This window comes from Qiania dongpingensis (assembly GCF_014337195.1).
Taxonomy (GTDB): Bacteria; Bacillota; Clostridia; order Lachnospirales; family Lachnospiraceae; genus Lientehia; species Lientehia dongpingensis.
In genome coordinates this window covers 576,717-1,038,089 of the sequence record NZ_CP060634.1, presented here as the reverse complement: position 1 = coordinate 1,038,089, position 461,373 = coordinate 576,717, and the positions used below count along the sequence as shown (strand labels likewise).

General features: G+C 49.6%; 397 protein-coding genes, 7 tRNA genes, 3 rRNA genes, 6 pseudogenes, 3 riboswitches and 1 other annotated feature (2 of these 417 running past the window's edge). Of the genes and pseudogenes, 331 read left to right on the top strand and 82 right to left on the bottom strand.

The annotated features are described in order from the left end of the window. Positions 1 to 111: the start of a plasmid recombination protein gene (locus H9Q78_RS04855; RefSeq protein ID WP_249303922.1), read on the bottom strand. It extends 1,158 nt beyond the left edge of the window; 111 of the gene's 1,269 nt are visible here — the first part of the coding sequence; its start codon is at positions 109 to 111; its stop codon lies off the left edge, out of view. Positions 112 to 846: 735 nt separating this feature from the next. Between H9Q78_RS04855 and H9Q78_RS04850 the strand changes: the two genes are divergently transcribed. From H9Q78_RS04850 to H9Q78_RS04830, 5 genes are read left to right on the top strand one after another with little or no spacing between them, the layout of a single operon-like run. Further along, complete coding sequence (locus H9Q78_RS04850; protein WP_249303921.1) at positions 847 to 1,194, top strand: hypothetical protein; 348 nt, start codon at positions 847 to 849, stop codon at positions 1,192 to 1,194. A 1-nt stretch (position 1,195) separates the two neighbouring features. After that, entirely contained in the window at positions 1,196 to 2,839 is a 1,644-nt protein-coding gene (locus H9Q78_RS04845; protein ID WP_249303920.1) for a type I restriction-modification system subunit M, read from the top strand. After that, the gene (locus tag H9Q78_RS04840; protein ID WP_249303919.1) at positions 2,840 to 3,634 is read left to right on the top strand and encodes a hypothetical protein; all 795 of its coding nucleotides are present in this window, start codon (positions 2,840 to 2,842) and stop codon (positions 3,632 to 3,634) included. Continuing rightward, a complete protein-coding gene (locus H9Q78_RS04835; RefSeq protein WP_249303918.1) occupies positions 3,624 to 4,895 on the top strand; it encodes a restriction endonuclease subunit S in 1,272 nt (423 codons plus the stop codon). Before H9Q78_RS04840 ends, H9Q78_RS04835 begins: the two co-directional genes overlap by 11 nt. Then, positions 4,888 to 8,028: a type I restriction endonuclease subunit R gene (locus H9Q78_RS04830; protein ID WP_249303916.1), complete on the top strand. Its 3,141-nt coding sequence runs from the start codon at positions 4,888 to 4,890 to the stop codon at positions 8,026 to 8,028. The genes H9Q78_RS04835 and H9Q78_RS04830 overlap by 8 nt, the downstream gene beginning before the upstream one ends. A gap of 39 nt (positions 8,029 to 8,067) precedes the next feature. Here the strand turns inward: H9Q78_RS04830 and H9Q78_RS04825 are convergent, their stop codons facing one another. The 3 genes from H9Q78_RS04825 to H9Q78_RS04815 form a co-directional block, all read right to left on the bottom strand. Continuing rightward, the gene (locus H9Q78_RS04825) at positions 8,068 to 8,448 is read right to left on the bottom strand and encodes a TnpV protein (protein WP_249303914.1); all 381 of its coding nucleotides are present in this window, start codon (positions 8,446 to 8,448) and stop codon (positions 8,068 to 8,070) included. Positions 8,449 to 8,534: 86 nt separating this feature from the next. Continuing rightward, the gene (locus tag H9Q78_RS04820) at positions 8,535 to 9,422 is read right to left on the bottom strand and encodes an alpha/beta hydrolase fold domain-containing protein (protein ID WP_249303913.1); all 888 of its coding nucleotides are present in this window, start codon (positions 9,420 to 9,422) and stop codon (positions 8,535 to 8,537) included. Positions 9,423 to 9,447: 25 nt separating this feature from the next. Then, positions 9,448 to 9,921, bottom strand: coding sequence for a pyridoxamine 5'-phosphate oxidase family protein (locus H9Q78_RS04815; protein WP_249303912.1), 474 nt, complete (start codon positions 9,919 to 9,921; stop codon positions 9,448 to 9,450). A 178-nt stretch (positions 9,922 to 10,099) separates the two neighbouring features. Here H9Q78_RS04815 and H9Q78_RS04810 point away from each other — a divergent pair, with 178 nt between their 5' ends. Next, the gene (locus H9Q78_RS04810; RefSeq protein ID WP_249303910.1) at positions 10,100 to 12,643 is read left to right on the top strand and encodes a cation-translocating P-type ATPase; all 2,544 of its coding nucleotides are present in this window, start codon (positions 10,100 to 10,102) and stop codon (positions 12,641 to 12,643) included. A gap of 830 nt (positions 12,644 to 13,473) precedes the next feature. On the opposite strand, the gene H9Q78_RS04805 is transcribed toward H9Q78_RS04810, so the two are convergent. Continuing rightward, complete coding sequence (locus H9Q78_RS04805; protein WP_249303908.1) at positions 13,474 to 14,055, bottom strand: TetR/AcrR family transcriptional regulator; 582 nt, start codon at positions 14,053 to 14,055, stop codon at positions 13,474 to 13,476. A 192-nt stretch (positions 14,056 to 14,247) separates the two neighbouring features. On the opposite strand from H9Q78_RS04805, the gene H9Q78_RS04800 reads away from it, so the two are divergent. The 5 genes from H9Q78_RS04800 (at position 14,248) to H9Q78_RS04780 (ending at position 22,432) form a co-directional block, all read left to right on the top strand. After that, entirely contained in the window at positions 14,248 to 16,356 is a 2,109-nt protein-coding gene (locus tag H9Q78_RS04800) for an efflux RND transporter permease subunit (RefSeq protein WP_249303907.1), read from the top strand. Then, entirely contained in the window at positions 16,331 to 18,640 is a 2,310-nt protein-coding gene (locus H9Q78_RS04795) for a phage tail tape measure protein (RefSeq protein WP_249303905.1), read from the top strand. Before H9Q78_RS04800 ends, H9Q78_RS04795 begins: the two co-directional genes overlap by 26 nt. A 112-nt stretch (positions 18,641 to 18,752) precedes the next feature. Beyond that, on the top strand, positions 18,753 to 19,691 hold the full coding sequence (locus tag H9Q78_RS04790) for a ketopantoate reductase family protein (protein ID WP_249303903.1): 939 nt from the start codon (positions 18,753 to 18,755) through the stop codon (positions 19,689 to 19,691). Positions 19,692 to 19,808: 117 nt separating this feature from the next. Continuing rightward, entirely contained in the window at positions 19,809 to 21,449 is a 1,641-nt protein-coding gene (locus H9Q78_RS04785) for an FAD-dependent oxidoreductase (protein WP_249303902.1), read from the top strand. Positions 21,450 to 21,478: 29 nt separating this feature from the next. Continuing rightward, the gene (locus H9Q78_RS04780) at positions 21,479 to 22,432 is read left to right on the top strand and encodes a 4Fe-4S dicluster domain-containing protein (RefSeq protein ID WP_249303901.1); all 954 of its coding nucleotides are present in this window, start codon (positions 21,479 to 21,481) and stop codon (positions 22,430 to 22,432) included. Positions 22,433 to 22,485: 53 nt separating this feature from the next. Here the strand turns inward: H9Q78_RS04780 and H9Q78_RS04775 are convergent, their stop codons facing one another. Beyond that, positions 22,486 to 23,214: a hypothetical protein gene (locus tag H9Q78_RS04775; protein WP_249303899.1), complete on the bottom strand. Its 729-nt coding sequence runs from the start codon at positions 23,212 to 23,214 to the stop codon at positions 22,486 to 22,488. Further along, complete coding sequence (locus H9Q78_RS04770) at positions 23,198 to 24,037, bottom strand: ATP-binding cassette domain-containing protein (protein ID WP_249303898.1); 840 nt, start codon at positions 24,035 to 24,037, stop codon at positions 23,198 to 23,200. The genes H9Q78_RS04775 and H9Q78_RS04770 overlap by 17 nt, the downstream gene beginning before the upstream one ends. Before the next feature lie 182 nt (positions 24,038 to 24,219). On the opposite strand from H9Q78_RS04770, the gene H9Q78_RS04765 reads away from it, so the two are divergent. Together H9Q78_RS04765 and H9Q78_RS04760 are read left to right on the top strand one after the other, a co-directional pair. After that, a complete protein-coding gene (locus tag H9Q78_RS04765; protein WP_249303897.1) occupies positions 24,220 to 24,717 on the top strand; it encodes an RNA polymerase sigma factor in 498 nt (165 codons plus the stop codon). Then, complete coding sequence (locus H9Q78_RS04760) at positions 24,714 to 25,985, top strand: zf-HC2 domain-containing protein (RefSeq protein WP_249303895.1); 1,272 nt, start codon at positions 24,714 to 24,716, stop codon at positions 25,983 to 25,985. The genes H9Q78_RS04765 and H9Q78_RS04760 overlap by 4 nt, the downstream gene beginning before the upstream one ends. Before the next feature lie 61 nt (positions 25,986 to 26,046). Here the strand turns inward: H9Q78_RS04760 and H9Q78_RS04755 are convergent, their stop codons facing one another. Together H9Q78_RS04755 and H9Q78_RS04750 are read right to left on the bottom strand one after the other, a co-directional pair. Beyond that, positions 26,047 to 26,298, bottom strand: a complete 252-nt coding sequence (locus tag H9Q78_RS04755; RefSeq protein ID WP_231062770.1) for a kinase to dihydroxyacetone kinase — start codon at positions 26,296 to 26,298, stop codon at positions 26,047 to 26,049. 284 nt (positions 26,299 to 26,582) lie between these two features. After that, entirely contained in the window at positions 26,583 to 26,930 is a 348-nt protein-coding gene (locus H9Q78_RS04750) for a sporulation initiation factor Spo0A C-terminal domain-containing protein (protein WP_249303894.1), read from the bottom strand. 199 nt (positions 26,931 to 27,129) lie between these two features. Here H9Q78_RS04750 and H9Q78_RS04745 point away from each other — a divergent pair. Further along, positions 27,130 to 27,202: transfer RNA gene (locus tag H9Q78_RS04745), tRNA-Val, on the top strand. 96 nt (positions 27,203 to 27,298) lie between these two features. On the opposite strand, the gene H9Q78_RS04740 is transcribed toward H9Q78_RS04745, so the two are convergent. Next, a tRNA-Ala gene (locus tag H9Q78_RS04740) sits at positions 27,299 to 27,371 on the bottom strand. 37 nt (positions 27,372 to 27,408) lie between these two features. Next, a tRNA-Trp gene (locus H9Q78_RS04735) sits at positions 27,409 to 27,481 on the bottom strand. A gap of 139 nt (positions 27,482 to 27,620) precedes the next feature. On the opposite strand from H9Q78_RS04735, the gene H9Q78_RS04730 reads away from it, so the two are divergent. The 9 genes from H9Q78_RS04730 (at position 27,621) to H9Q78_RS04690 (ending at position 36,293) form a co-directional block, all read left to right on the top strand. Next, positions 27,621 to 28,295 (top strand): response regulator transcription factor, encoded by a 675-nt coding sequence (locus H9Q78_RS04730; protein ID WP_249303892.1) that lies wholly within the window; start codon positions 27,621 to 27,623, stop codon positions 28,293 to 28,295. Next, positions 28,283 to 29,494, top strand: a complete 1,212-nt coding sequence (locus H9Q78_RS04725; protein WP_249303890.1) for a HAMP domain-containing sensor histidine kinase — start codon at positions 28,283 to 28,285, stop codon at positions 29,492 to 29,494. Before H9Q78_RS04730 ends, H9Q78_RS04725 begins: the two co-directional genes overlap by 13 nt. Positions 29,495 to 29,661: 167 nt before the next feature. Then, positions 29,662 to 30,534, top strand: a complete 873-nt coding sequence (locus H9Q78_RS04720) for an ABC transporter ATP-binding protein (RefSeq protein ID WP_249303888.1) — start codon at positions 29,662 to 29,664, stop codon at positions 30,532 to 30,534. Further along, on the top strand, positions 30,534 to 31,766 hold the full coding sequence (locus H9Q78_RS04715) for an ABC transporter permease (RefSeq protein ID WP_249303887.1): 1,233 nt from the start codon (positions 30,534 to 30,536) through the stop codon (positions 31,764 to 31,766). The genes H9Q78_RS04720 and H9Q78_RS04715 overlap by 1 nt, the downstream gene beginning before the upstream one ends. Next, entirely contained in the window at positions 31,741 to 32,358 is a 618-nt protein-coding gene (locus tag H9Q78_RS04710; RefSeq protein WP_249303885.1) for a hypothetical protein, read from the top strand. The genes H9Q78_RS04715 and H9Q78_RS04710 overlap by 26 nt, the downstream gene beginning before the upstream one ends. A 79-nt stretch (positions 32,359 to 32,437) precedes the next feature. Next, positions 32,438 to 33,535, top strand: coding sequence for an ABC transporter substrate-binding protein (locus tag H9Q78_RS04705; RefSeq protein ID WP_249303883.1), 1,098 nt, complete (start codon positions 32,438 to 32,440; stop codon positions 33,533 to 33,535). A gap of 29 nt (positions 33,536 to 33,564) precedes the next feature. Continuing rightward, complete coding sequence (locus H9Q78_RS04700; RefSeq protein ID WP_249303881.1) at positions 33,565 to 34,503, top strand: ABC transporter permease; 939 nt, start codon at positions 33,565 to 33,567, stop codon at positions 34,501 to 34,503. Continuing rightward, positions 34,497 to 35,294 carry an ABC transporter ATP-binding protein gene (locus H9Q78_RS04695; protein ID WP_249303879.1) on the top strand — a complete coding sequence of 266 codons (798 nt, stop codon included), beginning with the start codon at positions 34,497 to 34,499 and terminating at the stop codon, positions 35,292 to 35,294. Before H9Q78_RS04700 ends, H9Q78_RS04695 begins: the two co-directional genes overlap by 7 nt. Positions 35,295 to 35,456: 162 nt before the next feature. Then, entirely contained in the window at positions 35,457 to 36,293 is an 837-nt protein-coding gene (locus tag H9Q78_RS04690; protein ID WP_249303877.1) for a prepilin-type N-terminal cleavage/methylation domain-containing protein, read from the top strand. A 4-nt stretch (positions 36,294 to 36,297) separates the two neighbouring features. On the opposite strand, the gene H9Q78_RS04685 is transcribed toward H9Q78_RS04690, so the two are convergent. Further along, a complete protein-coding gene (locus H9Q78_RS04685) occupies positions 36,298 to 37,944 on the bottom strand; it encodes an ASKHA domain-containing protein (protein WP_249303875.1) in 1,647 nt (548 codons plus the stop codon). A gap of 199 nt (positions 37,945 to 38,143) precedes the next feature. On the opposite strand from H9Q78_RS04685, the gene H9Q78_RS04680 reads away from it, so the two are divergent. The 3 genes from H9Q78_RS04680 (at position 38,144) to H9Q78_RS04670 (ending at position 43,061) form a co-directional block, all read left to right on the top strand. Then, complete coding sequence (locus H9Q78_RS04680) at positions 38,144 to 39,460, top strand: NCS2 family permease (RefSeq protein WP_249303873.1); 1,317 nt, start codon at positions 38,144 to 38,146, stop codon at positions 39,458 to 39,460. A gap of 221 nt (positions 39,461 to 39,681) precedes the next feature. Then, the gene (locus H9Q78_RS04675) at positions 39,682 to 40,413 is read left to right on the top strand and encodes an ABC transporter ATP-binding protein (RefSeq protein ID WP_249303871.1); all 732 of its coding nucleotides are present in this window, start codon (positions 39,682 to 39,684) and stop codon (positions 40,411 to 40,413) included. After that, a complete protein-coding gene (locus H9Q78_RS04670; protein WP_249303869.1) occupies positions 40,410 to 43,061 on the top strand; it encodes an FtsX-like permease family protein in 2,652 nt (883 codons plus the stop codon). The genes H9Q78_RS04675 and H9Q78_RS04670 overlap by 4 nt, the downstream gene beginning before the upstream one ends. A 5-nt stretch (positions 43,062 to 43,066) precedes the next feature. On the opposite strand, the gene H9Q78_RS04665 is transcribed toward H9Q78_RS04670, so the two are convergent. Further along, the gene (locus tag H9Q78_RS04665) at positions 43,067 to 43,825 is read right to left on the bottom strand and encodes a DeoR/GlpR family DNA-binding transcription regulator (RefSeq protein WP_249303867.1); all 759 of its coding nucleotides are present in this window, start codon (positions 43,823 to 43,825) and stop codon (positions 43,067 to 43,069) included. A gap of 203 nt (positions 43,826 to 44,028) precedes the next feature. Between H9Q78_RS04665 and H9Q78_RS04660 the strand changes: the two genes are divergently transcribed. After that, entirely contained in the window at positions 44,029 to 45,042 is a 1,014-nt protein-coding gene (locus H9Q78_RS04660; RefSeq protein WP_249303865.1) for a carbohydrate kinase family protein, read from the top strand. A 9-nt stretch (positions 45,043 to 45,051) separates the two neighbouring features. Here the strand turns inward: H9Q78_RS04660 and H9Q78_RS04655 are convergent, their stop codons facing one another. Genes H9Q78_RS04655 through aroC form a run of 3 tightly spaced genes read right to left on the bottom strand, consistent with a single transcriptional unit; the run spans position 45,052 to position 49,344 of the window. Further along, positions 45,052 to 45,693, bottom strand: a complete 642-nt coding sequence (locus H9Q78_RS04655; protein ID WP_249303864.1) for an SGNH/GDSL hydrolase family protein — start codon at positions 45,691 to 45,693, stop codon at positions 45,052 to 45,054. A gap of 43 nt (positions 45,694 to 45,736) precedes the next feature. Further along, entirely contained in the window at positions 45,737 to 48,169 is a 2,433-nt protein-coding gene (locus tag H9Q78_RS04650; protein ID WP_249303862.1) for an ATP-binding cassette domain-containing protein, read from the bottom strand. Then, positions 48,166 to 49,344 carry a chorismate synthase gene (aroC, locus tag H9Q78_RS04645; RefSeq protein WP_249303860.1) on the bottom strand — a complete coding sequence of 393 codons (1,179 nt, stop codon included), beginning with the start codon at positions 49,342 to 49,344 and terminating at the stop codon, positions 48,166 to 48,168. The genes H9Q78_RS04650 and aroC overlap by 4 nt, the downstream gene beginning before the upstream one ends. A gap of 167 nt (positions 49,345 to 49,511) precedes the next feature. On the opposite strand from aroC, the gene H9Q78_RS04640 reads away from it, so the two are divergent. Beyond that, complete coding sequence (locus H9Q78_RS04640) at positions 49,512 to 50,204, top strand: HAD family hydrolase (RefSeq protein WP_249303858.1); 693 nt, start codon at positions 49,512 to 49,514, stop codon at positions 50,202 to 50,204. On the opposite strand, the gene H9Q78_RS04635 is transcribed toward H9Q78_RS04640, so the two are convergent. Next, positions 50,179 to 51,114 carry a glycerophosphodiester phosphodiesterase family protein gene (locus H9Q78_RS04635; protein ID WP_249303856.1) on the bottom strand — a complete coding sequence of 312 codons (936 nt, stop codon included), beginning with the start codon at positions 51,112 to 51,114 and terminating at the stop codon, positions 50,179 to 50,181. The genes H9Q78_RS04640 and H9Q78_RS04635 overlap by 26 nt on opposite strands. After that, entirely contained in the window at positions 51,111 to 51,914 is an 804-nt protein-coding gene (locus tag H9Q78_RS04630) for an MBL fold metallo-hydrolase (RefSeq protein WP_249303855.1), read from the bottom strand. The genes H9Q78_RS04635 and H9Q78_RS04630 overlap by 4 nt, the downstream gene beginning before the upstream one ends. A 235-nt stretch (positions 51,915 to 52,149) precedes the next feature. Here H9Q78_RS04630 and H9Q78_RS04625 point away from each other — a divergent pair, with 235 nt between their 5' ends. Further along, complete coding sequence (locus H9Q78_RS04625) at positions 52,150 to 52,551, top strand: hypothetical protein (RefSeq protein ID WP_249303852.1); 402 nt, start codon at positions 52,150 to 52,152, stop codon at positions 52,549 to 52,551. A gap of 371 nt (positions 52,552 to 52,922) precedes the next feature. Here the strand turns inward: H9Q78_RS04625 and H9Q78_RS04620 are convergent, their stop codons facing one another. Both H9Q78_RS04620 and H9Q78_RS04615 read right to left on the bottom strand, forming a co-directional pair. Next, positions 52,923 to 53,498: a chromate transporter gene (locus H9Q78_RS04620; protein ID WP_249303851.1), complete on the bottom strand. Its 576-nt coding sequence runs from the start codon at positions 53,496 to 53,498 to the stop codon at positions 52,923 to 52,925. Then, the gene (locus H9Q78_RS04615; RefSeq protein WP_249303849.1) at positions 53,495 to 54,037 is read right to left on the bottom strand and encodes a chromate transporter; all 543 of its coding nucleotides are present in this window, start codon (positions 54,035 to 54,037) and stop codon (positions 53,495 to 53,497) included. The genes H9Q78_RS04620 and H9Q78_RS04615 overlap by 4 nt, the downstream gene beginning before the upstream one ends. Positions 54,038 to 54,215: 178 nt before the next feature. Here H9Q78_RS04615 and glgB point away from each other — a divergent pair. The 5 genes and pseudogenes from glgB to H9Q78_RS04590 form a co-directional block, all read left to right on the top strand. After that, positions 54,216 to 56,534 (top strand): annotated as a pseudogene (glgB, locus tag H9Q78_RS04610) (1,4-alpha-glucan branching protein GlgB); the annotation flags it as partial. A gap of 24 nt (positions 56,535 to 56,558) precedes the next feature. After that, the gene (locus H9Q78_RS04605; protein ID WP_249303847.1) at positions 56,559 to 57,473 is read left to right on the top strand and encodes a mechanosensitive ion channel family protein; all 915 of its coding nucleotides are present in this window, start codon (positions 56,559 to 56,561) and stop codon (positions 57,471 to 57,473) included. 99 nt (positions 57,474 to 57,572) lie between these two features. Next, positions 57,573 to 59,402 carry a translational GTPase TypA gene (gene typA / locus H9Q78_RS04600; RefSeq protein ID WP_249303846.1) on the top strand — a complete coding sequence of 610 codons (1,830 nt, stop codon included), beginning with the start codon at positions 57,573 to 57,575 and terminating at the stop codon, positions 59,400 to 59,402. A gap of 112 nt (positions 59,403 to 59,514) precedes the next feature. Further along, the gene (locus H9Q78_RS04595) at positions 59,515 to 60,138 is read left to right on the top strand and encodes a flavodoxin family protein (protein ID WP_249303844.1); all 624 of its coding nucleotides are present in this window, start codon (positions 59,515 to 59,517) and stop codon (positions 60,136 to 60,138) included. A gap of 26 nt (positions 60,139 to 60,164) precedes the next feature. Beyond that, entirely contained in the window at positions 60,165 to 61,082 is a 918-nt protein-coding gene (locus H9Q78_RS04590) for a magnesium transporter CorA family protein (RefSeq protein ID WP_249303842.1), read from the top strand. An 83-nt stretch (positions 61,083 to 61,165) separates the two neighbouring features. Here H9Q78_RS04590 and H9Q78_RS04585 read toward each other — a convergent pair whose 3' ends face one another. After that, positions 61,166 to 62,389, bottom strand: a complete 1,224-nt coding sequence (locus H9Q78_RS04585) for an argininosuccinate synthase (protein ID WP_249303840.1) — start codon at positions 62,387 to 62,389, stop codon at positions 61,166 to 61,168. Between the two features lie 261 nt (positions 62,390 to 62,650). Between H9Q78_RS04585 and argC the strand changes: the two genes are divergently transcribed. From argC to H9Q78_RS04515, 14 genes are all read left to right on the top strand, one after another. After that, positions 62,651 to 63,691, top strand: a complete 1,041-nt coding sequence (gene argC / locus H9Q78_RS04580) for an N-acetyl-gamma-glutamyl-phosphate reductase (protein WP_249303839.1) — start codon at positions 62,651 to 62,653, stop codon at positions 63,689 to 63,691. 31 nt (positions 63,692 to 63,722) lie between these two features. Next, a complete protein-coding gene (argJ, locus tag H9Q78_RS04575; protein WP_249304744.1) occupies positions 63,723 to 64,946 on the top strand; it encodes a bifunctional glutamate N-acetyltransferase/amino-acid acetyltransferase ArgJ in 1,224 nt (407 codons plus the stop codon). 132 nt (positions 64,947 to 65,078) lie between these two features. Continuing rightward, positions 65,079 to 66,452 carry a sodium-dependent transporter gene (locus H9Q78_RS04570; RefSeq protein WP_249303837.1) on the top strand — a complete coding sequence of 458 codons (1,374 nt, stop codon included), beginning with the start codon at positions 65,079 to 65,081 and terminating at the stop codon, positions 66,450 to 66,452. 53 nt (positions 66,453 to 66,505) lie between these two features. Next, positions 66,506 to 67,402 carry an acetylglutamate kinase gene (gene argB / locus H9Q78_RS04565; RefSeq protein ID WP_330595259.1) on the top strand — a complete coding sequence of 299 codons (897 nt, stop codon included), beginning with the start codon at positions 66,506 to 66,508 and terminating at the stop codon, positions 67,400 to 67,402. Next, complete coding sequence (locus H9Q78_RS04560) at positions 67,392 to 68,576, top strand: aspartate aminotransferase family protein (protein WP_249303835.1); 1,185 nt, start codon at positions 67,392 to 67,394, stop codon at positions 68,574 to 68,576. The genes argB and H9Q78_RS04560 overlap by 11 nt, the downstream gene beginning before the upstream one ends. A gap of 155 nt (positions 68,577 to 68,731) precedes the next feature. Next, positions 68,732 to 69,160, top strand: a complete 429-nt coding sequence (locus H9Q78_RS04555) for a DMT family transporter (RefSeq protein WP_249303833.1) — start codon at positions 68,732 to 68,734, stop codon at positions 69,158 to 69,160. A 78-nt stretch (positions 69,161 to 69,238) separates the two neighbouring features. Beyond that, positions 69,239 to 69,910 carry a helix-hairpin-helix domain-containing protein gene (locus tag H9Q78_RS04550; RefSeq protein ID WP_249303830.1) on the top strand — a complete coding sequence of 224 codons (672 nt, stop codon included), beginning with the start codon at positions 69,239 to 69,241 and terminating at the stop codon, positions 69,908 to 69,910. Positions 69,911 to 69,935: 25 nt separating this feature from the next. Continuing rightward, a complete protein-coding gene (locus H9Q78_RS04545) occupies positions 69,936 to 70,625 on the top strand; it encodes a response regulator transcription factor (protein WP_249303828.1) in 690 nt (229 codons plus the stop codon). Next, positions 70,582 to 72,054, top strand: coding sequence for a sensor histidine kinase (locus tag H9Q78_RS04540; RefSeq protein WP_249303826.1), 1,473 nt, complete (start codon positions 70,582 to 70,584; stop codon positions 72,052 to 72,054). The genes H9Q78_RS04545 and H9Q78_RS04540 overlap by 44 nt, the downstream gene beginning before the upstream one ends. A gap of 15 nt (positions 72,055 to 72,069) precedes the next feature. Continuing rightward, positions 72,070 to 73,044, top strand: a complete 975-nt coding sequence (locus H9Q78_RS04535; protein WP_249303825.1) for a GerMN domain-containing protein — start codon at positions 72,070 to 72,072, stop codon at positions 73,042 to 73,044. Positions 73,045 to 73,172: 128 nt separating this feature from the next. Beyond that, positions 73,173 to 75,572 (top strand): DNA internalization-related competence protein ComEC/Rec2, encoded by a 2,400-nt coding sequence (locus H9Q78_RS04530; RefSeq protein ID WP_249304740.1) that lies wholly within the window; start codon positions 73,173 to 73,175, stop codon positions 75,570 to 75,572. 82 nt (positions 75,573 to 75,654) lie between these two features. Continuing rightward, positions 75,655 to 76,626 carry a carbohydrate kinase family protein gene (locus tag H9Q78_RS04525; RefSeq protein ID WP_249303824.1) on the top strand — a complete coding sequence of 324 codons (972 nt, stop codon included), beginning with the start codon at positions 75,655 to 75,657 and terminating at the stop codon, positions 76,624 to 76,626. 7 nt (positions 76,627 to 76,633) lie between these two features. After that, entirely contained in the window at positions 76,634 to 77,617 is a 984-nt protein-coding gene (holA, locus tag H9Q78_RS04520) for a DNA polymerase III subunit delta (protein ID WP_249303823.1), read from the top strand. A 259-nt stretch (positions 77,618 to 77,876) separates the two neighbouring features. Continuing rightward, positions 77,877 to 78,065 (top strand): hypothetical protein, encoded by a 189-nt coding sequence (locus H9Q78_RS04515; protein ID WP_249303822.1) that lies wholly within the window; start codon positions 77,877 to 77,879, stop codon positions 78,063 to 78,065. A 242-nt stretch (positions 78,066 to 78,307) separates the two neighbouring features. On the opposite strand, the gene nhaC is transcribed toward H9Q78_RS04515, so the two are convergent. From nhaC to rpsT, 5 genes are all read right to left on the bottom strand, one after another. Beyond that, the gene (gene nhaC, locus H9Q78_RS04510) at positions 78,308 to 79,762 is read right to left on the bottom strand and encodes a Na+/H+ antiporter NhaC (RefSeq protein WP_249303821.1); all 1,455 of its coding nucleotides are present in this window, start codon (positions 79,760 to 79,762) and stop codon (positions 78,308 to 78,310) included. Continuing rightward, positions 79,759 to 81,429: a hydantoinase B/oxoprolinase family protein gene (locus tag H9Q78_RS04505; protein ID WP_249303819.1), complete on the bottom strand. Its 1,671-nt coding sequence runs from the start codon at positions 81,427 to 81,429 to the stop codon at positions 79,759 to 79,761. The genes nhaC and H9Q78_RS04505 overlap by 4 nt, the downstream gene beginning before the upstream one ends. After that, the gene (locus tag H9Q78_RS04500; protein WP_249303817.1) at positions 81,416 to 83,476 is read right to left on the bottom strand and encodes a hydantoinase/oxoprolinase family protein; all 2,061 of its coding nucleotides are present in this window, start codon (positions 83,474 to 83,476) and stop codon (positions 81,416 to 81,418) included. The genes H9Q78_RS04505 and H9Q78_RS04500 overlap by 14 nt, the downstream gene beginning before the upstream one ends. Positions 83,477 to 83,665: 189 nt before the next feature. Next, positions 83,666 to 83,812: riboswitch (Lysine riboswitch) on the bottom strand. 44 nt (positions 83,813 to 83,856) lie between these two features. Beyond that, on the bottom strand, positions 83,857 to 84,984 hold the full coding sequence (locus H9Q78_RS04495; protein ID WP_249303815.1) for an aldo/keto reductase: 1,128 nt from the start codon (positions 84,982 to 84,984) through the stop codon (positions 83,857 to 83,859). Between the two features lie 88 nt (positions 84,985 to 85,072). After that, entirely contained in the window at positions 85,073 to 85,336 is a 264-nt protein-coding gene (rpsT, locus tag H9Q78_RS04490; protein ID WP_249303813.1) for a 30S ribosomal protein S20, read from the bottom strand. A 226-nt stretch (positions 85,337 to 85,562) separates the two neighbouring features. Here rpsT and gpr point away from each other — a divergent pair, with 226 nt between their 5' ends. The 4 genes from gpr to hemW all read left to right on the top strand — a co-directional run bounded on the left by gpr (position 85,563) and on the right by hemW (position 91,141). Then, complete coding sequence (gene gpr / locus H9Q78_RS04485; protein WP_249303811.1) at positions 85,563 to 86,570, top strand: GPR endopeptidase; 1,008 nt, start codon at positions 85,563 to 85,565, stop codon at positions 86,568 to 86,570. A gap of 138 nt (positions 86,571 to 86,708) precedes the next feature. Then, entirely contained in the window at positions 86,709 to 87,983 is a 1,275-nt protein-coding gene (spoIIP, locus tag H9Q78_RS04480; protein ID WP_249303809.1) for a stage II sporulation protein P, read from the top strand. Between the two features lie 114 nt (positions 87,984 to 88,097). After that, complete coding sequence (gene lepA / locus H9Q78_RS04475) at positions 88,098 to 89,909, top strand: translation elongation factor 4 (RefSeq protein WP_249303807.1); 1,812 nt, start codon at positions 88,098 to 88,100, stop codon at positions 89,907 to 89,909. Beyond that, complete coding sequence (gene hemW, locus H9Q78_RS04470) at positions 89,909 to 91,141, top strand: radical SAM family heme chaperone HemW (protein ID WP_456300202.1); 1,233 nt, start codon at positions 89,909 to 89,911, stop codon at positions 91,139 to 91,141. The genes lepA and hemW overlap by 1 nt, the downstream gene beginning before the upstream one ends. 374 nt (positions 91,142 to 91,515) lie before the next feature. Here the strand turns inward: hemW and H9Q78_RS04465 are convergent, their stop codons facing one another. After that, the gene (locus tag H9Q78_RS04465; protein WP_249303804.1) at positions 91,516 to 91,737 is read right to left on the bottom strand and encodes a hypothetical protein; all 222 of its coding nucleotides are present in this window, start codon (positions 91,735 to 91,737) and stop codon (positions 91,516 to 91,518) included. 510 nt (positions 91,738 to 92,247) lie between these two features. On the opposite strand from H9Q78_RS04465, the gene hrcA reads away from it, so the two are divergent. From hrcA to H9Q78_RS04440, 5 genes are all read left to right on the top strand, one after another. Continuing rightward, a complete protein-coding gene (gene hrcA, locus H9Q78_RS04460; protein WP_249303803.1) occupies positions 92,248 to 93,294 on the top strand; it encodes a heat-inducible transcriptional repressor HrcA in 1,047 nt (348 codons plus the stop codon). A 51-nt stretch (positions 93,295 to 93,345) separates the two neighbouring features. After that, positions 93,346 to 93,972, top strand: coding sequence for a nucleotide exchange factor GrpE (grpE, locus tag H9Q78_RS04455; RefSeq protein WP_249304738.1), 627 nt, complete (start codon positions 93,346 to 93,348; stop codon positions 93,970 to 93,972). Between the two features lie 50 nt (positions 93,973 to 94,022). Further along, on the top strand, positions 94,023 to 95,891 hold the full coding sequence (gene dnaK / locus H9Q78_RS04450) for a molecular chaperone DnaK (RefSeq protein WP_249303802.1): 1,869 nt from the start codon (positions 94,023 to 94,025) through the stop codon (positions 95,889 to 95,891). Positions 95,892 to 96,007: 116 nt separating this feature from the next. After that, a complete protein-coding gene (dnaJ, locus tag H9Q78_RS04445; protein WP_249303801.1) occupies positions 96,008 to 97,159 on the top strand; it encodes a molecular chaperone DnaJ in 1,152 nt (383 codons plus the stop codon). Positions 97,160 to 97,255: 96 nt separating this feature from the next. Continuing rightward, entirely contained in the window at positions 97,256 to 97,585 is a 330-nt protein-coding gene (locus H9Q78_RS04440; RefSeq protein WP_249303800.1) for a hypothetical protein, read from the top strand. Between the two features lie 186 nt (positions 97,586 to 97,771). Here H9Q78_RS04440 and H9Q78_RS04435 read toward each other — a convergent pair whose 3' ends face one another. Then, on the bottom strand, positions 97,772 to 98,131 hold the full coding sequence (locus tag H9Q78_RS04435; RefSeq protein ID WP_249303799.1) for a hypothetical protein: 360 nt from the start codon (positions 98,129 to 98,131) through the stop codon (positions 97,772 to 97,774). Between the two features lie 203 nt (positions 98,132 to 98,334). Here H9Q78_RS04435 and H9Q78_RS04430 point away from each other — a divergent pair, with 203 nt between their 5' ends. From H9Q78_RS04430 to H9Q78_RS04305, 26 genes are all read left to right on the top strand, one after another. After that, a complete protein-coding gene (locus H9Q78_RS04430; protein ID WP_249303798.1) occupies positions 98,335 to 99,627 on the top strand; it encodes a Na+/H+ antiporter NhaC family protein in 1,293 nt (430 codons plus the stop codon). A 116-nt stretch (positions 99,628 to 99,743) separates the two neighbouring features. Continuing rightward, positions 99,744 to 101,021, top strand: coding sequence for a dihydroorotase (locus H9Q78_RS04425; protein ID WP_249303797.1), 1,278 nt, complete (start codon positions 99,744 to 99,746; stop codon positions 101,019 to 101,021). 16 nt (positions 101,022 to 101,037) lie between these two features. Further along, positions 101,038 to 101,967 (top strand): orotidine-5'-phosphate decarboxylase, encoded by a 930-nt coding sequence (gene pyrF / locus H9Q78_RS04420; protein WP_249303796.1) that lies wholly within the window; start codon positions 101,038 to 101,040, stop codon positions 101,965 to 101,967. Between the two features lie 41 nt (positions 101,968 to 102,008). Continuing rightward, a complete protein-coding gene (locus H9Q78_RS04415; protein ID WP_249303794.1) occupies positions 102,009 to 102,779 on the top strand; it encodes a dihydroorotate dehydrogenase electron transfer subunit in 771 nt (256 codons plus the stop codon). Next, entirely contained in the window at positions 102,776 to 103,678 is a 903-nt protein-coding gene (locus H9Q78_RS04410) for a dihydroorotate dehydrogenase (RefSeq protein WP_249303793.1), read from the top strand. The genes H9Q78_RS04415 and H9Q78_RS04410 overlap by 4 nt, the downstream gene beginning before the upstream one ends. Positions 103,679 to 103,736: 58 nt before the next feature. Then, positions 103,737 to 104,414: an orotate phosphoribosyltransferase gene (gene pyrE / locus H9Q78_RS04405; protein WP_249303792.1), complete on the top strand. Its 678-nt coding sequence runs from the start codon at positions 103,737 to 103,739 to the stop codon at positions 104,412 to 104,414. Positions 104,415 to 104,425: 11 nt separating this feature from the next. Next, on the top strand, positions 104,426 to 104,578 hold the full coding sequence (locus tag H9Q78_RS04400) for a hypothetical protein (RefSeq protein WP_249303791.1): 153 nt from the start codon (positions 104,426 to 104,428) through the stop codon (positions 104,576 to 104,578). A 21-nt stretch (positions 104,579 to 104,599) separates the two neighbouring features. After that, a complete protein-coding gene (locus tag H9Q78_RS04395) occupies positions 104,600 to 105,070 on the top strand; it encodes a VanZ family protein (RefSeq protein ID WP_283245061.1) in 471 nt (156 codons plus the stop codon). 24 nt (positions 105,071 to 105,094) lie between these two features. Next, positions 105,095 to 105,430 (top strand): DUF6142 family protein, encoded by a 336-nt coding sequence (locus H9Q78_RS04390; protein ID WP_249303790.1) that lies wholly within the window; start codon positions 105,095 to 105,097, stop codon positions 105,428 to 105,430. 11 nt (positions 105,431 to 105,441) lie between these two features. Continuing rightward, positions 105,442 to 106,077 (top strand): HD domain-containing protein, encoded by a 636-nt coding sequence (locus H9Q78_RS04385; protein WP_249303789.1) that lies wholly within the window; start codon positions 105,442 to 105,444, stop codon positions 106,075 to 106,077. Between the two features lie 39 nt (positions 106,078 to 106,116). After that, a complete protein-coding gene (locus H9Q78_RS04380) occupies positions 106,117 to 106,422 on the top strand; it encodes a hypothetical protein (RefSeq protein ID WP_231062698.1) in 306 nt (101 codons plus the stop codon). A gap of 62 nt (positions 106,423 to 106,484) precedes the next feature. Next, positions 106,485 to 108,506 carry an aminopeptidase gene (locus tag H9Q78_RS04375; RefSeq protein WP_249304734.1) on the top strand — a complete coding sequence of 674 codons (2,022 nt, stop codon included), beginning with the start codon at positions 106,485 to 106,487 and terminating at the stop codon, positions 108,504 to 108,506. Between the two features lie 119 nt (positions 108,507 to 108,625). Continuing rightward, positions 108,626 to 109,138 carry a 5-(carboxyamino)imidazole ribonucleotide mutase gene (gene purE / locus H9Q78_RS04370; RefSeq protein WP_249303787.1) on the top strand — a complete coding sequence of 171 codons (513 nt, stop codon included), beginning with the start codon at positions 108,626 to 108,628 and terminating at the stop codon, positions 109,136 to 109,138. 17 nt (positions 109,139 to 109,155) lie between these two features. Continuing rightward, positions 109,156 to 110,181 (top strand): phosphoribosylformylglycinamidine cyclo-ligase, encoded by a 1,026-nt coding sequence (purM, locus tag H9Q78_RS04365; RefSeq protein ID WP_249303786.1) that lies wholly within the window; start codon positions 109,156 to 109,158, stop codon positions 110,179 to 110,181. After that, a complete protein-coding gene (gene purN / locus H9Q78_RS04360) occupies positions 110,175 to 110,810 on the top strand; it encodes a phosphoribosylglycinamide formyltransferase (protein ID WP_249303785.1) in 636 nt (211 codons plus the stop codon). Before purM ends, purN begins: the two co-directional genes overlap by 7 nt. Before the next feature lie 34 nt (positions 110,811 to 110,844). Then, complete coding sequence (gene purD, locus H9Q78_RS04355) at positions 110,845 to 112,122, top strand: phosphoribosylamine--glycine ligase (protein ID WP_249303784.1); 1,278 nt, start codon at positions 110,845 to 110,847, stop codon at positions 112,120 to 112,122. A gap of 465 nt (positions 112,123 to 112,587) precedes the next feature. Then, a complete protein-coding gene (locus H9Q78_RS04350; protein WP_249303782.1) occupies positions 112,588 to 112,770 on the top strand; it encodes a hypothetical protein in 183 nt (60 codons plus the stop codon). A 201-nt stretch (positions 112,771 to 112,971) separates the two neighbouring features. Next, on the top strand, positions 112,972 to 113,928 hold the full coding sequence (locus H9Q78_RS04345; protein WP_249303781.1) for a ketopantoate reductase family protein: 957 nt from the start codon (positions 112,972 to 112,974) through the stop codon (positions 113,926 to 113,928). Positions 113,929 to 113,940: 12 nt separating this feature from the next. Next, positions 113,941 to 114,687: a tRNA pseudouridine(38-40) synthase TruA gene (truA, locus tag H9Q78_RS04340; protein ID WP_249303780.1), complete on the top strand. Its 747-nt coding sequence runs from the start codon at positions 113,941 to 113,943 to the stop codon at positions 114,685 to 114,687. A gap of 18 nt (positions 114,688 to 114,705) precedes the next feature. Further along, positions 114,706 to 115,884: a cation diffusion facilitator family transporter gene (locus H9Q78_RS04335; protein WP_249303779.1), complete on the top strand. Its 1,179-nt coding sequence runs from the start codon at positions 114,706 to 114,708 to the stop codon at positions 115,882 to 115,884. Positions 115,885 to 115,960: 76 nt separating this feature from the next. Next, positions 115,961 to 116,032, top strand: a tRNA-Gln gene (locus H9Q78_RS04330). A gap of 187 nt (positions 116,033 to 116,219) precedes the next feature. Continuing rightward, positions 116,220 to 116,477: a DUF3795 domain-containing protein gene (locus tag H9Q78_RS04325; protein ID WP_249303778.1), complete on the top strand. Its 258-nt coding sequence runs from the start codon at positions 116,220 to 116,222 to the stop codon at positions 116,475 to 116,477. 42 nt (positions 116,478 to 116,519) lie between these two features. Then, complete coding sequence (locus H9Q78_RS04320; protein WP_249303777.1) at positions 116,520 to 117,272, top strand: aspartate/glutamate racemase family protein; 753 nt, start codon at positions 116,520 to 116,522, stop codon at positions 117,270 to 117,272. Next, on the top strand, positions 117,256 to 117,681 hold the full coding sequence (locus tag H9Q78_RS04315; protein ID WP_249303775.1) for an HTH domain-containing protein: 426 nt from the start codon (positions 117,256 to 117,258) through the stop codon (positions 117,679 to 117,681). Before H9Q78_RS04320 ends, H9Q78_RS04315 begins: the two co-directional genes overlap by 17 nt. Before the next feature lie 11 nt (positions 117,682 to 117,692). Next, positions 117,693 to 118,340, top strand: coding sequence for a chloramphenicol acetyltransferase (locus H9Q78_RS04310; RefSeq protein ID WP_249303774.1), 648 nt, complete (start codon positions 117,693 to 117,695; stop codon positions 118,338 to 118,340). Positions 118,341 to 118,465: 125 nt separating this feature from the next. Next, entirely contained in the window at positions 118,466 to 118,990 is a 525-nt protein-coding gene (locus H9Q78_RS04305; protein WP_249303773.1) for a flavodoxin domain-containing protein, read from the top strand. On the opposite strand, the gene H9Q78_RS04300 is transcribed toward H9Q78_RS04305, so the two are convergent. After that, the gene (locus tag H9Q78_RS04300) at positions 118,987 to 119,763 is read right to left on the bottom strand and encodes an HAD family hydrolase (protein ID WP_249303772.1); all 777 of its coding nucleotides are present in this window, start codon (positions 119,761 to 119,763) and stop codon (positions 118,987 to 118,989) included. The genes H9Q78_RS04305 and H9Q78_RS04300 overlap by 4 nt on opposite strands. 362 nt (positions 119,764 to 120,125) lie before the next feature. Between H9Q78_RS04300 and H9Q78_RS04295 the strand changes: the two genes are divergently transcribed. Genes H9Q78_RS04295 through H9Q78_RS04285 form a run of 3 tightly spaced genes read left to right on the top strand, consistent with a single transcriptional unit; the run spans position 120,126 to position 122,079 of the window. Next, positions 120,126 to 120,839, top strand: a complete 714-nt coding sequence (locus H9Q78_RS04295; protein WP_249303771.1) for an acyl-[acyl-carrier-protein] thioesterase — start codon at positions 120,126 to 120,128, stop codon at positions 120,837 to 120,839. A gap of 19 nt (positions 120,840 to 120,858) precedes the next feature. After that, the gene (locus H9Q78_RS04290; RefSeq protein WP_249303770.1) at positions 120,859 to 121,698 is read left to right on the top strand and encodes a CvfB family protein; all 840 of its coding nucleotides are present in this window, start codon (positions 120,859 to 120,861) and stop codon (positions 121,696 to 121,698) included. Between the two features lie 6 nt (positions 121,699 to 121,704). Then, on the top strand, positions 121,705 to 122,079 hold the full coding sequence (locus H9Q78_RS04285) for a RidA family protein (RefSeq protein WP_147596961.1): 375 nt from the start codon (positions 121,705 to 121,707) through the stop codon (positions 122,077 to 122,079). A 209-nt stretch (positions 122,080 to 122,288) separates the two neighbouring features. On the opposite strand, the gene H9Q78_RS04280 is transcribed toward H9Q78_RS04285, so the two are convergent. Next, complete coding sequence (locus H9Q78_RS04280) at positions 122,289 to 122,840, bottom strand: prolyl-tRNA synthetase associated domain-containing protein (RefSeq protein WP_249303769.1); 552 nt, start codon at positions 122,838 to 122,840, stop codon at positions 122,289 to 122,291. Positions 122,841 to 123,003: 163 nt separating this feature from the next. On the opposite strand from H9Q78_RS04280, the gene mutY reads away from it, so the two are divergent. Beyond that, positions 123,004 to 124,146, top strand: a complete 1,143-nt coding sequence (gene mutY / locus H9Q78_RS04275) for an A/G-specific adenine glycosylase (RefSeq protein WP_249303768.1) — start codon at positions 123,004 to 123,006, stop codon at positions 124,144 to 124,146. Positions 124,147 to 124,348: 202 nt separating this feature from the next. On the opposite strand, the gene H9Q78_RS04270 is transcribed toward mutY, so the two are convergent. After that, positions 124,349 to 124,570, bottom strand: coding sequence for a hypothetical protein (locus H9Q78_RS04270; RefSeq protein WP_249303767.1), 222 nt, complete (start codon positions 124,568 to 124,570; stop codon positions 124,349 to 124,351). Between the two features lie 298 nt (positions 124,571 to 124,868). Between H9Q78_RS04270 and H9Q78_RS04265 the strand changes: the two genes are divergently transcribed. The 4 genes from H9Q78_RS04265 (at position 124,869) to H9Q78_RS04250 (ending at position 127,354) form a co-directional block, all read left to right on the top strand. Next, positions 124,869 to 125,204 carry a hypothetical protein gene (locus H9Q78_RS04265; protein ID WP_249303766.1) on the top strand — a complete coding sequence of 112 codons (336 nt, stop codon included), beginning with the start codon at positions 124,869 to 124,871 and terminating at the stop codon, positions 125,202 to 125,204. 208 nt (positions 125,205 to 125,412) lie between these two features. Continuing rightward, positions 125,413 to 126,219: a Cof-type HAD-IIB family hydrolase gene (locus tag H9Q78_RS04260; protein ID WP_249303764.1), complete on the top strand. Its 807-nt coding sequence runs from the start codon at positions 125,413 to 125,415 to the stop codon at positions 126,217 to 126,219. A 28-nt stretch (positions 126,220 to 126,247) separates the two neighbouring features. After that, positions 126,248 to 126,970 (top strand): phosphatase, encoded by a 723-nt coding sequence (locus H9Q78_RS04255; RefSeq protein WP_249303763.1) that lies wholly within the window; start codon positions 126,248 to 126,250, stop codon positions 126,968 to 126,970. An 84-nt stretch (positions 126,971 to 127,054) separates the two neighbouring features. Continuing rightward, positions 127,055 to 127,354, top strand: a complete 300-nt coding sequence (locus H9Q78_RS04250) for a YerC/YecD family TrpR-related protein (protein WP_249303762.1) — start codon at positions 127,055 to 127,057, stop codon at positions 127,352 to 127,354. Between the two features lie 125 nt (positions 127,355 to 127,479). Here the strand turns inward: H9Q78_RS04250 and H9Q78_RS04245 are convergent, their stop codons facing one another. Next, on the bottom strand, positions 127,480 to 128,100 hold the full coding sequence (locus H9Q78_RS04245) for a DUF1836 domain-containing protein (RefSeq protein WP_249303761.1): 621 nt from the start codon (positions 128,098 to 128,100) through the stop codon (positions 127,480 to 127,482). 154 nt (positions 128,101 to 128,254) lie between these two features. On the opposite strand from H9Q78_RS04245, the gene H9Q78_RS04240 reads away from it, so the two are divergent. The 3 genes from H9Q78_RS04240 to H9Q78_RS04230 all read left to right on the top strand — a co-directional run bounded on the left by H9Q78_RS04240 (position 128,255) and on the right by H9Q78_RS04230 (position 132,412). Further along, positions 128,255 to 128,935, top strand: coding sequence for a PspA/IM30 family protein (locus tag H9Q78_RS04240; protein WP_147596969.1), 681 nt, complete (start codon positions 128,255 to 128,257; stop codon positions 128,933 to 128,935). Positions 128,936 to 128,975: 40 nt separating this feature from the next. Then, positions 128,976 to 129,971 (top strand): SPFH domain-containing protein, encoded by a 996-nt coding sequence (locus H9Q78_RS04235; protein ID WP_249303760.1) that lies wholly within the window; start codon positions 128,976 to 128,978, stop codon positions 129,969 to 129,971. A gap of 92 nt (positions 129,972 to 130,063) precedes the next feature. Next, the gene (locus tag H9Q78_RS04230) at positions 130,064 to 132,412 is read left to right on the top strand and encodes an ATP-dependent helicase (RefSeq protein WP_249303759.1); all 2,349 of its coding nucleotides are present in this window, start codon (positions 130,064 to 130,066) and stop codon (positions 132,410 to 132,412) included. A 104-nt stretch (positions 132,413 to 132,516) separates the two neighbouring features. Here H9Q78_RS04230 and H9Q78_RS04225 read toward each other — a convergent pair whose 3' ends face one another. Continuing rightward, on the bottom strand, positions 132,517 to 132,687 hold the full coding sequence (locus H9Q78_RS04225) for a hypothetical protein (RefSeq protein ID WP_249303758.1): 171 nt from the start codon (positions 132,685 to 132,687) through the stop codon (positions 132,517 to 132,519). An 81-nt stretch (positions 132,688 to 132,768) separates the two neighbouring features. Beyond that, positions 132,769 to 132,927: a hypothetical protein gene (locus H9Q78_RS04220; protein ID WP_249303757.1), complete on the bottom strand. Its 159-nt coding sequence runs from the start codon at positions 132,925 to 132,927 to the stop codon at positions 132,769 to 132,771. Between the two features lie 341 nt (positions 132,928 to 133,268). On the opposite strand from H9Q78_RS04220, the pseudogene H9Q78_RS04215 reads away from it, so the two are divergent. The 21 genes and pseudogenes from H9Q78_RS04215 to H9Q78_RS14615 form a co-directional block, all read left to right on the top strand. Then, a pseudogene (locus H9Q78_RS04215) lies at positions 133,269 to 133,535 on the top strand (DUF4366 domain-containing protein); the annotation flags it as partial. A gap of 254 nt (positions 133,536 to 133,789) precedes the next feature. Next, entirely contained in the window at positions 133,790 to 135,289 is a 1,500-nt protein-coding gene (gene rlmD / locus H9Q78_RS04210) for a 23S rRNA (uracil(1939)-C(5))-methyltransferase RlmD (protein WP_249303755.1), read from the top strand. 48 nt (positions 135,290 to 135,337) lie between these two features. Continuing rightward, the gene (locus tag H9Q78_RS04205; RefSeq protein ID WP_249303754.1) at positions 135,338 to 136,105 is read left to right on the top strand and encodes a hypothetical protein; all 768 of its coding nucleotides are present in this window, start codon (positions 135,338 to 135,340) and stop codon (positions 136,103 to 136,105) included. A 210-nt stretch (positions 136,106 to 136,315) separates the two neighbouring features. Then, on the top strand, positions 136,316 to 136,546 hold the full coding sequence (locus tag H9Q78_RS04200) for an HPr family phosphocarrier protein (protein WP_249303753.1): 231 nt from the start codon (positions 136,316 to 136,318) through the stop codon (positions 136,544 to 136,546). Between the two features lie 245 nt (positions 136,547 to 136,791). Continuing rightward, complete coding sequence (locus H9Q78_RS04195; protein WP_249303752.1) at positions 136,792 to 137,667, top strand: sugar phosphate isomerase/epimerase family protein; 876 nt, start codon at positions 136,792 to 136,794, stop codon at positions 137,665 to 137,667. 118 nt (positions 137,668 to 137,785) lie between these two features. Then, a complete protein-coding gene (locus H9Q78_RS04190) occupies positions 137,786 to 138,925 on the top strand; it encodes a GGDEF domain-containing protein (RefSeq protein WP_249303751.1) in 1,140 nt (379 codons plus the stop codon). A 115-nt stretch (positions 138,926 to 139,040) separates the two neighbouring features. Further along, complete coding sequence (locus H9Q78_RS04185) at positions 139,041 to 140,012, top strand: alpha/beta hydrolase (protein WP_249303750.1); 972 nt, start codon at positions 139,041 to 139,043, stop codon at positions 140,010 to 140,012. A gap of 164 nt (positions 140,013 to 140,176) precedes the next feature. Then, positions 140,177 to 140,446, top strand: coding sequence for a DUF1905 domain-containing protein (locus H9Q78_RS04180; RefSeq protein ID WP_249304732.1), 270 nt, complete (start codon positions 140,177 to 140,179; stop codon positions 140,444 to 140,446). 70 nt (positions 140,447 to 140,516) lie between these two features. Continuing rightward, positions 140,517 to 140,601: riboswitch (ZMP/ZTP riboswitch) on the top strand. A 151-nt stretch (positions 140,602 to 140,752) separates the two neighbouring features. Next, on the top strand, positions 140,753 to 142,591 hold the full coding sequence (locus tag H9Q78_RS04175) for an NAD(P)-binding protein (RefSeq protein ID WP_249303749.1): 1,839 nt from the start codon (positions 140,753 to 140,755) through the stop codon (positions 142,589 to 142,591). Next, positions 142,585 to 144,327: an NADH-dependent [FeFe] hydrogenase, group A6 gene (locus H9Q78_RS04170; protein WP_249303748.1), complete on the top strand. Its 1,743-nt coding sequence runs from the start codon at positions 142,585 to 142,587 to the stop codon at positions 144,325 to 144,327. The genes H9Q78_RS04175 and H9Q78_RS04170 overlap by 7 nt, the downstream gene beginning before the upstream one ends. A gap of 312 nt (positions 144,328 to 144,639) precedes the next feature. Next, on the top strand, positions 144,640 to 146,022 hold the full coding sequence (locus H9Q78_RS04165; protein WP_249303747.1) for an MATE family efflux transporter: 1,383 nt from the start codon (positions 144,640 to 144,642) through the stop codon (positions 146,020 to 146,022). 70 nt (positions 146,023 to 146,092) lie between these two features. Beyond that, positions 146,093 to 146,686 carry a cytidylate kinase-like family protein gene (locus H9Q78_RS04160; RefSeq protein WP_249303746.1) on the top strand — a complete coding sequence of 198 codons (594 nt, stop codon included), beginning with the start codon at positions 146,093 to 146,095 and terminating at the stop codon, positions 146,684 to 146,686. Between the two features lie 214 nt (positions 146,687 to 146,900). Continuing rightward, positions 146,901 to 147,791 carry a radical SAM protein gene (locus tag H9Q78_RS04155; protein ID WP_249303745.1) on the top strand — a complete coding sequence of 297 codons (891 nt, stop codon included), beginning with the start codon at positions 146,901 to 146,903 and terminating at the stop codon, positions 147,789 to 147,791. Positions 147,792 to 147,858: 67 nt separating this feature from the next. After that, positions 147,859 to 149,061: a class I SAM-dependent rRNA methyltransferase gene (locus H9Q78_RS04150; RefSeq protein ID WP_249303744.1), complete on the top strand. Its 1,203-nt coding sequence runs from the start codon at positions 147,859 to 147,861 to the stop codon at positions 149,059 to 149,061. A 99-nt stretch (positions 149,062 to 149,160) separates the two neighbouring features. After that, complete coding sequence (rlmD, locus tag H9Q78_RS04145) at positions 149,161 to 150,519, top strand: 23S rRNA (uracil(1939)-C(5))-methyltransferase RlmD (protein ID WP_249303743.1); 1,359 nt, start codon at positions 149,161 to 149,163, stop codon at positions 150,517 to 150,519. 57 nt (positions 150,520 to 150,576) lie between these two features. After that, positions 150,577 to 152,712 carry a DEAD/DEAH box helicase gene (locus tag H9Q78_RS04140; protein ID WP_249303741.1) on the top strand — a complete coding sequence of 712 codons (2,136 nt, stop codon included), beginning with the start codon at positions 150,577 to 150,579 and terminating at the stop codon, positions 152,710 to 152,712. After that, positions 152,709 to 153,416 (top strand): DUF2290 domain-containing protein, encoded by a 708-nt coding sequence (locus H9Q78_RS04135; protein WP_249303740.1) that lies wholly within the window; start codon positions 152,709 to 152,711, stop codon positions 153,414 to 153,416. Before H9Q78_RS04140 ends, H9Q78_RS04135 begins: the two co-directional genes overlap by 4 nt. Positions 153,417 to 153,587: 171 nt before the next feature. Beyond that, a complete protein-coding gene (locus tag H9Q78_RS04130) occupies positions 153,588 to 154,184 on the top strand; it encodes an HNH endonuclease (protein ID WP_249303739.1) in 597 nt (198 codons plus the stop codon). Between the two features lie 156 nt (positions 154,185 to 154,340). Further along, positions 154,341 to 154,784, top strand: coding sequence for a DUF1810 domain-containing protein (locus H9Q78_RS04125; protein ID WP_249303738.1), 444 nt, complete (start codon positions 154,341 to 154,343; stop codon positions 154,782 to 154,784). A gap of 1 nt (position 154,785) precedes the next feature. Further along, a complete protein-coding gene (locus H9Q78_RS04120; RefSeq protein WP_249303737.1) occupies positions 154,786 to 155,172 on the top strand; it encodes an MmcQ/YjbR family DNA-binding protein in 387 nt (128 codons plus the stop codon). A 22-nt stretch (positions 155,173 to 155,194) separates the two neighbouring features. Next, positions 155,195 to 155,529, top strand: a pseudogene (locus tag H9Q78_RS14615) (DUF5655 domain-containing protein). A gap of 24 nt (positions 155,530 to 155,553) precedes the next feature. On the opposite strand, the gene H9Q78_RS04115 reads toward H9Q78_RS14615, so the two are convergent. Beyond that, complete coding sequence (locus tag H9Q78_RS04115; protein WP_249303736.1) at positions 155,554 to 156,075, bottom strand: hypothetical protein; 522 nt, start codon at positions 156,073 to 156,075, stop codon at positions 155,554 to 155,556. Positions 156,076 to 156,166: 91 nt separating this feature from the next. After that, positions 156,167 to 157,279, bottom strand: a complete 1,113-nt coding sequence (locus H9Q78_RS04110; protein WP_249303735.1) for an Ltp family lipoprotein — start codon at positions 157,277 to 157,279, stop codon at positions 156,167 to 156,169. A gap of 426 nt (positions 157,280 to 157,705) precedes the next feature. Here H9Q78_RS04110 and H9Q78_RS04105 point away from each other — a divergent pair. The 6 genes and pseudogenes from H9Q78_RS04105 to H9Q78_RS04080 all read left to right on the top strand — a co-directional run. Beyond that, positions 157,706 to 157,938, top strand: a pseudogene (locus H9Q78_RS04105) (DUF3795 domain-containing protein); the annotation flags it as partial. A gap of 84 nt (positions 157,939 to 158,022) precedes the next feature. Next, positions 158,023 to 158,319 (top strand): DUF3795 domain-containing protein, encoded by a 297-nt coding sequence (locus H9Q78_RS04100; protein ID WP_249304731.1) that lies wholly within the window; start codon positions 158,023 to 158,025, stop codon positions 158,317 to 158,319. 257 nt (positions 158,320 to 158,576) lie between these two features. Next, a complete protein-coding gene (locus H9Q78_RS04095; protein WP_249303734.1) occupies positions 158,577 to 159,008 on the top strand; it encodes a GNAT family N-acetyltransferase in 432 nt (143 codons plus the stop codon). A 189-nt stretch (positions 159,009 to 159,197) separates the two neighbouring features. Continuing rightward, a complete protein-coding gene (locus tag H9Q78_RS04090) occupies positions 159,198 to 159,389 on the top strand; it encodes a hypothetical protein (RefSeq protein WP_249303733.1) in 192 nt (63 codons plus the stop codon). 1 nt (position 159,390) lies between these two features. Then, positions 159,391 to 160,884 (top strand): IMP dehydrogenase, encoded by a 1,494-nt coding sequence (locus H9Q78_RS04085; protein WP_249303732.1) that lies wholly within the window; start codon positions 159,391 to 159,393, stop codon positions 160,882 to 160,884. Between the two features lie 30 nt (positions 160,885 to 160,914). Continuing rightward, the gene (locus H9Q78_RS04080; protein WP_249303731.1) at positions 160,915 to 161,496 is read left to right on the top strand and encodes a DUF6434 domain-containing protein; all 582 of its coding nucleotides are present in this window, start codon (positions 160,915 to 160,917) and stop codon (positions 161,494 to 161,496) included. Between the two features lie 170 nt (positions 161,497 to 161,666). On the opposite strand, the gene H9Q78_RS04075 is transcribed toward H9Q78_RS04080, so the two are convergent. Next, positions 161,667 to 161,870, bottom strand: a complete 204-nt coding sequence (locus H9Q78_RS04075; protein WP_147596995.1) for a cold-shock protein — start codon at positions 161,868 to 161,870, stop codon at positions 161,667 to 161,669. Between the two features lie 389 nt (positions 161,871 to 162,259). On the opposite strand from H9Q78_RS04075, the gene H9Q78_RS04070 reads away from it, so the two are divergent. The 20 genes from H9Q78_RS04070 to H9Q78_RS03975 all read left to right on the top strand — a co-directional run bounded on the left by H9Q78_RS04070 (position 162,260) and on the right by H9Q78_RS03975 (position 182,631). Continuing rightward, the gene (locus tag H9Q78_RS04070; RefSeq protein WP_249304729.1) at positions 162,260 to 164,680 is read left to right on the top strand and encodes a PAS domain-containing hybrid sensor histidine kinase/response regulator; all 2,421 of its coding nucleotides are present in this window, start codon (positions 162,260 to 162,262) and stop codon (positions 164,678 to 164,680) included. 24 nt (positions 164,681 to 164,704) lie between these two features. Further along, positions 164,705 to 165,460, top strand: a complete 756-nt coding sequence (locus tag H9Q78_RS04065) for an alpha/beta fold hydrolase (protein ID WP_249303730.1) — start codon at positions 164,705 to 164,707, stop codon at positions 165,458 to 165,460. A 372-nt stretch (positions 165,461 to 165,832) separates the two neighbouring features. After that, complete coding sequence (locus H9Q78_RS04060) at positions 165,833 to 166,054, top strand: hypothetical protein (protein WP_249303729.1); 222 nt, start codon at positions 165,833 to 165,835, stop codon at positions 166,052 to 166,054. 294 nt (positions 166,055 to 166,348) lie between these two features. Next, positions 166,349 to 166,816, top strand: coding sequence for a VOC family protein (locus H9Q78_RS04055; protein WP_249303727.1), 468 nt, complete (start codon positions 166,349 to 166,351; stop codon positions 166,814 to 166,816). Positions 166,817 to 166,857: 41 nt separating this feature from the next. Further along, a complete protein-coding gene (locus tag H9Q78_RS04050) occupies positions 166,858 to 167,292 on the top strand; it encodes a DUF3788 domain-containing protein (protein ID WP_249303726.1) in 435 nt (144 codons plus the stop codon). Between the two features lie 15 nt (positions 167,293 to 167,307). Next, the gene (locus tag H9Q78_RS04045; protein ID WP_249303725.1) at positions 167,308 to 167,553 is read left to right on the top strand and encodes a helix-hairpin-helix domain-containing protein; all 246 of its coding nucleotides are present in this window, start codon (positions 167,308 to 167,310) and stop codon (positions 167,551 to 167,553) included. 23 nt (positions 167,554 to 167,576) lie between these two features. Next, complete coding sequence (locus H9Q78_RS04040; protein ID WP_249304728.1) at positions 167,577 to 168,134, top strand: DUF3795 domain-containing protein; 558 nt, start codon at positions 167,577 to 167,579, stop codon at positions 168,132 to 168,134. A 160-nt stretch (positions 168,135 to 168,294) separates the two neighbouring features. After that, entirely contained in the window at positions 168,295 to 170,412 is a 2,118-nt protein-coding gene (locus tag H9Q78_RS04035; RefSeq protein WP_249303724.1) for a sensor domain-containing phosphodiesterase, read from the top strand. A 730-nt stretch (positions 170,413 to 171,142) separates the two neighbouring features. Further along, complete coding sequence (locus H9Q78_RS04030; RefSeq protein WP_249303723.1) at positions 171,143 to 171,286, top strand: hypothetical protein; 144 nt, start codon at positions 171,143 to 171,145, stop codon at positions 171,284 to 171,286. Between the two features lie 13 nt (positions 171,287 to 171,299). After that, a complete protein-coding gene (locus tag H9Q78_RS04025) occupies positions 171,300 to 171,476 on the top strand; it encodes a hypothetical protein (protein WP_249303722.1) in 177 nt (58 codons plus the stop codon). A gap of 123 nt (positions 171,477 to 171,599) precedes the next feature. Continuing rightward, positions 171,600 to 172,814, top strand: a complete 1,215-nt coding sequence (locus H9Q78_RS04020) for an MFS transporter (RefSeq protein ID WP_249303721.1) — start codon at positions 171,600 to 171,602, stop codon at positions 172,812 to 172,814. Between the two features lie 103 nt (positions 172,815 to 172,917). Beyond that, on the top strand, positions 172,918 to 173,487 hold the full coding sequence (locus H9Q78_RS04015; RefSeq protein WP_249303720.1) for a uracil-DNA glycosylase: 570 nt from the start codon (positions 172,918 to 172,920) through the stop codon (positions 173,485 to 173,487). Between the two features lie 100 nt (positions 173,488 to 173,587). Next, positions 173,588 to 174,127: a rubrerythrin family protein gene (locus tag H9Q78_RS04010; protein ID WP_249303719.1), complete on the top strand. Its 540-nt coding sequence runs from the start codon at positions 173,588 to 173,590 to the stop codon at positions 174,125 to 174,127. Positions 174,128 to 174,241: 114 nt separating this feature from the next. Continuing rightward, positions 174,242 to 175,156, top strand: a complete 915-nt coding sequence (locus H9Q78_RS04005) for a cation diffusion facilitator family transporter (RefSeq protein WP_249303718.1) — start codon at positions 174,242 to 174,244, stop codon at positions 175,154 to 175,156. 186 nt (positions 175,157 to 175,342) lie between these two features. Beyond that, positions 175,343 to 176,386 (top strand): C40 family peptidase, encoded by a 1,044-nt coding sequence (locus H9Q78_RS04000; protein WP_249303717.1) that lies wholly within the window; start codon positions 175,343 to 175,345, stop codon positions 176,384 to 176,386. A 103-nt stretch (positions 176,387 to 176,489) separates the two neighbouring features. Then, on the top strand, positions 176,490 to 177,119 hold the full coding sequence (nth, locus tag H9Q78_RS03995; protein WP_249303716.1) for an endonuclease III: 630 nt from the start codon (positions 176,490 to 176,492) through the stop codon (positions 177,117 to 177,119). Positions 177,120 to 177,205: 86 nt separating this feature from the next. Continuing rightward, positions 177,206 to 178,480 (top strand): cation:proton antiporter, encoded by a 1,275-nt coding sequence (locus H9Q78_RS03990; protein WP_249303715.1) that lies wholly within the window; start codon positions 177,206 to 177,208, stop codon positions 178,478 to 178,480. A gap of 118 nt (positions 178,481 to 178,598) precedes the next feature. After that, complete coding sequence (locus H9Q78_RS03985) at positions 178,599 to 179,624, top strand: branched-chain amino acid aminotransferase (RefSeq protein WP_249303713.1); 1,026 nt, start codon at positions 178,599 to 178,601, stop codon at positions 179,622 to 179,624. Positions 179,625 to 179,692: 68 nt separating this feature from the next. Beyond that, on the top strand, positions 179,693 to 179,893 hold the full coding sequence (locus H9Q78_RS03980; protein WP_249303712.1) for a DUF1858 domain-containing protein: 201 nt from the start codon (positions 179,693 to 179,695) through the stop codon (positions 179,891 to 179,893). A gap of 35 nt (positions 179,894 to 179,928) precedes the next feature. After that, entirely contained in the window at positions 179,929 to 182,631 is a 2,703-nt protein-coding gene (locus tag H9Q78_RS03975; protein ID WP_249303711.1) for an ATP-binding protein, read from the top strand. Positions 182,632 to 182,823: 192 nt separating this feature from the next. Here the strand turns inward: H9Q78_RS03975 and H9Q78_RS03970 are convergent, their stop codons facing one another. Beyond that, entirely contained in the window at positions 182,824 to 183,060 is a 237-nt protein-coding gene (locus tag H9Q78_RS03970; protein WP_249303710.1) for a hypothetical protein, read from the bottom strand. 240 nt (positions 183,061 to 183,300) lie between these two features. On the opposite strand from H9Q78_RS03970, the gene ilvN reads away from it, so the two are divergent. The 6 genes from ilvN (at position 183,301) to H9Q78_RS03940 (ending at position 188,370) form a co-directional block, all read left to right on the top strand. Then, positions 183,301 to 183,786: an acetolactate synthase small subunit gene (ilvN, locus tag H9Q78_RS03965; protein WP_249303709.1), complete on the top strand. Its 486-nt coding sequence runs from the start codon at positions 183,301 to 183,303 to the stop codon at positions 183,784 to 183,786. 55 nt (positions 183,787 to 183,841) lie between these two features. Further along, on the top strand, positions 183,842 to 184,852 hold the full coding sequence (gene ilvC, locus H9Q78_RS03960) for a ketol-acid reductoisomerase (protein WP_249303708.1): 1,011 nt from the start codon (positions 183,842 to 183,844) through the stop codon (positions 184,850 to 184,852). A gap of 403 nt (positions 184,853 to 185,255) precedes the next feature. Further along, positions 185,256 to 185,585 carry a hypothetical protein gene (locus H9Q78_RS03955; RefSeq protein WP_249303707.1) on the top strand — a complete coding sequence of 110 codons (330 nt, stop codon included), beginning with the start codon at positions 185,256 to 185,258 and terminating at the stop codon, positions 185,583 to 185,585. An 87-nt stretch (positions 185,586 to 185,672) separates the two neighbouring features. Further along, positions 185,673 to 186,326 carry a TM7S3/TM198-like domain-containing protein gene (locus H9Q78_RS03950; RefSeq protein ID WP_249303706.1) on the top strand — a complete coding sequence of 218 codons (654 nt, stop codon included), beginning with the start codon at positions 185,673 to 185,675 and terminating at the stop codon, positions 186,324 to 186,326. Between the two features lie 47 nt (positions 186,327 to 186,373). Further along, positions 186,374 to 187,729, top strand: a complete 1,356-nt coding sequence (gene mgtE / locus H9Q78_RS03945) for a magnesium transporter (protein ID WP_249304727.1) — start codon at positions 186,374 to 186,376, stop codon at positions 187,727 to 187,729. 200 nt (positions 187,730 to 187,929) lie between these two features. Beyond that, positions 187,930 to 188,370: a GNAT family N-acetyltransferase gene (locus H9Q78_RS03940; RefSeq protein WP_249303705.1), complete on the top strand. Its 441-nt coding sequence runs from the start codon at positions 187,930 to 187,932 to the stop codon at positions 188,368 to 188,370. Between the two features lie 12 nt (positions 188,371 to 188,382). On the opposite strand, the gene H9Q78_RS03935 is transcribed toward H9Q78_RS03940, so the two are convergent. After that, a complete protein-coding gene (locus H9Q78_RS03935) occupies positions 188,383 to 189,288 on the bottom strand; it encodes a LysR family transcriptional regulator (RefSeq protein ID WP_249303704.1) in 906 nt (301 codons plus the stop codon). A 203-nt stretch (positions 189,289 to 189,491) separates the two neighbouring features. On the opposite strand from H9Q78_RS03935, the gene leuC reads away from it, so the two are divergent. The 7 genes and pseudogenes from leuC (at position 189,492) to H9Q78_RS03900 (ending at position 195,977) form a co-directional block, all read left to right on the top strand. Beyond that, positions 189,492 to 190,760, top strand: coding sequence for a 3-isopropylmalate dehydratase large subunit (leuC, locus tag H9Q78_RS03930; protein WP_249303703.1), 1,269 nt, complete (start codon positions 189,492 to 189,494; stop codon positions 190,758 to 190,760). A gap of 15 nt (positions 190,761 to 190,775) precedes the next feature. Further along, positions 190,776 to 191,267 (top strand): 3-isopropylmalate dehydratase small subunit, encoded by a 492-nt coding sequence (gene leuD, locus H9Q78_RS03925; protein ID WP_249303702.1) that lies wholly within the window; start codon positions 190,776 to 190,778, stop codon positions 191,265 to 191,267. A gap of 174 nt (positions 191,268 to 191,441) precedes the next feature. Next, positions 191,442 to 191,897, top strand: a complete 456-nt coding sequence (ybaK, locus tag H9Q78_RS03920) for a Cys-tRNA(Pro) deacylase (protein ID WP_249304725.1) — start codon at positions 191,442 to 191,444, stop codon at positions 191,895 to 191,897. Positions 191,898 to 192,007: 110 nt separating this feature from the next. Beyond that, positions 192,008 to 193,498 (top strand): threonine synthase, encoded by a 1,491-nt coding sequence (thrC, locus tag H9Q78_RS03915; protein ID WP_249303701.1) that lies wholly within the window; start codon positions 192,008 to 192,010, stop codon positions 193,496 to 193,498. 114 nt (positions 193,499 to 193,612) lie between these two features. Then, positions 193,613 to 195,262: a polysaccharide deacetylase family protein gene (locus H9Q78_RS03910; protein ID WP_249303699.1), complete on the top strand. Its 1,650-nt coding sequence runs from the start codon at positions 193,613 to 193,615 to the stop codon at positions 195,260 to 195,262. Between the two features lie 89 nt (positions 195,263 to 195,351). After that, a pseudogene (locus H9Q78_RS14570) lies at positions 195,352 to 195,432 on the top strand (GatB/YqeY domain-containing protein); the annotation flags it as partial. Positions 195,433 to 195,449: 17 nt separating this feature from the next. Next, on the top strand, positions 195,450 to 195,977 hold the full coding sequence (locus H9Q78_RS03900; protein ID WP_249303698.1) for a cysteine hydrolase family protein: 528 nt from the start codon (positions 195,450 to 195,452) through the stop codon (positions 195,975 to 195,977). 39 nt (positions 195,978 to 196,016) lie between these two features. Here the strand turns inward: H9Q78_RS03900 and H9Q78_RS03895 are convergent, their stop codons facing one another. After that, complete coding sequence (locus H9Q78_RS03895; RefSeq protein WP_249303697.1) at positions 196,017 to 196,721, bottom strand: hypothetical protein; 705 nt, start codon at positions 196,719 to 196,721, stop codon at positions 196,017 to 196,019. Further along, positions 196,714 to 197,343: a hypothetical protein gene (locus H9Q78_RS03890; protein WP_249303696.1), complete on the bottom strand. Its 630-nt coding sequence runs from the start codon at positions 197,341 to 197,343 to the stop codon at positions 196,714 to 196,716. Before H9Q78_RS03890 ends, H9Q78_RS03895 begins: the two co-directional genes overlap by 8 nt. Positions 197,344 to 197,493: 150 nt before the next feature. Here H9Q78_RS03890 and H9Q78_RS14475 point away from each other — a divergent pair, with 150 nt between their 5' ends. Next, positions 197,494 to 197,628: a hypothetical protein gene (locus tag H9Q78_RS14475; protein ID WP_269141961.1), complete on the top strand. Its 135-nt coding sequence runs from the start codon at positions 197,494 to 197,496 to the stop codon at positions 197,626 to 197,628. 48 nt (positions 197,629 to 197,676) lie between these two features. Here the strand turns inward: H9Q78_RS14475 and htpG are convergent, their stop codons facing one another. Both htpG and H9Q78_RS03880 read right to left on the bottom strand, forming a co-directional pair. After that, positions 197,677 to 199,677, bottom strand: a complete 2,001-nt coding sequence (gene htpG, locus H9Q78_RS03885; RefSeq protein ID WP_249303695.1) for a molecular chaperone HtpG — start codon at positions 199,675 to 199,677, stop codon at positions 197,677 to 197,679. 182 nt (positions 199,678 to 199,859) lie between these two features. Beyond that, complete coding sequence (locus H9Q78_RS03880; RefSeq protein WP_249303693.1) at positions 199,860 to 200,357, bottom strand: DUF5721 family protein; 498 nt, start codon at positions 200,355 to 200,357, stop codon at positions 199,860 to 199,862. A 123-nt stretch (positions 200,358 to 200,480) separates the two neighbouring features. Between H9Q78_RS03880 and H9Q78_RS03875 the strand changes: the two genes are divergently transcribed. Both H9Q78_RS03875 and H9Q78_RS03870 read left to right on the top strand, forming a co-directional pair. Continuing rightward, the gene (locus tag H9Q78_RS03875; RefSeq protein WP_249303692.1) at positions 200,481 to 201,800 is read left to right on the top strand and encodes a M18 family aminopeptidase; all 1,320 of its coding nucleotides are present in this window, start codon (positions 200,481 to 200,483) and stop codon (positions 201,798 to 201,800) included. Between the two features lie 146 nt (positions 201,801 to 201,946). Continuing rightward, complete coding sequence (locus H9Q78_RS03870) at positions 201,947 to 202,792, top strand: DegV family protein (RefSeq protein ID WP_249303691.1); 846 nt, start codon at positions 201,947 to 201,949, stop codon at positions 202,790 to 202,792. Positions 202,793 to 202,880: 88 nt separating this feature from the next. On the opposite strand, the gene H9Q78_RS03865 is transcribed toward H9Q78_RS03870, so the two are convergent. The 3 genes from H9Q78_RS03865 to H9Q78_RS03855 form a co-directional block, all read right to left on the bottom strand. Continuing rightward, complete coding sequence (locus H9Q78_RS03865) at positions 202,881 to 203,063, bottom strand: hypothetical protein (protein ID WP_249303690.1); 183 nt, start codon at positions 203,061 to 203,063, stop codon at positions 202,881 to 202,883. 61 nt (positions 203,064 to 203,124) lie between these two features. Beyond that, complete coding sequence (locus tag H9Q78_RS03860) at positions 203,125 to 203,925, bottom strand: ABC transporter permease (RefSeq protein ID WP_249303689.1); 801 nt, start codon at positions 203,923 to 203,925, stop codon at positions 203,125 to 203,127. Continuing rightward, on the bottom strand, positions 203,918 to 204,685 hold the full coding sequence (locus tag H9Q78_RS03855; protein WP_249303688.1) for an ABC transporter ATP-binding protein: 768 nt from the start codon (positions 204,683 to 204,685) through the stop codon (positions 203,918 to 203,920). The genes H9Q78_RS03860 and H9Q78_RS03855 overlap by 8 nt, the downstream gene beginning before the upstream one ends. 132 nt (positions 204,686 to 204,817) lie before the next feature. Between H9Q78_RS03855 and vanR the strand changes: the two genes are divergently transcribed. From vanR to asd, 10 genes are all read left to right on the top strand, one after another. Next, entirely contained in the window at positions 204,818 to 205,522 is a 705-nt protein-coding gene (gene vanR, locus H9Q78_RS03850) for a VanR-ABDEGLN family response regulator transcription factor (RefSeq protein ID WP_249304724.1), read from the top strand. Next, a complete protein-coding gene (locus H9Q78_RS14610; protein WP_456300201.1) occupies positions 205,512 to 206,606 on the top strand; it encodes a sensor histidine kinase in 1,095 nt (364 codons plus the stop codon). Before vanR ends, H9Q78_RS14610 begins: the two co-directional genes overlap by 11 nt. Positions 206,607 to 206,769: 163 nt before the next feature. Further along, positions 206,770 to 207,813, top strand: a complete 1,044-nt coding sequence (vanG, locus tag H9Q78_RS03840) for a D-alanine--D-serine ligase VanG (RefSeq protein WP_249303687.1) — start codon at positions 206,770 to 206,772, stop codon at positions 207,811 to 207,813. A gap of 3 nt (positions 207,814 to 207,816) precedes the next feature. Beyond that, positions 207,817 to 208,572, top strand: a complete 756-nt coding sequence (locus tag H9Q78_RS03835) for a M15 family metallopeptidase (protein ID WP_249303686.1) — start codon at positions 207,817 to 207,819, stop codon at positions 208,570 to 208,572. A 1-nt stretch (position 208,573) separates the two neighbouring features. Next, positions 208,574 to 210,718 (top strand): serine racemase VanT catalytic subunit, encoded by a 2,145-nt coding sequence (gene vanT / locus H9Q78_RS03830; protein WP_249303684.1) that lies wholly within the window; start codon positions 208,574 to 208,576, stop codon positions 210,716 to 210,718. Positions 210,719 to 210,817: 99 nt separating this feature from the next. Further along, a tRNA-Thr gene (locus H9Q78_RS03825) sits at positions 210,818 to 210,890 on the top strand. 410 nt (positions 210,891 to 211,300) lie between these two features. Further along, a complete protein-coding gene (locus H9Q78_RS03820) occupies positions 211,301 to 211,612 on the top strand; it encodes a hypothetical protein (RefSeq protein ID WP_249303683.1) in 312 nt (103 codons plus the stop codon). Between the two features lie 241 nt (positions 211,613 to 211,853). Then, positions 211,854 to 213,491 carry a site-specific DNA-methyltransferase gene (locus tag H9Q78_RS03815; protein ID WP_249303682.1) on the top strand — a complete coding sequence of 546 codons (1,638 nt, stop codon included), beginning with the start codon at positions 211,854 to 211,856 and terminating at the stop codon, positions 213,489 to 213,491. Between the two features lie 28 nt (positions 213,492 to 213,519). Next, a complete protein-coding gene (locus H9Q78_RS03810) occupies positions 213,520 to 216,183 on the top strand; it encodes a DEAD/DEAH box helicase (protein ID WP_249303681.1) in 2,664 nt (887 codons plus the stop codon). Between the two features lie 181 nt (positions 216,184 to 216,364). Further along, positions 216,365 to 217,456 (top strand): aspartate-semialdehyde dehydrogenase, encoded by a 1,092-nt coding sequence (asd, locus tag H9Q78_RS03805; protein ID WP_147597041.1) that lies wholly within the window; start codon positions 216,365 to 216,367, stop codon positions 217,454 to 217,456. A 96-nt stretch (positions 217,457 to 217,552) separates the two neighbouring features. Here the strand turns inward: asd and H9Q78_RS03800 are convergent, their stop codons facing one another. Beyond that, positions 217,553 to 218,326, bottom strand: a complete 774-nt coding sequence (locus H9Q78_RS03800; protein WP_249303679.1) for a GNAT family N-acetyltransferase — start codon at positions 218,324 to 218,326, stop codon at positions 217,553 to 217,555. 192 nt (positions 218,327 to 218,518) lie between these two features. Between H9Q78_RS03800 and H9Q78_RS03795 the strand changes: the two genes are divergently transcribed. Continuing rightward, positions 218,519 to 219,559 (top strand): alcohol dehydrogenase, encoded by a 1,041-nt coding sequence (locus H9Q78_RS03795; RefSeq protein ID WP_408635195.1) that lies wholly within the window; start codon positions 218,519 to 218,521, stop codon positions 219,557 to 219,559. 116 nt (positions 219,560 to 219,675) lie between these two features. Then, positions 219,676 to 220,044, top strand: a complete 369-nt coding sequence (locus H9Q78_RS03790; protein WP_249303677.1) for a metalloregulator ArsR/SmtB family transcription factor — start codon at positions 219,676 to 219,678, stop codon at positions 220,042 to 220,044. Between the two features lie 75 nt (positions 220,045 to 220,119). Here the strand turns inward: H9Q78_RS03790 and H9Q78_RS03785 are convergent, their stop codons facing one another. The 5 genes from H9Q78_RS03785 to H9Q78_RS03765 all read right to left on the bottom strand — a co-directional run bounded on the left by H9Q78_RS03785 (position 220,120) and on the right by H9Q78_RS03765 (position 223,507). Beyond that, complete coding sequence (locus H9Q78_RS03785; RefSeq protein ID WP_249303676.1) at positions 220,120 to 220,827, bottom strand: hypothetical protein; 708 nt, start codon at positions 220,825 to 220,827, stop codon at positions 220,120 to 220,122. Next, on the bottom strand, positions 220,824 to 221,525 hold the full coding sequence (locus tag H9Q78_RS03780; RefSeq protein ID WP_249303675.1) for a fluoroquinolone export ABC transporter permease subunit: 702 nt from the start codon (positions 221,523 to 221,525) through the stop codon (positions 220,824 to 220,826). The genes H9Q78_RS03785 and H9Q78_RS03780 overlap by 4 nt, the downstream gene beginning before the upstream one ends. After that, positions 221,525 to 222,376, bottom strand: a complete 852-nt coding sequence (locus H9Q78_RS03775) for an ABC transporter ATP-binding protein (protein WP_334298678.1) — start codon at positions 222,374 to 222,376, stop codon at positions 221,525 to 221,527. Before H9Q78_RS03775 ends, H9Q78_RS03780 begins: the two co-directional genes overlap by 1 nt. After that, positions 222,369 to 222,965, bottom strand: a complete 597-nt coding sequence (locus tag H9Q78_RS03770; protein ID WP_249303673.1) for a TetR/AcrR family transcriptional regulator — start codon at positions 222,963 to 222,965, stop codon at positions 222,369 to 222,371. The genes H9Q78_RS03775 and H9Q78_RS03770 overlap by 8 nt, the downstream gene beginning before the upstream one ends. Positions 222,966 to 223,321: 356 nt before the next feature. Continuing rightward, a complete protein-coding gene (locus tag H9Q78_RS03765) occupies positions 223,322 to 223,507 on the bottom strand; it encodes a hypothetical protein (protein ID WP_249303672.1) in 186 nt (61 codons plus the stop codon). Positions 223,508 to 223,849: 342 nt separating this feature from the next. Here H9Q78_RS03765 and H9Q78_RS03760 point away from each other — a divergent pair, with 342 nt between their 5' ends. From H9Q78_RS03760 to ptsP, 16 genes and pseudogenes are all read left to right on the top strand, one after another. Next, on the top strand, positions 223,850 to 226,456 hold the full coding sequence (locus H9Q78_RS03760; RefSeq protein WP_249303671.1) for a heavy metal translocating P-type ATPase: 2,607 nt from the start codon (positions 223,850 to 223,852) through the stop codon (positions 226,454 to 226,456). Between the two features lie 152 nt (positions 226,457 to 226,608). Beyond that, complete coding sequence (locus tag H9Q78_RS03755; protein ID WP_249303669.1) at positions 226,609 to 230,673, top strand: efflux RND transporter permease subunit; 4,065 nt, start codon at positions 226,609 to 226,611, stop codon at positions 230,671 to 230,673. Beyond that, the gene (locus tag H9Q78_RS03750) at positions 230,666 to 231,283 is read left to right on the top strand and encodes a TetR/AcrR family transcriptional regulator (protein ID WP_249303668.1); all 618 of its coding nucleotides are present in this window, start codon (positions 230,666 to 230,668) and stop codon (positions 231,281 to 231,283) included. The genes H9Q78_RS03755 and H9Q78_RS03750 overlap by 8 nt, the downstream gene beginning before the upstream one ends. Before the next feature lie 30 nt (positions 231,284 to 231,313). Beyond that, complete coding sequence (locus H9Q78_RS03745; RefSeq protein WP_249303667.1) at positions 231,314 to 231,568, top strand: Smr/MutS family protein; 255 nt, start codon at positions 231,314 to 231,316, stop codon at positions 231,566 to 231,568. A 130-nt stretch (positions 231,569 to 231,698) separates the two neighbouring features. Then, positions 231,699 to 233,309 carry a xylulokinase gene (locus H9Q78_RS03740; protein WP_249303666.1) on the top strand — a complete coding sequence of 537 codons (1,611 nt, stop codon included), beginning with the start codon at positions 231,699 to 231,701 and terminating at the stop codon, positions 233,307 to 233,309. 107 nt (positions 233,310 to 233,416) lie between these two features. Continuing rightward, a complete protein-coding gene (locus tag H9Q78_RS03735; RefSeq protein ID WP_147597053.1) occupies positions 233,417 to 233,932 on the top strand; it encodes a spore maturation protein in 516 nt (171 codons plus the stop codon). A gap of 129 nt (positions 233,933 to 234,061) precedes the next feature. Beyond that, positions 234,062 to 234,571: a MarR family winged helix-turn-helix transcriptional regulator gene (locus H9Q78_RS03730; RefSeq protein WP_249303665.1), complete on the top strand. Its 510-nt coding sequence runs from the start codon at positions 234,062 to 234,064 to the stop codon at positions 234,569 to 234,571. A 21-nt stretch (positions 234,572 to 234,592) separates the two neighbouring features. Further along, positions 234,593 to 236,340: pseudogene (locus tag H9Q78_RS14565) on the top strand (ABC transporter ATP-binding protein). Continuing rightward, entirely contained in the window at positions 236,333 to 238,276 is a 1,944-nt protein-coding gene (locus tag H9Q78_RS03720) for an ABC transporter ATP-binding protein (RefSeq protein ID WP_249303664.1), read from the top strand. Before H9Q78_RS14565 ends, H9Q78_RS03720 begins: the two are co-directional and overlap by 8 nt. Positions 238,277 to 238,734: 458 nt before the next feature. Continuing rightward, positions 238,735 to 239,079 carry a hypothetical protein gene (locus tag H9Q78_RS03715; protein WP_249303663.1) on the top strand — a complete coding sequence of 115 codons (345 nt, stop codon included), beginning with the start codon at positions 238,735 to 238,737 and terminating at the stop codon, positions 239,077 to 239,079. Positions 239,080 to 239,234: 155 nt separating this feature from the next. Next, positions 239,235 to 240,884, top strand: coding sequence for an amidohydrolase (locus H9Q78_RS03710; protein ID WP_249303662.1), 1,650 nt, complete (start codon positions 239,235 to 239,237; stop codon positions 240,882 to 240,884). A gap of 12 nt (positions 240,885 to 240,896) precedes the next feature. Next, positions 240,897 to 241,883, top strand: coding sequence for a LacI family DNA-binding transcriptional regulator (locus H9Q78_RS03705; protein ID WP_249303661.1), 987 nt, complete (start codon positions 240,897 to 240,899; stop codon positions 241,881 to 241,883). Between the two features lie 270 nt (positions 241,884 to 242,153). Further along, complete coding sequence (locus tag H9Q78_RS03700) at positions 242,154 to 244,088, top strand: PTS beta-glucoside transporter subunit IIBCA (RefSeq protein ID WP_249303660.1); 1,935 nt, start codon at positions 242,154 to 242,156, stop codon at positions 244,086 to 244,088. Positions 244,089 to 244,105: 17 nt separating this feature from the next. Beyond that, complete coding sequence (locus tag H9Q78_RS03695; RefSeq protein WP_249303658.1) at positions 244,106 to 245,566, top strand: glycoside hydrolase family 32 protein; 1,461 nt, start codon at positions 244,106 to 244,108, stop codon at positions 245,564 to 245,566. A 57-nt stretch (positions 245,567 to 245,623) separates the two neighbouring features. Then, the gene (locus tag H9Q78_RS03690) at positions 245,624 to 245,881 is read left to right on the top strand and encodes an HPr family phosphocarrier protein (protein WP_249303657.1); all 258 of its coding nucleotides are present in this window, start codon (positions 245,624 to 245,626) and stop codon (positions 245,879 to 245,881) included. A gap of 18 nt (positions 245,882 to 245,899) precedes the next feature. Next, positions 245,900 to 247,543 (top strand): phosphoenolpyruvate--protein phosphotransferase, encoded by a 1,644-nt coding sequence (gene ptsP / locus H9Q78_RS03685; protein ID WP_249303655.1) that lies wholly within the window; start codon positions 245,900 to 245,902, stop codon positions 247,541 to 247,543. A gap of 1 nt (position 247,544) precedes the next feature. Here the strand turns inward: ptsP and tyrS are convergent, their stop codons facing one another. Both tyrS and H9Q78_RS03675 read right to left on the bottom strand, forming a co-directional pair. Then, entirely contained in the window at positions 247,545 to 248,765 is a 1,221-nt protein-coding gene (tyrS, locus tag H9Q78_RS03680; protein ID WP_249303654.1) for a tyrosine--tRNA ligase, read from the bottom strand. A gap of 96 nt (positions 248,766 to 248,861) precedes the next feature. Next, positions 248,862 to 249,106: a binding site (T-box leader), on the bottom strand. A gap of 100 nt (positions 249,107 to 249,206) precedes the next feature. Next, a complete protein-coding gene (locus H9Q78_RS03675) occupies positions 249,207 to 249,740 on the bottom strand; it encodes a TetR/AcrR family transcriptional regulator C-terminal domain-containing protein (protein WP_249303653.1) in 534 nt (177 codons plus the stop codon). A 521-nt stretch (positions 249,741 to 250,261) separates the two neighbouring features. Between H9Q78_RS03675 and H9Q78_RS03670 the strand changes: the two genes are divergently transcribed. The 14 genes from H9Q78_RS03670 (at position 250,262) to H9Q78_RS03605 (ending at position 265,565) form a co-directional block, all read left to right on the top strand. Continuing rightward, positions 250,262 to 250,483, top strand: a complete 222-nt coding sequence (locus H9Q78_RS03670; RefSeq protein ID WP_249303652.1) for a hypothetical protein — start codon at positions 250,262 to 250,264, stop codon at positions 250,481 to 250,483. A 277-nt stretch (positions 250,484 to 250,760) separates the two neighbouring features. After that, positions 250,761 to 251,597, top strand: coding sequence for an N-acetylmuramoyl-L-alanine amidase (locus H9Q78_RS03665; RefSeq protein WP_249304722.1), 837 nt, complete (start codon positions 250,761 to 250,763; stop codon positions 251,595 to 251,597). 645 nt (positions 251,598 to 252,242) lie between these two features. After that, positions 252,243 to 253,777, top strand: a 16S ribosomal RNA gene (locus H9Q78_RS03660). A gap of 208 nt (positions 253,778 to 253,985) precedes the next feature. Further along, a 5S ribosomal RNA gene (gene rrf / locus H9Q78_RS03655) occupies positions 253,986 to 254,103 on the top strand. Between the two features lie 4 nt (positions 254,104 to 254,107). After that, positions 254,108 to 254,180: transfer RNA gene (locus tag H9Q78_RS03650), tRNA-Ala, on the top strand. Positions 254,181 to 254,347: 167 nt separating this feature from the next. After that, a 23S ribosomal RNA gene (locus tag H9Q78_RS03645) occupies positions 254,348 to 257,234 on the top strand. Together the 16S, 23S and 5S rRNA genes with 1 tRNA gene alongside form the textbook arrangement of a ribosomal RNA operon. A 306-nt stretch (positions 257,235 to 257,540) precedes the next feature. Further along, positions 257,541 to 258,152 (top strand): hypothetical protein, encoded by a 612-nt coding sequence (locus tag H9Q78_RS03640; RefSeq protein ID WP_249303651.1) that lies wholly within the window; start codon positions 257,541 to 257,543, stop codon positions 258,150 to 258,152. A gap of 179 nt (positions 258,153 to 258,331) precedes the next feature. Beyond that, entirely contained in the window at positions 258,332 to 258,943 is a 612-nt protein-coding gene (gene hisH, locus H9Q78_RS03635; RefSeq protein ID WP_249303650.1) for an imidazole glycerol phosphate synthase subunit HisH, read from the top strand. Between the two features lie 16 nt (positions 258,944 to 258,959). Further along, positions 258,960 to 259,721: an imidazole glycerol phosphate synthase subunit HisF gene (hisF, locus tag H9Q78_RS03630; RefSeq protein ID WP_249303649.1), complete on the top strand. Its 762-nt coding sequence runs from the start codon at positions 258,960 to 258,962 to the stop codon at positions 259,719 to 259,721. Positions 259,722 to 259,779: 58 nt separating this feature from the next. Next, positions 259,780 to 260,454, top strand: coding sequence for a uracil-DNA glycosylase (locus H9Q78_RS03625; RefSeq protein ID WP_249303648.1), 675 nt, complete (start codon positions 259,780 to 259,782; stop codon positions 260,452 to 260,454). An 8-nt stretch (positions 260,455 to 260,462) separates the two neighbouring features. After that, positions 260,463 to 261,287 carry an undecaprenyl-diphosphate phosphatase gene (locus tag H9Q78_RS03620; protein ID WP_147596754.1) on the top strand — a complete coding sequence of 275 codons (825 nt, stop codon included), beginning with the start codon at positions 260,463 to 260,465 and terminating at the stop codon, positions 261,285 to 261,287. A gap of 84 nt (positions 261,288 to 261,371) precedes the next feature. Beyond that, positions 261,372 to 263,600, top strand: coding sequence for an LTA synthase family protein (locus tag H9Q78_RS03615; RefSeq protein WP_249303647.1), 2,229 nt, complete (start codon positions 261,372 to 261,374; stop codon positions 263,598 to 263,600). 95 nt (positions 263,601 to 263,695) lie between these two features. Beyond that, on the top strand, positions 263,696 to 263,863 hold the full coding sequence (locus H9Q78_RS03610; RefSeq protein WP_249303646.1) for a hypothetical protein: 168 nt from the start codon (positions 263,696 to 263,698) through the stop codon (positions 263,861 to 263,863). Positions 263,864 to 264,173: 310 nt separating this feature from the next. After that, entirely contained in the window at positions 264,174 to 265,565 is a 1,392-nt protein-coding gene (locus H9Q78_RS03605) for an MATE family efflux transporter (RefSeq protein ID WP_249303645.1), read from the top strand. 31 nt (positions 265,566 to 265,596) lie between these two features. Here H9Q78_RS03605 and H9Q78_RS03600 read toward each other — a convergent pair whose 3' ends face one another. Beyond that, complete coding sequence (locus tag H9Q78_RS03600; RefSeq protein ID WP_249303643.1) at positions 265,597 to 269,856, bottom strand: 2-hydroxyacyl-CoA dehydratase; 4,260 nt, start codon at positions 269,854 to 269,856, stop codon at positions 265,597 to 265,599. Between the two features lie 253 nt (positions 269,857 to 270,109). Here H9Q78_RS03600 and H9Q78_RS03595 point away from each other — a divergent pair, with 253 nt between their 5' ends. The 3 genes from H9Q78_RS03595 to H9Q78_RS03585 all read left to right on the top strand — a co-directional run bounded on the left by H9Q78_RS03595 (position 270,110) and on the right by H9Q78_RS03585 (position 274,210). Beyond that, the gene (locus tag H9Q78_RS03595) at positions 270,110 to 270,955 is read left to right on the top strand and encodes a rhomboid family intramembrane serine protease (protein WP_249303642.1); all 846 of its coding nucleotides are present in this window, start codon (positions 270,110 to 270,112) and stop codon (positions 270,953 to 270,955) included. A 162-nt stretch (positions 270,956 to 271,117) separates the two neighbouring features. Further along, entirely contained in the window at positions 271,118 to 273,181 is a 2,064-nt protein-coding gene (locus tag H9Q78_RS03590; protein ID WP_249303641.1) for a PTS sugar transporter subunit IIC/EAL domain-containing protein, read from the top strand. Between the two features lie 96 nt (positions 273,182 to 273,277). Further along, complete coding sequence (locus tag H9Q78_RS03585) at positions 273,278 to 274,210, top strand: ClpP family protease (protein WP_330595229.1); 933 nt, start codon at positions 273,278 to 273,280, stop codon at positions 274,208 to 274,210. Between the two features lie 91 nt (positions 274,211 to 274,301). Here the strand turns inward: H9Q78_RS03585 and H9Q78_RS03580 are convergent, their stop codons facing one another. Beyond that, on the bottom strand, positions 274,302 to 274,580 hold the full coding sequence (locus H9Q78_RS03580; protein WP_249303640.1) for a hypothetical protein: 279 nt from the start codon (positions 274,578 to 274,580) through the stop codon (positions 274,302 to 274,304). Between the two features lie 358 nt (positions 274,581 to 274,938). Between H9Q78_RS03580 and dinB the strand changes: the two genes are divergently transcribed. Both dinB and H9Q78_RS03570 read left to right on the top strand, forming a co-directional pair. Continuing rightward, the gene (gene dinB, locus H9Q78_RS03575; RefSeq protein ID WP_249303639.1) at positions 274,939 to 276,195 is read left to right on the top strand and encodes a DNA polymerase IV; all 1,257 of its coding nucleotides are present in this window, start codon (positions 274,939 to 274,941) and stop codon (positions 276,193 to 276,195) included. 13 nt (positions 276,196 to 276,208) lie between these two features. After that, positions 276,209 to 276,787 carry an SOS response-associated peptidase gene (locus H9Q78_RS03570; protein WP_249303638.1) on the top strand — a complete coding sequence of 193 codons (579 nt, stop codon included), beginning with the start codon at positions 276,209 to 276,211 and terminating at the stop codon, positions 276,785 to 276,787. A gap of 27 nt (positions 276,788 to 276,814) precedes the next feature. On the opposite strand, the gene H9Q78_RS03565 is transcribed toward H9Q78_RS03570, so the two are convergent. Beyond that, positions 276,815 to 277,732, bottom strand: coding sequence for a hypothetical protein (locus tag H9Q78_RS03565; RefSeq protein ID WP_249303637.1), 918 nt, complete (start codon positions 277,730 to 277,732; stop codon positions 276,815 to 276,817). Continuing rightward, a complete protein-coding gene (locus H9Q78_RS03560) occupies positions 277,713 to 278,417 on the bottom strand; it encodes a toxin regulator (protein ID WP_249303636.1) in 705 nt (234 codons plus the stop codon). The genes H9Q78_RS03565 and H9Q78_RS03560 overlap by 20 nt, the downstream gene beginning before the upstream one ends. A gap of 361 nt (positions 278,418 to 278,778) precedes the next feature. On the opposite strand from H9Q78_RS03560, the gene H9Q78_RS03555 reads away from it, so the two are divergent. After that, on the top strand, positions 278,779 to 279,834 hold the full coding sequence (locus tag H9Q78_RS03555) for a type IV pilus twitching motility protein PilT (RefSeq protein ID WP_249303635.1): 1,056 nt from the start codon (positions 278,779 to 278,781) through the stop codon (positions 279,832 to 279,834). A gap of 12 nt (positions 279,835 to 279,846) precedes the next feature. Here the strand turns inward: H9Q78_RS03555 and H9Q78_RS03550 are convergent, their stop codons facing one another. The 7 genes from H9Q78_RS03550 to H9Q78_RS03520 form a co-directional block, all read right to left on the bottom strand. Further along, positions 279,847 to 280,350: a hypothetical protein gene (locus H9Q78_RS03550; protein ID WP_249303634.1), complete on the bottom strand. Its 504-nt coding sequence runs from the start codon at positions 280,348 to 280,350 to the stop codon at positions 279,847 to 279,849. Between the two features lie 24 nt (positions 280,351 to 280,374). Continuing rightward, a complete protein-coding gene (locus H9Q78_RS03545; RefSeq protein ID WP_249303632.1) occupies positions 280,375 to 280,842 on the bottom strand; it encodes a hypothetical protein in 468 nt (155 codons plus the stop codon). Positions 280,843 to 280,922: 80 nt separating this feature from the next. Then, positions 280,923 to 281,381 carry a DUF4860 domain-containing protein gene (locus H9Q78_RS03540; RefSeq protein WP_249303630.1) on the bottom strand — a complete coding sequence of 153 codons (459 nt, stop codon included), beginning with the start codon at positions 281,379 to 281,381 and terminating at the stop codon, positions 280,923 to 280,925. Continuing rightward, positions 281,378 to 281,713 carry a hypothetical protein gene (locus tag H9Q78_RS03535; RefSeq protein ID WP_249303628.1) on the bottom strand — a complete coding sequence of 112 codons (336 nt, stop codon included), beginning with the start codon at positions 281,711 to 281,713 and terminating at the stop codon, positions 281,378 to 281,380. The genes H9Q78_RS03540 and H9Q78_RS03535 overlap by 4 nt, the downstream gene beginning before the upstream one ends. Before the next feature lie 34 nt (positions 281,714 to 281,747). Next, positions 281,748 to 282,800, bottom strand: coding sequence for a type II secretion system F family protein (locus H9Q78_RS03530; protein ID WP_249303627.1), 1,053 nt, complete (start codon positions 282,798 to 282,800; stop codon positions 281,748 to 281,750). An 11-nt stretch (positions 282,801 to 282,811) separates the two neighbouring features. Continuing rightward, on the bottom strand, positions 282,812 to 283,777 hold the full coding sequence (locus H9Q78_RS03525; protein ID WP_249303626.1) for a transglutaminase-like domain-containing protein: 966 nt from the start codon (positions 283,775 to 283,777) through the stop codon (positions 282,812 to 282,814). Between the two features lie 21 nt (positions 283,778 to 283,798). After that, on the bottom strand, positions 283,799 to 284,986 hold the full coding sequence (locus tag H9Q78_RS03520) for an AfsR/SARP family transcriptional regulator (RefSeq protein ID WP_249303625.1): 1,188 nt from the start codon (positions 284,984 to 284,986) through the stop codon (positions 283,799 to 283,801). 259 nt (positions 284,987 to 285,245) lie between these two features. On the opposite strand from H9Q78_RS03520, the gene H9Q78_RS03515 reads away from it, so the two are divergent. The 3 genes from H9Q78_RS03515 to H9Q78_RS03505 all read left to right on the top strand — a co-directional run bounded on the left by H9Q78_RS03515 (position 285,246) and on the right by H9Q78_RS03505 (position 302,202). Further along, on the top strand, positions 285,246 to 299,333 hold the full coding sequence (locus H9Q78_RS03515; protein ID WP_249303624.1) for a SpaA isopeptide-forming pilin-related protein: 14,088 nt from the start codon (positions 285,246 to 285,248) through the stop codon (positions 299,331 to 299,333). A 215-nt stretch (positions 299,334 to 299,548) separates the two neighbouring features. Then, positions 299,549 to 301,405 carry a hypothetical protein gene (locus H9Q78_RS03510; protein WP_249303622.1) on the top strand — a complete coding sequence of 619 codons (1,857 nt, stop codon included), beginning with the start codon at positions 299,549 to 299,551 and terminating at the stop codon, positions 301,403 to 301,405. A gap of 476 nt (positions 301,406 to 301,881) precedes the next feature. Then, positions 301,882 to 302,202 carry a hypothetical protein gene (locus tag H9Q78_RS03505; protein WP_249303621.1) on the top strand — a complete coding sequence of 107 codons (321 nt, stop codon included), beginning with the start codon at positions 301,882 to 301,884 and terminating at the stop codon, positions 302,200 to 302,202. 39 nt (positions 302,203 to 302,241) lie between these two features. Here the strand turns inward: H9Q78_RS03505 and H9Q78_RS03500 are convergent, their stop codons facing one another. Further along, entirely contained in the window at positions 302,242 to 302,883 is a 642-nt protein-coding gene (locus H9Q78_RS03500) for an orotate phosphoribosyltransferase (protein ID WP_249303620.1), read from the bottom strand. 276 nt (positions 302,884 to 303,159) lie between these two features. Between H9Q78_RS03500 and prmA the strand changes: the two genes are divergently transcribed. The 4 genes from prmA to thiI are packed head-to-tail and all read left to right on the top strand — an operon-like array spanning position 303,160 to position 307,259. Further along, on the top strand, positions 303,160 to 304,116 hold the full coding sequence (prmA, locus tag H9Q78_RS03495; RefSeq protein WP_249303619.1) for a 50S ribosomal protein L11 methyltransferase: 957 nt from the start codon (positions 303,160 to 303,162) through the stop codon (positions 304,114 to 304,116). A gap of 3 nt (positions 304,117 to 304,119) precedes the next feature. Beyond that, the gene (locus H9Q78_RS03490) at positions 304,120 to 304,875 is read left to right on the top strand and encodes an RsmE family RNA methyltransferase (protein WP_249303618.1); all 756 of its coding nucleotides are present in this window, start codon (positions 304,120 to 304,122) and stop codon (positions 304,873 to 304,875) included. Positions 304,876 to 304,894: 19 nt separating this feature from the next. After that, entirely contained in the window at positions 304,895 to 306,049 is a 1,155-nt protein-coding gene (locus tag H9Q78_RS03485; RefSeq protein WP_249303617.1) for a cysteine desulfurase family protein, read from the top strand. 1 nt (position 306,050) lies between these two features. Further along, positions 306,051 to 307,259: a tRNA uracil 4-sulfurtransferase ThiI gene (gene thiI, locus H9Q78_RS03480; RefSeq protein WP_249303616.1), complete on the top strand. Its 1,209-nt coding sequence runs from the start codon at positions 306,051 to 306,053 to the stop codon at positions 307,257 to 307,259. A gap of 42 nt (positions 307,260 to 307,301) precedes the next feature. Here the strand turns inward: thiI and H9Q78_RS03475 are convergent, their stop codons facing one another. Continuing rightward, positions 307,302 to 307,535, bottom strand: coding sequence for an HPr family phosphocarrier protein (locus H9Q78_RS03475; protein ID WP_249303614.1), 234 nt, complete (start codon positions 307,533 to 307,535; stop codon positions 307,302 to 307,304). 118 nt (positions 307,536 to 307,653) lie between these two features. Here H9Q78_RS03475 and mtaB point away from each other — a divergent pair, with 118 nt between their 5' ends. The 23 genes from mtaB to H9Q78_RS03360 all read left to right on the top strand — a co-directional run bounded on the left by mtaB (position 307,654) and on the right by H9Q78_RS03360 (position 329,733). Beyond that, the gene (mtaB, locus tag H9Q78_RS03470; protein ID WP_249303613.1) at positions 307,654 to 309,060 is read left to right on the top strand and encodes a tRNA (N(6)-L-threonylcarbamoyladenosine(37)-C(2))-methylthiotransferase MtaB; all 1,407 of its coding nucleotides are present in this window, start codon (positions 307,654 to 307,656) and stop codon (positions 309,058 to 309,060) included. Positions 309,061 to 309,164: 104 nt separating this feature from the next. Continuing rightward, positions 309,165 to 309,428 (top strand): IreB family regulatory phosphoprotein, encoded by a 264-nt coding sequence (locus H9Q78_RS03465; protein WP_147595504.1) that lies wholly within the window; start codon positions 309,165 to 309,167, stop codon positions 309,426 to 309,428. Between the two features lie 10 nt (positions 309,429 to 309,438). After that, complete coding sequence (ruvX, locus tag H9Q78_RS03460) at positions 309,439 to 309,855, top strand: Holliday junction resolvase RuvX (protein ID WP_249304718.1); 417 nt, start codon at positions 309,439 to 309,441, stop codon at positions 309,853 to 309,855. 27 nt (positions 309,856 to 309,882) lie between these two features. Continuing rightward, positions 309,883 to 310,140, top strand: coding sequence for a DUF1292 domain-containing protein (locus H9Q78_RS03455; protein WP_147595505.1), 258 nt, complete (start codon positions 309,883 to 309,885; stop codon positions 310,138 to 310,140). Positions 310,141 to 310,210: 70 nt separating this feature from the next. Further along, a complete protein-coding gene (locus H9Q78_RS03450) occupies positions 310,211 to 311,878 on the top strand; it encodes a ribonuclease J (protein ID WP_249304717.1) in 1,668 nt (555 codons plus the stop codon). 35 nt (positions 311,879 to 311,913) lie between these two features. Beyond that, complete coding sequence (locus tag H9Q78_RS03445; RefSeq protein ID WP_249303612.1) at positions 311,914 to 312,279, top strand: endolytic transglycosylase MltG; 366 nt, start codon at positions 311,914 to 311,916, stop codon at positions 312,277 to 312,279. Then, positions 312,276 to 312,920 (top strand): O-methyltransferase, encoded by a 645-nt coding sequence (locus H9Q78_RS03440; protein ID WP_249303611.1) that lies wholly within the window; start codon positions 312,276 to 312,278, stop codon positions 312,918 to 312,920. Before H9Q78_RS03445 ends, H9Q78_RS03440 begins: the two co-directional genes overlap by 4 nt. A gap of 19 nt (positions 312,921 to 312,939) precedes the next feature. After that, positions 312,940 to 314,190 (top strand): peptidase U32 family protein, encoded by a 1,251-nt coding sequence (locus tag H9Q78_RS03435; protein ID WP_249303610.1) that lies wholly within the window; start codon positions 312,940 to 312,942, stop codon positions 314,188 to 314,190. A gap of 4 nt (positions 314,191 to 314,194) precedes the next feature. Beyond that, complete coding sequence (locus H9Q78_RS03430; protein WP_249303609.1) at positions 314,195 to 314,947, top strand: YdcF family protein; 753 nt, start codon at positions 314,195 to 314,197, stop codon at positions 314,945 to 314,947. Between the two features lie 58 nt (positions 314,948 to 315,005). Continuing rightward, positions 315,006 to 317,945 (top strand): insulinase family protein, encoded by a 2,940-nt coding sequence (locus H9Q78_RS03425; protein ID WP_249303607.1) that lies wholly within the window; start codon positions 315,006 to 315,008, stop codon positions 317,943 to 317,945. Between the two features lie 31 nt (positions 317,946 to 317,976). Next, entirely contained in the window at positions 317,977 to 318,876 is a 900-nt protein-coding gene (gene era, locus H9Q78_RS03420) for a GTPase Era (protein ID WP_249303606.1), read from the top strand. A 38-nt stretch (positions 318,877 to 318,914) separates the two neighbouring features. Further along, the gene (gene recO, locus H9Q78_RS03415; protein WP_249303605.1) at positions 318,915 to 319,601 is read left to right on the top strand and encodes a DNA repair protein RecO; all 687 of its coding nucleotides are present in this window, start codon (positions 318,915 to 318,917) and stop codon (positions 319,599 to 319,601) included. 90 nt (positions 319,602 to 319,691) lie between these two features. Continuing rightward, the gene (locus H9Q78_RS03410; protein WP_249303604.1) at positions 319,692 to 320,333 is read left to right on the top strand and encodes a hypothetical protein; all 642 of its coding nucleotides are present in this window, start codon (positions 319,692 to 319,694) and stop codon (positions 320,331 to 320,333) included. Positions 320,334 to 320,385: 52 nt separating this feature from the next. Next, positions 320,386 to 321,774 carry a glycine--tRNA ligase gene (locus H9Q78_RS03405; RefSeq protein ID WP_249303603.1) on the top strand — a complete coding sequence of 463 codons (1,389 nt, stop codon included), beginning with the start codon at positions 320,386 to 320,388 and terminating at the stop codon, positions 321,772 to 321,774. Between the two features lie 68 nt (positions 321,775 to 321,842). After that, positions 321,843 to 322,685 (top strand): ABC transporter substrate-binding protein, encoded by an 843-nt coding sequence (locus H9Q78_RS03400; RefSeq protein ID WP_249303602.1) that lies wholly within the window; start codon positions 321,843 to 321,845, stop codon positions 322,683 to 322,685. 14 nt (positions 322,686 to 322,699) lie between these two features. Next, positions 322,700 to 323,410 (top strand): amino acid ABC transporter permease, encoded by a 711-nt coding sequence (locus H9Q78_RS03395; protein ID WP_330595227.1) that lies wholly within the window; start codon positions 322,700 to 322,702, stop codon positions 323,408 to 323,410. Continuing rightward, positions 323,397 to 324,122 (top strand): amino acid ABC transporter ATP-binding protein, encoded by a 726-nt coding sequence (locus H9Q78_RS03390; RefSeq protein ID WP_147595516.1) that lies wholly within the window; start codon positions 323,397 to 323,399, stop codon positions 324,120 to 324,122. Before H9Q78_RS03395 ends, H9Q78_RS03390 begins: the two co-directional genes overlap by 14 nt. A 562-nt stretch (positions 324,123 to 324,684) precedes the next feature. After that, positions 324,685 to 325,083: a hypothetical protein gene (locus tag H9Q78_RS03385; RefSeq protein ID WP_249303601.1), complete on the top strand. Its 399-nt coding sequence runs from the start codon at positions 324,685 to 324,687 to the stop codon at positions 325,081 to 325,083. Further along, the gene (locus H9Q78_RS03380) at positions 325,074 to 325,715 is read left to right on the top strand and encodes an anthranilate synthase component II (RefSeq protein ID WP_249303600.1); all 642 of its coding nucleotides are present in this window, start codon (positions 325,074 to 325,076) and stop codon (positions 325,713 to 325,715) included. The genes H9Q78_RS03385 and H9Q78_RS03380 overlap by 10 nt, the downstream gene beginning before the upstream one ends. Next, positions 325,681 to 327,033 (top strand): aminodeoxychorismate synthase component I, encoded by a 1,353-nt coding sequence (gene pabB / locus H9Q78_RS03375; RefSeq protein ID WP_249303599.1) that lies wholly within the window; start codon positions 325,681 to 325,683, stop codon positions 327,031 to 327,033. Before H9Q78_RS03380 ends, pabB begins: the two co-directional genes overlap by 35 nt. 51 nt (positions 327,034 to 327,084) lie before the next feature. Further along, positions 327,085 to 327,837, top strand: a complete 753-nt coding sequence (locus H9Q78_RS03370; RefSeq protein ID WP_249303598.1) for an aminotransferase class IV — start codon at positions 327,085 to 327,087, stop codon at positions 327,835 to 327,837. A 176-nt stretch (positions 327,838 to 328,013) separates the two neighbouring features. Further along, positions 328,014 to 329,144, top strand: coding sequence for a metallophosphoesterase (locus H9Q78_RS03365; protein WP_249303597.1), 1,131 nt, complete (start codon positions 328,014 to 328,016; stop codon positions 329,142 to 329,144). A 34-nt stretch (positions 329,145 to 329,178) separates the two neighbouring features. Further along, the gene (locus tag H9Q78_RS03360) at positions 329,179 to 329,733 is read left to right on the top strand and encodes a putative ABC transporter permease (protein WP_249303596.1); all 555 of its coding nucleotides are present in this window, start codon (positions 329,179 to 329,181) and stop codon (positions 329,731 to 329,733) included. A 99-nt stretch (positions 329,734 to 329,832) separates the two neighbouring features. Here H9Q78_RS03360 and H9Q78_RS03355 read toward each other — a convergent pair whose 3' ends face one another. Then, positions 329,833 to 330,858 carry an aldo/keto reductase gene (locus H9Q78_RS03355; protein ID WP_249303595.1) on the bottom strand — a complete coding sequence of 342 codons (1,026 nt, stop codon included), beginning with the start codon at positions 330,856 to 330,858 and terminating at the stop codon, positions 329,833 to 329,835. Positions 330,859 to 331,027: 169 nt separating this feature from the next. Beyond that, positions 331,028 to 331,110, top strand: a riboswitch (ZMP/ZTP riboswitch). Positions 331,111 to 331,162: 52 nt separating this feature from the next. Between H9Q78_RS03355 and purH the strand changes: the two genes are divergently transcribed. The 8 genes from purH (at position 331,163) to aspS (ending at position 341,747) form a co-directional block, all read left to right on the top strand. Then, on the top strand, positions 331,163 to 332,713 hold the full coding sequence (purH, locus tag H9Q78_RS03350; protein WP_330595226.1) for a bifunctional phosphoribosylaminoimidazolecarboxamide formyltransferase/IMP cyclohydrolase: 1,551 nt from the start codon (positions 331,163 to 331,165) through the stop codon (positions 332,711 to 332,713). Between the two features lie 405 nt (positions 332,714 to 333,118). Continuing rightward, entirely contained in the window at positions 333,119 to 333,301 is a 183-nt protein-coding gene (locus H9Q78_RS03345) for a hypothetical protein (protein WP_249303593.1), read from the top strand. A gap of 317 nt (positions 333,302 to 333,618) precedes the next feature. After that, positions 333,619 to 334,290 carry a response regulator transcription factor gene (locus H9Q78_RS03340; protein WP_249303591.1) on the top strand — a complete coding sequence of 224 codons (672 nt, stop codon included), beginning with the start codon at positions 333,619 to 333,621 and terminating at the stop codon, positions 334,288 to 334,290. 24 nt (positions 334,291 to 334,314) lie between these two features. Then, positions 334,315 to 335,304, top strand: a complete 990-nt coding sequence (locus H9Q78_RS03335) for a sensor histidine kinase (RefSeq protein WP_330595225.1) — start codon at positions 334,315 to 334,317, stop codon at positions 335,302 to 335,304. Positions 335,305 to 335,436: 132 nt separating this feature from the next. Next, positions 335,437 to 336,204, top strand: a complete 768-nt coding sequence (locus H9Q78_RS03330) for an ABC transporter ATP-binding protein (RefSeq protein WP_249303589.1) — start codon at positions 335,437 to 335,439, stop codon at positions 336,202 to 336,204. After that, a complete protein-coding gene (locus tag H9Q78_RS03325) occupies positions 336,197 to 338,206 on the top strand; it encodes an ABC transporter permease (protein ID WP_249303588.1) in 2,010 nt (669 codons plus the stop codon). The genes H9Q78_RS03330 and H9Q78_RS03325 overlap by 8 nt, the downstream gene beginning before the upstream one ends. Positions 338,207 to 338,278: 72 nt before the next feature. After that, positions 338,279 to 339,643: an alanine/glycine:cation symporter family protein gene (locus H9Q78_RS03320; RefSeq protein WP_249303587.1), complete on the top strand. Its 1,365-nt coding sequence runs from the start codon at positions 338,279 to 338,281 to the stop codon at positions 339,641 to 339,643. A gap of 358 nt (positions 339,644 to 340,001) precedes the next feature. After that, complete coding sequence (gene aspS, locus H9Q78_RS03315; protein ID WP_249303586.1) at positions 340,002 to 341,747, top strand: aspartate--tRNA ligase; 1,746 nt, start codon at positions 340,002 to 340,004, stop codon at positions 341,745 to 341,747. 90 nt (positions 341,748 to 341,837) lie between these two features. On the opposite strand, the gene H9Q78_RS03310 is transcribed toward aspS, so the two are convergent. Further along, on the bottom strand, positions 341,838 to 343,238 hold the full coding sequence (locus H9Q78_RS03310; RefSeq protein WP_249303585.1) for an MATE family efflux transporter: 1,401 nt from the start codon (positions 343,236 to 343,238) through the stop codon (positions 341,838 to 341,840). A 628-nt stretch (positions 343,239 to 343,866) separates the two neighbouring features. Here H9Q78_RS03310 and H9Q78_RS14470 point away from each other — a divergent pair. Further along, positions 343,867 to 343,989 carry a hypothetical protein gene (locus tag H9Q78_RS14470; RefSeq protein WP_283245060.1) on the top strand — a complete coding sequence of 41 codons (123 nt, stop codon included), beginning with the start codon at positions 343,867 to 343,869 and terminating at the stop codon, positions 343,987 to 343,989. Between the two features lie 207 nt (positions 343,990 to 344,196). On the opposite strand, the gene H9Q78_RS03305 is transcribed toward H9Q78_RS14470, so the two are convergent. Beyond that, positions 344,197 to 344,751 carry a chromate transporter gene (locus tag H9Q78_RS03305; RefSeq protein ID WP_249303584.1) on the bottom strand — a complete coding sequence of 185 codons (555 nt, stop codon included), beginning with the start codon at positions 344,749 to 344,751 and terminating at the stop codon, positions 344,197 to 344,199. Then, on the bottom strand, positions 344,735 to 345,367 hold the full coding sequence (locus H9Q78_RS03300; RefSeq protein ID WP_249303582.1) for a chromate transporter: 633 nt from the start codon (positions 345,365 to 345,367) through the stop codon (positions 344,735 to 344,737). Before H9Q78_RS03300 ends, H9Q78_RS03305 begins: the two co-directional genes overlap by 17 nt. Before the next feature lie 152 nt (positions 345,368 to 345,519). Between H9Q78_RS03300 and H9Q78_RS03295 the strand changes: the two genes are divergently transcribed. From H9Q78_RS03295 to H9Q78_RS03275, 5 genes are all read left to right on the top strand, one after another. Further along, complete coding sequence (locus tag H9Q78_RS03295; RefSeq protein WP_249303581.1) at positions 345,520 to 346,434, top strand: LysR family transcriptional regulator; 915 nt, start codon at positions 345,520 to 345,522, stop codon at positions 346,432 to 346,434. Between the two features lie 104 nt (positions 346,435 to 346,538). Then, positions 346,539 to 347,171, top strand: a complete 633-nt coding sequence (gene sigK / locus H9Q78_RS03290) for an RNA polymerase sporulation sigma factor SigK (protein ID WP_231061327.1) — start codon at positions 346,539 to 346,541, stop codon at positions 347,169 to 347,171. A 72-nt stretch (positions 347,172 to 347,243) separates the two neighbouring features. Further along, positions 347,244 to 347,810: a phosphatase PAP2 family protein gene (locus H9Q78_RS03285; RefSeq protein WP_249303580.1), complete on the top strand. Its 567-nt coding sequence runs from the start codon at positions 347,244 to 347,246 to the stop codon at positions 347,808 to 347,810. 130 nt (positions 347,811 to 347,940) lie between these two features. Further along, complete coding sequence (gene cysK / locus H9Q78_RS03280) at positions 347,941 to 348,873, top strand: cysteine synthase A (RefSeq protein WP_249303579.1); 933 nt, start codon at positions 347,941 to 347,943, stop codon at positions 348,871 to 348,873. 82 nt (positions 348,874 to 348,955) lie between these two features. Beyond that, positions 348,956 to 349,477: an NAD(+) diphosphatase gene (locus H9Q78_RS03275; RefSeq protein ID WP_249303578.1), complete on the top strand. Its 522-nt coding sequence runs from the start codon at positions 348,956 to 348,958 to the stop codon at positions 349,475 to 349,477. Positions 349,478 to 350,003: 526 nt separating this feature from the next. Here the strand turns inward: H9Q78_RS03275 and H9Q78_RS03270 are convergent. The 3 genes from H9Q78_RS03270 to pyrB all read right to left on the bottom strand — a co-directional run bounded on the left by H9Q78_RS03270 (position 350,004) and on the right by pyrB (position 351,954). Further along, the gene (locus tag H9Q78_RS03270) at positions 350,004 to 350,429 is read right to left on the bottom strand and encodes a hypothetical protein (protein WP_249303577.1); all 426 of its coding nucleotides are present in this window, start codon (positions 350,427 to 350,429) and stop codon (positions 350,004 to 350,006) included. Positions 350,430 to 350,552: 123 nt separating this feature from the next. Then, positions 350,553 to 350,975, bottom strand: coding sequence for an aspartate carbamoyltransferase regulatory subunit (locus H9Q78_RS03265; RefSeq protein WP_147595545.1), 423 nt, complete (start codon positions 350,973 to 350,975; stop codon positions 350,553 to 350,555). A 55-nt stretch (positions 350,976 to 351,030) separates the two neighbouring features. After that, the gene (gene pyrB, locus H9Q78_RS03260) at positions 351,031 to 351,954 is read right to left on the bottom strand and encodes an aspartate carbamoyltransferase (RefSeq protein ID WP_249303576.1); all 924 of its coding nucleotides are present in this window, start codon (positions 351,952 to 351,954) and stop codon (positions 351,031 to 351,033) included. A gap of 136 nt (positions 351,955 to 352,090) precedes the next feature. Between pyrB and H9Q78_RS03255 the strand changes: the two genes are divergently transcribed. From H9Q78_RS03255 to H9Q78_RS03245, 3 genes are all read left to right on the top strand, one after another. Then, positions 352,091 to 353,506, top strand: a complete 1,416-nt coding sequence (locus H9Q78_RS03255) for a VanW family protein (protein ID WP_249303575.1) — start codon at positions 352,091 to 352,093, stop codon at positions 353,504 to 353,506. A gap of 271 nt (positions 353,507 to 353,777) precedes the next feature. After that, positions 353,778 to 354,224: a MarR family winged helix-turn-helix transcriptional regulator gene (locus H9Q78_RS03250; protein WP_249303574.1), complete on the top strand. Its 447-nt coding sequence runs from the start codon at positions 353,778 to 353,780 to the stop codon at positions 354,222 to 354,224. A gap of 1 nt (position 354,225) precedes the next feature. Then, positions 354,226 to 355,620 (top strand): MATE family efflux transporter, encoded by a 1,395-nt coding sequence (locus H9Q78_RS03245; protein WP_249303573.1) that lies wholly within the window; start codon positions 354,226 to 354,228, stop codon positions 355,618 to 355,620. 31 nt (positions 355,621 to 355,651) lie between these two features. Here H9Q78_RS03245 and H9Q78_RS03240 read toward each other — a convergent pair whose 3' ends face one another. Together H9Q78_RS03240 and H9Q78_RS03235 are read right to left on the bottom strand one after the other, a co-directional pair. Then, positions 355,652 to 355,951: a hypothetical protein gene (locus H9Q78_RS03240; RefSeq protein ID WP_249303571.1), complete on the bottom strand. Its 300-nt coding sequence runs from the start codon at positions 355,949 to 355,951 to the stop codon at positions 355,652 to 355,654. Positions 355,952 to 356,516: 565 nt separating this feature from the next. Beyond that, the gene (locus H9Q78_RS03235; protein WP_249303570.1) at positions 356,517 to 358,286 is read right to left on the bottom strand and encodes a Na/Pi cotransporter family protein; all 1,770 of its coding nucleotides are present in this window, start codon (positions 358,284 to 358,286) and stop codon (positions 356,517 to 356,519) included. A gap of 266 nt (positions 358,287 to 358,552) precedes the next feature. On the opposite strand from H9Q78_RS03235, the gene H9Q78_RS03230 reads away from it, so the two are divergent. The 22 genes from H9Q78_RS03230 (at position 358,553) to H9Q78_RS03125 (ending at position 384,683) form a co-directional block, all read left to right on the top strand. Next, positions 358,553 to 361,381 (top strand): FtsK/SpoIIIE family DNA translocase, encoded by a 2,829-nt coding sequence (locus H9Q78_RS03230; protein ID WP_330595223.1) that lies wholly within the window; start codon positions 358,553 to 358,555, stop codon positions 361,379 to 361,381. Between the two features lie 58 nt (positions 361,382 to 361,439). After that, positions 361,440 to 362,921, top strand: coding sequence for a UDP-N-acetylmuramoyl-L-alanyl-D-glutamate--2,6-diaminopimelate ligase (locus H9Q78_RS03225; protein WP_249303569.1), 1,482 nt, complete (start codon positions 361,440 to 361,442; stop codon positions 362,919 to 362,921). 12 nt (positions 362,922 to 362,933) lie between these two features. Next, on the top strand, positions 362,934 to 364,307 hold the full coding sequence (locus H9Q78_RS03220; protein ID WP_249303568.1) for a UDP-N-acetylmuramoyl-tripeptide--D-alanyl-D-alanine ligase: 1,374 nt from the start codon (positions 362,934 to 362,936) through the stop codon (positions 364,305 to 364,307). 32 nt (positions 364,308 to 364,339) lie between these two features. Further along, positions 364,340 to 366,589 carry a replication restart helicase PriA gene (gene priA / locus H9Q78_RS03215; RefSeq protein WP_249303567.1) on the top strand — a complete coding sequence of 750 codons (2,250 nt, stop codon included), beginning with the start codon at positions 364,340 to 364,342 and terminating at the stop codon, positions 366,587 to 366,589. Between the two features lie 62 nt (positions 366,590 to 366,651). After that, positions 366,652 to 367,128: a peptide deformylase gene (def, locus tag H9Q78_RS03210; RefSeq protein ID WP_249303566.1), complete on the top strand. Its 477-nt coding sequence runs from the start codon at positions 366,652 to 366,654 to the stop codon at positions 367,126 to 367,128. A 140-nt stretch (positions 367,129 to 367,268) separates the two neighbouring features. Beyond that, on the top strand, positions 367,269 to 368,210 hold the full coding sequence (gene fmt, locus H9Q78_RS03205) for a methionyl-tRNA formyltransferase (RefSeq protein WP_249303565.1): 942 nt from the start codon (positions 367,269 to 367,271) through the stop codon (positions 368,208 to 368,210). Positions 368,211 to 368,235: 25 nt separating this feature from the next. Continuing rightward, positions 368,236 to 368,955 carry a zinc metallopeptidase gene (locus H9Q78_RS03200; RefSeq protein WP_249303564.1) on the top strand — a complete coding sequence of 240 codons (720 nt, stop codon included), beginning with the start codon at positions 368,236 to 368,238 and terminating at the stop codon, positions 368,953 to 368,955. Further along, complete coding sequence (rsmB, locus tag H9Q78_RS03195; protein WP_249303563.1) at positions 368,948 to 370,348, top strand: 16S rRNA (cytosine(967)-C(5))-methyltransferase RsmB; 1,401 nt, start codon at positions 368,948 to 368,950, stop codon at positions 370,346 to 370,348. The genes H9Q78_RS03200 and rsmB overlap by 8 nt, the downstream gene beginning before the upstream one ends. Then, the gene (rlmN, locus tag H9Q78_RS03190) at positions 370,345 to 371,382 is read left to right on the top strand and encodes a 23S rRNA (adenine(2503)-C(2))-methyltransferase RlmN (RefSeq protein ID WP_249303561.1); all 1,038 of its coding nucleotides are present in this window, start codon (positions 370,345 to 370,347) and stop codon (positions 371,380 to 371,382) included. The genes rsmB and rlmN overlap by 4 nt, the downstream gene beginning before the upstream one ends. 34 nt (positions 371,383 to 371,416) lie before the next feature. Continuing rightward, complete coding sequence (locus H9Q78_RS03185; protein WP_249303560.1) at positions 371,417 to 372,160, top strand: Stp1/IreP family PP2C-type Ser/Thr phosphatase; 744 nt, start codon at positions 371,417 to 371,419, stop codon at positions 372,158 to 372,160. Further along, positions 372,154 to 374,307, top strand: a complete 2,154-nt coding sequence (gene pknB, locus H9Q78_RS03180; RefSeq protein ID WP_249303559.1) for a Stk1 family PASTA domain-containing Ser/Thr kinase — start codon at positions 372,154 to 372,156, stop codon at positions 374,305 to 374,307. Before H9Q78_RS03185 ends, pknB begins: the two co-directional genes overlap by 7 nt. Before the next feature lies 1 nt (position 374,308). Beyond that, positions 374,309 to 375,190 (top strand): ribosome small subunit-dependent GTPase A, encoded by an 882-nt coding sequence (rsgA, locus tag H9Q78_RS03175; protein ID WP_249303558.1) that lies wholly within the window; start codon positions 374,309 to 374,311, stop codon positions 375,188 to 375,190. A 20-nt stretch (positions 375,191 to 375,210) separates the two neighbouring features. Continuing rightward, entirely contained in the window at positions 375,211 to 375,876 is a 666-nt protein-coding gene (gene rpe / locus H9Q78_RS03170) for a ribulose-phosphate 3-epimerase (protein ID WP_249303557.1), read from the top strand. A 21-nt stretch (positions 375,877 to 375,897) separates the two neighbouring features. Further along, complete coding sequence (locus tag H9Q78_RS03165) at positions 375,898 to 376,545, top strand: thiamine diphosphokinase (protein ID WP_249303556.1); 648 nt, start codon at positions 375,898 to 375,900, stop codon at positions 376,543 to 376,545. Positions 376,546 to 376,670: 125 nt separating this feature from the next. After that, a complete protein-coding gene (locus H9Q78_RS03160) occupies positions 376,671 to 377,216 on the top strand; it encodes an ECF transporter S component (RefSeq protein ID WP_249303555.1) in 546 nt (181 codons plus the stop codon). 43 nt (positions 377,217 to 377,259) lie between these two features. Then, entirely contained in the window at positions 377,260 to 378,096 is an 837-nt protein-coding gene (locus H9Q78_RS03155) for a pyridoxamine kinase (RefSeq protein ID WP_249303554.1), read from the top strand. A gap of 28 nt (positions 378,097 to 378,124) precedes the next feature. Continuing rightward, positions 378,125 to 378,733, top strand: a complete 609-nt coding sequence (locus tag H9Q78_RS03150) for a TIGR04100 family radical SAM protein (protein ID WP_330595222.1) — start codon at positions 378,125 to 378,127, stop codon at positions 378,731 to 378,733. A 1-nt stretch (position 378,734) separates the two neighbouring features. Then, positions 378,735 to 379,316, top strand: a complete 582-nt coding sequence (locus H9Q78_RS03145; protein ID WP_249303553.1) for a Maf family protein — start codon at positions 378,735 to 378,737, stop codon at positions 379,314 to 379,316. Continuing rightward, positions 379,309 to 380,097: an HAD family hydrolase gene (locus H9Q78_RS03140; RefSeq protein WP_249303552.1), complete on the top strand. Its 789-nt coding sequence runs from the start codon at positions 379,309 to 379,311 to the stop codon at positions 380,095 to 380,097. The genes H9Q78_RS03145 and H9Q78_RS03140 overlap by 8 nt, the downstream gene beginning before the upstream one ends. A 14-nt stretch (positions 380,098 to 380,111) precedes the next feature. Then, positions 380,112 to 381,329 carry an exonuclease SbcCD subunit D gene (locus H9Q78_RS03135; protein WP_249303551.1) on the top strand — a complete coding sequence of 406 codons (1,218 nt, stop codon included), beginning with the start codon at positions 380,112 to 380,114 and terminating at the stop codon, positions 381,327 to 381,329. Further along, positions 381,326 to 383,614, top strand: a complete 2,289-nt coding sequence (locus tag H9Q78_RS03130) for an AAA family ATPase (RefSeq protein ID WP_249303550.1) — start codon at positions 381,326 to 381,328, stop codon at positions 383,612 to 383,614. Before H9Q78_RS03135 ends, H9Q78_RS03130 begins: the two co-directional genes overlap by 4 nt. 37 nt (positions 383,615 to 383,651) lie before the next feature. Further along, positions 383,652 to 384,683 (top strand): peptidylprolyl isomerase, encoded by a 1,032-nt coding sequence (locus tag H9Q78_RS03125; RefSeq protein ID WP_249303549.1) that lies wholly within the window; start codon positions 383,652 to 383,654, stop codon positions 384,681 to 384,683. 52 nt (positions 384,684 to 384,735) lie between these two features. Here the strand turns inward: H9Q78_RS03125 and H9Q78_RS03120 are convergent, their stop codons facing one another. After that, positions 384,736 to 384,960: a chorion class high-cysteine HCB protein 13 gene (locus H9Q78_RS03120; RefSeq protein ID WP_249303548.1), complete on the bottom strand. Its 225-nt coding sequence runs from the start codon at positions 384,958 to 384,960 to the stop codon at positions 384,736 to 384,738. A gap of 166 nt (positions 384,961 to 385,126) precedes the next feature. Between H9Q78_RS03120 and H9Q78_RS03115 the strand changes: the two genes are divergently transcribed. The 10 genes from H9Q78_RS03115 (at position 385,127) to H9Q78_RS03070 (ending at position 394,238) form a co-directional block, all read left to right on the top strand. Beyond that, a complete protein-coding gene (locus H9Q78_RS03115; protein ID WP_231062599.1) occupies positions 385,127 to 385,597 on the top strand; it encodes an Lrp/AsnC family transcriptional regulator in 471 nt (156 codons plus the stop codon). Continuing rightward, positions 385,594 to 386,133 carry a DUF5662 family protein gene (locus H9Q78_RS03110; protein WP_249303547.1) on the top strand — a complete coding sequence of 180 codons (540 nt, stop codon included), beginning with the start codon at positions 385,594 to 385,596 and terminating at the stop codon, positions 386,131 to 386,133. Before H9Q78_RS03115 ends, H9Q78_RS03110 begins: the two co-directional genes overlap by 4 nt. Before the next feature lie 156 nt (positions 386,134 to 386,289). Beyond that, positions 386,290 to 386,967 (top strand): response regulator transcription factor, encoded by a 678-nt coding sequence (locus H9Q78_RS03105; RefSeq protein ID WP_249303546.1) that lies wholly within the window; start codon positions 386,290 to 386,292, stop codon positions 386,965 to 386,967. Continuing rightward, positions 386,968 to 388,434: a sensor histidine kinase gene (locus H9Q78_RS03100; protein WP_249303545.1), complete on the top strand. Its 1,467-nt coding sequence runs from the start codon at positions 386,968 to 386,970 to the stop codon at positions 388,432 to 388,434. Between the two features lie 109 nt (positions 388,435 to 388,543). Then, positions 388,544 to 389,422 carry a metallophosphoesterase gene (locus H9Q78_RS03095; protein ID WP_249303544.1) on the top strand — a complete coding sequence of 293 codons (879 nt, stop codon included), beginning with the start codon at positions 388,544 to 388,546 and terminating at the stop codon, positions 389,420 to 389,422. Positions 389,423 to 389,463: 41 nt separating this feature from the next. Continuing rightward, entirely contained in the window at positions 389,464 to 390,279 is an 816-nt protein-coding gene (locus H9Q78_RS03090) for a segregation and condensation protein A (RefSeq protein WP_249303543.1), read from the top strand. 15 nt (positions 390,280 to 390,294) lie between these two features. Further along, positions 390,295 to 390,864: an SMC-Scp complex subunit ScpB gene (gene scpB, locus H9Q78_RS03085; RefSeq protein WP_249303542.1), complete on the top strand. Its 570-nt coding sequence runs from the start codon at positions 390,295 to 390,297 to the stop codon at positions 390,862 to 390,864. 16 nt (positions 390,865 to 390,880) lie between these two features. Then, a complete protein-coding gene (gene proC / locus H9Q78_RS03080) occupies positions 390,881 to 391,678 on the top strand; it encodes a pyrroline-5-carboxylate reductase (protein ID WP_249303541.1) in 798 nt (265 codons plus the stop codon). A 75-nt stretch (positions 391,679 to 391,753) separates the two neighbouring features. Further along, the gene (locus tag H9Q78_RS03075; protein ID WP_249303540.1) at positions 391,754 to 393,028 is read left to right on the top strand and encodes an aminotransferase class I/II-fold pyridoxal phosphate-dependent enzyme; all 1,275 of its coding nucleotides are present in this window, start codon (positions 391,754 to 391,756) and stop codon (positions 393,026 to 393,028) included. Positions 393,029 to 393,053: 25 nt separating this feature from the next. Then, positions 393,054 to 394,238, top strand: coding sequence for a pyridoxal phosphate-dependent aminotransferase (locus H9Q78_RS03070; RefSeq protein WP_249303538.1), 1,185 nt, complete (start codon positions 393,054 to 393,056; stop codon positions 394,236 to 394,238). Between the two features lie 73 nt (positions 394,239 to 394,311). Here H9Q78_RS03070 and arcC read toward each other — a convergent pair whose 3' ends face one another. Continuing rightward, complete coding sequence (arcC, locus tag H9Q78_RS03065; RefSeq protein WP_249303537.1) at positions 394,312 to 395,247, bottom strand: carbamate kinase; 936 nt, start codon at positions 395,245 to 395,247, stop codon at positions 394,312 to 394,314. A 111-nt stretch (positions 395,248 to 395,358) separates the two neighbouring features. Further along, positions 395,359 to 396,237 carry a hypothetical protein gene (locus tag H9Q78_RS03060; RefSeq protein WP_249303536.1) on the bottom strand — a complete coding sequence of 293 codons (879 nt, stop codon included), beginning with the start codon at positions 396,235 to 396,237 and terminating at the stop codon, positions 395,359 to 395,361. 173 nt (positions 396,238 to 396,410) lie between these two features. Here H9Q78_RS03060 and H9Q78_RS03055 point away from each other — a divergent pair, with 173 nt between their 5' ends. From H9Q78_RS03055 to codY, 5 genes are all read left to right on the top strand, one after another. Beyond that, a complete protein-coding gene (locus H9Q78_RS03055; protein ID WP_249303535.1) occupies positions 396,411 to 397,370 on the top strand; it encodes an alpha/beta fold hydrolase in 960 nt (319 codons plus the stop codon). A 991-nt stretch (positions 397,371 to 398,361) separates the two neighbouring features. Beyond that, on the top strand, positions 398,362 to 399,888 hold the full coding sequence (locus H9Q78_RS03050; RefSeq protein ID WP_249303534.1) for a YifB family Mg chelatase-like AAA ATPase: 1,527 nt from the start codon (positions 398,362 to 398,364) through the stop codon (positions 399,886 to 399,888). 44 nt (positions 399,889 to 399,932) lie between these two features. Next, on the top strand, positions 399,933 to 401,189 hold the full coding sequence (gene dprA, locus H9Q78_RS03045; protein ID WP_249303533.1) for a DNA-processing protein DprA: 1,257 nt from the start codon (positions 399,933 to 399,935) through the stop codon (positions 401,187 to 401,189). Then, positions 401,137 to 403,203, top strand: a complete 2,067-nt coding sequence (gene topA / locus H9Q78_RS03040; protein WP_249303532.1) for a type I DNA topoisomerase — start codon at positions 401,137 to 401,139, stop codon at positions 403,201 to 403,203. The genes dprA and topA overlap by 53 nt, the downstream gene beginning before the upstream one ends. Before the next feature lie 116 nt (positions 403,204 to 403,319). Continuing rightward, on the top strand, positions 403,320 to 404,093 hold the full coding sequence (codY, locus tag H9Q78_RS03035) for a GTP-sensing pleiotropic transcriptional regulator CodY (RefSeq protein WP_147596707.1): 774 nt from the start codon (positions 403,320 to 403,322) through the stop codon (positions 404,091 to 404,093). Between the two features lie 100 nt (positions 404,094 to 404,193). Here the strand turns inward: codY and H9Q78_RS03030 are convergent, their stop codons facing one another. Continuing rightward, complete coding sequence (locus H9Q78_RS03030) at positions 404,194 to 405,945, bottom strand: ABC-ATPase domain-containing protein (RefSeq protein ID WP_249303531.1); 1,752 nt, start codon at positions 405,943 to 405,945, stop codon at positions 404,194 to 404,196. 237 nt (positions 405,946 to 406,182) lie between these two features. On the opposite strand from H9Q78_RS03030, the gene rpsB reads away from it, so the two are divergent. The 8 genes from rpsB (at position 406,183) to H9Q78_RS02985 (ending at position 416,503) form a co-directional block, all read left to right on the top strand. Continuing rightward, the gene (gene rpsB, locus H9Q78_RS03025) at positions 406,183 to 406,923 is read left to right on the top strand and encodes a 30S ribosomal protein S2 (RefSeq protein WP_147596705.1); all 741 of its coding nucleotides are present in this window, start codon (positions 406,183 to 406,185) and stop codon (positions 406,921 to 406,923) included. A 55-nt stretch (positions 406,924 to 406,978) separates the two neighbouring features. Then, the gene (gene tsf, locus H9Q78_RS03020) at positions 406,979 to 407,905 is read left to right on the top strand and encodes a translation elongation factor Ts (RefSeq protein ID WP_249303530.1); all 927 of its coding nucleotides are present in this window, start codon (positions 406,979 to 406,981) and stop codon (positions 407,903 to 407,905) included. Between the two features lie 570 nt (positions 407,906 to 408,475). Further along, positions 408,476 to 409,822, top strand: a complete 1,347-nt coding sequence (locus tag H9Q78_RS03010; RefSeq protein ID WP_249303529.1) for an MATE family efflux transporter — start codon at positions 408,476 to 408,478, stop codon at positions 409,820 to 409,822. Positions 409,823 to 409,951: 129 nt separating this feature from the next. Next, complete coding sequence (locus H9Q78_RS03005) at positions 409,952 to 410,353, top strand: RrF2 family transcriptional regulator (RefSeq protein WP_249303527.1); 402 nt, start codon at positions 409,952 to 409,954, stop codon at positions 410,351 to 410,353. Between the two features lie 42 nt (positions 410,354 to 410,395). Then, positions 410,396 to 412,279, top strand: a complete 1,884-nt coding sequence (gene cooS, locus H9Q78_RS03000; protein ID WP_249303526.1) for an anaerobic carbon-monoxide dehydrogenase catalytic subunit — start codon at positions 410,396 to 410,398, stop codon at positions 412,277 to 412,279. 12 nt (positions 412,280 to 412,291) lie between these two features. Further along, complete coding sequence (locus H9Q78_RS02995) at positions 412,292 to 412,744, top strand: 4Fe-4S dicluster domain-containing protein (protein ID WP_147596699.1); 453 nt, start codon at positions 412,292 to 412,294, stop codon at positions 412,742 to 412,744. Next, positions 412,741 to 413,964: an NAD(P)/FAD-dependent oxidoreductase gene (locus tag H9Q78_RS02990; protein WP_249303525.1), complete on the top strand. Its 1,224-nt coding sequence runs from the start codon at positions 412,741 to 412,743 to the stop codon at positions 413,962 to 413,964. The genes H9Q78_RS02995 and H9Q78_RS02990 overlap by 4 nt, the downstream gene beginning before the upstream one ends. Before the next feature lie 91 nt (positions 413,965 to 414,055). Continuing rightward, positions 414,056 to 416,503 carry a cation-translocating P-type ATPase gene (locus H9Q78_RS02985; RefSeq protein WP_249303524.1) on the top strand — a complete coding sequence of 816 codons (2,448 nt, stop codon included), beginning with the start codon at positions 414,056 to 414,058 and terminating at the stop codon, positions 416,501 to 416,503. A gap of 4 nt (positions 416,504 to 416,507) precedes the next feature. Here H9Q78_RS02985 and H9Q78_RS02980 read toward each other — a convergent pair whose 3' ends face one another. Beyond that, the gene (locus tag H9Q78_RS02980; RefSeq protein ID WP_249303523.1) at positions 416,508 to 417,662 is read right to left on the bottom strand and encodes a DUF4317 domain-containing protein; all 1,155 of its coding nucleotides are present in this window, start codon (positions 417,660 to 417,662) and stop codon (positions 416,508 to 416,510) included. Positions 417,663 to 417,769: 107 nt separating this feature from the next. On the opposite strand from H9Q78_RS02980, the gene H9Q78_RS02975 reads away from it, so the two are divergent. The 31 genes from H9Q78_RS02975 to H9Q78_RS02825 all read left to right on the top strand — a co-directional run bounded on the left by H9Q78_RS02975 (position 417,770) and on the right by H9Q78_RS02825 (position 457,081). Then, complete coding sequence (locus H9Q78_RS02975) at positions 417,770 to 418,513, top strand: lactate utilization protein (protein ID WP_249303522.1); 744 nt, start codon at positions 417,770 to 417,772, stop codon at positions 418,511 to 418,513. A gap of 222 nt (positions 418,514 to 418,735) precedes the next feature. Continuing rightward, entirely contained in the window at positions 418,736 to 419,161 is a 426-nt protein-coding gene (locus tag H9Q78_RS02970; RefSeq protein WP_249303521.1) for a prepilin-type N-terminal cleavage/methylation domain-containing protein, read from the top strand. 60 nt (positions 419,162 to 419,221) lie between these two features. Further along, entirely contained in the window at positions 419,222 to 419,674 is a 453-nt protein-coding gene (locus tag H9Q78_RS02965) for a hypothetical protein (protein ID WP_249303520.1), read from the top strand. 111 nt (positions 419,675 to 419,785) lie between these two features. Further along, the gene (locus tag H9Q78_RS02960) at positions 419,786 to 420,556 is read left to right on the top strand and encodes a prepilin peptidase (protein WP_283245059.1); all 771 of its coding nucleotides are present in this window, start codon (positions 419,786 to 419,788) and stop codon (positions 420,554 to 420,556) included. A gap of 40 nt (positions 420,557 to 420,596) precedes the next feature. Beyond that, the gene (locus H9Q78_RS02955) at positions 420,597 to 421,796 is read left to right on the top strand and encodes a type II secretion system F family protein (RefSeq protein ID WP_249303518.1); all 1,200 of its coding nucleotides are present in this window, start codon (positions 420,597 to 420,599) and stop codon (positions 421,794 to 421,796) included. Between the two features lie 12 nt (positions 421,797 to 421,808). Further along, entirely contained in the window at positions 421,809 to 423,281 is a 1,473-nt protein-coding gene (locus tag H9Q78_RS02950; protein ID WP_249303516.1) for a hypothetical protein, read from the top strand. Positions 423,282 to 423,285: 4 nt separating this feature from the next. After that, entirely contained in the window at positions 423,286 to 424,017 is a 732-nt protein-coding gene (locus H9Q78_RS02945; RefSeq protein WP_249303515.1) for a hypothetical protein, read from the top strand. Positions 424,018 to 424,029: 12 nt separating this feature from the next. Further along, entirely contained in the window at positions 424,030 to 425,712 is a 1,683-nt protein-coding gene (locus H9Q78_RS02940; RefSeq protein ID WP_249303514.1) for a GspE/PulE family protein, read from the top strand. Between the two features lie 18 nt (positions 425,713 to 425,730). After that, complete coding sequence (locus tag H9Q78_RS02935) at positions 425,731 to 426,780, top strand: type IV pilus twitching motility protein PilT (RefSeq protein ID WP_249303513.1); 1,050 nt, start codon at positions 425,731 to 425,733, stop codon at positions 426,778 to 426,780. A gap of 15 nt (positions 426,781 to 426,795) precedes the next feature. After that, positions 426,796 to 438,060: a discoidin domain-containing protein gene (locus tag H9Q78_RS02930; protein WP_249303511.1), complete on the top strand. Its 11,265-nt coding sequence runs from the start codon at positions 426,796 to 426,798 to the stop codon at positions 438,058 to 438,060. Positions 438,061 to 438,091: 31 nt separating this feature from the next. After that, the gene (locus tag H9Q78_RS02925; protein ID WP_249303509.1) at positions 438,092 to 438,757 is read left to right on the top strand and encodes a hypothetical protein; all 666 of its coding nucleotides are present in this window, start codon (positions 438,092 to 438,094) and stop codon (positions 438,755 to 438,757) included. 13 nt (positions 438,758 to 438,770) lie between these two features. Then, positions 438,771 to 439,175, top strand: coding sequence for a type IV pilus modification PilV family protein (locus tag H9Q78_RS02920; RefSeq protein ID WP_249303508.1), 405 nt, complete (start codon positions 438,771 to 438,773; stop codon positions 439,173 to 439,175). A gap of 22 nt (positions 439,176 to 439,197) precedes the next feature. Continuing rightward, entirely contained in the window at positions 439,198 to 440,532 is a 1,335-nt protein-coding gene (locus tag H9Q78_RS02915) for a prepilin-type N-terminal cleavage/methylation domain-containing protein (RefSeq protein ID WP_249303506.1), read from the top strand. A gap of 57 nt (positions 440,533 to 440,589) precedes the next feature. Further along, complete coding sequence (locus H9Q78_RS02910) at positions 440,590 to 441,075, top strand: C-GCAxxG-C-C family protein (RefSeq protein ID WP_249303505.1); 486 nt, start codon at positions 440,590 to 440,592, stop codon at positions 441,073 to 441,075. A gap of 413 nt (positions 441,076 to 441,488) precedes the next feature. Next, entirely contained in the window at positions 441,489 to 443,414 is a 1,926-nt protein-coding gene (gene thrS, locus H9Q78_RS02905) for a threonine--tRNA ligase (protein ID WP_249303504.1), read from the top strand. 68 nt (positions 443,415 to 443,482) lie between these two features. Further along, the gene (locus H9Q78_RS02900) at positions 443,483 to 443,797 is read left to right on the top strand and encodes a DUF1540 domain-containing protein (RefSeq protein WP_249303503.1); all 315 of its coding nucleotides are present in this window, start codon (positions 443,483 to 443,485) and stop codon (positions 443,795 to 443,797) included. Between the two features lie 125 nt (positions 443,798 to 443,922). Then, positions 443,923 to 445,752 carry a glycerophosphodiester phosphodiesterase family protein gene (locus tag H9Q78_RS02895; protein WP_249303502.1) on the top strand — a complete coding sequence of 610 codons (1,830 nt, stop codon included), beginning with the start codon at positions 443,923 to 443,925 and terminating at the stop codon, positions 445,750 to 445,752. 97 nt (positions 445,753 to 445,849) lie between these two features. Then, complete coding sequence (locus tag H9Q78_RS02890; protein WP_249303501.1) at positions 445,850 to 446,743, top strand: amino acid ABC transporter substrate-binding protein; 894 nt, start codon at positions 445,850 to 445,852, stop codon at positions 446,741 to 446,743. 41 nt (positions 446,744 to 446,784) lie between these two features. Beyond that, on the top strand, positions 446,785 to 447,438 hold the full coding sequence (locus H9Q78_RS02885) for an amino acid ABC transporter permease (protein ID WP_249303500.1): 654 nt from the start codon (positions 446,785 to 446,787) through the stop codon (positions 447,436 to 447,438). Between the two features lie 11 nt (positions 447,439 to 447,449). Next, the gene (locus H9Q78_RS02880) at positions 447,450 to 448,211 is read left to right on the top strand and encodes an amino acid ABC transporter ATP-binding protein (RefSeq protein WP_283245058.1); all 762 of its coding nucleotides are present in this window, start codon (positions 447,450 to 447,452) and stop codon (positions 448,209 to 448,211) included. Positions 448,212 to 448,467: 256 nt separating this feature from the next. Continuing rightward, complete coding sequence (gene infC / locus H9Q78_RS02875; RefSeq protein WP_147596676.1) at positions 448,468 to 448,962, top strand: translation initiation factor IF-3; 495 nt, start codon at positions 448,468 to 448,470, stop codon at positions 448,960 to 448,962. 48 nt (positions 448,963 to 449,010) lie between these two features. Next, on the top strand, positions 449,011 to 449,205 hold the full coding sequence (gene rpmI, locus H9Q78_RS02870) for a 50S ribosomal protein L35 (RefSeq protein WP_249303499.1): 195 nt from the start codon (positions 449,011 to 449,013) through the stop codon (positions 449,203 to 449,205). 31 nt (positions 449,206 to 449,236) lie between these two features. After that, positions 449,237 to 449,593, top strand: a complete 357-nt coding sequence (gene rplT / locus H9Q78_RS02865; RefSeq protein ID WP_249303498.1) for a 50S ribosomal protein L20 — start codon at positions 449,237 to 449,239, stop codon at positions 449,591 to 449,593. A gap of 151 nt (positions 449,594 to 449,744) precedes the next feature. Then, positions 449,745 to 449,818: transfer RNA gene (locus tag H9Q78_RS02860), tRNA-Pro, on the top strand. Between the two features lie 510 nt (positions 449,819 to 450,328). Next, positions 450,329 to 450,514 carry a hypothetical protein gene (locus H9Q78_RS02855; protein WP_249303497.1) on the top strand — a complete coding sequence of 62 codons (186 nt, stop codon included), beginning with the start codon at positions 450,329 to 450,331 and terminating at the stop codon, positions 450,512 to 450,514. Between the two features lie 27 nt (positions 450,515 to 450,541). Then, positions 450,542 to 452,512: a heavy metal translocating P-type ATPase gene (locus H9Q78_RS02850; RefSeq protein WP_249303496.1), complete on the top strand. Its 1,971-nt coding sequence runs from the start codon at positions 450,542 to 450,544 to the stop codon at positions 452,510 to 452,512. Then, a complete protein-coding gene (locus H9Q78_RS02845) occupies positions 452,424 to 453,413 on the top strand; it encodes a M20/M25/M40 family metallo-hydrolase (RefSeq protein ID WP_249303493.1) in 990 nt (329 codons plus the stop codon). The genes H9Q78_RS02850 and H9Q78_RS02845 overlap by 89 nt, the downstream gene beginning before the upstream one ends. Beyond that, positions 453,391 to 454,266 carry a cobalt ECF transporter T component CbiQ gene (gene cbiQ, locus H9Q78_RS02840; RefSeq protein WP_249303492.1) on the top strand — a complete coding sequence of 292 codons (876 nt, stop codon included), beginning with the start codon at positions 453,391 to 453,393 and terminating at the stop codon, positions 454,264 to 454,266. The genes H9Q78_RS02845 and cbiQ overlap by 23 nt, the downstream gene beginning before the upstream one ends. Positions 454,267 to 454,339: 73 nt before the next feature. Beyond that, positions 454,340 to 455,167 carry an energy-coupling factor ABC transporter ATP-binding protein gene (locus H9Q78_RS02835; RefSeq protein ID WP_249303491.1) on the top strand — a complete coding sequence of 276 codons (828 nt, stop codon included), beginning with the start codon at positions 454,340 to 454,342 and terminating at the stop codon, positions 455,165 to 455,167. 112 nt (positions 455,168 to 455,279) lie between these two features. Continuing rightward, on the top strand, positions 455,280 to 455,861 hold the full coding sequence (locus H9Q78_RS02830) for a hypothetical protein (protein WP_249303490.1): 582 nt from the start codon (positions 455,280 to 455,282) through the stop codon (positions 455,859 to 455,861). A gap of 32 nt (positions 455,862 to 455,893) precedes the next feature. Next, on the top strand, positions 455,894 to 457,081 hold the full coding sequence (locus H9Q78_RS02825) for an iron-containing alcohol dehydrogenase (protein ID WP_249303489.1): 1,188 nt from the start codon (positions 455,894 to 455,896) through the stop codon (positions 457,079 to 457,081). On the opposite strand, the gene H9Q78_RS02820 is transcribed toward H9Q78_RS02825, so the two are convergent. Next, positions 457,053 to 458,144, bottom strand: coding sequence for a helix-turn-helix domain-containing protein (locus H9Q78_RS02820; RefSeq protein WP_249303488.1), 1,092 nt, complete (start codon positions 458,142 to 458,144; stop codon positions 457,053 to 457,055). The two genes, H9Q78_RS02825 and H9Q78_RS02820, sit on opposite strands and share 29 nt — an antisense overlap. A 332-nt stretch (positions 458,145 to 458,476) precedes the next feature. Here H9Q78_RS02820 and H9Q78_RS02815 point away from each other — a divergent pair, with 332 nt between their 5' ends. The 3 genes in view from H9Q78_RS02815 to H9Q78_RS02805 are tightly spaced (at most 28 nt apart) and all read left to right on the top strand, a layout consistent with a single transcriptional unit that may run on beyond the window. Continuing rightward, complete coding sequence (locus H9Q78_RS02815) at positions 458,477 to 459,037, top strand: RNA polymerase sigma factor (RefSeq protein WP_249303487.1); 561 nt, start codon at positions 458,477 to 458,479, stop codon at positions 459,035 to 459,037. A gap of 28 nt (positions 459,038 to 459,065) precedes the next feature. Further along, the gene (locus H9Q78_RS02810) at positions 459,066 to 461,081 is read left to right on the top strand and encodes a beta-propeller domain-containing protein (protein WP_249303486.1); all 2,016 of its coding nucleotides are present in this window, start codon (positions 459,066 to 459,068) and stop codon (positions 461,079 to 461,081) included. A gap of 14 nt (positions 461,082 to 461,095) precedes the next feature. Next, a protein-coding gene (locus H9Q78_RS02805) for an NUDIX hydrolase (RefSeq protein WP_249303484.1) crosses the window boundary here: on the top strand, positions 461,096 to 461,373 show its beginning. It continues 292 nt past the right edge of the window; 278 of the gene's 570 nt are visible here — the first part of the coding sequence; it begins with the start codon at positions 461,096 to 461,098; its stop codon lies off the right edge, out of view.

Below are 461,373 nucleotides of genomic sequence, written 5' to 3'. Positions count from 1 at the left end.
ATTCATATTGCCGTAATGCTCGTTTTTGCGCTCATTGTGGCGTTCATATTTGCCGATGGTGTCTTTGGTATGGGTAACAACCCTTGCTACGCTATAATTTTGTCTTGACATTTTTTCTCACTTCCTTTCTTTTTCGGATTGTATTTCATCTCCCAAAGGGGGAGGATATGTTAAAATCGGAGCGTCCTTTGTTACGCACCTTTTCAAAGTGCGTAACCCACTATGACACTTTCAGCCTTACGGCTGCAAAGATGTCAGTGGGCTCTGCACTCCGCAGAAACTTTAACGCCGTTTTTCCCGAATGTCGTTCCAGCCCCTGCTTTTTCAGCGGCGTTGTCTCGCTCGTTTCCGTTCAGAAAGTCTTGGCGGAGTATCCCATTCAGATGGTCATTCAGTTGTTAATCGGTAAAACAAAAAGCCGATACACAGAGACATCAAAAATCAGCGGGAGTGTTGCTCTCGCTTCAAAATGATGTTCTATGTATCGGCTTTGAAATTCAAAGACGGGACTGTTTGTTCATCCGTTCACTCGCTGACAGTACCAAAAAGCGTAGAGTGCGGACGGCGGTATTTTCTCTTAGCATACCACAGGCGTTAGGCGGCTTGTGCCACATCTAAATCAAAACATTTTGTATTCAGTTGTAGTCCTCATTTATGAGGATGTACATTGTATCAGAAAGCCAGACGAAAATCAAGTTTTTTCCAGCAGGTTTTGAATATTTTTTGAAAATGTGGAAATACTATTAGGTTTTATGGTGGGTTTAAGGTTTCAATCTTGACTTTTTCTTCAAAATATGTTTGTATGTAAGTATACATACTAACATACAAAACGAGAGGAGTGATAGCTTGTTTGATGAGAGTAAATACAAATTCTGTGATTTACTTGCTTTGCTAATAAAAGAAGCGAAGCTATCAAATGTTAAGTTTTACACCTCTCTCGGTATAAAAAAACCTTATTTCTATGATATATTGGGGGGCAAGGTCAATCCACCTCCGCCTGATCGTCAGTTAGCAATGCTGAGATTATTAAATCCTACTGATGAACAACGAGCATTGTTTTTTGATTTGGCAGCACAAGAACGAAATGAGGTGCCTGCCGACATTGCCGCAAGGATAGAGAAAGATGCAAAATTACGAAGTGAACTGCGGCAAAGCATAGACTATAACGCATTATTGCAGAATGGAGATAATTAAAATGGCTGATAATATGAGGGATCAAGAGCGTAATGAATTACATCGCACAATATGGGCACTGGCTAATGATTTAAGAGGCAGTGTTGACGGCTGGGATTTCAAACAATATGTTTTGGGTATGCTTTTTTACAGATACATATCTGAAAACTTCACTAATTATATTAACAAAGGCGAGCATGATGCTGGAAACCCTGACTTTGATTATGCATCAATTGATAAAGATATTGCAGAGATGGCACGAGAGGACATGGTAAAAACAAAAGGCTTTTTCATACTGCCAGAAGAGTTATTCTGCAATCTTCTTGAAAAAATAGTAAAAGAAGATAAGGACGCCCAAGAGGCATCAAAAAGCGGATCGAAAATTGAAATTACTAATTTAGACGAAACCCTTAACGAAACCCTGCAAAAAAACTTCAAAAACATTGAAGCGTCCGCTGTTGGAACTCCAAGCGAAGCAAACTTCAAAGGTTTATTTGATGATATAGATGTCAATAGTAACAAGCTTGGTCCGACAGTTATCAAACGAAATAGAAGATTGAAGAAACTGATTTCTGTTGTCGGTTCTATGAATTTGGGTAATTATCAGGATAATTCCATTGATGCCTTTGGGGATACCTACGAATATTTGATGGGTATGTATGCTTCAAACGCCGGGAAAAGCGGAGGTGAATTTTTCACACCTCAAGAGGTATCGGAACTGCTTACGAAACTTACTCTCATTGATAACAACGGAGAGATGAAAAAAGAAGTCAATAAAGTATATGACCCTGCTGTCGGCAGTGGTTCACTTTTGCTCAAGTTTGCAAAAATTCTTGGTAAAGAGAATGTAAGAAACGGCTTCTTCGGTCAGGAAATCAATATTACAACTTACAACCTTTGTAGAATTAATATGTTTTTGCACGATATTGATTACGATAAATTCAGCATTGAGCATGGTGACACTTTAATTGACCCCAAGCATTGGGACGAAGAACCGTTTGAAGCCATCGTCTCAAATCCGCCCTACTCTATCAAATGGGAAGGGTCCGACAATGGCACCTTAATCAACGATCCTCGCTTTTCCCCGGCCGGTGTGCTTGCACCAAAGTCGAAAGCTGACTTTGCATTTATCCTGCACGCATTAAGCTGGCTTGCTGAGGGCTGTACCGCTGCGATCGTTTGTTTTCCAGGTATTATGTATCGTGGCGGAGCAGAACAGAAAATACGCAAGTATCTCATTGATAACAACTACATCGAGTGTATCATTCAGCTTCCTGAAAACTTATTTTATGGCACGAGCATCGCTACTTGTATTATGGTGTTGAAGAAAGGTAAAATCGACAACCAAACTCTGTTCATTGATGCGTCTAAAGAGTTTGTCAAAGCAACCAACAGCAACAAGTTGGATGAAAAAACTAATATTGAAAACATTTTGAGGGCTTATATAAGCAGAAAAACCGAGAAGCACATAACTGCTCTTGTCAAAAACGAAGATATCGAAAAGGCAAATTATAATCTTTCTGTTTCGACTTATGTTGAAAGCGAGGACACCCGAGAAGTTATAGATATCACAGAACTTAACAACAGAATCAAGCAGATTGTTGAGAGGGAAAATGATTTGCGCACCAAGATTGATGCAATTATTGCGGAAATTGAGGTGAAGTAAATGACATTAGGAGATGTATTGTCAAAGCCACCGATTGATGAGTATAAACAAGTTGAAGGCTTCCTACTCAACAAAAAAGGTAAAATAGGGCAACAAGAAAAACTTACTAATTGCAATATAGCGTTAAACTACTATTGCAATAACTGCGATGATATCCGTACATTTTGTTCCGTAGGCAATATCAGTTGTATTTTCGAAAGTAAAACATTAATCAGTATTGATGGTATTCTATCTTGTAATTGTGGAACCACGGTCCGAGTTTGGTTCTTGGTAGAAAGTAGAAATGATATTACGCTTGCTGCACCTGAAATAAGAATTTTGAAACGAACAGAAAAGTTTTCCGATAATGTGTCTCTTATTGATCATGGATACGGAGATTTTACGGAATTCCTTGAAAAGTCAAAACGAGCAGCAAGAGAAGGTTTTGGCGCAGGTTCTATCGTTTATCTGCGCAAAGTATTTGAAAGAATAATAACTCAAACGGCAGAAGCAGCAAATCCGCCGATAGAAATAAAAAAGCCCAACGGAAAACCAAAACCATTTGACCAAATTCTTAATCCTGTCAAAGAGCATTGTGATATTATTCCTTCAGAATTTGCGGAGGATGGATATAAGCTGTTTGGCGAGCTTAGTGATGTTGTTCACGGCGATTATGACGAAGAAGAAGCTTTACTGAAATTTGACGCCTTTTATCGTTTGGTTACAGGTGTATTGGAGAAAATTAAGACCAATCGAGAATTAATGGCTGCTATTGGTACGCTCGGCTGGCATAGTGGAGGCGAAGATGGTGAGTAGATTAGAAGAATTGATTGCGGAATTATGTCCGGATGGGGTGGACTATAAACCCTTTGGAAAGTCAGCAACTATATTGCGTGGTGCCTCTCCAAGACCAATTAAAAATTTTATTACTACCGATGATGACGGAGTGAATTGGATTAAAATTGGCGATGTTGCAGTAGGTAGCAAATATGTAACTCATACCAGAGAAAAAATAACAGTTGAAGGGTCTGAAAAATCAAGAAGCGTTAAAAAGGGAGATTTTATACTTTCAAATTCTATGAGTTTTGGCAGGCCATACATTTTAGCTATTAATGGTTGCATACATGATGGTTGGCTTGCTATCAGTGATTACAAAGATTCTTATATCACCGATTTTTTGTACCACCTTCTAAATTCTACAAGTGTTCAACAAGAAATGGTAAAAAGAGCATCATTTGGTGGAGCAGTTCAAAATCTTAATGCAGATATTGTAAAAGCACTTGTGCTTCCCGTTCCCCCTATGCCTGTGCAAGAGGAAATTGTCCATATTTTGGACAATTTCACGGAGCTTACAGCGGAGCTTACAGCGGAGCTTACAGCGGAGCTTACAGCGAGGAAACAACAGTATGAGTATTATAGAGACAGTATGTTGACATTTGGTGATGATGTAGAGTGGAACTCATTGGAGAACTCTATTATCTCTTTAACTACCGGACTAAATCCAAGACAATTTTTTAGCTTGAATACAGATGATGCAGAAAATTATTATGTCACAATTAGAGAGCTTCAAAATAATACAGTTGTTTTCTCAGAAAAGACCGATCGGATCAATGATCGTGCACTCAAATTGTGTAACAACAGGTCTAATTTAGACATTGGTGACGTTCTGTTTTCTGGAACAGGCACTATTGGTGAAACAGCGGTGATAGAGGATAAACCTACCAACTGGAATATAAAAGAAGGAGTATACTCTATTAAGCCAAAGCAAAATAAGATTATACCTCGGTTTCTAATGCATCTCTTGAAAACAGAGCAAATACGAAAGGCGTATTTATCTAAAGCGGCTGGCGGAACCGTAAAAAGTGTTCCGATGAAAGAAATGCGAAAATTACAGATTCCTGTACCATCTATTCTGGAACAAAAACGCATTGTTGAAAAACTTGATCGCTTTGACAAACTATGTAATGACATAAGCGAGGGCTTACCTGCCGAAATCAAAGCAAGACAGCAGCAATACGAATACTACCGTGATAAGCTCTTAACATTCAAAGAAAAGGAGGTCAGCGTGAATGAATAATTTTGAAATTGTAGCCAGTTCTACCGAAAGCACGGTCGTTGCGGAATATACACCAGAGAAACGGAAAAGCACCGACTATCAGAGTGAAGCCGAGCTTGAACAGGATTTTATAAAGCGCCTCATTTCGCAAGGATATGAGTATATCTCTATAAAGAGCGAGCAGGAACTGATTGATAATCTGCGTTCTCAGCTTGAAAAACTCAATAACTACACTTTCTTTGATAAAGAATGGAGTGATTTCTATACCGGCGTTATCTCAAACGGAAATGACGGTATTATTGAAAAGACTAAAAAAATACAGGAAGATTATATCCAAAATCTTACGCTTGACAATGGCTTTGTAAAAAACATCAAACTCATAGATAAAACCAATATACACAATAATCATCTCCAGGTTATTAATCAATACGAGGAGGATGGCGGTACACACAACACACGATATGATGTGACTATTTTAGTCAATGGGCTTCCATTGGTTCACATTGAACTCAAAAAGCGTGGAAACGCAATTCGTGAAGCATTTAACCAAATCAATCGTTATCAGCGTGACAGCTTTTGGGCTGGCTCCGGGCTGTTCCAGTATATGCAGCTTTTTGTTATTTCCAATGGTACTCATACCAAGTATTATTCCAATACTACCCGTTTTCAACATATTAAGGATAATGCTGAAAACAATGCAAGTAAAAAGAAGAAAACATCCAATGGCTTTGAATTTACAAGTTATTGGGCAGACGAGAAAAATCGCATAATTCCCGATCTTGTGGATTTTACCAAGACCTTTTTCGCAAAACACACACTGCTGAATATCCTGACGAGATACTGCGTATTTACCTCTGAAAACTTGCTTTTGGTAATGAGACCTTACCAGATTGCAGCGACAGAGAAAATAATCAATCGAATTGTTACCTCCACAAACACAAGAAAGACCGGCACTTTAGCGGCTGGCGGATATATTTGGCATACAACCGGCAGCGGAAAAACGCTGACCAGCTTTAAAACGGCACAACTGGCAAAGGACTTAAAAATCTCTGGCAGAGATGTAGAAAAAGTGTTATTTGTAGTGGACAGAAAAGACCTTGACTATCAAACGATGAAAGAGTATGACCGGTTTGAAAAAGGAGCCGCCAATAGTAATACATCTACAAAGATCCTTGAAAAGCAGATGTCAAATCCAGAAGCAAAAATTATTATTACAACCATTCAAAAACTTGATAAATTCATTTCAAGAAATAAGGAACACGAAGTATACCAAAAACATATTGTATTGATTTTCGATGAGTGCCATCGTTCACAGTTTGGCACTATGCACAAAGCGATTACAAAGCAGTTTAAAAATTACCATATCTTTGGATTTACGGGTACACCTATTTTCTCCGTAAACTCCAGAAATGGGAAATACGCTGATCTAAAAACCACAGCGCAAGCTTTTGGAGGAGAGCCTGATAAGGATGGGAAGAAGGTCTTAGCATTACACACATACACAATTGTAGATGCCATTCACGACAATAATGTTCTCCCGTTCAGGATTGATTATATTGATACAATCAAGAATCCAAAGCAATTGTACGATAAACAAGTGAGAGCGATTGACCGAGAGAAAGCACTGCTTGACTCGCAGCGTATTTCTCAAGTAGTACAGTATATTTTGGAGCATTTCGAGCAAAAAACCTACCGCAATCAAAATCGCTCCTATTTTGACCATAAAGTCATAACCAATGTCGGGAAAATGGCAAGTTCAAAAAACAATACAGTGGCAGAAAAAAAAGAAACGGTTAAAGTTAATGGTTTTAATTCGATCTTTGCTGTTGCCTCTATTCCGGCTGCTATTGCCTACTATAAAGAGTTCAAAAAACAAATGGCAGAGACAACTCACAAATTGAATATTGCAACAATCTTCAGTTTTAATCCTAACGAGGAAGATCCTGATGATATTTTGCAGGATGAAAGTTTTGATACAAGTGGGCTTGACCAAACTTCACGAGACTTCCTTGATTATGCTATTGGCGATTATAACAAGCAGTTTAATGTGAGCTATGATACTTCCACAGATAAATTTCCGAATTACTACAAAGATGTCTCTCTGCGAATGAAAAACCGTGAAATTGATTTGCTCATTGTGGTAAACATGTTTTTGACTGGATTTGACGCAACAACATTAAACACCTTATGGGTAGACAAGAACTTAAAAGACCACGGATTAATTCAAGCATTTTCACGCACAAATCGTATTCTTAACTCAGTAAAGACTTTTGGTAACATAGTTTGTTTTAGAAACCTTGAAGAAAGCACAAATTCAGCTTTAGCACTTTTCGGAGACAAGGAAGCCAAAGGAATGGTGCTTCTAAAAACCTATTCTGAATATATAAACGGTTATGATGACAATGGTAAACATATTGCTGGTTATGAAGAATTGATATCAGTGTTAAAAACCGAATTTCCTCTTGGTGTCGATATAGTTGGCGAAGATGCAGAAAAAGAATTCATCAGACTCTTCGGTCGTATTTTGCGTTTAAAAAACATTCTTTTATGTTTTGATGATTTTGCAGGTAATGAGAGCATTGCTATTAGAGACTTCCAAGATTATCAAAGCCATTATATTGACCTTTATCAAGATTACTCAAAAAAGGATGATGCGGAAAAAGAACGAATAAACGATGATATTGTTTTTGAAATTGAACTAATTAAACAGGTTGAGGTCAATATAGACTATATTCTGATGCTCGTAGCAAAATATCACGAATCTAACTGCGAGGATAAAGAAGTGCTTGCAGACATTAATAAATCTATTGATGCCAGCGTGGAGCTCAGAAGTAAGAAAGCACTTATTGAAGGGTTTATTGCTCAAATGACCGTTAAAACCGATGTTGATAAAGACTGGAAAGAGTTTGTCAAGAAACAAAAAGAAGCAGATCTTGAAGCATTGATTGCCGAAGAAAAACTTAAACCTGAAGAAGCTAAAAAGTTTGTAGCAAATTCTTTTAGAGATGGAGATATAAAAGCTACCGGTACTGATCTCGATAAAATACTCCCCCCGATATCAAGATTTTCTGGAGGTTCAAGCAGAACGGTTAAAAAGCAAACGGTCATTGAAAAGCTAAAACGATTCTTTGAAAAGTATTTTGGTTTAGTATAAGAAAATCCCTACTGGAAGATAACCAGTAGGGATTTTCTGTTATTGATAGATTAGTTCAGTATTTACAATCTCTCTTGTACTGTTTTGAATACTATTCATTATGCCAACCCAAGCCATTTGATTTTCTGCCTTGAGTGTTTCGCTTACCCCTTCTTTTTCAGCAAGTTCCTTTACCAACTGAGAAAACATTTCCTCTGCCTGCTCATTGAGGTTTGCAAGATAGCCGTTCAAATTGCCATTTGTCAGCAGATTGGTATAAAATACACGCTTATGCTGTTTGATATACCGTAAATGCCGCTGTCCCCAGATGCCAATAGGACAGTGTTCTTTTTCGGCATGTGATTTCAGGCAAGGCAGATAGTAATCGCCTTGCAGTTCATACCAAAGGCCGTTTCTTTCATCATAGATGAGTTTTTCCATTGCATTTTCCTCCAAATTATTATGTTCGTAGTTTTTGCAACATACCGTACCGATTGTTTCAAAACCTTCGTTGCGGAACCTCATCATTAGCGGAGGCTCTCTGTTATTGTCATGGCGATTTGGCGAACTGCGGTGCGGGATTCTGGAAAACAGTCCAGCATCCAGTCATGGACCATATGAGGATAGGTGTAGATATGATAAGGAACCTTGGCCTGATGCAGTGCTTCCTTCAGGAGCAGCGCATCCGCGTAGAGCATATCATTGGAGCCGGTCCATACGGTGATTTTCGGAAGTCCCTTCATGGAACCGAAAATGGGGCTGATGACGGGATTCTCCAAAGGTGTGGTCCCGGCGTATAAAAGCGCGGCTTCACGTCCGCCGTCCGGTTCCAAGACAGGATCTCTGGGCGCCAGGACATTTTTGACAGGATTGCTCCCTGTGGCGTCCAGGAACGGCGACAGGAGAAGGATCTGCTTCGGAAGGGGCAGACCGAGCTTTACGGCCTGCTGTGCGAGGACCAGGGCCAGATTGCCTCCGGCGGAATCTCCCATCAGGATAATGCCGCGGGGGCATTTGGGAATCAGGGAAGAATAGACCTCCATACAATATGAGGTTATCTTTTTATGGGTGTGTTCCGGGATCAAAGGATAATCCGGCACGACAATCGGACAACCGGTTCCCCAGAGAATGGAATCCAAAAGCTTCCAATGGCGCTTAGTGAGCCCGGTCAGGAACGCGCCGCCGTGGAGATAAAGGACACAGGGCTTGTCCGTCGCAGACTGAAAGTTCATATAGTATACAGGCCGTTCCGACAGGGATTCCGCCTGGATATGATGATTTTTTTTCATGGTGCGGGGAGGGATCATTTCCGACAGTTTTCCATGATTGCCGTATGACAGCTGCTTTTTCAGGTCACTCTTTGCGTTTGTCTTCATTCTGTAGTGATAAGACAGGGTGCTTCTGATGCTGGCCATATGAGCTCCTTTCTTTATGTCTGTTTCAGTTTTGTACCTTACAAGAAAACTGTCTTACTTCAACGTAAAAGACAGATACGGAGGGGGTCGTTTTTTCTTCTATAACGAAGTTCCTGCCCGTCATCTTCTTCATGAGAAGAGACAGGACCGCCGCTTTTTCGCGGGGGTCGGAAAGAAAGGATACGGTCCCGGTGCCCATGATGCAGGAATAACGATAACTGTATTCACAGGGACGGTCATGGGGGATCAGCTGATGTCCGCAGTCCATCTCAAAAGTGACGCGGAGACATCTTGAGAGCAGATCGATCTTCCGCCCTCTCCGGGCACTGTGAAAATAAAGGAAAAGCTTCCCCTCCTTCATTTGGTAAGCGAAGTTCATAGGTATGATATATGCCTCTTCATTTGTTGGATCATAGATTCCCAGGCGGCAGACAGTACAGCTGTCAAGAACCTTGAGGATCTTGGCCATGTCAGTGACTTCTTTATCTTCCCGTCTCATAATCTTCCTCACTTTTTCTTTTGGATTTTAATTTTTGAAAGATAGTAAATTTAATTTCAGTATACCACAGGTTATAGGAAATTAACAGCCATAGCATATTTTTCTGCCTGTCCTCATATTCTTTGAGTATAGCGTCGGCGTACAAAGGGAAGCGGATAATATTTTGGGGAGGAATAAGGTGGCAGATAAAAATAAAGAACCGGCAGTTTATAAAAGAGGCTGTAACGTACTGGAGGAGGAAAGGCATAAGTCGGTCTTTGCCAGCTTTCTGGAACAGCTGAACAGTCCACTCATTTACATACTGATGGTGGCTTCTGTAATATCTCTGTTTTTGAAGGAATACAGCGATATGGCGATCATCGTTGCGGTGATTCTGGTGAATTCCGTGATAGGTGTCATACAGGAGGGAAAAGCACAGAAAGCGCTGGAGGCTCTGAAAAAGATGACGAGTCCGAAAGCGCTTTTAAAAGAGGGGGATAAGATCAGAGAGGTGCCGGCCGGCGAACTGATACCGGGAGATATCGTCTGCCTGGAAGCCGGGAGACAGATACCGGCGGACATAGAGCTCATCACCGCGGTGAACCTCAAGGTGGAGGAGGCTGCCCTGACCGGAGAGTCCGTACCAGTCCTCAAGGATACAGGAAGAAATAAGAAAGCCTTTATGTCCACCACCGTGACTTACGGCAGAGGGGAGGGTGTGGTCACATCCATTGGAATGGATACGGAGATCGGCAAGATAGCCAAGATGATCCAAAATGCGCCAATGGAAAAGACTCCGCTGCAGAAGCGGCTGGCGGATCTGGGAAAGATTCTGAGCGTGGTCTCGGTAATTCTCTGTGTCCTGCTGTTTCTGATTGCGGTCCTGCAGAAGCGGGATGTCATGGAAATGCTGATCACTGCCATTTCTCTGGCTGTGGCGGCAGTTCCGGAAGGACTCCCCGCCATTGTTACCATGGTACTGGCGCTCAGCGTTTCCCGGATGGTGAAAGTAAATACCATTGTGAAACGTCTGCCCAGTGTGGAAACGCTCGGCTGTGTCAGCGTGGTCTGCTCAGATAAGACGGGGACCCTGACTCAGAACCGTATGACGGTATCCAGATGTCTTGTGGATGGGAGGATATGCAGCCCCTCTACCTTGAAAATACAAAGGGACAGACATTTTCTTTATGGCTTCACACTGTGCAATGACGCGGAATTGTCCTCAGAAACCCGTCTGGGGGATCCAACGGAGCTGGCTCTTTTGGATATGGCGGCGTCCTTTGGGCTTTACCGTCATGAACTGGAAAGGCGGCTGCCCAGAAAAGATGAGATATCATTTGATTCCAAGAGAAAGATGATGACGACGCTCCACAGAGAGGGAAAAAGCTCTGTGTCCTATACAAAAGGCTCGCCGGATGAGATCCTGCAGCGATGCCGTTACATTCTTTCAGGAGGCCAGGTGGTTCCCATGAGCCAGAGGGACCGCACGGAAATAAAAAGTGTCCTGAAGCAGTTCACCGGAGACGCGCTCCGAGTATTGGCCCTGGGCATGCAGATGGATGTGGAAAAGGCCAGGGAAAAAGAGCTGGTCTTTGTGGGAATGGCCGGTATGGCCGATCCGGTCCGGCCGGAAGCTGCCGGAGCCGTCTCAGAGTTCCGGAAAGCCGGAGTGAAGACTGTCATGATAACCGGAGATCGGGAAGACACGGCCTTTGCCATTGCCAAAGAACTGCATATCGCATCCCGGATGGAAGAGTGTTTGTCCGGGGAAGAGATGGAGAAAATGGATGACGGGGAATTCGCCCGCCGCATACCGAAGGTCCGGGTGTTCGCCCATGTGTCTCCAGAGCACAAGGTGAGGATTGTATCGGGCTTCAAAGCCGCCGGGGAGATCGTGGCTATGACCGGGGACGGGGTCAATGACGCGCCGTCTTTAAAATCAGCGGACGTGGGGATCGCCATGGGGATGGCGGGGACAGATGTGGCGAAGAACGCCGCGGATATTGTGCTGACTGACGATAATTTTGCGACGATCACCAAAGCTATCGCACAGGGGCGCAGTATATATGAGAATATCAAGAAATCGGTCCTTTTCCTACTGTCGTCTAACTTCGGTGAGATTATTACGATGTTGGCTGCCATAGCCCTTGGCCTGGCATCTCCCTTGAAGCCCAGCCATATATTGTGGATAAACCTGATTACGGACTCTCTGCCCGCCCTGGCCCTGGGCGTAGATGTGAATGGAAATAAGAACTATATGAGAAGGCCGCCCCGATCTAAAAATGAAAGTCTTTTTGCCGGAGGCGGGCTGAGCTGTACCATCCTTTACGGTCTGCTCATCGCTATCATCAGCACCACCGCGTTTCTTCAGCTCCCGCTCACATTTCTTTCTTCCGCGGGGATGCCTGTCACCCTGGGGAATCTGAGGGGGCTTATGGCAGACCCGGCGCTGCTCAGCCGCTGCCAGACGTATGCGTTCACGGTGCTGGGCATATCTCAGCTTTTTCATGCCATAGGCATGCGGGATGTGGAGACGTCGGTTTTCCGTATGAAGCATTTTAACAATAAATTAATGATCGCCGCATTTGCAATCGGCATAGGACTGCAGCTCCTGGTCACAGAGGTGCCGTATTTCATAGGGGTATTTGGAACCTGTTCCCTGGCTCTGCAGGAATGGATACTTCTGCTCATTCTATCCGCGATGCCGGTGCTGGCCCATGAAGTGCTGATACTGCTCCCGTAACACATAGAATCCGCCGGAATATACTCTGCCGCACGAAGTGCGCCTGCCCGGAGGGCATGAATTAAGGGATACCCTTGTATATCTTTCAAACAAGCTTTCTTTGTCTGGTTCATAAAGCAGGAGGAAATCCGCTTCCATCCAGGCGGCTCGCTGGCAGCCGTAACCATGATCTTTGCGGCCTCCAGTCGGTCCTTTCCAACTGACATGGATAAATCGATATTTTTCCATGTCAGATTCCAATAAAAACCTGCATGAGATTCGGTTTTTACCTCCCTGCGGCCGGGAAAATCCTGCTAACGCCTTTGCGGCGCTCGCCTTACGATGGAATCGGATTGTTCCTCTTGCTCTTCCTCCCGCACCGAAATAAGCTCTCATTCGTTTTAAAAGCCATTGGGGCGGTTCACCGCGGCCCGCAGCCTTTAGGCGCGCGGGCCGTGTGGATATCCGATCCTTTTCTGGAATCAAGGGAACGGAAGTCGTCTGAAGCGGTGCGACAGAAAGAATACCGGCAGAAAGATTCCGGGCCGGCCTAAAGGCGAGCGCCGCAGGGCAGCGGACGGTGTTCCCCAGACGGAGGGAGGCAGAAACGAAAAATACCGATTCCGTTTCTGAGCGAACCGGAGACGGGAAATCATCCGGATTTCCCGCCGACATGTGAGCGGTACTCCCGGAGCGGGGATAAAGCGGCCTCTGCATCGCCAGCGAACCGAAATCGTGACGGCCCGGAACTTCTGCTGGTGTCAGTCTGGATTCTGGTTGGAGCTAACGAAAAATGATTCCAAAAAGTATTTTGTATCGTGGTTCGGCGGATCTTTTTGAGCAAACCTTCATTATTGCTTTCTCACAAAGGGCGTCACACAGCCCCCGGACAGCCGTACGATCAATTCCGCCATCTCATGGGCGGATTTTTTCATGCCGTTTTTCAGCCAGCTCTGAATCAGGCCGATGCTTCCATTGACGATGAACAGGTAGATATCGGTAGCGGTATCTTCTTCAAGGCGGTTTCGGGTGACCAGCTCCGTGACATAGGATTCGTGGGCGATCATCAGGATCTGCCTCTGGAAATGGACGTCTCCCTGCTCACTGAGCAGGATGCGGCAGGCGCGGCTGTTGTCCCGGATATATTCAAAGATATATGCCAGGATCTGCATGAGCTTGGAGTCATATTTTTGATATTCACAGTCAGCCAGCATCGCATTCACGTCGTCGATGATCTCTTCTTCCATTTGCTGCAGCAGATCATACTGGTCCGAATAGTGGTTATAGAAGGTGGAACGGTTGATATCCGCTTTTTCACACAGCTCGGACACGGATATTTTATTGATGGGCTTTTTTTCCATGAGCTCAATGAGACTCTCCTTCAGGAAGCGTTTGGTATAGCGGGAACGCCGGTCGCTTTTCTGCTCTTTCATAGGGAGTCCTTTCTGTTTATAAAAAATTAATAAGAGCTTTTGATGATTAATCAACAATATTAGAAAAATTGTCTTACACACAACGAATCATATAAAACTGATTGTTGATAGTACAACACTATGTCCATTATAATAAAATCAAACCAGAAAAGCAACTGGAACCGGTATTTGACAGGAGGTAAAATGGGCGCCATGGATAAGGTGAGAGAATGGATATTGGCACATAAAAAATTAGTGGTGGCGGTCTTTCTGACGGCCACAGCGCTCTGCACGGCCCTTTGGCCCTTTGTGAACGTAAATTACAATATGGTGGATTATCTGCCGGAGGATGCCCAGTCCACGAAAGCACTCAAATTGATGGAAGAGGAATTTGAGGGAGGAGTGCCTGGCACCCGGGTCATGGTAAAAGATGTATCCATACAGGAGGCGCTGGATTATAAAGAAAAGCTCAGTCAGATAGAGGGAGTGTCGTCGGTCCTCTGGCTGGACGATGTGACGGATCTCAAGACACCGCTGGAGGTCATGGATCCGAAGACCGTGGAGAACTATTATAAAGACAATACAGCTCTGTTCTCTGTTGCCATAGAGGACAGGATGGAAGCAAAGGCTGTGGCGGATATTTATGAACTCATCGGAGAAGAAAATGCGGCCGCCGGTGATGCGGTCACCACTGCCGCGTCGCAGACCATGGCTTTTACGGAATGTATGAGGGCGATTCTCATCCTGGTGCCCATTATCCTGCTGATCTTGATATTGTCCACAGAATCCTGGCTGGAGCCTCTTTTTTTTCTGGTGGCGATCGGGGTGTCTGTCCTTATTAACATGGGTACCAACCTATTCTTTGGGGAGATATCCTTTGTGACCCAGTCAGTCAGCCCAATACTTCAGCTGGCGGTTTCTTTGGACTATGCCATCTTCCTGCTCCACAGCTTTGACCGGCACAGAAAGGATCTGACAGCTTCCGATGCTTCCGGAAGTGAGGGAAGGCCAATCGTTAATATGGCCATGAAAATGGCCATGAAAGATTCCTTTACGGCCATCGCTGCCAGTGCGGCTACCACACTGTTTGGATTCCTGGCACTCACCTTCATGAACTTTCAGATCGGTGTGGATCTGGGTATCAATTTGGTTAAAGGGATCGCCCTGAGCTTTTTAAGCGTCATGTTCTTTCTGCCCGCATTTACGCTCTGTTTTTATAAGTTGATAGATAAGACACGGCACAGGCCGTTTCTCCCGAAAGGGAAGAAGTTGGGGAAAGGAATATTGAAAGCGAGGATTCCCGTGGGAATTCTTGCGCTGCTGCTCCTCATACCCTGTTATCTGGCCCAAGGACGGACCGATTTCACATATGGTATGGGAAGTATGCCCGACAGCATCCGGTGCGGGAGAGATGAACGGATGATCACGGAAGCCTTCGGGGAATCCAATCCCATGGTACTTCTGGTGCCGAGGGGAGAGCCGGCCAAGGAAAAGGTTCTGACAGAGGAGCTTGAGGGGCTTTTGCATGTCAGCGGCGTTATGTCCTATGCGGGGACGGTCGGCGCGGCCATTCCTCCTGAATATCTGGGAGAAGAGATTACGGGACAATTCTATTCGGAACATTACAGCCGCTTTATTATTTACGGAGATACGCTCCAGGAGGGAGACGAAGCCTTCCTCCTGGTGGAACAGATACAAAATACCGCGAAAGAATTATATGGAGAGGAGGTCTATTCCTGTGGAATGAGTGTGAACCTGTATGACATGAAGAATACGGTGGAGACGGATAACAGCCGGGTAAACCTGCTCGCGGTCCTTTCCATTGGGCTGGTGCTGCTCGTGACCTTTAAGTCTCTGACACTGCCTCTGCTTCTTTTGCTGAGTATAGAAACGGCCATATTCATCAACCTGGCTGTCCCATACTTCGACGGTTCTTCTTTATGCTATATCGGGTATCTGGTGATCAATACGGTCCAGCTGGGCGCCACTGTGGATTACGCTATCCTTCTCACAGACACCTATCATGGGAACAGAAGGGAATGGAAGGCGAAGGAAGCCATGGAAAAGACCATAGGAAGTGTTTTCTTTTCCATCCTTGTCTCGGCGGCCATTATGACGGCGGCGGGGATGTGCCTCTGGCTGACCTCATCCAATCCGATCGTATCTGCCCTGGGACTTTTGCTGGGGAGAGGGACCATCCTTTCTATGCTGCTGGTACTCGGATTCCTGCCGGCTGTGCTGCTGGTATTTGACAAGGTCATATGGAAGACCACATGGAGAAAAGGAGGAAATAACAATGACAAAGATGAGACAGTTGTTTAAAAGAGTCTTACTTTCCTGTCTCGCCATATGTCTTGCGGCGGTCCTGGCGGGGCTCGGCACACTTGGCGGCGGGACGGACGGAGACAGATCCATGGCGGCGGGGGCCGGCAGTGGAAAAGAGACGGAGAAGCAGAGCGGCGGCGCGGCGAAGGTCCGGGGCAAGGACGAAGTCATCTACGCGTCTCTTGAGACCGGCGGAGCGCTTAAGGGGCTTTATGTGGTGAACTGCCTGGAGGTGGCGGAGGGCGGCGCCATACAGGATTACGGAGAATACAGCCAGATTCTCAACCTTACGGATACTTCTGAAATGAAATATCAGGACGGCGTTATATCAGCAGAAGCAGAGGCCGGGCGCTTTTACTATCAGGGGAACATAGAAGGAGGATCTCTTCCCTGGGATGTTTCCATCACCTACCGGCTGGACGGCAGAGAGGTGGCGGCAGAAGAGGCGGCCGGAGAGAGCGGACATCTGGAAATCTCCATTTCGACGAAGCCGAACGGAAGCGGTTCTTTGTTTTACGAAAATTATCTGCTGCAGTTATCCCTGACACTGGATACTTCTGTGTGTACGAATATAGAAGCGGTAGATGCGTCCATCGCGGATGCGGGTGAAAATAAGCAGATCACGTTCACTGCCTTACCGGGAAAGGAAGGAAGCTTTTCTGTCGTTGCAGATGTATCGGGATTCCGGATGAACGGTATGAGCATAGCGGCGGTCCCGTTCAGCATGGCGTTTGATCTGCCGGACATGGGTTCCATGACAGAACAGCTGGGGGAACTCAGCGACGGGGTCGCGTCTTTGAATGAAGGGGCGGAAGAGCTAAAGGAAGGCGCGGCCAGCTTAGCAGAGGGCGCCGGAGCTTTGAAGGAAGGATCTGCTTCCTATAAGGATGGGCTAGAAAATCTTGGAAGAGGGATGACCGGGCTTAAGAGCGGCGGTTCTCAGCTTGGCGGCGGCCTTTCCATGCTGAGCACAGGAGCGTTTGGACTGAATTCCGGTATGGAAGAGTATTGGACGGGGCTGTCAGAATTTGTCTCTGGCCTGTCACAGATGAAAGAAGGCTCCGGTAAGTATCGGAGCGGGATTGAGAGCATAGCCGGGCAGTCGGACAATCTGGCGGAAGGCTCCCAGGCAATCAATGACAGTCTCGCTTCTATGGCGGAGCAGCTGGCAGGACAAATCGGCGGCTTGACAGGAGAGCTCGGACAGACCGGCGAAGACCTGGGTGCGGGCACAGATACTGGAAGTGGTAATGCCATGGAGCTGCTGGCCGCTCTGCCCGATGCACTTCGAGGATCCGCGGATGGGATTGCCGGCATAAAAGATGGGATCACAGGGCTTTCCGGGAATTACGCAACGATGTTCACAAATCTGGACGAAGCTATCATGGCGATTCCGGAAATAGATGAGACGGCTCTTGCCGGTCTGGGAACAGATAATGAAACAGTAAACCAGCTGGTGGACAGTTATCAGGCGGCCCAGACAGTAAAGCAGACCTATGTGCAGATAAAAGAGGATCTGGCTTCTGTCCAGAAATCTATGGACGGTATGTCGGATGCGCTCGCCTCCATAGAAACTGTACTTAAGGATACGGCTGACCAGATAGAAGAGGCGCTCAAAGGAATGGATCTGGACAGTATCATGGACGCTCTTAAGGAATTAAACAGCGGAATAGCGAAGCTGTCTGCACAATACGGAGAATTTCATCAGGGGCTATTGGACTATACGGGAGGAGTCAAGTTCTTTTCCCAATCCTATGGAAGTCTGGATGACGGGATTTTGGATGCCATTTCTGGCGGGGAGGACCTGATGGAAGGCTTCGGTAAGCTGCAAAGCGGAGCCGGAGGACTGGCGGAGGGGCTCAGCAGTACAGCAAAGGGCTTTGACAGCCTGATGGACGGAGTGGAAAGCCTGGCCGATGGGACGGAAGCTTTGGCTGCAGGCTATGAACAGATAGACGGCGGTATTGGGGAGATTGCCTCAGGGACAGACGGGGTTTCCGAAGGGATGGCCGGTCTTCAGGACGGAACAAGAAAGATGCATCTGGAGACGAAAGATATGCCGGAAAAAATCCAGGAGGAGATTGATAAACTTCTGGAGGATTATGATAAATCGGATTTCCGCCCGGAATCCTTTGTATCTGAGAAAAACCAGAATGTGGAGCTGGTCCAGTTTGTGATGACCACAGATCCGATAGAGAAAGAGGAAATAGATGTACCGGATATGGAAGAGGAGGAGATGAAAACCCCCTGGGACAGATTCCTGGATCTGTTCCGGAAATAGGCCGGGATTTCCGGGCGGGAGAACCTGCCTTACAATGAAATATCGCTTGAAAAGGACCCATGAAGCAGGTATGATAGAGCCATATACGTCAAATTCAGTCTGGAGGTACGACATGAGGATACAGAATGTGGCGCTGATCGGCCTGGGCGCTATGGGTTCTTTTTTTGCGCCCAGGATAGAGCAGTATTTGGGCAGACAAAATTTTCAGGTGATCGCGTCCGGAAAGCGGAAAGAGCGCCTGGAAAAGCAGGGAGTCACCATAAACGGGGTGAATTACCGGTTTACTGTGCGGCAGCCGGAAGAACAGGGGCCGAAGGCGGATCTGATCATCATGGCCATGAAGGATATGGGACTTGACCAGGCGATTGAGGATATCCGGAACCTGGTGGGGGAAAATACCCAGATTCTCTGTGTCATGAATGGGATAGACAGTGAGGAACGGGTGGCGGCGGCATATGGATGGGAGCATGTAATGTATTCTTATATGCGTATGTCCATCGTCATGAAGGACGGAACGGCGGACTTTGATCCGTATTGGGGAAAGGTACACTTTGGGGAAGCGAAGAATGAGGAGCTGACACCCAGAACAGAGAGAATCCGGGATTTTTTTGAGAACTGTGATATTCCTTATCAGATTGACACAGATATGAAACGGGGAATCTGGTTTAAATATATGTGCAACGTGGGAGAAAATCTGACCTGCGCTCTGTTAGGCATCCCTTTCGGCGCTTTCAGGAGCAGTGATTCAGCCAATGCGATTCGCAGAGGAGCCATGAGGGAAGTAATGGCGATCGCCAATAAAAAGGGCATCCCCCTGACGGAACAGGACATTGAAGATCAGGAAGCGACGGTCAGGAATATTCCGTTTGCGAATAAGCCCTCCACTCTTCAGGATCTTGAAGGAAAGAAAAAGACGGAAGTTGAAATGTTCGCGGGGACGGTGGTGCGTCTCGGAAAGGAGCTGGGGGTGCCGACTCCCATCAGCTGGATGTTTTATCACGGGATCAAGGTCTATGAAGAGAAAAATGAAGGGAAGTTTGAAATAGAATAGGAAAAACCTATTAAAATGATAAAATAAATCGATTTTTCTTATATTTAAATTTATGTTATACTTGTGCCAGCTTGAAAATATAATGCCCATGCGAAGCAGATTAAAAGGAGAAGGAAAATGAAAGTATTGATTATCGGAGGCGTGGCGGCAGGCACGAAAACGGCCGCAAAGCTTATGCGGGAAGACGGGAACGCGGAGGTCACGATTCTTACCAAAGGTAAGGACATTTCTTATGCGGGCTGCGGTCTTCCCTATTATGTAGGCGAAGTGATCCGGGAAAAAGGACAGCTGATCGTAAATACGCCGGAAAAATTCTCCCGTCTGACGGGTGCCAGGGTGATGACCGGTATAGAAGTCACCAAGGTGAATCGGGAAGCAAAAAATGTGGAGGCGGTCAATACCGAAACAGGAGAGACATCAGTCTATGAATATGATAAACTGGTGATAGCGACGGGCGCCTCACCAATTAAGCCTCCCCTTCCGGGAATGGACTTAAAAGGGATTTATTTTATGAGGACTCCAGACGATGCCGAAGCTCTGAGAGGGGCTGTGGAATCCGGAAGCATCAGGCGGGCAGTCGTCGTCGGAGGAGGATTCATCGGACTTGAGGTGGCGGAAAACCTGGCTGCGAAGGATATCCGGGTATCCGTCATCGATATGGCCCCGCAGATACTGCCTGGATTTGCTCCTGAGCTGACAGAGTATGTGGAAAACCACTTGGCAGATCATGGCATCATGGTATTTACCAGTACGAAGCTGGAAGGATTTCTCGGTGAAGAAAAAGTCGAGAAGGTACAGACCAGCAGAAAGGCCATGAAAGCAGACGCGGTAGTCTTGTCCATCGGAATCCGTGCCAATACGGCTTTTCTTTCGGATTCAGGCATCGAGCTCATGCCCAACAGGACGGTGAAGGTGGACCGTTATATGAGGACCAGCGATCCGGATATCTATGCGCTGGGAGACTGCGCTACCGTTACAAATAAGGTCACAGGAGAGCCCCAGTGGTCTCCGATGGGGTCTTCCGCCAATATTGAAGGCCGCCTGCTGGCCCAGAATCTGGCAGGAAAAGAAATACCGTACGGCGGGGTATTGGGGACGGCCGTATGCCGGCTGCCGGAGCTTAATGTGGGAAGGACAGGTTTTACAGAGGAGACGGCGAAAGCCGCGGGATTCGAGCCGGTGAGCGTTGTGACCGTTGTGGATGACAAGGCGCACTACTATCCCGGCGCCGGAAGCTTTATCGTAAAAATGATTGCGGATAAGAGCACGAAAAAATTCCTGGGCATCCAGGTCCTTGGGAAAGGCGCTGTGGATAAGATGGTGGATATCGCCGTCACAGCGCTGACTCTTGGGGCTTCCCTGGAGGACCTGGCGAATATGGATCTGGCGTATGCCCCGCCGTTTTCCACGGCTATCCATCCATTTGCCAATACGGTAAATGTACTGCTCAACAAGATGAGCGGAGCCTATGAAACGCTGACACCCGCGCAGTACGCAAAAGAAGGAGTGCCGGAAGGATATCAGCTGGTGGATGCGTCTGCAGCGCCCACCATAAAAGGGATTCCGTATTTGGATCTGACAAAAATAAACGGGCCTGTGGAAGGGTACTCTCAGGACGCCAAGCTTTTGCTCGTATGCGCCAAAGGGAAGAGAGCATATCTGACACAGAACCGTTTGAAACAGCATGGTTATACCAACACGCTGGTGCTGGAGGGGGGAACCATTTTCAACACCGGCATACTGGAAAATGAAGAATAAAAGATGACAAGAAAAAGGAGAAAGTAAAAATGGCATGTTTAACAGTTAGCCCTGAAGACGAGAAGAGAGTAAAGGGATGGGGATTTTTAAGCAACAAGGGAACGGACAATTTTTCCGCCAGGATCATTACCGTCAATGGAAAGATCACTGCGGCGCAGCAGAGACACATCGCAGAAGCTGCGGAAAAGTTCGGAAACGGTATTGTGACCTTTACGACCCGTCTCACGGTGGAGGTACAGGGAGTCCCTTATGATAAGATCGATGAATTCCGCGCTTTTCTGGCGGAAGGGGGACTGCAGACCGGCGGCACCGGATCCAAGGTCCGCCCCGTAGTGTCCTGCAAAGGGACTACCTGCCAGTATGGGCTTATTGACGCGTACGCTCTGTCTGAAGAGATACATAAGCGGTTTTATGAAGGGTATTCCGATGTAAAGCTGCCCCATAAATTCAAGATTGCCGTAGGCGGATGTCCCAATAACTGTGTGAAGCCCAACCTGAATGACGTGGGCATCATCGGCCAATGTATCCCAGTATTTGATGAGGACAGCTGCAATGGCTGTAAAAAATGTTCTGTCGTCACCGCATGTCCGGTAAATGCCTGCTCCATGGTGGACGGTGTTTTGGAGATCGACAAGGAGGCATGTATCAATTGCGGCCGCTGTGTGGGCAAATGCCGTTTTGACGCGATTGAAGAAGGAATCCATGGCTATAAGATATATATCGGCGGCAGATGGGGGAAAAAGATCGCACAGGGAAAAGCGTTACATAAGGTTTTCACAGATAAGGAAGAAGCCCTGAAGGTAATCGAAAAAGCAATTCTTCTGTTCCGTGAACAGGGCGAGACGGGAGAACGATTCGAGAGGACCATTGAACGGCTTGGTTTTGAAAATGTGGAAGAACAGCTTTTATCTGACGGACTCTTAGAGAGGAAAGAAGAAATCCTCAAGGCTCAGCTTCATCTGAGCGGCGGGGCTACCTGTTAAATAAGACTGGGACCGGTGTATGATACACCGGTCCCATATTTTATTTTAGTCCATTAGAATTTTCTTTTTTTCAGTAGCCATATCCGGAGGGAGGAAGCGGCGGCGCCATACAAGCTGAGGATTCCGAGAGCTTCCAGCACTTTTAGAAGAGAGTAAGTATCTTCACCAGCGAAGATAGAATTGAGCTCCGCAATGGGAGGGAATATCCACAGAATAGCGCGGGAAGCCGGTATCTCCTGCAGGATCCCAAATTTTGAAACAGCCATGACAGCGATGAAAGCTGTGAGGGAAATGGCGATCTTCCTGTCTTTTATAATACGGGGATGCAGCAGGGCGCCCACAGAGCTTCCTACGAATGCGCTGGCGCTCTGCAGCAGCCAGCCGTATAGTACGTCCGGGGTCTCAATGGGCCTGAGGAACAGCTGCCTGTGGTTCAGCAGATTCTGGATCACAGGAAACAAGGTACTGATGAGGGCGGCCAGCATTCCCAGCAGAATTAAAAACATGCTGCAGCTCAGATAATAGGAGGTTTCACTGCGGACCCTCAAGATCATCAGCTGTTCGGATACAGGTTCCTCCAGCGTATTATAGGATAGCCCTGCCCAGACCATGATCAGAAACAGATAGACGCAGGAGATGGAAAAGCTGTCGACGATTCCCACGGGCATGATCGTATACATACAATAGAGCACCACGGCCAGAATGACCACCGGCATGACAAACTTGCTGGATTTGAAATAGGAGTGAAAGTGATATCGGATCAATTCATATATGGTCTTCATACATTTTCCTCAGCTTCCATCCTTTTTCCAGCATCAGAGACAGCAGGCGGTCACTTTCATGTTCCGATGCCGTAATTCTCAGCCGGCCTTTCTGATTTTTTTCATTCATTCCTGTGAAATGGGATATTTCCAGCGGAATTTCCGCCTGAGGAGTCCCATCAAAGAGCAGTACATAGTTTCTTTGGAGAATGGAGGGGCTCTTATCGGCAGTACGGACGATCCCTCCCTCGATTTCAAAGACAAAGTCCGATATGCGCGCGGTCAGATTGGGCTCATGGCAGGACATGATAAGAGTGATGCCCTCTGAGTGCAGTTCTTTCATTTTATGGATGAATACGGCCTGAGACTCTATGTCCTGGCCGGATAGAGGCTCGTCCAGAAGGAGCACGTCTGGTTTCTTTAACAGAGCCTGGATTACGCCGACCTTCTGGAGGGTGCCCTTTGAAAGATGCTTCATCGGGACATCGAGCATGCCCTGTATGAAAAAGTCTTCGGAAAGCCTTTCCTCCTGTTCTTTCAGGATATCTTTGTTCAGACCGTCCATGCTTCCCATGTGTCTGAGATATTGTCGGGCTGTGAGGCTGGATTTTGGAAAATGTTCCGGAATATAGTGGAACAGCAGTCCGCTTTGAGCCGTTATGGTTCCGCCGGAGGGCGTGACCAGCCGGGCGATCAATTTGAGCAGGGTTGATTTTCCGCTTCCATTGTGACCGGTGAACGCGATGGACTGCCCCCTTCGGACAGAGAGCGTCACATCCTTTAACACTGTTTTTTTGTCATATATTTTTGAAACTGTGTTCAAAGCGATTATTGTGTCCGGCAAAGAATTCCCTCCATTTTTCTTGTCATAATAAGCTTCCTTTTGATTTCGAGTATATCACAGGCTCTTTATGGAATCAATGCCATGGGATACTCTGTTTTATTGACCAAGGAGACGGAAAAAAAGATGTAACAAATTAGATTCCAAGCGCTCTAATAGATGAGACAGAGAAAGGGGGGGATTACTTGGCGGGCTTTTCACAGCTTTATGAGAAGTATGCCGGACAAGTCTACCGGTTCTTACTCGCGCTGTCCTGTGACCGCAGCCTCTCGGAGGAACTGACCCAGGAGACTTTTTATCAGGCGTTTCTGCATGCTGACAAATTTGAGAACCGCTGCAGCGTCTCCACCTGGCTGTGCCAGATAGGAAAAAATGCTTATTTTCGGGAGATGAAACGGCAAAAGCGGACTGTTCCCATACAAGAGGCGGGAGAACGGCAGGACGGCGCGCTTAAAGATCCGGAGGAAGCATTTTTGGAGAAGGAACGGGTGCAGTCTCTTCGCAGGCAATTGTTAAATCTGCCTGAACCTTACCGGACCGTGATCGCGATGCGGGTATACAGCGGCACGGACTATAAGGAACTGGCCCGGCTGTTCGGAAAATCTGAGAGCTGGGCAAGGGTTACGTATTTCCGGGCAAAGGAACGGCTGACAGTTTTGATTGAAAGGGAGGACAGAGGATGAGAACAGAATGTGGCATCATACAGGACCTGCTTCCGCTTTATGCGGATGGCGTTTGTTCACCGGAAAGTAAAGCGGCCGTCGAACAGCATTTAGAAGAGTGCAGAGAGTGCCGGGAAACGTATCAGCGGGCATTTGGAACTGTCCCAGACATCCCGGTGCTGGAAACGGATGCCGTGGAAGAAGGAAAAGAATTTCGGCATGGACTGAGAAAGGTGCGGAGAAGATGGATCTATTCGCTGATCGCAGCGCTGCTGGCGGTCCCTCTGGTATTGATGAGCATAGCGCAGATCAACGGCGAAGGCATCTGTTTCAGCAATTTGAGTCAGATCATGTGCGGCCAGCATTTTTTATCCCTTTTAAAAAAAGGAGCTTATGGAAAAGCGTTCGATATGCTTGACTCGGAAAGCAAATGGGAGGATTTGACTGATTATGTAAAATACCGGGGGGAAGGTGTGAGTACGGAGGCATATCAGGCGATTGAGATCGACGGAGAGACATGGATGTTTTCTTTGGCAGAGGCGGCCAAGTATTTTAATGAGATTCCAGACGTTCTGGAGGGAGAGGAAGCCCTGGACTTCTGGGAAACGATATGTCAGCATACGCAGTCGAACAATACCCAGTATATCATACCGGCGGAAGCGTATGACAAACTGAAAGCAAAAGAAAGGCTGGGGGATGGGTTCTTTGACGGAGAGGAAGGCCAGGAAATACAGCGCCCCGCGCGTGTGCGGAACCTGAAAGGAGACAGCTATTGTATCGGTACGATGTTTGACGCAGGCCAGGATTCATACACGAATGAACGCGATCTTGAACCATATTACGGTCAATTTGCCTGCGTTCCCAAATGGATTTGGGAGAAGATGGCGGAACGGGAGCAGCAGGACAAAGAGGCGTTCGAGGAACGGGCGGAAGAATACTCGTCCATTGGCTATGAGGAATGGCGTGAAAAATCCCGTGAGCAGTTTATAGCCGGTATGGAGGCGTGGGAAGAGGAATACGGGCGGATCACGGGAATCCGTTTCCATTCCGCTTATTATAACGGAGGAGGAGACAGCGCCTCGGGTTCGCGGCCCGGAGTGTGGCAGCTGGATTTCAGCCTGCGGTTTTCAGAAGAGGAAAGCGGAGGGGAAGGAATCACTCTTGCTGTAAGAAAAGGAAAGATCAGGCTGAATGGAGGCTATTGCCGTTCAGACGACAGTACCGTCAGTCAGTTTCTGAGTGCGCTTGCAGAGGCGGATTTCTATACGCTGCCATATGCTGAGGAATGACAAATCAGGTCTTCGCTTTAAAAGCGGGGCAAAGTTTTTAAGCTTTGTCCCGCTTTTTCTGTCATCCCTTTAAACCTCTGGCCTGTCTGTCCATATCTTCAATCACGATATCGTAGATTTCACCGATGGAGGAACAATATTTAAGGACCTCCCAAGGTTCATTTGTATGGAAGTGGATCTTGATCAGGTCTTCGTCTCCGACCGCCAGCAGGCAGTCACCTTTAAAATGTTCTGTAAAATAATCACTGATGGCGTCTTCGTCGAGGTTTTCTCCTTCGAGGAGCAGCTGCGTGTCATATCGGAATTCCAGCATTTTCGTTCTCCTTATTCGATCATATTGAAAAATCACAGTATCAGTTTACCACGGGCTTGTATTTCCGTCACTCTTTTTTATCAGAAGACATGAAAAGTTTTATCAGATTCCTTGCTCAGCAGACGTTACGGGAACCAGAATTTGTGGTATAATGGATAATATCAGATGATTAAAGGAAAAATGAAAAAGGCATGTGCCGAAAGAAAAACAATGAATTGTTTTAAATAGAAAATATCCTTTGATTTCTTTAGATTTTTTTCGCTGGACAGGTGGCGGATACCATATCAGGGTTTTTCTGCTATCCGCTTGCAGTATTTAGCAAAAATTTCGATGATTTCTTTCGGATAAGGCATGTTTTCATGGCGGAAGCGGCATCCTGTCATTTCTTCCAGCATATCGGCCCCGCCGTTTCGCATGATGACATTGCGTATGGTACGGATGTCCTTTTCCACATTCTGGACACTGGTGTTGTTCTGCTCGGCAATCGGGCGGTAGACTTCTCTTTGGATATTGTGCAGTTTACGGGAATCTTCCATGATCATCGATATGGCTGTGATAAAATAGTCATATCCTCGATAACACTGAGACACTCCGACAGAATAGAGCATTGCATGAATATCATTGCTCACCATATGGGATTTCCTCCTTCGTACAAGTGTTTGTAAAATCAAACATAGAAGATTTTGGAAAAAAAACCATATAATAGAAAAACTTAGACCTTACCAGACCATAGAAAAATTTGCCGTATAATAAAGGGCCGGAATATTTTGAAAAGAAATGATTCTTTCCGCTTGCACTCCAGCCCGTTTTCGGTTATACTAAATTTCGGACGGAGACATAGCTCAGCTGGGAGAGCATCTGCTTGACGTGTAGAGGGTCGCAGGTTCGAGTCCTGTTGTCTCCATAAAAAGGACGCTTTTTAGAAGCGTCCTTTTGTTGTCTGGACCGGACAAAAAAACACCATTTTAATCCTACGTCTGGATTAAGATGGTGTTTTTCATGGAGCATAGGGGATTCGAACCCCTGACCTCCACACTGCCAGTGTGGCGCGCTCCCAGCTGCGCTAATGCCCCGAGAAATATGTATTTCCAGCTTATTTTGCGTCCGAAGCAGGGGCGGAAGGACTCGAACCCTCGACATTTGGTTTTGGAGACCAACGTTCTACCGACTGAACTACACCCCTGTACCGTAGAAAAAACCTACCCTCCATTTATATCATAGGATTGCGGTCATGTCAACCGAAAAAATGATTCCGTAGTGTTTTTGTAGGGAAATTGGTGGTAGACTATAACAGAGTAGAATGGAGAAAAGAGGATGCAAAAATGGCCTATAAAATATTGATCGCGGATGATGAACATGATATACGGGCGCTGCTGAAGGATTTTTTTGAAATGCAGGGATACCAGACAGAAATGGCAAAGGACGGAAGGGAAGTTTTAGAAAAGGTTTCCCGTCAGCCGGATCTGATCCTTCTGGACATCAATATGCCGGGGATGGACGGCCTGGAGGTGTGCCGCCGCATCCGGGAATATGTCAGCTGTCCCATTTTGTTTTTGACTGCCAGGGTGGAAGAACAGGACCGGGTCAACGGTCTGATGATCGGCGGAGACGATTATATTATAAAGCCGTTTTCCCTGGATGAGCTGGCCGCCAGGGTGGCGGCCCACCTGCGCCGGGAGGCCCGGGCGGGGAAAAAAGATCTGCTTAGGTTCTCAGACGATCTGGTGATCCACTATTCCAGCCGGTGCGTCTATTTTGGAGAGGAGAACCTGGGGCTGACCAGGACGGAATTTGATATCGTAGAGCTGCTCTCTATGAATCGGGGACAGGTGTTTTCTAAGGAGCGGATTTATGAGAAGCTGTGGGGATATGACAGCGAAGGCGATGAAAATATCGTGACCGAGCACATCCGCCGCATCCGGATGAAATTTAAGAAATATTCTGACAAGACTTATATCGCGACAGTATGGGGGGTGGGCTATCAGTGGGCTGGCTGAAACGAAAGAAAAATAAATGGAAGAAGAAGCTGATGGACGCGTCTCTGAAAAAAGCTCTGGCCGCTTATATCGTACTGGGAGCAGCGGGAACCTTTCTGACGATTATGATCCTCCAGTTTATTTGTCAGAGTGCGGACAATGTCATCTGGGGTAAATATGCCTCGGAATATGCAGTCTCTAATCTGAGGGCCTTTTATTACGTCATGTGGGAGAGCATGGCTCAGGGGGACCGGGTCGTAATACAGATTCTGGATTTTGTGGAGTCATGGAGTCCGGTTTTATGTATCATAGCAGGAGTGGCGCTGGTATCGGTACTTTATTATCGGGATAAGCTGAAGACACCGCTTCAGATTCTGACGGACAGCGCGGCGAGGATCGGCTGCAGCGATCTAAACTTTCAATGTGAATACCATTCAGAAGATGAGATGGGAAAGCTGTGTGAAAGCTTTGAGAAAATGCGGAAGAACCTCCTGGAGAACCATCAGAAGATGTGGAATATGATGGAAGAGCAGAAACGGCTGAACCATGCATTTGCCCATGATCTTCGGACGCCGCTTACGGTGCTGCACGGGTACATCGACCTGCTTTCGAAGTATCATCCCCAGGGGAACATAAGTGAAGAAAAGCTTTTGGAGACGCTTTCCATGATGGATAAACAGGTGATCAGGCTGAAACGGTTTGGTGATACCATGCAGAGCGTAGGAACCCTGGAAGAGCGGATGGTGGAAAAGAAGCCGGTGACGGCGGCGGATATCACCGGGGATATGAAGGAGATGACAGCCGCCCTGGACGGCTCCGGCGGCGTGCATATCTGGATGGACAGCAGAATGCCTCAGACAAAGGAGCTGTATCTTGACGAAGCGATTGTCTGCGAAGTGGCGGAAAATATCCTGTCCAACAGCCTGCGTTATGCAAAAGAGTGGGTACAGGTGGTCATGGAAGAGGTCGGAGGATTTCTGGAGATCTATGTTCAGGATGACGGTCCCGGATTCAGCGAGGAGGGGCTTAAGATGGCGGCCAAGCCGTATTATAAGGATAAAGAGGAAGAGTCGCAGGAGCATTTCGGCATCGGGCTGTATATCTGCTATGTCCTGTGCGGGAAACACGGAGGCACTTTGGCTATCCATAACAGTGTGAACGGCGGAGCCATCATCTCTGCATCCTTTCAAGTACGCCCGGAAGAAGAGGAAATAAGGTGACGGAAAATTAAAAAGAAATAAGACGCCAGATATAGGGAAAGAGTAGAGAATTTATGTTTACAATGATCCTGACAGAAGGAAATACACCTGTCCGTCGGGGTCATTTTATTTTACGGGGGATGGGGAATCTGATCAGGAGTCTATTATAGTAAAGGAGATAGAAAAAGATGGAAATTTCGATTGAGCATTTAAATCAGTATTATGGGAAGAAGCAGGCGCTTCGGGATGTTAACCTTACAATATCCTCTGGGATGTTCGGCCTGCTGGGAAAGAATGGGGCGGGAAAGACGACCCTGATGAAGGTATTGTCCACATTGTTAAAGAAAAGTGAAGGAACGGTCAAGGTCTGCGGGGTTCCAGTAGAGCATGCGAAAGAAGTGCGTTCCATGGTCGGATATCTGCCGCAGGATTTCTCCATGTATGGGAGTATGAGCGCCTATGAGGCAATGGACTATCTGGGAGCTCTATCGGGCTTGTCAAAACAAGAGAGGAAAGAACGAATCCTGCCTCTTTTGGAGAAAGTGAATCTGGATGCTCAGGTCAAGACGAAGGTGAAGGCCATGTCCGGCGGCATGCGGAGACGGCTTGGAATCGCACAGGCAATCCTCCACGATCCGAAAGTGCTCATCGTGGATGAACCTACGGCAGGGCTTGATCCGGAGGAACGGGTACGATTTCGAAATCTTCTTTGTGAAACCGCCCAGGACAGGATCGTCATTTTATCCACTCATATTGTTGGGGATGTGGAAGCTACCTGTGAACACATAGGAATCCTGGATGAAGGAGAGCTGATCTTCAACGGGACAGTGGGGCAGCTGCTGAGTATGACGGAAGGACGGGTCTACAGCGCGGAGATCTCAAAGCTTGAGCTTCCAAAGGTGCAGTCTATGTATCCGGTGACTTCGATGCTGGCGGTGGGGGGCTCGGTGACAGTCCGGTTTATTTCCGACGTTCCTCCTGTTTTTCCGGCGAAGCTTTGCAGGGCAGGCGTTGAGGACGCGTATCTGTATTTGATGCATGTGGAGGGGGGGGAACTTTGATGTTTATTTCACTGTTTTGGAAAGAGTGCAGACAGATAGGCAAAAGTATCGTATACTATGCGTTCCTGGCCTGCCTGATCTTGTTTTTCATGAGCCAGCTTGGGGAAGAAAACTGGAATCTTGCCAAGCCGCAGCAGGGACAGGAAGAGTATGGGCATACGTATTCCAGAGATGAACAGGTGATCATGAACAGGACGCTGCAAAACCTTTCCCTGGATTATGTACAGAACCGCTATACCACGTATCCCCTTGGATTTTATAAAAAAGTGGTCCTGGGTGAAAAAAAGATGGTGCAGATGGAAAAAATCATGGGGGAACTCGTAGGAGCTTCCAAAGAAGAACTGGGAGACATCATCAGTAATTATATCAATGAAGCAGAGGCTAATCAGATGGAAGGCGTTGTCGTCACGCCGGACGTCAGTCCGGCGCAGGGGCTGACATATGAACGCTTTATAGAGCTGATGGGGGAGATTGACGACATGCTGGGAGGACATTCTACTTATGCCCCGGAGGTCTTAAAGAATGGAATACTGGTGCCCCAGACCTACGAGGGGGCGTTGGAGGATTACGAGGCAATTGTGGAGAAGGACCGGTATACCGGCGCTTATGCCCGCCTGTTCTGTGATTATATGGGGCTGATGCTGTCAATCCTGCCGATGTTCCTTGCGGTGGCCAGGACACTGAAGGATAAACGCTCCAAAGCTTCGCAGGTAATCTACTCCAAGAAGGCGTCATCCGCATGTGTGATACTATCCAGGTACCTCGCCGCCCTATTCATGACGATGCTGCCGGTAATTGTGATGGCCGCGGCCGTTCATATCCAGTGCGGCGCGGCTGCCGCCGGGGCGGGGATCGCTGTGGACCACCTTGCTTTTGTAAAATATGTAGGCGGCTGGCTGTTTCCTACCGTAGCGTTTACACTGGCGGCAGGCTTTTTGATCAGTGAGCTCACAGAGAGCGTATGGGCTGTGCTGATCCAGGGGATTTTCTGGTTCTTCAGTGTATTCCAGTCCTTCGGAGGACTCAATGGAAACTTTGGCCTTAAATTTATACCGCGGTTCAATGATTTTGGAAATACAGAACTGTTTTTCAGACAGCTGCCGGACCTGATCGCCAACCGGATCTTTTATGGAGTTCTGACGGCTGTGCTGGTGCTGCTCTGCATCGGAGTGTATACATGGAAGCGGAAAGGAGGTGGCATACGTCGTGGAAAATTACGTAAAAGCCGGTAAGATTCATCTGAAATATCATCTGAAATTCCATCTGCTGGCGGGGTTTCTACTGCTCTGCCTGATGCCGTTTCTGACAGGGGTGCAGTATCTGGAACCAAATGAGACGGCGCAGACCCTGGAAATGTATGCGGCGCTCATGGGAATCATTTTCCTGGTTCCGGCTTTCCTGCCGGACCAGGACAGGAATATCCGGGATCTTCTGCGTTCCAAAAAGGTGCCTATTACGTGTCTCCATGTGATCCGCCTTTTGGAGGCGCTGGTATTTTTGGCGCTGTACACAGGAGTGTGCGTGGTGTTTCTTAAATACAACGGCTGCGAATTCCCGATGTGGAACTATTATTTGGGTACTTTGGCGGGAGCCCTGTTCCTGGGAGGGCTGGGCATGTTCTTTTACAGTCTCACTGACAATATCGCGGTCGGATATATGATTCCCATCGTTTATTATGTCACAAATTTCAACGGAGACAAATATCTGAAGAACTTTTATCTGTTTTCCATGATGGGAGGAAGCTATGTTCCTAAATTCTATCTGGCGGCTGCCGGGACCCTGCTTTTACTTGCGGGGGTAGTGTGGCGTCGCTTTAAACCGTAACGCTTTAACGTATTGACCTTCCTCATCTTTTGTAGTATGATAATAGGGCTATATCATAAAGAAAAGAGAGGATTTTGAGATGAAAAGGAAAGCATTGGCACTTATGACGGCGGCGCTGCTCGCCGTAGGTCTGTTGGCTTCCTGCGGAAATAAGGACGCAAAGGAAACCACAAAGGCGAAGGAAACGACAGCGGAAAAGACGACGAAGGCAGAGGAGACGACAAAAGCCGGAGAGACGACGAAGGCTGCGGACGGCGAGGACACGAAAGCAGGGAACGAGACTGTAAAGATCGGCGTTATCCAGCTGGCTGAGCATCCTGCCCTTGACGCGAGCTACGAAGGCTTTAAAGACGCGCTGAAAGAAGCCGGATATGAGGAAGGGAAAAACCTGGAATTGGATTTCAACAACGCACAGGGTGACACCTCCAACTGTGAGACGATCGCGAATAAGCTGGTGAACAACAGCAGCGATCTGATACTGGCGATCGCGACTCCGGCGGCACAGGCAGTGGCTGGAAAAACGACGGAGATTCCGGTTCTGGCGACGGCTGTGACAGACTTTGAAGTAGCCGGGCTGGTGGAGAGCAATGACAAGCCGGGCACCAATGTCTCCGGTTCTTCCGATATGAACCCCGTAGAAGAACAGATTTCCCTGCTTCAGGAACTTCTTCCCGACGCAAAGAAGATCGGCATCATGTACTGCTCCTCCGAAGACAACTCCATCGTACAGGCGGATCTGGCGAAATCAGTATGCGAGGCAAAGGGCCTGGAGTTTGAAGAGTTCACCGTATCGGATTCCAGCATGATTCAGTCTGTTGCAGAGTCCATGATCGGAAAAGTAGACGCAGTTTATATCCCCACCGACAATCTGCTGGCGGAAGGCATGGCTACGGTATCCATGGTGACCAATCCCAACGGACTGCCCTGTATCGTGGGAGAAGAGGGTATGGTGACCAACGGCGGTCTTGCTACATATGGCCTTGATTACTATTCTCTTGGGAAAATGGCCGGAGAAATGGCTGTGGAGATCCTTAAAAACGGTTCCGACGTGAGCGCCATGCCGATTCGGTATATCAGCGCGGATGACTGTACGCTGGCCGTGAATTCGGAAGCTGCGGCAGAGCTGGGCGTAAGTCTGGATGCCGTAAAGGACAAAGCGAAGGATTTGGCAGAATAAACGGCGATAGATGAAGGAGACGGGCGATTATGGGGGTTTTATTAGCGATTCAGGGCGCCATAAGCCAGGGGATCCTCTGGGGTATCATGGCGCTGGGCGTTTATCTGACATACCGGATACTGGATGTGGCAGATCTGACCGTGGACGGCAGCTTTGCTCTGGGGGGCTGTACCTGTGCCGCACTTATCACGGCCGGTGTTAATCCATACCTGGCGGTGCTGGCAGCTATTTTAACAGGTATGGCGGCAGGCTTTATAACCGGCGTGCTGCATACGAAATGTGAGATTCCGGCGATTCTGGCAGGAATTCTGACACAGATAGGACTGTATTCCATCAATCTAAGGATTATGGGACGTTCCAATACGCCCCTTTTAAAAGTTCCGACCATATTCAAGGGGCTGACCGGGCTGACCGGGCTTTCCCAGAACTGGGTATCGCTGATAATAGGATTGATCTTTACGGCAGTTCTTATTTCCTTCCTGTACTGGTTTTTCGGGACGGAGATTGGCTCTGCCATCCGGGCGACCGGAAACAATGAAAATATGGTCCGTTCTCTTGGCATGAACACCAATACCCATAAGGTGCTGGGGCTGGCCATCAGCAACGGCCTGGTCGCTTTATCCGGCGCCTTGGTGACACAGAGTCAGGGATACGCGGATGTAAAGCAGGGGACCGGGGCCATTGTCATCGGCCTGGCATCCATCATCATCGGTGAAGTCATCTTTGGCAAGAAGAGCAGTTTTGGCGTCAAGCTGATTTCTGTGGTGGTCGGTTCTGTGATATACCGGATCATCGTAGCGGTAGTCCTGCAGATGGGCCTTAACACCGATGATCTGAAACTTCTTACGGCCATTCTGGTCGCGGCGGCCCTGACGGTGCCCGTCTTGCTGGATAAGCGGAGACAGGCGTCGAACTATGACCCGATGACGGACGGCCAGACCGGGAAAGGAGGGAAAGGAGCATGTTAAGAATCAGCCATGTGAGCAAAACCTTCAATCCTGGAACGGTAAATGAAAAGCAGGCTCTGCGTGATATCAATCTGCATCTGGAGCCTGAGGATTTTGTGACGATAATCGGAGGAAACGGAGCGGGAAAATCCACGACGCTTAATATGATCGCGGGCGTTTATCCCATAGACTGCGGGACTATCTTCCTGGATGGAGTCAATATTTCCAGACAGCCGGAATATAAGCGGGCAGCTCTTTTGGGCCGCGTATTCCAAGATCCGATGATGGGGACCGCGGCAAATATGCAGATTGTGGAGAACTTGGCTCTGGCCCACAGAAGGGGCAGGAGACGGGGACTCAAATGGGGCGTCACAAAAGAAGAAAAAGAGGTGTTTTACGGAGAGCTTAAACGCCTCGGCCTTGGTCTCGAGGACCGTATGACATCTAAGGTGGGCCTTCTATCCGGAGGACAGAGGCAGGCGCTGACTCTTTTGATGGCGACGCTGCAGAAGCCGAAGCTGCTGCTTTTGGATGAGCACACGGCTGCTCTGGATCCGAGAACGGCTAAAAAGGTGCTGAACCTGACAGAAGAGATCATCGCAGAGGAGAAGCTGACGGCGTTAATGGTGACCCATAACATGAAGGACGCCATCCGTCTGGGGAACCGGCTGGTCATGATGCATGAAGGACATATCATTTATGACGTGCGGGGAGAGGAAAAGAAGAAGCTCACCGTAGAAGACTTGATGAAGAAGTTTGAAGACGCCAGCGGCGGAGAATTTGCCAATGACCGTATGATACTGGCGGACTGAGAGATAAACAGAGTAGGCCAGATTTAGGCCTCACAGGAAATATCCAGCGGGATACTGCTTTAAAAAAGCAGTATCCCGATTGCTTTTTCAGGAGAGAAACTCTGCTTTACTTTTGGGGCAGAACAGATATAATAGGAAAGAGGAAGAGTGATCTGAAGGGGGTTGGTTGCCGTACAAAGGAAAAGAAATACTAAAAAGGGCTTCACCTTGGTGGAGCTGATCGTAGTGATCGTGATCATACTTGTCCTGGCCGCAGCCGTTGTGCCGTGGATAATGAGGCATATCACCAATGCAAAAAAAGTGCCGTGCCAGTCGAATAGGAGAGCATTGATATATGACCTGGTCGATGCGCTTGCCATGGATGAGGCGCATACTGTCCGGGATCTGCAGCAGATGGTGGATGATTCGGAGATCAAATGTCCGGAGGGAGGGACTTACACTGTGATGTGCACGGGGGATCCTCTGGAGAATACCGATACTCTGCAGATTGTCTGTGACAAGCATAAAGACAGCATTTCCGGAGACGGAGGAAGCACTCCGGCCAATCCCAATGCCGCGAGCCTGGGACTTTGGGGAGATTTCCAGAAATTTGCGGAACAGTCTTCTCAAAAAAAGAATTATGCCCTGAGAGAGGCATTTCTGAAAGAATATGGGGGCCAGTGGCCGACGCTGACTGTGGACGGAGAAACTTATTATATTCAGCCGTTTTACAGTGAGTCAGCCGATTCTTCCCTGCCGATGGAGCAGAGGACATGGCTGTACGCGACGAAAGACCCCGGCACGGCCAGCAACTGGTCGGTTCCGTATGTGTTTGACCCGGTCACTCAGGAGTGGTACGGGGCGACCAAATGGAACGGAAGTGCGGGAGGGTCAGCCAGTATCCTGGCAAAGGATGCAGATACACTCCATGATACGATTGCGAATTCCACCCATAACGGAACGGACAGATCGACATGGAAAAAAGTGAATAAATACCAGGAGGATGTACCTGGAAAGTAATGGTTTATTCTGCGGGCAGAATATGACGTTTCTGCAGTTCCCGCTTCACGGTGGGATAGCAGTCCAGATCTGTATGGGGAAAGAATCTGGCGGCCCGCATTTTTGTCACAAAGTCTTCTGCCATACCGAACTGGATATAATGAATGTTCGGCAGAATATGAGAGATCTGATTCATAAGGCGCCTGTCTGCGAGAAGACTGCAGGCGCCTTTTAATGACCCGTTTCCGACACAGGAGAAACGCTCCCTTGGAAGATCCGGATAAAGCCCGATGGTAATAGCGGACTCCAGGTCCAGATATCTGCCGAAGGAACCGGCCGTATAGATACGTTCTATATCTTCTGTGGAAATGCCGGTTTCTTCCAGCAGACAGGAGACCATTGTGCTGGCGGCGGCCTTCGTGTCCAGAAAACTGTCAATGTCCTTTTGAGAAAAGTACAGGTCCTCACCCGTTTCGGAATCCTTTCCCCAAGCGTATACCACGGCCGCTTCTTCGTCTTTTAAGACGATACGGTCAGAGCTTCCCATGAGAAGGTTTCCCTGGAGATTCATCCATCCGTTTAAAAGAAGCTGGGCCAGCAGATCCACGATGCCGGATCCGCATATGCCTTTTGCGGGTCCGTTTCCGATCACGGTGACAACGAGAGTACCGTCCGTGATTCTGACGGAATCTATGGCGCCGGTATCGGCGCGCATCCCGAAACGGCTTATTCCGCCCTCCAGGGCCGGACCGGCGGCGCCCGCGCCGGCTACGAGAAATTCGGAGCTGCCTATGACCATCTCTCCGTTGGTGCCGATATCGATATATAGGGAAATATGGGAATCTTCCGCCATCCCTGCGGCGAGAATCCCGCTGATGATATCGCCGCCCAGATAATTGGCGGAGGATGGAAGACAGTATATCAGCCCGGAAAAAGGAAGAGTAAGCTCCCGGCCGGGAAGAAAGCCGGTTTGATTAAAGACCGGTGCGAAGGGCGACATAAAGACAGGAAAAGCGTCAATATTAAGAAGGAAGTGAATCATAGTGGTATTTCCGCCGATGACCATGACAGGGCATTCAGATACGGAAATGCCGCTTTTCTTTTCCAGCTCTTCCATCAGAAAGACAAGACTGTCCACGGCTGCCTGCTGAAGCTCTTTTCGATGCTCAGGATTTGATCTGGTATAGAAGATGCGGTTTAAGATGTCTTCTCCAAATGAAATCTGGCGGTTGAAACAGCTTTCTTCTGCCAGAATCTCTCCCGTGTTCAGATTCATAAGGGCCATTGCCACCGTAGTGCTGCCGAGATCTGCGGCAAGACCATAATGGAAATTCGTGGTATCGCCCGCTTCAATGGAAGTGATCTCCCAATTCCTGCCCGTAAACACCAGAGTTACGGTGATTTTCCAGTCTTTCTGCCGGAAGGACGGATAATCCCGGACAAGGACTGGATAAGGAAGGGAAAAGAAGGGGCGAGCCTGTTCTGAGAAAGGGGAGCGATCTTTAAGCGAAAGCGCGTCGAGGGCGTTTTGCAGGCGGTCGGCATCTCCCATCGTGTCAGAAGCGGAGGGCGGCGTTAATTCCAGATATAGTTTCTGGCTGAGGGAACGGCCGTATTTACATGCGGGGTAAACTCCGGATATCCCGCAGATTGGCGTTGCGATATGTTTCATGATGTCTGTGCCTCCTGAAAAAACAAGGTTATGTTATTTAGTCAGTATATCATATGAAATTCATTTTTATAAAAATTTCTCATTGAGTTTATAAAAAATTTATGGTACTATAGTTTCAGTTTGAAATACAGTACAGCCGGAACAAGGAAAAAGCGTTCTTTGTTCCGGTGTGTTATGTCTAAGAAACGGAGGATGAAAAATGGAAAAGCTTTTCAAACTGAAGAAGCATAATACCAATGTAAGAACAGAGGTTATTGCCGGTATCACCACTTTTTTTGCCATGGCGTATATTATTTTTGTGAATCCCAATTACCTGTCTGCTACAGGTATGGATTTTACAGCCGTTATGGTGGCGACATGCCTTTCAGCCGCGGTGGGTACTTTATTGACGGCGTTTGTGGCAAACGTGCCTTTCGCCCAGGCTCCCGGCATGGGGCTTAACGCATTCTTTACTTATACGATCTGCATGGGCATGGGCTATACCTGGCAGCAGGGCCTTACGATCGTGCTGATTTCTGGTATCCTGTTCCTGATCATTGCGATCTCTCCCCTGAGAGGAAAAATTATTGCATCTATCCCGCCTTGCCTGAAAAATGCGATTTCCGTCGGCATCGGCCTGTTCATCACTTTTGTCGGCCTTCTGAATGCCGGCATCGTAAAATGCTTCGGCCCGGAGGGCGGCAGCTATACGGACATGGGCGTGATCACAAAGGGTTCTGCCCTGCTGGCTATCATCGGCCTTCTGATCACAGCAATCCTGATCGCCCATAAGGTAAAAGCGGCGATTTTCATCGGAATCATCATCACAACTATCATCGGTATCCCCATGGGCGTCACCACTATGCCTGAGACGATCACCATGAGCCATATCGGTAATCTCAGCCTGACTATGTTCCAGTTCGATTTCGGAGGCCTGATGGCAATGGGCATCCTTCCGCTCATCACAGCGGTGATCAGCTTCGCCATCGTAGACTGCTTCGATACAGTAGGGACCCTTTTAGGCACTGCGGGAAATGCGGGCATGCTGGATAAAGACGGCAACCTGCCCGGAGGCGACAGAGCTCTGATCGCAGATGCTGTTGCGACAATCTTCGGCGCATGTGTCGGTACTTCTACCGTTACGACTTATGTGGAGTCTTCCACAGGTATCCAGGAGGGCGGCAGGACTGGTCTTGCTTCTGTGGTGACCGGCGTACTTTTCTTAGTCTGCATTCTTCTGGCGCCCATTGCGGGTATTGTACCCGGCGCGGCGACGGCTCCTGCTCTGATAATCGTAGGAGTATATATGATGATGGGAGCGGTGAAGATTGACTGGTCTGATTTTGAGACAGCTCTTCCCTGTTTCCTGACGATTGCCATGATGCCTTTTGCATACAGCATTTCCGACGGTATTGGATTTGGATTCATTTCCTATACTGTTATCAAGCTGTTCCGCGGAAAAGCGAAAGAAGTTCCGGTATTGATCTACATTCTGTCTGCAATCTTTATCATTATGTATGTGCTGACCTTAAAATAATTGGCAGTTCCCAAAAAAGGAATCTGAAAATAAAAAACGGCCTGACCGGGAGAATATCCGGGCAGGCCGTTTTTATGCTTCTATACTAGGCTTAAAAATTATTAGGAAAGTGACAAAACTGTCACGGAAATTGTCACCGGATTGTCATGTAAAAGGGGTATGATAATAAACAGAAAGCAAAAGAAAAGCAAAATAGAGTATGGATAAATGGAGGAGACATTATGGAAGTATTACGGGTTGAGAACTTATGCAAGACATACGGTTTGGGAGACACCAGGGTAGACGCTCTGAGAAATGTGTCATTTTCGGTGGACAAAGGTGAATTCGTAGCCATTATCGGGCCGTCCGGCTCTGGAAAGTCCACGCTTCTTCATATCCTGGGAGGAGTGGACCGGCCGTCCTCCGGCCAGGTCGTCATTGATGGTACTCCCATATATGATCTGAATGAGACGAAAATGGCTATTTTCAGGAGAAGGCAGATAGGTCTGATTTATCAGTTCTACAATCTGCTGCCGGTTCTGAACGTCAGAGAGAATCTGACTCTTCCGCTTCTTTTAGACGGTCAGAAGCCAGATGAAAAGTATCTGAACGAGCTGACCCGGGTGCTGGGGCTGAAAGAAAGAATGAACCATCTGCCTAATCAGCTGTCCGGCGGACAGCAGCAGAGGGTATCCATTGGAAGGGCCCTCATCAACCACCCGGCTCTGGTGCTGGCGGATGAACCCACCGGAAACCTGGATTCCAAAAACAGCGCTGAGATCGTGGAGCTTTTGAAAGAGTCCAACCGGCAATATCACCAGACACTTATCATCATCACTCACGATGAGCGGATAGCGCTTCAGGCTGACCGGGTGATATCCATTGAGGACGGACGGATTTCCGGAGATCAGTGGCAGACCGGCAGGCAGAGTCAGGCCAGAGAGGCCAGCTGGCGTCAGGGGGTAAGGGCATGAACATTGTAAGTAAAGTGACCGTAAAGCATCTGCGGCAGAACCGGAAAAGGACGGCGGTGACGATTCTGGGCATTATGCTGTCGGTGGCGTTGATCACCGCCATTTCTGCGTTTGCGGAATCTTTTCTGGATATGATGCGGCAGAGTGAAATCGTTCAGGACGGAGAGTGGCATGTGCAGTTTTATGACGTGGATAAGGAAAAGCTTCCTGCCATAGAAGAGGATGGACATGTGGATAAGGCTTCCGTTGTCACTACTGTGGGAACAGCGTCTCTGCCGGACGGAGAGAACGAATACAAGCCGTATCTTTTGGTACAGGGATTTGATCCTACGGCGATGGAAGAGTTCCCGACTACGCTTATGGAAGGAAGATATCCGGAATCCGCAGATGAGATCGTGCTGCCAGAACACCTTAAAAGCAATGGAGGCGTTGAATGGAAGGTGGGGGACACCATTCAGCTGGAGATGGGGACCAGAGTCATCCACGATCAGGACGGGGACCGGGAAGCGCCGGCCTACTATGGATTGGAGCCGGATGAAACACTGGAGGATACGCATCCCGCGTCTTATAAGGTGGTTGGGATCATCGAGCGCCCCCACTTTGAAAGTTATAATCAGGCCTCTTATACAGCCATCACATATCTGGATACTTCGTCACTTGACGGGACAGAAAAGCTGGATGTGTCCGTCAAAGTGAAAAGCCTGAATAAAGGCCTTTACAGCTGGGCTGACGGGCTTGCGGCGTCTTTGGATGTGGAATGTGGGTACAATACGTCTCTTCTTTCCTATTACCTGCTTTCCGGCAATAATACAATCGTGAGCATGCTGACCAGAGTAAAATGGGTCATGATGTTAATCGTGGCCGCCGGCTCTGTCGCAGTCATTTACAGCTCTTTTTCGATATCCATTTCGGAACGAAGCAGGTATCTTGGCATGCTGGCCAGTGTGGGGGCGACTAAAAAACAGAAACGAAATTCGGTATTTACTGAGGCGGTCATTTTGGGAGCAATAGGGATTCCCCTTGGACTTCTTCTGGGCTTTGCCGGCGTCTTTGTGACGACACAGTGCATCCAGGGGCTGGTGAACGGGATGTATGGCATGGAAGGAGTGACCATGCAGGTGATCGTCTCCTGGCCGGGCATCCTGGGCGCGGTGATCCTGGCGGCGGCGACGATCCTTATATCTGCCTGGATCCCGGCCCGGCGCGCGTCCAGGATCACTCCTGTGGAGGCCATCCGCCAGAATAAAGATGTGAAGCTGAGTGCGAAACAGGTGAAGACCTCAAAGCTTACCAGAGCGCTGTTTGGATTTGAGGGAGAGCTTGCCCTCAAAAATCTGAAAAGAAATAAAAAGCGTTACCGCGCTACGGTCCTTTCTCTGGTATTCAGCATTGCCCTTTATCTGAGCGTGGCATCCTTTACGGCATATCTGAAGGGTGCCTACCGGATGCAGCTGGGGGTGGACTCTTCGAAGACGCCGGACATTTCCGTGACTCTTTACCCGGATGAGGAGGAAGATCAGGAGAACGGCAATGACGAGAAGATAGAGCAGATACGCAGTATGGGAAATATCACAGAGTTCGCTTCGGCGGTCAACGTTTCCTTCAGCTATTATCTGGATGACGGAAATGCACTCACAGAAGAAGTAAGGAAGAAGCTGGAGGAGGGAGGAAATCTGGAAGCCGCCGGTGAAGATGTGGGGCCTTATGTGATAGGCGTCCGTCTTATAGGAATGGACGATGCCAGTCTCAAGGAATTTGCCGCACGGACGGGAGCGGATGAAGAGCAGCTCTTCGACGCCTCGAAGAACGGCGTGATCCTGATAAACAAAAGGAGCGATGTGACAAATGGCAGATCATCCTGGAAAGAAAGCTGGAACTTAAAGACAGGGGATTCCGTATCCGGTTCCTTTTTCAAGACGGAAGGAGGCGACGGAGCGGGGGACTATAAGGAATCACTGGGACGTTTAGGATTCACTGTGGCCGGAATCACAGACCAGCTGCCGTTAGGAGGATATTATGATTCTGATTTCAATAGTATGTGTATGTATACAACTGTGGAAAATGCCGTAAGAATTGGAAACGAACTGTATGGAGCAGACTGGACAAACGCATCTCAGGTATACTTGAGAACAGATGATCATGACGCGCTGAGGGCAGAGCTCAAGAACATGGCGGACGAAGGCAAGAATATATACGTCTACAGCCTTGTGGAGGAGCAGAAGACGATCAATGACATGCTTCTTTTGGTCAACGTATTTGTATATGGTTTTATCATCCTGACCGCTCTTATCTGCGTCACCAGTATATTTAATACCATATCCACCAGTATGGCTCTCCGGAGGAGAGAATACGCGATGCTCAAATCGGTCGGCATGGATCCGGCGCGGTTTGGCCGGATGGTCGCCTATGAAAGTATATTTTACGGCCTAAAGGCACTGCTTTACGGACTGCCGATAGGACTGATCCTGATGTACGGCATCTACTTGAGCATAGCCAGCGCCATAGCCACGGGATTCTATATCATTTGGGGCCAGGTGGCAATCGCGGTAGTGTGCGTAATGGCGGTGGTGGGACTCACCATGTGGTATTCTTCGAGAAAAATCAAAAAAGCAAATATTGTAGATGTCCTCAAGGATGAAAATATCTGACCTCATCAGAAGATGACATTCACATTCAGCCTGCTGCAGATTCCGGCGATGTCCGGAGGCGGCGGGCTGTTGGTGATGATGGAGGAGATTTCGGAAAATTCAAAGGTCCGGTGGAAGAAATGTCTGCTGAATTTGCTGTCGTCAGCCAGGAGGACCGTCTTATCCGCATGATTTTTATAGGCCCGTTTGATTAAGGCGTTGTCTTCATCATAGTCGGTGATTCCGGAAGAAGAGGACAGGCCGCGGCAGGAAACAAAAGCCAGATCCGCGTGATGCCTGGAGATGAAGTCCGCCGCGTTGGGACCGGACAGGGACAGTAACTGCGGCTGTACTTTTCCACAGGTGGTATAGACGGTGATTCCAGGCGCGGGAGCCAGCAGACAGGCGGTTATCAGCCCGTTAGTCAGGACTGTGACGCCTCGGATCTCTGTAAGACGCCTGGCCAGGGCGATGCTGGTGCTGCTGGAGTCCAGAAAAAGGGTCTGGCCGGGGGACACCAGCTTTAAGGCCAGATCCGCGATCCTTTCTTTTTTATCCGGGTTGTCACGGATCTTATAGTGGACCGGCCATTCCAGCTGGCTGTCCTGAAGCGGATAGGCGCCTCCTCTTGTGCGATGGATGAGGCCGTCTGTCTGAAGCTTTTTTAAGTCGCGGCGTATGGTGGCTTCACTGGCATAGAGGATATGAGAAAGCTCTTCTACGGAGCAATAGGTTTTTTCCTTTAGTAATTTTAAGATTTCCTGGCTTCTGGTATGGGATTCCATAAGATTGCCTCCTTATTTTACGCATGACATGATTGAATTCAATCACATTATACCATGGAATATGATTAATAATGATTGATTTGAAAGTTTTGTCCAAAGTATTTCATGTGGGGAGAATTTGGATTATAATATTCAAAGAGAGGATTTTTCTGCCGGACCACGGAGGAAGAATCAGGCGATAAGATAGGAGGAGAAGAACCGATATGGCAGGAATAGCAATTGCGGGGACATTGGTGGTAGACAATATCAAGATGATCGATTATTATCCTAAGAAAGGGATGCTGGCGGACATAAGCTCGGTTGCCAGGGGAATCGGAGGATGTGCGGCGAATACGGCGTGCGGGATCAAAGCGCTGGACTCATCCATCCCCATCAAGAGCATCAGCCTGGTGGGAGAGGATGACAACGGGATTTTCATAAAACAGAGGCTGACAGAGTACGGGATTGATACAGAGGGGATCTTGGCAACGGATAAGGCGGTCACTTCTTTTTCCGATGTGATGACCATAGAAAGTACGGGGGAAAGGACTTTTTTCCATGACAGAGGAGCCTGCCGCCTGTTTTCTCCGGAGCATGTGGATCTGGATAAGCTGGACTGTGAGCTTTTGCTGACGGGATACGGCGCGCTTTTGGACAGTATGGATCTGCCCGATGAAGAGTACGGTACAGTCATGGCGCGGTTTTTCCATGACGTAAAGGCGCGCGGCATCGAGACGGCCATGGATGTGGCGAGCACTAAAGATGAAGGGCTGATGCAGCGCCTGGTGATTCCGTCTCTGCCCTATACGGATTATCTGATCGTAAATGAGACAGAAGGCGGGATGATAGCCGGAATCGAGGCGAGAAGCGAGGACGGCGGCCTGAAACGTGAGGCGCTGCCGGAGATCTGCAGAAAGCTGATGGCGCTCGGCGTCAGAAAATGTGCCGTAGTGCACGCGCCGGAGGTGGGATGTGCTCTGGATGCCTCCGGGAACTATTGTGAGGAGCCTTCCCTCCGCCTGCCGAAAGGGTACATAGTGGGAGCGGTGGGCGCGGGAGACGCTTTCTGCGCCGGAATCCTGTACTCTATTTATAAAAAGCTGCCCATGCAGGAGGCCCTGCGTATCGGCGCGGCGTCTGCCGCGGCCAACCTCTCGGCCAGTGATTCCATCAGCGGCCTCCGTTCCATCGAAGGGGTAAAGGAACTGTACGAGAAGTATGGCGTAAAGGCTGATTGAATGAGGTTTTTAACGGTCCCGGAAATATTCTGAGACAATGTCTGTGAAGGCTGCGGCGAGTTTGCCATGGCCTTCTTTTGTGAGATGGAGTCCGTCACCGCCCAGGTCCTTTTCCGTCAGTACCGTCTGGGTGTTAAAGAAGAGGCAGTCCAGCTTTTTTGCCAGTGCTTCATAAGTTTTGGGCAGCAAACGGACTTTTTCCGCAGAGGTGCCGTCAAAGGAAGTTTCAGTTTTCAGAGGGATGATGGGGCCGGGAGCGGCTAATAATATCTGCGGAAGAAGCGGATATTTGTCCGCCGGATAGTAGAAACGCAGCTTTTTGATCAGATTCTCCATGCCGTCGGTGATCTCCTGGGCCGGTACGTGATATCGGATCTTGGTATCGTTGGTGCCGAGCATGACGATGACAAAGTCCAGGGGAGCATGGCTGATCACGCAGGGAGCTATATATTCCAGAGCATTGCGGTAAGGCTCCAGATAATCGGTAAAGGCGGTCGTTCGGCCGTTCAGACCCTCCTCGATGACACGATAACCATCCCCCAGAGCCTCCGCCATTTTCATGGGCCACCGCTCCTTTTCTGAGTAGCGCCGTCTTAAAAGAGGCACGTACCCCCAGGTGTTGGAATCTCCGAAGCAAAGAATATTTTTCATGGAACTTCTCCTTGTTTTTATAAAATTACGGTATCCGGTCTGCTCATAGGTATCTGCCTGTGGCGGACAGGGGATTATTTTTGATCATGAAGGGGGTTCCGCAGGCGACTATTTTACCTCCGGAACTGCCTCCTCCAGGTCCCATATCGATGATCCAGTCGGCTCGACGGATGACCTGGAGATTGTGCTCGATCACGATGACGGTATTCCCGTGTTCCACCATTTTGTCAAACAGAGCCATCAGATTTTCCACGTCCAGGGGATGGAGGCCCACGGTAGGCTCATCGATTAAATACAGGTTTTTCTTACCGCGGTTTCGGAACAGCTCCACGGCCAGCTTTAAACGCTGTTTTTCGCCGCCGGACAAGGTTGTAAGGGGCTGTCCAAGCTCCAGATACCCAAGGCCGATGTCCTTCAGTGTGGAAAGAATCCGGGCCAGCTTTGCGGTTTCGGGAAACATTTCTGCCGCTTCATTCACAGACATGCGGAGGATGTCATTGATGGAATGTCCGAGGTATTTGACAGCCAGGAGCTCCGGAATGAACCGGCTGCCGCCGCAGGCGGGGCATATGACCTCCACATCCTGGAAGAACAGCATATTGCTCACCACATATCCGAGTCCGCCGCAGGTTTCACAGCGTCCGCTTCCGGTGTTAAAGGAAAAGTCCTTCGGCCCGAAGCCCTTTTCCATGGATTCGGGGAGTCTGCCGAAGAGAGCGCGGAGTTCGTCATACGCGCCGGTATAGGTAGCGATGTTTGAACGCTTCATCGTGGTGAGAGAGGACTGTCTGACTGTGATGAGCCGATCAAAGGAATCGCTTCCGATCACTTGGTTCGAAACGGCGTCACTGCCGGTGAAATGCTCCGCAAGGGCTCCGAATACAAGACTGCTTTTTCCGGCCCCGGATACGCCGGTCACTACGGTGAGACAGCCTGTCGGGAAACAGACATCGATGTCCACGACATTGTGAGAGTCTGCGTGCCGGATCTCCAGACGGCCGTTTCCGGAACGGGGAGTTCTTCGGACCTCATGGGAGGTGCGGAAATAATTCCCAGTTATGGAGGCAGGAGAGCGAAGGAGAGACGGATAGTCGCCGGCAGCCAGAATACTGCCGCCGTGACGGCCGGAACCGGGGCCCATATCAATGATATGATCGGCGGCTCGTATCACGTCCTCGTCATGTTCGATGACGAGAATGGTATTTTCCTTATCCCGAAGCTCTTTTAAGGTCCGGACGACTCCCTCGGTATCTTTGGGATGAAGCCCCACGGTAGGTTCATCCAGAATATAGAGGATGCCGGTCAGATCGGAATCCAGGGCGGCGGACAGCTTCACCCTGCGTTTTTCTCCGCCGGAGAGAGTCATGGTCTGGCGATCCAGATGCAGATAACCTAAGCCTACGCGGATCAGACGGTCAACCTTGGATTTCAGATCTGTTAAATATTGGACAGCGGCGCCTTTCTGGTGGATGTCCAGTTTATTTTCCAGGCCGCGGAGCCAGGCAGAAAGTTCGTCCAGAGGCATTTCGGACAGCTGCGGGAGCCGGACGCCGTTCACCGTCACATTCCTGCTGTCTTCCTTCAGCCGTTCTCCACGGCAGACAGGACATGTTTCGTAGGAGAAAAATTCCTCCGGAGAATTGCTCTGTCCGGATTTTTCTTCCAGCTTCCGCCACAGGCTGGGAAGAATTCCTTCGAATCTATCAGTTTTAATATCCCCGAAGGCGGTCTTAAATTCGGGGCTTTCCGTTCCGTACAAAAGAACGGTCATTTCTTTTTCCTGGAACAGACGAAGCGGTTTTTGAAAATCGAGAGAGATTCCCAGTTGTGTGAACACTTTTCTTAATAGCTCCAGCTGATAGTCCTTGTATCGGTATTTCCAGAGTGTGACCGCGCCGCTTTCCAGGGAGAGCTCAGGATTCAGGATCTTACGGAGATCTGGCTTCCAAACCTTTCCCAGACCGGAACAGACAGCGCAGGCGCCCTTTCTGGTGTTGAAAGAAAAGTGAGAGCGGGTGAGCTTTTCCATCTTATGGCCGCAATGACTGCAGTACATATATACGATGAAATCGTCCTCCGTTTTTTTAACTTCCTCTCTGCAGACGGAAGCGTCCACAAGCTTTCCGCAGCCGGGGCAGGTGCGGACTCCGAGCTTTTCAAAGAGCATTCTTAGATCCGTATAGATGTCGGTGGATGTACCGAGGGAGGAGCGGGGATTGATATTTTTTTCTTCCTGTCCTATCACGATGGCCGGGGAGGCGTTTTTCACGGCCTCCACATCCGGCTTGTTGATGCCCTGATAAGAAATAGCCTCTAAATATTGTCTCTGGCATTCCTGGTAGAGGACATCCACCGCCAGCGTCGTTTTGCCGGATCCGGACAGGCCGGTGAGGACGACCAGCTTATTCCGTGGGATGCTCACTGAGATATGCTTGAGATTACCGTGGCTTGCGCCGCAGATCTCAATGTCCTTCATATCCGTTCTCCGTTCAGGAAACGTGGCGTGTCCGCGGTACGTCCGAAAAATTCGCAGATTTTATCCATCCTGGCCGACATGCCGGCAAAAAGCATGTCCACCAGTGTGACGGCCACCATGGATTCCACGACCACCACCGCCCGGGGGACGATCATAGGATCGTGGCGCCCTTTGATGGAGATGGAAACAGGGCTTCCGTCCCGCGTGACGGTCTGCTGTTCCCTGGCAATGGAAGGAGTGGGTTTGACCGCGGCCCGGATGATGATGTCGGAGCCGTCGCTCATGCCGCCCAGGATGCCGCCCGCGTGGTTGGTGGATTTGCGGAGGTTCTTCACACGGCCGTTTTCTGTGCCGCCGATGGCAGGATCTTCGTGCGGGGGGAGAAAGGAATCGTTGTTTTCTGAGCCGGCGGCCCTGGCGGCGGCAAAGCCGTCTCCGATTTCTACTCCCTTTACCGCGCCGATGGAAAAGAGGGCTTTGGACAGATTGGCGTCAAGTTTTTCAAAAACCGGTTCGCCGATGCCGGCCGGCATATGAGTGACCATACATTCTATGATGCCGCCCATGGAATCTTTTTCTGTCATTTTCTGTTCGGCAAAAGCCCGTACCTTTTCTGCCGCCGCTGCATCCGGCATATAAAATGGATTTTGAGCGCAAAGGGACAGATCCATCTGAGAAGCGTCGCAGGAAATGCCTCCGATTTCCCTTGAATAGGCATGGACTTCAATGCCAAGCGCATTCAGGATCTTTATGGCAACGGCCCCGGCCGCCACACGGCCTATGGTTTCCCTCCCGGAAGAGCGTCCGCCGCCGCGGTAATCCCGGAACCCATATTTTTTATCGAAGGTATAGTCCGCATGTCCGGGACGGTAATAGGAGGCAATCTCAGAATAATCCAGAGAACGCTGGTCTTTGTTGAACACGGCCATGGAAATGGGAGTTCCGGTGGTATATCCCTCAAAGACGCCGGACAGGACCTGTACGGCGTCGTCCTCGGCGCGCTTGGTGGTAAAACGGCTCTGGCCGGGCTTGCGCCTGTCCAGATAAGACTGGATATCTTCCTCACAGATCGGGATACCGGCCGGACAGCCGTCTATGACGGCCCCCAGGGCCTTTCCGTGGGACTCCCCCCAGGTGGTAAATGTAAATATCTTTCCGTAAGTCGAACCTGACATGGCGGTATTGCCTCCTTAAACTTCTTTTTCGATAATTATAGCTTAAGTGGAAAAAGAGGGCAACGGCTTCTTGATATTTGCGGAAATATTTTCTATAATGACAGAGGCTTATGGATAAAAGGAAACGGCCGTACAGTAATGACGGACGGAAAGAAGAGGAGACGAGAATGCTTAAAAGTATCATATTCGATATGGACGGCGTCCTGGTGAACAGTGAGCCTGTTCATTACCGGGCGTATCTGATGGCCCTTGAAAGATGGGAGAAATCATTGACTTATGACGAGTACAAAAAATACGTCGGGACGACGAACATCGTGATCATAGAAGGCCTAATAGAGAAATTCAATCTGCCCATAGACGCAGAAGCTTTTAATGAGATCATGAAGGGATATAAAGCGTTTTTATACCAACGGGACGGCTATCCGCCTGTGGACGGAGTCACAGAAATGCTCAGGTCGCTTAAAAATGCCGGGTATTCCATGGCGGTCGCTTCCTCCTCTCCCTATGAAAACATTCTCCTGGCCACAGAGGCATTGGGGATTCAGGAGTATTTCAATCAGCTGATAAGCGGAGAAGGCGTGCCGAACCCGAAGCCGGCTCCGGATGTGTTCTTAAAGGCGGCCGCGGCTCTGGGGACGAGGCCGGAGGAATGTCTGGTAGTGGAGGATTCCTGCCATGGAGTATGCGCGGCGAAGAATGCGGGAATGCCAAGCATTGGGTTTGTAAATCCGGATTCCGGTGATCAGGACCTCTCCTGCGCCACTAGACTCACAAAAAACCTGCGGGAGGTAGATGCGGATTACGTAAAAGCCGTATATGACAGCTTCCGTCCGGTCAGGGACGGAAGCCTTCAAATATGAACAGATCGAACTGTGCTTTGAACTGTTCCATATCCTCCTTGGAGCGTATGGTCCATGCCACAGCCAGATTTTTATAGAGGTTCCGGCAGATACGCCGGGAGACCGCGTCGGCGCAGGTACAGTCGTAAGCGATGAAATCCGGCTTGGTCAAAAAGTTAAACAGAAGGTGGTGCAGGGGAGATAGGAAAAAATAATGCATGAACAGGTTGTCGTTTTTGAACTTTGCAGAGAGCTGGCCGCGGACTATCTGAGGCCGGTTCTTTTTATACCATCGCAGGACCAGTGGATTGAAGGATTCGATAAAATACAGTCCGGGATAAGTGCCCAGCAGCTCGTCGCAGATGGTACAGACAGAGGTATCGAACCGCTCCACCTTGTATTCGATCAGCAGCGGGATCCTGCCGTTTACCATATTCAGGACATCCTCAAACCGGGGAATCCTTTCCGTGGTTCCGTTCAGCGTAAATTCCTTTAGCTCTTCATAAGTAAAATCTTTTATTTCACCGGGGACATGGCATACTCTTTCCAGAGAATAGTCGTGGAATACGACAGGGATGTTGTCCTTAGTGAGCTGCACATCCAGCTCAATGCCGTATCCGGCTTCCACTGCCGCACGAAACGCGGCCATGGAATTTTCCGGCCTGGCCTCGGATACGGACGTCTGTCTGTCCGAGGAAGCCGCCGCCGCTTTCCGCTTTTTCCGGCTCTTGAAGGTTTTCTCCTTTTGGATACCGGATTTCCTGCCCGGCATGGTACTCATATCATGGAGGCCCCTGTGAGCGTAATAATAGCCCGTCAGGGAAGCGATGTCGCCCTTATGGCCGAGGGCGGGCATGATCAGGTACAGATACAGTAAGGACAGGACAACGCATACGAGGACCAGGATCAGGAGAATAAGAAGGATTGTCATAGATCCAGGATCTCCCGGTCATCCGGCACAAAAAGCCTGCCGGAATAATATTCATTTCCCTCTGCCGTGTAGTTTCTCTTCCGGTTTTTAATGTCCTTGTCCTCAGTATGCCACAAAACCAGATTGGGGATATGCAGGTTTTCAGCCAGCTCACAGGCTTCCTTTACGGTGCTGTGATGTTTTTCATAGGGCTTGAACCGTTCCCGGTCTCCGTACAGGCAGAACGCTTCGTGGAGGAGCCAGTCGCTTCCGGCCACATAGGCTTCACAGCCCGGATTATAGGGCTCGTCCCCTGCGCATGTGAGCCTTCTTCCGTTCTTTAGTGTCGTGGTGAATCCAAACTGTCTGGCTTTTGTGGACAGGATGTCGAAAAAGGTCACGTCATAATCCAGAATGTGCTTCTGGTCGCCGTCCTGTACCGGCACCAAAAGAATCCGGCTGCCGATGCAGTCGCAGAATTTTTTCTGAATGGTCAGAGAGCATAAGGTCCTGATCGTATCCACGAGGCCGTCATGGCAGTAGATATACAGGTTTCCCTCGTATTTTCCCTTCAGGATGGAGGTGGCGATCATGCGGATCATCCATACCATGCCGAGTATATGGTCGTTGTGTTCGTGGGTGACAAAGATATGGTGGATATGGTCCAGAGGAACCTCCATGTCTTCAAGGACCGTCAGGATTCCGTTTCCGCCCCCGGCGTCCACGAGGAAATATTCCTCGCCATCCCGAACGGCGAAGCAGGTATTATAGCATCTGGTGGCCTGGGCGTTGCCTGTGCCCAGGACGTATAATTGTTCCATAACCGGTAATTCCTTTCCAATGTAAATGCTTATCTCAGCTTTCTATGGCGATTATACTATGGGCAGGTTGAAAATTCAACCCGCCCGCTTCAGACGTTTCTCAGTTCATAAAAAATTCAGAAATGTTTTCAGAGGTTTCATTGACTGGAATAGGGAAAGAGAATATGATGGATAACAGAGGCGTCCGGAGAATAAAATAAGACGGCGCAGAGATTACAGATTGGAGAGAAAAGAGATGGGCGGATTTCGTGACAAGGTATCCAGATGGATGTATGGCAGGTATGGCAGCGACCAGCTGAATAAGTGTGTGATGGTGTTCACCATTGCTTTTATGGTGATATCCTTATTTACCAGACTTACGGTGTTTTACTGGCTCGCGCTGGCCGGACTGATCCTCATGTATTTCCGTATGCTGTCCAAGAATATATATAAGAGAAGCGCGGAGAACACCAAGTATCTGAAGGCGACGGCCGGCATCCGCAGGAGCTTCGCCAGGATGAAGAGCAGGAGTCAGGACAAGAGCCACTGTTACTTCAAATGCCCTTCCTGCAAGCAGACCGTGAGAGTGCCGAGGGGAAAAGGAAAGATCAGCATCACCTGCCCCAAATGCAGCACAGAATTTGTGAAGAAAACATGATAAAATAAAATGCGGTATAATGGCACAGCCGCCGGGATGGGAGATTCCGGCGGCTGTGTTTTCTTTAACAGCTGAATTTGTTTTTAATAGTCCAGAGAAACCCAAATGGCAGGGCAGACCAGCTGGAGAGAGTCGGCTGGTACAGTTTTTGTGATTACAGTTTCTGTTTTGATTATATTACATTCACGCATCCAACAGCCAAGAAAATCGTCCGGATTTCCTGCCGACATGTGAGTGGTACTCCTGTTGTGAGGATAAAGCGGCCCGCTGCATCGCCAGTGAACCGAAATCGTGACGGCCCGGAACTTCTGCCGGTATTGAACTAGAACTTAATTGGAACTGACTGATTAAATTCCAAAAAGCGTTTTGTATTATACTCCTCCAAAGTGAAATACAATCCCGATCACCGCCGAAGCGGCCAGGAATACGATCGGATGCCATTTCAGCTTCCTTGTGCAGAGAAGCAGGACGGCGGCCAAAAAAAGTCCTTTCCAATTGAAGAGGTCCGTGAGCGCGCCGGAGGCTTTCCAGGCGGCCGGCGAAAAAAGCGTAAGGTTCACGACGCCGATGCCGGCGGCGGCTATGAGGCCCACCGATGCGGCGCGAAGCCCGTAAAAAGCGGCGTCCACCGTCTGGTTTCCTTTAAAACGTTCCAGGAAGCCATAAACGAGAAAGATGATGATCACGGACGGCAGGGCCAGAGAAAAGGTCGCCAAAAGGGCTCCGGGGATGCCGGCGGCGTGGTATCCCACATAAGTGGACATGTTGACGCCTATGGGGCCGGGAGTGGATTCGGAAATGGCGATCATGTCGGCCAGCTGCGGTTTCGTATACCAGCCGGTAGCTTCTGATATTTCATTCAGAAAAGGAAGAGTGGCCAGACCGCCGCCGACGGCGAAGAGCCCGGTCTGAAAAAAACGCCAGAATAGTTCAAATAATACTTTCATTTTGGCGTACCTCCCAGCTTTTTAATGAGGATTCCGCTGACCAGGGCAAACAGCACGAAGATTACGGGAGAAAGGCTGGTGAAGAGACTGGCCAGACAGACGGTCAGGAAAATGAGCAGAGTGGGCAAGTCCACCACAGACTTTCGGAACAGGCGGCACACAGCGTTGAAAATAAGCACACATACACAGACACGGATGCCGGCAAATGCGTTTTTTACCATGGAAAGCTCCGCAAAATTGGTAATAAATGCGGCAATGACGGTAATGATGATAATAGACGGAGTGAGAATGCCCAGAGTTGCAACGATACCGCCCAGATAGCCTTTAAGCTTCCGGCCGACGAAGGTGGAGACGTTGACGGCAATGGCACCGGGAGTGCATTGGCCGATGGCGTAATAGTCCATCAGCTCTTCCTCGGTGGCCCATTTCTTTTGCTCTGCCACCTCTCGCTGCAGCATGGGAAGCATGGCATAGCCGCCTCCAAAGGTGAGCACGCCGATTTTGGCAAAGGTAAAAAATAAATCAAGGTATGAGCCCATAGCAGTAGAATCCTTTCTTTTTATAATTACTCATGATAATTATTATAGCATATAAACATTGCGGATAAAATCCCTGTGGCCGCCCTTGTGCGATGGGATGGCAGATGATAGAATAGAAGAGACAGAGGATGATTCGGAGCATTTCTTTTGATTTAAGCGTATGCCAGGAGGGACGACAATGGATGAGTTATTATACAGGTTAATGGACTGGCCAGAGATAGAAGCAGTCGTATATTCAGAATGTCAGGAACCGGAGGGCATTCTCGGGCCGCATCTGACTGACGACGGGATATTGATTCAGGCTTTCATACCGACCGCGGTTTCCATGGAAGTGACCGTGAGAGGAAATGGAAAGCATTACAAAATGGATAAGGCGGATGAGGCCGGATTTTTTGCGGTCCTGGTGCCGGGCCGGAAAATTCCTTCTTATGTATTTGAAGTGACCTATGACAACGGTACGTCACAGGTACTGGAGGATCCGTACCGATTTCCGTCGGTATATACAGAAGCTGATCTGAAACGATTTGCGTCCGGGATCCATTATGAGATCTATGAGAAAATGGGAGCACATCCCATGGTACGGGACGGTGTGGAGGGGGTGCTGTTTTCCGTGTGGGCGCCGTCCGCTATGCGGGTCAGCGTCGTAGGGGATTTCAACTTGTGGGATGGCAGACGCCATCAAATGCAGAGGCTGGGAGATTCCGGCGTCTATGAGCTGTTCATTCCCGGCATCGCCGCCGGGGAGATATATAAATATGAAGTGAAATTCAAAGGAGGAAATCCCTGCCTGAAAGCGGACCCTTATGCCAATTACGCGGAGCTCAGGCCTGCTACCGCTTCCATCGTATATGATCTGGGAAAATACGAATGGGGCGACGGAGACTGGATGGCCGACCGGAAAAAAGCGGCAAAACAGGGAACATTGACCGCCGGTCCGATGAATATTTACGAGGTACATCTGGGATCATGGAAGAAACGGGAGGATTCGGAGGACGATCAGTCAAATCCCTTCTATAATTACAGGGAGATTGCTCCGGAGCTGGCCGCTTATGCAAAAGAGATGGGATATACCCATGTGGAGCTGATGCCGGTGATGGAGCATCCGCTGGATGAATCCTGGGGATATCAGGTGACAGGCTATTATGCTCCTACCAGCCGTTATGGGACGCCGGATGATTTCCGGTTCTTTATCGACACGATGCACCAGGCGGGAATTGGCGTGATCCTGGACTGGGTGCCGGCGCATTTCCCCAGAGATACCTTCGGCCTTGCGGATTTTGATGGGACTGGCCTTTACGAGCACAAGGATCCGAGAAAAGGGGCACATCCCCATTGGGGGACTCTGATCTTCAATTACGGGCGGCCTCAGGTATCCAATTTTCTGATTGCCAACGCCCTTTATTGGGCGAGGGAGTACCACGCCGACGGTATCCGGATGGACGCGGTGGCTTCCATGTTGTATCTGGATTATGGAAAAAATGACGGAGAGTGGATTCCAAATATTTACGGCGGAAATGAAAATCTTGAGGCCCTGGAAATGCTCAAGCATCTGAATTCCATCTTTAAGAAAAAGCAGGTTCCCACGGTGCTGATCGCGGAGGAGTCCACTGCGTGGCCCAGGATCACCGGCGATGTGGAAGACGGAGCCGTGGGCTTCGACTATAAATGGAATATGGGATGGATGAATGACTTCTTGGGTTACATGCAGTGCGATCCCATTTACAGGACTTATCATTACGGAGAGATGACGTTCAGCCTGATCTATGCCTACAGTGAGCGGTTTATCCTGGTCCTGTCCCATGACGAGGTGGTCCACGGAAAGGGCTCCATGGTGGGGAAGATGCCGGGAGAGGCCATTGAGTCAAAGTTTGCCAATGTACGGGCGGCTTATGGATTCATGATGATGCACCCGGGGAAAAAGCTTTTGTTCATGGGACAGGAATTCGGGCAGATGGATGAGTGGAATGAGAGCGAGGGGCTCCAGTGGTATCTGCTGAACTATGAGATTCACAAAAAGCTTCAGGCGTATGTAAAGGACCTGAATAAGCTCTATCTGGAACATCCCGCGGTATATGCGCTGGATGACGATCCGGATGGGTTTGAATGGATCGACTGTACCAATTCCAAAGAAAATATGGCGGTGTTCCTGAGGAAAGGCAGAAAAGCGGAAGATACACTTTTGGTAGTCTGCAATTTTGCGCCGGTGGTCCATGAGGCCTATCAGGTGGGCGTTCCATTCCCGGGGAAATACAAGGAGATCCTGAACAGCGACGCTTTAAAATACGGCGGTACCGGAGTTGTGAATCCGAGGGTGAAACAGTCTAAAAATGTGGAGCACGATGAAAGGGAAAACTCGATCACCATCAAGGCAGCCCCTCTCGGCATCCAGATTTTCCAGTATATCCCGGTCCTGGAGCAGGTAAAGGGAAATGCTGCAGCCAAAAAGAAAGCGAAAAAGTCTGCTGGAAAGACCGCCGGAATTGAGAAGATCAAGAAGGCGATGATGGAGGAAGCATAGTCCATGATGATATTACGGACAGAGGAGACAGCGGCGGCCGATGTGGCAGCCGCTGTGGAACAGATAGGAAACACCTATGGAAAGCAGTTCAAGGAGATGCTTGACAGCCTGCCGATCAAGGCGGCGATCTTCGGCATCAAGGCAATACTCGCACTTCTTTTGTTCTTTATCGGGAGAAAGATCATCCGGACAGCCGTAAAAATAACGGAGCGTTCCATGGAACGGGCCGGCGCGGAGATCACGGTCCGCAAATTTGTGAAGTACCTGGTAAGGGCCATCGGTTATATTCTCCTGATCCTGATAATCTTGGGCGTCGCGGGCGTACAGCCCACATCCTTCGCCGCCATCGCCAGCTCCGTCACAGTGGCTCTCGGCCTGGCTTTGCAGGGAAGCCTTGGGAATTTTGCAGGCGGTCTTCTGATCCTGATTCTTAAACCCTTTAAGGTCGGGGATTATATCATAGAGGACAGCAATAAAAATGAAGGAACAGTCCGGAGCATCGGCCTGGTATATACAGAGCTGGTCACATTGGACAACCGTATCATCATGGTGCCCAACGGGAATCTGGCCAACAGCAGCATGACAAATGTGACGGCCCAGGAAAAACGGCAGCTGGATATGAAGGTCGGGATTTCTTACGATTCAGACCTTAAGAAGGCAAAAGATATACTGATCAGTCTGGTAGAGGCGGAGCCGCTGGTCCTTGAGAAAGAAGAGCACTTTTCCTATGTGTCGTCTCTGGGTGAGAACGCGGTCACTTTGGGCTGTCGGTGCTGGGTAAAGACGGAAGATTACTGGAAGTGCAAGTGGAATCTGACGGAAGCGGTCAAATTGACGTTTGACGAAAAAGGGATCACGATTCCCTTCGGACAGCTGGATGTCCATATAAAGTCGGGGAAAACTGAGGAAAACGGCTAATTTTCTCTTGCAAACACAGGATATAGTGTGCTAATATAGGGAAATGTGCAAAGACGGGTATTACAGAGATCCGGAAATGAAGAAGAAAGCAGGAAAGTCATGAAGACTACAAGAGAAGATGTAAGAAATATTGCGATCATCGCCCATGTTGACCACGGGAAGACCACATTGGTGGACGAGCTTCTGAAGCAGAGTGGTGTTTTCCGTGTCAATCAGGAGGTCGTGGAAAGGGTGATGGACTCCAACGACATCGAACGGGAGAGAGGGATCACCATCCTGTCCAAAAATACGGCGGTGTTTTATAAAGGTACGAAGATCAATATCATCGACACCCCCGGACATGCGGATTTTGGCGGAGAAGTAGAGCGTGTGCTGAAAATGGTAAACGGCGTTATCCTGGTGGTGGACGCCTTCGAAGGCGCGATGCCGCAGACAAAGTTCGTGCTGCAGAAAGCGCTGGAGCTTGATCTTTCTGTGATTGTCTGTATCAACAAGATTGATAGGCCGGAGGCACGGCCTGCCGAGGTCATCGATGAAGTATTGGAACTTCTCATAGAGTTGGACGCATCCGATGAGCAGCTGGACTGCCCGTTCGTATACGCATCGGCTAAGAGCGGATATGCGATGCTGGATCTGAACGGGGAAAAGAAGGATATGAAGCCTCTGTTCGATACGATCCTGAATCATATCCCCGCCCCCGAAGGAGACCCCGACGCGGATACTCAGGTACTGATCAGCACCATTGATTATAATGAATATGTGGGCCGGATCGGCGTTGGCAAGGTGGATAACGGATCTTTGAAGGTGAATCAGGAGGTAGCCCTTGTAAATGCCCACGATCCGGAAAAGTGTAAAAAGGTGAAGATCAGCCGTCTGTACGAGTTCGACGGCCTGGACAAGGTAGAAGTGGCGGAGGCGGGAATCGGCTCCATCGTGGCCATTTCCGGCATCTCGGATCTGCATATCGGGGACACCCTATGCTCTCCGGAGCATCCGGAGCCCATCCTGTTCCAGAAGATATCAGAGCCTACCATTGCCATGCACTTTATGGTGAATGACAGTCCTTTGGCTGGGACAGAAGGGAAATTCGTGACATCCCGCCACATCAGGGATCGTCTGTTCCGGGAACTGAATACGGATGTCAGTCTGAGGGTGGAAGAGACGGAGGACGCCGATCGGTTCAAGGTATCCGGAAGAGGAGAGCTTCATCTTTCCGTGCTGATAGAAAATATGCGGCGGGAAGGATATGAGTTTGCCGTAAGCAAAGCGGAGGTCATCTATAAACAGGATGAAAAGGGCAGGAAGCTGGAGCCCATGGAATTGGTATATATTGATGTGCCCGATGAGTTTTCAGGCACGGTCATCCAGAAGCTGTCTCTCCGTAAAGGGGAGCTGCAGGGGATGTCGCCTTCCGGGACAGGCTACACCAGGATGGAATTTTCCATACCCTCCAGAGGCCTTATCGGATACCGGGGAGATTTCCTGACCGATACAAAAGGAAACGGCGTCATGAATCAGCTGTTTGACGGATATGCGCCGTATAAGGGGGATATTCAATACCGCAGGCAGGGTTCTTTGATCGCCTTTGAAAGCGGAGAGAGTGTCACCTATGGACTTTTCAACGCTCAGGAAAGAGGAAACCTCTTCATAGGGGCCGGCGAAAAGGTTTACAGCGGAATGGTGGTCGGCTCCAATGCGAAAGCGGAGGATATTGAGGTCAATGTGTGCAAGACCAAGCATCTGACCAATACCCGTTCTTCTGGTTCTGACGATGCGCTGAAACTGACTCCGCCCATCGTCATGAGCCTGGAGCAGGCGCTGGACTTTGTGGATACCGACGAGCTTTTAGAGGTTACGCCGAAGCATCTTCGCCTCCGCAAGAAGATTCTGGATCCCAGGATGAGAAAACGTGCGTCCATAAATAAATAAAAGGATAAAGGCTCTGTCCGGTCAGCGGCAGAGCTTTTATCATTTGCTTGACTTATGAAACTACAGGTTTTATGATTTGTATAATAGGACAGATAGGAGGTATATATAGAATATGAAGGTATTGCTGATCAATGGAAGCCCCCATGAGAGGGGAACGACCTACACTGCGCTGAAGAAGGCCGCCGATACACTGGAGCAGCTGGGGATCAAGACAGAAATTTTTCATGTGGGAAGTCTTCAGAGTGTCTGCATCGACTGTCGTGTCTGTAAGAAAAAAGGGAACAACCGCTGTATTTACGACGATTCGGTGAATGAGGCGCTGGAAAAGGCGGAGACAGCGGACGGATTTATCTTTGGAACGCCGGTCCACTATGCTTCGGCATCGGGCCTTATGACTGCCTTTATGGACAGGGCGTTCTATGCGGGGAGCGATTTATTCCGTTACAAGCCGGCCGCCGCGGTGGCTTGTGCGAGGCGGGCAGGGACCACGGCCGCCCTGGACCAGATGAATAAGTACATGACCATTTCCTGCATGCCCATTGTATCCTCCCAGTATTGGAATATGGTGCATGGAAATATCCCGGAGGATGCTCCAAAGGATGAAGAAGGGATGCAGATTATGGAAACTTTGGCGAAGAATATGGCATGGCTTTTGAAGTGCATCGAGATTGGAAAGAAAAACGGGATAGAGCCGCCGGATTCGGAGCCACAGGTGCGGACTAATTTCATTCGCTAGCCGGAGGACAGGAGAAGTAGATTTGCATGATATGCTATGAGATCAAGGAGAAGCTGCAGGCAGTTTCAGAAGAGGAAGCCGCGGGCTGGGAGGGGAATCTGGCTGCGGTGGTTCCCTTTGGGGACATCGAGAAGTGCAGTATCCTGGAAGGGGCGGAGTCACAGGTCCTCATGCGCCTTAAGGACGCAAGGTTCTGTAAAGCAGAGGTGTATCCGGATATGATCGTCGGCGCTCTATCCGTACCCAGGAAGGAATACAGCCAGGCCTATGACAGGGCGGCTTTCTGCATCCGGGATAAGCGTATTGTCTTTTTGGACGATACCGGTTTTATCAGCGGGATCCTGGAACAGATGAGCGAGGGCAGGAGCTGGCGCCATGTGTCCATGGGACATTTTTTCTACAGTTTTCTGGAGCGGCTTATCGAAGAGGATGTGGCGTTTCTGGATGAGCTGGAAAATCAGATAGACGATATGGAAGAAAAAGCTCTTGACGCAAGGCTTTCCAGATCCTCCCATCAGCCGATGGAGATCATGAAGAAAGCCTTTGCTCTCCACCGGTATTATGCGCAGCTGGCGGAGATAGGGAGCAAAATGCAGGAGAATCAGAACGGTTTTTTCCATGAGGACGCCGGCAGGATGTTCCAGATTTTCAACGACCGGTGCGGGAGGCTGGCCGAGGAAGCGCAGATGCTCCGGGAATACGCACTGGAGGTGAGAGAGATATACCAGACTCAGATCGAGGTCCGCCAGAACAGGAGCATGGCGGTGCTGACTGTAGTCACGACTATATTCATGCCGCTCAGCCTGATCGCCGGATGGTATGGCATGAATTTTGTATATATGCCGGAAACACAGTGGCGGTATAGTTATCCGATCATATGTGTGATCTGCCTGATCATCGTGAGCATCAGCTTCTGGATATTGAAAAAGAAAAAATTCTTTTAACGGCTAAGGCCCCCGTCAGAGGGAAACTGACGGGGGCCTTATTATGATTATGTGAGTTTGTGATACCGGTTGCTTATGATCGATCAATCCTTATTTTGGGAAATCTCATGCATCTTCATGGCGCGCACCATGGTAGAAAGTCCGTACAAGTTGATGAAGCCCTCCGCGTCGTGGTGATTGTAGAGGTCGCCGGTGGTGAAGGAAGCAATGCTCTCATTGTACATGGAGTAGGGAGAGGTGGTTCCCTGTTTGATGATATTGCCCTTATAGAGCTTCAATTTACATTCCCCGGTCACGTATTTCTGAGTGGATTCTACAAATGCCTGGCATGCCTCGCGCAGAGGAGAGAACCATTTGGCAGAATAAACGATATCAGCGAATTTATTTCCCACATCCTTTTTCATAGCCAGGGTCTCTTTGTCCAGGATCAGTTCTTCCAGCTGGTCGTGAGCCTCCATGAGGATGGTTCCGCCGGGAGTCTCATAAACGCCGCGGGATTTCATGCCCACCATACGGTTTTCTACGATATCGGCGATGCCGATGCCGTGTTTTCCGCCCAGCTTGTTGAGCTCAGTGATGATATCGGACAGTTTCATTTCTTTACCGTTCAGAGCGACCGGTTTGCCTGCCTCAAATTTTATGGATATGGTTTCTGCTTCATCGGGAGCTTTCTCCGGGGTCTGTCCGAGAACCAGCATATGGTCAAAGTTGGGAGCGGCGGCAGGATCCTCCAGCTCCAGGCCTTCATGGCTGATGTGCCAGATATTCCGGTCACGGCTGTAGCTGTTGTCCGCTTTAAACGGAAGCTTGATATCGTGGCGCTGGCAGTATTCCAGCTCATCTTCACGGGATTTCATATCCCAGATTCTCCAGGGAGCGATGATCTTCAGCGTGGGAGCCAAAGCTTTGATTCCCAGCTCAAAACGTACCTGATCGTTGCCTTTGCCGGTAGCGCCGTGACAGATTGCGACAGCGCCTTCCTTTTTGGCGATGTCCACAAGGATCTTAGCGATCAGCGGTCTTGCCATGGCGGTGCCGAGCAGATATTTGTGCTCATATACGGCGCCGGCTTTGATACAGGGAAGGATATAGTCATCGCAGAACTCGTCTACGACATGTTCGATATATAATTTAGAAGCGCCGGTGGAAATCGCTCTTTCTTCCAGGCCGTCCAGTTCATTTCCCTGTCCGACATCGATGCAGACACAGACCACTTCGTAATCGTAGTTTTCTTTTAACCAGGGAATCAGGACAGAAGTGTCCAGACCGCCGGAATACGCGAGAATTACTTTTTCTTTTTCCTTCATGATAATTTATTCCTCCTCATAAAAAACGCATACATCTTTTGTTTTTGTTTCTATGCTTCTGTAGGTCGCAGGTATAAATATACAACATATTTCAAGAAAATGCAAGCCCTAAATTAAAATTTTAAAAAGTTATTGCATATTATTCAATGATAATGTATAATTATAAATTGTTCAGACAGGAACGCAGGCAAATATGCAGGAAAACCGAAAAAATATGCGGAGGACTGCATAAAATATACGGACTCAGAAAGGAAGAGGACTATGATCAAGGCAGGAATCATCGGCTCCACCGGATATGCCGGCGCGGAGCTTGCAAGGCTTTTATTGGGGCATCCGGACACGGAGATCATCTGGTATGGCTCCAGAAGTTATGTGGGACAGGAATATGCGTCTGTCTACAGAAACATGTTCCGGATCGTAGATGAAAAATGCCTGGACGATAATATGGAAGAGCTGGCCGGGCAGGCGGACGTGGTATTTACCGCCACCCCTCAGGGGCTGTGCGCTTCCTTAGTGAACGACGGTATCCTTTCCGGGACGAAAATCGTGGATCTGAGCGCGGACTTTCGTATTAAAAATGTGGAAACCTATGAGAAATGGTATGGAATCAAGCATAAAAGCCCGGAATACATACAGGAGGCAGTGTACGGCCTCTGCGAGATCAACAGAGAGGATGTGAAACAGGCCAGGCTGGTGGCCAACCCCGGCTGTTATACCACCTGTTCCATCCTGACGCTGTACCCTCTGGTAAAGGAGGGGCTTCTGGATGTTTCTTCCATTATAATAGATGCCAAATCGGGTACATCGGGAGCGGGAAGGAGCGCTAAGACAGCGAATCTGTTCTGTGAGGTAAATGAGAGCATCAAGGCGTACAGCGTGGCTGCACACCGGCATACTCCGGAGATTGAGGAGCAGCTCGGATATGCGGGAGGCCAGCCGGTGCTTTTGAACTTCACACCTCATCTGGTGCCGATGAACCGTGGGATTTTGATCACGGCTTATGCAAAGCTTCTGAAAAAAGTATCCTATGACGAAGTAAAAGAGGTATACGATCAATATTATGCAAAGGAATTTTTTATCCGGGTCCTGCCAAAGGAAGTGTATCCGGAGACCAGATGGGTCGAAGGAAGCAATTTCGTGGATATGAATTTTAAGATTGACGAAAGGACAGGACGGATCATTGCCATAGGAGCTTTGGATAATCTGGTCAAAGGGGCGGCCGGGCAGGCGGTGCAGAATATGAACCTGATGTTTGGACTTCCGGAAAACACCGGCCTCATGCAGATTCCGATGTTTCCTTGAGATATGGATAGAAAGAAAGGATAAAGAGATGATAAAGACAGTGGACGGAGGCGTTACAGCGCCCAAAGGATTTAAAGCCGCGGGAGTGCACGCCGGAATCAAAAAGAGCGGGAAGAAGGATATGGCCCTGATATACAGCGAAGCGCCCTGCCGGACGGCGGGGGTCTTCACGACCAACGTGGTAAAAGCCGCTCCGGTCAAGTGGGACCAGAAGGTGGTCCTTGAAAGTCCTTTTGCCCAGGCTGTGGTCGTGAACAGCGGAGTGGCCAATGCCTGTACCGGAAAAGAAGGGTATGATTGCTGTACAGAGATGGCGGCGGAGACTGGAAAGGCCCTTGGCATACCGAAGGAAGCGGTATTGGTGGCATCTACCGGCGTCATCGGGGCACAGCTTCCCATGGATGCCATCCGGTCCGGAATCAGTAAGATGGCGCCGATACTCGGCTGCAAAAGGTTGGATGCCCGCCTGGCCGCAGAAGCCATCATGACTACGGATACAAAACCGAAAGAGATCGCGGTGGAGGTAGAATTGGGAGGAAAGACCGCGGTGGTGTCCGGCATGGGAAAGGGATCTGGGATGATCCATCCCAATATGGCTACCATGCTCTGCTTTCTGACGACGGACGCCTGCATTGCCCGGGAGATGCTTCAGAAAGCGCTGAGCGCCGATGTAAAGGATACCTTTAATATGATCTCTGTGGACGGCGATACGTCCACCAACGACAGCGTGGTCCTCCTGGCCAACGGAATGGCCGGAAATCCGGAGATCACAGAGGAAGGAGAGGATTACAGACTGTTCTGCGAAGCTCTTCATGAAGTGATGACCACACTGTCAAAGATGATCGCAGGCGATGGAGAGGGGGCCACCTGTTTATTTGAAGTGAAGGTGTCAGGAGCGCCTGACAAGGAGGCGGCCCGGACACTGGCGAAAGCCGTAGTCACCTCCAGTCTTACAAAGGCGGCTGTATTCGGCCGGGACGCCAACTGGGGAAGAATCCTATGTGCTCTCGGCTATTCCGGGGTTTCCTTCGATCCGGAAAAGGTGGACATCTGGCTTTTGAGCCGGGCCGGGAAGCTTAAGATAGTAGAAAATGGTACGGCTGCCGGCTATGAGGAAGAGGAGGCCACCAGAATCTTGTCAGAGGAGGAAGTGACTGCCATCGCCGATGTGGGGGCAGGGGATTTCTCGGCCACGGCGTGGGGGTGCGACCTGACTTTGGACTATGTGAAAATAAATGCTGACTACCGCTCATGAGTTATGATATAATAGCCGCGGAGGACGAGGCGGAGGCCTCAGTCCTCTGATCAGACGTACTATATCATAGCTTCGAGGGCGAAGAGGTTTTTCGTTTCAGATTCCCCTTGGAGAAGAAAGGGGTTTTAGAGTATGAAACGAGAAAAATTTTCATCCAGGCTTGGCTTCATCCTGATTTCAGCGGGCTGTGCCATCGGACTGGGCAATGTATGGAGGTTCCCCTATGTAACTGGAAAATATGGCGGGGCGGCATTTGTCCTGATCTATATTTTCTTCCTGCTGGTGCTGGGGCTGCCGATCATGGTAGCAGAGCTGGCCGTGGGAAGGGCGAGCCAGAAAAGCGCGGCCAAGTCCTTTGACGTGCTGGAACCGAAAGGGAGCAAGTGGCATTGGTACAAATGGGGCGCCATGGCGGGGAATTATCTGCTCATGATGTTTTATACCACCATTGCCGGATGGATGCTTTATTACGTATATAAAATGGCGTCCGGTCAGTTTACCGGGCTGAACGCCGATCAGGTGGCCGGTGAATTTACGGGTATGACACAGCAGCCGGGCCTTATGACGGGATTTATGGTCGTCATCGTACTGCTTTGCTTCGGGATCTGCGCCATGGGGCTGCAAAAAGGCGTGGAGCGTGTCACAAAGTTTATGATGATCAGCCTGTTCATTATGATGATCGTGCTGGCAGTCCATTCTGTCACATTAAAAGGCGGTCATGAAGGGCTTAAATTTTATCTGCTGCCAGACTTTGGAAAGCTGCAGGAGCATGGCCTTTGGGAAGCCATCTATGCGGCCATGGGGCAGGCGTTTTTTACGCTGAGCCTGGGAATCGGAGCCATAGCCATTTTCGGCAGCTACATCAATAAAGAGAGAAGGCTGACAGGGGAAGCCATCAGCATTACGGCTCTTGACACAATGGTGGCGCTGATTGCCGGTCTTATCATTTTTCCGGCCTGCTTTGCCTATAATGTCAATCCTGGGGAAGGTCCCAGCCTGATCTTTATCACTCTGCCCAATGTATTCAACGCCATGAAATTTGGCAATGTCTGGGGCACCCTGTTTTTTGTGTTCATGTTTTTTGCGGCGATTTCTACGGTAATTGCCGTGTTTGAAAATATCATATCGTTTGCTACGGATTTGACAGGCTGTTCCCGGAAAAAGGCGGTTCTCGTAAACATCGTGGTCGTCATCGTGCTTTCCCTGCCCTGCGTGCTGGGCTTCAATCTCTGGAGCGGTTTTCAGCCTCTGGGCGCCGGCAGTAATGTGCTGGATCTGGAAGACTTCATCGTCAGCAACAATCTGCTCCCCCTGGGAAGTTTGGTATATCTGCTGTTCTGTGTGAGCAGATATGGCTGGGGCTGGAAAAAATTTACCGGTGAGGCCAACGAAGGAAAGGGAATGAGGTTTCCCGGCTGGGTGCGGGGATACGTGACCTTTATCCTGCCCTTGATCGTACTGTTTATCTTTGTATGGGGATATCTGTCCAAGTTCTTCTTCCATTAAACAGCCGAGTCTTGGGAGTCTGAGAATCCGTACCAGGAAAGGAAAGACACAATATGGAAATGGATTCACAGATCATGCACAAGGCGGAGGTCCTCATAGAGGCGCTGCCCTATATCCAGCGCTTCAACCGGAAGATCATCGTGGTAAAATACGGCGGAAGCGCCATGGTGGACGGGCAGCTTAAGAAAAATGTCGTCAAAGACGTCGTGCTTTTAAAGCTGGTGGGCTTCAAGCCGATCATCGTCCACGGAGGCGGAAAGGAGATCAGCAGCTGGGTGAAAAAGGTGGGAATGGAGCCGCAGTTCGTAAACGGCTTCCGCGTCACCGACGAACCAACCATGGAGATCGCTGAGATGGTACTGAACCGGGTGAATAAAAACCTGGTGCAGATGGTTCAGGAATTGGGCGTCAAGGCCGTGGGGATAAGCGGCAAGGACGGCGGACTTTTGAATGTGGAAAAGAAACTGCCGGACGGTCAGGACATCGGATATGTGGGAAATGTAAAACACGTCAGTCCGAAGCTTTTGTATGACCTTTTGGAGAAGGATTTCCTCCCGATCGTCTGTCCCATCGGTTATGACGACAGCTTTCGGACCTATAATATCAATGCGGATGACGCGGCCTGCGCCATAGCGAAGGCGGTCAATGCGGAGAAGCTGGCCTTCCTCACAGACGTGGAGGGGGTCTATCGGGATTTTGAGGATAAAAGTACCTTGATCTCGGAGCTTACCCTGAATGAGGCGGAGCGGTTCGTGGCACAGGGCATGGCGGGAGGCGGCATGATACCGAAGCTTCAAAGCTGTGTGGACGCCTTGAAGCAGGGAGTCTCCAGAGTACATATCCTGGACGGCCGGATTCCCCACTGCCTGCTTTTGGAAATCTTTACGAATAAAGGAATCGGCACGGCGATACTGAACAGCGAGGAGGAGAGGTATTTTTATGAAGGCTGAAGAATATATGGCGCGGGGTGAGAGCGTACTTCTCCATACTTATAACAGGACTCCCATTGTGTTTGACCGCGGCGAGGGCGTCTGCCTCTATGACATTGAGGGAAAACGGTATCTGGATTTTGCCGCGGGCATCGCGGTGTTCGGACTCGGTTATCACAATCCGAAATTTGATGCGGCGGTGAAGGAACAAGTGGATAAGCTGATCCATACCTCCAATCTTTATTACAATGTCCCTGCCATTGAGGCGGCGGAAAAGCTGGTGAAGGCAACAGGGATGGACCGGGTTTTCTTTACCAACAGCGGTACGGAGGCCATAGAAGGCGCCATAAAGACCGCCAGAAAATATGCGGTGCAGAAGGACGGCCGGACGGATCACGAGATCATCGCGATGAACCATTCCTTCCACGGCAGGAGTATGGGAGCGCTGTCTGTCACGGGAAATCCCCACTATCAGCAGGATTTCCGTCCTTTGATCGGCGGAGTCAGATTTGCGGAATACAATGACCTGGACAGTGTGCTGACACAGGTGACGGACCGGACGTGCGCCGTCATCCTGGAGCCGATTCAGGGAGAAGGAGGGATATATCCGGCGGACGCGGAATTCCTCCGGGCTCTTCGGAAGCTATGCGACGAAAGGGATATCCTGCTCATTTTTGATGAGATTCAATGTGGGATGGGCAGGAGCGGAAAGATGTTCGCCTGTCAGCACGCGGGTGTCCAGCCTGATGTGATGACAGTGGCGAAAGCCCTGGGGAACGGACTTCCCATCGGAGCGTTTCTGACCACGGAAAAAGCCGCTTCCCTGGTGCCGGGAGACCATGGCAGCACCTATGGGGGAAATCCTTTGGTCTGCGCGGGAGCACGGGCGGTGCTGGACATTTTTGAGAGTGAGGATATCCTGGGGCATGTCTGTGAAGTGGGCGCTTATCTGTGGGATAAGCTGGAGTTGCTTAGGGAGAAATATCCGATCATCAAGGAGCATCGGGGAAAAGGACTGATCCAGGGGCTTGAGTTCCGGGAATCCCCTGCGGAGATAGCGAGAGCGGCCATAAAACGGGGCGTGATCTTGATAACTGCCGAAAACAATGTCATTCGGTTTGTACCGCCTCTGATCATCGAGAAAGAACATGTGGATGAGATGGCAGAGGTGCTGGAGGAAAGTATAAAAGAATGATACAAAATATTTTTTGGAATCATTTCCAGCAAGCTCCGATCAAGCTCCGTCGGTACATGTATGAAAGCTTTTAATTTTGAATATTTTGTTCATAAAGCTTTTCGTTTTGGATAAACTAACAAAAATGTGAGTTGATTCAGAATGGAGGGCTTTTTATGTTTGGAATTCTCATTGCCTTATTGTCTGGTGCGCTTATGAGTGTCCAGGGAGTGTTTAACACAGAAGTGACTAAGGCCAGCAGTGTCTGGGTAGCCGCCGGGTTCGTACAGCTGACTGCGCTCTTAACCTGCGTTGTGGCGTGGTTCATTACCGGAAGGCAGCCGGTCCTGGCTGTCTGGCAGGTCGAACCCAAGTACATGCTGCTCGGCGGCGTCATGGGAGCTTTTATCACCTATACGGTAATAGAAGCGATGGGCAATCTGGGGCCTGCCCGCGCCGCCATGCTGATCGTGGTCGCCCAGGTAGTCGTTGCATATGTGATTGAATTGTTCGGTATGTTCGGCGTGGAGAAGGCTGGATTTGAATGGCACAAGCTGGTGGGCATGGTAGTCGCGGTCGCCGGAATTGTGATTTTTAAGTGGTAAGCTCTTGTAAAGGCGGGGGGTTTCAGGTAGAATAAAAGAGTGTGAGATTTGAGAAGCGTCCGCCGGATGGAGGATGCTGTGAAAAGAAAAAGAAAGAATGATCAGATTAGACGAAAGACGATGCGGCCGGCCCTTTTGGCGCTGGCGGCGGCCCTTCTGCCAGGTTTTTCCGGATGCGGAAGAACTGAAAATGTGTGGCTGGAGACAGAGAGCATATCAGCCAAAAAAACAGAGGCTTTTACGGATGCAGAAGGTGCGGGGCGGGAAACGGCTGATCTCGCAGACGATGAGCCGGACACGACCATTTGGGTCCATGTGTGCGGCGCGGTATCCGTACCGGGGGTATATGAGCTTCCGTCCGGAAGCCGGATCTATGAGGCCATAGAGGCAGCAGGAGGCATGGCCGGGGGAGCAGCGGCAGATTATCTGAATATGGCCGGGACCCTTTCAGATGGGGATAAAGTGGCAGTGCCCTTCCTTTCTGAGCTGCCCCAGGGAGAGCAATATGGAGGAGATACCGTGCAAGGCGGCGGTGATCCGGGAGCTGCGGGCGACGGACTGATAGATATCAATCACGCGGAAAAAGAACTTCTGATGACCCTTCCGGGCATCGGAGAAGCAAAAGCGGAGGCGGTGATCGCCTACCGGGAAGCACATGGAGCCTTTGAGCGGCCGGAGGACATCATGCAGGTGTCCGGAATCAAGGAGGCGGCATATGAAAGGCTTAAAGATAAAATAACAGTCAGGTAGATGATTGAGAAGCAGGGAGAACGAGATGGCGAACAGAATTTTGGTTGTTGACGACGAAAAGCTGATAGTGAAGGGAATCCGTTTCAGCCTGGAGCAGGAAGGGATGCAGGTGGACTGTGCCTATGACGGACAGGAAGCCCTGGACTTTGCCAAAAAGAATGACTATGATGCGGTGCTTCTGGATGTAATGCTGCCGGTATATGACGGATTTGAGGTCTGTCAGCAGATACGGGAGTTTTCTGATATGCCGATCATCATGCTCACCGCCAAAGGCGACGACATGGATAAGATCCTGGGATTGGATATGGGAGCGGATGATTATATCACAAAGCCATTCAATATTTTGGAGGTAAAGGCGCGGATCAAAGCCATTATCAGAAGAAATTCAAAGAGGACGAAGGACGGAGAGGCGAAAAGTGTCCTGAAGGTTAAGGAACTGACCATGGACAAGGAGAGCCGCCGCGTGTTCATCGGGGAGAAAGAGATCAACCTGACGGCCAAGGAATTCGATCTGCTGGAGCTTTTGCTTACCAATCCTGGAAAGGTATACAGCAGGGAAAAGCTGCTCAACATCGTATGGGGATATGAGTACCCCGGCGACGTGCGGACAGTGGATGTACATGTGAGAAGACTGCGTGAGAAGGTGGAGGCGAATCCAAGCGACCCGCAGTATGTCTATACGAAATGGGGCGTTGGTTATTTTTTCAAAGGATAAGAAGACACGGGAAAAGAAATTTAAAAGATTCAAAAGCCTGCGTTTGATATGGTTTGTCCTGCTGGTTTTGATCGGCTCCGTTCCGGTGGTGATCATTAACCGGATCGTGCTTGCGACATCCAGCAATAATGAGGTCCAGTCCAGGATCTCCCGGATACAGAATCAGTGGATGATCGTTGCTAACCAAGTATCTAAGAGCGGCTATGTGGATAATCCGCAGAATGAAGTCGTCGAGTCGGAGCTGGTACAGATGGCGAGCCTTCAGGACGGAAGAGCTATCGTGGTAAATCAAGGCTTTCGCACGATAAAAGATACATACGATATCGACACCGGGAAATACAATATTTCAGAATCCGTATTGAAATGCTTTTCTGGTGAAGCAAATGTAAAATACAGTCCCGGAGCCCAGTATATCGAGTTCACCCAGCCCATCTACAGCTCTGACAGCACCAAGGTGGTGGGGGTCATGATTTTGTCGTCTTCCACCCGTTCCCTCGAAGAATTGGCGGATAAGCTGGAAAGCCGTATCTGGATGCTGGAAATCATAGAATTCGGAATTCTGGTCGTCCTGTCGGCGCTGCTTTCTTCGTGGATGACAAGGCCGTTCCGAAAGATAGCGGCTTCCCTTACCCATGCCACGGAGAACCCGCTGGGAGAGGAGATAAAGGTCAACGATTACACGGAGACCATGGCGATTTCCGATGCTTATAATAAGACACTCAAGCGTCTGCGCATTTTGGATGAATCCAGGCAGCAGTTTGTATCCAATGTGTCCCATGAGCTGAAGACTCCGATCACCTCCATCCGAGTACTGGCAGATTCCCTTTTGTCGCAGGAAGAGGTGCCGGCGGAGCTTTATCAGGAGTTCATGGCGGATATTTCCGAAGAGATCGACCGGGAAAGCCAGATCATCGAGGACCTGCTTACTCTGGTGCGGCTGGACAAGGCGTCCACAGAGCTGAATGTGACTCAGATCAATGTCAATGAGCTTCTGGGGTCGATTCTCAAACGGCTGAAGCCGATCGCCCAGCAGAAAAATGTGGAGCTGGTCCTGGAAAGCTTCCGGCCTGTCCTGGCGGAGCTGGATAAAACGAAATTCACTCTGGCCATCAGCAATCTGGTGGAGAATGCCATCAAGTATAACAATCGGGACGGATGGGTTAAAGTGAGCCTTAACGCAGACCACAAATTTTTCTATGTAAAAGTGGCGGATTCTGGTATCGGCATCCCGGAAAGCGATCAGGAGCATGTGTTTGAGCGGTTTTACCGGGTGGATAAGGCGCGGTCCAGAGAAGCCGGCGGCACGGGGCTCGGCCTGGCCATTACCAAGGGAATCATTTATTCTCATCATGGGGCCATAAAACTATACAGCAAAGAGAATGAGGGCACTACGTTCACGGTGAGGATCCCTCTCATATATATTGCATAGCAGGAGGGAAAAGCGATGAGAAGGAATTTAAGATATCTGCTGCTCCTCCTGGCGGCAGTCTGCGGGCTGTCTGCCTGCGGAAAAAAAGAAGCGGCGCAAGAGGAATTAAAGGACGGAGAATATTATATTTATTATACAAACCAGGCGTCTACGAAGCTGAAAACAGAGGTCTGCACCGCTTCGGCGGGAGAGGATGTCCGTGCCCTGGCGGATTTTCTTTTGAAAAAAATGCAGGAAGCGCCCCAGAATATGGAGTATATCACAGCAGTGCCGGAGGAAGTTAAAATCATACGGACGGAGATGGGGGACAGGGGCCAGCTGTTTGTTTATTTCAACGCGGCCTACAACGGCATGGAGGCCATAAAAGAGATCATGTGCCGCGCGGCCGTGGTGAAAACGCTCACCCAGATCGACGGAGTGGATTATGTGGGCTTTTATATCAATGACCAGCCGCTTCTGGATGCATCTCAGAATGCCATAAACCTGATGTCGGCATCCTCTTTTGTGGAGAATACCGGAAGTGACACCGCGGAGCTTCAGAGGATTCAGCTGACCCTTTATTACGCGGATAAGACAGGGACCAAGCTGGTGGAGACAGAGAAGACCGTAGTGTGCAGTATGGGAATATCCATGGAAAATCTGGTGGTGAGCCAGCTGTTAAAGGGAGGAGACGGTGAGAGCACGTATGACACGCTTCCCAGAGATGCGTCAGTTCTGAGCGTCACTGTTAAAAAAGGGATCTGTTACGTGAATTTCAACTCCACCTTTTCCACCGGAGCGCTGAACGTGAGCGATTATATCCCGATTTATTCCATTGTGAATTCCCTCACGGAGCTTCCTAATATCAATAAGGTGCAGATTTCTGTGGAAGGAGCAAGCAGCATAAAATTCCGGGACAGTATTTCTTTGGAGCAGCCCTTTGAGCGGAAGATGGATTATGTGGACAATCCCGGAAGCGCAGAGGTCATGGAAAGCGAGACTGCTAAATAAGGGTATTGATCCGGACAAAATAGAAAGGATCATAGAGTTTGATAAAACGGCCGTTGCTGTGGTATGCAGGAGCTTACGTACTTGGAGAGGTGCTCGCCCTGTATGGCCTTAGGGCCTCAGTGGCAGCGATGGTCAAAGGAGCATTTTTATTAGGAGTTGCAGCAGTGTTTATCAGTATTTCGGTCTGCTGCCGTAAAAGTATCAGGATGGGGCAAAGTAAGTGTCTGTGGCTTGCTTTGCCTGTTTTTTTTGCGGTTGGAGCAGCATTCGCTATGACAGCAGAAAAGGAAACTTATCTCGATCCGTTTTTTACGGCAGAGGAGAAAGATGAGCTGGAAGCAGGAATCTCCGGAGTCATAGAAAGGATAGAAAGAAAAAGCAGGGATAAAGAAGAAATCCGGCTGTGCCTTAAGGATTGTACAGGAATCCTGTCCGGGGAAGAAACAATGAACGGCGGAGGAATCTATGAGCTTGGCAGAGTAACTGTGATATTTAAGGAGTTACCAGGATCAGTGCCGCAGGCAGCAGAAGGAAGGAGGGTACAGGTCCGATGCAGGCTGGCGGCTATGGAAGAACCAAGGAATCCTGGACAGTTTGACAGCAGGGGTTATTACCGGGCGCTGGGAATTTCCTATTTTGCCTATGGAGAAAATCTGGAGGAGATAAGTGGAAGCTGTGATATCCTGCGGGTATCCATGAGGAAGCTTCGGGAATGGATGGCAGAGAATCTGGAACGGGCGGCGGGCGGACAGGACGCGGGACTGTTCCGGGCTATGGTTCTGGGAGAAAAATGGGCGGCTGAGGAGGAAACAAGGAACCTATACCAAAATGCAGGGATTGGGCATCTCTTCGCGATCAGCGGCCTGCATATTTCATTGGCTGGTATGGGAATCTATCGGATACTGAGAAAAGGAATGAAACGATCTTTTTCGGTGGCAGCCCTGGGCTGTGCCGGGGCATCTTACTGTTATTATCTGATGACGGGAGAAGGGACGAGCGCCGGCCGCGCGTTTCTGATGCTCAGTGTATATGGGGCGGGACAGGTTTTTGGACGGCAGTATGATCTTTCGTCGGGGGCGGCTTTTGCGGCGCTTCTGCTGCTGGTGCGTTCGCCGCTCCTTCTGTTCCAAAGCGGATTTCAGCTGTCCTTCGGTTCTGTATTGGCATTGGGGTCATTACACCCCTGCCTGCAGTCCATATTTCAGAAAGAAAGCAGGACATCCCGGGCCAAAGAAAAGGAAAAAGGAAGTAAAAAATGGAGGAGAAAGCTTTTAATGGCTCTGCTGCCAGGTCTGGCTATTCAGTTAGCCACGATTCCGGTTCAGGCGGCTTCTTTTTATCAAATTCCCGTTTTCGGCCTGCTGCTGAATTTACTGCTGCTTCCGTTGTTTCCTGTCATTGCATTCTCCGGAATATTCGGCGCATTTTTGGGAGGACTGTTTCCTCAAATCACCAGAACCATACTTTTTCCGGCCAGATTTCTGCTCCGTATCTATGCGTCTGCCTGTAGCTGGAGCCTGAGACTTCCGGGCTCCATTTGGCGCACGGGCCGGCCGGAAAATTGGCAGCTCTTGTTATATGGTGTACTTTTAGCGGCCCTTCTTTGTTTTGGAAAAAGAGGAGCGGAAACAAGGCGGACGGCATGGAGACGGACGGTACGGAGACGGACGGTACGGATAGGGATATGGATTGTGCCGTTCTGCCTGATGCCGCTTCCCTGGCGAGGGCTGGAGCTCGTTTTTCTGGATGTGGGACAGGGGGACGGCTGCTTTATCCAGATTCCGCATGGACCGACGTTTTTGATAGACGGAGGCAGCTCCAGCGAGAAGGAGATTGGGAAATACTGCCTGATTCCTTTTCTGGACAGCTATGCGGTGGATAAAGTGGACTATGTCATGGTCAGCCACGGAGATGAGGACCATATTAACGGGATTCGGGAACTGATAGAGGAGAAGAGGATTGCGAACCTGATCCTGCCGGAGGGGCAGGAAAAGGAGCAGGAGGCTCTGGGCGGCATGAAGAACCGGGCAGAGCAGCTGGGAATTCCGGTGCAGTATCTGAAACAGGGAGAGATCTTACATGCGGGGGAGGCTTCTCTTGCCTGCCTTTGGCCGGAAGGAGGCGGAGGGGACGCGGACAGCGGGCTGGACAGCAATGAAGCGTCCATGGTGCTGTGGTTTTCCTATAGAAAATTAGATGTACTTTTTACCGGTGATCTGGAGGGCGCGGGAGAAGAAGGAGTAAAACGGTATCTGGAGAAATGGGGCGGCGGGAAAGAAAAGAAAATAGATGTCCTGAAGGCGGCCCATCACGGATCCCAAAACGCATGCTCGGAAGAGCTTTTGCGGGAAATAAACCCGCTGTATACGGTTATCTCCTGCGGACGGGGAAACCGGTACGGCCATCCGGCAAAAGAAACGCTGCAGAGGCTGGAGGCGGTGCGAAGCCGCGTCTTCCGCACCGATAAGGACGGAGCGGTGACGGTGAGAAGCGATGGAGTGTCTGTGAAAATCCAGAAAACAAAGTGACACGGAAACGGGAACATGATATAATATTACACAATGTGGATTATAGTAATAATCAATATAAGAGACCGTTTAGGAGGATACTATGAAGAGACTGATTTCTATCGGAGAGGCGCTGATTGACTTTGTGCCGCATCAGATTGGATGTGAGTTAAAGAATGTTAAGGATTTTAAAGGAGTAGTGGGGGGCGCCCCTGCCAATGTGGGAGGAGCTTATATCAAGCTGGGCGGCCCGGCCGCGATGATCACTCAGCTGGGAGAGGATGCTTTCGGGGACCGGATCGTGGATGAATTCAAAGGTCACGGCATCGATGTGAGTCATGTGCTGAGAACGGACGAGGCAAATACCTGTCTGGCATTCGTATCCCTTAAGGAAGATGGAAACCGGGAATTTTCCTTTTACCGGAAGCCCAGTGCGGACATGCTGATGAGCGCGGACGTGGTAAAAAAGGAATGGTTTGAAGATGCCTATGCCCTCCATTTCTGTTCCCTTTGCCTGGGAGATTTTCCGATGAAGGAAGCACATAGAAAGGCTATTACATTCGCGCTGGAATGCGGTGATATGATCAGCTTTGACCCGAATATCCGCCTTCCCCTCTGGAAGGATTACGACGAACTGCGCAGAGCCATCCGGGAATTCATCCCCTATGCCCATGTTCTCAAGATTTCGGATGAGGAGCTGGAGTTCATAACCGGATGCACCAGAGTGGAGGACGCAAAGGATGTCCTGTTCCAGGGGAACGTTCAGCTGGTGATCTATACGAAGGGGGCGGACGGAGCGGAGGCTTATACGAAGACGGCATCTGCAGACGCGCCGTCCAGAACGGTGAAGGCGATTGACACCACAGGAGCTGGAGACGCCTTTATCGGATCGTTTTTATATCAGCTGTCCAGGGACGGCGTTACGATCGATACCCTTAAAGACTTGACGAAGGAGCAGATGGAGGAATATCTGCTGTTTTCCAACCGTTACTGTGAATACAGCGTACAGGGGAACGGAGCGATCGCATCGTATGCGACTAAAGAGCAGTTCGAGGAATTTTTGAAAGAGAAGTAGGAATTATATGAAGGTATTGAGCCAGGATATTAAAAATCATACGTTTAAGCCGGTCTACTGCCTGTACGGCGAAGAGGCTTTTTTAAAAAAGAGCTTCAAAAACCAGCTGAAGACAGCGATCATCGGGGAAGACACCATGAATTTTCAGAGCTTTTATGGAAAAGATGTGGATGTGCCTGAGATCATCAGCCTGGCGGATACTATGCCGTTTTTTGCCGAGAAGCGCTTGATTCTGGTGGAAAACAGCGGTTTGTTTAAAAAGGACGCCGAGCCTCTCGCTTCTTATCTGTCCGGTATGCCGGACAGTACGATTCTGATTTTTGTGGAAGAACAAGTAGATAAGCGGAATAAGCTGTATAAAAAGGTAAAAGAGCTTGGGTATGCGGCAGAGCTTTCCAGACAGCCGGAATCCCAGCTCAAAACATGGATTCTGAGAATCTTAAAGCAGGAGGGAAGACAAATTTCCCAAACGGCCATGGAGCTTTTATTGAGTTCTGTGGGAGATGACATGGAGCATATTCGGACGGAGCTTGAAAAGCTCCTTGCTTATACGGAGGGCAGAGAGGGGATTACGCCTGCTGATGTGGAGGCCGTCTGTTCGGTACAGATCACGGGACGGATTTTTGATATGATCACGGATATCGCAGCCAGAAGGCAGACCAGGGCATTGGAGAAATATTATGATCTTATGGCGCTCAAAGAACCTCCGATGCGGATTTTATTTCTGATAGCCAGACAGTTCAACCAGCTTTTGATCGTGAAGGAGCTGGCGGCATCGGGCAGGGGAAAGGATGAGATAGCCAAAAAGGCGGGTATTCAGCCCTTTGTGGCATCGAAGGCTATGGCCCAGGCAAAGAGCTTCCGGACGGAAGAGCTGCGGGACTATGTCGTGAAATGCGTCGAGGCAGAAGAAGCGGTCAAGACGGGCCGCCTGGCGGATAGCCTGGCAGTGGAGCTTTTAATAACGGAGTTTTCCAGGGGCAAGTCCTGACTTTAACAAAAATAGCAAACGAACAAGACCGGGAAGGTACCTTCCCGGTCTTGTTCATTATACCTAGCGGCCGTGAGAATCCTGCTAACGGCTCTGCGGCGCTCACCTTACGATGGAATCGGATTGTTCCTCCTGCTCCTCCTTCCGCACCGAAATAGGCTTCTGTTTGTTGTAAAAACTATTGGGGCAGTCCACCTGGCCCGCTGCCGTTAGGCACGCGGGCCGTGTGGATATCCGATTCTTTTCTGGAATCTAAGAAATGAAATTTGACCAGTATAGCGCGGTAGGCAGGGCGCCGGCAGAAAGATTCCGGGCCGGCCTAAAGGTGAGCGCCGCAGGGCAGCGGCCGGTGTTCCCCTGGCGGAGGGAGACAGAAACGAAAAATACCGATTCCGTTTCTGAGCGAACAGGAGATGGGAAATCATCAAGATTTCCTGTCGACATGTGAGCGGTACTCCTGGAGCGGGGATAAAGCGGCCTCTGCATCGCCAGCGAACCGAAATCGTGACGGTCCGGAACTTCTGCCGGTGTCTAACTGGAGCTTGATCGGAGCTGACTAAAAAATGATTCCAAAAAGTATTTTGTATCATATCTTGCCGCACAAAGTGCGCCTGCCTGTAGGGCATAAATTAAGGGATGCCCTGGAGTATAGCCAAGGGCATCCCTTTTTGACGCCAGTTAATTTAAATACTATTTCTTCTGAGCGGCCAGCTTCGCTTTTTTGCTGAACCACATGCCTTTTCCTCTTACGGGAGACCCGTCCTTTTTAAAGATCGCAAATCCTGTCAGCCCATAGATGATCGCCATAACGGGACAGAGGAGCGGCAGGAACGAATACGGCAGAGAAGACAGCGTAGGCACACCCAGCACGCCGGATACATAGATAGCGGCCATGGACCAGGGCACGAGGAAGGAGAAAATGGTGCCGCCGTCCTCCAGGGTCCTGGAGAGTACATAGGGAGCCACATCCGCCTTATCGTAGGAGTCCTTAAAGATTTCACCGGGCAGCAGAATCGCAACATACTGGCTGGCGGTGAGCACTACGGTCAGGAGGCAGGTGAACAGAGTGGTGATGACCAGCGGACCGGGCTTGCGTACCAGCGCTTCCAGTTTGCTCAGGATAGCATTCAACACCCCCATTCTCTGCAGAAGTTCTCCGAAGGAAAGACAGAGCAGAGCGAGGGAGACCGTGGTCATCATACTGGAGATACCGCCCCGGTTGAACAGCTTGGCGACGACTTCGTTCGCAAAGTCAAATTTGAATCCGGTGGCCATTGAGTTGAATACAGTCGCGATGTCAAATTGAGGCTGAGCGATGAAGGCCACGATAATACCCGCGATGGTTCCGGCGAGCAGAGCCAGGAAGGAAGGTACTTTCCGGACAGCGAGTACGATGGTCAGGATTGGAATCAGCAGCAGGAAAGGAGATACGTTGAAGGTTGAAGTGATACCCTCAGAGATCGCCGTTACGTTGCCCAGATCCACATTGGAAGCGCTGTACTGGAACCCGAGGACGAAGTACAGGATTGCTGAAATGACCGTGGCAGGGACCGTGGTGAACAGCATGGATTTAATATGCAGGAAGATATCCGTGCCGGAAACAGCGGGGGCCAGATTCGTGGTATCGGAGAACGGAGACATCTTGTCGCCGAAAATGGCGCCGGAGATGACCATGCCGGCGGTGAGACCGGGGTTGATGCCGATGCCGTAGCCGATGCCCATGAAAGCGACACCCAGAGTGCCTGCGGCTGTATAGGAGCTTCCGGTGAAGAAGGAAACGATACAGCAGATGATGAAGCCAACCAGCAGGAAATAGGACGGAGACAGAATCTTCAGTCCGTAATAGATGATGGAAGGCACTACTCCGGATACGATCCAGGAGCCGACTACCATACCTACGCTCATCAGGATCAAGATGACCAGTATGGCCTTCTTGCATCCGTCCAGGATGATCTCCTGGACTTCATTCATGGAAAAGCCGATGCACATGGCAATGATGGCCATGGCCACCAAAACCAGTGCAAATACGGTAACTGTGGTCAGCTTGAGAACTGCCAGCCCGACTGCCATAATCGCTACCATAACGATCAGGGTAAAGATGGCCATCGGAAATCCCATTCGTTTCGATTCTTTTTCTTTACTCATATTTCATCCTCCTTATTTGCAGCCGGATAACAGGTGTTCATGGTCTCCAGGCTGATTTTTCCCTCTTCGTAATCTTTTCTTACCTTATTAATATCACGCTTCGCAGGGTCCCCATATCCGCCGCCTCCGGCTGAAACCAAAGTCACGGTGTCTCCAGATTCCAGAGGGACGTTGCGTACCTTGTTCTGCGTGTTGATTTTCCTGCCTTCGTGGCAGACATCCAAATAGGAAGTGGAACCTCCCATGCCGCCCTGCAGTCCCCAGGGTTTCGTCCTGCTTCTTTCGGTGGAAGCGGCCGCCAGCACGGTATTTTCGCTGTCGTCCAGGATGCAGATGCCTCTGCGGATGCCCATGCCGCCCCGGTACATGCCGGGACCGCCGCTGTCCTCTTCCAGCGCATATTCTTTGACTAAAAGGGGGTACTCCATTTCCAGAGATTCGATGGGAAGGTTGGAGCTGTTGGTCATATGTACCTGTACGGCGTCCAAGCCGTCTTTATTGTAACGGGCGCCGTTTCCGCCGCCGATGGTCTCCACATAGACATAAGGTTTACCAGAACGGGCGTCTTGTCCGGCAATACTGAAAAAGGTCACGGCTCCGCAGCCCGCGGCGATGACATTTTCCGGGTCGATTTTTGCAAAAGCACCAAAGATGACGTCTGCCAGACGCTGAGTCGTAGTCTCACGGTCAAATGTGGGCGCCGGCTCGCTGGCACAAACGATGGTGCCGGGCTCTGCTTTTACGTCAATGCTGTCAAAGAAACCGGAGTTGGCGGGTATTGTCTTATCCAGCAGGCATTTCACTGAATAGAAGACTGTGGCCAAAAGGGCGCTCTTTACGCAGTTATACGGGCCGGTCACCTGAGGATGGCTTCCGGAAAAGTCAAATAGGAGATGGTCCCCGGAGACGACCAGCTTCACCCGAATCTGCAGATTTTCATTGCCGTTTCCGTCATCATCCAGGATGTCCTCAAATTCATATTCTCCGTCCGGTAGGTTTTGGATGGCGGTCCTGGCTTTCTTTTCTCCGTATTTGAGCCATTCTCGGCAGAATTCAAAATACGTTTCCAGACCGATCTTTTCGCAGAGCTCTATGATCTTATCTGCGCCGAATTGGTTGGTGATGAGCTGCGCCTGGATGTCCCCGCGGCGTTCTTCCTTAAGCTGGAAGTTGAGAAGGATCAGGTCGTAGATATCTTTATTGAGCTTCCCTTTTTCATAAAGCTTCACCACAGGAATGCGGAGACCTTCGTCGAAGATAGTCGGACCCCTTCTGGAGCGGTCCGCATGATGGCCGTTGTTTACCACAAAGGCAATCAGCTTTCCTTCATAAAAAACAGGCTTTACCAGGGCAATGTCCGGAAGATGAGAGCCGCCGCCGGTATAAGGATCATTGGCGATGTAGACATCCCCGTCGTATATCTCTGATTTATCCCATCTTTTCAGGAGTTCCTCCACCGCGCCGAAGAGGGAGCTGAAATGGATCGGAATATGCTGGGCGAGGGAGAGAACCTTGCCGTCCGCATCGAAGATAGCCACGGATAAGTCCTTTCTCTCTTTGATATTTGTGCTGTATGCGGTTTTGGTCAGGATGACTCCCATCTGCTCCGCGATGGAGAGAAGGCCGTTGCTGATGACCTCCAGTGTAATGGAATTAATGTGACTCATGGAAACGTCCTCCTGTTCTCGTAATGATCATGTTGAAATATTCGTCTACCACAGCTTTCTGGTTTTTGAGGATAATGGTGGTGGAATCCATCTGCTCGACAATTGCGGGACCCGGAATCACATTGCCGCAGTGAAGAAGGTCGCGGTCATAGAGGATGTATTTTTCGCGGCTGCCGTCTTCCATGAGCACCATACGGCTGCCCATGACAGCGGCAGAAGCGTCTTCTCCTACGAAATCCTCCCGCTCAATCTGAGGCTTGCTGATATGGCCGATGGCGGACAGACCGAAATTGACGATCTGGATCTCGTCGGCGGAAGTATAGGAATACAGCCGCATATAAGTTTCCGTGAACTGTCTGGTCAGATCTTCCATGGAGGTAATGCTGTCATCGATGGATACGACGATCTCATAATTCTGCCCCTTGTAGCGCATGTCCAGATAGTATTCCAGCTGGCGGTTTTCTTCCAGGATATTTTCCTTGTCAAACCATATCACAGCCTCTTTTTTCAGGCAGCTGTACATATCCGTAATACAGGAGAACGGCGTATGGTTCAGATCCATGACGCTGGTCTGTACAAAGTCGCGCCGCATATCCTCCGTCAAAAGGCCGTAGGCTGCCAGGAGGCCGGGAGCCTTTGGAATGATCGCGGTGGACATATTGAGCTCTTCTATGAGCTCGGCCGCATGAAGCGGACCGGCGCCTCCGAAAGCTACCAGTGAAAAGTCAGTGGGATTATAGCCTTTTTCCACAGTGACGTTTTTGATTTCCTTCACGATGTTGGAATTGCCTACGGTGATGATGCCGCGGGCCGTTTCTTCCACATTCATATCGATTTTCTCAGAGAGGTTTTCCACTGCTTTGAAGGAGAGCTTGGAGTCAATGGGAAGCTGACCGTTTAACAGCTCTTTGTTATTCAGATGTCCGAGGATCACGCGGGCGTCTGTGATGGTGGCTTCCTTTCCGCCGCGGGCATAGCAGGCGGGTCCGGGATCGGCTCCGGCGCTCTGAGGGCCGACCTTCAGGATGCCGCCGCTGTCCACCCAGGCAATGCTGCCGCCGCCGGCACCGATGGTGGAAATATCAATGGAGGGAATCCTTACGGGATACCCGCTGATGTTTTTATCCTTGGAGCTTTCTATATTGCCGTTTACGATCATGCTGATATCGGTGCTGGTCCCGCCCACATCGAGGGTAATGACGTTTTTATAATCGATCAGATTCGTCAGATACTGTACGCCGATGACACCTGCGGCCGGGCCGGAAAGACCGGTCTTTATGGGATAAGTGGCAGCCTCCCGGATGGACATGAGTCCGCCGTTGGAATGGTTGATATATACCTTTTTGATTCCGATCTGCTCCAGAGTATGTCTCAGGCTGTCCAGGTATTTTTTTACCTCGGGGCCGACAAAGGAATTGAGGACCGTACCGCAGAGCCGTTCAAACTCACGGAATTGATTGGAAATCTCACTGGAGGTGGAAATGTAAATTCCAGGCATATGCTCTTCAATGAGGGCTTTTACCCTTGCCTCGTTCTCGGGATTTAAGTACGCATTTAAAAATAAGACGGCGACAGCCTCGGCACCGCTCTTTTTAAGCTCTTCAATCAGCGCCAGGATTTCTTCATCCTGGAGTGCGTCCAGGATCTCACCCTTATAGTTCATACGTTCCGTCAGCTCAAACCTCAGATTTCTGGGAACCAGGACGGGAGCCTTGTCCATCTGAAGATCATAAAGATCCGGACGTTTCTGCCGTCCGATCTCCAGGAGATCACGGAAGCCCTTTGTGGTCACCAGGGCCGTGCGCGCTCCCCGGCTTTCCAGGATGGCGTTGGTTGCTACGGTAGTTCCGTGGATGAAGCGATCTACATTTTCATAATTCAGACCGTATTTTTCCACGATCTTACGGACGCCTCCCACGACTGCCTGGGACTGGTCCTTTAAAGAGGATGGCAGTTTATAGACCATCAACTCGCCGGTTGTTTCATCAATTGCGCATATGTCGGTGTTGGTGCCGCCGACGTCGACGCCGATTCTGATTTTATTCACGTTAAATCTTCTCCCCTCGTTTATAATAAAAGAGCAGTCACGTGCATGGTATATGCACATGGCTGCTTTACATCATTGCAAGCTGTAATCCAAAACGTTCCGGCTGCGGTACGCCCGGAAAAGCTGGTATTAATGTCCTGTAGTGTCAAACTCACTTTTTCTGTCGTCCAATTAACTCCATGCCCCCAGGTATATCATAGTGCTCTTTTGAAGCTTGGCGGGCTTCAAAAACAGTCTTGCACCTATTCGATGCAAGCCCAAGCGCAAAACGCTTTCGGCAGATTTCCCTTTCCCACAGGCTGTGGTACTGATGATTTCCGCGCCCCTATACATACCTAACAATTATAGCGAATCAAGACGTCAAAGTCAACTGAATCCCTTTACTTTTCAAAAATATCGGCAATTACCTTTAATTGGTCCGTGATTTTGATGTGCTGCGGGCAGTGGCCCTCACAGCTGTGACATTCAATACAGTCGGACGCGGCGCCGCGTCCAAGGGCCTGGCGCCTGTAGTGCATCTGAGGGAAATTGTTCTGTCCATATTGCTTCATCAAGTTATAAACAGAAAAATAACCGGGGATGTTGATATCCATCGGACATTCATCGACGCAGTATTTACAGCTGGTACAGGGAATGGCCTGGATTTCCCGGAGGACATCTGTCACACGGGAAATTCGTTCCAGCTCCTCTTTGCCAAGGGGATGAAAATCTTCCATGTAAGAAAGATTGTCTTCCAGCTGGGAAAGAGAGGACATCCCGCTGAGGACCATCATGACCCCTTCCTGGGACGCGGCGAAACGGATCGCCCAGGATGCCGGGGAAGCGTCCGGAGAATATTCACGAAAGATTTCTGCGGCCTTTTCGGGGAGGTTTGCCAGACCGCCGCCCTTGGCCGGTTCCATAACGATGACCGGCTTTCCAAACCGGCGGGCTGTTTCCAAACATTTTCTGGATTGGATGATTTCACTGTCCCAGTCTATGTAATTAAGCTGAAGCTGGACAAATTCCATCTCCGGATGGGCGGTGAGAATCTCCTCCAGGACATCGGCGCGGTCATGAAAGGAAAAGCCGATGTGACGTACTTTTCCTTCCGCTTTCAGCTTTTTCATGAATTCAAATCCGCCGTACCGTGTGGTTTCTTCAAAACGGTCTCTTGCCATGTTATGGAGAAGATAGTAATCAAAATAATCCACCTGGCAGCGCTTGAGCTGAGTATCAAAGAAGCGTTCATAATATTCCGGCCCTTTGACCAGGAAGGTGGGCATTTTATCGGCCAGAAGATAGGCGTCGCGGGGATACCTCTTTACCAGCGCCTCGCAGACCGCCTCCTCAGAATGTTCCTTATGATACGGATAGGCGGTATCGATGTAGCAGAAACCCTGGGCGAGATATCGGTCGATCATTTTGGAATAGGTGTCGATATCAATGGATGTAGGGTCATCGGGATTCAGGAGCGGAAGACGCATCGCGCCGAAACCCAGTCTTTTTTGCGGATTCAGTTCTGCCATGGAAATTCTCCTTTTCTCATTTAGAATAAAAAATCCTGTCAGCACACCATTCTGACAGGATTCCACTTCGGTTTATTCAAGTTATGATTTATGCGATTTTATTTACCGCTTTTGTCAAACGGGCAACTTTTCTGGAAGCAGTGTTCTTGTGGTAGATACCCTTGGAAGCAGCTTTGTCGATTTCGCTGATAGCAACCAATAAACCTGCCTGTGCTGCAGCCTTGTCACCGGCAGAAATAGAAGCTTCAACCTTTTTCACCACGGTCTTTACCTTGGATTTAATTGCTTTGTTCCTGGCAGTTTTTGCTTCAGCCACCAGAACCCTCTTCTTTGCGGACTTAATATTTGCCAATTTGTACACCTCCAAATCAAATAAAATTGTCTTCATTTATCTGGTTTGCATTAAAGCCGGACACGGACAGTCTAATGTAAACATACTTTTATATTCTATAGGAAAAAGCAAAGGCTGTCAATACATATTTCGGGAAAAATTGTAAAAGATAGTAGCAAAAATGAACTGGAAAAACTGGCCGGCGGAAAGAGAAAAGCAGGAAGCCAGAGGAAAGGACAGGGGAAACATGGAAAAGACAGATAATAATGCGAATGACCTTTGGACGGAAGACGAGTTGCTTGAAAAAACAGAGGGTATACAAGTGCACACAGACCTGGCTCTGGAAGCCAGAGAGTCAGTCACGGAGGGGGAGGAAGGAATCCCCGGGGTGCGGATAGAGGAATCCTGCAGCGATAATTCTGACGTAAAAGTGACGAGGGTGGAGGTAGTGGATGAACGGGGAGAGAAGGCGATAGGAAAACCAAAGGGAATCTACATCACCTTGGAAGCAGAACAGATGGCGGTGCCGGACGAGGGCTATCACCGTGAGATTTCGAAGGAGCTTGCGCATTATATTGGGGAGCTTTTGGAAAGCTTCGGATGCCCGCAGTCCGTACTGGTGGTAGGACTGGGAAATCATGAGGTTACCTCCGATTCCCTGGGGCCGAAGGTGCTGGATAACCTGATGATGACCAGGCATCTGCGGGGTGAGAATACAGACGGAGAACGGGAAAAAGGCGTACGGATCGTCAGCGGGATCGTCCCCGGCGTCATGGCACAGACCGGAATGGAGACCGCGGAGATCGTCAGAGGCGTGGTAAAGGAGACGAATCCGGAGGCGGTGGTGGTGATAGACGCCCTGGCGGCGCGGAGCGTCAGCCGTTTAGCTACGACTATACAGCTGAGCAACACGGGAATCCAGCCGGGCTCCGGCGTGGGGAATCACCGGCACAGCCTGACGGAAGAAAGCCTGGGGATTCCGGTCATCGCGGTGGGTGTCCCTACTGTTGTAGCGGCGGCCGCCATTGTTTACGATACGGTGGACGCTTTGTCGGAGCTTTTGGAAGCGGCTGGAGCTTCGTCGGCCGCGGACGCGGTGGAAGGGATGAGGATGGACGAGCGGTATCAGATGGTAAGAGAGCTCATAGAACCCAGATTCGGTCCGATGTACGTAACTCCTGGAAATATCGACGAACGGGTAAAGAGGCTCAGCTTCACCATCTCGGAAGGAATCAACATTGCTTTTCAGGGCTAGGAAAAAGGAATCATCTGCATGTCCAGGTCATATGATGGTATGAAGTGACCGGCGGTTTTTCGCTCGGATAATACAAGCCCTGAGGACATGGATATGGCGGCGGGCTTCCGGGATTTTCCGGGAAAGGAGGAAGGTATTTTGAGTTTTTTCAACAGGCACCACGATTCACGGGGGAGTGGGGCGGCGCTGGTCGTACTGGTGGCATTCGGCTGGTTTCTTCTGCGGGGAGGCCCTGCGCGGCTTACCGCTTTGGCCGCCCGGCTTCCCATGTCCTCCTTTGTATCAAAGGAAGAAGCCCGGGCTGTGTCCGCCGGTGAGGGGGAAAGCGGGGCCTCTGGTCTTACTATGGGCCAGAAATTTTTAGAATTGGCGTCCGGAGTACATTCTATCTCTCTGTTCCTCGGAGAACAGGATGCGGCGCTGGCACAGGCGCAGCCGGACCCGGCCTACCAAAATTTTCAAAAAGAAAATGAAATGCACGGTGAGACACAGGATGAACCAGAATCAGCCGCCGAAGCCGGAACGGCCGGCACGGCAGAAACGGCGGAGACGACTGCGGCCGGGCAGACAGAGCCGGGCGGAAGCGCGCCGGAAAATGGGGGCGAGGCGGAAACGGCCGCGGAAGGAACCGGGGAGGCAGGTCAGCCTGCTATGGCGGCCACGGAAATCAAAGGTACGGTATATACGGCGGAACAGCTGTCTGATTTTGATTTTTTGAAGAGCAAATTTTTTTATGTACATAAATCAACAACTGCGTATCCGGAACAGCTGGATGCCAATATGCTGATGAGTAAGGACCTGAGCCTGCCGGAGAGCGGAGAACCGCAGATACTTCTGTTTCACACCCACGGAAGCGAAGCCTTTTCCGATTCTGCCGAGGGGGACCCGAACATGACCGTTGTAGGGGTCGGAAATTATCTGGCGAAACTTCTGTCGGAGCAGTATGGAATCCAGGTCATCCATAATACGGAGGTCTTTCCTTATTCCGATTCGTATTCGATGGCTCTCAGTATGCTGAATCAGACACTGGCGGAGAATCCAAGCATCCAGGTGACCATCGATCTGCACCGGGATTCCGGCGGACACGACGTGGTGGATATCAACGGAAAGCCCACGGCGCCGATCATGTTTTTCAACGGAATGTGCCAGACTCCCGACGGACCGCTGGATGATGTCGAGAATCCATATCTGCTCGACAACCTGGCTTTCAATTTTCAAATGAAGCTGAAAGCGGAGGCCTATTATCCAGGATTTACTTTAAGAACTTTCCTGAAAGCCTACCGGTATAATCAGCATGTACTGCCCAGGGCGACCCTTGTGGAGGTGGGGACAGAAAACAACACCTTCGAGGAGGCTAAAAATGCCATGGAGCCTCTGGCGGATATTCTGTATAAAGTGCTGAGGGGAAAATAGTGCTGCCTCCCTTACATCACCGTTAAAAAGCCTTGCGGGAAAAATAAACTCGTTGTACAATTGAGTAGCGAACTTCGAGTGAGAGAATATACCGATTATATACAGGAGGAAACTATGGCAGCAGACCAGAGTAAGATTCGGAATTTTTGTATCATCGCCCATATCGACCACGGGAAATCTACACTGGCCGACAGGATTATAGAGAAGACTGGCTTGCTCACCAGCAGGGAGATGCAGTCCCAGGTGCTTGACAACATGGAGTTGGAAAGGGAACGGGGGATCACCATCAAATCTCAGGCTGTCCGCACCGTCTACCGGGCGGAAGACGGGGAAGAATATATTCTTAATCTGATCGATACCCCCGGACACGTCGATTTCAATTATGAGGTATCCAGGAGCCTGGCGGCATGCGACGGAGCTGTGCTGGTCGTGGACGCCGCTCAGGGAATTGAGGCGCAGACCATGGCAAATGTGTATCTGGCCCTGGACCACGATCTGGAGGTGTTTCCGGTGATCAATAAGATTGATCTGCCGAGTGCTGAGCCGCAAAGGGTAATCGACGAGATTGAGGATATCATTGGGATTGAGGCTCAGGATGCTCCGCAGATTTCCGCAAAGTCAGGCATTAATATAGAAGAAGTGCTGGAACAGATCGTGAAGAAGATACCAGCTCCCTCGGGAGATCCGAAAGCCCCTTTACAGGCCCTGATCTTTGATTCCGTTTATGATTCTTATAAAGGCGTCATCGTATTCTGCAGGATCAAGGAAGGAACCGTGAAAAAAGGAACGAAGATCCGGTTTATGGCCACGGGAGCTGAATTTGAGACTGTGGAGATAGGATATTTCGGAGCCGGACAGTTCATACCTTGTGATGAGCTCTCCGCCGGCATGGTCGGCTATGTGACGGCCAGCATCAAAAACGTGAGAGATACGCGGGTGGGCGATACGGTGACGGACGCGGATAGGCCCTGCGCGGAGCCTCTGCCCGGATATAAAAAGGTGACGCCGATGGTATACTGTGGCCTTTATCCGGCCGACGGCGCGAAATACAACGATTTGAGAGACGCGCTGGAAAAGCTTCAGCTGAATGACGCTTCCCTTCAATTTGAACCGGAGACCTCCATCGCTTTGGGATTCGGATACCGCTGCGGATTCCTGGGTCTCCTCCATCTGGAGATTATCCAGGAGCGGCTGGAGCGGGAATATAACCTGGATTTGGTGACGACAGCGCCGGGCGTGGTGTATAAGGTCTACAAGACCAATGGTGAGATGATGGAGCTTACCAATCCGTCCAACCTTCCGGATCCCGCGGAAATTGAATATATGGAAGAACCTGTCGTAAAAGCGGAGATCATGGTGACGACAGAGTTCATCGGCGCGATCATGGGACTCTGCCAGGAACGGCGAGGCGTGTACATGGGGACGGAATATATGGAAGATACCCGCGCGCTGCTTCGGTATGAGCTGCCGCTAAATGAGATTATATATGACTTTTTTGACGCTTTGAAATCCCGTTCCAGAGGCTATGCTTCCTTTGATTATGAGCTGAAGGGGTACGAGCAGTCTGAACTTGTTAAGCTGGATATTCTAATCAATAAGGAACAGGTGGATGCCCTTTCCTTTATCGTCCATGCCGACACTGCCTACGAACGGGGCAGGAGGATGTGTGAGAAGCTGAAGGAGGAGATACCGAGACACTTGTTTGAAATTCCCATACAGGCGGCCATTGGAAACCGCATCATTGCCAGGGAAACGGTAAAGGCCATGAGGAAGGATGTGCTGGCCAAGTGTTATGGCGGCGATATCAGCCGGAAGAGAAAGCTGCTGGAAAAACAGAAGGAAGGAAAAAAGCGGATGCGCCAGGTGGGGAATGTGGAAATTCCTCAAAAGGCTTTCATGAGTGTGCTGAAGCTGGATGATAAATGATGAGCGGGGGACGCAGAACGCCTCTGGAGCTGTACGTGCATGTTCCCTTCTGCGTAAGGAAATGCGCTTATTGTGATTTTGTATCCGGCCCTGCAGGCCCTGAGGAAATGGCAGAATACGTAAAAGCCCTCCTGGCGGAGATTCAGGCCGCCGGCAGGATGGAAAAAGTTTCTGGATATGAGGTGGTGTCCGTCTTCTTCGGAGGAGGGACTCCTTCTATTTTAGAAACGTCTGATATAGAAAAAATCCTGAAGAGTATTCGGAGGGCATTTTTCATGGGAGAAGGGGCGGAAATCACCCTGGAAGCGAATCCGGGGACACTTACGCCGGACAAGCTTACGGCTTACCGCCGGGCGGGAATCAACCGTCTTAGCCTGGGACTGCAGTCATCGAACGACAGAGAGCTGTCACTTTTAGGGAGAATCCATTCGTTTGATATGTTTCTGGAAAGCTACCGTATGGTTCGCGATGCCGGGTTTTCCAACGTGAATGTGGATCTGATGGCGGCTCTGCCGGGACAGACGGAGGAGAGCTTCCGAAAGAGCCTTGAGGCTGTGGCAGAGCTTTTACCGGTCCCTCCGGAGCACATTTCCGTATACAGCCTGATCATAGAGGAGGGGACTCCTTTCTATGCCGCTTACCACGAGCAGGCGGAAGCCAGGGCGGCCGGGGAATCAGATACCGGACTGCTTCCATCAGAAGAGGCGGAGAGAAACATGTATTACATGGCCCGCAGTTTATTAAAGGAGCGGGGATATGACCGCTATGAGATTTCTAATTTCGCCCGTTTGGGATATGAGTGCCGTCATAATATCGGTTATTGGACTGGGGTCTCCTACTTGGGTTTTGGCATATCTGCTTCTTCTTATATGGAAGGAAAACGTTTCATCAATTGTGAGGACCGTAAAGTATATACGGAGGCCATGGCGGAACTGGAAAAGAACCGGGATATCGAGCCGGCTCTGAGGACGGTCCGCAGAGAGGAAGAGATCGTCACCAAGGACCGGGCGATGGAGGAATTCATGTTTTTGGGACTTCGGATGATGTGCGGAGTTTCCGAGAAAAGATTTATGGAACGGTTTGGAGTGTCCATGAGAGAAATATATGGACCGATCTTGGAAAAGATGGAGCGGAATGGATTGATGGAATGGGACGGAATACGGGCGTCATGGAAGCTGACCGATGCCGGAATCGACGTGAGCAATTATGTGCTCGCAGATTTTCTGCTGTGAAAAGAGATGGAAAAAAGTATGCGGGAAAGGGTCGAGGCTTTCCCGCGTGAGAGTTGGTGGGGTAAAAGAGGTTGGCAATATCTTTTACAAGTATTATCATACTTGTGGAAATGAAAGAGTTCCATCAATATTTTGGCTGAAATTATAACAATCCTGCGGCCGGGCGTATCAAGTCTCCCCATTGTGGGAAAAGATACGCCGCTTTCTTTATAGAGAATCGGATGTCTTAGGGAATAATACAAATTACTTTTTGGAATCATTTTTAGTCAGCTCCGACTAAGCTCCGATAGAATACCGGCAGAAGTTCCGGGCCGTCACGATTTCGGCTCGCTGGCGATGCAGGGGCCGCTTTATCCCCGCTTCAGGAGTACCGCTCACATGTCGGCGGGTAATCCGGATGATTTCCCGCCTCCGGTTCGCTCAGAAACGAAATCGGTATTTTTCGTTTCTGCCTCCCTCCGCCTGGGGAACACCAGCCTCTGCCCTGCGGCGCTCACCTTTAGGCCGGCCCGGAATCTTTCTGCCGGTATTCTTTCTGCCGCACCTTTTCGGACGACTTCCGCTCCCTTGATTCCAGAAAAGGATCGGATATCCACACGGCCCGCGCGCCTTACGGCAACGGGCTGCGGTTGTCCGCCCCAATAGCTTTTGAGGCAAACGGAAGATACATTGGTGCGGGAGGAGGAGCGGGAGGAACAATCGGATTCCATCGTAAAGCGAGCGCCGCAAAGGCGTTAGCAAAATTTTCTCGGACGCAGGGAGGCAAAAATCGCATATCATGCGGATTTTTGTTGGAATCTGACATGGAAAAATTAAGGTTTATCCATGTCAGTTGGAAAGGACCGACTGGAGACCGTAAAAATTCTGGTTACGGCTGCCAGCGAGCCGCCTGGATGGAATCGGATTTCCTCCTGTCTCATCTGGCTATGGAGAAAAGTTTGTTTAAAAGGTATCATTTAAGAGACCACTGGCAATTTGCCTATTATGAAGGAAATGTGAATTTCTAAAAAAGATGTTGACAAAGTGAAATGGTAGTGCTATCTTATTGTTATGAATATTAGCACTCTATCAAGTTGAGTGCTAACAAGAGATGGGAGGCGTGAGGGATGGAATTGGATGAACGGAAGAAAAAGATTCTGAATGCCATCATCCGCAACTACCAGGAGACCGGCGAACCGGTCGGCTCACGCACTATTTCCAAATATTCAGATTTGCAGCTGAGTTCGGCCACTATCCGGAATGAAATGGCGGATTTGGAGGAACTGGGACTCATTGTTCAGCCCCATACTTCGGCGGGCAGGATTCCTACAGACAGAGGCTATCGCCTTTATGTGGATCAGATGCTCGGAGATGCCTTGCATGAGCCGGAGCACGAAGTAGCCGGAACACAAGATTTCCTCGTGGAACGTATGGACAGGATGGAGCAGGTCCTGAAGCAAATGGCAAAGCTTATGGCAGCCAATACGAATTATGCTTCTTTGATCTCGGCTCCGAGGTATAACCGGAACAAGGTGAAATTCATTCAGCTGTCCCGGGTGGAAGAGCATAAGATTCTGGCTGTTATTGTGGTAGAGGGAAACATCATAAAGAATTCTATTTTTGATGTGGATGAGGTTGTAACAGAGGAAGACCTCTTTTCCCTGAATCTGATGCTGAATACCAATCTGAATGGACTGACCATAGAAGAGATCAATCTGGGAATAATTACAAAATTAAAAGAACAGGCAGGTACTCATACTGATGTAGTAGGGAAGGTCCTCGACGCAGTTGCGGAAGCCATCCGGGTGGATGAGGAAGACCTTCAGATATATACCAGCGGCGCCACCAATATTTTCAAATATCCGGAGCTATCAGACAGCAGCAAGGCGAGGGAGATCATCCAGGTATTTGAAGAGAAGGAACAGCTCACCAATCTTCTTACAGATAAGCTGAACGAGGACGGGAAGCAGGGCATACAGGTCTATATCGGAAATGAAACGCCGGTGCAGAGCATGAAGGACTGCAGTGTGGTCACAGCCACATATGACTTGGGAGAAGGCCTGCAGGGGACCATCGGTATTGTGGGACCGAAGCGGATGGATTATGAAAAAGTCGTTTCCACGCTTCATACGGTTATGAGCCAATTGGATACCATGTTCAAAAAAGAGGAATAGAAAGGCGGAATCAACGTGTCGGATACAGATAAGAACTATACAGAAGAAATGATGGAAGATTTGGAATCAGATTCAGCGGAGGATACTCTGGAAGAAGCGGTTCTGAATTGTGACGGAGAAGGCAGCCAAAGGCAGGAAGCCGGGAGCGGAGAGACGCAGGCAGGCGGGCAGGAAAAAGAAGCCGGAGAAGAAAAAGAAGAGCCGGAGAAAAAGGGATTTTTCAAAAAGAAAGAAAAGAAAGATAAAAAAGATGTTCAGATAGAAGAATTGAATGACAGGCTGAAGCGTTCCATGGCGGAATTTGAAAATTTCCGGAAAAGGACGGAAAAAGAGAAAGCGGCCATGTATGAGATCGGAGCCAAAAGCGTGATTGAGAAGATCCTTCCCGTGGTGGATAATTTCGAGCGTGGTATGGCGACGCTTAGTGAAAAAGAAGCCCAGACTCCTTTTGCAGAGGGGATGGATAAAATATATAAGCAGCTTCTTACGACCCTTGAGTCTATGGATGTGAAGGCCATAGATGCGGTAGGGCAGGAGTTCAACCCGGATTTCCACAATGCCGTGATGCATGTGGAGGATGAGGAGAGCGGTGAGAATATCATCGTTGAAGAATTCCAGAAGGGCTATCTATACCGGGACAGCGTGGTTCGCCACAGCATGGTAAAGGTGGCAAATTAAGTCACAGAAACAGAAGTTTACACATTTTGAGAATATAGGAGGAAATTATTATGGGAAAAATCATAGGCATTGACTTAGGTACAACAAATTCATGCGTAGCAGTTATGGAAGGCGGAAAGCCTGTAGTTATCGCGAATACAGAGGGCGTGAGGACAACTCCTTCTGTCGTGGCTTTTACGAAAAATGGTGAAAGACTGGTAGGTGAGCCGGCAAAACGTCAGGCGGTCACCAACTCCGAGCGGACTATCTCTTCCATTAAAAGACATATGGGAACCGATTATAAGGTAGATATCGACGGAAAGAAATATTCTCCTCAGGAGATTTCCGCGATGATTCTTCAGAAGCTGAAGGCCGACGCAGAGAGCTATCTGGGTGAAAAGGTGACGGAAGCTGTCATCACTGTTCCCGCTTATTTCAATGACGCACAGCGTCAGGCAACTAAGGACGCGGGCAAAATCGCCGGCCTGGATGTGAAGAGAATCATCAATGAGCCGACGGCGGCAGCTCTGGCCTACGGACTTGACAATGAAAAAGAACAGAAGATCATGGTATACGATCTGGGCGGCGGTACCTTCGACGTATCCATCATCGAGATTGGCGACGGCGTGATCGAGGTTTTGGCAACCTCCGGTGACAACCGTCTGGGCGGCGACGACTTTGACGCAAAGGTCACCGACTATATGATCGCAGAATTCAAGAGGACGGAGGGCGTCGACCTGTCAAATGACAAGATGGCTCTTCAGAGACTGAAAGAAGCGGCTGAAAAGGCGAAAAAGGAACTGTCCTCCGCTACGACTACGAACATCAACCTTCCCTTCATCACTGCGACCAGTGAAGGACCGAAGCATTTCGATATGAATCTGACCCGGGCAAAATTTGACGAACTGACCCATGACCTGGTGGAGAGAACGGCAGTGCCCGTACAGAATGCCCTGAGGGATGCAGGACTGTCTGCTTCCGATTTGGGAAAAGTGCTTTTAGTCGGCGGTTCCACTCGTGTGCCTGCCGTACAGGACAGAGTAAAACTCCTGACCGGCAAAGAGCCTTCCAAGAACCTGAATCCTGATGAATGTGTGGCAATCGGCGCTTCCATCCAGGGCGGCAAGCTGGCAGGCGACGCAGGCGCAGGCGATATCCTCCTTCTGGATGTCACACCTCTTTCCCTGTCCATCGAGACCATGGGAGGCATAGCTACACGGCTGATCGAGCGGAATACTACTATTCCGACAAAGCACAGCCAGGTGTTCTCCACCGCTGCGGATAATCAGACCGCTGTGGACATCAACGTACTTCAGGGTGAGAGACAGTTTGCAAAGGACAACAAGAGTCTCGGTCAGTTCCGCTTAGACGGGATTCCGCCTGCAAGAAGAGGTGTGCCGCAGATTGAAGTTACCTTTGATATTGACGCCAACGGTATCGTAAATGTATCCGCCAAGGATCTTGGTACCGGAAAAGAGCAGCACATCACAATCACAGCCGGCTCCAATATGTCGGAAGACGATATTGACAAAGCGGTGAAAGAGGCGGCTGAGTTCGAGGCACAGGATAAGAAACGGAAAGAATCCATCGATGCAAGGAATGAAGCGGATTCTCTGGTGTTCCAGACAGAGAAAGCGCTGGAGGAAGCCGGCAGCAAGCTGGATGCTTCCGAAAAAGCTGCGGTGGAAGAGGACTTGAAAGCGCTGAAGGCAGTGGTCGATGCTACGGCAAACGGAGAAATCTCCGATGCACAGCTGGATGAGCTGAAAGCTGGAAAAGAAAAGCTGATGAACAGCGCGCAGGCACTCTTTGCTAAGATGTATGAGCAGGCTCAGGGGGCGGCTGGCGCACAGGGCGCAGGCCCTGACATGGGCGCCGGAGCCGGCGGAGCAGGCCAGGCAGACGATGATGTGGTAGATGCGGATTATAAAGAAGTTTGATCCCCCTCCCTTTTTCCTATGATTCAGGGCGGCCCCTTCCGGGGCCTGCCTTGAATCTTTTGGCGTATTCAAGGACAATAGAAAACAGGGGAGAACAGAGAGAAAGGTGAAGAGAAGTGGCTGAGAATAAGAGAGATTATTATGAGGTTCTGGGCGTTCCCAAAGATGCCGACGATGCGGCGCTTAAGAAGGCATACCGGGCCCTTGCCAAGAAATATCATCCCGACACCAATCAGGGGAATGCAGACGCAGAGGCGAAATTTAAGGAAGCTTCTGAGGCATATGCCGTGCTGAGCGATCCAGAAAAACGGCGCCAGTATGACCAGTTTGGCCATGCGGCTTTTGAAAACGGAGCAGGCGGGGCAGGAGGCTTCGGCGGATTTGATTTCAGCGGCGCGGATATGGGCGACATTTTCGGCGATATTTTCGGCGATTTGTTCGGAGGCGGCAGAAGCCGCGGCCGCGCGGGCAACGAACCCATGCGCGGAGCCAATCTGCGGACCAGTATCCGGATTACATTTGAGGAAGCGCTGTTTGGCTGTGAACGGGAAATTGAGCTGACGACTAAAGATGAATGTAAGGATTGCCATGGTACCGGGGCCAAACCGGGCACGAAGCCGGAAACCTGCCCGAAATGCAACGGGAAAGGCCAGGTGGTCTATACACAGCAGTCCATGTTTGGCATGGTGAGGAACGTGCAGACGTGTCCCGAGTGCGGAGGCACGGGGAAGATCATCAAGGAGAAGTGTCCTACCTGCAGAGGGACAGGAAACACCAGCTCAAAGAAACGGATCGCGGTCTCCATTCCTGCCGGTATTGACAATGGACAGAGTGTCCGCATCCGGGGAAAAGGAGAGCTTGGCGTAAACGGCGGAGAGCGTGGAGATCTGCTGGTGGAGGTCGTGGTCTCCAATCATCCCATCTTCAAACGGCAGGATACCAGCATCTATTCAACGGTTCCGATTTCCTTTGCCCAGGCGGCTTTGGGCGGCGAGATAAAGATCAAGACCGTGGATGGAGAGGTCCTTTATAATGTGTCGCCCGGAACGCAGACGGATACGAAGATCCGGCTGAAAGGAAAAGGCGTGCCTTATCTGCGGAACAAGAATGTCAGAGGCGATCACTATGTGACTTTGGTGGTGAAGGTGCCGGAGAAGCTGACAAAGGAGCAGAAGGAGGCTCTTCAGAAGTTCCAGGAGACAATGGGAGAGGCTGGAGAAGCAAATCCTGCAGAAGAGAAGCATAAAAAGAAGGGTTTTTTTAAATAATATATTTTGAACAGCTTTTCTCATCGGATGGTTTCCTTTTTGGGAAAAATGTGTTATGCTAGGGAATAGAAAATTATTAGATTGCGGGATGAGAAAATGGATAAAAAACAGGCAAAGAAAGTGATTTTGCGCAGGCTTCTCGGCGTATTTGTACTCCTTATCGCGTGTGTGGCGGGCGGTATGCTCATGTCGGGCCCCAGGCGTTCTCAGGCCTCAGCCCTGGGCGGACAAGCGGAGATCCAGGAGGCGGAAGCGCTCCCGGCAGTTTCATCCGGGGATACCGATGGCGAGAGCGATCCGTTTATTTATTACTTTATGATTGCCCTGATTATCTTTGTAGTGATCGTCGGAGCAGTGATTGCTGTGGTCAGTACCATTTCATCCGTATCGGCAGCCATTGCCGATGAGGACGGAGAAGAGGACTGAAAGCGGAAAACGGCTGATATTAAAGGGTTGTCGTGAAATGTGTGAAATTTTGCGGCGGCCCTTTTTTCTTATCTCGTAGTTGACAGGCCCTCCAAAGATTGAGGGGAATGGGAGTTTGAGGTGGGCTTGCCCGCTTTGATTATATGATACAAAACACTTTTTGGAATCATTTTTAGTAAGCTTCGATCAAGCCACAGTTAACACCGGCAGAAGTTCCGGGCCGTCACGATTTCGGTTCGCTGGCGATGCAGGGACCGCTTTATCCCCGCTCCAGGAGTACCGTTCACATGTCGGCATGAAATCTTGATGATTTCCCGTCTCCGGTTCGCTCAGAAACGGAATCGGTATTTCCGTTTCTGCCTCCCTCCGCCTGGGGAACACCGGCCGCTGCCCTGCGGCGCTCACCTTTAGGCCGGTCCGGAATTTTTCTGCCGGTATCCTGTCTGCCGCACCGTTTCGAATGATTTCCGTTCCCTTGATTCCAAAAAAGTATTGGATATCCACACGGCCCGCGCGCACCGCAGCGGGCTGCAGTGTCCGCTCCAATGGTTTTCAAAACACGCGGAAGCCTTATCTCGGTGCGGAAAGAGGAGCAGGAGGAATAATCTGATTCATAAGACAAATTTATTTTAAAAGTATTCAAAGGTATACCCAAGGGCATCCCTTAATTCATGCCCTCCGGGCAGACGCACTTCGTGCGTCAAGGTATAATAGGAAATACTATAAAGTGAACGAGCGAGGAGTATGAAATGGAAAAAGTGAGAGAAAAGGGAAATATCTGGGGGCTGTTACCCATCGGCGTATTTTTGGTCCTGTTTCTGGGGGTGGGTTTAATAAGCGGTGATTTCTATGCGATGCCGGCCATTGTGGCGTTTCTGATCGCTCTCTTGGTAGCTTTCGTACAGAACAGGAAGCTGCCGTTTTCCGAGAAGCTCAAGGTGATAGCAAAAGGAGTGGGAGATGAGAACATCATCACCATGTGCCTGATCTTTTTGGCGGCCGGAGCGTTTTCAGGCGCGGTAAAAGCAGCGGGCGGGGCGGACAGTACAGTCGCCCTGGGCCTTTATATCCTTCCGCCTAAGATTGCTGTGGCAGGGCTCATGCTGATCGGGTGCTTTATGTCGATTTCCATGGGCACCAGCATGGGAACCATAGGAGCGCTGGCTCCCATAGCTGTGGGAATCAGCCAGAAGACAGGATTTTCCATGGCCATTTGTATCGGGGCGGTCGTCAGCGGAGCCATGTTCGGCGACAATCTGTCCATGATCTCCGACACCACTATTGCAGCGGTCCGGACCCAGGGCTGTGAGATGAGGGACAAGTTCAGGGAGAATTTTCTGCTGGTCCTTCCAGCGGCACTGATCTCTCTGGCCATATATGTGCTCATCAGCCGGAATACTTCGTTTCAGGTGACTCTGGAGGGGAGCTTTAATCTCTGGCAGGTGCTTCCCTATATTGTTGTGCTGATCGGAGCGCTGGCAGGAGTCAATGTATTTTTGGTGCTGATAGGAGGCACGGTCCTTTCTCTGATCGCGGGAGTAGGTACCGGGACGATCGCGCTGTCCCAGATGTTCTCTGTGATGGGAGAAGGCGTGACTTCCATGTATGATATCACCGTCATTTCCATCATCGTGGCCTGCATTGTTTCCCTGGTGAAGAAAAATGGAGGGATTACCTGTATCTTGAATCTGATCCATAAAAGGATTCATGGAAAAAAGGGCGGAGAGCTGGGAATCGCTGTTCTGTCGGTACTGGTGGATATGGCGACGGCCAACAATACTGTGGCCATTGTGATCGCAGGGCCGATCGCAAAGGAAATCAGCACGGATTATGGGATTTCGCCCAGGCGGACAGCTTCGCTGCTGGATATCTTTGCTTCTGTGACCCAGGGACTGATTCCCTACGGTGCACAGCTTTTGCTGGCGGCGGGGCAGACGGGACTGTCGCCTCTTCAGATTATTCCTTACACATTTTATCCGGTGATCATGGGCGTGACTGTCGTCATCTTTATCATGCTGAGAAAGCAGAAGCAGACAGAATAAATGGCTTTCCGGCATGGAGGCCGTCGGGCGATAAAACTGGACGAACGAAAAAGCTTATGCTAGAATAGATACGACAGGCACGCATATAAGAGAACAGGAAAGAAAGGCGTGGATTCATGAAATTATTGATAAAGAACGGACATGTGATTGACCCGGATACCGGGAAAGACGGGATATTTGATGTGCTGACGGAGGATGGGAAGATTCTCCGGGTAGCGCAGGATATTGAAGAAGAGGCCGGAAGAGTCGTGAATGCGGAAGGCTTCTATGTGATGCCGGGGATCATCGATCTGCATGTGCATCTTCGCGATCCGGGGCTGGAATATAAGGAAACACTTCATACCGGCGGTTTGGCGGCTGCCAGGGGAGGCGTCACTACCATGTGCGCCATGCCCAATACCATACCGGTCACAGACAGCCCCGAGATGATCAGGAGCCAGACACTGCGGGCGGCGGCAGAGTGCCCGGTACACGTTTCCTTCATTGGTGCGGTGACAAAGGGGCAGCAGGGCACGGAGATCACGGATATCGCCGGGATGAAGAAAGAAGGTATGGCTTTTATCAGCGAGGACGGCAAATCGGTGATGGACGCGGGGCTGTACCGGGATGCCATGAAAACGGCGGCCCGCGAGGGAGTTACGGTACTGGCGCACTGCGAGGATAAGAACATGGTGGCCGGCGGAGTGATGAATGAGTGCGAAAAGTCCAGAAAAATGGGACTTCCCGGCATCACAAACGGGGTAGAGGATGTGATAGTTGCAAGGGACATCCTGATTGCAAAGGAGACAGGGGCTAAGCTGCATCTTTGCCACTGCTCTACAAAAGACAGCGTGGAGATGATCCGGCTCGCCAAGGAAGCGGGCCTTCCGGTGACGGCAGAGGTATGCCCCCATCACTTTGCCTTGACCAGTAGCGATATCCCGGAGGACGATGCCAATTATAAGATGAACCCGCCTCTGCGGGAAAAAGAGGATGTAGACGCTTTGATTGACGGACTGAAGCGCGGTATCATCGATGTGATTGCCACAGACCACGCACCCCATGGAGAAGAGGAAAAGGAAAAAGGCTTTGCCGGCGCGCCCTTTGGTATTGTGGGGCTGGAGACATCGGTGGCTGTTACCATGACGGAGCTGGTTCATAAGGGCATCCTGACCCCCATGGAGATGGCAGAGCGGATGAGCCATGCGCCTGCCAGGATACTGGGAGTCGACAAAGGAAGCCTGGCAGAAGGGAAATGTGCTGACATTGTCCTGATCGATCCGGACAGAGAATATGTCATCCATAAAGAAGATTTTGTATCAAAGGGAAAAAATACGCCCTTTGAAGGAAAAAAGGTGAAGGGCCAGGTGGTGATGACCATTGTGGACGGAGCCGTTGTATACGAAGCAGAATGATAGCAGGAGGAAACAAATGATCAACAAGCTGTGTGAAAAAATAAAGAAATTGGGAGCGCCCGTCGTGGCAGGCCTGGATCCGATGCTTTCCTATGTGCCTGAGCATATTTTAAAAAGATCTTTTGAGGAATATGGAGAAACCTTAAAGGGAGCGGCAGATGCCATTTGGCAGTTCAATAAAGGGATCGTGGATTCTGTCTGTGACTTGATTCCTGCTGTGAAGCCCCAGATAGCCATGTATGAGCAGTTTGGCGTAGAAGGTATGGAAGCATATAAAAAGACGGTGGATTACTGCCATGAAAAGGATCTGATCGTGATCGGCGATGTGAAGCGCGGGGATATTGGCTCCACTTCGGCGGCGTATGCCACGGGTCATCTGGGCAGAGTTCAGGTGGGAAATACGGTCCAGAAGGTTTTTGACGAGGATTTTGCCACGGTCAATCCATATCTGGGAACGGACGGCATCAAACCTTTTGTAGATGTCTGCAAGGAGGAGAAAAAGGGAATCTTCATCTTGGTCAAGACCTCCAATCCATCCAGCGGGGAGTTTCAGGACAGGCTCATGGACGGCCGGCCCTTGTATGAGTGGGTGGGTGAAAAGGTGGCCCAGTGGGGAGAAGCGTGCATGGGAGACTCTTACAGCTATGTGGGAGCTGTCGTGGGCGCAACTTATCCGGAAATGGGAAAGGTGCTGAGAAAGGTCATGCCCAAGTCCTTTATCCTGGTTCCCGGCTACGGAGCACAGGGAGGAAAAGCGGCGGATCTGGTCCCTTATTTCAACGAGGACGGTCTGGGCGCGATTGTCAACTCTTCCAGGGGTATCATTGCGGCATATAAAAAAGAGCCTTATGCTAAGTTTGGGGCGGAGAATTTTGGAGAAGCATCCAGACAGGCAGTGCTCGATATGATCGCAGATATAAACGGAGCGCTGCAGGCACATATATAAAGGCGGACTATAAAAGATAAAGAGCAGGAGATCGTTCAGATATGGCGAAGAGAAAAGAGACGGCCAGAATCCTTTCGCAGGAGTCCTTGGCGCCGGGCATATACAGTATGTGGATTGAAACGGAAATGGCGGAGGAAGCCGGGCCGGGACAGTTCCTGTCCCTTTACAGCAAAGACGGTTCCAGACTTCTGCCGCGCCCCATAAGTATTTGTGAGATCTCAAAAGGGCGAATCCGTTTGGTTTACCGGATCGCCGGGAAAGGGACTGAGGAGTTTGCAGCATATAAGGCCGGTGATTCGATTCCCGTCCTTGGTCCTTTGGGGAATGGATTCCCCCTGGAAGCGGCAGAAAATAAGCGCGCATTTCTGATCGGAGGGGGAATCGGAGTTCCCCCTATGCTGGAGCTTGCGAAAAGGCTTCCCGGAGAAAAAAAGCTGATCATGGGATACCGGAACAGCCATATGTTCTTAAAAGAGGAATTTGAACACGAGGGACCGCTTTATGTGGCGACGGAGGATGGAAGCTTTGGAACTTCGGGGAATGTCCTGGATGCCATCAGGGAACATGACCTTTCGGCGGATGTGCTCTATGCCTGCGGGCCGGCGCCGATGCTCCGGGCTCTGAAGGATTATGCGTCGGAGCGGGGGATTGAGGCATGGATATCGCTGGAGGAAAGGATGGCCTGCGGCGTCGGCGCGTGTCTGGCATGTATCTGTCAGTCAAAAGAAGTGGACAGCCACAGTCAGGTGCATAATAAGAGAATCTGTAAAGACGGGCCGGTATTCCGGGCGGAGGAGGTGGAGCTTAGATGAATCTGTCGGTAGATTTGGCGGGGGTGACCCTTAAAAACCCGGTGATGACGGCATCCGGAACCTTTGGCTCCGGGCAGGAATACAGCGAATTTGTGGACCTTAGCCGTTTAGGAGCCGTGGTGACAAAAGGCGTGGCCAATGTGCCTTGGCCGGGGAATCCTGCGCCCAGGATCGCGGAGACCTATGGAGGGATGATCAATGCCATCGGCCTTCAGAATCCAGGAATCGATGTGTTTGTCAAGCGGGATATTCCGTTTCTCAGACAATATGATACCAGGATCATCGTCAATGTCTGCGGAAAGACCACGGAAGATTATGTGGAAGTGGTGGAACGCCTGGCGGATGAGCCGGTGGATATGCTGGAGATCAACATCTCCTGTCCAAACGTAAGGGAAGGCGGGATCGCTTTCGGACAGGATACAAAGGCGGCTGAGACCATCACGAGAGCCGTGAAAGAAAAAGCGGCTCAGCCGGTCATCATGAAGCTGAGCCCCAATGTGACGGATATCGGGGAAATGGCAAAGGCAGTTGAGGCCGGCGGAGCCGATGCGATCTCTCTTATCAATACCATCACGGGAATGAAGATTGATATCCATAAGAGGACATTTGCCGTGGCAAATAAGACAGGCGGGCTGTCCGGACCCGCGGTGAAGCCGGTGGCGGTACGCATGGTATACCAGGCGGCGCAGGCGGTGAAGGTGCCTGTAATCGGGATGGGAGGTATTCTGTGCGCTGAGGATGCTCTGGAATTTATCCTGGCCGGCGCGTCAGCAGTGTCCGTGGGGACGGCAAACTTCCACAATCCATATGCCACGTCGGAGGTGGTGGATGGGATTCGCGCATATATGGAACGTTATGGAATTGAGGATATCAGGGAGCTGATCGGAGCAGTACGCTGAACCGGAGGCGGCTTTACGGAGTTGAGGAGCGGCATCAGAAAGGAGCAGGTGACAGGAAATGGAACAATATAAGGCAGAATTCATCGAATTCATGGTGGACTGTAAGGTTCTCAAATTTGGAGATTTTGTGACGAAGAGCGGGAGAAAGACTCCGTTTTTCATCAATACGGGGTTTTACCGGACAGGTGAGCAGCTGAGACGTCTGGGAGGCTATTATGCAAAAGCGATCGCGGACAGGTTCGGGACGGATTTTGATGTGCTGTTTGGACCGGCCTATAAAGGGATTCCTCTGAGCGTGGCGGCTTCCATCGCGATCAGCACCCAGTATGGCGCCGATATCCGCTACTGTTCCAACAGAAAGGAAATCAAGGACCATGGGGACAAGGGGATTCTTCTTGGGAGCCCCATTGAGGACGGTGACAAGGTGGTCATCATCGAGGATGTGACCACAGCGGGGACTTCCATAGGCGAGACACTGCCCATCATTAAGGCACAAGGTGACATAGAGGTGCTTGGTCTGGTGGTTTCGGTGGATCGGATGGAGCGGGGACAGGGAAGCAAGTCCGCTCTGAGGGAAATCCATGAAAAATATGGTCTGGAGACTGCGTCTATCGTGACCATGGCGGACGTGGTGGAGCACCTGTACAACAGGCCTTATAAAGGCGAGATCATCATCGACGATACATTAAAAGCAGCTATTGACGCATATTATGAACAATATGGAGCAGAAGAGTAGGAGGTGTCCGGATGGGTGAAAAAGTATATAAAACAATGAAGAGCACAGGCGCCTTTTCCATTGTGATGGGAATCGTCATCATAGTCGCGGGCCTCGTGGTAGGAATTGGAAGTATCGTGAGCGGCGCCTTTTTACTGAAACGGAAATCAGACATTACTTTTTGATGGAACACAAGGTGATCTGCATTGAAAAAACATTTTAGCACGAGAGCCGTCCGTTCCATCGGATGGATTCTATTTATATTTTATCTGGCGGGACTCACTTATTTTATGTTTTTTTCTGAGTCCCTGGGGAGGACGGACCTGTCTGTGGGATACCGGTATAATCTGGAGCCTTTCCGGGAGATATACCGCTGTATCCGGTACTGGGATGTATTAGGTCCTCTGAATGCCAGCATGAATCTGATCGGGAATATTGTTGCGTTTATGCCTTTTGGATTCATCCTCCCGATGCTGTGCCTGTCCAACAGAAGGTGGTATATCGTGTTTCTTTTGGGCCTGCTCTGCAGTCTTTGTATAGAGAGTCTTCAGTTGGTGACCAGGCGCGGCAGCTTTGACGTGGACGATCTGATGTTAAATACTCTTGGCAGCCTGGCAGGCTACTGGTGTTTTTTGATCGCGGCCCGGTTCAGAAGGCAGCTTCATAAAAAGAGATAAGAAATCAGTCAGGGGAGACTTAATTTGAACAGTTTGAACAGGAAGAAAACAAAGCTTTTTACAATTCATTTTTCCACAGCCGGAATGGTATCCATCCTGATATTTGTAGGCTCCCTGCTTTTTCTGGCGGCAGGGCTGGCCATTGCGTTCCGCACCTACGGGCATGGGGACGCGACCATAGCGGCTCTTGGATTTCTGGCATTTTTCCTGAATATCCTGGGCCTTATTTTTCCCATACGGGATGCAAGGAAAAGGGCGAAGGAAGAGGGTATGCCGGTATTGTCAAAGGTAGCCATCGGCCTAAATCTGGCGGGAATCGCAGGGATCATAACTATTTATGTAATGGGGATCATAATTTAGAGGGAATGAGTATGAAAAAAGATCACGATATGGAAAAACAGGAAATGGACGTGGACAGGCTGAAAAAACAGATGTCCTTTATTCTGGAGATGGATAAGAGCAAGCAGGTTTTTCGGCAGACTTATCTTTCCAACGCCAGCAGAAAGGAAAATGATGCGGAGCATTCCTGGCATCTGGCTCTTATGTGCGCTCTGATGAGCGAATACGCCAATGAGCCGATTGATGTGGCGAAGACCATGACAATGGTGCTTATCCATGATGTGATAGAAATAGACGCCGGAGACACCTATGCTTACGATGAGGCCGGAAATACGACAAAGAGAGATCGGGAGGTGAAGGCTGCGGACAGGATCTTCAGTCTTCTTCCGGAGGATCAGGGAAGATGGTTCCGCAGTCTGTGGGATGAGTTTGAGGCGGCGGAGACACCGGAAGCGAAATTTGCGCTGGCCTTGGACAAGATACAGCCGGTGCTGTTAAATGACGCGACAGACGGGCGGGCATGGGAAGAGCATGGCGTCCGGGTGTCCCAGATCCTTTCGAGGAACAGGAAGACACCGGAGGGGTCAGAGGAACTTTGGGAGTATACAAAGGGACTTATCGAGAAGAATGTAGCATTGGGAAAGATACAGGACGACAGGGAGAAATAGTGCCCGCGGTACATACTATAGGAAAAGAGGAAAAAGAAAATGTCAATCAACTCGTCATTCAGCTTTATCATAGCAGTTGTATTTTTATTTATGGGAGTACAGGTGCGCGGAGGGAAAATGGATTTCCTGGGAAAGAATGCTCAGGAACAGATAAAGCCTGAGGACAAGGCGGCTTATTGCAAAGAGATGAGTGTGCCGATATTTGTGCTTGCCGTGGTGGAGGCAATAGACGGCGTCCTCCAGACCATGGTGGATTTCAGCGGCTGGTCCATGCTCATGCTGGGCGCAGGCCTGGTCGTATGTTTTCTCTGGATCTATCTCATTCAAAGAAAATACAGCCGTTAATAGGAAACAGGGAGCTGACGGGATTGGAGAATACGATATTGTTGGAACGATACGGATTGTCAATGGGGCGTATCCGGGAAATTTATGCGGAATGCGGAACAACTGCCGCATATTTTAAAAGGCAGGCGGGTTTTCTGCTTTATCTGGATGAAGTTTATAGGGCGCTTAAACGGGAGAAGCGGGAAAAGACTGTCCCCTCCATGGAGGTGCTGCGGGAACGGAACCGCTGCCTTTATGAGGATATTTTAGGGGAAGCCTATGAATCGAGCTATGCGAATCCGGCATATGCTGTAAAAGAATTCGGTCTGGAAGCAGGCCGGATGTTTGCTTTTCTTTCATCGGAGCTTCGCGGGGGCATTGCCTATATTTATGAAGACCGTCTGGAGGAATGGACGCCGTGCCTGGAATTGTTTATTGAGATATATAACTTATATGAGTCCAAAGAAACGAATGAATTGACAGAAGAAACGTTTTTGTTGGGGGTGAAAGAAGCTCTCTATTATTTTGTAAGCGATTATTGTGATGTGACGGTGGTCAGGAGAATCCGGGAGCAGATCGATCCGTCCCTGGACTTCGCCGTGAGGATCATCATGGATCGGGAGCTTTCCGATCTGAGGTACCTATACCAGTTCGGAGAATATATTTCAGACAGCGAGCTGCGGACAGCTGCATTTCTGAACAGCCTGCCGGAGGAAACCATTGAGAAAATGGCGGCAGTCTATACGGAAGGATACCGCCGGGGGTTTGAGCTTGCAGGGATCGACCTTTCCAAAAAGAAGACGGTGGAGATTCGGTATTGTATCGGTTTTGAACGGGTAGTTAGGCAGGCGGTGAAGCAGTTTGAAAAAATGGGCCTGTCTCCTGTCCTATTCCGTGCGGCGGTGGGAGCCGCCAATAAACGACAGCATCTGAAAATCGGTTATTATGGCGCTTATGCCAATAAACAATATGAATATGACCACAGATTTGACAGCGCTCTTTTCCTTGACAAGGCTTACAAGGAGCGGAAGCTTTCTGTGATGCGGGTGGCATATGAGGAATACAAGGAGCTGGCGGCGGTCTACGCCGGCCCGGCAGTGATGGAGACTTTTGGGGAAACACCGTTTTCCTACCGGAATAAGCAGGAGGCGTTTTCCCTGAATGAAAAACAGAAACGTCTTTCTGTAGAACTGGCTTCCCAATCCAGTGAGATCGTAAATCAATATATCAAAGGAGAGGAACGGAGCTTTACGATTATTTCCTGGCCGGTTCCCGAGATCGGGAGAGATTTTGAAGAGATATTTAAAGAAACCATCCGGATCAATACGCTGGACTATGAGCAGTACAAGGAGATTCAGGGGATTTTGATCGATGCGCTGGATGAGGGAGAGTTTGTGGAGATAAGGGGAAGGAACGGAAACCGGACCGACCTTCGAGTCGCCCTCCATGTCCTTATAGACCGGGAGAAAGAGAGCAACTTTGAAAACTGCCTGGCCGATGTGAACATCCCTTTGGGAGAAGTCTTTACGTCACCCAGGCTTTCTGGGACTTATGGGGTGCTCCACGTATCTCAGATTTATATAAACGAGGTGGAGTATAAAAATTTGGAGATCCATTTCCGGGACGGAATGACCACGGAGTATTCCTGTTCTAATTATGAAACAGAAGAGGAGAACAGAAGCCTGGTAGAGGAAAATCTTCTTTATAACCATCCTGCCCTTCCCATGGGGGAGTTTGCCATTGGAACCAATACAGCCGCATACGCCATGGCAAAGAAGTATGGGATCATAGACAGGCTGAAGATTTTGATCATAGAAAAGATGGGGCCTCATTTTGCCATTGGAGACACCTGCTACAGCCATTCGGAGGATGTGAAGGTATATAATCCAGACGGAAAAGAGATCGTGGCAAGGGATAACGCGTGTTCCCTGAAGAGAAAAGAAGATCCTCAGAACGCGTATTTCAACTGCCATACAGATATTACGATCCCTTACGATGAGCTGGGAGAGATCGCCGTCCTGCGCGCGGACGGCAGCAGGACACCGGTCATCCTGGACGGAAGGTTCGTACTAAAGGGGACGGAGATGCTCAATGAGCCTTTTTAAATTTGAGTTTGCAGTCTTGTATATTCCGTGTGGTTTATGTTAGAATGAATAAGTTGAGATTTTGTAAAATATTATCATATATTGTCACAAACAAACAGTAGAAAAAGAGGAGAGAAAACATGGCAAAAGTAGGAATTATCATGGGAAGCGATTCTGACCTGGCCGTTATGAGCAAAGCGGCTGATATTCTGGACAAGCTTGGCGTGGATTACGAGATGACGATCATTTCCGCCCACAGGGAGCCGGATGTGTTTTTCGAATATGCGAAGTCAGCTGAGACAAAGGGGTTTAAGGTGATTATTGCAGGCGCTGGGATGGCGGCTCACCTGCCTGGAATGTGCGCGGCAATCTTCCCCATGCCCGTCATCGGTGTTCCGATGCATACCACATCCCTTGGCGGACGGGATTCCCTTTATTCCATCGTACAGATGCCTTCCGGCATTCCCGTGGCGACTGTAGCAATAAACGGCGGGGCCAACGCGGGCATTCTGGCGGCGAAAATTCTTGCCACCTCCGATGAGGCGCTGCTCGGCCGCCTGAAGGAGTATTCCGAGGAGCTTAAAGATCAAGTGGTTGCCAAAGCAGATAAGCTGCATGAGATCGGCCATAAAGAATATTTAAAACAGAAATAGGGTACGGGAGGATAAGTATGGATTACAAAAAAGCAGGTGTGGATATTGAGGCCGGTTATAAGGCTGTGGAGCTGATGAAGAAACATGTCCAGAGGACGATGCGCCCCGAGGTCTTAGGCGGCATCGGCGGGTTTTCCGGCGCTTTTTCCATGGACGCTTACAAAAGCATGGAGCATCCGACCCTGGTATCCGGTACCGACGGAGTAGGAACGAAGCTTAAGCTTGCCTTTGCCATGGATAAACATGATACGATAGGGATCGATTGCGTTGCTATGTGTGTGAATGACATTGCGTGCGCGGGAGGCGAACCGCTGTTTTTCCTGGATTATATTGCCTGTGGTAAAAATGAACCGGAAAAGATCGCTACCATCGTGGGCGGCGTGGCGGAAGGATGCAGACAGGCAGGAGCGGCGCTGATCGGCGGAGAGACCGCAGAGATGCCCGGCTTTTATCCGGTGGATGAATACGACCTGGCCGGATTCTCTGTGGGAATCGTAGACCAGAAGGATCTGATATCAGGAAAAGACCTGAAGCCAGGCGACGTGCTTATTGGCATGGCTTCCTCCGGCATACACAGCAATGGATATTCTCTGGTGCGCAAGGTATTTTCCATGTCCCGGGAGAGTCTGAACACGTACTGCGAATCTTTGGGGTCGACTTTGGGAGAGGCTCTTTTGGTTCCCACAAAGATTTATGTGAAAGCGCTGAAATCCATCCGTGAATCCGGTGCGGTCATCAAGGCCTGCAGCCATATCACCGGCGGAGGGTTTTATGAGAATGTGCCCAGGATGCTGGTGGACGGCACCCATGCGGTGATCGAGAAAGACAGCTATCCGGTGCCTTCCATTTTTGAGATGCTTGCAAGGGACGGTGACATCGAAGAACAGATGATGTACAATACATTTAATATGGGAATCGGCATGATCGTGGCTGTGGACAAGGATGATGTGGAAAAGACCATGGAAGCGGTAAAAGCAGCCGGCGAGGCGCCTTATGTCATCGGTCGGGTAGAGGCTGGTGAAAAAGGAGTTACTTTATGCTGAGGATAGGCGTATGTGTATCCGGCGGGGGGACGAACCTGCAGGCGGTCATCGACAAGATTGAAAGCGGGGAAGTCATCAATGCAGAGATTGCCGTAGTGGTCAGCAATAATCCCGGTGCTTATGCCCTTAAGAGGGCCGAAAAGCACGGGATACCGGCAGTGTGTGTTTCTCCGAAGTCTTTTGAAAGCAGAGAGGCTTTTAACACTGCTCTCGTAGATACCATGGACAGCTTCCGTGTGGATCTGATTGTGCTGGCCGGCTATCTTGTCGTGATACCGCCTGTGCTGATAGAGAGATACAGAAATAAGATCATCAATATCCATCCTTCCCTGATTCCGTCCTTTTGCGGAACCGGAAACTACGGGCTTACGGTTCATGTGAACGCTTTGAAACGGGGAGTCAAGGTAACCGGTGCGACGGTTCATTTTGTGGACGAGGGTACGGATACGGGGCCGATCATTCTTCAGAAAGCGGTAGCTGTGGAGGATGGCGATACGCCGGAGATCCTTCAGAGAAGGGTAATGGAACAGGCAGAGTGGGAGATACTTCCCAGAGCCATTGATTTAATAGCCAACCAGAAGATACGGGTGGCTGACGGACGGGTAGTGAGCTCTCAGGGGCCTGTTTAGAGAAACTGATAAACGATTGTTACAGGAGGCAGTCATGAACGTACTGATAGTGGGAAGCGGAGGCAGAGAGCATGCTCTCGCTTGGAAGATATCGAAGAGCAGCCGTGTGGATAAAATATACTGTGCGCCGGGAAATGCGGGTATCGAGGAGTATGCGGAGTGTGTGCCCATCGGTGTGCTGGATTTTCCGGCACTGACGGCTTTTGCCAGGGAAAAGGAGATCGGTCTTACGGTCATAGGGATGGACGATCCGCTAGTGGCGGGCGTCGTAGACGCTTTTGAGGCGGAAGGGCTTCGGGTATTCGGGCCATCGAAGGCTGCGGCTATCCTGGAGGGTTCCAAAGCGTTTTCCAAAGACCTGATGAAGAAATACAATATTCCTACGGCAGGATATGAGAATTTTGAGGACGCGGACAAGGCCTTGACTTATTTGGAAACTGTGGATTTCCCCATCGTGCTGAAAGCGGACGGGCTGGCGCTTGGAAAAGGCGTCTTGATCTGCAACAGCCTGGAAGAGGCACAGGCGGGCGTGAAAGAGATCATGCTTGACAAAAAGTTTGGAAACGCCGGAAACCAGATGGTCATAGAAGAATTCCTGACCGGCCGTGAAGTGTCCGTGCTGTCTTTTGTAGACGGAAATACAGTCCGTATCATGACATCTGCCCAAGATCACAAACGGGCTGGAGACGGTGATACGGGCCTTAACACCGGCGGAATGGGGACATTTTCTCCCAGCCCTTTCTATACCGAGGAAGTGGACGAGTTCTGCCAGAAATACATTTATCAGGCCACGGTGGATGCCATGAGGGCGGAAGACCGTACATTTAAAGGAATTATCTTTTTCGGACTCATGCTGACGGAAAAAGGTCCTAAGGTGTTGGAATACAACGCACGGTTCGGTGATCCGGAGGCCCAGGTGGTCATACCCAGGATGAAAAATGACATTGTGGATGTGATGGAGGCCTGCATAGACGGCCGGCTCTCGGAGATCAGCTTGGAATTTGAGGATAATGCGGCGGTGTGCGTGGTGCTGGCCTCCGACGGTTATCCTGTGAAGTATGAAAAGGGCTTTTTGATAGACGGCCTGGATACGGTGAAGGCGAAAGAAGAGGAAGGCTATTACGTTTTCCATGCTGGTACAAAGAAGACGGACAAAGGCATCGTCACAAACGGAGGACGGGTACTGGGCGTAACAGCCAAGGGAGCTGATTTAAAAACCGCCAGGGCCAACGCGTATAAGGCGGCAGAATGGGTGAATTTTGAGAATAAATATATGCGGCACGATATTGGAAAGGCCATAGACGAGGCATAGAACAGAAAACTTCCGGAGATTGCCGATGTGATTTCGGCTTACAAAAGACTGGCTGCCCGGCCGGTCTTTTGTTTGGGTATACCTTTGAATACTTTTAAAACAAATTTGTCTTATGAATCAGATGAGACAGGAGGAAATCCGATCCCATCCAGGCGGCTCGCTGGCAGCCGTAACCAGAATTTTTACGGCCTCCAGTCGGTCCTTTCCAACTGACATGGATAAATTGATATTTTTCCATGTCAGATTCCAACAAAAATCCGCATGATATGCGATTTTTGCCTCCCTGCGTCCGGGAAAATTCTGCTAACGCCTTTGCGGCGCTCGCCTTACGATGGAATCGGATTCTTCCTCTTGCTCTTTCTTCTGCACCGAAATAAGCGCTCATTTGCCTCGAAAGCCATTGGGGCGGTCCATCGCGGCCCGCTGCGGTACGCGTGCGGGCCGTTGGTTCTGATCTGGATACTTTTGGAAATCAGAACCTTTCATTGCTGCCAGAATAGTGCGGCAGGCAGGACGCCGGCAGAAAGATTCCAGGCCGGCCTAAAGGTGAGAGCCGCAGGGCAGCGGCCGGTGTTCCTCAGACGGAGGGAGGCAGAAACGGAAATACCGATTCCGTTTCTGAGCGAACGGGAGACGGGAAATCATTAAGATTTCCTGCCGACATGTGAGCGGTACTGCCGGAGCGGGGATAAGGCGGCCCCAGCATCGCCAGCGAACCGAAATCGTGACGGTCCGGAACTTCTGCCGGCGATTGGTGGGGGACTTCACAAAATGATTCCAAAAGTATTTTGTATTATGTTATGATAGACGCGGTATAGAACAGCTGAGAGGATCAGGAGGGCGGACAGAATGGAGAGGAAGATACAAGAACTGCGGTATCTGGTGATAGGGGCAGGCGGTACGGGAGGCTGTATTGCCGGTTTTCTGGCAAAAGGCGGACGGGACGTGGCCCTTATTGCAAGAGGCGTCCACCTGGAGGCCATAAGGCGGAACGGCCTAAAAATTATCAGACCGGACGGAGTCCTTTCAATTTCCGTACATGCGGAGGAGGAAAAAGAATACAAAGACAAAGCGGATGTGATCTTTGTATGTGTGAAGGACTATTCATTGGACAGCACATATGAGCTGATTAAAAAAGCGTCTCATAAAGATACGGTGGTGATTCCTCTGCTGAATATTTACGGCACAGGCGAGCGTATGTCCGATCGGCTTCCGGGAATCCGGGTGCTGAACGGCTGCATCTACATAGCGGGCTCCATTGAGTGTCCGGGAGTGCTGCGGCAGAGTGGAGAAATATTCCGGATCGTGTACGGTTCTGTGGACGGCGGCACGGAGGATCCGGTCTGCCGGCAGGCGGAAGAGGATCTGAGGGCGTGTGGAATAGAGGCGGTATATAGTGATGATGTCCGAAGAGATACCTTTAAGAAATACTCCTTTGTGTCTGCAATGGCTGCTGTGGGGGCATATTATGGCTCCAATGCGGGCGACGCTAAACGGGAGGGCGCTGTCCGAAGCATGTTCATAAGCTGCGTGAAGGAAATAGAAGCGCTGGCTGAGGCCATGGGAATCGATTTTGGAGAGGATATGGCGGAAGTGAATCTAAAGGTCCTTCACGGTCTTGCCGATGACTGTACTGCTTCCATGCAAAAAGATCTGGAAAAAGGCGGACAGACAGAGATGGACGGTCTCGTATTCGAAGTGGTGAGACTGGGGAATAAATACCATGTGCCGGTCCCGGGCTATGTGCTTATTGCGGAAAAATTCAAGTTCCATTTGGAAGACGGGCAGGCCGGCCAGGCCAAATAGATGGAGGAAGTGATGCTGCGGAACTATAAAATGACGGTGAGCTATGACGGTACACGCTATAATGGATGGCAGAAGCAAAAGAATACGGAAACGACCATACAGGGCAAACTGGAACAGATACTCTTCCGCCTTACGGGAAAAGAGATTCCGGTACAGGGGGCCGGGCGCACGGACGCGGGTGTACACGCCCTGGGCCAAGTAGCCAATTTCCGGCTGGATACGAATTTATTTGAAGACGAGCTTCTTTCTTACTTTAATGAATATCTGCCGGACGATATCGCCGTGCTGTCGTTAAAGACGGCGTCAGAAAGGTTTCACAGCCGTCTGAGTGCGGTAGGGAAGATATATTGTTACCGGATGTATACGGGAAATGCAAAGCCTGTGTTTGACAGGAGATACATGTGGAAGCCGGACGAGATTCCAGATGCGGAGCGGATGAGGAGTGCGGCGTCATTTCTCGTGGGGCGCCATGATTTTAAGAGTTTCTGCGGCAACCGCCATATGAATAAGTCCACGGTGCGGAAGCTGGATAGGATCACCATTGAGGAGGCAGGCGGGGGCAGAGAGCTTCGGCTGACCTTTGAAGGGGAAGGGTTTCTCCAGAATATGGTCCGGATTTTGACGGGAACCTTGTTTGAATGTGGGATTGGGGAACGTGAGCCGGAGGAGATGACCGGGATACTGGAGGCGCTGGAACGGAGCCGGGCAGGACAGATGGCTCCGGCGAAGGGACTCACTCTCATGGAAGTGAGATACTGATTTGGAGGAATGGTTTTCATGACAGACTTTTTGGTACGCAGATTTGTAAAGGATTATAATCAGACTCAAAGGGCCAGTGTCCGAACTTCCTATGGGATTTTGTCCAGCATCGTGGGGATAGGGTGCAATCTGTTTCTGTTTTTGGCAAAACTGATGATCGGCATTTTTCTGAACAGTATTTCAGTAATGTCCGATGCTTTTAATAACCTGTCCGATGCCGCTTCTTCTATCATAAGCTTCATCGGTGTGAAAATGGCCGGCCGGCCGGCGGACAAAGACCATCCTTTCGGACACGGCAGGATCGAATATATTTCGGCGCTGATCGTTTCTTTTCTGGTAATTGAAGTTGGCTGGACGTTTATGAAAACTTCCTTTGCAAAAGTGAGGAGTCCGGAAGCACTCAGTTTCAACATGGTCTCGCTGATCATCCTGGTGCTGTCCATCGGGGTGAAGCTTTGGATGTCTTTTTTCAACAGAAAACTGGGGAAACGGATCGGTTCCAAGGTGATGGAAGCGACTGCGGCGGATTCCCTGGGCGATGTGCTGGTAACCGCGGCAACGATATTTTCCGTGGCGCTTTATGGGGCCTTTGGATGGAACATAGATGGATTTATTGGTATGGCCGTATCGGTGGTGGTCATCGTTGCGGGAATCAACATCGCCAAAGACACCCTGAAGCCGCTGATCGGCGAAGCCATCGATCCATATGTCTATCGGAAGATCAAGACCTTTGTGGAAGGCTATGACGGCATTTGGGGAACTCATGATTTGATCGTCCATAATTATGGACCCTCTACCAGCATGGCATCCATCCATGCGGAGGTGGACAGCCACGGGAACATGGAGGATATCCATGAGATCATCGATCAGATCGAGCGGGAGGCTAAAGAGCAGCTGGGTATTTTTCTGGTCATCCATATGGATCCCATTGAGACAAATGATCCTCTGGTAGAAGAACGGCGCCGGATGGTTCTGGAATGTCTGGATGATTTGGACGGACGGATCACGCTCCACGATTTCCGCATGGTAGACGGCAGGAAGCAGGTCAACCTGATCTTCGACATTGTAGTTCCATACGAAATGAAGGAGAAAGAAATAGAAGAGGTCACAGCACATTTGGAGGAGAAGCTGCGTCTTTTGGATGGGCGTTTTCATTGTGTCATTACAGTGGATAAAAGCTATATTGCGGAAAATTAAAAAAATTTACAAATAGGGCTTGTCAAATCCAAAACTTTAGGTTATAATACATTTCGTTGCAGAGATTGCAGCGCATTGGGTTGTCGCCAAATGGTAAGGCACTGGACTCTGACTCCAGCATTTCAAGGTTCGAATCCTTGCAGCCCAGGGAAGAGCGGCCGCACTGAGAAATCAGTGCGGTTTTTTATTTCATAGGAAGGTGCGTCCCATGAAATAAAAAACCCTACGGACAGTAGTTGGTAATTGATTGAATATATCGTATAATGAGGATAACGGCCGGGCGGGAGCTGCCTGGAGTAGAAGGGTTTGTCCGAAGGACAGAAGGGAGATACGGTATGTTCGAATCAAGGTGCGGGATCTGCTGCGATTCCTGTGAAGGGAAAACTGAGGTGAATTGTAAAGGATGTCTGAATATGAAAACACCGTTTTGGGGCGGAGACTGTGAAGTAAAATCCTGCTGCGAAGCGAAAGGGCTTAACCACTGCGGTGAGTGCAAAGAATTTCCCTGCGAGACGATATCTTCCATGGGGAAGGAGCAGGGCTATGATCCTGAGCCGAGACTTTTAAAGTGCAGACAGTGGGCCGAAAAATAGGAAAGTACGGTTCTGCGGCATAAGCCGGAAAGAGAGTGAAAAATGGCAGAGGAGAGGAAGTTTAGAAAACTGGGCCTGGTGGGCGGAATGGGGCCGGAGTCCACAATTCTTTATTATCATGGTATTGTCTATGAGACACAAAAGAGAGCCGGGCGGCAGATGTTTCCTGACCTTCTTATAGAAAGTGTGAATGTATTTGAGGTTTTGGAATGCTGCCAAAGAAAAGAGTATGAAAAACTGACCTGTTATTTGCTCAGGGCAATTGAAAATCTGGCGTCAGGCGGCGCTGAGTTCGCTGCACTGTCCGCGAATACGGCTCACATCGTTTTTGATGAGCTTAAGAAGCGTTCTCCGATACCGCTTGTCAGTATAGTAGAGGCGGCCTGCGAGGAAGCGGAGCGCAGAGAATTGACGAAGATCGGTCTTCTGGGCACTAAATTCACCATGGAGGGGACATTTTTCCGAAAACCATTTCTGGAAAAGCGGATAGAGATCACGGTGCCCAACGAGAGGGAAAGAGAATATGTGAATCGTAAGATTTCGGAGGAACTGGAAGCAGGAATCATCATAGACGAAACACGGCGGCATTTTATGGATATTATCAGAAGAATGACAAAAGAAGAGGGGATAGAAGCCGTGGTCCTGGGATGTACGGAGCTTCCTCTGCTGTTTGACGGAGTTTCCGGGAATATAGAATTTCTGGATACAGTGGAAATCCATATCCGCACATTGGTGGACAGGATAGTGGGAACATCGGATAAGAAGGGAGAAGATAGGCATGGAGGAGCTTTGTGATATTCCGGAGCAGCTTAAAACCCTTCTGGAAGAGTACCGGTTCAATGTAAATACTTTGTCAAAGTATTTAGCTGTGCCGGCAGAGGACATATGCCGGCTTGCGGATGGAAACTTGGACGTGCTTCCGGATGACAATATACTGCGGTTTGAGATTTACAACAAAATATCGTTTCTTTACTTGATACCTTATGAAGGAGCGGATAAGAAGCTTAGCGCTTTTTTGATGGTGCTGATATCCTATCACGGTTTGTCAAAGGATACTATTGCGAGGATGGCTTTAGTAGAGAAAAGTGACATTGATAAAATACTGTCCGGCCGCATGGAACGAATTTCCGACGAGAAGAAGTACCGGGTGGCGGCTGCGGTCATGTGCCTGCGGTTTTTTCTGAAAGAAAATGAACCCGGATAGAGGAGGAGCAGATGGCTGAAGGATATAGGATAGTAGATTATAAGACATGGAAACGGGCCATACATTGTGAAGTGTTTCGGAATCATATGGTGCCGCAGTACTGCGTGAGCCTGGAACTGGATATCACAAATTTTCTTCCGAAAATAAAAAAACAGGGATATTCCTTTACCTTTGCCATGACGTATGCGGCGGCGAGGTGCGCGAATCAAATCGAAGAATTCCGATATCGTTTTATGGACGGGCAGGTGGCGCTGTACGACAGAATCGATACGTCCTTTACGTATCTTGACCAGGAGACAGAGCTTTTCAAGGTGGTAGAGGTAAAACTTATGGACACAATGGAAGAGTATGTGAAAGCCGCAAGTGAAGCGGTAGAGAATCAGAAAGAATATTTCACAGGGCCTCCTGGAAATAACGTTTTTCAGTTTTCCGCCATGCCCTGGGTATCCTATACTCATATTTCCCACACAGAATCTGGAAAAAAGGACAATGCCACTCCACTTTTTGACTGGGGTAAATATTATAAACGGGACGGAAAGATTCTGCTTCCGTTTTCTGTCCAGGTTCATCATTCCTTTGTGGACGGGCTGCATATCGGGAAGCTGGCTGAAGCGCTGCAGGATTATTTAGATCGATACGGAAGAAATTATAAAAACTGAAAAAAAGGGATTTGCTGATTCATACCTGCGGCAGTCTGGAGGAAGCCGGGCCGGCACCCAGGAAGCATATACGCCAGTTTGTTTAAAATTACAAAATATAACGATACACTGAAAGAGGAGGCATCATGAAAACGATTATTATTTATAATTCACAAACCGGGTTTACAAAACAATATGCCGAATGGCTGGCGGAGGATCTGCAGTGCCGTCTCGTTCCTTATTCCCAAAAAGAAGAGATTGACTTTTCCCAATATGACGCAGTGGTATTCGGCAGCTGGTGCCATGCAGGTATGATCAAGAAGATAAAATGGTTCCGGAAAAACCTTCCGGCTCTTAAAGGAAAGAAGAAGGCAGTTTTCGTTGTAGGGGCCAATCCCATGGGAAATCAGGAGATTGAAGCATCCTTAAAAGGGAATTTTTCTGAGGAGGAGAAGGTAGAGGTATTTTATCTGCAGGGAGGACTCCGATATGAGAAGATGGGAGCTTCCTCCCGGATGATGATGAAAATGTTTTCTTCCATGGTGGCGAAGAAAAAGAATAAGAGCCCGGAAGAAGAAGAGATGGCGCGCATGATAGGGCAGTCCTATGATATATCTGACCGGAGATTCATAAGGCCTGTCGCGGCATATCTCAAAGGACAGCAGGATTAAAGGAGAAGAGTTTCCAATACATCTTCTACAGAGTCGCAGATATGGCGGCAGGCAGCGATGACCTCGGGCTTTCCGTCAGAGACGGCATAGCTTTCCTCTGCACAGGCAAGGAGCTCAAGATCGTTATAATTATCGCCGAAGGCCATGATCTCTTCCCGGGAGACGTTTACCGTTTCCATCAGGGCGCGCATGGCGTGGCCTTTGTTGATGCCGTCGGGGATGAAATCGATCCAGTGGTCGCAGGTTGAGGCGAGGGTAAAGACTCCATTCCACCGCTCTTTGAATTCCCTGAGACGCTCTTCTGTCTTATCTCCGTGAACATACGCCGATATCTTGATATAATCTTCTTCTGTCTTAAATATGTCCCTGACCTCAGTCACATCATTTTTTAGAATGTTTTTCAGATGCCAGGTATAAGAAGGGTCCTTGGCCTGGATATAAGCGGTCTTGACCCCTGAAAGCTGAATCTCACAGCCGTCCCTGGACCAGATATCCCGCATCAGCGCCTGTCCAAGATCTCGCTCCATTGTGGCCTTGTATACAATTTTACCGTTGTGGACCGCGAATGCGCCGTTTTCGCATATGTAATCCACTGTATCGGCTGCCGGTCCCATAAGTCTTCTCAAATTGCCGTACTGGCGTCCGCTGGCGGCAACAAAACCAATTCCTTTTTCTCTGAGCCTCTCAATGATCGGAAGTATGCGGGGCGGGAGAGTTTGAGCACCGTTTTTAAGAATCGTGCCGTCCATATCGCTTGCGATGAGTCGAATCATAAAATCCTCCAAGTAGTCATATTGAATGTGGCAGGAGACCTGCTCCGTCTGCGGAGAGGAGAAAGCACCGCCTTGTCCAGTATATCATACCTTTGAATATTTTTAAAACAAATTTGTCTTATGTATAAGATGAGACAGGAGGAAATCCAATCCCATCCAGGCGGCTCGCTGGCAGCCGTAACCAAAATTATTACGGCCTCCGAACCGAAATCGTGACGGCCAAGAACTTCTGCCGGTGCTAATCTACAGCTTGGCCGGAGTTTGCTTAAATTGATTCTTAAAAGTGTTTGTTTCATAAAACCAAAAAAACAAGAGCAATTTGGAAATTAATATGATATAATGTCCTGAGATATGGAGGAGTTATGTATTCGTTTGACAGCAAAGTGAGATATAGTGAAGTGGGAGCAGACGGCAGGCTGAGCCTGTGTTCGGTCATCCATTATATGCAGGACTGCAGTATTTTCCAGTCAGAGATGCTGGGAGTGGGAGTCCGCGCACTGCAGGAGAGAGGCAGGGCATGGCTTTTGTCCGCCTGGCAGGTGGAGCTTTATAGGAGGCCGGAGCTTGGTGAAACGTTAAAGGTTGGAACCTGGGCCAGCGGATTCAAGGCGATGTACGGCTACCGGAATTTTGTGATCATAGACGCTGCCGGCGATTATGCGGTGAAAGCGAACTCCATTTGGGTCTACATGAATCTGGAAACCGGGCGTCCTGAAAAGGTGGATAAGCAGCTTGCGGACATTTATCAGGCAGAAGAGCCGCTGGATATGGAAACGGACGGACGTAAGATTAAGATTCCGGACAACCTGATGGAATTTCCATCATTTCCCGTCAGAAGATATCAGATAGATACCAATGGACATGTGAACAACGGACAGTATATCCAGATGGCGGAGGAGTGGCTTCCAGGGGATAATGATATCAGGAAACTGCGGGTGGAATATAAGAAAGCGGCGGTATACGGCGACACGGTCATACCAATGGCTGGAGGAAACGCTGATTCTGTCACTGTGGTGCTGAAGGGATCAGAGGGACAGGTTTATGCCGTAGTTCAGGCGGTTTCTGGAAAAGGATAAAGGACGGAAGGACAGAAATATGATAGAGTTAGGAAAGAAACAGACATTGAAGGTGCTTCGGCAGAAAGAGATCGGCGTATATTTGGGAGAGGGGATCACTGGTGAGCCGGGAGTTCTCCTGCCCAGACGGCAGGTTCCGGAGGGAACGGTCGTCGGCAGTGAAATAGAAGTTTTTCTTTATAAGGATTCAGAGGACAGGCCGATTGCCACTGTGAGAGATCCGCTTCTTTCTCTGGGGGAGCTGGCGGTCCTGGAGGTCGTGGAAGCGGGACGGATCGGAGCATTTTTGAACTGGGGACTGGAAAGGGATCTGTTCCTTCCCTATAAGGAGCAGAAATGGAAGGTCAGGCCAGGTGAAAAAGTGCTGGTGGCTTTATATGTAGATAAAAGCCAGAGACTTTGCGCGACCATGAAGGTAGATGACTATCTGAGCGCAGATTCACCCTATGAAAAAGATTCCTCCGTGACAGGTGTCCTATATGAGATCAACCAAGAGCTGGGAGCCTTTGTGGCGGTGGACAGCCGGTATTTTGGACTGATCCCGGCCGGAGAAGTCAGCCGGGAAATGAAGACCGGCGTTACGGTCGAGGCCAGAGTGGCGCGGGTCCGGGAAGATGGTAAGCTGATATTGAGCGTCAGGGAAAAAGCATATAAACAGCTTAATTTGGACGCGGAGGCCGTTCTTTCCCTGATCGAGGCTTATGGCGGAGTCCTTCCGTTTACGGATAAAGCGGACCCCGGCCTTATCAAGCTGGAGACAGGTCTGAGCAAGAACGCGTTCAAGCGGGCTGTGGGCCATCTTCTGAAAGAAAACGTAATCCAAATAAAAACTGAAACTATAGAATTGATCAGGAGGTAGTGTATCATGAAGAAAGTAATTTCTACAGACAAGGCGCCGGCGGCTATCGGACCTTATTCCCAGGCGATTGAAGCGAACGGTTTTGTGTTTGCGTCCGGTCAGATCCCGGTGAATCCGGCGACCGGAGAAATTCCGGAAGGCATTGAAGCACAGGCCAGACAGGCGATGGAAAATGTCGTGAATCTTTTGGCGGCGGCAGGGACCACGGCTGAGAACGTTGTAAAGACTTCTGTATTTATCAAGGACATGAATGATTTTGGCAAGGTGAATGCAATCTATGCGGAATATTTTAAAGAGGAGTGTCCCGCCAGAGCATGCGTAGAAGTGGCAAGACTTCCAAAAGATGTTTTGGTAGAGGTAGAGGCGATCGCAGTAAAGTAGGGTTATCAGGACTGCCAAAGTCCAAAGGGTGGTTTTTCTATGCGGTATTAATGACTAATCAAGTAAATGAATGTCAGCAGTGCAATCAAGAAAAATCCGAACTGCATCCAGTCGTTAAAACTGAAGTAGTTCTTCATAAGCGTCACCCTCATTCTAAATAAAGAAGAGATTGCTATTAAATAAATCAGCAAACTCTTCTTTATTTTTGTTTACAGTTTTACAGCCAGGTAATCATGGCCTGTATACGGGAGAAATTTATCGAGCAAGTCTTTCATGGATAGTTTCAGGCTGGAGGTATTGACGCAGGGATGGCATCCGAGAAAAGGTGCCTGCAGAACTTCGTTGTCGATCAGAAGACGTACTTTATTCTGCTTATCGTTCATCAGGCCCATGACGCTTACGGAGCCGGGGGCGATATCCAGATACTGCTCCATATATTCAGAAGGGGCAAAGGAAAGTCTCGAGGTGCCGATCTGTTTGGAAAGGGCCGCCGTGCGGAATTTTTTTGTGCCAGGCAGCATCAGCAGGTAAAAATCCGTTTTCTGGGAATTGCAGAGAAACAGGTTCTTGCAGATTTCGATTCCCAAAAGCTCGTCCACACGCTGACATGATTCAATGGAGGGAGTCACATCATGGTCAATCCGTACATAGGGTATTTTCAGAGAGTCAAGCATATCGTATACTCTTATTTCTTTTGGGAGGCGGCCCTCGGGAGAAGGGCGGCCTGTATAAAGGCGTTCATCAATCCATATTTTGTTCATATCCTTCAGTCTCCTGTCAGTCATTTAACGATACTATAGCTCATTTTCCAGGAAAAGGCCAGAGGGGATGGAAGAAAAATACTTGCGGAAATAATATTTTTCATGCACAATGAGGGAAGCAGGAGATGAGAACAATCATTTACAGAAGGAGAATACAGATTATATGGAGGAACGGATTTTAGACCGGCTGTATGCGGATATGGAAGTTCTGGAAAAAGAGAACGATGCGTTTCCGCCAGTGAAACGGATAAAGGAGGCGTCGGTCCCGCTTCTCCGGTGGTACCGGAGGCACGCCCGCACACTTCCCTGGAGGGAATCTCCCACTCCTTATCATGTATGGGTGTCAGAGATCATGCTTCAGCAGACCCGTGTAGAGGCAGTCAAAGTATATTATGAAAGATTCCTGGCAGAGCTGCCGGACATTCAGGCTCTTGCGGATGTGGAAGAAGAGCGTCTGATGAAGCTGTGGGAAGGCCTTGGATACTATAACCGGGCCAGGAATCTGAAAAGAGCGGCCGGGGAGGCAGTCCTGACATATGGAGGAAAATTGCCGGATTCCTACGAGGAGCTTTTGAAGCTCCCAGGAATTGGTTCCTATACGGCAGGCGCGGTCGCATCTATCGCATACGGATTACCGGTTCCAGCGGTAGATGGGAATGTACTTCGGGTAATATCGAGGCTTTTGGCAAGCAAGGAAGATATTATGAAGCTCTCTGTAAAAAAGAAGATGGAAGAGCTACTTATGGAAGCCATGCCGAAGGAAAATGCCGGCGAATTTAACCAGGCGCTGATGGAAATAGGAGCTTTGGTGTGTATCCCGAATGGACCGCCGCGTTGTGAAGAATGTCCTTTGGGCGGTCTTTGCCTGGCCAAAAGGTACCAGAAAACGGACAGTATTCCGGTGAAGACGCCGAAAAAAGCCAGAAAGGTCCAGGAGAGGACAGTTCTGGCGGTAGCGTGCGGAAGTAAAGTTCTGATTCATAAAAGACCGGATAAAGGGCTTTTGGCCGGACTTTATGAGCTGCCGAATACGGAAGGGCATCTGGAAGAAGGACAGGTATATGCTTATCTGGGAATTTCCGAGGAGGATATCCTCGTTATGGAAAGACTTCCGGAGGCGAAGCATATTTTTTCACATGTGGAATGGCGGATGATCGGATATTATATCAAACTGAAAGAAGAATACAGAAAGCCGGGGAATCTAAGAGACAGCCTGCCGGGAGAGCTGGTGGACAAAACAGATGCAGAAAGCCGGTATGCGCTGCCGGGAGCCTTTAAGACATATGTGAGATATCTGCTTCATTAAGTATACCTTGCCGTACGAAGTGCGCCTGCCTGGGGGCATGTGTTAAGGGGTGCCCTTGGGTATCATACAAAATACTTTTTGGAATCATTTATAAAAAGCTCTGATTAAACTCCAGTAAAACACCGGCAGAAGTTCCGGGCCGTCACGATTTCGGTTCGCTGGCGATGCAGAGGCCGCTTTATCCCCGCTTCAGGAGTACCGCTCACATGTCGACGGGTAATCCGGATGATTTCCCGCCTCCGGTTCGCTCAGAAACGAAATCGGTATTTTTCGTTTCTGCCTCCCTCCGCCTGGGGAACACCGGCCTCTGCCCTGCGGCGCTTACCTTTAGGCCGGCCCGGAATCTTTCTGCCGGTATTCTTTCTGCCGCACCTTTTCGGACGACTTCCGTTCCCTTGATTCCAGAAAAGGATCGGATATCCACACGGCCCGCGCGCCTTACGGCAACGGGCCGCGATAGACCGCCCCAATAGCTTTTAAAGCATACAAAGAACGCTTGTCTGAAAGGTGTTCAAGGGTATACCCAAGGGCACCCCTTAACACATGCCCCCAGGCAGGCGCACTTCGTGCGGCAAGGTATACAATTTGCACAGATGAAAAATGGATCGAGGGGGTAATCCATTAAAATATACCAAATCATATTTTCTTGCAGAAAAATTACTTGCTTTCTGAAAAATACCATGCTATATTCTTTGATAGCAGAGGGGTGAACAAGGGGGTTCATGAATTACATTTTCCATGTGATTCTGGACTCTTTTCCCGTTTTATTGGGAATAATCCTTATGAAAGTCCTGTGCGATATTACTCAGGTAATATGGCTTGGCATATGTAGACGTCTTAGAAGACATCACAGCGGACACCATGCGGACACCACAGCAGACATCAAGTCGGACAGAAAAACGGACACCATAGCAGACATAAGGAGAGACATCTTTGCGGACATCACAGAAAACTTCTTTGCAGACATCAAGGGAGACAGCAAAGGCGGCATCATGCGGACATCATTGAGGACACCAGGGCGGCATCATGCAGATCAGCCTGTATTGCAGGATGGATGACGAAAAACGCAAAAAGGCAGGGCAGTTATTAAAGCTGCTCTGCCTTTTTGGATTCTGTAAACCAGGATTGACGAAAATGCCGGGATAAGGTATCTTTATGTAGAGAAAAGGTGGACAAGATGAAGGGCAATCCATGGGAAGCGGTTTCTCAGAAGGATTATGAAGCACATTTGAATTTTAAAATAAATGCGGATAAAATGGAGGAGACATGAAGTATCAGTTATTAGCGACAGATTTGGACGGGACACTTGTGACAGATGACAAACAGATCACGGAACGGACGAAAGCAGCGATTCATGCAATGATAAAACAGGGCGGGGTCCTGGTCCTGGCTTCCGGCAGACCAAGCTACGGCGTATGGCATGTGGCGAGAGAGCTTGGCCTGGACAGGGACGGAGGCTATATTTTGTCCTATAACGGAGGTGAGCTTTTGGATTGCAGGACGGGAGAGGCGAAATTTTCCGTCAGCATACCTTCCGAGAGGATTCCGGAAATCATAGAGCTTTCCCGCCGTTATCAGACTGCCATCCTCACTTATGAAGGAAGCGATATAATCACGGAAAACGGGGATGATATCTATGTAGCCGGCGAGGCGAGGAATGTGAAGATGGATGTGAAGGAAGTGCCGGATCTAATCTCCTATATCACTTTTCCCATCGTGAAGCTGATGATGGTCGGCTCGGAGGAGCAGATTCTTAAGATGGAGCCTATTGTGCGGGAGGCCCTTGGATCTGAGTTCGCGGTATTCCGTTCCGAGGCGTATCATCTGGAGATCCTGCCTGCCGGCATCGATAAAGGAACCGGACTCCAGAGAACGATGGATCATCTGAAGATTCCCAGGGAAGCGGTGATTTCCTGCGGTGATTATGACAACGATATCCCCATGAATGAAGCGGCGGGATTTGGTGTGGCTATGGAGAACGGATGCCCGAGGATCAAAGAACTGGCCGACTTCGTTACATTATCCAATGAACAGGATGGGGTGGCGGAAGTAATCGAAAAGTTCATGTTATAATATATTTTACCTCAAGGAAGGGACAGAGATGGAAAAATTTATTCTAGATACTCATACCCATACGGTGGCCAGCGGACATGCTTACGGCACGGTTTTGGAAATGGCTAAGGCGGCTTCAGAGAAAGGGCTTGAGCTGCTGGCGATCACAGACCATGCGCCGAAGCTCCCGGGCACCTGCGGGGAAATGCATTTTCGGAATTTTAAGGTGATAGATAAGACGCTTTTTGGTGTGGAGATCCTGATGGGCGCAGAGCTTAATATCATAGACTATAAGGGAACTGTGGATATGGAGAGGGACCTTTTAAGCAAAATGGCCATTGGAATTGCCAGTATGCATACGGTCTGCCTGGCTCCGGGTACAGAGAAAGAGAATACCGCCGGGCTTTTAAAGGCTATGGAGAATCCAGGAGTCCACATTATCGGCCATCCCGATGACGGGAGATATCCCATAGACTATGAAACGCTTGTCAGAGAAGCAAAAGCGCAGCGCGTGCTGATCGAGCTGAACAACAGTTCTTTGATGCCCGGAAGCGGCAGGAAAAATTCAGTGGAAAACCTGGAGAAGATCCTGAGCTTTTGCGAGAGATACGGACAGGAGATCATCGTCAACACAGATTCTCATTTTCCCACTTCTGTCGGTTGTTTTGATAAAGCGAGAGAGCTTCTTTTGAAGGTGCGTTTCCCGGAAGAACTGATCGTCAACACGAATACGGAAAAATTAAAAAAATATCTTAATAGGTCTGGACTTTAAAGTGGTAAAATGCTAAAATATATAGGAAGCCGAGTTTTCGGACGGAACAAGGCTTTTGCTAAAGCATTTTAAAGGAGAACGACAATGAATAAAAAGTTGAAGACGGAAGCCGTGGACCACTTATTTCAGGCTATCCTTACTTTGAAAGATGTCAACGAGTGCTATACATTTTTTGAAGATGTATGTACGATCAATGAGCTTTTGTCGTTGTCTCAGCGCTATGAAGTAGCCAGAATGCTTCGGGCTAAGAAGACGTATCTGGAAATCGCGGAAAAGACAGGGGCTTCCACTGCAACCATCAGCCGTGTGAACCGTTCTTTGAATTATGGAAATGACGGATATGACATGGTGTTTGAAAGGCTCGATGAGGAAGAAAGGAAGTAAATTCCGAGGGAATACGTTCGCTAAGGCAGAGAAGTATGTATGCAATACGGAAAATAGAATAAGAAAGCCGGGAGGAACCATATCGGTTTCTTCCGGCTGTTTATATTTTATTGAAAAGTAACAGATTACTTTTCTTTTTTATCGGCAGAGCTGTCCTTTTTTTCGGATGCCCGCATTTCATCGATGATCTGTTCGATCATCTGCTTTTTAAGGTATACGTCGAAGCTGAGCGTACAGATAAAAGAAAAGAGCTGAAGATAATCTTTGTCTTCTTCCGGATAACTGCTGAAAGAACGCTTGGACAGTTCAAAACGGGACTGGACTTCTTTCATCAGGTCAACCAGCTGCAGTTTTTCAATTTTGACTATCTCATTGTAGACCTTATCCAGCTGGTCATGGTCTTCAGAAAAATATTTCTCCGAAAGGGACGAGAGCAGCACCTGAATATCTCCAATGGAGAGAAATCCCTTGAAATAATAGATGAAGGCCAGCAGTATCAAATGATCCTTTGAATATTTTTTTTTCACAGGCGGAGGAAGGAGGTTATTCTTCGCATAATTATTTATCATAGTCTTGGTGAGGACTTTGTCGTCGTCATGGCGCTTGCCGAATGACAGATGCTGTTCCATAAATGTCGTCACCTGGTCCATATAAAGGTCAATGTCAGGTATATCCTTCGTATGGATATAATTGAGCCCTCTGAGTTTTGTAAGCAAATCGTCTATCAATTTTTCATTGGTTTTCATGTACTCACCTCTTGTACCATTATATAGTATTTAATACCAGATGACAAGACATAAATATGAAACCAGACGGACAGAAATATCGGTTCCTTTTGACATTGTACAGGAAATGGCTTATAATAATGGGAAAAGTGCAACCTACAAGGAGGATACTAAAATGGGGATAATTCAGAGATTTAAAGACATTATGACTTCTAATATCAACGCGCTTCTGGATAAAGCGGAAGATCCTGGAAAAATGATAGACCAATATATGAGAAATCTGGAAAGTGATCTAGGGAAAGTAAAGGCAGAGACAGCTTCTGTGATGGCAGAGGAAACCAGAAGCAAACGGGAGCTTGATGAATGTACGGCTGAGATCGATAAGCTGCAGCAGTATGCGGAAAAGGCTGTCATGGCGGGGAATGACGAGGATGCGAAACAGTTCCTGGCCCAGAAATCCAGCCTTGTGGATAAACAAGCTTCCCTCCAGCAGGCGTATTCCCTTGCGGCGGAAAACGCAGGCAAGATGAGGCAGATGCATGATAAGCTCTGTTCCGACATCGCCCTTTTGGATTCCAGGCGCGACGCCATCAAGGCTAAGGTCAAGGTTGCCAAGACTCAGGAGAAGCTCAATAAAATGGGCGCCAGCATCGACGGGGCCAAAGGAAATCTCAGCGCATTTGACCGCATGGAGGAAAAAGCAAATAAGATGCTCGATGAGGCAAATGCAATGGCAGAGCTCAACAAAGAGCCTAAGAGCGCTGATATGGATGCCCTGAAGAGCAAATATGATTCCCAGCCTGCAGCAGCAGTGGATGACGAGCTGGCGGCTCTTAAGGCAAAGCTTGGAAAATAAGATAACCTGAAAAGAGATCACGAAATAACAGGAGCGTGCTATGGGACTTTTTGGCGGCCAGATGGCCAATGTAGTGGAATGGGAAGAATACCGCGATGACGTTATTTTCTGGAAATGGAGCAACAAGGAGATAAAAAAAGGCAGCCGCCTGATCATCCGCCCCGGCCAGGACGCGATATTTATGTATAACGGCAAGGTGGAGGGGGTGTTCCGTGACGAAGGAAGCTTCGATATTGAATCGGATATCATTCCGTTCCTTTCCACATTAAAAGGATTTAAGTTTGGCTTTAACAGCGGCATCCGCGCCGAGGTGCTGTTTATCAACACTAAGGAGTTCACGGTGAAGTGGGGGACGAGAAACGCGGTGAATCTGCCGGCGGCAGGACTTCCCGGCGGACTTCCCATCCGTGCGTTTGGTGTCTTCAACTGTAAGATTTCTGATCATATGACTCTCATCGATAAGGTGGCGGGGATTAGAGGCCAGTACGAGGTGGACGATGTGCGGGAACGTGTTCTGGCACAGCTTGATCCTCTTCTCATGAAATGGATCTCCAGAGAAGGGAAGGATATTTTCAATCTTCAGGCGAATGCTTCGGATATCGGAAAAGGAATCTGTACGGATCTGGATATGGAGATGAGAAAAATCGGGATTGCCATCACAGGCTTTTCCATTCAGAGTGTTTCATACCCGGATGAAGTGCAGAAGATGATAAATAAGACAGCTTCCCAGAGTATGATAGGTGATATGGGCCGGTACCAGCAGGCTGCCATGGCGAATTCCATGGAAAAGGGCGGAGCAGGCGGACATATGGCGGCAGATATGGCCGGGATGCAGATGGGGATGATGATGGGGCAGCAGATGGCGAACCAGATGCGCCAGGGTATGGAAGGCGGATTTGGAACCGCAGGGGGACAGAAAACAGGTGAAACGTCGTCCGGAAAGGCAGATGACGGAAAGAAACCGAATTTTTGCCCGAACTGCGGCACCAAGACGAACGGAGCTAATTTCTGCCCCAACTGCGGTCAGAAGCTTTGAATTTCAGAAGCCGGATAACGATATAGTGAAGAAACAGAGAAGCCAGATACCGGTATTTTCAGTGTCTGGCTTTTCTCTTCGGGAGTAAATGGATGAATAATTACGATACACTGAATCCCATGCAGCGGGAGGCGGTCGAGACGACAGAGGGCCCGCTTCTGGTACTGGCCGGAGCCGGATCAGGAAAAACGAGGGCGCTCACCCACAGAATTGCCTATTTAATTGAGGAAAAAGGGGTGAATCCCTGGAATATCATGGCCCTGACCTTTACGAATAAAGCCGCGGGAGAGATGAGGGAGAGAGTTGACGATCTGGTGGAATATGGCGCCAGTAGTGTATGGGTCTCCACGTTTCATTCCACCTGTGTGCGGATTCTGAGGCGTCACATCGAGTGCCTTGGATATACGACCAATTTTACCATATACGACAGCGACGATCAGAAAACGCTGATGCGGCAGGTGCTTAAGAAGCTGGATTATGATACGAAAATCTATAAGGAAAGGGCGTTGCTCTCCACCATTTCCTCCTGCAAGGACGAGCTTATCTCCGCGGAGGATTTTGCCGCGCAGACCGCCGGAGACTTCCGCCAGTCAAAGGTGGCGGACGCATATCTGGAGTACCAGGCGCAGCTGAAAAAAAACAATGCCCTGGATTTTGACGACCTGATAGTAAAGACGGTGGAGCTTTTCCGCACAGACCCGGCGGTGCTCGACTATTATCAGGAGAGGTTCCGCTACATAATGGTGGATGAATACCAGGATACCAATACGGCACAGTTTCGATTTGTGGAGCTTTTATCCTCCAAATACAAGAATCTCTGCGTGGTCGGGGATGATGACCAGTCTATTTACAAATTCCGGGGCGCCAATATTGAAAATATTTTAGAATTTGAGAGCGCGTTCCCGGGGGCAAAGGTCATCAAGCTGGAGCAGAACTACCGCTCCACCGGAAATATTCTCAATACGGCCAATGAGGTCATACGACATAATATGGGACGGAAAGAAAAACGCCTGTGGACGGAAAACGAAGAGGGGATTCCGGTCCATTTCAGACAGTATGATACGGCATATGAAGAAGCCGACGCCATAGCGGAAGATATTGCGGGAAGAGTAGCGGAAGGAGCGCAGTATTCAGATTTTGCGGTGCTTTACCGGACAAACGCCCAGTCACGACTTTTGGAAGAAAAATGCGTGAACAGGAGCATTCCCTATCGCCTGGTGGGAGGGGTGAACTTTTATCAGCGAAAAGAGATCAAGGATATTCTGTGTTATTTAAAGACCATCGATAACGGTATGGATGACCTTGCAGTCCAGAGAATCATCAATGTGCCCAAGCGGGGAATCGGAGCCACCAGCATTGGAAAGATCATGACCTATGCGGAGGGAAATGGTCTGAGCTTCTTTGAGGCCTGCAGGGCAGCGGAGCGGATACCGACCATTGGCAAGGCTGCGGGAAAAATACAGGGCTTTGTCACACAGATACAGGCCTTTAAGAGTAAATTGGAGTATTATTCCATCGAGGATCTGATTGATGATATCGTGGAATCTACCGGATACAAGGAAGAGCTGGAAAATGATGATACGGTAGAAGCGGAGACAAGGCTGGAAAACATTGAAGAATTGAAAAGCAAGGCCGTGGATTATGAGGACGGCTTGGAAGAAGGCGAGGAAGCGCCGACCTTAAGCGGTTTTCTGGAGGAAGTGGCACTGGTGGCCGACGTGGATAATATGGACGATTCCGAGAACCGGGTAGTACTTATGACCCTTCACAGTGCAAAGGGATTGGAGTTTTTACGGGTCTATCTGGCCGGAATGGAAGACGGCCTGTTTCCCGGCATGATGTCCATAAATTCGGATGATCCGGATGAACTGGAGGAGGAGCGGCGGCTTTGCTATGTGGGTATCACCAGAGCGAGGAAAGAACTGGTACTTACCTGCGCCAGACAAAGGATGGTGAACGGAGAGACTAGATTCTGCAAGCCTTCCAGATTCCTGGCGGAAATTCCGCCCCTTTGTTTAGAACGGGATGAGGTACCCTCCATGTTTACAACAGGCGGCCGGTTTGGAGGGGACAGCGTCTTTGGAGGCGCCAGGGCTTCCGAAGGACGCTCTGGATTTGGAGAAGGCCGCCGGCATGATGACAATGTATTTGATCTCCCGAAGCCGGGAGGAAAGCCGTGGACGGCCCCGCCCGCCCGCCGCCGAAATTCTCCGTCCGGGGATTCCGAGCTCAAACAGTCTTATATGGGAAAACAGTTCACGGTGACGAAAGCCGACGGACTTTCTTATGAAGTGGGTGACCGGGTCCGACACGTGAAATTTGGAGAGGGCACCGTGGCGGATATCACAGAACAGAAAAAGGACTTTGAAGTAACGGTGGATTTTGATACGGCAGGAAGAAAAAGGATGTACGCTACTTTTGCCAAGCTGGTCAAAATCTAGTCCGTGAGGTATGACTTCCTGGAAAATAAAAACACGGCGGATACCAAAAGTATCCGCCGCGTCTTTCTCATCTAAGTCCGCTCGGCAAGTAGTGTTTTGTCAGTTTATGCGGCAAAAGTAGTATGCCCATGTGTGAACATGTTGTCGTGATGAGATTCCGAAGGAATCTCCACAGCCTCTTTGCGAGCCTGATATATTTCTACGATAGCACCTGCTACGAAAGAAACCGCTACAACTGCTGCAACCGCGATTGCCAATAATAATAATTCTGTCATGATAGATACTTCCTTTCCGCTGATACCAGCTTTATATAATTATTCATCGTTGTCTGTAACTGTTACATATGCCCTGAGAACTTATACTGCCGTTCCGACAGGAAAGTTTTTCTTGGCGCTCATCCCGACATTACCAGAATGTCTGTGAGCGGACACCAGCTTAACCACGCAGCCTGCGATGCCGGCTGTTACGGCTGCCGCTGCAACCATTCCAACTCTGATCAAAAAATAAATTCCCATATTATCCTTCCTTTCTTATGCCATATATCTCAAGTCGGTATCGTACATTTCTGTTTACTTCTATGGTTTAATTATAGCAGACCGCAAGGATTAATTTTGTGGAAATTATACGATTCAGAGTAAAAAAAATTGTGCAGAATAATGATGAGTTGTTTCAGAAGGAATACAAAATCCGGTATTTGTTAAAAATAAAAGAAAGAACGAAAGATGGTTTTGTGAGCTGACAAAATATTTAAAAAGTATTAAATCTGTGAAATTCGGAAAGTTTTAATAGTAAAACGGACAGATTAGTGATATAATAACTGCAAAATGAGTTTTAATGCAGAAAGGACGTGCAGGATATGAATAAAAAGCTGGAAGAGGTTTTAAGCGTGAGCAAACTGAATGAGCTTATTCACAAAAATGAAAAGCATGAAGAAAAGAAGAGCAAGGTGCTCTGGGTTTTGGCCATCATCGGCGCGGTAGCGGCAGTGGCAGGAATCGCTTACGCAGTATATCGTTTCTTCACGCCTGATTATTTGGAAGACTTTGAAGATGACTTCGACGACGACTTCGACGATGATTTTTTTGATGATGACGAAGACGATGAAGCCACGGAAAAAGCAGAAAAGGCAGAGGATGAAGCCGAGGGAGATTCCATCGCCAAAGCGGCGGAAGAGGCTTTTGAGGAAGCATCTGAGGAAGAATGAGTGAAAGACGCGGATAGGTGATGAAAAACGTCAGGGCTGCCAGTTTGGCAGCCCTTTTTCATTTCATAGGAAAGGGCGTCCTATGAAATATAAGTTTTTCGAAATGAAAATATTCCGTAAAAGCCATGCTGCGGTGTATACGGCGAAAACAGAAGAAAGGGACTGGAAGAGTAATGAAAAAAGGTGATATTTTTGAAGGGACGATAGAAAAACTTATTTTCCCGAATAAGGGGATCCTGCATATAAAAGGAGAGCCTGTCATGGTTAAGCATGTGCTGGCGGGACAAAAAATAGAGGCGGCTGCGGGGAGGAAGAAAAAGGGAAAATTGGAAGGAAGGCTGATCCGCGTGCTGGAAGCGTCGCCTCTGGAAACAGTTCCGAATCCCTGCGCGCATTTTGGCGTCTGCGGAGGATGCAGTTATCAGACAATCCCTTATGACGGCCAGCTCGCAATTAAAGAGGCCATGGTGAAAGAATTAATACAGGACAGCTGTCCGGAGGAAATATTTGAAGGGATAAAAGGAAGCCCTCTGCAGGAGGGATACCGGAACAAGATGGAATATTCCTTTGGCGATGAAATCAAGGACGGTCCTCTTGCCCTGGGCATACATAAAAGAGGAAGCTTCCATGATATTGTGACGGTCAGGGACTGCCGGATCGCAGATCAGGATTTTGAAAGGATTCTTTCGGGAACATTGGAGCTTTGTTCTTCCGAAGGACTTCCCTTTTATAAAAAGATGAAGCATCTGGGGTACCTTCGCCATCTTTTAGTGCGTAAAGCCTGGAAGACGGGGGAGATTCTTGTGGCGCTGGTGACGAGCGGCCAACTGGAGAATGCGTTTTGTGCGGAGAACAGAGAGGCGGGAAAAGAAAAAGAGAACGCTTTTTTGGAGCGCTTTTCCCGTATGCTGCAGAATTTGTATTTGGATGGAAAGCTGACAGGCATTCTCCATATGAGAAATGACAGTCAGGCTGACGTGGTGAAAAGTGACAAGACCACAGTGCTGTTTGGTCAGGACCATTTTTATGAGGAACTGCTCGGACTGCGTTTTGAAATCACTCCATTTTCTTTTTTTCAGACCAATTCTGCCGGAGCCGAGGTATTATACCGCACGGCCCAGGAATATGTGGGAGATACAAAGGATAAGCTGGTCTATGATCTTTACAGTGGGACAGGCACCATTGCCCAGGTCCTGGCGCCGGTATCCAAAAAGGTGATCGGAGTAGAGATTGTAGAAGAAGCCGTAGAAGCGGCGAAAAAAAATGCTGTTTTAAACGGTTTGGACAATTGTGAATTTCTTGCAGGAGACGTTCTTAAAACTCTGGATTCTATCGAAGAGAAACCGGATTTGATTGTGCTGGATCCCCCGAGGGAGGGGATTCACCCGAAAGCACTGCCGAAGATCATAGCGTATGGCGTAGACGATATTGTCTACATAAGCTGTAAACCAACTTCGCTGGCGCGGGATCTGAAGGTGTTCACAGCCTCCGGTTATGAAGTGAAAAGGGCCTGCGCGGTGGATATGTTTCCAGGAACCGCAAATGTAGAGACGGTTTGTTTATTGTCCAAACTCAAGATAGACTATCATATTGAGGTGAAAATCCAGCTGGATGACAGCGGCGCAAATGGAAACAGCGATTCGGGATGCATTGGTGCATTTTGGGATGATTAAGTGAGTCAAAAGCGCTCTGGCTGTTTATCGACCAGATGGCAGAACTGTTTGGACGGGATAAATCTACTATTTCCTGACACATCACAAATATTTTTAAGAGGGCGTATTTATCAGAGAGTCAGTCTGTTACCGTCAAAAAAAGTAAAGAATAAGATTCATTTTGTCAATCAAATTGTGAAATACATCGTTCATAACGGAACGATGAAAGATCTGTCAGTGCTGCGTCGTTTACGGACAGAGGCAGCGTGGCTTAGAGTATTAGTGAGAGTGGGAGGGGCGAAGGTGGAGAGGAGAACATTATTTAGACAAAATGTATTAAATGGAGCGGAAGAACCGGCTGTTGCAGTGGAGGCTCTTACGGAAGAATATCCGGCTGCTGCAAATGAAGCGGATAATGGCCTGCAGCTGTCCTGTAATATCGATGACGTGTTTAACCTTGCGATTGTTCATAATGGTGTGCATATTGTCAAAGACATATGTGTAAAGAATGTATCGGAGACTGATTGGGATAATCTGCTGATTCAGATCAGCTCCAGCAATGGACTCACAGAGGATTTCAAACTGGGCATTGAGAAGATAAAACCCGGTGAGGAGCTGCATTTTAAGAACTTGAATGTGCCGATCAATGTAAAATATTTGTCATCTCTCACAGAACGCAGTTCCTGTCGGCTGACGGCAGGCATATATTCTGAAGGGAATCTGTTGATTTCAGAGACAACGAATATTACGGTACTGGCATTTGATCGGGGGCGGGAAGGGTTTATACCAGCTCTGCATTCTATAAATCTTATCAAAACCGGGATGTTTAAAATCTGAGACAAATGTAAAGAATATGGAATGGATGTCCTGGTCAGGCTCAGAATAGCAATCCTGTTCCGAAAATGACGGGACTTTAATATTCTTTATATATGAGGAGCATTCCGGATACATGAGACGGAGCCTCAATGGGCCATCATCTCCAGCCTTAACAGAACTTTGGCATGACAGCTGATGGAAAAGCGGCAGCTTTTTGAAAGGGTGATAGAAATGCGGAAAATCAATGTGACATTTGATAATGTGGATATGATTGAAGAATTTGTCCATGTTGTCCAGGATTATCAGACAGATGTGGACTTGAAAAACGGACATTGTATGGTGGACGCGAAATCAATCGTGGGCGTCATCAGCATGGGACTTCAGAAAAAAATGGATTTGATCATCCATACAGAAACCTGTGAAGAGCTGGTCGAACGATTAGGATTTTGCAGGGTTTCATAAATTTATCAACAAAAAACAGAGAAGACCGGGGACAGACTGCCGCTGTGGCGTCTGGTTTCCGGTTTTTTACATGGTTTAAAAAGGAGGAGGATATTGGAGTCTTTCCGTGGGTGTGCTATAATACTAAAAAATCGGAAAAATGGAAACCGGCAAGAGGCAGGTCATTATGATTCTAGTTCTGTGCCTATTGTCAAAGAAAACTCATACCTGGAGGTTTTCGCGGTTTACAACAGAAAGGATTCAATATGAAGGCTATCTACATATCTCATCTGGTGACGGATATGGAGATGAAGGCTGTTTTGGAAGAGTGGCCTGGAATCGGGATTGAGACAATCGAATTTGGCGTTGGAGACAATTTGGACGCTTTGGACAGAACGGTTAAAAAATATCGGATGAGAATGGGGGGATGGCTTACAGAAAGGCCATTTTCGGTCCATGGGCCATTTCTGGACCTGAACCCGGGCAGCTATGATTCTCTTATCCGAGAAACGACCATGGTCAGATTCCTCCAGGCCTATGAAGGGGCGGCCATGATGAAAGCGGATAGAATCTTGTTTCATACCGGGTTTGTACCAGAAACCTGTTACGAAACAGGCTGGCCGGATAAGGCGGTGGAATTTTGGAAGCGCTTTCTGGATGAGAAAGGCGGAAAAATTCCGGTTCACCTGGAGAATGTATTGGATCTTCATTGGGAAACGGCAGCCTATATATTGGACAAAGTAAACTGCCCTTATTTTACGGCCTGTGTGGATATCGGGCACGCCGCTGCATATTCGGAGCAGAGTCCATTGGAATGGTTATCCGGACTGGGAAGCAGAATAGGTCATCTTCATCTGCATGACAACGATGGAAAAGAGGACCTGCACCAGGCTCTGGGGGAAGGGGAACTCCCAATAAGAAAAGTGCTTAAAATGGCTGAAGCATGCTGTCCGGAAGCGTCTGTGACCATAGAGAATACCGATATAAGGGACATAAGAGAGAGCCTTCGGTTTTTACTTCCCCGGGGCCGGGAAAATTCTGCTGACGCCTTTGCAGCGGCCCCTGAGGCGCCAGAGAACCGAAATGGTGACGGTCCGGAACTTCCGCCGGTGTTAAACGGAAGCCTTAACAGAGTTAATTAAAAATAATTCCAAAAAGTATCTTATATCAGGCATTGAAGTACTGAAAAACGACCGGAACATTTGACTACTTTCAGAATAAAGATTACAATAGTACTACATAAAGATAAGAGGTAGGGATATGGCCGGGTTGAGTACTGTTTTAATCGATTTATTTGTAATATTTTTTGATCTTATGGTATTTACTAAAATGATAGTGTTAAAAAATGAAGGCAGAAAATGGCGGTTTGTTATGTACACAGGCTGCATGATTATAATATCCTGTTATTTTTTAGCTACCTATGTGTATCTGTGGCCATCGGCTGTGGCTTCCGTTGTTTTTATGAGTATTCCCAGCCTAATATTTTTTTTCGTCTTATCAAAATATAAGGACGCCCGCTTTTTCCTTACGTTTTGCTTTGTTGATTCTGTCACTTTGATTTTTGCTTTTTTGGCACGTTATGTTGGAATACTCACAGGTAACACAGGAAGAATTATCTTGCTTTTCGTGTTGTTTGTTGTATTGCTGATGATTTTTATGATCGGGGAGCCGTATTTTGGGCGATATCGGACCCTTTTGGAATATGTGGACGCCGGCTGGAGAGCCATGATGATATGTTCAATACTCATCTATTTCGCTCTGGTCTTTTTTGCGGCATACCCTAAGCCAATGGTGGAACGGATAGAATATGCGCCGACGTATCTCGTGTTTTCAGCTGTCGTTTTGTCGTGTTATTCCGTGTTTATTACTTCAGCGGTGAAGACCAGTAAAATCTATGAACAGAGTAAGCAGCTGCAAAAAGAAAAAAAATGGCATCGAATGGCTTATATAGATGCGCTCACAGGCTGTTTTAACCGCATGGCGTATATGGAAAAGATAAACGAAATAGAGCGGGAACGGATGAAGAATATGCCGATTGGCGTTCTTGTATTTGATCTGGATCGATTCAAAGAAATCAATGATACGATGGGGCACAATGTAGGAGATCATGTTTTAAAAGCTATGGCAGCTCTGTTGAATGAGATTTTTCAGGAAGATAATTACTCTCTCTATCGAATTGGAGGAGATGAATTTGCGGTTCTTGCGGTAAACGCAACAGAGCAGCAGCTATTATGCAGGCTTCAATTATTGAGATGCAAAACAGATGCAGACAAAATAACTCTGCCATGCAGCCTGTCTGCCGGATACTCTTTCGTTGACCCAAAAGAGAATAATGCTGTGGAACAGGCATTTATTCGAGCAGATAGGATGATGTATAGTGATAAACACAGCAGGAAATAGGATTGCTGGTCCAGAATAATATGGTTTAAACATTTAAAGAGTTTGGAATATTCTAATCCTATAATCGTTTTGCTGCGTTTGGCAGGACAGGAAAACCGGGAGGATTAGGAATAAAATGAGAAGAAGAATTTCACTGGAACCAGAGGCGGTGGCGGTAAGCAATGCGAATTCCGTACCGCCCCTTATTTTTCAGCTTCCCCCCTGCGAGGGGCGGGAGGTACTGGAAAAAGCACAGGATGCGCCGGTATGTATGTATCCGGCTTGTATACAGAAAACAATGGTGAATACCGGAGAATGGGGGAAAGTACGGGTCTTTGTGGTCAGGCCGGAACGAGTCTCCTGCCCGGCAAATGTGATATTTTACATTCATGGAGCGGGATGGGTATTCGGAAGCTTCCATACTCATGAGAAGCTGGTCAGGGAACTTGCCGCAAGGACGGGTTCTGTCCTGGTGTTCCCGGAGTATTCCCGGGCGCCGGAAGCGCGTTATCCGGTAGCTATCGAACAGTGTTATCACATACTTTGTATGCTGCCTGCATTGCTCAGACAAATGGGAATAGAGATGAACCCGGCCGCGCTGACAGTGGCGGGGGACAGCGCTGGAGGAAATATGGCTATTGCCATGACACTGATGGCAAAATACCGGGGAGGGCCCTGCATCCATAAACAGCTTTTGTATTATCCGGTGACAAATGCCTGCTTTGATACTTGCACCTATCGGCAATTCGCGGTAGACTACTATCTTTACAGAGCCGGGATGATGTGGTTCTGGAATCAATATACAGTGTCAGAATGTGACAGGAATCAGATTACTGCTTCTCCGCTGCGGGCGGGAAGAGAACAGCTGGAAGGCCTGCCCGCCGCTATGATAATCAATGGGGAGGCAGACGTTCTGAGAGACGAAGGAGAGGCTTACGCGAGAAAGCTTAGGGAAGCGGGGGCAGAAGTGACTGCTGTGCGGTTTCAGGCAATCATCCATGATTTTGTGATGCTGAACGAGCTGGATCAGACGAGAGCCTGCCGCGCCGCTATGGATGTCTCTGTGGAATGGCTGAACAGAGAAAGCTGCCCTGTGCCTTGCTGCTGATCGACTATTTTTGGTAAGCTTTTTTACTCTTGTGATGGCATGTATGACAAACGGTATTTATACGAATCCTAAGTATATACCCAAGTGTATGTATAAAGGGTTCGCCGGCGGACAATGAACAATAGGAGCAGAAAGATGGTGACAGGAACATGGAAGATAAAAAGATGGAAGGGAAGAAATATGAGTTTGACGCTGTCATAAAAAAGGTTCCGGATATGGACGGAGCATATGTGGAATTTCCTTTCGATGTCAGAAAAGAGTTTGGAAAAGGCAGGGTAAAGGTACATGCAGAATTCGACGGAGAGCCGTATGACGGAAGCCTTGTCAGGATGGGAACGCCTGGCCATATTCTGGGAATACGAAAGGATATCCGGTCAAAAATCGGCAGACAGCCGGGGGATATCGTACATGTCGTACTTACAGAACGCCGTTGATTTCTTCGTATTTTTATTGAAAGGAATTCTTGACAATACAATAACAATATGATATGGTAGGGAAAAGACAAGAGATTTTCATCGCTGGCGGAATCAGTGGAAGAACCACGGGGTGATGAAAGTTTAGGAATTAGCCGACCGTCTGGGCAACATTTGTTGATGAAACGAATGTTGCCTTTTTTTATACTCTGCATTTCAGGGGAGAAGCTTTTCTAGAGGCAGAGTTACATAAAATGTTTTCTTTCGTGGGGGAAACCAAGGGGAAACAAGCGGTAAGTAAACAAGCAAGAGAAGGAGGAGGTATTGATGAGCAGATTAAGTATCATCACTCAAAACAAGGCTCAGACCACAGTAGAGGAGCTCTACAAGGATCTGGAGCGGCGTATCAGCGCGAGTCCGCCAGGACTGTGTCCCGTTGATCTGGCGTCATCTTTCCTTAAGATGTGCCATGCCCAGTCATGTGGGAAATGCGTTCCCTGCCGTGTGGGCCTGGGACAGCTGCAGAAGTTGATGGAAGACGTGCTGAACGGGGAAGCGACTCTGGAGACGATTGACCTGATTGAAAAAACAGCAAAGAATATTTTCTATTCCGCAGACTGCGCCATTGGGTATGAGGCTGCGAAAATGGTATTAAAGGGAATCAAGGGATTCCGGGATGATTTTGAAGAGCATATTCTGAGAGGCCGCTGCAAGTTTGAGCTGAACCAGCCTGTGCCTTGTGTATCACAATGTCCCGCGGGAGTGGACATTCCCGGTTATATTGCCCTGGTGGCAGAGGGCCGCTACGGCGACGCGATCCGCCTGATCCGAAAAGACAATCCGATGCCTTCCGTATGCGGGCTTATCTGCGAGCATCCCTGTGAAGTGCGCTGCCGCAGGACGATGATCGATGATCCTGTGAATATCCGCGGACTGAAGAGATTTGCCGTAGATCATGCGGGCGACGTGCCGCTTCCCGTACCCGCGGTGCCTACGGGGAAAAAAGTGGCTGTTATCGGCGGAGGCCCCGGCGGTATCAGCGCGGCTTATTATCTGACCTTAATGGGCCATGATGTGACGATTCTGGAACAGAGGAAGAAGTTGGGCGGCATGCTCCGCTACGGGATTCCCAATTACCGGCTGCCCAGAGAGGTTCTTGACAGAGAGATTGAGCATTTGCTCAGCATCGGAGTTAAAGTAGAGACCGGGGTGTCTGTGGGCGAGAACCCCAGCATAACGGATCTGAAAAACGAATATGACGCGATTTATATCGCGATCGGCGCTCACATTGACAGAAAGATCGGCATTGAAGGCGAAGATGCCAACGGCGTGGTTTCTGCCGTGGAACTGCTCCGCGGGATTGGCGACGGCGAAATGCCTGATTTCAGCGGCAAGGATATCGTAGTCATCGGCGGCGGAAACGTAGCCATGGACGTGGCGCGGTCAGCAATCCGTCTGGGTGCGAAGCGTCTGCGTATTGCATATAGGCGCAGAGCCGTGGATATGACGGCCATGCCGGAAGAAGTCGCGGGAGCGGTGGAGGAAGGATGCGAGCTTCTCGATCTTCATGCCCCTCTGCGTGTGGAAAAGGATGCGGACGGAAATGTGGCGGCCCTTTGGGTGAAGCCTCAGATCATCGGACCGGTAAAAAATGGAAGACCTGTGCCTGTGAATTCTTCTGAAGAGGATGTCCGTCTCTCCTGTGATATGGTAATCGTGGCCATCGGACAGGGCATTGAGTCCAAGGCTTTTGAGAAACAAGGCATTCCTGTGAAACGCGGAGTCATCGAAGCGCTTAACTGGAGTGGTGTGAATGCAAAGGATATCACCGGCGTGTTTGCCGGCGGCGACTGCGTGACAGGACCTGCCACCGTAATCCGCGCAATTGCGGCCGGAAAGGTTGCCGCCGCGAATATTGATGAGTATCTTGGCTTCAAGCATACGATTTCCGTGGATGTGCAGATTCCCAAGGTCCGCCTGGATGACAGGAAGAGCTGTGCCCGCGCGAACATGAAGGAGCGCCAGCCTTCCGACAGAGCGAAGGATTTCGATCTGATCGAATGCGGCATGACCTGCGAAGAAGCGAGCCAGGAAGCGAGACGGTGCCTGCGGTGTGACCACTTTGGCTTCGGTATCCTGAAAGGAGGCAGAGTAGAAAAATGGTAAATCTCACAATTAATGGTAAACAGATCAGGGTGAAGGAAGGAACCACGATTCTGGACGCTGCCGCTTCCGCAGGGATTTTTATTCCGACTCTTTGTTATCTGAAGGATATCAATGAAATCGGCGCCTGCCGTGTCTGTGTTGTAGAAGTGGAAGGCTGCGCCAAACTGGTGACGGCCTGCAACAATAAAGTATGGGAGGGTATGGATATCCGTACCAACAGCCCCAAGGTAAGAGAGAGCAGAAGAAATAATGTTGAATTGATTCTGTCTCAGCATGACTGTCAGTGCGCTACCTGTGTGAGAAGCGGGAACTGCAGTCTTCAGACGATAGCCAACGACCTGGGCATTCTGGAACTTCCTTTTGAGAAAAAGCTTCCAAAGTCCAACTGGCCGATGGATTTCCCTTTGATTCGGGATGCCAAAAAGTGTATCAAGTGTATGCGCTGTGTTCAGGTCTGTGACAAGATCCAGGGACTGAATATCTGGGATGTGGCGGGAACTGGTTCGAGGACTACCGTTGACGTATCCAGAAACAGAAAGATCCAGGAATCTGACTGTGCGCTCTGCGGCCAGTGTATCACACACTGTCCTGTTGGAGCCCTGAGGGAGCGCGACGATGTCCAAAAGGTTTTGGACGCGCTGGCAGATCCGGAGAAGATCACAGTGGTGCAGGTGGCTCCCGCCGTACGTGCGGCATGGGGTGAGGCATTCGGCCTTCCCAGGAAGTTTGCCACCGTGAAGCGTCTGGTATCAGCCCTTCGTCAGATTGGCTTTAATTACATATTTGACACCAATTTCAGCGCAGACCTGACCATCATGGAAGAGGGAAGCGAGTTCCTGGAAAAGGTGAAGAACAAGGAGAATGAAACGTTCCCGATGTTCACATCATGCTGTCCCGGGTGGGTACGTTTTATGAAGTCCCAGTATCCCGGCATGGTGGACCAGTTGTCCAGCGCGAAATCGCCTCAGCAGATGTTTGGGGCTGTTGCAAAGTCCTACTACGCGAAGCTGCTGGATGTGGATCCTTCCAGAATCTACAGTATTTCAATCATGCCGTGTGTAGCGAAAAAGCATGAATGTGCGATACCGGTCATGAATGACGCGGGCGCAGGCCCGGATGTGGACGTGGTCCTGACTACCAGAGAAGTAGACCGCCTGATCCGCGCGGAGCACATCATTCCCGCTGATCTGGAAGAAGAAGAGTTCGATACGCCTTTGGGTACCGGTTCAGGCGCCGGCGTCATATTCGGAGCTACCGGGGGCGTTATGGAAGCGGCGCTTCGAAGCGCGTATTATCTGGTGACTGGAAGAAATCCTGATCCGGATTCCTTCAGCAAGGTGCGCGGTATGGACGGCTGGAAAGAGGCTGAGTTCAACCTGGCGGGCCAAAATCTGAAGGTGGCCGTTGCCAGCGGACTTTCCAATACCAGAAAACTGATGGAGGCCATCCGTAAGGGTGAAGTCCAATACCACTTTGTGGAGATCATGGCATGTCCCGGCGGCTGCGCAGGCGGAGGCGGACAGCCGATCAAAGACGGAGAAGAGCAGGCGGAAGCCAGGTGTGAAGTTCTCTATGGACTGGATAAGGTGAACAACCTGAGGTTCTCCCATGAGAATCCTTCTGTCCAAAAATGTTACCAGGATTATCTGGAGGCGCCGCTGTCTCATTTATCTCACAAGCTTCTGCATACGGACCATCATGCTTGGCTGATGCCGGAAGAAGAGACGGAAGAGTGATAAAAAGCCGTCTGAACAACTAACATTGCTACCCATTATTATACCTTCTATATAGGAACAGGGCGTCCGTGTAATGCGGCGCCCTGTTCAAATTTTGCTTGACAATTTAAAAACAAATGGATAAAATAATAAAGAATCGAGTGGCTGTAATGCGTAAATCCGGATGTCGGATTTGCGCATTTTTTTTGTGTAATGAAGACTCCTTTGGACTTCCCATTGTACAAAAAGTACGCACAATTCATGGATTCGGGTTATGGCAGCTTGCCCCAAAAGACTCCAGAGACGACTGAATATGAGGAGGAAACCGAGACAATGGAAAAAGAAGTTACTATGAACCGGATGGGAACAGCGCCCATCAAAAAGCTGATGCTGACCATGGGGATTCCCATGATCTTATCCATGGCACTGCAGGCTTTGTACAATATTGTGGATAGCTTTTTTGTGAGCAGCATAAAGGATACGCCTACTGTGGCACATTTGGGAGATTATGCAGTGAATGCCCTTACCCTGGCATTCCCGGTCCAGATGCTGATGGTCGCGATTGGCATTGGTACCGGAGTCGGAGTAAATGCACTGCTGTCAAAGAGCCTTGGCCAGGGCGACAGGGAGAAAGGAAGCTGGATTTCGGGCAATGCCGTCTTTTTAGGACTCTGCACCTATATTGTATTTTTACTGTTCGGTATCTTCGGCGTGAATGCCTATATGATTTCCCAAACAAAGAATCCTGTTGTCCTTCAAATGGGAAAGGCATATCTGGGAATCTGCTCTATACTTTCCTTTGGAAGCATTTTGTTTATGATCTACGAGAAGCTTTTGCAGGCTACAGGCCGGACCATGCTGTCGACCGTCGCCCAGGTAGCCGGGGCTGTGACCAACATTATTTTGGATCCAATATTGATCTTTGGATATCTGGGATTTCCGGAAATGGGAATTGAAGGAGCAGCATATGCGACTGTTATCGGACAGGTGATTTCCCTTGTTCTGGGAATCCTGTTTCACATGATATGCAACAGAAGGGATATCAATACAGACTTTCAATATCTGCGTCCGAGGAAAAAGATCATTACGGAAGTCTATACTATTGGGATACCAGCCATTATCATGCAGGCTATGATGTCATTCATGACCTATGGCGTGAATATCATATTTGGAGCAGTTTCCACAGCGGCGGTAACGGCATACGGGATTTATTATAAAATTCAGCAGTTTGTCTTTTTTGCGGCTTTCGGTATGAATAACGCTATGATTCCTATTATTGGGTTCAATTATGGGAAACGGGACGAAAAGAGGATACATGAAGGAATCCGCTACGGAATGGTTTATACATTGATTATCATGCTGGTGGGAGCCATATTGCTGCAGTTATTTGCAGGACAGCTAATCGGTATTTTTTCCCTGTCTGATGAAACGCGGGCGCTTTGTATCCGGGCAGCGCGCATCATTACATTGGGCTATTTGTTTGCCGGCGCCAATATCGCTTATCAGGGTGTTTTTCAGGCGCTGGGGAATGGGGTCCGTTCCTTATTGGTGTCCATGGTACGGTTGATCATAGTGGCACTTCCGCTTGCATGGATTTTTACCCGTCTTCCCAACGCGGAGACGCTGATCTGGACCGCTTTTCCCATAGCGGAAGGTGCGGCATTGATTCTTGCGGCAGTGCTGATGAGACGGGTCGCAAAAAAGAGGTTTGCTTAAACTGCCGGCATTTTTATTTCGGTTCGGAACAAAAAATGGTATAATAAATCAAGAAAAAGGAGGAGTTAATATGGCGAAAAAGATTATTACCATAAGCAGAGAATTTGGCAGCGGCGGGAGGACGATCGGAAGGCAGACGGCGGAGCGGCTTGGGATTTCCTTTTACGACAAAGAGCTGATTGAAAAGGTGGCGAAGGAATCCGGGCTTTCGGAGCAGTTTGTAGCAGAGCAGGGCGAGGATTCACCGACGAAAAACCGCTTTGCTTATTCCTTTTTAGGCAGAGAGAGCAACGGCATGTCGGTAAACGATTATCTCTGGTCAGTTCAGAGAAAGATCATCCTGGAGCTTGCAGAGAAAGAATCGTGCGTGATAGTGGGACGCTGTGCGGACTATATTCTGAGGGACCGGGAGGACTGCCTGCACGCCTTTATTTGTGCGGATGTGAAGAAGAAAGCAGAGCGGATCGTAAAGCTGTATGGGGAGACAGAAAAAAAGCCTGAGAAAAGGCTTGCAGAAAAGGACAAAAAACGGCGCCTGAACTATGAATATTATACGGAGCGAAAATGGGGAATGGCACAGAATTATCATATCTCCCTGGACAGCGGAGTTATCGGCCTTGAAAAGTGTGTGGATATTTTGGCGGATCTGGCCGGAATGGAGTAATGTGTTTGACCGAATTCAGGTTCACGGACCGAATATGAGCGAAACAGAATATGAATATTGACAGACAGCGGCAGCCGGAAAAGATCTGCCGCTGTCTGTTTTAGTACCTCCTTTTAAGATGGCGGATGGGTGTTGTTGTATTTAGAGTCTGATTCCAGTATAATGTAGAATAATGATATCTTTTGGCTGTTAAAAGGGAAAAGAGGGAATCGGGATGGGAATCTGCAGACTTTGCCCGAGAGAATGCAGCGTGGACCGTAAATCCGGACAGACAGGTTACTGTGGTGTCACAGGCAGCGGGATTTATGCGGCGCGGGCTTCTCTTCATATTTGGGAGGAACCTTGTATTTCTGGTACAAATGGATCGGGCACCGTGTTTTTCAGCGGCTGTAACCTTCGGTGTGTTTACTGCCAGAATTACCAGATTGCCCGCGCTGAAACGGGAAAACAGATTACAGTGGAAAGGCTGGCGGAGATATTCCTGGAGCTTCAGGAGAAAGGCGCGGCCAATATAAACCTGGTGACGCCGACTCATTATACCCCGGAGATCATAGCCGCGATAGAGAAGGCCAGAACAGGCGGATTATCCCTGCCTGTCATATATAACTGCGGCGGCTATGAAAAGACGGTTACGTTAAAAACACTGGAGGGCATTGTGGATGTCTACCTGACGGATTTTAAATATATGGAGAAAGAGACGGCGCGGCGGTATTCCGGAGCGGAGGATTATCCGGAAACGGCGCAGGCCGCATTGAAAGAGATGGTGCGCCAGCAGGGCCGGGCTGTTTTTGGCCCGGACGGAAATATGAAAAGAGGCGTGATTGTCCGCCATCTGCTTCTTCCAGGACATTTGAAAAATGCAAAAGCAGTGGTGGGCTATGTATATGAGACATACGGAGATCAGGTCTATCTGAGCCTGATGAATCAATATACGCCGCTGCTGCAGGTGAATGAATGGCCTGAATTAAACCGGCGTGTCACGAAACGGGAATATGACAGACTGGTGGACTATGCCGTTTCCATCGGAGTAGAGAATGGGTTCATTCAGGAAGGCGAGGCAGCCGGGGAGAGCTTTATCCCTGCATTTGATCATGAGGGGATATAGAGGGGATATAAAGGAAAACAGGCTTGAACAGCGAGGATAAAATACAGCCGGACGGCGGGAGGAAAATATGAGCAATGCAATCGTAACGCTGAAAAAGGGAGCAGGACGGACTTTGAAATCAGGCGGTCCTTGGATTTACGACAATGAGGTGGCAAGTATTCTGGGAAATTTTGAGGATGGAGACATTGTACTGATACATGACTTCGACGGGTATCCGCTGGGAAAAGGGTTCATAAACCGGAATTCCAAGCTGACGGTCCGTATGATGACTCGGAACAAGGATGCCGAGATAGATGAGGAATTTATCCGGATGCGTGTTAAGAACGCTTGGGAATACCGAAAACAGGTAGTGGATACGGACAGCTGCCGGGTGATTTTCGGAGAAGCCGATTTTCTGCCCGGTATTGTGATAGATAAGTTTTCCGACGTGCTGGTGGTACAGTCGCTGGCGCTGGGAATCGACCGGTTTAAGGTACTGATCGTTGACACGCTGAAACAGCTTATGAAGGAAGATGGAATCGTCATCCGCGGCGTCTATGAACGGAGTGACGCGAAGGTCAGAAAGCAGGAAGGGATGGAATGTGTCAAGGGATTTCTTGGGGAACCTTTTGATACAAAGGTGGAGATTACAGAAAATGGTGTCCGTTATTTGGTGGATGTAAAAGAGGGGCAGAAGACAGGCTTTTTTCTGGATCAGAAGTATAACCGCAAGGCAATTTGGAAGCTGTGCCCCGGCGCGAGGGTATTGGACTGTTTTACGCATACAGGTTCCTTTGCTTTAAACGCGGGATTGGCAGGGGCGGAGAGCGTGCTCGGCGTGGATGCGTCTGAATTGGGAGTGGCCCAGGCGAGGGAAAATGCGGCGTTGAATCATTTGGAAGAGAAAGTGGAGTTTCGCTGCGCCGATGTTTTTGAGCTGCTCCCTGAACTGGAGAAACGGGGAGAGAAGTTCGATGTGGTGATCTTAGATCCGCCGGCGTTTACAAAGTCCAGGAATTCCATAAAGAACGCGGTAAAAGGCTACCGGGAGATCAATCTGCGGGCCATGAAACTGATCAAAGACGGAGGGTATCTGGCTACCTGCTCCTGTTCTCATTTTATGGATTATGAATTATTCACCCGGACGATCGGACAAGCCGCCCAAAATGTACACAAACGGCTGCGGCAGGTGGAATTTCGCACTCAGGCTCCGGACCATCCGATACTTTGGGCGGCGGATGATTCATATTATCTGAAATTTTATATCTTTCAGGTATGTGATGAAAAATAGCAGACCCGGTACGCACAGAATAATCAGCTGGCAGGAACAGCATAAGTATGAGAACACCGGAGAGGAAAAACGGCCGGAGAGGGAAGGAAGAGACAGGGAATGAGTCAGTTAAAGGGCGAAAAGTGGAATAAACAGTTAAAAGCTTCGGATGCGAAAGGGAAGGAAACACCGGGAAATAAGATTCATGGTAAAAAGACGGGATTAGGAGAAACGTTTTCAGAGCGAAAAGGGAAACCGAATACTGGTAAGATTAAGTCTGTTTTTTCAAAAGACAGCCATGCGGCTGCAGCCGGCGGTGGCTGCAGGGAGGATAAGGGACCGTTCTGCCCGGCCTCAAAGAAATGCGGCGGCTGTGAATATCAGGGGATTTCTTATGAGGAGCAGCTGCATAGAAAGCAGAAAATGGTGGAATCTCTGTTAAAGGGAATCTGCCGGGTTCATCCCATAATCGGAATGAAAGATCCCTTCCATTACCGAAACAAAGTACATGCGGTTTTTGACCGGAAAAAAGACGGGACGGTCATTTCTGGTGTCTATGAAAAAAACAGCCACAGAGTCGTTCCCATAGATGGCTGCCTCATTGAGGACGAGCAGGCGGACGCAATCATCCGGGATATCCGTGGGCTGTTAAAATCCTTTAAGATTCGAATATATGATGAAGACACCGGCTATGGCCTTCTTCGCCATGTTCTGATCAGGCGGGGCTTTACCAGCGGAGAGGTGCTGGTGGTCCTGGTGCTGTCATCTCCGATTTTGCCATCTAAAAATAACTTTGTGAAAGCCCTTCGGGAACTCCATCCGGAAATCACGACTGTTGTGCTGAACGTCAATGATAAGAAGACCAGCATGGTACTGGGAGAACGGGAGATCACTCTTTACGGAAAAGGATATATTGAAGATACTCTTTGCGGAAAAGTATTCCGGATTTCCCCCAGATCCTTTTATCAGGTAAACCCCGTCCAGACAGAGGTTCTCTACGGCAAGGCAATTGAATTGGCCGGCCTGACAGGAAAAGAACGTGTTATCGATGCGTACTGCGGAATCGGGACAATCGGGCTGACGGCCAGCAGTCTGGCCAGCGAGGTCATAGGGGTAGAGCTCAGCAAAGAAGCGGTCCGGGATGCCATTGCGAATGCCAAACGTAACGATGTGAAAAATATCCGTTTTTACCAGAATGACGCAGGAGAATTCATGACCGGGATGGCAGAACAGGGGGAACATGCCGATGTGGTGTTTATGGACCCTCCCAGGGCAGGAAGCGACGAGGCATTTTTATCCTCCGTTTTGCGGCTGGCTCCGAAAAAGATCGTCTATATCTCATGTAATCCGGAGACGCTGGCGCGGGACCTTAAATATCTGGCGCGGGGAGGATACCGGGCAGAAGGAGCATGGCCGGTGGATATGTTTCCGTGGACAGGACATGTGGAGGTTTGTGTTGAATTACAACGGAAACAGTAAATGGTAGGCTTATTTTAAAGGCGATTTGTTGAATATAGGAGAGGAGCATAAGGAAAAATGCAATTAAATATTTTGTCACAAGATTATTATGATGATATACCGTCACAGAAGTTGGTTAGCTATCTTCAAAAAATATTCTTTAAGGATAATGAAGTGAAAGTATTTTATCGTTTTCCCCTGATTAAGGAATTAGACCAAGAAATTAGATTTCCACATATATTACTTATAAGCCCGCACCACGGAGTTGTGGCTTTTAAGTGTTCAAGTATTGAAAGGGATAGAGCTGGCAGTGAACTTGATGATTTGGTTGATGAAATATCATGGATAGAAGATTATATATTTTCTAAATTAATTAAATCGAACAGTAGGAAAATAAAAAAGGGTAAAAGGGATTTGACAATTAACTTATCGAGTGCATTATTTATACCTTTTTATCGTGATGTTGTTAATGAGGATGGGTCTTTGCCGTTAATTCAAAATGAATTAGAAGTTCGTCGGTATCTTGAAGATCTGAACTCTGAAAAAATTGAAGAAGATATTATAAGACAAGTTTTTTCTATTATAGAAGGTTCAACAGCAATTATAAGACCTAAAGAGAGAATCATAGAAAAAGAAGATTTTACATCGAAAGCTTTTATACTTAAAAAGATGGAACAGGAAATAGCAGTGTTCGATGAAGAACAGAAATATGCAGCATTATCTCAATTACGAGGCCCACAGAGAATTAGAGGCTTGGCTGGTACAGGCAAAACTATAATTTTAGCAATGAAGGCAGCATTGATTCACTTAGACAATCCTAATGCAAAAATATTATACACATTTATGACAAAAAGTCTATATGACTATATAGAAACTTTAGTTACTAGATTTTACAAGACACTAGGGGATGGACAAATACCTGATTTGGAAAATTCAATTCATATTAGACATGCTTGGGGAGGAAATAATGTTAAGGGAGTATACTATGATTGTTGTGTCAGAGAGGGAATAATACCGATAACTTTTCGTGAGGCCAATATAAAGTCAGAGTTTCCATTTGATTATATATGTGAGGATATCTTAATAAAGAAAAAAGGAATCTTGAATCAGTATTATGATTATGTGCTAATAGATGAAGCCCAGGATTTTAAACCCTCATTTTATCAATTGTGCCGTTCTATTGTTAAAAACGATAGTATTGTTTGGGGATATGATGATTTACAAAACATTTTTGATGTAAAAATTCAAGATACAATGCGTACATTTGCAAATAAGTTTGGAAATAACGGTATAAATTTACCGGAATTACAAAAGAAATATCCTGAAATGGAAAATGATATAGTATTATCAAAATCATATAGAAACCCTCGTGAAATTCTCGTTCTGGCTCATGCAATAGGTTTTGGTATTTATAATGGTATTTTAATTCAGAGTTTAGAAAATAATGCTCATTGGAATGATTTAGGATATCATGTTGTTGAAGGTAATTGTGTTAGCGGAGATAACATGATTATTGAACGTCCTGTTGAAAATAGTCCATTATCAATCTCGAAAGATCAAACTTCTGATGAACTTATTGTTGTTAATTCAGCTGAGAATGTAGAAGAAGAAATGGATTGGGTTGTAGATCAGATTGAAAAAGCAATTAAGATTGACAAACTTAGAGCAGATGATATTATGGTCATTTCCATAGATGATAGATGGGCAAAAAAATATTTTGCCCAAATAGCTAGTGATTTATATAATAAGGATATAAGAACATATAATCTTTCGGCGATATCATATCAAAAAGGTTTTTACGAAGATGATTGTGTAACTTTGTCCACTTTATATAAGGCTAAAGGTAATGAGGCAGCAATGGTTTTTGTGATTGGTTGTGATATCTGTGAAGAACATCGTGACAGTATTATAATGAGGAATAAATTATTTACAGCATTTACCCGAACAAAAGCATGGTTACGAGTTTCAGGGTGCAATATTATTGGAGACTGGCTGGTCAAAGAAATTGAATCCGTTAAAGCTAATAATTTTATGTTTAAATTTACTTATAAAGAAGCAAGTGTGATTAAACGTGATTTAGATGATGTAAATATTAGGAAAACAAAAGAGCGAGAGAAATTTCAGAAATATATTAAGAGCGTTAAAAAGAAAGGTATTTCTAGAGAAGAAATAGAACAAATAATCAGAGCAGAATTTGGAGAAACAAAGAATTGAATTTAGCAAAGTATAAAATATCTTTATTAAAATCCATTGATATATTGAGAAAATTTGATTTATTTAAAGAAAGAAACACCAGTGTTGAAAATATCTATGATAGTAGAAAATTTTCAAGTGATTTTTTTTCAGTCTCAAATAGTAATAAATATTTAGAGATTTATAATATGGCGATAAAGAATAATGACTATGATATTTTATTGATTGATGACTCAATTTTACAATTTAGTTTGGAAATAAGAGATGAAACAATTGTTCAATATCGCTTTGCATATTACCAAAATCCTAGGACATATCCTACATATAATGAATTTTTGCAAAATGAGTTTAATGTATCTGAAAAAGAATGTGGTAGTACATTTCTTGAAGAGTATGAGCAGATTGTTTGTGAAGCTTCTTTAAACGACTGTGCTCTTCCAATAAGATATGACTATGATGAAAAATTATATGATCCTAATTTTCATTATGTATCACATATACATATTGGTCATAATAATGAATTGCGGATTGGAGCAGATAGAATATTATCACCAGATGCATTCGTAATATTTGTTATAAGAAACATATACTTTTCGATATGGAAAAATAAATGTCAAAATGATGGAACACTCTTAGAAATGTGTTTTAAAATAAAAAACACTTGTTCCGAAATCAACGAGGATTTCATAAAAGAAAAAGAGTTAAACACTATATTATTGCGCTGATTGTTTTATACACGTGATGAAAATATATATAAACAGAAAAAATGACTTCAGCCAAAGGGAAACCGTATCCTTTTGACATCATTATCAAACATTCCATATATGTAGAGATGGTTTGTTTGCTGGTAAGACAGAAACAATGATTAGGAATGCTCCTACTAAAGAGGAATCGGAATGGAAACAAAAAAATATGAGATTTATAATTACTGGAAAGATAAAGCGATAACAAAAAATTTTGAAGTTAAGCTATGGGAGGCTTGTACGACGGATGATGAAGCGGTGAAGATAACCGATTTTCCTGATGAAATATTTTGTTGGGCGTGTGAAGCTCTTCCATATGTTACTGCTGATTCTGATAATATTAAAACACTGTGGAATCATGACCATTTTTTAGACAGAGCGCATATTTTTGCTAAATCTAAGGGGGGAGAAGATACGCCGTCCAATTTGTTTTTACTTTGCCCTAATTGTCATGTGGAGGCACCAGATACGACAAACCTGCAAAACTTTTATGCTTGGGTCTATTATAAGAGAAGGTTTGATAATTGGGTTCTGACCTGTAAAAAAGAATTTGAGAAAGCGGCTAATATCAAAAGAGCTGACGTAGAAGAACTGTATAAACGTTGGGAACGGTTAAGCCTGAATTTAGATACAGTTGAAGCCTTGCGGGGTCAAATGGCAGAAAAATGTGCGCTGCATGGTTCAGCGATATCAATGAGCTCCAAAATGATGAGTTTTATAGACATTCTGTTAGAATTAACAGAAGAGTGATGCATGATAATAGTCTAACAGGTTGATTTTTTATGTACTAAGTGTTTTTGCCGTCAGGTTGTCAAAATTAACAGAAGGGGAAAGACGGTGACGTTTAAAAGAGTATCTTGGATAAATATTAAAAGAGTAATTTATCAATACCTGGAGGTGACTTATGTGAAGAATCATGATACTTCGAATTTGGAAAGATTTGTAAAGGCGCAGGAATTGGATTATGATACCGCGCTATCCGAGATTAAAAGCGGCCATAAGCGAAGTCACTGGATGTGGTATGTCTTTCCTCAGATCCAGGGACTGGGGAATAGCGAAATGTCCAGGTATTATGCGATAAAGGATAAGGAAGAGGCGCGGGCATACATGGAACATCCGCTGCTTAGAGCAAGGCTTTTGGAAATTTCAGCGGCTTTGCTGCAGCTTAAGACCAATGATATCAGCAGCGTTATGGTCTATCCCGATGACAGGAAACTGAGATCATCTATGACATTATTTTCTCTGGTCAGCAATGAACCGGTATTTCAGAACGTGCTGGATAAATTTTTCAGTGGAGAAAGGGACAAGTTTACATTGGAGGCATTTGATTCCTTTACGGACGGTGATTGATATGAACAGACAAGAGGTATTTGAATATGTAAAGCAGCAGTATGGAACGGAGCCTGATTATCCATGGAAGGACTGGAATGCCGTGCTGCGGCATAAAGACAACAGCAAGTGGTATGGTGTGGTGCTGAAGGTCGGCAGAGACAAACTGGGCCTGTCCGGAGAAGAGACGATCGATGTTCTAAATGTGAAATGTGATCCGGTTCTAATCGGTTCCCTGCGTACGCAGCCGGGCTTTCATCCGGCGTATCATATGAATAAAGAGAAATGGATAAGCGTCCGGCTGGATGGCAGCGCGCCGGGAGACGAGATCAAAAGCCTGATCGCAATGAGCTATGAACTGACCGGGATAAAGAAAAAAGAAACGAGGAAACAAGATAATGGCCAGTGACGAGCGGCTCTTTTAAGATAAAATGAAGTCAATGCTTCCGGTATATGCAGAACTTAAAAAGAGGCTCATGGAGTTGCATCCGGATGTTTTTATTAAAGTAAGTAAGACCCAAATTTCATTCAAAAATAAATATATTTTTGCAATGGTTTCTTTCCAGAGAGTGCCCAAATATTCGAAGGAATATCTGCTGGTATCTTTTGGACTCAGCTGCGAAAACAGCCTCCCCGAATCGCGGCAGCAACGGAAGCCTGCCGCAGCCGGTGGACGCATCACGTAGTGATACGGGAACCAGAAAAAATTGACGAGGGATTGATGGGCTGGATTGATGAAGCCTGCCAATTTTCAAATAGCAAATGAAATCTTCGAGGGCCATAAAATTATTTATTTTCCGTAAGAATTGAACGCATCAATGATAGCCTGATCCGCTTCTTCCTCGTTTGAAAAAATCAGTGCGAATTTTCCATTGATTGCAGCGGGAGATAAGGCTATTCCAAAATCCTCTAAGGTAATCGTATTAGTTTCGACCATCTTTTTATAATCTTCTGAGTTTTCGTCAAATTCGTAGATTTCAGCACCGGCATCGGTATATTTAAAACCGGATACTGCCCCTATCATCTCTGCCGCTGTTTCTGTACGGGTACCGCTCAGCACGCCTGCGTCAAGCAGATACTGTTCCAGACCAGACAGAGAAACGTTGCTTTCTGAAACAGGAACGGATACCGTGGTAGATTCTTCAGACGTGGATACAGCTTCGGTAGTTGATTTTTGCTCAGCAGTTGTCTGTGTTTCAGGAGTTTTATTGACTTCCGTTGTTGATTCTGGTTTCTTGTTGTCTCCACCGCATGCAGTAAGAGCGGCGGTTAAAATAAATACAGCTGCGATGGATAAAAATCTCCTTTTCAATTTTAGTGATTCTCCTTTTTCCATATAAAATGATTCGATGAGTGATGTTAACCGGTCCCTGTGTTGTGAGAGGCCGGTTTTAAGTTATTAATTAATAACCGACAGCAGTGGCACCATATTCAGCCTGTTCAGAGGTGAAGCCTTCAAAGACCAATTGATCGATTAAACCCTGACGGGAGAACGAAGAATAATCCAAATAGTCCTGAGCTTTTTTAGCAGCCTGTTCATTCCAGTCTGCTCCGCAGCTGTCCACAGCTGAGTTTGCCTCTTCTGTAGAAAATCCTTCAAATTCCAGCTGATCGATTAATCCGGTGTAGGAAAAAGCGCTGAAGGATAAATAATCTTTTGCTTTCTTCGCGGCCTGCTGGCTCCAGTCTGCTCCACAGTTGTCCGCGGCATAAGTTGCATTTTCCGTGGAAAATCCCTCGAATTCCAGCTGATGTATCAAGCCGGTATAAGAAAAGGCACTGAAAGATAAATAGTCTTTTGCCTTTTTCAATGCGTTTTTTTGCTCCAACGATATTTCGGCGGTTGTTTCAACGGGGGGCGTCTCGGATTCGGCTGCCGTTGTTTCTGTAATCTCAATAACGGCGGAAGCCATTATTTCTTTGCAGTCTTCCAGATAACTGTATTGCGTATTATCTGAGCAGACATACATGATAGTGAACATATTTTGTGCCATATGAGATACGAATACAGAAACCATTCCGTTCCAGTCAGATCCAGAAGATTCGGCTGTGAAAGGTATTAATAAAGCTTTTTCGCCGGCAATCACTATGGTTTCTGTTTTCTCGGCTTTGAAACTGTCGAAGCCGCCGGAAAATCCATTTATGAAATCATCTTCATAATCGCTCAGCTCTTCGAAAGTGCTGACAGGAGAACTTTGACAGCGGAATTGGAGCATGGCTGAGGCATCGCCGGTCTCGGGGTAAAAGGTTGCCGTATCCAGAGTGGATTCACCGACCATCCAATTCGAAGGAATTGAAAAAGTATACCCTCGGAAATTGATTCCGGTATTTGTACTGGGGTTAAAATCCTTTTTTTCTTGCTTTGCAGGTGATGTTTCCTGCGCCTGGGTAGTAGTGGTCTCCGTTTCTGGTGCAGAACTGGTCTCTTTGACAGCGCTTTCTTTTTTCTGCCCGCAGGCTGATATGGAGAATATCAGGCTTGAAGTGAGCAGAATCGCTAAAAGTTTCTTTTTCATACTTGTTGCCTCCCTTTATTTTATGTAAACCAAGTTGGTTTATCATTCCTTGAATGTTGATCTGTATGAGAATCCCCTTTGCTTTCAATTTCACAGATGTTTCAGCAGTAATTATTTTATGAAATCTCTGAATGATATTTTATACATTAGTCGACTTTAATCGACATATTTATTATACACTATTTCTTAATTAAATGTAATCGACATCTCCAATAAATAAACAAGGTCCGCAGGGTCGAACTTATGATATATTTTAGTGATAAATGCCAGGTTTACCCAATAATAAGGACAATATGAAATACAAGAGTTATAAACAGCGGTATTATGATAAAAATTAATTTACTAACATGCCATATTGTTGTCATCTATACTTTGATAAGATAATAATGCAGCTGCCGTCCATGATTTTGTGTGAGGTTGTGAAAGATGAAGATGCCGAGGGAAATAGACGATGCCTTGTTTGCCCCTTGCGGGATGAACTGCCTGGTCTGCTATAAATACTGTAATCATAAGAAACCTTGCGGAGGCTGTTCCGGAAAAGCCGGCGGGAAACCGGAGCACTGCCTGAAATATCCCTGCAGGCGGAACGATATACCTGCCCAAGATGTGGAGGCGTCATTTCCATACACGATGGTGAATGCAGTGAATGTCGGTTTAAGGCGCCTGAAAGCGGATTAGGCCGATGGTCAAAGAACACACAGATGAAAAGAAGAAATACGGTTATGAGAAAAGGAGAAGATTACATGACAGAGAATAAGGAAATCGCTCCATGTGGAGTAGTTTGTAAGGAATGTGACGAGTTTGAGCGTTCGTGCGGCGGATGTAATTCTTTAGAAGGAAAGGCGGCATGGGTTCCTGTTATCGGGAAGGAAGTCTGTCCATTATATGACTGTTCGGTTAACGGACACAAATACAAATCCTGCGGAGAATGCAGCGAACTGCCGTGCCAGATGTTCAGGGAATTGAGAGATCCGGCCATGACGGATGAAGAATTTGAAAAGAGCATTCAGGACAGACTGAAGGTCTTGAGAGAGTGCTGACACCCTGATTTAAGCAGAGAAAACAGACAAAGAACAGAGCATGGGCGTACGGAAAGATTTGCCCGTGCTTTTTTCTGTTATTTTTTCTGCGGCTCTGGTAGAATAATAGTATTGGTTTTTGCAGATCAATACTGACGCGGATTTATGCTGCCAATCTGCAGGGAAGAGCTCCGCAGGAGATGCGATTGATAAAAATAGCGTCGTTGAAAGACATAGGATAGGGATGAACTGGGAATGGCAGAGAGAGGAAGAAACAAGTGATAAGATATGTGAAGCCGGAAGATGAAATACAGATATTGTCGATGATGGAGCTGGTAAAGGGTGATTTTGTCGGATACGAGGAAACTGATTTTTTGAATGCGGTCCATATGGCGGCAGAGAAAAAGGAAGCTTTGCTGGAAGAACAAGACGGCATGGCTGTGGCGATGCTTTTGTTTTCCAGAGAAATGAAGGAAATTTCTTTTCTGGCCGTTCATCCGGACTTCCGGAAAAGGGGCATAGCGAAGCGGCTGATCATGGACCTGCTCTCGAATTTTGAGAAGGGAGATATTCTTCAGGTGGTGACGTTTCGGGCCGGGGATGAGAAAGGAACAGCGGCGAGGGCGTGTTATCGCGCATGTGGGTTTGTGGATGATGAGGAGCTGACTGTATTTGAGTATCCTTGTCAGAAAATGATATTAGAGATTTAGAAGGCGCGCTTCGTGCGGCAAGGCATAGAAGAGCGGTTGACAATGGTTAACTGGTTAAGTTATTATGAAACTTAACCAGTTAATTATTTGGAGGGAGTGATGCGATGCTTTTTCCAGCTGATAAAATACCGGCGAAAGCGTACGTATATAGGATAATCTTTACCATATCCAACCGTATGCAGTGCTTCCATGATGGATAATCTTACGTTTTACGAGGACTATCAGTTAAATCTGAGGCAGACGGCCAAGCTTCTGGGGAAGTCAAGACAGAATGCGAGAAAGATGGCTGATCTGCTGATGAAAAAAAGGTTATGTGGACTTACAGATTTATTTGAGAACGTAACGAAATATGAGCAGAAGCATTCAGAAAAGGAGAATTGAAATGGCATTTTATTATGATGAACCCTCCAGGACGTTCAGCGAGTATTTATTGATTCCGGGATATTCCTCATCAAAATGTATTCCTTCAGAGGTGAATCTGAAGACGCCGCTGGTAAAGTTTAAGAGAGGAGAGGAGCCAGAGGTATCTATCAATATTCCCATGGTCTCCGCTATCATGCAGTCAGTTTCCGATGACAGGCTGGCGGTAGCACTGGCAGAGGAAGGAGGCCTGTCCTTTATCTATGGCTCTCAGCCAATTAAAGAGCAGGCAGAAATGGTAAAAAAGGTAAAGCGGTACCGGGCAGGATTTGTGGTGAGCGATTCCAATGTTTCTCCGGAGATGACATTGGAGGATGTGCTGCGCCTGACGGAGAAGACAGGCCACTCTACCATTGCAGTAACAGAGGACGGAGGGCCGAACGGAAAACTTTTGGGCATTGTTACAAATAAAGATTACCGGCTTAGCCGGATGAGTCCAGATACGAGGGTTAAAGAATTCATGACAAAATTCGACGACCTGGTATACGCGGAAGAAGAGACAAGCCTGAAAGAGGCAAATGATATTATATGGGAACATAAAATCAACTGCCTGCCGCTGGTGAATAAAAACCGGGAGCTGGCATATCTCGTTTTCCGAAAGGATTATGACACGCATAAGAAGAATGAGAATGAGCTGATCGACGATGCCAAGCGCTATATGGTGGGGGCAGGCATTAATACGAGAGACTATGAGACAAGGGTTCCGGCGCTGCTGGAGGCAGGGGCGGATGTCCTCTGCATTGACAGTTCAGAAGGCTTTTCGGAGTGGCAGAAGATCACGATTGATTATATCAGGAATCATTATGGCGAACGGGTGAAGGTCGGGGCCGGAAACGTCGTGGACGCAGAAGGCTTCCGGTTCCTGGCGGATGCGGGGGCTGACTTTGTGAAGGTTGGAATCGGCGGCGGAGCGATCTGCATTACACGCGAGCAGAAGGGGATAGGCAGAGGACAGGCGACCGCTCTTATAGAAGTGGCAAAGGCCAGGGACGCTTATTACGAAGAGACAGGAGTATATATTCCTATTTGCTCTGACGGCGGTATCGTACACGATTACCATATTACACTGGCCCTTGCCATGGGGGCGGATTTTGTGATGCTTGGACGGTATTTTGCCAGATTCGATGAGAGCCCGACTAAACGGGTCAATATCAACGGAAGCTATATGAAAGAATATTGGGGAGAGGGCAGCGCCAGGGCAAGAAACTGGCAGCGGTATGATATGGGCGGAGAACAAAGGCTGTCCTTCGAAGAAGGCGTGGATTCTCTGGTGCCGTATGCCGGAAGCTTAAAGGATAATGTAAACCTTACTCTGAGCAAAGTCCGGTCTACAATGTGCAACTGCGGAGCTCTTACAATTCCTGAGCTGCAGAAAAAAGCAAAGATCACACTCGTCTCGTCTACAAGTATAGTAGAGGGCGGGGCACATGACGTCACTCTCAGAAATCACAGGTGAGTCTGGTATCAGACAGAAAGGGCGAAGAAGATGACAGACCGTTTTGAATGGAAGGACGATCTGGATGGAGAGAGCTTCCGCAGCTATTATCACCGGAAGGAAGAGCTTGTGGAATTTTGCAGGAGAAATGGGCTGTCTGCCTCAGGCGGGAAAGTTGAGATAACGGACCGGATTGCCCATTTTCTGGACACCGGCGAGATTCTGAAGCCGGCGGCGGTATCCCGGAAAAAGACAATTGACGGTGAGATCACAGATGAGAGGAAGGTGGAATCTGACTTTGTGTGCTCGGAGAAGCATCGGGCATTTTTTAAGGAACGTATAGGAAACAGTTTTACCTTTAATGTTGCTTTTCAGAGGTGGCTGAAGGAAAATTCGGGAAAGACCTATCGCCAGGCGACAGAGGCTTATTATCGGATAATGGGAGAAAAGAAAGCAAAGACAAAGGTAAAAACGGAGATTGGCAGTCAGTTTGAATACAATACTTATATCCGAGATTTTTTCGAGGATAATAAAGGAAGGTCTTTAAAAGATGCGATCCTGTGCTGGAACAATAAAAAAAACAGGCGAGGCCATAACCGGTATGAAAAGTCTGATCTGGATATCCTGCTCTGATGACGTAAAGGAAGCAACATGAATACAGAAACCATTGAGATTAACGGAGGTGGTTCCATACGCCGGAGCAGCTCGCGGTACTGGAAGTATGGACAAAGAATCCTATAAAAAATGCCGTGCATTTTAAATGCACGGCAGATTTCTTTCAAGTCTGTAGTAAGAGACTGCGATTATGCAGCGCAGACATTAACTGCCTGTGTGCCGCGGTTTCCCTGGGTTGTGTCAAATGTGACCTTCTGTCCGTCCTCCAATGACTTAAAACCGTCTGATACGATTCCGGAAAAATGTACGAATACATCCTCGCCAGTTGCGTCATTCGTAATAAAACCATATCCTTTTTCGCTGTTGAACCATTTTACTGTACCGTTATTCATGTTGGTACCTCCTATATTTTATTGCATTTTTAAAAGAAAAAAATCACATATTTTTGTAAATCATTAACAGAACAATGACTTACAAAAATATGTGAATCAATATCTTATTAAAAAATACATTCTTACCATATCACATCATTGAGAGAAAAGCAAGTAAAAAAGGAAAAAATTATTTTTTATATTATCCAGACCACTCAGAGGCGGCAGTTTCCTAAGCTCTGCTTAAAACACGTCTTTTGACATTGGAATCAATAGTAATACTCCTGCATTTGTGATAAAATAAACGTAATATATCCGGAGCTGTCCTGCTTTGAGAAGGATACGCTGTGGAAAATGGTACGAGAAGGATGCACTGGGGCAATGGATTGCCGGGATGGAGAGGAAGAGCCATGTTTGCTGACGATTTGGCGAATTTACTGGATGCGTTGACGGAGATGAGTATCTATGTGATTGAGGAGAATAGCCACCGGTTGTTGTATTTTAACCGGCGCTGTCAGGAGACGGGGCGAGGAAAGGCTGTGCTGGGCGCCAGGTGCCATGAGGTTTGGCCTGAAGTGTGTGCCAATTGTCCTCTCGGCGGTTTGGGAGACGCCTCGTCCTGCCATATCGTCTGCTATGATTCCATGCTTAAAATCACGGTTGACGTCACTGCCAGCCGAATCGTGTGGGACGGGCATATTCAGGCCGTTGTGATAACGGCTGCTCCTCACAGGCTGAATTTTGAGGAGGAACAGGGAACGAAAAAAATTGAACAGATGTACGCGAAGAGTCTGGTGACCGTTTTCGATGAATGTATCATTGCCAATCTGACCGCCGACTACTATGTCAACTGCCAGAAAGATATGATGTGGACCGATATTCCGGAACAGGGCAGTTTCGCTGCGGAAAATCAGAACTATGCGGAAAAGGCTGTCCATCCGGAAGATTTGGAGATTTTTAATGAATCATTTTCCAGGGAAGCGATGCTGCGGATATTTCAAAGCGGGAAAAAGCAGGTATCCAAAAGGCTGCGTCGGATGACTAACGACGGCACCTATCATATGGTGGAATTTACCGCGGCCAGGATCGAGCAGGCGGAGACAGAGGAGTGCTGGTGTGTTCTGGTCTTCCGCGATATTCAGGAGGAATACCTGCTGGAACAGAAACGGAGTCTGGAAATCAGCCAATTGGCCACAGCGGCCAGACGAGCGTACCAGATGCTGATCGCGGTCAACCTGACCCAGAATACCTATCGAATGCTTGAATATGAGCGATTTCCAGTCAAAAATCCAGGCAGCGGCGGAAGCTTTGACGATCTCATCATCCATGAATATTCCACGGTTCGGCCAGACCATCAGGAAGAATTTATCCGGAAATTTTCAAGGAAATCTCTAATGGAAGCTTTTTCTGGGGGAGAGCGCATTATAACCATGAAGGTTCCGCACATGGGAGAGGATGGGATCTATCACTGGAATTTCACTCAAGTAGTGCGGGTAGAGAGCCCATATACCGATGATCTGATAGAGATTACTTTATCCAGGAATATCGACGAGGAACGGCGGATGCAGGAGGAGGCGCTGGAGAAAGAACGACGTGCGAAGCAGCTCCTTGAAGACGCACTTCAAAAAGCAGAAAGAGCCAATCAGGCGAAGAGCGATTTTTTGTCCAGGATGAGTCACGATATTCGGACTCCGATGAATGCAATCATCGGAATGACAGAGCTGGCACAGCTTTACGTGGGAGATGAAACCCGGCTGCGGGATTACCTGGATAAGATAGCAGACTCAGGGGCACATCTTCTCAGCCTTATCAACGAGGTTTTGGATGTCAGTAAGATCGAGAGCGGGGCCGTGGAGCTGGCAGATACAGAATTTAACCTGCGGGATCTGGTGTGGGACGCCGCGGAGATGGTGCGGCTGTCCATTGAAAAAAAGCATCAGCTGTTTACAGTCAAGCTGGACGATGGACTCCACGAGCGAGTATCTGGTGATATGAGACGGCTGAAGCAGGTACTGGTCAATATCCTGGAGAATGCCTCCAAGTATACAGGAGAAGGCGGAAGAATTATTCTGTCTTTGGAAGAGCTGGAAAAGAGGGAAATGCAAGTTGGTACTTATCGGCTCACGGTTGAGGATACTGGAATCGGAATGAAGCCAGAATATTTGGAGCATATCTTTGAACCGTTCAGCCGGGCCGACGACAGCCGTATCAGCAAGACAGTGGGAACCGGGCTTGGGATGACCATTGTAAAGAACCTTGTCACGATGATGGGGGGCGATATCCAGGTAGAGAGTGAGTACGAAAAAGGCTCACGATTTATCGTCACTCTTCGGCTCATTAAATGTGATAAAGCTGCAGTGCCGAGGCCGGCGGAAAAAGTGGATATGGAAGAGGATTTCCGGGGGATCCGGGCCCTGTTGGTGGAAGACAACGAGCTCAACCGGCAGATCGCGGCAGAAATGCTTAAATTGATGGGGGTACAGACGGAGACGGCGGAAGACGGAAGAAAAGCGGTGGAAGCAGTGTGTACCCATCCTCCGTTTTATTATGACATCATATTTATGGATATTCAGATGCCGGTCCTGAACGGATATGAGGCGACAAAAGAAATACGAAAATCAGGAATGGAACGGATCGAAGAGCTTCCGATCATTGCCATGACGGCAGACGCATTTGCAGAGGATGTCAGGCTTTCACGCTTATCCGGCATGAATGGGCATCTGGCGAAGCCGATTTCCATGGAACAGCTTAAGAATATTCTTTCTGACTGTCTTATCTGGAGAAAGCAAAACCAAAAGGGCGCGGGCAGGCTGGAAGGCCTTGCTCCATAATTTGGATTTGAAAGGAGGCAGAAAATGTCATATTTTGGGTATCAGGGTAAAAAAATATATTATAAAGAATACGGGGAAGGAAAGCCGGTGGTATTTCTGCATGGCAATACGGCGTCATCCAGAATGTTTGAACCTCTGTGTCAGCTCTACGAAGAGGGAATGAAGATAATTCTCATAGATTTTCTGGGGCATGGAAGATCAGACCGGCTGGATGAATTTCCGGTGGATTTATGGCAGGAGGAGGCGAGGCAGACGATTGCTCTGCTGGAACATCTGCACTGTGGAAAGGCCGGTCTTGTGGGAACCAGCGGCGGCGCCTGGGCGGCGGTTAATGCGGCGCTTGAACGCCCTGATTTGATGGACCGTGTGGCGGCGGACAGCTTCGACGGCAGGAGGCTTGCGGAAGGGTTTGCGGCCAGTCTCATGGATGAGCGGAAAGCCGCAAAAAAGGACGCGCAGGCTCTTTGGTTTTATGAGTGGTGCCAGGGGACGGATTGGGAACGGGTAGTGGATATGGATACCAGGGCACTGGTGCGGTGCGCGGAAGAAGAGAGCCCCTTATTCTGCAGGCCCATCGGGGAGCTTCAGGTACCTCTGTTTCTGCTTGGAAGCAGAGAAGACAATATGATCCGGAAGGATTTTGAAAAGGAGTACGAGGAAATAGCAAAAGAGACGGGAGCAAAGATTCGCATATTCGAAACGGGAGGTCATCCGGCTATTTATTCCAATGCGGAAAAAGCCGCTGAGGAGATTCGGCGATTTATGCTGGAGGATAATTAAGGTATACCTTTGAATACCTTTTAAACAATCTTTCTTTGTCTGAATTTGCAGGACAGGAGGAAATCCAATTCCATCCAGGCGGCTCGCTGGCAGCCGTAACCAGAATCTTTACGGCCTCCAGTCGGTCCTTTCCAACTGCCATGGATAAACCTTAATTTTTCCATGGCAGATTCCAATAAAAACCTGCATGAGATTCGGTTTTTACCTCCCTGCGGCCGGCGAGATTCTGCTAACGCCTTTGCAGCGCTCACCTTACGATGAAATCGGATCGTTTCTCCTGCTTTTTCTTCCGCACCGAAATAAGCTCTTATTTGTTGTAAAAACCATTGGGGCGGCCCACCGTAGCCCGCAGCCTTCAGGCGCGCGGGCCGTGTGGATATCCAATCCTTTTCTGGAATCAAGGGAACCGAGATTATCCGAAAAGGTGCGGCGGGCAGGACACCGGCGGAAAGATTCCGGGCCGGCCTAAAGGTGAGCGCTGCAGGGCAGAGGCCGGTGTTCCCCAGGCGGAGGGAGGCAGAAACGAAAAATACCGATTCCGTTTCTGAGCGAACCGGAGACGGGAAATCATCCGGATTTCCCGCCGACATGTGAGCGGTACTCCCGGAGCGGGGATAAAGCGGTCCCTGCATCGCCAGTGAACCGAAATCGTGACGGTCCGGAACTTCTGCCGGTGATAAACCGATGCTTAATCAAAATAAATAAAAATGATTCCAGAAAGTATTTTATATCATACCCTATGGCATCCCTTAATTCACGCCCTCCGGTCAGGAGCACTTCGTGCGGCAAGGTACAATATGCCATACAGTTGTCATGTTAGTTATGTTATACTCTAGAGGAAAAGCGCTGCCGACGGGGCTTTTCTAAAATTTGAGCTGGAGGTTTATCATGAAGTTTAAAAATCCTATGTTGATCGTTACAGATATGGAGAAGTCCGCCGCGTTTTATAAAAAGGTGCTGGGGCTGCATGTGATTCTGGACTTTGGTTCAAATATCACGCTGACAGGAGGCGTTTGCCTGCAGACAAGGGAAAGCTGGCTGGAATTTATCCATAAAGGGGAAAATGACATTATTCTGGGAAGCAATGACTCGGAGCTTTACTTTGAGGAAGATGATTTCGACGGATTTCTTGCAAAACTGGATTCCATGGAGGAGATTCATTATGTACATCCGGCGTGTGAACACAGCTGGGGGCAGAGAGCGGTTCGGATTTATGACCCGGATATGCATATCATTGAGATAGGGGAAAATATAAAAATGGTCTGCCGCCGTTTTTTGGAGAGTGGGCTTACGGAAGAAGAGACAGCGAAGAGAATGGACGTTCCGATGAAATTTGTCCGCGGCTGCAGGAAATAATGGCGGGAACCATTGGAGTCAGACAGAAGGGAGAGCACAATATGGAGTGGAATCAGATATATGGTCCGGACAGCCAGCCTGACATGTGCCAGATAACAAATTATATACAGACGCCTCTCTGGAAAGAGCTGTGCGGACACCTGGAGGACAGTTACGGCGTATCTCCAAAGATTGAATACAGCCGCTGTTCCGGAAAGCCTGGGTGGAATGTGAAGTATAAAAAGAGCGGGAAGGCTCTCTGCACCCTGTATCCGGAAGAGGGCTTTTTTACCTGCATGGTCTCCATCGGCAGGAAAGAGGCTCCGGAGGCAGAGCTTCTGCTTACAGCATGTACTTCTTATGTAAAAGATTTATATGCAGGTGCAAACCCATTTAACGGAAGCCGGTGGCTGATGATAGAGGTAAAAGATTTACAGACCCTGTCAGATGTAAAGACTCTGATAGGGACCCGTTGCAAGACAATAAAAAAGGACTGACAGCGAGGTGAGAATGTGGGTGAGCTGAGAAAGATTCCGGGTGTGGGAAAAGAAACGGAAAAAGATCTTCAGATGCTTGGTTATTTTACAGTGGAATCACTTAAGGATGAAGATCCTGAGGCTATATATGAAAAGGAGTGTCTGCTGAGGGGGTGTCATATTGACCGGTGCCAGCTTTACGTATACCGGTGTGCAGTATACTATGCTTCTAATGAAGAGCATGATCCGGAAAAGCTTAAATGGTGGAACTGGAAGGATTGACAGAAGTTTTGGAGGAATGTCCGTTGAAGGATTTTAAGAGAGAGGACCTGAGCTTTTCATTGTGCGGCCTTAACTGCAGGCTCTGCCCCATGTTTCTGTACCATTATTGTCCCGGGTGCGGCGGAGGGGAAGGAAACCAGGCGTGTGGGGCTGCAAAGTGCAGTCTGCAGCACGGAAAGCTGGAGTATTGTCATCTGTGCGGGGAGTTTCCATGTGAAAGGTATGACAGGATAGATGAGTATGATTCCTTTATAACCCATAGGAACCGGCGGAAGGATATGGAACGTTTTCAGAAAATAGGATCGGAAGCATACCATTCCGAACAGGTGCAGAAAGCGGAGATTCTGTCGTTTCTGCTGAAAAATTATAATGATGGACGCCGCAAAAGCTTTTTTTGCCTGGCGGTCAATCTGCTGGATCTGGAGGATATAAAGGATGTAATGATACGGCTGACAGAGGCGGAAGGACCAGATGTCCGGTGTATGAAACAAAAAGCGGTTCAGGCAGCAGAGCTGTTTCAGGATATGGCAAAACAGCGGAATCTTGTATTAAAACTGAATAAAAAGCCTAAAGGAAGATAGCCGTGGTATCGGACATGTTCTGTCCTTGATTATCCATGTCAAAAAGTATATACTTAGAGAATATAATAAGAATGTCTCAATGGATGTGATGCAGAAGACCGGAGTGTGAATGACAGGATAACGCTGCGTCAGGAAAAACTGTTGAGCAAGAGGTACGGACATGGAGACGGATATCAATGAAATCAATTCTCTTATTCTGGATGAAACAGAGAACATGATATACATATCGGAACCGGAGACCTATGAAATTGTCTATCTGAACAGGTCTGCCAGAAAAAACTTCGGGATAACAGGAGAGGAATGGAAGGGGCAGCCGTGCTATAAGCTGTTTCAGGACCGGGAGACACCGTGTCCTTTTTGCACAAATGCGACTCTTAAGAAAGACAATTTTTATGTATGGAAGCATTATAATAAGCTTTTGGGGCGGCATTACCGTCTATATGACAAGCTCGTAGAGTTCGGCGGAAGGAAACTGAGACTGGAGATCTGTGCGGATGTGACAGAGGCAGAGGCTGTGGCGAGAAATCTGGAGCTTCAATTGTCCATTGAAGAAACTTTGGTGAAGTGCATTCATACGCTGTCGGATAATCTGGATATGGGAAAAGCAATCAATGAACTGCTTCGCATTATCGGAGAGTTTTACGGGGCAGACAGATCCTGCTTATTTGAATATGACAGAAAGAGGCAGATCCTATCCAATACCTACGAGTGGTGCAGAGACGGTGTGCCGTCAGAGATTGATGATCTCCAGAAGCTCCCTCTCCGCGAGGCTGAGCCGTGGCAGGGACTGTTCAGAGAAAAAGGTGAGTTTTATATCGGCCCTGGCTCTAAATGGAAGAAGGATTATCCCGTGGAGTATCAGCTGCTTGAATCGCAGGGGATAAAGAGCATGATGGCTGTACCGCTCCAGATAGGGGAGAAAAATACCGGATTCATCGGTGTAGAGAATCCATCCTGGGGAACTGAACTTTCTGGGCTGCTTAAATCGGTATCATATTTCATTCAAAACGATATATCAAAGCGAAAAATGATTGAACGGTTCCGGGAACAGGGACATGTGGATTCCCTGACAGGGATTGGAAACCGGAACCGCTATATGGAGGTTGTCGGACGTCTGCAGAAGGAGTGCCCGGATTCTCTGGGAGTTGTGTTCATTGATATTAACGACTTGAAGCTGGCAAATGACAGCTATGGGCATGAATATGGGGACAGGATGATCCAAAATGTGGCATATGGGCTGAAGACCATATTTTCTGAGCATGCATATCGAATCGGCGGCGATGAATTCGTCGCGTTGTCTGTAAACGGCAGCAGGGAAGAATTTGATGAGAAGGTACGGAAGCTTCTTCAGTATAAGGAGGAGAAAGGAATCTGTGACTTTTCAATGGGTTCCAACTTTATTGAGGGAGATGTGGACGCAGAGGTTCAGATTGCGAAAAGCGATTACATGATGTATTCTGAAAAACAACTTTACTACAGCAGGCCGGAAGGCTGTAAGAGTATACATCATAAAGCCATCGGCAGAGAAATGAGAAGAGAGATCGAGCAGAATAGCTTTCAGGTGTATCTGCAGCCGCAGTTCAGACTGAAAGACGGCGTTCTTCACAGTGCGGAGGCGCTGGTGAGGAAGAAAGACCCTGACGGAGGGATTATTTTTCCTGATAAATTTATTTCTCTGTACGAAGCGGAGCGGGTCATCCAGCATCTGGATATGTATGTGTTCGAGGAAGCCTGCCGGATTCTGGCAGCCTGGAGAGAGGCGGGGTATTCCTGCGTTCCCATATCCATAAACTTTTCCCGCATCAGCCTGATGGGGGTGAATGTAGTGAAGAAGCTGGCAGATATCCGGGACCGCTATCAGATTAAACCGGAACTTCTGGCAATTGAGACGACAGAGAGCATAAATAAGATAAACGCCCATGTTTTGCGACAGCTGATGCGCGAATTTGCAGAACATGATTTTCGCTTTGTACTGGATGACTTTGGCTCTGAGAACTCTAACCTGGCTATTTTTACGAACATGAATTTTGCTGAACTCAAGCTTGACCGGAGCCTGATCAAAAATATTGATAAAAATGAGACAGCCTGTCTGGTGGTGGAACATATGATCGCTATGTGCAAAAGTATCGGGAATGTAACATGTGTGGCAGAAGGAATCGAGACAGAACGTCAGCTGGAGCTTTTGAAACAGTATTCCTGTGACACTGGACAGGGCTATTTGTTTTCTAAGCCTCTTCCGGAACCGGAATTCCGGGAAAAATATTTAAAAAAGTTGTAAAAAGACTTGTCTGACGGCGAAAGATTTGTTATAGTGACTACATTGTAGAAAAGGAGGTGGCTTGATGTCGTCTATGCGTTTAAGATAATGGACAATGAATGGATACTCTCATATCATGGGGGATTTTTGTTGTACTTATTTTGCGGATAGGCGAGTCAGGCTGCTTATGTTTTAGCTATGGGCGAAAGACTTTGTTTCCGGACGGCGGATGGAGAGGTATATTCTATTTGAATATATATTTCTGATAATCGTAAAAATAAGCAGGCAGACGATCTCAAATGATGAGGTCGTCTATTTTTATATACCTTGCCGCACGAAGTGCGCCTGCCCGAAGGGCGTGAATTAAGGGATACCCTTGGGTATACCTTTGAATACTTTTAAAACAAATTTGTCTTATGAATCAGATGAGACAGGAGGAAATCCGATCCCATCCAGGCGGCTCGCTGGCAGCCGTAACCAGAATTTTTACGGCCTCCAGTCGGTCCTTTCCAACTGACATGGATAAATCGATATTTTTCCATGTCAGATTCCAACAAAAATCCGCATGATATGCGATTTTTGCCTCCCTGCGTCCGGGAAAATTCTGCCAACGCCTTTGCGGCGCTCGCCTTACGATGGGATCGAATCATTCCCCCTGCTCCTCTTTCCGCACCGACATAAGGCTTCCGCGTGTTTTAAAAACCATTGGAGCGGTCCACCGCAGCCCGCTGCCATAAGGCGCGCGGGCCGTGTGGATATCCAATCCTTTTCTGGAATCAAGGGAACCGAGATTATCCGAAAAGGTGCGGCGGGTAGGACACCGGCAGAAAGATTCCGGGCTGGCCTAAAGGTGAGCGCCGCAGGGCGGAGGCCGGTGTTCCCCAGGCAGAGGTAGGCAGAAACGAAAAATGCCGATTCCGTTTCTGAGCGAACCGGAGACAGGAAATCATCAGGATTACCTGTCGACATGTGAGCGGTACTGCCGGAGCGGGGATAAAGCGGCCCCTGCATCGCCAGCGAACCGAAATCGTGACGGCCCGGAACTTCTGCCGGTGATAAACGGATGCTTAATCAAAATTAATTAAAAATGATTCCAAAAAGTATTTTATATCATACCCAAGGGTATCCCTTAATACACGCCCTCCGGGCAGGCGCACTTCGTGCGGCAAGGTATAATAACAATTTTTCTACATGACCATAGGAGAAATATGATGTTGCAAAACAGAGGATGGAAAAAGACATTTTTTATCATTGCATTTGGGCAGGCGGTTTCCCTGATCGGAAGCTCAGCAGTCCAATTTGCATTGATCTGGTGGCTGGCAGAGAGGACCTCTTCGCCTGTCATGATGGGGCTGGCGGGGATCGTAGCGTTCCTTCCAATGACGTTTTTGAGCCCCTTTGCGGGAGTGGCCGCGGACCGCTATAATCGAAAAGCCATAAGTATCATATCGGATATGTCCATGGGAATACTGGCTCTTTTGTACGCGGCGGTGCTTTATTTTATGGACATTCCCATATGGACCGTACTGGCAGTCTTATGTGCGCGGGGCGTTGGAAATACCTTTCAGCAGCCGGCTATACAATCCATAATCCCGCAGCTGGTGCCGTCCGAACAGCTGATAAAGGCAAACGGCTGGACCCAGCTCATGACCTCGGGTTCATTTATCCTGGGGCCTGTGATCGGGGCAGCTTTGTATGCCGCAGCGCCGATGTATGTGATCTTGCTCACAGATGTGATCGGAGCGGCATTTGCCAGCGGAGCGCTGGCACTCGTCAAAGTGCCGAGGCTCCAGCATAAAGAAACGGAAAAGGCGGGCTTCCTGACACAATTCAAGGAAGGGATAGGAGTATACCGGGGGGACAGGAAACTGTTCATGCTGGTAACAGCACAGGCTCTGTGCATGTTCTTCTTTGCGCCGCTGTCTACCTTTTATCCTCTGATGACGAGCAGCTTTTTTAAGCTGTCCGCTTTCCACGGAAGCGTTGTGGAGATGGGTTTTGCGGCGGGGATGATGGTGACGGCGCTGTTGTTTGGAAGTGTGCTGAAGGTCAAACATAAGATTGGAGTATCCTATGCCGGGCTGTTTGGTATAGGAATTACTTCTGCAGTATGCGGGCTCGTTCCTCCGGTTTTCACCGGATGGATTATATTTACCGTGACGTGTTCCTTTATGGGTGCATTCGGGAATGTGCATACCATACCGATGACGGCATATATGCAGGAGACCATAGCGCCGGAAAAAATGGGGAGAGCGTTCTCTCTGCTCGGACTGATTGGGTCTTTGGCCATGCCGGCCGGCCTTTTGGTGGGAAGCCCGATAGCAGAAAAGATAGGGGTACACGCCTGGTTCTTCATTTCAGGCGTGGGGATACTTTTGATCACAGGAGTAATCGTTGGCATCAACTGGATCCGCCGGCTTTGAACCTAAATCGCCAAATCCGTAATTTTGTGCTATACTTTTCCTGTGTATCAATGTACACAGGATTCAAGTAAAACAGATATTCACAAAAGAGGAAAGATAGATTATGTATAGCTATGAAGAACTAAAACATTTTGTGGAGCATTGTTCGCGGTGCCCGCTGTCCGCCACCAGAAACAAATCTGTAATGGGAAGAGGAAATTTCCATTCTTCCGTTATGTTTATTGCGGAGGCTCCCGGATATCAGGAGGACAGGGACGGAATTCCGTTTACAGGCCCCTCAGGAAAAATATTTGATGAGCTTTTGGCCTCAGTAGGGATGGGACGGGATGAAATTTATCTGACCAATGTGGTGAAGTGCCATCCTCCCAGGAACCGGGATCCAGAACCGGATGAGCAGGAGGCATGTATTCCCTATTTAAAATATGAAACGCTTTTGATACGGCCGAAGGTTATTGTCTGCCTGGGCAGGATCGCAGCGCAGAGGATCATCCGCCCGGACTTTCGGATCACCAGAGAACACGGACAGTTTCTTTACCGGAAAAATACCTGGCTGACAGCCGTGTATCATCCGTCCGCGATTTTAAGGGATGATACGAAAATGGCAGAGACGAAAGAGGATTTTAAAGCGATTCGAGAAAAGCTCTGTACGGAAAGAATTTTTGAAAGAATCTGATTTGAACGACAGTATCTTTTGTGATTTTGAAACAGATTGCCGGCACATATATCGGAGAGGCCGAATACAATTTTTATAAAACGAATTTTTGGTGCGTTCCATGGGCTTTAAAGACTGTACGACGTACGAGAATCTTAAGAAAGCGTATGAAGGAGAACTGAAGGCCAGCGCAAAATACCGGATATTTGGAAGAAAAGCCAGAAAAGACGGTTATCAGCAGATAGGAAATATTTTTGAGGAAACTTCATGGAATGAAATGGCCCATGCGGAAATATGGCTGAAGCTGCTGGAGGGAGGGAAGATCCCCGATACTCTGGAAAACCTGGAAAATTCCTGCAGAGGAGAGAGCCGGGAATGGCGCAGTATGTATCTGAAATTTGCCGTCACGGCGGAAGAAGAGGGATATTCAGATATTGCCAGGCTGTTTCGGGAGGTGGCAGAAATCGAAAGGCACCATGACTATCGGTTTGATGGACTGGCCGAGAATATAAGAGATAATGAGGCGTTCTGTAAACGAAAGGACGCGGTATGGGTGTGCCTAAACTGCGGATATATCCATTATGGAGCGTGTGCGCCGGAGATCTGTCCCGTATGCGGATGCCCGAAGGGCTGTTATCAGATAAACTGTGAAAATTATTGAAATTGAGCAGGTGAACAGCAGCATCTGTGGGACAGTGGTTTATTTCAATTGTTCCATAGGTGCTTTTTATTATTTCAGGGGTTGGTTCATTGGTCAGGAATGGAGGGAATCGATATGATTCATGAAGAAGATTCCAAGGATAAAAAGATAGCCGTACGAGTATCCGTTATCAGCATCGCAGTGAACTTGATTTTATCAGTATTTAAACTGATTGCGGGAATTGCAGCATATTCCGGGGCTATGATCTCCGACGCGGTACATTCGGCATCCGATGTTTTCAGCACGGTGATTGTCATAATCGGTATATCCGTATCCAGAAAAAAATCAGATAAGGAACATCCATATGGTCACGAACGTCTGGAATGTGTAGCCTCGGTCATTTTGGCCGTGATCTTGTTCGCCACCGGCGCCGGCATTGGAATCAGAGGGATACAAAAGATCGTGTCCGGAAGTGCAGAAGCTATGCGGATACCCGGCATGCTGGCGCTGACAGCCGCAGTGTTGTCCGTAGTGGTGAAGGAATGGATGTATTGGTATACGAGGTCTGCCGCGAAGAAGATTAATTCCGGGGCGCTGATGGCAGACGCCTGGCACCATCGTTCAGACGCTCTTTCTTCCATTGGTTCCTTTGCCGGAATTTTAGGAGCTCGGATGGGATTCCCGGTGATGGATCCGCTGGCCAGCGTAATTATTTGTGTATTCATCCTTAAGGCGGCTTTGAACATCTTTAGAGATGCCGTCAATAAAATGGTTGATAAGTCATGTGACGAGGCGACAGTCCAGAGTATGAGGAACGTAGCCTTAAACAGCCAGGGAGTCGTGGAAATAGACGACATCCGCACCCGAATGTTTGGGGCAAAGGCATACGTTGACATAGAGATAGCCGCGGATGAGAATCTGACTCTGAAGGATTCCCATGAAATCGCGGAAAGCGTTCATGGCTCCATTGAAAGACAGTTTCCGGAGGTGAAACACTGCATGGTGCATGTAAATCCCATTTCCGTAGAGGAGAAGACACAGTACAGTTAGATATGACAGGAACAGACTTCCTTTTTTCTATTGGGTGAATAGGCTGGGGAGAGGACAGATCGCAGCGCGCTAAGCTTCAGGACTTAGGAATATCGGGATGTTTCAGGAGTCTTCTTGTGCTGCGCGGCAAATTGTGTTACCATAGTCGGAGAGACAAAAAAAGATATCGGACGGTGGAATGACAGGATGAGAAAGAGAACAGGATTTGCGATGATTCTTCTTGCGGCGCTGCTTGTGGGAGCAGCTCTGCCGGCAAGGGCGGAAACTGGATACTGCGCGGCATTTGACAAGTTTTTGGTGTCGGCCGGCGAGTGTGTGAACGTGAGAACAGAGCCGAAGATGGACGCGGAGATTATCGCAGAGGTTTATCCGGGACAGATATTGGAATGTAACCAGGTGACGGAAGGAGAAGCAGAGAACGAGTCGGGGACAAAGCTCTGGTGCCAGATCAGCCTGCCGGAAGGAACGGCCGGGTATGTTAAATATGATTATTTCCTCCACGGTGATGCGCTGCAGGAATATTTGATGGCCACCGGAAGAGTATATGCGGATATCGGGCAGGATACCAGGGCCGCGGTCTATGCCACTACGGAGATGCGGTATGGACAGGAACAGGAGGGCCCCACCGGCTCTCTCTGGAATGTGGCATCGGTCTGGGACGGACTTTTGGAGTTGGATGGTCTGGGATTTGTAAGGGGAGAAGACTGCCGGCTTACAGTCGTTACGGAAGAAGAAAAGGCTGCCAGGGAAGCCGCAGGCCTGGCGGAAGACGCGCCGGATTTCATGACACAGCTGGCGGAACAGAATGAAATTGACAGAATGGAGCATCCGGAACTGTTTTCTCTTTGGTCTGCCGTCACTCCGGAGACGACGGGGCTTCGGGCGGCGGTGGTGGCTAAAGCCCAGAGTCACGCAGGCCTTTCCTATGTTTGGGGCGGGACAGATTTGGGAAGCGGTGTTGACTGCTCCGGCCTTACCATGAGCGTATATGCGGAATTTGGCGTATCCATAGGCCGGACCACCCGTCAGCAGGCGGCCGGAGGACGAGAAGTGGCGGCAGCCGATATGCAGCCTGGCGATCTGGCTTTTTATGCCGATGAAAATGGTATGATCTACCATGTGGTGATGTATGTGGGCGGGGGCATGTGTGTGCACGCCCGGGATGAGGCCCACGGGGTGGTAATCGAACCGATTCCCGGAAATTATTGTAAGGTTGTCTCATATATTTAGATATAGACATCTGTCGGAACCGGACCGGGACAGGCTTGCCGCCTGCCCCGGTTTTATGGTTGCGGAAGGGTAAGCAGAATGTACAAAAGAAAGGAAAACGAAAATGACAGAAAAGGAAAAGCTTCAGAAGATCTTGGATAAGCTGGATGAGATTTATGGAGTGGAAAAACAGAATTTTTTTCACAGCGAGCCGTGGCAGCTTCTTCTGGCCATCATGCTGAGCGCACAGAGCACGGACAAGCAGGTAGACGAGGCGATACCGGCTTTTTTTGAACGATTTAATACGGTGGAGGCCATGGCAGATGCGCCGGTGGAGGAAATCGAGCGTTATATCCAGTCGGTGGGGCTTTATAAAAATAAGGCGAAAAATATCAAGAAATGCTGCGGTCAGCTGGTGGAGCAGTACGGGGGAGCGGTGCCGGATACCATGGAGGAGCTTTTAAAGCTGGCGGGCGTAGGGCGGAAGACCGCCAATCTGTTTTTATCGGATGCCTATGGAATTCCAGGCGTTACGGTGGATACCCATGTGTTCCGAATCTCCAGACGCCTGGGCTGGGCAGAGGGAAAGACGTCGGAGACAGTGGAAAAAGAACTGAAGGAACGTCTTCCCAAGGAGCATTGGATACGGATCAACTTCCAGCTCATCTATCATGGGCGGGCCGTTTGTACCGCCAGGAAGGCACGCTGTGCCGAGTGCCCTTTGGAAGAATGGTGTGCCAAAAAAGGCGTGTAGTTTAATTTACTTGATTTTTTCTGATTCTGCGCTATAATTTGCAATGGACAAATTGAGAAGAGCAGAAAAAGAAAAGAGGAAAAAGTATGGAACAACTATTCAGTCTTAGCATCGCCCTGCTGGCAGGGCTCTTGATGTCACGTGCCGCGAAAGTTTTTAAGCTGCCGGCCGTGACCGCATATTTAGTCGCCGGTATTCTGGTGGGCCCTTATGTATTGGGACAGCTCGGAATCACAGGTCTTGGTTTCCTTTCGACGGAACACGTAAAACAGTATTCTATTTTCAGCGATGTTGCCCTAGGCTTCATTGCGTTTGATATCGGAAATGAATTCCGCCTGTCTCAGCTTAAGAAGATTGGGAAGCAGGCGGCGGTGATCGCTTTTACCCAGGCGTTGGCGGCTACGGTGCTGGTGGATGCCGTTATGATCGGGCTCCATTTCCTGATGCCTTCTGTGATCAGCCTGCCCATGGCCCTGGTCCTGGGGGCCATAGCCACGGCCACGGCACCGGCTGCCACGCTGATGGTGGTCCGTCAGTATAAAGCAAAGGGCCCGCTGACTAAGCTCCTGCTGCCGATCGTGGCCCTGGATGACGCCATAGGGCTTGTGGTGTTCGCTGTTTCATCCGGCGTGGCGAGGGCGCTTGGCAGCGGCACTGTGGATATCATGTCAGTGCTGGTAGAACCCCTTTTGGAGGTGGTCCTGTCCCTGCTCCTGGGTTCACTCATGGGAGGGCTCCTGACCATTGCGGAACGCTATTTTGAATCCAACAGCAAACGTCTTTCCATTGTCATCACCTTTGTGATCTTCACGGTGGCTCTGTCCATGATGAAATTCAATGTGGGCGGGATCGAGATAGGCTTTTCGTCCCTGTTAGTCTGTATGATGCTTGGAACGATCTTCTGCAATATCTGTGATTTTTCGGAGGATATGATGGCCAGGGCGGATAAGTGGACAGCGCCTCTCTTTATCCTGTTCTTCGTCTTGAGCGGGGCGGAGCTGGAGCTTGGCGTGTTCCAGAACGTGGCCATCGTCGGCATCGGCATTGCCTATATCATCGCCCGCTCCGGCGGAAAATGCCTGGGAGCCTTGGGCGGAGCAAAATGGATGAAGTGTGATAGAAATATCTGCAAATACCTGGGTATTACGCTGCTTCCGCAGGCAGGAGTGGCCCTGGGGATGTCCATGAGCGTGACTCAGACCATGGGTGAGACCGGACGCCTGATTCGGAATATCACCCTGTTTTCTGTGCTGATCTATGAACTGGCAGGACCTATGATGACGAAGATCGCCCTGATGAAGGCCGGAGAGATATCACCGAGGCCTGAGATCATTAAACATCCCAATCAGGAGGAGGCCTGACGGTCTTTGCAGAAAATCTGGCAGAACGAAAATTCTTGTGGAAAATCTCGATGAGGTGAGTTATAATAACCCATAAGAAAAATTGATACGCTGATAGACAGCAGAATGGAGAATTGTGATGGAAAAGAAAAACATTGACTGGGGCAATCTTGGATTTGCCTACATGGAGACTGACAAGAGATATGTTTCCAATTACAAGAACGGTAAATGGGATGAGGGCGCTCTGATTTCCGATGCTGCCGTGACCATTAGCGAATGCGCCTGCGTCCTTCAGTATGCACAGACCTGCTTTGAGGGATTGAAGGCATATACGACGGAGGACGGCCATATTGTAACGTTCCGCCCTGATCTGAATGCGGAGCGCATGGTGTCTTCCGCGAAGCGTCTGGAGATGCCTGTTTTCCCGAAAGAGCGTTTTGTCGACGCGGTAGCAAAGGTAGTGGAAGCCAATGAAGCATATGTTCCTCCCTTTGGTTCCGGAGCGACTCTGTATCTGCGCCCGTATATGTTTGGAAGCAATGCCGTGATCGGTGTAAAGCCTGCGGATGAATTCCAGTTCCGTATCTTCTGCACCCCGGTGGGCCCTTATTTCAAGGGCGGTGTGAAGCCCCTGACTATCCGTGTCAGCGATTTTGACCGTGCAGCTCCTTGTGGAACAGGAGATATCAAGGCAGGCTTAAACTATGCAATGAGCTTACATGCAATCGTATCCGCCCATCAGGAAGGATACGACGAAAATATGTACTTAGACCCGAAGACCAGGACGAAGGTGGAGGAGACCGGCGGCGCGAACTTCCTGTTTGTGACGAAGGACAATAAGGTGGTCACGCCTAAGTCCGACAGTATCCTGCCTTCCATCACCCGCCGTTCCCTGATATATGTGGCGAAAGAATATCTGGGCCTGGAAGTGGAAGAGAGAGAAGTATTTTTCGATGAGGTAAAGGATTTTGCAGAGTGCGGCCTGTGCGGTACGGCCGCTGTCATTTCGCCGGTCGGAAAGATCGTGGATCACGGAAAGGAAATCTGCCTGCCCAGCGGCATGACGGAAATGGGGACTGTAACAAAGAAGCTTTACGATACGCTGACCGGTATTCAGATGGGGCGCATAGAAGCCCCGGAGGGATGGATAAAGGTCATCAAATAAAAAGAATAAAAACGGCAGGAGGCTGTGCCAGAGTTCTGGTACAGCCTTTTCTGGAATGGGGGAGAATAATGATTGAAAAAAATATGCTGATCAGTGAACTATTGGAAAAGGATGAGAGGGCGGCCGCTATCCTGGCCCAGGCCGGCATGCACTGTATTGGATGCGCTGCCGCCGGCGGAGAGACGATTGAAGAGGCGGCTCTGGAACATGGACTGGATCCGGTCCTGCTGGTGCGAAAGCTGAATCTGTATTTGAACCGTCAGGTATGATCGTAAGCCCTTATGGCAGGGAGAGGGGGTATTCAATGTCCGTGTTTACGAAAGAATCGCAGATAAACGGCCATGCAGATGCAGCAGTGATCGTGGTGCGAAAAGAAGACAATCGTATCCTCTTTTGCAGCGAAGCGGCTAAGTCACTTGTGCCGGAGGCCGGGGCGGGAAAGCTTTATGGCGGTCTTTTTGGGAAAGATGTGGAAACTCACACAGCTTCCATAGAGTGGGGAGAAGAAAAGACTCCGGCGTATGTGGTCACCGCTGTGCCCGGCAAAAAAGGCGTCATGAAGGACCGGCAGATGGTCATGGATATGACAATGGATGCCCTGCTTGGGAAAGCCTTTGATGAGATCGTCTATATGAATCTTACCAGAGATAAGATTGTAATGGTTAGGGAGAGCGGGATGTATGAGGCCGCAAGACAACAGAGCCGGGAAGGCTTTGAAAAGGAATTCCTGCGAACGCTTCATTCGGATGACCGGGACGGGTTTGCGCGTCATTTCGGACGGGAGAATCTGATCCGGGAGTTTTCCGCGGAGGACGCCGGCCCTGTTTACAGGGAGGGACGCCGCATAGGAAAGGATGGACAGTATCATTGGATATCCATGCAGGCGCTTCCGATGACGGAGGATGAGAGCGGGGACAGGATGACTGTTTTTTTGCTGTCCACCATCGATAAAAGGAAAACCTTGGAACAGGAGACCAGAATGATGACAAACAGTATGGTCTCTTTGTTCGGAGAACTGCTTCTTGTGGATATGAAAACGGGAAAATTTATTGCCAGGAAATCGGATGAGGCGATGAATTCCCTGGAGGAGCAGGAAGATTTTGCCCAGTTTAACCGAATGTATGGGGAACGTTTGGTCCATCCGGATAACCGGAAAAAATTTTTTGAGATGTTTACAATCCCAAACATGCGAAAGCAGATTGAAGAAGGGAAGAGGCAGCTGAATATGGAGCTTCGCCGACGGAATTCAGAAGGGGAATACCGCTGGTGTGAGCTCATCGGAATCGTCATGGATAACGATTTGAGCGGCGATTATAAGGTGTTTCTGACCTTCCGGGATATTGATGAGCTTAGGAAAGCACAGAGAGAGAAGAAAAATGCCGATACCCGGTTTGTCGCCGCGGTCAACAGCTTTTACGATACCATATATGAGGCGGAGCTTAATTCCGGTTATTTTCGGTTCTGGAAACAGACAGATGATATCCTATACGACAAAAGGGCCAGCGTCAACCTGGAAAAGCATGTGGAATGGTGCATCAATACGAAAATCCATCCGGATTATAAAGCGGCATATAAAGAGAAACTGGACATTCCCAGCATAAAGAAGGCATTTGAGTGCGGGGAAAAGAAAGAACTCAGCCTGGAGGTGCCGGAGCTATGTGCCGACGGCAAGTACCGCTGGTTTTCCGTTCAGGTCCAGCTTCTGTACCGGGATGAAGACGAGATCCGGATCATGGTCTATGTGAAGAACATCGATGACGCCAGAAAAGAAGAGGAAAGAAAAAACGAGGAGCTGAGAGAGGCTTTAAATCTTGCCAATCAGGCGAGCGTGGCGAAATCGGAGTTTCTATCCAGGATGTCTCACGATATACGAAGCCCCATGAATGCCATTCTGGGTATGACGGCCATTGCGGCGGAAAACTTAGAGAAGCCGGATAAGATTGCAGACTGTCTGGAAAAAATCGGGGTGTCGGCAAAATTTCTGCTGTCCCTTATCAATGATGTGCTGGATATGTCCCGGATAGAAAACGGCAAAATGGAGCTGGACCTGAAGCCGTTTGATCTGAATGGGCTGCTTGAACAGCTCACGGTGATCTGCGAGGAGCAGAGTAAGAGAAAAGAGCAGGAATTTACCGTGGAAGTCTCGCCGGATGTGGGACGCCGGTATATGGGAGATTCTCTGCGTATCCAGCAGGTCCTCATGAACCTGCTTGGAAATTCCATGAAGTATACTAAAGAAAGAGGACATATTTCTCTGCGCATTGACAGGGCCTCGGCAGAGGCAGGGCGGGAAAAGCTTGTGTTCTGTGTAAAAGACGACGGCATCGGCATGTCGAAAGAATTTAGGGAGCGTCTGTTTGAGCCGTTTGAACAGGAACATCTGGAGGGCGGACGAGTCTTTGAGGGGAGCGGGCTGGGGCTTTCCATCACCCAGAATCTGGTGCGCCTGATGAATGGGCAGATTTCTGTGGAAAGTGAGAAAGATAAAGGGAGCTGCTTTATTGTAACGGTTCCGTTGGAACGGATGGAGGATGAGACAGGAGAAATGCCTGCGCGGAAGAACAGGCCGGAACCGGAAGCCAAAGTGGATTTTTCCGGAAAACGGGTTCTTTTGGTGGAGGACAATGAGTTGAATATGGAGATTGCCAAAAGTCTTCTTGAGATGAAGAATCTGCTGGTTGAAAGTGCCTGGAACGGTGCAGAGGCCGTTTCTGTGTTCGAGCATGCACAGCCGGGATATTTCCATGCAGTCCTGATGGATATCCGGATGCCGGTGATGAGCGGCCTGGAGGCCGCCAGCCGTATTCGCAGCCTTGACCGGGCGGACGCACAGACCATACCGATAATCGCCATGACGGCCAACGCTTTCTGGCAGGAGGCGAAAAAGGCGGAGGAAGCCGGGATAAACGGTTATCTCACAAAGCCGGTGGAGCCGGAGGTGCTGTACCGCACGCTCGAAAAAGCATTGTCGGGAAAAAGGCTGATCCAGCCGAGAAAAGAGGAGTAGCCGGCGTGTAAACGCCGGCTGAGTATGAAAAAGACAATCTATATAAATGGTAGTTGTTGTTTGGCGAAGCTGATAACGGTCGCGCGCGTCTTATTTGTTATCAACTTCTTTTGATGATTCAAGTATAGCAAGCAAATGTGACTAGAATTTGTATGGATTCTAAAAAAAACGTGAAGATTATTAGGGATTTCTTTAATTTCCCTTAGAGCTTAAAGGATTCCCGCCGTTCTCCCAAAACGGGTTGTTATCGGGCACGGGTTTGTTCGCTCCGTCATAGTCGGAGTATTGGCGGATTTCCGCGTCAGAGCCGTCTGTGGTGGGGAGTCCTTTTTCGGCGGCATCTCTTTTGGCGTAAGCTCCGTTGGAGCGTTCACCGGACACATTCTGCGGGCCAGGCCGTCCGGGCTGCCGGTCTTTCTGATCTTCCATATTCATCCCTCTCTTTCCTTATCTGGTTTTAGTATGGGAAGAATTCCGGGAAATATACAGGAACTGGTATACAGGAAATATGCGCGTTGAGAATAAAAGCCATAACTAATAGATATAGAATTAGCAGTGAAATATAACAAAAAAAGGGGAACATCGATTGAAATTCATGAAACGGTATGCTATTATGGGAATAATCAATTGGAAATGACCATTGAAAAAGTTTCGTAAAGGAGGATGCGCATGAGCAAAGCAGTATTCTCACTGTTGGTTGACAACACGTCCGGCGTGCTGAGCAGGATATCCGGGCTTTTCAGCCGGAGAGGATATAATATTGACAGCCTGACGGTCGGTGTTACGGAGAATCCGGTATATTCCAGGATGACGGTAGTGGCCACCGGCGATGACGAGATCCTGGAGCAGATTCACAGACAGCTGGAGAAGCTGGTGGATGTGATCGATATTAAGAAGCTGGAATCCCATACCACCGCGGTATGCAGAGAATTGGTCCTGATGAAGGTGGGCGTGGAGCCGGAGGAGAGAGAGCAGGTGCTCGCGATCGTCAATATTTTCCGGGCGAAGATTGTCGACGTGTCGGAGGACTCCATGATTGTTGAGCTGACAGGGAGCCAGTCAAAGGTAGACGCGTTCATCCGCCTGATCAATGGCTTCACCATCAGGGAAATGGCCAGGACAGGCATTACGGGCCTTGGCAGGGGTTCCGTATAACCATGAGTCAATAACTTATTACTTATATTACAATATGTTTATGGAGGATAACATTATGGCAAAGATTTATTATCAGGAGGATTGTAACTTATCACTGCTGGATGGAAAGACCATCGCGGTCATCGGTTATGGCAGCCAGGGACATGCCCATGCCCTCAATGCGAAGGAATCCGGATGCAAGGTGATCATCGGTCTTTACGAAGGCAGCAGATCCTGGGCAAAGGCAGAAGCTCAGGGATTTGAAGTATATACCGCGGCAGAAGCGGCCAAAAGAGCAGATATCATCATGGTATTGATCAACGATGAAAAACAGGCCCAGATGTACAAGGAGTCCATCGAGCCCAATCTGGAAGCCGGCAATATGCTGATGTTCGCCCATGGCTTCGCCATTCATTTCGGACAGATCGTACCGCCTAAGGATGTGGATGTGACGATGATCGCGCCCAAGGGACCCGGACATACCGTAAGGAGCCAGTATCAGGAAGGCAAGGGTGTTCCTTGTCTGATCGCAGTGCAGCAGGACGCTACAGGAAAAGCACACGATATGGCTTTGGCTTACGCGCTGGCGATCGGCGGAGCGAGAGCCGGTGTTCTGCAGACTACGTTCCGTGAGGAGACCGAGACAGATTTGTTTGGTGAGCAGGCTGTTCTCTGCGGCGGCGTTACGGCCCTCATGAAAGCAGGCTTTGAAACTCTTGTGGAAGCAGGCTATGAGCCTGAGAGCGCATACTTCGAGTGTATCCATGAGATGAAGCTGATCGTGGACTTGATTTTTGAAAGCGGTTTTGCCGGCATGAGATATTCCATTTCCAATACGGCAGAATACGGCGACTATATCACAGGGCCCAAGATTGTCACCGACGAGACTAAGAAAGCCATGAAGAAGATTCTGTCCGATATCCAGGACGGCACCTTTGCAAAGGATTGGCTGACAGAGAACCAGGTGAACGCTCCTCACTTTAAAGCGATGAGGAGAAGAGAAGCGGATCATCAGCTGGAGAAGGTCGGCGCGGAGCTTCGCAAGCTGTACAGCTGGAATGACGGCGGAAAGCTGATTGATAATTGATCTTATAGGTAAATCATTATACATAGTATCGTACAGGGGAGACGCTGCATCCGCGGCGTTTCCTTTTTTATACCTTGCCCACGAAGTGCGCCTGCCCGGAGGGTGTGAATTAAGGGATGCCCTTGGGTATACCTTTGAATACTTTTAAAACAAATTTGTCTTATGAATCAGATGAGACAAGAGGAAATCCAATCCCATCCAGGCGGCTCGCTGGCAGCCGTAACCAAAATTTTTACGACCTCCGGTCGGGAAAATTCTGCTAACGCCTTTGCGGCGCTCGCCTTACGATGGAATCGGATTATTCCTCCTGCTCCTCTTTCCGCACCGAGATAAGGCTTCCGCGTGTTTTGAAAACCATTGGAGCGGTCTACCGCAGCCCGCTGCCATAAGGCGCGCGGGCCGTGTGGATATACGATCCTTTTCTGGAATCAAGGGAACCGAGATTATCCGAAAAGGTGCGGCGGGCAGGACACCGGCAGAAAGATTCTGGGCCGGCCTAAAGGTGAGCGCCGCAGGGCAGCGGCCGGTGTTCCCCAGGCAGAGGGAGGCAGAAACGGAAAATCCGATTCCGTTTCTGAGCGAACCGGAGACGGGAAATCATCAAGATTTCCTGCCGACATGTGAGCGGTACTTCCGGAGCGGGGATAAAGCGGCTCCTGCATCGCCAGCGAACCGAAATCGTGACGGTCCGGAACTTCTGCCGGTGATAAACTGGGGCTTGGTCGGAGCTTAATAAGAATCTTAAACGGTTGAAATATGAGTCGGTAAAGTGTTATACTGAAACAACAGCGCCGATGTGCGAGGAAAGGAAGGCGGATATATGGGGAATACTTTTATGGAAATGAGCGGAATAAAGAACTTTGGACAGCAGGGAATAGCGGTAATAGAAGATTTCTTCAACCGGATGCCGAAGGGCGTTGCCGGCGTATTAGCGATTCTGGCTTTAGTCCTGATTCTTTTGCAGTGTTTTATGGGATATAAGCTATTAAAAATATGGGTAACTTTGATCGGCGGATTGATCGGCCTGATCGTGGGCATCATAGTGGGAACGCAGTTCATAAAGAACTCGACTGTGACAGCGGTAGTAGCGCTCCTTCTCATGTTGCTGCTGGGAGTTCTGGCATATAAAATCTATCAGGTGGGAGTATTCCTCCTGGGAACGTTTTCCTCCTATCTGGTGGCGCTGGGCCTTTTTGGGAGCATGGCGGGAAAGGAAACATGGTGGGTCTATGCACTGGCCATCGCAGCGGGGATTGCAGTAGGCGTGCTCAGCGTCATTTTTATGAGACCTGCCATCATCCTGTCGACGGCTGTCACGAATGGCCTTTCCGCAGGATCCAGGCTCATGGCTCTGGGAGGCGTAACGGACCAGACGCCGGTGCTTGTCGCAGGCATCATTCTGTCGGCGCTTGGTATTTTTGTGCAGTTCTCGACCACTAAGACGGAAAAGAGGCGGCGGTACAAGCGTTATTAGAAGGTATAGTGAGGCCGGATGAATAGGGAAGATAAGAGGTGAGCAAGATGAGCGGGACAGATGAGAGACTGAAAAAAGATGAGCTCTTGGAGCTGCTTTTGCATGCGGATGAGAAAACGTTAAAAGAACAGATTGAATACATTCATCCCGCCGACATCCTGGAGCTCCTCCACGATGAGGATATTGATCCAAAGGCGCTCATGGCCAGGCTTCCGGATTCCCTGATCGCCGACATCATCGACGAAGAGGATGAGGAAGACAAGTACGGGATCTTGAAGCTGTTTTCGGAGGATAAACAGGAAGAGATACTGGAGGAAATGTCTTCCGATGAGCTGGCCGATATGGTGGGATCCATTGAAGACAGGTCAGAGCTCGCAAAAGTCATCGGCAAGCTGTCCGAGGAGGACAGGAGCGAGGTGCGCCAGCTTCTTTCTTATCCGCCTGATACGGCCGGCGGTATCATGGCCACGGAATTTATCAATATCTATGACAATAAGACGGTCTACAAGACACTTCTATATCTGCAGGAGATAGCGGAAGAAGTGGAGACGGCCTACTGCCTGTACGTGGTGGACAGACAAAATCATCTGAGAGGCTCTTTGAACCTTACGGACTTGGTCACATCCTCGTTTGACACGGCGGTTCTGGATATCATGAATCCCCATGTGATAACTGCTCATGTGGAGGATGACCAGGAGGAGATATCCAGACAGTTTGAGAAATATGGATTGGTGGAGCTGCCGGTGGTCAACGACGCGGACCAGTTAGTCGGAGTCATCACAGTGGATGATGTCATGGAAATTGCTACGGAGGAGGCCACGGAGGATATCCACTACATGGGCGGTATCTCTGGTGAGGAAGAAGTGGATGGACCGTTATCGGATTCCCTCAAAAGCCGTCTGCCCTGGCTGGTAGTAAATCTGCTCACGGCGTTTTTAGCTTCCTGGGTGGTCAGCTTATTCGAGGCGACCATCAGCAAAGTGGTGGCGCTGTCGGCTATCATGTCCATCATCACCGGGATGGGAGGAAATGCAGGCACCCAGTCCATGACTATCATCGTCCGGGGAATCGCGCTGAATGAGCTGAACCGGGACAATGCGCTCCGGATATTCCTTAAAGAGTTCACAGTGGGTATCGTGACCGGAGCGGCCATAGGAGGAATCGTGGCGGCTGTCGAGGTGGTGATACAGGGGAACCCGTATCTGGGATTGGTGACCGGGCTTGCCATGGTCCTAAATATGATGGTGGCCACGGCCACAGGATATCTGGTCCCTGTGCTGCTCAAAAAAATGAGGATAGATCCGGCCCTGGCCTCAGCAGTGTTTGTGACTACAGCCACAGATGTACTGGGCTTTTTCTTCTTTTTGGGGCTTGCAACCCTATTTCTGCCAAAACTTTTATAAAAAATTCCGGCGGGACGAAGCTTTTGGAAACCGTTGCTTTAAACAGCACCGGTTTCTTGTGATTTTATAGCCGTTATGATATAATTTTACTATAAGTGCGGACCTTTCGCTTTTATATCACTGTCACCCAACTACGCCCCTGTGATTTGGAAGCTTATCTATTCTGCAGCACGGGGCACGCGCAGAAAGGAGAAGGCCATATGAAGATTTGCACCATGAAAATTGAGGATTATGACCGTGTTTACCGACTGTGGATCAGGACGCCAGGCATGGGACTGACCAATCTGGACGACTCAAAGGAAGGGATAGAGAAATATCTGAAACGGAATCCTTCCACGTGCTTTGTCGCAAAAGAGGAAGAACGGCTGCTGGGAGTGATACTGGGCGGCCATGACGGGCGCCGCGGATACATATATCATATGGCGGTGGAGGAATCGGAGAGAAAAAAAGGAATCGGGACAGCTCTCTTAGAAGCGTCGCTGGAGGCTTTCCGCAGGGAAGGGATCACCAAGACGGCACTGGTGGCATATGACAGCAATGAAGAGGGGAATGAATTCTGGGAAAGAAGGGACTTTGTCCTTAGGAAAGATCTGGTGTACCGGACAAAAGACCTGGTGGATCTGGAAGTGATCCTGCCATAGGGAACAGATATATCAGGGCTTCTGATAATAATGGCGGTAAAATTTGATAAACATGTTGAGGGCTTTGGAGTGGACTGGCTGGCTGTTAAATACAAAGCCTATGCTGCGCTTGGGGATGGGAGGGTTCATGGGGATTTCTAAAAAAGTCCCGTTTTGCAGCTCATCCTTCACAAAGTTCTTTATCACACATCCCGCGCCGAGACCGATTCTTGCAAAGTCAATGAGCAGGTCCATGGTAGAGGCTTCCAGGAGATGGGCAGGTTCGATATGCTGCTCCCTAAAATAATCTTCTATGTAAGTCCGGCTGACATTTCCCTTTTCCAGCATGAGAATGGTGCCGTTCCGGAACACATCGGACTGGGCGGCTCCCTCTCGCAGGCGCATGTTGGTAAGATAGGCCGGGGTTGCCACAAAACCGTCCTCAATATCCATCACCTTGTCAAAGGTGATGTTTTTTTTATACGGAGTCTCCGCCGTCAGGCCGAGGTCAATCTGCTGATGCTCGAGGAGCTCCAGAGTCTGCAGAGTGGATTGGCTCCGGATAGTGAATTTTACGTGAGGAAACCGTGCCACGAATTCTTTCAGGCAAGGCAACAGGACGTATTTACAGAGTACGGTGCTGACGCCGATCCGTATGTGGCCTACGCCCAGCTCTGTCATCCGTTTCAGTTCGTCTTCTCCCCGGTCCAGAGTTTCGAAAGCTGCCCGTACATGTTCAAACAAGATAGCTCCTTCTTCAGTAAGCTGGACCCCTCTGGAATTCCTTATAAAAAGGGGCAGATTGAGATTGTCCTCCAATTTGCTGATGGCCTTGCTGATGGCCGGCTGGCTGATATACAGGTTTTTAGCGGCCCGGGAGATATTTCCCGTCTGGGCGACTTCAAAGAAAATCCGGTATAAGGATAGATTCTGTTCCACAGTGATTCCTCCCCTAATTACATGCATTTAAATCAGTAATATTATACTATAACTTCAGGTCATAGTAAACATTCAAAATCCGTATTTCAATTATAATTTACAGGATGGTATAATAGCGGATATCCAATGATATCTGGGGCGGTAAAGCTATGTATTGGCAATCGTGGGCAGAAGCCCATGCTGGATGAACAGGAGGGAACAATATGGGAATGACGATGACGCAGAAGATCCTGGCGGCTCACGCCGGACTTAAGTCGGTAGAAGCCGGACAGCTGATCGAAGCGGAATTAGATCTGGTTTTGGGGAATGATATCACCTCCCCTGTAGCCATCCATGAGATGGATGACAAAATGAAGGACAGCTCAGTATTTCATAAAGATAAAATAGCACTGGTACTGGACCATTTCGTGCCGAATAAGGATATCAAATCCGCGGAGCATTGTAAGTGTGTGAGGGAATTTGCGGCCAAGCATGAAATAACGAACTTCTTTGATGTGGGGGAGATGGGGATTGAGCATGCGCTTTTGCCGGAAAAAGGTCTTGTGGTGGCAGGCGACGTGGTAATAGGAGCGGATTCCCACACTTGTACATATGGAGCGCTCGGCGCTTTTTCCACCGGAGTGGGGAGCACAGATATGGCGGCCGGCATGGCCACCGGAAAAGCGTGGTTCAAGGTTCCGTCAGCAATCAAGATCGAGCTGACCGGAGAACTTCAAAAATGGGTGAGCGGAAAAGATGTGATCCTCCATATTATTGGAATGATAGGGGTGGACGGAGCCCTTTATCAGTCTATGGAGTTTACCGGCGACGGAGTGAGGTCCCTTTCCATGGACGACCGCTTCACCATTGCCAATATGGCCATTGAGGCTGGCGGGAAAAACGGCATTTTCCCTGTGGATGAGACGGCCATCCGGTATATGAAGGAACATTCCATGCGTCCGTTTAAAATCTATGAAGCGGATGAGGATGCAGAATATGAGAGGGCGATCCGCCTGGACCTGGGGAGCATCCGTCCCACGGTATCTTTCCCCCATCTTCCGGAAAACACTCGGAGCATTGACGAAGTGGAAGATATTTCAATTGATCAGGTTGTGATCGGTTCCTGCACCAACGGCAGGATGGAAGATCTGAGGACTGCGGCAAAGGTACTGGCAGGGAAGAAAGTAAAGAAGGGAGTCCGCGCCATCGTGATTCCGGCCACGCAGAAGATCTATCTGCAGGCCATGGAGGAAGGCCTTTTAAAGACATTTATAGAGGCGGGAGCGATCGTGAGCACGCCGACCTGCGGCCCCTGCCTGGGAGGCTATATGGGTATCCTGGCAGAAGGAGAACGATGCGTGTCCACCACCAACCGGAACTTTGTCGGACGTATGGGCCATGTGAAGTCAGAGGTGTATCTGGCCAGTCCGGCGGTGGCGGCAGCCAGCGCTGTGACAGGAAAAATTTCCGGCCCAGAAGCACTGGGAATGTAAAAAGGAGGATACGTCATGAAAGCACATGGGAAAGTATTCAAATATGGAGACAATGTTGACACGGATGTGATCATCCCGGCGAGATACCTGAATTCTTCCGATCCGGCGGAGCTGGCTACCCACTGCATGGAGGATATCGACAAGAGCTTTGTAAACAGAGTGAAAAAAGGGGATATTATCGTAGCGGCCAGGAACTTCGGCTGCGGCTCTTCCAGAGAACACGCTCCGATCGCTATCAAAGCAGCGGGAGTCAGTTGCGTGATTGCGGAGACCTTTGCGAGGATTTTTTACCGCAATTCGATTAACATCGGCCTTCCGATCATTGAGTGTCCGGATGCGTCCAAGGGAATCGACGAAGGGGACGAGGTGGAAATAGATTTTGACAGCGGCATGATCTACAACAGAACGAAGAATACGCAGTTCAAAGGTCAGGCGTTTCCGGAGTTCATGCAGAAGATCATAGCGGCTGAAGGGCTTATGAATTATATCAATGAAAAAAATAAATAGTCCGGAGAAGCTGTCCGGCCGCTGAAAAATAAGGCTGCTGTGAAACGATTCGTTTCACAGCGGTTTTTTTCTGGCATCAATGGTTGCCCTGAGGGCCCTGATGTGCTAAAATTTGACACAGAAGGGAAGAAAGGATGGATACAGGTGGCGGAAAAAGCAGTAAGGACCAATGCGATGCGTTTGCTGGACGCGGCCGGGATCGCGTATACGTCTAAAGAGTATGAGGTAGACGAGAGCGACCTGAGCGGGGCCCATGTGGCCGCCAGGCTGGGCCTTGACAAGGACATGGTTTTTAAGACCCTGGTAGCCAGAGGAGAAAAGAACGGAATCATGGTATTCTGCATTCCGGTGTGTGAAGAGCTGGATCTGAAAAAAGCGGCCGCGGCTTCCGGAGACAAGAAGGTGGAGATGGTACATGTTAAAGAGATCCAGGGGCTTACGGGCTATATACGCGGCGGCTGCTCTCCCATTGGAATGAAAAAGAAATATCCTACTTATATAGAAGAAACGGCAGTTCTGTTTGACGAGATCGCCGTAAGCGCCGGTATCCGGGGCTGCCAGATATTCCTGGATCCGGAGGCGCTGATACAATATACGGAAGCCCGTGTGTGCGGTCTTGTGAAGGAGTAGATGACAAATAAAATCCGCTGTGCTATGATTTGGATGATGCAAAAATGCAGAGATCGTATCGGCGCTGCCGTCGCTGAAAATGGAAAATATAGAAAAGAGAGGGAATTGCTATGTCAGAATTAATGTATGGAAGTACCAGAGGAAACGGGGGAAAAGTGACCGCGTCCCAGGCAATCTTAAAAGGGCTGGCGGATGACGGAGGCCTTTATGTGCCGGAAAAACTGCCGAAGCTTCCGGTAAGCCTTGAAGAGCTGGCCGGACTTTCCTATCAGGAGACTGCATATGTTGTGATGAAGCAGTTTCTGACGGATTTTACGGAAGAGGAGCTTCGCTCCTGTATCGCCAGGGCATATGACGATAAATTTGACACAGAGGAGATCGCTCCCATAAAGGAAGCGGCAGGTGTTTATTATCTGGAGCTTTTCCATGGGGCGACCATCGCGTTTAAGGATATGGCACTTTCCATACTTCCCCATCTGATGGTCACCGCGGCAAAGAAAAATCAGGTCCGCAATGAGATCGTAGTGCTGACGGCCACCTCCGGAGATACCGGCAAGGCGGCTTTGGCGGGATTCGCGGATGTGCCGGGAACAAGGATCATTGTGTTTTATCCTAAGGACGGCGTAAGTCCCATCCAGGAAAAACAGATGGTGACCCAAAAGGGGAAGAATACGTTTGTCGTGGGAATCCACGGGAATTTTGACGACGCGCAGAATGGGGTAAAGAAGATTTTCGGAGATAAGGAGCTCTCCATGGAACTGGAAGAGCACGGCTTCCAATTTTCTTCTGCGAACTCCATCAATATCGGGCGTCTGGTTCCCCAGGTGGTATATTATGCCTATGCTTATGGACAGCTGCTTAAGAAGGGCGCGGTGTCCGCGGGTGAGGAGATCAATGTGACGGTGCCGACCGGAAATTTCGGTAACATTCTGGCCGCTTATTATGCGAAGCTTTTGGGAGTGCCCATTGGGAAGCTGATCTGTGCGTCCAATGAGAACAAGGTCCTCTATGACTTTTTCAGCACAGGGGCGTATGACAGAAACCGCAAGTTTATTCTGACCAGTTCTCCGTCCATGGATATCCTGATCTCCAGCAACCTGGAACGCCTGGTGTATAAGATAGCCGGCGACGATGCGGCCAAAGATGCATCTCTTATGAAAGAGCTGTCGGAGAAAGGCCGGTATGAAATCACCGATGAGATGAGAAAAGCATTGGCTGATTTTTACGGCGCCTTTGCCGATGAGAAAGAAACAGCGGCGGAAATAAAGAATCTTTATGAAAAGACGGGGTATGTCATCGATACCCATACGGCGGTCGCTTCCTGTGTCTATGGGAAATACAGGGCAGAGACAGGAGATGGGACGAAAACTCTGATCGCGTCCACGGCCAGCCCTTATAAATTCACAAGAAGCGTGATGAAAGCCATTGACGAAAAATATAATGATATGGAAGATTTTGCTTTAGTCGATGTGCTGTCTCAGATTTCCGGAGTACCGGTCCCCCCTGCCATAGAGGAGATCCGCACGGCTCCCGTACTCCATAAGACGATCTGCGAAGCGGCGGCTATGAAGGATATGGTGAAGCGGTTCCTGGAGATATGAGGACTGGGATATAAATATAAGAAAATTGTCACATTTTGTTAAGAACATCTTCAAGAATATGTGTTATAGTAGGGAATACGGTCGAGAAAGATAATCGCTCTATGAGTATAAAATATGAAAGAGGTTGAAACCATGTCACAGGAAGGGAAAGAAGAAAGGCTGGAGTATATTCAGCTGTCTCACAGACCCCGGAATCATACAAAACAAGACCAAGACGGAGCAGTCCCTGCAGATGGAGTTCGGCGTTATTCCAGAGCGGCGGAGCGGCTGAAAAAGCAGCGGCGTAACCGGATACTGGTCATAAGCGGCCTCTCGGCGGTGCTTCTGGTTTTAGTCGTGTGTATCGCTATTAAAGTCCTTCATAAGGGTTCCGTGAACGTGGAAGGGGCCCCGGTATCCAATGCCGGCGGGGAGACAGGAGACGGTGCGAAGCTGTCGGAAAAGAATTTCCAGTTTACGATGGCGGCCGACAAGCAGGAGGTCGGAAGTGCTCAGGAGATAAAAGAAATCGCTGACTATGAGGGGTATGCGGTCCGTTACCCGGTGATTGGAAATGAGGCCATGGATGCAGGCATCCGCCAGCGGGCGGAAGATATTGTCTCTGTATTTAAGGCGGAGGTTACGGGCTGCAAGACAGAGAAGGCCGTCAGGATGATTATGCAGGCGGATTATGAATCCTATAAGACGAAGGAAGAGCTGGTTTCCGTCAAGTTCGATATTCATAAGGAGCTTCCCCTGGCTTCAGCGGCAGGAGACAGCGTTGAGACTTATACTTATAACGTGTCCGACGGAGCAGAGGTAGCGCTGTCAGACCTATTAAAAGAAGGCTTTCTGGATCTGCTGGCAGAGAAGACAAAATCATTTGCAGAGGGACAGACGGGAAAGGTCATAGAGACAGCCGTGGCCCCTGAGCTTTCAAATTTCAAATATTATACCTGGAATGAGGATGGCCTCACTCTTTATTTTCCCGGAGGAAGTTTGGTGGAAGGAGTGAACGATATTCTGTCGTTTACGGTTCCCATGGAAGATTTAAAGGATTTCCTGACCAGGAATCTGGCAGACGGCATGGAAGGCGGCCAGGAGGTGCAGGGCCCCGTTTCCGGAGGAAAGGTGGATCCCAATAAGCCGATGGTGTGCCTGACCTTTGACGACGGGCCGAAATCCTCGACGACGCCGGAGCTTCTGGATCTTTTGGAGGCGAATGATGCCAGGGCTACTTTCTTTGTGGTGGGCAGTATGCTGGAGCACGAAGGGGCCGAAGATATCATCAGGCGGGAGCTGGAGCTGGGATGCCAGGTGGGCAACCACACGCTGGATCATCAGAATCTGAAAAATATCTCGGACGAAGAAATCACGCAGCAGATTGAAGGAGTCAACGATATCCTGGCCGGCTGGGGCCTTCCCAAGTGCAGTACGGTGCGCCCTCCTTATGGCGGTTACAATAACCATGTGCTGGGTTATGTCCAATATCCGCTGGCCCGGTGGGATGTGGACACGGAGGACTGGAAGACGCGGGACGCGGCGGCCACCATCAATAACGTGCTCTATGACGAAAAGCTGAAAGCGGAGGATGGGGACATTATTTTGATGCACGATATCCATCCGGAGACCATCGAAGCCTGTAAGACCATCATACCGGAGCTGAAGGCGAGAGGCTTCCAGCTGGTGACGATGGAGGAAATGTTTGAGGCAAGGGGGATTGCTTTTGAGCCTGGAAAGGCGTATTATTCCTCAGGGTTCATAAAGGACGATTTCGGTTCTTGATTTTAAGGCCGTCTCATACGGTGCGGAAACGCCGTATGCGGCGGCTTTTATCATTGTAACTGGTCTGGAAAAAACAGATTCTCTGTGGTATCATGAAAGAGCTGATGCCGAAGGTGAAAGGCAGGGCGGACGGCAAGCTTGTCAATGAGATTGTATCCAGTTTATTCTGACGAATGGAGGAAGCCATATGAGCAGGGCGCTTATTGTAGTGGATATGCAGAAGGACTTTATAGAAGGAGCGCTGGGGACAAAGGAGGCGAAAGTCATTGTCCCCAGAGTTAAAGAAAAAATACGAGGTTTTGATGGAATTGTTTTAGCTACAATGGATACGCACGGAACGGACTATAAAAACACCCAGGAAGGGCGGAAACTCCCGGTCGCACATTGTATAAAAGGAAGCGGCGGATGGGAGCTTGAGCCGGAGATTGATTTATTACTGAAAGAAAAACAGGCCAGGATTTTTGAAAAGTCATCCTTTGGGTCCGTAGAACTCGCACAGTATCTGGCGGAGATAAATGAAAAAGAACCGCTGGAGGAGATTGAGCTGGTAGGTCTGTGTACGGATATCTGTGTGATATCCAATGCCATGCTCATCAAGGCTTTTCTTCCGGAAGTGCCTGTCCTGGCAGACAGCGGCTGCTGCGCCGGCGTGACGCCGGAAAGCCATATCAACGCGCTGGAAGCTATGAAAATGTGTCAGATAACAGTGGAATAATAAAGTGCCGGAAGATTGCTCTTCCGGCACGTTTTGTTTTTATCTCCGCCCCAGCATATCCGCCATTTTCCGAATCATATCAATTCGGGACTGTTCCCCCGGCTTCATCCGGCTTTTTAAGACATTGAGTATCAGATCTGTCTCTGAGTCATTGAACTGCATCCCCATGGAATTGGCGTTCTTATTGGCAGCCATCAGAAAGGGCAGCAGAGAGTCCATAGACTGGCTGCCGGATTGGGAGACCAGTTCGGATAAAAAGGCCAGCTTTTTTAAATCCATATTTTTCAAGGAGGGGTCATTTTTCCAGCTGTCGTTTCCGGAGTTACTTTGCCCTGTCAAAGGCGTGCCTCCCGGATTTCCAGTGTTCCCGGTATTTTGTCCGGCAGTACCGGAATTTTGACCTGCTGTGCCGGCATTCTGAGAAGGGGCGCCGATATTCTGATTGGGGGCGCCGGTATTCTGATTGGGAGTGCCGGTATTCTGCGGTGAGCCGCCCGGATTCTGCGGTGAGCTGCCCAGATTCTGAAAGTTATTGCCCGGATTCTGAAAGTTATTGCCTGGATTCTGGTAGCTATTCCCTTGGTCCTGGAAGTTATTCCCTTGGTTTTGATAGCTTCCGGCCGGATTCTGGTAATTGTTCCCCGGATTCTGATTCTGTCCGGCGTCTCCGTTCACGGGGGACATGTTTCGCCCTCTATTTCCGTTCATGCCGTTGTTATACATTCCGTTTTGAAAGTTATTCATTATGATGTGGCTCCTTTCCTGGTGCATTGTTGAGAGAATGGAACATAGCGCTGTAAGAATCGAAAAGGGCCTGCTGACTGGAGCTCAAAGAGCCGCGGATAAAGCTTCGGAAGTCATCATCGGCTTCAGATGAAGAAGGCCCGGACGGTGAGTCTGGATCCAGGGAAGCGGCTGACAGCGTGGCCTTTTCTTCTTCCTCCGCGGCAGGCTGTCCGGATACTACGGTGAACGGAGCCGGTTCTTCCCGGGTCTGGCCTGCAGGTTCAGCGGCCGCTCCGCCTTGAGGCATCTGATCATATAAGGAGGACAGCTGGATGATGTAATTCAGCCGGTCGAAGGCTTTCTTCTGCTCCGGACTGCCATAATCTTTTATTTCATTTAATACGTCAAAGAATCCTTTTTTGGGAGCGCCTTCAGAGGCGGAGCAGATGCTTAAGGCATCGGCTGCTTCAGGAGAAGAAAACAAGTTCACGGTATTTTTAAGCTCCTGGAATTTTACGAGCACGGACAGAAGACGTTTCTGTGAGGCAGGAAAATAAGCCAGGGCCGCTTTCAGCATCTGGAGGTTGTAGCCGCTGGTCATTTTGTCCAGTTCGGTTGCTTTGAAGCTATCTTGTTCCAAAATGGCACCTCGTAGGTTTGTTCCCTTTACTTTATGCGGAGGAGGGGTTGACCTATGCAGGCAAGAGGAAAAACGAAATTGGAAAATTCGGCATATGATATTATGAGCGGTTTCTGAGGAACCACTATTATGTGTAAGGAGACGCTTTATATGAAAACCAGACTTATCATTGATGAAGATTCAGTATATGAGATAGATGAGGAATGTGACGAAGCACAAAAAGAAAGGGAGAGAAAACGGCAGGAAAAAAAGAACCGGGAGAACAGAAATCACAGACATCATTAATAAACTGCCGCCGGATGGTATCGGCCATCCGGCGGCAGCATTTCGTTTTTATTCAGCCAGCTTTAACATTACGTCATTGGTACGGGCAATAAATTTGCTCATGCGCTCCGGAGAGAGGCTTCCATGGCTTAAAAGAGCCAGGTCATACAGCTGCTCGCAGAATATGGAGGTATCTTCACTGTCCTCGTGCTCCAGTACATAAGTCACGAGAGGATGATTCGCGTTCAGCACCAGACTTTCAGAAGCGCCGAACATATCCATGTTCATATCTCCCATACTGTACATTTTCATCATATCCTGCATCCGGCGGCTGTCCTCGGACGAAGTGACAACAGAAGCAATGGATGAATTTTTAAGCTTTTCCACCTTGACTTCCAGCTTGTCATCGCCGAGAGCTTTCCGGAAGGTCTCCGTCAGCTTGTCGGTCATCTTGCTCAGGGATTCTTTTTCTTCCTCCCCGGTCTCTTCCTTGAATGCGCTGTCCAGATCCGTATCGATTCTCAGGAAATGCACGTTTTCATTTTTCTGTTCCACATGGCTAATAAAAGGAGAGTCAATGGTGTGGGTCAGAATGACCGCGTCAATACCGGCTTCCTTGAACATGTTGATATATTGGCTCTGCGCTTTCTCATCGGTCACATAGAAGACCGTATTTTCGTGAGCTTCTTTGTTTTCTTCCAGGCATTCTGCCAGGGTCAGATACCGGCCCTCCAGGTTCTTGAACAGGATACAGTCTTTTATCTTGTCCTCAAATTTTTCATCCCGGATATAACCGAATTTAATGAAGGGACTCAGATCGTCCCAGTATTTTTCATAATTCTCCTTCTCGACCTTATACATGCCGGTCAGCTTGTCCGCTACCTTCTTGGTGATGTAGTCAGAAATCTTTTTGACGAAGCCGTCGTTCTGCAAAGCGCTCCTGGAGACATTTAGAGGAAGATCGGGGCAGTCGATCACACCTTTTAACAGCATCAGGAATTCAGGGATGACTTCCTTGATATTGTCCGCAACAAATACCTGGCTGTTGTAAAGCTTGATGGTTCCCTCAATGCTCTCATACTGGGAGCCGATTTTCGGGAAGTAAAGAATGCCTTTTAAATTGAACGGATAGTCCATATTCAGATGAATCCAGAATAAAGGCTCCTTATAGTCGTTGAATACGGTACGGTAAAATTTCTTGTATTCTTCATCGGTACATTCATTGGGATGCTTCGTCCAGAGAGGATGAACATCGTTCAGAGGAACAGGACGCTTGTTGATCTTGGCAAGTTCCTTCCGGGGAGAAATCTCTACGATTTCTTTTTCTCCGTTCTCATTTTCCCGTTCTTCTGTCTTGGCTTCTTCAATGGTGGTCTCCACCACTACATCCTTTTCCGTCACCTCGCTCACATCAATGGTCTCGTATTCCTGAGGGGCGTTCGCCTTGTTCAGGAAAATGTTTACAGGCATGAAGGAGCAGTATTTCTCGATGACTTCGCGGGCTTTATATTCGTTGGCAAATTCCAGGCTGTCTTCGTTGAGATACAAGGTGATCTCTGTTCCGAAATCTTCCTTGCTCCCTTCAGCCATGGCGAATTCCTGGCCTCCGTCCGATTCCCAGTGGACGGCAGGAGCGTCGGCACGATAGGATTTTGTATCGATGCTTACCTTGTCCGCGACCATGAAGGAGGAATAGAAGCCCAGGCCAAAATGTCCAATGATCTGATCCTCGTTCGTCTTGTCCTTATATTTCTCCAGGAAATCCTTAGCTCCGGAAAAAGCAATCTGGTTGATGTACTCGTCCAGCTCTTCAAAGGTCATTCCAATGCCGTTGTCCTTGAAGGAGATGGTCTTTTCGTCGGGATCTACCGTGACCTGGATTTTAAATTCGGTATCCTCCGGAATCTCAAACTCGCCCATCACATCCAGCTTTTTCAACTTGGTGATGGCGTCGCAGCCGTTGGAGATCAGCTCACGGTAAAAAATATCGTGGTCACTGTAAAGCCATTTCTTTATGATCGGAAATATGTTTTCACTGTTAATGGATAAATTGCCCTGTTTCTCTGGCATATCAATCACACCTTTCTTTTTTCTTTGTGGGTTTGAAAAGACGAAACAGTCTTTTTTGATTTCTTTGGTATATTGTAATACGCGAGATTATAAAAGTCAAGAAAAAATTAGCACTCATTAGACACGAGTGCTAGCAATTCGCTTTTGTTTTCCGATTTTTGCTGAAATAAGGGAGAAAGGCTCTAATTTTCTTCCCAGAATATTTCCTTAGATCTGAAGTAGCGCCTTATCATGTCATCCCATGCCCGATCCAGAGACTTATCGGGGGTAAAAAAAGAGAGGGAGACGCCGGTCACACATTGAAGTGTTCCCTGATCGTAGCGGACATTCAGAAACAGACCGCTGACCTGTTCCGCCGAGATAGACAGGCCGGTTTCCGACAACAGCTTTTCTGTATTGGAGCGGGACAGCACGAAGACGACTTTAAAGTGCTCCGGCAGCCGCCTGCCCTTGACGACCTGGTAGCACAAAGGCTTAAGAAGCGGCCAGCGGGCGAAATCGTGCTGTTCCATTTCTTCCCATTCTGCGTCAGTGAAATAATCGCGGTGGAGAGAACCGTCCAGAGAAACGGTAATGCTTGTAGTGAAGGAAGCCTGAGATACCAAAAATGAATCAAAGGTGTCCTGAAGAAACAGCTTGGATGTGAAATCCTTTTTGTCTGGTATGTTTAACGCTATCATGAGAACCTCCTAATACGTTCAGTATAGGAGAAAATCCGGAAAAAGGGAAGTCTTTCTTTAAAAATGTGGTATACTGGAAAAGAAAGACAGAATCTGAAATGAATGCAGGAGGAGGAAAGAAGAATGGCGGACAGACAGAACCTGGAAAGCAGAGTGCCTGAGGGGCTCTTAAGATATATCGAGCGGGGGATATCGCCGTATCATGTGGTGGAGGCCGCGGCAGAAGAGCTTGAACGAGACGGGTATCAGGAGCTGGGACTGTGGGACAGCTGGTCTCTGGATAAGGGAGGGAAATATTATGTGAAAGCCCACGGCTCTTCCATGTTCGCGTTCCGCATAAATCCTGGCTTTGGGCGCCTTCAGAGCTTTCGGATCGCGGCGGCCCATACAGACTGGCCCTGCATGCGTATAAAAACGGCTCCGGATATGTCCCAGGATACTTATGCGAAGGTCAATGTGGAAACGTATGGAGGCCCTATCTTAAATACTTGGCTTGACAGACCTCTTTCCGTGGCCGGAAGGGTGACGCTCAAAGGAAACGGCTGCTTCAGCCCCGAGACCCGTCTGATGGATTTCGGACGCCCTGTGTTCACGATTCCCAACCTGGCCATTCATATGAACCGGGAAGTGAATAAAGGTGTGGAGTTAAATAAGCAGAAGGATATGCTCCCGATGGCCGGACAGGCTGCGTCGGATGTGCTGAATAAAGGAGGATTTTTTCTGAATGCTCTGGCGGGAGAGCTTGACGCAGCTCCGGAAGATATTTTATTTTATGAACTTTCTGTTTATAACTGCGATAAGCCGGATATCCTTGGAATGAACGGTGAGTTTCTCTCAGCGCCCAGACTGGATAACCTGACCTCAGTAAGTGCTTGCGTGGATGGGCTGCTCGCAGGGACAGAGAGAGGAAGCGGCGTGGATATGGCCGTGTTTTTTGACCATGAGGAGATTGGCAGCAAGACGAAGCAGGGGGCCGGTTCTTCTCTTCTTGCGCTGGTGATGGAAAAAATCTGCCGTTCTTTCGGTTACAGCGGTGAGGACTGTATCAACTGTCTGCTGAAAAGCTTTCTGCTTTCAGTGGATGTGGCTCATGGAAAGCATCCGAATCAGCCGGATAAGAGCGACGTGACGAATCCGGTATTTCTAAACGGAGGCGTGGCTTTAAAGGCGGAGAGCAATCAGAAATATGCCACGGACGGAGAAGCTGTCGGCGTAGTCAGAAGCATTTGTGATAAAAATCATATACCGCTCCAGCTTTTTGCCAACCGCTCTGATGTGGGAAGCGGCAGTACCCTGGGCTCCATCGCATCCTCTTTTGCGGTGATGAATACGGCGGATATCGGCATCCCTTTGCTGGCTATGCATTCCGCCAGGGAAGTGATGGGAGTTAAGGACCAGGAAGCTCTTTCTGATCTTATGAGATGCTTTTGGCAGGAGCAGTAATCGGGAAAGCTTTGGAAATTAGATAAAAAAGATTACATTCTCCCTTTTCAAAGCGCGTATTCTGTGCTATCATAAATGGTAATGAAAACTACATAGAGTGGTAAATGCTCCACAAAAAAGTAGTAAGGCAGTACAGGAGGGAAAATATGGATTACAAGATAGTAGTGGACAGCTGCTGTGATTTGACAAAGGAATTGAAAGCAGACCGTCATTTTCAGGTGGTTCCGCTGACATTGCAGGTGGGGGATACCTATATTACCGATGATGAGAGCTTTGACCAGGCAAAGTATCTGGAACTGGTCCGCACAACTCCGGATTGTCCGAAGACAGCATGTCCGTCTCCGGAGGCTTTTAAAAAAGCCTATGACTGCGATGCAGAAGCCATTTTTGTGGTGACATTGTCTCAGCATCTGAGCGGCACATATAACAGTGCGGTCCTCGGTAGAAGTCTTTATATAGAAGAAAAGGGTGAAAAGAAGATAGCCGTGTTCAGCTCGGATTCGGCGTCCATAGGAGAAGCCCGGATCGCCGTAAAGATTCAGGAGATGGCGGAGGCGGGAGAATCCTTTGAGAAGATAGTAAAGGAAGTGTCCGAGTTTCGGGATAATATGAAAACCTATTTTGTCCTGGAGACGCTGGACTTTTTGAAGAAAAACGGGAGGCTGACCGGATTGCAGGCTTTGTTTGCCACAGTCTTAAATATCAAGCCGGTCATGGGAGCCGATAAAGGTGTGATCATTAAGCTGGATCAGGCGCGGGGCATAGACAAGGCGCTCGCCAAGATGGCCCAGTGGGTTGCAAAGGAAGCGAAGGACGCGAAGGACGCGGAGAATAAGGTGCTGTCTATTTCCCATACGAACTGTCCGGAACGGGCAAAAAAAGTAAAGGAACTGATCTGCAGTCTGATAAAGGTAAAGGATGTTTATATTGTGGATACAGCCGGCGTCAGCACGACATATGCAGGGGACGGCGGAGTGATCATAGCATTGTGACAGTTTCACGGTTTTACGGTCAAAACAAGCCGCGGGGTATATCTGAGGATACGCTCCGCGGCTTAACTGTTATATAAAAACAATTTACTCATTGTTCGACGTTCTTAAGTGCCAGATATCCGATCACACATACAAACGCGATCAGAAGAAGAATCCATTTTATGGGAGTCACCCAAGAGGGCAGCGAATAACGGTCTTTTACAGCGTCTAATATAAACTCCACAAGAATGGATACAAAACCAATGTTCAGGACTAATTTACTTTTTTTCATCTTATGTGCCTCCCAAGTTCGATTTATCTATTATATAGCGGCCGGAAGCGGCTGTCAATCTTCAATGACGCTTGACGTACCGCTTTTCCAGCATCCCGATGATGCGGTAAAGGCCCATGGAGATAATGCAGAGGATGACGATGCTCATCATTACGATATCCATCTTGAACACTTGGCTGCCATAGATGATCAGATAACCCAGGCCCTTGTCCGCCGCCAGAAATTCCCCGATGATGACGCCTACGAGGCAGAGGCCGATGTTGACCTTCATGTTATTGATGATAAGCGGAACAGCGCTGGGAACAAGTACCTTTTTTAAGACATCCCTCTTTCTGCCGCCCAGAGTGTAGATGAGCTTGATCTTATCCTGGTCGACGCTTCGAAAGCCCGTGTGGAGTGTCATGATGGAGCCAAAAACGGCCACGGAAATGGCCGCCACGACGATAGTTTTCACATTGTTGCCCAGCCATACGATGAGTACGGGGGCGAGTGCTGATTTCGGAAGACTGTTGAGCATTACCAGGTACGGTTCCAGAAGCTCCGACAAGGTAGGGCTCAGCCAGAGCAGCATAGCGGCCAGGAGGCCGATGGCCATGACCAGGAAAAAGCTGCCGATGGTTTCTGCCAGTGTCACTCCGATATGGCGAAAAATACTGAAATCTTCTGTCATTTGGATGAAACAGGTTATCATGCGGGATGGACTGCTGAATATAAAATCATTCAAAAGGCCGATGCGGGCGGTGAGCTCCCAGGCGCCGATGAACAGGATAAATAAAAGAATCTGTCCGATGAGAACGAGGCGTTTGTGACGGGAGCGCGCCCTCAGGTAGGCCACTTGGGCTTTGGAGAGGGAATTATCCATTGGATTTGAGCTCCTTCCATATTTCTTCAAAATAGCCGCTGAACTGAGGAGAGCTTCGTCTCTTTAAGGGAGAATCATAGACCTCGTCAAAGTGCAGAGGCAGAATTTTTTTGATGCGGGCGGGCCGGTCTGAAAGTATGACTACCTTGTCTGCCAGCGTAATGGCCTCCGAAAGGTCATGAGTGACCAGAACAGCGGTTTTATGCTCCTTGCGGATGATACCGCCGATGTCGTCGCCCACTTCCAGCCTTGTCTGGTAATCCAGAGCGGAAAATGGTTCGTCGAGAAGCAGGATATCAGGCTCCAGGGCCAGAGTGCGGATGAGCGCAGCCCTTTGGCGCATACCTCCGGATAAAGAAGACGGAGGGGCGTCTTTAAAAGCCGACAAGCCATAGGTGTCCAGCATGGAATCCACGCTGGCCCGGGCATTGGAGGTTAAGTTGCGCTTGATTTCCAGGCCCAGGAGCACATTGTCATAGACCGTCCGCCATTCAAAAAGGTGGTCTCTCTGAAGCATATAGCCGATGTTGGCGCCGGAGGTGCCCTGAGCTTTCCCAAACAGTCGTATTTCTCCTGATTCCGGCTTTAAAAGGCCGCTGATTAGGGACAGGAGCGTTGTTTTTCCACAGCCGGAGGGCCCCACGACCGCTACGAATTCTCCGGGGCTGACCTTCAAAGAGATGTCATAAAGTGCGGATGTCTCACCGTCCAGTGAATGATAGGAAAAACATACATGTATGAATTCAAGGATAGGTTCCATAGTATTCCTCCGTTTCTTCATACATTATCATATGGAGAGAGGAAAGCGGGGGTGACTGTTCCGTTGATTTCAAAAGGGAGATATGTTAGAATGGGGAGAACGGCAGAGCAGCAGAAGGAAGGCGGCAGAAGGATGAAAGAACAGATATTATTGGTGGATGACGAAAAAGAGATTGCGGATCTGGTGGAAGTATATTTGAAGAATGACGGTTATTCTGTAAAGAAGTTTTATAATGGAAAAGACGCCCTGGCCTGTATGGAAGAGGGCGGGCTCGATCTGGCGGTTCTGGACGTAATGCTGCCGGACATAGATGGTTTCAAGATCCTCCAGAAAATACGGGAGAAATATTTTTATCCGGTCATCATGCTGACAGCAAAGGTCGAGGACATGGATAAGATCATGGGACTCACCTTAGGGGCGGATGACTATATTACAAAACCCTTTAATCCCCTGGAGGTGGTAGCGCGGGTCAAGACTCAGCTCAGGCGGTATAAAAGCTACAATCACGTGGGACAGGCAGAAGAAGAGGAGAGACAGGAGCATGACATCCGGGGACTTACGATAAATCGTGATACTCATGAGTGCTTTTTGTATGATAAGCCGGTATGTCTAACGCCGTTAGAATTCTCCATTCTCTGGTATTTATGTGAGCATAAAGGAAAGGTAGTGCCTTCTGAGGAACTGTTTGAGGCCGTGTGGGGAGAGAAATATCTGGAAAACAACAACAATACGGTGATGGCGCATATCGGACGGCTCAGGGAAAAGCTGAACGAGCCTCCAAAAAGGCCGCGTTTTATTAAAACAGTATGGGGAGTTGGATATAAAATTGAAGAATAAAAAAAAGAACCTGAGCGGCGGCCTGGCGGGACGGCTGTTCCTCAGGATGATAATCGCCCTGTTTTCCTATACCGTGCTTGGGATAATCGGCTATTTTTTGGCCATCAATGTATTCAGCTTCAGAACCTGGTCGGGGGACGAGCTTCTTTACCGGGTCGCCAGATGGTTTGACATGAGGAGAGAATTGTTTGCCCTTGCCTATATCGTGATAGGGTATATCGGCATTTTCCTGTATTATTGGAGAAAACCTTTTTCCTATTTCCAGGAAGTTGCAGACGCGGCAGAAGTGATCTACAAGCAGGATGACAGCATGGTGACCCTTTCGGCTCCTTTAAAGGATCTGGAAAACCAGATGAATCAAATTAAGGTAAGCGTCCTGAACAATGAGCGGGTCGCGAGAGAGGCAGAGCAGAGGAAAAATGATCTGGTCACATATCTGGCCCACGATCTGAAGACACCGATCACGTCTGTCATCGGTTATCTGACTTTACTGCAGGATGAGCCTCAGATTTCGGAAGAAATGCGGAACCGTTATATTACCATCGCCAGAGAAAAGGCAGAGCGTCTGGATGATCTCATCAACGAATTTTTTGACATCACCCGGTTTAACCTGTCTCATATCACGCTGGAAAAAACAGAGGTCCATTTGATCCGCATGCTGAATCAGCTGATATATGAATTCAAGCCTATGCTGAGGGAAAAAAATTTGAATTGTGTGCTTCAGGCTCCCGACGATCTGCGTATCTATTGTGACCCGGATAAGTTACAGAGGGTATTTGATAATCTGCTCCGCAACGCGGTCAATTACAGCTATGAGGATTGTACGATCCGAATCTGGGTGGAAGAAATGCCGAATCAGGTGAAGCTGTCTTTTATCAATGACGGGGATCAGATATCGGAGGAGAAGCTTAAAAGGATATTTGAACAGTTTTACCGGCTGGATAATTCCAGATCCACAAAAAGCGGCGGAGCAGGTCTTGGACTTGCCATAGCAAAAGAGATCGTCGAGCTGCACGGAGGCCGAATATCGGCATACAGCAGGGAAAATATCATCCGTTTTGATGTGGTGCTTCCGCGGCCGTAGGAAAATTGTAAGAATTTGATCAGAAAAGAATCGGATTTCCATAGGATGGATAATAAGAACAGCATCCGCTGTCCTGGTATGATGAAGCTACCAGGACGGCGGATATTTTTTTATTCTGTTCTAAAAAAGGCAGCTCGTCCTATGAAAGAAAAGGAGAAAAAATATGAAAAAAACGATAGCAGTTATATTTGGCGGATGCTCCACGGAATATCCGGTTTCTCTCCAGTCCGTTTATGCGGTGCTCACCCACATGAACACAGAAAAATATCAGGTGATACCGGTAGGAATCACGCGGAACGGAGATTGGTTTCGGTATATGGGGGCTTTTGAAGAGATTCTGTCGGATCAGTGGCACGTTAAGCATGAAACCTGCAGAAAGGCGTTTCTCTCTCCGGAGCGTTCTGTCCACGGGATCGTAGAAGAAAAGGATGGCGAAATCCGTCAGATCTATGTGGATGCAGTATTTCCAGTACTTCATGGAAAAAACGGGGAGGATGGAACGATACAGGGATTAGCGGAACTGGCAGGCATCCCTCTCATCGGGTGCGGAACGTTTGCGTCTGCTCTCTGCATGGATAAATACCGGGCGCACCAGCTGGCTGCCCAGGCCGGCGTAGCAGTGCCGAAAGCTGTCGTCTTGGAAAAAAGACTGGAAAAAACAGAGCTTTACGAAAAGACAAAAGATTTGGAATATCCGCTGTTTGTAAAGCCGGTGAGGGCGGGATCTTCCTTTGGGATCACAAAAGCGGACAGGAGGACGCAGCTTTTGTCCGCAGTGGACGCAGCGTTTCAGCATGACCGAGAAGTCATCATTGAAGAGAATGTGGAAGGCTTTGAAGTAGGCTGCGCCGTAATGGGAAAAGAAAAGCTGATTTTAGGAAGAGTGGATGAGATTGAACTCTCAGAAGGCTTTTTTGACTATACAGAGAAGTATACTCTGAAAAGCTCCAAAATCCATATGCCGGCCAGAATCGACGAAGAGACGGAAAAACGGATTCAAGTGTGCGCGGAGACCATATACCGGGCTTTGGACTGCTCCGGTTTTGCCAGGGTGGACATGTTTCTGACACCAAACGGCCAGATCGTGTTTAATGAAGTAAATACCATACCGGGATTTACTGCCCACAGCCGTTTTCCCAATATGATGAAAGGCATTGGAATGTCCTTCGAGGAGATTTTGGAAACGCTTATGGCGCAGGAGGTGTGAGACATGAGAGAGATGGTACTGTCCGGCCGGTCTGTCCACATGGGGAATTTAATCTTAGTGAATGAAAAGCATCCAATCGCGGGAGAAATGAGGTTTTCCTGCGTGCCCGTGGACAGCAGGCACCCGGGAATCCTGCTCCATACAAGGGCTTCCTCCTGTTTGGCCCAGCTTTTAAAGGAAATTCGGTCCGAGGGAAAAATCGTGCCGGTGAGCGGCTACCGGCCGAAAGCGGAGCAAGAGCAGATATTTAAGGATTCCGTTGCAGAAAACGGATGGGAGTTCACCAGAAAATATGTGGCCCTTCCAGATCACAGCGAGCATCAGACGGGACTGGCTATTGATCTGGGGATTGATCAGGAGAACATTGATTTCATACGCCCGGAGTTTCCATATGACGGTGTCGGAGGAGCGTTTCGAAAAAGGGCCGCCAGATATGGCTTTATAGAAAGATATCCGGAAGGAAAAGAAGAGGTGACAGGAATTGGCGGGGAACCGTGGCATTTCCGATACGTGGGATATCCTCATTCTGAAATCATGGAAGGACAAGGACTCTGTTTGGAAGAATATACAGAATTCATAAAAAATTATCCTTATGACGGGAAACATTTGAGAACCGGCGGTCCGGGCAAAGAAATTGAGATATTTTACGTGCAGGATGAGATGACGGAGAATCCGTCGGTGGCAGTAGCGGACAACGCCATAGCGGAGAGCTCCGGAAACAATGTGGACGGATGGGTTGTGACACTGTGGAGGCAATAAGATGAAACGAGAAAAAGCATATACCGGTATTGACGGATTTCGGATTGCCGCCGCGCTGTTGGTCGCAGCTATTCACATTTCTCCCCTCGCTGCCTGGAATGAGACCGGTGATTTTATTCTGACACGGGTTGCCGCCCGCGTCGCGGTTCCCTTTTTCTTTATGACCTCCGGCTTTTTTCTGGAAAAAGGAACAGAAAACCGTATGGAGAAACTGGCTGCTTTTACAAAAGCCACACTGCGGCTGTATCTGATATCCATGATTTTTTACCTGCCGCTCAACCTCTATATGGGATATTTCAATACAAAATTATTTTTGCCGGAATTTCTGAAGGATGTTCTGTTTGACGGAACTTTATATCATTTGTGGTACTTTCCGGCAGCCGTCGCCGGGGCCTGGATATCGGTACTTCTTATCCGCAGGATAGGCTTCAAAAAAGCGTTTATTGCCGCGGTCTGTCTCTATGCAGTTGGCCTTTTGGGGGACAGCTACTACGGTCTGTCGGCAAAGATTCCGGTTTTAAAAACATTCTACGACAATGTGTTTGCCGTCGCCGATTACACACGAAATGGGATTTTTTATGCGCCCGTGTTTTTTGTCATGGGGGCCTGGATAGCGGAAAACGAAGGAAGGAGGAGCATAAGGGGAGGCCTTTCATACTTCGCAGGCTTCTTGCTCATGCTGGTGCTGATGACTGCAGAGGGACTGCTCCTCAGGGCGTTCGGTCTCCAGCGGCATGACAGTATGTATATACTTCTTCTTCCCTGCATGTATTTGCTGTTCCGTTGGCTTCTTTTCTTTCGGGGAAGAAGAAGGGAAAGGCTCCGGGATATATCTATGGTCATCTATATCGTCCATCCCATGGCGATCGTTGCGGTGAGGATGGCAGCGAAGCTGTTTTCCAAACAGACATATCTGACGGAACATCCCATGGCGCTTTATCTGGCTGTTCTTCTCCTTTCCGGCCTGGCCGGTATCCTATACTGCCAGGTCATGCGGGAATGGAAAAAGCGTCATCCTATGCGTTCACCGTCGGAAGGCTGCCGCTCCTGGGTGGAAATCGACCAGGGGAGCCTTATGCATAATGCCAGGGTCCTGCAGAAGGATATGCCTCAGGGCTGCCGGCTGATGGCGGTGGTAAAAGCCGGCGCATATGGACATGGAGACACAGCGACCGCCAGATGCCTGAATCGGGCGGGGGTCAGGGCGTTTGCAGCAGCGACCATAGATGAAGGAATCACATTGCGGAAAGAAGGAGTACAGGGAGAGATCCTGATACTTGGATATACGCCTGCCTCCAGGGCAAAGGAACTCAGACGCTGGCGGCTGATACAAACTGTCTGCGATCATGAGCACGCCCTGGCGCTGGAAAAGACGGGGATAGACCTGCAGGTCCACTTGGCGGTGGATTCAGGGATGCACCGGCTGGGAATTTCTGTGGACGATGTAGACTGTGCGGTGGAGGTCTTTCAGATGAAACATTTGAAGATAACCGGTATTTTCACACATTTGTGCGCTACGGACAGCAGCAGACAGCAGGACATAGAATTTACGGAAAGCCAGCTCGGAACGTTTTTTGGATTTTTAGAGAAACTGTCCGGACAGGGAATCGTGCTTCCGAAGATTCACGTGCAAAGCAGCTACGGTTTTTTGAACTATCCGGATATTGACTGCGATTATGTGAGGGCCGGGATTATTTTATATGGGGCGGACAGCGGAACAGATACCTGGGTGAGAAGAAAACTGGATCTGAGACCGGCCCTGGCTCTTAAGTCGACAGTAGCTTCGGTCAGGAAAGTATACGCCGGGGAAAGTGTGGGATACGGCAGGGCATATACCGCATCATCCGACCGTGACATAGCGGTCGCTGCCATTGGATATGCGGATGGATATCCGAGAAGCCTGTCCTGCGGAAAGGGGAGCGTACTGATTAAAGGAAGGCGGGCGCCGATAGTGGGACGGATCTGTATGGATCAGATGATGATAGACGTGACCGGAATCCCGGGAATATCGGCAGGTGATACAGTGACGCTGATCGGAAGGGATGGGGAAGAAGAGATTCTCGCCAGCGAAGTGGCGGAGCAGGCGGGCAGCATTTCCAATGAGCTGCTGAGCAGGCTGGGCAGCCGGCTTACGTATCTGCCATAACTGTAAAAACAGGGAAGAAAATGTTCGAGAATCGGTTGACAGGAAGAAATTCCTATAGTATATTAGTAACGTTGACAAGCTTTAACAGCTTGGAGACGTGCTTCCGTGGCTCAGTTGGTAGAGCAATTGATTCGTAATCAATAGGTCGCCGGTTCAAGTCCGGCCGGGAGCTTAGAGAGCCTGTGTCTGACAGATGTCGGATACAGGCTTTTTTGTATACCTTTGAATACCTTTCAAACAAGTTTTTTGTCTGATTTGCAAGGCAAGAAGAAGTCCGCTTCCATCCAGGCGGCTCGCTGGCAGCCGTAACCAGAATCTTTGCGGCCTCCAGTCGGTCCTTTCCAACTGACATGGATAAACCTAAATTTTTCCATGTCAGATTCCAACAAAAATCCGCATGATATGCGATTTTTGCCTCCCTGCGTCCGGGAAAATTCTGCTAACGCCTTTGCGGCGCTCGCCTTACGATGGAATCGGATCCTTCCTCTTGCTCTTTTTTCCGCACCGAAATAATCGCTCATTTGCCTCGAAAGCCATTGGGGCAGTCCACCGCGGCCCGCTGCCGTAAGGCGCGCGGGCCATGTGGATATCCAATTCTTTTCTGGAATCAATGGAACGGAAATCATCCAGAATGGTGCGGCAGGCAGGACACCGGCAGAAAGATTCCGGGGAGGCCTAAAGGTGAGCGCCGCAGGGCAGCGGCCGGTGTTCCCCAGGCGGAGGGAGGCAGAAACGGAAAATCCGATTCCGTTTCTGAGCGAACAGGAGACGGGAAATCATAAAGATTTCCCGCCGACATGTGAGCGGTACTGCTGGAGCGGGGATAAAGCGGCCCCTGCATCGCCAGCGAACCGAAATCGTGACGCCCCGGAACTTCTGCCGGTGTCTTGGTAAAGACCCTTCAGGAATGATTCCAAAAAGTATTTGGTTGTATACCCAAGGGCATCCCTTAATGCATACCCTCCGGGCAGGCGCACTTCGTGCGTCAAGGTATATTTTTGAAATCATTTTCTCTGCCCTGCATTTAAAAAGGTATTTAAAGAAATTTTGCCGGATGAAAGTATTGTCTTTTTATGTTATAATTAGTCCGTAAAAAGCAGCAGGGAGTGCAGTCACCGCAGGAGGATCACACATCATGCCGACCTTGGAATGGATTGGAAAAGATAAAATCGTAAGCTATCATCAGAAGGTGCCGTACCGTTTTTTGGAGCGGAAATACAGCTTTGATGAGGGCGGAAGCAAAAAAGAGGACAACGGAAGCGGCAATATGATTATCCGCGGAGATAATCTGGAGGCTTTGAAATCGCTCCTCCCTCAATATACAGCCAGCGTTAAATGTATCTATATCGATCCACCTTACAATACGGGAAATGAGAAATGGATATACAATGACAATGTAAATGACCCCAGGATGAGAAAATGGCTCGGAGAGGCCGTTGGAAAGGAAGGGGAGGATTTGTCGCGCCATGATAAATGGCTTTGTATGATGTATCCGCGCCTTAGACTGCTGGAAAAGCTGATGGCGCCGGACGGAGCCATATTCATAAGCATCGACAACAATGAGAAATTCAATTTGAAATTGATATGTGATGAGATATTCGGACCATCGGGATTTGTTGCGGATATAGCCGTCATCAACAATCTGAAGGGACGGAGTGACGATAAATATATCGCCACGGCCCATGAAAGTCTTCTGATCTATCAGAAAGGGAGCTTTGTCACCCGGGGGGTCTCTCTGCCGGAAGAATATGAAAAAGAATATAAGCTGTCCGACGAGAAGGGACGGTACCGGCTTTTGGGGCTGAGAAAAAGGGGCAGCAACGCCAGGGAAAAGGACAGGCCCAATCTGTTTTATCCTATCTATTATCAGGAGGCTTCCGGGAAGCTGTCCCTGGAACCGGCGGATGGGGCTGTGGAGATACTGCCGAAACTCTCCAACGGCGAGAATGGGACCTGGAGATGGGGCAAAAGCACGGTTCTGGAGCGGATTTCGGAACTGGAGGTCCGCCTGGTGAAAAAGAGGATGGAATACGACATTTTTCAAAAGGATTACCTGGAAAGGGAAGAAAAACGCCGGGTTAAGCCGAAGTCTTTTTGGTCCGGCAGCGAATTCGCCAGTGAAACCGGCACTCTTGAGATAAAGTCGATTCTCGGAAAGGGGCAGTTTGACACGCCGAAGCCGGTGGGGATCGTGGAATACTGCCTGCAGCAGGCGGCAGATAAAGATTCTATTGTTTTAGACAGCTTTGCCGGTTCCGGGACTACGGCCCATGCGGTACTGGATATGAATCGGAAGGACGGCGGAAACCGGAAGTTCATTCTGGTGGAGATGATGGACTATGCCGAAAATGTGACGGCAGAACGGGTTAAACGAGTGATCTCCGGCGGCGGAAAGACAGAAGGCCTGGGAGGAGACTTCAGTTTTTATGAGATAGGAGAGCCGCTGTTTCTGGACGGAGGACGTCTCAACAGTCAGATAGACGAAGAAAGGCTTAAGGAGTATATCTGGTATACGGAGGCGGGGGGCTTTTTTGAGAAGACCCGTGGAGATGAAAATTTGCCGTTTTATTTGGGAAAAAATAAGGGCACTGCGTATTATCTGTATCATACGAAGGAACAGGACGCCGTGCTGGATTACAATTTTCTTACGAATATCCGGGAAAGGGCAGAGCATTATGTAATCTATGCGGACAGATGCAGTCTGAGTGAAGCAGAGTTGTCCGAATATCAGATCACGTTTAAAAAAGTGCCGAGAGACATAAAGAGGATTTGAGAAATTGGCGGACAAAGGAGAAATGCGGATGGAAATAAAGAAGTACCAGATGAAGGTCATAGAGAAGCTGCGCCGCTTTCTGGAGCTTTTGAGTACGGCGGAGACGGTCTCGGAGGCATACAAGAATTTATGGGAGGAACAGGGAGTGGGGCTGGGGCCTGACGGTATGCCGGCCTACCAAAATATCATCCGGAGGACACCTCATGTATGCTTTAAGGTTCCGACCGGAGGAGGAAAGACATATCTGGCATGCAATTCACTGAAGCCGGTGTTCGACGCGCTGAGTCCGGAACGCATAAAAGTGGCGGTATGGCTGGTGCCTACCGATACGATTCTGGAACAGACGGTTGAAAATCTGAAGGATACGGCTCATCCTTACAGACAGAAAATAGACGGAGATTTCGGCGGACGGGTGGAAGTATATACCAAAGAGGAACTGCTCGGCGGAAAGAATTTTAACTATGGTACGGTGACTGAACAGCTGTCCATCCTGGTGCTTTCCTACGATTCTTTTCGGTCCAGCAGGAAAGAGGGACGAAAGGCTTATCAGGAGAACAGCAGTCTGCTGTCCTTCCAGAGAGCCCTTGGCGAGCCGGAGTATGCGGTGAAGGGGGCTGACAAGACGTCATTGATTCAGGTTATAAGTCAGCTGTCTCCCTTTGTGATCGTGGATGAGAGCCATCATGCGAGAAGCAGTCTGAGCCTGGAGATGCTGGAAAATTTCAATCCGTGCTTTGTGCTGGATCTGACGGCCACTCCCCGGCCTGAGAGCAATATAATCGCATATGTGGACGCGGCTCAGCTGAAAGAAGAGCACATGGTAAAGCTGCCGGTGGTGGTATATAACCGGGACAGCCAGACGGAAGTCATAGCGGATGCCATAGATCTGCGGAACAATCTGGAGAAACTGGCGGAGGAAGAGGAAAAGCGGAGCGGGAGATATATAAGGCCCATTGTACTGTTCCAGGCGCAGCCCAGGGGGAGAGAAGACAGCGCCACGTTCCAGAAGCTTAAAGAAAAACTCATCGCCAGCGGAGTTCCGGCCGGAGAGATCGCGATTAAGACTGCGGAAGTCAATGAGCTCAGGGATAAGGAGCTGACCGGGAAGGACTGCAGTATCCGATATATCATCACAGTCAATGCACTGAAGGAAGGATGGGACTGCCCCTTTGCCTATGTGCTGGCGACGCTTGCCAATAAGACCTCCCGCGTGGATGTGGAGCAGGTTATTGGCCGGATTCTGCGGCAGCCCTATACGAAGCAATGTGAGGTGCCTGCCCTCAACATGTCCTATGTCCTGACTTCCTCTAATGATTTTCGAAATACGGTGGATGAGATTGTAAAGGGGCTTAACAGCGCCGGCTTCAGCAGCAGGGACTGCCGGGTACCGGGAACTTATGAGGAAGCGGAGGGAAAAGCGGAAGGCAGAGAAACGTGTGCCGGCGGAATGGATACCGGCCGGGATTCCATAAGAGAACAGGAAACAGAGACAGAGGAATTTCTGGACTTTGATGACCAGAAGCTGGAGAAGGAGCTTTTAAAACGCAGGGAGAGGAACGAGCGTCAGACGGAACCGCTGCCCTTATTTGGTGCCGCTTCTATGCTGCAGATGGCTTCAGAACAGCTGAAGGCGTACGAAAAAGAGATAAATCACACAAAAGAAGAAAGCTTTGACTGGCCGGAAACCCCGCCCCAGGAGGTGAGAGACAGGATGAAGATTTTCCATATGAAGCCGGAATTCAAAAAAAAGGCAATGGCGCTGCAGATTCCGGTATTTTACCTTGAAACACCGTACAATATCATCACTGGCGCCAGCTTTGTGCCGCTTTGCCAGGAGCACCTGACGGAAGGATTTACATTGAAGGGCAAGCCATACGATATAAGGCTTGACCATATTTCCCAGGAACTGTACCGCGTGGATGTCGAAGGCTCAGAAGACGCCGTTCCCAAAGCGTTTAAAATGAATGAAATGGAAAGGGCCTATTTCCGGGAGATTTTATCCAAGCTGCCGGAAGAGAGGCGTATCCAGAATCATAAAGAGATCATCTGCAAACATCTAAGCAGCCTGAATCAGGTGGATTCTCTGGAGCTGGCGGAATATGTAGACCGGATCGTGGATAATATGAACCGGGACCAGCTGGCGGAGCTGGAAAAAATGGTCTTTGGATATGCGGAGGCTATCAAAAAGAAAGTGCTTGGGCTGCTTAAAGAGCACCAGCTGAAGCAGTTTCAATTGTGGCTGGAACAGGGGAAAATCACCTGCCGGCCTCATTACCGGCTGCCGGAGACGATCTCACCTGTTCATGCAGTCACGACCATAGGAATGTCTTTATATACGGGAGAGGAGAGGATGAACAGTCTGGAGCACAAGATGGTCATGGTGCTCACCAGTCTTAAGAATGTGGTATGGTGGCATAGGAATATTGCGAAACGCGGCTTGAATATCAGCGGCTTTGAGAATCATTATCCGGATTTGCTCGTGTTTACGGACAAAGGAAATCTGATCGTGGTCGAGACAAAATCAGAACATCTGGAGAACTGGAACAGCAAGGACAAGCTGATGCTGGGCCGCGCCTGGGAAAAGGCTTCCGGGAGCCGGTTCCGCTATTATATGGTATTTGATGAAAAGCATAATGACTGGGACGGGGCCGTGACATTTGAAGAGTTTTTTAAGATAATCCCGGAGCTGTAGGCGATCTGCCGCAGGCGGTGCTGATAAATGCACCTTTGATAAATATCGGTACATATGAAAAAAGTGCTTGCATTTTGCGGCGGTATGGTGTAGAATACTGCAAAGGAAAGACAGATGTACGCGCAACAAAGACATGTTGGCGCGGTTTGTCAAATATAATGAAATACGAGGAGAATATGAGATGGATAGGAAAGAGAAACTGAGAGTTGGTGTATTAGGCGCGACAGGTATGGTCGGCCAGCGTTTTATTTCCCTGCTGGAGAATCATCCCTGGTATGACGTGGTCACGGTGGCGGCTAGCCCCAGGAGCGCGGGCAAGGCCTATGAGGATGCGGTCGGAGAGCGCTGGAAGCTGGATACCCCCATGCCGGAAGGCGTGAAGAAGCTGGTGGTGAAGGACCTGCACAACATCGATGAAGTGGTTGCAGATGTGGACTTTGTATTCAGTGCAGTTGATATGACGAAGGATGAAATCCGCGCTATTGAAGAGGCTTACGCGAAGGCCGAGGTGCCGGTGGTTTCCAATAACAGTGCCCATCGGTGGACTCCGGATGTGCCGATGATCATCCCTGAACTGAATCCGGAGCACGCGGAGGTGATTGATTCTCAGAAAAAACGTCTTGGAACAAAGAGAGGTTTCATTGCCGTAAAGCCCAATTGTTCGATTCAGAGCTATACTCCCGCGTTTCATGCGCTTCGCGAGTTTGGAATAAAAACAGCAGTGGTGACTACATATCAGGCTATTTCCGGCGCAGGAAAGACCTTCAAAGACTGGCCGGAGATGATCGACAATGTGATTCCCTATATAGGCGGCGAAGAAGAAAAATCAGAGCAGGAGCCTTTGAAAATATGGGGAAAGGTAGAAGACGGCGTCATCAAGAAGGCGGAGGGGCCGGTGATCACGTCCCAGTGTATCCGTGTTCCGGTGTCCAATGGACATACGGCGGCCGTATTTGTGACCTTTGATAAGAAGCCCTCTAAGGAAGAGATTCTGGACCGCTGGGCGAAGTTCGAAGGTGAGCCCCAGAAGCTCGGCCTTCCCAGCGCACCGAAGCCGTTCCTCAAATATTTTGAAGAAGACAACCGTCCCCAGGTGAAGCTGGACCGTGACTATGAAAACGGCATGGGTGTGACATTGGGACGTCTGAGAGAGGACACGGTATTTGACTATAAATTCGTGGGACTGTCCCATAATACGGTCAGAGGTGCAGCGGGAGGCGCGATTCTCTGCGCGGAGCTTCTGACGGCGAAAGGATATATCACGAAGAAGTGATTATAGAATTATTTTCGGTTACTAATTTCATTATATAAGCAGTACCCCTAAGTAAAAAGACCGCCGGAATCTGGTCATCAGACTCTGGCGGTCCTTTTATTTTTTTGGTTCATAGAGATAGGCAGTATAAGCTGTATCCCGATGATAACCAAGTTTTTCGGCAAGGGAGACGGAGCGAAGATCGTGGGCGTCCCAGCTTGGATAGAGGTTCCGTTCCATACATCGGAGAATCAGAAGAGAAGCGCAGGCACAGGCAAGCCCCCTGTTCCGATGTTCCCTTTTGGTATCCACTTCGATTTCTATGCCTTCCCGATATACAGCATAGGAGGAGGCTCCGGAAACCAGACGGCCTTTATAAAGGGCGGCAGCTCCAATTCCCATGGACTGATATTGCTGGTAAGAAGAAAAGTTGGAGCAGAGATCTTTGGACCATTCTTCATCCAGGGCCATGTGATAAAGCGATTCATCGATCATGGTCAGCTGATAATCGTCAGGGATGGCGTTTACATAAGAGAGGAGCCGGTCACGGTCAAATATGCCCGGTTCTTTTTTTATGGAATACCTCTGGAACTTGGAAACGAAAGATCCACATGTCTGTTCGATACACGTTTCCCATGAGAGGTCCTGAGGGATGAGCAGCGCCGGGTAATGAGGAAGATTCTCTGAAAGAGCGGGAATCAGCTCCGGGCAAGGAAGGCCCGCCAGACAACAAAAATCTCCAACGATGATCCTGGCAGAACGGGGAGATTCTGCCGAGTCGGCCCACGCTTTTCCCATATAGCCCTGAAGGCATGACCAGATCATGGTTTCATTCCAGCCTTCAAAGAGGGGAAGGATAGAACCGATATTATCACGTTCAATAGGTATCATTTTGTACCTCCTTAATAAGTTCTTTTCATCATAACAGAAACGTAAGGATATGTAAACTCATGAAGGATAGGGAAACTGGACTTGCCCGAGCGGCTCTGTTATACTGTATATAAGATAAATGTTTCAGCAGAGCCGGTAAGGCTTTAAAGAAACAGGATAGTTAGGAGAACAGATATGCGGGAGAAGGAAAAGATGCTGGCCGTGGTCTATGTAGGCAGAGAAAATGTGACGCTGCAGACAAGGGAGCGTCCGGTTATCCAGGATAAAGAAGACGCAATTGTAAAAGTGACTCTTACTACCATATGCTCCAGCGATATCCATATTAAGCACGGAGCGGTCCCGAGGGCGGTGCCCGGGGTCATACTGGGACATGAATTCATAGGAACCGTGACTGAAACCGGAGAAGCGGTGAAACAGATAAAGCCAGGAGACCGGGTGGCTGTAAATGTAGAGACTTTCTGTGGAGAATGCTTTTACTGCAAAAGAGGATTTGTGAATAATTGCACCAATGAGAACGGCGGATGGGCACTGGGATGCCGGATAGACGGAGGGCAGGCAGAATATGTCAGAATACCTTTTGCCGACAACACTCTGACAGCTATTCCTGAGAACGTGACGGACGAACAGGCTTTGTTTACAGGAGATATTCTGTCCACGGGCTATTGGGCGGCGAAGCTGGGGGAGCTTAAGCCCGCAGATACGGCGGTGGTCATCGGAGCCGGCCCTACAGGGCTGTGTACGATGATGTGTGCAAGACTGTACAGTCCGTCAAAGATCATTGCACTGGATACAGATAGGAAAAGACTGGAGACTGCAAAAGAGCAGGGGCTGGCGGATATAATTCTGTCCCCCGGAAGAGAGGATGTGGTAAAGAGAATCCTGGAAGAGACTCATGGAAGAGGCGCTGACGCCGTATTTGAGGCAGCGGGAGGCAGCGATACATTTGAACTGGCCTGGAAGACGGCGAGGCCGAACGCGGTCGTGGTCGTAGTGGCGATGTATGAAGAGGACCAGATTCTTCCCCTTCCCCAAATGTATGGAAAAAATCTTACCTTTAAGACCGGAGGAGTGGATGGAAGCGACTGCCAGGAGATCATGGATCTGATAGCCTGCGGCAGGCTGGATCCCAGTTTCCTGATCACCCACAGATGCCGCCTGGAAGAAATCATGGGGGCATATGATATATTTGAAAATAAAAGAGAAGATGTTTTGAAATTTGCTGTAAAACCTTGAGTCTTAAAGCTTTACCCAGGGAATCTGGTTGACAGTTTTCCGGACCGGTAGTAGACTTATGTTGTTGATATTTTGTCAGGATTCCATATTTGATATGATAAACGGAGGTAACATGGATGAAACAAAAGGAAGAATTTGAGGTGCCGGTCTGCGACTATATCCATGCAAATCCTGAACTGATCGCCTCTTTAAAAAAGCAGACGCCGGATGAAGAAATTCTCATCCGCCTGGCAGAATTATTCAAGATTTTCGGCGACCCCACCCGGGTCAAGATCTTATATGTTCTTCTGGAGCATGAGATGTGCGTATGTGATATCGCCCAGCTCCTTTGCATGAGCCAAAGCTCCATTTCTCATCAGCTTCGGATACTAAAGCAGAGTTCCCTGGTGAAGTTCCGGCGCGACGGAAAAACCGTTTTTTATTCGCTGGCGGATGAACATGTAATGACTATATTAAATCAAGGTTTTGATCATGTGACAGAATAGGGATTTCCCTTTCTGTCACTTTTTTTATGTTCACCCGCAATAGGCGGGGGTTGTCGGGGGAGTGCCCCGGTGTTGTCATACTCTTTTCAAAAATCTTCTTGTGAATAAAGCTATCCAGATAAAGCTGGTTAACACTCCAAGCAGGAACATAAAGAAATCTGCTCCGTCTGCCAGGAGCTTCCCTATCCAGAAGGATGGGAGAAAAGCCATGAAATAGTGATATGGGGCAGGCACAAACCATACTAAAATGAGTCCCATAAAGCTGAGTCCCATCATTTTTGAAAGTGCAAGTCCCTCTACACGGTTTCCGGCGATGGATGCGACCATCATCGCTAAAGAGATTCCGGTAAGACTGCTGATGATGGAGGATAAAAAAATAATCTGCAGCGATAAGGATGAGAGGTTTAACAGGAAAGAAACAGTTATCGTGGCAGCAAAAGCCCATATCATGGGAATTCCAATGCGCGCAGATAAATAGGAATACCCCTCCGCAGGAGTGATCTGGTAAAATGCGCTCAAGCCCTCATCCCGTTCTTCTAAAAGCAAAAATGCCGATATTATTGCTGTGAATATAGGAGTCAGGCAGATCATCATACCGTCCGCCAGGCCATACCAGGCGATAATGGAGAACTGGTATTTGGCTGTCAGGATATGGTTGAGAAAGGGAATGACGAACTTAAAAAAGACCCCGGCCAGAAACGGCGCTGGAATAAGGACGATCAGCATGCCATCCTTTGAAATCTGTTTTAAGCCTATTTTAAAAAGCCTCATTGTCTGTTTCAAGTGTTTTTCTCTCCTTCTGACCGCAGGGCGGTTCCAATGCGCTTGTTTGTGAAAAATAATGCGGCGGCGAGCCAGAGAATCAGACTAATCCACATCCGGCAGCTAAAAACTTTCCCCGAATCGATGGAAGCGGCCAGCAAACGCCACAGCGCCGTCCCCGGAAACAGCTCCAAAAGAGGATGAGCTATTCCAAACGCTGTCAGTACAGGCGGCATTGACAAAAGCACTGTGGGAAGTGCGACGATCATCATATAATGATTTACCGAGCGGGCATAAGACGCGGCTGTCAGGCCTATGAGATTAAAGACGACGGCTCCTGTGAATACACTGAAAGACAAGAAAAAGAAATGGATCGGGCCTTTCATGGAAGCCAGTATGATGAGGTCGGCCGATATCGTTGATAGTAATGCCAGGGATAGGGACTTTGATAATACATACTCTACGGTACGGAGGGGAGAAATACTCCAAAAGCTGTGGAGGCCTTCTCCTTTTTCCAGAAGCCATATCCCGCCGATAAAGAAAAGGCCAAGCATTGCGGGATCAGTCAAAATGACGAGGGAGGCTGTTATCTTTTTATATTCTGGCGGGATTACCAGCAGCACGGCGATATAGACCAGGCTGAAAAAAGCATACAGAAAATAAAAACCATATTTTATCTGGAAATGGATATCGTTTTTCAAGGTATTTAGGAATCTCATTACAGGCCCCTTCCTGTCAGCTCAATAAATATATCCTCAAGCGTCTGTTCTTTAGAATGGATACTTGTCAGAGTACCTTTTTGCAGCGCGGCCTGAAAGTCCTCAGCATGGGCCAAATCGGAAAGAGCACATACGTTTTGTTTCTCTTTTTCATTGTCCAAAAACCGGTATTCTACTTTTGTGTCTGCTTTGCACTTGCGTAAAGCATGCGGTGTATCGATTGCCTTGATCGTTCCGCCGGCAATAAATGCGACACGGTCGCAGAGCTCCTCTGCGTCATGCATGTTGTGAGTTGTTAAAAGGATGGTCTTGCCCATCTTTTTTTGTTCCAGGATCATATCCTTTAATATTCTTGCGTTTGCAGGATCAAGACCGCTGGTCGGTTCATCCAGAAAAAGAAGCTTGGGATCATGGAGCAGAGAGCGTACAAAACCAAGCCTCATCTTCATGCCTTTAGAATAGCTTGAAACTTTTTTGTAACCATCATGCTGAAGCCCTACCTTTTCCAAAAGCTCCAGAGGATCACTTGTCCTGCGGGAATAGAGGGAAGCAAAATAAGTCAGGTTTTCCATGGCCGTAAATTTACTGTAAAAGTTAGGAAATTCAAAATCTACGCCTATATGTTCATAATAGTCGTGTGCCCTGTGCTTCATCTCCGTACCAAAAACACGAACACTGCCGCGGTAATCCCGAAGGGTTCCCGTCAGTATTTTCTGCATGGTGCTTTTTCCAGCGCCGGACGGACCAAGAAAACCAAAGATTTCCCCTTGTCTTACATCAAAGGTAATTCCCCTGATGGTATCGTATTTAGAAGAGGGATATTTTAGAAATACATTCTGCACCTCAATCACTTTCATCGCTTATGATCTCCTTCAATACGCCGTCTAAAATGATTCTCATTACGGCCTGCTGATCGGAGGAATCGTCCTGCTGCAGATTGAGGAAGCTGACCGCGAGCGTCTGTAATGTTTTTGCGGCAGTCTCAATTCCGCATGTAAAATGAACGCCGTATTCCTGCAGCCTGATCAGCTCGCAGCTGTCATCCTTTGTATGCGCTTCGATTACTTCGCGGGGAAGCTTGCGGTACAGATGTTCAGCCGTCTCGCCGTCTGCTTGTTTTAGCATGGGATAACGTTTAAGCGCCTGAAACATCCAGAGAAAGCACTGTCTGCAGAGTTCTCTCGGCGGCAAAGAGCGGTTTTCATCCAGAAATTCATCCATTTCCCGCCACATTTTTGTCTGCAGATTTCCTGCGATATCCATATAAAGATGCTCTTTGCTGGGATAAAAGGAATAGAAGGAACCTTTGGCGATGCCGGCGGCCCGTACGATTTCATCAATGGACACCTTTTTAATGCCGAATGAAGTAAACAGCCGTTCACCCTCCTGCATCAATTTTTGTCTTATCATTTTTTTCTCCGTATCGCTGAATCTTGGCATGATCGGCCTCCAAATATATATGACTAAATAATTTTATATGGTCATATATATCATATCGCTCTTGCATTGGATTGTCAATGAAAACGGAATCATTTCTTTCGTTCCTAATTCAGCATAGCAAATATTTAGAGTTAGACCTTGACGCACGAAGTGCGCCTGCCCGGAGGGCATGAATTAAGGGGTGCCCTTGGGTATGATACAAAACACTTTTTGAAATCATTCCTAATAGGCTCCGAATAAGTTCCAGTCAGACACCGGCAGAGGTTCCGGACCGTCACGATTTTGGTTCGCTGGCGATGCAGGGGCCGCTTTAATCCTGCTCCGGGAGTACCGCTCACATATCAATGGGAAAATCTTTATGATTTCTCGTCTCCGGTTCGCTCAGAAACGGAATCGGTATTTTTCGTTTCTGCCTCCCTCCACCTGGGGAACACCGGCCGCTGCTCTGCGGCGCTCACCTTTAGGCCGGCCCGGAATCTTTTTGCCTCACCATTTCGGATGACTTCCATTCTCCTGATTTCATTAAAGTATTGGATATCCACACGGCCCGCGCGCCTTACGGCAGCGGGCCGCGGTGGACCGCCCCAATGGTTTTTAAAACGAATGAGAGCTTATTTCGGTGCGAGAAGAAGAGCAAGAGGAAGGATTCGATTCCATCGTAAGGTGAGCGCCGCAAAGATCCTGGTTACGGCTGCCAGCGAGCCGCCTGGATGGAATCGGATTTCCTCTTATATTGTAAACCAGACAAAGAAAACTTGTTTAAAAGGTATTCAAAGGTATATTTCCGAATCTTTTTTCAAAATATGTTGACAATAAGCGAAAGAGCGTTTATGATAATGATATACCCAATGGGGGTATATGAACGACTGGAAAGGAAAAGCCATATGAAACAGAAATTTAATGTGACTGGAATGAGCTGTTCTTCCTGCTCTGCCAATGTGGAAAAGAGTGTCAGAAAGCTGCCTGGCGTGAAGACAGCCGCGGTGAACCTGCTGTCAAACAGTCTTGTGGTAGAATATGAGGAGACCGCGCTTGATGATGATGCCATTATCTCGGCAGTGGTCCATGCGGGCTACGGCGCTTCCGTGGCGGGCAAGGAAAGCGGAAAGAAAAAGGGCGGAGATGTCAAAGAGAAGAATCCCGTAGAGGAACAGCTTAAGAACATGAAATACCGCCTGATTGTATCCATTTGTTTTATGATCCCGCTCATGTATGTTTCCATGGGGCATATGATCGGACTGCCTCTCCCCGGCTTTTTATCCGGACATCAGAATGCCGTGGGATACGGTATGACGCAGTTCCTTCTGACGCTGCCGGTTATGTATGTGAACCGAAAATATTATCAGGTGGGCTTCAAAGCGCTGTGGCACAGAGCTCCCAATATGGATTCCCTGATAGCCATCGGTTCGGGCGCGGCGCTGGTCCATGGGATCGCAGCCATTTATATGATGGGATATGGGCTTGGCATACAGGATATGGAGCTGGTGGCCAGCTATCATATGGATCTGTATTTTGAATCCGTATCCATGATCCTGACGTTGATCACCGTAGGAAAATATCTGGAGACCAGATCCAAGAGCAAGACCAGCGACGCCATATCGAAGCTTTATGATCTGGCGCCGAAGACGGCCACTGTTATACGTGACGGAAAAGAAGAAGAGATCCTGGTGGAGGAAGTGGTCGCTGGGGATATCCTTGCAGTCCGGCCCGGCCAGAGCATCCCGGTGGACGGGGTGATCGTAGAAGGCCAGGCATCCGTTGACCAGTCAGCCCTGACCGGAGAGAGTATTCCGGTGGAAAAGGGAGAGGGCGATACGGTAATCGCGGCCACCATAAACAAGAATGGATATTTCACCTTCCGGGCGACGAGAGTCGGGGATGATACCACCCTGGCGAAGATCATCCAGCTGGTGGAAGATGCCAACAGTTCCAAAGCCCCCATTGCCAAATTAGCAGACAAGATCGCAGGAGTGTTTGTACCTGTGGTCATCGCCATCGCCCTGCTGGCGACCATCATCTGGGTTCTTGTGGGCGCGACCTTTGGATTTGCATTGTCCATCGGTATTTCTGTACTGGTGATTTCGTGTCCCTGTGCCCTCGGGCTTGCTACACCGGTGGCTATCATGGTCGGGACCGGTAAGGGAGCCGAGAACGGAATCTTGATCAAATCGGCAGAATCCCTTGAAGTGGTCCATTCTGTAAAGACGGTTGTAATGGATAAGACCGGGACGATCACCGAAGGAAAGCCGAAGGTGACGGATATTCTGCCTCTGGAGCCAAAAGCTTCGGATGGAAAAAAAGAAAAGCTGGATGAGAACAGCCTGCTCTTGATGGCCGCTTCTTTGGAAAAACCTTCAGAGCATCCGCTGGCGGAAGCCATTGTAGAAGAGGCGGAAAACAGAGGACTTGAATTTTTGCAGACGGAAGGATTCCAGGCAGTTTCCGGCAGAGGGATAAAGGCGGTGCTCTCGGAAAAAGCGTGCCTGGCCGGAAATCAGAGCTTTATGGAAGAAAACGGAGTAGATGTGGCTGAGGCAGAATCCACCGCCCATCGGCTGGCTGAGGAAGGAAAGACACCGCTGTTTTTTGCCAGGGACGGCGTCCTCTGCGGTATCGTAGGAGTAGCCGATGTGGTGAAGCCCACCAGTGAACAGGCCATCAAAGAACTGGAACACATGGGAATCGAGGTGGTTATGCTGACCGGCGACAACGAGAGGACAGCCAATGCCATCAAGAACCAGCTGGGTATCAGCAAGGTCATTGCCGAGGTGATGCCCCAGGATAAGGAAAAGGCGGTCCGGGATATACAGGAGTCGGGCAGACGTGTCGCCATGGTCGGAGACGGCATCAACGATGCGCCGGCGCTTGCAAGGGCCGATGTGGGCATTGCCATCGGGGCAGGTACGGACGTGGCCATGGAATCCGCGGATATCGTCCTTATGAAGAGCGACCTTTTGGACGTGGTGACGGCAATCCAGCTGAGCAAATCCGTACTGCGAAATATAAAGGAGAATCTGTTCTGGGCCTTTTTCTACAATAGTATTGGTATTCCCCTGGCAGCCGGTGTTTTTTATAACCTGCTTCAGTGGAAGCTGAACCCTATGTTTGCGGCCGCCGCCATGAGCCTCAGCTCTGTCTGCGTTGTCAGCAACGCGCTGCGCTTAAAAGGCTTCCGGACAAAGTTTGCTTTTCATACGGAAGCGCCGACGAAGGAGATTTCCTGTCCGGACGGTTCTTGTATAAGAAAACCCATAGAAGAAAAGAGTAAAGGAGAAGATGAGACTATGAAGAAAATCATGAAGATCGAAGGAATGAGCTGTAACCACTGTAAAATGAGCGCGGAGAAAGCGCTGAACGCCATAGAAGGCGTGACCGCTGAGGTGGATTTGGAAAAGAAGCAGGCAGAGATCACCCTTGAAAAAGAGGTAGCGGATGAAACCCTGAAGGCAGCCATCGTGGAGGCCGGCTTCGAACCCGGCGAGATTCAATAAAATTCTCGTTTGTGAGAAAATTTATAGAAATTTGATAATTTGAGAAATTGACTTTCACTGGATTGGAGCATATAATTTGTTTCAGGGAAGCCGACCGACTAGCCGGTCGGCTTTTTTATTTCAGCAGAAACAAACATCAGGAGGATTGGACGATGATTGCGAAATTCAGTGTGAAGAAGCCCATGACGGTTTTTGTGGCCGTGGTGCTGATCTTGATTCTGGGGGTGGTGTCTTTTACAGAGATGACGCCGGATCTTTTGCCCAGCATCAACCTGCCCTATGCGGTGGTAGTGACCACGTATCCCGGAGCGAGTCCGGAGGAAGTGGAAACGACTGTGACGAAACCGGTGGAGCAGTCCATGGCAACCCTTAACAACATAAAGGAAGTGAGTTCCACATCCAGCGAGAATGTATCTCTCGTGATTTTAGAGTTCAACGATGACGTGGACATGGATTCCATAACGGTGGACGTGAGGGAGAAGCTGGACCAGATCGAAGGCTATTGGGATGATACGGTTTCTTCACCTATCATAATGAAGATCAATCCGGATATGCTTCCCATCGTAGTTGCTTCTGTGGATGCGGACGATATGGGAGTGGCCGATATCTCCAAGTATGTGGAAGAGACGGTCCAGCCAGCCCTGGAGGGGGTCGACGGCGTGGCCAGCGTCAGCGCGTCGGGCCTTCTGGAGGAGCAGGTGAACGTCGTCATCCGGGATGACCAGGTGGAAAAGGTCAATGACCGTCTGAAATCCTCCATATCCGATTCTTTGTCCGAGGCGGAGGATGCGCTCAACGAAGCGGAGGATAAGATTTCAGAGGGAAAGGCTCAGCTGGAGAGCCAGACGTCCCAGTTCCAGAGCGGGATGGTACAGGCGGACCAGGCGCTCAGTGAGGCCAGAATGCAGATCCTCCAGGGGGAGATCGCTCTGGAAAATGCGGAGAAGGAGCTGGCTTCCAAGGAAAGCGAAGCTCTTTCCCAGGCGGGATATCAGAGCATAGATGAGATGGAAGCGGGACTTACCTCATCCTTGGAACAGATTAACAGCCTTCTTTCTCAGGAAGCTTCCATAAGGGATGGACTCACCCAGCTGGAGGCGGGGATTTCGCAGATAGACAATGGGCTGGAACAGGTAAAGGACGGTAAGGCGGTTCTGGAGGAACAGCCGGATCTAAAGGCGGCCAGAGAGGGCTTTGAGGCCATGAAAGCCCAGGGAATCATCGATGACGACGGCAATCTGCTGATTCCGGAGGATACTCCCGGGTATGCGGAGACGGCCGCAGAAGCGGCGGCGTTGAAAGCCGGCGTCGATCTGTACCGTTCAAAGCTGGCGGAGCTCACCGCCGCAGAAGCAGATCTGACCTCCCAGAGAGAAGCGCTGGTTTCGAAGAAGACAGAAGCGGAAGCGGCCGTCGCTCAGATTGATAAAATAAAGAAGGAAGGAACGGCGGCCCAGATCACATCGGCCCTGGAGGGAATCCAGGCGCTCCGGGCAGGGAAGAAGCAATTGGCTTCTACCAGGGAGCAGCTGACTTCAGCGAAAGACACCTTGATCGCTAAGGCGCAGGAAGCCGGGATGACCAAATATGAGGCGGAGTCACAGCTGGCAGAGGCAAAACGGCAGTTGGAGGACGGAGAAAAGGAGCTGGATGAACAGCGGGAGACTTTTGAATCATCCAAGGAAAGCGCCCTTGATGCCGCAGATGTGACCGATAAACTGACGGCAGACATGATATCCCAGATTCTGACAGCGCAGAACTTCTCCATGCCGGCCGGCTATGTGACAGAGGACGGCATACAGTACCTGGTCCGGGTGGGGAATAAGCTGGAGGATGTGGAGGAGCTTAAAAATCTGGTCCTCTTTGACCCGGATGTGGAAGGAATGGAGCCGGTCCGCCTGTCGGACGTGGCGGATGTCTATAAAAGCGACAACAGCGCGGATATTTACGCGAAAATAAACGGAAATGACGGTGTGGTGCTTTCCATAGAAAAACAGCCGACTTATGCTACCGCGGATGTGGCGGAGGCTGTCCAGAAGAAATTTGAGGAGCTGGAGAACAGCCATGACGGGCTGCATTTTACCATGCTGTCAAACCAGGGGGATTATATCCATCTGGTGGTGGATTCGGTGCTCAGCAATCTTCTGTACGGAGCGATCCTCGCCATTCTCATCCTTCTGTTCTTCCTGAAGGATCTGAGGCCGACGATCATCATTGCCTGCTCCATCCCTATCAGTGTGATCTTTGCCATCGTACTGATGTATTTTTCCGGCGTTACGCTGAATATGATTTCTCTTTCTGGTCTTGCGGTGGGCGTGGGAATGCTGGTGGACAATTCCGTGGTAGTCATCGAAAATATTTACCGGCTGAGAAATAAAGGAGCCTCTGCGATACAGGCGGCGGTCAGCGGTACCGTACAGGTGGCGGGGGCTATCACCTCTTCCACGCTCACGACAGTCAGTGTGTTCCTGCCGATCGTATTTATTAAGGGAATGACCAGGCAGCTGTTTACGGATATGGCGCTGACGATCACCTACTCGCTGGCGGCCAGCCTGATCGTGGCCGTGACGCTGGTGCCCGCCATGGCTTCCGGGATGCTGAAAAAGCAGAAGGAAAAGTCCCACAAATGGTTTGATTTTATGCTGAAGGGATATGAAAAAGCCGTGAGCTGGTGTCTTAGACACCGTGTGGTGACGCTTCTTGCGGCTGTCGGAATGCTGGTGTTCAGTGTGATCGCGAGCATGAGCCGAGGCACCGCCTATATGCCTGCCATGGACAGCACACAGATTTCCGTTTCCCTCTCCATGCCGGAGGGCTCCGGTACGGAAGATACCAAAGAAATGGCGGATGAAGTGATTGAACGGATCATGTCTGTGGATGGCGTGGAAACAGTCGGGGCCATGATGGGAGGAGGCGGGATGATGTCCTCCATGTCAGGCGGGAGTTCTTCGGAGAGTGTTTCCATATATGCGATCCTCGAAGAGGGAAAGACGGTGTCCAGTCAGAAAATCGCGGGAAAGATTGAAGAAGCCTGTGCAGATCTGGACTGTGAGGTCACCGCAAGCGGCTCTTCCATGGACATGAGCGCCCTGGGAGGCTCCGGCGTAACCATGAAAATCGAAGGACAGGATTTGGACGCGCTCCAGGAGGCGGCCAAGTCGGCGGCCGAAAAACTGGCGTCTATAGAGGGTATCACAGAGGTGGATGACGGGATCATAGATCCGACTCCTGAGCTTCGTATCGTGATAGATAAGGAAAAGGCCATGCTTCAGGGCGTTACGGTCGCCCAGGCTTATATGGATCTGCAGAAAGCTTTGAAATCCAGCAGCGAGGCGACGGAGCTTACGGAGAATTCAGGCGATTATCCGGTGATCGTGGACGACGCTTCAATGGAAAATATGACTACGGAAGACATCCGGAACTATATATTCACAGTGACCGGCATGGATGGAACAGAGAAAGAGATCGCACTCAAGGACATTGCGACGGTAGAAGACGCACAAAGCCTTTCTTCCATTAACAGAGAGAGCCAGAGACGTTATGTGACTGTGAGCGGCCAGGTGGCCGACGGCTACAATGTAGGCATCGTGAGCCGGGAAGTAGAAAAAGAGTTTGAGGATTTCCAGCTTCCCGATGGCTGCAGCCTGGTGTTCGCGGGTGAAAATGAGACCATCATGGAGGCCATGGGCCAGCTGATTAAGATGCTGCTTATTGCCGTCGCTTTCATTTATTTGATCATGGTAGCCCAGTTCCAGTCCCTGCTGTCGCCCTTTATCGTTATGTTCACGATTCCTCTGGCGTTTACAGGCGGTTTCCTGGGTCTGTTCCTGACCGGAAAAGAGGTCAGCGTCATTGCGATGATAGGATTTGTCATGCTGGCAGGAATCATCGTAAACAACGGCATCGTGCTGGTGGATTACATCAATCAGCTGAGAAAAGAGGGGACCGATAAGAGGAAGGCCATCGTAGAGGCCGGCGTTACCCGTATGCGTCCTATTTTGATGACGGCTGTCACGACGATCCTCGGTCTTATGACCATGGCAATCGGAGTGGGGACCGGAGCTGAAATGATGCAGCCTGTGGCGATCGTCACCATCGGCGGGCTCACTTACGCGACGCTTATGACGCTTTTCGTGGTACCGGTGCTGTATGATATTTTCAACCGCAGGGAAATGCGGGTCATCAAGGAAGAAGAGCTGGTGGTATTGGATGACTAATGAAAAGGAATTGTCCGGTAAAAAAGAGGCCATCTATGGCAGTGTCTGGAATATCTACGTCGGAGGGAAGGATTTAGGGCTGATCCGTATGGGAGAGATCTCCGAGGCGTCCGGTATTCCGAAGGGTACGATCTATGAATATTTTCGCACGAAGGATCAGCTGATCGCTGAAGCCGTGATCTGGTCCATCGGACAGGAGGTCTCCGCTCTCTGTGAAAGAGTAGAAAAGGCGGAGAACTTCGATCAAAAATGGGATATGGTCTTGGAATGGGTGCGTTCTCCGGCAGCTCAGTCCATATTGATGATCGATTTCATAAGCGGGGATAAAATGCCGGAGAGTCTGAAGGGAGAATTGATGCGGCTTCACAGGGAGACGTGCTGCGGAGACGATACTGCGGTCAGGGTCATGAATACTCTTTTGGAAGCAGGGCAAAGAGACGGCGTCCTGGAAAGCCGCGGAAGCCATCTGGCAAGACGCTCTATTCTGTACAGCGCCATCGCTCCGGTGCTGATGTACGGCAAGAAACGGGAGGAATTTAAAGATACGCCGTGGGAAGAGGTTAAGGCGTACTCCAAAAAGCTTCTGGTCGTAGCGTTTAAAAAGGACTGAGAAAACGAAACAGAGGAGGAAGACATAGATATGGCGGGGCTTTCAATGGGAATCGTGGAGGTAGACATCCATGGCATGAATCGTTTCCAGGCAAAGAACCTGATCGCAGGCAGACTAAAGCGGGCAGGCGGCGACATTTACCGCATCCGGGTCATACACGGCTACCATAACGGGACGTCTTTGAAGGAGATGGTGCGGAAGGAATTCCGGGGTCATCCAAAGGTCCTGCGAGTGGAGGCCGCCATGAATCCAGGGGAAACGGACCTTGTGCTGAGAGAATTTTAAAATGGCCTTCCGGCTTCTCAAGCGGAGCTTTCTATACAAAACCTTAAAAATATGGTACACTGGGGTCAGTGGGAAGCCATAAAAAAGGCAGACCGAATAGGAAAATCAAAAGTTGGGAGAGGGTACGCATATGACGGAGAATCGGAACATGGTAAAGGAAGAGATCGTAAGCGGGAAAACGATCCTGGGCATTGAATTTGGATCGACCAGGATCAAGGCAGTGCTGATCGGGAAGGATCATACGCCTCTGGCATCGGGAAGTCATGACTGGGAGAACCGCTATACGGACGGGTTTTGGACCTACACGCTGGAGGATATCTGGACGGGGCTTCAGGACTGTTATCGGAAGATGGCGGATGAAGTAAAGGACCAATATGGAGAAACTCTCCGGTCGGTGGGGGCTGTCGGCTTCAGCGCCATGATGCACGGCTATATGGCCTTTGACGGTCAGGGGAATCTCATGGTGCCGTTCCGCACCTGGAGGAACAGCAATACGGGAGAGGCCGCAGAAAAGCTTACGGAGCTGTTTCACTACAATATACCCCAAAGATGGAGCATCGCTCACCTGTATCAGGCGATGCTGAATGGGGAAGCCCATGTGGAGAAAATCGATTTTATTACGACCTTAGCCGGATATGTCCACTGGAGGCTGTCGGGAGAGCGGGTGCTGGGCATCGGAGACGCCTCAGGCATGTTCCCGATCGATACGGAAAAAAAGGAATATGACAGGACGATGATGGCGGCCTTTGACCGTCTTGCGGAGGAACAGAAGCTTCCGTGGAAGCTTGAGGATATTTTGCCGCAGATACGCCTTGCCGGGGAGGCGGCGGGAGTCCTCACAGAGGAGGGAGCCAGGCTTCTGGATCCCAGTGGGGAGCTTTCAGCAGGAATTCCGCTGTGTCCTCCCGAGGGCGACGCAGGCACCGGAATGACGGCTACCAACAGTGTGGCGAAGCGCACCGGAAACGTATCTGCGGGAACCTCTGTTTTTTCCATGATCGTACTGGAAAAGGAGCTGAAAAAGGTATATCCGGAAATAGACTTAGTGACGACGCCCTCCGGAAATCTGGTCGCCATGGTGCATGCCAACAACTGCACCTCGGATCTGAACGCCTGGGTTGGATTGTTCCGGGAATTCGCGGAATGCATGGGAGCCGAAACGGACATGACAAAGATTTATTCTGCTCTGTATCATAAGGCGCTGGAAGGGGACAGCGACTGCGGAGGCCTTCTTTCCTACGGCTATCTGTCAGGGGAGAATATCACCGGTCTTTTAGAGGGAAGGCCCTTATTCGTTCGGACTCCGGAAAGTAAATTCAGTCTGGCTAATTTTATGAGGACGCATCTGTATTCTTCCCTGGGAGCTTTGAAGATAGGGCTGGATATCCTGTTCCAGAGCGAACAGGTCAAGGTGGATGAGGTTCTGGCCCACGGTGGTCTTTTTAAGACCAAAGGAGTGGGACAGAGAATTTTGGCGGCTGCCATGAACACAGATATATCTGTGATGGAGACGGCCGGTGAAGGAGGAGCCTGGGGAATCGCTCTTCTGGCGGCCTACCTGGTTCAGAAAGAGGAAGGGGAAAGCCTGGAAGATTATCTGGACAAAAAGGTATTCTCCGGGAAGGACAAAGTGCGTATGTCTCCGGACCCGGCAGACACCCAAGGCTTTGAGGCATTTATGGAGACATATAAGACAGGGATCAGAATTGAAAAAGCTGCCGTGGACTGTCTCCCGTTATAAAAAAGGTACCGGCGGGAACGGTTATCCTGACGGACAACGGCTTAAACAGGAATGACTGAGGCGGGCTCCCGCATACCATGTAGAAATGGTGTGCGGGAGTTCTTTTTATGATTTATTTTTCCAATCTGCTCATCCCCATGGTGGTGTGCTATATTGCAGTTCAGGGGCTGCTTGCGGGCAGGCCTATTTTCGAGGATTTTATCCGGGGGGCAAAGGACGGTCTTAAAACTGTGGCGGGGATTCTTCCTACGCTGGTAGGGTTAATGATCGGCACCGGCGTTCTCCGGGCTTCCGGTTTTCTTGATACGCTGGCGGTCCTTTTGTCAAAGATCATTTCCCCTTCTTTTCTCCCTTCCCAGGTGCTTCCAGTGATTCTGGTGAAGCTTTTCTCCTCTTCGGCAGCAACGGGCCTCGCCCTGGATATCTTCAAGGAGTTCGGGCCGGATTCCCTTTCCGGAAGAATGGTATCCATAATCTTAAGCTGTACGGAGACCGTTTTTTATACCATGAGTGTGTATTTTATGAGCGTGAAGATCAAAAAGACCCGGCACACGCTTCCTGGGGCGCTTTTGGCCACCTTCGTGGGAATCATAGTCAGTGTGGTGCTGGCAGTCCGGATGTGACAGGAAAATATAGAAATAATAATCAGGGATTGACAATAAAAAAAGTGTATGCTAATATTGTTCGGGATAGAACAATTAGGCACAGAACTATTGGGAGGATTCGCCATATGATAGAAGAGGAAAATATAAATGAAGAGTGGTAAGGAAGAACAAGACACAGATCGAAATAAGGAAGAGCAGTGGAGGATGGAACACATCGGGTTTGAAATAAAGCAGGCTGCGAAACTGGTGAACCGGCATATTGGGAATACCGCGTCGGTCAAGTATGCGAAGCAGGTGACCGGGACCCATGGCTGGATCCTTCGGTATCTTTATGAGCATAAGGATGAGGACATGTTCCAAAAGGACATCGAAAAACGGTTTGATATCCGGCGTTCATCTGCTACGGGATTGCTGCAGCTGATGGAAAAAAACGGGCTGATCTATCGGGAGCCGGTGGATTATGATGCAAGGCTTAAACGGATCGTGATGACGGAGAAAGCAATATCCATTCATGAATCTATTTCCAGAGAAATCGACGAGGTGGAGAGACAGGTATCCAGGGGACTGTCCGAGGAAGAAATCCGGATTCTCCTGCAGGTGCTGGATAAGGTACAGAGGAATCTAAGCAGTGCCGAGAGGCCGGAAAAGAAAGAATAAACAGGAAATGAGGGAGACAGAATGATAAAACGACTTGCGAAATGTATCAGACAATATAAGAAGGATTCTATCCTGGCCCCGACATTCATTGTGGGAGAGGGAGCGCTGGAAGTAGTCATCCCGCTTCTGATGGCCAGACTTATAGATAACGGCATCGACAGAGGAAGTATAAGCTCCATCTTACAAATTGGGGGCCTGCTGGTGATCTGCTGTGTGGCTTCTTTGACCTTTGGAGCGCTGGCCGGCAGGCATGCCGCCAGGGCATCGGCCGGTTTTGCCAGGAACCTGCGCCATGATATGTATTATAAGGTGCAGGAATATTCTTTTGCCAATATTGATAAATTTTCCACCGCCAGTATCGTTACGAGGCTGACAACGGATGTGACCAATGTGCAGAATGCCTTTCAGATGATGATTCGTATGGCGGTGAGAAGTCCAATCCTCCTCATCTTTGCCTTGTTCATGGCGTTTGGGATCAGTCCTAAGCTGACGATGATCTATGTGTGCATCATTCCGTTTTTGGGCGCGGGGCTCTTTGTCATCGTGAAATATGCCCACCCGCTGTTTGAACGAACCTTTCGGACTTATGACAAGCTGAATACTGTGGTACAGGAAAATCTTCACGGCATCCGCGTGGTCAAATCTTTTGTGCGGGAAGAGCATGAGCAGGAGAAATTCGGGGAAGTGTCCCGCAGCATTTACAAGGACTTTACGAAGGCAGAACGCATTGTGGCCTTTAATATGCCCCTTATGCAGATAAGCGTTTATACTTGTATGCTGCTGCTGTCCTGGATGGGAGCCCGCATGATAGTGGGAAGCCGCGGGATGGCTGGAGGAATGACGACAGGGCAGCTGATGAGCCTGATCTCGTATGCCATGCAGATTCTGATGAGTCTGATGATGCTGTCCAATTTCTTTGTCATGATGATCATTTCCAAAGCGTCGCCGAGCGTATCGTGGAGATTCTGGATGAGGAGAGCGACCTTCAGAATCCGTCCTTACCTCTTAAAGAAGTGGAAAATGGAGCAGTCTCCTTTAAGGGAGTATCCTTCAGCTATACGAAAAATCCGGCAAAGCTCTGCCTGAAGGATATAAATTTGGAAATCTGTTCAGGAGAAACGGTTGGCATCATCGGAGGGACCGGGTCGGCCAAGAGTTCTCTGGTCCAGTTAATACCAAGGCTTTACGATGCGACCGTCGGTTCTGTGGAAGTGGGAGGCCGCGACGTGAGGGAGTACGATATTGAGACTTTGCGAAATGAAGTGGCGATGGTTCTCCAGAAAAACGTATTGTTTTCCGGCACCATAAAAGAAAACCTCCGCTGGGGGAATCCGGAAGCGTCGGATGAGGAAGTCATTCATGCCTGCAGACTGGCCCAGGCCGACGATTTTATACGGGAATTTCCTGACGGCTATGATACCTATATTGAGCAGGGAGGCTCCAACGTCTCCGGCGGACAGAGACAGAGGCTTTGCATCGCCCGCGCCCTTCTCAAAAAGCCGAAGATTCTGATTCTGGATGACTCCACCAGCGCGGTGGATACAAAGACCGACGCGCTCATCCGTAAGGCTTTCCGGGAGGAAATTCCGGACACGACGAAATTTATTATCGCCCAGAGGATTTCTTCCGTAGAAGACGCCGACAAGATCATAGTCATGGATGGAGGAACGGTCCATGGGTTCGGCACTCATGAGGAACTGATAGAAAAAGATAATATTTACAGAGAAGTATATGAATCTCAGGTGAAAGGAGGGCGCAGCGATGAATAACAATAAGCTGAATGTGAAAACCGCGAAACGGCTGTTCGGCTATATCGCAGGACAGAATAAGATTCAATTCGCGCTGGTCCTTATCTGCATTTTTCTGAGTACGATGGCAAATGTGGCGGGCTCACTGTTTTTACAGATCCTGATCGACAATTATATTGAACCGCTCCTTCTGGAGGCGGCGCCTGTCTTTGACGGACTGGTGCGGGCCATTCTGACCATGGCTTTTATATATGCGGCGGGCGTGGTGTCTACTTTCTTTTATAACTGGCTGATGGCCGGGATCTCTCAGGGGGTTCAGAAGCGCATCCGGGATAAAATGTTCGCCCATATGCAGACGCTGCCGATCCGGTATTTTGACACCCATACCTTCGGGGATGTAATGAGTCATTATACCAACGACATTGATACGCTGAGGCAGATGGTATCTCAGAGCTTCCCGCAGCTTTTGTCTTCCTGTATGACCATTGTCATGGTTTTCTGTGCCATGCTGTACACAAGCGTCTATCTGACCTTATTCATCCTGGTGACCATCACCTGTCTGATACTGGTTTCTAAAAAGGTGGCGGGGAAAAGCGCATCATTTTTCATAAGACAGCAGAAATCTCTCGGAGACGTCAACGGTTATATTGAAGAGATGGTAAGCGGACAGAAGGTCATCAAGGTGTTCTGCCACGAGGAAGAGGCCAAGGAGGAATTTGACAAAAAGAACGATGAGCTGTGCAGGAATGCGTCCAGCGCCAATACATTTGCCAATATCTTAGCTCCGATCACAATGAACCTGGGCAACCTTCAGTATGTTCTGCTGGCTGTATTTGGGGGACTGCTGGCCGTAAATGGGATCGGCGGCCTGACCTTGGGGGCGATTGCTTCCTTCCTTCAGCTCTCTCGAAGCTTCACTATGCCCATTAACCAGATGTCCATGCAGATAAACGCCATAATCATGGCACTTGCAGGAGCGGAGCGAATATTCCGTCTCATTGATGAGGAACCGGAGGCCGATGACGGATATGTGACCCTGGTCAGGATCCGGGTGAAGGAAAGCGCTCCCGAAGAATACCGGAAGGTACGAGAGGCCGGGACAGGAGGGGGCGATGAGCTTCCGGAACAGATACCGGCTAAATTCGTGGAAGAGACCTCGGATCGAAACGGCATGTGGGCCTGGAGGCATCCCCATGAGACAGGAGAAGTCACTTATACCAGGCTGACCGGAGACGTGAGGTTTTTCGATGTGGACTTCGGATATGAGGAGAATAAGATCGTCCTTCATAATGTGAGCCTTTATGCGAAGCCGGGACAGAAGATTGCTTTTGTCGGCGCCACCGGCGCCGGAAAAACCACGATTACCAATCTGATCAACCGGTTCTACGACATCGATGACGGAAAGATCCGGTATGACAATATCAACATCAACAAGATCAAGAAGACGGACTTAAGGCGTTCCCTCGGAATCGTGCTTCAGGATACGAACCTGTTCACAGGAACGGTCATGGAGAACATCCGCTATGGAAGGCTGGACGCCTCCGATGAGGAGGTCCGGAGGGCCGCGAAGCTGGCCAATGCCGACGGTTTCATAGAGCGTCTGCCGGATGGATACGATACGATGATCACAGGAAACGGCGCCAATCTCTCCCAGGGGCAGAGGCAGCTGCTCTCCATCGCCCGGGCAGCAGTGGCCGATCCGCCGGTCATGATACTGGATGAAGCTACTTCCAGTATCGACACCAGGACAGAATCCATTGTCCAAAGAGGCATGGACAGCCTGATGAAAGGACGGACCGTCTTCGTGATCGCTCACCGTCTCTCCACCGTGAAGAATTCCAATGCGATCCTGGTTCTGGAGCATGGAAGAGTCATAGAACGGGGAAGCCACGAACAGCTGATAGAAGAACGTGGAAAGTATTACCAGCTGTATACAGGGGCCTTTGAACTGGAATAGCGGCAAAGATTTGAGTTTTACGGAAAAACATGGTAAAATCAGGTGTGACAGCCGGAGCAGGAAGAAATTGCTTCTTGCCCGGCTGTTTTTGTTTGATACCATGACGCATGAAGTGCGCCTGCCCGGAGGGTATGAATTAAGGGGTGCCCTTGGGTATACCTTTGAATACTTTTTAATCAAGGTTACAAAAAGGAAACAGAGGAGCAGAAGAAGATCCGCTTCCATCCAGGCGGCTCGCTGGCAGCCGTAACCAGGAGCTTTACGGCCTCTAGTCGGTCCTTTCCAACTGACATGGATAAATTGATATTTTTCCATGTCAGATTCCAACAAAAACCAGTATGATATACGGTTTTTGCCTCCCTGCGGCCGGGAAGATCCTGCTAACGCCTTTGCGGCGCTCACCTTACGATGGAATCAGATTCTTCTTTCTGTTCCTCTTTCCGCACCGTGGTAAACGCGTGCTCGCTGTAAAAACTATTGGTGCGGTCCATCGCGGCCCGCTGCTTTATGCGCGCGGGCCGTATGGACGGCCGATTCTTTTTGGGATTGAAAAGCTGGAACTCATTCAGAATAGTGCGGCAGGCAGAGCACCGGCAGAAAGAGTCTGGGCCGGCCTAAAGGTGAACGACGCAGGGCAGCGGCCGGTGTTCCTCGGGCGGAGGGAGGCAGAAACGGAAATACCGATTCCGTTTCTGAGCGAACCGGAGACGGGAAATCGTCCTGATTTCCTGCCGACATGTGAGCGGTACTGCCGGAGCGGGGATAAAGCGGCCCACTGCATCGCCAGTGAACCGAAATCGTGACGGCACGGAACTTTTGCCGGTGTGTGAACAAAAGCCTACGGAAGCGATTCTAAAAAGTATTCAAAGGTAAGAACTATGTGATAGAATCCTGGTGTTTTTGGCTATACTACCCTTAGCTGCTGCAGGATATGATCCGAAAGGAAAAGGAGGAGCACATGAAACAGATTTATCACGGGAATGTTTTGACAATGAGTGAAGATATGAGGAGGTCTGTCCGGGAAGCAGAGAACGCTGTTTTTCCCGATGGGATTTTGACGGAGGACGGCATCATCAGGCGGGTGGGGAGCTTTGATGCGCTCCGGAAGGAGGCGCCGGAGGCAGAGGTGTTTGACTATGGAAACGGCACGATTCTGCCCGGTTTCATCGACGGGCATTCTCATCTGAGCGCCGTGGCGTATAGCATGATCCTCTTTAACGCCAAGCCTTCTCCTTCCGGAAACTGCGATACACCGGAACAGCTGATAGAAGAAGCAAAAAAGTTTCTCCGCACCATTACCCTGGAGCCGGGCCAGTGGTTTCTGGGGCTGGGATATGACAACGCGGTTTTTCCGGGAGAGAGGCATCTGACCAGACAGGAGTTGGATCAGATCTCAACGGAGATTCCCATTGCCATCACCCATGTATCCGGTCATCTTTGCGCGGTAAATACAAAAGCCATGGAGCTCTATGGCTATGACAAGCCGGGCTGTGACGTGCCCGCAGGCGGAGAAGTGGATGCTTCGGGACTGCTGAAAGAAGAAGCGTTCCTGTCGCCTGCCAAGGCGTCCGTTGTAAAAGGGCCGTCTCCCGCTCAGCTCATGAAGGCGCTGGAACAGGCGTCGGATTATTATGCTTCCTTTGGAATCACTACCATGCAGGATGGAAAGGTGAGGAAGGGAGAGCTGGAACTTCTGAAGGCGGCAGGCAGGGCAGGCGCCATCCGCGGCGATGTGGTGATCTACCTTGCGCCGGAGACGGCGGAGGAATATCTGCCAAAACAAAATCCGGCTGAAAACCTCTATGAGTCCCACTGCAGGCTGGGAGGGGCAAAGATTTTTCTGGACGGCTCTCCCCAGGGAAAGACCGCCTGGCTCTCTATGCCGTATCATATCGTGCCGGAGGGGCAGCCGGAGGATTACTGCGGGATGCCGGTGCAGGAGGAACAGGATGTCCGGGAGTTCTTTGAAAAATGTATCCGGAATCGGTGGCAGGTCAATGTCCATGCCAATGGAGACGCAGCGATCGAACAGATGCTGCGGTGCTATGAATACGCCCTCATGGATACGAAGAAAGGAAGCGGCGGGAATGAAAACCTGCGGCCGGTGGTGATTCACTGTCAGACGGTGAGAAGAGAGCAGCTGACCCGTATGGCGAAGCTGGGAATGACGGCCAGCTTCTTCCTGGATCATGTATATTACTGGGGAGATTACCATTACAGCTCGGTTCTTGGAGCGGAGCGGGCATCGGTGATCAGTCCTCTGCGGTGGGCGGAGGAAGAGAAAATTCCATTTACCCTCCACCAGGATTCCCCTGTGGTGGAACCAAATATTCTGTTTTCCATTCATAATGCGGTGAACAGGCGGACAAAGGAAGGCCGCGTTCTGGGGGAGAATCAGAGAATATCTGTCCTGGAAGCGCTGGAGGCCGTGACAGTCCACGGAGCATACCAGATTTTTGAAGAAGGGTCAAAAGGGGCCATTGAACCGGACAGGCGGGCAGATTTCGTGGTATTGGAGAAGAATCCTCTGGAGACTCTTCCGGAGGAGATAAAGGATATCCGGATAACCGCCACGGTAAAGGATGGAAGGATCATATACGAAAGATAGGAGAGAAAAATCTTGAATATCAATGAAATTGCAAAGCTGGCAGGCGTTTCCAGGGCGACGGTTTCCAGATACCTGAACGACGGCTATGTCAGCGGAGAGAAAAGAGAACGAATACGTGAAGTTATAGAACGGACAGGATATAAGCCTTCCGCCCAAGCCCAGATGCTCAGGACGAAGCGGACGAAGCTCATCGGCGTGATTATCCCAAAGATAAATTCTGACGCAGTGGGCAGGATGGTGGCGGGAATCGGAGAAGCGCTGAACCGTCATGGTTTTATGATGATTCTGGCGAATACCAGCAATGATATCCGGGAAGAATTAAAATATCTATCATTGTTCAAAGACAATCAAGTGGACGGCGTTATCTTTATAGGAACCGTCTTCACGAAGAAGCATAAAGAGCTTTTAAAGGAGTACAAGGTTCCGGTTGTCATACTGGGACAAAGGTTGCCGGGATTTTCCTGCGTGTATCAGGATGATTACCGGGCGGCGAAGGAGCTCATGGATAAAATGCTTCCTTCAGCTTCGCAGGTCGGATATCTGGGCGTCACACAGAAAGATGAGGCTGCCGGACACAGCCGGAAAAAGGGGTTTGAAGAGGCGCTTAAAAAATGTCAGTGCAGCTGCCCTCCGGAATGGCACAGAGAAGTGGCTTTCAGTATGGAAGCAGCTTATGAGCAGGCAAAAGACTTGTTTCAGGAGGCGCCGGATATTGACACAGTCTTTTGTGCTACGGATACCATTGCGGCCGGAGCTATCACCCTTTTGAGGGAGAAAGGGAAACGGATTCCGGAGGATGTACAGCTGGCAGGCTTTGGCGATACGGCCATGGGAAAAGTGCTGACTCCAAAGCTCACAACCGTACACTTTTATTATAAAAGAAGCGGGATAGAAGCAGCGGATATGCTGATTGAGCATCTGACGTCCGGCGAGACTGTCTGCCGTGAAGTCAAAATGGGCTTTGAGATCGTGGAAGAGGGGTCGGTCCGCACCAGATGAATCCTTGCGTCATTTCTTCGGCGCCGGATAGCCGGCGCCGCCTGTCTTTGGCAATTCTGCACAATTCAAAAGAAAAAAATTGTAGAAAACGTTGATTTACAAAAGGCGATATTATGTTACAATGAAATAAAAATATGAGAACGTTCTCATATGTAAATCTCTATTTGTCAATATTTTGTTTAAAATATCCTATATATAAAGGATTATACGCGAGAATAAATATGAGAACGGTAACGGCAAAATGCGGGTTTCAAAAACCGGGAGGTCTTTATGGATTACAGAAAAGCGGCACAGGGCGTCTATGACGGGATTGGCGGAAGGGATAATATCGTATCAGCGGCTCATTGTGCTACAAGGCTTCGCTTAGTCATAGCAGATAATGACAAATGTGACAAAGAAGCCATCGAAAATACAGAAGGAGTGAAAGGGGTGTTTTTTTCCTCCGGACAGCTTCAGGTCATTTTCGGCACGGGTACAGTCAACAAGGTGTTTGAAGAATTCATTTCCATCGCCGGCATTTCCGGCGCCAGCAAAGAAGAAGTGAAACAGGCGGCCTCCGCCAGGCAGAGCCCTTGGAAACGGATGATCAAGACCCTTGGGGACGTATTTGTGCCCATTATTCCGGCCATCGTCGCCAGCGGCCTTCTCATGGGATTGCTGGAAGGACTCAGTAAAATATTTCCGGCAATGGCGCAGTCAGGCACTTATACCATTATCCATCTGTTCAGCAACGCAGCTTTTGTATTTCTGCCCATTTTGATTGGAATAAGTGCGGCCAAGACCTTTGGCGGGAACATCTATCTGGGGGCTGTGATTGGTATGATCATGATTCATACGGATCTTTTAAACGCCTGGTCGGTGGCTTCTGCTGAAACAATCCCTACGGCTGCAGCTTGGTTTGGGCTTTATGATATCCGTTTGGTGGGATATCAAGGACATGTGATTCCGGTCGTGATCGCCGTATGGTTTATGAGCAAGCTTGAAAAAAAGCTTCATAAGATCATACCGGAAATTATCGACCTTTTTGTGACGCCTTTGGTTACGGTCCTGGTGACCGGGTACGTCACGCTCACCATATTTGGGCCGGTGTTTTCCTGGATTGAAACGGGAGTCTTAAACGGTGTGCAGTATCTGATCACGCTTCCTTTCGGCATTGGGTCGGCTTTGGCCGGCGCCATCTACGCGCCGACGGTAGTGGCTGGCGTCCACCATATGTATAATGCTTTGGAAGCCGGGCTCCTGAGCGCCAACAATCTAAATACCTGGATGCCTATCGCCACGGCGGCCAATGTGGCGCAGGGCGCGGCAGCCCTTGCTCTGGCGGTGAAGACAAAAAATAAAAAATTAAAATCGACGGCGTTTCCGTCTTCCTTATCTGCATTTATGGGAATCACAGAGCCGGCTATCTTCGGAATCAACCTGCGCTATACGAAATGCTTCGCGGCAGGCTGCATCGGGGGATTCTGCGGAGCGCTGGTGGCGGGGATTACCGGAATCGGCGCGTCGGCTTACGGAATCACTGGTATATTCGGCTATTTGATCACCACCGAATATGCGATTCCTTATACTCTTGTCATGGCGGTTTCCTTTGCGGTGGCTTTCGGAATCTCCTGGTTGTTATATAAGGAACCGAAACCGGAAACGGCGCGGGAAAGTAAAACGATGGAAGCAGGAAAAGCCGCGGATGAAATTTCAGAGGCTCCGGATGGGGCGGTACAGAAAATGGTCGGTAAAGAGGCCGGACCGGCAAAGGAAATTGTATACAGCCCTTTGTCGGGAAAGGTGATACCCATGAGGGAAGTGCCGGATGAGACATTTGCAGCGGAGGTCCTCGGGAAAGGCTTTGCCGTTCATCCAGAGGAAGGTACGGTGACTGCGCCCTTTGACGGAACGGTTGAAACCGTTTATGAAACCGGTCATGCGATCGGACTGACCGGAAAAGGAGGCGCAGAGCTTTTGATCCATGTGGGAATCAACACTGTTGAACTGAACGGAACGTATTTTGAGGTCCATGTGTCTGAGGGGGACGAAGTGAAGACCGGACAGGTTCTTCTGACCTTTGATTTGGAGAAAATCCGGAAAGCAGGATACGATCTGACTACTCCGGTCATTGTGACGAATACAGACGATTATCAGACGGTGGCGCCGAATCTGTCCGTGACTGGGAAACGGTCGGAGCCGGTTCTGGAGCTGGAACGAATATGAGGACGCGGTCAGAGTTTATGAATGTATTGGGACAGGCACTGAAATACGGAGTGGAAAAAATAGAAGAAGCGGGGATTCCGCAGGCGGAACAGGACTCTTATCGTCTTAAATTTCACCTGATGCCGCCTGCCGGATGGCTCAATGATCCAAACGGCCTGTGTCAGAGCCGCGGACTCTATCATGTGTTTTTTCAATATTCCCCATTTGATGTGAATGGAGGTCTGAAGATCTGGGGACATTACACCAGCAGGGATTTATTGCGCTGGAATTATGAAGGGACCCCGCTGCTTCCGGACAGCCCCTATGACTGTCATGGCGTGTATTCCGGATCTGCTCTGACAGAAGAGGACGGCGCGCTTAAAATATTTTATACGGGAAATGTAAAGCATGAAGGCGCCTATGACTATATAAAGGAAGGCAGGGAAGCAAACACAATCTATTGTACCAGCGAAGACGGGTATACCTTTGGATCTAAGCGCTGTGTTCTGACCGGAGAGGATTATCCCGAAGACTATACCTGCCATATCCGGGACCCGAAGGTGTGGAAGCAGGACGGAAGCTATTATATGGTCCTGGGAGGCAGGAAAAAGGGAGAAAAAGAACGGGGAGCCATCCTGCTGTACCGTTCTGGGGACGGTCTTCACTGGAGAATTTATCGGGAAATGTCCACAGAAGCCCCTTTTGGTTACATGTGGGAATGTCCGGATATGTTCTGCACAGGCGGAGAATGGGTCTTGTCCATTTCACCGCAGGGACTTCCCAGAGAAAAATTTCGGTTTCAGAATATCTATCAGGCCGGATATTTTCTGACCGGGAGCCGAAAGATGCCGGACATCCTTTTGCCGGAACAATTTATAGAATGGGACATGGGATTCGACTTTTATGCGCCTCAGACCTTTGAAGATGAAAAGGGAAGACGGCTGCTGATCGGATGGATTGGAATGCCGGATTCCAGCCGGGAGTACGGAAATCCCACTACGGATTTTGGCTGGCAGCATGCTCTTACGGTTCCGAGGCAGGTGACGGCAGGAAAAGGCCGTCTGCTCCAGGCGCCGGCGGAAGAATTGGAGAGTCTGCGGAATAGGGAAAGTATTCCGGAGGATGGAAAGTGGACTTTAGATTCAGGCACTGCATTTGACATGATAATCACGGATATTGGGAGCCGGCCGTTCTGTCTGGTACTTTCCGAGGGCCTGGAACTGCGGTTTTCTGACGGCGTTTTTCAAATGGTTTTTTTGGAAAATGAGGCCGGAAGAAAAATGGGAGCAGGGCGGACCATGCGCCAGGCAAGAATCCCGGAACTTGGGAAACTGCGTATCCTTGCAGATACTTCCGTACTGGAGCTGTATCTGAACAATGGAGAATACGTTTTCACCACCAGATATTACCCGGAAGGAAAAATAACGGTGGAGGTCAAAAGCCCCTGTGCATCCTGCCGATTGTGGGAGATGGGAGCGATGGAGATATCCTACTTTTAAATCGGCTGCAAATTTGATAAACTATGTATAAAGGCAGACTGCCTGGAAGGAGACGGAATGAAATCATTTACTTATGTGATCACAGATGAGGTAGGCATCCATGCAAGACCGGCCGGAGTGCTGGCGAAGGAAGCCAAGTCGCTTGATTCAAAGGTGTTTCTGGAAGCTGGCGGAAAGAAAGCGGAGGCGACCAGACTTTTGGCGGTGATGGGAATGGGCGTAAAGAAGGGCATGGAGATAACGGTAACGGTTGAAGGCGGAGACGAAGAGGCGGCGGCAGCGAAGCTGGAAGCATTTTTTAAAGCAAATCTGTAATGGATCTAAAGGAGTGCCATGGAACGGTATACGGGAAAGTCGATTGTTAAAGGAATTGCCATTGGCAGGATTCTTTTCTATTCCAAGGGAGAAAATCCGGTCGTGCGTGGAAAAGTAGAAGACTGTGCGGCAGAAATTGAACGGTATGAGGCGGCCAAGGCACAGGCGGCGAAGGAATTGGACAGGCTGTTTCAGAAAGCTCTCAAGGAAGTAGGCGAAGTGAATGCGGCTGTTTTTGAGGTGCACGCGATGATGCTGGAGGATGAGGATTTCAACGACTCTGTCCGTAACATCATCAATTCCCAGCAGGTAAACGCAGAGTATGCGGTGGCGGCCACGGGGGACAATTTTTCCAGAATGTTTTCGGAGATGGAGGATGATTATTTCCAGGCAAGAGCCGCCGATGTAAAGGATATCTCAGAGCGGCTGGTTTCTGTTCTGGAAGGGAAGGAACGGTCCGGATATCTGGGAGGAGAGCCGGTCATAGTGGCGGCGCACGATTTGGCCCCCAGTGAAACCGTTCAGATGGATAAGGAAAAGCTCCTGGCTTTTGTGACAGAGTATGGCTCCGCGAATTCCCATACGGCTATTTTGGCCAGGACCATGAACATACCGGCGCTCATAGGAGTCCCGATCCAGAAGGAATGGAACGGGAAGCTGGCCATAGTAGACGGCTACAGCGGGACCCTGTATCTGGAGCCCGGGGAGAAGATCCTGAAGCTGATGCGTGTAAAAATGGAAGAGGATGAAAGAAGCGCTGAGCTCCTTCAGCAGCTGAAGGGAAAAGAAAGTGTCACAAAAGACGGAAAGAAAGTCCAATTGTATGCCAATATCGGAAGCGTATCCGATATGGTCAGCGTCTTCGCCAATGACGCGGAAGGGATCGGCCTTTTCCGCAGTGAATTCCTGTATTTGGAAAAAGAGGATTATCCTACAGAGGAAGAGCTGTTTCAGGCATACAAATCTGTGGCGGAAATGATGGCGGGGAAAAAGGTCATCATACGGACTTTGGATATAGGAGCGGACAAGCAGGTGGAATATTTCCATATGGAGAAAGAAGAAAATCCCGCCATGGGATACCGCGCTATCCGGCTGTGCCTGGACCGGCCGGCGGTATTCAAGACGCAGCTGAGAGCTATTTTCCGTGCAAGTGTCTTTGGAAATGTATCGGTCATGTATCCTATGATCATTTCTGTGGATGAGGTCCGAAAAATCAAGGAGCTTGTGGAAGAGGTCAAAAAAGAGCTGAGGGCAGAGGATATCGCCTATAAGGATATAGAACAGGGCATTATGATCGAGACGCCTGCCGCCGCCCTCATCAGCGACTTGCTGGCGTCTGAGGTGGATTTTTTCAGTGTCGGGACCAATGACCTCACTCAGTATACGCTGGCCATAGACCGGCAGAATGCCAAACTGGACGCGCATTATGACGCACATCATCCCGCCGTCCTCCGGATGCTGCGGATGGTCGTGGAAAACGGACATAAAGGAGGCTGCTGGGTAGGAATCTGCGGAGAGCTGGGAGCGGATATTTCGCTGACAGAAGAATTCTTAAGAATGGGAGTGGACGAGCTGTCGGTATCTCCCTCCAGAGTCCTTTCCGTGAGAAAAGAAATCCGGAGGTCCGACTTGTCCGTTCCAAAGACGGATAAAAATGCCTGATTTATTTAAGAATTGCTTTATGGTATACCTTTTTGCCTTTTCGGATTTTTACACCGTTTTTTAGCTGCTGCTCTGTCACTCTGGTGTCCAGGGCAGCTTTTTCTTCGCCGACGGAGACGCCTCCCTGCTGTACCAGGCGTCTTGCCTCGCTTTTTGTGGGAGCAAGCCCGCAAAGCAGCATCAGATCCAGAATTCCGATGGAACCATCTTCCAGCCGGTCTGCGTCGATTTCTGTGGTGGGCATATGAGTATCGTCGCTGCCTTTGGAAAAGAGGGCATGGGAAGCCTGTCTGGCATTTTGGGCCTCAGAGGCGCCATGGACCAGCTCTGTAAGTTCGTAGGCGAGGATTTCTTTTGCTTCGTTCAGCTGGCTCCCTTCCCATTTTTCCATCCGTTCGATTTCTTCCAAGGGGAGGAAGGTGAGCATCCGGATACATTTCAGGACATCATCGTCTCCGACATTTCTCCAATACTGGAAAAACTCAAAGGGAGAAGTCTTTTCAGGGTCCAGCCAGACGGCGCCCTTGGCGGTTTTTCCCATCTTGTTTCCCTCGGAGTTCATAAGGAGCGTGATGGTCATGGCATAGGCGTCTTCTCCAGTCTTCCGGCGGATCAAGTCTGTGCCGGCGAGCATGTTGGACCACTGGTCGTCGCCGCCGAACTGCATGTTGCAGCCATAGTGCTTATGCAGATGATAGAAGTCGTAGGCCTGCATGATCATATAGTTGAATTCCAGGAAGCTCAGTCCCTTTTCCATCCTTTGCTTATAGCATTCGGCGCGCAGCATATTGTTGACAGAAAAACAGGCGCCCACGTCCCGCAGAAGCTCGATATAGTTCAGATCCAGCAGCCAGTCCGCGTTGTTTACCATGATCGCCTTGTCCGACCCGAATTCGATAAAGCGCTCCATCTGTTTTTTAAAGCAGAGACAGTTGTGCTGTATGGTTTCCGGTGTCATCATGGAGCGCATATCGCTTCTTCCGGAGGGATCTCCGATATATCCTGTGCCGCCGCCCAACAGGACGACCGGTTTGTTGCCGGCCATCTGAAGGCGCTTCATCAGACAGAGGGCCATGAAATGGCCCACATGCAGAGAATCGGCAGTGGGGTCAAACCCGATATAAAATCTGGCGTTTCCATGATTGATCAGTTCCTTGATTTCATTTTCGTCAGTTACTTGTGCGACCAGTCCACGGGCCACAAGCTCTTCATAAATTTCCATATTCAGTCTCCTTTTTTAAACTTTAGAAATTACTCGGGGCTTTTTATATCATAGAGCGTACTTTCCTATGATATAAAAAAGTCCCCTGTCTTATAGACAGAGGACGAAGTAAACTTCGCGGTACCACCTCTAATTTGAAAATCCCTCACAGGATATTCCTCACTGAGAACCACAGAATAGAGGCTCTCTTACGCGGTAACGAGCGTCTTCGTCCTGCCCTACTTTCAGTTCAGGCAGGCGGCTCAGGGATGTATTCGGAACAGGCTGTCTGCATCCTTTCACCCTCCGGATGCTCTCTGGAAGACAGGGACCGTCTTACTTCTTCCCGTCATAGCTTTTATTATGACTTTATCCGCATTATAGACCAGGAGAGCAGGAAAAATCAAGTCACAAATTATGATATATGTGACATTTTCTTGAATTCGTGGATAACGAATAAATTTATTTATCCAGATATTTCAGGATATCCGGAGGGAGAGTCTGTTTCAGCAATGAGATCAGCGTTTCTTTTTCTATTTTCATGCCGCCCATGAGCCACTCGATGACCATGTCTGTCCCTCCGCGGGAAGCGATGTCTATGGCGAACCGCATGGTCTCAGAGTGGATATCCGCGCCGTTTTGAAGCAGGTAAGTCTCGTAAGTCTTTTTCGTAAAGGCGATGTCAATGTTTCGAAGCCCGTTGACATCCTTGCTTTCATAAGCGTTTTTAAGAATTGTCACCTTATCTTTATAAAGACTGAGATAGGAAGAAAGAGCGTCTTCCCAGCTGGCGCCGTTCGTAATACTCCCAAAGCTTTTTTCAAAGAATTGAGCGAAATACCAGCCGGCCAGATCATATTTGTCATCAAAATGGCGGTAAAAAGTCCTTCTGGAGAGAGGAGTTCCTGCCACGATTTCACATACCTGGATGTCGTCCAGGTTCTTTTTCTTTAAAAGTGCTTCAAGAGATTCTGCAAAAATCTGTTTGCTGTTCATAAAGAGGTTACCGCCTTCTTAGTATAAATGTGCAGTTAGTGTTTGAAACGGAAAACGCGTCTGCCCAGAGAGGATTGATGGAAATGTTTGGGTATACCTTGCCGCACGAAGTGCGCCTGCCCGGAGGGTATGCATTAAGGGATGCCCTTGGGTATACCTTTGAATACTTTTCAAACAAATTTTTCTTATGAATCAGATGAGACAGGAGGAAATCCGATTCCATCCAGGCGGCTCGCTGGCAGCCGTAACCAGAATTTTTACGGCCTCCAGTCGGTCCTTTCCAACTGACATGGATAAATCTTAATTTTTCCATGTCAGATTCCAATAAAAACCTGCATGAAATTCGGTTTTTACCTCCCTGCGTCCGAGAAAATTCTGCTAACGTCTTTGCGGCGCTCTCCTTACGATGGAGTCGGATTGTTCCTCCTGCTTCTCTTTCCGCACCGGGATAAGCTCTCGTTTGCTTTGAAAGTCATTCAGGCGGCTAACCGCGGCCCGCTGCCGTTAGGCGCGCGGGCCGTGTGGATATCCAATCCTTTTCTGGAATCAATGGAATAGAAATCATCCAGGATGGTGCGGCAGGCAGGACATCGGCAGAAAGATTCCGGGCTGGCCTAAAGGTGAGCGCCGCAGGGCAGCGGCCGGTGTTCCCCAGGCGGAGGGAGGCAGAAACGAAAAATACCGATTCCGTTTCTGAGCGAACCGGAGACGAAAAATCATCCGGATTTTCCGTCGACATGTGAGCGGTACTCCTGGAGCGGGGATAAAGCGGCCCCTGCATCGCCAGCGAACCGAAATCGTGACGGTCCGGAACTTCTGCCGATGCTAAACTGGAGCTTGATCGGAGCTCACTAGAAATGATTTCAAAAAGTATTTTGTATCATACCCTAGGGCATCCCTTAATGCATACTCTCCGGGCAGGCGCACTTCGTGCGTTAAGGTATATTATAGTGCATGGCGGGGATTTGGGAAATAGCCAATGGAAAAATCACTAGAAAAGAAAATATGTATGCACATTTTATGGCCGGCCAGCATACTTTGGGTATAAAGGTATGTAAGAGGAGCATTATTTTGGCATATAAGGTTGTGATTGACGCAGGACATGGAGGACGTGACCCGGGTGCCGTTTATCAAGGCCGCCAGGAGAAAGATGATGCCCTGGCCTTGGCCTTGGCGGTGGGCGAGGCTTTGGAAAATGCCGGAGTGGATGTGGTCTATACGAGAACCGAGGATGTCTATGATACACCGTATGAAAAAGCCGTGATCGCGAATAATTCCGGTGCGGATTATTTTATCTCTATACATCGGAATGCGACTGCTTCGCCGGGAGGTGCGTCCGGTATCGAGACACTTGTGTTCAGCAGAGGGGGCGAAGCAGAACGTCTGGCAGAAAACATAAATGAGGAACTCGCCGGACTTGGCTTCACGGACAGGGGAATCACCGAACGCCCGAATCTGGTGGTGCTCAGGAGGACCCAGATGCCGGCAGTACTGATAGAGGCAGGTTTTATTGATTCCCCGGAGGATAATGAAAAGTTTGATGCGGAATTCAATGATATTGCCACGCGAATTGCCAACGCTTTTTTAAGGACGGTCGGAAGCGATATGGGCACTCAGGAAAGACCGCAAGAAAATCCTCCTCTGTATCAGGTACAGGTAGGAGCATATCGGGTTCAGCAGTTTGCGGATCAGATGCTGGCGCAGCTGCAGTCGGAGGGTCTGCCGGCTTATATAGAAGAAGGTGACGACAAATATTACCGAGTGAAGGTCGGGGCGTTTGAAAACCTGGATAATGCGGCACAAATGGAACAGCGCCTGCGCCGTATGGGATATAATACATTTATTACTACTACATGACATTATAGAAGGACTCCTTCCAAAAACCGTATGACACGGCTGCGGGAGGAGTCTCGCTATATCCTCTTGCGGCTTTCCCAATAGAGAGGACAAGCTAAGGACAGATATTATTGCCGCAAGGCGGCAAAACAAAATATATTTAGATAAAATGATAAAAACAGAAGAAAATGGGAAAAATCTGATTGTTGGGGGCTGATGGGCAATCCTATATTATATGCTGCTGTCGGCTGACGATCGAACATAAACAATGAAATGATAAAACAGATGTATTTTATGGCTTTTTTTGCTTCGGAATAACAAATGTGCAAATTGTGTAAAAAAAACACACAAAAGAGTTGACAAACGCGAAAAACCATGATAGACTGATTTTCACCAGTCGATAAAACGACATGCAGTGACAAGAATCTTTGAAAAAAGATAAAATAGTTGTTGACATGACAGCAAACGGTATGGTATAGTAAACAAGTTGCCGCTGATGGAAAAATATCTCAGCAGCAAGAGAACCTTGATAACTGAACAGTATATTCCAACCCCTGAAAATTCTTAAAAGAGAAGTTTCAGAGAACCGATGCGAGAGCATCGACCTTAAAAGTAAGTAAATGGGATAAAGAAAAAGCTAGAGCTTATCTTAAGACCAAGAGATCAGAACATGAGAGTTCGATCCTGGCTCAGGATGAACGCTGGCGGCGTGCTTAACACATGCAAGTCGAGCGAAGCACAGAGAGGGGAATCTTTCGGGAGGATCCATTCTGTGACTGAGCGGCGGACGGGTGAGTAACGCGTGGGTAACCTGCCTCATACAGGGGAATAACAGCTAGAAATGGCTGCTAATGCCGCATGAGCGCACATGGCCGCATGGCCGAGTGTGAAAAACCGAGGTGGTATGAGATGGACCCGCGTCCGATTAGCTAGTTGGTGAGGTAAAGGCCCACCAAGGCGACGATCGGTAGCCGACCTGAGAGGGTGACCGGCCACATTGGGACTGAGACACGGCCCAAACTCCTACGGGAGGCAGCAGTGGGGAATATTGCACAATGGGGGAAACCCTGATGCAGCGACGCCGCGTGGGTGAAGAAGTATTTCGGTACGTAAAGCCCTATCAGCAGGGAAGAAGATGACAGTACCTGACTAAGAAGCCCCGGCTAACTACGTGCCAGCAGCCGCGGTAATACGTAGGGGGCAAGCGTTATCCGGATTTACTGGGTGTAAAGGGAGCGTAGGTGGCATGGCAAGCCAGAAGTGAAAACCCGGGGCTTAACCCCGCGGATTGCTTTTGGAACTGCCAGGCTGGAGTGCAGGAGAGGCAGGCGGAATTCCTAGTGTAGCGGTGAAATGCGTAGATATTAGGAGGAACACCGGTGGCGAAGGCGGCCTGCTGGACTGTAACTGACACTGAGGCTCGAAAGCGTGGGGAGCAAACAGGATTAGATACCCTGGTAGTCCACGCCGTAAACGATGAATACTAGGTGTCGGGGGGCAAAGCCCCTCGGTGCCGCAGCAAACGCAGTAAGTATTCCACCTGGGGAGTACGTTCGCAAGAATGAAACTCAAAGGAATTGACGGGGACCCGCACAAGCGGTGGAGCATGTGGTTTAATTCGAAGCAACGCGAAGAACCTTACCAAGTCTTGACATCCCTCTGACCGGGAAGTAACGTTCCCTTTCCTTCGGGACAGAGGAGACAGGTGGTGCATGGTTGTCGTCAGCTCGTGTCGTGAGATGTTGGGTTAAGTCCCGCAACGAGCGCAACCCTTGTCCTTAGTAGCCAGCAGGTGAAGCTGGGCACTCTAGGGAGACTGCCGGGGATAACCCGGAGGAAGGTGGGGATGACGTCAAATCATCATGCCCCTTATGATTTGGGCTACACACGTGCTACAATGGCGTAAACAGAGGGAAGCGAAGCCGCGAGGTGGAGCGAATCCCAAAAATAACGTCTCAGTTCGGATTGTAGTCTGCAACTCGACTACATGAAGCTGGAATCGCTAGTAATCGCGGATCAGAATGCCGCGGTGAATACGTTCCCGGGTCTTGTACACACCGCCCGTCACACCATGGGAGTCAGTAACGCCCGAAGTCAGTGACCCAACCGAGAGGAGGGAGCTGCCGAAGGCGGGACCGATAACTGGGGTGAAGTCGTAACAAGGTAGCCGTATCGGAAGGTGCGGCTGGATCACCTCCTTTCTAAGGAAGAAGAAGTAAGGGAGTTGGAATATGCTGTTTAGTTACCAAGGAGCGAGTGCAGGGACTGGACTGGAAGGACAGAGGGCAGGCGTGCCTGACCGGATGGAGAGACAGGACAGGGCCTATATGAGGGCTTGGCTCTATCGAGAGGAAGCGAGAGCGGAATCGAGATAAGAGGAAAGGCTGCACGAGCATTGATAACGGAATTTCTGGTGCCGATACGTTCAGGGGAAACACCCGTACCCATCCCGAACACGAAGGTTAAGACTTGAACGGCCGATGGTACTATGCTGGAGACGGCATGGGAGAGCAGGTGGGTGCCAGAATTTTGGGGGTGTAGCTCAGTTGGGAGAGCACCTGCCTTGCAAGCAGGGGGTCAAGGGTTCGAATCCCTTCATCTCCAGGAAAGCCTCTTTTCAAGCAGAAAAGAGAGCTTTTAGAAACGCCGTACCTTGAAAACTGCACATTGGAAAAGACATCAAAAATTGAAATGATTTAAACCAATTCAATTTCAAAACAAAGCAAAAACCTAAGCCAGGCTCACGGGACGCTACCTGTGAGGGAAAACCTGGTCAAGCGAAAAAGAGCGCAGGGTGGATGCCTTGGCACTAAGAGCCGAAGAAAGACGCGATAAGCTGCGAAAAGCCATGGGGAGGAGCAAATATCCATTGATCCATGGATGTCTGAATGGGGAGACCCACTGGAGGAGCCCTCCAGTATCCATACGCCAATCCATAACGTATGGAGGGGAACCCGGCGAACTGAAACATCTAAGTAGCCGGAGGAAAAGAAAGAAAAGTCGATTCCGGGAGTAGCGGCGAGCGAAACCGGAGGAGCCTAAACCTGGGTGCGTGCACCTGGGGGTTACGGACCGCGATAAGTGAGGAGGATCTATAGCAGAATGGTTTTGGGAAAGCCAGCCAGAGAGGGTGAAAGCCCCGTATGCGAAATAGGAATCCAGCGAGCGGGATCCAAAGTACCACGAGACACGAGAAACCTTGTGGGAAGTCGGGGGGACCACCCCCCAAGGCTAAATACTCCTTAGTGACCGATAGCGCATAGTACTGTGAAGGAAAGGTGAAAAGGACCCCGGGAGGGGAGTGAAAGAGAACCTGAAACCCTGTGTTTACAAGCTGTGGGAGTGCCATATGAGCACGACCGCGTACTTTTTGTAGAACGGTCCGGCGAGTTGCCGGTGCTGGCGAGGTTAAGCGCGGGGAGCGCGGAGCCGAAGGGAGACCAAGTCTTAATAGGGCGTTGAGTCAGCACAGGCAGACCCGAAACCGGGTGATCTATCCATGTCCAGGTTGAAGCGGGAGTAAAATCCCGTGGAGGACCGAACCCACATCCGTTGAAAAGGGTGGGGATGAGGTGTGGATAGGGGAGAAATTCCAATCGAACCCGGAGATAGCTGGTTCTCCTCGAAATAGCTTTAGGGCTAGCCTCGTGTTAGTCTCATGGAGGTAGAGCACTGAATTCCCGCGGGGGCGTCAAAGCTTACCAAAGGATATCAAACTCCGAATGCCATAGAGATGCTGCACGGGAGTCAGACTGCACGAGATAAGTTGGGCAGTCAAAAGGGAAAGAGCCCAGACCTCCGGCTAAGGTCCCAAAGTGTGTGTTAAGTGGAAAAGGATGTGAGGTTTCAAAGACAACTAGGATGTTGGCTCAGAAGCAGCCATACATTGAAAGAGTGCGTAATAGCTCACTAGTCGAGAGGCCTTGCGCCGAAAATGTCCGGGGCTGAAACACACCACCGAAGCCGAGGACCCTTTAAGAGGGTGGTAGAGGAGCATTCTTGATAGGAAGAAGCAGTACCGGAAGGAGCTGTGGACGATCAAGAAGAGAGAATGCCGGAATGAGTAGCGAGAGGTAGGTGAGAATCCTACCGGCCGAATATCTAAGGTTTCCAGGGTAAAGCTGATCTGCCCTGGGTGAGTCGGGACCTAAGGCGAGGCTTAACGGCGTAGCCGATGGACAACAGGTTGAGATTCCTGTACTGCAGTATGACAGAACTGTGGGGACACAGAGGGGAAGGAAGAGCCGGGAATGAGAAGACCGGTGCAAGCGGAAGAGGAGTCGGATAGGAAAAACCGTCCGGCAATCCAAAGCCGTAACGCGGACCGAAAATAAGTAGGGAAGCTTCCATACCAGCTGTCGAGAAAAGCCGCTATGGCTCATACTGCACCCGTACCGTAAACCGACACAGGTGGATGAGGAGAGAATCCTAAGGCCGACGGGAGAAGCATTGTTAAGGAACTCGGCAAAATGACCCCGTAACTTCGGGAGAAGGGGTGCCTCGAGAGAGGCCGCAGAGAATTGGCCCAAGCAACTGTTTAGCAAAAACACAGGTCTATGCGAAACCGAAAGGTGAGGTATATGGGCTGACGCCTGCCCGGTGCTGGAAGGTTAAGGGGAGATGTTAGCGAATGCGAAGCATTGAACTTAAGCCCCAGTAAACGGCGGCCGTAACTATAACGGTCCTAAGGTAGCGAAATTCCTTGTCGGGTAAGTTCCGACCCGCACGAAAGGCGTAATGATTTGGGCACTGTCTCAACAATGCACCCGGTGAAATTGAAGTACCAGTGAAGATGCTGGTTACCTGCGCCAGGACGGAAAGACCCCATGGAGCTTTACTCCAGCTTGGCACTGGGATCCGGTATTGCATGTACAGGATAGGTGGGAGGCGAAGAAGGGAGGACGCCAGTCCTTCTGGAGCCGTTGTTGGGATACCACCCTTGCGATATTGGGTTTCTAACCAGCCGCCGTTAGCCGGCGGTGGGACAATGCCAGGCGGGGAGTTTGACTGGGGCGGTCGCCTCCGAAAGAGTATCGGAGGCGCCCAAAGGTTCCCTCAGGATGGACGGAAACCATCCGAAGAGTGCAAAGGCAGAAGGGAGCTTGACTGCGACACCGACGGGTGGAGCAGGTACGAAAGTAGGGCTTAGTGATCCGGTGGTGTTAAGTGGGAACGCCATCGCTCAACGGATAAAAGCTACCCTGGGGATAACAGGCTTATCACTCCCAAGAGTTCACATCGACGGAGTGGTTTGGCACCTCGATGTCGGCTCATCGCATCCTGGGGCTGAAGTAGGTCCCAAGGGTTGGGCTGTTCGCCCATTAAAGCGGTACGCGAGCTGGGTTCAGAACGTCGTGAGACAGTTCGGTCCCTATCCGGCGCGGGCGAAAGATATTTGAGAGGAGCTGTCCTTAGTACGAGAGGACCGGGATGGACTGACCTCTGGTGCACCGGTTGCGCATCAAGCGCATGGCCGGGTAGCCAAGTCGGGAAGGGATAAACGCTGAAGGCATCTAAGCGTGAAGCCCCCCTCAAGATGAGATATCTCATAGCGAGAGCTAGTAAGGCCCCTTGAAGACGACGAGGTAGATAGGCTGGAGGTGGAAGTACAGCAATGTATGGAGCTGACCAGTACTAATCGGCCGAGGGCTTGTCCAGGCGGTTTAGGAAGGCTTTGACAGATGGATGACAATGTGCAGTTTTGAAGGTATGAACCTTCTGCCTACGAAAGAGCAATAGATAGAATACATAAGCTGGATGATACGAAAGACAGCGTTACGAAAGAATTTGCAGTATACAGAAGACGGTAATACAAAAGATGGCTATACAAAGGATAGTAATACAAAAGATATTGATCGAACACATAAGATAAGAAAGCTCTGGACAATGTTCAGAGCTTTTAATTATATATTATAGCTTAGTACTTTCAATGTATCCTGAATCAATACAAAGGAGGCGACATAGATGCTGGATATCGGCAGAGACATTTCAGACAGCGATTTTATCTTGATCGGGCTGGGAGAAGAATGGGAGTCTTGCGAGATGACGGAAGAGCTGCAGGCTGCTTATGAGAAGTTGAGAAAACAGATAGAGAACCGCGACTATTTTGTTGTCACTACGGTTATGGATGGGTGGATTCACAAGATGGGATTTGATAATAAACGGATTGTGGCGCCCTGCGGAAACTGGAATTATATGCAGTGTAAAGCCGCCTGCTGTCCGGATATTTGGATGAAAGGAGAAGGTATCGGTGAGGTATGTCCAAAATGTGGGGCTCCTTTAGTTGAAAACACGGTGGAATCGAAACCTTACGTGGAAACAGGATATCTTTCTCAATGGCAGATTTATATGAGCTGGCTTCAGAAGAGCCTGAACCGTAAACTGCTTCTGCTGGAACTGGGCGTTGGGTTTCGGACGCCAACGGTGATCAGATGGCCCTTTGAAAAAACAGCCTATTTGAATTTAAAATCCCGGTTGTACCGAGTACATGAAAAGCTGTTTCAGATTCCGGACAACCTGGAGGATAGGGGAATATCCGTTCCAGTGAACAGTGTAGAATGGACCTTATCGGTTTGACTGTTCGGCAGTAATTTCGGAAATTCTTGATTTTTCTTAAGAAAATCCGACAATTCTTCTATTGTGTGACCCCTCCAACTATGATAAAATATGACATAGTTGTGAGCGCCGTAGAAAAAGCCTGCCTTTAGGAGGATTCAATCCATATCGGCGGAGAACGGCAGTTAGGATGTGACAATATGATCGCGATTATAGATTACGACGCCGGAAATTTGAAGAGCGTTGAAAAAGCGTTGGTTTTCTTGGGAGAGAAGCCGGTCGTCACCAGGAGCAGGGAGACGATTCTGACAGCTGACAAGGTGATACTGCCCGGTGTGGGAAGCTTTGGAGATGCCATGGAAAAGCTTCATCAGTATGATCTGGCGGAGACAATCCATCAGGTAGTGGACAAGGGCACCCCCTTTCTTGGTATCTGTCTTGGGCTGCAGCTATTGTTTGCCAGGAGCGAGGAGGCGCCGGGAGTGAAAGGCCTTGATATTCTGCCGGGAGAGATTTTGAAGATTCCGGATGCTCCCGGGCTTAAAATACCGCATATCGGATGGAATTCTTTGAATATAAAAAAAGATGCTGCATTGTTTCAGGGTATTGACAATGGAGCTTATGTTTATTTTGTCCATTCTTATTATTTGAAGGCGGCAGATGAATCCATTGTGGCGGCTAAGACGGAGTACAGCACTTGCATCCATGCTTCGGTCGAAAAGGATAATGTCTTCGCCTGTCAGTTTCATCCGGAAAAGAGCAGTGATACGGGACTGAGAATCCTAAGAAATTTTGCAGAGCTTAAGCAGTGAGGCGGGAGGGACTCTTATGCATACGAAACGAATCATACCCTGCCTGGATGTGCACGGCGGCCGGGTGGTAAAGGGAGTCAATTTTGTCAATCTGAGGGACGCGGGTGACCCGGTCGAGATTGCGGCGGCATATGACAAAGCCGGAGCGGATGAAGTGGTATTTCTGGATATCACGGCATCCTCGGACGCCAGGAGCACAGTGGTGGATATGGTCCGCAAAGTGGCGGAAAAGGTATTTATACCATTCACAGTAGGCGGCGGGATCCGGACTGTGGAGGATTTTAAGGTGCTGCTGCGGGAAGGCGCCGATAAGATATCTATAAATTCTTCCGCGATCAATAATCCGAGCCTGATTTCAGAGGCGGCCGATAAGTTTGGAAGTCAATGTGTAGTGGTCGCTATAGATGCCAAGCGCCGGGAGGATGGTTCCGGCTGGAACATCTATAAAAACGGCGGCCGAATAGATATGGGGATAGACGCCGTTGAATGGGCGATGAAGGCAAACGAACTGGGAGCCGGTGAGATCCTTTTGACCAGCATGGATTGTGACGGGACCAAATCGGGTTATGACAACACTCTTACGGCGATGGTGGCGGAAAATGTTTCTATACCGGTCATTGCATCTGGAGGAGCAGGTACTATGGAGCATTTTTACGATGCACTGACGGTGGGAAAGGCGGATGCGGCATTGGCTGCTTCTTTATTCCACTATAAGGAGCTGGAAATACGGGAGTTGAAGAAGTATCTGTCAGGACGGGGACTGCCTATACGTCTTTGAATTGACGGATATAAGAATAAAAGCGGTGAACTACTTTTAGATAAGAGGGGGAAGGAGCATGGGAGCGATTTCCAATGATTGGCTGGAGCCACTTTCAGCAGAGTTTAAGAAACCATATTATGCCAGGTTATATAAAACGATAAAAGATGAATATAATAGTAGACAGATATTTCCAGAGGCTAAGGATATTTTTTCAGCCTTTGAGCTGACTCCGTTTCATAAGGTAAAGGTTGTCATCCTGGGGCAGGATCCTTATCATAATATCGGGCAGGCTCATGGACTTTGCTTTTCTGTGAAGCCGGGCGTTGAGATTCCGCCTTCTCTGGTGAATATTTACCAGGAACTTCATGATGATCTGGGATGCTATATTCCCAATAATGGATATTTGACAAAATGGGCGGAGCAGGGAGTGCTTCTTTTGAACACGGTGCTCACAGTCCGGGCTCATGCGGCGAATTCGCACAGAGGGATCGGGTGGGAGGAATTTACAGATGCGGCGATCAAAGCGCTGAATGAACTGGATAATCCCATCGTGTTCATCTTGTGGGGAAAGCCTGCCCAGAATAAAAAAGTGATGCTGAACAATCCTCATCACATGATTCTGGAGGCACCGCATCCCAGCCCGCTTTCTGCATACCGGGGATTTTTCGGAAGCCGCCCGTTCAGTAAAGCCAATGAATTTCTGAAGAAGAATGGGGTAACGCCAATCGATTGGCAGATAGAGAATATCTAGGAGGGAGTATGGGCTTTTTAGAGTTTTTAAAGGTAATTGTATTCGGTATTGTGGAAGGTATTACAGAATGGCTGCCGATCAGCAGCACCGGACACATGATCATTCTGGAGGATTTGATGCCTTTAAAGGTCAGCGCGGAGTTTATGGAGATGTTCCGCGTGGTCATCCAGTTGGGAGCTATTTTAGCTGTCTGTATCCTGTTTTTCCATAAATTGAATCCTTTTTCACCGAGGAAAAACCGGAGGCAGAAAAAGCAGACATGGAGATTATGGTCCAAAGTGATCGTAGGATGTATTCCTGCCGGGATTCTGGGAATCCTTCTCAATGACTGGTTTGACGCTCATTTTTACAATAGTTATGTGGTGGCGGCGACCCTGATCATCTATGGCGTTCTGTTCATCCTTTTGGAAAGACGGAACAAACGCCGGTATTTTTCCATTGAACGGTTTTCTCAGCTTACGTATCAGGACGCCTTGATAGTCGGAGCCTTTCAGGTACTTTCCCTGATTCCGGGGACATCTCGTTCCGGCGCTACGATCCTGGGGGCTATGCTCATCGGGATCTCCAGGCCCATCGCCGCGGAATTTTCATTTTTCATGTCCATTCCGGTCATGTTCGGCGCGAGTCTGTTGAAGCTTGTGAAATTTGGATTCCATTATACCGGTACAGAAGTCATGGTATTGATAGTGGGCATGGTTTCTGCCTTTATAGTATCCGTCGTTGCAATCAAATTCCTGATGAGCTATATCAGGAAAAAGGATTTCAGTGTCTTCGGCGTTTACCGGATCGTACTCGGTGTACTCGTGCTTCTGTATTTCTTTGTGAAGAAATAACGGGACTGCGGACCGGCATGATGTCGGGTAAAGAAACCTATAGAAGAAAACGGTAGATTTTACACAGAAGTGAGGAGTAATGTGATGATAGAGCATAGCAGGACCGGAGTGAACCGGGGCAGGTACGAATATGGCAGCATAGGGGAAGAACCGCGGAGAAGAGGCAGGAGGCCGAGAGGCATTCTGGGTTTGCTTTCAGCTCTTGGCCCCATTTTATATTTTCCAATGATGCTTTTTTATCTGGAGATGGCGTTTCACATTTATATGGGTGAAAGCCTGAAGTACATTCCGGTGTGGCTGTTCTTTTCGATTTCACTGGGATTTTTCCTTTCCCTTTTTGCCATCAATTTCAGTTTCCGGGTGAACCGGATAATCACATACGTCATAACAATATTATTCAGCGTGGTATTCTGTGTGGAGATGATGTGTAAAAAAATCCTGGCCCAGTATTACCAGCTTTTCAGCATAGCCAAGACAGCGGCCGGAAATAAGCTGACGGATTATATGAGCGCCATCGTCCAGGGAATCGTCAAAAACCTGTTTGGGCTGCTTCTCATGGTTCTGCCGATCATTTTTATCTATGTGATCGGACGGAATTTCTATAACTTTAAGAGAAAATATATCGGTTTGACCGGTGTTGTGGTCGGGGCCGTGGTGGTGACGCACCTGCTGGGGCTGCTGGTGATACATCTGCCCTGGAAGGGAGATTATACGCCCAAGAACCTGTACGCAACGGATACCAACGTGGATGACCAGGTGGAGCAGCTGGGGGTCATGAATATGCTGCGGCTGGATTTGAAGCATTCTCTTTTCGGAGTGAAGAAAAAACTAAACGACGACTTTGAGAATCCTACCTTTGCAGCCAATAATACCAAGCCCAGCAGTGAGGGAAGCACCAACGGCGAAAGTGATGCGGTGGGAACCAATACGAACACTCTTCCCAATGGAGTTACAGCCAACACCGATACTTCTCCCAACGTCATGAATGTGGATTTGGAGACGCTGGCCGCCAACGCTCCCAACGATGATGTGGCCTGGCTGTGCAAATATTTTAACAGTGTGACGCCTACAAACAAAAATCAGTATACCGGTATGTTCAAAGGATACAATGTGATATTCTTGTCGGCCGAGGGATTTGACCAGTATGTGATTGATAAGGAAAAAACGCCGACCTTATATAAACTTACCCACGAGGGCTTTGTGTTCAACAATTTCTACAGTCCGCTCCACTATACCAGCACCTCCGGCGGAGAATGCCAGAACCTGCTGGGTCTGTATCCGAAAAACGGCGGAGAGATAATCATGCAGGACAGCGGAGACAAGGGAACGAATTGGTATTTTAGTTTGGCTCAGCAGCTGAACCGGGCGGGTTACGCATCCATGGGCTTCCATGCCAACGGAAATATGTATAACAGGCTGAATTCCCATACGAATCTGGGCTATAAATGGATTCAGGGAGACAGTGGTCTGGATCTGGAGCTGAATTCCAACGGAAAGAAGATCTGGCCTCAATCGGACCTTTATTGTATGGAACAGACCGTAGACAAGTATTTGAGCAGCAGCCAGCCGTTCAACGTCTACTATATGACAATCAGCGGTCATATGCCCTACGATTTCGAAAGTAATGCAGTTTCTGTGAAGAACAGGGATATGGTAGCGGACAGCGGCTATTCAGAAAAGACTCAGGGATATCTGGCGGCTAACTATGAGCTTGACAAGGCGCTGGAATATTTGCTTAAGCGCCTGGAGGAAGCCGGAATCGCCGATAAGACTCTGATCGTGATGGCGCCGGACCACATTCCGTATTTTGACGTGGATACCATAGAGGAACTGGCCGGGAAATCCTTCTCCTCCGGAGATGCGACGGCTTTGCAGCAGTCTCTGAATGAGTCCATGATCACGGATTATGATCTTTATAAGAATTCCCTGATCATCTGGTCGGCCAGCATGAAGGAGCCGGTCCAGGTCGATAAAATCTGCGGACAGGTGGATATTCTTCCTACGATTTCCAATCTGCTGGGCTTAGAATATGACTCCAGGATGCTGTCCGGCACGGATATCCTCTCGGATTCCCAGCCGCTGGTAGCGTTCTCTTCCGGCTGCTGGAAAACGGATGCTGGCTTCTATAACCGCTATACGGGAGAATTTACGCTGGCAGAGGGCGTGACAATGGACGATGCTCAAAAAGAGGAGTATGTGGCAGCCATGAAGAAGGTCGTGAACAACAGGCGCGCCCTCTCAGAGATTATTATGGCAAATGACGCTTATAGCTATATATTTCCGAATACGAAAAACAGTTCAAGCGTACAGTAGTGTAGCATATACCTTTGAATACCTTTCAAACAAGTTTTATTTGTTTTCTTTATAAGGCAGGAGGCCGTGTGGATACCTGACACTTTTATGAAATCATGGAAGTTTTTCGAGATGGTGCGGCAGAAAAGATACCGGCAGGAAGATTCCGGGCCGGCCTAAAGGTGAGCGCCGCATGGCAGAGGTCGGTGTTCCCCAGGCGGAGGGAGGCAGAAACGAAAAACACCGATTCCGTTTCTGAGCGAACCGGAGACAGGAAATCATAAAGATTTCCCGTCGACATGTGAGCGGCACTCCTGGAGCGGGGATAAAGCGGCCTTTGCATCGCCAGCGAGCCGAAATCGTGACGGCCCGGAATTTCTGTCGGTATCTTAACTGGAACTCGATCAGAGATGATTAAAAAAGATTTTAAATAGTGTTTTGTATCATACACCAAAAGGCTGCCGGGGAGTGATTCTCCGGCAGCTTTCTATTGTCCGGGAAAATTGTTTGTCGGATTATAAATAATTCTGCTTGAATTTCGCAGGCGGCTTGTTATAATGAAGATGAAAAAGGTACTTTTGTGAGGGAGTTTGTATGAAAAAGTCATATGAGATTGACATGTGCAGCGGGCCGCTGTTTGGTAAGATTATGAGATTTGCGGTCCCGCTTATTCTGTCTGGCGTGCTTCAGCTTCTTTTTAATGCGGCGGATATCATTGTAGTCGGCCGGTTCACCGGAAGTCATGCCCTGGCTGCGGTGGGATCTACCAGCGCTCTGATCAATCTGCTGGTCAACCTGTTCATCGGTGTTTCTGTGGGAGCTAATGTAATGGCGGCCAGATACTTTGGATCCAGAAGTGAGAAGGAGATGTATGAAACCGTTCATACGGCCATACTCACGGCCTTGATCGGCGGATGCATGATGATATTCATCGGGATTGTGATGGCGCGGCCGGTGTTGGAGCTGATGGGGACTCCGGATGATGTACTTTCTCATGCGGTGCTGTACATGAGGATTTATTTCATCGGGATGCCGTCGTTTATGGTATACAATTTTGGGGCGGCAATCCTGCGGGCCATAGGAGACACCAAGCGGCCGTTATATTTCCTGACTGCTGCTGGAGTAGTCAATGTGATATTCAACCTGTTATTTGTTATAATTTTTCATATGGGAGTTGCCGGTGTGGCCATCGCCACGGTCATATCCCAGACCATATCGGCGGCGTTGGTTCTTCTCTGCCTGTGCAGGAGCGAGGGAATCTACCGATTGGATCTGAAAAAGCTTCATATCCACAGGGACAAGCTGTCGGCAATGCTTCAGATTGGCCTTCCGGCTGGATTTCAGGGAATGGTGTTCAATATCTCCAATGTGTTGATACAGTCTTCAGTAAACTCGTTCGGATCCCTGGCCATGGCGGGAAATACGGCTGCCAACAACATTGAAGGGTTTGTCTATATATCCACCAATTCCATATATCAGACCTCTCTCAGCTTCACCAGTCAGAATATGGGAGCCAAACAGTATAAAAGGGTTGACCGCATCCTGATAGAATGTCTGCTGATCGTAACTGTGCTGGGTCTGGTGCTCGGAAACGGCGCCTACTTGTTGGGCAATTCGCTTCTTCAGGTTTATTCATCGGATCCGGAGGTGATCGCATTTGGAATCTCCCGGCTGGCAGTCGTCTGTGTATCCTATGCCCTCTGCGGGATCATGGACGTGATGGCGGGAAGTATCAGAGGGATGGGGTGTTCTGTCATGCCTATGGTAGTATCTTTGACCGGCGCCTGTCTCTTTCGGGTGGTCTGGATATTTACAGCATTTAAAATCAGCCGCAGCCTGTTTACCCTTTATATTTCATACCCTATTTCCTGGGTGCTTACCATATCCATGCATGTGGTATGCTATCTGATCATGAGGAAGCGGAAATTTGGACCGCCGCGGAACAGGGCTCCGCTTCCAAGAAGAAAACAGGACGTCTCAGACTAAGAGACGCCCTGTTTTATATTATCTGTATTGATTATGTACTGCTTTTTTGCTCGGCAGCTTTATTGATATTTTTCTGAGCCGTGGAGAGCATCAGCTTGATACGGTTCAGCTGGTTTACCTCGCTGGCGCCGGGGTCATAATCCACCGCAATGATATTGGAGTCCGGATACTGCCTCCGCAGCTCCTTGATGACGCCCTTGCCCACCACATGGTTGGGCAGGCAGCCAAAGGGCTGCGTACAAACGATATTGTTGGTGCCTGTATGGATAAGTTCCAGCATCTCGCCGGTCAGGAACCAGCCCTCCCCCGTCTGATTGCCCAGGGAAACGAAAGGATCGGCCAGCTCGGCCAGGCTTTCAATCTTGGCCTGGGGGAGAAAATGCCTGCTGGCGTTCAGCTCCTGTCTGGCGGCCTTTCTGAAGTATTCCAGAAGGGAAATTCCAATGTTGCAGAGGCGGGCGGTGGAGCTCTTAAAGCCCAGATTCTTTGCCTTAAAATTACTGTTATAGAAACAGTACAAAAGGAAATCCATCAGATCTGGCATAACGGCCTCAGCGCCTTCAGCCTCCAGCAGGTCCACAAGATTATTGTTGGCCAGAGGGGAGAATTTTACGAGAATCTCACCGACAATACCTACCTTAGGCTTCCGTATGTCCTCATGGATGGGAAGGCTGTCAAAGGCCTGGATGATGGCCCGGATATTCTTTTTGAACCGTCCCATGGAAGGCCCGTGGCTGGTCAGGTCCTCAATGCACCGTTTTTCCCATTTCTTATGAAGCTCATTGGCAGAGCCAGGCACCAGCTCATAAGGGCGCATCCGGTACAGCACCCGCATGAAAACATCGCCGTATACCACTGCCTGCATGGCCTTTATAAGCAGAGGCAGGGTAAAGGAAAATCCGGAGTTGGATTCCAGCCCCTGTGCGCTGAGGGAGATGACCGGTATCTGCGGCATGCCGGCCCGTTCAAGCGCGCGGCGAATGAAACCGATATAGTTGGAAGCTCTGCAGCCGCCGCCGGTTTGGCTCATGAATACGGCTGTCTTGTTCAAATCATATTTTCCAGATAAGAGCGCTTCCATGACTTGGCCCACCACGATCAAAGAGGGATAGCAGGCATCGTTGTTTACATACTTTAAACCGACGTCTACGGCTGCTTTTGTATGGTTTTGAAGAACCTCCACATGATAGCCGCAGGAACTGATAGCCGGCCCCAGAATGTCGAAATGGATGGGGCTCATCTGAGGACACAGGATAGTGTAATCCTTTTTCATCTCCTTTGTAAATTCCACCCGGTTATAGGCGGAAGAGACGATTTTTCGCTCAATATGCTTGTTTTTCCGCACCCGGAGCGCGGAGATCAAAGAGCGGATACGGATTCTGGCTGCCCCTAGATTGCTGACCTCATCAATCTTCAGTACCGTATATATTTTGCCGGAACCTGTGAGAATATCGTTTACCTGGTCCGTTGTCACAGCGTCCAGGCCGCAGCCAAAGGAATTCAGCTGGATCAAGTCCAAATCTTCCCTGGTCTTTACAAAATTCGCCGCGCGGTAAAGTCTGGAGTGATACATCCACTGGTCCATGACGACAATGGGGCGCTCCACTTGTCCCAGATGAGAAACAGAGTCCTCTGTCAGGACAGCAATTCCATAGGAGGTGATGAGCTCCGGTATGCCGTGATTGATTTCAGGATCCACATGATAGGGCCTGCCGGCCAGTACGATACCATGACGTCCGGTTTCCTCCAAATACCTTAAGGTTTCTTCGCCTTTCTTCCTGATATCGTCCCGTGAAGCGATCAGTTCTGTCCATGCTTTGTGAGAGGCGGTTTTTATCTCCTCCACAGGAATATCGCATTCTTCCGAAAAGACCTTTATCAGACGCTTTTCCAATATCTCTTCGTTAGTGAAAGCGAGGAATGGATTCATGAACCGGGTGCCTGCTTCTGTGATTTCCTCCATATTGTTTTTGATGTTTTCCGCATAAGAGGTAACGATGGGGCAGTTGTAGTGATTTTGGGCGTCCGGGGTCTCGTTGCGTTCATAGGGGATGCAGGGATAAAATATGAAGTCAATCCCCTGTTTAATAAGCCAGGCTACGTGCCCATGGGCCAATTTCGCCGGATAGCATTCCGACTCACTGGGAATGGATTCGATGCCAAGCTCATAAATCTTTTTTGTGGATTGAGGGGAGAGTACCACCCGGTACCCCAATTCCTTGAAAAAAGTAGCCCAAAAGGGGAAATTCTCATACATATTCAATACACGGGGGATTCCCACGGTGCCCCTGGGAGCTTTGTCCGGCGTCAAGGATTCGTAGCCGAATACCCGTTTATATTTGTATTCAAACAAATTGGGAATGTTTTCTTTGTTCTTTTCTTTACCAAGCCCTCGTTCGCAGCGGTTTCCTGACACGAACTGCCGGCCGCCGGAAAAACGGTTGATGGTCAGCAGACAGCTGTTGGTACAGCCTTTGCATCTGGCCATCTTTGTGTCAAAGGTCAGGTTCAGGATTTTTTCCATGGGAAGCATCGTGGTTTTCTTGTCGGGGGTGTAGCGTTCCCTGGCTACCAGCGCTGCTCCGAAGGCTCCCATGATTCCGGCAATATCAGGGCGGACGGCTTCACAGCCGGCAATCCGTTCAAAGCTGCGGAGCACCGCGTCATTATAGAACGTACCTCCCTGAACGACGACCCGCTTGCCCAGATCACTGGCACTGGTTATCTTGATCACCTTGAATAAGGCGTTTTTGATCACCGAGTAAGCGAGGCCGGCAGAAATGTCGGAAACCTCGGCGCCTTCTTTTTGTGCCTGCTTTACATTGGAGTTCATAAAAACAGTGCAGCGAGTTCCAAGATCGATGGGATTTTTGGCATACAAAGCTTCCTTGGCGAAATCCTGAACACTGTAATTCAGAGATTTGGCAAAGGTTTCAATAAAAGAACCGCAGCCAGAGGAACAGGCTTCATTCAGCTGTACGCTGTCCACGGTCTGATTTTTTATTTTAATGCATTTCATATCCTGCCCGCCGATGTCCAGGATACAGTCCACCTCCGGATCAAAAAAGGAGGCGGCATAATAATGAGATACAGTCTCCACTTCCCCCTCGTCCAGCGTCAGAGCAGCCTTTATTAAGGCTTCTCCGTAACCGGTGGAACAAGAATATTTAATGGATGCGCTGGGCGGCAGGAGTTCGCTTATTTCCTTCATGGCCCGTATCGTGGTTTTCAGCGGACTTCCGTTGTTATTGGAATAGAAGGAGTAGAGGAGAGAACCGTCTTCCCCGACCAAAGCGACTTTTGTAGTAGTGGAGCCGGCGTCGATGCCCAGGAAGCAGTCGCCCTCATATGTGTCCAGATCCGCCGTTGCCACATTGTGCCGGCTGTGGCAATCCAGAAATGCGGCGTAATCGTCAGAATCCATGAAAAGAGGTTCGAGACGCTTAACCTCAAATTCCATTTTCACACCGTGCTGGAGCTTCTCACAGATGGCTTCTAAGGAGGTGTGGATTTCTTCCTTCGGGTTCATAGCAGCTCCGATCGCGGCAAACAGATGAGAATGCTCCGGGGCGATAATAGCGTCTCCCTCCAGCTTCAGAGTACGGATGAACGCGGCCTTTAGCTCTGATAAAAAATGAAGAGGCCCGCCCAGAAAAGCCACATTGCCGCGAATCGGCTTTCCGCAGGCCAGTCCGGAAATGGTCTGGTTGACGACTGCCTGGAAAATAGAAGCCGCCAGGTCTTCTTTTGTGGCGCCCTCGTTGATAAGGGGCTGAATGTCAGATTTTGCAAATACGCCGCAGCGGGCAGCAATCGGATAAATGGCTTTATAACGCTTTGCGTATTCATTTAGGCCGGCAGCATCCGTCTGAAGCAGGGTGGCCATCTGGTCAATGAAAGAACCGGTGCCTCCTGCGCAGATACCGTTCATACGCTGGTCGATCCCATTGGTGAAATAAATGATCTTGGCATCTTCTCCGCCCAATTCAATCGCGACATCCGTATGAGGCGCATAATCCTGAAGAGAAGTGGCGACCGCCACGACCTCCTGGACAAAAGGGACCTCAAGATGCTTTGAAATCGTGAGACCGCCCGAACCGGTGATGACCGGACAAACCTCCATGTGGCCTAAGAGGTCAAGCCCCTGCCGGAGAAGGGATGCTAAAGTCTCCTGTATGTTAGCGTAATGGCGCTCATAGGCGGAAAAAAGTACTTGATTTTCGGGATTTAGAATGGCTATTTTGACTGTTGTAGAGCCGATATCGATCCCTAATGTATTAAAATTCGTCATAAAAACACCTTTTTCTAGTAAAGTTGAGCCCATCAGCCGGAGGACCGGACAGCGGGCATAGTAAACCACATGTTATTATAGTATGTTCCATCTGGAAATGCAAGAATTCCGGGAAGTAAAATTATGTTAAAAAACCGTGAAGTTTGTAAAATATATAGAATCGGTAATCAGGTATTTGACAAACCTTAAGTTTGTTCCTATAATGAAATGGTCATGTCGCTTTAATTGAAAGACAGAATGGAGCCTTGAATTTATGAATTGGATGAATAAACTGGAGCGGAAGTTTGGAAAATATGCCATTCACAATCTGATGTTTTACATCATGATCTTATATGGAGTAGGGTTTATAATCGTAAATATAAACCCTGTATTTTATGTACAGTACCTTTCCCTGGACGCGGCTAAGATTCTGCACGGGCAGGTATGGAGGATTGTGACGTTTCTCCTGTTTCCTCCGGCTACGGATATTTTGTATTTTATCATTGCCATGTGGCTTTACTATTCTCTGGGAACGACTTTGGAAAAGGTATGGGGAAGCTTCCGGTTCAATCTGTACTTTTTCACTGGGATCTTGGGCCATATTTTGGCGGCTATTCTGATTTATGTGATTTTCGGGAAGTCGTTCCTGCTGGGGACCTCATACCTGAATCTGTCACTGTTCTTCGCCTTTGCCGCTACTTTTCCGGATATGCAGTTTCTGCTGTTCTTTATCATACCTGTAAAGGCAAAGTGGCTGGGGATTCTGAACGGGGTGTACTTTGTGTATGAGCTGATCGTCGGGAATTGGGCGACGAGAATTGCGATCATCCTTTCAGTCCTCAACTTCCTGATCTTTTTCCTGACCAGCCGGAATCTGAACCGGGTAAATCCGAAAGAGATTAAACGGAAGGTCGTGTACCAGCAGCAGGTCAAGGCAGCCAAGTCAGACGCAAAACATCCTCGGCATAAATGCGCGGTCTGCGGAAGGACGGAGCTGGACGATGAGAATCTGGAGTTCCGGTTCTGTTCCAAATGCGAAGGCACATATGAATACTGCCAGGATCATCTGTATACCCATAAGCATGTGACGGCCCATGGGCATGATGAGACAAAAGCGTGATACAATTTTTGCTAAATTTTATATGACAGTGAAACACACGGCGCGGCCTGGAGAGGGCCGCGTTTCTTTTGATTAAGATTACTCTGTCATTCGGTGAGAAAAGATGCTATAGTAGTATCATGAACAAAAATGGGAGCATCGGGGGATCTGAGGGGAAGCAGCATGTATACAAGGTTAATGAAGTTAATCTATAAAATTGAAAATAACCGAATATTTTCTTCTATTAAAAAGGGATTTATTTTATTGATTCCGGTTCTGCTGGTGGGCTCTTTTGCACTGCTGTTTAAAAATTTCCCAGTGCCGGCGTTTCAAAGGTTTCTGGAAGCCGGTATAGGAGCGGTCCTGCTGGAGATTCTGAATTTTCTATTTGATTCCACAGTCGGTTTCATGTCGGTGTATCTTGTGATGAGCATCAGTTATTATTATTCTGAGACCATGGAGATACGCAGCCGTTTTCTGCAGGTGATGTCGATGCTTGTTTCCATGATCTGCTTTGTGGCTTCCTTCGGCGGAGCGAGCGGCTCCATGGAATTGAGTGATATGGGGCCTGTGGGCGTATTTACCGCCATGTTTACGGCAATAGCGGCTACTAAGCTGTTTTATGTACTCAATTCACGGATTTCCGAGCGCCGCCGTTTCTATGCGCCGGGCTCTGACACGGATTACCGAAATTCCCTTTCTGTACTCTATCCGCTGCTTCTCTGTGTCTTGATTTTCATAGTTGGAAGATTTTTGGTACAGCGTATTACCGGAGCGGATAATCTGAATGATCTGATCTCAAATTCTATCGTCGCTTTGTTTGAAAATATGGACGGAGGATTTGGAGTAGGGGCGCTCTACGTACTAGTCTTAAATATCCTGTGGGTTTTCGGGATTCACGGCGGGAATGCGATGGAATATGTGGCACAGTCATATCTGGTTCCGAATGATACGGTGCCGGGTGTCATTGTGTCCAAATCATTCCTGGATAACTTTGTCATGATCGGCGGATGCGGCGCGGCTATCTGCCTCCTTTTGGCGCTTTTATTCTTTGCCAGGGAGAAAGACAACCGCCAGCTTGCCCGGTCGGCGGCTCCCGCCGTCCTTTTCAATATTAACGAAATTCTGGTATATGGTCTCCCGATCGTGCTGAATCCGATTATGGTCCTGCCTTTTATACTGACGCCGCTTTGTGCTTATCTGATCGCGTATGGAGCGACTGTGGTGGGTTTTCTTCCGGTGGTCGAAACGACCGTCACATGGACGACTCCGGTGCTGTTCAGCGGTTATCTGGCCACGGGGACCGTTCACGGAGTAATCGTACAGCTAATAACGGTGGCGGCCGGGACCTTGCTCTATGCGCCGTTTATCTGTCTTTCTGAAAAGATGAGAAAAAGTCAGGCAAAGACTCTTCTGCAAGAGCTTACGGAGCATCTGAAGAAGCAGCAGGAGGAGGGAAAGGCCCTGGATGTCCTGGAACGTCACGACAGTATGGGGATGCTTGCCAGAAATATGGCGTCCAAGCTCCGGATCGATGTGGAAGCGGAGGCTCTTCCTCTTGGCTATCAGCCCCAATTCCACAGTGAAAAGGGGATCATTGGAGCGGAAGCTCTGCTTAGATGGCAATATGCCGGCGAAAGCGTTTATCCTCCGCTGGCTGTGGAATTGGCCAGGGAGGACGGATTTTTTGACCGTTTGACACAGTGTGTGATGCGGTCCTCGATGGATGCCTGCCGGATTCTGCTCCGGGAAGGGCATATGTTGGAAATCTCCATGAATATCACGGCGGAACAGCTGAATAATCCACGGTTTGTGGATAAGGTGATCCGGCTTGCCGACGAATATGGCGTCTCCGGTTTTTTCTGTCTGGAGGTAACAGAAGAGACGTCTGTGGAAAACCTGAAATCCATCGCGGAACATATTGAACGTCTGAAAGAAAACGGGATCATGGTGCTGGTGGATGACTTCAGCATGGGAAGCACCAGTCTCAAATATCTTCAGGGCAATGGCTTTTATGCGGTCAAACTGGACGGAGGCCTGGTCAAACAGGCTGCGGAAAATGAGAGAAGCCGGGATATCGTCGCGTCCATCATTACCCTCGGGAAGACTCTGGATTATACGGTAATTGCGGAGTACGTCGAGACAGAGGATATCCGTGACAAGCTGAAAGCGCTTGGCTGCCATATTTATCAGGGTTATCTGTACAGTCCTGCTGTGCCGTTTGAAAAATTAAAGGAAATGCTGTAAAAGAAACCGTTCACTGCTTTGAACTTGAATAAAAAGTTGTTTTTCCATCCATATTAAGCAAAGAAGGAAATCACAGGCAGAAAGGATGCAGTCCAGATGGGAAAACATAAAAGCGGCCAGAAATCTGGCGGCGGGCAGAGAAGCGGAAACGGCAGAGCCTGGTATGAACGGGTTGAAAACGGCTATCATATAGGAGAAGAGCAGGAAAGGAAGAAAAATATGGGAGACGGCGTCATGAAGGATAAGACCGAAAAAGAGGTCCAGAGCGGCAGAGCAGAATGGAAGGAATTATCCGATGGCAGTACCGTCCGGAATTCATCTGGAGAAAACGGAGCGGAGAACCAGGCTTCCGACAATCAGGTGAAAGATGAAAAGATCCAGGATTACGGTCAGGTGGTACTGGATGAGGGAAACGGAAAAGAAAAAGGAAAGATTTATCTCCTTTCTATCATCGGGGAGATCGAAGGCCATGAGAATTTGAATTCAAGCAGCAAAACGACGAAGTATGAGCATGTACTGCCAAAGCTGGCTCAGATTGAAGACAGTGAGGATATAGACGGCGTTCTTCTGCTCATCAATACACAGGGCGGAGACGTATCCAGCGGGCTGGCGCTGGCTGAGATGGTAGCGTCCCTCAGCAAGCCTACGGTCTCTCTGATAATCGGTGACAGCCATTCCATCGGCGTACCGTTAGCCGTGTCGGCGGATGATTCTTTTATCGTTCCTACGGCTACTATGCTGATCCATCCGGTCCGCATGACCGGCATGACGATCGGCGCACCTCAGACGTACCATTATTTTCAGAGGATACAGGACAGAATCACGGGTTTTGTGGCAGACCATAGTAAGATGCCTCAGGATAAGATCGAGGAGCTGATGATGAGCACCAAGGATCTGACTAAGGATCTGGGAACACTTTTGGTGGGAGAGGATACCGTCCGTCTGGGCCTCATTCATCAGGTGGGAGGGATCGACAAAGCTCTGAAGCGGCTGCATGAGATGATAGATGAACGGAGAAACGAAGCCTAAAAATTAAGGAGACGGCGCGATACGAGAAGTATCACGCCGTCTTATTTTTATGCCTTATCGCACGAAGTGCGACCGCCAGGAGGAAATCGGATCATTCCTCCTGCTCTTGTTCTCGCACCAAGATAAGCTTCCGGTTGTTTTGAGAACCATTGGAGCGGCCGGTGTTCCCCATGTGGAGGGAGGCAGAAACGAAAAATACCGATTCCGTTTCTGAACGAACCGGAGACGGGAAATCATCCGGATTTCCCGCCGACATGTGAGCGGTACTCCCGGAACGGGGATAAAGCGACCCCTGCATCGCCAGCGAACCGAAATCGTGACGGTCCGGAACTTCTGCCGGTATCTGATTCCAAGAAGTATTTTGTATCATACCCAAGGGCACCCCTTAATTCATGCCCTTCGGGCAGGCGCACTTCGTTCGGTAAGGTATATTCTTTTACTTCATTTCCTGTATATACGATAACGGAAATTTTTTCTATGTTTTCTCCAGCCAGGCTGGGAACGTGTCTCATATATGGGATAACGGAAAATACCAGGATCAGCAGGATAAAACAGATAACATATTTTTTCATCTTTCGCCTTTCTTCTACAATATAAATGTCCTTAGCTCAGGCTCTTACTTGAGTATATTACATTTGAGATACGGGTGCTATTCAATTTGTATTTAGCATAATATGGTCCATATTATCCAATAATAAGCCTATCAATCAGCAGGGAGCTTACAGAATATGGACCGGCCAGTGATTTTGCATTCTGATATGAATAATTTTTATGCGTCAGTGGAGTGCCTCGATAACCCCTCTCTACAAGGAAAGCCCGTGGCCGTGACAGGAGATCCTGACGCCCGTCATGGAATTATTCTGGCTAAAAATTATGAAGCGAAGAAATGCGGGGTTACGACCGGGGAACCGTTGTGGATGGCAAAGCAGAAGTGCCGCGATATCATTTTCATACCGCCGCGATATGACAGATATATTCAGGTATCTCAGGACGCCCACGAGATATACGAGGAGTATACGGACAGAGTGGAGACCTTCGGTTTGGATGAATGCTGGCTGGATGTGACCGCGTCGACGCATCTGTTCGGTCAGGGGAAGGAGATTGCCGATACCATCCGCAGCCGGATAAAGAAGGAGCTTGGCATAACGGCAAGCATCGGCGTTTCTTTTAATAAGATATTTGCCAAGCTCGGCAGTGACCTCCATAAGCCTGATGCGACTACGGTCATCGGAGAGGACTTTAAATCCAAAATTTGGAATCTTCCCGCGAATATGTTATTATATGTAGGAAAAGCGACCTATTCCAAATTGATCAAATACGGAATCCACACCATTGGGGATCTGGCTTGTACGGATATTAATTTTATTGAACGGCTGCTTGGAAAAAACGGCATCATGCTTTGGGCGTTTGCGAATGGTCTGGATCAGTCACCCGTTTCCCATGTTTATTCCCGCCGGATTATTAAGACGATCGGAAACAGCACCACGACACCACGGGATCTGTCGGATGAAACAGATATTAAGATTATTTTATATATTCTGGCTGAGAGCGTAGCGGAGAGGATGAGAAAAGAGCATTTCTATTGCCGGAGCGTACAGATATCCATCCGGGACAATACTTTGTTTACTTTTGAACGCCAAGGACGGCTTGTCCTTCCGTCATGTACCTCTCAGGCAATCTTTCAAAAAGCGTTTGAGCTGTACCAGAGAAACCGTCCGGCAAATCCGGTGAGGAGTTTAGGCGTCCGCGCCTGCAATCTGATCTATACAGAATACCGGCAGCTTTCTTTTTTACAAGACGCGGTCAAAGATCAGAAACAAGAAGATTTGGAGCGGGCCATTGACCGGATACGGGAACGCCATGGACATTATTCCGTACAACGGGGAATCATGCTGGCAGACAGAAAGCTGTCCCATTTGGACCCAATCGCAGAGCATACGATTTATCCAGAATCGTTCTTAAAGGCCCAACATCAATCACAATAGGAGGGAGTTAGTCATGTGCGGAAGATACAGTCTGTTCACAGATGAAGAGAATCAGGAGATATTGAGAATTGTAAACGCCATAAATGCCCGTTTTCCGGGTAATACCATGAAGACGGGAGAGATCTTTCCCACGAATACGGCTCCCATCCTGTCGTCAGACAGGAATGAGATAATTCCCCGGATGAGTATATGGGGATTTCCGCGCTTTGGAGCGAAGGGAGTAATCATAAATGCCCGTTCGGAAACCGCGGCTGAACGTCCGACGTTTAAAAAGAGTCTGCATTCCCGCAGATGCGCGGTGCCTACAACGGGGTTTTATGAATGGTCCAAGGATAAGACAAAGTATCGTTTTAATCTTCCCCATGAAAAGGTTCTGTATCTCGCAGGCCTTTATAATGAATTTGAGGGAGAGAATAAATTTGTTATCTTAACAACGGAGGCGAATCGCTCCATGGCTGATGTACACAACCGCATGCCGGTAATTTTGCCGCGATTTATGGTAGAAGACTGGGTATTGTCCGATGATTTTGCATTATCTTACGTCCATGAGAATATGCCGGCACTTGAACGGGAAGCACTTACAGAAATATAGTATTCAATGGCAAAAAAAGCAAGACATTTACACATGCGCCCTAACTTTTATCAATATTATTTTATCCCCTGGAGTTACTTCCGTATTCCAGATAGTATCGATGAAACAAATCATAGAATTGCCGGTATCATTTGTTATGCTGATCATGTGAGAGGAATATTTCATACAGAGATATAATTGCCTGTCTTCTTCGCTAGCGTTTTCATAGGCTATGTCGATCTCCGCCTCGTAGGCAGTGAGATCCGTGACGGAATCGACCCATCCGTATAAGACGAACTGCCCTTGGATTTTTTTGTAATTATTCCATATCTCTTCTATGTTTTCATGAAAGTCATATTGCTTCATATCAGGTGTAATAACTTTAGCTTCTGTAAAAAGTAGATTATCATCACTCATGACGGTGCATTCAACTTTCACATCCGTATTAAGTTCAATCAGAACAGTTTTGAGATTATTTGTCTGGACGGAAATGTTATCCCACTGAGAATTGCTTGTCTGGCCGTCGTATAATGCAATCCGGCAAGTTCCATCGCTGTAGATGCTTTGGCCAATCATTTTGCTGTTTATTGTAATACGCTGACCGTTTTCAAATCCTTCTTTTTTCAGATACTTACAGCACAATTCATTTTTTTTGCTTAATTTTTCCTTTTCGGTGGAAAAATTCATTTTTTCCATGTCATTTTCCACAGAATCACCGACCTTCTGCCATATTTCAAATATTTCGCTGGTGCTATACTCGGCCATGGTCTGTTGTTTATATTCGGATAGAAAGGAAAAGAAACTCATTATCCAGATTAAGAATGTTATAATCCCTTTTTTTATGGCGGTTCCTCCCCAGCTGACGTAAGTAAAGGACAATAAAAATAGAGAAATCAGATGGCACCAGGTAAAAATACCGCTGTGCCATCTGATATAAGAAGATTCTTTACTGATCGATCTTTTCAATGGAAACGCCGGGAATAGTTATGGTACCGCCCATGGTAGATTGATAACTGATGGTTCCGATGGAAGTGCCGTATATGGTGATCTTGTCATCTTCCAGTACCCGGGACCCAACGATGGACGAGTCATATTCTCCCAGAAGGATAGTATCATAATCGCTGTCTACGGCCAGCCTTATCTGTACTTTTCCGGTGCCCTCTATTACCTGAACTACCTTTCCGGAGAACTTCACCTTTTGAGATTTGAACTCATCCGGTGTCCGCGCCAGCTGATCGTAAGTGATCCCCGTCTCATAACCCACTTTTGCGGCGGCCTCTGCGGCAGCGGCCGCTTCTGCTTCTGCCTGAGCTTTTGACTCCGCCTCGGCAGCGGCGATGGATTCCGCTTCTATTCTTCTGGCTTCCGCCTCGGCAGCGGAAAGGCCTTCATACGCACTCATAGATTCTTTGTAAGTATTGTATTCATTTTGAAGCTGTTCCAGGGAAGAGGACAGAGATTCTGACTGGCTCTTTACATTTTCCAGCTCTGAGCTGGCCGACTCCTGGCTGGCCTTTGCGGATTCCAGGTCTGTCTTTACCGATTCATAGTCTGCTTTTAATGATTCATGCTCCTCTTGAGGAACTCCGGAAGAACATCCGGTCAACAATAGTGATGCTGCACAGAAAACCCCTAATAATTTCTTTTTCATACCCTAATACCTCCCTTTGACTTTGATCTTTTTTATGTAAACCGTGATACGGTTACATGATATGACACATGCAGTACACGATACCCAAAACGATGTACAAAATAAAGTCGTATTTTGTCTAATGAGTAAAATAAGTATTTTTAGATACAAAATAAAGATTATCCAATAATATTTCTTGTATTATGTAATAAATATAACACAATAATTTGTTTTTGAAAAGATATTTGTCGAATATTATGGAATATAGTGGAAAAATTTGTCGTTTTCCGGAACAAAAAATAGGGACTTGCCTGTCAAGGCTTTCCTGAGCTATAATGAGGACAACGAATAAAAGATGTCCGACAGGAAAGCAGGTATATCCATGAACATCACTGAATATTTGACGGAAGCGACTGATCAGGGCGCATCTGACGTGTTTATCGTCGTCGGACGTCCTTTGTCCATTAAAGTAAATGGGATTTTGCGTGAGATGACAGACAGCCCTCTGATGCCGGCGGATACGGAACAGCTGATAAAAGAGATCTATGATATGGACGAAGGGAGGGATATGGACCGCCTCATAAAGAGCGGGGATGATGATTTTTCCTTTGCAGTCCGGGGCGTGTCCAGATTCCGCGCCAGTGTTTATAAGCAGAGAGGGACTCTGGCGGCTGTGGTGCGTGTCATCACGTTCCAGATTCCGGAGCCGGCGGAGCTTGGAATCACGCCGGAGGTACTAGGTCTTGCGGATTATACGAAGGGACTTGTCCTGGTCACCGGACCGGCCGGCAGCGGAAAATCCACGACGCTCGCCTGTATCATCGACCAGATTAACAGTACCAGAGAGAATCATATCATCACGCTCGAGGATCCCTTGGAATTTCTTCATTCCCATAAAAAGAGCATCGTCAGCCAGAGAGAGATCAACTCCGATACAGAGAGCTACATTGCGGCTCTGCGGGCGGCTTTAAGGCAGAGCCCCGATGCGATCCTGCTGGGGGAGATGCGGGACTATGAAACGATCCAGGTGGCGATGACGGCGGCGGAGACGGGACATCTGATACTGTCCACGCTTCATACCGTAGGGGCGGCCAATACCATTGACCGGATCATCGATGTGTTTCCGCCCAATCAGCAGCATCAAATCGCGGTACAGCTGTCCATGGTCCTCCGGGCGGTAGTGTCGCAGCAGCTGGTGCCTGCGGTGGACGGCCGTCGGATTCCTGTCTTTGAGCGTATGACTGTTACACCGGCCATACGGAATATGATTCGGGAAAATAAGATACATCAGATTGACGGTGTGGTGTATTCCTCCAACACCGGAGAAATGGCATCCATGGACAATGGGCTGCAGAAGCTTTACAAGAGCGGACGGATCACGGCCGCTGCAGCGCTTCAGTATGCCTCCAATCCGGAGATGCTGGCAAAAAAGCTTTGATAACAGATGAGTTTATTCCAATACGTTCAAATGAGTATCCGGATCCCATGCCTGGCTGGCTTTTGTCTGCCAGGCTGTTATTTCGTAATAGTGGCCTCCGGGAACAGGGAAGAAAGGAATGGAGATGGTCACGGCCAAATACTGTTCATCGCTCAGGGTTTCCGTGAAGTAAAAAGAAAAGCGGTCGGAGCCGGATTCCAATGAGGTATGTCCGGCAATTGTTTGCAAATAAGAGCTGCAGGCGGAAGAATATTTGTCATTTGAGGGATTTTCCTTATAAAGCTTATCCAGCTGGCTGTCGATCTCTTCCAGAAAATCCTGGGCTTTTTCACATGCCTCATAATAGGCGGAGGTCCTCTTAGCCAGCTTTTCATTTAATTTCCAGTCTGCATTGGCGCTCACGAAAGAGAGCACTGCGAACACCACGAGGCAGAGCAGTACAAAAATCATGAGAATGGAAGATGTGCCGACTCCCAGGCCGGATATGGTATTTTTATTACTGGATGTCTGTTTCATCGGAGGACTCCTGTTTCTTGAAGATCATCTGGATATGGCGGCCGGGACCGTCCTGGGTATCTGGACAGAGACAGGAAGCCGGTAAATGCTGCTGCTGTCTTTGCTGATCTGGACGGAAGCATGGACAATAGAGGACGGAAGTTCGTCCTTTTTTAAGGATACGGTCAGAGTGTATACGGGAGAGATGGAACTTTCTGTGCCCAGAGGTTTCCAATTCTCATCATAAAAAATACTCAGGATATCTCCGGCATCGTTTAGACGGCTTTCGGGAAAGAGCGGCGCCAGAGCCTTGAGATCGCCGGAAACGCTCTGAAATCCTTCAGCGGCGCTTTCAGACAGCGGTATGGCATAGTTCAATTCTTCTGTCTGGGTCCTTGCCAAGTGTGATTTTGCGAACAGCTGCATACAGACTGCACTTGCAAGGGAAAAAAAGAACAGTGCGAGAATCAGCTCCATCAGAAATATGCTGGATTTATGTTCGGTGTGTGACATATTGAAAACCCTTTCTGCCGCTTAACGAAGCGGCGGTCACAGGCGGAATATCAGCATTAGGCGGACAGACGTCATGGAAATCAGGTTCCCGAAGACTTGAGATGCAGGTATAAAGAGACGGTGCCTTCGTGCTTTTCCTCCGCGGAGATTTCCAGAAGGCCGTCTGATTTTTCGGAAACGGAAAATCCGCTCACTTCCAGTATTTCCTGGCCTGCGTCTGGGTCGAAGGGCAGCTCCGGACGAGTCAGGAGCTCCATCAAAGAACCTTCGTGCTCGTATATATACAATACGTATTCCTCATTTTCACTGATTTGTGAAAGGCAGAGCATGTTATCGGCCGTTTTGATGCCTCCCGCCGTATCGTTCTGCCGTATTTTTTCCGCGACGTAGGATAAGGCAGTCCGGCTGGTATAATTTTTTTCCATGGAGGAGACAGTCCTTCCATAGACGTTGACGCCGGTGATGACGAGTCCCAGAGCCGACACTGCGAAAACGCAGAAGAGTACCAGGGTGAATAGGAAATCGGTTTTCGGTCTCATGACGAACCTCCTGTCTCCAAAATGGTCACGTCCGGCATCAGATTGGAGCCGATGGGCTGATAATCTATCCAGAAAGCAGATTCATCATAAGTGAGGCCGTAATGCTCTTTCAGATAGAGCAGGTCAGGAGGATAAAATCCCTCGGTGGCATAACAGTGTATGATGTTCCGGCGGACAGCCTGTTCCAGACTCTCTCTTTCCTTTGCTCTTGCGGTATCCGATACGGAGGTGATACCTCGGGCAGCCAGAAAAAGTACGGCGCAGAAAATCAGAACGGAGATCAGAAAGCCCGGAAGACCGGTTCTGGAACGCTTATCATCAAAACGGTTCATGGTATTCTCCCTTCTCGAAACGATGAGATCATGGTCATCCGATATTAGTCATGATGCCCATTAGCGGCAGCATCACAGAAAGCAGTATCATGCCTACCAGAATGGACATGACGGCCACCAAAGTCGGCTCCAGACGAGATACCGCCCGCGAGATGCGGTCGTTGGATTCTTCCGCGCACTGGCGGGCTACCCGTTCCATAACCTGGTCGAGGGAACCGGAAAAGATTCCCACGCTGACCATGCGGGCGTATAGACCGGAAAAAATACCGGATTCTCTGAATGCTGTGCCGAGATCCGCCCCGTCTTCCGTCCGCTTCCGGCAGTCCGCGATTTTTTTACGGAGCGCCGGGCTTTCTGTCAGCTTGCCGGAAAGCTCCAGGCTTTCATCCGAGTCAAGGCCGCTTTTCAGGGTGATTGCCATCCCGTCGGCAAAACGGCTTAAAGATGTAGTCTCGTATATTCTCCTGGTGAGAGGAAAGCGGCGTCCGATGGAATCCAGATGCCTTCTGCCGCTTTTTGTACGGAACAGATAGACAGCGGACAGAAGAAGGACAGCAGCCAGAATCAGAAAGATCAGGCTGTAGCGGCTGAGCCAGGCGCCGATCCCCATGATGCCTTTTGAGATCCCATTCATTTCCGTGCCAAGCTGGGAATATACCTGGCTGAAGATTGGCATGACTTTGATGATGAGCACCAGGATGACCACGAGCATCATGCCGATCATGATACAGGGATAGGTAACGGCGCTTTTTATATTTTTGGAAAGAGCCTCCTGTCTGTCATAATAGACGGCCAAAGAAGAAAATACCTCGTCCAGCTGCCCGGCCCGTTCTCCAATCTCCGTCATATCCAGGAAATAACGGGGAAAGACACCGGTTTTTACCAGAGCGGCATAGAGACTGCCGCCTGCGTCCAGGGTGCCGGAAATAGATTCCAGGATGGCTTTTCCACCTGAATTTTCCAAGTTTTCCATTAATATGGAAATGCCCTCTGCTACGGAGATACCGGCCTTAAGCATCATGGACATCTGCTCGCAGAAGGTGGAAAGCTCCCGGTTGTTCAGTGGCTTATTCGCATTACGTCCCATTGGAATCCCCCTTAATAGATAAACTTTGTTTGATAGTTGTCTCCCTTGCCGATGAAGTCCTTCAGATCCTTGGAGCTGGAATTGGCGGCAAAGGTCGGATCCATGAGCTTCCATTCGGACCCGTCGAATTCAATAATGCCGTTTACCCAGCCCAGCTCATCGATGTGAGTGCTGATCCAGGCATGATATACCGTTCCGGCGTATCCAATCTCCAAACGGGTCGGAATCCGCTGTGTCCGCAGCATCGCGGCCATCAGAGCGGCGTAATCGAAGCAGATGCCTGTGCCGGAAACGAGGATTTCATCCACCTCAGGCACATAGCCGCTCTGCACAGAGCTTGCCTTGTTTTTATCATAAGAAATATTACGGACGATATAATCATATACGCGGGTTATCACTTCCAGGTCGTCGGAAGCACCCTCGGCCAATTCAGCGCCTTTGGCCACGGTCTTACTGTCAGGCGTAAAGTTCACATATTGGTTGGGATAGAGATAAGGAGAGAATTCGTTGGTGATAAAAGCTTCCACCGTCTGGGAAAAAGCATTGATATAGTTGGATTCCGTTCCGGCCTGCCGTTCGAATACCGAGATTTTATAAGTGCCGTCGCCGTCCGTGAGCGGAAACGTTTCATATCCGTCCTGCATCGTATACGTATAAAGAGTTCCGGAGGGAGTGAGGAGCTGGAGCTTTACTTTTTCCACATTTCCGGTATATCGGACCATCACATAGCCATCCTCCAGATGGGAAGCATCCATGGATACCAGCTCATTCCCGTAGGTGACTTCTCCGGAAGGGTCCGGAACAAGGACTACAGGAGTGCTGTCCCGGCTCCCGCCGCCAGTCTCGTTTTCCGGACCGGAATTTGTTTCCTTCTGGACAGAAGAAGCATTTGGCTCTTTATCGGAACCACAGCCGCACAGAAACAATACGGCACAGGCAATCAGACTAAAAAAAAGAACGAATCGTTTATGATACATATAAATAGCCCTCATGGAAAATCAGATGATTTCCTTGATATTTATTTCCAGCGCTACGTTTGGAGACTGCCGTTCCTGCTCATAGCGGGCACGGGTGCGCTCTATGGCGATATGGCAGCCGGCTTCATTGGGCACGGTCAGGATCAAAGAAAATTGGGAATAGCTGGATTGGGTAAAGACATCGTTTTTACGCAGAAAGTGCCTGATCACATTTCTCAGGATATCCATTTCTGCCTTGACATCACTGGTGATCGTTTCCCGGTTGTCCGTATCCTTCAAAGTCAGGAGCACCAGGTAACGCTTGCTCCGGATGCGGTGCAGAGAACGCATATTGATTTGGTAGATATTTTTAAATACATCGAAATTGCAGTAAAAGCTTCCTTTGGAATTTTTGTCCTCTTTCAGATTTTCTTCCAGATCATCGATGTTCATCTGTTGGCTTCTGGTCGCCTGGATGATTTTATAGTAGAGATCTTCCAGGGATTCGGAAATATCTACTCCATATTTATTATTGAACAGATTGAGGATATCATGATAATAGTCCAGGGCCTTATGGGGATATCCCAACTGGAGATAGGCGTTTAAGGTCTCTTTATGGATATTCTCGTTCATGATATCCAGATGGTTGGCCTGCTCACATAGCTCCAGGATTTCCTGATATTGTCCGTCGGCTTTCAAATGATCGCACATGGCCATGACGCATTTGACATACAGATTCTGGTAATATATGCTCCGGAACATCACCCACTCCTCTTGGTTCAGGGAGGGGAGGAAGTTTCCCTGGTATAATCGGAACATTTCCTGGTAATAGCGGTACTGCTGGACTTCATAGGATTCTTTCTGGGCCAGATTGTAAAGAGTCTCAAACCTCTCGATGTCGATTTGGCAGTCCAGAGCGCCGTTCCAGGCGTAGGCGTTCCGAGTGAAAAGGATACAGTTGGCGGATATGCCGGGAAAAAACCTGGTCAGCTCGCGCCTTGCCCGGTATACCAGGTTTCGGAGCGCGCCGGTAGGATTGGAAAGCTCTTCTTCCGGCCAGAGAATTTCAATGAGCTTATCCTTGGAGACCTCCACGCCTTTATTCGCGATCAAATATGCGATCAAAGTAGTAATCTGCATGCTTTTACTGGAGGTGGGAGCATACTGATGAAATTCATTCTGTATGGAAAATTCGCCAAACATTTTTATGCGTAACTGTTCTGTTCCCATTGATCCGTGCCACCTTTCCGAAGATAAAAAAGAACCTCAAAATCTCAGTCACAGCCATTATATCAGGAGAATATGGGAAATACAAGAAAAATGAGAAACAAACCTATTTATTTTCAATAATTCAGTAGTTTGCTTGATATTGTGTGACAGCGGTGTGACAAGTCTGGTGTATAATGGCAACAAAATGAATTATAATAGTAGAATTGGGCTTCTGCGATGGCAATAATGTATTCTGGATGAAGAGGAGGAATATAAAAATATGAAGAAAACAGGGATGAGGAAAAAAAGGTTCCTGGCGTTATTTTTAGCGTTGTTGATCGTGTTGGGGATGGTGGTGCCGTCATCCTATGATCTGGATTCTCTGGCAGAAGGGACGGCGGCGTCTTCTTTGGAATCCGATTCTTCGGAGACCAGTGCGCCGGAGACGACCGCTTCGTCCACGGAAGAATCGAGCACATCAGCGGAGCAGACGACCGAGGAATCGGGAACTGCGGCGACAAAAACGACTGAGCCGGAGACCGGTATTTCCTCTGATTCGGCGTCTCTGTTTGCGGAAAAAGGTGCGGGAGAAGCGATTCTGACTTTGACAACGGGCATCAATACGGCTCATCAGGGATATGTGGTATCCGGAGAAAAGATGACACTTAATTTGTCCTTCACGGTACCTCCTCTTTCCAGCGGCGAAAATTATAATGCCGGAATCGTGCAGATCGAACTTCCGGAAGGTGTCACAGTGGGACAGCTGGAAGGCGCTTCCATTTTTGAAAAGACGGAACAGATTGGCACTACATATCTGATGACGCTGTCAAGCCTTGAGTCCGGGCGCGCATATGAGGCTTCTCTGCCAATCCAGACTGAGAACTTCACTCTGGAGAACAACAGTACTCTTAACTTTCCCACTGTTTTCCGGGCTTCTTATAAAGTAGACGGTGAAGACCAGCCTAGGCAGATGGAGATTGAATCCACTCCCAGTATTACCGTAAAGGCTACGGATGGCTGGCGGGTAGAAAAATCAGTGGAGACAAAAGACGGCGAGGCTGTCATCAACAAGGTGACGGACGGCGGCACTCAGTATTATGAGGTGAAATATACAATAGACGCCATCAATCAGATGTCGGAAAATCCCACAGAAGAAGAAATGAAACAGACTGTCTGGAACCGGGAGGGCCGTCTTGACTTTGCCCAGTCGGAAGGGAAGCCTGTTTTTTCCCTGGTTGACGAGCTTCCGGCGAACACGCCTGCCGGCGGCGGAGCTACCGTGGTTTCGGTCGCTACGGCGGGGCGGGGAGTCCTTCGGGAGGGAACCGACTATGTGGTGAATAAAAATGGAGCAGGCGAAGCGTCTTCCATTGAATTCGCCTCTTTGGATCAGCTTAAAGAAACAGATCCCGATGAATATCAATATGTAAATGACGGTGCTTATATTGATACAAAATACACGGTAGTCCTTCGGTATCCGGTCAGCGCGTATCAGTCTTCGGCCGATGAGGATCTTTTGACCTGGACTCTTCAGAATACAGCGAAGCTTCACTACCAGCTGATTGGAGAAAATCCGGTGGATAAGTCTGCCGATGCGCAGATCATCCTCGGAGAATATGACGACAATACGGAATCCGCAGATATCGTGGTGGAGAAGTGGATTCAGGTGGGAACCATGGAGAAGCTCCTGGACGCGTCTGCTTCCAGCGACTATGGAACAGCCGCCTTCGGCCTTTATAAGACGGAGACGGGGGCGGCGGTAGCCAATGACATCCATAATAAAGCGGTCGGGAATCCGAAAGTCACAGGCAGCAACGGACAGGTGGTATTTTCCGGGCTTCTTGTCGGAAAGTCCTATTACCTGGAAGAGGTATCCGCGCCGGACGGCTTTGGAAGTGCGACGGCTGCCGGAAGAGTGAAGATCACTGTAAATCAGGATAAGAGCATCACAGTGGAGAATGCTCCGGAAGGGGTGGAGGTTTCCTCCGGTATCATAAAGGTTACGGACCGCACGGATATTCTGGGACGCCTGGAGTTTTATAAATATGGAAAGAACGCCTCCGGGGCGACTGCGCCGATGGAGGGTGTGACGTTTACGCTGACCAGCAAGACTGAGCCTTCCCGTACCTTTGAAGCTGTATCAGGGGAGGATGGGTATGTCTGCTTTGAGGCTGTTCCGGCTGGAGATTATATGCTTTCGGAAACAGCTTTGCCGGCGGGCGCAGAACCGGAATATGAATTGGGAGCGCCCAGGGAGGTGACGGTTGCAGCGGATACGGTGAACCATCCTTCCTGGAGCGACGAGGGAAGCACAGCGGAGAAGCCGGTATTCCTGAATCAGTCCCACTATGGATATCTGACAATCATAAAGAAGGATGAGGACACGGATCAGCAAGGAAAGGATATCCTGCTTTCGGGAGCCAAATTCGGCATCTATACCGATGAAGAGTGCCTGACCGCAGCGACGGATACAAGCGGGGCAGAAGTGATTCTTGTCACAGACGGCCAGGGAAAAGCTGCTTCTCCTATGCTGCCCGCAGGTAATTATTGGCTGAAGGAGCTGGAGGCTCCGGATGAGTATGTTCTGGATCCCACGGCCATTCCTGTGACGGTTGTCGAGCAGACGACTGTGGAAAAGAGCCTCACCAATGTAAAGAAGGTTCCACTGGTCATCAATAAGATCGGGGTATTGAGCGGCACAACCAGCGGGACTCCTTATAAAGAGCAGCTTAAGGACGCAGAATTTAACATTTACGATGCAGAGACAGGCGGTAATCTTCTGGGGACTCTGGTGACTTATCTGGATCCCACCGGACATTCGGTTTCCAAGATCAAGGGAACGGAGAATGAACAGCTTTTGCTGCCTGCCGGCACTTATTGGTATGAAGAGATCGCAGCGCCTGCCGGATATACGCAGATATCCGGGCGTCATGAGATAAGCATCAGCAAAGGCAATTCGGAAACAACAGTGGAAAATACCACCATCTTCGGCCAGATTCGTATCCGGAAGACAGACGCAGCCGACAGCAGCCGGAATCTGTCTGGAGCAGTGTTTGAGATCTATGACAACGAAATATGTTCCGGAACGCCGGTCGGGACCATCACTACAGACGGCAGCGGATATGGACTTTCTCCGATCCTGCCTGTGGGTAAGGCCTATTACCTGAAGGAAGTGACAGCACCTGCAGGCTATTCAGTCCTTACAGAGGTCATAAAGGGAACAGATGCTTCCGGGAACGGGACTGCGGACGGGAATGGTATTTTTGTGGCGGAAAATGCACAGACAGACGTGATCGTTTCCAATGCGGAAAAGGTGAGCATACGTGTTATCAAGAAGGACTCTGTGAGCGGCGGCGTTATCCGGAATGTGTCCTTTGGCCTTTATTCCGGTGTAGCTTGTACAGAGGATGATCTGCTCCAAAGAAAAAGTACGGATGTCAATGGCCTCTGTGTCTTTGAAGATCTGGAAGCAGGTGTTACTTATTATGTGAAGGAGCTTAGCACGCCGGATGGATATGTTCCGGATGATACAGTGTATCCGGTGACGACACCCGAGGCCAGCTCGACCGTAAAGAGTGTGGAGCAGGTGGTCAAGAATGTCCGCCTGGGCAAGCTGAATCTGCTGAAGACCTCCACGATGGACAATGGGAACACGCCGATGCAGGGTGTGAAATTCGGCTTGTATGAAGCGGTCTCCAATGGGAGCGGAGGTTATACGGCGGGGGCTCAGATCAAAGGCCTCGGCGGTATGGATGCCGATGGTTTTGTGACTACGGACGGGGACGGACGCGCGTCCATCGATGGGATTATTCCGGGCACCTATGTGTTAAAGGAACAGAGTGTGGCCGGATATCCGGAGAAGGAACAGGTGGTGACGGTCGTCGCCGGACAGAACCAGAATGTGAGCGGGGGCGGTGTGTATCCTTCCGGCGATACCGAGGTGGTCAATGTTCCTTCCATGGGTAAGCTGAAGCTCAAAAAGATCAGCTCCCTGAATCCGGATACGGCTCTTACGGCAGAGTTTAAATTATATGCCGAGAAGGATTCAACGAAGGGGAATGACGCACTGGCGGACGCAGACAGAGAGTATGAGGATACGGAAAAAGCTGCGCTCACAACGGTAAACGGCGTGGTCACTTCCGGCTGGCTGAATCCGGGAAAATATAAACTGGTGGAGACGGGCACGGCAGAAGGCTATGTCCTGGACAGTGCGCCCAAATATGTTACGATAACGGCAGGAGAGACAAACACAGAATATTTTGACGCTCCTGTTGCCAACGTGCCAAAAGGGAGGCTGGTCATCCATAAAACAGCAGAAATGGACGGCGCCGGCAGCAATTACAGGGGAGCGAGCTTTTCCTTATATAAAGTGGTAAACGACAATGAGACAGATTATGCCAGCGACAAGACGGCGGCGGCAACAGCCGTTACCGGCGCCGACGGAAAAGCCTCTATGGATAATCTGGATCCCGGCGAATACTGGCTGGTGGAAGCGGTTATTGAGAATTATCACGGGTTTACTCCGGTAAAGGTGACGATTCAGGCCGGACAGAACCGGACGGATCTGGGCGGCAGCGCCGTGACGGATACTCAGGTGGTAAACCGGCCCTCCAAGGGCAAGGTAAAGCTCAAAAAGGTGGATTCCACAGATCCTTCCAAGGGATTATCGGCTGTATTTGAGCTTTACCCTGAGACAGAGGCGACCAGCGGAGACGTCTCCCTGGCCGATGAGAACCGCATCTACAGCAGCATCTCTGCCGCTGAGCTTACAACATCGGCCTCCGACGGTACGGCTCTTTCCGGCTGGCTGGCGCCCGGACGGTATAAGGTGGTGGAAAGTTCTGTAAGCGGGAATTATGTGAAAGATCCGGAGCCTAAATATATTACCGTTGAAGAAGGCAAGACCAATACGGTGCTTTTTGACGATCCAGTGGAAAATGTTCCCATGGGGAGGATTTCCATCAAAAAGACGGCCCGGTTTAACTTGTCGGGCGACGGAGTCAGCGCCGGGAGCTTCAGCCGGTATGACCTCACCGGGTCGGTTTTTAAAATCTATGCAAAGACGGCAGATAATACCGATGCAGAGGGAAAATGTATCAAATCGGCGCTGGGAAATGCTTTGGATACGGTGGATATGACGGCATCGGCCACAGGCCTTTCTGCATATCTGGCGCCCGGTGAATACTGGGTGGTGGAGGACACGGCTCCGTCCGGATATCAGACGGCGGCTCCGGTTGCCGTGACTGTGACGTCCAATACCACCACCGCCGCAGATTCTCATCCTGGAGAGGCGGGAGCGGCAGCCTCTATTGACAATACGACGGATAAGGGACGGCTGCGTTTCTATAAGTACAGCAGAAACACAAACACTCTGCTCGACGGCGCTCAGTTTGAACTATATATCCTGGATAACGGCGCAGGTACGGAGTACACGCTGGATGACGGAACTGTGGTGAAGCTCAGGAAGATAGAGAAGAGCAGCTCTACAGATGCCAGCGGTATTATGGAGAGTGGCACCTCCGGCAAGGGCTCCGCGGTCACGGTGGATCTGGAGCCGGGAACCTATTATCTGCGGGAGACCAGCTTGGATTCTGTGAAACAGAGTACGGGGATTTCCAGCTGGAAATGGGAAAAGGAATGGACCGGTCCCGTGGAGGTAACGTCCGGGAATGAGGTAGTTGCTCCCAAGATCTGGAATTACTATGAGGTGAATGGAGAAGGCACAAAGACAGATGAGAATGGCACAGCACTGGCCGGCGCTTATTTTGCCGCGTTTGAGACGGCGGAGGCCGCTCAGACGGCACTCAGCTATTTGGACGGAATGGTGCTTGCCGGAAAACTGGATGAAGTCCGGACTCAGATGTCGACTCCTCAGGGGCAGGCCACGTTTATGGCCGCCTATAACGCCGCCGATATTGCGGCTTCCGGTTCTGACGGGACCTTCAAATTTACCCGCCTGGCTCCGGGAGGAACCTATTATATCATTGAGGTAGCTCCTCCTGCTGGCTACGGCCTTCCGGGTGCGGAAGATAATCTGAAACAGGTCACGGTTAAGGCCGGAGGCGGTTTTAATGAGAACCTTTCCTATCAGGACAAAAAGCTTGGAAAGCTGCAGGTCATTAAATACACGACTCTTAACGGTGCTGCGTTTGCTGTGGAAGGCGTAACGGTCAATGTGTACCGGGCAGTGGCGGCCGACGGCGGATCCTATACGGCAGCGGATGGAAAAACCTATAATAAGAAAGAAGAGACTCCGATCGTGTGGGGGACCACTGGGGCCGACGGCCTTTATACGTCGCTGCTCATACCGGCGGGAGTCTATATTGTAGAAGAGGATATCAGTAATCTGCCCGACTCGGTGGGAGCCCCGGATGATCTTTCAGACACCTACCGGATCGTAGTGGTGTCTCAGGGAGCTGTCAACGATACTTATGCACAGATGATGGACGGCTCTGGATTTAAAAATCCGGCCAGCTACGGGAAGTTCCTTTTGAAGAAGGTGAGCTCTCTGAATGAAAATACTCTGGTGGGGGCAACCTTTAAGCTTTATAAAAAGAATCCGTCCACAGGAGCGTTTGATGTCCCCGTACAGGTGAAGGATGCCGGAGGCAGTCTGACCGATTATATCATCACGACCAGCACAGATGCAAAGGCGCCGGTTGTGGAATCCATTTATCTGGAGCCGGGGGAATATGAACTGGTAGAGCAGACGGTGAACGGCCGGTATACTCTGGACAGCACACCAATCCCCGTGACCATCCGTGCCGGTGAGATCACCGGGGCGGGAAATGCTTCCGTGACGGATAAGAATAGTCCGCTGGTGGCAGAAAATGTTCCTCAGGGCACTTTGAGCCTCGAAAAGCTGGGAGCTTTCGGAGACGTGAAGGAGGGCCTGAAGGGTGTGACCTTCAAACTCTATAAGAGAACAGCGGCGAATACGGATAGTTACGGAAATATAGCTGACGAGACCATCAATATGGATGGTCTGAGTGATACGGATAAAGTAAAGGATATCACCACTGGAAATAACGGAAAGGTGACGGTAACGGGGATTGACGGCGGACGCTACTGGCTGGTGGAGACCGGCGTAGGGGCAAACTATCATTATCAGCTGTCCACACCGGCTTATTCGGCAGGAGTCGTCATCACACCAGGGCAGACTGTCAGTCTGACCGGAGAGAATGCGGTCGTCAATGATATCAATGCCGGAAAGTTTAAATTGAACAAGATCTTCAGCTCCGGCAGTACCAATGCTTCCTTTAAGGTGGAAAAGAAGGTAGATGACGGCGCAGGAAACGTAACCTATCGAAATGCCAAAAAGGGATGGGACAGTACAAAGAAAGAGTACACCTACAGTGCCTACACCTTTACGACCAGCGGCTCCTATACTTCGGAATATCTGGAGCCCGGCGTATACCGCATTACAGAGACCGGTACCACTTCAGGGGATTATAAGCTGGCGGAGCCTTTTGAGGTGACGATCGTGGCAGGAGCCGTGACCACTGCAGCAGATACGAAACCGGAGGGAATATCGGACGGTGCGGACGCCATTTTAATCACAAATATCAAACAGGGATCGCTGGAGCTTGAGAAGCAGGGTATCTTCATGGGCAGCAAGATTGAGAACCTGTCCGGCGTGACGTTTGAGCTGTATGAAAAGACGGCGGAAAACACGAACTCAGACGGCAGCTGCAAGACAGATGCTCTGGGAAGCCCAGTGACTGTAAAAGTAAACAATGCGGATGTGACGGCCATCGTCACCGGAACCGGCGGCAGAGTGACTGCCAGTCATATCGATCCCGGTGAATATTGGCTGAAGGAAACAGATCTGGGCACCCATGACGATGACGGGAAATACAGCCTGGATGGGCTTGTACCCATGCAGGTGGAGATCACCTCAGGCGCTGTCACGAAACTGACCAGCGATGCCGGTGCGCTGGGGGCTGTCACCAATACGGTCAAATATGGAAAGCTCCAGATTACAAAAGTGGATCATCATGACCATGGGACAAAACTGAATGGGGCCGTATTCAGCATTCACCATTTGGCAGACTGTTCGGATGCTTCCCTGGGAAGCTTAACCACAGCAGGACAGGGTACGGCCATTTCCGGCCTTCTTCCGGCGGGGACCTATTACCTGAAGGAGGAAAGCGCTCCGTCCGGGTATCAAGCCTCCCAGGAAATCTGGGGACCCTATACGGTTTTGGAAAACCAGATCACCACGGCAGATGACAGCGGAAATTCGATGATCACCAATAAGAAGGAATTCTCCATTGAAGTGGTGAAGCAGGATTCCGATGTGGCCTCCACCCTTTTGGACGGAGCCGTATTTGGACTCTATGATTCCCAAGCGGATGCAGAGGCGGACGCGGCGGATCTGAATGGGGGCGGGAGCGCATCCCGGTTTATTCAGAGCAAGACCACGTCCGGCGGGAAAGCCGTTTTCAGCGGTTTGACCATAGATGCTTATGATGATGCGAGCCATGGACCGGCGAGCAGCCAGACTTATTATCTGGTAGAACTTACGCCTCCGTCCGGCTATGCGGCTGATTATACGGTACGCCCGGTTGTGGTCGCCTACAGCGGGAGCGTGACAAAGGTAACAGAGAACGTAACCAATGAGGCCCTGGGAAAGATCCGTCTTAAGAAGGTGGTCACCTGGGACGGAGCGACACGGAACCTGGGAGATGTGGGCTTCAGCTTCTATCCTGTATCGGGAGAAGGAGTAACCCATGCCGCCGGAGCGGTTCCTGCCGATACGAAGACGACGGATATAAACGGTGAGCTGACCACGACATCTCTTCCCGCGGGTTATTATGAGGTGGTGGAGACCAGCACGCCGGACGGCTATCAGGCCTCGGCGGTTTCCAGATGGGTATTGGTGGAAAATAAGAAGATCAATGAGACTCTTTACAATACTCCCATAACGAACGTTCCCGTGAAGGGAGATTTCAAGCTGGAGAAGATCGCCAGTGACGGAAGTTCCGTAGGCGGCGCGAAGTTCTATTTCTATAAGGAGACTACTCCCGGAAACTATGAGCTGGCCGATCCTTCAAAGCCCACTTTTACAGTGGAGTATAAAGACGGAAAAGCTATTTATACGTCCGGAATGCTGGAGCCTGGGAATTACAAGATTGTGGAGGCGGAAGCGCCGTCCAAGGACGGAGTGGATTTCACGGTGTCTGCCGAAGAGCGGTATATCACCATTACGGCTGGTACGACCCAGGATCTGACCGGTGACAATGCCTTTAAGAATTATCCGAAGATGAGCATCGTCCTCACCAAAAAGGGAGATGTGAAGAACGGTTCTCCGCTGCTGCCCGGAGCCAAATTCCAGCTGTACGCGGATTCTGATCTGAAGACAGAAGTAGGAGACCCGGTGATGACCGGTGACCAGGGTACAGCCACATGGACGGGAATTGATGCCGGCACGTACTATATTAAGGAAATTGAGGCTCCCGACGGATACGGTGTGACGGCTGAGGCTAAAATGATCGTAGTACCGAAGGTATCCCGCCTGACGGATCTGGTGGTAAATTTCGGCGACTGGACAGATGAAGCCAATGCAGGCCGCCTGCTCATTCGGAAGACAGATGTGGACGGCTCTCAGATGCTTAGCGGCGCCAAATTCAATATATACGGGGATAATGGAAGCGGTTCTTATACGGTGCTGATGAACGAAGCCCCTCTGACTACGGACGGCACAGGCACGGCGCTTTCCGGGCTGCTGCCGGCGGAAGCCTTTGGTACCCAGTACCGGGTGGTGGAAGTAAAAGCACCGGATGGCTATACACTGGACGATGTGTTTGAACCTATTTCTCAGATGGTGACGGTGTATCCGGACCATACTCCTGTTTATGAAGCTTCGGGGCTGAACGAGAACGTGGTGACGTTCCGGAATAAGACACAGGGAAGCATTGGGCAGTTTTCGTCCGATGTGAAAAAAGAGATTAAGGACAGCGACGAGGCATATACCACAGGAACTGTAAATGCGGATGAAAGTCTCCTGTTATCCGGGTACACAGTAAACTTCCGTGTGACCGGGCTGTCAAAAGGAACCAATGACCTGCCGGCGGATTCCTTCACGGTGACGGATGAGAATATTAAGCTTTACACCATTGACAGGACTGGAGGCGGAATCCAATATGTGGAGAAGTCGGCGGATGACCGGGATTATACCATCGATCAGGTGGTGATCCATGCGGCGTCCAACCAGGATGCCTCTGAGAAGGTGACGGCAGAGCTTCAGTATAAGACATCCTTGGGCAGCGGCCAGTGGCTGACGAAGATATCCGGTCTGGATCTGACCGGCAGCCAGACGGTGGACCTCTCCGGGGACCACGCGGCGGCCATCCGGATCGTCTATGGAAACGTACAGGCCGGATTCAAGGCGGAAGCAGGCTTTGAGATGCAGGTGACCTTTGTGAAACGGGAAGGTGACATGATTGGCGCCGATATCCCCGAGGTGCGGCGGATCACCAATACGGCTGCCATTAACTGGGCTTATCAGTATAAGGATGCGGAAGGAAACGAAAAGCCTCAGAGCGGAAGTGACGAGAGCAATGAGGTGGAAGCTTTGATTCCCGCCTCCACATCTGTCCTTCCTCAGGTGAAGCTGACCAATAAGATTACCAATATGAAACAGTCCGGCGTGTTCTATACCGGGCAGTCGGTGAATTTCCAGGTGGATGTGGTGAATGTCCAGAATATCGACAACAACGCGCCAAACTTTAAAGCGCCGATGGTGGCGGTGGACCTGCCGGCATATACCAGCCTGGATACGGACGGCACAGGGAATGGATTTACCATTTATCAGACAAAGCTGGTGAACGGAGTGGCTCAGAAAGTCGAACTGAAGCTGGGCGATGACTACACTCTTCAGGAGGAGGAGACAGCCGCCGTTATCGGCATGGAGGGCGGTACGTATGTGACCAGTGACTCTCTGAAGACAAAACGTTATGTCTTTAAATTTAACGAGGGAGTTTCTCTGAGCCCGGATACGGAGGCAGGAGAAAATTCCGGCCTGACCATCAGCTATAAGGCAAAGATTGAATACAGCAAGCCGACTACACAGCTGAACTTGTATTCGCCAGCCTTTTTAAGCAGTACGTATCTGCTTCCGGCGTCCCAGGAGAACCCTCTTGGTCTCAGCTTTACCGGATATCAGGCGTCTACACAGAACAATGATGAGTTGGATGATGCGGTAGGCTCTGATCTGGAATACCTGAATCAGCCGGTTGGCGTGACCGTTCTGAACGATACACAGATCCAGCTGGTGAAGACGGTCAGCGACAGTGCGGACACCGGATTCTCGACAGCACAGGTGAATGTATATCCGAATCAAAATGTTTATTATGATCTGACCCTTTACAACAATTCCGATACGGCCGTCAGGACAGCCCGATATGTGGATATCCTGCCCTTTAACGGAGATTCCTACGTGTTCCGGAGCGGCGGGGGCACTACGCTCAGACAGACGACCATCCAGAACGGGGCCGGCTATGAAGAGATGCTCCTGGAGGCGGTAGCGGCTCAGGATGGAAACGCAGTCATCTACTATTTCGTGGAAGACGGCGGCAGCCTGGCCAACAGCTGGTCTTATGCCAACAGGCAGAATCTGAGTGCGGAAGCGGAGCTTCCGATGCTGTATGAGGCGTCCGGAGATGTCTGGAATGCAAAGAACGGAGGCCATTGGACCACGCAGAAGCCTTCCGATATGAGTCTTGTGACAGCGGTTGGCGTGGAAGTGAATTTCCCGGAGAGCGATCTGCTTCAGCCGGGAGAAAGCTACAGTGTGAAGCTGACCATGAAAACACCTGGTTATACGGCGGATAAGATTGAAGAGTACGCCGATGCGGTGATGGCCAATTCCGCTGCCGCGGCAGTGCTGAGAAGTACGGAGACAGCCATCAATCCCACCAGGGATATCGTGGAACCGAACAAGGTGCTTGTCGGACTGAGCCTTCCAAAAGGAAGTATTGGAGACTATGCCTGGTATGATTTCAACAACAACGGCCTCCAGGACGACGGGGAGGAATCTGCGGCGGCAAATGTGAAGGTGGAATTGTATCAGACTACGCTTACAAAGCATGGAGATACGGTATACCGGTCCGACGAAGTCAAGATAAAAGAAATGAACACAGACGGCATGGGGCATTATCTGTTTGAGAATCTGCCGTGTAACTATCTGAAAGACGGCGCGGCGGAAGGCTCCGTGGATCCTAATGATTATGTGGGCGGAACCATATACTATTATCGGGTGAAGTTCAGCATTCCGGCGGATCACGCGGCAACGCTGCGGTATGCTGGACAGGACGCTGAAGGAGCCGAGTACAGGACAGACAGCAATATAGATACAGACGGCTGGACCGACTATCTGGTGCTCCGGATCCTGAACCACGAAGTGGATGGCAGGGATGTCATCTATGGAGAAGAAAATCTGGATGTGGATGCGGGATACGTGGTTTCGGTCGCCCTCGGTGACAAGGTGTGGATCGACGAAGACCATGACGGCCTGCAGGGGCCGGATGAACCGGGACTTCCAGGAGTCCTTGTGAAGCTGTACCAGGTGGACGGAACAGATTCAGAGGTAAAAGACGGAGCGGTGCCGGTCGATACCGCCATGACGGATGTGAACGGAGAGTATCTCTTCGACAAACTGCCTCAGGGCTATTACGTGGTGGAATTTGACGTCCGTGCGCTGACTACCGACGGATACACCTACCGCTATGCGTTTACTGCGCCGGATGTGACGGACAGCAAGCTGACCACGCCGGACGATTCCGATGCCGTATATCCGGCAGACGAAACCGGACGGGTGAAGCGGACGACCGTGATTCCTCTGTTCTTTGATCAGAATGAGGAGATTGAACAGGCGGGGAATAAGACCGACCGGACTTGGGACGCAGGCGTCTGGGTTTACAGCGCGCTTGGCGGATATGCCTTTGAGGATAAGAACTACAGCAACTATCAGGATATCACCACCGACAAGATGGACGGTCCGCTGCCCGGAACCGTTGTGAAGCTTTACAAAGTAGAAGACGGAATCCGGCAGGATACGGCACTTAGGGAGGCCATAGTAGGAGACGACGGCAGATATTTCTTTGATGAACTGGAGGCCGGACAGTATCAGGTGTTCTTCCAATTCCCTGATGGGTATACGGCTGTGGAGTCGCCGGATGGAGTAAAGAATCCGGATACCAACCTGTCCGATACCGACGATTCCGACTGCTGTATCTTTGAGAACGGCGATTACACCAAAGGCTATACGGAGATTATCACGCTGGGTTACAATACGGTAGATAAGACATGGGATGCCGGCGCCAATAAAAAAGGCGCTTTGGGCGACTATGTATGGTTTGACACGGATAAGGACGGTATCCAGGATGAAGATGAGGAGCCGATCGCGGATGTGACAGTGAAGCTCCAATACCGCATGGGAGATGATGACGAATGGAAGATCTACCCCGGCGGAGTGACGAAGACGGATGAAAATGGACGTTATCTGTTCACAGGCCTTAAGGGCGGTGAGGATTATCCAATCCAGTACCGGGTTGTATTTGATTTTGACGATCCGAACACGACGATCACAATCACCAATTCCCGGACGGATAAGCAGGGTGACCGGAGCGTGTCCCTGACGGAAGGCGAAGCGGCGGAACGGGATTCTGATGCTTTGGGATTCTATATTTCCAACCTGGGCTATGTGACCACTACCATCACTCTGGGATACGGGGAGACGGATCTTACCTGGGATGCGGGAGTGGTGAAGACCACCTGCGGCATGGGTGACTTCGTATGGTATGATAAGAACCGGAACGGCATTCAGGATGAAGGCGAGACCGGCGTGGGAGGCATTCCGGTGGTTCTGGAAATGAATCCTACCGGTGAACTGGACAACGAAGAAGCCTGGGTGATCGTCGGTACGACCACGACCAACGAGAGCGGATATTACCGCTTCCTGGATCTGGATAAGGGGTATTACCGGGTGCGCTTCCAGATTTCCGATCCTTACATCGTTACCCTTTACAATCAGGGAAACGGCGACAATGCCTATGAGTATGATTCCGACGCCACGAGGCTGGCGGGGGATGACTGGTACTACAGCAGGATCTTCTATCTGGAAGATAATCAATACGACTGGAGCTGGGATGCGGGCCTTTACCTGAAATCTGATATACCGACGGTTACCGTAAAACAGTATAATAAGGGGCCCAAGAAGGTGATCACCACCTATCGGACGGTCTTCACCGGCGACAACATGGATATTTTCCTCTGGTCCCTGCTTGCGTCGGCCGCGGTGGTAGCCATCGGCGTAATCTTGTATGAGAAACGGAGAAAAAGGAAACAGGCGGAAGAGCAGGATTGACCAACTATTTAAAAGGCAGCTGCCGTGGGAAAAATCCCGCGGCGGCGGCCTTTCCCTAAAATTTGTCAATTGTTTTTGGAAAAAAACCATATTTTTGTGATTGCGATGTGATTCTCCGATGCTATGATTAAGACAGAAAAAAGGAAATAGGATGATGACCAGGTTTCCGGCGCGGCAGCCGGCACATCGTAATGATAAAGAGAGGAATGATAAGTATGAAGAAAAGGATAAAAGCGTTGGTACTAGTGCTCAGCATGATGATTGCCTGTTTGGGTGTTTCCGGCATCACAGCCGGAGCGGCGAGCTTTTCTGTAGCTCCCCAGATTTCCGACAGCCCGGATGCCCAGAAGTTTGTGATCACCAATGGCGGTGCGGATGATAATTTTATTTTCGAGGGCCAGAGCGTGTTTGTGGCGGGCGGTCAGAGCCAGGCAATCACAGTGGCAGGCTCCGGAAGGATGACGATCGGGGTTTCCAGAGAGTCTACGGGGGAAAAGGTTTTTGTGAATTCCCTGAATGAGCATTTCGTGACCATATACAGCCAGTACGGAGACAGTGCTCCGACAGTTTCAGGAACTACCTCCGTTTCTTTAGATGAAGGACAGAAAAGAGTCAGCGTGGATGAGATGGTATCGAGCGGTTCTGATGTTTACCGCTGTGCGAACAACAGCGCGTTCGTATCCTATGGAAACGCGTCGGTGACCTTCCAGTATGCCAAGGTGCAGCAGGATCCCAGGACGGTAACTGTTTATTTTATCGATGAAAACGGATATTCCATCGGAAACGATCAGTTTCAGATTGCCCCCAACGGAAGCGCAGTATATAATGTTCCGGCTTCCATGACGGTAAACGGCAAAAATTATAACCTGGCATCCGGCCAGCCGGCCAGCATCAGTCAGGATTACAGCAATACAACGGCTTCTTATACGGTGATCTACCAGGGTGAGGCACAGAAGCCTTCAAGCCCCTATACCATTTCCGTGCGCTATGAAGACGCGGATACAGGAAGGCTTCTAACAAACAACACCGTTACCGTCCCGGTGGGCGGAGCCGTAAATTACGAAGTAGCGGCGTCTTATGTGACGTCGGACTATTCGGAGTATCAGAGAGCGGCGGGACAGCCTTCCGTGATCACTCATACATCCGGAGAATCCACCAGAAGCTATACGGTGCTGTTCACAAAGGTGGCGGGCCAGAATCCTTATACCATCAATATCCGGTGTATCGATTCCGTGACGGGGACTCTTTTGGAGTCGGCGTCTCAGACCGTAGAGGTCAACGCGACTGTATCATATAGTCTGAAAAGCAGCCTGAGCTACAAAGGGAACGAATACCTGCTGGCGAGCGGCCAGGGTACGGAGATCAGACACTCTTTTGGCGGTTCTCAGAGAACCTATTATGTATATTACAATCAGGTGGGAGCAGAAATTCCCAGCGAGTACGGGGTGACGGTCCGCTATATTGACATTACCAGCAACAGCACCATCCATACGGAAACCATGACTGCAGCAGGCGGGCAGAACCTGACGATCGGTGTCCCCACCAGCTATCAGTCCGGCAGTGAAGAATACGTGCTGCTGTCCGGTCAGAGCGATTCTGTCAGCCACAATTTCTACAGCCCCAGAAGGACATATGCGTTCTACTTCCGGAATGTAAACGATACGGCAAATGAGAACGCTCAGGTAAATGAAGTGGTTGAAGTCGTGGAAATCGCCGGCGAGCAGGTGGAGCAGGTGGTAACCAACGTGGTGACGCCGCCGGCAGAGGAAGGCGGAGAGCCTGAGACGGTTATTTATAATGAAAACGGCGAGCAGATAAATGAAAACGGCGAACCTGTGAACATTCCGGATGAATCGGTGCCGGCAGGCCCTACCGTACCGGAGACGACAGAAGAAGAGACAGAGCCGGAAACCGTGCAGATTGAGGATGAGACAGTTCCCATGGCGCCGGCCGTTCCTTCCGCGGGAACCCCTGCGGGCCTGATCGTAGGTATCTCTCTCGGAGTGCTTGCACTGGTAGCAGCAATCGCCGCTTTTATCATAGTGAAAAAGAAGAAAAAAGAAGAAGCCTGAGACCGGCGTCATAAAGCGGAAAAGACAGGCGATGAACAGATTTAAGATAAGATCATAAAATGCTGCGGGACGGCAGAAGCCGGACCGCAGCATTTATTTTACTTAATAGGTATACCTTTGAATACTTTTTAAACATTTTCTTTGTTTGATTTACAAAGCAAGAAAAAATCCGCTACCATCCAGGCGGCTCGCTGGCAGCCGTAACCAGCATCTTTACGGCCTCCGGTCGGTCCTTTCCAACTGACATGGATAAATCGATATTTTTCCATGTCAGATTCCAATAAAAACCTGCATGAGATTCGGTTTTTACCTCCCTGCGGCCGGGAAGATCCTGCTAACGCCTTGCGGCGCTCGCCTTACGATGGAATCGGATCCTTCTTCTTGCTTTTTCTTCCGCACCGAAATAAGCTCTCATCTGTTGTAAAATCTATTGGGGCGGCCCACCGCGGCTCGCAGCCATAAGGCGCACGAGCCGTGTGGATATCCAATTCTTTTCTGGAATCGTTAGAACGGAAATCATCCGAAATGGTGCGGAAGGGAGAGCACCGGCAGAAAGATTCCGGGCCGGCCTAAAGGTGAGCGCCGCAGAGCAGAGGCCGGTGTTCCCCAGGCGGAGGAAGGCAGAAACGGAAATACCGATATCGTTTCTGAGCGAACCGGAGGCAGGAAATCATAAAGGTTTCCTGCCGACATGTGAGCGGTACTTCTGGAGCGGGGATAAAGCGGCCCCTGCATCGCCAGCGAACCGAAATCGTGACGGCCCGGAACTTCTGCCAGTGCCTATAAATGGAGCTTAAAGGAAGTTCCTCGAAAATAATTCCAGAAAATGTTTTGTATCATAATTTAGAGTATCCATATCCGTTTACAAAGGCATCGATTTTTTGCCCGCTCTGGCAGAAGGGACAGTTCCCGAAATCATACGCCTGGTAACCGGGGATGTCTCTCGGCGTAAAGGCGGAAACGATGGGGAAGCCCTTGATCTCGTCTATCGCGCTGAACAGGGAGCAGATACCGGTCACGATTCCGCCGTAATAGTTGATACATTCCAGGCTCCGGTTGATGGTCTTGCCCGTCGTGGTGGTAGCTAACAGAAGAAGTACATGTTTATTCCGGACGGCCGGGACGATATTGTCCCGGAATACCATTTGATTGTTGGTATTCAGCTCCGGAGTAATGATGTACACGGTTTCATGGGTGTTGGTGGAAATAAAATCATGCTTTTCCAGCTCCTCGGCCATGAATGCGCCGACTACCTCACAGCCGTCCATGCAAACAATCGTATCGATGACCGTGGTATTAATTATCTTTGCCACCAGGGCTTTTGCCACCTCAGATGCCTCGCTGCATCTGGTCTTAAGCCCTGTCATGTCGATATAATAGTTGACGTGAGAGTGACTGGTGGCGAAATGTCCTGGAATGACCCGGAGAATGACCTTTTTGTTATCCTTTGAATAATATTTCATGCTGCGCATTTCCATAAAACAGCCCCCTTTCTAAGAATTTTATGGTTTCGTATTCTATATTTCGTTACTTTTATTGTATCGTATATACGAGCGTTGCGCAATGAATATTCAGCGAAAACATGAAATATTATATAATAATCTAAGAATAAATAAAGAGGGATTAAATATACAGAACCTCTGCGCTGGGACGGACGAAAGAAAAGCAGGTCGAAAGTTGGACTTGCGTAAGAGGAAGCTTCCGGTTATACTTATTAGTTAGAGAGTTATCCGGTGTGATAGAAGGAGATATACATGAAATGGAAAAAATATACCATTGATACCACTACGGCTGCGGTCGATCTTATCAGCAGCATGCTGGAGGAACAGGGAATCGAGGGAATTGAGATCGAAGATAATGTGCCGCTCACAGAGGCAGAAACAAAAGGGATGTTCATTGATATCCTTCCGGAGCTGCCGCCGGATGAGGGGAAAGCAAAGGTATCCTTTTATCTGGAGGGAGAGGAAAGTGACGCCGCCGTCCTGGACGGAGTGAAGGATGGATTGGAAGAGCTGCGGATGTTCGTGGAATTAGGAGACGGGAGTATCGTCTGCACCGAGACGGAAGACAAGGATTGGATCAATAACTGGAAGCAGTATTTTAAGCCTTTTACGGTGGGAGATATCCTGATCAAGCCGACCTGGGAGGCCATTCCGCAGGAGCATGGAGACAAGCTGATGATAGAGATCGATCCGGGGACCGCGTTTGGAACAGGAAGTCACGAGACGACTCAGCTCTGTATCCGTCAGCTGCAAAAGTATCTGAAGCCGGGAGATAAAGTGCTGGATATCGGAACCGGAAGCGGGATACTGGCTATTACGGCTCTTAAGCTGGGAGCGGGATACGCGTTTGGAACAGATCTGGATGAAAACGCGGTATCGGCTGCCAGAGAAAACGCCGGGGTCAACAAGATTCCAGAGGATCAGTTTGTGCTGGAGACAGGAAACATTATAGAGGATGAGGCGCTGCAGGAGAAAGCCGGTCATGACGCGTACGATGTGGCTGTGGCCAATATCCTTGCGCCGGTCATCATCATGCTCCAGGGGGAAGCGGCGCGCCATTTGAAACAGGGCGGCATCTTTATCACTTCGGGAATCATCAATACGAAGGAAGCCGATGTAAGGGCGGCCTTTGAGGCCAATCCGGAATGGGAACTCCTGGAGACCACATATCAGAACGATTGGGTGTCAATTACTGTAAAAAGGAAGTAGCCTATGTATTTATTTTTTGTAGACGGCCATGCCATCGGGGAGAATGAGGCTGAAGTCACGGGGCCGGATGTCAATCACATTAAAAATGTCCTGCGAATGAAGCCGGGGGACAAGGTTCGGATCAGTGACGGAGAGAAGCTTTGCTATAACTGCGTCATCAAGGCGTTCCGGGAAGCCAGTGAAGACGGCGGAGAAGCCGTTTTGCTGAAACTCCTGGAACGGGATGAGGATGGGACGGAGCTGCCGGCGGAGATCGTGCTCTATCAGGGTCTTCCGAAGGGGGACAAGATGGAGCTGATCATCCAGAAAAACGTAGAACTTGGTATAAAAAGCATTATTCCTGTGAACACAAGGCGGGCTGTGGTGAAGCTGGATGAAAAGAAAGCGGAGGCCAAGAGAAGACGCTGGAATGCCATTTCAGAGAGCGCCGCGAAGCAGTCCAAGCGGACGGTGATACCAGAAGTGAAGGCAGTTATGGATTTTAAGGCGGCCATAGATTCGGCGGCAGACTTTGACTGTAAGTTGTTTCCGTATGAAAATGCGGAAGGGATGGGATATACAAGAAAGATACTTTCTCAGGTCATTCCTGGCACCAGAACGGCAATCTTTATCGGGCCGGAGGGCGGGTTTGATGAGGAAGAAGTGTCCTATGCCAAAGAGAAGGGGTTTGTGCCCATCACCCTTGGCAGAAGGATTCTCAGAACAGAAACGGCCGGGTTCACTCTTCTGGCGGCGCTCATGCTTCAGCTGGAAAAGTGACAGGGAGGAAAAAGCGATCATGGAAGCATATCTGGATAATTCCGCAACTACAAAAGTCTTTGGATCAGTGAAGGATATCGTCGTGAAGACGATGATGGAGGACTATGGAAATCCGTCCTCTCTTCACAAAAAAGGCGTGGAGGCGGAACACTATGTAAAAGAAGCGGCGGAGGCGGTGGCGAAGACCTTAAAGGCAGCACCGGCAGAAATCATCTTTACCTCCGGCGGGACAGAATCCAATAACATGGCTATCATCGGCGCCGCCAGGGCGAACAGGAGAGCCGGGAAGCATATCATTACCTCCACCATCGAGCATGCGTCTGTCTATAATGTGTTTGGCTATCTGGAGGAGGAAGGATACCGGGTCACGTACGTTCCGGTGGATGAAAACGGCCATCTGAGGCTGGACCAGCTGGAAGCGGCCATAGACAGTGAGACGACTCTTGTTTCGGTGATGTATGTAAATAATGAGATTGGCTCTGTAAATCCCATCGGGAGGATCGGTGAGATTATCAAAAAAAAGAATCCGCGGATTCTCTTTCATGTGGATGCCATACAGGCATATGGAAAATACCGTATCTGTCCTAAAAGGGAATCCATCGATCTTTTATCGGCCAGCGGCCATAAAATACACGGGCCGAAGGGGGTTGGATTTCTTTATGTGAAGGCCGGGACCAAGATCGTGCCGGTGGCGTTCGGAGGGGGACAGCAGAAGGGGATGCGCCCCGGGACCCACAATGTGCCCGGTATTGCCGGCATGGGAGAGGCGGCCAGGGAAATCTATGAGAACCATGAAGAAAAGATACGGGTGATGTATGAGCTTAAAAAGCGGTTTGTGGAGCTAATGGAAGGCCTGGAAGGCGTATCGGTCAACGGACTTACGGGAGAGGACAGCGCTCCCCATGTGGTGAGTGTCAGCTTTGAAGGAGTGAAGAGTGAAGTCCTCCTCCATGCTCTGGAAGACAGAGGGATCTATGTATCCTCCGGTTCGGCCTGTTCCTCCAATCACCCCGCCGTCAGCGGGACGCTTAAAGGGGTCGGGGTCAGGAGAGAGCTTCTGGATTCCACATTGAGGTTCAGCTTCAGCGTTTTCACTACGAAAGAGGAGATACAATATTGCGCGCAGGTACTGGAGGAGCTTCTGCCCGTACTGCGCAGATACAGGAGGATGTAATATGTTTGCTCATGATTCTATATTCCGGGCTTTTTTAATAAAATACGCGGAGATCGGCATCAAAGGAAAAAATCGCTATTTATTCGAGGACGCCCTTTTGAAGCAGATTCGCTTTGCCCTCAGGGAAGTGGAGGGAGAATTCTTGGTCCGGAAGGAATCCGGGCGCGTCTATGTGGAGGCAAAAACGGAATTTGACTTTGACGAAGTCGTAGAGCACCTTAAATATGTGTTTGGCATCGCCGGCATCTGCCCCATGGTACAGTTCGACGACAACGGTTATGAAGATTTGAAAGAAAAAATCATCGAATATGTAAGGATGGTGCATCCCGAAGGGGATTTTACTTTTAAAGTTCAGACTAAGCGGGCGAATAAAAAATATCCCATGGAATCCAACGAAATCAACGCAGGTCTTGGAGAAGCCCTTCTGGAGGAGTTCCCTACGTTAAAGGTGGACGTACATGAGCCGGATGTGTTCTTTTATGTGGAGGTGAGAGAGCGGATAAACGTATACTCTAAGATCATTCCCGGCCCCGGCGGGATGCCCGTCGGCACCAGCGGAAAGGCGACGCTTTTGTTGTCGGGCGGGATAGACAGTCCTGTGGCCGGGTGGATGGTGGCAAAGCGCGGCGTGAAGATTGACGCCGTCTATTTCCACGCGCCGCCCTATACCAGTGAGCGGGCCAAGGAAAAGGTGGTGGATCTGGCAAAGCTGGTATCCAGATACGCGGGACCGATGGACCTCCATATCATCAATTTCACGGATATCCAGCTGTATATTTATGACCAGTGCCCCCACGAAGAGCTGACCATCATCATGCGGCGCTATATGATGAGGATCGCGGAGGCTATTGCAGAAGAAACGGGATCTCTGGGACTGATCACGGGAGAGAGTATCGGGCAGGTGGCTTCCCAGACGCTTCCCAGTCTGGCTTGTACCAACGAAGTCTGCCATATGCCGGTATTCCGTCCGGTCATCGGATTTGACAAGCAGGATATTGTGGATATCGCACAGAAAATCGACACTTTTGAAACCTCTATTCAGCCCTTCGAGGACTGTTGCACCATTTTTGTGGCTAAACATCCGGTGACCAAGCCGAATCTGAAGATCATACGCCGTTCAGAAGAAAAACTGAAGGAAAAGATAGACGAGATGGTGAAAACCGCCATAGAGAGCAGGGAAATCCTGCGGATTCCAGAAGACAGGGCATAAAAAAAGCCTGCGGGGGATCTTCCCGCAGGCTTTCGGAAACATTCAATCAATCAAATAAGGCTTCAATGTCTCCATGATGGCGTCCACGTTGTCTTCTGCATGGATGTTCAGGTCAATGGGCTTTGACAGATCCAGGCTGAAAATACCCATGATGGATTTTGCATCGATGACATAACGGCCGGATACCAGATCAAAATCGAAATCATATTTGGTCAGATCATTTACAAATGATTTGACTTTGTCGATGGAATTTAAAGAAATACGAACCACTTTCATGAAACTGCTCCCTTCTGTATCTATTATCAAGGTCCGGCTGCGGGACCTCGTATGTATCTTTTATAATACTAGCCATAATCGGGGCAAAAGTCAAGAGGAGCGGAAAAGAATTACCTGCATGATAAAGGAATTTTACGAAGAAAGGACTGCGTCTATGGAGAATCGGAAAAAACGGGCGGCCCTCCACAACTTAGGCTGCAAGGTCAACGCGTACGAGACGGAGGCTATGAAACAGCTTCTGGAAGAGCATGGCTATGAGATCGTATCCTTTGAAGAGGAAGCGGATGTTTATCTGATCAATACCTGCAGCGTGACCAATATGGCGGACCGGAAATCCAGGCAGATGCTTCACCGGGCAAGGAAAAAAAATCCCCATGCCGTCATTGTGGCGGCGGGCTGCTACGTGCAGTCGGCGGGAGAGGAGATCGTCCGTTCTAAAGATGCGGATCTGGTCATCGGGAACAACCAGAAGGCGCGTCTGCCCGAGCTTCTTGAGCCCTTTTTTGAGGAAGGAAGTGACCGGGAAAAAACGGGGGGAAGCCATCCTGCGGATTCTTTTGTGATCGATATCGCCCATACCTCGGAATATGAGGAGATGGCGCTTAAAAAGACGGCGGAGCACACCAGGGCGTTCATAAAAATACAGGATGGCTGCAATCAATTCTGCAGTTATTGTATTATTCCCTACACAAGGGGAAGAATCAGAAGCAGAAGGCCGGCGGATGTCCTTTCAGAAGTACGCCGGCTGTCAGAGGCCGGTTATCGGGAGGTGGTGCTGACCGGTATTCATCTTTCTTCTTATGGAAAGGATCTGGAGGAGAAGATATCTCTGCTGGAGATCATCCGCATGGTCCATCAGATTCCTGGGATTCAGAGAATAAGACTGGGCTCTTTGGAGCCGAGGATCATAACAGAGGAGTTCGTGAAGGAACTGTCTTCAATGGAAAAGGTCTGCCCGCATTTTCACCTTTCTCTTCAAAGTGGGTGCGATGCCACGCTCAGCCGCATGAACCGCCATTATACTACGGAAGAGTATTATGATAAATGTAAGCTGCTGAGGAAATATTATGAGCATCCTGCCATTACTACGGATGTCATCGTAGGATTTCCAAAGGAGACGGAAGAAGAATTCAAGGACACGCTTCTGTTTCTGCGCAAGGCCAGGTTCTATGAAATGCATATATTTAAATATTCCAAAAGGCATGGAACGAAGGCAGCGTCTATGTCGGGACAGGTGCCGGAGGAAACAAAGACACTCAGAAGTCATCTGGCCCTAAAGCTGGAGGCGAAGCTGTCGGAGGAGTTCCGTTACTATTACATGGGGAAAACAGCGGAGATCCTTTTGGAAGAGCCTCACGCCTTTGGGAAAGATGTCTATATAACCGGATTTACCAGAGAATATGTGAAGGCGGCGGTGAAGCTTACAAAAGAAAATAAAGAGAAAATGCTCCCGGGAAGGCTTATAAAGGTGAAGATGACAGGCGTCCTGGGAGACGGACTTTTGTCGGCCGAATGGACGCCCTGACTAATAGCTTCGGGCCGGATTTTAGGCGCCGGAGAAAAAACAGCTTGATAGGCCGGGGGATTTGTATTAGAATAGATGGTACAAGCATGTAAGGACGTGAAAAAATGGGAGATATACACAGAACACAATATTTCAATACATCGCAGGAAAATCAAATGGAGGCCGGTGAGATTCTGGCAAAGGTTTATCTGGCTCTGACGGAGAAGGGTTACAATCCGATCAATCAGATCGTCGGGTATATCATGTCGGGTGACCCCACATATATTACCAGCTATAATAATGCCAGGAGCCTCATAACAAAGCTTGACAGAGATGAGATACTGGAGGAATTGGTGCAGGTCTACATTGAGAGCAAGCTGAAAGGCTGAGTATCATATGATGCGTATAATGGGACTGGATTTCGGTTCCAAGACAGTTGGAGTGGCTGTCAGCGATTCCCTTGGAATCACGGCTCAGGGCGTGGAAATAGTTAGAAGGCCGGATGAGGGTAAGCTGAGGCGTACTTTGGCGCGTCTGGAGGAACTGATCGCAGAATATCAGGTGGAAAAAATCGTTGTGGGCTACCCAAAACACATGAACGGAGATGTCGGTGATCGGGCGGAGAAGTCAGAGGCCTTTGCGGAGAAGCTTAGGACCAGGACGGGCCTTCCGGTGGAGCTTTGGGATGAAAGGCTTACCACGGTGGCGGCGGACCGGGTCATGATGGAAGCGGGGATTCGCAGGGAGCACAGAAAAGACTACGTGGATAAAATAGCGGCGGCGTTGATTTTACAGGGATATTTGGATTCCCTGTGATTTTGTTGTGGAAAGATTGGTGAGAATATGGAAGAGATGGTAGTTCTGACTTCAGAGGATGGAGAAAAGCTGCCTTGTTACGTGCTGGAAGAAACCAGAGTAGCAGGCTGCGATTACGTGCTTGTAACAGATTCCGAAGAAGGCGACGGCGAATGCTATATTCTGAAAGATGTCTCGAAACCAGAGGAAACGGAAGCGTTGTATGAGATCGTAGAAGATGAGAAGGAACAGCAGTATCTGGCTAAGATCTTCAATGAGCTTCTGGAAGATGTGGATATCGAGTAAATGAAAAGCGTTGTTCCGGCGGAAGGCCGGAAAAATAATTAAAATTCTGAACGGAAAGTTAGAGAGGTGTATTTTGAAACAAACAGGAAATTCCAAATTGAAAGTCATCCCGCTCGGCGGATTGGAGCAGATCGGGATGAACATGACTGTCTTTGAATACGAAGACAGTATTATTGTGGTGGACTGCGGGCTGTCCTTCCCCAGCGACGATATGCTGGGTATCGACCTCGTCATCCCGGATGTCACGTATCTGAAAGACAATATCCAGAAAGTGAAGGGATTTGTTATCACCCATGGACATGAGGATCATATCGGCGCTCTGCCCTATGTCCTTCAGGACATAAACGTACCGGTCTATGCCACAAAGCTGACCATGGGCATCATTGAGCATAAGTTAAAAGAACGGGGTATGACCAAGTCCACAAAGAGAAAGGTCATGAAATACGGCCAGTCGGTGAACCTGGGATGCTTCCGGGTGGAGTTCATCCGCACCAATCACAGCATCGCAGACGCGGCGGCTTTTGCCATCTTCACACCGGTCGGCACAATCGTGCATACTGGAGACTTTAAGATTGACTATACGCCGGTATTCGGAGATCCGGTGGACCTGCCCCGTTTTGCGGAGCTGGGAAAAAAGGGAGTGCTAGCCCTGATGGCCGACAGCACCAATGCCATCCGGGAAGGGTTTACCATGTCGGAGCGGGCCGTAGGCCGGACCTTTGACCGGTTATTTGAGGAAAATAAGGATAGGAGAATTTTGGTGGCCACCTTTGCGTCCAACGTGGACAGGGTGCAGCAGATCATCAACTCCTCTTACAAATATGGACGGAAGGTAGTGGTGGAGGGCCGAAGCATGGTCAATATCATCGGCATCGCCAACGAGCTGGGTTATATCAAGATCCCGGATTCGACCCTGGTGGATATTTCTCAGATGAACAATTATCCGCCGGAGAAAACGGTGCTCATCACGACCGGAAGCCAGGGAGAGTCCATGGCGGCTCTTTCCAGAATGGCCGCGGATATCCATAAAAAAGTATCCATCAATGCCAACGATGCGATTATTTTCAGCTCCACCCCGATTCCCGGCAATGAAAAGGCTGTGGCTCAGGTCATCAACGAGCTGTCTGCCAAGGGAGCGAAGGTGATCTTCCAGGATACCCATGTATCGGGCCATGCCTGCAGAGAAGATCTGAAGCTCATCTACTCTCTGGTGAAGCCGAAATTTGCGCTGCCCGTGCACGGCGAGTACCGGCATCTGATGGCGCAGGCGGATATTGCACAGGAGATGGGAGTGCCGGAAGATAACATTTTCATCATGCGTTCCGGCAATGTGATGGAGCTCACCCAGGACAGCGCGCAGGTGACCGGAAATGTGACGGCAGGTCCTGTGCTGGTAGATGGCCTCGGAGTGGGAGATGTGGGAAACATCGTGCTGCGTGACCGTCAGAACCTGGCTCAGAATGGCATCATCATCGTAGTGCTGACTCTGGACCGCCACAACAGTGAGCTGCTGGCGGGTCCGGATATCGTATCCAGAGGGTTTGTCTATGTCAGAGAGTCGGAGAACCTGATGGAAGAAGCGCATACAGTCGTAGAAGACGCGGTCCAGAAATGTCTGGACAGGAAGGTCAGCGACTGGGGGAAGATCAAGGCGGTCATCCGGGACAGCCTCAGTGACTATATCTGGAAGAAGATGAAGAGGAATCCTATGATTCTGCCCATCATCATGGAGATCTGAGAAGACCAGGAACACGGCGGACAGGAGGGATGGACATGAAGCTGCGTATCTTCGGCATTATATTTAAGATCGCTCTGGCGGCAGCGGTGATATCCCTTGTCCTGTTGATATCTGTGAAAGCATATGGCTTTGGAAAAGCTGTGTTTGATGAAAAGCCGGGAACCGCGGAGAATCCGGTGTCCGTCACCGTCGAGGTGAAGGAAGGCGACGGCATCCGCCAGGTAGCGGCTTTGCTTCGGCAGGAAGGGCTTATTGAAAGTACGCTTGTTTTCACGGTCCAGAAATATTTTTATGATAGCGTCATACTGCCCGGCACGTATCGTCTGAATTCCAATATGACGGGTAAGAACATCCTGGATGTCCTTTCCGGCGCTGCCGTGGATACAGAGGAAGATTCATGATCATAGATGAAAGAACGATCACATATATCAATTCTTTAGAACGGGGAGACAGCGAGATCTGCAATGCGATCGCAAAGGAGGCGGCTGCCTCTCTTGTTCCTATTATCCGGAAGGAGACGGCGAGCCTGTTAAAAACACTTGTGGCTATCCGGCGCCCGGAGAAGATATTGGAGGTAGGGACAGCCACCGGCTATTCCGCTCTTTTGATGAGCGAACATATGCCGGAGGGCTGTACGATCACGACGATCGAGAAATATGAAAAGCGGATTCCAGTTGCCAGAGAGAACTTTCGCCGGGCCGGAAAGGAAGAGGTCATCACTCTTCTTACCGGAGATGCGGCGGAGGTCCTCAGGACGCTGGAGCCGCCTTTTGATTTTATTTTTATGGATGCGGCAAAGGGCCAGTATATTCATTTCCTGGACGAGGTCCTGCGGCTGCTGCCGGTGGGAGGAGTCCTGGTTTCAGATAATGTACTCCAGGACGGAGACGTCATTGAATCGCGCTATGCTGTCACCAGAAGGAATCGTACTATTCACGCGAGGATGCGGGAATATCTTTATGCGCTGAAGCATATGGACTGCCTGGAGACTGCGGTCATACCCATTGGAGACGGAGTCACTGTCAGCACAAAGCTTTTGTAATAAAAGGAGGGCGGCAGCCTTGAAGAAACCAGAATTACTGATACCGGCCAGCAGCCTGGAGGTCCTTAGGACGGCTGTGATATTTGGAGCAGACGCCGTATATATCGGCGGAGAAGCATTCGGCCTCCGGGCAAAGGCAAAAAATTTTTCTCTGGAAGAGATGGCGGAAGGTATTTCGTTTGCCCATGAACGGGGGGCAAAGGTATATGTCACGGCGAATATACTTGCCCACAACGAGGACCTGCCACAGGTGCGGAAGTACTTCAGGGAATTGAAAAAGATAGGACCGGACGCGCTGATCATTTCTGACCCGGGAGTATATGCCATCGCAATGGAGGAAGTGCCGGAAATAGAACGGCATATCAGTACCCAGGCTAATAATACCAACTATGGAACATATCGGTTCTGGTATGAGAAGGGAGCGAAGAGGGTGGTATCTGCCAGAGAGCTTTCTCTGGAGGAGATTAGGGAAATCCGGAAGAACATCCCGGAGGATCTGGAGATTGAGACGTTCATTCATGGGGCCATGTGTATTTCCTATTCCGGCCGGTGCCTGCTCAGCAACTTTTTTACGGGAAGGGACGCTAACCGGGGGGCATGTACCCACCCCTGCCGCTGGAATTATTCGGTCGTGGAGGAGAGCCGCCCGGGAGAATATTTCCCCGTTTATGAAAATGAGCGCGGCAGCTTTATTTTCAACTCGAAGGATCTTTGCATGATAGAACATATGCCCGACATCCTGACGGCTGGGATCGACAGCCTGAAGGTGGAAGGAAGGATGAAGACGGCTCTCTATGTGGCTGCCGTGGCCAGAACATACCGGAGAGCCATAGACGATTATTTTCTGTCAGAGGAGACGTATCAAAACCATATGGAGTGGTATAGGGAGGAGATACGAAAATGCACCACCAGGCCGTTTACCACCGGCTTTTTTTATGGAAAGCCGGGAAAGGAAGCGCAGATTTACGACAGCAGTACGTATGACCAGGAATCTATCTATCTGGGAATTGTCGGAGAGGACGCGGGAGAAGAAAGATTTTTCATGGAACAGAAAAACAAGTTTTCTCTGGGCGAGACCATTGAGATCATGAAGCCTTCCGGAGAAAATTTAGAGGTGCAGGTGGAGGGGATCTTTGACGAGGACGGCAGTCCCCAGGAGAGCGCGCCCCATGCGAGGCAGAAGCTAATGGTAAAACTTTCCCATATTCCGGAGAAGTATGATATACTGAGGAAAAGAGCGGGTTTGCATAAGAGTGTTTTGAGAGGGTAAAGCTATGAACATACTTCTTGGGGTGGTCGCACTCCTGTCTGTCATCTATTATGGCATGATCGTGAGCTATGCCGGCATTCAGGCCTCTTTTTCGGGATTCTGGCTGATATTGGGGATTCTGGCAGGAGCCCTGGCAGTTCTGCTCAGCATGAAGAAAATCCATATGACTTTCCGTCATTTCCCGCTGTGGATAAAAGTTCCGGTTCGCACGACCATTGTGCTGGGAATCCTGTGCTTTGCGGCGGTGGAAGGATTTATCGTATTCCATATGTTTTCTTCTCCGGAAGAACCGGTGGATTATCTGATCGTGCTGGGAGCTCAGGTACGCGGGGATACGGTCACAAAATCTTTGAAATACCGGCTGGATACGGCGGCCGATTATCTGGAGGAGCATCCGGATACCAGGGTGATCGTCACCGGAGGAAAGGGACCGGGAGAAAATATTTCCGAGGCCGCGGCCATGCGGAATTATCTGATGGACAGAGGAATCGATAAAAAACGGATCGTGCTGGAACGGTATGCCACCAACACGGTGCAGAATCTGCTGTACAGCAAATCGCTGCTGGTCAGCAACAAGACTTCTGTGGGAGTGGTGACCAACAGCTTCCATGTATTCCGTTCTGTGAGCATTGCAAGAAAGCTGGGCATGGAGAATGTGACAGGCATTGCCGCCGAGTCAGACAAGCTGCTTCTGCCCAATTATATGGTACGGGAATTTTTCGCAGTAGTAAAAGATAAATTCTTGGGGAATATTTAAATGGAAGGGGGAGGCAGTTTGGCTGCCTGCCCCTGTTTTGGAAAGGAGTATCAAGCGGATGAAAATAAGCGATTTTAATGCTTACGAAAAGATAAAAGAGAAGGATATAGAAGAACTGAATTCCGGGGCGGTGGTGCTCCGCCATAAAAAGAGCGGCGCACGGATATTTCTGCTGTCCAATGAAGATGAAAATAAGGTATTTGCAGTCGGTTTCCGGACGCCGGTTTCCGACAATACCGGCGTCCCTCACATTATGGAGCATTCGGTGCTCTGCGGTTCGGAAAAATTTCCGGTAAAGGATCCGTTTGTGGAGCTGGTGAAGGGATCTTTGAATACCTTTCTCAATGCCATGACTTATTCAGACAAGACGGTATATCCGGTGGCCAGCTGCAACGACAAGGATTTTCAGAACCTTATGGATGTCTATCTGGATGCGGTATTCCAACCCAATATCTATCACAACGAGATGATATTCAAGCAGGAAGGCTGGCATTATGAGCTGGAGAATGAAGAAGGCCCTCTCGCTTTGAATGGGGTAGTATATAACGAGATGAAGGGAGTGTTTTCCTCGCCTGAAAGTGTACTGGACCGGTATATCCGCAAGGTCCTGTTCCCGGATACTGCCTACCGGTTTGAATCCGGCGGGGATCCGGAGGAGATTCCGGAACTCACCTATGAGCAGTTCCTGGAGTTTCACCGCACGTATTATCATCCTTCCAACAGCTATATTTATCTTTATGGAAATATGGACATGGAAGAGAAGCTCCGATTCCTGGATGAAGAATATCTGAGCCATTATGAAGCGCGGACAGTGGATTCGGAAATCGCCATGCAGAAGGAATTCACACCTGAGAGCGAATACGAGATCTTTTATCCCGTCACAGAAGAGGAAAGTGAGGAAGGGAAGACGTACCTCTCGGTGAACACCGTGGTGGGCACGGATTTGGACGCCAGACTTTATGTGGCTTTCCAGATTCTGGAGTATGCTCTTTTGTCCGCTCCCGGGGCGCCGCTCAAGCAGGCTCTGATTGATGCAGGCATTGGTACGGACATCTATGGAGGATATGACAGCGGCGTTTTGCAGCCGGTATTTTCTGTTATCGCGAAAAACACGGAGAAGAAGAAAAAGGAACAGTTCCTCTCTGTGATCAGGAAAACATTGGAGACGCTCGCTGAAGAGGGAATTGATGAAAAATCCCTGGAGGCCGGCATCAATTACTATGAATTCAAATACCGGGAAGCCGATTTCGGCCCCTATCCAAAGGGCCTTATGTATGGTCTGCAGTGCTTTGACAGCTGGCTTTACGATGAGAATGACCCGTTCATGCACCTGGAGTTTTGGGAAAGCTTCGATTATCTGAAAAAGCACCGGAAGGACGGATATTTTGAAGCGCTGATCATGGATTATCTGCTGAACAACCTGCATCAGGCCGTCATCATCCTGTCCCCGAAAAAAGGACTGGATAGAGAACGGGAAGAAAAACAGATGGATGCCCTGGCAAAAAAGCTGGACTCCATGAAGGCGGAAGAAAGAAGAGCATTGGTCCGCCAGACAGAGGAGCTGAAGGAATATCAGCAGGAGCCTTCTTCCAGGGAAGCCCTGGAAACAATCCCCATGCTTTCCAGAGCGGATATCGGAAAAGAGGCGGCCCGCCTGACCTGTCAGGAAAAAGAGGAAGCAGGAGTCCCTGTCCTTCACACGGAGCTTTTTACCAGCGGCATCGGTTATCTGAGGCTTGCCTTTGACGCGGGAATGACGGCCCCGGAGGATTGGCCGTATCTAGGCTTTCTGAAGGCAGTGCTGGGGATGGTGAATACAGAGCGGCACTCTTATCTGGAGCTGTTCAATGAGATCAACATCGAGACCGGCGGGATCAATACCAGCCTTGGCAGCTACCCGGTTCTTAAGGATCTTGGGAGCTTCCGGTTATCCTTTGACTTTACGGCGAAGGCCTTTTATGACAAGATAGGGAAAGCCTTTGGGTTCATAGATGAGATTCTGCATACTTCCATCGTAGAGGATGAAAAGCGCATATATGAGCTGGCTGCGAGGATGCGTTCCAGGATGAAGGAACGGCTTTTGGCGGGAGGCCATTCCACGGCAGTCCTCCGGGCCGGGTCTTATCATTCTGCCGCAGCGGCTTTTGGGGAGGCCACATCCGGGATTGATTATTACCGGTTCCTAGAACGGCTGGAGAATGAATTTGAAAAAGAAAAAGAAACACTGTTCCGGAAGCTTCGTGAGCTTATGGAGAAGATTTTCCGGAAGGAAAACCTGTTTATCAGCTTTACCGCCGACGGCACAGGATATGAGAGCTTTAAAATGGAACTGCCGGGCTTCTTAAACCGGCTTTCCGGCGGAAACGATAATAAGGGATTTCCCCTCCGCACGGTGAGCCCGGAGGTGATCTCTCTGGAACAGAAGAATGAAGGCTTCAAGGCGTCATCCCAGGTTCAGTATGTGGCAAGATGCGGGAATTTCAGAGACGCAGGCTATTCTTATACCGGCGCTCTGAGGATTCTCCAGGTGATTCTGAGCTATGATTATCTGTGGACCCAGGTCCGGGTAAAGGGCGGAGCGTATGGCGTGATGAGCGGTTTCGGCCGTTCGGGAGACGGCTATTTCGTATCCTACCGGGATCCGAATCTGGGAAAGACAAGCCAGGTATTTGAAGGAGTTCCGGAATATCTGAGGAATTTCCAGGTGGATGAGCGGGATATGACTAAATATATAATCGGAACCATCAGCAGCATGGACACTCCGATGAACCCTTCGGCAAAGGGCGGACGGGATATGATGATGTATCTTTCCGGAATCACCCAGGAGATGCTGCAGAAAGAAAGAGATCAGGTCATCGGCGCCGGAGAGGAGGATATCCGGGCGCTCGCGGGAATCACTCAGGCAGTCCTGGATACGGGGGACATTTGCGCTGTGGGAAATGACGGTAAGATAGAGGCAGAAAGGCAGCTGTTTAAAGAGACGAAGCGTTTATTCTGACCGAATAAACGGAAGGATATGAGGATGAAATATGGAACGACAGAAAAAATCGGGATTCGTGGCATTGATAGGACGCCCGAATGTGGGGAAATCCACTCTTATGAATCATTTGATCGGACAGAAGATCGCCATTACTTCCGATAAACCCCAGACGACCAGGAACCGGATCCAGACCGTTTATACGGATGACAGGGGACAGATCGTATTTTTGGACACGCCCGGCATACACAAGGCGAAAAATAAGCTGGGAGAATATATGGTGGGCGCCGCGGAGCGGACGCTTAAAGAGGTGGATGTGATCCTGTGGCTGGTGGAGCCTTCTTCCTATATCGGCGCCGGGGAGCAGCACATTCTGGACATTTTGAAACAGGTAAAAACACCGGTGGTGCTGGCCATCAATAAGATTGACACGGTAGAAAAGGAAAAGGTGCTGGCTTATATCGACACATACCGAAAGGCTTATCCTTTTTCTGAGATCATTCCGGTATCGGCTCTGAAAGGCGCCAACCTGGATACCGTGCTGGAGGTACTGATGAAATATCTGCCCTGCGGTCCCTTATACTACGATGAGGAAACTGTGACTGACCAGCCCATGAGACAGATCGCGGCGGAAATCATCAGAGAGAAGGCGCTCCGCTGTCTGAAGGATGAGATACCCCATGGCATAGCCGTCACCATTGAGTCGATGAAGGAACGGCAGAACGGTCTTTATGATATCGAGGCAGAAATTGTCTGTGAGCGGGATTCCCATAAGGGAATCATCATCGGCAAGGGCGGAGCGATGCTGAAAAAAATAGGCAGCAGCGCCCGGTATGATATAGAGAAGATGATGGACGCCAGGGTGAACCTGAAGCTTTGGGTGAAGGTTCGCAAGGAATGGCGGGACAATGACCTGTATCTCAAAAACTATGGATATCACAAGGATATGTAGCAGTATTCCTGTATGGTCCTTGGAAAGGAGGCGGCGGTATGGAACGGACGTTTTCAGATTTTGGTTCGGATAACCTGCTAAAGGTGACTGGGCTGGTTCTGTCTGCCGCGCCGATCGGGGAATATGATAAACGGGTGGTGATCCTGACCAGAGAACGGGGGAAGCTCCATGCGTTTGCGAAAGGGGCCAGGAGACAAAACAGCCCGCTGATCTCCGGCACCAGGCCGTTTTGCTTCGGGAGCTTCAGCCTGTATGAAGGGCGCAGCTCTTATACGCTTAAACAGCTGGAGATCACCAACTATTTTGAAGAAGTCACTTCAGAAGTGGATTATGTATATCTGGGATATTATTTTCTGGAATTTGCGGATTATTATTCCAGGGAAAACGGAGACGAATTTTCGACTCTCAAGCTTTTATATCAGGCGCTGCGGGCCTTGTCCAGGGAAAGCCTGGACAACAGGCTGGTGCGCCTTGTTTATGAACTGCGGATGATGACCATGAACGGGGATTTCGACGGAGCGTGCTTTAAGGGGCTTGGCGATGCAGGCCGGTACGCGGTGGATTTTATCATCAATACTCCGGTGGAGAAGCTTTTTACCTTTGCGGTCTCCGGCCGGGTCCTTGCCGAGCTCACAAAGGCGGTGGCGGAGAATAAAATCCGGTTTTTGGATCGGGAGTTCAAATCTGAACAAGTATTAAACAGTATAAATATCATACTTTCGTAATAAATTCTTATTGTTTCTTACAGGAAAAGATATTGAAAATATCCTCGAAACAAGGTACAATGATAAAAGTTTGTTATGAGGAGGAAAATCATGAGAAAAAAAATTGCGTGCTTTTTGACAGCGATGCTTGCCGTGGCAGCAGTTCTTTCCGGGTGCGGAAAGAAGATAAAATTCGAACCGGAATCCAGCAGTATCTATGTGAAAAAGGACGGGACCGTCGTCAGTGCGGATATGGAGACATTCTCCGGAAGCAATTACAGTGAGGAAGAGCTTAAGACGTATGTAGAGGATGCGGTGAAGGCTTATAATAAAGAGCACGGCGCGCAGGCCTCCGCCTATGTGGATGAAAAGGATAAAGACGCTTCCCTCCCGGTATCGGTGGAGTCGCTGGAAGTGAAGGATGAAATAGCATCTCTTTTTCTGAATTATGCCAGCTGCAAGGATTATCTGGAATTCACCGGGACCGCCGGCATGGAAGGCGGAATCGGACAGATGGAGAAATCCACGGTGGCGGAGATGACTCTGGAGGGCGAGTTCCAGAATGCCAAGGGAGAATCCGTTTCCCTGGACGGAGTGACGAAAAACGGCAAATATCATGTTGTAAAAATAGAAGGGCCCGTCACCATGCAGGTCGAAGGAAAAGTACAGTTCGCGAGTTCAGGCGTCACCATTGACGGAGATCATACGGTCACTACACTGGGGACCGGAGTCAGCTTTATTGTATTTAAATGATTTTTTTGATATGATATGAGCAGAAAATGTAATAGAGAGAGGATATGAGTTTATGGAAAAGACGATGGAGAAGATTGTGGCCCTGGCCAAATCCCGCGGTTTTGTATATCCCGGTTCGGAGATATACGGCGGTCTGGCCAATACCTGGGATTACGGCAATCTCGGCGTTGAGCTTAAGAACAACGTGAAACGGGCATGGTGGCAGAAATTTGTCCAGGAAAACCCCTACAATGTGGGTGTGGACTGTGCTATTCTGATGAATTCCCAGACCTGGGTTGCTTCCGGCCATCTGGGCGGTTTCAGCGATCCGCTCATGGATTGTAAAAGCTGCAAAGAGCGTTTCCGTGCGGATAAGCTGATAGAGGATTACATGGATGCCAACGGCATCGCAGTAGAAGGTTCCGTGGACGGATGGACACAGGAACAGATGAAGACATATATTGACGAGCATGATATCGTTTGTCCTCGCTGCGGCAAGAAAGATTTTACGGATATCCGCCAGTTCAACCTGATGTTCAAGACCTTCCAGGGGGTCACGGAAGATGCTAAGAATACGGTGTATCTCCGACCGGAGACAGCGCAGGGCATTTTCGTGAATTTTAAAAATGTACAGCGTACCTCCAGAAAGAAGATTCCTTTTGGTATAGGCCAGATTGGGAAATCCTTCAGGAATGAAATAACTCCCGGCAATTTCACGTTTCGTACGAGGGAGTTTGAACAGATGGAGCTGGAATTCTTCTGCGCTCCGGGTACGGACCTGGAGTGGTTCTCCTATTGGAAGTCTTATTGCATCGACTGGCTGAAAGCCCTGGGCATGAAAGAAGAGGAGATGCGCGCCAGAGATCATTCTCCGGAAGAACTCTGCTTCTATTCCAAGGCGACCACTGACCTGGAGTTTTTGTTCCCCTTCGGATGGGGCGAGCTTTGGGGCATAGCCGACAGGACGGATTATGATCTGACTCAGCACCAGAATACTTCCGGAGAGGACATGGGATATTTTGATGATGAGAAGAAAGAGAAATATATTCCCTATGTAATCGAGCCTTCTCTTGGGGCGGATCGTGTCACGCTTGCATTTTTATGCAGCGCATATGATGAGGAAACCTTGGAGGGCGGAGATGTCCGCACGGTTCTTCATTTCCATCCGGCTCTCGCGCCTGTGAAGATTGGCATCCTTCCGCTTTCCAAAAAGCTGAATGACGGCGCTTTCAAGGTATATGAGGAGCTTTCTAAAAAATACAACTGTGAATTTGACGACAGAGGGAATATCGGCAAGCGTTACAGGAGACAGGATGAGATTGGCACGCCGTTCTGCGTGACCTATGACTTTGATTCTGAAAATGACAATGCCGTGACTGTCCGTGACCGTGATTCCATGGATCAGGTGCGTGTGCCGATCGCGGAATTGAAAACGTATTTTGAGGATAAATTCACGTTTTAAGGATGACCTGGAGCAGGAGCAGAAAGGATTGCGCCTGCTCCAACTATGATATGAGAGGAGAAAAGCAGATGAAAAAAGCAGCAGCAGTTTTATTGGCAGGTTTGATGGTATTCTCCATGGCAGCCTGCGGAAACAAGGAAGAGAAGAAAGAGACGACGAAGGCAGCAGGGAAAGAGACGACAAAGGCGGCCGGAACAGAGACGACGAAGGCGGCGGAGGGTTCGGAAGGTGAGAGCAAAGACAGCGGAAAGCTGATCATGGCCACAGAAGCAGGCTTCGCTCCTTATGAGTACACCGAAGACGGCGAGACGGTAATGGGTGTGGACGTGGACATCGCTCAGGAGATTGCCAAAGCCATGGGAAAAGAGCTGGAGGTCCAGAATATGACCTTTGACGGAGCGCTTCTGGCAGTTCAGCAGGGCAAGGTAGACTTCGCGGCAGCCGGAATTTCCATCTCACCCGACCGGGAAAAGCAGATGGATTTTTCCATCGAATATACGACGTCCAAGCAGGTGGTCGTAGTCAATAAAAATGCGAACAGGGTGGCGTCTGTGGATGATCTGACGGCCGATACCGTAGTGGGTGTTCAGACGGGTACTGTGGCTGATATTTACTGCCAGGATGATCTGGGGACGAAAGATCTGAAGCAGTACGGCAAGTTTATGGAAGCCGCCATGGACCTGAAAAACGATAAGATTGACTGTATCATCATGGACGCTCTGCCTGCAGAGGAGATGGTGAAGGAAAACGACGATCTGGCAGTCCTCGATAAGGAAGTGTTCACCGACAGATATGCGATTGCCGTTAAAAAAGGAAATACGGAGCTTTTGGAACAGATCAACGAAGTGCTCCAGAAGCTGGTGGATGAAGGAAAGGTTGAGGAATTCATTGTCAACCACACCACGAAGTAAACGGAGGAACGGCCTTGGGTATCTTGAACTGGTTTGCGGAAGCAGGCGCCAAATTTTCCGTGGCGTTTTTGGAAAACGATAGATACATCGCATATTTAAAGGGCTTCGGTACGACTCTGTACGTTTCCTTCTTTGCCGTGCTTGTGGGAGTGGTCATCGGCCTGGTTCTGGCAGTTGTAAAATATATGGCGGTCAGAAAAAAGAGCTTCAGACCTTTGGGATGGATCGCCAACATATATATCACCATCATCCGCGGGACTCCCGTGTATGTGCAGATGATGATCATTTATTATATCATATTCAACGTCAGAGGATTTCCGGCATTCCTATCCGGTATCATCTGTTTCGGAATCAATTCCAGCGCGTATGTTGCGGAGATCATCCGGGCCGGCATCGAGGCGGTGGACAGAGGGCAGGCGGAGGCTGGACGTTCTCTGGGTCTCAGCGAGATGCAGACCATGAAATCGATCATCATGCCTCAGGCTGTAAAAAATATCCTTCCGGCTTTGGGAAATGAGTTCATCGTGCTGATCAAGGAGACGGCCATCATTGGAGGCATTGCGGTATTGGATGTGACGAAAGCGGCCATGAACGTAGGAGCGAAAACCTACGACTACCTGACGCCCCTTCTGATCGCGGCGTTCATGTATCTGATCGTGGTCATCCTTTTGACCAAGCTTCTCAGCATGTTTGAAAGGAGGCTGGCAAAGAGTGATAGACGTTAAAAATCTTCATAAATCATTTGGAGACAAGCAGGTGCTCTGCGGAATCGATGAACATATTCAAAAAGGGGAAAAGGTGGTCATCATCGGCCCCTCCGGCTCCGGGAAAAGTACGTTTCTCCGCTGCCTGAATCTGATGGAGACGCCCACGGACGGCGAAGTCATCTTTGAGGGAAAGAACATCACAGCGGCCTCTGGAGCGGAGCTGAATAAAATAAGGCAGAAGATGGGGATGGTATTCCAGCACTTTAATTTGTTCCCCCACTTGACCATACAGAAAAACATTACACTGGCGCCTGTAAAGCTTGGCCTGATGACACAGGCAGAAGCGGATGAGAAGGCCAGAGAGCTTCTGGAAAGAGTCGGCCTTCCGGAAAAGGCGGAGCAGTATCCCGCCCAACTGTCCGGCGGGCAGAAACAGAGGATTGCCATTGTTCGTTCCCTGGCAATGAATCCTGACGTGATGCTTTTTGATGAGCCCACATCGGCGCTGGATCCGGAGATGGTCCGGGAGGTGCTGGATTTTATGAAGCAGCTGGCCAGAGAGGGTATGACGATGGTGGTGGTCACCCATGAGATGGGATTTGCGAGAGAGGTTGGATCCAGGGTGCTGTTCATGGACGAAGGCCGTATTGTGGAACAGAATACGCCGGAAGAGTTTTTTGCCCATCCAAAGGATGCGAGACTCCAGGAATTTTTGTCTAAGGTGCTTTGAAAATTAAAATAAGAAATAAGGTGTGCCTTTATCTTGATTTCCTTTTGCTTTGAAAGTCGGAGGGAAATAAGGAAAAGAATACTGCCGGAAGCAGATGTGCGGTGAGAGCCGGATATCTGCTTCCGGTTTTTGGTTTATACCTTGCCGCACGAAGTGCGCCTGCCCGGAGGGCATGAATTAGGGGGTGCCCTTGGGTATACCTTTGAATACTTCTCAAACAGGTTTCCTTGTCTGATATACAAGGCAAGAGGAAATCCGATTTCATCCAGGCGGCTCGCTGGCAGCCGTAACCAGGATCTTTACGGCCTTCAGTCGGTTCTTTCCAACTGACATGGATAAATCGATATTTATCCATGTCAGATTCCAACAAAAATCCGCATGATATGCGATTTTTGCCTTCCTGCGGCCGGGAAGATCCTGCTAACGCCCTTGCGGCGCTCACCTTACGATGGAATCGGATCATTCCTCCTGCTCTTGTTCCCGCACCAAGATAAGCTTCCGATTGTTTTGAAAACCATTGGAGCGGCCACCGCAGCCCGCTGCCATAAGGCGCGCGGGCCGTGTGGGTATCCACTCCTTTTCTGGAATCAACGGAACGAAAATCGTCCGAAACGGTGCGGCAGACAGGATACCGGCAGAAAGATTCCGGACCGGCCTAAAGGTGAGAGCCGCAAGGCAGCGGCCGGTGTTCCCCAGGCGGAGGGAGGCAGAAATGGAAATACCGATTCCGTTTCTGAGCGAACCGGAGACGGGAAATCATCCGGATTTCCCGCCGACATGTGAGCGGTACTCCCGGAACGGGGATAAAGCGGCCCCTGCATTGCCAGCGAACCGAAATCGTGACGGTCCGAAACTTCTGCCGGTGTCTGATTCCAAGAAGTATTTTGTATCATACCCAAGGGCACCCACACCGCCCGCTGCTTTTTGGCAGCGGCCAGAAAGGAGTATATCATGTATCTGATGATTGATAATTATGATTCTTTTGTTTATAATTTATATACATATATGTCTGAGCTGGGAAGAGAAGTCCGCGTGGTGCGGAATGACAAGATCACCTTGGATGAGATTGAGTCTCTTCTTTTAAAAGACAGGCTTTCCGGGATTATGATCTCACCGGGGCCGAAGACGCCGGAGGACTGTGGAATATGCTGCCTGGCGGTGAAGCAGTTTGCCGGACGTGTACCGATCCTGGGAATCTGCCTTGGCCATCAGATAATCGGCCATGTCTATGGAGGGACCGTAAAGAAGGGAAGACGCCCCATGCATGGTAAGATATCATTTGTGCATAACAGAGGGACCGGACTCTTTTCAGAGCTGCCGGAAACTTACCGTGTGACGAGATATCATTCTCTCGTGGTATCAGAGGAAGGATTTCCGGAGATGCTGCAGATAGACGCGAAGAGCGAGGACGGTGTGATTATGGCCATGTCCCACCGCACAAAGCCAGTGTTTGGGGTGCAGTTTCATCCGGAGGCAGTCCTTACGGAATATGGGCACGAACTGCTGCAGAATTATATTGGCATTTGTGACGCATGGAAGCAGGGGAGGAGGTATCCGCATGCGGACTATAGTGAAAAAACTGCGGCAGTATAAGCCGATTGTGGATATCCTGGAGTGCTTCCGGGAAGAAGAGCAGATCGTTTTTCTGGACTCTTCTTTACAAAATGATCTGGGACGATTTTCTATTATCGGCAGAAAGCCATATTTGACTTTGAAGCAGGATGGCGTCTTGTCGATAAACGGCGAACCGTCGGATGAGACCTTTGAGGATTATATGGAACAGTATCTGAACGAGCACCAGGAGGAAAACCCAACGAATCTGCCCATGGTTTCCGGAGCTGTCGGTTATTTTACTTATGATTATGGGAGAAGACGGGAAGGGACGGCAAGCCGTTTTGACGGTCAGAAAGACGTGCTTCCAGAGGCTATGTGGAGTTTCTTTGACCATTATCTTATTGAAGATCATGAGACGAAAGAACTGTTCCTGGCAGCCGGAGGCCACACCTGTCCTGCGGAGGAAGGTATAAGAGAAATGGAGGCACTCATCGCGAAGCCGGCAAAAGCGGTGAGTTCAGGGACAGAGAAGGAAAAGGCGTACATAACGGCGGACTGTGAGAAGGCCGAATATCTGCGCGCCGTGGAGCAGATGAAGCGCTATATTGTGGAAGGAGATATATATATCGCAAATCTGACCAGGCAGCTGACGATCGGGAGTGGAAAGGAACCCTATGAGGTGTTCCGGAGGCTTAGGGATATAAATCCCTCTCCATTCGGCGGATACTGCCGGTTTCAGGATCTTCAGATTGTTTCGGCGTCTCCGGAGCGATTCCTCAGGATGGAGCGTGGACGGGTAGAGACGAGGCCTATCAAGGGAACAAGAAAACGCGGTGAGACAAAACTGGAGGACGACAGGCTCAGAGAGGAGCTTAAGAATTCCGGCAAGGACAAGAGCGAGCTTTTGATGATAGTGGATTTGGAGCGGAACGATCTAAGCCGTGTATGTGAAAATTATACGGTGAAGGTGCCGGAGCTGTTTTCCATTGAGGAATATGCGACGGTATTTCATTTGGTGTCCACGGTCACGGGCAGACTGCAGAAAGGCAAAGGAGTAATGGATCTGATACGGGCGGCTTTTCCCGGAGGCTCCATTACCGGAGCTCCAAAGATCAGGGCCATGGAGATCATTGATGAGCTGGAAAAGGGAAAACGCGGCCTGTATACCGGCTCCATGGGATATATCACGCTGGACGGATGCTGTGACCTGAATATTGTCATACGTACTCTGGTTTACCGGGACGGCCGGTATTATCTGGGAGTAGGAGGGGGGATCACCTGTGAGTCAGAGCCGGAGTTCGAGTACGAGGAAACGTGTCAGAAAGCGAAAGCGCTGGTGAAAGCTCTGGGGCTCTGAGAGCAGCGGCAAAAGAGCATGATTATAGAGAGAAGGAAAGAGAGAAGAGACATGAAGGTGGATACCGACGACGGTTATTATTATGGGCTGGGGATATTTGAAACGATCGCGGTGGAAAATAACCGGCCGCAGTTTTTGGAAGAGCATCTGCAGAGGCTCTCCAGGTCCATGCGGATCCTGCGGCTGCTTCCCAGGAGAAATGAAGAAGGAGGAGCAGAATGCCGAGGCGGAATAACAGAGAGACGGGTAAATGAGTGGCTGGAAGAGCATCCGATCACCCATGGGGCCTTAAAGATAACGGTATCGGAAAAAAATGTCCTCCTGGAGGAAAAGCGGAATATCTACACCAGGATGCAGTATGAGCAGGGATTTACGACAGATTTTTCTTACGTCAGAAGGAATTCCACCTCGATTTTTACTTATCTTAAATCCTTAAATTATGGTGACAATATTTGGGAGAAAAGAAAAGCAAGAAAGCGCGGGATTGATGAGCCTATCTTTTTAAATGAGCACGGGGAAATCTGTGAAGGTGCGGTATCCAATCTCTTTTTCGTGGAGGAAGGAGGGCGCGTGGTGACTCCGAAACTGTCCTGCGGCCTTCTCAGAGGAGTGGTGAGACAGGTGCTTCTGGAGCGGGGAATGGCGGAGGAGGCGGTCATTTATCCGAAGGATATCAAACACTATAAGGAAGTTTTTTTGACCAATTCTCTTATGAGGATTATGCCCGTCCGGAACCTGGCCGGCTATGATTATAAAGAGAGAGTCATCACAAGAAAACTCATGGAGTGGTTGGAGAGAATCTGACAGAAGATTAGTACCGGCAGAAGTTTCGGACCGTCTCGATTTTGGCTGCGGCTGCCAGCAAGCGCCCGGATGGAAACGGATTTCCTCTTGCTATCCCTTAATACACGTCTTATGGGCAGGCGCACTTCGTGCGGTAAGATATCCTTTTTACTAAAATCACAGGAGACGAAAGATAAATGGAATATTGGCTGAATGTACTTTGGGTAGCACTGGGAGCCTCCGCGCTTCTGTGCGCCGTTTATGTATGGAAACGATTTTATCCGCTTTGGAAGCGGACGCGTCTGCCCATAGGGGTATATATTCTTATCCAGACTGTGTTTGTGGCGGTATTGGCTTTTTCTGCCGCTTTTTCTGCTAAGCTTGAGCAGGAGCAGATAAGTGCTGCGGTCGCCTGTGTCAGCGCAGTCTATATCATCACCATGTCCTATTCCCTGGGACTGTTTCTCATCTCCGATCTCATCCGATTTATATTCCGAAAATGCGGAAAACAAAATAGTGTTACGGCCTGGCTGGACAAAAGCCACGGCGGCGCGTTTCTTATTCTGATCGTGACGCTGGCGGCCGGCATTTATGGGACGGCGAATGCCAGGATCCTGCGGATAACAGAGTATGAGATTTCAGTTCAGAAAGAGTGCAGTCTGGATTCCCTGAATGTTGTCATGATTTCCGACGCACACATTGGAACTGTAGTAGGAAAGGCAGAACTGGACAAACTAGTGGAAAAGACCAATGATCTTAAGCCGGAAGTGGTGTTTTTGTGCGGAGATTTTTTTGACCACAATACGACAGAAAGTCAGAAGGAGTACGCCAGAACGGCCCTTTCGAAGTTTGAGACCGTATACGGGGTTTATTATATTTCCGGGAATCATGAGATTTATACGGAATCGGAATACACTTCTTATTTTGAAGATGCGGGCATTACAGTCCTTCAGGATGAGAAGGCGGTCATCGCGGAGGATATCACCGTTGTGGGCCGAAGGGATATGGAAGAACACAGGCAGTCCATTTACAGCGTCATGGAGGGTGTGGACACCGAACATCCCGTCATACTTCTGGACCATCAGCCCTTCTGCCTGAAGGAAGCGGCTTCTCTGGGAGTGGATCTGGAGCTATGCGGCCATACCCATGGAGGCCAGATGTTCCCCGGCCAGATTTTTACCTTACTCTTTAATGAGATGAATTATGGCCTGCGGACGGAGGGGGATTATCATGTGATAACCAGCTCCGGGGCCGGAGCCTGGGCGCTGCCGGTTAAACTGGGATGTATCAGTGAGATCGTGCATATTAATGTCCGGTTTGAGGGATAGGCAGTGTGCCATAATGGATAGAAAGGGAGCATAAATGAGCTTGGAAGAGGACAGTATGAGGGGCGGGGAAAAGAGAGAAGAAGCATCGGTACGGGCGGGGAGGATAGTTCTCCTATTGTTTGTGTATTCCGTAATAGGCTGGGTCGTAGAAGTGGTGTTCATGTTCTTCCTCTATGGAGAATACTGCGAAAGAGGATTCCTGTATGGGCCTTATTGTCCTATCTATGGTTTTGGACTAGTGGGCCTCGGAGTGCTTTTGAAGCGCTGTCTGAACAAGCCGGTCAGATTCATCCTGCTTTCCATGGCCATATGCGGAGTCTTGGAATATTTGACGGGCGCTGTCCTGGAAGCGGTATTTCATACGGTTTGGTGGGACTATTCCATGTTTCAGTTTCATATAAGCGGGAGAGTCTGCCTGGAGACCTTGATTCCCTTTGGAATATTGTCATATTTATTCCTGCGTTTTATCCATCCGAAGATTGCGGGAATGGTGGAGCGGATTCCGGCCCGGATGCTCTATGGACTCAGCACGAGTATCGTACTCGTCATAATAATAGATTTTATCGCCACGGTCAGGCGATGGATGTAAAGCTTTCAGCTGATAGGGTTTCGGTTTATGAGCGGTACAGGGCAAAAGAAAAACGCTTCCAAAATGAAAGGAAGCGTTTTTCTTTATATCCGATGATCTTTACAAGGGTTTTCCTGCAAGCACTTCTTTGTAATCCTTATAGTTCTCCGCCAAAAGGTCCGGCGTGTTCAGCCCGTAGGGACATTTCTTCATACAGTTTCCGCAGTGGATACAGTCCTCGATCTTTGCCATCATGGCCTGTGATTCAGGAGTCAGATGGCCGGCTGAAGGAGAACGGCGCAGAAGCAGAGACATCCTGGCACAGTCGTCTATCTTAATGTGGGCCGGACATGTGGGCATACAGTAGCCGCAGCCGCGGCAGAAGCTTCCGGACAGAGTCTCCCGCTCTTTGGCGATGAAGGAGGACAGATCCTCAGTCATCACAGGAGGGTTGTCAATATAGGACAGGAATTCATCCAGCTCCTTTTCCCTCTGTACGCCCCAGATGGGCAGTACGTTGTCATATTGGGCCTCAAAAGCGTATGCGGCGGCAGAATTAGTGATCAGTCCGCCGGACAAGGCTTTCATGGCGATAAAGCCCATATTGTGCTCTTTGCAGGCGTTCACGATTTCAATGTCCTTTTCTGAAGCCAGATAGCAGAACGGGAACTGGAGCGTATCATACAGATCGGACTCTATGGCTTCCATGGCCACATGAAGCCGGTGATTGGTGATGCTGATATGCCGGATTTTCCCCTGCTCTTTGGCTTTGAGCATCGCTTCATAAAGCCCAGTGCCATCCCCGGGCTTCGGGCAGAAATCCGGGTTGTGGAACTGCAGGATATCCACGTAGTCGGTCTGAAGGTTCTTCAGGCTGGTATGTAAGTCGTCCCAGAAGCCCTCCACCGTGGTGGACGCAGTTTTCGTAGAAATATAAAGCTTGTCCCGGATTCCCTTGAAGGCATAGCCGACCTTTTCTTCGCTGTCCGAATACTGACGTGCCGTGTCAAAAAAGTTGATGCCGTTGTCATAGGCTTTCCGGAGAAGATATGCCGCGTCCTCTTTGGAGATCCTCTGGATGGGCAAGGCGCCGAAACCATTCTTGTTGACAGTGATTCCTGTTTTTCCAAGTGTTACTGTAACCATACGATACCTCCCAATCATTAGAAAATACTCATTCTCATTAAGAGAAGTATAGTAGGGAAAGGAGGGAATGTCAACCTGGCCGGAAAGAATACCGAAAGGAAAATTTCCGTGAAATCAAAGAAAAGGACTTGTCAAGATTTCTTTTTTATTGTAATATCATAGTGTAAATGCAAGACCGTGCGACTGGCGGAGAGTAGGAGTACCTACGGGGAGCGCGGGATAATATATGAGCCGACCGCCTGGGCAGCCTGAAGGATACTATGGGTTACTCAGGCGTTTTTCTTTTTTAGAAAGGAGCATGAAAATGAGAGCGTTGATCAGCGTATCAGACAAGACCGGCATCGTGGAACTGGCAAAGGAACTCACAAAGCTGGGAGTGGAAATCATCTCTACAGGCGGAACTTACAAAAAACTTACGGACGAGGGAGTAAAGGCCATCGAGGTATCCGAGCTGACTGGATTTCCGGAGTGCCTGGACGGGCGTGTGAAGACCCTCCATCCGATCGTACATGCAGGCCTTTTGGCCATGCGTTCCAATCCGTCTCATATGAAACAGCTTAAGGAGCTGGGAATTCAGCCGATCGACATGGTCATCGTGAACCTGTATCCTTTCAAAGCTACTATCATGAAGGATGACGTGACTCGTGCAGACGCGGTGGAAAATATCGACATAGGCGGTCCTACGATGCTCCGCGCGGCTGCGAAGAATTACCAGGATGTGGCGGTGATCGTGGATCCCAGGGATTATGAGACAGTGCTTAAGGAGATGAAAGAGGATGGAAAGGTATCCCTGGATACCAAGTTCTATCTGATGCAGAAGGTGTTCATGCATACCTCCAACTATGACACCATGATAGCCGATTATCTGAAAGCAGAGCGGAAAGATTATGATCTGCCCGAGACGCTGACCATGACCTTTGAAAAGGTACAGGATATGCGGTATGGGGAGAATCCCCATCAGAAGGCCGCATTCTACCGGGAAGTAGGCAAGAAAAAGGGCACGCTGGATATGGCGGAGCAGTTAAACGGCAAAGAGCTTTCCTTTAATAATATCAATGATGCTAACGGAGCATTGGAGCTCTGCAAGGAATATGACGAGCCGACCGTAGTGGCCAGCAAACACGGAAATCCCTGCGGCGTAGGCAGCGCAGCTACCATTGAGGAAGCATGGGACAAGGCTTATGCGGCAGACAACGTATCTATTTTCGGCGGGATTGTGGCGATCAACAGAGAAGTCACGGCGCCCATGGCGAAAAAGATGGCGGAGGTCTTCCTGGAGGTCATCATCGCTCCTTCCTATGAAAAAGAAGCGTTGGATATTCTCTGTGAGAAGAAAAATGTACGCGTATTAAGACTGCCTGATATCACGGCCATGCAGAGGGAAACGGCTCTCGACTTAAAGAAAGTGAACGGCGGTCTGATCGTCCAGGGCATCGACAACAAGCTGATCGGCGATGAGCTTAAGGTGGTGACGGACAGGCAGCCTTCCGATCAGGAAATGGAAGACATGATGTTCGCCTGGAAGATGGTGAAGTACGTGAAATCCAACGGCATTGCGCTGGCAAAGAATAAACAGTCCGTAGGCATTGGGCCTGGACAGGTGAACAGGATCTGGGCGACCAAGCAGTCTGTGGAGCATGCCGGAGAGCTGATTGGACCGGATGCGACGAAGGGGGCGGTCATGGCTTCCGATGCGTTCTTCCCCTTCCCCGATTGTGTGGAAGCGGCTCACGAAGCTGGTATTACAGCCATCATCCAGCCCGGTGGAGCGATGCGCGACCAGCTGTCCATCGACAAATGCAACGAATATGGCATAGCAATGGTATTTACCGGTATGAGACATTTCCGTCATTGATGCCGGAAGAATAGGAAAATGAAAGACCCCGGAGGCCGGAAGGCCGCGGGGTCTTTGTAGTTCTCGCTGTATAGTTACTTCTTTTCAAAATAAAAAATTTCAATTCGCTGTTTGAGGAAATCCGATCCCATCCAGTCGGTCCTTTCCAACTGACATGGATAAACCTTAATTTTTCCATGTCAGATTCCAACAAAAATCCGTATGATATGCGATTTTTGCCTCCCTGCGTCTGGAAAAATTCTGCTAACGCCTTTGCGGCGCTCGCCTTACGATGGAATCGAATCATTCCTCCTGCGCCTCTTTCCGCACCGGGATAAGGCTTCCGCGTGTTTTGAAAACCATTGGAGCGGACACTGCAGCCCGCTGCGGTGCGCGCGCGGGCTGTTGGTTCTGATCTGGATACTTTTGGAAATCAGAACCTTCCATTGCTGCCAGAATGGTGCGGCAGGCAGGATACCGGCAGAAAGATTCCGGGCCGGCCTAAAGGTGAGCGCCGCAGGGCAGCGGCCGGTGTTCCCCAGGCGGATGGAGGCAGAAACGAAAAATACCGATTCCGTTTCTGAGCGAACCGGAGACGGGAAATCATAAAGATTTCCCGTCGACATGTGAGCGGTACTCCCGGAGCGGGGATAAAGCGGCCCCTGCATCGCCAGCGAACCGAAATCGTGACGGTCCGGAACTTCTGCCGGTGTCTAACTGGGGCTTGGCCGGAGCTTACTAAGAATGATTCCAAAAAGTGTTTTGTATCATACTCTAGGGCATCCCTTAATTTATACCCTCCGGGCAGGCGCACTTCGTGCGGCAAGGTATAATTTCGCAGATTGCATTATACAAGTGAAATATTGCACAGGTTTATGCTATAATAGCCTGTGATGAAAAATAATTGTGCACAATGGGAGGTTGTCATGTATCGTGTGCTGATCGTAGAAGATGATTCTGTGATAGCGTCGTCGGTGAAAAAGCATATGGAGGCCTGGGGGATGGAAGCGGCATGCGTTCAGGATTTCCGGAAGGTTCTGGAGGAATTTTTATCTTATAAGCCCCATCTCGTTCTTTTGGATATCGGCCTCCCGTTTTTCAATGGCTATCATTGGTGCAGCGAGATCCGGAAGGTTTCTAAGGTGCCCATTGTCTATATTTCCTCGGCCTCGGACAATATGAACATCGTCATGGCCATGAATATGGGGGGCGACGATTTTGTGATAAAGCCTTTCAGCCTGGAGGTGCTGACAGCGAAGGTACAGGCGGTGCTTCGGAGGACCTATGATTTCGGGAAGCAGGCGGAGCTTCTGCAGCACAGGGGAGCGATATTGGATATGGATGCGGCGGTCCTCATTTATGAAGGGCAGCGGATAGAACTTTCCAAGAATGAATACCGGATATTGAAAACTTTGCTGGAGAACAAAGGAAAGATCGTCAGCCGGGATATGCTTATGAACCGGCTGTGGGAAACCGATTCTTATGTGGATGACAATACGCTGACGGTGAATGTCACCAGGCTCAGGAAGAAGCTCTCGGAAGCCGGTTTGGAGGAATTTATCTCCACGAAAAAAGGAATTGGCTATATGGTTAAGTAAATCATAGGGAGGAGAATGGGGAAGATGACAAGATTGGCGGTATCCTACCTAAAGGACCATTGGAAGGGATTGTTTCTGCTTTCTGTGTGTTCGGGAATTTTTTTGCTCATTTTTTATCTGGAACAGCTTCCGCTTGCCGCGGTAGCATACGGTGTTCTGCTGTGCTTTTGTGCAGGGCTGGTCCTGTGGGCATGGGACTTTATCCGGTACGCGGGCAGGCACAGCCGCCTGAAACTTTTGAGAAAAACAGTCCTGGTAGACGGAGAAAACCTGCCGGAGCCCCAGTCACTTTTGGAATCCGACTATCAGGAGCTTTTAAAACGAGAGCGTGAAGAAAGGATGCGGATTGAAGATAAGGAGCAGCAGGCCAGACAGGAGATGGTGGATTATTATACCATGTGGGCCCACCAGATAAAAACTCCCATCGCGGCCATGAGGCTGCTTCTTTCGGAGGATTCTGCCCATGACAGAGAGCTGCTTTCCGAGCTTTTCAAAGTGGAGCAGTATGTGGGAATGGTGCTTTCTTATCTGAGGCTTTATGGTGACAGCACAGATTTTGTTATTCGCCGGTATTCTCTGGAACCGATCGTGCGCCATTCCGTTAGAAAATATGCGCCTCTTTTCATTCGGAAGAAAATCGGCCTGGAGCTTCGGGATGTGGACTGTACGGTGCTGACGGATGAGAAATGGCTGTCTTTTGCGATTGAGCAGATTCTTTCCAATGCGCTAAAATATACGAATAAAGGGAAGATAACCATCTATATGGAACAGCCGAAAACACTGATCATTGAAGATACAGGGATTGGAATTGCTCCGGAAGATCTGCCCCGTATCTGTGAACGAGGCTTTACCGGGTATAATGGACGGACGGATAAGGCGGCAACAGGCATCGGCCTGTATCTATGCCGGGAGATTCTGTATAAGCTGTCCCATACACTCAATATCACTTCAGAACCGGGCAGAGGGACCCAAGTTCGCCTTGGGCTGGATTCTTTGGATATCCGATTGGAATAAATGGAGATCTTACCTTTCAATTTTGTAAGCCTGGCCGGAGGAATTGTAAGCCAAAGAAATGGCAGCTCCTTTTTCTTTTTACTATAATAATGCCGTAGATCTTAGTTGAAGCAGATAAAGGAGGCAAGACAAATGGCTATGCTGGATGTAAGACATTTGAAAAAAATTTATACTACCAGATTTGGCGGAAGCCAGGTACAGGCTCTTTCTAATGTGAATTTTTCCGTGGAAAAGGGAGAATATACGGCGATCATGGGAGAGTCGGGCTCCGGTAAGACAACATTGCTAAATATCCTTGCGGCCCTGGATAAGCCCACGGGCGGAGAGGTATATTTAAATGGAAAGGACGTGACTAAGATCCCGGAACGGGAGCTGGCGGCGTTTCGCCGGGATAATTTGGGCTTCGTGTTCCAGGATTTCAATCTGCTGGATAATTTCTCCATACGGGACAATATCTTTTTGCCCCTTGTATTATCAGGCAGAAAATATGAAGAAATGGACCGGAAGCTTTCCGGCATTGCCCCCAGACTTGGCATTCAGGATATCCTGACCCAATTTCCCTATGAGGTATCCGGCGGACAGAAGCAGAGGGCGGCGGTGGCCAGAGCCATTATAACCAGTCCTCAGTTGATTTTGGCAGATGAGCCCACAGGCGCGCTGGACTCCCGCTCCACAGAAAGCCTTTTGGAGCTGTTCGGCGTGCTCAATGACTGCGGTCAGACGATTTTGATGGTGACTCACAGCGTCAAAGCGGCCAGTAAAGCAAAAAGAGTGCTGTTCATAAAAGATGGGGAAGTATTCCATCAGATATACAAAGGGAGAGATACCTCGGAGAGCTTGTATCAGAAGATTTCCGATACTCTCACGATGATAGCGACGGGCGGTGATCGTCATGAGTAAAGGAATCCTGATGTATCCGAAGCTGGCTGCCACCAATATTCAGAAAAACAGCAGGACATATGTCCCCTATATCCTGACCTGTATCCTGACTACGGCGATGTTTTTTATGATTCATTCGCTGGCAGAAAATCCGGGGCTCGATGACGTGCTGGGAAGCGGTACAGTCCGGTATACCCTGGGAATGGCAACCAGAGTGACCGGTTTTTTTGCTCTGATCTTTCTGTTCTATACCAACAGCTTCCTGATGAAAAGAAGAAAGAAGGAATTCGGGCTTTATAATATCCTTGGAATGGAAAAGCGCCATTTGGGAAAGGTGATTTTTTGTGAGACGGTGGATGTCGCGTTCCTGAGCCTTTTTCTTGGCCTGATCACCGGCGCCGTTCTGAACAAGCTCATGTTTCTTTTGATTCTCCATATTTTTCACATTGAGGGCGCGCTGCAGTTTGTATTTTCCAAAAAGGTATTTTTGGATACCTGTCTTTTGTTTCTCGGCATTTTTTTGCTGATCTTTCTGAACAGTATAAGACAGATACAGTTTAAGAGTCCGATGGAACTTTTACGGGAAGGACAGGCGGGTGAGAAAGAGCCGAAGACACGGTGGTTTATGGCCGCACTCGGCGTACTGTGCTTGGGCGCCGGCTATTACATGGCGGTATCCATTGAGAACCCGCTGGCGGCGGTATCCTTTTTCTTCATAGCCGTTTTCCTGGTGATCGTAGGGACATACTGTCTTTTCACGGCAGGAAGCGTGGCGCTTTTAAAGCTCCTGAGGCGGAAGAAGAGCTATTATTATAAGCCGAATCATTTTATATCGGTCTCCGGGATGTTGTATCGTATGAAGCAAAATGCGGTGGGGCTTGCCAACATCTGTATTTTATCCACAATGGTGTTAGTAATGGTGTCCTCTTCCCTCTGTCTTTATTCAGGGATGAATGATATGTTAGAGGAGCGGTATCCCAGAAGTATTATGATCACCACAAAGGATTATTCAGAGCAGTCTGTGGAAGCCGTCAAAGACCGTACCAGGTCGGTTTTATCGGAAACTGGTCTTTCTGCGGATCAGGAATTATCCTTCGCATTTCTGAGCTTTGCGGCCCTGGAAAAAGAGGATCATTTTGAAACGGATACCGGCTCCGGCTCTGTTTTTGAAATCGACAATCTGCGGGAGCTCTATGTGGTGACGCTGGAGGATTACAACAAGATGACCGGAAAGGATCAAAGCCTTAAGGAGAATGAAATCCTGTTCTGTGACAAGACCGGCGAATATAAAAAAGAAGCCGTCCGCATCTTTGATAAAGAGTATAGGATCAAAGAGCAGGCGGGAGAATTTCTGGCAGGGACCGGGACCATGAATGACGTGTCCAAAAGCTATATTCTGGTGGTGAAGGACCGCCGGGCCCTGGAAGAGTGGAGCGCGCTCCAGTCGGGGGCTTACGGGGCCAATGCTTCTTCCATAGAGGCAGTCTATGGATTTGACCTGAATGTGGGAGATGAGGAGCAGATAGCCTTTTATCAGAGACTCATGGACAGGATGACAGCTCCCTCGGATCCGGGAGAAGGAGTTCTGAATGTTTCCATTGACTGCCGGTCCAGTCAGAGGAAAAGTGATACGGGTATGTTTGGCGGGCTGTTTTTTATCGGAATCTTCCTGGGAAGCCTGTTTATCATGGCTACGATCCTGATCATTTATTATAAGCAGATTTCCGAAGGCTATGACGACAAAGCCCGCTTTGCCATCATGAAAAAGGTCGGAATGGGATATGGGGAGATCAAACGATCCATCCACTCCCAGGTGCTGACCGTATTCTTTCTGCCGCTGTTAGGAGCGGGAATACATGTTGCCTTTGCTTTTCCTTTCATTACCAGAGTGCTCGCTATTTTCCAGATGACGGATATCCGTTTGTTCGCCCTGTGCATGGCCGGAAGTTTTGCCGTCTTCGCCGTGTTTTACCTGGCTGTTTACCAGCTGACGGCGAAGGCCTATTATAAGATCGTCAGCTGACCCGGTATAAAGGCATAAATCTTTTTGCATAAGGTTCTTCTAAAACAGAGAAATTCCCCATACAGTTGTTACATGAAAGTATTGGAAAACCTTTTAGGTCTGTGTAACAATTTTGTATGGGGAATTCCCATGATGGCCCTTTTGTTCGGTACGCATCTGCTCTTGACTATCCGCCTTCGGGCGCCCCAGCGGAAAATATTCAAGGCTCTCCGGCTGTCGGTGACGGAAGATGAGGACAGCGAGGGGGAGATGAGCCAGTTCGGGGCCCTGGCGACGGCTCTGGCCGCGACACTCGGAACAGGAAATATCATCGGGGTATCCATAGCCGTTGCGATGGGAGGTCCGGGAGCGGTGGCCTGGTGCTGGCTGACCGGCGTATTCGGCATGGCGACGAAATACGGGGAATCTCTGCTGTCTGTGAAGTACCGTGTGAAGGATAAAGACGGAGGATATGTGGGCGGGCCCATGTATGTGATGGAGAATGTACTTCACTGTAAACCGCTGGCTGTGGTTTTTGCGTTTTTCGCGATCTGCGCCACCTTTGGCACCGGCTGTACCGTACAGGCCAATGCCATCAGCAGCGTCATGAGTACGGCGTTCAATGTAAAGCCTGCAGTTACGGGCGCAGTGGTATCGGTCCTGGCGGCCATCGTAATGCTGGGAGGTGCGAAAGCCGTTTCCCGGGCGTGTGAGAAGCTGGTGCCTTTTATGGCCATATTTTATATGGCGGGAAGCGGGGCCCTTTTGTTCATAAACCGGGCGTATCTTTTTCCGGCTCTGAAGCTTATTGTGACGGCGGCGTTTACACCGAGGGCAGCCCTGGGAGGATTCGTAGGCAGTACTATTCTTTCAGCATCCCGCCATGGAATCGCAAGAGGGCTGTTTTCCGATGAGTCGGGCCTTGGAACCGCGCCGATGGCGGCGGCCAGCGCCAGGACCAGAAATTCCGTGAGGCAGGCGTTAGTCTCCATGACAGGCACTTTTTGGGATACGGTAGTGTTCTGTGCCGTGACCGGCATTGTGATCGTGTCTTCTATGCTTCATAAACCTGCGGTGTTTAACGGGTTATCCGGGGGCCAGCTGGCAGAGCAGTCCTTTGGACTCATGAACCAGTACGGCCACGTTATTTTTGCCGTATCGCTGGTCATCTTTGCCTTTGCCACCATTTTAGGATGGAGCTTTTATGGCGAACGGGCAGTCATATATCTGTTCGGAGGCCGGGGCATCAAATATTACCGGCTGATCTATCTGGCCGCGCTGTTTGCGGGCGCTGTGGCGTCCATGGGAGTGATATGGGAATTTTCCGATCTGCTGAACGGACTGATGGCGGTTCCGAACCTCATCTGCCTGCTGATCCTGCAGGGTGTGATCGTAAAAGAGACCAGATATTTTCTGTGGGGCGGCCATTTGGATGAAAAAGAAGAGCTGGGTGAATAAGAATGTAAAACAAAGGGAAAAATGAATTGACAAAATAAATTCTGTATTATAAAATACGGTAAAGGCTATGACGGAGAGAAGTAGTATAGATTATCGTTCCCAGTGAGCAGGCGGCAGTGAGAATCCTGTAAAGTGAATCTATATGAATAACACTCTATCAGCTGCAATCTGAACTCCGTACTGACGGACAGTAGGTGCGCCGTGAGCTGGGCGTGAATCAGCAGACCATGAGGGGACTGCCGTATGGACGGCGGTAAATCAGGTGGTACCGCGGACATGAAAGCTGTTCGTCCTGAAAGTTGAATTTCCGGACGGCAGCTTATTTTTTGTTCTTAAAAAAGTAAAGGAGAAAGAGAAAATGTCAGACATGTATCGAAACAAGACCATGGACCAAATTGGAGAAGGGGACGTGGGAGCGGAACTGAAAATCGCAGGCTGGGTGGAAAATATCCGTGACCACGGAGGCGTGTCTTTCATCGATTTACGTGATATGTACGGAGTGATGCAGGTGGTTCTCAAGGATACGGGCCTCTTAAAAGGAATTCGTAAAGAGGAATGCATTTCTGTAGAAGGATTGATCCAACACCGGGATGAGGAGACGTATAACCCGAAGATTCCTACCGGTACCATTGAACTGGAGGCGCACAGCATTAAAATGCTTGGCAAGGTCTACCGGGATCTGCCCTTTGAGGTCACTTCTTCCAAAGATATCCGGGAGGATGTCCGTTTGAAATACCGCTATTTGGATCTCCGGAACCAAAAGGTAAAGGAAAATATTCTGTTCCGTTCCAAAGTCATCCGTTACCTGAGAGAAAAGATGACAGAGCTGGGGTTTGTGGAGATTCAGACGCCGATCCTCTGCGCTTCCTCTCCGGAAGGAGCCAGGGATTATATCGTTCCTTCCAGGAAATATAAAGGAAAGTTCTATGCTCTGCCCCAGGCGCCCCAGCAGTATAAACAGCTTCTGATGGTATCTGGTTTCGATAAATATTTTCAGATCGCGCCCTGCTTCCGTGATGAGGATGCCCGTGCGGACCGTTCTCCGGGAGAATTCTATCAGCTGGATTTTGAGATGAGCTTTGCCACCCAGGAGGATGTGTTTCGGGTGGGCGAGGAAGTGCTGACCGGGGCATTTAAAGAGTTCGCACCGGAGGGTTACGAGATTACCGAGGCGCCTTATCCGGTCATCAGCTATAAGCAGGCCATGCTGGAATTTGGCACGGACAAGCCAGATCTTCGGAACCCGCTTCGGATATTGGATGTGACGGAATTTTTCCAGGGCTGTACCTTTAAGCCCTTTCATAAGAAGACGGTCCGGGCGATCAAGGTCCACGCGAAGCTGTCCAAGGGCTTCCATGAAAAGCTTTTGAAGTTCGCTCAGTCGATAGGCATGGGCGGTCTGGGTTACCTGGAGGTAAAGGAGGACATGTCCTATAAGGGACCGATCGATAAATTCATCCCCGATGAGAAAAAGACGGAGCTGGCAGAGCTGGCAGGACTCGCTGCGGATGATGTGATTTTCTTTGTGGCCGACAATGAGGAAAGAGCGGCAAAATACGCGGGCCAGATTCGAAATGAGCTGGGCGAGCGGCTGGAGCTCATAGAAAAGAAAGCGTACCGTTTCTGCTATGTCAACGATTTCCCGATGTTTGAGCTGGATGAGGAGACTAAGAAGGTCGGATTCACCCATAATCCGTTCTCTATGCCGCAGGGCGGCCTGGAAGCGCTGAATACGAAGGATCCTCTGGATATCCTGGCTTATCAGTATGACATCGTCTGCAACGGCGTGGAGCTGTCCTCAGGAGCTGTCCGGAACCATGATATGGATGTCATGGTGAAGGCTTTCGAGATTGCCGGATATGATGAGGAAACACTTAAAAATAAATTCGGCGCCCTTTACAGTGCGTTCCAGTTTGGAGCGCCGCCCCACGCAGGCATGGCGCCGGGGGTTGACAGGATGATCATGCTTCTGAGAAACGAAGAAAATATCCGGGAGGTGATCGCATTCCCCATGAGCGGGACGGCTCAGGATCTGATGTGCGGCGCGCCGGGAGAAGTGACGGAGCAGCAGCTCAGGGAGGTTCACATTAAAGTGCGTCAGTAAAAAACAAGCGGTCAGCTTTTTATATGCGGGAGATAGAAAAGGACATTTCCGAAAGCCTTTGGGCTTTGGAAATGTCCTTTGTCATACTATCTATACCGTTTTCATCGGCGAATCGTTTCTGAGCGGAGGCGGGACTTCGTGCATCCGCCTGTCCAGATGCTTTTGGAATATGAGGAAGAAAGAGATGGTGGCGGCTGCAGAGCCAAGGATATCACAGAGCGGCTCCGCATAAAAGGCGTTTTTAGCGCCGAGAAACGCGGGCAGCGCCAGCACGAAAATTACATAGGAGCCCTTTCGGAACATGGAAAGGGTCAGCGCAGCCCTTGTGCATCCCAGAGCTGTCAGACCATCCACAAAAGCATATTGAAAGCTGAGAGGTATGATGGATAAGGTACATACATGGATTCCCCAGACTGCCATGCGGATCTGAGAGGGATCGCTGGTAAATATCCGGGCGAAATAAGCGGGCAGCAGCCGGGAGATGAGGAACATGACAGAGGTGAAGATCAGACAGAGCATCAAGATATACTTTTCTGCCTGCTTGATCCGGTCCGCCTGCTTTGCTCCGTAATTATAGCTTAAGATGGCCTGAGTGCCGCTGGATATGCCAAGCATGGTGGAAGTGATGATCAGCATGTAGCTTTGGATGATCGTGCCGGCTGTGATCAGCAGATCGCCTTCTGCCGGTCCGCCGTAACGCTGCAGGGAGCTGTTCAGTACGATCATAATGATACTGTCGGTGGCCATGATAAGAAAAGGGGAGATGCCCAGGTGGATGATTCTCCGCATGAGTGAGGAAGAATAGTTTCCAAAGGTGATGCGGACGGATACCCTCCGACCAAACAGGAAGGAGAGGGCGAACAGGCAGGAAAACATCTGGGACAGCACCGTTGCGACGGCGGCGCCGGCCACACCCATCCGGAAAACAAAGATAAAGATGGGATCCAGGATGATGTTTGAGACTGCGCCGATCAGTACGGTCACCATGCTGACGGAAGCAAAGCCCTGACAGGTGATGAAATAATTGAGTCCGACGGCCATCAGGGCGAAAAAGGTCCCGAGGGTATAGATGGTCATATAGGTATTGGCGTAAGGAAATGTGACAGCGCTGGCGCCAAACCACATGAGCAGCTTGTTTTTAAGGATGAGAAACAGAAACGTGAGGACGGCAGACACAGCCGCCAGCATCAGAAAACTGTTGGACAGGATGGTTTCTGCCTCTTTTTTTCGTCCCTCGCCCAGACGCATGGAAAAAAGAATAGAACCGCCCAGGCCGATGAGGGAACCGAAGGAAGTCAGAAGAGTCACGATGGGGCCGCAGACGCCCGCGCCTGCGAGAGCGAGTCCTCCCACCTTGGGAATATTGCCGATGAACATCCGGTCTACAATATTGTAAAGGACGTTGACAAAATTGGCGATCATGGTCGGTATGGCCAAATGCAGCACAAGAGAAAATACGGAATCTTTCCCTAAATTTACCTGCGTTTTCATATGTAGAAGTCCCCCTGAAAATTAATCGTGCGGTCAGGCACACGAGGGTACTATAGCAGAAAAATCCGGGAGAGGCAAGCGGATTTTTGGGTTCTTTTAAGGCATACCTCGCCGCACAAAGTGCGCCCGCCCGGAGGGCATGAATTAAGGGATGCCCTTGGGTATACTTTCAATACTTTTAAAACAAATTTATCTTATGACACAGATGAGACAGGAGGAAATCTGCTTCCATCCAGGCGGCTAGCTGGCAGCCGTAACCAGAATTTTTACGGCCTCTGGTCGGTCCTTTCCAACTGCCATGGATAAATCGATATTTTTCCATGGCAGATTCCAATAAAAACCTGCATGAAATTCGGTTTTTACCTCCCTGCGGCCGGGAAAATTCTGCTAACGGCTTTGCGGCGCTCGCCTTACGATGGAATCGGATTGTTCCTCCCGCTCCTCTTGCCGCACCAAAGTAGGCGCTCGTTTGTTATAAAAGCCATTGGGGCGGCCCACCGCGGCCCGCTGCCGTTAGGCGCGCGGGCCGTATGGATATCCAATCCTTTTCTGGAATCAGGGACATGGCGCCTATCTTTAACGGTGCGACAGAAAAAAAACGGCAGAAAGATTCCGGGCCGGCCTAAAGGTGAGCGCCGCAGGGCAGCTGCCGGTGTTCCCCAGGCGGAGGGAGGCAGAAACGAAAAATACCGATTCCGTTTCTGAGCGAACCGGAGACGGGAAATCATCCGGATTTCCCGCCGACATGTGAGCGGTACTGCCGGAGCGGGGATAAAACGGCCCCTGCATCGCCAGCGAACCGAAATCGTGACGGCCCGGAACTTCTGCCGGTATCTAACTGAGGTTTGATCTGAGCTTATTAAAAAATGATTCCAAAAAGTATTTAGTATCATACCCAAGGGCATCCCTTAATTCATGCCCTCCGGGCGGGCGCACTTTGTGCGGCGAGGTATGGTCTTCAGTACAGGATTCCCCCTAGGATTCCGGTAACCACCATGAGAAGGATAGGATTGATTTTCCATTTTCTCAGGACAAACAGGCAGGCAACGAAGACGATGACTGCGGTCCAGTCTATGGCGGCTCCTGCCTGTATCGTGCTGCTGCCGGTGAAGGTCAGCAGGAGGATGGTGACCGCAGCAGAGACGATCAGGCCGAGAGAGGCAGATTTAAGGCCGTTTAGGACTTCCAGAGCATAGGTTGAGTTACGGTGTTTTTGAAAAAAACGGTAGAGCAGGATAGAAAGGCAGATTCCGGAGATGATACATCCCAGAGTAGCGGCTATGGCGCCCGGAAGCCCCGCAATCTGTATGCCGACAAAGGTGGAGGTATTGACAGCCAGGGGACCCGGTGTCATCTGGGAAATGGTGATAATGTCGGTGAAGGTCTGCTGGGTGACCCAGCCATGCCTGTTTACCACCTGTTCCTGTATCAGAGGAATGATCGCATATCCGCCGCCGATACTGAAAAGCCCAATCTGAGAAAAAACGCCCAGCAGTTTAAGTAAAAGATTCATCACATTTTTCCTTTCTCTGTTTTTGCCATATACGCAGGATACAAAGCAGACAGCAGACGATCAGAATCAGAGCCACATTGATATTCAGGAAAAAGACCGCGCAGAAGGCAGCGGGTACCATAGCGGTCAGGAGAATGGAACGTTCTTTGAGTACCATGGCGCACATATCGGCTACCAGGTCTACGATCAGCGCGGCAACTCCCGCCTGCATTCCTTTCAGTATGGCCGCGATTAAATGATTGGATGCGAAGGCGGCGTACCAGAGAGAAACAAGTGACAGTATGGCGAAAGGCGGGATGACCGCGGCCGCGCAGCTTATGACTGCGCCGGCAAATCCGGCCGTATGATATCCGGCCAGGGCGGACAGATTGATTGCAATGGCCCCCGGGGTCGACTGGGCGACGGCGGCCATGGATACAAGCTCTTCTTCGGTGAACAGCCGTTTTTGAAATACAAAATACTTTCGGATCATGGGAACTACGACGTACCCACCGCCGAAGGTGAACGTGCTGATGAACAAATTGACGCGGAAGAGCCAGAACCAAAGCCGGCAGGATTCTTTAATGCCAGGTTTTGGAGATTCTTTCGAGGAAACTGAGTTCTGGGATACAGACATGTCTGTGTCCTCCTTTCCAATTCTTAGTGATTTGCCAGGCTTTATGTAAGCCTCCTGAATTATTATAGGCCTTGATATGACATTCGTAAAATGATATAATTTTGAGATATCCATTAATAAAATTCATGAGTTAGAAAGACGGAGGAAAGATTATGGCGATGACACTGCGGCATTTTCGGATATTGCAGACAGTGGCGGAAACGGGCAGTTTCACAAAAGCGGCTGACAGGCTTTATATCACCCAGTCTGCCGTATCCCATGCCATTCGGGAAATGGAAGAGGAGGCCGGTACAGAACTGTTTGACCGGCTTCCTAGAAAAGTGCGCCTGACGCCGTGCGGACAGCTTTTGCTGGAAGAGGTTACGCCAATCCTGGCTTCATGTGATACATTGGAGGCGCATATGGGACGATTGGAATACCAGGCTCCCCTGCGTATCGTATCAAGTATCACCATTGCCTCCTTCTGGCTTCCGGAGGCCCTGCGGAGCTTTCACTCGGAATGGCCGGATACGGAAGTGTATGTGGATGTGGCGCCGGCTGCCGGCGCTATGAATCTTCTGCAAAAGGGAAAAGTAGATCTGGCGCTGACAGAAGGGACTCTTCCACAGGGGGCCTATGTCTGCGAGATTTTTGCTTCCTATTCCATGAAGATCCTTTGCGCCCCCGGTTACCGAAAAAAGCCGGGCCCGGCGGATGTGAAGGAACTGAGCCAGGAAAAGCTGCTGCTTCGGGAAAAAGGGAGCGCGGTCCGGGATACCTTTGACAGCGCGCTGTATTTGAACGGGTATGCCGCTTATCCGAGATGGACGAGTGTAAATTCCCAGGCGCTTATGGAAGCGGCGAAGGCAGGTCTGGGAATTACTGTGCTTCCTGAGCCTCTCGTGGAAAAAGAGATACGAAAAGGAGAGCTCATCGAGCTGGAGGTACCTGATCTTAAGCTGGAGAATGAGCTGATAGCGGTCCGCCACCGGAGCAAATATGTGACCATGCCGATGCGCGGACTGCTTAAATCTGTTCGTTCATGTAAGGGCAGAACTGCGAAAGGACAAGAAATCCCCCAAATCTGACATGCCTTGTCTTGTCCTGTCAAAAAAAATAAAAAAGTGTAAAAGCACTACGAAAGATGTCCCTGCATAAAGTAATAGAAAGAACTTGCCGGGGTAGCCTTTTCATGAAAACCTTCTTAAAGCCCTTGACTATTTCAGAGGAGCGTACATTTTTGGAGCAGCTGAAGCAAGGGGAGCGGGAAGCGAAAGATGTGCTGGTGGAGCGCAATATGCGCCTGGTGGCACATATTGTAAAGAAATACAGCCAGACGGATTATGAGATGGAGGATCTGATCTCCATCGGCACCATCGGTTTGATCAAAGCCGTGGATACCTTTAATCCCGACCGGGCAAACAGGCTGGGGACGTATGCGGCGAAGTGCATCGATAATGAGATCCTCATGTTCCTCCGGGCTGAGCGGAAGAAAGGCCGGGAGGTTTCTCTTTATGAGCCCATTGGCACGGACAAAGAGGGCAATGTCATCAGCCTGGTAGACATCATAGAAGCAGAGAGTAAGGACGTGGCGGAAAAAATATCCACGGACCAGGACATCAAAAGGATGCATGAGGCCTATGGGGAGATACTGAGTGACAGGGAGAAACAGGTGATCGCCATGCGGTACGGCCTGTTTGGGGGAAAAGAACATACACAGCGGGAGGTGGCCTCTGTTCTCGGGATCAGCCGTTCCTATGTGAGCAGGATAGAGAAGGGAGCGCTTCTAAAACTGCGGGATGTGATGGACAGGAAAAGCTTGTGAAGCGGACGGTCTTATGATATGATATGCAAAATACGGATACCTGCGAAATGCCAGGTACGAGGAGGATGACATATGGAATGGCTTGGGACCCTGGAACACGGGATTTTACTTTTTATACAGGAAAACCTGCGGGCCGGCTGGCTTAACGGCTTTATGAAGGCGGTCACATCCTTAGGAGATGTGGGGTGGTTTTTTATTGTCCTGGGCATAGCCCTCCTCCTGTATCCAAAGACCAGGAAATATGGACTGTTTGTGCTGGCGGCTTTGGCGCTGGATTTTGTGATTCTCAATTTGGGGCTTAAGAATTTGGTGCAGCGCGCCAGACCCTTCAACCAGTATTCGGATCTGATTCCGCTGGTAGCGGCGCCGCGGGATTTCTCTTTCCCGTCGGGACATTCCGGATGCTCTTTCGCGGCGGCCTGCGTGCTCTGCCTGACTTTGCCGAAGGGAAAGAAAATCTGGGGCTATGCTCTGCTGGTGCTGGCTTTTCTGATCGCATTTTCCAGGCTGTATGTCGGGGTCCATTTCCCGACTGATGTGCTGGCCGGGATGCTGATAGGCTTTCTCTGCGCGCTGGCGGTGGCTCTGTTCTGCCGGAGACAGCAGCGGAAGACTGCAGAGAACCATAAAAAAGATTAAGAGAAAAGATTTTTGAGGATTTGTGAGCCGGCTGGTTTAGCCGGCTTTTGTTTCGGTTGACAGAGTAAATGGGGCGGCGTAAAATGGACATGCAGAAAAAGCAAATAAGAACCTGAAGCAGGAGGGAAATATGGGAAGGATTTATCATGGGATTGAAGAGATCACAGGGCATACGCCTCTGCTGGAGATGAGACGCCTTACGGCTGGAGAGGGGATAGAAGCGAGAATCCTGGGAAAGCTGGAATATCTGAATCCGGCAGGAAGCTCGAAGGACAGAGTGGCGGTCTCCATGATTGAAAAGGCTGAAGCCGACGGGCGGCTTTCGCCGGGAGCTGTGATCATTGAGCCGACAAGCGGAAATACGGGGATTGGTCTGGCAGCTATTGCCGCGGCGAAGGGGTATGAGGCGATGATCGTGATGCCGGATACCATGAGTGTGGAACGGCAGAAGCTGATGACAGCCCATGGAGCGAAGCTCGTTTTGACGGAAGGGGCTCTGGGGATGGCGGGAGCCATCGCAAAAGCGGAGGAGCTGGCGAAAGAGATCCCTGGCAGCATTGTGGCCGGACAGTTTGCGAATCCGGCCAATCCAAAGGCGCACTATGAGACCACAGGACCTGAGATATGGGAGGATACCGAGGGCATGGTGGATATTTTCGTGGCTGGGATAGGAACAGGCGGGACGATTACCGGTGCGGGCCGGTATTTGAAGGAAATGAACCCTGCGGTGAAGGTGGTGGGAGTGGAGCCTGCGGATTCACCGGTCCTGAGCGGCGGACAGGCAGGCCCTCACGGCCTGCAGGGCATCGGAGCCGGTTTTGTGCCGGAGGTTTTGGATACTTCCATATATGACGAGCTGATCTGCGTCACTACGGAAGAAGCCTATGAGGCGGCGAGAGCCATCGCAGCCAAAGAGGGCATCCTGGTGGGAATCTCTTCAGGAGCGGCGGTCTTTGCTGCCATAGAGCTGGCTAAAAAGCCGGAGAATAGAGGATGCAGCATTGCGGTGCTGCTGCCGGACTCAGGAGAACGGTATCTGTCTACGAGCCTTTTCGGTGAGTGATCCTGCGGTACAGGATGAAAGACCGGAGGAGTGACGGACCGGAGAAATGACAGAATGAGGGAAAAGAGAGGATTTAAAGATCATGTCTTATTGTACGGAATGTGGGACAGAGCTGAAAGAAAAATTTCTGGAAAATGAGGGGATGGTCCCTTACTGTGAGACCTGCCGGGCATATCGGTTTCCTACCTATAACGTTGCCATCAGTACCATTGTATACAGCCCGGATTCGGAGAAAATCCTTCTGATAAAGCAATATGGGAGGGATAAAAACATCCTGGTTGCCGGTTATGTGAACAAGGGAGAGGCGGCAGAGCATGCTCTCGCCAGAGAGGTGAGAGAGGAAATGGGACTTCATGTGACGGAATGCTGCTTCAATGAGAGCGAGTATTTTGCCAAGAGCAATACGCTGATGCTCAATTTTGCGAGTATTGTGGATTCAGACGATCTGAGCCGAATGACAAAGGAAGTGGATTATGCGGCCTGGTATACGCCGGAGGAAGCGAAGGAGGCGATCAGCCACGGGAGCCTGGCGGAGAAATTCCTTCTTCGCTGGCTGGCAAAAAGAAAACGGTATGACAAGGCGTATGACAGCTGCCTGTTTTGAAAACGGCTGCGGAAGCAGTAATTGTGTTTTATTCTGGTGGAAGAGAATTCTTTGCGATAACGGAGGGTTTGTCTACAGTGTGAAGGGTACCAATATGGTACCCTTCATTGTTTTCGCTTACTTTGTTAGTGAACAATTTGAGAACCGTAAGATAGATTGATCTGGATGCCACTACCTCCCCATCCATCATTAACTACAGCATAAGAATAGGAACCTGTAGCATTATATAACCAGGTGGCCCTACATAGTAAATCTTATTAATATTAGGAGCAGCAGTTATGAATTTATTATTTGATTCCACAGAGAATTCAACTACTACCTTATTTACTAAATCATATATTGGGTATCCTGCGTTTTCAAAGGGTACATAAAAATAGCGGGATACACCACTGGCAGATATGAAATAAACTAATTCATCTTCCTTTAGGAAAACATCATGGATTGCAATTATTTCCTTGATTGCAATAAAATTACCAATGGAAGTAGAACACATTGTAAGTATTATAATACAGCAACATATAACTTTTTACCTTTTATTTTCATATTCTTCCCCGATTTCAATTAATTTCTTTTGGATTTCGTCTACAATCGTTTCATTTACATAAAACGTTTTGTTTATGATACCGTCATAACTTATCACTTCTTTCTTAAAGGTTGTACTCCTTTTTTCAATTCCGTCCGTATTGAAAAAACGCAAATGTATCCTCCAGCCGCCTGCTCTTCGACCTAAAAAATCATAAAAAGCTGTTTTTTTCAAAGTGTTGATTTCATCGCATAATTCTGTAATAATATCAGGATCACGTATGTAATATTGTTTGACACCATATTCTGAATGAACAATCACGGAAATTTTTTCTATATACTCACCAGATAATTTGGGTACATGCCTCACATATACAATAATTAAAAATACTATTAATAAAACTGAAAAAAGGATTAAAATTTTTTTCATATTGTCACCACCTAAATGAATAGACTGATTTTATGGCAAATTTGTTTGAACGATTTATATTTACTTTTTTCAGCCTAAAAATTAAAAAACGGCGGCGGAATCTCTTCCGCAGCCGTTTTAGTTCTATTTATATTTTTCTTCACAGTACGCGCACCGGTATACCTGGTTTTCTTCATCGGCCAAGAGAAAGATATGGGGCAGCTCCTGCTCAATGGAGGTGATGCAGCGTGGGTTTTTGCATTGGATGACATTGGTGAGCTTTTTCGGAAGCTTTACAGTCCTTTTTTCCACGATTTTTTCATCTTTGATGATATTGACTGTGATGTTGTGATCGATATATCCGAGCACATCCAGATCCACAACATCCAGGCCGCCTTCTATTTTAAGGATATCCTTGCGCCCCATCTTATTGCTCCTTGCATTTTTGATGATGGCCACCTGGCAGTCCAGCTTGTCCAGCTTTAAGTACTTATAAATATCCATACTCTTGCCGGCCTGGATATGGTCAAGGACAATGCCATTTTTCAATCCGCCTATATTTAACATATATTTTCATCCTTTCTATAAAATATAACAGCAGTCAAAATTTCCGCCGGAAGCCTTATCCTTCCACTGAGATGCCGAGTAGAGTGAGGATGAGCGCCATCCGGATATAAACGCCGTACTGCGCCTGCTGGAAATATGCGGCTCTGGGATCGTCGTCCACTTCTACGGAAATCTCATTGACACGGGGGAGCGGATGCAGGATGCTCATATCCGGCTTGGCATTTTCAAGCTTTGATTTATCCAGGATATAACAGTCCTTCATGCGGATATATTCTTCTTCATTGAAGAACCGTTCCTTCTGAACACGGGTCATATAAAGAATATCCAGGGACGGCATGGCGGTTTCCAGGTCACGGACTTCTTCATAAGGGATATGGTTGGCGTCCAGCACATTTTCCCTTATATAGCTGGGGACCCTCAGCTCCTCCGGAGAAATGAGCACAAACCGGATGCCGGTATAGCGAACCAGTGCGTTGATCAGAGAATGAACAGTACGGCCGAATTTCAGATCTCCGCACAGTCCTACGGTCATGTTGTCCAGACGCCCCTTCAGGGAACGGATGGTCAGAAGATCGGTCAGGGTCTGGGTGGGATGCTGGTGTCCGCCGTCGCCCGCGTTGATCACAGGAATACGGGATTTTGTGGCAGCTACCATGGGCGCGCCCTCTTTGGGATGGCGCATGGCGCAGATGTCCGCGTAACAGGAAATCACGCGTATGGTATCGGAAACGCTTTCTCCCTTCGCAGCTGAGCTGGAATCGGCAGAAGAAAAACCAAGAACACTGCCCCCTAGATTAAGCATCGCTGCTTCAAAGCTTAAACGGGTGCGGGTACTTGGTTCATAAAATAAAGTGGCAAGTTTTTTGCCCTTACAGGCTTCGGAATATTTGACCGGATGGGCTTCGATATCACCAGCCAGATCCATAAGGCGATTCAGCTCGTCTACCGAGAAGTCCAGAGGACTCAGTAAATGTCTCATGTGTGAACATCCTCCTTTTTTTCTTTTGTACCAGTATATACGAAAACTTCAAAATACGCAATATATTCCATAGACAAATTGAGGTATTTTTTGTAAAGTATAAGTAGGGCACAAACGGTGGCTTTGAGAGGTAAATATGAAGATTACAGATAAAGAACAGACTCATGACAAAAAAAAGAAAAGTCTGTGGGAGCGGGCTCCGATGCTCTGCATGGTGCTGGCGGCCCTCGGGATAGTGGCCCTGGTGATAGGGATTTTCATAGTGAAAAAGTCCGTTGAGCATAACCAGATATTGTCTCATTCGGAAACCTTTTATGAAGGGATCTTTGTGGAAAATATTCCCCTGGATGGGCTTACCATGGACCAGGCCAGGGAAAAGGTGGCTGCCGCGGTGGAAGGGCGCTATACCTGGGCGGTCAAGGTGGACTGCGGAGGAGAATCATACGATGTGGATAATATCCTTACGCACAATACAGACGAGATTCTGGCGGAGGCTTTCCGCCTGGGGCATGAGGGCAGCGATGAGGAACGCCTGTCGGACATCACGCTTTTAAAACGGAAGGCCAAGTATTATACGGTATCCGATTCTTACGAAGAAACAAAACTGGAGAAGGCCGTTGCAAACGTAGCCGCCCGGTATGACGTAGCCGCTAAAAACGCGGCTCTGACTGGATATGATGAAGAAGACGGATTCCAGTATTCTGCGGAGGAGTCTGGACGGCAGGTGGACCAGGAGGATCTGAAGACCAAACTTCGGGCAGCGCTGGATGTCCAGGATTATGACGCCGCTCTGGCCGGAAAAGTGTCTGAGGTCATTCCGGAGCTTAACCTGGAGCAGGCAAAGGAAGCCTATACCTGTATTGCGAAGTTCCGCACAGAAGCGAACGTGAACAGTGAAGACCGGGATCATAATGTAAAATTGGCTTCCGATACCATCAACAATACGGTTTTGGCGCCGGGTGAAGAATTTTCCATGAACGCCCTGGTGGGCGAGACGAATGAATCCCAGGGATACAGGCAGGCCGCGACCTATGCTCAGGGGCAGGTGGTTCCGGAGTTCGGCGGAGGCGTGTGTCAGGTATCCTCTACCATATATAACGCAGTCGTGAAATCAGGACTTAAGACCACAGAGAGGAACAGTCACAGCATGACGGTCTCCTATGTTAATCTGGGAGAGGATGCTATGATCGCCTATTCCTATTCGGATCTTAAATTCGTCAACAATTCCTCCGGCAATGTTCTGGTCTTGGTGGATGCCGACGGCGCGGAGGTGACTTGTTATATTTACGGGATCCCCGTACTGGAGGAAGGGGTTTCTGTTATGATGGATTCCAAAATAGAAGAGACGCTTCCGATTCCGGAGCCGGAATATGTGGAGGATGATACCCTTGCGCCGGGAGAAGAAAAATATAAGAGTTGGGGAAAGGAAGGCTACCGTGTGGTCACCGATCTGGTGGTGATGAAGGATGGAGTGGAGATCAGCCGTGAATTTCTCCATAACAGTACCTATAATCCTCAGACGCCGATAATCCGCAGAAACAGCGGGAGCTGATACCGCATATTAAAAGTTTCGATCCCTGCCACATGGCAGGGATTCTTTTATTTCATACCCAAGGGCATCCCTTAATTCATACCCTCCGGGCGGGCGTACTTCGTGCGGCGAGGTATACCCAAGGGCATCCCTTAATTCATGTCCTCCTGGCAGGCGCACTTCGTGCGGCAAGGTATGTTATTCTTGACATCCGTTACATATGAGGTATAATAGTTTTGGATAAAACAGTTCTTAATCGAACTAAATTACATAGATGGAAGGGAGGGACCATATGAATCAAAACACAGAAATACTATTATCCGTCCGGAGGATGATCAAATTATATGAGCTTTGTCTCAAGAACGTCTGTGAGGCGTATCATCTCACGCAGATTGAGGTCAATATCATCAGTTTTCTTCACAACAATCCTGAAAAAGATACGGCAGGAGATATTTCAGAAATACGAATGCTGCCAAAAGGAAATGTCTCTCAGGGTGTGGAGGCCCTCATCCAGAAGTCACTTCTCTATCGGACACCGGATAAAAGGGACCGGCGTTATATCCATCTTTCTCTGACTTCGGAAGCCTTACCTCTAATAATGGAGCTGGAAAAAGCCAGGAAGCAGTTTCTGGAACAGATATTTGACGGATTTTCTCCGGAAGAATGCCGACAGTATATGACACTAAATGAAAGAATCATAAATAATACAATCATTGGTTTGGAAAGGAAGCAGCAGTAAAATGAATGATACGAAGAATTTTTTAGGAACGGAACCGGTAGGCAAATTATTGTGGCGTCTCGCATTGCCTACGGTAGCCGCGCAGCTTATCAATATGCTTTATAACATCGTAGACCGTATGTATATCGGACATATCCCTAATGTGGGAGCCATGGCTCTGACCGGCGTAGGCGTCTGCATGCCCCTTATTATGATTGTCGCCGCTTTCGCGGCCCTGGTCAGCAACGGCGGGTCCCCCAGAGCTTCTATCTTTATGGGCAGGGGAGACATGGAATCCGCAGAGAAAACATTGGGCAATTGTTTTTCCCTTCAGATACTGATTTCTCTCGCTTTAACTGCCATCCTCCTTCTTTGGAACAGGGATTTCCTTCTGGCTTTCGGCGCCAGTGAAAATACCATCGATTATGGCGTCAGCTATATGAATATCTATGCCATCGGTACGATATTCGTCCAGCTGACTCTGGGAATGAACGCTTTTATTACGGCTCAGGGCTTTGCCAAGACCGGAATGCTCTCTGTCCTCATCGGAGCTGTCTGCAATATTGTGCTGGATCCAATCTTTATCTTCGGATTCGGGCTCGGAGTCCAGGGCGCCGCTCTGGCTACAATCCTTTCCCAGGCTGTTTCCTGTATTTGGGTAATGGCGTTCCTGTTTGGAAAAAAGACTATACTTAAGATCAAGAAACAGTATCTCGGTTTAAGCCGGAAGATTATCCTGCCCAGCCTGGCTCTCGGTCTGGCGACCTTCATCATGCAGGCCAGTGAAAGTGTCATCTCCGTCTGCTTTAACTCCTCTCTTCTGAAATACGGCGGAGATATCGCAGTCGGTGCCATGACCATATTGACCAGTGTTATGCAGTTTGCCATGCTGCCTCTCCAGGGATTGGGTCAGGGCGCCCAGCCTATCATCAGCTATAATTACGGCGCTGGAAAATCAGACCGGGTAAAGGCCACCTTCCACCTGCTCCTGAAAGCAAGCCTTACCTATTCTATTCTCCTCTGGTCCTGCGTTATGGTGTTCCCGCAGATGTTCGCCGCCATGTTCACATCCGACGCAGCGCTGTTAAGCTTCGCTAAGACGGCCCTTCGGGTTTATATGGCCTCTATGTTCCTGTTCGGTATCCAGATGGCCTGCCAGATGACTTTTACTTCCCTCGGCAATGCCAAAGCATCCATCGCCGTGGCCGTGACCAGGAAGTTTATCCTTCTGATTCCTCTTATCTACGTTCTGCCGCAGATATTAAGATCGAATCAGACCATAGCCGTTTATATGGCGGAACCGATTGCCGACGCTATTGCGGTCACCTTTACCGCCGTATTATTCACTTTCCAGTTCCGGAAGGCTCTGTCGGCGCTGACCGCCAGGTCAAAAACAGAGGCGGAGGAGTGTAAATAAGCATGATACAAAATACTTTTTGGAATCATTTTTAATTAGCTCCGATTAAGCTCCAGTTTAGCATCGGCAGAAGTTCCTGACCGTCACGATTTCGGTTCGCTGGCGATGCAGGGGCCGCTTTATCCCCGTTTCGGCAGTACCGCTCACATGTCGACGGAAAATCCTGATGATTTTTCGTCTCCGGTTCTCTCAGAAACGGAATCGGTATTTCCGTTTCTGCCTCCCTACGCCTGGGGAACACCGGCCGCTGCTCTGCGGCGCTCACCTTTAGGCCGGTCCGGAATCGTTCTGCCGGTGCCCTGCCTGCCGCACGATACTGGACAAATTTCATTTCTTAGATTCCAGAAAAGGATTGGATATCCCCACGCCCGCGCGCCTCATGGCAGCGGGCTGCGATGGTCCGCCCCAATGGCTGTTATAACAAATGAGTGCTTATTTCGGTGCGGGAGAAAGAGCAGGAGGAACAATCCGATTCCATCGTAAGGCGAGCGCCGCAAAGGCGTTAGCAGAATCTTACCGGCCGCAGGGAGGCAAAAATCGCATATCATGCGGATTTTGTTGGAATCTGACATGGAAAAATTAAGGTTTATCCATGTCAGTTGAAAAGGACCGACTGGAGGCCGTAAAGATCCTGGTTACGGCTGCCAGCGAGCCGCCTGGATGGAAGCGGATTTCCTCCTGTCTTAATCTAATGCTTAATCGCGTAAATCATTTGTTTGAAAGTATTACAAGGTATACCCAAGGGCATCCCTTAATTCATGCCCTCCGGGCAGACGCACTTCGTGCGTCAAGGTATGCCTTATCGCACGAAGTTAAGTCCTATAAAAAGGGAGCCATGAAAAGATGAATGTTTATCTTTTCATGGCCCCTTTTTCGGTTATCCATAAATACGGATATTATTTGATGGGATCATAATATTTGGATTCGTAATATTTATAAAGAGCCTTATATTCTTCGGTAAGTCCACGATGCATGAGCTGCTGATATTCATGGGAGTCGAAGCTCTTGGAGGAATTCAGCTTTTCGATAACGTGGAGGGCGATATTGGAACAGTGATCGGAGATTCGTTCCATATTGGTCAGAAATTCCGTCAGGGAGATTCCCGCTTGTACGCTGCAGTCGCCGTTGCTGAGCCGCTCAATATGATGGGTTTTCAGAGCTTCCTTCAGCACATCGATGACCTCTTCCAGGGGTTCCACACGGTAGGCGACCACCAGATCGTCATTTTTATAAGCCTCCAGGGTAATGGTCACCACATGTTTTACGGCTTCCGTCACGATTCTGATTTCCTCAAGGCCTTTTTCGGAGAAATAGATGCCCTGTTCCTGGTTGAACTGGCCTACCTCCGCCACGTTGACGCAGAGATCGCCGATTCGTTCGAAATCACCGACGCTGTGCAGGAGCTCCGCCACCTCCTTTTGGTCTTCCCGCCGGATATTCTGCGAGGTGATGCGGACTAAGTATTCGCCGAGAGCCGTTTCACATTTATCCAGGAAATCTTCATTTTCATTTAGCTTTTCAAAGGTCTTTTCATCAAAGTGGTGCAGCAGAGTCACCGCCATGTCATAATTCTCCTGGATGGTCTCCCCCATGCTCAGAGTTACCTTACGGCACTGTTCCAGAGCAACGGTGGGCCTGTCTAAGAAAATATCATCCAGCAGGGCGAGACTGGAATCCGCACGGGAAGGTGCGTCGTCCTTCAAAATCTTTTTGGAGATAGAGACCAGGCCGCTGCAGAACGGAAGCAGGATGACGCTGGTAGCGATGTTAAACAGAGTATGGAAGTCGGCGATATTGCCTCGGGTCATGGATTTTTCCCAGAAGCCGAAGCCTACGAGGCTTTGGAAGCCGTAAATTCCCACCAGAAATAGGATGGCGCCGATGATATTGATCATCAGATGACAGACTACCACACGCTTGGCATTTTTATTGGTTCCTATACTGGCGATCAGGACCGTGATACATTTGCCGATGTTCTGCCCGATGATGATAGGGGCGGCCATGGAAAAGGTGACGGTGCCGGTAGAGGAAATGGCCTGCAAGATACCGACGGAAGCAGAGGAGCTCTGCAGGACCGCTGTGACTACTGCGCCCAGCAGGACGCCCAGCAGGGGATTGCGGAACATGAAAAAGATTTCCTGAAAGGCATTGGAATCCTTGAGCGGCGCCAGGGCGGACTCCATGGTGGTCATGCCGAAGAACAGGATGCCGAAGCCGATCAGAAGATGGGCGATGTCCCTGGTCTTTCTGCGCTTGGTGATCAGAATCATAAAAGAACCTACGGCGATCACGATAGGCGCGAAGGAAGAAGGCTTGATCAGCTCAAATATCAGCTGAGAACCTGACAAGTCGCCCAGCCGGAGAATCTGCCCGGTGATGGTAGTACCGATATTTGCGCCCATGATGACTGGTACGGTCTGGGCAAATTTCATAATCCCGGCGTTCACAAAGCCCACCAGCATTACCGTGGTGGCCGCGGAACTTTGGATGACACCGGTCACAACGGCGCCCAGCGCCAGCCCTTTCAGGCGGCTGTTGGTCAGGCGCTCCAGAGTGCGCTCCAAACCGGCGCCGGCAATTTTCTCAAGCGATGTGCCGAGGAGGCTCATGCCATATAAGAACAGGCCGATGCCCCCGCAAAGAGTTAAGACAGAAAATATAGTCAAAGTTATCCCTCACTTCTTTTGTAAATTTTTTCTATAGTTTTTGTAAAGTCTCTATAAAGACACTATTTCCATATTAGTATAAATGAAGAGAAGCGTCAATGAAAATTTTGTCCTCCTTTCAAATTAAGCCGGGTCTTGTATCCTGCCCCCTGGAATGGTATACTTATATTTCAGACATGCGGTATCATGTCCGGATGGAAGTCTTCCTAATCTATGCCGTACATCGGCGCCGGAGATTGGGAAGAAAGAGAAGTGGAGGAAATATTGTGGCATCGACAAAAAGAAAGACTACATCGGGGAGCAGGAGCGGGAGCCGTAAGGGAGCGCCTGCGAAAAAAACTGCCAGTGGAGCGAAGAAGAGAAGTGCCTCCAGAAATACAAAAGAAGAAAGGATGGAACCGGCCATAAAAAAAGAGCTGGTGATTTTAGTCAGCCTTGCGATAGCGGTTCTTTTGTTCTGCAGCAATCTTCATTGGTGCGGAAGCATGGGAGAGGCTTTATATCGTATCATGCGGGGACTGTTTGGTATTCTCGCTTACATAGTTCCGGTGTACCTGTTCTTATGCGTGTGTTTTCTGCTGTCCAACAAAGGAAGCGGCCGTGCGGTTCTCCGGACGATCGTCTCGTTTCTCGTGCTCGTAGTGATCTGCGGGATTACTTCGCTGCTGGCCATGAAGGAGTTTGACAGTGCCATGACCCTTGGAGATTATTACACGCAGGCGGCAGAAACATTCGGCGGCGGCCTTTTTGGAGGACTTTGCTGTAAGCTTCTGTATCCAGGGCTCGGCATGGTGGGGTCATATGTGATTCTTATTCTGCTGGCGGCTGCCGGGCTGGTCTTTACCACAGAGAAGTCCATACTGAATCCCATTCAGAAAAGCGGCCGGAAGGTATATGATACTGCCAGGGAGGACATGGCCAGGCGCCATGAGATCCATGCAGCAAAGGCAGAGGAACGGAAAAGGTACCGGGCGGAGCAGAAGATCCGTGGAGTATCTTTGGATACCAGCGTAGGAGATTCTGAGAAAAAAGAAGAGAAACGGCCGGAGAAGCGGAACGGGCGCCCGAATCCAAAGGAAGGAAGGCCCGAGACTGCAGATGTATTCACCGGGCATATTCAGGGCATGGTAGAGCAGGACGGTACGGATACGGAAGAAGCGGTATACATAGACGAAGAGGCGGAGCCGTTAAAGGCTTCGAGAGTGAAACGGACTCTGACCGAGCTGGAGGCTCTGGACAGGGAAGAGACAGAGGAGGGGAATCCTCTTTCTGTGGATTATGAGTCAGCCCGCAGGCAGCCGGAGTTCGGCAGGCAGTTTGTGATGACGGGAACTTTGGGGCAGGCGGAAACAGGCGGACAGGAAGAGACGGAGGAAGTACAGGTACCTTTTGAAGAGGATGTCAAACAGATCGTCACTGCCAATGGAAAGATCATAGAGGTGGAAAATGATCCTACGGAGGTGGATCCTCTTACAGCGAAAAGAGCGTCTTCCGGGACGTCCATTTTCCGGGAAGAAGGAAGCGCGAGGGGAAGCTCCGGCAGCGTCCGTTTTACGGAGGGGCAGCCTGCGGCCGGGGGAAAGCAGGGCGGCAGTGAAGAGCAGGATAGGGCGGCGGGAGCCGTGCAGCCGGCTGTAAAAAAGAAACCGCCCCGCCCCTATGCAAAGCCGCCGATGAACCTACTGAAGCAGGGAAGCAAAAAGATGAAGAACCGGGATGCAGAGCTTCGGGAGACCGCGGTAAAGCTGCAGAGGACCCTGCAGAATTTCGGTGTGGGCGTTACCGTGACCAATATAAGCTGCGGGCCTTCTGTGACCCGTTATGAGCTGACGCCGGAGCAGGGAGTCAAGGTCAGCAGGATCGTATCCCTGACTGACGACATCAAATTGAATCTGGCTGCTGCAGATGTCCGTATTGAAGCGCCGATTCCCGGAAAGTCAGCAGTGGGTATCGAAGTGCCGAATCAGGAAAATATGACGGTTTTCCTGAGGGATGTCATCGAATCAGAGGAATTTAAGAAGCACCCGTCCAGGCTGGCCTTTGCGGTAGGACGGGATATCGGCGGACAGACTGTGGTGACAGACCTGGCCAGGATGCCCCATCTGCTGATCGCCGGCGCCACCGGCTCCGGAAAGTCTGTGTGTATCAATACTCTGATCATGAGCATCCTTTACAAAGCAGATCCGGCGGAAGTGAAGCTTATCATGGTCGATCCGAAGGTTGTGGAGCTGAGCGTATATAACGGCATTCCTCACCTTATGATTCCGGTGGTCACAGATCCAAAGAAGGCGGCCGGGGCCCTCAACTGGGCAGTGGCCGAGATGACGGACCGGTATAAGAAATTCGCGGAACTGAACGTCCGGGATCTGAAGGGATATAACGAGAGAATAAAAGAGGATGCGGGAGAAGGAGAGGAAGCAGTCCCCCTGCCGCAGCTGGTCATCATCGTGGACGAGCTGTCGGATCTGATGATGGTGGCGCCGGGAGAGGTTGAGGATGCCATCTGCCGTCTGGCTCAGATGGCCAGAGCTGCCGGAATCCATCTGGTGCTGGCTACGCAGAGACCTTCTGTCAATGTTATTACTGGACTTATCAAGGCGAATGTGCCTTCGAGAATTGCTTTTTCCGTATCTTCCGGCGTGGATTCCCGCACGATCATCGATATGAACGGCGCGGAAAAGCTGCTCGGAAAGGGAGACATGCTGTTCTATCCTTCCGGATATCAGAAGCCGGTAAGGGTGCAGGGAGCGTTCGTCTCCGATGAAGAAGTTTCCAAAGTGGTGAAATATCTGACAGATCATACGGATGCAGATTACAGTCAGGAGGTTGAGAGCCGTCTCAGCACCTCTTCCGGGACGGACGGTACCGGCGGGACAGATGAACGGGACGTCTATTTTGCGGATGCCGGCCGGTTCATCATAGAAAAAGAAAAGGCGTCCATCGGGATGCTCCAGAGAGCTTTCAAGGTGGGCTTTAACCGCGCGGCCCGAATCATGGACCAGCTGGCCGAGGCCGGCGTGGTCGGAGAAGAAGAGGGCACGAAACCCAGGAAGGTCCTGATGACCATGGAGGAGTTCCAGGACTATTTGGATTGACGGCTTGCCGGCGTTCTGCATAAGATAAAGGAAGATCAATGCTTATGCGGAGAAATGGATGATACTGAGCAGTCTGCTGTCACATGTCGGCTACATCAGGATAAGAGGAAGCTCCCAGACGGAAGTAACGGGCATTACCTGTGATTCCAGAGAGGTACGGCCGGGAACCATGTTCGTATGTATACCCGGCATCCATAAGGATGGCCATGAGTTTGCCAGGCAGGCCATAGGCGCCGGGGCGTCCGTCGTCGTCATGGAGGAAGGAAATCCAATCGCGAAAAAGGAAGAGAAAAGCATTTCCGGGACGGCCAGCGTGGTGCTCGTGGCTTCTGCCAGAAAAGCGTTTTCATATCTTTCCGCCGCTTTTTATGGTTATCCGCTGCGCTCTATGGTTTCCGTGGCGATCACCGGTACGAAAGGAAAGACGACTACGGCCTATATGATTCATGGGATTCTTTGCGGCGCTGGGATAAAGGCCGGACTCATCGGCACCAACGGGGCTTTTGTGGATGGAAGAAAACTGGAGCTTTCCCATACGACGCCGGAAGCCCATGAGCTGCAGAGAATCCTGTGGCAGATGAAGGATGCGGGGTGTACCCATGTAGTCATGGAAGTATCCTCTCAGGGGTTTAAAATGGAGAGAGTTGCCGGTCTTCGTTTCACCTATGGAATCTTTACAAATCTTTCTCAGGACCACATCGGTCCGGGAGAACATGAGAGCTTTGAAGATTACTTATATCAAAAGAGCCGTCTGTTTACAAGCTGCGATGTGGGAATCGTAAACCGGGATGACATGTGGGTGAAGGAAATGACAGCCAGAGCGACCTGCCGTCTGGTGACCTTCGGGATGGGAGAGGCGGATTATCAGGCTTCCCCTCCGGTATTCTATAAAGACAGCCACATGCTCGGATGTGAATATCAGCTGAGCGGAAAGGAAGAAGCCAGCGTGTTTCTTCCGCTTCCAGGAGAATACAACGTAAAAAACAGCCTGGCGGCCATTGCGGCGGCGGACCAGATGGGGATTTCTGCACAGACGGCGAGGGAGGCCCTGCGGGAAATCCATGTGCCGGGAAGAATGGAAGTGGTGTCCGGAAACAACCATTTATGGGTTATTGTGGATTACGCACATAATGAGGTCAGCATGGAGAACCTGCTGCAGACTCTGAAGGCTTATGAACCCAGAGATTTGATCTGTGTGTTCGGATGCGGAGGAAACCGTTCCCGGCTGAGGCGGTTCGGCATGGGCCGGGCGGCCGGCAAATGGGCAGATGTATCGGTCATAACGGCGGATAATTCCAGATATGAGCCGGTGGAGTCCATCATTCAGGATATTGAAAAGGGCTTTCAAGAGACGGAAGGACGGTATGTGGTGATACCGGACCGGAGGGAAGCGATAGCATATGCGGTCAGCCATGGAAAAAAAGGCGACATCATCGCTATCATCGGGAAAGGCCATGAGGATTATCAGGAGGCCAACGGGAAGCGGATTCATTTTTCTGACAGAGAAGAGGCAGAAAAGGCACTTGTCAAATATAAATAATGAGGAAAAAGTATGGAACAGACGACAGTACGTGATATTGTGAGAGCAACAGGCGGGGTGCTTCTGGCGGGGGACCCCGGTGAGCCATTGGAAAACGTAAGCATTGATTCCAGAGCTATGAAGGGACGGGATTTATTCGTTCCTTTGATTGGAGAACATTCGGACGCCCATGACTATCTGGCGCAGGCCATTGAGAACGGGGCAGTTTTGGTCCTTTCCAGCAGGAAAATGGAACCTCTTCCCGGAGCGGCCTGGATACAGGTGGACGATACCCTGAAAGCGCTGCAGGCAGTGGGCAGGGACTATAGAAACCGAATGGGAATCCCGGTGGTGGGGGTGACCGGGAGCGTAGGAAAGACGACTACAAGAGAAATGACTGCTACGGTTTTGGGGGCGAAGTTCCGTGTTTTTAAAACCTCAAAAAATTTCAACAGCGATATCGGACTGCCGGTGACGATGACTGAGATGACGAAAGAGGATGAGATAGCCGTTTTGGAAATGGGGATGAGTGACTTTGGAGAGATGGAAGTGCTCTCTTCCATGGCAAGGCCTTCGGCCGCCATTATCACCAATATCGGCGTGGCCCATATTGAACAGCTTGGGACCCAGGAAAATATTTTACGGGAAAAGCTGAAGATTACAGTGGGTCTGGAAAACGGAGGGACTCTGATTCTCAACGGCGACGATGCGTTTTTACGGACGGTAGACGAATCCATTGGTTTCCATCGGATGTTTTACGGATTTGGGGAAAACTGTCAGTATAGGGCTGAGGACATGGTAATAACCGGCGCGGGAACAGAATTTACCTCTGTGTGCGGAGCGAAACGGGTACGGGTGCATCTGCCGGTCATGGGTAAGCACATGGTGATGAACGCTCTGGCGGCCATGGCGGCCGCGTCCATCTGGGGAGTTTCCATGGAGGAAGCCGCGGAGGCTTTGGAAGGTTTCGCGGGATTCCGGAACCGGCAGCAGATATATGAAGTGAAAGATTATCGTGTGATCGATGATACCTACAATGCCAGCCCGGATTCCATGAAGGCTGCGCTTGGAGTTCTTTCCGGAATGGAGACAGAGGGAAAGAAGATTGCAGTTTTGGCCAATATGCTGGAACTGGGAGAAGACAGCAGAAGATTTCATTATGAAGTTGGGTACTACGCAAAGGAGATCGCGCCGGACGTTCTGATCTGTATCGGAGAGCTGGCGGCAGAAATCGGCCGGGGAGTTTCTGAGGCAGGCGGAAAAAACACGGTTATCAAATGTTTTGACACGAAGGAAGAAGCGCTGCCGTTTTTAAAGGAACAGGCGGGAAGAGGGGATCTGATCTTGTTCAAAGGTTCAAACAGCATGAAGCTGGGTGAACTGATCGATGACCTGAGAGACGAGTAAGGCGCCAACGAGAAAAGAGAGATCGTAAATACATGTCCAAACAGTATGTCAATGTCATCGTCGATATCGTTCACACGGCAGTGGACAGGGTTTTTCAGTATGAAGTGCCGGAGGAGCTTTTTGGAAAGCTCTCTTTAGGCATGAAGGTACGGATACCCTTTGGCCGTGGAAATACAGTGCGGGATGGCTATATCATAGGATTTACCGAAAAGCCGGATTATGACCCGGAAAAAATAAAGCAGGTGCAGGCAGTGGAGGAAGAAGCGATGCCCATAGAAGGGCAGCTCATCCAATTGGCGGCATGGATGAAGGAGCACTATGGCTCCACGATGATCCAAGCCCTGAAAACAGTGCTTCCCTTGAAGAAAAAGATGAAGCCGGTTCAGAAGAAGTATCTCGTCAGGACGGTTTCACAGGAAGCGTGCTGCGAACTGCTGGCAGTGTACAGGAGAAAAAAGCAGAAAGCAAGAGTCCGTTTTCTGGAGGCTCTTACGGAGGACGAAGTGCTCCCCTATGAGGCAGTGACCCAGAGACTGCGGGTGTCGCCGGCATCCTTCCGGCTTTTTCTGGAAGAGGGAATCTGCCGTCTGGACACGGAAGAGCGCTATCGGAATCCGGTGCGGGGTCTTTTGAAGAAAGAACAGACCTTCCTTCTGAATGAAGAGCAGAGAGCGGCCATTTCTGGAATGACCGCTTCCTGGGATGGGAAAAAGGAAACTTGTCTGCTCCATGGTATAACAGGGAGCGGAAAAACAGAAGTGTATATGGAGCTGATTCGTCATGTGATAAAGAACGGGCGCCAGGCAATCGTGCTGATTCCGGAGATTGCTCTTACTTATCAGACGGTGATGCGATTTTACAGACAGTTTGGAGAGCGGGTATCCATCGTCAACTCCAGACTTTCAGCAGGAGAGAAATCAGACCAGTTCGAACGGGCGAGGACGGGCAAAATCGATATTATGATCGGGCCGCGGTCCGCACTTTTTACGCCTTTTCCGAATCTGGGCCTGATCATAATAGACGAGGAGCACGAAACGGCTTATAAAAGTGAAACAGTACCGAAATACCACGCCATAGAGACGGCCATTAAACGCTGCCGCATGGCGGACGCCATGGTGGTTCTCGGGTCGGCCACTCCATCGGCTTCTTCCTATTATAAGGCGCAAAACGGAGAATATCTTCTATTCCAAATGAGAAGCCGGGCAAAGGAAGAGAGCATGCTGCCTTCCGTAGAGATCGTGGATCTGAGGGAGGAACTGAAGGCAGGGAACCGAACGATTTTCAGCAGGCGTCTGAAGGAACTTTTAAAGGAAACTCTTGATAGAAAGGAACAGGCCCTCCTGTTTTTGAACAGGCGCGGATATGCGGGCTTCATTTCCTGCCGCTCCTGCGGGGAAGCGGTCAAATGTCCCCATTGTGATGTGAGCTTGACGCAGCACCGGGACGGAAAGCTAAAATGCCACTACTGTGGATACGAAACGGAGATCCCGAAATCCTGTCCTTCCTGCGGCTCCCATTATATCGCGGGCTTCGGGACCGGGACTCAAAAGGTAGAAGCCATGGTAAGATCCATGCTTCCGGAGGCAAGAGTCCTGCGGATGGATGCTGATACCACAAAAGGCAAGGGAGGCCACGACGCGGTCCTTGCCGCTTTTGCGGACGGAAAGGCCGATATCCTGGTCGGGACCCAGATGATCGTGAAAGGACATGACTTCCCGAATGTGACGCTGGTGGGGATACTGGCGGCGGACCTGTCGTTATATTCAGAGGGATATGAGGCTGGAGAGAGGACTTTTCAGCTGCTCACACAGGCGGCGGGGCGGGCCGGCAGGGACAAGCTGCCCGGCCAGGTGGTGATACAGAGCTACGCTCCCAGCCATTACAGTGTGGAGGCCGCGGCCAGCCAGGACTATGAGAGCTTTTACTGGCATGAGATCCTTTATCGGAGGCTGCTTCACTATCCTCCGGTATACCACATGATGTCGCTGCTTTTTACCTCAAAGGAAGAGAACGCCGCGGAGCGGATGGCCGGTAAAGTGAAGGAAATGGCCGGAGAATTTGAGGGCCATTTTAAGGCGGAGACAGAAGAAGCGGAGGAGCAGCGGCATGGCGCTGTGGAGATCATAGGGCCGGCCAAAGCGGCGGTCTCACGGATAAATGACAGCTACCGGTATGTACTTTATGCGAAATGTGAGGAAGAGCAGTCGCTGTTAGCGCTTAAGGAAAAGATTGAGCAGATGGAATGGGACAGAAACGTTCTGTACCAATTTGATATGGAATAGATATTAACCGGAAGACGGGCAGAATATAGAAAACAAAACATAAAAAGAAAGGACAGAGAATCATGGCACTGAGGACGATCAGAGAAATCGGCGACGAAGTACTGACTAAAAAAGCGAAGGAAGTAAAGGAGATGACTCCCAGGACGAGCCAGCTCATAGCAGATATGCTGGACACCATGTATGAGGCGAACGGAGTAGGCCTTGCCGCGCCGCAGGTGGGGGTTCTTAAAAGAATCGTAACAATCGACGCGGGCGACGGGCCTATCGTGCTCATTAATCCGGTGATTCTGGAGACACGCGGTGAACAGTCAGGGCCGGAAGGATGCCTGAGTGTTCCGGGAAAACAAGGTATCGTAACCAGGCCGAATGAAGTGACAGTCAAGGCGCTGGACGAAAATATGAAGGAGCATCTGATAAAGGGGACAGAGCTTCTGGCCCGGGCCATCTGTCATGAGTGTGACCATCTGGAAGGCAGACTTTATGTGGAGCTGGTGGAAGGTGAGCTGATGGACGTGACAGATGAGGAAGAAGATGAATAAATCAGAAGTTTTTTCTTAAAAAACTGTGAAAATCGCGGTATTTGGAAAAAATAAGAGTATACTGATTATAACAGTCCGTCAGTCTGCGGGAAATAGACAGAATTCGGAAGAACTATGACGGAGGTTGGAGGAGCAGACGTATGAAAGTAGTGTTTATGGGAACTCCTGATTTTTCAGTTCCGGCTCTGGAAGCGCTGGTGGCGGCCGGCCATCAGGTGGCAGGCGTGGTCACGCAGCCGGATAAGCCAAAGGGACGCGGGAAGGAAATGCAGATAACGGCAGTAAAAAAAGCTGCGCTTTCCCATGGGATTCCGGTTTATCAGCCGGCCAGGGTGAAGGGAAATCCTGAATTCATGACGAAACTTAAAGAAATAGATCCGGAGGTGATCGTAGTGATCGCTTTCGGGCAGATTCTGCCGAAAGAAATATTGGAGCTTCCGAAGTATGGGTGCATCAATATCCACGCGTCTCTTCTGCCCAAATACCGGGGAGCTGCGCCTATCCAGTGGGCGATCATAGACGGTGAAAAAGAGACGGGAATCACAACCATGTATATGGAAGAGGGGCTGGATACCGGCGATATGCTCTTGAAAACGGTCATTCCCATTGATGAAGAAGAAACGGGAGGAACCCTTCATGACAAGCTGAGCGCCGCGGGCGGTCCTTTGATCGTGGAGACCTTGGAAAAGCTGGAGGCGGGAAGCTTAGAGCGGATTCCACAGGAAGGAGAATCCTGCTATGCGAAGATTCTGACCAAATCCCTGGGTGACATCGACTGGTCCATGGATGCGGCGGCGATTGAACGGCTGATCCGGGGGCTTTTGCCCTGGCCCAGCGCATACACCCGTCTGGAGGGCCGGACGGTGAAGATATGGAAGGCCGGAGTGCTTCCGGAGCAGGGAGAGAAAACGGCTCCAGGCACGGTCGCTGCCATCGGAAAAGAGAGCTTTTCTGTGCAGACCGGAAATGGGCTCCTGGAGGTGAAGGAACTCCAGCCGGAGGGAAAGAAACGGATGGATGCGGGTGCATTTCTCAGGGGATATCCTCTGAAAATGGGAGATGTGTTCGAAAGAAAGCAATAATACAACAAGGAGTGAATGAAAAACTATGCCTTATTATGGATTTTATTATTTTGACCCCACCTGGGTTTTGGTGATTGTCGGCGCGGTCATCTGCATGATCGCATCGGCCAGGGTGAAGAGTACGTTTGCTAAGTATTCGAAGGTGATGAGCCGGACTGGTATGACCGGCGCGGAGGCAGCCAGGAGGCTGCTGGACAGCCAGGGAATCTACGGCGTGCAGGTGATGTCTGTGGCCGGAGATTTAACGGATCACTATGATCCCAGGAATAAGACCCTTAAGCTGTCCCAGTCTGTATATGGCTCCACATCTGTGGCGGCCATCGGAGTGGCGGCCCATGAATGCGGCCATGCTATCCAGGATGAAGTGGGATATTCTCCCTTAAAGCTCAGGACTGCTTTTGTACCGGTTGCCAATTTTGGCTCCAGCATCAGCATGCTTCTGATCATTGCGGGACTGATATTCGGCGCCAGAAACGGCAGTTATTCCCTGTTGGTGAATCTGGGGATTCTCTGCTTTTCTCTGGCGGTTTTATTCCAGCTCATTACTCTGCCGGTGGAGTTCAATGCCTCCAGGCGGGCGCTGGTGCTCCTGCAGGAAAACGGAATCTTATACCAGGACGAGGCGGCACAGACCAGAAAAGTCCTTTCTGCCGCGGCTCTCACCTATGTGGCTGGAGCTTTGTCAGCCATCCTTCAGCTGCTGCGGCTTATCCTGCTGTTTGGAGGAAGACGGAACCGTGACTGACAGAGGGAAAAAGAGGCCGGGAGGACTGGACCAGAGTATAAATATCCGGGCGGTTTCTCTGAGCTGCCTGCTTCGGATACTGGAACAGGGAGAGTACAGCCATGTGGTGCTCCGGGAAGAACTGGAGAAATACCGTCATCTGGAAAAGAGGGACAGGGCATTCCTCACGCGGCTGACGGAAGGCGTTGTCGAACGCCTGTATGAGCTGGACTATACCATCGACTGGTTTTCCAAGATAAAGACAGAAAAGATGAAGCCTGTCATACGGGAAATCCTCAGGATGGGGGTCTATCAGATTTTATATATGGACGCAGTACCGGACAGCGCTGCCTGCAACGAGGCTGTGAGGCTGGCTCAGAAAAAAGGCTTTGGAAGTCTGAAGGGCTTTGTGAACGGAGTCTTGCGGGCAGTTTCCAGAGGTTCGGGAGAAGTGGCGCTTCCCGATAAAAAGCTGGATTTTCCTGCATATGCGGCAGTGAAATATTCCATGCCTGTTTGGATCACAAAAAAGCTGCTGGAAGAATACGGTGAGGAAAGGGCAGAAGGGATGTTGGCGGCCGGGCTGTCCGAACGGCCTCTCACTGTCCGGTGCAATCTTAGCAGAATTTCCCTGGAGGCTGTAAAGACCAGTCTGGAGGAGCAGGGGATACGGGCAGAAACGATTGACGGTATTCCCGGAGCTCTCGAGATCCATGATTTTGATATGCTACCGGAAATCGACGCTTTTTCGAAGGGCTTTTTACAGGTTCAGGATGTGAGCTCTATGCTGGCAGGGCTGGCGGCAGCTCCAAAAGAAGGCGATTTTGTTCTGGATGTGTGCGCGGCGCCCGGCGGGAAAAGCCTCCATGCCGCGGACCTGCTCCATGGGACAGGCCGTGTGGAGGCCCAGGATCTGACGGCGGAAAAAGTGAGACTTATAGAAGAAAACATCGGACGCAGCCGCCTGACCAATCTGTCGGCCAGGGTATGGGATGCGCTCGTTTTGGATAAAAACAAGGTCGCTTCGGCAGATGTGGTGATCGCGGACCTGCCCTGTTCAGGAATGGGGATTATCGGAAGGAAAAGTGACATCAAGTATAAAATGACAGAGGATATACAGAGGGAATTAGTCATGCTTCAGCGGAGAATCCTGGATGTGATCTGGCAGTATGTGAAGCCGGGAGGGAGACTGGTGTATTCCACTTGTACGGTATTCTCATCGGAGAACACGGAAAACGCGGACTGGTTCTCAGAGAATTATCCGTTTTACCCGGAAAGCCTGGAGGAGATTCTGCCGGAGAGGTTTTTCACTGAGACCACGGGACAGGGAAAGCTGCAGCTTCTGCCGGGAGAAAAAGGGACAGACGGGTTTTTTATCGCCCGGTTCCGCAGGAAGGAATCGATACATAAATGAAGACAGATATAAAATCTCTTACGTTGGAAGAACTTACGGATGCCCTGGCGGATATGGGAGAAAAGCCCTTCCGGGCAGGTCAGATATTCAGCTGGCTCCATGAAAAGCTGGCGGACAGCTTTGATGAGATGACAAACCTGTCCCTTTCTTTGAGACAAAGGCTTTCAGAACGGTTTTTTCTGACAGTTCTGGAGCCTGTTGAGGTGCTTGTATCGGAATTGGACGGGACCAGGAAATATCTGTTCCGCCTGGATGACGGCAATGTCATTGAAAGTGTCTGGATGGAATACCATCACGGGAACAGCGTATGTATTTCCTCTCAGGTAGGCTGCCGCATGGGCTGCCGCTTCTGCGCGTCCACGCTGGACGGGCTTGTGCGCGATCTGAGACCGTCGGAGATGCTGGAGCAGATTTACCGAATGCAGGCGCTCATGGGAAAACGTGTATCGAACGTGGTGGTCATGGGATCCGGAGAGCCTTTGGATAATTACGATAATTTTGTAAAATTTATACGTCTTCTCACAGACGAGCGCGGGTTCCATCTGAGCGCAAGAAATATCACAGTTTCCACCTGCGGCCTGCCGGACAGAATCTGCCGCCTGGCAGAGGAAAAGCTGCCCATCACCCTTGCCCTTTCTCTTCACGCGGCGGATGACGAGAAAAGAAAGGAACTGATGCCCATCGCCAATCGATACGGCTTAAAGGAGGTGCTGCCCGCGTGCGATATTTATTTTGAAAAAACGGGAAGGCGGCCGAGTTTTGAGTATAGCCTGGTGGGGGGTGTCAATGATACAAAAGAGGAGGCCGAGGCGCTGGCGGCCCTTTTGGGACATAGAAACTGTCATGTGAACCTCATACCGGTGAATCCCATAAAAGAGCGTAAATACGTGCGTTCCGGACAGGAGGCCATCCGGAATTTCAAAAATATACTTGAAAAAAGTGGAATTAATGTTACTATTAGAAGAGAAATGGGACGGGATATCAACGGAGCCTGCGGGCAGCTGCGCCGAAGCTACCGGGAAGAACGGCCCTAAGAGGTGTCTGTTTGAGGCAGAAGGAGGATAGTGCATGAAGGCCTACGCGATGACCGACCGGGGAAGAAAAAGACAGATCAATCAGGATGCGGTATATTATTCGACCTTTCCGGTTGGGAACATTCCCAATTTGTTTGTAGTAGCAGATGGAATGGGAGGGCATCAGGCAGGAGATTTTGCGTCGAAATATACGATAGATAATCTGGTTCGTTTGATAGAGGCCGCAGAGGGCAATAATCCAATTACGATTCTGAATGACAGCATCCGCCAGGTGAACGGGATGCTTCTGGAAAGAGCGTCCGAAGATGAAAAACTGGCGGGCATGGGCACTACTCTTGTGGCGGCCTGTGTCATGGGAAGCGTCCTGTGTGTGGCCAATGTGGGAGACAGCCGGCTTTATGTGATTCAAGACGAGATCAGGCAGATCACGAGAGACCATTCGCTGGTCGAAGAATTGATTCAGCGCGGAGAGATGGAGCGCGGAAGCGAAGCCTACCATGAGCACAAGAATATTATTACCAGGGCCATCGGCGCCAGAAGCGGGGTCTTCGCGGACTTTTTTGAAGTGACGCTGGAGGAAGGGGACACAGTGCTCATGTGTTCCGACGGACTCAGCAATATGGTCCCCGACGACACCATCCGGGAGATTGTGGCGGGCCGGGAGGACCTAAAGGCGGCTGCGGAGGACTTGATAGAAGAGGCAAATAACAATGGAGGCAGGGACAATATTGCCGTAGTGCTGTTCCGGCCGAACGTAGACGAGGTGAAAGAATGGTAAGAATAGGAATGTTTCTGGGTGAACGTTATGAGATCCTGGAAAAGATCGGCTCCGGCGGCATGTCGGACGTGTACAGGGCCAAGGATCACAAACTGAACCGGGATGTGGCCGTAAAGGTCCTGAAACAGGAATTCAATTCTGATAAGACTTTTGTCGGCAAGTTTCGGACGGAGGCCCATGCGGCGGCATGCTTGTCCCATCCCAATATCGTGCATGTATTTGACGTGGGGGATGAAGACGAGCTTCATTATATCGTGATGGAGATAGTCGAGGGGATCACTCTTAAGACTTATATTGCCAAAAAGGGAAAGCTGGAGATACGAGAGACCATCGGCATTGCGATGCAGGTGGCCCAGGGCATCGAAGCGGCCCATGAGCAGCATATCGTCCATCGGGATATCAAGCCTCAAAACATTATTATTTCCAGGGACGGCAAGGTAAAAGTGACGGATTTTGGGATCGCTAAGGCGGCCACTACGGAAACCATCACTTCCAATACCATGGGTTCCGTCCATTATATTTCACCGGAACAGGCCAGAGGAGGATACTGTGATGAACGCAGTGATATCTATTCTCTGGGTATTACCATGTATGAAATGCTCACGGGACGTGTGCCTTTTGAGGGAGACTCCACAGTTTCCGTGGCGCTTCTCCACATCCAGGGGGAAATGGTCCCGCCCAGGGAATATGATCCCATGATCCCTGTGAGCCTGGAAAAAATTGTATTAAAGTGTACACAGAAAAAGCCGGAGCTGCGCTACCGCAGCGTGACGGAGCTCATCGGGGACTTGAAGCGGGCGCTGATGACTCCCAACGAAGACTTTGTCCGGATGAATGTGATAAACAGCGACGGACCCACCCGGGTGATGAGCCAGGATGAGGTGAACCAGATTCGTGACGAAGCCGGCCGCGGCGGCATGGATGACACGGAAATGCTGGAACCGCTGGATGATTATGACGATATGGAAGAGGAAGAGCGTTATCAGCTGGATTATGATGATGACGAGATGCTTCCGCTGGATGACGAAGAAGATGAAGAGTACGAGGAAGGAAAGAAATCCGACAAAGTGTATACCATTGTGGGAATCGTGGTTGCCGTAGTCATCGTGCTGCTGGCTTTGTTCGTCCTCGGCAAGACCTTTGGTCTCTTTGATTTTTCCGGAAAGAAGAACAACAAGGAAACAACGGCAGAGTCTGATGCAACAGAGGTGTCCATGCCGAATCTGCTCGGAAAGACTGTGGCAGAGGCGGAAGAAGAGCTCGCCAAGCTGGATCTGGAGATGAAGCTTTCCTACAGCGAGTCCAATGACTATGAGGAAGGCCAGATCATGGAGCAGGAGTTCGCGGAAGGCTCGTCGGTGAAGCGGCATACGGTGGTGAAGCTGACGGTCAGCAAGGGAACTACTGAGACACAGGTCCCGGCGGATCTGATCGGTATGACGAAGGAGCAGGCGACGAAAGCCCTCCATGAGGCTTTCCTGGAGCCGGAATTCGATGAGATCTTCAGCGACGATGTGGAAGAAGGAAAGGTCGCGAAGGTGACCCCCGGCGTTGGAAGCAAGTGCACCATAGGAGATAAGGTCACCGTATACCTGTCCAAGGGGCCGGAGACGAAGACCACTGAGGTGCCGGATGTGCTGGACAAGACGGAGAGCCAGGCCAGATCCGCTCTGGAAGGAGCCAATCTCCAGGTGGGCAGCGTGACCGAGGACTATAGTGAAGAATACGAAGTGGGTCATGTCATGAACCAGTCCGTAAAAGGCGGCAGCACCGTTGAGGAAGGCACGAAGGTCAATCTGGTGATCAGCATGGGTAAAAAGGAAGAGGAAAAGGTCACCATGCCCGGGATTCTCGGCCTGGATGCGGCGGGCGCGCAGGCGCAGTTGGAAGCGGCCGGCCTGAAGCTGGGCGCGGTAGGAAAGCAGTACAGCAATGAAGAGATCGGACAGGTGATCGATGCGGAATATACGGAGGGCACGGAGTTAAAGCCTGGGACCACAGTGGATATCTGGGTGAGCCGCGGGCCGAAGGAGGAGCCGACGACAGAATCAACGGCGCCGCCCGCACCGACAGAACCGTCGAGCACAAATCCTACGGAGAGCAGCGGGACTCCCGACGGCAATCTTCCGGACCAGCCGGCGCAGTAATATGACAAAGGGCAAGATCATCAAAGGAATCGCAGGCTTTTACTATGTCCACGACGGACACAGCAGAGTCTATGAATGTAAGGCAAAAGGGATTTTCCGCAGCCAGGGAAAGAAGCCTCTGGTAGGAGACGATGTGGCGGTGGACGTCCTGAATGAGGAAGAAAAGCTGGGGAATATCACGGAGATATTCCCCAGAAAAAACAGCCTGATTCGCCCGGCTTCGGCCAATGTGGATCAGGCCCTTGTGATATTCGCCGTGAAGGAGCCGGAACCGAACTTAAACTTGCTGGACCGGTTTCTGATCATGATGGGAATGCAGGAAATTCCCTGCCACATATGTTTCAACAAAGTGGATCTGTCAGGCGGCGATACGGCGGAGCGCCTGGCCGCCATTTACGGCGGAGCCGGTTATCCGGTCCATTCTGCCAGTACGTATACCGGCGAAGGGATTGAGGAGATTCAGACACTTCTGCGGGAGAAGACGACGGTCATGGCCGGACCTTCCGGGGTGGGGAAATCCTCGGTCATGAACGCCGTGAGCCCCGAGGCCAGAATGGAGACCGGGGAGGTGAGCCAGAAGATCAAAAGAGGGAAGCATACCACCAGGCATACGGAACTTTTCTGCGTGGGGGAAGGGACCTTCCTTCTGGATACGCCGGGATTCAGTTCCCTGGCGATAGAGGGTCTTGAATGTAGCGAGCTGCGCTGGTACTATCCGGAAATGGAAAAGCTGGAAGGAAGCTGCAGATTCCAGGGCTGTGTCCATGGGAAAGAACCGGACTGCGCGGTAAAGAGGGCGGTCGAAGATGGGACCATAAGCAGGGAGCGGTATGAGAATTACCTGCTTCTCTATGAAGAACTGAAATCAAAAAAACGATACTAACGATTGAAAAGGAGTCGGTCATGTTAATTTTATCACCTTCCATCCTGGCTGCGGATTTTACAAAGCTGGGCGAGCAGATTGAGGAAACCGTAAACGCGGGTGCCGGATATATCCATCTGGATGTCATGGACGGCATGTTTGTGCCGCAGATTTCATTTGGGATGCCGGTCATAGAAACCATCCGGAAGTGTACGGATAAGGTATTTGACGTTCATCTGATGATAGAAGACCCCGGACGCTATATTGAGGCGTTTGCAAAGACAGGGGCGGATATCATCACCGTACATGCGGAAGCCTGTACACATTTGGACCGTGTGATCCAGCAGATAAAAGCCGCCGGAATTAAAGCCGGAGTGGCGCTGAATCCTGCTACTCCTCTTTCGGCACTTGATTATGTGCTGGACGAATTGGATATGGTACTGATCATGACTGTGAATCCGGGTTTTGGAGGACAGAAGCTGATTCCCTATTGCCTGGAAAAGGTCCATGATCTTCGGATGATCATGAAGGAGCGGGGACTGGACATCGACATCCAGGTGGACGGAGGCATCAAGGCTTCCAATGCGAAAGAAGTGGTAGAAGCCGGCGCAAATGTCCTTGTGGGAGGCTCCGCGGTGTTTTCTGGGGATATCACGGCCAATACAAAGGCTTTTATGGATGTGTTCTCGGAGTTTGAAAACAAATAAGAAACTTTTTCCGGAGAGAATATGAAAATTCTGATTGTAACCGGCGGGGACGTGGATGCTGCGTCTGCCGCCGGATTTTTAAAAACCTATGATTTTTCTTATGTGATCGCCGTGGACGGCGGCCTGGCGTCCGCAGATTTTCTCGGCCTGACGCCGAATCTTATAATCGGGGATTTTGATACGGTAGATGGGGAGCTTCTGGAGGTTTACAAAAGAGCCGGCATCCATTTAGAAACGCACCGGCCGGAAAAGGATGCGACGGATACAGAGCTTGCCTTTTCTTATGCCCTTGATCTGCCGGAGGCGGAAGAAATCGTTATTCTGGGGGCGCTGGGCCGGAGATTCGATCATGCGCTGGGCAATTTGCATGTTCTGCTCCAGGGGCTTCGGCAGCAGATCCCATGCCGGATAATCGACTCTCATAACAGTATCTCTCTGTTAAACAAGGGAAAAACTTTTCGGAGAAAGGAACTCTTTGGAACTTACATTTCCTTAATCCCCATGACAGAACAGGTAACGGGAGTGACCCTCACGGGATTCAAATATCCTCTTAAGAATGCGGTGCTCTTGCAGGGCAGCAGCCTCGGCATAAGCAATGAGCTGGACGCAGAAACGGGAACGCTTACTTTTGAGGCGGGGATTTTAATCTGTGTGGAGTCGAAGGACTGAAAGCAGAAAAAATAAAAACTGGACTGATAAAAAATGCTGAAACTGGATATTCCAAACAATCCAGATTATGGCTATGATAATGGAAAATCAATTAGATTCATAGCGATCAAGAAGGAGACATGATTATGGAACAGACAGTAAAAGCAAAAGAAAGAAAAAGCACCGCTCTTTTTATCTGCATGACGGCCTTAGCTACCGCCATTATCTGTGTAGCTACTATGGTGATCCAGATTCCCATTCCCCTGGGATACGCGCATCTGGGAGACAGCTGTATCCTGCTTGCCTCAGTATTCTTCGGATGGAAGACCGGAATCTTTGCGGGAGGAGTGGGTTCGGCCATGGCAGATTTCCTGACCGGATACAGCCAGTGGGTCCTTCCCACATTGATCATAAAAAGCGTTCAGGGTTTCCTGATCGCGAAAATCTGCAGAAATCGGGAAGGAGAATTCAAGATTCTGTCCGTGCGTACTGCTCTTGCGGCAGCAGCGGGGATTCTTGAGATGGCGCTTGGATATGTGGCAGGCGGGGCCGTCTTGGCAGGAAGCATGGCGGCGGGGATTGCTTCCGCGCCCGGGCTTTTGCTGAAGGGTGTCCTGAATATCGCAGTATTTTATGTAGTCGCCCTGGCTCTGGAAAAATCAGGCGTAAAAAAGTTTATACCTGTAAAATGATACAGGGCATTGGGAGGACTAGGAAACAGGAGCAGAAACCTTTATGGAGTCAAAACATAACAATCAAAAAAAAATTGCAGTCATAAATGATATGTCCGGGTTTGGCCGCTGCTCGATTGCAGTGGCTATGCCCATTATTTCGGTTATGAAGATTCAGTGCTGTCCGGTGCCCACGTCTATTTTTTCCAATCATACCGGGTTTCCGGAATATTTTTTTGAAGATTATACGGAAAAAATGCCGGAGTATATCGCCAACTGGAAAAAGCTGGGGCTGGAATTTGAAGGAATTTCTTCTGGATTTCTGGGATCCAAGGCGCAGATCGACATTGTGAGGAAATTTATCCGGGATTTCCGGACGGAGAGGACGACAGTCATCATTGACCCGGTCATGGGGGATTATGGAAAGCCTTATCCCACCTATACCGATGAGATGTGCCAGGAGATGAAGCGCCTGGTGGAATACGCGGATATCCTGACGCCCAATCTGACAGAAGCGTGTATTCTGACGGATACGCCTTATTCTGACGGACGCTGGTCCATTAAGGACATTGTATCCATAGCGGAGAAAATCAAAGAAAAGGGCCCGGAAAAAATTGTGATCACTGGAATCCGCCAGGGGGATTTTGTAGCGAATCTGGTCTATGAGGATGGAAATGAGCCGCGGATATTGAGAAGCCACCGCGTGGGAACAGAGCGTTCCGGAACGGGAGACGTGTTCGCTGCCGTCATAGCCGCTGACGCGGTCAACGGCGTACCGTTTCCGGTATCCGTGAAAAAGGCTTCCGACTTTGTGAAAAAGTGTATCTTACGTTCCGAGGAGATGAAGATTCCCCGGACAGACGGCGTATGCTTTGAGGAGCTTTTGAACAAATTAAAATAAATATGACAGGAAGAAACGAGGGAGAAGAATGAGCATGACCATTTTATACGAAGTACATGGCAATCTTTATGTGAACCTGACCAACAAGTGCTCCTGCGCCTGTACCTTCTGTCTGCGGCAGACGAGAGACCATATGGAGAACTCCGATGTGCTCTGGCTGGAACGAGAGCCTTCCGTGGAAGAAGCAAAGGCGGAATTTGAAAAGTTTGATATGGAAAAATACAGCGAGGTAGTATTCTGCGGATTTGGGGAACCTACCATGAGGCTGGACGCCATGCTGGACATTGCGGCCTTTGTGAAAGAAAAATATGGAAAGCCCACCAGGGTCAACACCAATGGACTGGCGGATCTGTTTTACGGAGAACCGACGGCTCATAAGCTCAAGGGGCTGATCGATACGGTGTCCATCAGTCTGAATACACCGAATAAGGAGCGTTATTACGAATTGACCAGAAGCAGGTTCGGAATCGGTTCCTTTGACGCCATGTTGGCTTATGCGGCGGACTGTACGAAATATGTGCCCCATGTGGTCATGACTACGGTGGACACTACCCTTACCAAAGAAGAAGAAGAGGCCTGCAGAAAAATCTGCCGGGATTTGGGCGTGACTTATCGGATACGTCCCTGGGAGGATTGAGATGGGAAAACTGATACTGGCGTCTGCGTCTCCCAGGAGAAAGGAGCTCCTCTCGCTCACCGGGCTTCCTTTTATTGTAATTCCGGGGAATGGGGAGGAAGTCATCCGTACCAGCGACCCGGCAGAAGCGGTGGAGGCTCTTTCCATGGAAAAAGCTGAGGCAGTTTGTGGCAGGGCCGACGAAGAGGATGTGATAATCGGCGCTGATACGGTGGTCGCCCTGGATTCCCGAATTTTGGGTAAGCCTGCCAATGAAGAAGAGGCCTTTTCCATGCTCAAGAGGCTGCAGGGCAGGGAGCACGCGGTATATACCGGGGTCACGGTCCTTAAAAAGGGGAAACCATTGGAAAGAGTGACTTTTTCTGAAAAGACAATGGTCCACGTACTTCCGATGACGGACGAGGAGATTTTAGACTATATAGCAACGGGAGAACCCATGGATAAAGCGGGGGCCTATGGCATCCAGGGGAGATTTGCCGTGTATGTGCGGGGAATCGAGGGAGATTATCAGAACGTGGTAGGGCTTCCGGTATCAAGACTGTATGGATTTTTGCGGAAATACAAGGAGAATCTGAATGATTAAACTGATTGTGACGGACATCGACGGAACACTGGTTGAGGACGGGGCCAATACACTTCCGGAAGGAATGATGGAGACCATTGAAGCGCTGATAGATCGGGGAATCGTTTTTGTGGCGGCCAGCGGGCGTTCCCTGGTGAGCCTGGAGCGGCTTTTTGAGCCAATCAAAGAAAAAATCTATTATGCTGCGTGCAACGGGACGCTGGTCGGACCGTATCGGAATTTAATGTTCACGGAAAATTTGGAAAAGGATCTTTTAAAGGAGCTGCTCCAGGATGCGAGAGAATATGAGGATGCGGTCGCTTTTCTGACCGGCGCTGGCATTATGTATTCGGATACACAGGATGAAGAGCTGCTGCAATGGCTGACAGAAGGTTACCGGGAGGATATCACCCGCGTTCCAGATATTGCACAAATGCCGGATGATTTTGTGAAACTCAGTATCTATGACCGGAACAGGCGCTCCGGCGAGACCTTCCGTCCCTTTTTTGAAAAATGGGACGGCATGGTATCCATGGCTACGGCAGGGGCCATGTGGCTGGATGTCTATAAGATTGGAGTCAATAAGGGGACTGCCGTGAAAAAGCTGCAGGAGCTTCTTGGCATATCGAGAGAGGAGACGCTGGCTTTCGGAGACCAGCAGAATGATATCGAAATGCTGGGAAAAGCATATCACAGCTACGCCATAGGGAACGCCCTTCCCGAGGTAAAAGCGGCGGCGCGGTATGTGGCCGACAGCAATGTGAACGGAGGAGCGCTGAAGGTATTCCGTTCTCTGCTGTAGAAAGGAAGTCGTAAATGAAATTCATCCATACAGGAGATCTGCATATAGGAAAGATCGTGAATGGCTTTTCCATGCTGGAGGAACAGAAGCGGGCGCTGGACGCCATATTCACCCTGGCAGAAGAGACTTGTGCGGATGCTGTCCTGATAGCGGGAGATATCTATGACAGGGCGATTCCTCCAAAGGAGGGTGTGTCGCTGTTTGACGGATTCTTAGGCCGGTGTACGGAAGCAGGCATACCGGTCCTTGGCATCGCGGGAAATCATGATTCTCCGGAACGGATCAGCTTTGCGGAGGTTCCTTTAAAGAGACAGGGGATTTATCTGGAGGGAGTCCTTAAAGGGTCCCCGACGGCTGTCTGCTTTTCGGACGAATGGGGAACCGTGACCGTACATCTTCTGCCCTTTGCGGGACCGGCGGGGATGAAAGCGGTATTTGGAGATGGGGAGTCCGATGCGGAGGGATTTTCAGAGGGTGTACAGAATGCGGTAAAAAGAATGCAAGTTTCCGACGGAGAACGCCATATCCTGGTGACGCATCATTTTGTGGGAGACGGAGAATGGCAGCCGGAGGTCTGTGATTCCGAGAGCAGGACCGCTGTGGGAGGCGCGGATTTGGTAGACGCCTCCCTTTTTGACGCTTTCGACTATACGGCCCTGGGACACCTCCATAGGGCCCAAAAAGTCGGGGAGAGACCCATTTATTATTCAGGCTCTCCGGTCAAATATTCTTTTTCCGAAGCGAATCAGAGGAAGAGCGTTTATCTGGTGGAGCTGCGGGAAAAGGGGAATTTAACGATGGAGAGGCGTTTCCTGACGCCGATCCACGACATGCGTATCATACGCGGTCCCATGATGGAGCTGATGAAGCCGGAGGTCTATACCTTGCCGCACGAAGTGCGCCTGCCCGCAGGGCATGAATTAAGGGATGCCCCTGGGTATACCTTGCCGCACCGGGAGGACTATATCTGTGCGGTGCTCACGGACGAAGAAGAGCTTTTAGATCCGGCGGAATCTCTAAGGGCAGTATATCCTAATCTGATGCAGCTGGTCCTGGAAAAGAATTTGACCGGAGAGGGAGAAGGGACTTTTTCCGGCAGGACTCGGGAGAGGAAAAGCCCGGAAGAGCTGTTTGCAGAGTTCTTCCGGGAAGTGACCGGACGTGAGGCTGACGAAGCGAGACTCTGTGCCATGAGAGAAGCGATAGAATGGGCAGAAAAGGAGGGGCTATGAAACCGGAATATCTGGAGCTCTGTGCCTGGGGGCCATATAAGGGCAGGGAATCCATAGATTTTAACCGTATGGGTCGGAGCGGCCTGTTTTTGATAACTGGAGCGACGGGGGCGGGAAAGACCACCGTATTTGACGCGGTCTGTTTCGCTCTTTACGGATGCGTGAGCGGCGGCCTCAGAGGCCTGGACAGTTTACGGAGCGGATTTGCGGATAAGAATTCCAGGACATATGTAAAGCTTATATTCAGCCACAAAGGGAAACGGTATCTGGTGGAACGCAGTCCCAGATATGACAGGCCGAAGCTGCGGGGAAATGGCGTTACCACAGAATCAGAGAAAGGAACGCTTTCCTTCATGGATGGTTCGTCTGAAACCCTTCTGGCAGAGGGAGCGTCTGCCGTAACGGAGCAGATCACGGAGCTTCTCGGACTTCGCTTTTCCCAGTTCAAGCAGCTTTCCATGCTGGCCCAGGGAGAGTTCAGCCAGTTTCTGACGGCTTCCTCCAAAGAGAGAACGCAGATATTCCGGAATATTTTTGAGACAAGAATCTATGATTCCATACAAAAATATCTGAGCGGACGGGCCAAAGCACTCAGCCGGGAAATCCAGGAATGCCGCCTGAGGGAAGAAGAGGCTGCCGCCAGGATACGGACGGAGGATGAAGGATTTATAAAACTGCTTCAGGCCGAAAAGAAGGACTACGAGAGGATATCCCACTGCCTTAAGGAAGAGTTGGAAGAGCTGGAGAGACAAAAGCATAAGACGGCTGAACTGGCAGAAAAAATGGGCAGAGAACGGGAAAAATGTCTTTCCCGTCTGGAGAACGCCCAAGAACGGAAAAACAAGGAAGAGGAAGCCGGACGGTTAAAAAAGACCATAGAGATTTTGGAAGAGGAGGCCGGACGCGCAGGGGAAAAGAGATCACAGATAGAAAAAAGCAGGAGAGCTCTGGAAATACGTCCGTTCAATGAAAGACTTCTGTCGGAAAAGGACCGCCTGAATTCCACTCGGAAGGAGATAGAAAAGGAGAGGCAAATACTGACCAGGAGACAGGAAACGTTTCTAGAAGCGCTTCAGAAAAAGAAACGTTTGAGGGACCGTCTGGAAGAAATAAGGGATATTCGGAAGAAACAGCTGATAGGGATTCTGGCAGAGGGGCTGGAGGAAGGGATGCCATGCCCGGTGTGCGGTTCTGAACGCCATCCGTCTCCGGCGTATTGGAAGGAACAAAAGGATTCCGGATTCACGGATGCGGATTTAAAAGCCATGGAGAAGCAGGCGCAGACGGCGGAATCAGAAGAGGAAGAGGCTCATGAGGCCGCTGCCTTGTCAAAGGGTACCCTGGAACGGCTGGAGAAACAGGCCTCGGACGATGAGAAAGAAATCTTCCGGCTGGAGCGGATATGGAAAGAGAAGCTTGAAGACGCGGGATTTTTGGGCGAGGAAGATTACCGGGCCTCTTTTTTGAGCAGAGCAGAAATAGAGAGGCAGGAAAGAGAAATACGAAAAAAAGAGGATGAGCTTCGGGAGAAAAAAACACTTTTCAGACGGCTGCGCCAGGAGATTGATACAGGGGAGAAAGAGGATGACAGCGTCCTGCAGGAGAAATCAGAAAAAATCCAAGGGGAATATGACCGCCTGACGAGAGAAAAGGAAGCCATAGCCGTCCGTCTGGAGGCTGGAAAAAACAGCGCTGAGGTCCTGTGCGCACAGCGGAAGAAGGAGCGGGGCCTTTTGGAGGCCTATGGAATCGCAGGAGACGTGGAGCGAGCTGTATCCGGCTATAATAAAAAACATTTGGTCTTCGAACAATATGTGCTGTCGGTCTATTTCGAAGAGATCCTAGAGGCGGCCAACAAAAGATTCGGCAGGATGAGCGACGGAAGGTACGGCTTTAAACGGGCCGAGGAAGCAAAAGACGGGAGGACGAAAGAGGGGATGGAGCTTCTTGTATTGGATGCTTATACGGGAAAGGCCCGCTCCGTAAAAACACTGTCCGGAGGAGAATCTTTTAAAGCAGCGCTGTCTCTGGCTCTGGGAATGGCAGACGTCATACAGGCATATGCCGGAGGAATCCAGGTGGAGACTCTGTTTATCGATGAGGGGTTCGGTTCTTTGGACAGCGAATCTCTGGATCAGGCGGTGAATGTGCTTCGTTCTCTGGCTGGAGGAAACCGCCTTGTGGGTATCGTATCCCATGTGGAGGAATTAAAGGAGCGGCTGGAGCGCAGGATTATCATAGAAAAGTCGAATACAGGTAGCACAATACGCACTTCTGTGATATGATGATTTGGAAAATAGGTTAATATTCGGAGGAAAAGGCGTGAAATTGGCATGGAAAAGGGGAACGGCCCTCTTGCTGGTTCTGGTGATGATATGGGGCCTGTGCGGCTGCCAAAAAGGAAAAAGCATCCGCTTTACTACCGGGCTCGGGGACAAGGAACTTTTTAAAATAGGGGATGAGGTGTGTACCAGGCAGGAGGCCATGGTATTTGTCCTGAGCCAGAAGAAGAATTATGAGCGTTCTTACGGCAAGGAAATCTGGGATGTGAAGATCTATGGCGAACCCTTTTCCGCATATATGCGGGACAACCTTCAGGATTTTCTGGCGAAGATGAAATGTATGGTGCTGATGGCCGATAAATATAAAGTGGAGCTGAACGATGAAGAGAAGCTGCGGATTGAACAGGCGGCAGAAACGTATTTCGAAGGACTTCCGGAGAATGTGATACAGGCTTCTGGGATTGGGGAGCCAGATGTGAAAACGGTGTTTCATGATTATTATGTATCCAATAAGCTGATGAAGCAGCTGACGGCGGACGTCTCCACGGAGATCAGCGAAGATGAAGCGCGGGTGATCACGGTTCAGCAGATTTTTCTGAGTACGGAGGACTTAAGCGCCGAGGAAAAAGAAGAAAAGAGAAAAACGGCGCAGAAGGTCAAAGAGCAGGCCGACGCGGGAGCGGACTTTGCCGTGCTGGGGAAGAACAACAATGAATCCGAGAGCTTTGAACTCCAGATTGCCAGGGGCGATACGGAAATGCAGTTCGAAAATGCGGCATATGCGCTGAGTACCGGGCAGATCAGCGAGGTTGTGGAGACTGCCTATGGCTTTCATGTTATTAAATGTATCAACAACTATGATGAGCAGGAGACGGCAAAGCATAAGACAGAGCTGGCCAGAAAATGCAAAGAGGACCGGTTCTATGAGTATTATGACGCTTTTGTAAAGACCATAGTGGCAGAGTACAATGAAAAAGCCTGGAAGGCCATTGACTACGGCCAGGAGTTTGGAGAGCCGCAGACAGATTTCTACGAGGTGTATGACCAGTATTTCGGAGCGGAAATATATTAGAGGAAGGAAACGAAAAAAGGGATGCCGAAGCATCCCTTTTCGTTGTCTGGAATTAGAATCCGCCGCCGCAAATACAGGACAGAAGAAGGATCCAGATCAGGCATCCGCAGCTGTCGCCGCCGAAGTTTCCAATACCGGTGCCGCAGCCATCGCCGCAGGAGCCGTTTCCGCCACCGCACATGCACAGGATCAGTAACAGGAATAAAATGTTGTTTCCACAAGAACCATTTCCACAGTTAGTTCCGCATCCACAGTTTGTTGCAGCCAAATCACTCATTTTGAGTCCTCCAATATTTGATTACAATATATGATATGTGGGGAGGCTTGCCCTTGTTTCCTGTGTTTCAATTAATTATTTAAAGTTTGGTGTGAGAAAGACTTGAAAAAAGTAAGCCTGACCCCTATAATGGAATAGGAAACCATACAGGGGGTAATGTGTTATGATGGATTATATAGACAGACAGATTGTAAATATCTTACAGAAAAATGCCAGGACACCGCTTAAGGTCATTGCAGAAAAAGCATATCTCTCTTCGCCGGCTGTTTCAGCCCGCATCGAGCGCTTGGAGAAAGCGGGGATCATCACCGGCTATTCTGCCGAGGTCAATGTGGAGAAGCTGGGATACCATATCATGGCGTTTATCAATCTGGAAGTGCAGCCCAAGCAGAAGGCCCAGTTCTATCCCTTTATTGAAGCCTGTCCCAATGTGCTCGAATGCAGCTGTGTGACCGGACAGTTTTCCATGCTCATTAAAGTGGCTTTCAAGAGTACCGTGGAGCTGGACCAATTTATCGGCCGCCTGCAGGACTATGGAAGGACCAGCACTCAGATTGTCTTTTCCACGTCGGTAGGCCCCAGAGGGATTCAGGTACTGGGAGAAGGGGCCGATGAGACAAAAGGAGGAGAGGGATGAAGGCCTGGGAGCATTTAAAGACGATATCCCATCATAAGCTTCTGGTCATGGAGAATTGTTTTGCGGTAGGACTTTATAAGCAGGGGTTACTTCATGATCTGTCGAAATATTCTCCGGCGGAGTTTTTTGTGGGCTGTAAATATTACCAGGGAAACAGGAGCCCCAATGCGGCGGAGAGGGAGACTCGGGGATATTCTTCCGCCTGGCTGCACCACAAGGGAAGAAATAAGCATCATTTTGAGTATTGGATCGATGTGGATACCGATAAAGGCTGCCAGATAGCGGGTATGAAAATGCCGGTAAAATATGTGATCGAGATGTTCATGGACCGGATCGCCGCATCTAAAACTTATAAAAAAGAGGCGTATACCGACAGAAGCCCCTGGGAATATTATGTGCGGAGAAAAGACGTCATGGTCATTCATCCGGTGTCCAGGAGACAGCTGGAATTTTTGCTGAAAAAGCTGGCAAGGGACGGAGAACAGGAGACTTTCCGATATATCCGAGAGGAAATCATGCAGAAAAAGCCGAAGTGATATGAAAATATCCTTCGGCTTTGTCATTATCCGGAATCTTTCCGTGCCTTTTGTGAAACTTGCGTGAATTCCAAACAAAAACTATGGAATAATTAGGGCAAGTCTGCTAAAATTACTAGCAATAGCAGTTATTTTACAGGAAAGTGGGTCGGGAAAATGGATAGATTGAAAATACTTGTTGTGGATGATGAGAGCAGGATGCGGAAACTGGTAAAAGACTTTCTGGTCAAGAAGGAGTTCGTCGTTTTGGAGGCCGAAGACGGCGAACAGGCGGTGGACATTTTTTTTGCAGATAAGGATATCAATCTGATCATCATGGATGTGATGATGCCAAAGATGAATGGCTATGAGGCGGTCCGGACCATCCGCCAGTATTCCCAGGTACCTATCATCATGCTGACAGCCAAAGGGGAAGAACGGGATGAGCTTCTCGGATTTGAGCTGGGCGTGGATGAGTATATCTCAAAGCCTTTCAGCCCTAAGATCCTGGTGGCCAGGGTGGAGGCGATCCTCCGGCGGAGCAAGACCGTGAAGACAGACAGTATGGAAGTTGGAGGAATTGTCCTCGATAAGGCGGCCCATCAGGTGAGCGTAGACGGCAAGTCCGTTGATCTGAGCTTTAAGGAATTTGAGCTTCTCACTTATTTTGTGGAAAACCAGGGGATTGCGCTCTCCAGAGAGAATATCCTGAACCATGTGTGGAATTATGACTATTTTGGAGATGCCAGAACCATAGATACCCATGTGAAGAAGCTGCGGAACAAGCTGGGCGCCAGAGGGGAATACATCAAGACCATTTGGGGCATGGGATATAAATTCGAGGTGGATAAATAGATGAGGCACACCATTCGCTTTAAGTATACGATGATCCTGATAGGGGTAGTGGCCTCTGTGATCGTTGCCAGCTGGATCGTTATCAACCTCTGTCTGGAGCCATATTATATGCAGAGCAAGCAGCGTACGCTGATCCAGTCCCATAATCAGCTGGAAAGCCAGCTCTTCAGTGACGGTACGGTGACCGATGAGACAAAGATGTATCTGAGGAGGATCAAAGAAAATTACAACATTGAAATCTTTCTTTGGGATTCTTCTCAGAATGTGTTATATTCTTCCAGTAATGCCGACGCGCTGAAAAACGGGAATGATCCTCTGTCCTATATCCTGGGGCGGCAGCAGACGGTGCAGCTTTTAAAATCCACCGATGAGTATCAGATAAACAAGACATATGACAGTAATCTGGAGGCTTACTATATGGAGATGTTTTCCACCTATACGGGAGGGAGCTTTTCCATCATGAGGGTGCCGCTTCAGAGTATTGAAGAGACCGTGAATCTGGTGAACAGGTTTCACATTTATATCGCGCTGGGAGTCGCGTTCATCGGTATTGTAGCGGCCTGGTTTCTGACTAAGAATATGACGGCGCCGATCCTTCGCCTGTCTTCTCTGGCGGACAGGATGGCCAGGCTGGATTTCACTGCGAAATATGAGGGCGGGGATGACAACGAAATCGGTATTTTGGGACAGAATATGAACCACATGTCAGAGCAGCTTGAAAAGACCATCCTGGAATTAAAGACCGCCAACCTGGAGCTTAAGCGGGATATTGAACAAAAGACGAAAATAGATGAGATGCGTCAGGAATTTCTGTCCAACGTATCCCATGAGCTGAAAACTCCCATCGCCCTGGTGCAGGGATATGCGGAGGGCCTCAAGGAAGGCATCAGTGACGATCCAGAAAGTATGGAGTGGTACTGTGACGTGATCATTGACGAGGCTGCGAAGATGAACAATATGGTAAAGAAGCTCCTGACTCTGAACCAGATAGAAGCAGGCCGGGAGCAGATTTCCATGGAGCATTTCGATCTGATCTCCATGATTGAGGGCGTGCTGAATTCCTACCGGATACTGATCGAGCAAAAGGAGGCGCAGGTTGAGCTTCACAGTCCTGAAAGTCTTTATATCTGGGCGGATGAGTATATGGCAGAAGAAGTGATCCGAAATTACGTGGGCAACGCTCTGAACCATCTGGACGGAGAACGGAAAATATCCATTACCGTGGAGCGGCGCGATACGAAAGCGCGCATTTATGTGAAGAACACGGGAAAACCCATTCCAGAAGAGGATATTGGAAGGATATGGGACAAGTTTTATAAAGTCGATAAGGCCAGGACCAGGGAATACGGAGGCAGCGGCATAGGCCTGTCCATCGTAAGGGCCGTCATGGAATCTCATAACTGCGGGTACGGTGTGGAGAACCAGGAGGACGGCGTGGCTTTCTTCTGTGAGTTTGACTGCGGCTAGAAGTCAGGTTGCTTTTTGCAGGAAGGATATGGTATACTAGATTCTATTGAGAAGAGGAAGATTTTTTCCGATTTATAAGTTTTATGATATGGAAATATGAGGAAAATATATGGCATGGATTATCACGGGAATAGTTTTGCTTCTTCTGTTCCTGCTGCTGTTTGTATGTTCTCAGTATGAGCGGAAGCATGTGGCGGTGAGGGAATATGAGGTGGAATCCCCGGACATCGGAGAGGCCTTTGACGGTTATACCATGGCGGTGATGGCTGACCTTCATGATGAGGGAGCCGGACGGCGGAACAATAGGATGATGGCCGCCATTCGGAGAGTGCACCCAGATGCCGTGATGGTGGCGGGCGACATGGTTATGGCCAGGAAGGGACGCTGCAGATACGAGGAGACGATACGCCTGATGAAGAGACTGGCGTTCCGTTACCCGGTCTATTATGGCCTTGGGAACCATGAGGACCGTATGGGGCGTGAGCCGGAGGTCTATGGAGATGCGTATACGGATTGGTATGAGGGAATGATGCGCGCGGGAGTGACGGTTCTGGACAATATTTCTGTGACTCTTCGCGACGGAAAAGACGCCATTACCATAACGGGCCTCAATATGGATAAAAGTTATTATCACAAATTTCATCTTAAGCCCATGGAAGACGGATACCTGGATAAGACACTGGGGTTTGCCAGGGGCGACGAGTATCATATCCTGCTGGCTCACTCTCCCTCTTATTTTGAAGAGTATGCCCGATGGGGCGCGGACCTGACCTTCAGCGGCCATTATCATGGCGGGACCATAAGGTTTCCCGGGATCGGAGGCCTGATCTCTCCCAATCTGGAGCTGTTTCCGAAATACAGCAGAGGGAAATACCAGAAGGGAAAAAAGACCATGATCGTCAGCGGCGGACTTGGCACCCATTCGGTCAATATACGGCTGGGGAATATGTCAGAGCTTTTGGTGGTCAGGCTCAAGCGGGTGTCCTGAGGCTAGTACAACGTGAACAGAAATAGAAATGAGGGTTTGACATGCCGCTCAAGCTGTCGGTAAAGCTGCAGGCTTTTGAAGGTCCGCTGGATCTGCTCCTGCATTTAATAGATAAGAATAAAGTGAACATATACGATATTCCCATTGCGGAGATCACCGATCAATACATAGAGTATGTGCGTGATATGGACAAAGAGGATCTGGATCTGGTCAGTGATTTTCTTGTCATGGCGGCGACGCTGCTGGATATCAAGTCAAGGATGCTCCTGCCCGCCGAAATGAACGAGGAGGGCGAGGAGGAGGACCCCAGACAGGAGCTGGTAGAGCGGCTGCTGGAATATAAGATGTATAAATATATGGCAGAGGAACTGAAGGACCGCCAGCTGGATGCGGGGAAGCTTCTGTTTAAGCCGGAGACGATCCCGGAGGAGGTCATGAAATACCGGCCGCCGGTGAATCTTCCGGAGCTATTGGAGGGAATCACCTTAACCAGGCTTAATGACATTTTTCAAACGGTGCTAAGACGTCAGGAGGAGAAGATCGATCCGGTCCGTTCCCGTTTTGGCCAAATACAGAAAGAGCCGTTCCGGGTGACGGATAAGATTGCCCAGGTGCTGGAGCTGGCTGTGAGAAAGAGACGATTCAGCTTCCGGCGGCTCTTGGAAGAGCAGTCAAGCAAGCTGGAGCTGGTGGTCACCTTTCTGGCGGTGTTAGAGCTTGTGAAAATGGGAAACGTCGTGCTCATGGAAGATTTCGGGAGCGCGGGCGGAGACGATCTGATCCTGGAGGCGGCCGAGGGGCTTACGGACGATACAGAAAAATTGGCGGAAGAGATCGCGGTCAGCATGGAAGCGTAGAGGTACGGGAAGTTTATGGAAATCAAGGAAGCAAAGACGATATTGGAGGCAGTCCTTTTTGCCATGGGCGGCTCAGTGGATCTTAAGTCTCTGGCGGAGGCCGCGGGGCAGGATGAGGAGACTACGAAAAAGCTGGTGCGGAATCTGGCGGATGACTATGACGCGGAAGGCCGCGGGATGAAGATCATTGAGCTGGAGGGGGCATTCCAGATGTGCACCAGGCCAGAATATTATGAAAATCTGATCAGGGTAGCTGCTCAGCCGAGGAAATATGTCTTGACCGAGGTACTTTTGGAGACGCTCTCCATCATAGCTTATAAGCAGCCGGTGACAAAGCTGGAAATAGAAAAGATCCGCGGGGTGAAATCGGATCATGCGGTAAATAAACTCATCGAGTATGGACTTGTGGAAGAAGTGGGCAGGCTCAGTGTGCCTGGCAGGCCCATACTTTTTGGCACTACGGAGGAATTTTTGAGAAGCTTTGGGGTGTCTTCTGTGGAGGAGCTTCCCGCAGTGGATCCGGAGCAGGTGGAGGAGTTTAAACAGGAGGCAGAGGAAGAGGTGCAGCTTAAGCTGGATATTTAATTTAGGAGGAGACGGTATGAAGAAAATCGGTTTTATCGGATGCGGGAATATGGCAAAAGCGATCATCGGCGGGATTGTAGGAAAGAACGTCATGGCGCCGGGCGACATCATCGCTTCCAACCGGAGCAGAAAGGCTCTTGACTATGCAGAGGAGACTTGGGGAATCTCGGTGACAGCCGACAATCTGGAGGTAGCAAAGGAAGCGGAGATTGTGGTACTTGCGGTAAAGCCTCAGTTTTACGGCCAGGTGATCGGAGAGATCAAGGGAGTGGTACAGGAGAGCCAGCTGATCGTGAGCATTGCCCCCGGAAAGACTCTGGCATGGATGGAGGAGCAGTTTGGGCGTCCTTTAAAGTTCATCCGCTGCAATCCCAATACGCCTGCTATGGTGGGAGAAGGCATCACTTCTGTGACTCCCGGGGACAAGGTGACAGAGACAGAGCTGGCGCGGGTGACGGAGATCCTTAATAGCTTTGGAAAAGCCTCTGTAGTGTCTGAGGCGATGATCGAGGCGGTCATTGCCGTGAGCGGCAGTGCGCCGGCTTATGCTTTTATGTTTATGGAAGCCATGGCAGACGGCGCAGTCTCTTTGGGGATGCCCAGGGCCCAGGCTTATGAATTTGCTGCCCAGGCAGTGCTTGGCGCGGCTAAAATGGTATTGGAGACAGGGCTCCATCCCGGAGCTTTAAAGGATATGGTGTGTTCACCGGGAGGGACGACGATACAGGCAGTACGCGTCCTGGAGGAAAGAGGGCTCAGAAGCAGCGTCATAGAAGCGATGATTGCCTGCGCCGACAAAGCGAGGAGTATGTAGAGGCCAATTAGGGGCATTGTTGAATATGTCAGGTGAAAAAGGGATATGGCCCATGGCCAGGAAGGAGCAGTTACAATGAAGAAAGTCACGGAGATGACGAGGGAAGAGCTTTTAGAGCTGCAGAAGGAACTGCAGAAGCAGTATGAGGACTTTAAGGCGCAGGGACTTAAGCTGGATATGTCCAGGGGAAAGCCTGCCGCCGCCCAGCTGGACCTTACCAATGGACTTTTGACAGCGCTGGATGACTACCATACAGAGTCCGGCCTGGATGCCAGAAACTACGGTGTTCTGGACGGAATACCGGAGGCTAAGCGCCTGTTTTCTGATTTGCTGGGCATCCCCGCGGAAAAGATCATCGTGGGCGGAAGTTCCAGTCTGAACCTGATGTATGATGAGATGATGAGGCTGATGCTCTTCGGCACCCAGGGAGAAAAACCCTGGAAGGATGTGAAGGGAATCAAGTTTCTTTGCCCGAGCCCGGGGTATGACAGGCACTTTGCCGTGACAGAGGACATGGGAATCGAGATGATCCCGGTGCCTATGTCGGCGGATGGGCCGGATATGGACGTGGTAGAAAAAATGGCGGCCGAGGACGAGGCTATCAAAGGTATTTGGTGCGTCCCGCTTCATTCCAATCCTCTTGGCGCCTGCTATACAGATGAGACTGTGGACAGACTGGCTTCCATGAAGACGGCCGCGAAGGATTTCCGGATTTTCTGGGACAATGCTTATGGCGTCCATCATATTTATGAGGAAGTGACGCTCAAAGATATTTTTAAGGCGGCGGAGGCCTGCGGGAATGAGGACAGGATCCTTTACTTTTTCTCCACATCAAAGATTACGTTTCCCGGCGCGGGTCTGGCGATCATGGCGGCCAGCGTGTCCAATGTGGCCGAGATCAAAAAGCATATGACAGTACAGACGATCGGATATGATAAATTGAATCAGCTCCGGCATGTGAAATATTTTAAGACCGCTGACAATATCCGCGCTCATATGAGAAAGCTGGGGGATGCCCTGCGGCCGAAATTTGACATGGTGCTGAATACTTTGGAGGAAGAGCTGGGCGGAACCGGCCTCGCGTCCTGGGTGAAGCCGAAAGGCGGATATTTCATCGCCCTTGATACGCTTCCCGGATGTGCCAAGGCGACAGTGGCGTTTGCAAAGGAAGCAGGAGTGGTGATGACAGGAGCCGGCGCCACGTATCCATATAAGAAGGACCCGAAGGACAGCAATATCCGGATCGCACCCACCTATCCTACGCCTGAGGAACTGGATAAAGCGATTCATCTGTTCTGCCTGTGCGTAAAGATGTCCGGTGTAAACGAGCTTTTAAAACAGCGGGGATAACGGAAAAAAGAGGAGGATGACAGCGATGTTTGCAGAGAAGATGGTTGAGCTCGGGAGCAGACGCTCTACGATCCGTGAGATATTTGAGTTTGGAAAAAAGCGTGCGGCTGAAGTGGGAGCAGAAAATGTCTTTGATTTCAGTTTGGGAAATCCCAATGTTCCGGCGCCTCAGGCTGTGGAGGACAATATTCTGAAACTGGTGACCACAGAGGAATCGGCGGCGCTTCACGGATACACCAGCGCCCAGGGGGATGCAGGAGTGAGAAGCCGCATTGCCGGGTCCATAAACAGAGCTCACGGAACCCATTTTCATGCGGACAATCTGTATATGACGGTTGGAGCCGCGGCCTCCCTTTGCATATGTTTCAAGGCATTGGCGGAAGAGGGAGACGAATTCATCACGTTTGCCCCTTATTTTCCGGAATATAAAGTTTTTGCGGAGGGAACGGGGGCAAAGCTCCTGGTGGCGCCGGCGGATACCGACAGCTTCCAGATTCATTTTGATGAATTTGAGAAACTTCTTGGTCCTAAAACAAAAGCGGTCATTGTCAATTCTCCCAACAATCCTTCTGGAGCCGTCTATTCCGAAGACACGATCCTTAAGCTGACAGAGCTCATGAAGAGAAAATCAGAAGAATATGGCCATGCCATTTATCTGATTTCCGATGAGCCTTACCGGGAGATTGTCTATGGAAATGTAAAGGTCCCTTATCTGACCAAGTACTATGAAAATACCTTTGTGTGTTATTCTTACAGCAAGTCCCTGTCGCTGCCGGGAGAAAGAATCGGATATGTGGTGGTTCCCGATGAGATGGAGGATCAGAAAGCCGCTTATGCGGCGGTCTGCGGAGCGGGCCGCGTACTCGGATATGTGAATGCGCCCAGCCTGTTCCAGCGGGTGGTCGGAGAATGTGTGGGAAAGACCTCCGATGTCACCATATACAGGAGAAACAGAGATCTGCTGTATAATGCCCTGACAGAGATGGGATATACGTGTGTGAAGCCGGACGGCGCTTTCTATCTGTTCCCCAGATCCCTGGAGCCGGATGCCAACGCCTTTTGTGAGAAGGCAAAGGAGTTTGATATCCTCCTGGTTCCGGGAGATGATTTCGGATGCCCGGGACATGTGAGGATTGCCTATTGTGTGCAGACGGAGATGATTGAACGGTCTTTGGATGCGTTCCGGAAGCTGTCGGAGCAGTACCAGTAAAAGAAACTCCCCGCAAAGCAGGAAAGCTGCCTTGCGGGGAGTCTTAGGTTACAGAGATTATTTCTGACCGAATTTAAACGGCGGTGATGACAGTCCCGGTTTTACCGGAGAGTCCTTCTTTAGCCTTGGACAGATCCGTGATGACTGCCTTTCGGTCGGGACACGCGGAAACAAATTCAATGGAAGCTTCAATCTTCGGAAGCATGGATCCGGCTTCAAATTGGCCTTCCTCCATATACTTTCTGGCTTCTTCTACAGTAAGATGATCCAGGAATATCTCGTCAGGCTTCCGATAGTTTAATGCGACCTTTTCCGTCCCTGTCAGGAAGAGGAGGACAGAAGCATCCACCATATCGGCCATACGGGCGGCCGTCAGATCCTTTTCAATGACCGCGCTGGCCCCTTTCAGCCTGGTGCCCTGCTGAAGTACAGGTATCCCGCCGCCGCCTGCCGCGATTACAAGCTGGTTGGCGTCAAGCAGCGCCCGAATGGCGTCTATCTCGTATATATCGATGGGTTTGGGAGCGGCAACGATTCTGCGGTATCCTTTTTCTTCTTTGACCACATAATTGCCTTTTGCCACTTCTGCGTTGGCCTCATCTTCACTCATATACCGTCCGATCACCTTGGACGGTTCGCTGAAAGCCTCGTCAAACGGATCCACCCGCACCTGTGTGATAACAGTGGAAACTGGTTTAAAGATGCCGCGGTCTAAGAGTTCAGTCCGGATGGCATTCTGCAGATCGTACCCGATGTATCCCTGGCTCAGTGCGCCGCATACGGACATGGGAGCTACGGTATATTCCGGCGAGAGACGGCTGAATTCCGTCATGGCAGTGTGAAGCATACCCACCTGGGGGCCGTTGCTGAACGTAATGGCGATCTGATATCGTTCTTCCACCAGATCGGCGATCGCACTGGCGGCTTTTGCAACAGCTTTTTTCTGTTCCGGGAACAAAGTGCCGAAAGCATTTCTGCCCAGGGCAACTACAATCTTTTTTTCATTCATGGTAATCCCCTCATTTCTGTATTAAAAAGAACAGCGTCCGTGCTCTTGTCAACTGACGCTGACTAGATTATACCATGACTTATCCGATTTTCATAGTATTTCAGGCAAAGTTTACTTTGTATAGAAGCCAAATTCTACAGTTCCCTCAGGCCATGTGGCTTCTATCAGATAGACGTAGCCCGGGTCGGATGAGGGGATGCAGAAAACGCCGTCCTCCTGAGAGATTTCTACAGTTTCTTCCTGGGAAGATGTGTCGGCAGAACCGGATTTCCATAAATCCACAGGCCATCTGGTGACCATGACAGAATCCGGCTTTGGAGAACCGGACAAAGTCAGTTTCGTACCGCTCTCCAGGGAGACATCCGCTAATTCTCCCCATTGGAGGATATGGGAGCCGCAGGCTGTTACTTGCTGCTTTTCCCCGTTTTTGTCTGTGTAGCTCCAGGTATAATTCCCTCTGGTCAGCATGACTGCCACAGCAGCCTGCTCAGTGCGGTACTCCAGGTTGAGGGAGGCCGGCTGACTGGGATCCGGCTCCGTATAAATTTCGTCTATCAGGTGCTGATAGACGGCAGCGTCTTCCGCAGTCCCCTCTTTTACCACCGCCATTTTGGTAACGCCGGGATACTGTCCTGGATAGCTTTCCAGCATGATGCCGTTTCCATAGATATCCAGAATATATCCGGCGCTCAGGTTCTCAGAAGACAGGGGGGTTCCAGAAGCATCGTATAATTCTTCCGGGATTGGAGCAGTGAAAAAGGTACCGTTATGGATGTCCACAAAGTAGATCTGCCCATCAGGAGAAGTCAGATACATGGCCCGGAGCGCTTCTTCCGACTTAGGAGAAGCGGCCTCGCTGCCCGCCGGTTTCATGGTTTCAGTGGTTTCCGGTTCCTCCGTCTTTTTGCCGCAGCCGGAAAGGAAAAGACATCCGGCCAGCACAAGGAAGAATCCCGCTTTCCATCGTTTCATTTTAGTATGAGTTTTCAATGATAATCCTCCTTAATGATTGATGCATGATAATCCTTCATAAAAGTAGTGTATCCGGAAATGAAAAGTGTTGCAAGAAAAATAATCTCTGGCTTGTCATGGGAGGAGGAAAGTATTAAAATAAAAACACAGGTAAAGGATGGATTTAAAAAGACAGGAAGGAAGCGGATTCAATGGAGGCTAAGGTAAGAAAAGAAGAGTTTTTTTTGAAGTCGGGCGATTCGGGGCAGATGCTCCATTGTATTAAATGGGAGCCGGTGGATTTACATGTAAAGGCGGTGCTTCAGATTGTGCACGGTATGGTGGAGTACGTGGAGCGGTATGATGAATTTGCTTCTTATCTGGCGGAAAGAGGATACGCAGTGATCGGCCATGATCATCTGGGCCATGGAAAGACGGCGTCCTCGGAGGAAGAGCTGGGGTATTTTTCTGAGAAAGACGGGGATCGCCATGTAATCGGTGATATTTACCGTCTGACATGTAAAGCCAGGGAATTGTGGCCGGATGTGCCGCTCTATATCATGGGACACAGCATGGGTTCATTCTTTACGAGAAAATATTTGACCAGATGCAGCCGAAAAGTGGATGGAGCCGTCATCATGGGGACCGGATATATGGGACTGCCTCTTGTTGCCACAGGAAAGTGCCTGGCTGAGATCATCTGCAGGATAAAGGGCAGCCGCTACAGGAGCCGTCTTCTTTATAAGATGACCTTAGGCGGAAATAACAAGCGCATTCCGGAGCATCGGACGGAGAATGACTGGCTGAGCCAGAATGAAGAGTCGGTGGACGCATACTGCAGGGATCCTTTCTGCACCTTTATTTTTACAGCGGGGGCGTATAGAGATTTCTTTACCATTCTGGTGGACTTGGCGAAGAAAAAAGATTTCGGCAATATGAATCGGGAGCTTCCGATCTTGATGGTGTCAGGAGAAGAAGATCCTGTGGGAAACTACGGAAAAGGGGTCAGGGCCTGCTATAAGCAGTTTCAGTCCATGGGTTTTCATCATGTCCAGATGAAGCTCTATCCGGGAGACCGCCATGAAATCCTCAACGAACTGGACAGAAGCGTTGTATTTGAAGATATTAAAGCATGGATGGATGCCGCTGTGGAAGAGATAACAAAGCATTGAACAATCCGGCGGAAAACAGTGACTTACAAGACTGGTTCAAAGGGTATACCTTACCGCACGAAGTGCGCCTGCCCGTAGGGCTTGAATTAAGGGATGCCCTTGGGTATGATATAAAACACTTTTTGGAATCATTCTTAATAAGCTATGACCAAGCCCCAGTTAGACACCGGCAGAAGTTCCTGGCCGTCACGATTTCGGTTCACTGGCGATGCAGAAGCCGCTTTATCCCCGCTCCGGGAGTACCGCTCACATGTCGGCAGAAAATTTTTATAATTTCCCGCCTCCGGTTCGCTCAGAAACGGAATCGGTATTTTTCGTTTCTGCCTCCCTCCGCCTGGGGAACACCGGCCGCTGCCCTGCGGCGCTCACCTTTAGGCCAGCCCGGAATCTTTCTGCCGGTGCCCTGCCTGCCGCACAACATTGGATAAACTCTGTTTCTTAGATTCCAGAAAAGGATTGGATATCCACACGGCCCGCGCGCGTACCGCAGCGGGCTGCAGTGTCCGCTCCAATGGTTTTCAAAACACGCGGAAGCCTTATTCCGGTGCGGAAAGAGGAGCAGGAGGAATGATTCGATTCCATCGTAAGGCAAGCGCCGCAAGGGCGTTAGCAGAATATTCCCGGACACAGGGAGGCAAAAATCGCATATCATGCGGATTTTTGTTGGAATCTGACATGGAAAAATATCGATTTATCCATGTCAGTTGGAAAGGACCGACTGGAGGCCGTAAAAATTCTGGTTACGGCTGCCAGCGAGCCGCCTGGATGGAATCGGATTTCCTCCTGTCTCATCTGATTCATAAGATAAATTTGTTTTATAAGTATTCAAAGGTATACTTTTTGACAACCGAATCTAATTCTGATATTTCTCGATCTGATCTTTGATACATTCTTAAACTTTCTTTTATTTTCCAATAAACGTTAATGCACAGAGTAAAACAAATAAATTTTTGTGAAATCCATCGTTGAAATTTGGAAAGGAGTGGATTATTTGTACAGTAAGGTCTATAGCGCCGCCATCCAGGGAATGGAAGGGCGGCTGGTCACAGTGGAAGCGGACATGGGTGACGGGCTTCCGAGCTTTGATATGGTCGGCGCGCTGTCCACTGAAGTAAAGGAGGCTGCCTCCAGAGTGCGGACGGCGCTGAAAAACGCGGGCTATCGCCTTCCGCCGAAGAGGATTGTCATAAATCTGGCTCCGGCGGATGTGAGAAAGGACGGAACTCTATTTGATCTGCCTGTGGCGGTAGCGGTCTTGGCGGCAATGGAAGTCATACCGGCCGAGAATCTGGAAGGAATGCTGCTGGCCGGAGAACTGGGGCTGGGTGGCGAGCTGCGGCCTGTGGCCGGAGTTATGGCTTTAGCCGCCTGCGCGCAGGAATCCGGACTAAATGAAATGCTGGTTCCGGAAGGGAATGTACAGGAAGGGGCGGTGAATCAGAAGATTCGGGTCTGCGGCGCTTCACATCTGAATGAGGTGGTGAGGCTTTTAAAGGAGCCGGATATGAGAAAAGCAGCGCATGTGGATCTGTCCTCCTGCATGGAGGACAGCTATTCGGGTATGGATTTTAAGGATATCAGAGGGCAGGAGACGGCGAAACGTGCGGCGGAGATTGCCGCTGCCGGAATGCATAACCTTCTGCTCCTGGGGCCTCCCGGAGTGGGAAAAACTTTGATCGCCAGATGTATACCGGGTATCCTGCCGAGGCTTACTTTGGCAGAAAGCTTGGAAATCAGCCGGATCAACAGCATCTGCGGACTGATGCCGGAAGGGACGGCTCTCCTTATGGAAAGGCCTTTCCGGGCGCCTCATCATACGGTTACGCCGGCGGCGCTGACCGGAGGGGGGCGGGTTCCAAGACCGGGAGAGCTGTCTTTAGCAAGCCATGGCGTATTGTTCCTGGACGAGCTTCCGGAGATGTCACGGGCGTCATTGGAGGCTCTGCGCCAGCCCTTGGAAGAAAAACGGGTAGTGATCTCCAGGCTGTACGGTTCTTATGAATTTCCGGCAAAATTCATGCTGGTGGCTGCCATGAATCCGTGTCCGTGCGGCTGCTTTCCAGACAGAAATAAATGCAGATGCTCTATACCGCAGATACAAAGGTATCTGGGGAAATTATCCCGTCCTCTGATGGACAGGATCGATATCAGCGTGACAGTAGACCGGCTTCCATTCCGGGAACTCCAGGAGAAAAATGGTTACGCGGAAGCCTCCTGCTCCATCCGGGAACGGGTGGAAAAGGCGAGACTGGCACAAAAAGAACGTTTTGAAGGAACAGATATTCTCTATAATTCCTCCATACCCGGAGGCAGGATCTTGGAGTACTGTCCATTGGGGGAGCGGGAAGAGGCGTTTATGAAAAAAGCCTTTGATACGATGGAAATGAGCGCAAGAGCATACCACAGGGTCCTGAGAGTGGCCAGGACCATCGCAGATTTGGAGGGAGCTGTCATTATTGAAAAAAAGCATCTGAAGGAGGCAATCCTTTACCGGGTTCCAAGTCTGCAGATAATGTAAAAAAATGGAAATTGAGACATATAATATAGGAAGGAAGAGGAACTATGAAAAAAGAAATAAGCGTACTTTCAGAGCGGGAATATTGGTATTGGTACTGTGGGCTGAGTCAGATACCTCTTTCAGTGAGAGAACAGCTTCTGCAGCGGCTGGGCACACCAGAAGAGATTTTTTACGCGTCGGAGAAAGCCTTGAGGGATGCACTCAGGCCGGCGAGACAGCCGGACGGACAGACGGAACTCATGGGGGACACAGACGATGCGGATGTATTTTATAATGGAAAGATTCTGGAACGCGCGGTAAGGGATATCCGGGAGGGGCGTGAACCGGATACGATTCGAAGAGCGTTGAAAGATATGGATCAAGAAGGCATTGCATTTGTACCATTATGTGACGAAAATTATCCTAAACGTCTTCTGACCATTCCAGGCCGCCCCCTTGGCTTATTTATAAAAGGCCGCCTTCCTTCCGATGACATGCCTTCAGCCGCCATAGTGGGCTCCCGGAACTGCAGCTATTATGGACGTTCCATGGCTGAGGGCTTAGGAAAAGCTCTGGCAGAGGCCGGCATACAGGTCATAAGCGGGCTTGCCAGAGGAATCGATGCCGCCGGTCACCGGGGAGCTCTAAGGGCTGAAAACAGAAAAGGCAGGACCTTCGGTATTTTGGGATGCGGGCCGGATGTGGTCTATCCCAGGGAAAATCGATGCCTGTATGGAGAGGTGGAGGCAGCCGGAGGACTGATTTCCGAATATCCGCCGGGTATGAGGCCGCTGCCGATGAATTTCCCGGCCAGGAACCGTATTATCAGCGGTCTGTCGGATTGTGTGGCCATAGTGGAGGCGGGGAAGAGGAGTGGATCTTTGATCACCGCATCCTATGCGCTGGAACAGGGAAAGGAAATCTGGGCAGTTCCCGGCAGGGCCGGGGATTATTTGAGCTGCGGGACCAACAGTCTTTTGAAGGACGGAGCGGAGCTTTTAACGGAGCCGGAGGATATACTCAGCTTCTGGAATCTTGGAGGAAAAAAATTAAGAATTTCTAATAATGATCAGTTATCTCTTGATAAAAATTGGGAAAGGGTGTATAGTTGTCTGGATTCCGAACCCAAATCCATGGAGAGAATCTGCCTCGAAACGGGACTAAATAGTGCCGATCTGGCGGTTTGCCTTGTGGATCTGGAGATGGAGGGACTGGTTGTGCAGCCATATGAGCACTATTATGTGGCAAAAAGAGATAAAGGAGAACACTATGGCAAAGTATCTGGTCATTGTAGAGTCCCCCGCAAAAGTGAAGACAATTAAAAAGTTTTTGGGGGCCAATTACGATGTAGACGCATCCAACGGGCATGTAAGAGACCTGCCGAAAAGCCAGATGGGCATTGATATAGAGCACGATTACGAGCCAAAATATATCACAATACGCGGAAAGGGAGATATTCTGGCAAACCTTCGCAAGAAAGTGAAAAAGTCGGATAAGATATATCTGGCGACTGACCCGGACCGTGAGGGGGAAGCGATTTCCTGGCATTTGATGACGGCCCTTAAGCTGGAGGATAAAAAGGTCCAGAGGATCAGCTTCAATGAAATCACAAAAACTGCGGTAAAAGCCTCGCTGAAAGCGCCGAGAGATATCGATATGAATCTGGTAGATGCCCAGCAGGCGCGCCGTGTCTTAGACCGAATGGTGGGATACAGCATCAGCCCGTTATTGTGGGCGAAGGTGAAGCGGGGGCTGAGCGCAGGGCGGGTACAGTCCGCTGCGCTTCGGATCATCTGTGACAGAGAAGAAGAGATTTCTGCGTTTATTCCTCAGGAGTACTGGTCACTGGAGGCAGATGTCCAGTGCGGCAGTGAGAAAAAGCCCATGAGGGTGAAATTCTATGGGAGTAAGAAACAGAAGATCACCATCGCAGACAAGGAACAGCTGGATGATATCTTAAAGGAGGTGGAAAAATCCGAATTTAAGATTGCCGATATCAAACTGGGAGAACGGGTAAAGAAACCGCCGCTCCCCTTCACGACGAGTACTCTTCAGCAGGAAGCGGCCAATGTACTGAATTTTTCGACACAGAAGACGATGCGGCTCGCTCAGCAGCTATATGAAGGAATTGACATAAAGGGAAACGGCACGGCCGGTATCATCACATATCTTCGTACCGATTCCACCCGTATATCCGAAGAAGCCCAGAAGGCAGCGGCAGAGTATATCTCAGCGGAATACGGGCCGGAATTTGTGCTGGCTGATGAACAAAAGGGAAAATCCGGCGGAAAGATCCAGGATGCCCACGAGGCTATCCGTCCGACGAACATCGAGCTTTCCCCAGCCAAGATCAAAGATTCCCTTTCCAGGGATCAATTCCGGCTGTATCAGCTCATCTGGCGCCGGTATACCGCGTGCAGGATGTCAGCGGCCGTTTATGAGACGACTAATGTAAAGATTGACGCGGGTGATTATCGCTTTACCGCTTCGGCTTCCAAGGTGAAGTTCGAAGGGTTTATGACCGTATATACGGATCCCAATGAGAAAAAAGAACCAAATACGCTGGCAAAGAATCTGACCATCGAGACGCCGCTGTCACTCAAAGAGTTTGATTACAAGCAGCATTTCACCCAGCCGCCGGCCCATTATACGGAAGCCTCTTTGGTGCGGGCGCTGGAAGAGGCCGGTATCGGCCGTCCCAGTACCTACGCGCCTACTATTACGACGATCATCGCCAGGCGATATGTGGCCAAGGAGAATAAAAACCTATATGTAACGGAGCTGGGAGAGATTGTAAATCACATTATGAAAGAAGCGTTCCCCAGTCTGGTGGACGTAGCGTTCACCGCGAATATGGAATCTCTTCTGGATGGAGTGGAAGACGGGATCGTGAAGTGGAAGACCGTCATCCGTAATTTTTATCCGGATCTGATGGAGGCGGTGACGGCTGCACAGAAGGAACTGGAGGCCGTGAAAATAGAGGATGAGGTCACAGAGGAAATCTGTGAGAACTGCGGCCGAAACATGGTCATCAAATATGGACCTCATGGAAGATTTCTGGCGTGCCCGGGTTTTCCGGACTGCAAGAACACAAAGCCGTATTTGGAGAAGACCGGGGTCAGCTGTCCGGTCTGCGGCGGCGACGTTGTCGTGAAAAAGACCAAAAAAGGCAGAAGATATTATGGATGCAGCAACCATCCCGACTGTGAATTCATGTCCTGGCAGAAGCCGTCCAATGAAAAGTGTCCGAAGTGCGGGAGTTATATGGTGGAAAAAGGAAATAAGCTGATTTGTTCGGAACAGACCTGTGGTTTCCTGATTGAAAAGGTAAAATAATCGAAATTATATAAAAATTACGAAAAGAAATGTGAAAAGTGTTGCGGTGCCTTGAAAAGTATGATACGATAGGGCTGAATAAGTTGGAATTACTGAATATGAATAGGAGGCCAGCAATGAGCGTACAATTATTGGATAAAACCAGAAAAATTAACAAATTGCTCCATAACAACAATTCCAGCAAGGTTGTCTTCAATGATATTTGTGCCGTGCTGAGCGATATTCTTGATTCCAACATCCTTGTTATCAGTAAAAAGGGCAAGGTGTTGGGAGTAGGTATCAGCGAAGGGGTAGAAGAGATTGAAGAACTCATTGAAGATCAAGTGGGGGGCTTCGTAGACCGGATGCTGAATGAAAGACTGCTCAGTGTTCTTTCTACCAAGGAAAATGTAAATCTGGAAACGCTGGGATTTGCAGAGACGAATGTGGAAAAGTATCAGGCGATCATTACGCCGATCGATATCGCCGGTGAGCGTTTGGGAACATTGTTCATCTATAAGTCCAACGACCAGTATGGAATTGACGATATCATCCTCAGTGAATATGGCACCACGGTAGTCGGGCTGGAGATGATGCGTTCTGTGAATGAGGAAAATGCTGAAGAGACGAGGAAGATCCAGATTGTAAAATCTGCCATCAGTACTCTGTCGTTCTCTGAACTGGAAGCTATTCAGCATATCTTTGAGGAACTGGAAGGGAATGAGGGAATCCTCGTGGCCAGCAAGATTGCAGACCGTGTGGGCATTACCCGTTCTGTGATCGTCAATGCGCTCAGGAAATTTGAGAGTGCAGGAGTCATTGAATCCCGTTCTTCTGGAATGAAAGGTACTTATATCAAGGTGCTGAATGACGTGGTGTTTGAAGAACTGAAAAAGCTGAAGGAAGTATAGAATCGCTTTGAATGTCCAGGAAACGGATATGATAAATAATAAATCCTGCGGAGGCCTCCGAGTGGAAGGCGCCGCAGGATTTTTGCTTTCTTACATTCCGTCAGAACCGGCAGCGGTTGATGCAGGCATAGATTTCCTGAAGCCTGGGCAGAGCCATGAAGGGAGGACAGTCCCAGGAGGTAATGGATTCCATGCCTTCCCGGACTATTTTTTCATACAGCCCTGGAAGATGGTCTGACAGCGGGACGGGCGAATCCAAATGCGTATTCAGATACAGCAGTATATAGCCCAGGGCTCTAGTCTGTTCCTCATCGGCCAGCTGTTCCACATAGCGCAGGTCGATCATGGACTTGTCATAGAACAGACTGTCTTTACCTTGTACCTTGATCTTGGGAGGCCTGTAGTCCCGTTCCGGGTTTTGGACAGAGCGGCGGCGGTGATCGTTCCCGCTTTTTGGAACGGCGGGCCGATACGTCCGGTTCATGATGCCGCGGGGAAAACAGAAAGGATCAGCGCCGCTGCTTTCACCGAGGGAGCCGGCGCGGGAAGCGTTATAATCCTCTGCTTCCTTTTTTGCGCGTGTGGTGATATCCTTCGCCTGATAATTGTCCATTTGGAGGACACAGTCGGCCGTGTGAAAAAACGCTCCGGAGCTGCCAACCACCAGGATGGTGGAAATGCCGAGCTGGGAAAACAAAGGGCGGATCCGGCTGAGAAAAGGCGTGATAGGCTCTTTGTCAGGAGAAATGACCCTGCGCATCAGCTCGTCGCGCACCATGAAATTTGTCGCGCAGGTATCCTCGTCGATCAGGAAGAGCTTTGCGCCGGCCTCAATTCCTTCCATAACCCCGGCAGCCTGTGAAGTGCTGCCGCTGGCATCTTCCGTGGAAAAACTGCTGGTGTCTTTTCCGTTGGGAAGATGATTGATAAAAGGAGAGATATTAACCCTTTTTATAATACGGCTTTCCTCTGCCCGGAGCTTCACCGCGGAGGCGTCGGTTATGACAAATTCCCTTCCGTCTCCGGCAACGTGGTTATAGACGCCGGTCTCCAGCGCTTTCAGAAGGGTGGATTTTCCATGGTAGCCGCCCCCGGTGATCAGAGTGATGCCCTTTCGTATACCCATGCCGGTGATTCTCCCTCTGTGGGGAAGAGAAAACGAGACCTTCATGGAGGCAGGTGAAGAAAAAGGGACGGCCTCTTTCATGGGAAGATTTGACACTCCGGATTTCCGGGGCAGGACTGCGCCGTCCGCTACGAATGCGATCAAATCGTTTTCCGGCAGGAATGTGCGGAGAGCCTGCTGGTCCTCGTAGAGCTCCATGGCGTTTTGAAGGGCGCTCTGGCTGATATTTTTATAGTACAGGGATTTTTCCGCGCACTTTGGCAGATAATCAAACAGGATTTTGCGAAGCTCTCTGGAATTGATGGTGCGCCCGTTGGCAGGGAAACCGGCTTCAAATCGCATGAGGATAGTTTTTTCCCTGACGGTACAAGCCGTGCGTCTGAGTACCTGTGGGCCGCAGCGGGTGGTGAACAGAGCTCCGCTTTTTCCGGAGCCTTTGGCCTGGAAGGAATAATCCTGTACTGCCTTTTCAAATTGCCGGAGCAGGAAGTCGCAGAAAGCCGTTTTCCGGTCCTCAGAGCTCCAAAAATCTGGGGAAAATCCGGAGGACTTGTCCGTAATATGGAGAGTGAGCCTTGAGGGAGAGGCGAACGGGTCGCCTTGCACGTGGTCGATGGACAATGAATAGGATCCGAAATCATAGAATCCTTTCAGTGTCTTATATGCCGGATAGCTCTTGTGGTCGATGTCACGGAGCATGGAGTCAAGCTGAGCAGATGTTTTCATAAGATAAGAATTCCTTTCTGGATTATAGATTCTTTACCATTATAGCATGTCCTTGCCGATAAAAGAGCGGTTTTGCAGGAATAAAAGAAAAAATACTTGCAATTGAAAATATGTCATGGTACAATAATAAGGCTGAAAAATTGTCACGTGGATGGATTCCGACGACGGTGCCGGGCGCATCCGGTCTCAGAGGAAAAAAGAAATTCACGGAAGTCTAAACCAAATGGAGGAAAGAAAATGAGCGTTATTTCAATGAAACAGCTGCTGGAAGCAGGCGTACACTTTGGCCATCAGACGAGAAGATGGAACCCTAAGATGGCTCCCTACATTTATACGGAGAGAAATGGTATCTATATCATCGATCTGCAGAAATCCGTAGGAATGGTGGACGATGCTTACAAGGCAGTGGCCGATATCGCGGCCGACGGCGGTACGATTCTCTTTGTGGGAACCAAGAAGCAGGCACAGGACGCGATTCAGATCGAAGCAGAACGCTGCGGTATGTATTATGTAAATCAGAGATGGCTCGGCGGTATGCTGACAAACTTCAAGACCATCCAGAGCAGGATCCAGAGACTCCGCACCATTGAGAAAATGCAGGAAGACGGAACCTTTGAGGTTCTTCCGAAGAAGGAAGTCATCGCTCTTAAGAAGGAACAGGAGAAGCTGGAGAGAAACCTGGGCGGCATCAAAGATATGAAGAAGCTTCCCGACGCCATTTTCATCGTAGATCCGAAAAAAGAAAGAATCTGTGTACAGGAAGCCCATGCGCTCGGTATCACACTGATCGGTATCGCGGATACCAACTGTGATCCGGAAGAACTGGATTATGTGATTCCTGGAAACGACGACGCTATCAGAGCGGTTAAGCTGATCGTATCCAAGATGGCAGATGCCGTTATTGAAGCGAAGCAGGGTGAAGAGGTAACGGAAGAGACAGCAGACGTACAGGTTGAGACGGAAGCTGCCGAGGCGTAACAGCCAGGACGTTATCCCGGAAAATTCTATAGATTAAGAAAGGATTGAAATAATTATGGCAGCAGTTACGGCAGCAATGGTTAAAGAACTGAGAGAAATGACAGGCGCCGGCATGATGGACTGCAAGAAAGCGCTTGCGGCCACCGATGGCAATATGGACGAGGCAGTGGAATTCCTGAGAAAGAACGGACAGGCAAAGGCAGAGAAAAAAGCCGGGAGAATCGCGGCAGAAGGTCTTGTTAAAACCGTTATCGACGGACAGAAGGCTGCTATTGTGGAAGTAAACTCTGAAACGGATTTCGTTGCGAAGAATGCTGATTTCCAGGCATACGTAGCGGATGTGGCAGATCAGGCGGTCAAATCGGATGCGGCGGATATGGACGCATTCATGGCAGAGGCCTGGACGGCTGACGCTTCCAAGACAGTAAAAGAAGCGCTGGTGGAAAAGGTCGCTGTCATTGGCGAGAACTTGAGCATCAGACGTTTTGAAAAGGTAGAGGCAAAGGATGGCTGCGTAGTGGATTACATCCATGGCGGCGGAAGGATTGGCGTTTTGGTCGTGGCCAAGTCTTCTGTGGTAAACGACGCAGTGAAGGAAGCGCTCAAGAATGTCGCGATGCAGATTGCAGCGCTTCATCCCCTGTATGTATCCCGTGCTGAGGTTCCTCAGGATTTCATCGAAAAAGAGACTGCCATCCTCAAGGAGCAGGCGAGAAACGAGAATCCGGATAAGCCGGAGAATATTCTGGACAAGATGATCATCGGCCGTCTGAACAAGGAGCTCAAGGAGTTCTGTCTGCTCGATCAGGCATATGTAAAAGACGGCGATCTGACTGTTGGAAAATATCTTGCGGCTGTTTCCAAGGAAGTTGGAGCGGAGGTTTCCGTTGAGAAATTCGTCCGTTATGAGACAGGTGAAGGCCTGGAGAAGAAGAGCGAGAATTTCGCAGAAGAAGTTGCAAAGCAGATGGGTGGAAACTAATCAGCGTTGCTTAGCGAACTGAGTCTGTAAGGCGAAAGTGAGATTAGCAACAGTCGTATGGGACAGTAACCTTTTCTGAAGCAAAATAAAAATAGAATTGTTAAACCCCTTGAAAATGCTGAATTTACGGTGCTTCAAGGGGTTTTTTGCATTCAGAGTCAAGTTGTTATCTTTTATCGTGAGTATCCTGTTTTTTGAAGCGTTTGACTTCGTTAAGACTGCAGATTTGTGCAAAAAAGTTTTCATTTATTGAAGAGTTATATATTGCACCAAATAAATATCATAAAATGATTATTAAGAAGTGGCACCTTGTCCTCTATCAGATTCAAGATGAGACTGTATATGTAGACTATATCCTTGATTGCCGCAAGGATTATGGCTGGCTCATTCGAGAATAATAAAACAACAAAAATAAAATTTAGGGTAGGTCAGGGCATAGGATTGTTTGGAACTGTTCTTTATTTTAGAAAGAAACGTGAAATCGGCCCCTTTTATGTGATACAATCATAAAGGAAAACATGGAAAGAGTTGCCGGCCGGATGAGGCTGGAAGGAGATAGAGAAACACGAGATGAAAGAGGACAAGGTATTTTATCGGAGCTTTTTTTCCATATATGTGGCGCTGGTGCTTCAAAACGTGATAACGCTCAGCGTAAACCTGGCGGATAATATGATGCTGGGGGCCTATAGTGAAACGTCATTGGCGGGGGTGGCCGCGGTCAATCAGATTCAGTTCGTATTTCAGCAGGTCCTTTTGGCCCTGGGTGACGGGCTGGTGATTTTGTGCAGCCAGTATTGGGGAAAAAAGCAGGTTGAACCGATGAAGAGGATTACGGCGGCCGCCATGAAGACGGGACTTTTGGCGGCGGTGATCCTGTTTCTTGTCATCAGTCTCTTTCCTCATCAGGTGGTGGGAATTTTCACCACAGACGGACCTATTATCCAGGAAGGCGTGAAGTATATCCTCATAGTCCGTTTTACCTATTTGTTTTTTGCGGTAACCCAGCTATTGCTGGCTTCCCTTAGAAGTGTGGAAATGGTGAAGATTGCTTTTTATCTTTCCATCATGACCTTTTTCATCAACTTCGGCATCAACTATGTGCTGATATACGGAAAATTCGGAGCGCCGGAGCTGGGAGCGGCCGGAGCTGCCATCGGAACCCTGACTGCCAGGATAGTGGAATGTACAGTCCTGATTCTATTTGTGGTGAAAAGGGAGAAGCATCTGCGGATGAGGCTTCGGGATTATCTCCATTTTGATCCGGTGCTTTCCAGAGATTATTACAGACTGACGACTCCTATGGTCGTGGTCCAGAGCCTGTGGGGAATCAATACGGCGCTTCAGACTGTGATTCTCGGACATATGACAGCGGCGGCGATTGCCGCCAACAGTGTGGCATCCACCTTGTTTTTGGTGGTGAAGTCTACGGCGATAGGAGCGGCCTCGACCGCCTCAGTCATCATAGGAAAGACCATAGGGACCGGCGATATCCAGCTGGTAAAACGGTACGCGGGAAAGCTGCAGAAGCTGTTTTTGCTTATAGGGATCTGTTCGGGTATCCTGCTTTTTTTCATCCGGATACCGATTCTTAGCCTCTATGACCTGTCTCCTGCCACAAAAGAAATGGCCAACACCTTTTTGATTATATTGAGCGTTGTCTGTGTGGGCATGTCCTATCAGATGCCGACCAACAGCGGCATCATCCGGGGCGGCGGAAACGCGATGTTTGTGGTGAAGATGGATCTGATCAGTATTTGGCTGATTGTCCTGCCCCTTTCCTTTTTTATGGCTTTCGTGGTAAAAGCTTCGCCGGTGATCGTGGTCTGCTGCCTGAATGCGGATCAAATATTCAAATGTGTTCCGGCGTATCTGGAATCCCATTATGGGAACTGGATCCGAAAACTGACCAGGGACTGAAAAACCGGGGATAATAACGATATGGACAGAAAGGATGGAATGATATGGGAAAATATTGTCGATTTTTTGTCAATTAAATCTTGACTAAAATGGTACAGTATAGTATAGTGAAGACAGTGAGGTGCTGCCATGTTAATTACCAGAGAATGTGATTATGCGGTCAGGATTTTGAGGGCCCTGTCCGGTGGAGAAACGGTCAGTGTGCAGGACATCTGCCGGAGGGAAGACATCACCGCGCCCATAGCCTATAAGCTGGCCAGGAAGCTGGAAAAGTCCGGATATATCCGGAGCCACAGAGGAAGTAACGGAGGATATTCTCTGAAAAAGGACTTAAGAGAAATCACACTGTATGACGTATGCCGGGCGGTGGACAGGGAACTGTTCCTGACAGAATGTACGGTCCGCGGCCACCGGTGCTCCCAGAATACGGGAGCGAGCCCCTGTATGGTGCATAAAGAATTCTGCCGGCTGCAGGAGATTATTACCCGGGAGCTTAAGAACAGATCGCTTATGGAAATTCTGGAAGGATAGGGCTCACCTGAAAAAATGGATAAAACTATAGGAGGAATTCTTATGAATCAGTGTTTTGGATGTAATACCTGTAAAAGTGCGGATAAGCCGCTGGAGACGTTTATCAAGGGGCTTCCCATGGAGACTTCCCACCACCGTGTGGATACACAGAAGACAAAGTGCGGGTTCGGGCTTCAGGGTGTCTGCTGCCGGCTGTGTGCCAACGGCCCCTGCCGTATCACGCCTCAGTCCCCGAGAGGTATCTGCGGCGCCAGCGCCGATACGATCGTGACCAGGAATTTTCTGCGCGCGGTGGCTGCCGGTTCCGGATGTTACATCCACATCGTAGAAAATACGGCACGGAATCTTTTGAATACGGCAAAGACGAAGGGAGAGCTGAAAGGGATCCACGCGCTGGACCGGCTCTGCAGGATGTTTGGAATTGAAGAAAAGGACGACTATGTCAGAGCGGAAATGGTAGCGGAAGCCGTACTGGCAGATCTCTATAAACCGGAATATGTGAAAATGGATCTGGTGGAAAAGGTAGCTTACGCTCCCCGCGTAAAAAGATGGAAAGAGCTGGGTATCATGCCGGGAGGCGCAAAATCGGAGGTGTTCAAAGGAGTCGTAAAATGTTCGACCAACCTGAACTCGGACCCTGTGGATATGCTGGTGGACTGCCTGCGTCTGGGAATTTCCACCGGTGTATACGGACTGACTCTGACGAACCTGCTCAACGATGTACTGCTGGGAGAGCCGGAGCTTCGCTTGGCGCCGGTAGGCCTGCGGGTGATCGACCCGGAGTACATAAATATCATGATCACAGGACATCAGCATACGATCTTTGTGGATCTGCAGGAACGTCTGACTAAGCCGGATGCAGTGGCAAAGGCCCGGGCGGCCGGGGCAAAGGGCTTTAAGCTGGTGGGATGCACCTGCGTGGGACAGGATCTTCAGCTTAGAGGAAGCCATTATGAGGAAGTGTTCGACGGACATGCGGGAAATAATTATACCAGTGAGGCCATACTTGCCACAGGAGCCATTGACGCGGTGCTTTCAGAATTTAACTGCACACTGCCGGGTATCGAGCCCATCTGTGACGAGCTGAAGATCAAACAGATATGCCTGGACAGCGTGGCGAAAAAGGCAAACGCGGAGATGATGGAATTCGACTTTTCCAAAAGAGAAGAACAGAGTGAGGTCATCATTGATAAGATCGTGGCGGCATATAAGGAACGCCGCGGCAGCGTAAAACTGAACCTGCTTCCGAATCACGGAAATGATAATACGCTTACCGGCGTGAGTGAAGGGTCTCTGAAAAAATTCCTGGGCGACAGCTGGAAGCCTCTTATCGACTTGATCGTATCCGGCGATATCAAGGGAATCGCTGGAGTGGTGGGCTGTTCCAACCTGACGGCGGGAGGCCATGACGTGCTGACTGTAGAACTCACAAAGGAACTGATCGCAAAAGATATCATCGTTTTAACAGCAGGATGTTCTTCGGGCGGCATTGAGAACTGCGGATTGATGACGCCGGATGCGGCGAAGTATGCGGGACCTAAGCTCCGTGCGGTCTGTGAAAAGCTGGGGATTCCGCCGGTGCTGAATTTTGGCCCCTGCCTGGCGATCGGCCGTCTGGAAATTGTGGCTACAGAAATAGCAGAAGAATTGGGGGTAGATCTGCCGCAGCTTCCGCTGGTCCTTTCCGCGGCTCAGTGGCTGGAAGAGCAGGCTTTGGCTGACGGAGCTTTCGGATTGGCTCTGGGGCTCCCTCTTCACCTGGGGCTTCCTCCCTTTGTGACCGGAAGCAAGGTGGCGGTCAAGGTACTGACGGAAGATATGCAGGAACTGACCGGAGGCCGTGTCATCATCAATTCAGATGCCGCAGACAGTGCAGATATCTTGGAGAAGATCATTCTGGAAAAACGTGCTGCTCTGAATATATAGGAGGATTCTGCTATGAAAAGGATCATGATAGATCAGGCGAAATGCGACGGCTGTAAAAGCTGCAGTATAGCCTGCATGCAGGCCCACCGGACGGATGAGGGTACGGTTTATGACCTGGACTTGACGGATATCCATAATGAGTCCAGGAACCATATCATAGAAATGGAAGACGGCACGTACCGGCCGATCTTCTGCCGGCATTGTGACCAGCCGGAATGTGTGATGTCCTGTATGAGCGGGGCACTGACCAAGGACCCGGCGACGGGCCATGTCCTATATGACGGGACAAAATGCGGCTCCTGCTTTATGTGTGTGATGAACTGCCCTTATGGAGTGCTGAAAGCGGATACGGCTACCCGTACAAAGGTTGTCAAATGTGATTTTTGTATTGATGCCGGCGGGGAGCCGAGCTGTGTGAAAGCGTGTCCTAAGAACGCTATTTTTGTAGAGGAGGTGGTCCTGTGAAGCATGTGATCATCGGAGCAGGCGCGGCAGGCATCACAGCCGCAAAAACCATCCGGGCCTGTGAGCCCGAGGCGGAGATCGTGATGATCTCTGCCGATACCTGTGTACATTCCAGATGTATGCTCCACAAATATCTGAGCCATGAGAGGGATGAACGCCGCCTGAGCTTTGTACCGGAAGATTTCTTTGAGGAACAGAAGATCACCTGGATAAGCGGAAAACGGGCGGCCCATGTCTGGACGAAAACGCGTAATGTCCAGCTGGAGGACGATACGGTGATTTCTTACGACAGACTGCTGATCGCTACCGGCGCGGACAGCTTTATCCCTCCGGTGGGAGATTTCAGGAAAGCGGGAAATGTCTTTGGCCTGCGGCATCTGGAGGATGCAAAGCAGATCGACAAGGCGGCAGAAACGGCAGAACGGGTGCTGATCGTGGGATCGGGACTGGTGGGCCTGGACGCGGCTTATGCCCTTTTGGAGAGGGGGAAGGATGTGACCGTCGTGGAGATGGCGGACAGGATTCTGCCAATCCAGCTGGACGAAACGGCGGGAAAGACCTACCAGAAACTGTTTGAAGAGGCAGGCTGTAAGTTCCTTTTAGGCAGGAAGGCGTCTGAGACGGTAATGGATCAGACTGGAGCCATAAAGAAAGTGATCCTGGATGACGGAAGGGAGATTTCGTGCGATCTGGTCATTGTGGCGGCGGGCGTCCGCTCCGCAATCTCCTGTGTGGAATCTGGGGAAGTAGCTGCCGACCGGTTCATAAAGGTAGACGAATATATGCGGACCAGCTGTCCTGACGTTTACGCGGCAGGGGATGTGGCCGGATTGTCGGGAATCTGGCCCAATGCCATGAAGCAGGGACAGACGGCGGCATATAATATGTGCGGCAGGAAGGTTCCGTATCTGGACCGGTATGCCATGAAGAACACTATGAATTTTTATGGGGTGACCACACTGTCTTTGGGAAAAGGCGTGGCAGAAGAGGGAGATGAGGTCCTAATCTGCGAAGACAGCCACAGCTACAAAAAGGCAGTCATAAGAGACGGAAAGCTGGACAGTATCCTGCTCCAGGGAAATATGGATTATTCCGGCGTTTACCAGTACCTGATCAAGAATCAGGTGGACATTTCCGAAAAAAAAGACAGGATCTTTGCGTTATCCTTCGGAGATTTTTATGGAATCGCTCCGGACGGGCAATATGATTATCAGATATAAATACTCATTCCTAAGAAAAAATTCATAATTTATTTATGGAAGTCTTTTACAGACCGTCGTATAATAACTCCGTATACAGGAGGATCGTACTATGTGGCGGAAACACAAGGAAGAGCTGGAACTAGAACAGGAAGCAGCATATGAAGCAGAACGTGCCCCGTTTACCCGTTATGCGGCGGATTATCGTGTCGGGCTGAGCCGGGACCAGGTCATGGAGAGGATGGATTATGGGCTGGACAACGTGGCTGTGGATTCTGCTTCCCAGACTACAAAGGAGATTATCCTAAGCAATCTGTTTACTTATTTTAACCTGATTTTTACCGTGCTGGCGGTGCTTCTCTGCGTGGTGGGTTCGTTCCGGAACCTCACGTTCCTGCCGGTGATCATCGTAAATACACTGATCGGGATCATTCAGGAGATTCGTGCCAAAAAGGTCCTGGAAAAGATGAATATGCTCAATTCTCCGAAGGCCACTGTGATCCGGGACGGTAAAGCGTGGACGGTTGATTCGGAAGAGCTGGTGCTTGATGATATCGTGGTGTTTAAAGCGGGAAACCAGGTCTGCGCCGATGCGGTGGTGGCCGCGGGAGAGGTACAGGTGAACGAATCGCTTCTGACCGGCGAGGCGGATGAGATAACGAAACGGCGCGGGGATTCTCTGATATCAGGAAGCTTCATCGTATCCGGACAGTGCCATGCAAGATTAGAAAAGGTCGGGGCCGATTCTTATATTTCCGGTCTGACGCTGGAGGCGAAAGCTATGCAGAGGGGAGAGCAGTCAGAGATGATGCGCTCCCTGAACAAGCTGGTGAAATTTGTCGGGGCCGCATTGATTCCCATTGGCATCGTATTGTTCGTCCAGGGTTTTTATTTCAATCATGAGACCTTCCGCGGGAGCATTACGTCCATGGTGGCGGCGGTCATCGGCATGATTCCGGAAGGGCTGTACCTGCTAACCAGTGTGGCTCTGGCTGTAAGCTCCATGCGTCTGGCGAAGCGCAGAGTCCTTCTGCACGATATGAAGAGCATTGAGACACTGGCCCGGGTCAATGTGCTCTGTGTGGATAAGACCGGCACGATCACGGAAAATACTATGAGCGTGAAGAAGCTGATTCCGGCGGAAGGATACGATTCTGAAACGATGCCGGAGCTTTCGAGACTGATAGGAGACTTTGTCAGGGGCATGAGTGACGACAACATCACCATGGAGGCGATGAAAGCTTATTTTACAGAGGGGACAGACGCTGTCCCGGTCAGAATCACTCCCTTTTCTTCATCTGTAAAATACAGCGGCGTTGCTTTTGAGGACGTGTCTTATGTCCTGGGCGCACCGGAATTTATTCTGAGAGAGGATTATGAGAAGTACCGGGAAGATATTCAGAGTCATGCGTCTAAAGGATACCGGGTACTGGTTTTCGCTTCCTATGAAGGAAAACCGGACGGAAAGCCGCTGACAGAAAAGGCCGAGCCTTTGGGTTATATCCTGCTTGCCAACCCCATTCGAAAAGAAGCTCCGGAGACTTTTGCTTATTTTGCGGAGCAGGGGGTGGAGGTCAAGGTGATATCCGGCGATAATCCGCTGACTGTGGCAGAAGCGGCAAAGGAAGCGGGAATTGTGAATGCAGACCGCTATGTGGACGCTGCAGCTCTTAAGACGGACGAAGATGTGGATAAGGCCATGAGGGAGTATACCGTATTCGGCCGTGTCACGCCGGATCAGAAAAGGCAGTTCGTACAGGCCCTAAAGAGTCAGGGAAAGACCGTCGCTATGACTGGGGACGGCGTCAATGATGTGCTGGCGTTAAAGGACGCGGACTGCAGCGTCGCCATGGCGTCGGGAAGTGACGCGGCTGTGCAGGCGTCTCAGGTGGTACTCCTGGATTCAGACTTCGCCTGTATGCCGGCCGTCGTGCTGGAGGGCCGGCGGGTGGTGAACAATATCCAGCGGTCAGCCAGCCTGTTCCTGGTAAAGAATATTTTTTCTTTTCTGCTGTCGATTTTTTCCGTTGCGTTTATGATCACGTATCCGCTGGAGCCGGCTCAGATTTCTCTGATCAGCATGTTTACGATCGGAGTCCCGGCCTTTTTCCTGGCTCTGCAGCCCAACAAGGATATGATAAAGGGTCATTTCCTTTCCAACGTATTCCTGAAAGCGCTGCCGGCCGGCCTGACTGATGTGATAGCAGTGGGGGCTTTGGTGCTGTTTGGACAAACCTTCGGCGTTCAGCCAGACGATATCTCCACCGCGGCTACGATGCTGCTGGCCATCGTTGGGTTTATGATTCTGTTCAAGATCTGCCAGCCCATGAACAAACTGCGGACGGCCGTATGGTTTGGATCCATCGCCGGCCTGCTGGTGTGCAGCATTTTCCTTCCGGATCTGTTTGCGATCACCGGAATGTCCATGGAATGTATCATGCTCTTTGTGGTGTTTTCCATTGCCACGGAGCCGGTTCTCCGGTATCTGACCGCGGCTTTGGGAAAGCTTCGGGAATGGGCCGGAAAACTGAAGGTAAAATGGCAGAGTCGGAGATATTGATAGCTCAGAAAGGGTCATTGCCGGCTGGATCTTTAGCCCCCGGCCTGACGCAGATGCCGTTGACCTCCACATGCTCGTCCATGGGGATGACGAGGCACTGGCGCCCGTCGACGACGCGGGTTTCCACCAGGTCGGCCCGGTCCGGGCTGACCTGGATGATGACATCGGGCGTTCGGATTTCGAATTTTCTTGTATTGATGACATTTGCCGCCAGAATAGGGGCATGGGAGCCGGCCGCTTCTTCATAACGGGAATCAAAGTCATGCAGGCGTTCCGGCGCCGCGCCGCTTTGGGACAGAAGAGCGCGTACTTCCGCCTTATCAAGGGTGAGAGGCTCCGGCTCTTCTTTTTTTTCTTCCACCATTTCACTGAGCTTCTCGTGGATGGTTTTAACGGATTCATAATTACAATCATCCCCGAGGGTTTCCTCGATCAGGGAGTTAAACGTTTCCTTTTGGCTGCTGGCGGGCATGGGAAGAATGCATCCCAGGACCTCCTCGACCAGCCGCGCCTGAAATTCATCCGCGTTTTTAGAATAAAAGAGTAGGCTGTGGATATCGGAGCTCCGTTCGTTGAATGCCGGAAATAAAAAACCAGTGTCCGGAAGTTCCACCAGCCAGTCCCGCACCCGGTTCTGGATGGTTCCCTGCTCTGCGTTGTAGCAGAGCCCGGGCTTCGAGAGCTTGACCGGACATATGCTGCAGATCAGGTATTCATAGACCTCGTCGGAGGCATCGAACATTTCCTGGCCGTCGGCGGACTTTCCGGGAATGTCATAGGCGTTGTGGATAAGCAGGATTAAAAAACTGCCTGTGTAATCATAGTTTTCGATAACCTTATCATAAAATAAATCCAGCAGGGCGTCGTCGCTGAGACGGGACGCCCGCAGCTTCATCAGAAAGTCGTGGGTGCCTCCTTCCGATTCTGCCGAAAGGGGAAATTCCATGTTGATGAGATTCTTCCCAAGAGTGCCTGAGAGATTTTTTCGGAAAATTTCAAAATATTTGAACATTTCTTCCTCAGGAAGAGAAAGAAACGCCTCCCTCATCTCGGATTTCTTTTCTTTTTCACCATCCACATAGCAGCCGCATATGCGGGTGATGGCACAGTTGCCGGGAGTAAACTGCTTCTTTATTTCAGAGATTTCTTTTTTGTTCATATGTAATCATGTTCCTTTCTTGCGCTCTGGTTAAGGCTACTTATTCATTTTAGTTACCAGGTGTGGTTCTGTCAATGGCACAAAGGGAGGAAAAAGGAGAAGACAATATGTCAGTGGATTGGAAAAAATATCTGGTGCCTTTGAAAGAGGTTTCCAATGATACGGAGAGAATCCGGAAAGAGTATTTCCGGAATAAAGCAGAAACTGCAGTTAAAAATTTAAAGAAAAATGAATTTGACGCATATTATGTTGATAACAGGAGCGAGGCCAGGAAACTTCTCCTGAGCCTGGTCCCGGAAGGAGCGACGATTGGATGCGGTGATTCACACACCTTGTTTGCATTGGATATGGAGGAAGCCTTCCGGGAAAAGGGATGCACGGTGATCGCCCATGTCTGCGCGCGGAACCGCCGCGCCTTTGAAAGTGAAACCGGGTTTCAGAACAAGGAAGAGGCCAGGAGGGCCATGCGGGAAATCCTTCAAAACTATTTGGTAAGCGACGTCTTCCTTTTGGGGGCAAACGCCATTACCATGGATGGGCAGATCGTGAATGTGGACGGGAGAGGGAACCGGATAGCGGGCAGCATCTATGGCCCCGATCGGATCATCGTAATCGCCGGAGTCAACAAGCTGGTGCCGGATGTGGAAGCCGGAAGACAGCGGGTGGGTTTTACGGCGGCGCCGATGAATCATTTAAAATATGGGCGGGACGGACTTCCCTGTCTGAAGGCCGGGGTCTGTGTGGACTGCCGTCATCCGGAGCGCGCCTGTCATATCACTTCCATCATTCATAGAAAGCCGCAGGATTCGGATTTTCATGTGATATTGGTGGGAGAAGAACTGGGATTTTGAGGGCAGTTGTGTTTTATTATAGGGAAGTTTTAAAATGGATTATTTTGGTATGACAACAAAGGATTTCCGACAGAATAAACGGAATATTTGTTGACAAAATTCGCTTAAAACGGTATAGTCGTAATAGTAAATAAAATATTTGCTTTTCCGGCGGGGGACAGACAGCAGCTCGGAAAAAGGCGTATCTGCCATTGGTATGGGGAAGCATCAGGAGGGAAAATCATGATAAGTAAATTAAGAAGCAAGGCAAAGAGCAAAAAGGGCTTCACATTGGTGGAGTTGATCGTAGTAATTGTCATCATCCTCATTTTGGCGGCAGTTATGGTTCCCAGTATGTTGAAATACATCGACCGGGCGAATAAGGCAAACTGCAAGGCTGACGCGGCCACCATCCTGTCTCAGGTACAGGCGGATTATGCGGCGAGCCAGGCATCGGAGCAGACGGAAGTCACCATTGACTGGACGAATACTGGAGAGGTGATAGGCGGCGTTACTGTGAAGATTGGGACGACAGCGGCAAGTAATAATGCTGTGTTTACTGTCGGAGATAAAGACGGCTATAGCGAGATCACGGCTTTTACCTATAATAACGGCAAATATACGGCTACCTGGGACGGGACCGCATGGACGGTAACGAAGAATTCTTAATGGCCGGGATTGATTTAAAATAAACAGAATCAGTGAAGTGTGAGAGGGGGTTATATCAGGATGTCAGATGATTATAACGCCCTCTCTTACCGTCATAAGTTCCGGGTTGCCTTTCGGACGGCCCTCATCCTGCTGGCAGTGGTGCTGGTCGCAGTACTGCCGTCAGTATGGTGCTGGGAACAGTCCGTCCTGAAGCGGCAGACGCTTCGGGAGGCGAAGAACGTACTTGAAAATATGGAGCTTCTTTCCCTGGAATACTATGGATTTGGGGAACCTATCGCCGATTTCGGCAGGACAAGCGGCCTGTCTGAGCAGGCGGAGGAGGAGATCCGGCGGTTTGCCGGCGTAGAAGGAGAAATCCATTTGACGGCTTGGAACCAGAAAGAAGGCGCCGTGACTGCCATGACTTATCAGAAGGGGAAATATCTGGTATGGTTCCGCCGTGAAAAGGCAGGAGAAAACGGGACCTGGGAAGTTTACAGGAGCCTGCATCAATATGGGAAACAGAGTTAAAGGGGATTCGGCCCGGCAGGAATGCCGGGCGGAATCTTTATTCCCTTATGAAGGCAGATAAAGAGTCTTCAGAGGAAGATCATAGGGCCGCCGGGCCGGAAAGAGAAGATCGTGCTGCTTTTTTATGAGATTTTGCTGGGCCTCCTGATTTTTATTGCAGGAGCCTGTATGTTTTCATTTTTGAATGTCATCATATACCGGGTTCCCCGGCATATGTCGTTTATAAAAGGCTTTTCCATGTGCCCATCCTGCGGGCACAGGCTTAGGGCAGGAGATTTGGTCCCGGTCCTCAGCTACCTTTTGCTGAAAGGGAAATGCCGGTACTGCAAGAAGTCCATCGGTATGAGAGATACTGTTATAGAGCTTCTCGGCGGGGGCGCGGCGCTTTTGTGCGCGGCGAACTATAAAGAATGGCCGGCGGCGCTCACGGTCTTTCTTTTTTTCTCTGTCCTGACAGTGACGGCCCTTATCGACGCGGATACCATGGAGATTCCGGATGGCTGCTGGATAGCGCTTGCAGCATTGGCTGCGGTTTCAGTCTTTACGATGGACGGCGTGTCCATCCCTTCAAGGATAATTGGGATGATCTGTGTCAGTGTGCCGATGCTTTTGGTGACCTTGATCGTCAGGGAGGCGTTCGGCGGCGGGGATATCAAGCTTACGGCGGCGGCAGGGCTGTTCCTGGGCTGGAAGCTCATGCTGGTGTCCGGAGCTATGGCGGTTTTCCTGGGAGGCGGCTACGGGATATTTCTGCTCGCTTCCGGAAAGAAAAAGAGAAAAGATCATTTTGCTTTCGGGCCTTTTTTATGCGTCGGGATGGCGGCCGGGATCTTATATGGGCAGCCGCTTATTGACTGGTATCTCAGCTTTTTGTTATACTGAGAATATTGAATCATCATAAAGGATACGGGTGAGGGACTTTATGGCACAATATAAATATAAGGCACAGACATATGAAGGAAAGAAAAAATCGGGCGTCATGAATGCGGCGGACGAGGCGGAGCTTCAGCTGCGTCTGCGCGAAGAGGGGGCCCTTTTGCTTTCTGCAAAGCTCATGGACCAGAGAAAGGCAGAACGGCAGATAAAGCCGAAGGTGCTGTCTGACTTTTCCAGGCAGCTGGGGACTCTGATTTCTGCCGGTGTGACTCTGGTGCGGTCGCTGAATATCATCGCGTCCTCAGAGTCCATTAAGCCCAGGGAGAAGCGGATATATGAAGATATGCTCCGCCAGATCCGGCAGGGCGTTTCTTTGTCGGACGCCATGGAAGCGCAGAACGGCGCGTTCCCTCCTCTGATGGTATATATGTACCGTTCGGCAGAGAGCAGCGGAAATTTAGACCAGGTAGCCATGCAGATGGCGGATCACTACGAAAAGGATCACAGGCTGAATGCCAAGATCTCCACCTCCATGGTGTATCCGAAGATTCTGGGGGTTATGATCATCGGCGTTATCCTTGTCCTTACAAAATTTGTCATGCCACAATTTCAGGAGCTGTTTGACCAGATGGAGACATTGCCTCTGCCGACCAGGATCCTTTATGCCGTAAGTGATTTTATGGCCGGATACTGGGTGCTGGTGATTGTGTTGATACTTGGAATATGGGTTGGCATCCGGGCGCTTTTGAGGGTGCAGAGGGTACGGATCTGGTGGCACAGGAAAAAGCTTCATATCCCTTTGCTGGGGAAGCTGTGGAAGACAATCTGTACCTCGCGGTTTTCCCGTACCCTGAGCGCCCTTTACGCATCAGGCATCCCCATTGTACCGGCGCTTCAGATCGCGAGGAAAACAATCGGAAATGATTATATTGACGCCCAGTTTGACGACGTGATCCCTTTTGTGAGGGCGGGAAATAATCTGAGCGACGGCCTGGATATGGTGGATGGTTTCGTGAGGAAGCTTTCCGATTCCATAAGGGTAGGAGAAGAGACAGGGAGCCTGGATACAATGCTCCTGTCCACGTCGAACGCTCTGGAATTTGACGCGGATGCCGCCGTCACCAAGATGGTCTCTTACGTAGAACCGGTAATGCTCATTATTATGGGCATCATAGTAGCCTTTGTGATGGTAGCGGTATTCAGCGCGCTTTATGGTTCTTATGATTCCATTGCGGGCATGGAATAAGGAGGAAGAGCTATGCTGATAGTATATTTGTCAAACCGATATATCCGGGTAGTGTCCGGTGAAGCTTCCGGCGGACATATCACGGTCCGCGGCCTTTACTATACGGTGGATCACAGAGGCTGCATCCTCAATGGAACCGTCACAGATGAGGAAGGGTTCCTGGAGATCATCCGGGAACTGTGGGAGAGCAACGGACTGCCGAAAAAAGACGTGAATCTGGTGATCGACAGCAGCCAGTTCACGGCCAGGGTGGTCGACGTGCCGGTCCAGAAGCCGGCGCAGACCATCCAGTATCTGAGCCGGGAATTTACAGACGTCGGGAGGATATCGAATCCTGTCTACGGCTGTTTCCCGATGCCGGATGAGAAAGAACATAAAGCAAGGATACAGACGGTTTATGCGTCCGTGGTCCAAAAGGAGTTCATAAGCGGGTATCTGGACCTTTTTGAACGCCTGGGAATCGCCATAGACAGCGTGGAATGTGCGTCCGGGGCCATGGTACGTCTTCTTGCATGTCTGCCCCAGCTGAAAGGGACGACCGGGATCGTGCAGTTTGTGGACGATATGATATTGGTGAATGTGCTGCTTGTGGAGGGCAGATACGAGTATTCCAGCAGGAACCGTCTGTTTTCCGATGCAGGGACCAGGGAATTCGCGGCGGAGGCGGCCAGGGCGGTGAACGGAATCTTACAGTTCGCAAAGGCACAGAACATACCGCAGAAGATTTCTGTGGTTTATATTGCCGGTTTTTCAAGGGAAGACGCTTCCTTCTATCATGACAGCATCCGGCAGATAAACGACGGGCTCAGAGTTGAGGAACTGGACGGAGGCCATATCGTACCTGACGGGCGGAGCAGCCAGCCATATCAATGCTTCTCCAATTTCGCCGTAGCCATCGGCGGACTTATTAAGACCGGGTCGAAGACTAACATCATAAGTCAAATGAGAAGGAACCCGGAAAGCCAGGAGCTCAAGAAAAGACGGAGAAGGGTATGGGTCCCTCTGGCGGTGCTGGGGCTCATCATGGCTGCGGCAGTGACGGCGGCCGGCGTTTACTCTCTTTATCTTTCCTCGGCGCTGAGAGAGGTTCAGGATTACAACAGCCGTGCCGACGTACTGGCAGACTGTGAGGAATATGATAATCTGAAGCAGGAGATTCAGACCGCGGGCAGCCTGAATAAAAATCTGACGGGTCTTCGGACCAGTATCCTGGAATATCCCGTGGTAGACAGCACGGTAGAACAGGTGCTGTCGTACTGTGCGGCAGGGCTGGTATCAGCGGAAATAAGCAGTTATGATTCTGCGACGGGAGTCGTCAGCTTCCATACCAGTGCGGGAAATGTGGATCAGATCCACCAGTTTGCCACGCTGCTCAGCCAGCAGGATATCTTCGCGTCCGTGGATTACAGCGGATATACCCAGTCATCCGACGGCAGCTGGAGCGTGAAGGTGAATTGTGTCATGGCAGGCAGACAGGGGGAATAGAAATATGACGTTAAAATTGACAGAACGGGATAAAAAGCTGCTGGTATTCCTGGCGGCCTTTGTCATGGTCGTTGGCCTGGGATTTGGGGTGCTCTATCCGCTGCTGGAAAAAAATCAGGAGAAAGCAGAAGCGCTGGCGGAAGCCAAGCTTGAAAGGCTGGAAAAAGAGCGGAAGAGTTCGATGCTGGGAGACATGAGGACGAAAGTAGATTCCATGAAGGAGGAGCTCTCTGACACTCAGAAGAGCTTTTATGAGATTACTCCCAGCATGGGGATTGATAAGATGCTTACGGGGATGGCCCTTTCCTCTGGCCTTGAGGTCAGGGATCTGGATATCGTGATGCCGGAGACAGGCGATTACACGTCTCTTACCGGCTATGCGGAGATCCTTCTTAAGCTTATTTCTCAAAACAGCGGAGGGGAAAGCGCTTCCGTTTATCCCGGAGCGTATACGGCTGATATCACCATGATCATGAAGGGCGGCCGTGAGGGGCTTCAGTCTATGCTGGATGCCTGTGCCGCCCAGGAGCCGAAGCTTCGCATAACGGAGTTTTACTGGCAGGCAGAGAAGGAAAAGGAAGGGCAGTTCACCCTGTCGGTTTCGATGGAGCTTTATATGTATGAGGATATAGATCAGTATACGGCGCTTCAGAAGATGCTGGCTGCTGAGGAGACTCAGGCGCCTGCAGACGGCGTACAGGATGGGACAGAGGCCGGAGAGCTTCTGGAGGAATGATAAGAGGGGCATATGGATAAGAATATCAGGAATCTGAGAATAGGCGATGTATTAAAGGAATATGGGTATATTTCGGATGCACAGATAGAGGCGGCCCTGGCATATCAGAAGGAACACCGGAATACGCGTATGGGGAGCGCCCTGGTGGAGCTCGGCTATATCACAGAGCGGCAGGTGCTGGAAGCACTGTCGGAGTGTCTGAGCCTCCGTCTCGTGGAAGTTTCCAATGTGGACGTGGATGTGGAGGCGGTGGAGAGCATTCCGCGCCCTCTGGCAGAGAAATATGAGATGCTGGCGGTCCGGCAGGCAGAAGGCGTGCTGACGGTCCTGCTCAACGATCCTATGAACTTTTATGGGATAGAGGACATCCGCCAGCTGACAGGAATGCAGCTGGAGATCTGCCTGTGCGAGCTGTCTGCTCTGAAAAAGGCCATTAAGTATTATTATGCGGAAGTGGAGGCCAGAGACGCGGCAAAGATCGCCAATCAGAGCTTTGAGAATCAGCAGCTGGAAGAAATCGACGTTGAGGAGGAAGGGGACGATGACACACCGGTCATCAATCTTTTAAACCGGCTGATCCGGCGGGCGTACAGTACCAACGCTTCGGATATCCATATAGAGCCCTTTGAGGAAAAGACCATTGTCCGCATGAGGATCGACGGCGTGATCGTTGAATATGTGACGCTGCAGAAAAGCCTTCATGGTTCTCTGATCGCGCGAATTAAAATACTCGGAAACATGGATATCGCGGAGAGGAGAATCCCGCAGGACGGTCATTTCCGGCAGAAGGTGGAGGGAGAATATGTCAACATCCGTGTTTCGGTCATTCCCACCGTATTCGGGGAAAAGGCGGTGCTCCGGCTTTTGACAGGGAATGCCAGAGTGGATTATCCGGCCACCTACGGTATGGGGGAAGAGGATTTCCTGAAAATGCAGAGGATGCTCCAGTCCCCCAACGGAATCATCTATTTTACGGGGCCTACCGGTTCCGGAAAGACCACAACTCTTTATATGATCCTGGAGGAACTGTCCAAACGGTCTGTCAACATCTCTACCATAGAAGACCCGGTGGAGAAAAATCTGCAGAAGGTCAATCAGATGCAGGTGAACAACCAGGCGGGGCTTACCTTTGAGACCGGCCTTCGCGCCCTGCTGCGCCAGGACCCGGATATCATCATGGTGGGGGAGACGAGAGACGTGGAGACTGCGGCCATATCAGTGCGTGCGGCCATCACCGGTCATCTGGTGTTCTCCACCCTTCATACCAATGATGCCGCTTCCTCCATTGTCCGTCTGGAAGATATGGGGCTTCAGCCATATATGGTCTCCAGCTCCCTGGTGGGTATCATCGCCCAGCGTCTGATGCGCAAGGTATGCCCCGACTGCGGAGAACATATCGTTCCCACTGAGGAAGAGAGACAGATTTTGGGAGAGGATGTAAAGACCATCAGGCAGGCGAAAGGGTGCCCGCTCTGCAACTATACCGGTTACAGAGGACGGACTGCGATCCATGAGATTATCCAGATCGACAGGACCATGAGGAAAATGATACAAGACGGCGCTTCCGTAGAAGAGATTCAGGATTATGCCGTTATGGAACAGGGGATGCGCACTCTGAGAGAATGCGGCATAAATCTGGTAAAAGATGGGATCACCACGGTTGAGGAGCTTAAAAAGGTAGCATATTATTCGTAGACAGGAGTCAGAGAGCTTATGTATGATATAAACAGGATCATTTATATGGGAAGAGAGCTGGAGGCTTCGGATATCCATATCTCAGCCGGGCAGCCGCTTCTCATCCGCAGACATGGAAAGCTGGAAGAGGCGCCGCTGCAGCCCACGGAGGCGGAGACAGAGGAGATGCTCTACGGCCTTTTGGACGGGCGTCAGAATGAATGGCTGAAGGAGGGGAAGGACATTGACTTCGCGGTCCAGACTCAGGACGGGAACCGCCAGAGGATTAACGTCTTTCGTCAGCAGAACCGGATTGCCGCGGCCATCCGTCTGCTGAACAGCCATATACCGAGTCTTAAAGAGCTGCACCTTCCGGAGAAGCTCTATGAGCTGGCGTCAGAACCGAGAGGGCTGGTGCTGGTGACAGGCCCTACAGGGAGCGGAAAGTCCACGACTCTGGCGTCCATGATCGAATATATCAATCAGAATCAGGCGGTCCATATCATAACCATTGAGGATCCCATTGAATATACTTATGAAGGGAAAAAGGCACTGATTCATCAAAGGGAGACCGGAAGGGATACCGCCAGCTTTGCGTCTGCCCTCCGCAGCGCCCTGCGTGAGGACCCGGACATCATCCTTGTGGGGGAGATGCGGGATTTTGAGACCATCCAGGCGGCCCTGACTGCGGCGGAGACGGGACATCTGGTCCTGTCCACACTCCACACGACAGGGGCGGCACAGACCATAGACCGTATCATCGACGCTTGCCCGGCCGGTTCACAGAATCAGGTGCGTACCCAGCTGGCCGGAGTGCTGAAGGGCGTGATCACCCAGTGCCTGATGCCCATGGCAGGAGGCAGAGGAAGGATAGCGGGGACAGAGGTCCTTTTAGGCACCGATGCGGTGACCAACCTGATCCGGGAAAATAAGAGCCATCAGATGGGAAATGTGATGCAGTCCGGGGGCGCACTCGGGATGCACACTCTGAATATGGATTTAAGGCGTTTGACGGCACAAAATTATATAACGAGAGAGACTGCGTTCCAATATACCAATGATCGGAAGGATTTGGAACAATATTTTTAGAAAAGCGGGAGAATCATGGAAGCATTGAAGATCAGAGGGAAAAACAGAAAATCAGGAAGAAACAGCCAGGGTGGATACACGCTGGTTGAGTTGATTGTCGTGATCGTGATCCTTTTGATTCTTGCAGGCGCCACAGTATTCGGGATCACAAGATGGCTGAGTTTTACAGATTTTAAGAGACAGAATGAATATGCCCAGACCATTTTCGTGGCCGCTCAGAATCAGCTGACAGAATACAGCGAAAACGGCCGGCTGGGTGAGCTTCAGGCGGCTGTTTCAGACGAGGCGGGGGAATATGAGCATGTTCTGGATGTCACAAAGCTTAAAGGAATGGACGGAGAACCGTATAAATTATCTGAGGTCTGGCCTGAAAGCGACAAGGATACCACCAGGCCCAACGCATCCCGTTATCAAGGAGAAATCTGCTCTCTGATCGGAACAAAGGAGGATTATCAAAACTATCTGGCGGGAAATGCAGGAAAAGAAATGACGGCCCTCTATGATATGCTGTCGGCATATCTTTATGATACTTCTATTCTGAATGCCGCCGTTTGTGTGGAGTTCACGCCGGAGGACGGCCAGGTGTTTGCGGTCCTTTACAGTGACAAAAGCACGGGTTTTGAATATAATCCGGACAACGCGGCCAAACGGAAGACCGTGGATATTTCCAACAGAAAGAGCGACTACCGGAAAGCGCGGATGGTAGGTTATTATGGAGTGGATACCTTATCCAGAGCCACCAGCACCAAGACGGAGAAGCCTTCCATTGGCGAGGTCAGACTAAATAATGAAGACACTTTAAATCTCTCTTTCCGGCTGACTAAGGTGAGGACGGCGACTCAGGAACTGGTCTATGAGCTCACGGTCTGCGCCAAAGGGACCAAGAACCCCCTCCTGGTGTTTACCCTGGACGGAAGCCGGCTGAAAAATGAACTGTTCAAATCGGAGGTCGCATGCAGCGTGACCAGATACCGCTACGATGAAAACGGTAAAAATCCGACGGCGCAGAAGCTGGGAGATTATGAGATTCCCGCCTGGGTGGAAAGCGACGGGACGGTGCGCGTGGTACTGGACGCGGCGGACCTGGGAGCCACCAGTTCTCTTTATTATGATGTATATGAGGCGCTTACGAAAGAGACGGGCGCCTTGTCGCCTGAACTGAGCAAATTCAAGTCCACTTACAGCTTCCGCCGCTTCGGTATAAAGGCGGAGGATATTTACTGTACCGTTCAGGGCTCCGGCGTTTACTATAAGACGACTGCGAAAAAGCAGAGCAATGTGGAGAATGTTTATTTTGGAAGCATGCGTTCTGTGCCGTCACAGGATTTTACTGTGGCATCCTACACTATCGAAAACGGAAGGCATCTGTACAACATCCGTTATATGGAGGATTACTCAGAGGAGCAGAGAGAAAAGGGGGGCTACGAAGACCTCAAGACGGCCGACAGGGTGATCTATCAGCTGACTTTGGATGTGGACTGGGAGGCTTTTGCTGAGAGCGGCAGCCTGTTTGAAACGAATGAATATGGGGTAACGGCGCCTGTATCCGGCGCCGGTTTTCCTTCCTTTAAGCAGCTGAGAGAATGCGCCGTTTTTGAGGGAAGCGGCGGGAAAGGCCATACCATCAGCGGAATGGAAATTTCCGTGAGCCGGAATCAGGAGTCGGGGCTCTATGATGAAGGACAGGGAACCAAGCCCGCAGGGCTGTTCTTACAAAATGCAGGTGTGATGAGATACGTCTCTCTGGACCGAATTACCGTGTCGGGAGAAAAGCAGACAGGGGCGTTTTGCGGTGTGAACAGCGGGACGCTGGAGGATCTGACGGTCCTGAATTCGGAACCTTTAGCACATCCCAGTACGGTGACGGGAACAGAGGATGTGGGCGGAATCACGGGAGCACAGGAAAGCGCTGAAAATGGGGCGGTCATTTATGACGGCCTGGTGAACCGCGCCCGCATTTTGGGGAAAACTTATGTGGGAGGCATTGTAGGAAGGCTGAAAGCGGAGAAGGACGGCGAGGTACTCGTGGAGGGCTGCCAGAATTACGGATCGGTGGAAGCGTCTGGCGAGGAACCTTTGGAAGCCAGATATATCGGGGGGATAACCGGGTACAGTGAAAACATCACCGGAGACCAGGACGGCCTGATCATAAGGGACTGCATCAGCTCTCCCCAATATACGGATACGTATCTGGAAGAGATTTTAAGAGACCGTGCCAGTCTGGAAAAGAGGCTTCTCGGAGTCTATGTGGGCGGTATAGTGGGATATAACAAGTTTGCTTCCATTGAATCCTGCAGTACGGAGGAGGAGTCAGGGAAGGAAGGCTATATTTTCGGCTGCCGTTTTGTGGGCGGCATAGCCGGCTTCAGTGAAGGCTCCGAAACAGGAATAGACGGCAGCACCGGACGGGGAAAAAACGGCGTGAATGAGGCCAACGTCATCGGAGACTCTTATGTGGGCGGTATAGTGGGCTGCAGCGCCGGTGTCCGGAAGCAGGACGACAACGGGATTCTTATTCCGAAGGAGGACAGAGACCTCTCGCTTCAGGTGAAAAATTGGACGAACAAAGGGGTTGTCTTGGCAGCAAACGGTTACGCAGGAGGAATTGCCGGTTACAATACGGGGCTCATTTTCGCCTGCGGCAGCGAGGTGGACGGAGGTTCTGTGTCCGAAAAGCTTTCAGCGGCGGCTTCTCTGAGCGGCGATTATGCAGGAGGTATTGCCGGCTATAACAATGGGATATTGGGAAACACGGCCCGGGATCTTTCCGGCGCCGTCATTTCCGGCCGGGGAAAAGCCCTGTCGGTGGTTTGTTATGTGGCCGGACAGAATTTTGTGGGCGGGATCGCCGGATATAACGACGTGGATGCTGTCATTGAGGATTATGAAGTGGCGGGCGGTTATATAAAGGGAAGCGGCTGCTATGCGGGCGGTTATGCCGGTTTCAATGCTTCGCTGGCCCTGCTTGCCGATGAGAACGGACAGGGACGTTCCATAAGTGCCGACCCCAATGAAGTGACCGGCACCTATTGCGTGGGCGGAACCGTGGGAGGCAATGTCCTCGCGGCGGCGGAGCAGGAGATCAGCGCGGCTTTTCAGACTGACAATTTCCTTGGCAAACTGACGGCAGATGCTTTTGCGGGCGGTTTTATTGGTTATAACCGCCTGGTGACCGGCGATACCTCCAGGGAGGAAATCCGGGCCATGGCAGAAACCAGCGCCGGGGAGCTTAAAAATGCCGGTCTGGAGGAGTCCGTCCGAATCCTGGACGGCAGCGGACTGAAGACAGGGAGCGCAAGGCTTGTCATCCGCGGAAATGAAGAAGGCTCGGGGACACAGAGCAAATTTGGAGGGATTACTGCGCAGATTTACGCCGGCGGAGTAGTCGGTTACAGTGATAAGGACACGTCCCTTTTGATTCAGGACGTGGTGAACCTGACTCCGGTCACAGCGACGGGATCCATAGAAAACGGGGCGGAGCAGCCGGGCAGACGGACTTATGACGGAAAAATGTTCTCTTATTCCTATGCGGGCGGCATCATCGGAAAAGTGGAAAAGAATGTGGTGCTGGATGCCTGCAGGAACCAGGATGTGGGAGATGTGGTGTCTTCCGGAACTTATGTGGGCGGCCTCTGCGAGGTAAATGAAGGCGTCATCCGCAACTGCAGCGTTTCCAGTATTGGAAGCGGCGGCGCGGACTATGTGGGCGGTCTCACCGGCGTCAATAAAGCCGGCGGAATCATCGAGAATGGGAGCTTTGAAAAGAAGACTGTCACCGGGCGGAACTTTGTGGGAGGAATCGCCGCGGAGAATTTCGGGACCATTGAGGGCACGTCTGTTAAAAAAGCTTCTGTGACAGCTTACGGTGAAACAGGAAATGTAGGAGGAATCACAGGATATCATTACGGAGAAGCTTTCCTCACTTTGGACCAGGATATTTCTGTGACGGTCACTTCCTCCGGCAGCAATGTGGGAGGTATTGCCGGGACCACAGAGGGGAATCTTTTGCCGGCGCAGGGAGTGGGGGCCATTCGTTTGGAGGGCTCTGTTTCCGGAACCGGAAATGTGGGAGGAATCGCGGGAAACAGCGGAGCAGATCTGATAGAGGGATTTGAGAATGAGGCATCCGTGAGCGCGGAAGACGGCGCTGCCGGAGGTATTATCGGAAAAGACAGCAGCACAGGCGGAGAAATCCGAAACTGCGTCAACCGGGGAAGCGTTTCTTCGGTGAAGAGCGGAGACGCGGGAGGAATCGTCGGACAGAACCAGGGAATCATACGGGGCTGTAAAGGATATGGAGCCGTGTCGGCGTCAAACGGTATCGGAGGCGGTATATCCGGAGTGAACAACGGTAATATTCAGGGCTGTTTGGTAAGGAAAGAGTCCGGAAGCGGGATGCTTTCCTTTATGGGACGGAATTATGCCGGCGGGATCAGCGGCTTGAACAATGGGACCATAGCGGACAGCAGTGTATCTGCGGTGAAGATTACCAATCCTGCCGGAGGCAAGGGAGGCGCTTTCGGCGGAATCAGCGGACGGAATACGGGAATAGTTTCCGGCTGCAGTGTGGGGGAGGATGGAAAAGCGGCGGAGCTTGAATCCAACGTACCGGATGTTTCCATGGGAGGCGTTTCCGGTGAGAACACCGGAACCATTGAAGGGACCGATTCGGAATACAGCCGTGTCTATGCACAGCTCTCTTTCATCCAGACGAACATGTCCTACTACGGGAACTTAGGAGGGATTGCAGGAAGCAACACCGGTGCCATCCGCCGGTATGAGTTCAACGGAATCGTGGAGGGTACGGCGAATGATCCTCAAAACACGCCGGAATATAATCCCAATACCGATTTTGAAACAAATGGAGCGAAGATATATGGGTATGGCGGCATAGCCGGGACAAACGGGGGCTCCGACGCGGGCAGCGGCGGAAGTATTTCTGACTGCCGGGTGAATGCCGCGAAGATCACCGGGACGGGAGATCCCAATAATGTGTCCAACATCGGCGGCGCAGCCGGTGTAAACGGGCAGGGGTCATCCGTGAGCCGGATTGTTTTCGGCACGACGGCCGGAGAATACCGGGTCAGCATGAAAGGAAACAGTAAGCTTGACGAAGTGAAGAATGCCGTCGCGTGCGTTTATGTGGGGACCGGTGCCAACACCTCCGCCTACGCCCATACGGGCGGCGTTGCCGGACTGAATAGCGGGACCATCACGGATATCGGCTTTGCGGACGGGAACTATTCGGACAGCTGGGATGATACCAGCGTGATCGTGGAAAGCTACCGGGGCCATGTGGGAGGAGTTGCCGGTTATAACCGGAAGAATGGCGGAATCACATATGCCGCTACAGGAAAGAAATGGGTGGTCTTCGCGCCTCAGAATGCCCAGGACAACGGCATCGGAGGCATTATCGGCTACAGCGCGTCGGCAAAGGACACCGTATACTGCATGAACCGTGCAGTGGTGGAAAAGACCGTGTCGGCTTCCAACGGTACTGGAGGGATCATTGGACGTCTGGAATGTGCCACTGGCAGCACCTGGTCCATCCGCCATTGTGAAAATTACGGCAAAGTCAGAGGAGCCAACCGTGTCGGCGGCATGGTCGGGATCTGGAAATATTACGGAGGGACTATTTCAGACTGCATCAATTATGGAGAGGTACAATCGGACGGCGGCGAAGGGAGCGGCGGTATCGTTGGAATGCTTTACGATATCCGGTCTACAGCGGCTAGGGCGGTGCGGTGTGAGAACCACGGCACGGTCCGCGGCAGCCGCTCCGGAGGAATCGTCGGCGCTTCTTACGGAGGAAGCTCCGTTTATATGCAGCTGCAGAGCTGTGTGAACACCGGTCTTATCCAGGCCGGGGATAACTGCGGCGGTATCACAGGTTCCATGACAAATTTTGTGAAGGGCTCTTATATCACGTCCTGCAACAATTACGGCTATGGGATCGGCGGAGGAAACATCGGCGGGATCGCGGCGAAAAATACAAGCGGCATCACGGTATCCAAATGCTTTGGAATCGCGGATACTGTATATCCGGTTTCGGCCAATGTGGGGGACGCGAACAATTACTATCTGTCCGATGCTCAGGCGGGGACGGAACTCATTTATTATGACGGGGCCGGAAATGAAACCAGTCAGGCGCCGGATACTTTTTATGTGAAAAAGGCTGAGGCGCCGGGTATCTTGAAGCCGGAATTCATGAGAAAACTGGTGCTGGATACATCGGGGCTTTCCGACGGGGACCGTTCTTATTTTTCCAATACGCAGTCGGGAACGATCTCTCTGTCCTATACTTTTACATTCAGTACGGCCATAGAGCTGAGCAGTATGGATTTTTACTGGAACAGGAATGGAAATGACGGGCGTGTGACGGATTATACCGTGTATTACAGCCCTTATACAGAGGGAGGAACCTGGAAAAAGCTTGCATCCATGGATAACGCTTCTTCCGGCAATTTTACGGCGGATTCTAAAGAGACGGTAGATGCCGGAAGCCCTGTGGAGGCGCGCAGAGTGCAGATCGTGATCACGAGGTCTATTAAAAAGGGAGGCGCGGGAACCAACGCCTGCCTGATTCGGGCGCATTTTAAAGGGAGGGTTTCCGGACAGGACTACGACGGCAGCCAAGGCTACGCGGTCCTTGGAGGAGGCGGTCTGTCCTATACGAAGTACGATGGAGCAGGCAGCGGCCTGTCTTACAAACAGAGCGGCACGGCGTGTACCTACAGCGGGGCAGGATATGAGGCTTTCCGTTATACAGAAGCGTCCGGAAGCGGCGGAAAGGGAAAAGGGACCGGCGCAAGTGTGATACAAATGGGCGCGGGCAGCGCCTATCGGCTCGCAGTGGGCACAGGCGGAGAGCAGGTTACGCTGGGCCTTCCGGGCTTTGCTATGAATCCAAGAAAAGAGTTCCTCTCCGGTAATGTGTCCTCAGATACCTCCTTAAAATCCATGGGGGACGCGGAGGACAATATCCGCTACCGGGTATTCCTTGCGGATGACCCTTATTTTGACGTAGACGCTTCCGAGACCATATCCAGTCTGGATATCCCGAACGGGATCAAAATGGCCGATGTGGGAAATGCCGTATATCAGGCTGAATGGAACCGTGTGCCGGAGGCGGCGTTTTATGAATACGAAGCGGTCTATTATGGCGCGGACGGCAGAGAGCTGGCGGTTAGGCAGGATACGGTTTACGATACGTCGGTACAGCTTCCGGTATCTTCCATAGACGGCGACGCGGTCCGGAAGATCGTATTCCGTGTGCGTTCAGGAGCCAATACCATTGATGAAAACGGCAGGGTATCGGAGGTTTGGTCGGCATATTCTGATCCGGCTGAGCAGACGGTCGCTGATGTGCTGCCTGTTCCCCAGTACCATCTGGAGCTGGTCAGGGATAGCGATGCTTTGAAATACCAGGCGTTCCTGGACAATCAGGAAGAGTACCGGACGTTTCTGCGGGAACGCGGAAGCGCTGATGTGGAAGCAGATATGGCCAAGATTCAGATCATTGTGGATGCCGGCGGGACAGATCTGTCCTTCACGGCACAGGCCGGGAAATCTGCTGGGTACTTTGGCGGAAGTGAGGGAAACTGCCTGTTTTCTGCCTATGCGGTTCACGACGAAAAGACATATACCAGCTCTGTGCAGCAGCTGAGGGAATCCATGGCCCCGGTCTCCAGCAGTTATAAGAGCGCCGATACGAATTTCGCCCAGGTCAGCCTGAAACCGGATGCAGGAAACGGCATCGGTTTCATGGGGATCACTTCAGATACCCTCAGCTATCAGCTGAAGATCAGACATAATAAATATATTTTGTATATGCGTTCAGAGCTGACGGCCCTGGACAAAGAACTGGGAGTGCCGGTAGTACTTTCCAGCTCTCAGCTGCGTACCTCGGACACTACCTCTTCGGCGGTGCCCACTTCCCTGAGCTCTCTTCCGGAGGAGCTTTTGGATGAGTCCGTATACGGAGAGCTGATGGTGAGGAGCTATCCGTCCATGATGTCCAATAACATTGTATATACCGGCCATTCTGTGGATATTTCTGCGTTTAAGACAGAGACAGGAGCTGTCGGGCTTTCAAGGGATGAACTGAAGGGACTTTATGTGACCGGAAACGGACAGGTGACAGCCGAGGCGACCGGTACCCATTTGATCGAGTCAGGGAAACTGGCCGGCGGATTTGTGATTGAGCTGGCTTCCGACGGCACTTATACCTTATATTACAATTCCCTTTTGGAGTACAATAGCTACCAAAGCTTCGATTATCCGGACTCTGGGCAGGGGAAACAGACGCAGGTGTTTTATTACCATTTGAATGAGGAAAAGAAAAAAGCGTCCGTTCCTGTCATCCGCATCAATGACCATGGACAGAATGGGACAGACGGAGATCCCAATGAGGATTCCCTTGTCATCACCTGGGATCTGAATAAGGACGGATATGAAAATACGTCCGGAGGCAGGAATTATGAAAGCGGAGCCGTTTATGACTACGTGATCGTGGGATATACTGCCGACGGCACGGCTGTGCAGCTGGATAAAGGAGTCTTTGTCACAGGAACGGACGGAGAAAACAGCATGTCCTATGACATCTCTTCCTGGAATTATAAAAGAGCGGAGATATCCATCAGCAGGAGAGGAAAAGAGAGCCAAAGCGGCATGACGGAGATCTTTCCGGCAGGAGCAGTGAAAAACTGTGAATTCAAACTGAGATTTTCGCAGATTGCCAAGCCGGTTGTTTCTCTGCACAGAAATGAAAGTGGAATCGTGGAGAAGAATTCTCTTCTTTATGACGTGACATGGAACGGCATACCGGCGGCGGAGCGGAGTGAGCTGGCGGCTTATCAGGTGACGGCAGAGCGCTCGGAAGAGGATTCGGGGGCAGTAAGTACGTACACGGATGAGAATGAATTTGAGGCGGCAAGGCAGGCGTTTATGACGCTGTACGGCGGAAAACCCGGAGTCCAGGTAAAAGAGGAGGAAGGAAAAGCCCTTTATTCCTGGAATGAGGATGCGGCCGGCGTTTCCGTAAGAAAGACCATGGCCATCCAATGGAATAAGAGCGAAAACGATTCTGTCTGGACAATGGAACGGAGCCTGGAGACTGTGTGGATCTTTGAGATACCGGAGGACAGCCAAGATGCCGGCGGAGACGTTCTGACCCAAATGATCGATCTGAACGACTATGAACGCGGCGAGACGCTGGATCTTTCTGTGAAAGCCCTGGCCGAAGCGGATGCCGGGATCTACCGGGATGGTCCAAAGGGAGTGATGCGCAGTATGACGCTTCCCAGCCGTCTGGATGTGCCGGATGTGGAGGAGATGACCGGAAGCCCGGCGTACCGGGTACACGGGGACCTGGGATCGGATGGGACTGAAAAGCCTTTCATGACCCAGGAAGAACTGGAAGCAGACGGTATAGAACTGGTATTTGAACCGACGACAGAGAGCGGGATCCTGCAGGGAAAATATGAAATAGCGGCGGCCGTCTATGATGGCAGAGAAGACGCTGATTCTGAAAAGGTCCTGTACACAGGAGACGGTGACGGCAGTCAGGCTGGATACTGGAACTATGGGGCGCTTGAGACAGTGATCACAAAAGCTTCCGCAGTCTCGATGGGAGGAAACTTCCTCCGGTCTGAATATACGATGGAAAACCTGTCGGCGGACTATGCAGGAAAATGGCTTAAGATCGCCATGAGGAGCGTATCCGACAGCAATGTCAGCTCCATGTGGTCCGATGAGGATGAGACGGCGGACGGAACCGTAAATTATAAGTGGATCCGTATCCCACGGATACAGACGAGCGCTCCGGAGATGGAAGAGAGCGTCAGGACATTATACTACATGGACGGACAATGGAAGGGTGATTTCTCTCAGACCGAAGCGGGTACGGACGATCTGACTGTTTCACAGACTGCCCTTTCCTTCAGGGAACAGAGCTACGGAGACGGATACCAGGTGCAGCTTGTTAGAGCTGCGGAGGATGCGGAAATAACCGGAACGGCTGAGGATCATATGGTCTATTATGCGGACTGGATCTATCTGGAAAAGAATGGAACAGGGGGATACCATGTGTTTTATTCTTCCTCTGCGCCCTCTTTCCGGAGGGAAAATTGGACGGATCCGGGCGCGCCTGTCTGCATGGCCGACGATCTGGCTGTTTATCTGGGCGATGTCGGTCCTGGGACGGCTTATGTAAAACTTCCTTATACCGGAACGGCCTGGGAATCCGCTGATGATTCCGCACCGGAGGTCACGGCCATATCGGCGCTTCAATGGGCGGACGGCGTGTTTACGCTGATACTTCCGGATGCCATATCCGTGGGAAGCGGCGACAGCGCGTATTTCGACAGCGCTTTCCTGTTTACGGCTCATGTATCGGCTCGCACGAGGGTCTCCGAAGAGAATCTGGAGTGGTATGAGGATTCTGAAATAGCAGGATGGTACCGGACTATAGGTGCGGCCGGTGAGCACGTAACTGTTACAGAGATACGGGGAGAATTCCAGACCGCGCCGTCTCTGACGGTAAGCCTGGGCGCTTCCTCACGGCCTGGTACCGCCTATGAGATTTCAGCCATATCAGATAAATGGCTGGTCTTTGAGACCGCCGTCAAGGACGGCGCCGGCGGTGTATACAGCAGGAGACGACTGAGTGCCGCAGGTGCGGGGACCAGTGATATTTCCTCACTGCTTCTTTTATCGGATGAAGAATACGCCGCTTTTGAAGGAAAGAACCTGGAAGTGCGGGCTGCTTCTGTGGATATGAAAACAGGAGGACTCAGTGAGTGGACGGAGTGGGTGTCTCTCGGCACTCTGCCGGAGCTCATTTTAGAGGCCCCTGTGGTATCAGAGACTTCCGTGTCTTCACTGAATGGGATCATAAATACGGAGAACCGGTCAGAATTTGTTTCAAATCTGCCGGGTAATTCTTATAGCTGGATGTCAAATGCAAAAGCGACGGGCTATGACATTCTGGCAGGCAGCCAGTCCGGGAGGATCGGTCTGGAGAAAGGGACCTATGTTCTTGGCACGCTGACGGCGGAAAGTGAAAATGGAGGGACTTCCGGAACACTTTCGGTGGAGGTGACTGTTTCAGTCACAGAGACTCCTTCTGGATACCGTTTTACTCTCACAGTGCCGGACGATACCGTAACAGTAGGCACAGGAAATGACTTGCAGGTATTCCGGTTTGAAAACAAGATAGAAATCCGGGGCGTACCGGAAGATCTGAATTATCAGGTCAGGGCATACGTAAGTCCATCATAGTCAGCAATAGTACAGGGAAAGGAGACAGACGATGAGTGTGAAAAAACTGAGAAAAAAAGACGGCTCAGCGCTCCTCAGCGCAGTAGTGGTCATGGCGGTGGTCATGCTCTTAAGCCTTTCCCTGCTGCTCATCTCTTATTCTCTGTTCCATACGGTAAATAAACAGCAGAATGACGCTCAATGCAGGGAGCTTGCTCAGAGTCTGAGCCGGGCCTTGGAGGAGGAAATCACCATTCCGCCTTTTGCATCCTACAGGGAACAGGAAACGGCATTGAACGAGGGAAGCTGCCCTCTTTGGTTTTATTTGAGATACAATGTCTGGCAGAGCAGCTGGCCTTATTACAACGCGGAAGAGCGGGGTCATACCTCGGCCTACGCGTACCGGTATTTTAAAATCGACCCGTCTGACAGCGGCCTGGATGGAGCGGAGCTCATGGATGATATTTCCGTGATGATCTATTGGGAAAGTGAGTCCGGGGCTGAGGAGGCAGGGACTCCTCTGGTGATACGGGTCAGCTGCAGAAAGGGCAGACAGGAGAGCACCATAACGTCTTCTTATGAACTGATCATAGGGAGCGCCGACTACAGCGATGCGCCGGAGGAGAGCTATATGCCGGCGGGGCAGGGAGTGAATCCCAATGGGAATTCCATTGAGAACGAAAAGATATGGAGCTGGAGCCTGAATACCAGAGAATAACGAGGAGGCCGGTATGAAAAAAAACATAATGGGACAAAAGAAGAAAAAGACAGATACGGCCGGTTCCACCATGGTGGAGGTGCTGGTGGCTTTCCTTATCGTAATGATCATGGTGGTGATGTTTTCCAAGGTGATCGCGGTATCGGCCGATATGCTGAAACGGTCCCGGCAGATGACCGCAAGGTATGAGACCTTTAATGAGAACTATTATAAAACAGAGAACATAAAACGAAGGTCAGCAGTCGGCGGTCTGACGCTCCGCCTTTCGGTGGATACGGAAAAGACTGCTTCGGGGAACAAGGCGAAGGAGGCCAGCCTGGAGCTTTCGAAGACTGGTCTTCAGGTTTATACGGATACGGAGACCGGTCTCAAAATGTATTCTTTCCGAAGCCAGGAGGGCGAACCAGAAACAGATTAGCAGAAACACAGGGGTATGAAGGATGGCAGACAAGAGGTATCATGGGAAAGCAGATAAGAAGAGAAACAAAAGGAGGATTCTGAGAGACAAAGGCGGAGTGACCCTTGTGGAGCTTGTGGTGGCTTTTGCGCTTTTAGGTTTGTTTCTTGCGCTCTCCTGCCAGGTCATTGCCTCCTGCATGAGAGTGTATTATCAGGTCAAAGGAACGTCCTATGGACGGCAGGTGACAGAAACCCTGATGGATAAGATCACCGGCGAGATCGAGGGCGCCCAGGTAAGCATTGCCAGGGGGACCGGAGAGAGCGAAGATAAGACTCTGAAAATATACGGGGACGGGCAGGTGATTGAGCTTTATGACAGGACAGGAAGCCACATCTGCGTTACCACGGCCCATGCGAAGGATAAGATAAGGGATCCGGAAAATGCGGATCTCAGTACAGAAACGTATCAGGGAGACGGCGACCAGCTCCTGCTCTATTATTATGCGGTGTTTAGCAGCACATCCGGCGCAGGCGGAAGCCAGACAAAGGTCACCCGCTATGAGGCGGTGGACTGGACTTTCGATAAGGCGTCCTATATGGGATACCAGGTCGAAAAGCTCCGTTTTTCTCAGGCGGATCCGACCGGCACGGTCTATCCGAAAAATGTGATAAAGGTGGAACTTGAAATAAAGAGCGGCCGGTACGGAAGCTATAAGGCTGTCCGATATGTGGAATGTTATAATTTTTCGGAACCGGCGGATTTTGACAAGATCATCGATGAAGGCGGTTCTGGAGGCGGTACGGATCCTGTAGAACCGGATACGGAACCGACGGAGCCTTCGACCGAGATTCCCACAGAACCCCCTACAGAGCCTTCCGGCGAGCTGGAGCCGGGCGGACCTTCTGATATGGATTTCACAGATGGGACAGAGGATATGGACCCGCTTGTAAAGGCCCTTGACATATATTTCAGTTCCGGATGGAATGAGACGCAGATCGTGGATAAAAACGGCACTGCAGGAACGGTATATTACAAGGTCACGGAAAACAATGGAAGGAAATATATCACCGTCTACCGATGCGGCCTTGACATTGACAAGGGGGATTTGAAAGATTTTGCCGAAGCTGTAACAGGCGATAAGAATAACCGGCTGATTGATATCAACAACGAAATTTTGTCCAATAACTCCGACAGCAAAAATATCTTGGATGCTCTTGGAGGAAACTATTCGGAAGAATACAAACAGATAAATCTTTATTTTGATACGGAACGGAAAAAGCTGATGGGCGTGAAGTATAATTACCACGACGGACAGGGACAGAAAAATCATTGGGGTTATTATGGGGACTATAACGAGGAGGACATTCCAGAATAACCTTTGAGAAAGAAACGATGTGCAGAGCTGGCGGGATCATGGATTTGGGGGATAGACATGGAGAGAAGACCAAAGGATGGAAATATAGTGGAAAGCAGCCGTGCGGAACGGGCCGCGGAATTTTTCGGTCAGGGATATAACTGCTGCCAGTCTGTGTTCCTTGCCTTTTGTGATAAATACGGAATTGAGCAGGAAACGGCGCTCCGCCTTTCCTGTTCCTTTGGAGGGGGCATGGGCCGGATGCGGCAGGTCTGCGGGGCAGTATCCGGGATGGCACTGGTCTGCGGCCTGGAGACCGGAAACACAGACTGCAGGAATCAGCAGGCAAAGACTGAAAATTATGAAACCATGCGCCGCTTGGCAGAAGCGTTTCGGAGAGAAAACGGGAGCATTGTCTGCGGCGAGCTTCTGGGACTTACGGACGCGGAAAAGAAGGCCGAGACATCGGCGCCGTCTTACCGAACCGCCGAATATTATAAAAAACGTCCCTGCAAAGAACTGGTACGGTGCGCGGCGGAGATTCTGGAAAAAGAATTTTATTAAAACCACGTTGACAAATTCAGGTGTAGTGATATAATTGTGTTTATATTAAATATGGAAATGTGTTGATGAGACCAGTAGGATGCGGGAATGTCCAGAGAGAAGGGATTTAAGGTGGAAGCCCTTTACAGGAGAGCATGCCGAAGACCAGCTCGGAGCGGCTTTAATACAGTCCGGCAGGCGCCGTTACCGCCGTTTAAGTGGATTCCTGGAATCAATCAGGGTGGAACCGCGGATTAACAGTTAATTCGTCCCTTGCCATGCAGTGCGTGTGGCAGGGGATTTTTTCGTTTCAGCGGAAAGGAAGGTACAGATATCATGAAATGTAAGAAATATTCATACAAAGACTGGGAACTCAGCGAAGACAGCCCGAAGGATGGCGAATAAGACATATATAAAGAAGAAGGAGAAGACAAATGAAGATTACATTGAAAGATGGTTCGGTGAAAGAGTATGGTGAACCGAAATCCGTTATTGAGATTGCGGCAGATTTAAGCGAGGGCCTGGCCAGGGCAGCCTGTGCCGGTGAAGTAGATGGAGAGGCCGTGGATCTGAGGACAGTGGTGGACAAGGACTGCAGCGTGAATATCCTGACCTTTAACGATGAAGAAGGAAGAGCGGCTTTCCGTCATACCACCTCCCATATCATGGCTCAGGCCATCAAACGTCTGTATCCCGATGTGAAACTGGCCATCGGCCCTTCCATATCTGATGGATTTTATTATGACATTGACAGTGAGAAGCCCCTTACCGCGGAAGATTTGGAGAAGATCGAAGCGGAAATGAAAAAGATTGTGAAGGAAGCCCTTCCTCTGAAGCGGTTCACAAAGCCCAGAGAAGAAGCGATCGCGTTCATGAAGGAGAAAGAAGAGCCTTATAAGGTGGAGCTGATCGAAGACCTGCCGGAGGACTCTGTCATCAGCTTTTATGAGCAGGGCGAATTCGTTGACCTCTGTGCCGGTCCTCATCTCATGACGACAAAGCCAGTGAAAGCTTTTAAGCTGACCAGTATTGCCGGCGCCTACTGGAGAGGCAGTGAAAAGAACAAGATGCTGACCAGGATTTATGGTACGGCATTTCCCAAAAAGGCAGATTTGGAGGAGTATCTCCAGAGGATTGAAGAAGCGAAGAAGCGCGACCACAGAAAGCTTGGCAAGGAGCTGGGCCTCTTTATGATGAGCGATGAGGGACCCGGTTTCCCGTTCTTCCTTCCCAAAGGAATGGTGCTCAAGAACACTCTGCTGGACTACTGGAGAGAGATCCACAAGAAAAACGGGTATGTGGAGATTTCTTCCCCGATCATATTAAACCGTCATCTTTGGGAGACTTCCGGACACTGGGATCATTATAAAGAGAATATGTACACGACAGTGATCGATGAGCAGGATTATGCCATTAAGCCCATGAACTGCCCCGGCGGGATTCTGGTATATCAGTCGGAGCCCAGGTCTTACCGTGACCTGCCCCTTCGGATGGGAGAGCTGGGCCTGGTACACCGCCATGAAAAATCCGGGCAGCTGCATGGACTCATGCGTGTCCGCTGCTTTACCCAGGACGATGCTCATATCTTTATGATGCCGGATCAGATCCGCGGTGAGATCAAGGATGTTGCCCGCCTGATTGACGAAGTATACAGCCTGTTTGGGTTCAAGTATCATGTGGAACTGTCCACTCGTCCGGAAAACAGCATGGGAAGCGACGAGGATTGGGCGATGGCTACGGACGCACTGCGCGGCGCTCTGGATGACCTGGGCCTTGACTATGTGGTAAACGAAGGCGACGGAGCGTTTTACGGACCCAAGATTGACTTCCATCTGGAGGATTCCATCGGAAGGACCTGGCAGTGCGGAACCATTCAGCTGGATTTCCAGCTTCCTCTTCGGTTTGAGATGGAATACATCGGCGCCGACGGAGAGAAGCACAGGCCCATCATGATCCATCGTGTGGCGTTTGGCTCCATTGAACGTTTTATCGGTATCCTGATCGAGCATTTTGCGGGAGCGTTCCCCACATGGCTGGCCCCTGTACAGGTGCGCGTGCTGCCGATATCCGATAAATATATTGATTATGCGAAAAAGGTATCCGATGTCCTTGAAGCGGCAGGCATTCGAGTGGAGATCGATACGAAATCAGAAAAGATCGGTTATAAGATCCGTGAGGCACAGCTTCAGAAGCTCCCTTATATGCTGATCGTGGGAGAAAAGGAAGAGGCCGACGGAAAGGTATCTGTGAGAAGCCGGTCTGACGGAGATGAAGGACAGAAAACGCTGGAAGAATTCCTTGCATCTATTCAGGAGGAGATTCGGACAAAGGAAATAAAAAAAACGAAAACTGAAAAATAAAAGGCAGGCATAAAACAGTGAAATTGGTGCAGACTAATTCTGACTACCATATAAAAGGAGGAACAGTCATGACTAATTTGAGCTGTAGTGCGGAAACATGTATTCACAATTCCGACAAATGCTGCTGCAAGGGAGAGATCCTGGTAGACGGCGCAAATGCAAAATGTTGCAGCGAGACTTGCTGCGCCAGCTTTGATGAGCGCGTTCAGGGATGCTGCACCAACGAGTATGAGACACCCTGCCATGCTCTCAGCGTAGAATGTGAAGCAGAGTCTTGTGTCTTCAACGAGTCAAGGAAATGTACGGCTAAGGAGATCTCCATCGCCGGACATGGCGCGAAGAACGCAAACCATACGGAATGTGCAAGCTACCGCAGCCGCTAAGCTAAACGGAAGAAAACAGAGAAAAAAGAAATGCCATGGAGATATTTTCTTCGTGGCATTTCTTTTTACAGAAGCATAGACACTGTGCCGGATCCACCGCAGATCTGCAGAAAAGAGGGACGCCAATGAAACGGTATTTACAAAATGTAGCACATATAGTACGAAGTATGTTCAGTAATTGGAGAGTTCTGCTTTTATTTGAATTTATTTATATGCTGATCGGAAGCCTTGGACTCTATCCCTTCCTCCGTTTTCTGCTTGGGAAGTCATTGGAACATATAGATGCCGCTTATATCGGACTGGATAATCTTCTCATATGGCTGCGGCAGCCATTTACTCTTCTTATTCTTCTTATATGTTTTGTGCTGGGAGGTCTCTACATTTTCTATCAGATGAGCGCTCTGGCGCTGTATTTCGACTGTGCCAGAAAGAAGAAGAGCATAACCTTCTTTTCTTTATGGAGGGAAGCATTTGTGAAAGCCCTTCCTGTACTTGTGCCGAAAAACTGGGCGCTTCTGGTTTTTGTGCTGGCGATATTTCCGCTGACTTCCCTGTCCCTTACGCCGGCCGCTCTGACGAAGGTCCGCATACCGGAGTATTTTGTGGATTTTTTCAGAGGACAGGGAAACCTGTATTATTTTTACATTGCAGCGCTGGCCGGACTCAATATCCTGGTATTTTACATGCTGTATGTGATACCGGTGTTCCTTCTGGAAAAAAAGAGTTTCCTTTCTGCGTTCCGGGAGAGCCGGAAGCTGATGAAAAAGCACTTTTTGAAAACGCTTATTTCTTATATCATGTGGCAGATAGGGGTGACGGCGGTATTCCTGCTGCTGTGGTGCGGAGCGATATCGGTCCTCAGCCTGCAGTATTCTGTTATGCCTGATTCTGCTTCTGCGGCGGCTAATTTCCAGCTGGATTATATGCAGCTTAAACAGTATGCCGGCTTTATATTTCAGACCGTCACATTCACCGGAAGCCTGGCGATCATCATGTATTCGTATTTCAGACGGACTGGTCTGGAATTTGCAGAAGGAAAAGAAAAAAAGAAACTTTCGCTGAAAGCGGCGGCTCTCGGTATCCTGGAGGTGGCATTGATCGTGACGGCGCTGGGATTTTACTTTGATTATCAGGGGAACGCTTCTGCGGAATTCGATATCATGCAAAAGCCCATAGAAGTCGCAGCCCACCGGGCGGGGACGCTTTTTGCGCCGGAGAATACGATCCCGGCTCTGGAATATACCATCCGTACAGGAGCCGCTTATGCGGAAATCGATGTGCAGCAGTCGAAGGACGGGGAACTTTACATTCTTCATGATACCAATTTGAAGCGTATTGCCGGGGTGAATAAGGACGTATGGGATGTGACGTCAGAGGAAATGGATACTTACGACGCAGGGAACTTGTTCTCAAATCAGTTCAAGGGCACTAGGATACCAAAGCTTGAAGACATGATAAAAGCCGCGGATGGAAAAATCAAGCTGATGATAGAGTTAAAAGAAAACGGGCACGGCCAGGGGCTGGCGGAGAAAACCGTAAAGCTTATTAAAGAATATGGATTTGAGGACCAGTGCGTGGTCGCGTCCATGGATCTGGAACTATTGACGCAGGTGAAAGAACTGGACGGCAAACTGACTACCGCTTATATCGCACCTGTGGTCTACGGAGATTATTACGACTTGGAACAGGCAGACATTTTCAGTGTGGAAGCCACCTTTGTGAATCATGATATGATAAATTCTCTGCACAGGCACCAGAAACAGGTATTTGTATGGACAGTCAACAGGGGAGGAGAGTTTAAGCGGCTGTTGTCCATGGACATCGACGGGATCGTGACCGACAATCCGGACCTGGCTTTTTATTATAAGCAGGCGGGAAAAAGAGATGATATTATGGATGAAATCATGAGGATTTTGTTTCCGGAGAGCAGCGCCTCGATGCAAATGGCGGGATGAAAGCAATTCATTCTGCAAAAAGAGGAAAAGTACTTGCGCTTTACTCTGATAATGTGCTACTATTACGTAGTCAACAATAAACGAGGGAGGATTTATCATGAAAAAACTAATAGCATTGTTAATGACGACGGCTTTGATCGTTGCTTCACTTGCCGGATGCGGCGGCAAGGATGCAAAGGAAACCACATCGGCCAAAAAGACGACGGAAGCCGCCAAGGATGAGACGACGAAGGCCGCGGAGAATGGTGAGAGCAAGGCGGAAGAAAAGACGACGGCTGCGAAGGATGCTTCAGAGGGCGGCACGTTTACCGTGGGGTTTGACCAGGATTTCCCGCCCATGGGATTTGTCGGTGACGACGGCGAATTTACCGGCTTCGATTTGGAGCTTGCCGCAGAAGTGGCAAAAAGACTTGGACTGGAGATCAAATACCAGCCCATCACCTGGGATTTTAAGGATATGGAGCTTAATTCAGGTACGATCGACTGTATCTGGAACGGTTTTACCATGAATGGCCGCGAGGATGAATATACCTGGTCAGAGCCTTATCTGAACAACAGCCAGGTTTTTGTAGTAAATGCCGAGGCGGGCATCGTCACATGGGATGACTTAAAGGGAAAGGCTGTGACTGTACAGGTAGATTCTTCTGCTGAGGCGGCCCTTAAGGATAACCCGGATCTGACGGCTACCTTCGGAAGCCTTGATACTTGTGCAGAATACAATACGGCATTTATGGAGCTTGAGTCAGGCGCGGTGGATGCCATTGCCATGGATGTTGTGGTGGCCGGATACCAGATTGAGAGCCGCGGATCCAACTTTGCGATCTTGGAGCAGGAAATCTCCACAGAGGAATATGGAATCGGATTTAAAAAAGGCAATGAGGAGCTTCGGGACAAGGTACAGGCCATTTTAGAAGAGATGGCGGAAGACGGCACCATGTCTGAAATTTCCATGAAATGGTTTGGTTCAGACATCACCACCATTGGAAAGTGACCGGACGTTTATAGTATGAGCGCGATTTTGAGGAGGAGTCCATGAAAAGCTTCAGTCTTCTGATTTCCCAACTGGGAGTAGGCATGGCCGCGACCATAAAGATTTTCTTTCTGACGCTGGTTTTTTCTCTGCCTTTGGGACTTTTACTGTCCTTCGGGCGGATGTCTAAGAACTTCTTTGTCCGGAATCTGTCAAAATTGTATATATCCATTATGCGGGGCACGCCGCTGATGCTTCAGCTGGTCGTGGTGTATTTCGGACCGTATTTTCTTTTCAATATGCAGATTTCCTCTGCTTACCGTTTCCCGGCGGTTGTCATTGCCTTCGTGCTGAACTATGCGGCTTATTTTGCAGAGATCTACCGGAGCGGCATTGAATCCATGCCGGCGGGACAGTATGAGGCGGCGAAGCTTTTGGGGTATTCTAGGGCACAGACATTCTTAAAGATCATCCTGCCGCAGGTCATCAAGCGGATTCTGCCGCCGGTGACCAATGAGGCTATCACGCTGGTAAAAGATACTTCTCTTTCCTTCGCGATCAGCTACGTGGAGATGTTCACCGCGGCGAAAGCGCTCGCCACGTCCTGGACCTCTATGGTGCCTTATCTGGGCGCAGGCGTCTTCTATTATATTTTCAACCTGCTGATAGCAGGGATCATGGGCTTCACCGAGAAAAAACTTAATTACTACAGATAGGAGGGGATGTCATGAGCCTGTTGGAAATGAGCCATATCAAAAAACGGTTTGATGATCTGGAAGTGCTTACAGATATTTCCCTCACTGTGGATGAAGGAAATGTCCTGGGAATCATCGGGCCTTCCGGTTCGGGAAAATCCACACTTCTGCGCTGCGCCGTCATGCTGGAAAAGGTGGACTCCGGAGAAATTACATATTTGGGTGAGAAAGCCGTATGGGACGGGCAGAACGGCCGGGCAATATACGCGCCTAAGAAAAAGCTCAGAGAGATCAGCAGGAATTATGGACTGGTATTTCAGAACTTCCATTTGTTCCCCCATTATTCTGTCCTTAAAAATGTAATGGATGCGCCGGTGCATGTGCTGGGGCAGTCTAAGGAGGAGGCCGTGCAGTCGGCGATGGAGCTTCTGAAAAAAATGGGACTGGAAGAAAAGGCGGGTGCTTATCCGTTTCAGCTGTCCGGCGGACAGCAGCAACGGGTCTCTATTGCGAGAGCGCTGGCCATGAATCCGAAGGTGCTTTTCTTTGATGAGCCCACATCCGCTTTGGATCCGGAGCTTACCGGTGAAATTCTTTCTGTTATCCGGAGCCTGGCGGCGGAGAAGATGACCATGGTGATCGTGACCCACGAGATGAGCTTTGCGCGGGATGTGGCCGACCATATCATTTTTATGGACGGCGGTGTGATCGTGGAGCAGGGAGCGCCGGAACAGGTGATCAACAGTCCGAAAAACCAGAGGACCATGGATTTCCTGTCGAGATTCCAGAACTGATCTTTGCCGCAGAGGGCTTAACCGGATATATGGAAAAACCAGTTGACAAGGGAACGCAGACATGGTATTATATAAAAGCTGTGTTAATGAAAAGAAGAGTATCCGCTCTCACCTTAGCACCATCGAGTGACTTGGGTTATTATAGTTCTCATTCCTCCGGAGAGATCATGGAGGGAACGTGACGTGATATTTTAAGTGGATAGTTCTTCTATCCACTTTTTTTATTCTATGGAGGTGTAGAGTTATTAGCGAGTTAATGGTGAATGAACAGATTAGAGACAAAGAAGTCCGTCTGGTTGGTGAGAACGGCGAACAGCTTGGTATCGTATCATCCAAGGAAGCGCAGAGGATGGCACGGGAAGCGGAGCTTGACCTGGTGAAGATCGCTCCGATGGCGAAACCGCCGGTATGCAAGATCATTGATTACGGCAAGTACCGCTATGAATTGGCCAGGAAAGAGAAAGAGGCCAAGAAAAAGCAGAAGGTCGTCGAAGTCAAAGAAGTGCGTTTGTCTCCTAATATTGAAGAAAATGACTTGAATACAAAAGTTTCAGCCGCCAGGAAGTTCATTGAGAAGGGTAATAAGGTAAAAGTCACCCTGCGGTTCCGCGGCAGGGAAATGAGCCATATGAATAACTCCAGACACATCCTGGAAGATTTTGCAGAGCAGCTTTCTGATATCGCAGTGGTAGATAAGCCGTCTAAGGTAGAGGGCAGAAGCCTTGTGATGTTTTTGTCGGAGAAGCGTTAGAAGAAGAACAGGCGTCATGCCTGGGACAAAGTTTAAGGAGGAAGAATCATGCCTAAAGTAAAAACCAGCAGAGCAGCAGCAAAGCGTTTTAAAAAGACCGGTACCGGTAAATTAAAGAGAATGAAGGCGTATAAGAGCCATATCTTGACCAAAAAGTCTCAGAAGAGAAAAAGAAATCTTAGAAAATCGGCCGTTACAGTTCCTGCGAACGCAAAGGTCATGAAGAAGATTTTACCGTACTGATTGATTGAGAGAATAAAGGAGGAAGACCGAAATGGCAAGAGTGAAAGGCGGTTTAGGCGCTAAAAAGAGGCACAATAGAGTTCTGAAGCTGGCAAAAGGCTATAGAGGAGCACGTTCCAAGCAGTACCGGATAGCAAAACAGTCCGTTATGAGGGCCCTGACAAGCTCTTATGCAGGCAGAAAGCAGAGAAAGAGGCAGTTCAGACAGCTCTGGATCGCACGTATCAATGCGGCTGCCAGGATGAACGGCCTGTCTTACAGCCGTTTTATGTATGGGCTGAAGGAAGCCGGCGTTGAGATGAACAGGAAGATCCTGGCTGATATGGCTGTTAATGATGCGGCAGGCTTCACAAAGCTGGCAGAGGTTGCAAAGGGAAAGCTCGCTTAATTGTTCTTTGAGCGGCTGTGTACAAGCTGTCAGAAAAATCAAGTTAAAATTTGGCAGGGAAAATGAAAAAAACACTTGCCAGAATGAAAAATATATGATAAAGTATACGAGGATTTGGTTCTGGGATATACACAGAACCAAATCTGAATATCGGAATGTGGCTCAGTTTGGTAGAGCGTTCGGTTAGGGACCGAGAGGTCGCAGGTTCGAATCCTGTCATTCCGACTGATTGTTGCAGATAAGCAGATGCTTATCTGCTTTTTTTATTTCTTAGGAAAGTGCGTCCTATGATACAATATACTTTTTGGAATCATTTTCAGTTAGCTCCGATTAAGCTCCAGTTAGACACCGGCAGAAGTTCCGGACCGTCACGATTTCGGTTCGCTGGCGATGCAGGGGCCGCTTTATCCTCGCTCCGGAAGTACCGTTCACATGTCGGCAGGAAATCTTTATGATTTTTCGTCTCCGGTTCGCTCAGAAATGGAATCGGATTTCCTCCTGTCTCATCTAGTTATGGAGAGAAGTTTGGTTAAAAGATATTCAAAGGTAAAAAATAAAAAACCCACCGGGTGGATGCGCTGGCCCGCCGCACTTGACAGTACAGGGAAGGAATGTTACAATTTTTGTATCCCCCATAGGGGGATGATTTGAAATCTATTGTTAAATGCTGTGAATAAAAGGGGGAATTCACACATTATGAGTATCCCTATGGGGAGGATGAAGGAGGAAGCAGATATGCATGAAGGCAAACATGGGATTTTAGACGGAGTAGAGGACATGGATGAGCTATACGGAGTCGGTCATGGGCATTCCCACGATCATGAATTCCGCCATGGTCCCCATGACGGACAATGCTGTGAGAAGAAGGAGCAAAAGCCAAAGGGAATGTTGGGAAAACTATTTGGCAAAAAAGAGCCGTGAAGATGAATCCGGAGGAAGGTGTGAAGGATGAACGGAAAAAGACTGCAGAAACGCGTATGGCTGTTTCCGGCGGCCGTATTGGTCTTGATCGTGGCGGCAGTGCTTGTGGACTATGTTTTTAAACCGCGCCTGCCGGTTCCTTTTTCTCTGGTCCCGCTGGCGGCGGCCGGAGGCTATGTGATTGTATCAGCCATAGATGCGGCTATTGCGCTTAAGAAGGTGACCGCCGGTATGCTGGTGGTTCTGGCACTGATCGGCTGTGTCTTTGTGGGAGAATATCTTTCCGGTGCGATCGTCGCTTTTATGATGATCTTTGGGGAATTTCTGGAAAATCTGACCATGGAGAAAACGAGAGGCTCAGTCCGGGAACTTCTGAGCCTGGTTCCTCATACCTGCCGGAAACAGGAAGGGGGCGCCTGGAAGGAAGTCTCCATATGTGAAGTGCGCCCGGGAGATCTGATACGAGTGATTCCGGGAGAAAGGATTCCTGTCGACGGGGTCATCACATCAGGCAGCGCTTCTGTCAATGAGGCTTCCATTACAGGAGAATCAGTCCCTGCAGATAAGACAGCCGGTGACAAGGTGTTTGTGGGCTCCTTGAGTGAAAACGGAGCCATAGAGATCAGGACAGAAAAGATTGGGAGCGATACCGTACTGGGGAAGATTGTTTCTATTGTCCATGACGCACAGGAAAACAAAGGACGGGCTCAGAGGACGGCAGATACGTTTGCTGCTTTTTTTCTGCCGGCCGTATTGCTCATTTGCATCTTGGTGTGGATCATTACGGGAGATATCATGCGGGTGATGTCGGTACTTGTGATTGCCTGCCCCTGCGCGCTGGTCCTGGCTACTCCCACGGCAGTGATCGCGGCTGTCGGAAATGCGGCAAAGCGGGGCATTCTCATTAAAGGGGGAAGCGCTGTTGAGGCTATGGCAAAGGTCACGGTCATCTGTATGGACAAGACAGGGACCCTGACAGAGGGAAGACCAAAGGTCACGGATTTTACGGTATTTGACGGAATATCCCGGGAAGAGGCGGCGTATGTCCTGGCCGCTGCGGAGCAAAGCTCCCAGCATCCGGTCGGCAGGGCTGTCATGGATTATCTGAGAACGGAGAACCTGATGCCGGAGGAACTTCCCCAGGGAGAATTTGAAGTATTGTTCGGCCGGGGCGTGAAGACGTGCCGGAAAGACCGGACTTTTCTGGTGTGCAATGGAGCAGGACTCCTGGAAGCAGGAATCTTTGACGAAAAGGCGCTGTCCTATCTGGAAAGAAAGGAGGAGGCCGGTCAGACGGCGATGATAATTTCCGAAAACGGCCAGGTCCTCGGCGGCATCTCGGTGTCAGACGCGCTGCGGGAAAGCAGCCGGGACACGGTCAGGGAATTGAAAAATACCGGGTGCAGACGGATTGTGATGCTCACTGGGGACAATGAAAGAACAGCAGAATCCATTTGCCGGAAAGCGGGGATCGAAGAATTCCATGCCGGACTTTTGCCCCAAGAGAAACTGGAATTTCTGAAGCGGCTTCAAGAAGAGGGCGAACGGGTGATGATGATCGGAGACGGCATCAATGACGCGCCGGCCCTTGCGGCGGCGGATTTGGGAGTGGCCATGGGGGCGGCAGGCACTGATGTGGCGGTGGAAGCTTCTGATATGGCGCTGATGTCAGACCGCCTGGAGCTTCTGCCGGCCGGTGTGGCGCTCTGCCGCCGCGCCTACCGGATCATTTTGGAAAATATCATTGTTTTTGCTTTTATCGTCAACATTGCAGGAATCACTCTTTCCGGCATGGGGTTTTTGAATCCAGTGGCGGCCGCCCTGATCCACAACGCTTCTTCAATCTTTGTCGTCTTGAATTCTTCCAGGCTCCTGACCTGGAGACCCGGAAAAGGAGGCGGGGCAGAGTATGGATGGAAAAAAGAGGGCAGTTCCAAAGATCATCGGGCTTTTGAAAGCCCTGATAGACTGCGATACCACCAGAGGACGGAAAAATGAGCGTCAATGTGCCTTGCAGTTGCAGGCATATTTTGATAAAATGGGCATAGCAAATAGAATTTACGAGCCGGAGCCGTTCCGGGCGAGTATTGTGGCGGTGATTCCAGGGAGAAGCCCGGACGCTCTCGTCCTTTATTCCCATCTGGACACAGAAAACTATTTGGATCTGTCCCGCTGGAAATTTCCTCCCGGCCGAGGGGTTCTGTCAGAGGGCAGGATTTACGGAAGGGGTGCCTTGGACGACAAGGGGATGACGGCGGTAAACGCGGGAATCATGGCGGAAGTGGCAAGACAGGCCAGAGAAAGGACATTGATCTTTGCTGCTGTGTGCGGAGAAGAAGACTGTGAAGTCTGCGGCCTTCCGTGGCTTTTGAATCATACGAAGCTGTTTTCCCATGCCAGGCTGGTCTTGAGCGAAGGCGGAGGTTTTCCGGTCTTTGCAGGAGGTGTCTGGTATTATACCGTGCAGGTAGGAGAACGGGACGGTATCCCGGCTGAAAGGAGCGGCTGCGGACAGGACGTAGCTGTCCTGTCTTATCGGGAGGGCCGGAGGTCCGACGGAGAAAATAACAGGAGGCATGTGGCGGAGGAATGTTTGGTGGAGGCGCACCTTCCGGAAGAATACCGAAGCCTGCTCAAGCCTCATTTGGACCGATGCAGAAAGGCGGAGCTTCTTCCGGTCGTTTCTCCCGGCTTCAGTGACAACCGCCATTTCCGAAGAGCGGGGGTTCCGGTGCTGGGCTTTTTTCCTCTGGATGAGAGAAACAGCATATCCGGGATTCATGGGTATCAGGAATATATTTCCGTGGATTCTCTGGAGCTGGCATACCAGGTCCTTCATGGGATTACAAAGCAGTGGCTGGAAGAGAGGAGTACACTTGGAACCTCAGGAGCAGGATGATTTATTGGAACATGGGCACAGACACGGCTGCGGAAGCCGTAATGGCCATTCTGGAAGGATATTCGGACATCAGCATGGGGAGGGGCATCTTTCCATAGACTACTATGCCTATTCGTCGGAAATGCGTCCGTGGAATCCCTCCTTCAAGATTGTGATGTCCGTATTTTTTTTGATATGTGTGATCGCCATGGATTCCATGGCAGTTTCCGCCATTGTGCTGTTTACCATGGCGGCGCTTGTGATGTTTAAGGGAAAACTAGGCGTACGTCGGTATTTGAACCTGATGACACTTCCGTTTATCTTTATTGCCTTGAGCAGCGCTGCGATTGCTTTTGATTTTTCTTTGGCTCCTAAGGGGGAATATTGTCTCCATCTGGGGTTTTTTTATATTTCCGCGACCAGGGCGAGCCTCATATCTACGGCAGGTCTTGTGCTGAAAGCTTTTTCGGCCGTCAGCTGCCTTTATATGATGACGCTGACCACTCCCATGGGAGAGATCGTCGGATTTTTCCGGAAGATCCATATGCCTAAAATACTGGTGGAGCTTATGTATATGATATACCGGTTTATCTTTATCCTGCTGGATGCCCAGCGCCGGATGAGCGTGGCGGCGAGGTCCAGGCTGGGATATTGTGACAGGAAGACATCCTGGTATTCCTTCGGAAGGATTTTTTCCAACCTGCTGATCATATCTCTGAAAAGGGCGAACGCTTATTATGATGCGATGGAATCCAGATGCTATGACGGAGATCTGCGCTTCCTGGAGGATGAGAAGCCTCTGAAACCGTCTCTGACGGCCGGAGCGGTACTTTTTACGGCCATTTTGGCAGGAGTATGGTATTTTACCCGCTGAGGGCGGGAAAGGCATAGGAAAGAGGAAAACACACGGGTAGAGGAACGATTCGGAGAGAAAGGCGGAAAATAGAATGGGAGAAACGATACTGGAGGTATCACATCTGAGTTATTTATACGGAACTGATCAGGAGGCTCTTAAAGATGTGAGCGTTTCCATGGAAAAGGGAGAGAAGATAGCGGTCATCGGTTCCAACGGGGCTGGAAAATCCACGTTTTTCCTGAATCTGAACGGCGTTTTGACACCCCATGAGGGAACGGTTTCCTATCGGGGCAGGGTGATAACAAAGAGTAAAAAGGATTTGAATTATCTGCGGAAAAATGTGGGCATCGTATTTCAGGATGCGGACAATCAGATTATCGCCTCTACCGTGTTCCAGGAGGTGAGCTTCGGCCCGATGAACCTGAAGCTTGCGAAAGAAGAGGTGACAGAGCGGGTGAGGGAAGCCCTTTCGTATATGAACATAACCAGGATGCGGGACCGGGCGCCCCACTATCTGAGCGGGGGAGAAAAAAAACGGGTCAGCATCGCCGATATCATAGCCATGAAACCGGAGGTGATCATTTTTGATGAACCGACCGCTTCTTTAGATCCGATGAATGCTTCTATGCTGGAGGAAGTCCTCAAAAAGCTGGAGCAGGAGGGCAGGACGATTCTGATTTCCACCCATGATATTGATTTCGCCTACCGATGGGCAGAACGGATTTTGGTATTCGAAGGAGGAAGGATCATAGCCGACGGAAAGCCGGTTGAGATTTTCCAGAATGATGAGGTCCTTGCCCGGGCGAATCTGAGGAAGCCGACCTTTCTGGAGGTGTTTGAGACACTGGAGCAAAAGGGGCTCGTGAGAGGAGACAGTTATCCGCGGGATATCCAGTCGTTTCGCGCGTTATTCAAATAGTTTTATATTCAAAATATTTTGCTTGCCAAATATATCAGGATGCGCTATAATGCGGTTGGTGATCATGAAATAAATCTGTCCCAAGGGGGACAGCGGTCGTTCAGGAGGAATTATGAGCCAGCTGGTATTGGAAGCGTTGGATACAGGGAAGGCGGACGTCTGGCGGATGTCGGCCCGTAAAAAAAGGAGTCTTGCGGTGAAAAAGGGAATCTCTGCCGTTATACTCCATTTTTTATTTTATGGCCTGGAAATGCTGAATCAAAAGGAAGAGAAAGTCCGGACAGAGATCGGGGACTGGGAAGAAGGGTTTACCTTTGGCATTGGAATGGGGGAAAAGGCTCCCGCCCTTTATATGAGGAAAGAGGAAAGACGCCTTGTCCGGCTTCCGGCCGCAGAGACGTCGTCGGAGGATATGGATCTGATGATCCGCTTTAAAAGTGTGGATGCCGCGTTTGCGGTGATGTCAGGGCAGATAGGCGTTGCAGGTTCTTATGCGCGCCATGGCTTTATGCTAAAGGGAGATATCGCGAGGGCGATGTCCGTAGTCAGATGTATGGACTTGGCGGAGGCTTATCTATTTCCGCGCTTCCTTTCCAGGAGAATATTAAAGGAAGTGCCAAAAAAGAATATGGGAATTTTCCGTACTTATCTGGCCATGGCCGGCAGGATGATTCGGCTTGGATCAGGAAAATGAGAGAATAAGCGAATAGGATGGAGGCAGATAATATGTTACCGGATTATTATGAATTTCAACATAGCACGAAGATGCTCTCGGGAAAGTCGGCCTTGGAAAATATACCGACGGAGCTTGTCATGCTGGGCTCCAGACGCCCTATGGTACTTTCTGACCGAGTACTCCACGAGATCGGCACGCTGTCTGTGGTGTGCGATGCGCTGTGCGCGGAAGGGATATCCATTGGAGCGGTGTTTTACGATATCCCGGCAGATTCATCGTCTGCCATAGTGAATCAGATCGCGGAAATCTACAGAGGCTGCGGATGCGACGGACTTGTGGCGGTAGGAGGCGGGTCGGTGCTGGATACGGCGAAAGGAGTCCGCATGCTCTTGTCGCAGCGGGTTGAAGATATCATGGAACTTCTCGGATGTGAGATTATGGGAAGAGGAAGACATGTTCCCTTTGTTGCCGTGCCGACCACGTCGGGCACCGGATCAGAATCTACCTTGGTGGCAGTGATAAAGAATGCGGCGGATGGAATGAAGATGGAGTTTATCTCTTATTATCTGCAGCCGGACGTAACGGTCCTAGATGTGCGGATGACAGAAACACTTCCGGCCAGGACGACGGCGTCCACCGGTCTGGATACTCTTTGTCACGCCATAGAGGCCTGTACCTGTCTGCAGAAAAATCCGTTAAGCGACGCATATGGGACCGCGGCGATCCGCATGGTCGGAGAATATCTGGAGCGGGCAGTCAGAAACGGAAGAGATAGAGAAGCGAGGCTGGGTATGGCCAACGCCGCCGCCATGGCCGGAGCCGCATTTTCCAACTCTATGGTGGGAGTGGTACACGCGGCCGGCCATGCGCTGGGAAGTGTCTGCCATGTGCCGCATGCAGACGCCATGACAATCCTGCTGCCCCATTGTATGGAGTACAACATGGATAAGCTGTCAGGAGCTTATGGAGAGCTGCTTTTATACCTGTGCGGTCCGGAGGCCTACGCGGAGACAGACGCGAAGGAACGGGGGACGGCCATGGTGCAGAGAGTGCGCGCCCTTGAAGGAAGGCTTCACAGGCTTTGCGGCCTGCCTCTGACTCTCAAAGAAGCCGGGGTGGACAGAAAGGACCTGGAGGCGGTGGCGAAGGCAGCGTTAAACGACGGAGCCATGATCGTCAATCCCAAGAAAGCGGATAAAGACGACGTCCTCAGGATTTTGGAGAACGCGTACGCTTAGCTGCGCTGATCTTTGACTGGTACCGCGAGAGCAGAGCGCGGTACTCTTCATTTTTTCCGAGGAATTCACATCTGGAATCCGTCTCCAGGAGCTTTAAAAGCGGGGTCAGGATCAGGGAATTGTAATCGGGGGCCTGTTCTTTTCCGGACAAGTGCCGGTATAAATAGGTATCTGAAAATTTCCAGGTTTTCTCTGCGGAGTCGAGCAGGGATTTTATAAGAGAAATACTCTTCTTTTCCTCTTTTTCGGATGCGGCGGTCAGAAACAGAGGGATAATCTTGTGATAATCCGGGAATTCGAACAGCTCCGCGCATTGACTGCAGATATCGGCAAATCTGGCCGCGTTCAGATGACTTCCAGCCTTTTGTTCCAGCTCGGACAGGGTCAGCAGGAGATTCCAGATTTCGTTTACCTTCCAGTATAACAGCCGTTCATGGATTTTTTCTGCCTCTTCTGTTTTTCCTTCTTTTTCCAAAAGAGACGCCTGAAGCTGTCTTTTATCCAAAACATTCGGTTCCGGGAGCAGATCAAGCATTTCCTGTGCTTTTTCAAAATTTTCCTTCGCGATGTATTTGGAGGCGAGCATGAACCTTGCCCCGCTGCTGATTCTCTCGTCATTGCTCTGAGCGGCCCGCTCATACAGAGCGTTGATGGGCTCATCATATTTTTCCTTTTCTTCAGGGATCATGCCGGTCATGATCATGGCCCCCTCCAGCAGCAGCACCATATTGTGAATGAGTTTTGTGCTGTTTGGATATTCTTCTATTATTTTTCGGACCTTTGAAAGCCCCTGATCGAAGCCTTCCTGTTTGATGATCTTCATCACTTCATTGCTGAAATTTGCGATTTCCTGGTCGGTCACCTCCTCATGGAAACACAGCAGGGTATTTAAATCCGTCTGAAGCAGGCGCGCCAGAGGGGGGAGCAGGGCGAAATCCGGATTGGTGGCGCCGTTTTCCCATTTATTGACAGCCGGAGTTGAGACTCCCAGATATTCTGCAACCTGTTCCTGGGTAAGCCCGAGGGCTTTCCGTCTTTCTTTTATGATGTTCTGTATCGGCATTATGAACTTCCTTTCCTTTTCAAATTTATGAAGGCCCTTCATCTGTCTTTATCATATCAGATTACCATTCCACATACCACTGAGCAGAAGTTAAAGAAAAGTAAAATAAATTAACGGGAGGTTAATTTTAGGATGCGCCCATTCCCAGGGCATCTATGTTACAATAGAAGAAAGAAAAATAATAGTATCTTGCAACAGTCGATGCTTTTTTTGACACTGTATTAATGGAAGAACGCGATGACCGCGGATACGTTGCAGCGTAAAAATATGAGCATTTCAACAGGCCGGCAGGGATGCCAGGCGCCTTTGAGATGTCCGAAGGGCGGTGGAGTATGGAACGATCGGAAGAGCTGCGCCTTATAAAAATGGCGAAAAAAGGAAATGTGGATGCCTTCGGGCGGCTGTATGAGGAAGTTTACAAGGATTTGTATCGGTTTGCACTGTTTATGCTGAAAGAGCCTCACGATGCGGAGGACGTAGTCGGGGATACGGTGGCGGCGGCCTTTGAGGGAATTCGGGGGCTTCGCCATGACGAAGCCTTTCGGGGCTGGATATTCCGTATTCTGGCCAATAAATCCAAAAGAGTGCTAAAGCACTATGCGGAACGGCCGGTATTCAGGGAATTTGATGCGGTGGCAGAAGCAGAGGAGATGCAAGGGGGACATGATGCCGGATCATCCGGCGCGGGCCAGGAAGATATACTTGATCTGCGGGATGCGTTTCAGCAGCTTACCGAGGAAGACAGGCTGATCGTGGGACTGTCTTTTTTCGGAGGCTATAACAGCCAGGAGATCGCGGAGATGCTGAGGAAAAAGCCGGGTACTGTGAGATCCAGACAGAGCCGGGCTCTGGCCCGGATGAGGACACATCTGTCCGGTTCCTACGGAATATAAAATCCGTTATGTGAAGGAGATGAATCGTATGAATGAAAGATGGGAGAAGGACCCCATGGATCAGAAATGGATAGAAGAGGCAAAAAAAACGACGGATATGGTTGAACCTCCGGAGCGCTTATCCCCGGACAAGGTGACAGAAAAGCTTAAGTGGGAGGGGCGGAAACCGAAGCGTATGATTACCGGATATAAAGCGGCTGCGGCAGTGCTTCTCTTTTTGATTTTAGGAGGAAGCTTTTGGCTGTTCCGGCAGATCGGCAGGGATAACGCTTCGGTTCCGGACACCCGGACGAAAGGGCGCTCCGGTTTCCAGGCAGGCGAGGAACCGGCGGAGGGAGTGAGCCTGAAAGGCGGCTATAAGACAGCGTCTTCCTATGGGGAAATCTATGAATATCTGAAAAAACAGCAGGAAAACCAGACGGAAACGTATGCCGGAGAAGCGGCCGACGGAGCGATGCCGGAGACGGCGGCAGCTTCTGAAAACGGTGTGAAGACAGAGGACGAAGCGACGCCTGCGGAAGCAGAGCATTCGGAAACGAACATTCAGGTGGAGGGTGTGGACGAAAGTGATATTGTTAAGACAGACGGAAAATACCTTTATGTGGTGTATACAGGGGAAGACGCTGTAGGTACCGTGCATATCATCGAGGCGAACGGCGGAGAGATGATGGAAGTGTCCAGGACGGGCCCTGTCACAGACGGGGTCTACAGAGATTATGATTCTGTTCTGGAGATCTATGTGGACGGCGATACGATGGCAGTACTCATGGACTGTTATAATGAGGCCGGAGAAAACTATACAGTGACGGCAGTTTATGATATAACAGACAGAGGAAATCCGAAATTGGCAGGAATGCTGTCTCAGGACGGCTCTTATCATTCCAGCAGAAAAAATGGCAGCTATATTTATGTGTTCACTGAAAAATATGCGGCGGTCGGATCGAAAAAAAATGACAGGACTTATATTCCCTATGTTGACAATGAGCCTGTGGCATATGACCATATCCACTATCCGGAGAATGTGGCGGCAAGCTGTTCTTTGGTGGCGGCTTCTCTGGATATAACGGCCCCGGACCGATTCTGTGATACGGAGGCGGTTTACTTCAGCGGGGATACCATGTATGTGAGCGGTGATGCCATATATGTGGCCGAGCAGCTGTGGAGCAGCGGCAGCAGCAAAAGCCAGACGGAGATATTAAAGCTCTCCTATAAAGACGGCCAGATGGAAGTCTCGGCGAACAAGCGGTTCCTGGGGCGGCTGAACGATCAGTTCTCCTTGGACCAGTATCAGGGTCATCTGAGGCTGGTCGCCACAGTAGACGATTATCAGAACGGAGGCGAAACAAATTCTCTGTATGTGATGGATGAAAACCTGGATATTGTGGGAAGCATACACAATCTTGCTCCCGGCGAACAGATTTATTCGGCCCGATTCATGGGAGATACCGGATACTTTGTTACCTTCCGCCAGATGGATCCTTTGTTCAGTGTGGATTTATCGGATCCGGAGAATCCGAAGATCATGGGAGAGCTTAAGATCACCGGTTTTTCCAGCTACCTGCATTTTTATGAAAGCGATAAGCTTTTGGGCATCGGCAGAGAGGTAAATCCCAGGACCGGAGCTTTTGAAGGGATTAAGCTGTCCATGTTCGACATCGGCGATCCTTACGATGTGAAAGAGCTGGATAAGACGGTCCTGGAGGATGCGGACGGAACGGCCGTGCTGAATAACCATAAGGCGGCCCTCATAGACGTTTCCAAAAATCTGCTGGGTTTCTGTGTGACTGAAAGTGTGGAGAGGAAAGACGGGGGATGGACAGAGATTTCCCGATACGTCGTATATTCTTATGAAGCGGGGAGCGGTTTCACAGAGAGATTTTCCATTGAGCTTTGCGGAGAGGACCAGGGGTATCGGTATTATGATACGCGGGGGCTCTATATCGCGAATACCTTGTATCTCGCCAACGCAGGCCCTTCTGTGTCGGCGTATTCCCTGGAGAGCGGCGAAAAGCTGGGAGAGGTTTTTCTGGAGGGTGAACAGTAAGGAAGGAAAGACAAATGGAATATTTTGATGTACTGACAGAGGATGGAAAGCCCACAGGAGAGAAGAAAGCAAGGCAGCTGGTGCACAGGGACGGCGATTGGCATGGAGCTTCCCGCGTATGGATCGTGCGCCGGCTGCCGGAAGGAGACGGCGGAGAACGGGTACAGGTGCTCCTTCAGAGGCGCAGTGAGGAAAAGGACAGCTATCCGGGACTTTGGGATGTGGCGGCGGCGGGACACGTTTCCGCAGGAGACGGTTATCTGGAGACGGCAATCCGGGAGACAAAGGAAGA

Coding starts and splice junctions, on each gene's coding strand:
- H9Q78_RS04845 (WP_249303920.1), top strand. CDS start 1,196: ATGGCTGATAATATGAGGGATCAAGAGCGTAATGAATTACATCGCACA.
- H9Q78_RS04840 (WP_249303919.1), top strand. CDS start 2,840: ATGACATTAGGAGATGTATTGTCAAAGCCACCGATTGATGAGTATAAA.
- H9Q78_RS04835 (WP_249303918.1), top strand. CDS start 3,624: ATGGTGAGTAGATTAGAAGAATTGATTGCGGAATTATGTCCGGATGGG.
- H9Q78_RS04830 (WP_249303916.1), top strand. CDS start 4,888: ATGAATAATTTTGAAATTGTAGCCAGTTCTACCGAAAGCACGGTCGTT.
- H9Q78_RS04825 (WP_249303914.1), bottom strand. CDS start 8,448: ATGGAAAAACTCATCTATGATGAAAGAAACGGCCTTTGGTATGAACTG.
- H9Q78_RS04820 (WP_249303913.1), bottom strand. CDS start 9,422: ATGGCCAGCATCAGAAGCACCCTGTCTTATCACTACAGAATGAAGACA.
- H9Q78_RS04815 (WP_249303912.1), bottom strand. CDS start 9,921: ATGAGACGGGAAGATAAAGAAGTCACTGACATGGCCAAGATCCTCAAG.
- H9Q78_RS04805 (WP_249303908.1), bottom strand. CDS start 14,055: ATGAAAGAGCAGAAAAGCGACCGGCGTTCCCGCTATACCAAACGCTTC.
- H9Q78_RS04800 (WP_249303907.1), top strand. CDS start 14,248: ATGGATAAGGTGAGAGAATGGATATTGGCACATAAAAAATTAGTGGTG.
- H9Q78_RS04795 (WP_249303905.1), top strand. CDS start 16,331: ATGACAAAGATGAGACAGTTGTTTAAAAGAGTCTTACTTTCCTGTCTC.
- H9Q78_RS04790 (WP_249303903.1), top strand. CDS start 18,753: ATGAGGATACAGAATGTGGCGCTGATCGGCCTGGGCGCTATGGGTTCT.
- H9Q78_RS04785 (WP_249303902.1), top strand. CDS start 19,809: ATGAAAGTATTGATTATCGGAGGCGTGGCGGCAGGCACGAAAACGGCC.
- H9Q78_RS04780 (WP_249303901.1), top strand. CDS start 21,479: ATGGCATGTTTAACAGTTAGCCCTGAAGACGAGAAGAGAGTAAAGGGA.
- H9Q78_RS04775 (WP_249303899.1), bottom strand. CDS start 23,214: ATGAAGACCATATATGAATTGATCCGATATCACTTTCACTCCTATTTC.
- H9Q78_RS04760 (WP_249303895.1), top strand. CDS start 24,714: ATGAGAACAGAATGTGGCATCATACAGGACCTGCTTCCGCTTTATGCG.
- H9Q78_RS04755 (WP_231062770.1), bottom strand. CDS start 26,298: ATGCTGGAATTCCGATATGACACGCAGCTGCTCCTCGAAGGAGAAAAC.
- H9Q78_RS04750 (WP_249303894.1), bottom strand. CDS start 26,930: ATGGTGAGCAATGATATTCATGCAATGCTCTATTCTGTCGGAGTGTCT.
- H9Q78_RS04730 (WP_249303892.1), top strand. CDS start 27,621: ATGGCCTATAAAATATTGATCGCGGATGATGAACATGATATACGGGCG.
- H9Q78_RS04720 (WP_249303888.1), top strand. CDS start 29,662: ATGGAAATTTCGATTGAGCATTTAAATCAGTATTATGGGAAGAAGCAG.
- H9Q78_RS04715 (WP_249303887.1), top strand. CDS start 30,534: ATGTTTATTTCACTGTTTTGGAAAGAGTGCAGACAGATAGGCAAAAGT.
- H9Q78_RS04705 (WP_249303883.1), top strand. CDS start 32,438: ATGAAAAGGAAAGCATTGGCACTTATGACGGCGGCGCTGCTCGCCGTA.
- H9Q78_RS04700 (WP_249303881.1), top strand. CDS start 33,565: ATGGGGGTTTTATTAGCGATTCAGGGCGCCATAAGCCAGGGGATCCTC.
- H9Q78_RS04695 (WP_249303879.1), top strand. CDS start 34,497: ATGTTAAGAATCAGCCATGTGAGCAAAACCTTCAATCCTGGAACGGTA.
- H9Q78_RS04685 (WP_249303875.1), bottom strand. CDS start 37,944: ATGAAACATATCGCAACGCCAATCTGCGGGATATCCGGAGTTTACCCC.
- H9Q78_RS04680 (WP_249303873.1), top strand. CDS start 38,144: ATGGAAAAGCTTTTCAAACTGAAGAAGCATAATACCAATGTAAGAACA.
- H9Q78_RS04675 (WP_249303871.1), top strand. CDS start 39,682: ATGGAAGTATTACGGGTTGAGAACTTATGCAAGACATACGGTTTGGGA.
- H9Q78_RS04670 (WP_249303869.1), top strand. CDS start 40,410: ATGAACATTGTAAGTAAAGTGACCGTAAAGCATCTGCGGCAGAACCGG.
- H9Q78_RS04665 (WP_249303867.1), bottom strand. CDS start 43,825: ATGGAATCCCATACCAGAAGCCAGGAAATCTTAAAATTACTAAAGGAA.
- H9Q78_RS04660 (WP_249303865.1), top strand. CDS start 44,029: ATGGCAGGAATAGCAATTGCGGGGACATTGGTGGTAGACAATATCAAG.
- H9Q78_RS04655 (WP_249303864.1), bottom strand. CDS start 45,693: ATGAAAAATATTCTTTGCTTCGGAGATTCCAACACCTGGGGGTACGTG.
- H9Q78_RS04650 (WP_249303862.1), bottom strand. CDS start 48,169: ATGAAGGACATTGAGATCTGCGGCGCAAGCCACGGTAATCTCAAGCAT.
- aroC (WP_249303860.1), bottom strand. CDS start 49,344: ATGTCAGGTTCGACTTACGGAAAGATATTTACATTTACCACCTGGGGG.
- H9Q78_RS04640 (WP_249303858.1), top strand. CDS start 49,512: ATGCTTAAAAGTATCATATTCGATATGGACGGCGTCCTGGTGAACAGT.
- H9Q78_RS04635 (WP_249303856.1), bottom strand. CDS start 51,114: ATGACAATCCTTCTTATTCTCCTGATCCTGGTCCTCGTATGCGTTGTC.
- H9Q78_RS04630 (WP_249303855.1), bottom strand. CDS start 51,914: ATGGAACAATTATACGTCCTGGGCACAGGCAACGCCCAGGCCACCAGA.
- H9Q78_RS04625 (WP_249303852.1), top strand. CDS start 52,150: ATGGGCGGATTTCGTGACAAGGTATCCAGATGGATGTATGGCAGGTAT.
- H9Q78_RS04620 (WP_249303851.1), bottom strand. CDS start 53,498: ATGAAAGTATTATTTGAACTATTCTGGCGTTTTTTTCAGACCGGGCTC.
- H9Q78_RS04615 (WP_249303849.1), bottom strand. CDS start 54,037: ATGGGCTCATACCTTGATTTATTTTTTACCTTTGCCAAAATCGGCGTG.
- H9Q78_RS04605 (WP_249303847.1), top strand. CDS start 56,559: ATGATGATATTACGGACAGAGGAGACAGCGGCGGCCGATGTGGCAGCC.
- typA (WP_249303846.1), top strand. CDS start 57,573: ATGAAGACTACAAGAGAAGATGTAAGAAATATTGCGATCATCGCCCAT.
- H9Q78_RS04595 (WP_249303844.1), top strand. CDS start 59,515: ATGAAGGTATTGCTGATCAATGGAAGCCCCCATGAGAGGGGAACGACC.
- H9Q78_RS04590 (WP_249303842.1), top strand. CDS start 60,165: ATGATATGCTATGAGATCAAGGAGAAGCTGCAGGCAGTTTCAGAAGAG.
- H9Q78_RS04585 (WP_249303840.1), bottom strand. CDS start 62,389: ATGAAGGAAAAAGAAAAAGTAATTCTCGCGTATTCCGGCGGTCTGGAC.
- argC (WP_249303839.1), top strand. CDS start 62,651: ATGATCAAGGCAGGAATCATCGGCTCCACCGGATATGCCGGCGCGGAG.
- H9Q78_RS04570 (WP_249303837.1), top strand. CDS start 65,079: ATGAAACGAGAAAAATTTTCATCCAGGCTTGGCTTCATCCTGATTTCA.
- argB (WP_330595259.1), top strand. CDS start 66,506: ATGGAAATGGATTCACAGATCATGCACAAGGCGGAGGTCCTCATAGAG.
- H9Q78_RS04560 (WP_249303835.1), top strand. CDS start 67,392: ATGAAGGCTGAAGAATATATGGCGCGGGGTGAGAGCGTACTTCTCCAT.
- H9Q78_RS04555 (WP_249303833.1), top strand. CDS start 68,732: ATGTTTGGAATTCTCATTGCCTTATTGTCTGGTGCGCTTATGAGTGTC.
- H9Q78_RS04545 (WP_249303828.1), top strand. CDS start 69,936: ATGGCGAACAGAATTTTGGTTGTTGACGACGAAAAGCTGATAGTGAAG.
- H9Q78_RS04540 (WP_249303826.1), top strand. CDS start 70,582: ATGTCTATACGAAATGGGGCGTTGGTTATTTTTTCAAAGGATAAGAAG.
- H9Q78_RS04535 (WP_249303825.1), top strand. CDS start 72,070: ATGAGAAGGAATTTAAGATATCTGCTGCTCCTCCTGGCGGCAGTCTGC.
- H9Q78_RS04530 (WP_249304740.1), top strand. CDS start 73,173: ATGGTCAAAGGAGCATTTTTATTAGGAGTTGCAGCAGTGTTTATCAGT.
- H9Q78_RS04525 (WP_249303824.1), top strand. CDS start 75,655: ATGAAGAGACTGATTTCTATCGGAGAGGCGCTGATTGACTTTGTGCCG.
- holA (WP_249303823.1), top strand. CDS start 76,634: ATGAAGGTATTGAGCCAGGATATTAAAAATCATACGTTTAAGCCGGTC.
- H9Q78_RS04515 (WP_249303822.1), top strand. CDS start 77,877: ATGAAATTTGACCAGTATAGCGCGGTAGGCAGGGCGCCGGCAGAAAGA.
- nhaC (WP_249303821.1), bottom strand. CDS start 79,762: ATGAGTAAAGAAAAAGAATCGAAACGAATGGGATTTCCGATGGCCATC.
- H9Q78_RS04505 (WP_249303819.1), bottom strand. CDS start 81,429: ATGAGTCACATTAATTCCATTACACTGGAGGTCATCAGCAACGGCCTT.
- H9Q78_RS04495 (WP_249303815.1), bottom strand. CDS start 84,984: ATGGCAGAACTGAATCCGCAAAAAAGACTGGGTTTCGGCGCGATGCGT.
- gpr (WP_249303811.1), top strand. CDS start 85,563: ATGGAAAAGACAGATAATAATGCGAATGACCTTTGGACGGAAGACGAG.
- lepA (WP_249303807.1), top strand. CDS start 88,098: ATGGCAGCAGACCAGAGTAAGATTCGGAATTTTTGTATCATCGCCCAT.
- hemW (WP_456300202.1), top strand. CDS start 89,909: ATGAGCGGGGGACGCAGAACGCCTCTGGAGCTGTACGTGCATGTTCCC.
- hrcA (WP_249303803.1), top strand. CDS start 92,248: ATGGAATTGGATGAACGGAAGAAAAAGATTCTGAATGCCATCATCCGC.
- grpE (WP_249304738.1), top strand. CDS start 93,346: ATGGAAGATTTGGAATCAGATTCAGCGGAGGATACTCTGGAAGAAGCG.
- dnaK (WP_249303802.1), top strand. CDS start 94,023: ATGGGAAAAATCATAGGCATTGACTTAGGTACAACAAATTCATGCGTA.
- H9Q78_RS04440 (WP_249303800.1), top strand. CDS start 97,256: ATGGATAAAAAACAGGCAAAGAAAGTGATTTTGCGCAGGCTTCTCGGC.
- H9Q78_RS04430 (WP_249303798.1), top strand. CDS start 98,335: ATGGAAAAAGTGAGAGAAAAGGGAAATATCTGGGGGCTGTTACCCATC.
- H9Q78_RS04425 (WP_249303797.1), top strand. CDS start 99,744: ATGAAATTATTGATAAAGAACGGACATGTGATTGACCCGGATACCGGG.
- pyrF (WP_249303796.1), top strand. CDS start 101,038: ATGATCAACAAGCTGTGTGAAAAAATAAAGAAATTGGGAGCGCCCGTC.
- H9Q78_RS04415 (WP_249303794.1), top strand. CDS start 102,009: ATGGCGAAGAGAAAAGAGACGGCCAGAATCCTTTCGCAGGAGTCCTTG.
- H9Q78_RS04410 (WP_249303793.1), top strand. CDS start 102,776: ATGAATCTGTCGGTAGATTTGGCGGGGGTGACCCTTAAAAACCCGGTG.
- pyrE (WP_249303792.1), top strand. CDS start 103,737: ATGGAACAATATAAGGCAGAATTCATCGAATTCATGGTGGACTGTAAG.
- H9Q78_RS04400 (WP_249303791.1), top strand. CDS start 104,426: ATGGGTGAAAAAGTATATAAAACAATGAAGAGCACAGGCGCCTTTTCC.
- H9Q78_RS04385 (WP_249303789.1), top strand. CDS start 105,442: ATGAAAAAAGATCACGATATGGAAAAACAGGAAATGGACGTGGACAGG.
- H9Q78_RS04380 (WP_231062698.1), top strand. CDS start 106,117: ATGTCAATCAACTCGTCATTCAGCTTTATCATAGCAGTTGTATTTTTA.
- H9Q78_RS04375 (WP_249304734.1), top strand. CDS start 106,485: ATGGGGCGTATCCGGGAAATTTATGCGGAATGCGGAACAACTGCCGCA.
- purE (WP_249303787.1), top strand. CDS start 108,626: ATGGCAAAAGTAGGAATTATCATGGGAAGCGATTCTGACCTGGCCGTT.
- purM (WP_249303786.1), top strand. CDS start 109,156: ATGGATTACAAAAAAGCAGGTGTGGATATTGAGGCCGGTTATAAGGCT.
- purN (WP_249303785.1), top strand. CDS start 110,175: ATGCTGAGGATAGGCGTATGTGTATCCGGCGGGGGGACGAACCTGCAG.
- purD (WP_249303784.1), top strand. CDS start 110,845: ATGAACGTACTGATAGTGGGAAGCGGAGGCAGAGAGCATGCTCTCGCT.
- H9Q78_RS04345 (WP_249303781.1), top strand. CDS start 112,972: ATGGAGAGGAAGATACAAGAACTGCGGTATCTGGTGATAGGGGCAGGC.
- truA (WP_249303780.1), top strand. CDS start 113,941: ATGCTGCGGAACTATAAAATGACGGTGAGCTATGACGGTACACGCTAT.
- H9Q78_RS04335 (WP_249303779.1), top strand. CDS start 114,706: ATGACAGACTTTTTGGTACGCAGATTTGTAAAGGATTATAATCAGACT.
- H9Q78_RS04325 (WP_249303778.1), top strand. CDS start 116,220: ATGTTCGAATCAAGGTGCGGGATCTGCTGCGATTCCTGTGAAGGGAAA.
- H9Q78_RS04320 (WP_249303777.1), top strand. CDS start 116,520: ATGGCAGAGGAGAGGAAGTTTAGAAAACTGGGCCTGGTGGGCGGAATG.
- H9Q78_RS04315 (WP_249303775.1), top strand. CDS start 117,256: ATGGAGGAGCTTTGTGATATTCCGGAGCAGCTTAAAACCCTTCTGGAA.
- H9Q78_RS04310 (WP_249303774.1), top strand. CDS start 117,693: ATGGCTGAAGGATATAGGATAGTAGATTATAAGACATGGAAACGGGCC.
- H9Q78_RS04305 (WP_249303773.1), top strand. CDS start 118,466: ATGAAAACGATTATTATTTATAATTCACAAACCGGGTTTACAAAACAA.
- H9Q78_RS04300 (WP_249303772.1), bottom strand. CDS start 119,763: ATGATTCGACTCATCGCAAGCGATATGGACGGCACGATTCTTAAAAAC.
- H9Q78_RS04295 (WP_249303771.1), top strand. CDS start 120,126: ATGTATTCGTTTGACAGCAAAGTGAGATATAGTGAAGTGGGAGCAGAC.
- H9Q78_RS04290 (WP_249303770.1), top strand. CDS start 120,859: ATGATAGAGTTAGGAAAGAAACAGACATTGAAGGTGCTTCGGCAGAAA.
- H9Q78_RS04285 (WP_147596961.1), top strand. CDS start 121,705: ATGAAGAAAGTAATTTCTACAGACAAGGCGCCGGCGGCTATCGGACCT.
- H9Q78_RS04280 (WP_249303769.1), bottom strand. CDS start 122,840: ATGAACAAAATATGGATTGATGAACGCCTTTATACAGGCCGCCCTTCT.
- mutY (WP_249303768.1), top strand. CDS start 123,004: ATGGAGGAACGGATTTTAGACCGGCTGTATGCGGATATGGAAGTTCTG.
- H9Q78_RS04265 (WP_249303766.1), top strand. CDS start 124,869: ATGAATTACATTTTCCATGTGATTCTGGACTCTTTTCCCGTTTTATTG.
- H9Q78_RS04260 (WP_249303764.1), top strand. CDS start 125,413: ATGAAGTATCAGTTATTAGCGACAGATTTGGACGGGACACTTGTGACA.
- H9Q78_RS04255 (WP_249303763.1), top strand. CDS start 126,248: ATGGAAAAATTTATTCTAGATACTCATACCCATACGGTGGCCAGCGGA.
- H9Q78_RS04250 (WP_249303762.1), top strand. CDS start 127,055: ATGAATAAAAAGTTGAAGACGGAAGCCGTGGACCACTTATTTCAGGCT.
- H9Q78_RS04245 (WP_249303761.1), bottom strand. CDS start 128,100: ATGAAAACCAATGAAAAATTGATAGACGATTTGCTTACAAAACTCAGA.
- H9Q78_RS04240 (WP_147596969.1), top strand. CDS start 128,255: ATGGGGATAATTCAGAGATTTAAAGACATTATGACTTCTAATATCAAC.
- H9Q78_RS04235 (WP_249303760.1), top strand. CDS start 128,976: ATGGGACTTTTTGGCGGCCAGATGGCCAATGTAGTGGAATGGGAAGAA.
- H9Q78_RS04230 (WP_249303759.1), top strand. CDS start 130,064: ATGAATAATTACGATACACTGAATCCCATGCAGCGGGAGGCGGTCGAG.
- H9Q78_RS04225 (WP_249303758.1), bottom strand. CDS start 132,687: ATGACAGAATTATTATTATTGGCAATCGCGGTTGCAGCAGTTGTAGCG.
- H9Q78_RS04220 (WP_249303757.1), bottom strand. CDS start 132,927: ATGGGAATTTATTTTTTGATCAGAGTTGGAATGGTTGCAGCGGCAGCC.
- rlmD (WP_249303755.1), top strand. CDS start 133,790: ATGAAAAAAGGTGATATTTTTGAAGGGACGATAGAAAAACTTATTTTC.
- H9Q78_RS04200 (WP_249303753.1), top strand. CDS start 136,316: ATGCGGAAAATCAATGTGACATTTGATAATGTGGATATGATTGAAGAA.
- H9Q78_RS04195 (WP_249303752.1), top strand. CDS start 136,792: ATGAAGGCTATCTACATATCTCATCTGGTGACGGATATGGAGATGAAG.
- H9Q78_RS04190 (WP_249303751.1), top strand. CDS start 137,786: ATGGCCGGGTTGAGTACTGTTTTAATCGATTTATTTGTAATATTTTTT.
- H9Q78_RS04185 (WP_249303750.1), top strand. CDS start 139,041: ATGAGAAGAAGAATTTCACTGGAACCAGAGGCGGTGGCGGTAAGCAAT.
- H9Q78_RS04180 (WP_249304732.1), top strand. CDS start 140,177: ATGGAAGGGAAGAAATATGAGTTTGACGCTGTCATAAAAAAGGTTCCG.
- H9Q78_RS04175 (WP_249303749.1), top strand. CDS start 140,753: ATGAGCAGATTAAGTATCATCACTCAAAACAAGGCTCAGACCACAGTA.
- H9Q78_RS04170 (WP_249303748.1), top strand. CDS start 142,585: ATGGTAAATCTCACAATTAATGGTAAACAGATCAGGGTGAAGGAAGGA.
- H9Q78_RS04165 (WP_249303747.1), top strand. CDS start 144,640: ATGGAAAAAGAAGTTACTATGAACCGGATGGGAACAGCGCCCATCAAA.
- H9Q78_RS04160 (WP_249303746.1), top strand. CDS start 146,093: ATGGCGAAAAAGATTATTACCATAAGCAGAGAATTTGGCAGCGGCGGG.
- H9Q78_RS04155 (WP_249303745.1), top strand. CDS start 146,901: ATGGGAATCTGCAGACTTTGCCCGAGAGAATGCAGCGTGGACCGTAAA.
- H9Q78_RS04150 (WP_249303744.1), top strand. CDS start 147,859: ATGAGCAATGCAATCGTAACGCTGAAAAAGGGAGCAGGACGGACTTTG.
- rlmD (WP_249303743.1), top strand. CDS start 149,161: ATGAGTCAGTTAAAGGGCGAAAAGTGGAATAAACAGTTAAAAGCTTCG.
- H9Q78_RS04140 (WP_249303741.1), top strand. CDS start 150,577: ATGCAATTAAATATTTTGTCACAAGATTATTATGATGATATACCGTCA.
- H9Q78_RS04130 (WP_249303739.1), top strand. CDS start 153,588: ATGGAAACAAAAAAATATGAGATTTATAATTACTGGAAAGATAAAGCG.
- H9Q78_RS04120 (WP_249303737.1), top strand. CDS start 154,786: ATGAACAGACAAGAGGTATTTGAATATGTAAAGCAGCAGTATGGAACG.
- H9Q78_RS04110 (WP_249303735.1), bottom strand. CDS start 157,279: ATGAAAAAGAAACTTTTAGCGATTCTGCTCACTTCAAGCCTGATATTC.
- H9Q78_RS04100 (WP_249304731.1), top strand. CDS start 158,023: ATGACAGAGAATAAGGAAATCGCTCCATGTGGAGTAGTTTGTAAGGAA.
- H9Q78_RS04090 (WP_249303733.1), top strand. CDS start 159,198: ATGATGGATAATCTTACGTTTTACGAGGACTATCAGTTAAATCTGAGG.
- H9Q78_RS04085 (WP_249303732.1), top strand. CDS start 159,391: ATGGCATTTTATTATGATGAACCCTCCAGGACGTTCAGCGAGTATTTA.
- H9Q78_RS04080 (WP_249303731.1), top strand. CDS start 160,915: ATGACAGACCGTTTTGAATGGAAGGACGATCTGGATGGAGAGAGCTTC.
- H9Q78_RS04075 (WP_147596995.1), bottom strand. CDS start 161,870: ATGAATAACGGTACAGTAAAATGGTTCAACAGCGAAAAAGGATATGGT.
- H9Q78_RS04070 (WP_249304729.1), top strand. CDS start 162,260: ATGTTTGCTGACGATTTGGCGAATTTACTGGATGCGTTGACGGAGATG.
- H9Q78_RS04065 (WP_249303730.1), top strand. CDS start 164,705: ATGTCATATTTTGGGTATCAGGGTAAAAAAATATATTATAAAGAATAC.
- H9Q78_RS04055 (WP_249303727.1), top strand. CDS start 166,349: ATGAAGTTTAAAAATCCTATGTTGATCGTTACAGATATGGAGAAGTCC.
- H9Q78_RS04050 (WP_249303726.1), top strand. CDS start 166,858: ATGGAGTGGAATCAGATATATGGTCCGGACAGCCAGCCTGACATGTGC.
- H9Q78_RS04035 (WP_249303724.1), top strand. CDS start 168,295: ATGGAGACGGATATCAATGAAATCAATTCTCTTATTCTGGATGAAACA.
- H9Q78_RS04025 (WP_249303722.1), top strand. CDS start 171,300: ATGCCGATTCCGTTTCTGAGCGAACCGGAGACAGGAAATCATCAGGAT.
- H9Q78_RS04020 (WP_249303721.1), top strand. CDS start 171,600: ATGATGTTGCAAAACAGAGGATGGAAAAAGACATTTTTTATCATTGCA.
- H9Q78_RS04015 (WP_249303720.1), top strand. CDS start 172,918: ATGTATAGCTATGAAGAACTAAAACATTTTGTGGAGCATTGTTCGCGG.
- H9Q78_RS04010 (WP_249303719.1), top strand. CDS start 173,588: ATGGGCTTTAAAGACTGTACGACGTACGAGAATCTTAAGAAAGCGTAT.
- H9Q78_RS04005 (WP_249303718.1), top strand. CDS start 174,242: ATGATTCATGAAGAAGATTCCAAGGATAAAAAGATAGCCGTACGAGTA.
- H9Q78_RS04000 (WP_249303717.1), top strand. CDS start 175,343: ATGAGAAAGAGAACAGGATTTGCGATGATTCTTCTTGCGGCGCTGCTT.
- nth (WP_249303716.1), top strand. CDS start 176,490: ATGACAGAAAAGGAAAAGCTTCAGAAGATCTTGGATAAGCTGGATGAG.
- H9Q78_RS03990 (WP_249303715.1), top strand. CDS start 177,206: ATGGAACAACTATTCAGTCTTAGCATCGCCCTGCTGGCAGGGCTCTTG.
- H9Q78_RS03985 (WP_249303713.1), top strand. CDS start 178,599: ATGGAAAAGAAAAACATTGACTGGGGCAATCTTGGATTTGCCTACATG.
- H9Q78_RS03980 (WP_249303712.1), top strand. CDS start 179,693: ATGATTGAAAAAAATATGCTGATCAGTGAACTATTGGAAAAGGATGAG.
- H9Q78_RS03975 (WP_249303711.1), top strand. CDS start 179,929: ATGTCCGTGTTTACGAAAGAATCGCAGATAAACGGCCATGCAGATGCA.
- H9Q78_RS03970 (WP_249303710.1), bottom strand. CDS start 183,060: ATGGAAGATCAGAAAGACCGGCAGCCCGGACGGCCTGGCCCGCAGAAT.
- ilvN (WP_249303709.1), top strand. CDS start 183,301: ATGAGCAAAGCAGTATTCTCACTGTTGGTTGACAACACGTCCGGCGTG.
- ilvC (WP_249303708.1), top strand. CDS start 183,842: ATGGCAAAGATTTATTATCAGGAGGATTGTAACTTATCACTGCTGGAT.
- H9Q78_RS03950 (WP_249303706.1), top strand. CDS start 185,673: ATGGGGAATACTTTTATGGAAATGAGCGGAATAAAGAACTTTGGACAG.
- mgtE (WP_249304727.1), top strand. CDS start 186,374: ATGAGCGGGACAGATGAGAGACTGAAAAAAGATGAGCTCTTGGAGCTG.
- H9Q78_RS03940 (WP_249303705.1), top strand. CDS start 187,930: ATGAAGATTTGCACCATGAAAATTGAGGATTATGACCGTGTTTACCGA.
- leuC (WP_249303703.1), top strand. CDS start 189,492: ATGGGAATGACGATGACGCAGAAGATCCTGGCGGCTCACGCCGGACTT.
- leuD (WP_249303702.1), top strand. CDS start 190,776: ATGAAAGCACATGGGAAAGTATTCAAATATGGAGACAATGTTGACACG.
- ybaK (WP_249304725.1), top strand. CDS start 191,442: ATGCGTTTGCTGGACGCGGCCGGGATCGCGTATACGTCTAAAGAGTAT.
- thrC (WP_249303701.1), top strand. CDS start 192,008: ATGTCAGAATTAATGTATGGAAGTACCAGAGGAAACGGGGGAAAAGTG.
- H9Q78_RS03910 (WP_249303699.1), top strand. CDS start 193,613: ATGAAAGAGGTTGAAACCATGTCACAGGAAGGGAAAGAAGAAAGGCTG.
- H9Q78_RS03900 (WP_249303698.1), top strand. CDS start 195,450: ATGAGCAGGGCGCTTATTGTAGTGGATATGCAGAAGGACTTTATAGAA.
- H9Q78_RS03895 (WP_249303697.1), bottom strand. CDS start 196,721: ATGAATAACTTTCAAAACGGAATGTATAACAACGGCATGAACGGAAAT.
- H9Q78_RS14475 (WP_269141961.1), top strand. CDS start 197,494: ATGAAAACCAGACTTATCATTGATGAAGATTCAGTATATGAGATAGAT.
- htpG (WP_249303695.1), bottom strand. CDS start 199,677: ATGCCAGAGAAACAGGGCAATTTATCCATTAACAGTGAAAACATATTT.
- H9Q78_RS03880 (WP_249303693.1), bottom strand. CDS start 200,357: ATGATAGCGTTAAACATACCAGACAAAAAGGATTTCACATCCAAGCTG.
- H9Q78_RS03875 (WP_249303692.1), top strand. CDS start 200,481: ATGGCGGACAGACAGAACCTGGAAAGCAGAGTGCCTGAGGGGCTCTTA.
- H9Q78_RS03870 (WP_249303691.1), top strand. CDS start 201,947: ATGGATTACAAGATAGTAGTGGACAGCTGCTGTGATTTGACAAAGGAA.
- H9Q78_RS03865 (WP_249303690.1), bottom strand. CDS start 203,063: ATGAAAAAAAGTAAATTAGTCCTGAACATTGGTTTTGTATCCATTCTT.
- H9Q78_RS03860 (WP_249303689.1), bottom strand. CDS start 203,925: ATGGATAATTCCCTCTCCAAAGCCCAAGTGGCCTACCTGAGGGCGCGC.
- H9Q78_RS03855 (WP_249303688.1), bottom strand. CDS start 204,685: ATGGAACCTATCCTTGAATTCATACATGTATGTTTTTCCTATCATTCA.
- vanR (WP_249304724.1), top strand. CDS start 204,818: ATGAAAGAACAGATATTATTGGTGGATGACGAAAAAGAGATTGCGGAT.
- vanG (WP_249303687.1), top strand. CDS start 206,770: ATGAAAAAAACGATAGCAGTTATATTTGGCGGATGCTCCACGGAATAT.
- H9Q78_RS03835 (WP_249303686.1), top strand. CDS start 207,817: ATGAGAGAGATGGTACTGTCCGGCCGGTCTGTCCACATGGGGAATTTA.
- vanT (WP_249303684.1), top strand. CDS start 208,574: ATGAAACGAGAAAAAGCATATACCGGTATTGACGGATTTCGGATTGCC.
- H9Q78_RS03815 (WP_249303682.1), top strand. CDS start 211,854: ATGCCGACCTTGGAATGGATTGGAAAAGATAAAATCGTAAGCTATCAT.
- H9Q78_RS03810 (WP_249303681.1), top strand. CDS start 213,520: ATGGAAATAAAGAAGTACCAGATGAAGGTCATAGAGAAGCTGCGCCGC.
- asd (WP_147597041.1), top strand. CDS start 216,365: ATGGATAGGAAAGAGAAACTGAGAGTTGGTGTATTAGGCGCGACAGGT.
- H9Q78_RS03800 (WP_249303679.1), bottom strand. CDS start 218,326: ATGATACCTATTGAACGTGATAATATCGGTTCTATCCTTCCCCTCTTT.
- H9Q78_RS03795 (WP_408635195.1), top strand. CDS start 218,519: ATGCTGGCCGTGGTCTATGTAGGCAGAGAAAATGTGACGCTGCAGACA.
- H9Q78_RS03790 (WP_249303677.1), top strand. CDS start 219,676: ATGAAACAAAAGGAAGAATTTGAGGTGCCGGTCTGCGACTATATCCAT.
- H9Q78_RS03780 (WP_249303675.1), bottom strand. CDS start 221,525: ATGAGATTCCTAAATACCTTGAAAAACGATATCCATTTCCAGATAAAA.
- H9Q78_RS03770 (WP_249303673.1), bottom strand. CDS start 222,965: ATGCCAAGATTCAGCGATACGGAGAAAAAAATGATAAGACAAAAATTG.
- H9Q78_RS03760 (WP_249303671.1), top strand. CDS start 223,850: ATGAAACAGAAATTTAATGTGACTGGAATGAGCTGTTCTTCCTGCTCT.
- H9Q78_RS03755 (WP_249303669.1), top strand. CDS start 226,609: ATGATTGCGAAATTCAGTGTGAAGAAGCCCATGACGGTTTTTGTGGCC.
- H9Q78_RS03750 (WP_249303668.1), top strand. CDS start 230,666: ATGACTAATGAAAAGGAATTGTCCGGTAAAAAAGAGGCCATCTATGGC.
- H9Q78_RS03745 (WP_249303667.1), top strand. CDS start 231,314: ATGGCGGGGCTTTCAATGGGAATCGTGGAGGTAGACATCCATGGCATG.
- H9Q78_RS03740 (WP_249303666.1), top strand. CDS start 231,699: ATGACGGAGAATCGGAACATGGTAAAGGAAGAGATCGTAAGCGGGAAA.
- H9Q78_RS03735 (WP_147597053.1), top strand. CDS start 233,417: ATGATTTATTTTTCCAATCTGCTCATCCCCATGGTGGTGTGCTATATT.
- H9Q78_RS03730 (WP_249303665.1), top strand. CDS start 234,062: ATGAAGAGTGGTAAGGAAGAACAAGACACAGATCGAAATAAGGAAGAG.
- H9Q78_RS03720 (WP_249303664.1), top strand. CDS start 236,333: ATGAATAACAATAAGCTGAATGTGAAAACCGCGAAACGGCTGTTCGGC.
- H9Q78_RS03710 (WP_249303662.1), top strand. CDS start 239,235: ATGAAACAGATTTATCACGGGAATGTTTTGACAATGAGTGAAGATATG.
- H9Q78_RS03700 (WP_249303660.1), top strand. CDS start 242,154: ATGGATTACAGAAAAGCGGCACAGGGCGTCTATGACGGGATTGGCGGA.
- H9Q78_RS03695 (WP_249303658.1), top strand. CDS start 244,106: ATGAATGTATTGGGACAGGCACTGAAATACGGAGTGGAAAAAATAGAA.
- H9Q78_RS03690 (WP_249303657.1), top strand. CDS start 245,624: ATGAAATCATTTACTTATGTGATCACAGATGAGGTAGGCATCCATGCA.
- ptsP (WP_249303655.1), top strand. CDS start 245,900: ATGGAACGGTATACGGGAAAGTCGATTGTTAAAGGAATTGCCATTGGC.
- tyrS (WP_249303654.1), bottom strand. CDS start 248,765: ATGGAAATTTATGAAGAGCTTGTGGCCCGTGGACTGGTCGCACAAGTA.
- H9Q78_RS03675 (WP_249303653.1), bottom strand. CDS start 249,740: ATGAACAGCAAACAGATTTTTGCAGAATCTCTTGAAGCACTTTTAAAG.
- H9Q78_RS03665 (WP_249304722.1), top strand. CDS start 250,761: ATGGCCGGCCAGCATACTTTGGGTATAAAGGTATGTAAGAGGAGCATT.
- H9Q78_RS03640 (WP_249303651.1), top strand. CDS start 257,541: ATGCTGGATATCGGCAGAGACATTTCAGACAGCGATTTTATCTTGATC.
- hisH (WP_249303650.1), top strand. CDS start 258,332: ATGATCGCGATTATAGATTACGACGCCGGAAATTTGAAGAGCGTTGAA.
- hisF (WP_249303649.1), top strand. CDS start 258,960: ATGCATACGAAACGAATCATACCCTGCCTGGATGTGCACGGCGGCCGG.
- H9Q78_RS03625 (WP_249303648.1), top strand. CDS start 259,780: ATGGGAGCGATTTCCAATGATTGGCTGGAGCCACTTTCAGCAGAGTTT.
- H9Q78_RS03620 (WP_147596754.1), top strand. CDS start 260,463: ATGGGCTTTTTAGAGTTTTTAAAGGTAATTGTATTCGGTATTGTGGAA.
- H9Q78_RS03615 (WP_249303647.1), top strand. CDS start 261,372: ATGATAGAGCATAGCAGGACCGGAGTGAACCGGGGCAGGTACGAATAT.
- H9Q78_RS03610 (WP_249303646.1), top strand. CDS start 263,696: ATGGAAGTTTTTCGAGATGGTGCGGCAGAAAAGATACCGGCAGGAAGA.
- H9Q78_RS03605 (WP_249303645.1), top strand. CDS start 264,174: ATGAAAAAGTCATATGAGATTGACATGTGCAGCGGGCCGCTGTTTGGT.
- H9Q78_RS03600 (WP_249303643.1), bottom strand. CDS start 269,856: ATGACGAATTTTAATACATTAGGGATCGATATCGGCTCTACAACAGTC.
- H9Q78_RS03595 (WP_249303642.1), top strand. CDS start 270,110: ATGAATTGGATGAATAAACTGGAGCGGAAGTTTGGAAAATATGCCATT.
- H9Q78_RS03590 (WP_249303641.1), top strand. CDS start 271,118: ATGTATACAAGGTTAATGAAGTTAATCTATAAAATTGAAAATAACCGA.
- H9Q78_RS03585 (WP_330595229.1), top strand. CDS start 273,278: ATGGGAAAACATAAAAGCGGCCAGAAATCTGGCGGCGGGCAGAGAAGC.
- H9Q78_RS03580 (WP_249303640.1), bottom strand. CDS start 274,580: ATGATACAAAATACTTCTTGGAATCAGATACCGGCAGAAGTTCCGGAC.
- dinB (WP_249303639.1), top strand. CDS start 274,939: ATGGACCGGCCAGTGATTTTGCATTCTGATATGAATAATTTTTATGCG.
- H9Q78_RS03570 (WP_249303638.1), top strand. CDS start 276,209: ATGTGCGGAAGATACAGTCTGTTCACAGATGAAGAGAATCAGGAGATA.
- H9Q78_RS03560 (WP_249303636.1), bottom strand. CDS start 278,417: ATGAAAAAGAAATTATTAGGGGTTTTCTGTGCAGCATCACTATTGTTG.
- H9Q78_RS03555 (WP_249303635.1), top strand. CDS start 278,779: ATGAACATCACTGAATATTTGACGGAAGCGACTGATCAGGGCGCATCT.
- H9Q78_RS03550 (WP_249303634.1), bottom strand. CDS start 280,350: ATGAAACAGACATCCAGTAATAAAAATACCATATCCGGCCTGGGAGTC.
- H9Q78_RS03545 (WP_249303632.1), bottom strand. CDS start 280,842: ATGTCACACACCGAACATAAATCCAGCATATTTCTGATGGAGCTGATT.
- H9Q78_RS03540 (WP_249303630.1), bottom strand. CDS start 281,381: ATGAGACCGAAAACCGATTTCCTATTCACCCTGGTACTCTTCTGCGTT.
- H9Q78_RS03535 (WP_249303628.1), bottom strand. CDS start 281,713: ATGAACCGTTTTGATGATAAGCGTTCCAGAACCGGTCTTCCGGGCTTT.
- H9Q78_RS03530 (WP_249303627.1), bottom strand. CDS start 282,800: ATGGGACGTAATGCGAATAAGCCACTGAACAACCGGGAGCTTTCCACC.
- H9Q78_RS03525 (WP_249303626.1), bottom strand. CDS start 283,777: ATGTATCATAAACGATTCGTTCTTTTTTTTAGTCTGATTGCCTGTGCC.
- H9Q78_RS03520 (WP_249303625.1), bottom strand. CDS start 284,986: ATGGGAACAGAACAGTTACGCATAAAAATGTTTGGCGAATTTTCCATA.
- H9Q78_RS03515 (WP_249303624.1), top strand. CDS start 285,246: ATGAAGAAAACAGGGATGAGGAAAAAAAGGTTCCTGGCGTTATTTTTA.
- H9Q78_RS03510 (WP_249303622.1), top strand. CDS start 299,549: ATGAAGAAAAGGATAAAAGCGTTGGTACTAGTGCTCAGCATGATGATT.
- H9Q78_RS03500 (WP_249303620.1), bottom strand. CDS start 302,883: ATGGAAATGCGCAGCATGAAATATTATTCAAAGGATAACAAAAAGGTC.
- prmA (WP_249303619.1), top strand. CDS start 303,160: ATGAAATGGAAAAAATATACCATTGATACCACTACGGCTGCGGTCGAT.
- H9Q78_RS03490 (WP_249303618.1), top strand. CDS start 304,120: ATGTATTTATTTTTTGTAGACGGCCATGCCATCGGGGAGAATGAGGCT.
- H9Q78_RS03485 (WP_249303617.1), top strand. CDS start 304,895: ATGGAAGCATATCTGGATAATTCCGCAACTACAAAAGTCTTTGGATCA.
- thiI (WP_249303616.1), top strand. CDS start 306,051: ATGTTTGCTCATGATTCTATATTCCGGGCTTTTTTAATAAAATACGCG.
- H9Q78_RS03475 (WP_249303614.1), bottom strand. CDS start 307,535: ATGAAAGTGGTTCGTATTTCTTTAAATTCCATCGACAAAGTCAAATCA.
- mtaB (WP_249303613.1), top strand. CDS start 307,654: ATGATAAAGGAATTTTACGAAGAAAGGACTGCGTCTATGGAGAATCGG.
- H9Q78_RS03465 (WP_147595504.1), top strand. CDS start 309,165: ATGGGAGATATACACAGAACACAATATTTCAATACATCGCAGGAAAAT.
- ruvX (WP_249304718.1), top strand. CDS start 309,439: ATGCGTATAATGGGACTGGATTTCGGTTCCAAGACAGTTGGAGTGGCT.
- H9Q78_RS03455 (WP_147595505.1), top strand. CDS start 309,883: ATGGAAGAGATGGTAGTTCTGACTTCAGAGGATGGAGAAAAGCTGCCT.
- H9Q78_RS03445 (WP_249303612.1), top strand. CDS start 311,914: ATGAAGCTGCGTATCTTCGGCATTATATTTAAGATCGCTCTGGCGGCA.
- H9Q78_RS03440 (WP_249303611.1), top strand. CDS start 312,276: ATGATCATAGATGAAAGAACGATCACATATATCAATTCTTTAGAACGG.
- H9Q78_RS03430 (WP_249303609.1), top strand. CDS start 314,195: ATGAACATACTTCTTGGGGTGGTCGCACTCCTGTCTGTCATCTATTAT.
- H9Q78_RS03425 (WP_249303607.1), top strand. CDS start 315,006: ATGAAAATAAGCGATTTTAATGCTTACGAAAAGATAAAAGAGAAGGAT.
- era (WP_249303606.1), top strand. CDS start 317,977: ATGGAACGACAGAAAAAATCGGGATTCGTGGCATTGATAGGACGCCCG.
- recO (WP_249303605.1), top strand. CDS start 318,915: ATGGAACGGACGTTTTCAGATTTTGGTTCGGATAACCTGCTAAAGGTG.
- H9Q78_RS03410 (WP_249303604.1), top strand. CDS start 319,692: ATGAGAAAAAAAATTGCGTGCTTTTTGACAGCGATGCTTGCCGTGGCA.
- H9Q78_RS03405 (WP_249303603.1), top strand. CDS start 320,386: ATGGAAAAGACGATGGAGAAGATTGTGGCCCTGGCCAAATCCCGCGGT.
- H9Q78_RS03400 (WP_249303602.1), top strand. CDS start 321,843: ATGAAAAAAGCAGCAGCAGTTTTATTGGCAGGTTTGATGGTATTCTCC.
- H9Q78_RS03380 (WP_249303600.1), top strand. CDS start 325,074: ATGTATCTGATGATTGATAATTATGATTCTTTTGTTTATAATTTATAT.
- pabB (WP_249303599.1), top strand. CDS start 325,681: ATGCGGACTATAGTGAAAAAACTGCGGCAGTATAAGCCGATTGTGGAT.
- H9Q78_RS03370 (WP_249303598.1), top strand. CDS start 327,085: ATGAAGGTGGATACCGACGACGGTTATTATTATGGGCTGGGGATATTT.
- H9Q78_RS03365 (WP_249303597.1), top strand. CDS start 328,014: ATGGAATATTGGCTGAATGTACTTTGGGTAGCACTGGGAGCCTCCGCG.
- H9Q78_RS03360 (WP_249303596.1), top strand. CDS start 329,179: ATGAGCTTGGAAGAGGACAGTATGAGGGGCGGGGAAAAGAGAGAAGAA.
- H9Q78_RS03355 (WP_249303595.1), bottom strand. CDS start 330,858: ATGGTTACAGTAACACTTGGAAAAACAGGAATCACTGTCAACAAGAAT.
- purH (WP_330595226.1), top strand. CDS start 331,163: ATGAGAGCGTTGATCAGCGTATCAGACAAGACCGGCATCGTGGAACTG.
- H9Q78_RS03340 (WP_249303591.1), top strand. CDS start 333,619: ATGTATCGTGTGCTGATCGTAGAAGATGATTCTGTGATAGCGTCGTCG.
- H9Q78_RS03335 (WP_330595225.1), top strand. CDS start 334,315: ATGACAAGATTGGCGGTATCCTACCTAAAGGACCATTGGAAGGGATTG.
- H9Q78_RS03330 (WP_249303589.1), top strand. CDS start 335,437: ATGGCTATGCTGGATGTAAGACATTTGAAAAAAATTTATACTACCAGA.
- H9Q78_RS03325 (WP_249303588.1), top strand. CDS start 336,197: ATGAGTAAAGGAATCCTGATGTATCCGAAGCTGGCTGCCACCAATATT.
- H9Q78_RS03320 (WP_249303587.1), top strand. CDS start 338,279: ATGAAAGTATTGGAAAACCTTTTAGGTCTGTGTAACAATTTTGTATGG.
- aspS (WP_249303586.1), top strand. CDS start 340,002: ATGTCAGACATGTATCGAAACAAGACCATGGACCAAATTGGAGAAGGG.
- H9Q78_RS03310 (WP_249303585.1), bottom strand. CDS start 343,238: ATGAAAACGCAGGTAAATTTAGGGAAAGATTCCGTATTTTCTCTTGTG.
- H9Q78_RS03305 (WP_249303584.1), bottom strand. CDS start 344,751: ATGAATCTTTTACTTAAACTGCTGGGCGTTTTTTCTCAGATTGGGCTT.
- H9Q78_RS03300 (WP_249303582.1), bottom strand. CDS start 345,367: ATGTCTGTATCCCAGAACTCAGTTTCCTCGAAAGAATCTCCAAAACCT.
- H9Q78_RS03295 (WP_249303581.1), top strand. CDS start 345,520: ATGGCGATGACACTGCGGCATTTTCGGATATTGCAGACAGTGGCGGAA.
- sigK (WP_231061327.1), top strand. CDS start 346,539: ATGAAAACCTTCTTAAAGCCCTTGACTATTTCAGAGGAGCGTACATTT.
- H9Q78_RS03285 (WP_249303580.1), top strand. CDS start 347,244: ATGGAATGGCTTGGGACCCTGGAACACGGGATTTTACTTTTTATACAG.
- cysK (WP_249303579.1), top strand. CDS start 347,941: ATGGGAAGGATTTATCATGGGATTGAAGAGATCACAGGGCATACGCCT.
- H9Q78_RS03275 (WP_249303578.1), top strand. CDS start 348,956: ATGTCTTATTGTACGGAATGTGGGACAGAGCTGAAAGAAAAATTTCTG.
- H9Q78_RS03270 (WP_249303577.1), bottom strand. CDS start 350,429: ATGAAAAAAATTTTAATCCTTTTTTCAGTTTTATTAATAGTATTTTTA.
- H9Q78_RS03265 (WP_147595545.1), bottom strand. CDS start 350,975: ATGTTAAATATAGGCGGATTGAAAAATGGCATTGTCCTTGACCATATC.
- pyrB (WP_249303576.1), bottom strand. CDS start 351,954: ATGAGACATTTACTGAGTCCTCTGGACTTCTCGGTAGACGAGCTGAAT.
- H9Q78_RS03255 (WP_249303575.1), top strand. CDS start 352,091: ATGAAGATTACAGATAAAGAACAGACTCATGACAAAAAAAAGAAAAGT.
- H9Q78_RS03250 (WP_249303574.1), top strand. CDS start 353,778: ATGAATCAAAACACAGAAATACTATTATCCGTCCGGAGGATGATCAAA.
- H9Q78_RS03245 (WP_249303573.1), top strand. CDS start 354,226: ATGAATGATACGAAGAATTTTTTAGGAACGGAACCGGTAGGCAAATTA.
- H9Q78_RS03240 (WP_249303571.1), bottom strand. CDS start 355,951: ATGAAATTTGTCCAGTATCGTGCGGCAGGCAGGGCACCGGCAGAACGA.
- H9Q78_RS03225 (WP_249303569.1), top strand. CDS start 361,440: ATGATACTGAGCAGTCTGCTGTCACATGTCGGCTACATCAGGATAAGA.
- H9Q78_RS03220 (WP_249303568.1), top strand. CDS start 362,934: ATGGAACAGACGACAGTACGTGATATTGTGAGAGCAACAGGCGGGGTG.
- priA (WP_249303567.1), top strand. CDS start 364,340: ATGTCCAAACAGTATGTCAATGTCATCGTCGATATCGTTCACACGGCA.
- def (WP_249303566.1), top strand. CDS start 366,652: ATGGCACTGAGGACGATCAGAGAAATCGGCGACGAAGTACTGACTAAA.
- fmt (WP_249303565.1), top strand. CDS start 367,269: ATGAAAGTAGTGTTTATGGGAACTCCTGATTTTTCAGTTCCGGCTCTG.
- H9Q78_RS03200 (WP_249303564.1), top strand. CDS start 368,236: ATGCCTTATTATGGATTTTATTATTTTGACCCCACCTGGGTTTTGGTG.
- rlmN (WP_249303561.1), top strand. CDS start 370,345: ATGAAGACAGATATAAAATCTCTTACGTTGGAAGAACTTACGGATGCC.
- H9Q78_RS03185 (WP_249303560.1), top strand. CDS start 371,417: ATGAAGGCCTACGCGATGACCGACCGGGGAAGAAAAAGACAGATCAAT.
- pknB (WP_249303559.1), top strand. CDS start 372,154: ATGGTAAGAATAGGAATGTTTCTGGGTGAACGTTATGAGATCCTGGAA.
- rsgA (WP_249303558.1), top strand. CDS start 374,309: ATGACAAAGGGCAAGATCATCAAAGGAATCGCAGGCTTTTACTATGTC.
- rpe (WP_249303557.1), top strand. CDS start 375,211: ATGTTAATTTTATCACCTTCCATCCTGGCTGCGGATTTTACAAAGCTG.
- H9Q78_RS03165 (WP_249303556.1), top strand. CDS start 375,898: ATGAAAATTCTGATTGTAACCGGCGGGGACGTGGATGCTGCGTCTGCC.
- H9Q78_RS03160 (WP_249303555.1), top strand. CDS start 376,671: ATGGAACAGACAGTAAAAGCAAAAGAAAGAAAAAGCACCGCTCTTTTT.
- H9Q78_RS03155 (WP_249303554.1), top strand. CDS start 377,260: ATGGAGTCAAAACATAACAATCAAAAAAAAATTGCAGTCATAAATGAT.
- H9Q78_RS03150 (WP_330595222.1), top strand. CDS start 378,125: ATGAGCATGACCATTTTATACGAAGTACATGGCAATCTTTATGTGAAC.
- H9Q78_RS03145 (WP_249303553.1), top strand. CDS start 378,735: ATGGGAAAACTGATACTGGCGTCTGCGTCTCCCAGGAGAAAGGAGCTC.
- H9Q78_RS03140 (WP_249303552.1), top strand. CDS start 379,309: ATGATTAAACTGATTGTGACGGACATCGACGGAACACTGGTTGAGGAC.
- H9Q78_RS03135 (WP_249303551.1), top strand. CDS start 380,112: ATGAAATTCATCCATACAGGAGATCTGCATATAGGAAAGATCGTGAAT.
- H9Q78_RS03130 (WP_249303550.1), top strand. CDS start 381,326: ATGAAACCGGAATATCTGGAGCTCTGTGCCTGGGGGCCATATAAGGGC.
- H9Q78_RS03120 (WP_249303548.1), bottom strand. CDS start 384,960: ATGAGTGATTTGGCTGCAACAAACTGTGGATGCGGAACTAACTGTGGA.
- H9Q78_RS03115 (WP_231062599.1), top strand. CDS start 385,127: ATGGATTATATAGACAGACAGATTGTAAATATCTTACAGAAAAATGCC.
- H9Q78_RS03110 (WP_249303547.1), top strand. CDS start 385,594: ATGAAGGCCTGGGAGCATTTAAAGACGATATCCCATCATAAGCTTCTG.
- H9Q78_RS03105 (WP_249303546.1), top strand. CDS start 386,290: ATGGATAGATTGAAAATACTTGTTGTGGATGATGAGAGCAGGATGCGG.
- H9Q78_RS03100 (WP_249303545.1), top strand. CDS start 386,968: ATGAGGCACACCATTCGCTTTAAGTATACGATGATCCTGATAGGGGTA.
- H9Q78_RS03095 (WP_249303544.1), top strand. CDS start 388,544: ATGGCATGGATTATCACGGGAATAGTTTTGCTTCTTCTGTTCCTGCTG.
- H9Q78_RS03090 (WP_249303543.1), top strand. CDS start 389,464: ATGCCGCTCAAGCTGTCGGTAAAGCTGCAGGCTTTTGAAGGTCCGCTG.
- scpB (WP_249303542.1), top strand. CDS start 390,295: ATGGAAATCAAGGAAGCAAAGACGATATTGGAGGCAGTCCTTTTTGCC.
- proC (WP_249303541.1), top strand. CDS start 390,881: ATGAAGAAAATCGGTTTTATCGGATGCGGGAATATGGCAAAAGCGATC.
- H9Q78_RS03075 (WP_249303540.1), top strand. CDS start 391,754: ATGAAGAAAGTCACGGAGATGACGAGGGAAGAGCTTTTAGAGCTGCAG.
- H9Q78_RS03070 (WP_249303538.1), top strand. CDS start 393,054: ATGTTTGCAGAGAAGATGGTTGAGCTCGGGAGCAGACGCTCTACGATC.
- arcC (WP_249303537.1), bottom strand. CDS start 395,247: ATGAATGAAAAAAAGATTGTAGTTGCCCTGGGCAGAAATGCTTTCGGC.
- H9Q78_RS03055 (WP_249303535.1), top strand. CDS start 396,411: ATGGAGGCTAAGGTAAGAAAAGAAGAGTTTTTTTTGAAGTCGGGCGAT.
- dprA (WP_249303533.1), top strand. CDS start 399,933: ATGAAAAAAGAAATAAGCGTACTTTCAGAGCGGGAATATTGGTATTGG.
- topA (WP_249303532.1), top strand. CDS start 401,137: ATGGCAAAGTATCTGGTCATTGTAGAGTCCCCCGCAAAAGTGAAGACA.
- codY (WP_147596707.1), top strand. CDS start 403,320: ATGAGCGTACAATTATTGGATAAAACCAGAAAAATTAACAAATTGCTC.
- H9Q78_RS03030 (WP_249303531.1), bottom strand. CDS start 405,945: ATGAAAACATCTGCTCAGCTTGACTCCATGCTCCGTGACATCGACCAC.
- rpsB (WP_147596705.1), top strand. CDS start 406,183: ATGAGCGTTATTTCAATGAAACAGCTGCTGGAAGCAGGCGTACACTTT.
- tsf (WP_249303530.1), top strand. CDS start 406,979: ATGGCAGCAGTTACGGCAGCAATGGTTAAAGAACTGAGAGAAATGACA.
- H9Q78_RS03010 (WP_249303529.1), top strand. CDS start 408,476: ATGAAAGAGGACAAGGTATTTTATCGGAGCTTTTTTTCCATATATGTG.
- H9Q78_RS03005 (WP_249303527.1), top strand. CDS start 409,952: ATGTTAATTACCAGAGAATGTGATTATGCGGTCAGGATTTTGAGGGCC.
- cooS (WP_249303526.1), top strand. CDS start 410,396: ATGAATCAGTGTTTTGGATGTAATACCTGTAAAAGTGCGGATAAGCCG.
- H9Q78_RS02995 (WP_147596699.1), top strand. CDS start 412,292: ATGAAAAGGATCATGATAGATCAGGCGAAATGCGACGGCTGTAAAAGC.
- H9Q78_RS02985 (WP_249303524.1), top strand. CDS start 414,056: ATGTGGCGGAAACACAAGGAAGAGCTGGAACTAGAACAGGAAGCAGCA.
- H9Q78_RS02980 (WP_249303523.1), bottom strand. CDS start 417,662: ATGAACAAAAAAGAAATCTCTGAAATAAAGAAGCAGTTTACTCCCGGC.
- H9Q78_RS02975 (WP_249303522.1), top strand. CDS start 417,770: ATGTCAGTGGATTGGAAAAAATATCTGGTGCCTTTGAAAGAGGTTTCC.
- H9Q78_RS02970 (WP_249303521.1), top strand. CDS start 418,736: ATGATAAGTAAATTAAGAAGCAAGGCAAAGAGCAAAAAGGGCTTCACA.
- H9Q78_RS02965 (WP_249303520.1), top strand. CDS start 419,222: ATGTCAGATGATTATAACGCCCTCTCTTACCGTCATAAGTTCCGGGTT.
- H9Q78_RS02955 (WP_249303518.1), top strand. CDS start 420,597: ATGGCACAATATAAATATAAGGCACAGACATATGAAGGAAAGAAAAAA.
- H9Q78_RS02950 (WP_249303516.1), top strand. CDS start 421,809: ATGCTGATAGTATATTTGTCAAACCGATATATCCGGGTAGTGTCCGGT.
- H9Q78_RS02945 (WP_249303515.1), top strand. CDS start 423,286: ATGACGTTAAAATTGACAGAACGGGATAAAAAGCTGCTGGTATTCCTG.
- H9Q78_RS02940 (WP_249303514.1), top strand. CDS start 424,030: ATGGATAAGAATATCAGGAATCTGAGAATAGGCGATGTATTAAAGGAA.
- H9Q78_RS02935 (WP_249303513.1), top strand. CDS start 425,731: ATGTATGATATAAACAGGATCATTTATATGGGAAGAGAGCTGGAGGCT.
- H9Q78_RS02930 (WP_249303511.1), top strand. CDS start 426,796: ATGGAAGCATTGAAGATCAGAGGGAAAAACAGAAAATCAGGAAGAAAC.
- H9Q78_RS02925 (WP_249303509.1), top strand. CDS start 438,092: ATGAGTGTGAAAAAACTGAGAAAAAAAGACGGCTCAGCGCTCCTCAGC.
- H9Q78_RS02920 (WP_249303508.1), top strand. CDS start 438,771: ATGAAAAAAAACATAATGGGACAAAAGAAGAAAAAGACAGATACGGCC.
- H9Q78_RS02915 (WP_249303506.1), top strand. CDS start 439,198: ATGGCAGACAAGAGGTATCATGGGAAAGCAGATAAGAAGAGAAACAAA.
- H9Q78_RS02910 (WP_249303505.1), top strand. CDS start 440,590: ATGGAGAGAAGACCAAAGGATGGAAATATAGTGGAAAGCAGCCGTGCG.
- thrS (WP_249303504.1), top strand. CDS start 441,489: ATGAAGATTACATTGAAAGATGGTTCGGTGAAAGAGTATGGTGAACCG.
- H9Q78_RS02900 (WP_249303503.1), top strand. CDS start 443,483: ATGACTAATTTGAGCTGTAGTGCGGAAACATGTATTCACAATTCCGAC.
- H9Q78_RS02895 (WP_249303502.1), top strand. CDS start 443,923: ATGAAACGGTATTTACAAAATGTAGCACATATAGTACGAAGTATGTTC.
- H9Q78_RS02890 (WP_249303501.1), top strand. CDS start 445,850: ATGAAAAAACTAATAGCATTGTTAATGACGACGGCTTTGATCGTTGCT.
- H9Q78_RS02885 (WP_249303500.1), top strand. CDS start 446,785: ATGAAAAGCTTCAGTCTTCTGATTTCCCAACTGGGAGTAGGCATGGCC.
- H9Q78_RS02880 (WP_283245058.1), top strand. CDS start 447,450: ATGAGCCTGTTGGAAATGAGCCATATCAAAAAACGGTTTGATGATCTG.
- infC (WP_147596676.1), top strand. CDS start 448,468: ATGGTGAATGAACAGATTAGAGACAAAGAAGTCCGTCTGGTTGGTGAG.
- rpmI (WP_249303499.1), top strand. CDS start 449,011: ATGCCTAAAGTAAAAACCAGCAGAGCAGCAGCAAAGCGTTTTAAAAAG.
- rplT (WP_249303498.1), top strand. CDS start 449,237: ATGGCAAGAGTGAAAGGCGGTTTAGGCGCTAAAAAGAGGCACAATAGA.
- H9Q78_RS02855 (WP_249303497.1), top strand. CDS start 450,329: ATGCATGAAGGCAAACATGGGATTTTAGACGGAGTAGAGGACATGGAT.
- H9Q78_RS02850 (WP_249303496.1), top strand. CDS start 450,542: ATGAACGGAAAAAGACTGCAGAAACGCGTATGGCTGTTTCCGGCGGCC.
- H9Q78_RS02845 (WP_249303493.1), top strand. CDS start 452,424: ATGGATGGAAAAAAGAGGGCAGTTCCAAAGATCATCGGGCTTTTGAAA.
- H9Q78_RS02835 (WP_249303491.1), top strand. CDS start 454,340: ATGGGAGAAACGATACTGGAGGTATCACATCTGAGTTATTTATACGGA.
- H9Q78_RS02830 (WP_249303490.1), top strand. CDS start 455,280: ATGAGCCAGCTGGTATTGGAAGCGTTGGATACAGGGAAGGCGGACGTC.
- H9Q78_RS02825 (WP_249303489.1), top strand. CDS start 455,894: ATGTTACCGGATTATTATGAATTTCAACATAGCACGAAGATGCTCTCG.
- H9Q78_RS02820 (WP_249303488.1), bottom strand. CDS start 458,144: ATGCCGATACAGAACATCATAAAAGAAAGACGGAAAGCCCTCGGGCTT.
- H9Q78_RS02815 (WP_249303487.1), top strand. CDS start 458,477: ATGGAACGATCGGAAGAGCTGCGCCTTATAAAAATGGCGAAAAAAGGA.
- H9Q78_RS02810 (WP_249303486.1), top strand. CDS start 459,066: ATGAATGAAAGATGGGAGAAGGACCCCATGGATCAGAAATGGATAGAA.